This window comes from Microbacterium sp. Y-01, assembly GCF_003856715.1.
In the GTDB taxonomy this organism is placed as follows: domain Bacteria; phylum Actinomycetota; class Actinomycetes; order Actinomycetales; family Microbacteriaceae; genus Microbacterium; species Microbacterium algeriense.
The window spans coordinates 965,125-1,422,566 of sequence record NZ_CP024170.1 but is presented as its reverse complement, the minus strand read 5'-3'; the positions used below and the strand labels follow the sequence as shown (position 1 = coordinate 1,422,566).

At 70.2% G+C, this 457,442-nt stretch carries 411 protein-coding genes, 2 tRNA genes, 1 pseudogene and 3 riboswitches (2 of these 417 only partly in view); of the genes and pseudogenes, 193 read left to right on the top strand and 221 right to left on the bottom strand.

Annotated elements, in window-relative coordinates:
- The 3 genes in view from aroA to bcp are tightly spaced (at most 9 nt apart) and all read left to right on the top strand, a layout consistent with a single transcriptional unit that may run on beyond the window.
- A protein-coding gene (gene aroA, locus CSX12_RS06600) for a 3-phosphoshikimate 1-carboxyvinyltransferase (protein WP_124895266.1) crosses the window boundary here: on the top strand, positions 1-782 show its 3' portion. 535 nt of this gene lie to the left of the window's left edge; only the last 782 of its 1,317 coding nucleotides appear in the window; its start codon lies off the left edge, out of view; the stop codon is at positions 780-782.
- A 3-nt stretch (positions 783-785) separates the two neighbouring features.
- Positions 786-1,856, top strand: a complete 1,071-nt coding sequence (rsgA, locus tag CSX12_RS06595; RefSeq protein ID WP_017203221.1) for a ribosome small subunit-dependent GTPase A — start codon at positions 786-788, stop codon at positions 1,854-1,856.
- Positions 1,857-1,865: 9 nt separating this feature from the next.
- Positions 1,866-2,339: a thioredoxin-dependent thiol peroxidase gene (gene bcp / locus CSX12_RS06590; RefSeq protein ID WP_124895265.1), complete on the top strand. Its 474-nt coding sequence runs from the start codon at positions 1,866-1,868 to the stop codon at positions 2,337-2,339.
- Between the two features lie 45 nt (positions 2,340-2,384).
- Here bcp and CSX12_RS06585 read toward each other — a convergent pair whose 3' ends face one another.
- Positions 2,385-2,771 (bottom strand): hypothetical protein, encoded by a 387-nt coding sequence (locus tag CSX12_RS06585; RefSeq protein ID WP_124895264.1) that lies wholly within the window; start codon positions 2,769-2,771, stop codon positions 2,385-2,387.
- 231 nt (positions 2,772-3,002) lie between these two features.
- Between CSX12_RS06585 and CSX12_RS06580 the strand changes: the two genes are divergently transcribed.
- A complete protein-coding gene (locus tag CSX12_RS06580) occupies positions 3,003-3,251 on the top strand; it encodes a WhiB family transcriptional regulator (protein WP_017203224.1) in 249 nt (82 codons plus the stop codon).
- 64 nt (positions 3,252-3,315) lie between these two features.
- Here the strand turns inward: CSX12_RS06580 and CSX12_RS06575 are convergent, their stop codons facing one another.
- Positions 3,316-4,800, bottom strand: a complete 1,485-nt coding sequence (locus CSX12_RS06575) for a PAS domain-containing sensor histidine kinase (protein ID WP_017203225.1) — start codon at positions 4,798-4,800, stop codon at positions 3,316-3,318.
- Between the two features lie 24 nt (positions 4,801-4,824).
- Positions 4,825-5,208: an Rv3235 family protein gene (locus CSX12_RS06570; RefSeq protein ID WP_017203226.1), complete on the bottom strand. Its 384-nt coding sequence runs from the start codon at positions 5,206-5,208 to the stop codon at positions 4,825-4,827.
- A 133-nt stretch (positions 5,209-5,341) separates the two neighbouring features.
- Between CSX12_RS06570 and CSX12_RS06565 the strand changes: the two genes are divergently transcribed.
- Complete coding sequence (locus CSX12_RS06565) at positions 5,342-5,950, top strand: hypothetical protein (protein ID WP_124895263.1); 609 nt, start codon at positions 5,342-5,344, stop codon at positions 5,948-5,950.
- Here CSX12_RS06565 and CSX12_RS06560 read toward each other — a convergent pair.
- Entirely contained in the window at positions 5,938-6,216 is a 279-nt protein-coding gene (locus CSX12_RS06560; protein WP_017203228.1) for a helix-turn-helix domain-containing protein, read from the bottom strand. The genes CSX12_RS06565 and CSX12_RS06560 overlap by 13 nt on opposite strands.
- A gap of 100 nt (positions 6,217-6,316) precedes the next feature.
- Between CSX12_RS06560 and CSX12_RS06555 the strand changes: the two genes are divergently transcribed.
- Entirely contained in the window at positions 6,317-6,937 is a 621-nt protein-coding gene (locus CSX12_RS06555) for an SAF domain-containing protein (protein ID WP_124895262.1), read from the top strand.
- Entirely contained in the window at positions 6,934-8,217 is a 1,284-nt protein-coding gene (locus CSX12_RS06550) for a P-loop NTPase (protein WP_124895261.1), read from the top strand. The genes CSX12_RS06555 and CSX12_RS06550 overlap by 4 nt, the downstream gene beginning before the upstream one ends.
- Here CSX12_RS06550 and CSX12_RS06545 read toward each other — a convergent pair.
- Both CSX12_RS06545 and secA read right to left on the bottom strand, forming a co-directional pair.
- Positions 8,108-9,334 carry a pyridoxal phosphate-dependent aminotransferase gene (locus tag CSX12_RS06545; protein ID WP_017203231.1) on the bottom strand — a complete coding sequence of 409 codons (1,227 nt, stop codon included), beginning with the start codon at positions 9,332-9,334 and terminating at the stop codon, positions 8,108-8,110. The genes CSX12_RS06550 and CSX12_RS06545 overlap by 110 nt on opposite strands.
- A 67-nt stretch (positions 9,335-9,401) precedes the next feature.
- A complete protein-coding gene (gene secA / locus CSX12_RS06540) occupies positions 9,402-12,203 on the bottom strand; it encodes a preprotein translocase subunit SecA (protein WP_124895260.1) in 2,802 nt (933 codons plus the stop codon).
- 188 nt (positions 12,204-12,391) lie between these two features.
- On the opposite strand from secA, the gene CSX12_RS06535 reads away from it, so the two are divergent.
- Positions 12,392-13,009 (top strand): PadR family transcriptional regulator, encoded by a 618-nt coding sequence (locus tag CSX12_RS06535; protein WP_124895259.1) that lies wholly within the window; start codon positions 12,392-12,394, stop codon positions 13,007-13,009.
- Between the two features lie 103 nt (positions 13,010-13,112).
- On the top strand, positions 13,113-14,435 hold the full coding sequence (locus CSX12_RS06530) for a hypothetical protein (RefSeq protein WP_124895258.1): 1,323 nt from the start codon (positions 13,113-13,115) through the stop codon (positions 14,433-14,435).
- A gap of 73 nt (positions 14,436-14,508) precedes the next feature.
- On the opposite strand, the gene raiA is transcribed toward CSX12_RS06530, so the two are convergent.
- From raiA to mtrA, 5 genes are all read right to left on the bottom strand, one after another.
- Positions 14,509-15,165 (bottom strand): ribosome-associated translation inhibitor RaiA, encoded by a 657-nt coding sequence (gene raiA, locus CSX12_RS06525; protein WP_017203234.1) that lies wholly within the window; start codon positions 15,163-15,165, stop codon positions 14,509-14,511.
- A 131-nt stretch (positions 15,166-15,296) separates the two neighbouring features.
- The gene (locus tag CSX12_RS06520; RefSeq protein WP_124895257.1) at positions 15,297-15,944 is read right to left on the bottom strand and encodes a phosphoribosyltransferase family protein; all 648 of its coding nucleotides are present in this window, start codon (positions 15,942-15,944) and stop codon (positions 15,297-15,299) included.
- Between the two features lie 92 nt (positions 15,945-16,036).
- Entirely contained in the window at positions 16,037-17,755 is a 1,719-nt protein-coding gene (locus CSX12_RS06515) for an LpqB family beta-propeller domain-containing protein (RefSeq protein WP_124895256.1), read from the bottom strand.
- Complete coding sequence (mtrB, locus tag CSX12_RS06510) at positions 17,752-19,437, bottom strand: MtrAB system histidine kinase MtrB (protein WP_124895255.1); 1,686 nt, start codon at positions 19,435-19,437, stop codon at positions 17,752-17,754. Before mtrB ends, CSX12_RS06515 begins: the two co-directional genes overlap by 4 nt.
- A gap of 7 nt (positions 19,438-19,444) precedes the next feature.
- Entirely contained in the window at positions 19,445-20,125 is a 681-nt protein-coding gene (gene mtrA, locus CSX12_RS06505; RefSeq protein WP_017203238.1) for an MtrAB system response regulator MtrA, read from the bottom strand.
- Positions 20,126-20,221: 96 nt separating this feature from the next.
- On the opposite strand from mtrA, the gene CSX12_RS06500 reads away from it, so the two are divergent.
- From CSX12_RS06500 to CSX12_RS06480, 5 genes are all read left to right on the top strand, one after another.
- Positions 20,222-21,583, top strand: a complete 1,362-nt coding sequence (locus CSX12_RS06500; protein WP_124895254.1) for a glycerophosphoryl diester phosphodiesterase membrane domain-containing protein — start codon at positions 20,222-20,224, stop codon at positions 21,581-21,583.
- On the top strand, positions 21,580-22,221 hold the full coding sequence (locus CSX12_RS06495) for a DUF4129 domain-containing protein (protein ID WP_124895253.1): 642 nt from the start codon (positions 21,580-21,582) through the stop codon (positions 22,219-22,221). The genes CSX12_RS06500 and CSX12_RS06495 overlap by 4 nt, the downstream gene beginning before the upstream one ends.
- Complete coding sequence (locus CSX12_RS06490; RefSeq protein WP_124895252.1) at positions 22,218-23,405, top strand: DUF4350 domain-containing protein; 1,188 nt, start codon at positions 22,218-22,220, stop codon at positions 23,403-23,405. Before CSX12_RS06495 ends, CSX12_RS06490 begins: the two co-directional genes overlap by 4 nt.
- A gap of 95 nt (positions 23,406-23,500) precedes the next feature.
- Positions 23,501-24,424 (top strand): MoxR family ATPase, encoded by a 924-nt coding sequence (locus CSX12_RS06485; protein ID WP_241160603.1) that lies wholly within the window; start codon positions 23,501-23,503, stop codon positions 24,422-24,424.
- Complete coding sequence (locus CSX12_RS06480; protein ID WP_124895250.1) at positions 24,425-25,732, top strand: DUF58 domain-containing protein; 1,308 nt, start codon at positions 24,425-24,427, stop codon at positions 25,730-25,732.
- 17 nt (positions 25,733-25,749) lie between these two features.
- Here CSX12_RS06480 and CSX12_RS06475 read toward each other — a convergent pair whose 3' ends face one another.
- On the bottom strand, positions 25,750-26,742 hold the full coding sequence (locus CSX12_RS06475; RefSeq protein ID WP_124895249.1) for a stage II sporulation protein M: 993 nt from the start codon (positions 26,740-26,742) through the stop codon (positions 25,750-25,752).
- 16 nt (positions 26,743-26,758) lie between these two features.
- Between CSX12_RS06475 and CSX12_RS06470 the strand changes: the two genes are divergently transcribed.
- Complete coding sequence (locus CSX12_RS06470) at positions 26,759-27,568, top strand: RDD family protein (RefSeq protein WP_017203243.1); 810 nt, start codon at positions 26,759-26,761, stop codon at positions 27,566-27,568.
- Positions 27,569-27,613: 45 nt separating this feature from the next.
- On the opposite strand, the gene ahcY is transcribed toward CSX12_RS06470, so the two are convergent.
- The 6 genes from ahcY to CSX12_RS06445 form a co-directional block, all read right to left on the bottom strand.
- Positions 27,614-29,059 carry an adenosylhomocysteinase gene (ahcY, locus tag CSX12_RS06465; protein WP_124895248.1) on the bottom strand — a complete coding sequence of 482 codons (1,446 nt, stop codon included), beginning with the start codon at positions 29,057-29,059 and terminating at the stop codon, positions 27,614-27,616.
- Between the two features lie 41 nt (positions 29,060-29,100).
- The gene (locus CSX12_RS18705) at positions 29,101-29,763 is read right to left on the bottom strand and encodes an ABC transporter permease (protein WP_241160580.1); all 663 of its coding nucleotides are present in this window, start codon (positions 29,761-29,763) and stop codon (positions 29,101-29,103) included.
- Entirely contained in the window at positions 29,760-30,314 is a 555-nt protein-coding gene (locus CSX12_RS18700) for an ABC transporter permease (protein ID WP_241160579.1), read from the bottom strand. The genes CSX12_RS18705 and CSX12_RS18700 overlap by 4 nt, the downstream gene beginning before the upstream one ends.
- Positions 30,311-31,063 (bottom strand): ABC transporter ATP-binding protein, encoded by a 753-nt coding sequence (locus CSX12_RS06455; protein WP_051000888.1) that lies wholly within the window; start codon positions 31,061-31,063, stop codon positions 30,311-30,313. The genes CSX12_RS18700 and CSX12_RS06455 overlap by 4 nt, the downstream gene beginning before the upstream one ends.
- Positions 31,060-31,986: a hypothetical protein gene (locus CSX12_RS06450; protein ID WP_017203247.1), complete on the bottom strand. Its 927-nt coding sequence runs from the start codon at positions 31,984-31,986 to the stop codon at positions 31,060-31,062. The genes CSX12_RS06455 and CSX12_RS06450 overlap by 4 nt, the downstream gene beginning before the upstream one ends.
- Positions 31,987-32,086: 100 nt before the next feature.
- Positions 32,087-32,293: a DUF3499 family protein gene (locus CSX12_RS06445; RefSeq protein WP_124895247.1), complete on the bottom strand. Its 207-nt coding sequence runs from the start codon at positions 32,291-32,293 to the stop codon at positions 32,087-32,089.
- A 78-nt stretch (positions 32,294-32,371) separates the two neighbouring features.
- On the opposite strand from CSX12_RS06445, the gene CSX12_RS06440 reads away from it, so the two are divergent.
- Complete coding sequence (locus tag CSX12_RS06440; protein ID WP_225855796.1) at positions 32,372-32,800, top strand: hypothetical protein; 429 nt, start codon at positions 32,372-32,374, stop codon at positions 32,798-32,800.
- A 27-nt stretch (positions 32,801-32,827) separates the two neighbouring features.
- Here the strand turns inward: CSX12_RS06440 and CSX12_RS06435 are convergent, their stop codons facing one another.
- The 4 genes from CSX12_RS06435 to manA all read right to left on the bottom strand — a co-directional run bounded on the left by CSX12_RS06435 (position 32,828) and on the right by manA (position 38,937).
- Entirely contained in the window at positions 32,828-34,210 is a 1,383-nt protein-coding gene (locus tag CSX12_RS06435; protein ID WP_124895246.1) for a DUF5719 family protein, read from the bottom strand.
- Positions 34,207-37,233, bottom strand: coding sequence for a glycosyltransferase (locus CSX12_RS06430; RefSeq protein ID WP_124895245.1), 3,027 nt, complete (start codon positions 37,231-37,233; stop codon positions 34,207-34,209). The genes CSX12_RS06435 and CSX12_RS06430 overlap by 4 nt, the downstream gene beginning before the upstream one ends.
- A 96-nt stretch (positions 37,234-37,329) precedes the next feature.
- A complete protein-coding gene (locus CSX12_RS06425; protein ID WP_017203251.1) occupies positions 37,330-37,647 on the bottom strand; it encodes a WhiB family transcriptional regulator in 318 nt (105 codons plus the stop codon).
- A gap of 159 nt (positions 37,648-37,806) precedes the next feature.
- Entirely contained in the window at positions 37,807-38,937 is a 1,131-nt protein-coding gene (gene manA / locus CSX12_RS06420) for a mannose-6-phosphate isomerase, class I (protein WP_124895244.1), read from the bottom strand.
- Between the two features lie 68 nt (positions 38,938-39,005).
- On the opposite strand from manA, the gene CSX12_RS06415 reads away from it, so the two are divergent.
- Both CSX12_RS06415 and CSX12_RS06410 read left to right on the top strand, forming a co-directional pair.
- The gene (locus tag CSX12_RS06415) at positions 39,006-40,421 is read left to right on the top strand and encodes an O-antigen ligase family protein (protein ID WP_017203253.1); all 1,416 of its coding nucleotides are present in this window, start codon (positions 39,006-39,008) and stop codon (positions 40,419-40,421) included.
- Entirely contained in the window at positions 40,418-41,716 is a 1,299-nt protein-coding gene (locus CSX12_RS06410; RefSeq protein ID WP_124895243.1) for an O-antigen ligase family protein, read from the top strand. Before CSX12_RS06415 ends, CSX12_RS06410 begins: the two co-directional genes overlap by 4 nt.
- Here the strand turns inward: CSX12_RS06410 and galE are convergent.
- Positions 41,707-42,723, bottom strand: coding sequence for a UDP-glucose 4-epimerase GalE (gene galE, locus CSX12_RS06405; protein WP_124895242.1), 1,017 nt, complete (start codon positions 42,721-42,723; stop codon positions 41,707-41,709). The genes CSX12_RS06410 and galE overlap by 10 nt on opposite strands.
- A gap of 150 nt (positions 42,724-42,873) precedes the next feature.
- Between galE and CSX12_RS06400 the strand changes: the two genes are divergently transcribed.
- From CSX12_RS06400 to CSX12_RS06375, 6 genes are all read left to right on the top strand, one after another.
- On the top strand, positions 42,874-44,784 hold the full coding sequence (locus CSX12_RS06400) for a glycosyltransferase (protein ID WP_124895241.1): 1,911 nt from the start codon (positions 42,874-42,876) through the stop codon (positions 44,782-44,784).
- Positions 44,781-45,743 (top strand): glycosyltransferase, encoded by a 963-nt coding sequence (locus CSX12_RS06395; RefSeq protein WP_124895240.1) that lies wholly within the window; start codon positions 44,781-44,783, stop codon positions 45,741-45,743. The genes CSX12_RS06400 and CSX12_RS06395 overlap by 4 nt, the downstream gene beginning before the upstream one ends.
- 2 nt (positions 45,744-45,745) lie before the next feature.
- Complete coding sequence (locus tag CSX12_RS06390; protein WP_241160578.1) at positions 45,746-46,333, top strand: hypothetical protein; 588 nt, start codon at positions 45,746-45,748, stop codon at positions 46,331-46,333.
- A gap of 134 nt (positions 46,334-46,467) precedes the next feature.
- Complete coding sequence (locus CSX12_RS06385; RefSeq protein ID WP_124895238.1) at positions 46,468-47,481, top strand: rhamnan synthesis F family protein; 1,014 nt, start codon at positions 46,468-46,470, stop codon at positions 47,479-47,481.
- Positions 47,465-50,575 (top strand): glycosyltransferase, encoded by a 3,111-nt coding sequence (locus CSX12_RS06380; protein WP_124895237.1) that lies wholly within the window; start codon positions 47,465-47,467, stop codon positions 50,573-50,575. Before CSX12_RS06385 ends, CSX12_RS06380 begins: the two co-directional genes overlap by 17 nt.
- Positions 50,572-52,194, top strand: coding sequence for a glycosyltransferase family 39 protein (locus CSX12_RS06375; protein WP_124895236.1), 1,623 nt, complete (start codon positions 50,572-50,574; stop codon positions 52,192-52,194). The genes CSX12_RS06380 and CSX12_RS06375 overlap by 4 nt, the downstream gene beginning before the upstream one ends.
- Before the next feature lie 4 nt (positions 52,195-52,198).
- On the opposite strand, the gene CSX12_RS06370 is transcribed toward CSX12_RS06375, so the two are convergent.
- The 3 genes from CSX12_RS06370 to glf are packed head-to-tail and all read right to left on the bottom strand — an operon-like array spanning position 52,199 to position 54,893.
- Positions 52,199-52,933: an ABC transporter ATP-binding protein gene (locus tag CSX12_RS06370; protein WP_192576734.1), complete on the bottom strand. Its 735-nt coding sequence runs from the start codon at positions 52,931-52,933 to the stop codon at positions 52,199-52,201.
- Entirely contained in the window at positions 52,933-53,724 is a 792-nt protein-coding gene (locus CSX12_RS06365) for an ABC transporter permease (protein ID WP_124895234.1), read from the bottom strand. The genes CSX12_RS06370 and CSX12_RS06365 overlap by 1 nt, the downstream gene beginning before the upstream one ends.
- A 32-nt stretch (positions 53,725-53,756) precedes the next feature.
- On the bottom strand, positions 53,757-54,893 hold the full coding sequence (gene glf / locus CSX12_RS06360) for a UDP-galactopyranose mutase (protein ID WP_124895233.1): 1,137 nt from the start codon (positions 54,891-54,893) through the stop codon (positions 53,757-53,759).
- 142 nt (positions 54,894-55,035) lie between these two features.
- Here glf and CSX12_RS06355 point away from each other — a divergent pair, with 142 nt between their 5' ends.
- The 5 genes from CSX12_RS06355 to CSX12_RS06335 are packed head-to-tail and all read left to right on the top strand — an operon-like array spanning position 55,036 to position 59,271.
- On the top strand, positions 55,036-55,596 hold the full coding sequence (locus tag CSX12_RS06355) for a GtrA family protein (RefSeq protein WP_225855795.1): 561 nt from the start codon (positions 55,036-55,038) through the stop codon (positions 55,594-55,596).
- On the top strand, positions 55,593-56,423 hold the full coding sequence (locus CSX12_RS06350) for a glycosyltransferase family 2 protein (protein WP_124895232.1): 831 nt from the start codon (positions 55,593-55,595) through the stop codon (positions 56,421-56,423). Before CSX12_RS06355 ends, CSX12_RS06350 begins: the two co-directional genes overlap by 4 nt.
- Positions 56,420-57,442, top strand: coding sequence for a glycosyltransferase (locus CSX12_RS06345; protein ID WP_124895231.1), 1,023 nt, complete (start codon positions 56,420-56,422; stop codon positions 57,440-57,442). The genes CSX12_RS06350 and CSX12_RS06345 overlap by 4 nt, the downstream gene beginning before the upstream one ends.
- Before the next feature lie 34 nt (positions 57,443-57,476).
- Complete coding sequence (locus CSX12_RS06340; protein WP_164479546.1) at positions 57,477-58,346, top strand: NAD-dependent epimerase/dehydratase family protein; 870 nt, start codon at positions 57,477-57,479, stop codon at positions 58,344-58,346.
- Between the two features lie 37 nt (positions 58,347-58,383).
- Positions 58,384-59,271 (top strand): glycosyltransferase family 2 protein, encoded by an 888-nt coding sequence (locus CSX12_RS06335; protein ID WP_124895229.1) that lies wholly within the window; start codon positions 58,384-58,386, stop codon positions 59,269-59,271.
- Here CSX12_RS06335 and CSX12_RS06330 read toward each other — a convergent pair whose 3' ends face one another.
- From CSX12_RS06330 to CSX12_RS06320, 3 genes are read right to left on the bottom strand one after another with little or no spacing between them, the layout of a single operon-like run.
- The gene (locus tag CSX12_RS06330; RefSeq protein WP_225855794.1) at positions 59,272-60,006 is read right to left on the bottom strand and encodes a glycosyltransferase; all 735 of its coding nucleotides are present in this window, start codon (positions 60,004-60,006) and stop codon (positions 59,272-59,274) included. It abuts the gene before it with no gap.
- Positions 60,003-61,232 (bottom strand): hypothetical protein, encoded by a 1,230-nt coding sequence (locus CSX12_RS06325; protein ID WP_124895228.1) that lies wholly within the window; start codon positions 61,230-61,232, stop codon positions 60,003-60,005. Before CSX12_RS06325 ends, CSX12_RS06330 begins: the two co-directional genes overlap by 4 nt.
- Positions 61,229-62,179 carry a glycosyltransferase gene (locus CSX12_RS06320; RefSeq protein WP_164479545.1) on the bottom strand — a complete coding sequence of 317 codons (951 nt, stop codon included), beginning with the start codon at positions 62,177-62,179 and terminating at the stop codon, positions 61,229-61,231. Before CSX12_RS06320 ends, CSX12_RS06325 begins: the two co-directional genes overlap by 4 nt.
- A 103-nt stretch (positions 62,180-62,282) precedes the next feature.
- On the opposite strand from CSX12_RS06320, the gene CSX12_RS06315 reads away from it, so the two are divergent.
- Positions 62,283-63,290, top strand: coding sequence for a glycosyltransferase (locus CSX12_RS06315; protein WP_124895226.1), 1,008 nt, complete (start codon positions 62,283-62,285; stop codon positions 63,288-63,290).
- A 7-nt stretch (positions 63,291-63,297) separates the two neighbouring features.
- On the opposite strand, the gene CSX12_RS06310 is transcribed toward CSX12_RS06315, so the two are convergent.
- The 3 genes from CSX12_RS06310 to CSX12_RS06300 are packed head-to-tail and all read right to left on the bottom strand — an operon-like array spanning position 63,298 to position 66,369.
- Positions 63,298-63,678 (bottom strand): DUF2304 domain-containing protein, encoded by a 381-nt coding sequence (locus tag CSX12_RS06310; protein ID WP_124895225.1) that lies wholly within the window; start codon positions 63,676-63,678, stop codon positions 63,298-63,300.
- A complete protein-coding gene (locus tag CSX12_RS06305) occupies positions 63,675-64,415 on the bottom strand; it encodes a glycosyltransferase family 2 protein (RefSeq protein WP_124895224.1) in 741 nt (246 codons plus the stop codon). Before CSX12_RS06305 ends, CSX12_RS06310 begins: the two co-directional genes overlap by 4 nt.
- A gap of 16 nt (positions 64,416-64,431) precedes the next feature.
- Positions 64,432-66,369 (bottom strand): DUF6541 family protein, encoded by a 1,938-nt coding sequence (locus tag CSX12_RS06300; protein WP_124895223.1) that lies wholly within the window; start codon positions 66,367-66,369, stop codon positions 64,432-64,434.
- Positions 66,370-66,502: 133 nt separating this feature from the next.
- Here CSX12_RS06300 and rfbA point away from each other — a divergent pair, with 133 nt between their 5' ends.
- The 5 genes from rfbA to CSX12_RS06275 are packed head-to-tail and all read left to right on the top strand — an operon-like array spanning position 66,503 to position 71,993.
- Entirely contained in the window at positions 66,503-67,375 is an 873-nt protein-coding gene (gene rfbA / locus CSX12_RS06295) for a glucose-1-phosphate thymidylyltransferase RfbA (RefSeq protein ID WP_124895222.1), read from the top strand.
- Entirely contained in the window at positions 67,372-68,370 is a 999-nt protein-coding gene (rfbB, locus tag CSX12_RS06290) for a dTDP-glucose 4,6-dehydratase (RefSeq protein ID WP_124895221.1), read from the top strand. Before rfbA ends, rfbB begins: the two co-directional genes overlap by 4 nt.
- Positions 68,367-69,788 (top strand): dTDP-4-dehydrorhamnose reductase, encoded by a 1,422-nt coding sequence (rfbD, locus tag CSX12_RS06285; protein WP_124895220.1) that lies wholly within the window; start codon positions 68,367-68,369, stop codon positions 69,786-69,788. The genes rfbB and rfbD overlap by 4 nt, the downstream gene beginning before the upstream one ends.
- Before the next feature lie 4 nt (positions 69,789-69,792).
- Positions 69,793-71,100, top strand: coding sequence for a UDP-glucose/GDP-mannose dehydrogenase family protein (locus tag CSX12_RS06280; protein ID WP_124895219.1), 1,308 nt, complete (start codon positions 69,793-69,795; stop codon positions 71,098-71,100).
- Positions 71,097-71,993, top strand: coding sequence for a glycosyltransferase (locus CSX12_RS06275; protein WP_164479544.1), 897 nt, complete (start codon positions 71,097-71,099; stop codon positions 71,991-71,993). The genes CSX12_RS06280 and CSX12_RS06275 overlap by 4 nt, the downstream gene beginning before the upstream one ends.
- On the opposite strand, the gene CSX12_RS06270 is transcribed toward CSX12_RS06275, so the two are convergent.
- From CSX12_RS06270 to CSX12_RS06255, 4 genes are all read right to left on the bottom strand, one after another.
- Positions 71,990-72,742, bottom strand: coding sequence for an ABC transporter ATP-binding protein (locus CSX12_RS06270; RefSeq protein WP_164479543.1), 753 nt, complete (start codon positions 72,740-72,742; stop codon positions 71,990-71,992). The genes CSX12_RS06275 and CSX12_RS06270 overlap by 4 nt on opposite strands.
- A 7-nt stretch (positions 72,743-72,749) precedes the next feature.
- Positions 72,750-73,610 carry an ABC transporter permease gene (locus CSX12_RS06265; RefSeq protein ID WP_225855793.1) on the bottom strand — a complete coding sequence of 287 codons (861 nt, stop codon included), beginning with the start codon at positions 73,608-73,610 and terminating at the stop codon, positions 72,750-72,752.
- Between the two features lie 128 nt (positions 73,611-73,738).
- Positions 73,739-75,778 carry a hypothetical protein gene (locus tag CSX12_RS18595; protein ID WP_206427142.1) on the bottom strand — a complete coding sequence of 680 codons (2,040 nt, stop codon included), beginning with the start codon at positions 75,776-75,778 and terminating at the stop codon, positions 73,739-73,741.
- A gap of 284 nt (positions 75,779-76,062) precedes the next feature.
- Complete coding sequence (locus CSX12_RS06255) at positions 76,063-77,136, bottom strand: glycosyltransferase (RefSeq protein ID WP_124895216.1); 1,074 nt, start codon at positions 77,134-77,136, stop codon at positions 76,063-76,065.
- Between the two features lie 121 nt (positions 77,137-77,257).
- Here CSX12_RS06255 and CSX12_RS06250 point away from each other — a divergent pair, with 121 nt between their 5' ends.
- The gene (locus CSX12_RS06250; RefSeq protein WP_017203282.1) at positions 77,258-79,021 is read left to right on the top strand and encodes a DUF4012 domain-containing protein; all 1,764 of its coding nucleotides are present in this window, start codon (positions 77,258-77,260) and stop codon (positions 79,019-79,021) included.
- Positions 79,022-79,164: 143 nt separating this feature from the next.
- The gene (locus tag CSX12_RS06245; RefSeq protein WP_124895215.1) at positions 79,165-79,749 is read left to right on the top strand and encodes a hypothetical protein; all 585 of its coding nucleotides are present in this window, start codon (positions 79,165-79,167) and stop codon (positions 79,747-79,749) included.
- 184 nt (positions 79,750-79,933) lie between these two features.
- Here CSX12_RS06245 and CSX12_RS06240 read toward each other — a convergent pair whose 3' ends face one another.
- From CSX12_RS06240 to CSX12_RS06215, 6 genes are all read right to left on the bottom strand, one after another.
- The gene (locus tag CSX12_RS06240) at positions 79,934-81,388 is read right to left on the bottom strand and encodes an LCP family protein (protein WP_017203284.1); all 1,455 of its coding nucleotides are present in this window, start codon (positions 81,386-81,388) and stop codon (positions 79,934-79,936) included.
- Complete coding sequence (gene purE, locus CSX12_RS06235) at positions 81,385-81,852, bottom strand: 5-(carboxyamino)imidazole ribonucleotide mutase (protein ID WP_124896823.1); 468 nt, start codon at positions 81,850-81,852, stop codon at positions 81,385-81,387. The genes CSX12_RS06240 and purE overlap by 4 nt, the downstream gene beginning before the upstream one ends.
- Positions 81,853-81,981: 129 nt before the next feature.
- Positions 81,982-83,106, bottom strand: coding sequence for a 5-(carboxyamino)imidazole ribonucleotide synthase (locus CSX12_RS06230; protein ID WP_124895214.1), 1,125 nt, complete (start codon positions 83,104-83,106; stop codon positions 81,982-81,984).
- A 97-nt stretch (positions 83,107-83,203) separates the two neighbouring features.
- Positions 83,204-83,758, bottom strand: coding sequence for a PH domain-containing protein (locus tag CSX12_RS06225; protein ID WP_026049870.1), 555 nt, complete (start codon positions 83,756-83,758; stop codon positions 83,204-83,206).
- A 50-nt stretch (positions 83,759-83,808) separates the two neighbouring features.
- Positions 83,809-84,585: a biotin--[acetyl-CoA-carboxylase] ligase gene (locus CSX12_RS06220; RefSeq protein ID WP_017203288.1), complete on the bottom strand. Its 777-nt coding sequence runs from the start codon at positions 84,583-84,585 to the stop codon at positions 83,809-83,811.
- Positions 84,582-85,865: a CDP-glycerol glycerophosphotransferase family protein gene (locus CSX12_RS06215; protein ID WP_124895213.1), complete on the bottom strand. Its 1,284-nt coding sequence runs from the start codon at positions 85,863-85,865 to the stop codon at positions 84,582-84,584. The genes CSX12_RS06220 and CSX12_RS06215 overlap by 4 nt, the downstream gene beginning before the upstream one ends.
- Before the next feature lie 85 nt (positions 85,866-85,950).
- Here CSX12_RS06215 and CSX12_RS06210 point away from each other — a divergent pair, with 85 nt between their 5' ends.
- The gene (locus CSX12_RS06210; protein ID WP_277425114.1) at positions 85,951-87,024 is read left to right on the top strand and encodes a glycosyltransferase family 2 protein; all 1,074 of its coding nucleotides are present in this window, start codon (positions 85,951-85,953) and stop codon (positions 87,022-87,024) included.
- Between the two features lie 15 nt (positions 87,025-87,039).
- Here CSX12_RS06210 and CSX12_RS06205 read toward each other — a convergent pair whose 3' ends face one another.
- From CSX12_RS06205 to CSX12_RS06195, 3 genes are read right to left on the bottom strand one after another with little or no spacing between them, the layout of a single operon-like run.
- A complete protein-coding gene (locus tag CSX12_RS06205) occupies positions 87,040-88,476 on the bottom strand; it encodes a CDP-glycerol glycerophosphotransferase family protein (protein WP_124895212.1) in 1,437 nt (478 codons plus the stop codon).
- Positions 88,473-89,726, bottom strand: a complete 1,254-nt coding sequence (locus tag CSX12_RS06200; protein WP_124895211.1) for a CDP-glycerol glycerophosphotransferase family protein — start codon at positions 89,724-89,726, stop codon at positions 88,473-88,475. The genes CSX12_RS06205 and CSX12_RS06200 overlap by 4 nt, the downstream gene beginning before the upstream one ends.
- Before the next feature lie 47 nt (positions 89,727-89,773).
- Positions 89,774-91,315, bottom strand: a complete 1,542-nt coding sequence (locus CSX12_RS06195; RefSeq protein ID WP_225855791.1) for a trypsin-like peptidase domain-containing protein — start codon at positions 91,313-91,315, stop codon at positions 89,774-89,776.
- Positions 91,316-91,413: 98 nt separating this feature from the next.
- Here CSX12_RS06195 and CSX12_RS06190 point away from each other — a divergent pair, with 98 nt between their 5' ends.
- On the top strand, positions 91,414-92,616 hold the full coding sequence (locus CSX12_RS06190) for an aminotransferase class I/II-fold pyridoxal phosphate-dependent enzyme (RefSeq protein ID WP_124895209.1): 1,203 nt from the start codon (positions 91,414-91,416) through the stop codon (positions 92,614-92,616).
- A 9-nt stretch (positions 92,617-92,625) separates the two neighbouring features.
- Here CSX12_RS06190 and CSX12_RS06185 read toward each other — a convergent pair whose 3' ends face one another.
- Positions 92,626-93,441 carry a carbon-nitrogen hydrolase family protein gene (locus CSX12_RS06185; protein ID WP_124895208.1) on the bottom strand — a complete coding sequence of 272 codons (816 nt, stop codon included), beginning with the start codon at positions 93,439-93,441 and terminating at the stop codon, positions 92,626-92,628.
- Between the two features lie 97 nt (positions 93,442-93,538).
- On the opposite strand from CSX12_RS06185, the gene CSX12_RS06180 reads away from it, so the two are divergent.
- Positions 93,539-93,612: transfer RNA gene (locus CSX12_RS06180), tRNA-Met, on the top strand.
- 72 nt (positions 93,613-93,684) lie between these two features.
- On the opposite strand, the gene CSX12_RS06175 is transcribed toward CSX12_RS06180, so the two are convergent.
- The 3 genes from CSX12_RS06175 to CSX12_RS06165 all read right to left on the bottom strand — a co-directional run bounded on the left by CSX12_RS06175 (position 93,685) and on the right by CSX12_RS06165 (position 98,755).
- Entirely contained in the window at positions 93,685-94,527 is an 843-nt protein-coding gene (locus CSX12_RS06175; protein WP_124895207.1) for a universal stress protein, read from the bottom strand.
- A gap of 153 nt (positions 94,528-94,680) precedes the next feature.
- A complete protein-coding gene (locus CSX12_RS06170) occupies positions 94,681-97,587 on the bottom strand; it encodes a UPF0182 family protein (RefSeq protein ID WP_124895206.1) in 2,907 nt (968 codons plus the stop codon).
- Between the two features lie 76 nt (positions 97,588-97,663).
- Positions 97,664-98,755 carry a PDZ domain-containing protein gene (locus CSX12_RS06165; RefSeq protein WP_124895205.1) on the bottom strand — a complete coding sequence of 364 codons (1,092 nt, stop codon included), beginning with the start codon at positions 98,753-98,755 and terminating at the stop codon, positions 97,664-97,666.
- A 118-nt stretch (positions 98,756-98,873) separates the two neighbouring features.
- On the opposite strand from CSX12_RS06165, the gene CSX12_RS06160 reads away from it, so the two are divergent.
- The gene (locus CSX12_RS06160; RefSeq protein ID WP_124895204.1) at positions 98,874-100,274 is read left to right on the top strand and encodes a zinc-dependent metalloprotease; all 1,401 of its coding nucleotides are present in this window, start codon (positions 98,874-98,876) and stop codon (positions 100,272-100,274) included.
- A gap of 834 nt (positions 100,275-101,108) precedes the next feature.
- Here the strand turns inward: CSX12_RS06160 and CSX12_RS06155 are convergent.
- Together CSX12_RS06155 and nudC are read right to left on the bottom strand one after the other, a co-directional pair.
- On the bottom strand, positions 101,109-102,830 hold the full coding sequence (locus CSX12_RS06155) for an ATP-dependent helicase (protein WP_124895203.1): 1,722 nt from the start codon (positions 102,828-102,830) through the stop codon (positions 101,109-101,111).
- On the bottom strand, positions 102,827-103,708 hold the full coding sequence (gene nudC, locus CSX12_RS06150) for an NAD(+) diphosphatase (protein ID WP_017203300.1): 882 nt from the start codon (positions 103,706-103,708) through the stop codon (positions 102,827-102,829). The genes CSX12_RS06155 and nudC overlap by 4 nt, the downstream gene beginning before the upstream one ends.
- Positions 103,709-103,772: 64 nt before the next feature.
- On the opposite strand from nudC, the gene CSX12_RS06145 reads away from it, so the two are divergent.
- Entirely contained in the window at positions 103,773-105,128 is a 1,356-nt protein-coding gene (locus tag CSX12_RS06145; RefSeq protein ID WP_241160577.1) for a hypothetical protein, read from the top strand.
- Here the strand turns inward: CSX12_RS06145 and CSX12_RS06140 are convergent.
- Both CSX12_RS06140 and CSX12_RS06135 read right to left on the bottom strand, forming a co-directional pair.
- Complete coding sequence (locus tag CSX12_RS06140) at positions 105,074-108,607, bottom strand: ATP-dependent DNA helicase (protein WP_241160576.1); 3,534 nt, start codon at positions 108,605-108,607, stop codon at positions 105,074-105,076. The two genes, CSX12_RS06145 and CSX12_RS06140, sit on opposite strands and share 55 nt — an antisense overlap.
- Complete coding sequence (locus tag CSX12_RS06135) at positions 108,571-111,789, bottom strand: ATP-dependent DNA helicase (protein ID WP_124895202.1); 3,219 nt, start codon at positions 111,787-111,789, stop codon at positions 108,571-108,573. The genes CSX12_RS06140 and CSX12_RS06135 overlap by 37 nt, the downstream gene beginning before the upstream one ends.
- A 168-nt stretch (positions 111,790-111,957) precedes the next feature.
- Here CSX12_RS06135 and CSX12_RS06130 point away from each other — a divergent pair, with 168 nt between their 5' ends.
- A complete protein-coding gene (locus CSX12_RS06130) occupies positions 111,958-112,182 on the top strand; it encodes a DUF3107 domain-containing protein (RefSeq protein ID WP_017203302.1) in 225 nt (74 codons plus the stop codon).
- 7 nt (positions 112,183-112,189) lie between these two features.
- Positions 112,190-112,477 carry a hypothetical protein gene (locus CSX12_RS06125; RefSeq protein ID WP_017203303.1) on the top strand — a complete coding sequence of 96 codons (288 nt, stop codon included), beginning with the start codon at positions 112,190-112,192 and terminating at the stop codon, positions 112,475-112,477.
- A gap of 22 nt (positions 112,478-112,499) precedes the next feature.
- On the opposite strand, the gene CSX12_RS06120 is transcribed toward CSX12_RS06125, so the two are convergent.
- Positions 112,500-113,213 (bottom strand): ferritin-like fold-containing protein, encoded by a 714-nt coding sequence (locus tag CSX12_RS06120; RefSeq protein ID WP_017203304.1) that lies wholly within the window; start codon positions 113,211-113,213, stop codon positions 112,500-112,502.
- Between the two features lie 196 nt (positions 113,214-113,409).
- Between CSX12_RS06120 and CSX12_RS06115 the strand changes: the two genes are divergently transcribed.
- The 5 genes from CSX12_RS06115 to CSX12_RS06095 all read left to right on the top strand — a co-directional run bounded on the left by CSX12_RS06115 (position 113,410) and on the right by CSX12_RS06095 (position 119,422).
- A complete protein-coding gene (locus CSX12_RS06115; protein ID WP_124895201.1) occupies positions 113,410-114,930 on the top strand; it encodes a DEAD/DEAH box helicase in 1,521 nt (506 codons plus the stop codon).
- Between the two features lie 146 nt (positions 114,931-115,076).
- Complete coding sequence (locus CSX12_RS06110) at positions 115,077-115,373, top strand: hypothetical protein (protein WP_124895200.1); 297 nt, start codon at positions 115,077-115,079, stop codon at positions 115,371-115,373.
- 131 nt (positions 115,374-115,504) lie between these two features.
- The gene (locus CSX12_RS06105; RefSeq protein ID WP_124895199.1) at positions 115,505-116,281 is read left to right on the top strand and encodes a hypothetical protein; all 777 of its coding nucleotides are present in this window, start codon (positions 115,505-115,507) and stop codon (positions 116,279-116,281) included.
- A 47-nt stretch (positions 116,282-116,328) separates the two neighbouring features.
- Positions 116,329-117,492: a peptidoglycan-binding domain-containing protein gene (locus CSX12_RS06100; RefSeq protein WP_164479541.1), complete on the top strand. Its 1,164-nt coding sequence runs from the start codon at positions 116,329-116,331 to the stop codon at positions 117,490-117,492.
- A gap of 25 nt (positions 117,493-117,517) precedes the next feature.
- Positions 117,518-119,422, top strand: a complete 1,905-nt coding sequence (locus CSX12_RS06095) for an ABC transporter ATP-binding protein/permease (RefSeq protein ID WP_241160575.1) — start codon at positions 117,518-117,520, stop codon at positions 119,420-119,422.
- Between the two features lie 59 nt (positions 119,423-119,481).
- Here the strand turns inward: CSX12_RS06095 and CSX12_RS06090 are convergent, their stop codons facing one another.
- Both CSX12_RS06090 and CSX12_RS06085 read right to left on the bottom strand, forming a co-directional pair.
- Positions 119,482-120,378 (bottom strand): DUF817 domain-containing protein, encoded by an 897-nt coding sequence (locus CSX12_RS06090; protein WP_124895196.1) that lies wholly within the window; start codon positions 120,376-120,378, stop codon positions 119,482-119,484.
- A 63-nt stretch (positions 120,379-120,441) separates the two neighbouring features.
- Positions 120,442-121,314, bottom strand: a complete 873-nt coding sequence (locus CSX12_RS06085; protein ID WP_124895195.1) for a PHP domain-containing protein — start codon at positions 121,312-121,314, stop codon at positions 120,442-120,444.
- Between the two features lie 96 nt (positions 121,315-121,410).
- Between CSX12_RS06085 and CSX12_RS06080 the strand changes: the two genes are divergently transcribed.
- The 3 genes from CSX12_RS06080 to CSX12_RS06070 are packed head-to-tail and all read left to right on the top strand — an operon-like array spanning position 121,411 to position 124,807.
- The gene (locus CSX12_RS06080; protein WP_017203312.1) at positions 121,411-122,433 is read left to right on the top strand and encodes an endonuclease/exonuclease/phosphatase family protein; all 1,023 of its coding nucleotides are present in this window, start codon (positions 121,411-121,413) and stop codon (positions 122,431-122,433) included.
- A 37-nt stretch (positions 122,434-122,470) separates the two neighbouring features.
- Positions 122,471-123,892 carry an aminopeptidase P family protein gene (locus CSX12_RS06075; protein WP_124895194.1) on the top strand — a complete coding sequence of 474 codons (1,422 nt, stop codon included), beginning with the start codon at positions 122,471-122,473 and terminating at the stop codon, positions 123,890-123,892.
- Between the two features lie 6 nt (positions 123,893-123,898).
- Positions 123,899-124,807: an aminoglycoside phosphotransferase family protein gene (locus CSX12_RS06070; RefSeq protein WP_124895193.1), complete on the top strand. Its 909-nt coding sequence runs from the start codon at positions 123,899-123,901 to the stop codon at positions 124,805-124,807.
- 6 nt (positions 124,808-124,813) lie between these two features.
- On the opposite strand, the gene CSX12_RS06065 is transcribed toward CSX12_RS06070, so the two are convergent.
- Both CSX12_RS06065 and CSX12_RS06060 read right to left on the bottom strand, forming a co-directional pair.
- The gene (locus CSX12_RS06065; protein ID WP_017203315.1) at positions 124,814-125,476 is read right to left on the bottom strand and encodes an alpha/beta family hydrolase; all 663 of its coding nucleotides are present in this window, start codon (positions 125,474-125,476) and stop codon (positions 124,814-124,816) included.
- Positions 125,477-125,495: 19 nt separating this feature from the next.
- Entirely contained in the window at positions 125,496-126,203 is a 708-nt protein-coding gene (locus CSX12_RS06060) for a general stress protein (RefSeq protein ID WP_017203316.1), read from the bottom strand.
- Between the two features lie 86 nt (positions 126,204-126,289).
- On the opposite strand from CSX12_RS06060, the gene CSX12_RS06055 reads away from it, so the two are divergent.
- Genes CSX12_RS06055 through CSX12_RS06040 form a run of 4 tightly spaced genes read left to right on the top strand, consistent with a single transcriptional unit; the run spans position 126,290 to position 129,708 of the window.
- Positions 126,290-127,558: a CBS domain-containing protein gene (locus CSX12_RS06055; RefSeq protein ID WP_017203317.1), complete on the top strand. Its 1,269-nt coding sequence runs from the start codon at positions 126,290-126,292 to the stop codon at positions 127,556-127,558.
- Complete coding sequence (locus tag CSX12_RS06050) at positions 127,558-128,073, top strand: DUF1003 domain-containing protein (protein WP_017203318.1); 516 nt, start codon at positions 127,558-127,560, stop codon at positions 128,071-128,073. The genes CSX12_RS06055 and CSX12_RS06050 overlap by 1 nt, the downstream gene beginning before the upstream one ends.
- Entirely contained in the window at positions 128,070-129,191 is a 1,122-nt protein-coding gene (locus CSX12_RS06045) for an Mrp/NBP35 family ATP-binding protein (RefSeq protein ID WP_124895192.1), read from the top strand. Before CSX12_RS06050 ends, CSX12_RS06045 begins: the two co-directional genes overlap by 4 nt.
- A 22-nt stretch (positions 129,192-129,213) precedes the next feature.
- On the top strand, positions 129,214-129,708 hold the full coding sequence (locus CSX12_RS06040; protein WP_017203320.1) for a YcxB family protein: 495 nt from the start codon (positions 129,214-129,216) through the stop codon (positions 129,706-129,708).
- A gap of 31 nt (positions 129,709-129,739) precedes the next feature.
- On the opposite strand, the gene CSX12_RS06035 is transcribed toward CSX12_RS06040, so the two are convergent.
- Entirely contained in the window at positions 129,740-130,114 is a 375-nt protein-coding gene (locus tag CSX12_RS06035; RefSeq protein ID WP_017203321.1) for a twin-arginine translocase TatA/TatE family subunit, read from the bottom strand.
- Between the two features lie 89 nt (positions 130,115-130,203).
- Here CSX12_RS06035 and CSX12_RS06030 point away from each other — a divergent pair, with 89 nt between their 5' ends.
- The gene (locus CSX12_RS06030; protein WP_124895191.1) at positions 130,204-130,842 is read left to right on the top strand and encodes a class I SAM-dependent methyltransferase; all 639 of its coding nucleotides are present in this window, start codon (positions 130,204-130,206) and stop codon (positions 130,840-130,842) included.
- 88 nt (positions 130,843-130,930) lie between these two features.
- Here CSX12_RS06030 and CSX12_RS06025 read toward each other — a convergent pair whose 3' ends face one another.
- The 3 genes from CSX12_RS06025 to dapE form a co-directional block, all read right to left on the bottom strand.
- Positions 130,931-131,104, bottom strand: a complete 174-nt coding sequence (locus tag CSX12_RS06025) for a DUF3117 domain-containing protein (RefSeq protein ID WP_017203323.1) — start codon at positions 131,102-131,104, stop codon at positions 130,931-130,933.
- A gap of 94 nt (positions 131,105-131,198) precedes the next feature.
- Complete coding sequence (locus CSX12_RS06020; protein WP_124895190.1) at positions 131,199-132,416, bottom strand: hypothetical protein; 1,218 nt, start codon at positions 132,414-132,416, stop codon at positions 131,199-131,201.
- Entirely contained in the window at positions 132,398-133,471 is a 1,074-nt protein-coding gene (dapE, locus tag CSX12_RS06015) for a succinyl-diaminopimelate desuccinylase (protein ID WP_124895189.1), read from the bottom strand. Before dapE ends, CSX12_RS06020 begins: the two co-directional genes overlap by 19 nt.
- Before the next feature lie 66 nt (positions 133,472-133,537).
- Here dapE and dapD point away from each other — a divergent pair, with 66 nt between their 5' ends.
- Both dapD and CSX12_RS06005 read left to right on the top strand, forming a co-directional pair.
- Positions 133,538-134,485, top strand: coding sequence for a 2,3,4,5-tetrahydropyridine-2,6-dicarboxylate N-succinyltransferase (gene dapD, locus CSX12_RS06010; RefSeq protein ID WP_124895188.1), 948 nt, complete (start codon positions 133,538-133,540; stop codon positions 134,483-134,485).
- A 251-nt stretch (positions 134,486-134,736) separates the two neighbouring features.
- Positions 134,737-136,113, top strand: a complete 1,377-nt coding sequence (locus CSX12_RS06005; RefSeq protein ID WP_040568670.1) for a DEAD/DEAH box helicase — start codon at positions 134,737-134,739, stop codon at positions 136,111-136,113.
- A gap of 65 nt (positions 136,114-136,178) precedes the next feature.
- Here the strand turns inward: CSX12_RS06005 and CSX12_RS06000 are convergent, their stop codons facing one another.
- From CSX12_RS06000 to CSX12_RS05975, 6 genes are all read right to left on the bottom strand, one after another.
- On the bottom strand, positions 136,179-137,468 hold the full coding sequence (locus CSX12_RS06000) for a citrate synthase (RefSeq protein WP_017203328.1): 1,290 nt from the start codon (positions 137,466-137,468) through the stop codon (positions 136,179-136,181).
- 189 nt (positions 137,469-137,657) lie between these two features.
- Entirely contained in the window at positions 137,658-138,770 is a 1,113-nt protein-coding gene (dapC, locus tag CSX12_RS05995; protein WP_124895187.1) for a succinyldiaminopimelate transaminase, read from the bottom strand.
- Between the two features lie 9 nt (positions 138,771-138,779).
- Positions 138,780-139,100 (bottom strand): ferredoxin, encoded by a 321-nt coding sequence (gene fdxA, locus CSX12_RS05990; protein WP_017203330.1) that lies wholly within the window; start codon positions 139,098-139,100, stop codon positions 138,780-138,782.
- Positions 139,101-139,109: 9 nt separating this feature from the next.
- Entirely contained in the window at positions 139,110-139,520 is a 411-nt protein-coding gene (locus tag CSX12_RS05985; RefSeq protein WP_124895186.1) for a histidinol dehydrogenase, read from the bottom strand.
- 41 nt (positions 139,521-139,561) lie between these two features.
- Positions 139,562-139,876, bottom strand: a complete 315-nt coding sequence (locus CSX12_RS05980) for an AzlD domain-containing protein (protein WP_124895185.1) — start codon at positions 139,874-139,876, stop codon at positions 139,562-139,564.
- Entirely contained in the window at positions 139,873-140,589 is a 717-nt protein-coding gene (locus CSX12_RS05975) for an AzlC family ABC transporter permease (protein WP_124895184.1), read from the bottom strand. Before CSX12_RS05975 ends, CSX12_RS05980 begins: the two co-directional genes overlap by 4 nt.
- Positions 140,590-140,691: 102 nt before the next feature.
- Between CSX12_RS05975 and CSX12_RS05970 the strand changes: the two genes are divergently transcribed.
- A complete protein-coding gene (locus CSX12_RS05970) occupies positions 140,692-141,240 on the top strand; it encodes an XRE family transcriptional regulator (RefSeq protein ID WP_124895183.1) in 549 nt (182 codons plus the stop codon).
- Positions 141,241-141,243: 3 nt separating this feature from the next.
- On the opposite strand, the gene CSX12_RS05965 is transcribed toward CSX12_RS05970, so the two are convergent.
- The 4 genes from CSX12_RS05965 to typA all read right to left on the bottom strand — a co-directional run bounded on the left by CSX12_RS05965 (position 141,244) and on the right by typA (position 147,036).
- A complete protein-coding gene (locus tag CSX12_RS05965; protein ID WP_124895182.1) occupies positions 141,244-142,872 on the bottom strand; it encodes an MFS transporter in 1,629 nt (542 codons plus the stop codon).
- Positions 142,869-143,915, bottom strand: a complete 1,047-nt coding sequence (gene glsA, locus CSX12_RS05960; protein ID WP_124895181.1) for a glutaminase A — start codon at positions 143,913-143,915, stop codon at positions 142,869-142,871. Before glsA ends, CSX12_RS05965 begins: the two co-directional genes overlap by 4 nt.
- 104 nt (positions 143,916-144,019) lie before the next feature.
- Positions 144,020-144,928, bottom strand: coding sequence for a phospholipase (locus CSX12_RS05955; RefSeq protein ID WP_124895180.1), 909 nt, complete (start codon positions 144,926-144,928; stop codon positions 144,020-144,022).
- 194 nt (positions 144,929-145,122) lie between these two features.
- Entirely contained in the window at positions 145,123-147,036 is a 1,914-nt protein-coding gene (gene typA / locus CSX12_RS05950) for a translational GTPase TypA (protein ID WP_017203338.1), read from the bottom strand.
- A 216-nt stretch (positions 147,037-147,252) separates the two neighbouring features.
- On the opposite strand from typA, the gene CSX12_RS05945 reads away from it, so the two are divergent.
- Together CSX12_RS05945 and CSX12_RS05940 are read left to right on the top strand one after the other, a co-directional pair.
- Positions 147,253-147,996 (top strand): type II CAAX endopeptidase family protein, encoded by a 744-nt coding sequence (locus CSX12_RS05945; RefSeq protein ID WP_040568674.1) that lies wholly within the window; start codon positions 147,253-147,255, stop codon positions 147,994-147,996.
- Between the two features lie 128 nt (positions 147,997-148,124).
- The gene (locus CSX12_RS05940) at positions 148,125-148,343 is read left to right on the top strand and encodes a hypothetical protein (RefSeq protein ID WP_124895179.1); all 219 of its coding nucleotides are present in this window, start codon (positions 148,125-148,127) and stop codon (positions 148,341-148,343) included.
- Between the two features lie 79 nt (positions 148,344-148,422).
- On the opposite strand, the gene CSX12_RS05935 is transcribed toward CSX12_RS05940, so the two are convergent.
- The 13 genes from CSX12_RS05935 to CSX12_RS05875 all read right to left on the bottom strand — a co-directional run bounded on the left by CSX12_RS05935 (position 148,423) and on the right by CSX12_RS05875 (position 164,609).
- On the bottom strand, positions 148,423-148,983 hold the full coding sequence (locus tag CSX12_RS05935) for a PH domain-containing protein (protein ID WP_124895178.1): 561 nt from the start codon (positions 148,981-148,983) through the stop codon (positions 148,423-148,425).
- 8 nt (positions 148,984-148,991) lie between these two features.
- Entirely contained in the window at positions 148,992-150,656 is a 1,665-nt protein-coding gene (locus CSX12_RS05930) for an ABC transporter ATP-binding protein (RefSeq protein WP_124895177.1), read from the bottom strand.
- Positions 150,653-151,594 (bottom strand): ABC transporter permease, encoded by a 942-nt coding sequence (locus tag CSX12_RS05925; protein ID WP_124895176.1) that lies wholly within the window; start codon positions 151,592-151,594, stop codon positions 150,653-150,655. Before CSX12_RS05925 ends, CSX12_RS05930 begins: the two co-directional genes overlap by 4 nt.
- Positions 151,584-152,513 carry an ABC transporter permease gene (locus CSX12_RS05920; RefSeq protein WP_124895175.1) on the bottom strand — a complete coding sequence of 310 codons (930 nt, stop codon included), beginning with the start codon at positions 152,511-152,513 and terminating at the stop codon, positions 151,584-151,586. The genes CSX12_RS05925 and CSX12_RS05920 overlap by 11 nt, the downstream gene beginning before the upstream one ends.
- A 94-nt stretch (positions 152,514-152,607) precedes the next feature.
- Positions 152,608-154,251: an ABC transporter substrate-binding protein gene (locus tag CSX12_RS05915; RefSeq protein WP_124895174.1), complete on the bottom strand. Its 1,644-nt coding sequence runs from the start codon at positions 154,249-154,251 to the stop codon at positions 152,608-152,610.
- 213 nt (positions 154,252-154,464) lie between these two features.
- A complete protein-coding gene (gene gcvP, locus CSX12_RS05910) occupies positions 154,465-157,359 on the bottom strand; it encodes an aminomethyl-transferring glycine dehydrogenase (protein ID WP_124895173.1) in 2,895 nt (964 codons plus the stop codon).
- A 7-nt stretch (positions 157,360-157,366) separates the two neighbouring features.
- Positions 157,367-157,762: a glycine cleavage system protein GcvH gene (gcvH, locus tag CSX12_RS05905; RefSeq protein WP_017203345.1), complete on the bottom strand. Its 396-nt coding sequence runs from the start codon at positions 157,760-157,762 to the stop codon at positions 157,367-157,369.
- Positions 157,759-158,865, bottom strand: coding sequence for a glycine cleavage system aminomethyltransferase GcvT (gene gcvT / locus CSX12_RS05900; RefSeq protein ID WP_124895172.1), 1,107 nt, complete (start codon positions 158,863-158,865; stop codon positions 157,759-157,761). The genes gcvH and gcvT overlap by 4 nt, the downstream gene beginning before the upstream one ends.
- 155 nt (positions 158,866-159,020) lie before the next feature.
- Positions 159,021-159,115, bottom strand: a riboswitch (glycine riboswitch).
- Between the two features lie 83 nt (positions 159,116-159,198).
- Positions 159,199-160,062 carry an ATP-binding cassette domain-containing protein gene (locus CSX12_RS05895; protein WP_124895171.1) on the bottom strand — a complete coding sequence of 288 codons (864 nt, stop codon included), beginning with the start codon at positions 160,060-160,062 and terminating at the stop codon, positions 159,199-159,201.
- Positions 160,059-160,910, bottom strand: a complete 852-nt coding sequence (locus CSX12_RS05890; RefSeq protein WP_026049877.1) for an ABC transporter ATP-binding protein — start codon at positions 160,908-160,910, stop codon at positions 160,059-160,061. The genes CSX12_RS05895 and CSX12_RS05890 overlap by 4 nt, the downstream gene beginning before the upstream one ends.
- Positions 160,907-161,887 (bottom strand): ABC transporter permease, encoded by a 981-nt coding sequence (locus tag CSX12_RS05885; protein ID WP_017203348.1) that lies wholly within the window; start codon positions 161,885-161,887, stop codon positions 160,907-160,909. The genes CSX12_RS05890 and CSX12_RS05885 overlap by 4 nt, the downstream gene beginning before the upstream one ends.
- Complete coding sequence (locus CSX12_RS05880) at positions 161,880-162,875, bottom strand: ABC transporter permease (RefSeq protein ID WP_017203349.1); 996 nt, start codon at positions 162,873-162,875, stop codon at positions 161,880-161,882. The genes CSX12_RS05885 and CSX12_RS05880 overlap by 8 nt, the downstream gene beginning before the upstream one ends.
- A 42-nt stretch (positions 162,876-162,917) precedes the next feature.
- Complete coding sequence (locus CSX12_RS05875; protein WP_017203350.1) at positions 162,918-164,609, bottom strand: ABC transporter substrate-binding protein; 1,692 nt, start codon at positions 164,607-164,609, stop codon at positions 162,918-162,920.
- 271 nt (positions 164,610-164,880) lie between these two features.
- Here CSX12_RS05875 and CSX12_RS05870 point away from each other — a divergent pair, with 271 nt between their 5' ends.
- The 7 genes from CSX12_RS05870 to CSX12_RS05840 are packed head-to-tail and all read left to right on the top strand — an operon-like array spanning position 164,881 to position 172,233.
- A complete protein-coding gene (locus tag CSX12_RS05870) occupies positions 164,881-165,597 on the top strand; it encodes an NUDIX domain-containing protein (protein ID WP_026049878.1) in 717 nt (238 codons plus the stop codon).
- Positions 165,594-166,931: a quinolinate synthase NadA gene (gene nadA, locus CSX12_RS05865; RefSeq protein ID WP_124895170.1), complete on the top strand. Its 1,338-nt coding sequence runs from the start codon at positions 165,594-165,596 to the stop codon at positions 166,929-166,931. Before CSX12_RS05870 ends, nadA begins: the two co-directional genes overlap by 4 nt.
- Complete coding sequence (nadB, locus tag CSX12_RS05860; RefSeq protein WP_124895169.1) at positions 166,928-168,457, top strand: L-aspartate oxidase; 1,530 nt, start codon at positions 166,928-166,930, stop codon at positions 168,455-168,457. The genes nadA and nadB overlap by 4 nt, the downstream gene beginning before the upstream one ends.
- A complete protein-coding gene (gene nadC / locus CSX12_RS05855; protein WP_124895168.1) occupies positions 168,457-169,308 on the top strand; it encodes a carboxylating nicotinate-nucleotide diphosphorylase in 852 nt (283 codons plus the stop codon). Before nadB ends, nadC begins: the two co-directional genes overlap by 1 nt.
- 4 nt (positions 169,309-169,312) lie before the next feature.
- A complete protein-coding gene (locus CSX12_RS05850; protein ID WP_124895167.1) occupies positions 169,313-170,449 on the top strand; it encodes a cysteine desulfurase family protein in 1,137 nt (378 codons plus the stop codon).
- Between the two features lie 22 nt (positions 170,450-170,471).
- On the top strand, positions 170,472-171,419 hold the full coding sequence (locus CSX12_RS05845) for a glycosyltransferase (protein ID WP_124895166.1): 948 nt from the start codon (positions 170,472-170,474) through the stop codon (positions 171,417-171,419).
- Positions 171,420-171,459: 40 nt separating this feature from the next.
- Positions 171,460-172,233: an SDR family oxidoreductase gene (locus tag CSX12_RS05840; protein ID WP_124895165.1), complete on the top strand. Its 774-nt coding sequence runs from the start codon at positions 171,460-171,462 to the stop codon at positions 172,231-172,233.
- A gap of 13 nt (positions 172,234-172,246) precedes the next feature.
- On the opposite strand, the gene CSX12_RS05835 is transcribed toward CSX12_RS05840, so the two are convergent.
- A complete protein-coding gene (locus tag CSX12_RS05835) occupies positions 172,247-174,301 on the bottom strand; it encodes an ABC transporter ATP-binding protein (protein ID WP_124896819.1) in 2,055 nt (684 codons plus the stop codon).
- Between the two features lie 165 nt (positions 174,302-174,466).
- Here CSX12_RS05835 and CSX12_RS05830 point away from each other — a divergent pair, with 165 nt between their 5' ends.
- Positions 174,467-175,945, top strand: coding sequence for an MDR family MFS transporter (locus CSX12_RS05830; RefSeq protein ID WP_124895164.1), 1,479 nt, complete (start codon positions 174,467-174,469; stop codon positions 175,943-175,945).
- A 31-nt stretch (positions 175,946-175,976) separates the two neighbouring features.
- Here the strand turns inward: CSX12_RS05830 and CSX12_RS18470 are convergent, their stop codons facing one another.
- Complete coding sequence (locus CSX12_RS18470) at positions 175,977-176,120, bottom strand: hypothetical protein (RefSeq protein WP_164479540.1); 144 nt, start codon at positions 176,118-176,120, stop codon at positions 175,977-175,979.
- A 75-nt stretch (positions 176,121-176,195) separates the two neighbouring features.
- Here CSX12_RS18470 and CSX12_RS05825 point away from each other — a divergent pair, with 75 nt between their 5' ends.
- Positions 176,196-176,780, top strand: coding sequence for a 1-acyl-sn-glycerol-3-phosphate acyltransferase (locus CSX12_RS05825; RefSeq protein ID WP_124895163.1), 585 nt, complete (start codon positions 176,196-176,198; stop codon positions 176,778-176,780).
- Between the two features lie 25 nt (positions 176,781-176,805).
- Here the strand turns inward: CSX12_RS05825 and CSX12_RS05820 are convergent, their stop codons facing one another.
- Positions 176,806-177,009 (bottom strand): hypothetical protein, encoded by a 204-nt coding sequence (locus CSX12_RS05820; RefSeq protein WP_124895162.1) that lies wholly within the window; start codon positions 177,007-177,009, stop codon positions 176,806-176,808.
- A gap of 72 nt (positions 177,010-177,081) precedes the next feature.
- Between CSX12_RS05820 and CSX12_RS05815 the strand changes: the two genes are divergently transcribed.
- Positions 177,082-177,618: a DUF6328 family protein gene (locus CSX12_RS05815; RefSeq protein ID WP_124895161.1), complete on the top strand. Its 537-nt coding sequence runs from the start codon at positions 177,082-177,084 to the stop codon at positions 177,616-177,618.
- A 7-nt stretch (positions 177,619-177,625) separates the two neighbouring features.
- On the opposite strand, the gene CSX12_RS05810 is transcribed toward CSX12_RS05815, so the two are convergent.
- On the bottom strand, positions 177,626-178,168 hold the full coding sequence (locus tag CSX12_RS05810; protein ID WP_124895160.1) for a DNA starvation/stationary phase protection protein: 543 nt from the start codon (positions 178,166-178,168) through the stop codon (positions 177,626-177,628).
- 111 nt (positions 178,169-178,279) lie between these two features.
- Between CSX12_RS05810 and CSX12_RS05805 the strand changes: the two genes are divergently transcribed.
- The 4 genes from CSX12_RS05805 to CSX12_RS05790 all read left to right on the top strand — a co-directional run bounded on the left by CSX12_RS05805 (position 178,280) and on the right by CSX12_RS05790 (position 180,384).
- Positions 178,280-178,771, top strand: a complete 492-nt coding sequence (locus CSX12_RS05805; protein WP_192576725.1) for a GNAT family N-acetyltransferase — start codon at positions 178,280-178,282, stop codon at positions 178,769-178,771.
- Between the two features lie 109 nt (positions 178,772-178,880).
- Complete coding sequence (locus tag CSX12_RS05800) at positions 178,881-179,177, top strand: Fe-S cluster assembly protein HesB (RefSeq protein WP_124895159.1); 297 nt, start codon at positions 178,881-178,883, stop codon at positions 179,175-179,177.
- A gap of 124 nt (positions 179,178-179,301) precedes the next feature.
- Positions 179,302-179,964, top strand: a complete 663-nt coding sequence (locus tag CSX12_RS05795) for a hypothetical protein (RefSeq protein ID WP_124895158.1) — start codon at positions 179,302-179,304, stop codon at positions 179,962-179,964.
- A gap of 75 nt (positions 179,965-180,039) precedes the next feature.
- Positions 180,040-180,384 carry a LysR family transcriptional regulator gene (locus tag CSX12_RS05790; protein ID WP_124895157.1) on the top strand — a complete coding sequence of 115 codons (345 nt, stop codon included), beginning with the start codon at positions 180,040-180,042 and terminating at the stop codon, positions 180,382-180,384.
- Positions 180,385-180,388: 4 nt separating this feature from the next.
- Here CSX12_RS05790 and CSX12_RS05785 read toward each other — a convergent pair whose 3' ends face one another.
- The 6 genes from CSX12_RS05785 to CSX12_RS05760 form a co-directional block, all read right to left on the bottom strand.
- Positions 180,389-180,958: an alpha/beta hydrolase gene (locus CSX12_RS05785; protein ID WP_124895156.1), complete on the bottom strand. Its 570-nt coding sequence runs from the start codon at positions 180,956-180,958 to the stop codon at positions 180,389-180,391.
- Positions 180,959-181,086: 128 nt separating this feature from the next.
- Positions 181,087-181,641: a GNAT family N-acetyltransferase gene (locus CSX12_RS05780; RefSeq protein ID WP_124895155.1), complete on the bottom strand. Its 555-nt coding sequence runs from the start codon at positions 181,639-181,641 to the stop codon at positions 181,087-181,089.
- A complete protein-coding gene (locus CSX12_RS05775) occupies positions 181,638-183,299 on the bottom strand; it encodes an ABC-F family ATP-binding cassette domain-containing protein (protein WP_124895154.1) in 1,662 nt (553 codons plus the stop codon). Before CSX12_RS05775 ends, CSX12_RS05780 begins: the two co-directional genes overlap by 4 nt.
- Positions 183,300-183,378: 79 nt before the next feature.
- A complete protein-coding gene (locus CSX12_RS05770; RefSeq protein WP_124895153.1) occupies positions 183,379-183,714 on the bottom strand; it encodes a hypothetical protein in 336 nt (111 codons plus the stop codon).
- A 78-nt stretch (positions 183,715-183,792) separates the two neighbouring features.
- Positions 183,793-184,866 carry a redox-regulated ATPase YchF gene (gene ychF, locus CSX12_RS05765; RefSeq protein ID WP_124895152.1) on the bottom strand — a complete coding sequence of 358 codons (1,074 nt, stop codon included), beginning with the start codon at positions 184,864-184,866 and terminating at the stop codon, positions 183,793-183,795.
- A gap of 236 nt (positions 184,867-185,102) precedes the next feature.
- Entirely contained in the window at positions 185,103-185,843 is a 741-nt protein-coding gene (locus tag CSX12_RS05760; RefSeq protein ID WP_124895151.1) for a class I SAM-dependent methyltransferase, read from the bottom strand.
- Positions 185,844-185,902: 59 nt separating this feature from the next.
- Between CSX12_RS05760 and CSX12_RS05755 the strand changes: the two genes are divergently transcribed.
- Both CSX12_RS05755 and CSX12_RS05750 read left to right on the top strand, forming a co-directional pair.
- Positions 185,903-186,505 carry a 3'-5' exonuclease gene (locus CSX12_RS05755; protein ID WP_124895150.1) on the top strand — a complete coding sequence of 201 codons (603 nt, stop codon included), beginning with the start codon at positions 185,903-185,905 and terminating at the stop codon, positions 186,503-186,505.
- Positions 186,506-186,565: 60 nt separating this feature from the next.
- The gene (locus CSX12_RS05750) at positions 186,566-187,843 is read left to right on the top strand and encodes a DNA recombination protein RmuC (protein WP_124895149.1); all 1,278 of its coding nucleotides are present in this window, start codon (positions 186,566-186,568) and stop codon (positions 187,841-187,843) included.
- 40 nt (positions 187,844-187,883) lie between these two features.
- Here CSX12_RS05750 and CSX12_RS05745 read toward each other — a convergent pair whose 3' ends face one another.
- The gene (locus CSX12_RS05745; RefSeq protein WP_124895148.1) at positions 187,884-188,171 is read right to left on the bottom strand and encodes a hypothetical protein; all 288 of its coding nucleotides are present in this window, start codon (positions 188,169-188,171) and stop codon (positions 187,884-187,886) included.
- A gap of 193 nt (positions 188,172-188,364) precedes the next feature.
- Entirely contained in the window at positions 188,365-189,351 is a 987-nt protein-coding gene (glpX, locus tag CSX12_RS05740) for a class II fructose-bisphosphatase (protein WP_017203918.1), read from the bottom strand.
- A gap of 185 nt (positions 189,352-189,536) precedes the next feature.
- Here glpX and fbaA point away from each other — a divergent pair, with 185 nt between their 5' ends.
- Positions 189,537-190,565 carry a class II fructose-bisphosphate aldolase gene (fbaA, locus tag CSX12_RS05735; protein ID WP_017203919.1) on the top strand — a complete coding sequence of 343 codons (1,029 nt, stop codon included), beginning with the start codon at positions 189,537-189,539 and terminating at the stop codon, positions 190,563-190,565.
- Between the two features lie 86 nt (positions 190,566-190,651).
- On the opposite strand, the gene CSX12_RS05730 is transcribed toward fbaA, so the two are convergent.
- The 3 genes from CSX12_RS05730 to CSX12_RS05720 all read right to left on the bottom strand — a co-directional run bounded on the left by CSX12_RS05730 (position 190,652) and on the right by CSX12_RS05720 (position 193,281).
- Complete coding sequence (locus tag CSX12_RS05730) at positions 190,652-191,173, bottom strand: DUF6264 family protein (protein ID WP_124895147.1); 522 nt, start codon at positions 191,171-191,173, stop codon at positions 190,652-190,654.
- A gap of 243 nt (positions 191,174-191,416) precedes the next feature.
- Entirely contained in the window at positions 191,417-192,199 is a 783-nt protein-coding gene (locus tag CSX12_RS05725; RefSeq protein WP_017203921.1) for an IclR family transcriptional regulator, read from the bottom strand.
- A 2-nt stretch (positions 192,200-192,201) separates the two neighbouring features.
- Positions 192,202-193,281: a 4-hydroxy-3-methylbut-2-enyl diphosphate reductase gene (locus CSX12_RS05720; protein ID WP_206427141.1), complete on the bottom strand. Its 1,080-nt coding sequence runs from the start codon at positions 193,279-193,281 to the stop codon at positions 192,202-192,204.
- Between the two features lie 64 nt (positions 193,282-193,345).
- Here CSX12_RS05720 and xseA point away from each other — a divergent pair, with 64 nt between their 5' ends.
- The 5 genes from xseA to CSX12_RS05695 are packed head-to-tail and all read left to right on the top strand — an operon-like array spanning position 193,346 to position 197,617.
- Entirely contained in the window at positions 193,346-194,623 is a 1,278-nt protein-coding gene (gene xseA / locus CSX12_RS05715; RefSeq protein ID WP_124895145.1) for an exodeoxyribonuclease VII large subunit, read from the top strand.
- A gap of 36 nt (positions 194,624-194,659) precedes the next feature.
- Positions 194,660-194,902, top strand: coding sequence for an exodeoxyribonuclease VII small subunit (locus tag CSX12_RS05710; RefSeq protein ID WP_026049935.1), 243 nt, complete (start codon positions 194,660-194,662; stop codon positions 194,900-194,902).
- Positions 194,899-195,543: a DUF4245 family protein gene (locus CSX12_RS05705; RefSeq protein WP_026049936.1), complete on the top strand. Its 645-nt coding sequence runs from the start codon at positions 194,899-194,901 to the stop codon at positions 195,541-195,543. Before CSX12_RS05710 ends, CSX12_RS05705 begins: the two co-directional genes overlap by 4 nt.
- A complete protein-coding gene (locus CSX12_RS05700; protein ID WP_017203923.1) occupies positions 195,540-196,226 on the top strand; it encodes a carbonic anhydrase in 687 nt (228 codons plus the stop codon). The genes CSX12_RS05705 and CSX12_RS05700 overlap by 4 nt, the downstream gene beginning before the upstream one ends.
- Positions 196,223-197,617, top strand: a complete 1,395-nt coding sequence (locus CSX12_RS05695) for a class II fumarate hydratase (RefSeq protein ID WP_017203924.1) — start codon at positions 196,223-196,225, stop codon at positions 197,615-197,617. Before CSX12_RS05700 ends, CSX12_RS05695 begins: the two co-directional genes overlap by 4 nt.
- 63 nt (positions 197,618-197,680) lie before the next feature.
- Here the strand turns inward: CSX12_RS05695 and CSX12_RS05690 are convergent, their stop codons facing one another.
- The 12 genes from CSX12_RS05690 to CSX12_RS05635 form a co-directional block, all read right to left on the bottom strand.
- On the bottom strand, positions 197,681-199,171 hold the full coding sequence (locus CSX12_RS05690; RefSeq protein WP_124895144.1) for a tripartite tricarboxylate transporter permease: 1,491 nt from the start codon (positions 199,169-199,171) through the stop codon (positions 197,681-197,683).
- Positions 199,171-199,671, bottom strand: a complete 501-nt coding sequence (locus CSX12_RS05685) for a tripartite tricarboxylate transporter TctB family protein (protein WP_026049937.1) — start codon at positions 199,669-199,671, stop codon at positions 199,171-199,173. Before CSX12_RS05685 ends, CSX12_RS05690 begins: the two co-directional genes overlap by 1 nt.
- Positions 199,672-199,673: 2 nt before the next feature.
- Positions 199,674-200,645, bottom strand: coding sequence for a tripartite tricarboxylate transporter substrate binding protein (locus tag CSX12_RS05680; protein WP_124895143.1), 972 nt, complete (start codon positions 200,643-200,645; stop codon positions 199,674-199,676).
- A gap of 47 nt (positions 200,646-200,692) precedes the next feature.
- Positions 200,693-201,694, bottom strand: coding sequence for a 4-hydroxythreonine-4-phosphate dehydrogenase PdxA (locus CSX12_RS05675; protein ID WP_124895142.1), 1,002 nt, complete (start codon positions 201,692-201,694; stop codon positions 200,693-200,695).
- Between the two features lie 22 nt (positions 201,695-201,716).
- A complete protein-coding gene (locus tag CSX12_RS05670; RefSeq protein WP_124895141.1) occupies positions 201,717-202,688 on the bottom strand; it encodes a sugar phosphate isomerase/epimerase family protein in 972 nt (323 codons plus the stop codon).
- Between the two features lie 204 nt (positions 202,689-202,892).
- On the bottom strand, positions 202,893-203,615 hold the full coding sequence (locus tag CSX12_RS05665; RefSeq protein ID WP_124895140.1) for a GntR family transcriptional regulator: 723 nt from the start codon (positions 203,613-203,615) through the stop codon (positions 202,893-202,895).
- Positions 203,612-204,367 carry a triose-phosphate isomerase family protein gene (locus tag CSX12_RS05660; RefSeq protein ID WP_124895139.1) on the bottom strand — a complete coding sequence of 252 codons (756 nt, stop codon included), beginning with the start codon at positions 204,365-204,367 and terminating at the stop codon, positions 203,612-203,614. Before CSX12_RS05660 ends, CSX12_RS05665 begins: the two co-directional genes overlap by 4 nt.
- Before the next feature lie 3 nt (positions 204,368-204,370).
- Positions 204,371-204,826 (bottom strand): ribose-5-phosphate isomerase, encoded by a 456-nt coding sequence (locus CSX12_RS05655; protein ID WP_124895138.1) that lies wholly within the window; start codon positions 204,824-204,826, stop codon positions 204,371-204,373.
- Between the two features lie 4 nt (positions 204,827-204,830).
- Positions 204,831-206,558, bottom strand: coding sequence for a dihydroxyacetone kinase family protein (locus CSX12_RS05650; protein ID WP_124895137.1), 1,728 nt, complete (start codon positions 206,556-206,558; stop codon positions 204,831-204,833).
- Positions 206,559-206,692: 134 nt separating this feature from the next.
- A complete protein-coding gene (locus tag CSX12_RS05645) occupies positions 206,693-207,979 on the bottom strand; it encodes a PhoH family protein (RefSeq protein ID WP_225855833.1) in 1,287 nt (428 codons plus the stop codon).
- A 255-nt stretch (positions 207,980-208,234) separates the two neighbouring features.
- A complete protein-coding gene (locus CSX12_RS05640) occupies positions 208,235-209,365 on the bottom strand; it encodes an aminotransferase class V-fold PLP-dependent enzyme (RefSeq protein ID WP_241160574.1) in 1,131 nt (376 codons plus the stop codon).
- 40 nt (positions 209,366-209,405) lie between these two features.
- On the bottom strand, positions 209,406-210,185 hold the full coding sequence (locus CSX12_RS05635) for an isoprenyl transferase (RefSeq protein ID WP_026049939.1): 780 nt from the start codon (positions 210,183-210,185) through the stop codon (positions 209,406-209,408).
- Positions 210,186-210,330: 145 nt separating this feature from the next.
- Here CSX12_RS05635 and CSX12_RS05630 point away from each other — a divergent pair, with 145 nt between their 5' ends.
- The gene (locus CSX12_RS05630; RefSeq protein ID WP_124896817.1) at positions 210,331-211,014 is read left to right on the top strand and encodes a hemolysin III family protein; all 684 of its coding nucleotides are present in this window, start codon (positions 210,331-210,333) and stop codon (positions 211,012-211,014) included.
- Between the two features lie 7 nt (positions 211,015-211,021).
- On the opposite strand, the gene CSX12_RS05625 is transcribed toward CSX12_RS05630, so the two are convergent.
- Complete coding sequence (locus CSX12_RS05625; RefSeq protein ID WP_124895134.1) at positions 211,022-211,327, bottom strand: hypothetical protein; 306 nt, start codon at positions 211,325-211,327, stop codon at positions 211,022-211,024.
- Positions 211,328-211,394: 67 nt separating this feature from the next.
- Here CSX12_RS05625 and CSX12_RS05620 point away from each other — a divergent pair, with 67 nt between their 5' ends.
- Positions 211,395-211,781: a DUF4307 domain-containing protein gene (locus CSX12_RS05620; protein ID WP_124895133.1), complete on the top strand. Its 387-nt coding sequence runs from the start codon at positions 211,395-211,397 to the stop codon at positions 211,779-211,781.
- Positions 211,782-211,877: 96 nt separating this feature from the next.
- Positions 211,878-212,366 carry a transcription elongation factor GreA gene (gene greA, locus CSX12_RS05615; protein ID WP_124895132.1) on the top strand — a complete coding sequence of 163 codons (489 nt, stop codon included), beginning with the start codon at positions 211,878-211,880 and terminating at the stop codon, positions 212,364-212,366.
- A gap of 72 nt (positions 212,367-212,438) precedes the next feature.
- Here greA and ilvA read toward each other — a convergent pair whose 3' ends face one another.
- Positions 212,439-213,668, bottom strand: coding sequence for a threonine ammonia-lyase (gene ilvA / locus CSX12_RS05610; RefSeq protein WP_017203941.1), 1,230 nt, complete (start codon positions 213,666-213,668; stop codon positions 212,439-212,441).
- Entirely contained in the window at positions 213,665-214,861 is a 1,197-nt protein-coding gene (locus CSX12_RS05605; RefSeq protein WP_017203942.1) for an AI-2E family transporter, read from the bottom strand. The genes ilvA and CSX12_RS05605 overlap by 4 nt, the downstream gene beginning before the upstream one ends.
- A gap of 87 nt (positions 214,862-214,948) precedes the next feature.
- Here CSX12_RS05605 and CSX12_RS05600 point away from each other — a divergent pair, with 87 nt between their 5' ends.
- Together CSX12_RS05600 and CSX12_RS05595 are read left to right on the top strand one after the other, a co-directional pair.
- On the top strand, positions 214,949-216,214 hold the full coding sequence (locus CSX12_RS05600; RefSeq protein WP_124895131.1) for a crosslink repair DNA glycosylase YcaQ family protein: 1,266 nt from the start codon (positions 214,949-214,951) through the stop codon (positions 216,212-216,214).
- The gene (locus tag CSX12_RS05595) at positions 216,211-217,116 is read left to right on the top strand and encodes a hypothetical protein (protein ID WP_124895130.1); all 906 of its coding nucleotides are present in this window, start codon (positions 216,211-216,213) and stop codon (positions 217,114-217,116) included. The genes CSX12_RS05600 and CSX12_RS05595 overlap by 4 nt, the downstream gene beginning before the upstream one ends.
- A gap of 12 nt (positions 217,117-217,128) precedes the next feature.
- Here CSX12_RS05595 and CSX12_RS05590 read toward each other — a convergent pair whose 3' ends face one another.
- The 3 genes from CSX12_RS05590 to CSX12_RS05580 form a co-directional block, all read right to left on the bottom strand.
- Entirely contained in the window at positions 217,129-217,695 is a 567-nt protein-coding gene (locus CSX12_RS05590; RefSeq protein ID WP_017203946.1) for a LemA family protein, read from the bottom strand.
- A gap of 87 nt (positions 217,696-217,782) precedes the next feature.
- Positions 217,783-219,096 (bottom strand): D-arabinono-1,4-lactone oxidase, encoded by a 1,314-nt coding sequence (locus CSX12_RS05585; RefSeq protein ID WP_017203947.1) that lies wholly within the window; start codon positions 219,094-219,096, stop codon positions 217,783-217,785.
- Positions 219,093-220,340, bottom strand: coding sequence for an alanine racemase (locus CSX12_RS05580; protein ID WP_124895129.1), 1,248 nt, complete (start codon positions 220,338-220,340; stop codon positions 219,093-219,095). The genes CSX12_RS05585 and CSX12_RS05580 overlap by 4 nt, the downstream gene beginning before the upstream one ends.
- An 87-nt stretch (positions 220,341-220,427) precedes the next feature.
- Between CSX12_RS05580 and CSX12_RS05575 the strand changes: the two genes are divergently transcribed.
- Positions 220,428-220,500, top strand: a tRNA-Leu gene (locus CSX12_RS05575).
- Positions 220,501-220,509: 9 nt separating this feature from the next.
- On the opposite strand, the gene CSX12_RS05570 is transcribed toward CSX12_RS05575, so the two are convergent.
- From CSX12_RS05570 to CSX12_RS05520, 11 genes are all read right to left on the bottom strand, one after another.
- Complete coding sequence (locus CSX12_RS05570; protein WP_124895128.1) at positions 220,510-221,193, bottom strand: DedA family protein; 684 nt, start codon at positions 221,191-221,193, stop codon at positions 220,510-220,512.
- A gap of 6 nt (positions 221,194-221,199) precedes the next feature.
- On the bottom strand, positions 221,200-221,943 hold the full coding sequence (locus tag CSX12_RS05565) for a cation-transporting ATPase (protein ID WP_124895127.1): 744 nt from the start codon (positions 221,941-221,943) through the stop codon (positions 221,200-221,202).
- Positions 221,944-222,232: 289 nt separating this feature from the next.
- Positions 222,233-223,675 carry an FAD-dependent oxidoreductase gene (locus CSX12_RS05560; RefSeq protein WP_124896816.1) on the bottom strand — a complete coding sequence of 481 codons (1,443 nt, stop codon included), beginning with the start codon at positions 223,673-223,675 and terminating at the stop codon, positions 222,233-222,235.
- A gap of 25 nt (positions 223,676-223,700) precedes the next feature.
- Positions 223,701-225,014: a S8 family serine peptidase gene (locus tag CSX12_RS05555; RefSeq protein ID WP_124895126.1), complete on the bottom strand. Its 1,314-nt coding sequence runs from the start codon at positions 225,012-225,014 to the stop codon at positions 223,701-223,703.
- Entirely contained in the window at positions 225,011-225,553 is a 543-nt protein-coding gene (locus CSX12_RS05550; protein ID WP_124895125.1) for a DUF501 domain-containing protein, read from the bottom strand. Before CSX12_RS05550 ends, CSX12_RS05555 begins: the two co-directional genes overlap by 4 nt.
- 46 nt (positions 225,554-225,599) lie before the next feature.
- Positions 225,600-226,022, bottom strand: coding sequence for a septum formation initiator family protein (locus CSX12_RS05545; RefSeq protein ID WP_241160573.1), 423 nt, complete (start codon positions 226,020-226,022; stop codon positions 225,600-225,602).
- 201 nt (positions 226,023-226,223) lie between these two features.
- Positions 226,224-227,504 (bottom strand): phosphopyruvate hydratase, encoded by a 1,281-nt coding sequence (gene eno, locus CSX12_RS05540; RefSeq protein WP_017203956.1) that lies wholly within the window; start codon positions 227,502-227,504, stop codon positions 226,224-226,226.
- Positions 227,505-227,559: 55 nt separating this feature from the next.
- The gene (locus CSX12_RS05535) at positions 227,560-228,237 is read right to left on the bottom strand and encodes an O-methyltransferase (RefSeq protein ID WP_124895123.1); all 678 of its coding nucleotides are present in this window, start codon (positions 228,235-228,237) and stop codon (positions 227,560-227,562) included.
- Positions 228,238-228,268: 31 nt separating this feature from the next.
- On the bottom strand, positions 228,269-229,216 hold the full coding sequence (locus CSX12_RS05530) for a type II CAAX endopeptidase family protein (protein WP_124895122.1): 948 nt from the start codon (positions 229,214-229,216) through the stop codon (positions 228,269-228,271).
- Positions 229,213-230,271: a DUF1648 domain-containing protein gene (locus CSX12_RS05525; protein WP_124895121.1), complete on the bottom strand. Its 1,059-nt coding sequence runs from the start codon at positions 230,269-230,271 to the stop codon at positions 229,213-229,215. The genes CSX12_RS05530 and CSX12_RS05525 overlap by 4 nt, the downstream gene beginning before the upstream one ends.
- The gene (locus CSX12_RS05520) at positions 230,268-230,666 is read right to left on the bottom strand and encodes a GntR family transcriptional regulator (protein ID WP_017203960.1); all 399 of its coding nucleotides are present in this window, start codon (positions 230,664-230,666) and stop codon (positions 230,268-230,270) included. The genes CSX12_RS05525 and CSX12_RS05520 overlap by 4 nt, the downstream gene beginning before the upstream one ends.
- 109 nt (positions 230,667-230,775) lie before the next feature.
- Here CSX12_RS05520 and CSX12_RS05515 point away from each other — a divergent pair, with 109 nt between their 5' ends.
- Positions 230,776-231,249, top strand: a complete 474-nt coding sequence (locus CSX12_RS05515; RefSeq protein ID WP_124895120.1) for a DUF4442 domain-containing protein — start codon at positions 230,776-230,778, stop codon at positions 231,247-231,249.
- Here CSX12_RS05515 and CSX12_RS05510 read toward each other — a convergent pair.
- Positions 231,227-232,258: a LacI family DNA-binding transcriptional regulator gene (locus tag CSX12_RS05510; RefSeq protein WP_124895119.1), complete on the bottom strand. Its 1,032-nt coding sequence runs from the start codon at positions 232,256-232,258 to the stop codon at positions 231,227-231,229. The two genes, CSX12_RS05515 and CSX12_RS05510, sit on opposite strands and share 23 nt — an antisense overlap.
- A 72-nt stretch (positions 232,259-232,330) precedes the next feature.
- Here CSX12_RS05510 and CSX12_RS05505 point away from each other — a divergent pair, with 72 nt between their 5' ends.
- The 5 genes from CSX12_RS05505 (at position 232,331) to CSX12_RS05485 (ending at position 238,682) form a co-directional block, all read left to right on the top strand.
- On the top strand, positions 232,331-233,341 hold the full coding sequence (locus tag CSX12_RS05505; RefSeq protein ID WP_241160572.1) for an alpha/beta hydrolase: 1,011 nt from the start codon (positions 232,331-232,333) through the stop codon (positions 233,339-233,341).
- Positions 233,338-234,363 carry an alpha/beta hydrolase gene (locus CSX12_RS05500; RefSeq protein ID WP_124895118.1) on the top strand — a complete coding sequence of 342 codons (1,026 nt, stop codon included), beginning with the start codon at positions 233,338-233,340 and terminating at the stop codon, positions 234,361-234,363. Before CSX12_RS05505 ends, CSX12_RS05500 begins: the two co-directional genes overlap by 4 nt.
- A gap of 80 nt (positions 234,364-234,443) precedes the next feature.
- Entirely contained in the window at positions 234,444-235,742 is a 1,299-nt protein-coding gene (locus CSX12_RS05495) for an MFS transporter (RefSeq protein ID WP_241160571.1), read from the top strand.
- 89 nt (positions 235,743-235,831) lie between these two features.
- Entirely contained in the window at positions 235,832-237,424 is a 1,593-nt protein-coding gene (locus tag CSX12_RS05490) for a CocE/NonD family hydrolase (RefSeq protein ID WP_206427140.1), read from the top strand.
- Between the two features lie 4 nt (positions 237,425-237,428).
- Positions 237,429-238,682: an APC family permease gene (locus CSX12_RS05485; RefSeq protein WP_124895115.1), complete on the top strand. Its 1,254-nt coding sequence runs from the start codon at positions 237,429-237,431 to the stop codon at positions 238,680-238,682.
- Here CSX12_RS05485 and CSX12_RS05480 read toward each other — a convergent pair.
- Complete coding sequence (locus tag CSX12_RS05480; protein WP_124895114.1) at positions 238,658-239,452, bottom strand: helix-turn-helix domain-containing protein; 795 nt, start codon at positions 239,450-239,452, stop codon at positions 238,658-238,660. The two genes, CSX12_RS05485 and CSX12_RS05480, sit on opposite strands and share 25 nt — an antisense overlap.
- Positions 239,453-239,539: 87 nt before the next feature.
- On the opposite strand from CSX12_RS05480, the gene CSX12_RS05475 reads away from it, so the two are divergent.
- Positions 239,540-240,067, top strand: a complete 528-nt coding sequence (locus CSX12_RS05475) for a VOC family protein (RefSeq protein ID WP_017203967.1) — start codon at positions 239,540-239,542, stop codon at positions 240,065-240,067.
- On the opposite strand, the gene CSX12_RS05470 is transcribed toward CSX12_RS05475, so the two are convergent.
- From CSX12_RS05470 to CSX12_RS05455, 4 genes are all read right to left on the bottom strand, one after another.
- Positions 240,036-240,842 (bottom strand): SGNH/GDSL hydrolase family protein, encoded by an 807-nt coding sequence (locus tag CSX12_RS05470; RefSeq protein WP_124895113.1) that lies wholly within the window; start codon positions 240,840-240,842, stop codon positions 240,036-240,038. The genes CSX12_RS05475 and CSX12_RS05470 overlap by 32 nt on opposite strands.
- A gap of 203 nt (positions 240,843-241,045) precedes the next feature.
- A complete protein-coding gene (gene hisS / locus CSX12_RS05465) occupies positions 241,046-242,293 on the bottom strand; it encodes a histidine--tRNA ligase (RefSeq protein WP_225855832.1) in 1,248 nt (415 codons plus the stop codon).
- A 70-nt stretch (positions 242,294-242,363) separates the two neighbouring features.
- On the bottom strand, positions 242,364-243,032 hold the full coding sequence (locus CSX12_RS05460) for a MazG family protein (RefSeq protein ID WP_124895112.1): 669 nt from the start codon (positions 243,030-243,032) through the stop codon (positions 242,364-242,366).
- 38 nt (positions 243,033-243,070) lie between these two features.
- Positions 243,071-244,237, bottom strand: a complete 1,167-nt coding sequence (locus CSX12_RS05455) for a Na+/H+ antiporter NhaA (protein ID WP_017203971.1) — start codon at positions 244,235-244,237, stop codon at positions 243,071-243,073.
- Positions 244,238-244,357: 120 nt separating this feature from the next.
- On the opposite strand from CSX12_RS05455, the gene CSX12_RS05450 reads away from it, so the two are divergent.
- Together CSX12_RS05450 and gdhA are read left to right on the top strand one after the other, a co-directional pair.
- The gene (locus tag CSX12_RS05450) at positions 244,358-247,108 is read left to right on the top strand and encodes a phosphoenolpyruvate carboxylase (RefSeq protein ID WP_124895111.1); all 2,751 of its coding nucleotides are present in this window, start codon (positions 244,358-244,360) and stop codon (positions 247,106-247,108) included.
- Positions 247,109-247,234: 126 nt separating this feature from the next.
- Positions 247,235-248,605, top strand: a complete 1,371-nt coding sequence (gene gdhA, locus CSX12_RS05445; protein ID WP_017203973.1) for an NADP-specific glutamate dehydrogenase — start codon at positions 247,235-247,237, stop codon at positions 248,603-248,605.
- A gap of 55 nt (positions 248,606-248,660) precedes the next feature.
- Here gdhA and CSX12_RS05440 read toward each other — a convergent pair whose 3' ends face one another.
- On the bottom strand, positions 248,661-249,263 hold the full coding sequence (locus CSX12_RS05440) for a gamma carbonic anhydrase family protein (protein WP_124895110.1): 603 nt from the start codon (positions 249,261-249,263) through the stop codon (positions 248,661-248,663).
- 235 nt (positions 249,264-249,498) lie between these two features.
- Entirely contained in the window at positions 249,499-253,065 is a 3,567-nt protein-coding gene (gene mfd, locus CSX12_RS05435) for a transcription-repair coupling factor (RefSeq protein WP_026049946.1), read from the bottom strand.
- 65 nt (positions 253,066-253,130) lie between these two features.
- On the opposite strand from mfd, the gene CSX12_RS05430 reads away from it, so the two are divergent.
- The 7 genes from CSX12_RS05430 to CSX12_RS05400 all read left to right on the top strand — a co-directional run bounded on the left by CSX12_RS05430 (position 253,131) and on the right by CSX12_RS05400 (position 258,729).
- A complete protein-coding gene (locus CSX12_RS05430; protein WP_124895109.1) occupies positions 253,131-253,694 on the top strand; it encodes a GNAT family protein in 564 nt (187 codons plus the stop codon).
- Positions 253,695-253,754: 60 nt separating this feature from the next.
- The gene (locus CSX12_RS05425) at positions 253,755-254,618 is read left to right on the top strand and encodes a DNA-formamidopyrimidine glycosylase family protein (RefSeq protein ID WP_017203977.1); all 864 of its coding nucleotides are present in this window, start codon (positions 253,755-253,757) and stop codon (positions 254,616-254,618) included.
- Positions 254,619-254,694: 76 nt separating this feature from the next.
- Positions 254,695-254,839, top strand: a riboswitch (FMN riboswitch).
- Between the two features lie 63 nt (positions 254,840-254,902).
- The gene (ribD, locus tag CSX12_RS05420) at positions 254,903-255,946 is read left to right on the top strand and encodes a bifunctional diaminohydroxyphosphoribosylaminopyrimidine deaminase/5-amino-6-(5-phosphoribosylamino)uracil reductase RibD (protein ID WP_124895108.1); all 1,044 of its coding nucleotides are present in this window, start codon (positions 254,903-254,905) and stop codon (positions 255,944-255,946) included.
- Positions 255,946-256,587, top strand: a complete 642-nt coding sequence (locus CSX12_RS05415; RefSeq protein ID WP_124895107.1) for a riboflavin synthase — start codon at positions 255,946-255,948, stop codon at positions 256,585-256,587. The genes ribD and CSX12_RS05415 overlap by 1 nt, the downstream gene beginning before the upstream one ends.
- Positions 256,584-257,852: a bifunctional 3,4-dihydroxy-2-butanone-4-phosphate synthase/GTP cyclohydrolase II gene (locus CSX12_RS05410; RefSeq protein ID WP_017203980.1), complete on the top strand. Its 1,269-nt coding sequence runs from the start codon at positions 256,584-256,586 to the stop codon at positions 257,850-257,852. The genes CSX12_RS05415 and CSX12_RS05410 overlap by 4 nt, the downstream gene beginning before the upstream one ends.
- A complete protein-coding gene (gene ribH, locus CSX12_RS05405; RefSeq protein WP_124895106.1) occupies positions 257,849-258,322 on the top strand; it encodes a 6,7-dimethyl-8-ribityllumazine synthase in 474 nt (157 codons plus the stop codon). Before CSX12_RS05410 ends, ribH begins: the two co-directional genes overlap by 4 nt.
- Positions 258,323-258,375: 53 nt before the next feature.
- Entirely contained in the window at positions 258,376-258,729 is a 354-nt protein-coding gene (locus tag CSX12_RS05400; RefSeq protein WP_017203982.1) for a hypothetical protein, read from the top strand.
- On the opposite strand, the gene CSX12_RS05395 is transcribed toward CSX12_RS05400, so the two are convergent.
- A complete protein-coding gene (locus tag CSX12_RS05395; RefSeq protein ID WP_040568792.1) occupies positions 258,716-259,771 on the bottom strand; it encodes a LacI family DNA-binding transcriptional regulator in 1,056 nt (351 codons plus the stop codon). The genes CSX12_RS05400 and CSX12_RS05395 overlap by 14 nt on opposite strands.
- A gap of 108 nt (positions 259,772-259,879) precedes the next feature.
- Between CSX12_RS05395 and CSX12_RS05390 the strand changes: the two genes are divergently transcribed.
- The 4 genes from CSX12_RS05390 (at position 259,880) to CSX12_RS05375 (ending at position 264,923) form a co-directional block, all read left to right on the top strand.
- The gene (locus tag CSX12_RS05390; protein ID WP_124895105.1) at positions 259,880-260,797 is read left to right on the top strand and encodes a sugar ABC transporter permease; all 918 of its coding nucleotides are present in this window, start codon (positions 259,880-259,882) and stop codon (positions 260,795-260,797) included.
- Between the two features lie 46 nt (positions 260,798-260,843).
- Entirely contained in the window at positions 260,844-261,689 is an 846-nt protein-coding gene (locus CSX12_RS05385; RefSeq protein WP_017203985.1) for a carbohydrate ABC transporter permease, read from the top strand.
- 67 nt (positions 261,690-261,756) lie between these two features.
- Positions 261,757-263,112, top strand: a complete 1,356-nt coding sequence (locus CSX12_RS05380; RefSeq protein ID WP_124895104.1) for a sugar ABC transporter substrate-binding protein — start codon at positions 261,757-261,759, stop codon at positions 263,110-263,112.
- 74 nt (positions 263,113-263,186) lie between these two features.
- Positions 263,187-264,923 (top strand): beta-galactosidase family protein, encoded by a 1,737-nt coding sequence (locus CSX12_RS05375; protein WP_124895103.1) that lies wholly within the window; start codon positions 263,187-263,189, stop codon positions 264,921-264,923.
- A 24-nt stretch (positions 264,924-264,947) separates the two neighbouring features.
- Here the strand turns inward: CSX12_RS05375 and CSX12_RS05370 are convergent, their stop codons facing one another.
- Together CSX12_RS05370 and CSX12_RS05365 are read right to left on the bottom strand one after the other, a co-directional pair.
- Complete coding sequence (locus CSX12_RS05370) at positions 264,948-265,409, bottom strand: GAF domain-containing protein (RefSeq protein WP_124895102.1); 462 nt, start codon at positions 265,407-265,409, stop codon at positions 264,948-264,950.
- A gap of 26 nt (positions 265,410-265,435) precedes the next feature.
- Complete coding sequence (locus CSX12_RS05365) at positions 265,436-265,933, bottom strand: metallophosphoesterase (protein WP_124895101.1); 498 nt, start codon at positions 265,931-265,933, stop codon at positions 265,436-265,438.
- 129 nt (positions 265,934-266,062) lie between these two features.
- On the opposite strand from CSX12_RS05365, the gene CSX12_RS05360 reads away from it, so the two are divergent.
- Positions 266,063-267,523 (top strand): MFS transporter, encoded by a 1,461-nt coding sequence (locus CSX12_RS05360; RefSeq protein WP_017203990.1) that lies wholly within the window; start codon positions 266,063-266,065, stop codon positions 267,521-267,523.
- A gap of 63 nt (positions 267,524-267,586) precedes the next feature.
- On the opposite strand, the gene CSX12_RS05355 is transcribed toward CSX12_RS05360, so the two are convergent.
- Entirely contained in the window at positions 267,587-267,970 is a 384-nt protein-coding gene (locus CSX12_RS05355) for a type II toxin-antitoxin system VapC family toxin (RefSeq protein ID WP_017203992.1), read from the bottom strand.
- Positions 267,967-268,218 carry a hypothetical protein gene (locus CSX12_RS05350; RefSeq protein ID WP_124895100.1) on the bottom strand — a complete coding sequence of 84 codons (252 nt, stop codon included), beginning with the start codon at positions 268,216-268,218 and terminating at the stop codon, positions 267,967-267,969. The genes CSX12_RS05355 and CSX12_RS05350 overlap by 4 nt, the downstream gene beginning before the upstream one ends.
- A 125-nt stretch (positions 268,219-268,343) precedes the next feature.
- Here CSX12_RS05350 and CSX12_RS05345 point away from each other — a divergent pair, with 125 nt between their 5' ends.
- On the top strand, positions 268,344-268,550 hold the full coding sequence (locus CSX12_RS05345; protein ID WP_017203994.1) for a hypothetical protein: 207 nt from the start codon (positions 268,344-268,346) through the stop codon (positions 268,548-268,550).
- A 75-nt stretch (positions 268,551-268,625) separates the two neighbouring features.
- A complete protein-coding gene (locus CSX12_RS05340; RefSeq protein WP_124895099.1) occupies positions 268,626-270,512 on the top strand; it encodes an ABC transporter ATP-binding protein in 1,887 nt (628 codons plus the stop codon).
- A 231-nt stretch (positions 270,513-270,743) separates the two neighbouring features.
- Here the strand turns inward: CSX12_RS05340 and CSX12_RS05335 are convergent, their stop codons facing one another.
- The gene (locus CSX12_RS05335) at positions 270,744-272,606 is read right to left on the bottom strand and encodes a phosphoenolpyruvate carboxykinase (GTP) (protein WP_124895098.1); all 1,863 of its coding nucleotides are present in this window, start codon (positions 272,604-272,606) and stop codon (positions 270,744-270,746) included.
- Between the two features lie 108 nt (positions 272,607-272,714).
- Here CSX12_RS05335 and CSX12_RS05330 point away from each other — a divergent pair, with 108 nt between their 5' ends.
- Positions 272,715-274,157, top strand: a complete 1,443-nt coding sequence (locus CSX12_RS05330; RefSeq protein WP_124895097.1) for a helix-turn-helix transcriptional regulator — start codon at positions 272,715-272,717, stop codon at positions 274,155-274,157.
- A gap of 36 nt (positions 274,158-274,193) precedes the next feature.
- Here the strand turns inward: CSX12_RS05330 and CSX12_RS05325 are convergent, their stop codons facing one another.
- Both CSX12_RS05325 and CSX12_RS05320 read right to left on the bottom strand, forming a co-directional pair.
- Positions 274,194-275,240, bottom strand: coding sequence for a winged helix DNA-binding domain-containing protein (locus CSX12_RS05325; RefSeq protein ID WP_124895096.1), 1,047 nt, complete (start codon positions 275,238-275,240; stop codon positions 274,194-274,196).
- Between the two features lie 40 nt (positions 275,241-275,280).
- On the bottom strand, positions 275,281-276,729 hold the full coding sequence (locus CSX12_RS05320; RefSeq protein WP_124895095.1) for a glyceraldehyde-3-phosphate dehydrogenase: 1,449 nt from the start codon (positions 276,727-276,729) through the stop codon (positions 275,281-275,283).
- Between the two features lie 164 nt (positions 276,730-276,893).
- Here CSX12_RS05320 and CSX12_RS05315 point away from each other — a divergent pair, with 164 nt between their 5' ends.
- On the top strand, positions 276,894-278,270 hold the full coding sequence (locus tag CSX12_RS05315) for an amidohydrolase family protein (protein WP_124895094.1): 1,377 nt from the start codon (positions 276,894-276,896) through the stop codon (positions 278,268-278,270).
- A gap of 108 nt (positions 278,271-278,378) precedes the next feature.
- On the opposite strand, the gene CSX12_RS05310 is transcribed toward CSX12_RS05315, so the two are convergent.
- The 7 genes from CSX12_RS05310 to CSX12_RS05280 form a co-directional block, all read right to left on the bottom strand.
- A complete protein-coding gene (locus tag CSX12_RS05310; RefSeq protein WP_124895093.1) occupies positions 278,379-279,368 on the bottom strand; it encodes a methyltransferase dimerization domain-containing protein in 990 nt (329 codons plus the stop codon).
- A 74-nt stretch (positions 279,369-279,442) separates the two neighbouring features.
- Positions 279,443-280,117: an alpha/beta hydrolase gene (locus CSX12_RS05305; RefSeq protein ID WP_124895092.1), complete on the bottom strand. Its 675-nt coding sequence runs from the start codon at positions 280,115-280,117 to the stop codon at positions 279,443-279,445.
- Positions 280,118-280,151: 34 nt separating this feature from the next.
- Positions 280,152-280,739, bottom strand: a complete 588-nt coding sequence (locus CSX12_RS05300) for a TetR/AcrR family transcriptional regulator (protein WP_017204003.1) — start codon at positions 280,737-280,739, stop codon at positions 280,152-280,154.
- A gap of 47 nt (positions 280,740-280,786) precedes the next feature.
- Positions 280,787-281,635 (bottom strand): ATP-binding cassette domain-containing protein, encoded by an 849-nt coding sequence (locus tag CSX12_RS05295; RefSeq protein WP_017204004.1) that lies wholly within the window; start codon positions 281,633-281,635, stop codon positions 280,787-280,789.
- A complete protein-coding gene (locus CSX12_RS05290; protein WP_124895091.1) occupies positions 281,632-283,428 on the bottom strand; it encodes a dipeptide/oligopeptide/nickel ABC transporter permease/ATP-binding protein in 1,797 nt (598 codons plus the stop codon). The genes CSX12_RS05295 and CSX12_RS05290 overlap by 4 nt, the downstream gene beginning before the upstream one ends.
- A complete protein-coding gene (locus tag CSX12_RS05285) occupies positions 283,425-284,366 on the bottom strand; it encodes an ABC transporter permease (protein WP_017204007.1) in 942 nt (313 codons plus the stop codon). The genes CSX12_RS05290 and CSX12_RS05285 overlap by 4 nt, the downstream gene beginning before the upstream one ends.
- Before the next feature lie 75 nt (positions 284,367-284,441).
- Positions 284,442-285,971 carry an ABC transporter substrate-binding protein gene (locus CSX12_RS05280; RefSeq protein WP_241160570.1) on the bottom strand — a complete coding sequence of 510 codons (1,530 nt, stop codon included), beginning with the start codon at positions 285,969-285,971 and terminating at the stop codon, positions 284,442-284,444.
- A 280-nt stretch (positions 285,972-286,251) separates the two neighbouring features.
- Between CSX12_RS05280 and CSX12_RS05275 the strand changes: the two genes are divergently transcribed.
- Positions 286,252-286,617 carry a multidrug efflux SMR transporter gene (locus CSX12_RS05275; RefSeq protein ID WP_124895090.1) on the top strand — a complete coding sequence of 122 codons (366 nt, stop codon included), beginning with the start codon at positions 286,252-286,254 and terminating at the stop codon, positions 286,615-286,617.
- The gene (locus CSX12_RS05270) at positions 286,614-286,937 is read left to right on the top strand and encodes an SMR family transporter (protein ID WP_017204010.1); all 324 of its coding nucleotides are present in this window, start codon (positions 286,614-286,616) and stop codon (positions 286,935-286,937) included. The genes CSX12_RS05275 and CSX12_RS05270 overlap by 4 nt, the downstream gene beginning before the upstream one ends.
- Positions 286,938-286,959: 22 nt before the next feature.
- On the opposite strand, the gene CSX12_RS05265 is transcribed toward CSX12_RS05270, so the two are convergent.
- Positions 286,960-287,922: an aldo/keto reductase gene (locus tag CSX12_RS05265; RefSeq protein WP_124895089.1), complete on the bottom strand. Its 963-nt coding sequence runs from the start codon at positions 287,920-287,922 to the stop codon at positions 286,960-286,962.
- Between the two features lie 127 nt (positions 287,923-288,049).
- Between CSX12_RS05265 and CSX12_RS05260 the strand changes: the two genes are divergently transcribed.
- Genes CSX12_RS05260 through CSX12_RS05235 form a run of 6 tightly spaced genes read left to right on the top strand, consistent with a single transcriptional unit; the run spans position 288,050 to position 294,073 of the window.
- Positions 288,050-288,784 (top strand): SDR family NAD(P)-dependent oxidoreductase, encoded by a 735-nt coding sequence (locus CSX12_RS05260; protein WP_124895088.1) that lies wholly within the window; start codon positions 288,050-288,052, stop codon positions 288,782-288,784.
- A 16-nt stretch (positions 288,785-288,800) separates the two neighbouring features.
- On the top strand, positions 288,801-289,913 hold the full coding sequence (locus CSX12_RS05255; RefSeq protein WP_206427138.1) for a zinc-binding dehydrogenase: 1,113 nt from the start codon (positions 288,801-288,803) through the stop codon (positions 289,911-289,913).
- A gap of 8 nt (positions 289,914-289,921) precedes the next feature.
- On the top strand, positions 289,922-290,881 hold the full coding sequence (locus tag CSX12_RS05250; protein ID WP_124895087.1) for an aldo/keto reductase: 960 nt from the start codon (positions 289,922-289,924) through the stop codon (positions 290,879-290,881).
- A gap of 23 nt (positions 290,882-290,904) precedes the next feature.
- Positions 290,905-291,876, top strand: a complete 972-nt coding sequence (locus CSX12_RS05245) for an alpha/beta hydrolase (protein WP_124895086.1) — start codon at positions 290,905-290,907, stop codon at positions 291,874-291,876.
- Positions 291,873-292,856: an alpha/beta hydrolase gene (locus CSX12_RS05240; protein ID WP_124895085.1), complete on the top strand. Its 984-nt coding sequence runs from the start codon at positions 291,873-291,875 to the stop codon at positions 292,854-292,856. Before CSX12_RS05245 ends, CSX12_RS05240 begins: the two co-directional genes overlap by 4 nt.
- Positions 292,853-294,073 carry a multidrug effflux MFS transporter gene (locus tag CSX12_RS05235; RefSeq protein ID WP_241160569.1) on the top strand — a complete coding sequence of 407 codons (1,221 nt, stop codon included), beginning with the start codon at positions 292,853-292,855 and terminating at the stop codon, positions 294,071-294,073. Before CSX12_RS05240 ends, CSX12_RS05235 begins: the two co-directional genes overlap by 4 nt.
- A 79-nt stretch (positions 294,074-294,152) precedes the next feature.
- Here CSX12_RS05235 and CSX12_RS05230 read toward each other — a convergent pair whose 3' ends face one another.
- From CSX12_RS05230 to CSX12_RS05200, 6 genes are all read right to left on the bottom strand, one after another.
- On the bottom strand, positions 294,153-294,938 hold the full coding sequence (locus CSX12_RS05230; protein ID WP_124895084.1) for a tetratricopeptide repeat protein: 786 nt from the start codon (positions 294,936-294,938) through the stop codon (positions 294,153-294,155).
- 67 nt (positions 294,939-295,005) lie between these two features.
- Positions 295,006-295,638, bottom strand: a complete 633-nt coding sequence (locus CSX12_RS05225) for a hypothetical protein (protein WP_124895083.1) — start codon at positions 295,636-295,638, stop codon at positions 295,006-295,008.
- A 1,187-nt stretch (positions 295,639-296,825) separates the two neighbouring features.
- Positions 296,826-297,209, bottom strand: coding sequence for a hypothetical protein (locus CSX12_RS05220; protein WP_124895082.1), 384 nt, complete (start codon positions 297,207-297,209; stop codon positions 296,826-296,828).
- 415 nt (positions 297,210-297,624) lie between these two features.
- Entirely contained in the window at positions 297,625-302,268 is a 4,644-nt protein-coding gene (locus tag CSX12_RS05210) for a PA14 domain-containing protein (protein WP_124895080.1), read from the bottom strand.
- A gap of 121 nt (positions 302,269-302,389) precedes the next feature.
- Positions 302,390-303,055 carry an SDR family oxidoreductase gene (locus CSX12_RS05205; protein WP_124895079.1) on the bottom strand — a complete coding sequence of 222 codons (666 nt, stop codon included), beginning with the start codon at positions 303,053-303,055 and terminating at the stop codon, positions 302,390-302,392.
- A 36-nt stretch (positions 303,056-303,091) separates the two neighbouring features.
- Positions 303,092-303,631 (bottom strand): hypothetical protein, encoded by a 540-nt coding sequence (locus CSX12_RS05200; RefSeq protein WP_124895078.1) that lies wholly within the window; start codon positions 303,629-303,631, stop codon positions 303,092-303,094.
- A 763-nt stretch (positions 303,632-304,394) separates the two neighbouring features.
- Here CSX12_RS05200 and CSX12_RS05190 point away from each other — a divergent pair.
- On the top strand, positions 304,395-306,386 hold the full coding sequence (locus CSX12_RS05190) for a primary-amine oxidase (RefSeq protein WP_124895077.1): 1,992 nt from the start codon (positions 304,395-304,397) through the stop codon (positions 306,384-306,386).
- On the opposite strand, the gene murQ is transcribed toward CSX12_RS05190, so the two are convergent.
- Together murQ and CSX12_RS05180 are read right to left on the bottom strand one after the other, a co-directional pair.
- Complete coding sequence (murQ, locus tag CSX12_RS05185) at positions 306,383-307,318, bottom strand: N-acetylmuramic acid 6-phosphate etherase (protein ID WP_017204025.1); 936 nt, start codon at positions 307,316-307,318, stop codon at positions 306,383-306,385. The two genes, CSX12_RS05190 and murQ, sit on opposite strands and share 4 nt — an antisense overlap.
- A complete protein-coding gene (locus tag CSX12_RS05180; RefSeq protein WP_124895076.1) occupies positions 307,308-308,204 on the bottom strand; it encodes a BadF/BadG/BcrA/BcrD ATPase family protein in 897 nt (298 codons plus the stop codon). Before CSX12_RS05180 ends, murQ begins: the two co-directional genes overlap by 11 nt.
- Before the next feature lie 137 nt (positions 308,205-308,341).
- Between CSX12_RS05180 and CSX12_RS05175 the strand changes: the two genes are divergently transcribed.
- Positions 308,342-309,199 (top strand): MurR/RpiR family transcriptional regulator, encoded by an 858-nt coding sequence (locus tag CSX12_RS05175; RefSeq protein ID WP_124895075.1) that lies wholly within the window; start codon positions 308,342-308,344, stop codon positions 309,197-309,199.
- A 21-nt stretch (positions 309,200-309,220) separates the two neighbouring features.
- Here CSX12_RS05175 and CSX12_RS05170 read toward each other — a convergent pair whose 3' ends face one another.
- Entirely contained in the window at positions 309,221-310,363 is a 1,143-nt protein-coding gene (locus tag CSX12_RS05170) for a DUF998 domain-containing protein (RefSeq protein WP_241160568.1), read from the bottom strand.
- A gap of 94 nt (positions 310,364-310,457) precedes the next feature.
- Between CSX12_RS05170 and CSX12_RS05165 the strand changes: the two genes are divergently transcribed.
- The 8 genes from CSX12_RS05165 (at position 310,458) to CSX12_RS05130 (ending at position 318,413) form a co-directional block, all read left to right on the top strand.
- On the top strand, positions 310,458-311,414 hold the full coding sequence (locus tag CSX12_RS05165; protein WP_017204029.1) for a helix-turn-helix domain-containing protein: 957 nt from the start codon (positions 310,458-310,460) through the stop codon (positions 311,412-311,414).
- 178 nt (positions 311,415-311,592) lie between these two features.
- Complete coding sequence (locus tag CSX12_RS05160; RefSeq protein WP_017204030.1) at positions 311,593-312,381, top strand: MoaF C-terminal domain-containing protein; 789 nt, start codon at positions 311,593-311,595, stop codon at positions 312,379-312,381.
- 130 nt (positions 312,382-312,511) lie between these two features.
- Complete coding sequence (locus tag CSX12_RS05155) at positions 312,512-312,934, top strand: nuclear transport factor 2 family protein (RefSeq protein WP_124895073.1); 423 nt, start codon at positions 312,512-312,514, stop codon at positions 312,932-312,934.
- Between the two features lie 33 nt (positions 312,935-312,967).
- Positions 312,968-314,134 carry an ABC transporter substrate-binding protein gene (locus CSX12_RS05150; RefSeq protein ID WP_017204032.1) on the top strand — a complete coding sequence of 389 codons (1,167 nt, stop codon included), beginning with the start codon at positions 312,968-312,970 and terminating at the stop codon, positions 314,132-314,134.
- Positions 314,135-314,393: 259 nt separating this feature from the next.
- On the top strand, positions 314,394-315,254 hold the full coding sequence (locus CSX12_RS05145) for a branched-chain amino acid ABC transporter permease (protein ID WP_124895072.1): 861 nt from the start codon (positions 314,394-314,396) through the stop codon (positions 315,252-315,254).
- A complete protein-coding gene (locus tag CSX12_RS05140; RefSeq protein WP_124895071.1) occupies positions 315,241-317,013 on the top strand; it encodes an ATP-binding cassette domain-containing protein in 1,773 nt (590 codons plus the stop codon). The genes CSX12_RS05145 and CSX12_RS05140 overlap by 14 nt, the downstream gene beginning before the upstream one ends.
- Positions 317,010-317,702 (top strand): ATP-binding cassette domain-containing protein, encoded by a 693-nt coding sequence (locus CSX12_RS05135; protein ID WP_017204035.1) that lies wholly within the window; start codon positions 317,010-317,012, stop codon positions 317,700-317,702. Before CSX12_RS05140 ends, CSX12_RS05135 begins: the two co-directional genes overlap by 4 nt.
- Before the next feature lie 60 nt (positions 317,703-317,762).
- Entirely contained in the window at positions 317,763-318,413 is a 651-nt protein-coding gene (locus CSX12_RS05130) for an HAD-IA family hydrolase (RefSeq protein WP_124895070.1), read from the top strand.
- 28 nt (positions 318,414-318,441) lie between these two features.
- On the opposite strand, the gene CSX12_RS05125 is transcribed toward CSX12_RS05130, so the two are convergent.
- A complete protein-coding gene (locus CSX12_RS05125; RefSeq protein ID WP_124895069.1) occupies positions 318,442-319,476 on the bottom strand; it encodes an aldo/keto reductase in 1,035 nt (344 codons plus the stop codon).
- Between the two features lie 118 nt (positions 319,477-319,594).
- Between CSX12_RS05125 and CSX12_RS05120 the strand changes: the two genes are divergently transcribed.
- Positions 319,595-320,152: a TetR/AcrR family transcriptional regulator gene (locus tag CSX12_RS05120; RefSeq protein WP_124895068.1), complete on the top strand. Its 558-nt coding sequence runs from the start codon at positions 319,595-319,597 to the stop codon at positions 320,150-320,152.
- Between the two features lie 12 nt (positions 320,153-320,164).
- Here the strand turns inward: CSX12_RS05120 and CSX12_RS05115 are convergent, their stop codons facing one another.
- Positions 320,165-320,980: an SDR family oxidoreductase gene (locus tag CSX12_RS05115; RefSeq protein WP_017204039.1), complete on the bottom strand. Its 816-nt coding sequence runs from the start codon at positions 320,978-320,980 to the stop codon at positions 320,165-320,167.
- 62 nt (positions 320,981-321,042) lie between these two features.
- On the bottom strand, positions 321,043-321,804 hold the full coding sequence (locus tag CSX12_RS05110; RefSeq protein WP_124895067.1) for an SDR family oxidoreductase: 762 nt from the start codon (positions 321,802-321,804) through the stop codon (positions 321,043-321,045).
- Positions 321,805-322,048: 244 nt separating this feature from the next.
- On the opposite strand from CSX12_RS05110, the gene CSX12_RS05105 reads away from it, so the two are divergent.
- Genes CSX12_RS05105 through CSX12_RS05085 form a run of 5 tightly spaced genes read left to right on the top strand, consistent with a single transcriptional unit; the run spans position 322,049 to position 326,794 of the window.
- Positions 322,049-323,503 carry an APC family permease gene (locus CSX12_RS05105; RefSeq protein ID WP_124895066.1) on the top strand — a complete coding sequence of 485 codons (1,455 nt, stop codon included), beginning with the start codon at positions 322,049-322,051 and terminating at the stop codon, positions 323,501-323,503.
- 39 nt (positions 323,504-323,542) lie between these two features.
- The gene (locus CSX12_RS05100; protein WP_124895065.1) at positions 323,543-324,382 is read left to right on the top strand and encodes a molybdenum cofactor biosynthesis F family protein; all 840 of its coding nucleotides are present in this window, start codon (positions 323,543-323,545) and stop codon (positions 324,380-324,382) included.
- Between the two features lies 1 nt (position 324,383).
- Positions 324,384-326,027: an amidohydrolase gene (locus tag CSX12_RS05095; protein ID WP_124895064.1), complete on the top strand. Its 1,644-nt coding sequence runs from the start codon at positions 324,384-324,386 to the stop codon at positions 326,025-326,027.
- 25 nt (positions 326,028-326,052) lie between these two features.
- Positions 326,053-326,409 (top strand): DUF202 domain-containing protein, encoded by a 357-nt coding sequence (locus CSX12_RS05090; protein ID WP_017204744.1) that lies wholly within the window; start codon positions 326,053-326,055, stop codon positions 326,407-326,409.
- Between the two features lie 13 nt (positions 326,410-326,422).
- Positions 326,423-326,794: a DUF202 domain-containing protein gene (locus CSX12_RS05085; protein ID WP_124895063.1), complete on the top strand. Its 372-nt coding sequence runs from the start codon at positions 326,423-326,425 to the stop codon at positions 326,792-326,794.
- Between the two features lie 97 nt (positions 326,795-326,891).
- Here the strand turns inward: CSX12_RS05085 and CSX12_RS05080 are convergent, their stop codons facing one another.
- From CSX12_RS05080 to CSX12_RS05060, 5 genes are all read right to left on the bottom strand, one after another.
- Positions 326,892-328,379 carry an FAD-dependent oxidoreductase gene (locus tag CSX12_RS05080; RefSeq protein WP_124895062.1) on the bottom strand — a complete coding sequence of 496 codons (1,488 nt, stop codon included), beginning with the start codon at positions 328,377-328,379 and terminating at the stop codon, positions 326,892-326,894.
- Between the two features lie 2 nt (positions 328,380-328,381).
- A complete protein-coding gene (locus tag CSX12_RS05075) occupies positions 328,382-329,860 on the bottom strand; it encodes an aldehyde dehydrogenase family protein (RefSeq protein ID WP_241160567.1) in 1,479 nt (492 codons plus the stop codon).
- Positions 329,861-330,009: 149 nt separating this feature from the next.
- Entirely contained in the window at positions 330,010-330,618 is a 609-nt protein-coding gene (locus CSX12_RS05070; protein WP_124895061.1) for a TetR/AcrR family transcriptional regulator, read from the bottom strand.
- A gap of 26 nt (positions 330,619-330,644) precedes the next feature.
- Complete coding sequence (locus CSX12_RS05065) at positions 330,645-332,249, bottom strand: HNH endonuclease signature motif containing protein (protein WP_124895060.1); 1,605 nt, start codon at positions 332,247-332,249, stop codon at positions 330,645-330,647.
- A gap of 120 nt (positions 332,250-332,369) precedes the next feature.
- On the bottom strand, positions 332,370-332,807 hold the full coding sequence (locus tag CSX12_RS05060; RefSeq protein ID WP_017204736.1) for an Lrp/AsnC family transcriptional regulator: 438 nt from the start codon (positions 332,805-332,807) through the stop codon (positions 332,370-332,372).
- 149 nt (positions 332,808-332,956) lie between these two features.
- Between CSX12_RS05060 and pdhA the strand changes: the two genes are divergently transcribed.
- From pdhA to paaZ, 7 genes are read left to right on the top strand one after another with little or no spacing between them, the layout of a single operon-like run.
- On the top strand, positions 332,957-334,075 hold the full coding sequence (gene pdhA / locus CSX12_RS05055) for a pyruvate dehydrogenase (acetyl-transferring) E1 component subunit alpha (RefSeq protein WP_124896809.1): 1,119 nt from the start codon (positions 332,957-332,959) through the stop codon (positions 334,073-334,075).
- The gene (locus tag CSX12_RS05050) at positions 334,072-335,097 is read left to right on the top strand and encodes a transketolase C-terminal domain-containing protein (protein ID WP_124895059.1); all 1,026 of its coding nucleotides are present in this window, start codon (positions 334,072-334,074) and stop codon (positions 335,095-335,097) included. The genes pdhA and CSX12_RS05050 overlap by 4 nt, the downstream gene beginning before the upstream one ends.
- Positions 335,094-336,551, top strand: coding sequence for a dihydrolipoamide acetyltransferase family protein (locus CSX12_RS05045; protein ID WP_124895058.1), 1,458 nt, complete (start codon positions 335,094-335,096; stop codon positions 336,549-336,551). The genes CSX12_RS05050 and CSX12_RS05045 overlap by 4 nt, the downstream gene beginning before the upstream one ends.
- Complete coding sequence (locus CSX12_RS05040) at positions 336,551-337,738, top strand: acetyl-CoA C-acyltransferase (protein WP_124895057.1); 1,188 nt, start codon at positions 336,551-336,553, stop codon at positions 337,736-337,738. The genes CSX12_RS05045 and CSX12_RS05040 overlap by 1 nt, the downstream gene beginning before the upstream one ends.
- Entirely contained in the window at positions 337,735-338,469 is a 735-nt protein-coding gene (locus CSX12_RS05035) for an enoyl-CoA hydratase/isomerase family protein (RefSeq protein ID WP_124895056.1), read from the top strand. The genes CSX12_RS05040 and CSX12_RS05035 overlap by 4 nt, the downstream gene beginning before the upstream one ends.
- On the top strand, positions 338,466-339,338 hold the full coding sequence (locus tag CSX12_RS05030; RefSeq protein ID WP_124895055.1) for a 3-hydroxyacyl-CoA dehydrogenase family protein: 873 nt from the start codon (positions 338,466-338,468) through the stop codon (positions 339,336-339,338). The genes CSX12_RS05035 and CSX12_RS05030 overlap by 4 nt, the downstream gene beginning before the upstream one ends.
- Entirely contained in the window at positions 339,335-341,428 is a 2,094-nt protein-coding gene (gene paaZ, locus CSX12_RS05025) for a phenylacetic acid degradation bifunctional protein PaaZ (protein ID WP_206427137.1), read from the top strand. The genes CSX12_RS05030 and paaZ overlap by 4 nt, the downstream gene beginning before the upstream one ends.
- Before the next feature lie 44 nt (positions 341,429-341,472).
- Here the strand turns inward: paaZ and CSX12_RS05020 are convergent, their stop codons facing one another.
- The 4 genes from CSX12_RS05020 to dhaK all read right to left on the bottom strand — a co-directional run bounded on the left by CSX12_RS05020 (position 341,473) and on the right by dhaK (position 347,057).
- Positions 341,473-342,756, bottom strand: a complete 1,284-nt coding sequence (locus CSX12_RS05020; protein ID WP_164479537.1) for a sensor domain-containing protein — start codon at positions 342,754-342,756, stop codon at positions 341,473-341,475.
- A gap of 151 nt (positions 342,757-342,907) precedes the next feature.
- The gene (gene ptsP / locus CSX12_RS05015) at positions 342,908-345,424 is read right to left on the bottom strand and encodes a phosphoenolpyruvate--protein phosphotransferase (RefSeq protein ID WP_124895052.1); all 2,517 of its coding nucleotides are present in this window, start codon (positions 345,422-345,424) and stop codon (positions 342,908-342,910) included.
- The gene (gene dhaL / locus CSX12_RS05010) at positions 345,421-346,065 is read right to left on the bottom strand and encodes a dihydroxyacetone kinase subunit DhaL (protein ID WP_124895051.1); all 645 of its coding nucleotides are present in this window, start codon (positions 346,063-346,065) and stop codon (positions 345,421-345,423) included. Before dhaL ends, ptsP begins: the two co-directional genes overlap by 4 nt.
- Complete coding sequence (gene dhaK, locus CSX12_RS05005; protein WP_017204716.1) at positions 346,065-347,057, bottom strand: dihydroxyacetone kinase subunit DhaK; 993 nt, start codon at positions 347,055-347,057, stop codon at positions 346,065-346,067. The genes dhaL and dhaK overlap by 1 nt, the downstream gene beginning before the upstream one ends.
- Positions 347,058-347,145: 88 nt before the next feature.
- Between dhaK and CSX12_RS05000 the strand changes: the two genes are divergently transcribed.
- On the top strand, positions 347,146-347,979 hold the full coding sequence (locus tag CSX12_RS05000) for an IclR family transcriptional regulator (RefSeq protein ID WP_225855886.1): 834 nt from the start codon (positions 347,146-347,148) through the stop codon (positions 347,977-347,979).
- 12 nt (positions 347,980-347,991) lie between these two features.
- Here CSX12_RS05000 and CSX12_RS04995 read toward each other — a convergent pair whose 3' ends face one another.
- Positions 347,992-350,115, bottom strand: coding sequence for a DEAD/DEAH box helicase (locus tag CSX12_RS04995; protein WP_124895049.1), 2,124 nt, complete (start codon positions 350,113-350,115; stop codon positions 347,992-347,994).
- A 91-nt stretch (positions 350,116-350,206) separates the two neighbouring features.
- Between CSX12_RS04995 and CSX12_RS04990 the strand changes: the two genes are divergently transcribed.
- The 8 genes from CSX12_RS04990 to CSX12_RS04955 all read left to right on the top strand — a co-directional run bounded on the left by CSX12_RS04990 (position 350,207) and on the right by CSX12_RS04955 (position 356,967).
- Entirely contained in the window at positions 350,207-350,626 is a 420-nt protein-coding gene (locus tag CSX12_RS04990) for a pilus assembly protein CpaE (RefSeq protein ID WP_124895048.1), read from the top strand.
- An 85-nt stretch (positions 350,627-350,711) separates the two neighbouring features.
- Complete coding sequence (gene paaA / locus CSX12_RS04985) at positions 350,712-351,704, top strand: 1,2-phenylacetyl-CoA epoxidase subunit PaaA (RefSeq protein ID WP_124895047.1); 993 nt, start codon at positions 350,712-350,714, stop codon at positions 351,702-351,704.
- A complete protein-coding gene (gene paaB / locus CSX12_RS04980) occupies positions 351,704-352,033 on the top strand; it encodes a 1,2-phenylacetyl-CoA epoxidase subunit PaaB (protein ID WP_124896808.1) in 330 nt (109 codons plus the stop codon). Before paaA ends, paaB begins: the two co-directional genes overlap by 1 nt.
- Positions 352,034-352,125: 92 nt before the next feature.
- Positions 352,126-352,908, top strand: a complete 783-nt coding sequence (gene paaC, locus CSX12_RS04975) for a 1,2-phenylacetyl-CoA epoxidase subunit PaaC (RefSeq protein WP_241160601.1) — start codon at positions 352,126-352,128, stop codon at positions 352,906-352,908.
- The gene (paaD, locus tag CSX12_RS04970; RefSeq protein ID WP_206427136.1) at positions 352,902-353,429 is read left to right on the top strand and encodes a 1,2-phenylacetyl-CoA epoxidase subunit PaaD; all 528 of its coding nucleotides are present in this window, start codon (positions 352,902-352,904) and stop codon (positions 353,427-353,429) included. The genes paaC and paaD overlap by 7 nt, the downstream gene beginning before the upstream one ends.
- Entirely contained in the window at positions 353,429-354,592 is a 1,164-nt protein-coding gene (gene paaE, locus CSX12_RS04965) for a 1,2-phenylacetyl-CoA epoxidase subunit PaaE (RefSeq protein WP_124895045.1), read from the top strand. The genes paaD and paaE overlap by 1 nt, the downstream gene beginning before the upstream one ends.
- Positions 354,593-354,606: 14 nt before the next feature.
- Positions 354,607-355,377, top strand: a complete 771-nt coding sequence (locus tag CSX12_RS04960) for an enoyl-CoA hydratase/isomerase family protein (RefSeq protein ID WP_124895044.1) — start codon at positions 354,607-354,609, stop codon at positions 355,375-355,377.
- Between the two features lie 66 nt (positions 355,378-355,443).
- Positions 355,444-356,967, top strand: a complete 1,524-nt coding sequence (locus CSX12_RS04955; protein ID WP_124895043.1) for an ATP-dependent DNA ligase — start codon at positions 355,444-355,446, stop codon at positions 356,965-356,967.
- Positions 356,968-356,982: 15 nt separating this feature from the next.
- On the opposite strand, the gene CSX12_RS04950 is transcribed toward CSX12_RS04955, so the two are convergent.
- Positions 356,983-357,492 (bottom strand): phosphoribosyltransferase, encoded by a 510-nt coding sequence (locus tag CSX12_RS04950; RefSeq protein ID WP_124895042.1) that lies wholly within the window; start codon positions 357,490-357,492, stop codon positions 356,983-356,985.
- 163 nt (positions 357,493-357,655) lie between these two features.
- On the opposite strand from CSX12_RS04950, the gene CSX12_RS04945 reads away from it, so the two are divergent.
- Positions 357,656-359,443, top strand: coding sequence for a thiamine pyrophosphate-binding protein (locus CSX12_RS04945; RefSeq protein ID WP_124895041.1), 1,788 nt, complete (start codon positions 357,656-357,658; stop codon positions 359,441-359,443).
- A gap of 25 nt (positions 359,444-359,468) precedes the next feature.
- A complete protein-coding gene (locus CSX12_RS04940; protein ID WP_017204048.1) occupies positions 359,469-360,317 on the top strand; it encodes a PhzF family phenazine biosynthesis isomerase in 849 nt (282 codons plus the stop codon).
- A gap of 66 nt (positions 360,318-360,383) precedes the next feature.
- Here CSX12_RS04940 and CSX12_RS04935 read toward each other — a convergent pair whose 3' ends face one another.
- Positions 360,384-362,339, bottom strand: coding sequence for an endonuclease/exonuclease/phosphatase family protein (locus tag CSX12_RS04935; RefSeq protein WP_241160566.1), 1,956 nt, complete (start codon positions 362,337-362,339; stop codon positions 360,384-360,386).
- A gap of 186 nt (positions 362,340-362,525) precedes the next feature.
- Between CSX12_RS04935 and CSX12_RS18690 the strand changes: the two are divergent.
- From CSX12_RS18690 to CSX12_RS04925, 3 genes and pseudogenes are all read left to right on the top strand, one after another.
- Positions 362,526-363,593, top strand: a pseudogene (locus CSX12_RS18690) (DUF222 domain-containing protein); the annotation flags it as partial.
- Between the two features lie 38 nt (positions 363,594-363,631).
- Positions 363,632-364,099: an HNH endonuclease signature motif containing protein gene (locus tag CSX12_RS18900; RefSeq protein WP_346773348.1), complete on the top strand. Its 468-nt coding sequence runs from the start codon at positions 363,632-363,634 to the stop codon at positions 364,097-364,099.
- Positions 364,100-364,136: 37 nt separating this feature from the next.
- Positions 364,137-364,529, top strand: a complete 393-nt coding sequence (locus tag CSX12_RS04925) for a VOC family protein (RefSeq protein ID WP_124895040.1) — start codon at positions 364,137-364,139, stop codon at positions 364,527-364,529.
- A gap of 36 nt (positions 364,530-364,565) precedes the next feature.
- Here CSX12_RS04925 and CSX12_RS04920 read toward each other — a convergent pair whose 3' ends face one another.
- The 6 genes from CSX12_RS04920 to CSX12_RS04895 all read right to left on the bottom strand — a co-directional run bounded on the left by CSX12_RS04920 (position 364,566) and on the right by CSX12_RS04895 (position 370,605).
- A complete protein-coding gene (locus CSX12_RS04920; protein WP_124895039.1) occupies positions 364,566-364,940 on the bottom strand; it encodes a VOC family protein in 375 nt (124 codons plus the stop codon).
- Between the two features lie 110 nt (positions 364,941-365,050).
- Positions 365,051-365,680, bottom strand: coding sequence for a response regulator transcription factor (locus tag CSX12_RS04915; RefSeq protein WP_124895038.1), 630 nt, complete (start codon positions 365,678-365,680; stop codon positions 365,051-365,053).
- Positions 365,677-366,879, bottom strand: a complete 1,203-nt coding sequence (locus CSX12_RS04910) for a histidine kinase (protein ID WP_124895037.1) — start codon at positions 366,877-366,879, stop codon at positions 365,677-365,679. Before CSX12_RS04910 ends, CSX12_RS04915 begins: the two co-directional genes overlap by 4 nt.
- A gap of 40 nt (positions 366,880-366,919) precedes the next feature.
- The gene (locus tag CSX12_RS04905; protein ID WP_124895036.1) at positions 366,920-367,675 is read right to left on the bottom strand and encodes an ABC transporter permease; all 756 of its coding nucleotides are present in this window, start codon (positions 367,673-367,675) and stop codon (positions 366,920-366,922) included.
- A 1-nt stretch (position 367,676) separates the two neighbouring features.
- Positions 367,677-368,651 (bottom strand): ABC transporter ATP-binding protein, encoded by a 975-nt coding sequence (locus tag CSX12_RS04900; RefSeq protein WP_124895035.1) that lies wholly within the window; start codon positions 368,649-368,651, stop codon positions 367,677-367,679.
- 82 nt (positions 368,652-368,733) lie between these two features.
- On the bottom strand, positions 368,734-370,605 hold the full coding sequence (locus CSX12_RS04895; protein ID WP_124895034.1) for an FAD-dependent monooxygenase: 1,872 nt from the start codon (positions 370,603-370,605) through the stop codon (positions 368,734-368,736).
- A gap of 131 nt (positions 370,606-370,736) precedes the next feature.
- Here CSX12_RS04895 and CSX12_RS04890 point away from each other — a divergent pair, with 131 nt between their 5' ends.
- Positions 370,737-371,450: a helix-turn-helix domain-containing protein gene (locus CSX12_RS04890; protein ID WP_124895033.1), complete on the top strand. Its 714-nt coding sequence runs from the start codon at positions 370,737-370,739 to the stop codon at positions 371,448-371,450.
- Positions 371,451-371,570: 120 nt separating this feature from the next.
- On the opposite strand, the gene CSX12_RS04885 is transcribed toward CSX12_RS04890, so the two are convergent.
- Positions 371,571-372,950, bottom strand: coding sequence for an MFS transporter (locus CSX12_RS04885; protein ID WP_124895032.1), 1,380 nt, complete (start codon positions 372,948-372,950; stop codon positions 371,571-371,573).
- A gap of 97 nt (positions 372,951-373,047) precedes the next feature.
- Here CSX12_RS04885 and CSX12_RS04880 point away from each other — a divergent pair, with 97 nt between their 5' ends.
- The 8 genes from CSX12_RS04880 (at position 373,048) to CSX12_RS04845 (ending at position 381,659) form a co-directional block, all read left to right on the top strand.
- Positions 373,048-374,574: a fumarylacetoacetate hydrolase family protein gene (locus CSX12_RS04880; protein WP_124895031.1), complete on the top strand. Its 1,527-nt coding sequence runs from the start codon at positions 373,048-373,050 to the stop codon at positions 374,572-374,574.
- Positions 374,571-375,257 (top strand): GntR family transcriptional regulator, encoded by a 687-nt coding sequence (locus CSX12_RS04875; RefSeq protein WP_017204108.1) that lies wholly within the window; start codon positions 374,571-374,573, stop codon positions 375,255-375,257. The genes CSX12_RS04880 and CSX12_RS04875 overlap by 4 nt, the downstream gene beginning before the upstream one ends.
- Entirely contained in the window at positions 375,254-376,753 is a 1,500-nt protein-coding gene (hpaE, locus tag CSX12_RS04870) for a 5-carboxymethyl-2-hydroxymuconate semialdehyde dehydrogenase (RefSeq protein ID WP_017204107.1), read from the top strand. The genes CSX12_RS04875 and hpaE overlap by 4 nt, the downstream gene beginning before the upstream one ends.
- Positions 376,754-376,840: 87 nt before the next feature.
- Positions 376,841-378,007, top strand: a complete 1,167-nt coding sequence (hpaD, locus tag CSX12_RS04865; protein ID WP_124895030.1) for a 3,4-dihydroxyphenylacetate 2,3-dioxygenase — start codon at positions 376,841-376,843, stop codon at positions 378,005-378,007.
- A 9-nt stretch (positions 378,008-378,016) separates the two neighbouring features.
- Complete coding sequence (locus tag CSX12_RS04860) at positions 378,017-378,802, top strand: fumarylacetoacetate hydrolase family protein (RefSeq protein WP_124895029.1); 786 nt, start codon at positions 378,017-378,019, stop codon at positions 378,800-378,802.
- On the top strand, positions 378,787-379,587 hold the full coding sequence (locus CSX12_RS04855) for an HpcH/HpaI aldolase/citrate lyase family protein (protein ID WP_124895028.1): 801 nt from the start codon (positions 378,787-378,789) through the stop codon (positions 379,585-379,587). Before CSX12_RS04860 ends, CSX12_RS04855 begins: the two co-directional genes overlap by 16 nt.
- A 91-nt stretch (positions 379,588-379,678) precedes the next feature.
- Positions 379,679-380,923 carry an MFS transporter gene (locus CSX12_RS04850; RefSeq protein ID WP_017204103.1) on the top strand — a complete coding sequence of 415 codons (1,245 nt, stop codon included), beginning with the start codon at positions 379,679-379,681 and terminating at the stop codon, positions 380,921-380,923.
- Between the two features lie 22 nt (positions 380,924-380,945).
- Positions 380,946-381,659, top strand: coding sequence for a DUF6882 domain-containing protein (locus CSX12_RS04845; protein ID WP_017204102.1), 714 nt, complete (start codon positions 380,946-380,948; stop codon positions 381,657-381,659).
- Between the two features lie 69 nt (positions 381,660-381,728).
- Here the strand turns inward: CSX12_RS04845 and CSX12_RS04840 are convergent, their stop codons facing one another.
- Both CSX12_RS04840 and glyA read right to left on the bottom strand, forming a co-directional pair.
- A complete protein-coding gene (locus tag CSX12_RS04840; RefSeq protein ID WP_124895027.1) occupies positions 381,729-382,607 on the bottom strand; it encodes a bifunctional methylenetetrahydrofolate dehydrogenase/methenyltetrahydrofolate cyclohydrolase in 879 nt (292 codons plus the stop codon).
- Between the two features lie 117 nt (positions 382,608-382,724).
- Positions 382,725-383,999: a serine hydroxymethyltransferase gene (glyA, locus tag CSX12_RS04835; protein WP_124895026.1), complete on the bottom strand. Its 1,275-nt coding sequence runs from the start codon at positions 383,997-383,999 to the stop codon at positions 382,725-382,727.
- A 38-nt stretch (positions 384,000-384,037) separates the two neighbouring features.
- A riboswitch (ZMP/ZTP riboswitch) is annotated at positions 384,038-384,122 on the bottom strand.
- A 118-nt stretch (positions 384,123-384,240) separates the two neighbouring features.
- On the opposite strand from glyA, the gene CSX12_RS04830 reads away from it, so the two are divergent.
- The 6 genes from CSX12_RS04830 (at position 384,241) to CSX12_RS04805 (ending at position 391,966) form a co-directional block, all read left to right on the top strand.
- The gene (locus CSX12_RS04830) at positions 384,241-385,752 is read left to right on the top strand and encodes a family 20 glycosylhydrolase (RefSeq protein WP_124895025.1); all 1,512 of its coding nucleotides are present in this window, start codon (positions 384,241-384,243) and stop codon (positions 385,750-385,752) included.
- Positions 385,749-386,921, top strand: a complete 1,173-nt coding sequence (nagA, locus tag CSX12_RS04825) for an N-acetylglucosamine-6-phosphate deacetylase (RefSeq protein WP_124895024.1) — start codon at positions 385,749-385,751, stop codon at positions 386,919-386,921. Before CSX12_RS04830 ends, nagA begins: the two co-directional genes overlap by 4 nt.
- A gap of 705 nt (positions 386,922-387,626) precedes the next feature.
- A complete protein-coding gene (locus CSX12_RS04820) occupies positions 387,627-389,783 on the top strand; it encodes a sigma-70 family RNA polymerase sigma factor (RefSeq protein ID WP_164479536.1) in 2,157 nt (718 codons plus the stop codon).
- 9 nt (positions 389,784-389,792) lie between these two features.
- Complete coding sequence (locus tag CSX12_RS04815; RefSeq protein WP_124895022.1) at positions 389,793-390,164, top strand: YrdB family protein; 372 nt, start codon at positions 389,793-389,795, stop codon at positions 390,162-390,164.
- A 34-nt stretch (positions 390,165-390,198) separates the two neighbouring features.
- Positions 390,199-391,566, top strand: a complete 1,368-nt coding sequence (locus CSX12_RS04810; protein ID WP_040568805.1) for an FAD-linked oxidase C-terminal domain-containing protein — start codon at positions 390,199-390,201, stop codon at positions 391,564-391,566.
- Positions 391,559-391,966 carry an NUDIX domain-containing protein gene (locus tag CSX12_RS04805; RefSeq protein ID WP_017204096.1) on the top strand — a complete coding sequence of 136 codons (408 nt, stop codon included), beginning with the start codon at positions 391,559-391,561 and terminating at the stop codon, positions 391,964-391,966. Before CSX12_RS04810 ends, CSX12_RS04805 begins: the two co-directional genes overlap by 8 nt.
- Before the next feature lie 17 nt (positions 391,967-391,983).
- Here CSX12_RS04805 and nagB read toward each other — a convergent pair whose 3' ends face one another.
- From nagB to CSX12_RS04780, 5 genes are all read right to left on the bottom strand, one after another.
- On the bottom strand, positions 391,984-392,763 hold the full coding sequence (gene nagB, locus CSX12_RS04800) for a glucosamine-6-phosphate deaminase (RefSeq protein ID WP_017204095.1): 780 nt from the start codon (positions 392,761-392,763) through the stop codon (positions 391,984-391,986).
- On the bottom strand, positions 392,756-393,706 hold the full coding sequence (locus CSX12_RS04795) for an ROK family protein (protein ID WP_017204094.1): 951 nt from the start codon (positions 393,704-393,706) through the stop codon (positions 392,756-392,758). The genes nagB and CSX12_RS04795 overlap by 8 nt, the downstream gene beginning before the upstream one ends.
- A 58-nt stretch (positions 393,707-393,764) precedes the next feature.
- A complete protein-coding gene (locus CSX12_RS04790; RefSeq protein ID WP_017204093.1) occupies positions 393,765-394,952 on the bottom strand; it encodes an ROK family transcriptional regulator in 1,188 nt (395 codons plus the stop codon).
- 79 nt (positions 394,953-395,031) lie between these two features.
- The gene (locus CSX12_RS04785; RefSeq protein WP_124895021.1) at positions 395,032-398,295 is read right to left on the bottom strand and encodes a family 20 glycosylhydrolase; all 3,264 of its coding nucleotides are present in this window, start codon (positions 398,293-398,295) and stop codon (positions 395,032-395,034) included.
- Positions 398,286-399,503, bottom strand: coding sequence for an alanine racemase (locus CSX12_RS04780; protein ID WP_241160564.1), 1,218 nt, complete (start codon positions 399,501-399,503; stop codon positions 398,286-398,288). Before CSX12_RS04780 ends, CSX12_RS04785 begins: the two co-directional genes overlap by 10 nt.
- A 25-nt stretch (positions 399,504-399,528) precedes the next feature.
- On the opposite strand from CSX12_RS04780, the gene CSX12_RS04775 reads away from it, so the two are divergent.
- Positions 399,529-399,933: a RidA family protein gene (locus CSX12_RS04775; protein WP_017204090.1), complete on the top strand. Its 405-nt coding sequence runs from the start codon at positions 399,529-399,531 to the stop codon at positions 399,931-399,933.
- A gap of 107 nt (positions 399,934-400,040) precedes the next feature.
- Positions 400,041-401,531, top strand: a complete 1,491-nt coding sequence (locus CSX12_RS04770; RefSeq protein WP_241160563.1) for a L,D-transpeptidase — start codon at positions 400,041-400,043, stop codon at positions 401,529-401,531.
- A gap of 227 nt (positions 401,532-401,758) precedes the next feature.
- On the opposite strand, the gene CSX12_RS04765 is transcribed toward CSX12_RS04770, so the two are convergent.
- On the bottom strand, positions 401,759-403,978 hold the full coding sequence (locus CSX12_RS04765) for an NADP-dependent isocitrate dehydrogenase (protein WP_124895019.1): 2,220 nt from the start codon (positions 403,976-403,978) through the stop codon (positions 401,759-401,761).
- 175 nt (positions 403,979-404,153) lie between these two features.
- Here CSX12_RS04765 and CSX12_RS04760 point away from each other — a divergent pair, with 175 nt between their 5' ends.
- The 7 genes from CSX12_RS04760 to CSX12_RS04730 all read left to right on the top strand — a co-directional run bounded on the left by CSX12_RS04760 (position 404,154) and on the right by CSX12_RS04730 (position 412,839).
- Positions 404,154-404,612 (top strand): GNAT family N-acetyltransferase, encoded by a 459-nt coding sequence (locus CSX12_RS04760; RefSeq protein ID WP_017204087.1) that lies wholly within the window; start codon positions 404,154-404,156, stop codon positions 404,610-404,612.
- A 208-nt stretch (positions 404,613-404,820) separates the two neighbouring features.
- Entirely contained in the window at positions 404,821-405,828 is a 1,008-nt protein-coding gene (locus CSX12_RS04755) for a LacI family DNA-binding transcriptional regulator (protein ID WP_124895018.1), read from the top strand.
- Between the two features lie 125 nt (positions 405,829-405,953).
- Positions 405,954-407,261 (top strand): extracellular solute-binding protein, encoded by a 1,308-nt coding sequence (locus tag CSX12_RS04750; protein WP_124895017.1) that lies wholly within the window; start codon positions 405,954-405,956, stop codon positions 407,259-407,261.
- Positions 407,262-407,316: 55 nt separating this feature from the next.
- Complete coding sequence (locus tag CSX12_RS04745; protein ID WP_017204084.1) at positions 407,317-408,282, top strand: sugar ABC transporter permease; 966 nt, start codon at positions 407,317-407,319, stop codon at positions 408,280-408,282.
- Positions 408,282-409,169 (top strand): carbohydrate ABC transporter permease, encoded by an 888-nt coding sequence (locus tag CSX12_RS04740; RefSeq protein ID WP_124895016.1) that lies wholly within the window; start codon positions 408,282-408,284, stop codon positions 409,167-409,169. Before CSX12_RS04745 ends, CSX12_RS04740 begins: the two co-directional genes overlap by 1 nt.
- Complete coding sequence (gene yicI, locus CSX12_RS04735; RefSeq protein WP_124895015.1) at positions 409,169-411,403, top strand: alpha-xylosidase; 2,235 nt, start codon at positions 409,169-409,171, stop codon at positions 411,401-411,403. The genes CSX12_RS04740 and yicI overlap by 1 nt, the downstream gene beginning before the upstream one ends.
- Complete coding sequence (locus CSX12_RS04730) at positions 411,400-412,839, top strand: GH1 family beta-glucosidase (RefSeq protein WP_124895014.1); 1,440 nt, start codon at positions 411,400-411,402, stop codon at positions 412,837-412,839. The genes yicI and CSX12_RS04730 overlap by 4 nt, the downstream gene beginning before the upstream one ends.
- Before the next feature lie 21 nt (positions 412,840-412,860).
- On the opposite strand, the gene CSX12_RS04725 is transcribed toward CSX12_RS04730, so the two are convergent.
- From CSX12_RS04725 to CSX12_RS04690, 8 genes are all read right to left on the bottom strand, one after another.
- Complete coding sequence (locus CSX12_RS04725; protein ID WP_124895013.1) at positions 412,861-413,673, bottom strand: hypothetical protein; 813 nt, start codon at positions 413,671-413,673, stop codon at positions 412,861-412,863.
- 100 nt (positions 413,674-413,773) lie between these two features.
- Positions 413,774-415,588 (bottom strand): ABC transporter ATP-binding protein, encoded by a 1,815-nt coding sequence (locus CSX12_RS04720; RefSeq protein WP_017204079.1) that lies wholly within the window; start codon positions 415,586-415,588, stop codon positions 413,774-413,776.
- Positions 415,585-417,516, bottom strand: coding sequence for an ABC transporter ATP-binding protein (locus CSX12_RS04715; protein ID WP_124895012.1), 1,932 nt, complete (start codon positions 417,514-417,516; stop codon positions 415,585-415,587). The genes CSX12_RS04720 and CSX12_RS04715 overlap by 4 nt, the downstream gene beginning before the upstream one ends.
- 297 nt (positions 417,517-417,813) lie before the next feature.
- The gene (locus CSX12_RS04710) at positions 417,814-418,311 is read right to left on the bottom strand and encodes a methylated-DNA--[protein]-cysteine S-methyltransferase (RefSeq protein WP_124895011.1); all 498 of its coding nucleotides are present in this window, start codon (positions 418,309-418,311) and stop codon (positions 417,814-417,816) included.
- Entirely contained in the window at positions 418,308-419,828 is a 1,521-nt protein-coding gene (locus CSX12_RS04705; protein WP_124895010.1) for an AlkA N-terminal domain-containing protein, read from the bottom strand. Before CSX12_RS04705 ends, CSX12_RS04710 begins: the two co-directional genes overlap by 4 nt.
- Before the next feature lie 146 nt (positions 419,829-419,974).
- Positions 419,975-421,582 carry a bifunctional phosphoribosylaminoimidazolecarboxamide formyltransferase/IMP cyclohydrolase gene (purH, locus tag CSX12_RS04700; protein ID WP_124895009.1) on the bottom strand — a complete coding sequence of 536 codons (1,608 nt, stop codon included), beginning with the start codon at positions 421,580-421,582 and terminating at the stop codon, positions 419,975-419,977.
- A gap of 50 nt (positions 421,583-421,632) precedes the next feature.
- Entirely contained in the window at positions 421,633-422,220 is a 588-nt protein-coding gene (gene purN, locus CSX12_RS04695) for a phosphoribosylglycinamide formyltransferase (RefSeq protein WP_124895008.1), read from the bottom strand.
- 61 nt (positions 422,221-422,281) lie between these two features.
- Entirely contained in the window at positions 422,282-423,670 is a 1,389-nt protein-coding gene (locus CSX12_RS04690; RefSeq protein ID WP_124895007.1) for a DUF6350 family protein, read from the bottom strand.
- A gap of 90 nt (positions 423,671-423,760) precedes the next feature.
- Between CSX12_RS04690 and CSX12_RS04685 the strand changes: the two genes are divergently transcribed.
- Positions 423,761-425,236, top strand: coding sequence for an NCS2 family permease (locus tag CSX12_RS04685; protein ID WP_124895006.1), 1,476 nt, complete (start codon positions 423,761-423,763; stop codon positions 425,234-425,236).
- 59 nt (positions 425,237-425,295) lie between these two features.
- Here the strand turns inward: CSX12_RS04685 and CSX12_RS04680 are convergent, their stop codons facing one another.
- Complete coding sequence (locus CSX12_RS04680) at positions 425,296-425,700, bottom strand: VOC family protein (protein ID WP_124895005.1); 405 nt, start codon at positions 425,698-425,700, stop codon at positions 425,296-425,298.
- A 76-nt stretch (positions 425,701-425,776) separates the two neighbouring features.
- Here CSX12_RS04680 and CSX12_RS04675 point away from each other — a divergent pair, with 76 nt between their 5' ends.
- On the top strand, positions 425,777-426,355 hold the full coding sequence (locus CSX12_RS04675) for a TetR/AcrR family transcriptional regulator (protein ID WP_124895004.1): 579 nt from the start codon (positions 425,777-425,779) through the stop codon (positions 426,353-426,355).
- A gap of 346 nt (positions 426,356-426,701) precedes the next feature.
- Here the strand turns inward: CSX12_RS04675 and sucD are convergent, their stop codons facing one another.
- The 3 genes from sucD to CSX12_RS04660 form a co-directional block, all read right to left on the bottom strand.
- Positions 426,702-427,604 (bottom strand): succinate--CoA ligase subunit alpha, encoded by a 903-nt coding sequence (sucD, locus tag CSX12_RS04670; protein WP_124895003.1) that lies wholly within the window; start codon positions 427,602-427,604, stop codon positions 426,702-426,704.
- A 27-nt stretch (positions 427,605-427,631) separates the two neighbouring features.
- Positions 427,632-428,798, bottom strand: coding sequence for an ADP-forming succinate--CoA ligase subunit beta (sucC, locus tag CSX12_RS04665; protein WP_017204064.1), 1,167 nt, complete (start codon positions 428,796-428,798; stop codon positions 427,632-427,634).
- A gap of 71 nt (positions 428,799-428,869) precedes the next feature.
- A complete protein-coding gene (locus tag CSX12_RS04660) occupies positions 428,870-429,244 on the bottom strand; it encodes a DUF2510 domain-containing protein (protein WP_124895002.1) in 375 nt (124 codons plus the stop codon).
- A 58-nt stretch (positions 429,245-429,302) separates the two neighbouring features.
- Between CSX12_RS04660 and CSX12_RS04655 the strand changes: the two genes are divergently transcribed.
- A complete protein-coding gene (locus CSX12_RS04655; RefSeq protein WP_017204062.1) occupies positions 429,303-429,965 on the top strand; it encodes a TetR family transcriptional regulator in 663 nt (220 codons plus the stop codon).
- A gap of 75 nt (positions 429,966-430,040) precedes the next feature.
- Positions 430,041-431,276 carry an acyl-CoA dehydrogenase family protein gene (locus CSX12_RS04650; RefSeq protein ID WP_124895001.1) on the top strand — a complete coding sequence of 412 codons (1,236 nt, stop codon included), beginning with the start codon at positions 430,041-430,043 and terminating at the stop codon, positions 431,274-431,276.
- Positions 431,277-431,350: 74 nt separating this feature from the next.
- Here CSX12_RS04650 and CSX12_RS04645 read toward each other — a convergent pair whose 3' ends face one another.
- Entirely contained in the window at positions 431,351-431,839 is a 489-nt protein-coding gene (locus CSX12_RS04645; protein WP_124895000.1) for a magnesium transporter, read from the bottom strand.
- Positions 431,840-431,908: 69 nt separating this feature from the next.
- Between CSX12_RS04645 and CSX12_RS04640 the strand changes: the two genes are divergently transcribed.
- Positions 431,909-433,360, top strand: coding sequence for an NAD(P)/FAD-dependent oxidoreductase (locus CSX12_RS04640; RefSeq protein WP_124894999.1), 1,452 nt, complete (start codon positions 431,909-431,911; stop codon positions 433,358-433,360).
- Positions 433,361-433,406: 46 nt separating this feature from the next.
- The gene (locus CSX12_RS04635; protein WP_124894998.1) at positions 433,407-434,450 is read left to right on the top strand and encodes an ATP-dependent DNA ligase; all 1,044 of its coding nucleotides are present in this window, start codon (positions 433,407-433,409) and stop codon (positions 434,448-434,450) included.
- A 10-nt stretch (positions 434,451-434,460) separates the two neighbouring features.
- On the opposite strand, the gene ligD is transcribed toward CSX12_RS04635, so the two are convergent.
- The 4 genes from ligD to CSX12_RS04615 form a co-directional block, all read right to left on the bottom strand.
- Positions 434,461-435,534, bottom strand: a complete 1,074-nt coding sequence (gene ligD, locus CSX12_RS04630) for a non-homologous end-joining DNA ligase (RefSeq protein WP_124894997.1) — start codon at positions 435,532-435,534, stop codon at positions 434,461-434,463.
- A gap of 50 nt (positions 435,535-435,584) precedes the next feature.
- Entirely contained in the window at positions 435,585-436,739 is a 1,155-nt protein-coding gene (locus CSX12_RS04625) for an SseB family protein (protein WP_164479535.1), read from the bottom strand.
- Positions 436,740-436,813: 74 nt separating this feature from the next.
- Positions 436,814-439,285: a UvrD-helicase domain-containing protein gene (locus CSX12_RS04620; protein WP_124894995.1), complete on the bottom strand. Its 2,472-nt coding sequence runs from the start codon at positions 439,283-439,285 to the stop codon at positions 436,814-436,816.
- A gap of 112 nt (positions 439,286-439,397) precedes the next feature.
- Positions 439,398-442,547, bottom strand: coding sequence for a lamin tail domain-containing protein (locus CSX12_RS04615; protein WP_124894994.1), 3,150 nt, complete (start codon positions 442,545-442,547; stop codon positions 439,398-439,400).
- 216 nt (positions 442,548-442,763) lie between these two features.
- Between CSX12_RS04615 and CSX12_RS04610 the strand changes: the two genes are divergently transcribed.
- The gene (locus CSX12_RS04610; RefSeq protein WP_124894993.1) at positions 442,764-443,162 is read left to right on the top strand and encodes a YccF domain-containing protein; all 399 of its coding nucleotides are present in this window, start codon (positions 442,764-442,766) and stop codon (positions 443,160-443,162) included.
- Positions 443,163-443,221: 59 nt separating this feature from the next.
- On the opposite strand, the gene CSX12_RS04605 is transcribed toward CSX12_RS04610, so the two are convergent.
- Positions 443,222-444,208: a glycerophosphodiester phosphodiesterase family protein gene (locus CSX12_RS04605; RefSeq protein WP_124894992.1), complete on the bottom strand. Its 987-nt coding sequence runs from the start codon at positions 444,206-444,208 to the stop codon at positions 443,222-443,224.
- 91 nt (positions 444,209-444,299) lie between these two features.
- Between CSX12_RS04605 and CSX12_RS04600 the strand changes: the two genes are divergently transcribed.
- Positions 444,300-445,220, top strand: coding sequence for a Bax inhibitor-1/YccA family protein (locus CSX12_RS04600; RefSeq protein WP_017203626.1), 921 nt, complete (start codon positions 444,300-444,302; stop codon positions 445,218-445,220).
- 170 nt (positions 445,221-445,390) lie between these two features.
- Positions 445,391-445,663, top strand: a complete 273-nt coding sequence (locus tag CSX12_RS04595; protein ID WP_017203627.1) for a GlsB/YeaQ/YmgE family stress response membrane protein — start codon at positions 445,391-445,393, stop codon at positions 445,661-445,663.
- 61 nt (positions 445,664-445,724) lie between these two features.
- On the opposite strand, the gene CSX12_RS04590 is transcribed toward CSX12_RS04595, so the two are convergent.
- The 11 genes from CSX12_RS04590 to CSX12_RS04540 all read right to left on the bottom strand — a co-directional run.
- Complete coding sequence (locus CSX12_RS04590; RefSeq protein ID WP_124894991.1) at positions 445,725-447,020, bottom strand: RNA polymerase sigma factor; 1,296 nt, start codon at positions 447,018-447,020, stop codon at positions 445,725-445,727.
- Positions 447,017-447,445 (bottom strand): YciI family protein, encoded by a 429-nt coding sequence (locus tag CSX12_RS04585; RefSeq protein ID WP_017203629.1) that lies wholly within the window; start codon positions 447,443-447,445, stop codon positions 447,017-447,019. Before CSX12_RS04585 ends, CSX12_RS04590 begins: the two co-directional genes overlap by 4 nt.
- 203 nt (positions 447,446-447,648) lie before the next feature.
- Entirely contained in the window at positions 447,649-449,037 is a 1,389-nt protein-coding gene (locus tag CSX12_RS04580) for a glycosyltransferase (protein WP_241160562.1), read from the bottom strand.
- An 8-nt stretch (positions 449,038-449,045) separates the two neighbouring features.
- On the bottom strand, positions 449,046-450,632 hold the full coding sequence (guaA, locus tag CSX12_RS04575) for a glutamine-hydrolyzing GMP synthase (protein ID WP_124894989.1): 1,587 nt from the start codon (positions 450,630-450,632) through the stop codon (positions 449,046-449,048).
- Positions 450,629-451,141 carry a DUF3817 domain-containing protein gene (locus CSX12_RS04570; protein ID WP_017203632.1) on the bottom strand — a complete coding sequence of 171 codons (513 nt, stop codon included), beginning with the start codon at positions 451,139-451,141 and terminating at the stop codon, positions 450,629-450,631. Before CSX12_RS04570 ends, guaA begins: the two co-directional genes overlap by 4 nt.
- A 9-nt stretch (positions 451,142-451,150) precedes the next feature.
- Entirely contained in the window at positions 451,151-452,167 is a 1,017-nt protein-coding gene (locus tag CSX12_RS04565; protein WP_124894988.1) for a carbohydrate kinase, read from the bottom strand.
- On the bottom strand, positions 452,164-453,372 hold the full coding sequence (locus tag CSX12_RS04560; RefSeq protein WP_241160561.1) for an ADP-dependent glucokinase/phosphofructokinase: 1,209 nt from the start codon (positions 453,370-453,372) through the stop codon (positions 452,164-452,166). The genes CSX12_RS04565 and CSX12_RS04560 overlap by 4 nt, the downstream gene beginning before the upstream one ends.
- Before the next feature lie 38 nt (positions 453,373-453,410).
- Positions 453,411-454,274, bottom strand: coding sequence for a ketose-bisphosphate aldolase (locus tag CSX12_RS04555; protein WP_124894987.1), 864 nt, complete (start codon positions 454,272-454,274; stop codon positions 453,411-453,413).
- Positions 454,275-454,318: 44 nt separating this feature from the next.
- Complete coding sequence (locus CSX12_RS04550; protein ID WP_124894986.1) at positions 454,319-455,164, bottom strand: carbohydrate ABC transporter permease; 846 nt, start codon at positions 455,162-455,164, stop codon at positions 454,319-454,321.
- Positions 455,165-455,166: 2 nt separating this feature from the next.
- Positions 455,167-456,090, bottom strand: a complete 924-nt coding sequence (locus CSX12_RS04545) for a sugar ABC transporter permease (RefSeq protein WP_124894985.1) — start codon at positions 456,088-456,090, stop codon at positions 455,167-455,169.
- Between the two features lie 80 nt (positions 456,091-456,170).
- On the bottom strand, positions 456,171-457,442 hold the 3' portion of the coding sequence (locus CSX12_RS04540; RefSeq protein WP_124894984.1) for a sugar ABC transporter substrate-binding protein. 27 nt of this gene lie beyond the right edge of the window; only the last 1,272 of its 1,299 coding nucleotides appear in the window; its start codon lies off the right edge, out of view; the stop codon is at positions 456,171-456,173.

The following is a 457,442-nucleotide window of genomic DNA, read 5'->3' as shown; positions in this document are numbered from 1 at the left end:
CGTCCGCGTCCAGCCAGTTCGTCTCGGGCCTCCTGCTCGCCGCTCCGCGGTTCGATGTCGGACTGCACCTGGTCCACACCGGAGAGCACCTGCCGAGCCTCCCCCACATCGACATGACCATCGAGGCGCTGAGCCGACGCGGCATCCGCATCGAACGTCCGGCGGTCGGCGAGTGGCTCGTCGAGGCGGGCGTGCCGCGCGCGAAGGAGATCGCCATCGAGCCCGATCTCTCCAACGCCGCCCCGTTCCTCGCGGCCGCGCTCGTCACGGGCGGCTCCGTGTCCATCACGGGGTGGCCCGCGCACTCCACGCAGCCCGGCGCCCTCCTGCCGGACCTCCTGCAGGCCGCCGGCGCGCATGTCGGCCGCCACGGCGGCACCCTCACGGTCCGCGCCGGCTCCGCCATCCGGGGGCTCGACCTCGACCTGTCCGCAGCCAGCGAGCTCACGCCGACCCTGGTCGGCCTCGCCGCCTTCGCCGAGTCGCCGACGACGTTCCGCGGGATCGGACACATCCGCCTGCACGAGACCGACCGGATCGCGGCGCTCATCCGCAACATCCGCGCGCTCGGCGGCGAGGCGGAGGAGCTCCCCGACGGACTCCGCGTCATCCCGCGCCCGCTGCGCGGCGGCACCTGGGCGGCGCATCACGACCACCGGATGGCCACGACCGGCGCGCTCATCGGCCTGCGCGTCCCCGGCGTCGAGATCGACGACATCGGCACCACCGCGAAGACCCTCCCGGAGTTCACGATGCTCTGGGAGCGGATGCTGCGAGGCTGACGGATGAGCTGGCTGGACGACACCGACGACCTCGACGACGATTTCGAGGACTTCGACGAGAGCAGCATCCGCACCCGCCCCAACCCCAAGGCGAACCGGCCGCGCACGAAGCGCCGACCCGCGCACGAGGACGCCGAGATCGGACGCGTGCTCGGGGTCGACCGCGGCCGCTACACGGTGCTGCTCGGCGAGGACACGGACCAGGAGCGCACGATCACGACGACCAGGGCTCGCGAGCTGCGACGCACCCCGATCGTGACGGGGGATCAGGCGCGCGTCGTCGGAGACACCTCGGGCGACGAGGGCACGCTCGCGCGCATCGTCGGCATCGTCGAGCGCACCTCCCTCCTCCGCCGCAGCGCGGACGACACCGACCAGGTCGAGCGCGTCATCGTCGCGAACGCCGACCAGATGCTCGTCGTGGTCGCCGCCGCCGACCCGGAGCCGCGCGCACGACTGGTGGACCGCTACCTGGTCGCAGCGCTCGACGCGGGCATCCGGCCGCTGCTGGTCGTCACGAAGACGGACATCGCAGACCCGACCGAGTTCCTCACGCACTTCGACGGGCTCGACCTGCGGGTGTTCACGAGCGCTCAGGACGAGATGCCGGTCGACGAGATCGGCGAGGCGCTGGTCGGCCACTCCACGGTCTTCGTCGGACACTCCGGCGTGGGCAAGTCCACGCTCGTCAACGCCCTCGTGCCGAGCGCGGGGCGGGCGACCGGCCATGTGAACCAGGTGACCGGTCGCGGCCGCCACACGTCGTCGTCCACGGTCTCCCTGCGCTACCAGGGCGCCGCCGGGACCGGCTGGGTCATCGACACCCCCGGTGTGCGCTCTTTCGGTCTCGGGCACGTCGATCCGGCGAACATCCTCGCCGCCTTCACGGAGCTCGCGGTGATCGCGGAGAACTGCCCCCGAGGGTGCACACACCTCGCGGACGCCCCGGACTGCGCCCTCATCGAGGCGGCGGAGCGGGGCGAGCTGGGCGAGACCGGACGCGCGCGCCTCGACTCCCTCCAGCGCCTGCTCCAGACCTTCGCGGACAAGGCGGAGCAGCCGCCCGGCCGATAGGCTGAGGGGGTGACTCAGCGCCTGGAACCCGGAACCGCCGCCCCCGACTTCGCTCTCCTCGACCAGGACGGCAACACCGTCCGTCTCGCGGATCTCCGCGGTCAGAAGACGGTTCTCTACTTCTACCCGGCCGCGATGACCCCCGGCTGCACGACCGAGGCCTGCGACTTCCGTGACAGCATCTCGTCGCTCCAGGGCGCCGGCTATCGCGTCATCGGCGTCTCCCGCGACGACCCGGCGACGCTGACGACGTTCCGCGAGCGCGACGGACTCACCTTCCCGCTCCTCAGCGACCCCGACCATGCCGTCCACTCCGCCTACGGAGCCTGGGGCGAGAAGATGAACTACGGCAAGCTCGTCGAGGGCGTGATCCGCTCGACGTTCGTGCTCGACGAGCAAGGGACGATCACCCTCGCCCAGTACAACGTCAAGGCCACCGGTCACGTCGCGCGACTGCGCAAGCAGCTCGGCATCGACGCCTGAGCGCTCCGCACCCCAGCGGTCGCGGCTCGGTCGGAGCCGACGGGCTCACTCCGCCTCGCGGCGCTCCCCTTCGCGGCGCGCGCTGGAGATCAGCAGCACGAAGCCGACGAGCGCGGGAAGCCCCACGCCGAGGACGAACGTCCACGAGACCGGCCGCAGCGTGAGCGCGGCCAGCGCCAGCGCGACCGCCAGCACCTGGAACACCACTCCCCCGGAACGCGCCCAGGAGCGGCCGGCGCGGGTGCCCAGCGCGAACGCCACGAGGGCAGCGGCTCCGATCAGGGTGAGCACGATCAACGCGACAGCGGTCGGGAGCGACGCCGCGTCACCGGCGCCCAGACCGACCAGCTCGATGATCGCGAAGACGAGGAGCGCGAGCGCCTCCAGGCCGAGGACAGCCGCTGCCGCGAGAGCCAGTCCAGGTGCGCGCACGGTGTCTCCCGGGGATCGATGACAGAAGAAAACCCTTGATTTCGGGGTTTTCATGTAACAGAATAGAGAAAGTCATGTGCTCCCACAGCGGCGTGGGGCGAGCATTCACACTCGCATCACAATTCGCGGGCATCCGCCCGCATCTCAACAGGGTAGCGGAACCCGAACCGCCGCTCGAATCCGAGGGGTCGCTTTGCGACATCTCACGAAAATCCACACCGAGGAGCCCCCATGGACTGGCGCGATAAGGCCGCCTGCCTGACTGTCGACCCCGAGCTGTTCTTCCCCGTGGGGAACACCGGACCCGCCGTCGACCAGATCGAGAAGGCGAAGACCGTCTGCGCCACCTGCACGGTCACCGAGATCTGCCTGCAGTACGCCTTGGAGACGAGCCAGGACTCCGGCGTCTGGGGCGGTCTCTCCGAAGACGAACGTCGCGCCCTCAAGCGTCGCGCCGCCCGCGCTCGACGCGCCTCCTGATCATCCCGGAAGCGGCCTGAGATCCACTCTCAGGCCGCTTCCGTCTGTCCGGCCCCTGCGGCGCTCAGCGCTCCAGCCAGCGCAGCGGGATGTCGATGACGACCTCGGTGCCCTCGCCGTCGGTGCCGTGCCACTCGATCGTGCCGCCGAGCTCGCCCTGGATCAGGGTGCGGATGATCTGCGTCCCGAGCCCCTGGCCGATCCGCCCCTCCGGCAGCCCGAGTCCGGTGTCGCGGACGGTCACCCGCAGGTTGTCCTCGGTGCGCTTGGCATCGATCGTGACGACGCCCTCCTGCCCGGCGAGACCGTGCTCCACGGCGTTGGTGACGACCTCCGTGAGCGCGAGAGCGAGGGGCGTGGCGTACTCGCTCGGCAGCACACCGAAACGCCCCGTCGACTGCGTGCGCGCGCGGGTGTTCGGAGCGGATGCCACCTCGGCGACCAGCTTGAGCACCCGGTGGAAGACCTCGTCGAAGTCCACCTTCTGGGTCAGGCCCTGCGCCAGGGTGTCGTGGACGACGGCGATCGCGTCCACGCGACGCATGGCCTGCGTCAGCGCGTCGCGCGCCTCGTCGGAGTGCGTCCGGCGCGCCTGGATCCGCAGCAGCGACGCCACGGTCTGGAGGTTGTTCTTCACCCGGTGGTGGATCTCGCGGATCGTCGCATCCTTGGTGATGAGCTCCTGCTCCTGATGGCGAAGCTCCGAGACGTCTCGGCAGAGCACGATCGCGCCGATGCGCGTGCCGTGGTCCTTCAGCGGGATCGCGCGCAGCGACACCGTGACGCCGCGGGCTTCGATGTCGGTGCGCCACGGCGCCCGACCGGTGACCACCACGGGGAGCGACTCGTCGACCTGCCGGGAGGGCGGGACGAGCCGCGTCGTCACCTCGGCGAGCGACTCCCCCTCCAGCTCGTCGTCGAAGCCCATGCGGTTGAACGCGGAGAGCGCGTTGGGGCTGGCGAAGGTCGTGATGCCGTCCACGTCGATGCGGATGAGGCCGTCCGATGCACGCGGCGCCCCCCGCCGAGGGGAGGTCGGAGCCGCCAGGTCGGGGAAGCTGCCGTCGGCGATCATGCGGAACAGGTCGTTGGCGCACTCGTCGAAGGTGATCTGCTGACGCGACGGCGTGCGCACCTCGCCCAGGTTCGTGTGCCGGGTCACGACGCCGATGACGGTGGCGGGCGCGTCGGCCGCGCGCCGCTCGCTCACGATCGGCACGGCACGCACCCTCGTCGGGGTTTCCTCGAACCAGTCCGGCGAGGAGGAGTCGACGATCTCGGCGGACTCGAAGGCGCCCTGCACCTGGGTGCGCCACTGCGGACGGACCCGCTCGCCGACGATGTCCCGGTAGAAGAGCGTCGCCGCACCGCTGGGCCTGGCATGGGCGACGGCGATGAACGACCCGTCGTCCGTCTGGATCCAGATCACGATGTCGGCGGAAGCCAGGTCGGCGAGCAGCTGCCCGTCCCCGGCCAGGCGGTGAAGCCATTCGACGTCGCTGTCGGTCAGGAGGCCCTGCTCATGGGCGAGATCACTGAGGGTTGACACCTGTCCAGCCTACGGTGACATCCGTCACAGGATCGCCAGGGACGTGGCGCGCCAGCGCCGGTCGATGCCCTCGAGCCGGATGGCGACGGCTCGTGTGCGCCCGGGGCCCGCGACGACGACCGCCGCTTCGATCACGCCGTCGACGGGTTCCGTGACGCGTTGCGCCCGGATCTCGAACTGCGGACGCCGGGGTGCCACGCCGCGCGCGCTGCGCGCCCTGGCGGAGAGGTTGGCTCTGACGACGAGGCTGCGGAACGCGTCTTCGCTGAACCAGCGCGCGAGCTGATCGACCTCCCGCACACCCGCGAGGACCTCCAGCACGCCGTGGGTCAGGCTGCGCAGCAGCGGTGCAGGATCCGGCAGTTCACTGGTCGGGGTGGGCTGGGGTGCGAAGTACTCGTGCGGCATCGTGTCGATCTCTCGGTCGGGGAGGTCTGCGAGGCCGTCAGTACAGCACCGGGTCGCCGGTCCGCGGGCCGCCGCGGCAGAAGAATGTGGATAACTCGTACATCCCGCACGCCCGTCGCCTACGCTCTGTCGGATGCACTGGGACCGCCTGTTCGAAGACCTCGAGGGTCAGCTCGCGTCGGAGTGGGAGGCCGAGCGCGCCGTGCTCGATGCCGAGTCCGAGCGGCTGCGCATCGCACGGCTGGAACTGCGCTCCCGCCTGCGCGTGCTCTGCGGCGCCGAGGCCGACGCGACGATCGAACTGCGCAACGGGCGTCGGCTGCCGGTCACCCTCCGCACGCTCGGCGCGGACTGGGTCGCCGCATCATCCCGCAGTTCCGGGGACGGGCACCCTGAGCAGTCCTCCGTGCTGTTCCCGCTCCATGCGATCGTCGGCGTCGCGACGGACCACGGCCTGCTCCTGGCGAGCCTCGAAGCCGCCGAGTCGACGGATCGCACCCTGCGGGAGCGGATGACGCTCGGCTTCGTGCTGCGCGACCTCGCACGTCGCCGCATCCCCGTGCACCTCAGCACTCCCCTCGCCGACGTGCACGGCACGATCGATCGTGCCGCCTTCGACCACCTCGACATCGCGGTGCACGACCCCGACGAGCCGCGCAGGGCCGGAGCCGTGCGCGGGTTCCGCATGATCCCCTTCGCGTCGCTGGTCGCGGTGCAGGCGTCGAGCGATCAGATGCCGTGAGCCGAGGAGACTCCCCAGACCTCCGGGAAGCTGGCAGCCTGGGACTGGCGCCACAGCGCCATCCTCCGTGCGTTCTCGGACTCCTCGGCCAGGTACCCGTCCAGACTGGATTCCTCCACCCGCCAGCGCCCCGGCGACCCGAGCTGCGCGCCGCGGAGCCGCCCCTCGTGGAGCAGGTCGATCACCTCGCCCACCTCGATGCTCAGCAGCTCCGCCACTTGGGCGGGGGCGAGGAAACGCGGCGCGCGGGCAGAAGGGGGTGCCATTCCCCCATTGTCGTCCCGGACGCCCCGGCGCCCGCTCCCGCCCGCGTCATCCTGTGGATAACCGGATCGGCGCCGGCGACGTTTCTGTGACGATGTCGCCATGGCTTCCCTCTCCCGGTCCCGACGTGCGTTCTGGGGCGACATCCGCTTCCTCGTGGGCATCGCCCTGGTGCTGCTCTCGATCGCCGCCGTCTGGCTCATCGTCGCCGCCGCGGACGATGCGAGTCCCGTCCTCCGCGCCCACCGCACCATCACGCAGGGCGAGGCGCTCACCTCCGACGACTTCCAGGTCGTCGAGGTGGGGCTCGGGGCGCTCGCGGACGACTACCTCGCCCCGGAGGGTCTGGAACCGGGCCAGGTGGCCGCACGCACCATCGCGGAGGGCGAGCTCGTCCCGGCGCGCGCCCTGACCGCGGCGGACCGCCTCCGCACCACGACCGTGGTGATCGAGAGCGGCACCGGAATCCCCGAGGACGTGCAGGCGGGCACCGCGGTCGAGGTGTGGAGCGCACCGCTGCTCGAAGACGGTCGCACGTTCGACGTCCCGCGCATCCTCGTCGCGGATGCCGTCGTCCGCGAGGTGCTTCGTCCCGAGGGCGTCCTGGCCGACACCCGCACCAGCCTCGAGGTCGTGATCGGCAGAGCGGACGTCGCCGACGTGCTCGCGGCGGTGACCGGCGGCGCCACGCTCTCGGTGGTTCCCTCGGAGTCCGGAGAGTGACGGCCGTCGTCGTGGCCATCCCGCAACCGCGGGCGGACGAGCTCGCCGCGGAGCTGGAGCTCGAGGGCGTCGTCGTCCTGTCGGTCGTCGGGACGCCTGCCGCTGTCGGAGCGGAGCTGCTGTCGGGAGCCGGTGCCATCATCGTGCCCGCCTCGCGCGCCGTCCTGACGGCGGACCTGATCGCGACGTGCGATCGCGCTGGCGTGCGCATCATCGCGCTCGGCGGAGCGGACACCCGGCTGCTCAGCCGTCTCGGGCTGTCGGCGTCCCTCCCTCCCGACGCGGCGGGGTGGCAGGTGGCGGAGGCGCTGGCGGCGGACCCGGAGCCGACGACCGAGGGGCCCGCCGCGCGGGCACCGCGTCGCGTCATCGCCGTCTGGGGGCCTCAGGGCGCACCCGGACGCTCCACCGTCGCGATCCAGCTCGCCGTGGAGCTGAGCAGGCGCGGCCGCAGTGTCGGTCTCGTCGACGCCGACACCGTCGCGCCGTCCCTCGCGCTGCTCCTGGGGCTCAGCGACGACGCCCCCGGCACGGCTGCGGCGTGCCGTCGGGCTGAGCGCGGCGTCCTCGACGCAGCGGAGCTGACCAGACTCGCGACACGGATCGGCGCCGGCGCCGGCGAGTGCGAGGTGCTTCCCGGCATCAACCGGCCGAGCCGATGGCCGGAGCTGTCGGACGCGCGTCTGCGCGCGGCGCTCATGGCCTGCCGGGACTGGGTCGATGACACGGTCGTCGATGTGGCCGGCGCCTTCGATGCGGACGACGAGCTCACGTACGATCTGACCGGCCCCCGACGGCATGCGGCCACCTCTGCGGTCCTGCGGGAAGCGGATCTGATCGTCGCGGTCGCGACGGCGGATCCGCTGGGCATCAGCAGGTTCCTCCGCGACCACGCCGAACTGCGGCGGCTCACGTCCCCGACGCCGCTCGTCGTGGTCGTCAACCGCGTCCGCCACGGACCCCTGGGCATCGATGCGCGCGGGCAGGTGCGCAGAACCCTGGAACGGTTCGGAGGCATCGACGACGTCGTCTTCCTGCCGTTCGACCAGCGGGCGACGGACGCCGCCCTGCTGCATGCGAGGCCGATGTCCGAGGTCGCGCCGCGGTCCGCCTTCGTCGCCGCCGTGCGCGGCCTCGCCGCGTCGCTGTCCCCCGAAGGGCCGACGACGACTACTGCCGGTAGCTCGCGAGGAAGTTCCCCAGCCTTTCGACGGCTTCGCTCAGCACTCGCGGCTCGGGGAGGGTCACCAGGCGCAGATGGTCCGGGGTCGACCAGTTGAATCCGGTGCCCTGCACGAGCAGGATGTGCTCCGAGACGAGCAGGTCGTAGACGAGCTTGGCGTCATCCCTGATCTCGTGCACGTTCGGGTCCAGACGCGGGAAGGCGTACAGCGCTCCCTGCGGCTTGACGCAGGAGACACCCGGGATCGACTCGAGCCCTTCCCAGGCGATGTCCCGCTGCTCGTGGAGGCGACCGGTCGGCGCGATCAGCGCGTCGATGGACTGCACGCCCGAGAGCGCGGCCTGCACCGCGTGCTGCGCCGGCACGTTGGGGCAGAGCCGGGTCGACGCCAGCAGCGTGATCCCCTCGATGAAGCCCTTGGCGTGATCCTGCGGGCCGGTGATGACCATCCAGCCGGAGCGGTAGCCGGCCACGCGGTACGTCTTCGAGAGCCCGTTGAAGGTGAGGCACAGCAGGTCGGGGGCGAGCGTCGCGGTCGGGATGTGCACCGCGTCGTCGAACAGGATGCGGTCGTAGATCTCGTCCGACAGCAGGAGCAGCTGATGCTCGCGCGCGATCTGCACGAGTCCTTCCAGGATCTGCCGCGAGTACACCACACCCGTGGGGTTGTTCGGATTGATGATCACGAGCGCCTTGGTGCGCGGTGTGATCTTCGAGCGGATGTCCTCGAGGTCGGGCTGCCAGCCGTCTTCCTCGTCGCAGAGATAGTGCACGGGGGTTCCGCCGGCGAGGCTGGTCATGGCCGTCCACAGCGGGTAGTCGGGCGCCGGGATCAGCACCTCGTCGCCCTCGTCCAGCAGAGCCTGCATGGTCATCGTGATGAGTTCGGAGACGCCGTTGCCGAGGTACACGTCGTCCGGATCGAACCGCGGGAAGCCCTCGATCTGCTCGTAGCGGCTCACGACGGCTCGGCGTGCCGAGATGATGCCCTTGCTGTCGCTGTAGCCGTGCGCGGTCGGCAGCGCCGCGAGCATGTCGTGCACGATCTGGTGGGGAGCGTCGAACCCGAAGATCGCCGGGTTGCCCGTGTTCAGCTTGAGGACCTTGTGCCCCTCCGCTTCCAATCGCGCCGCCTCGACGAGGGCGTTTCCGCGGATCTCGTACAGGACGTTCTTGAGCTTCGACGACTGGTCGAAGTTGCGCATCGGGGTCATCGATCAAGCCTACAGCGACGAAAGGAGGGCCAATCCACACGGACTGGCCCTCCTTCTCGGCGCGTGACTACTTCTTCTTCTTGCTCTGCGCCCGACGCTGCTCGCGGTTGCCGGCGGCGGGCGGCTCGGCGTCCGTCCGCTGCCCGAAGGCGCCGCGCGGCGCCTCTTCCGGCTCGGCCTGCGGAGCCTGAGCGCGCGCGGCCGCCTGGCGGACGCGATCCGTCGCCGCCTGCTGCACCTGCCCGCGGTCGTTGCGGACCTCGACCTCGCCCGCGTCGTTCGCCGCGGAGTACTCCAGGCGCTGCTCTCCGCCGCCCGTGGCGAGGCCCTTGGCCTCGACCTCGGCGGTGTCGGAATCGCCCGCGCGGCGGACCTCGACCTCGAGGTTGTAGAGGTAGCCGACCGACTCCTCCTTGATCTGCCCCATCATCGACTGGAACATCGCGTACCCCTCGCGCTGGTACTCGATGAGCGGGTCGCGCTGGGCCATCGCACGCAGGCCGATGCCGTCCTTGAGGTAGTCCATCTCGTAGAGGTGGTCGCGCCAGCGGCGATCGAGCACCTGCAGCACGACACGACGCTCGAGTTCGCGGGTGGCGGCCTCGCCGAGGGACTCCTCGCGCTTCTCGTACGCGATCTTCGCGTCCGAGAGGAGCTCTCGCGTGAGGCCCTCCGCCGTGATGCCGCCCTTGCGGCCCGCGGCCTCGGAGACGACCTCGTCGATCGTCACGCTGACGGGGTAGAGCGTCTTGAGCTCGGTCCAGAGGGCGTCGAAGTCCCAGCTCTCGTTGTGGCCCTCGCCGGTGTGGTCGCGGACGACGCCGCTGATGGCGTCCTCGATGAAGTGCTGCACCCGGTCGGCGATGTCGTCGCCCTGCAGGATCTGCCGACGGTCGGCGTAGATCGCCTCGCGCTGACGGTTGAGGACGTCGTCGTACTTGAGGACGTTCTTGCGCATCTCGGCGTTGCGCGCCTCGACCTGGGACTGCGCGCTGCGGATGGCGCGGGACACGAGCCCGGACTCGATCGGCACGTCGTCCGGGAAGTTGGTGCGCGCGAGGATGGCCTCGGCGGCGCCCGACTGGAACAGGCGCATCAGATCGTCGGTGAGGCTCAGGTAGAAGCGGCTCTCACCGGGGTCGCCCTGACGGCCGGAACGACCGCGCAGCTGGTTGTCGATGCGACGGGACTCGTGGCGCTCGGTGCCGAGCACGTACAGACCGCCGGCCTCGATGACCTTGGCGGCCTCCTCGGCGACGACCTCCTTCATCGCCTCGTACGTCTCGTCCCATGCGATCTCGTACTCCTCGGGCGTCTCGACGGGGTCGAGACCCTTGCCCTTGAGTTCCTGCACCGCGAGGAACTCGGCGTTCCCACCGAGCATGATGTCGGTTCCACGACCGGCCATGTTGGTCGCGACGGTCACCGCACCCAGACGTCCGGCGCGGGCCACGATCTCCGCCTCGCGGGCGTGGTTCTTCGCGTTGAGCACCTCGTGCTTGATGCCCTTCTTGGCGAGCAGTCGCGAGAGGTACTCGCTCTTCTCGACGCTGACGGTGCCGACCAGGACCGGCTGGCCGTTCGCGTGGCGCTCGGCGATATCCTCGACGACCTGGGCGAACTTCGCGGTCTCGTTCTTGTAGACGAGGTCGGACTGGTCCTTGCGGATCATCGGCTTGTTCGTCGGGATCGGGATCACGCCGAGCTTGTAGGTCGACATGAACTCCGCCGCCTCGGTCTCGGCGGTACCGGTCATGCCGGCGAGCTTGTCGTACAGGCGGAAGTAGTTCTGCAGCGTGACGGTCGCGAGGGTCTGGTTCTCGGCCTTGACCGGCACGCCCTCCTTGGCCTCGATGGCCTGGTGGATGCCCTCGTTGTAGCGGCGCCCGACGAGGATGCGGCCGGTGTGCTCGTCGACGATCATGACCTCGTCGTTCATCACGACGTAGTCGGTGTCCTTCTTGAACAGGGCGAGCGCCTTGATCGAGTTGTTCAGGAAGGAGATGAGCGGCGTGTTGGCGGACTCGTAGAGGTTGTCGATGCCGAGGTAGTCCTCGACCTTCTCGATGCCGGGCTCGAGCACGCCGACGGTGCGCTTCTTCTCGTCGACCTCGTAGTCCTCACCGGCGACGAGGGTGCGAGCGATCTTCGCGAACTCGGCGAACCAGCGGTTGGCCTCGCCCGACGAGGGGCCGGAGATGATGAGCGGGGTCCGCGCCTCGTCGATGAGGATCGAGTCGACCTCGTCGACGATCGCGAAGAAGTGCTCGCGCTGGACGAGGTCCTCCTTGCGCCACGCCATGTTGTCGCGCAGATAGTCGAAGCCGAACTCGTTGTTCGTGCCGTAGGTGATGTCGGCGGCGTACTGCTCGCGGCGCACCGCGGGCGTCTGGCCGGAGACGATGATGCCGGTGGTCATGCCGAGGGCGCGGAAGACGCGACCCATCAGCTCGGCCTGGTAGCTGGCGAGGAAGTCGTTGACCGTGATGACGTGCACGCCCTTGCCCGCGATCGCGTTCAGGTACGCGGGCAGCGTGGCGACGAGGGTCTTGCCCTCACCGGTCTTCATCTCGGCGATGTTGCCCAGGTGGAGGGCGGCGCCACCCATGATCTGCACGTCGTACGCTCGCATGCCGAGGGTGCGCTTGGCGGCCTCGCGGACGGCGGCGAACGCCTCCGGCATCAGCTGATCGAGGGTCTCGCCCTTCTCGTACCGCGCGCGCAGCTCGGTGGTCTCGTTGCGCAGTTCGTCGTCGGTGAGCTTGGAGATGTCCTCTTCCAGCGCCCCCACTGCCTTGACGACCTGATTCAGGCGGCGGATGACGCGCCCTTCACCGGCGCGCAGCAGCTTCTCAAGAGGATTGGCCACGGATGTCATCTCCCTGTCAGTGGGTAAATCGCCGGCCGCCGGTGAACCCGACGCCAGGCATGCTTTGCCATGTTACCGGCCTGTGACCTGCACGTCGCCTGCAAGACCGGACAGCGCGTCGTGCAGCGAGGTTGCCGGGTATCCATATACTCGGTATCGCATTCGACCGGACCGCGACAGGAGACGACATGTCCGTACGCCAGAGCCTGCTCGCCATCCTCGCGCAGGGCCCCTGCTACGGATACCAGCTGCGGCACGAGTTCGATCGCCGTACCGGTTCGGTCTGGCCGCTCAACGTCGGGCAGATCTACAACACTCTGGAACGGCTCGAGCGCGACGGCCTGGTGCGCCGCGGAGCGACCGATGACCACGGCCACGTGTACTGGGAGATCACCCCGGCCGGAGCGGACGAGGTCGACCGCTGGCTCTCCTCCCCCGTCGTCCGCGGTCAGGGAACCAGGGACGAGCTCGCCATCAAGCTCGCCGTCGCGGCCACGCTGCCGGGAGTCGACGCGTCCGCGGCGATCCGGGCGCAACGCGCGGCGTCGATGTTCCAGTTGGAGCAGCTGCGGCATCGACGCACGGAGCGCGACGAGGAGACGCCGGAGGAGCTGGCCTGGTCGCTCGTGGTCGACTCGCAGATCTTCGCCGCCGAGGCCGAGGTCCGCTGGCTCGACCATGTCGAGCGACGGCTCGCCGCGCACCCGCGGCACGCCGTGGCCCTCCAGCTGACGGCCGAGCGCCCCAAGCGGGGGCGTCCCGCCAAGGCGGCCGCCCTGGTCGCGGACCATGTGCCGGCCGCGTGACGACCCCGAAGCGCCGCATCGCCACCCTTCATCGCCGCCGATCGCCGTTCGCCCGGAGCGGATGCTCAGCCAGCGCGGGCGCGCGGGAAACTAGGATCGGTTCATGGCTGGATTTTGGGGCAGACGCAAACGCGAACAGGAAGAGCTCGCCGCACAGGATGCCGACCTCGCCCGGCGTGCGGAGCAGGCCCTCGTCGGCGCGGACGAGCGGATCCGCACGACCACCGATGAGCTCTCGTTCGCCGAGGCCGAGCTCGGCGAATCGCTGACGGCCGACCTGCGCCGGGCACTTGCCGCGGTGCGGACGCACCTGCGGGAGGCCTTTCAGCTGCACCAGCTCAACCACGACGAGATCCCGGACACCCCCGAGGAGCTGCGCACGCGGAACGCCCGCATCCTGCAGCTCTGCGACTGGGCGCAGGATCTCCTCGACGAGAAGACGGCCGTCCTCGCCGAGTCCGTCGCCAAGGTGCGCCGCGCACCGGAGATCATCGCGCAGGTGCGAGCCGACGCTGCGGCGCTGAGCGCGAGGGTCCCGCAGACCAGAGAAGCGATCCAGCGACTGGCCGCCCGCTACGCCGAGTCGGCGATGCACCAGATCACGGCGAGCGCCGCCGAGGCGGAGCAGCTCATCAGCTTCGCCACGCACAGCGCCGACGTCTCGGAGCGCCGTCGCGCCGCGAAGCAGAACGAGGAAGCGAACGTCGCCCTCGAGACCGCGACCGAGGCCACACGGCGCGCGTCGGCGCTGCTGGACGCGGTCGAGGACTTCGAGATCGAGGCGCTGCGCGCCGAATCAACGCTCGCCGAGGTCGTGGCGGATTCCCGCGGCGACCTGATCGCGGCGCGCAACGCGCCCGCCACCCCCGAGGTGGCTCAGGCGGTCAGCGCGCTCCAGTCCGCCCTCGCCGCCCTGACGCCCTCCGGCACCCCGAACGACCCCTTCGCGGAGCTCTCGCAGCTGCGGGAGGCGAACTCGGCGCTGGACGAGGCGATCGCCAAGGCCCGGCACCGCGCCGAGAACCCCCTCCCGAGCATCGCCCAGGTGCAGCACGCCATCGATGACGCGGATCGTCAGCTCGGGGTGGCGCGCGGACTCATCGCCGGACATCGCGGCTGGATCGGCGCGGACGCACGGACACGCCTGGCCGAGGCGGAGCGCCTGCGCGTCGACCTGTCCGATCTGCTCCCTGCGGAGGACACACGCGAGGCCGCGCTCCTGCAGGCGCGCCGTGTCGCCCACCTCGCCTCCGAGGCCCTGCAGCTCGCCCAGCGCGACATCGACTCCTCCCGTCCTCCCGGGCAGGACTGGGGCGGCGGAGGCTGGGGCGGCGGACCGCGGCGCGGTGGCGGCGGTGGAGACCTCGCCTCCGGCATCCTCGGCGGTCTGGTCATCGGCAGCCTGCTCGACGGCATCTTCGACTGACCGGCCACGGCGAGCCCCGACAGCACAGGAACGGCCCGACCCCGAGAGGGGCCGGGCCGTTCCGCTGTCCGCGTCAGGAGGCGAGAGCCTGCGACGGCGGCGCCTGGGTGCTGAGCGCGATCACGCCGTAGTCCCAGCCCTTGCGCCGGTAGACGACGCTCGGGTGATCCGTGCGGACGTCGACGAACAGGAAGAAGTCGTGTCCGACGAGCTCCATCCGATCGACGGCCTCCTCGACGGTCATCCACTCCGCGTCGAAGCTCTTGGTGCGGATGACGACCGGCGAGTACTCCTCTTCCTCGGTCTGCTGCACCGGAACGCTGCCGGTGGCGACGGCATGGAGCACGTCTGCCGATGCCGGCTGCACGTCGATTCCCTCGAGGGCTCCGCTCTCCTTCTCGAAGTGGGCGCCGCGCGGGTGCTGTCTGCCGTCGACCCGCTTCTCCTTCGCACGGCGCAGCTGTTCGGCCATCTTGTCGACGGCCAGGTCGAGGGCGACGAACTTGTCGCCGTCCGTCGCCTCGGCGCGCACCACCGGACCCTTGCCGATCAGTGTCAGCTCGACCGTCTCATCCGGGATACGGCCGTTGCGGTAGACGCGATGCGTGACCTTCACGTCCAGACGCTGCGCTCGTGACGCCAGCATCTGAATCTTGGCGATCTTCTCTTCGACAACGGTTCGGAAGCGATCGGTGATACCCACTCCGACGCCGACGATGCTCGTTTCCATTGCTGCCTCCTTGTCCCGGTCCTCCCGGCCAAGGGCGGACCGTGGTCGCCTTGTGACACCCCACCGTAGTCCGACCGCCGACGGATGTCACGGGTCTCACCCTGATGTCTGCGTCGAGTTCGCCATGAGCTTCATCCGAATCCTTCCCGGCGCGGCGTGGCGGCGAGCGCGACGGCGCCGACGACACGGAAACCGGCCTCCTCCAGCGCGCGAGCCGCCTCGTCGAGTGTGGCGCCGGTCGTGACGACGTCGTCGACGATCAGCGTTTCCGCGCCGCGCCCGGATCGGCGGGCCCGCATCGCCCCGCGCACGTTCTCCTCCCGTGCCGCGGCCCCCAGCCGCTTCTGCTCGGTGGTCCCCGCCGCGCGCGTGAGCACCCGCTGCGGCTCGACGCCGGCCCGACGGAGCAGGAGCTCGGGGACGCGGTAGCCGCGCCGGCGGAAGGCTGCGCGCGCCGTCGGCACCGGCACGACCCACGTCATCGGCGTCATCGCGGGCAGCAGGACCTCGCCGAGCGCGGCGCCGAGGGGCCGTGCGAGGAACGTGTCGCCCTCGCCCTTGAGCCGCCGGATGCAGCGCGCCGTGACGCCCTCGAACGGCAGTGCGGCGCGGAAAGCCATCCCGCGCGGCGTCGTACCGGCCTGGGGATCCGCCGTGACCGCGCGTCGGCATCGCCCGCACAGCAGGGCACCCGGTTCGCCGCATCCGGCGCACGAGGCGGCGAGGAGGAACGCCGCCAGCTCGGCACCGACCCGCGCCACATCATCCTTGGTCACCATCGGACGATTGTGCGGCTGCGGTCCCCGGGCGGGGACCGCAGCGCCCGTCCGTGATCAGAACAGCGCGGCAGGGGCCGCCGGTGCAGGAAGGGTCATTCCCCGGCGCGCGTGGCGAGGACGGAGACCCCCGACGCGATCTCGCGCCAGGCCGAGCCCGCGTGCGCGAACAGCGCGCCGTCCGAGCCGAGGATCCGCACCCCGGCGGACGTCCGGGCACCGGCCGCCGAGACGGCCGTGCTCGGGGCGGCCTCCGCCGACCCCGGTCCCCCGACGACCTGGGTGATGAGCCGCGGGCTGCTGGGATCGACCAGCACCGCGAGGCGATCGGCTCCCACCCACCCGAGCGCCGAGGCCTGGCCGGAGAGCTGCACGAGGGGCTTCACGTCGCCGAGCTCCGTCGGCGCGCCGGAGGAGTCACGGACGACCGCGGCGACGACCACCCAGATCTGCTTGCCGACGGTCAGGACGGCGGCCACGCGCGCCCCGTCGGCCGAGACGCGCATCGCGGACACGGACGAGGCGGTGGGCCACGCGTTCGCGACCTCGAGAGGGGCGACGTCGCTCCCCGTCACCTGCAGCGCGCTCGGAGTGCTCCGCGGCACCGTCCAGGTGTAGCCGTACGGGTCGATCGAAGGCTCGATGAGCCCGGAACGGTCGTCCAGCTCGTCGACGGCGCCCTCCCGGACGAGATACACGTGGCGGTCGGCGAGCTGCACGGCGGCCCGCGAGTCGTCCGCAGCCAGGTCGAGGGAGAGCACCGGCTGCGGGAGCCGGGCCACCTCCGCGCTGATGCCGTCGATCGGCGAGATCTCGTCGCCGACGATCCGGCCGAACGCGCCGTCCTTCAGCACGAGGGTGCCGACCTCGGCCGGCGGCTCGACGACGTCGACGACGCCCGCGTCCAGCGCACGTCCGTCGACCGTGAACCGCACCTGGGTCACGGCGACCCCCGCCGCACGCAGCGTGGACTGGAGTTGGGTGCGCATGCGGGAGAGGGTGGTCGGATCGAGTCCGGCCGCCGGGCGGGTGAGGGCGACCTCCGCCACCTGTCCGACGATCGGAACCGCGTCCTGGGCGAGCTGCACATCCGCGGGGAACGCCGTCTGCACCGCGGGCTTGAGCCAGTCGCTCGGCCCGCCCCCGATGAGCTGCTGCGTGACCGTGGTGGCCGGGCTCTGTCGGCGGGGGAACCAGCGCATGTCCGGCACCAGGCGCGACCAGGCGAGGTCGAAGTACTGCAGGGGGTACCCCTCGAAGACGTTCGGGAACCGCTGCTCGTCGATCACGACCCCGTCCGGCGCATCGGTGATGCGCCATTCTCCGTCCTCCATCCGCTCGAGGGTGAACGGGACGGGCGAGGGTCCGAGCGCCTCCGAGTAGCCTCCGGAGTCGTCGACGCTGGCGACGAGATCGAGCAGTACCTGCACCTCTGCCGTATCGGCGTCTTCGACAGCGTCGTCGGGAACGGAGGAGGTGATGGTCCTGGTGTCGACGCCGAGGTCGATCGAGACTCCGGCGCTGGGTCGCCACGTGCGCTGCAGCGACGGGGCGAGGAAGTCGCGGGCGGTGTCCCAGTTGTCCGTCGTCGTGATGCCCGCTTCCAGGAAGCCCTCGACGATCTGCTCCGGTCCGGCACCGGTGATGGGGCCGGACGCGACGGGGAGGAAGTCGACCTCCTGCTCGGATTCGCCGAGCTTGAGTCCTACGGAGACGCCGCCGCTCGTCGGGAGCCCCGCACAGGCCGGCAGCAGGAGCGCCGCGACCGCCAGGGCCATCACGCGCAGCGACCGTCGTCCGGTCCGTCGACTCATGACCGCTCCTCCTCGTCGTCGAACAGCCCGGCCGGCGCATCGGTCAGCGAGATGGGCTGCGTCGCGTCGCCGATCTCGGCGAGGGGCTCCTGCGGCTCGATCGGGATGGGACTCGGCCCGTCGAGGACGCCGTCGCGCCGCGGGATCGTGAGCACGAAGTTCGTCCCGACCCCGAACTCGGACCACACGGCGAGCGTGCCGCCGTGCAGCGTCGCATCACCGAGGGCGATCGAGAGCCCGAGCCCTGTGCCGCCGATGGTGCGCTGGCGAGACGGGTCGGCGCGCCAGAAGCGGTCGAACACCCGCTCCACATCCGCCGGCTGCATGCCCAGTCCGAAGTCGCGCACCCCGGCCGCCACGGCGTGCTGGTTGCTGTCGACCGTGATCACCACGGGACGCCCCTCCCCGTGCTCGATCGCGTTGCCGATCAGGTTGCGCAGCACCCGCCGCACCCGTCGCGGATCCATGTCGACCGGCGAATAGCCCCCGGGCGCGACGAGTCGGAGTTCGGTCCCGCGGGTCTCGGCGAGCGGTCGCATCTGCTCGATGATGTCCTCCGCCAGGTGGGCGAGGCTCGTCGCCTCCAGCTCCAGCTGCACCGAACCGGCGTCGTACCGGCTGATCTCGAGCAGGTCGGACAGCAGCGTCTCGAACCGCTGGACCTGCGCATGGAGCAGCTCTGCCGTCCGCGCGGTCGTGGGGTCGAACTCGCCGCGCTGATCGTTCAGCATGTCCGCGGCGAGGCGGATCGTCGTCAGCGGCGTGCGCAGTTCGTGCGAGACGTCGGAGACGAAGCGCTGCTGCACCATCGACAGCTCGCCGAGCTCCTTGATCTGCGCCTCGATGCTGTCGGCCATGGCATTGAACGAGCGCCCCAGAGTCGCCAGCTCGTCCTCGCCGTGGACCTCGAGGCGCACGCCGAGGTCTCCGGCCGCGAGACGGGCACTGGTCTCGGCGGCCTGCACGATCGGGGCGGAGACCGCCCGCAGGACGATCCAGGAGATCGCCGCGACGATCGCGACGAGTCCGATCCCTGCGATCCAGAGGGTCCGCTGCACGAACACGAGGGTCTGGTCGGCGTCGCCGAGGTCGTAGGCGAAGTAGATCTCGAACGCCCCCGCCTCCGGCACCAGCAGCTGCTGTCCGACGACGATGCCCGGCGTCTCCCCGCCGTCCTCCGCCGGGAGCGCGATCGACTGCCACTGCTGCCGGTCGGCGAGCTCGACCACGCGGGCACGGAGTTCCGGGCTCAGCAGGTCGGCGCTCAACCGCGCCTCGAAGCCGTTCAAGCGGATGCCGTCCGAATCGTTGTCGATCGGGTAGCCGGCCAGCTGATCGGTGCTCGACGTCCGGGCGAGGGTGCTCTGCACGCCGTTCCACAGCTCCGTGAGGGCGGCGGGGTCGTCCCCCACCTCCGCCACGTCGAGCGTCGCCTGCACCTGGTCGACGGCGCGCCTGGCATCCTCCAGGGCCACGTTCTTCCGTGAGATGAACAGGTCGTTCTGGATCACCAGAGCCATCGTCACGCAGGTGATCAGAATCGCGAGCGACGTCGCGATCAGCGTGATCGAGAGAGTGCGGAAGCGCAGCGACCGACGCCAGAGGAGGCCGAGCATCGCCGGCCACCCGCGCCAGTCGCGCAGCACGGCGACCGTCGTGGTGGTCGCTGTGGTCGCGGCCATCGTGCTCCTATGCGACCGTCCCGGCACGGTAACCCACGCCGCGCACGGTCATCACGATCTTCGGATTGTCCGGGTCGAGTTCGACCTTGGCGCGCAGACGCTGCACGTGCACGTTCACCAGACGGGTGTCTGCTTTGTAGTGGTAACCCCACACCTGTTCGAGGAGCATCTCGCGCGAGAAGACCTGCTGCGGCTTCGACGCCAGCGCGACGAGCAGCTGGAACTCCAACGGGGTCAGCGCGATCGGGGTGGTGCCGCGACGCACCTCGTGCGCGTCGACGTCGACGGTCAGATCGCCGACCCGCAGCTGCTCGCTGGTCGTCTGGGGCGTCGGACGCAGGCGGGTGCGGATGCGCGCGACGAGCTCCTTCGGGTTGAAGGGCTTGACCATGTAGTCGTCAGCGCCGACCTCGAGACCCCTGACCACGTCGGCCGTGTCGCTGCGTGCCGTGAGCATGATGATGGGCACCCCCGATTCCGCGCGGATGCGGGTGCAGATCTCGATCCCGTCCATGCCGGGCAGCATGAGGTCGAGCAGCACCAGATCCGGGCGCTGGGCGCGCCATTCGTCGACGGCCCGCGCGCCATCGGCGCAGAAGACCGGCTCGAAGCCCTCGGTGCGCAGCACGATCCCGATCATCTCGGCGAGCGCTGTGTCGTCGTCGACCACGAGAATGCGTGAGGTCATAACAGTTACCTTATGGCACCGAGTCCCGCGTGCCGCAGGTCTGCGCTCCACGCCGCGGATATGACACGATGGGAGCGCACGACGGAGGGAGTGCCATTGAGTGGCCAGACGTGGACGCCTGCCCCGAAGAAGGGGATCATCCCCCTTCATCCGCTGACCTTCGGGATGCTCCTGGGCAAGGCCTTCGCGGCTCTCCGCCACAATCCGAAGGTGCTCTTCGGATTCGCCGTCGCCATCCAGCTGGTGGTGGTGATCGCGACGGCGACGGTCATGGGACTCGTGCTGTTCACCACCTTCACCCGGCTCTCCACGGTCTCCCCCTCGTCTCCCGACTTCGAAGCGGTGTTCGCCGGGACCGTGGCCATCAACCTGATCGCCGGACTCGCGGTGGGACTCGCATCGATCGCGTTCACGGCGATGATGCAGGGAGTCGTCGCGGCCGAGATCGGCTATGCCGCGATCGGTGTGAAGGCGACGCTGCGCATGCTGTGGCGCCGGATGGCCCCGGCGTTCTGGCGTCTCGCCGGATTCGCCTCGCTGTCGGTCGTGGCCGTGTTCGGGGCCTTCATGATCGTCGCGGCCGTCGCCGCCGGTCTCCTCGCCGGCGGGCTCGGCGACAGGGGGGAGCTGGTCGGTCTCGTCGTCGTGGTCATGATCCTCATCGTGCTCCTGTGCATCCCGCTCGGCGTGTGGCTCACGACCAAGCTCCTGCTCGTCCCGTCCATCCTCGTGCTGGAGCGCGCCCGATTCCGCGAGGCGTTCGTGCGCTCCTGGCGCCTCACGCGCGGCCGGTTCTGGGTCGCATTCGGGGTCATGTTCCTCATCAGCGCCATCATGGGACTGGCGGCGCAGGTGGTCGGCATCCCGGCCACTCTGCTCAGCTCGCTCCTCGGCTCGGTGGTCGCTCCGACCGGGGCGGAGGGGCCGAGCGCCGTCGTCGGCTACGCCCTCACCCTCATCGCCCCGCAGATCCTGCTGCTCGTCATCCAGGCCATCGCCCTCGTCGTGCAGAGCACCGGGTCCGCTCTGGTCTACCTCGACTGCCGGATGCGGTACGAGGGACTCGATCAGACCCTGCTCAGCCACGTCGAGCGTCGAGAGCTCGGCTGGACCGACGAGCAGCTGGGCGATCCGTTCGCCGTCGACCCCTCGCGTGCCGTCACCTCCGCACCCCCGCCGCGGCAGGTTCCCGAACACGTGCTGATGACGCAGGCCGGCCTGTATGCGCCGACCGGAGCCCCGGGCTATCCCGCCCCGCCGGCACCGTACCCCGGCCAGACGTACCCCGGCCAGACATACCCTCCCGCGCCGTACCTCGCTGCAGCACCGCAGGCCCCGGCGCCGCGGCCCGCCGCGGATGCCGCGTTCCCTCCCCCTCCGCCCCCGCGTGACCCCGAGCCGCGCTCCGCCCCGACCGGGAACGAGTGGACGGCGCCCGGCAGCGACGCGACGACATGATCCGACGCATCGACGACGTGTTCGTCCCGGATGGGGATGACGCCAGACGCTGGGCGGAAGAGGAACTGTCCAACCCGCGCTACGCGGATGCCAAGCCGACGTGGTTCGACCTGCTCGCCCGCGACGTCGGGCGCTTTCTCGCCGACCTGTTCAGCTCGGAGAACGGGGCGGGCGTCGGCCCGTCCGCGCTCATCATCGTCATCGTCATCATCGCTGCTGCTCTGGTCGCGGCACTCCTCATCTGGGGACGCCCGCGCCGTTCGCGTGCCGTTCGCCGCGGACGCCTCGATCTGCTCGGAGCGAGCGACGACCGCACCGCCGCGCAGCTGCGGTCCGACGCCGAACGCAGCGCCAGGGAGGGCGACTGGGATGCGGCGACCGTCCTCCGCTACCGGGCGCTGGCGCGCGGACTGCTGGAGCGCGACCTGATCGATCCGGCCCCCGGCGCCACCGCGCAGGCCATCGCGCGTGAGGCGAGCGCGGTGTTCGCCGACGAGTCGGACGCCCTGCGCCGCGCCGCCGTCGCCTTCGACGACGTCCGCTACCTCGGCCACCGCGCGACGGCGGCAAGCTACGGAGAGCTCGCGGCGACCGACGAACGGCTTCGCGCCCGTCGCACCGAGGCGGTGGCAGCATGACGGCCGTCCGCGAGGGGACCGCGCCGCCGTCCACCGCAGATCCCCGACCGCGCCGGGGCAGGACCATCGCGGGATGGAGCATCGTCGTCGCCCTCGTGCTGCTGGTGTCCTTCGCCGCGCTCCGCGTCGCCGCCACCGGACCGGCGGCACAGGGTGCGCTCGACCCGGAAGGTGCAGGCGAAGGCGGAGCGCTCGCTCTCGCCGAGATCCTGCGCGAACAGGGCGTGGACGTCTCCGTGTACCGATCTCGTGCGGAGGCGCGTGCCGCGATCGATCAGGACGCGACGCTCGTGATGACGAACCCGTACACGCTGACCGACGAAGCCCTGGAGACGCTGATGGAGCCGGCGGAACGCGTCGTCTTCCTCTCCGCCGGGACGCACCTGCTGAACACCCTGAAGATCGGCGAGAACGCGACCGGCGCGCTGTCCGAGGTCACTCCCGGATGCGACCTTCCCGAGTTCGCCGAGGTCGGCTCGATCCGCGCCGACCGGCTCTTCTCCCCCGCCGACGGCGTCCAGGCGTGCTTCCGGAACGACGAGGGCGCCGCGGTCCTCGTGGACGCGCGATCGCGGCCCCGCCAGGCGGTCGTCGAGGGCACCCGGCTGTTCGACAACGAGGGCCTCGCCGAGGACGGAAACGCCGCCTTGGCTCTCGCTCTGCTCGCGCAGACCGACCGCGTGGTCTGGTACGTCCCGAACTTCGCCGACTCGGACATCGAAGGCGAAACGGTCGACACTCTGGGCAGTCTCACGCCACCCTGGGTCACGCCGGCCATCCTCCTGCTGATCGCAGCCGGGATCGCCGCGGCGATCTGGCGGGGCCAGCGCTTCGGACCCCTGGTCGCCGAGACGCTGCCGGTCACGGTCCGCGCCTCCGAGACCATGCACGGCAGGGCGCGCCTCACCGCGAAGGCCGCGGACGCGCAGCATGCCGGAGAGGCGCTGCGCGACGGCGCACGGCGACGACTCGCCCGCCGCCTCGGCCTCGCCGTCCACGCCGGAGCGGACGACGTCGCCGATGCGGCCGCGGATCGGCTCCGGGTCCCTCGCGGCACGCTGCAGGAGCAGCTGTCCGGGCCGCTCCCCCACGACGACGCCGCTCTGATCGAGCTCGCCCGTCGGCTCGAAGCGCTGGAGGACGCCGTTGACGACAGCATCCGCAGCGCGAAGGACACCCCGTGACCGACCACGCACACTCCCATCCATCCGAGACAAGCCGAGGGAACCCCGTGACCGTTGAGAATCAGACCGCGGACGACGCCGCGCTCCGACAGGCCATGCACCGAGTCCGCACCGAGGTCGACAAGGCCGTCGTCGGCCAGGCCGGCACCGTCACCGGTCTGCTGGTCGCTCTGCTCGCCCGCGGACACGTCCTCCTCGAGGGGGTGCCGGGGGTCGCGAAGACCCTCGTCGTGCGATCCTTCGCCCGCGCGCTCGGACTCGACACCAAGCGCGTGCAGTTCACCCCCGACCTGATGCCGGGCGATGTGACGGGCTCGCTCGTGTACGACGCGCGCACCGGAGAGTTCGACTTCCGCGCCGGCCCGGTCTTCACCCACATCCTCCTCGCGGACGAGATCAACCGGACTCCGCCGAAGACGCAGGCCGCCCTGCTCGAGGCGATGGAGGAGCGTCAGGTCTCGGCGGACGGTGTCAGCCGTGCTCTGCCCGACCCGTTCCTGGTCGCGGCGACGCAGAACCCGATCGAGCACGAGGGCACCTATTCCCTGCCCGAGGCTCAGCTCGACCGGTTCCTGATGAAGCTGGTCGTCGGCCTGCCGGAGCGCGACGCCGAGGTCTCGGTGCTCCGACGGCATGCCGAGGGCTTCTCGCCGCGCGAGCTGACGGGCGTCGAGGCCGTCGTGTCCGCCGAGGAGATCCGCGCGGCCCAGCAGTCCGCGGCGGCCGTCGAGGTCACCGACGACGTCCTCGGGTACGTCGTCGACCTCGCGCGCGCGACCAGGCAGTCACCGTCGGTCGAGCTCGGCGCGAGCCCGCGCGCGTCGACCGGACTGCTCGCGGCGGCCAAGGCCTGGGCGTGGCTCAACGCCTCCTCCGCAGTGACGCCCGACCATGTGCAGACCATGCTGGTGCCGGTGTGGCGCCACCGCCTGCAGCTGCGACCGGATGCCCAGATGGAGGGTGTCTCTGCCGATGCGGTGCTCACCTCGGTCGTGCAGCAGACCAGGGTTCCGATCTAGGTGTTCGTCACCGGCCGCCTCGCCGTCGCCATCGCCGTCGGTGTCGTCCCACTCGTCCTCGCCGGGCTCGCGGGCTCTCCGGCGTACGCGGTCCTGGGCGCCTGGCTCGCGCTGTGCGCGCTGCTGGTCGGTCTCGACGTGCTCCTCGCCGCAAGTCCCCGGTCCGTGATCGTGACCCGCCGCCTGCCCCGGCGCGTGCGTCTCGGCGAGCCCGTCCCGGTCAGCGTGGCCGTCCACAACCACGGGTCCCGGCCGCTGCACGCGGTGATCCGCGACGCCTGGCAGCCGACCGCGGGCGCCCCCGAGGAACGGCAGCGGCTGAGCATCCCCGCGGGAGAGCGGCGACGCGTCGCGATTCCGCTCCTGCCGCGGCGGCGCGGAGAACTCGTGAGCGAGTTCGTGATGGTCCGCTCCCGAGGCCCGCTCGGGCTCGCCGGCCGACAGGCACGGCATGCGGTCCGCGGCGCGATCACGGTGCTGCCGGCCTTCGCCTCGCGCAAGCACCTGCCGTCCCGCCTCGCCCGGCTGCGCGAGCTCGACGGCAACACGAGCATCCAGGTGCGCGGCCAGGGCACCGAGTTCGACTCGCTGCGCGAGTACGTGCGGGGCGACGACGTGCGCTCGATCGACTGGCGTGCCACGGCCCGCGCCGGCACCACGATGCTGCGGACGTGGCGCCCGGAGCGCGACCGCCACGTCGTCATCATCCTCGACACCGGACGCACGGCCGCCGCCCGCGTGGGAGACGGCACGCGGCTCGATGCCGCTCTCGAGGCCTCCCTGCTGCTCGCCGCGCTGGCCTCGCGTGCCGGAGACCACGTCCACCTGCTGATGTACGACCGCGTCGTGCGGGCGCGGGTGTCCGGCGTGGAGGGCACGGCGCTCCTGCCGGCGATGACGGACGCGATGGCCCCCATCCACGCCCGCCTGGTGGACACCGACTGGCACGGGGCGTTCGCCGCCGTGCGCACGCTCACCACGCGCCCGTCCCTGATCGTCGCGCTGACCGCGCAGGACGCGGCCGAGTCCGCCCGCGGATTCCTCGGAGCGTTCCCGAACGCGACACGGGCGACCACCGTGCTCGTCGGCTCCGTCACCGACGACGGCATCGCCGAGCTGGCGCGTCGACGCGGCTCCCGGGAAGAGGTCTACCTCGCCGCCGCGGCCGAGCGCACCCTGCGCGACGCCGAGGACGTCGCGGACGCGATCCGTCGCGCCGGGGGCGAGGCGATCGCCGCCGACCCTGATGCTCTGCCGCCGCGGATCGCCGATCGCTACCTGGAGCTGAAGGCGGCCGGCCGGCTCTGATCCCCGAGCGGACGGGATCAGCCGGCGACGAGGCGAGGAGTGCCCGCCTCGTATTCGACGAGGTCCCCCGTCTCACCCGAGCGGTGCGCCCGCCCTCCGACCACGAGCATGTAGATCAGGAACACCGCGAGCGCCGCCGCGCCGATGCCGATCTTCAGCGGCCAGGGCAGCGCCCATCCGGTGACGAACCCCTCGACCAGCCCGGCGAGGAAGAGGGCGAAGACCAGCCCGAGCGCCACGGTCGCGAGGGCGCGGCCCTGCTCGGCGAGCGCTTCGCCGCGCGTGCGTCGCCCCGGCGCGACCCACGCCCAGAACACATGCAGTCCGGCTGCGGCCGCCACGAAGATGCAGGTCATCTCGAGCATGCCGTGCGGGAGGATGTACAGCACCATGAGGTCGGCATGCTCGTGTGCCGCCATCACCGCGCCCGACGTGCCGAGCCCCATGGCGTTCTGCACCAGCATGTACACCGGCCAGATGCCGGTGACGCCGAAGAGAACGCACTGCATCGCGATCCAGGCGTTGTTGGTCCAGACCATGCCCATGAACACCGCGGCCGGATTCTCGGTGTAGTACCCCGTGAAGCTCTCGTCCGCATACTGCTTCAGGGCATCCGGGGCGCCGAGCGTCGCGACGAGGGCGGGGTCGCTCGAGATCCAGGCGGCGGTGCCCACGGCCACCGCGATGAAGGCCACCGCGATGACCAGGGTCGTCCACCGCAGCCGGTACAGGGCGGCGGGCAGCTGCAGACGGAAGAAGCGCGCGGTCTGGGTCAGGATGCTGTCGGATGCGCCGGTGAGACGCAGCCGTGCCCGCACCAGGATCGTCGACAGATACGCACCCTGCGGGGAGTCGCCTATCGACGTCTTGAGCTCGGCGAGGTCGGCCGACGCCGCGCGATAGCGGACGATCAGCTCATCCACTCCCGCACCGTCCAGACGGGCACGGCTGAGCTCGTCGAGCCGCTCCCACTCGGCGCGGCGTGCATCGGTCAGCGCATCGGCGTCCACCTGATTTACTGTACTCATGTCCGCCCAGATCGACGTCTCCGACGAGGTGCTCTCCGGCGAGGCCGTGGCGATCGACGTGCAGCCGGTCGGCTTCCTGCTGCGGGCGCTCGGCGCCATCATCGACATGCTCCTCGGCTACGCCGTCTTCGTCCTGTGGATCTTCCTGCGCATCTGGCTGCTCGACGCCGGCGTGCTCGACGCGGCGACCGACCGCATCGCCGTCGTCTCCGCGTTCGTGGTGAGCTTCGTCGTCCTCCCCCTCACGATGGAGGTCGCGCTGAAGGGGCGCAGCCTCGGCAAGCTCGCGGTCGGCGGACGGATCGTGCGCGTCGACGGCGGCGCCGCAGGATTCCGCCACGCCTTCATCCGCGCCCTGCTGGGGGTGCTCGAGATCTACATGACCTTCGGAGGCATCGCGGTGCTCACCGGCGCGTTCACCGCCCGGTCGCAGCGCCTGGGCGACCTGGTGGCGGGAACCTACAGTCAGCGCGTGCGCACCCCGGCCCTCACCACCCATGCCCCCGTGCTGCCGCCGGCTCTGGCGGGCTGGGCACAGGTGGCGGACGTCGCCCGGCTTCCCGACCGTCTGGCGCGTCGCATCTCGCAGTTCCTGCAGAGCGCGCCGCGGATGGTCCCGGTCGCTCGGGCGCGCGTCGCGGCGGAGCTGCTGGCGGAAGCGGCTCCGTTCGTCTCGCCGATGCCGCCCGCTCCCCCGGAGCACGCGCTCGTCGGCATCACGGTGCTCCGCAGGGAACGCGAGCGCCGCGCTCTGCAGAACGCGGACCGCAGGGCCGAGCGGCTCACCGGCCGACGCGTCGGGGTCTGACCGACGCCGACGCGCTCCGACGTGCTCAGACGTGCTCAGACGTGCTCAGTAGCGGTAGTGCTCGAGCTTGTACGGACCCTCGACGGGCACGCCGATGTATGCCGCCTGCTCCGGCGTGAGAGCGGTCAGCCGCGCGCCCAGCGCGTCCAGGTGGAGTCGCGCCACCTTCTCGTCGAGCGCCTTGGGCAGCACGGAGACGCCCGTCGGGTAGGCGGCGATGTTCGTGTACAGCTCCAGCTGCGCCAGCACCTGATTGGTGAAGGAGGCGCTCATCACGAAGGAGGGGTGCCCCGTGGCGTTGCCGAGGTTCATCAGTCGCCCCTCGCTGAGGACCAGCACGCTGCGTCCGCTCGGCATCCGCCATTCGTGCACCTGCGGCTTGATCTCGATCTTCTCCACCCCGGCGAGCGCCTCGAGGCCTGCCATGTCGATCTCGTTGTCGAAGTGTCCGACGTTGGCGACGATCGCGAGGTGCTTGAGCGCCTGCAGGTGCTCGACCGTCACGACGTCGCGGTTCCCCGTGCCCGTGATGACGATGTCGACCTCGCCGGCCACGTCGATCAGTCGCGCCACCTGGAAGCCGTCCATGGCGGCCTGCAGAGCGCAGATGGGGTCGACCTCGCTCACGATCACGCGCGCGCCCTGGCCCCGCAGCGCCTCCGCCGCCCCCTTGCCGACATCGCCGTAGCCGCAGACGAAGGCGACCTTGCCGCCGATGAGCACATCGGTCGCCCGGTTGAGTCCGTCCGGGAGGGAGTGCCGGATGCCGTATCTGTTGTCGAACTTGCTCTTGGTCACCGAGTCGTTGACGTTGATGGCGGGGAAGAGCAGGTCTCCGGAAGCGGCGAGCTCGTACAGTCGGTGCACGCCGGTCGTGGTCTCCTCGGTCACACCGATGAGACCGGCGGCGAGCTTCGTCCAGCGGTCGGGAGAGGCGGCGAGCGAAGCACGCAGAAGGTCGAGGATGACCGTGAACTCGTGGGCATCGGCGTCTGTCGCGGCGGGCACCGCACCGGCCTTCTCGAACTCGACGCCCTTGTGCACGAGGAGGGTCGCATCGCCCCCGTCGTCCAGGATCAGGTTGGGCCCGTCGAACCCGGACGACGACCAGTCGAAGATGCGCGCGGTGCACGCCCAGTACTCCTCGAGCGTCTCCCCCTTCCAGGCGAAGACCGGAGCACCCGCCGGCGCATCGACGGTGCCCTCGGGACCCACCACGACGGCCGCCGCCGCCTCGTCCTGCGTCGAGAAGATGTTGCAGCTCGCCCATCGCACCTCGGCGCCGAGCGCGACGAGCGTCTCGATGAGGACGGCGGTCTGCACGGTCATGTGCAGCGAGCCGGCGATCCGCGCGCCCTTCAGCGGCTGAGCGGCACCGTACTCCTCCCGCAGCGCCATGAGCCCCGGCATCTCGTTCTCCGCCAGTCGGAGCTGATGACGGCCGGCTCCGGCGAGCGACAGGTCGGCGACACGGTACTCGAGCTCAGACATCCTCACATTCTTCCATCCCGTCAGAATCGCATCCTGGCATGTCAGAAGCGGATCGCGTCGATGACCTTCACCCGCAGAGCGACGAGCGCGGGGATGAAGCCGGACACCGCCCCCACGACGACCGAGGCGAGGAGTCCGATCATCGCGGCCCGCATCGGGAACGGCGGGACGTCCTGGATGCCGGAGAACAGCGAGGTGACGATCCAGTCCGACCGCAGGATCGCGACCACGATCGCGATCCCGATCACGCCGGCGACCGTCGTCGCGACGAGGCTCTCCAGGAAGACGGAGAAGAACACGCGTCCGGAACTGGCCCCGAACGCGCGGCGCACGCCGATCTCGCGCACCCGCTGACGCATGGCCACGAGCTGGATGTTGATCAGGCTGAGCGCGCCGAGGGCGAGGATGAGCGCGGCGATGCCGCCGGTGATCATCTCGAAGGTGGCCTGCGCGTCCAGGGTGCCCGGTTGCGCCGCCCAGTCCGATCTGCTCACCGAGACGGTCTGACCGGCGGGGAGCCCGGCCCGCAGATCCATGGCGAGCACGGGGGCGATCCGATCCACCTGATCCTGCCCCATCCAGATCTCGTACTGCGTCCAGGCGTCGGCCGGGAGCGCATCAACGCGGGCGCGGTAGGAGTCGTACAGCAGGTCGACATGCAGTTCCTCATCGCCCATCCCCTGGCGCGGCGTGATCCCGATCACCTGGTACGTCCCCCGGCCGCGCCGCTGAGCGTCAGCGTCGGGTGCTGCGTGAGCGGCACGCGCCCGAGGCGATCCCACAGCGCTTCGCTGATGACGACCGCCGGCGCCAGGGCTTCGGCGTCGGAGTCCAGGAACCAGCGTCCGTCGAGGAGGCGTTCGCGGTGGATCTGTGAGAACGCCGGATCCATCACCCGTGCGGCCACCTGCGTGATGCCGTCCGGGAGCTGAACATCGAGCATCACGCCCTGCGCGATGCGCGCCGTGTGACTGAACCCGAAGCGCTCGGACACCCGACTGAATCGCTCATCGAAGCCGTCGGTGTCCACGGGAGATCCGTCGTCGCGCGTGACCGAGACCACCACCGTCGCGGCTCGGCCGCCGAAGCGGTCCGACTGCTCGGTCTGGAACTGCCTCTGGTACTCCGAGATCGCCACGACGGCAGTGAGCGCGCCGACCGAGACGGCGATGCCGATCAGACTGAGCAGCACGCGGAGCTTGTGCACGCGGATCTCGGCCCATGCATCGGCGAGCGCGCCGAGGAAGCCCGTCATGCGTCAGCCCTCGGCGGCGTCGACGGCACGGATGCCGCGAGCGTCGACGCTTCGAAGGCTCGACTCAGATCGGCCGTCTCCAGGCGTCCGGCGTCGAGGCGGTAGTGGCGACGGGCGCGCGCGGCGACGTGGAGGTCGTGCGTGATCGTGACCAGCGCGGCATCGGTCTCGGTGGCGACCTCGTCGAGGAGCGACATGACCGACGCCCCGGTGTCGATGTCGAGGGCGCCCGTGGGCTCGTCGGCGAGGATCAGCACCGGGCGGCGCACGAGAGCCCTGGCGATGGCCACGCGCTGCTGCTCGCCGCCGGAGAGCTTATCCGCGATCTGGTCGACGCGGTGTCCGAGCCCGACCCGTTCCAGCATGTCGGCGGCGATGCGACGACGGTTCCAGAACATCCGGCCCCGCGCATGACCGAGCGGCATCATCACGTTGTCGATGGCCGTCCTCCCGGCGAGGAGGTTGAACTGCTGGAAGACGAAGCCGACGTTGTCTCCGCGCAGGCGGTCGAGACGGCCGGATCGCATGCGGCGCACCTCGCGCCCCTCGAAGGAGACCGAGCCGGAGGTCGGCGCATCCAGCATCCCGAGGATGTTGAGCAGGGTGGACTTCCCCGACCCCGAGCGGCCGACGATGGACACGTGATCCCCGGCGCCGACCTCCAGGCTGACGCCGCGGAGGATCTCGAGTCTCGAGTCATCCGCCAGGAGCACGCTCTTGGACACGTCGTCGAGCGCGACGAGACTCACCAGCTCATCCCGCTGTCGCACTGCTCCACGCCCGGCGAGACCTCGTAGCAGATCTCCTCGACGGGTGCGACGAAACCGGGCACGAACTCGCGGATGCTGTCGCCCTCCGCGAGGCCCTCCGTGACCTCGACCATCACGCCGTCGTTGACGCCGAGCTTCACGGCGCGCTCCTCGGGCTCCGACCCGTCGGCGGCGTCGATCCAGACGCTGCCCGTCCCCGAACCACCCTTGACCGCGGTCACGGGGACCACGAGTGCGTCGTCGACCTGGCCGAGGGCGAGATCCATGGTGGCGGGGAGTCCGGCGAACACGGTCTGATCTCCCGGGATGGCGCACCGGACGTTCGCCGTTCCCTCGGGCGTCACCTGCACGCCCACGCCGGTGCACGCGAACGGTGCGGGACCGCCGGTGATCGTGACCGTCGCCTCGGTCGGCGCGTTCACGAGCCGATACAGCTGCACCGGCTCCACCGTGGCGAGCAGGTGGTAGCGCGCCGGTGTGAGTTTGTAGGTCTCGGTGCCGACGGTCGTCGTCTGCCCCTTCACGACGGCCAGCTCCGAGACGTCGCCGGCCTCCGGCGCGAGCACGTCGATGTCCTTGCGCGGGTCGTCCTGGCGGACCGTGAAGAGCTTCTGTCCCGCGGCCACGGCGGCACCGTCGCCGATGTGCACCGCGATGACGGTTCCGTTGATCTCGCTCCGCACCGGATACGCCTCGTCTCGGGCGACGTTGCCGCTCAGGCTGAGGGCGTTCACGACCGATCCGCGCTCCACCGCGACCACGGGGTCGGTGATCGCGGCCTCGGGACTGACCACGCTCTCCGCCCGGTCGGGGAAGAAGGCGATCTTGACGAGCGCGGCCGCGCACGCCCCGATCAGGAGGACGAGCAGCAGGGGGAAGATCCAGCGACGCCAGACGATCACGAGTGCCTTTCCGGCCGCGCCGCCCTGGCACGCCTGCGGTCAGCGTATCCAGACTTCGATTCGACCTCGGGCCCGGCGACCGCGTGTCGAACGGACGCGCTCAGGCGCGGAGAGCCTCGTGCCTCACCACGAGCCACCCGGCGGGCACGGAGAGCCGATCCGCATGCGGGGAGCACAGGTCGTGCGCCTGCGGGTCGTTCGCAGCGCCGAGCGAGCCGAGGGCCGCCATCTGATCCCCGTAGTCGTACGTGAGCGTCGCCACGGCCTCTCGCGCGCAGCCGACCTTCGAGCACAGTCGTTCGTCCATCTCCGTCAGCGTACGGCCGGCGCGCGCCGGAGCCGGGCATGCCGCGCCGCGCGACGCGGTACGGCCTAGACTTTCGTCATGCCCCGTCGTCGTGCCACCCATGCCTCCGCCGCACCACGGCGCGGCGCGCGGCACGGTCGCCACGGGAGGCTCGGCCGCAGCGAGGTCGTGCGTCCGCCGCTCGCTCCGCTCGACGGCCGCATCGACCGATTCGACCTCACCGTCGGCACCGCGGTGGAGTTCCTGCGCGGAACGTGGCCCGAGCTGCAGGAGGTCCGCTTCGAGATCGGCGCGATCCCCGGTTTCGACGCGACGGAGGAAGTGCCTCGGTGGTATCTCGACCGCGAGAATCGGCGCATCGTGCTGTTCCGGCTCCCCATCGAGCGGCTCCTTCCCCCCGGGCACGACGACGCCGCACACCGCCGCATGGCGATCGAGAGCGCCGTCTTCCGCGCAGCCGCGGAGTACGTCGGTCGCGAGCCCTGGGACCTCGGGCACGATCACTGACTCCTCGCGCCGCGCGTGCGCGTCAGCTCACGGGTAGACCGTGATGGACCGTTCGACGCCCGGGCTCGCCTGCACCGGAAGCACAGCCAGGCGTCCGGGAGCGGTGAGCGTCACAGCGGCGTGCACCGCGCCGGTCGTCCGCATGCGGTAGGTGGTGCGCGCCTCGACCTCCACCCCTCGGGTCTCGCCGGCGGCGATGCTCACCTCCTGGGGTTCGCCCCCGTCGAGCGGTTCGAGCGTCACGGTCGCGTCCTGGTCCGAGGTGTTCGCGATCTGCAGGCGCGGGGCGGGACCCGAGGGCACCGCGAACACGACCTCGTCCTGGATCTCCGGCGCCGGGGTCGCCCAGGCGAAGTCGGAATCGAGGCCGAACCCGTCCTGCTCGCGGATCGCGGCCACCACCGGAGCTTCGGCGTCGACCTCCACGGTGTAGCGCCCGGGCTCGAGGCCGCTGAGGGAGACCTGAGCCGGCACGTCGGCATCGAGCGGAACGGTGAACTCGTCCACGGTCGAGCTCGACCCCTCGCGCTGGACGCGGACGGTCGCCGTGGTGCCTGCGCCCGGCGAGAGCAGGCGCAGCACGGTCATCTCCGCGTCGTCTCCGTCCGCGGCGAAGGCCTGCACGCCGGTGAACACGAGGTTCTGCTGCGCGCCGGCGACCGCATCCTGCAGGTCGACGCCCGCCGGGTCGAGCACCCGCACGAGCGAGGACTGGAGGACGGCCCGCACCGGGGCGCCCACCGCGGCCACCTTGACGACCGGCGCCTCCTCTCCCGCCGCGACCGCACTGAGCGGAAGGCCGATCTGGGTGCGAGCGGGGACCACCGTCGTCGTCGTGCTCCGGGTGGCGCCGTAGATCGTCAGCGTGACGGTCGCCGGTACTTCGGCGGCGTTCGTGAGGGTCACGATGTCCTGGGCGCCGGTGGCGACGCTTCCTCCGACGAGCCAGGAGTCCAGCCGCGGCACGCCGCAGGGAAGGGCGGCATACCCGGCGAGGTCGTCCGCGGCGACGGCGATGGACTCGGCGCCGGCGATCAGCGGGGCCGAGCGCTCCTCGACCGCTCCGGTCAGCACCTGCGGGCCGGAGTCCTGTCCCAGATCCGGAGCCGCGAGCTGCATCGCCGCGGGCGGCCCTGAGGTGCCTCCGGCGGTGAGCGACGGCGTCCCCGCCGCGCGCATCTCCAACGGCGCGGCGGCATCCCGGCCGAGGGCGCGGAGATCTCCGTTGCACACGAGCACGCTGTCGCCGGGAAGCGGTGTGACGTCGACCTGTGCCGGCTCGTGCCGGACGGTCGGCCAGGGAGCATGGATCGCGGTCGCGACGCCGACGACGCACGCCGCCGCCACGACCACACCGGTGACGAGCCTCGCGCCGGTCGCGGCGACCCGGAATGCACGTGTCCCCGTCATCGGTCCTCCTCCTTGCCTGTCGGCGCCGGCCGATCGGCATCGTCGGGTTCCGCCTCGCCGTCTGCGCCGGACGCCTCGTCGACGTCAGGGACGGGTTCGGCGATCGGCGCCAACGCCTCGTCTTCCAGCGCCGGAGCGTCCTGCGGCTCCTCGATCGCTCCGATCGGCTGGTCCTCCGGGTCGTCTCTGTCCTCGGCGTGGCGCGGAAGGACGAGGGGCTCTTCGGGAGCACGGCCGACGATGCGGGACTGGGCGCGCGCCGCGCGACGGGAGGCGCGGGTGGGGATCGCGAGGAGAAGGGCGGCGAGCACGGCCAGCAGCTGCAGGGTGACGACCAGCCGGGCGGTCCCCTCCTGTGCGGAGGTGAGCTCCGGAGCGGCCGCGGCGTCGGCCTCCAGCCGCCAGAGGACACCGCGATCGGTCGAACCGGCGTGCACGAGCCCCGGGCGCTGATCGATCGACGCGATGGCGGTGGTGCGCAGCGTCCGCGCACGATCGCCCTCCCCGCCGGCGACCGCGGACAGGAGGACGTAGCTGATCCCCTTCGCCGCCAGCTCGCCCGGTGCGTCGAAGTCGCGGGCGGAGATGAGGTCGACCGCGAGGGTCGAGACGTCCTCGCCCTGCGGCTCGACGGCGGTCGACAGCATGGTCGTCTGCGATCCGAGCGTCTCGCTGGCCCCCCAGACGACCTCGGCTGCGAGGCCGCCGTCATTCTGCGGCGTCAGCACGAGGGTGGCGACCGACGCGTCGCCCGCGGCCTGCGCCGCGACGTAGGCCGGCAGGGTGGACTCCGGGCCGTTGGTGAGGACAGTGCGACCGGCGTGGAAGGCGGTGAGCGCGGGCACGGCGCAGACCGCCAGCGCGACGCCGGCGGAGACCGCGGCGATCACGCGCAGCCGCGGCAGCGTGAGCGCGGTGTCGAGCGTGACGAGAGCCGCTCCCAGCACCCCGACCCAGGCCAGGCTGAGTCCCGCACCCGGCCAGATCGCGACGGGAGCGCCCTGGACGAAGCTGACGGTGACGCCGACGGCCAGGAAGGCCGTCGCGAGCCCCGCGAGGGCGACGACGAGCAGGGTGATGCCGGCCCGCCAGCGCGGGGCGACGGCGGCCCCGAGCGCCAGGAGCGCGAGCGGCGCGCACAGCACCGGCGCCCACACCGCGATCGAGGCGGGGACGAGCGCCGTCCATTCGGCGAGACCCGTGGTCGGGAATCCGGTGGCGAGGGCCAGACGACCCGCCGCATCGGCTGCCGCCTGCGGTCCCGCCCAGATCGATCCGGGATCGGCCAGGATTCCCAGGGGCGTGCCGTTCGCGAGCTGCCAGAGCACGAGAGGGGCGAACATCGCCACGGTCGGCACGGGCAGCCAGAGCAGCCGCCCCGCCCCACGGAACTGCGCCGTGCCCAGCACGATGCCGAGGGCGACGACCCACAGCAGCGCGAGCGCGGGTGCCAGCGACGGGGCGCAGGCGATCACGGCGGCGAGCAGCAGGGACGCGCTTCCGGCAGCTCCCCAGGAGCGGTGCGCGACGACGGCGCTGTGGAAGAGCCAGGGCAGCAGCAGGTGCACCAGGACCGCGGCAGGCCGCCCCTCCACGAGCGCCGTGAGGAAGGTCGGCGCGAGCGCCCACGCGACGCCGGCGAAGATCCGCAGTCCCGCCCGGTCGGTCACGCGCGTGGCAGCGAACCACCCCCCAAGGACGGCGAGGGGCAGGGCGAGGATCCACAGGAGCACCATCGCGAACGAGGGCGCCCCCGGCCACAGCGTTCCGACGACCGCCACCACCGCGGCGAACGGATCGGCCGGACCGACGACATCGACGCCGATGCCCCGCAGACCCCAAGCGGCGTCCGCCCAGAGCGCCGACACGGTCTGCCGGAGCGGGAGCAGTCCGCCTCCGCCGACCGCCGGCCAGGCGATCAGGGTGGTGAACGAGGCGATGCTGACGACCAACGCCGCCAGCACGGCCCAGGCGCCACCGCCGGAGAAGAAGCGCAGCTCGCTGACGGCACCGCCTTCACTGCCGTGCCCGTCGTCCAGCCGCCGTCGCAGGTCGGAGGAGGTGACCCGCAACGGCGCGATGCTGGCCCATGTCGAGGTGCGGAAAGCGCGGATGCGCGACCGGGAACGAGCGACGGCACCGACGCGCACCATCGCGGTCAGAGCGGCCCACCACTCGGGCAGCACGGACTCCGGGCGCTTGCCGACGAGATGCGTCAGCGAGCGCCACAGCGCGAGCGGAAGCAGACTGAGCCAGTGCAGCGGCACGGCGGCGGCCGGCGCATATGCCAGGCGGCGATGCAGCTGCGCGAGGCGTGTGACGTAGGCGCGGCGCGTCCTGCCGGACGGCAGCGCCGCCGGCCCCCCGGGCGCTGCGGAGACCCGCGCGCTCGGCGCCAGGACGACCCTGCCGCCCCCGAGGCGCGCGCGCACGCCGAGGTCGAGTCCCTCGTCTGCACCGGCGAGCGCCGGATCGATGCGCAGCGCGTCACGGACCTCGCCGCGGATGAGCATGCCTCGCACGTCGGCGCCGAGGGCATCGTCCATGCGATCGTGCTGGCCCTGGTCGAGCTCCCCGGCAGCCAGTTCGACCGACCGTCCCAGCGCCGTCATGCTGACGCCGAGCGAGACGATCTCGCGGTCGTTGTCCGTCGCGACGAGCTTGGGGGCGACGATCGCCGCAGAGGGAGAGCGCTCCAGCGTCCCCCTGAGACGTTCCAGCGCCCGCGGATGCGGGGCGGTGTCCTGCGCCAGCAGCCAGATCGCGGAGCCCTCGAGCACGCGCGGACGGGCGAGTTCGACCGCCTCGGCGAACGTCGTGGTCGACCGCGCCTCGATGATGCCCTCCACGGTGCTCGCGACGGCTTCGCTCTCGCGTGCCGAGGAGGCGTCGCCGCAGACCACGAGCGTGATCGCGGCCGGGGGCGCCGTCTGATCTCGCAGAGCTTCGAGAGTGCGGAGGAGCTGCGCTCGGGAGGAGGATCCGTGGCGCGCGACGATGATGGCGTGAACTCGGGCTGGCATGACGTCGTCAGCCTATGCGCGCGATACTCCGGCTCGGGTCAGCGGACGCGGCGCGCCCGCGAAGCCATCGGCTCCCACGCGGGAGGGTGACGACGGTCAGCTCGCGCGGCGCTTGAGCTTGCGGCGCTCGCGCTCGGAGAGCCCGCCCCAGATGCCGAACCGCTCGTCGTTGTTGAGCGCGTACTCGAGGCACTCGCCGCGCACGTCGCACGAGGTGCAGATGCGCTTGGCGTCACGGGTCGAGCCGCCCTTCTCGGGGAAGAACGCCTCCGGGTCGGTCTGCGAGCAGAGCGCGTCGCTCTGCCAGGCGAGGGCGTTGTCGTCGTCCGGGTCGGCTCGCCGCACCCCGGGGACGCCGAGGTTCACCGGGTCGACGTACCAGTTCTCCGGCACATCGGAACGGTATCCCGTCATCTCGACCTCCAACCCTTCAAACCGCCCCCCTGGCGGGCCGTGCTCAACTAATTACACCCGTGTCATTCGCTCCGGTCAAGTCGCGGATCGTAAACCCTCAAGCGACTCTTGAAGGTTCTTGAGCCGGCGTCGGCGTGTCGCGACGCGTCGGCACGGCCCTCAGACGCCGGGGCGGGCGAGGAAGGCCTCACCGGTACCCGACAGCGTGATGCCCTCCTCATCGGCTCCGACGAACGCCGCCGTGCCCACCGCGAGGGAGAGCCGTGCGCCCGAGAGCGCCGCGACCGTCACCGCTCCGGACGTGGCGAGGACCATCGTCGGACCGGAGACGGGGAGCGCGACCGGCTGACCGGTGAGCTCGATCCGGTCGAGAGCGAAGTCGGGCACCGGGACCGGGTACGAGGTGACGGCGCCGTCGCCCGTCCCCCGCAGCACCGGCACCGCGCCCGGAGCGGTGTCGAGGATCGCGAGCAGTTCCGGGACGTCGATGCGCTTGGGCGTGAGACCGCCGCGGAGCACGTTGTCGCTGGCCGCCATGATCTCCACACCCAGGCCGGAGAGGTAGGCGTGGAGCAGCCCGGCTCGCAGGAAGACGCCTTCACCCCGTTCGAGCACGACGTGGTTCATCAGCAGAGCGACGACCACGCCGGGATCACCGGGGTAGGTCTCCGCGACACCGGCGATGGCCCGCAGCGTGACATCCCACTCCCCCGGCTCCTGCCGCGCGGCCGCGACCTTCACGGCGGAGATGATGTCGTCGACCTCGCGCTGCGCGTGTCCGCCGAGCAGCCAGCCGATCACCTCGCGCAGCACGTCCCCGTCACCACGCAGGCGCTCTCGCAGACGTGTCACACCGGCGTTGTCGTCGATGCCGTCGAGCAGTTCGAGCGTCTCGGCGACGGGACGCAGCCCGCTCAGCGACTCGAAGCGCTCGCTCAGGGCCACGAGGAGCTCCGGCTTGTGGTTGTCGTCGCGGTAGTTCCGCTGCGGGTCGTCGATGGCGAGTCCGCTCTCGCGCTCCCATCCGGCACGGGCCTGCTCGATCGTCGGGTGCACCTGGATCGACAGAGGCCGGCCGGCCGCGAGCAGCTTGAGCAGATACGGCAGGCTGCCGCCGGTCACCTGATCCAGCGTTCCGTCCTCCGCGACGTCGGAGGGGTCGGCGGGATGGTCCCCGAACCACACCTCCGCCTCGGGCGCGCCCGTCGGCGTGCGGCCCTCCAGTCCGGCGAGGAGGGTGTCCGATCCCCAGGCGTAGTCGCGGGGCGTGTTCGAGAGACGCAGCAGCATGCCCCCAGCGTAGAGCCGAGCTGCGCTGATCCGGGACGCTCCGAGCGCGGCGCGGTAGCCTGAACGCGATGGCCCAGTACACGAAGCATCCGGTGTCCGCTCCGCCCACCGCGCCGGAGCGCGAGTCGACGGGGCACCTGCTGCTGCGCGGGTACGTGATCCTCGTCCTGGTGATCGCCTTCGCACATTCGGCCGTGTACAACCTGCTCGGGCAGACCGGCGCCGCGCTGACCCTGGTCGTGTTCACCCTCGCGACCGCCGCGATCGGCGTCCCGATGCTGGCGCGCAACCGGCCGCAGCCGTTCCGCTGGCGGCGGCTCCCCTGGGCTGCGCTCGGCTACACCGCGCTCGCCCTGCTCTCCATCGTCTGGTCGCAGTGGCGCGGACCGACGCTCATCACGTGGTTCCTGCTCGCCGCGATCACCGTCAACGGGCTCTTCATCGCGCACGTGCTGACCTGGCACGAGATCGTGCGCGCCCTCTCTTCGGCGTTCAAGTGGATCCTCGGGCTCTCGCTGGCCATCGAGCTCTGGGTCTCCCTCGTGCTGCACGGCCCCCTGCTGCCGAACTTCGCGACGCTGCCGGACGGGAAGATCGACCCGCAGTGGTACTGGGTGCGCGACAACCTCTTCGACGGCGGACGGATCCAGGGCATCGTCGGAAACGCGAACCTGCTGGCGATGATCTCGCTGTTCGCCCTCATCACTTTCGGGGTGCTGTTCGCCGCGCGCGCACGGTGGCGCACGACGCTCGCACTGTGGATGCTCCTCGCCGTGTACTTCCTGTTCCGGACCTCGTCCGCCACCGCGCTCGCGTGCGCGGCGGCCGTCGTCGTCACCCTCGCGGTCGCCCTGCTGATGCGGCACGCGCGGACCCCAGGGGCGCGGACCCGCATCTATGTGGTCGCCATCGGCGGCACCGTGCTCGCCGTCGCCGCGGTCTGGCTGCTGCGGGGACCGCTCCTCGCGCTGCTCGGACGCGACGTCGACCTCACCGGTCGCTCGGATCTGATCTGGGCCAAGGTCCTTCAGCGGGCGGGCGAGCACCCGATCATCGGTAACGGCTTCTCGAGCCCGTGGGTGCCCACCGACCCGGCGTTCGACCACTGGATCACCGACCACGGCATCACCGTCTTCCATGCGCACAACATGTGGCTCGACGTCCTGCTGCAGCTCGGAGCCCTGGGGGTCGTCGTGATGGCGGTCGCGTACGGCAGCCTCCTCTGGCGCTCGTGGTTCTTCGCCGTCGACCGGCCGCGCTGGGACCTCGACGCCGCACGCCCGTACTCTCCGCTGACCCTGCTGCCGAGCCTGTTCACGGTCACCCTCCTCGTGCAGGGACTGTCGGAGTCCACGCCCATCATGCTGTGGGGCTGGCTGCTGCTGGTGCTCCTTTCGTTCAAGCTCAAGTCCGTGCCGCTGGTGGGCGTCGGCGAACGCGATCTGGTCTTCGAGCGGGGCGCACGCCAACGGCGGGTGCCGTGACCCCGGTGCGGACGCTCGCCCGGCTCCTCGGCTCCGTCGAGCTCGCCCGCGCGTTCACGATCGCCGCGCTCACGGCGGTCTTCGGCTCCTTCGCGATCGAGCGGATGACCTCAGCCGTCACGCTCGCGACCGTCATCGCGGTGCTGTGCCTGGTCGGGGCCGCGATCCTGTGGGTGCGCCGCGAGGAGCTCTCCCTGCTGCGGATCGCGCCGTCCTCCCTCATCGCGTTCCTCGCGTGGGCGCTCGTCAGCGTGGTGTGGTCGACAGACAAGTCCGACACCCTGTTCGGCTGGATGTCGCTGTTCGGCTTCGCGTTCCTGGCCATCACGGTGGGGCACATCCGCGACACCCTGCAGACGGTCCGCGCGATCGGCGACACCCTGCGCGGCCTGCTCGCGGCCTCGCTCGCCGTCGAGATCCTCTCGGGCATCCTGCTCGATCTGCCGTTCACGTTCCTCGGCATCCAAGGCAACCTCGCCGTCGGCGGGCCGGTCCAGGGCCTGTTCGGCAGTCGGAACATGCTCGGGTTCGTCGCCGTGATCGCGCTGATCACGTTCGTGATCGAATGGCGCACGCAGTCGGTCGACCCGCCGCTCGCCGTGGTGTCCATCGCCCTCGCCGGGTCGCTGGCGTTCCTCTCGGCCTCGCCGACCGTGCTCGTCCTCGCCGGCGCGGTCGGGGTCGTGACGGTCGCGCTCACCATCGTGCGGCACACCTCGCCGGCCAGACGCAACCTGGTGCAGTGGGCCCTCGGTGTCCTCGTCGCGCTCGCGCTCACGATCGCGTTCGCGCTGCGTCACCAGATCATCGCCCTGCTCGACGCCGGCTCCGACTTCTCGATCCGCGGGTCGCTCTGGAACACGATCCTCGACTTCGTCGCCCTCAAGCCCGTGCAGGGGTGGGGGTGGTTCGGCGACTGGGCCCGCGGGGAGTACCCCTTCACCTACATCAACTTCCAGCTGGACGACCATCACCAGAGCGCCCTGAACGCCTTCTTCGACGTGCTGCTGCAGCTCGGCGCCGCAGGGCTGGTGCTGTTCCTGCTGCTGGGCGGTGTCGCGCTGATCCGCTCCTGGCTGGTCGCGAGCGTGCGTCGCTCCGTCGTCTATGCGTGGACGCCGATCACCCTCGTCACGCTCGCCGTCGATTCGATGTTCGAGAGCTTCACGCTCGTCGGCGCCGGGTGGTTCCTGCTCGTGCTGTGCGCGCTGCGTGCCGGTCAGTCCCGCTCCTGGCGCGAGAACATCGACGCCGCCCAGACCGGCGCGATCCCGACCCTCCGGCCTCAGGAGTAGCCGGCGCCGTCCGCGTCCCCGAGGAGGGCGCGGAGCCGCTCCGACCAGGCGATCGCGTCGCGCACCCCGTCGTCGACGGACCGCTGGGCGCGCCACCCGAGCTCGTCGGCAGCGCGTTCCACGATCGCGAAGGCGCCCGCCTGATCCCCCGGCCGACGATCGGTCTCGACGACAGCGAGGGGCGCCCCGGTCACGCGCTCGAAGGCGGCGATCAGCTCGCGCACCGTCACCCCGTCGCCGGTGCCGAGGTTCACCACCCGGTACGGCCGGGTCGCGGTGGCCACCTCGTCGAACCTCTGCACCGCGGCGACATGCGCGAGAGCGAGATCCCAGACGTGGATGTAGTCGCGCAGGCCGGAGCCGTCTCGCGTCGCCCAGTCGGTGCCCGTCAGGTGGAAGGGCTCACCCGTGGCGCGGGCCTGCATGATCTTGCCGAGCGCGTGCGACGGCGTCGGCGTCTGCTGCCCCGTGCGCAGCTGGGGGTCGGCGCCGATCGGGTTGAAGTAGCGCAGCGCGATCGCGCGGAAGTCCCCGGCGGTCGCGGCGTCCTCGAGGATGCGCTCGACCATGGCCTTCGTCACGGCGTACGGGCTCGCCGGGGCGAGAGCACCGCTCTCGTCCACCCCTTCCCCGCTCTCGCCCGCGTAGACCGCCGCCGACGAGCTGAAGACGATCCGCGAGATGCCCGCGTCGCGCAGCCGTCGCAGCAGGACGATCGTCTTGCCCACGTTGGTGTCGTAGTAGCCGAGCGGATCGGCGACCGATTCCGGCACGACGATGCGCGCCGCGCAATGCACCACGGCGTCGATGTCCGAGTGATCGGCGAGCAGGCGGTCGAGCAGCGATGCGTCGGCGATGTCGCCCACGTAGAGGTCGCGGCCCTCGCCGAAGGCCCGGAGTCCGCGGGAGAGGTCGTCGAGGAGGACGACCTGCAGTCCCGCCTCGATGCACGCGGTCGCGACGGTCGAGCCGATGTAGCCGGCTCCGCCGGTGATCAAAACCTTCATCGCGGTCAGTCTAGCCAGTCGCCCCGACGCCGCCCCGGGGCCTGCTCTCCGCAGATCCGCAGGCGACGGACGGTAGGCTACTCACTGCTCGTCGAATCCCGCGCTGCCCCGTCGCAGCGGACCGCGGTACCAACATCGGAGAACTCCCCAGTGGCCCACGTCCTTCAGAACGTCGTCTTCCCACTAGATCGCGACCCCGATCTCCTCCCCCTCTACGCCGACCCCGAGACGTGGTCGGTCATCGAGGACGAGCCCGTCCGGGTGTCCAGCAGAGCGCACCTCGGGAACATCCTCGGGCGCCACCGGGCACGCATCGTCGCAGGGCGGCGCGTCTCGCTCGGCACCTACTTCAACGCGTTCCCCGCCTCCTACTGGCAGCACTGGACGAGCGTGCGCGCGGTTCAGCTCACCGTCCGCACGACGGGGCCGGCGACGATCCTGGTCTACCGCTCGAACGGCTCCGGCGTCCGCCAGCGCGTCGCCACGCGCGAGGTCACCGGCGAGGCGACGACGTCCTTCGATCTCGACCTCACCCAGTACAGCGACGGCGGATGGATCTGGTTCGACATCGTCGCCGACGAGAAGCCCGCCGTCCTCGAGGGCGCCGAGTGGACCACAGAGCAGGAGCCGGCGCGCTCCGGCAAGGCCTCGCTGGGCATCACGACCTACAACAAGCCGGACTACTGCGTCGAGACCCTGCGAGCGCTGGCGGCGTCGCCGGACGCACTCGAGTTCGTCGACCGCATCTTCCTCGTCGATCAGGGGACGCAGCTCGTCGCGGATCAGGAGGGCTTCGACGACGTCGCCGCCCGGCTCGGCGAGACGCTCCAGATCATCCGTCAGCCCAACCTCGGCGGCTCGGGCGGCTTCGCCCGGGCGATGCATGAGACGCTGCAGCGCCCGGAGAGCGACTTCGTGCAGCTGCTCGACGACGACGTCCGGCTCGAGCCGGAGTCGCTGCGGCGCTCGATCGTGTTCGGACAGTTCGCGACGAACCCGGTGCTGGTCGGCGGCCACATGTTCGATCTGCTCGACCGCCCCAAGCTGCACGGCTGGGCCGAGGTGGTCGACGAGGGCCCGTTCATGTGGCGCAACCTCTACCAGGAGAAGATGCCGCACGACTTCGGCGCCTCGAACCTGCGCCAGTCGACGCTCCTGCACATGCGCATGGACGCCGACTACAACGGCTGGTGGATGTGCCTCATCCCGCTCGAGGCCATCCGCAAGGTCGGCCTCGCCCTCCCCGCCTTCATCAAGTGGGACGACGCCGAGTTCTGCCTCCGCGCCGGCGAAGCCGGCTTCCCGACGGTGTCGATGCCCGGCGTCGCGCTCTGGCACGTGTCCTGGGTGAACAAGGACGACTCGATCGACTGGCAGGCGTACTTCCACGCCCGCAACCGCATCGTGGCCGGGCTCATCCACTCCAACGCTCCGCGCGGCGGGCGTCTGATCGTGCACAGTCGTCGCGTCGACCTCAAGCACCTGATGATGATGCAGTATTACCCCGTCGCTCTGCGTGCGCAGGCCCTGCGGGACATCCTCTCCGGCCCCGACCACATGCGTCGCAACCTGGCGACGGCGATGCCAGCCGCCCGTGCCCTGGCTGCCGAGTTCCCGGAGACCGTCGTGCATCGCGACCCCTCCACGGTCCTGCACTCCCGGCGCGGACGCCAGGTCTACAAGCAGCTGCCGAAGAACGACCTCGACAACCCGACGGGCCTGCGGCTGCGCTGGTTCACCCTGTCGACGCTGATCTCGCACCTGATCCACCGCCCGGATCCCGCGAACGTGGCGCAGCCCGAGGTGGAGTTCGGCAAGGATGACGCGCACTGGTGGCGCGTTCCCGCCTTCGACAGCGCTCTGGTGAGCGCGGCGGACGGGTCGGGGAAGAACATCTACACGCGCGATCGCCGGAAGTACCGCCGGATGCTGCGCGAGACCGTGCGGCTGCACGCCGAGCTCCGCCGCCGCTGGCCGGAGCTGCAGCGGCAGTATCGTGCCGCTCTCCCCGAGCTGGTGTCTCCCCAGTCCTGGCAGCAGATCTTCGAGGAGAAGGCATGACCGCGGCGCCCGCTGCATTCGACCCCACGGCCGCGACGATCGTCATCGTCACCTTCAACCGCTCGCATCTGCTCTCCGGTCTGCTGACCAGCATCACCGCGATGGATCCCAAGCCGGGCCACGTCGTCATCATCGACAACGCGTCCTCCGACGACACGACCGCCGTCGTCGACTCCTTCCGCGACGGCATCGGCACCGAGATCGTCTACCGACGCCTCGAGACGAACACGGGCGGCTCGGGCGGCTTCAGCGAGGGCATGCGCACCGCCTACGAGCTCGGCTCGGAGTGGATCTGGCTCATGGACGACGACGTCGAGGTCCTCCCGGAGGGTCTCGCGAAGATGGGCGTCTGGAGCAGCCGGTTCAAGAGCATCCAGGGGCGCCGCTACGACTACGACGGCAGCGAGTTCTACTGGCAGTACCGCATCGCGGAGCGCATGGGCATCCCGATCCCCTTCGCGCCGTCCGGCTTCGACGAGTCCGGCTACAAGGAGATGAACAGCGGCTGCTTCGAGGGCATGTTCATCCACCGCTCGATCGTGCGCCAGATCGGTCTGCCCGACCCGCGCTTCTTCATCTACTGGGACGACCAGATGTACGGCTGGCTCGCGTCCCGTCGCACCACCTCGGTCATCGTGGACGAGTTCGTGCTGCGCCGCACGCGCGAGATCAAGCAGTGGGACATGGGCATCCGCCACATGAACGCCTCGAGCAACGCGTACCGCTACTACATCATGCGCAACCGCGGCTTCATCAAGCAGTACTACCGCGCCCACGGCGTCTACAACCCGGTGCTGTTCGCACTCGGCTCCACGGCGACGTTCTTCAAGGAGCTGATCCGGCTGGTGTTCGTGGAGCGGACCGTGCGCGGCACCAGCAACCTGTTCCGCGGCATCCGCGACGGCGCGAAGGTGGGCCGCGACCGTTCCTGGCAGCCGATGGCCCCGTTGGAGGCGTGACGATGGACGAACAGCAGCCGGAGCTGCGCTGGGCGCCGCTCCCTCCCCAGCCGAAGCGGACAGGGCGCGTCTGGGCGATCATCGGCCTCGTCGTCGCTGTGATCGCGATCGTGGCGGCGCTGCTCTTCTTCCTCCTCCCCCGCGGCGATGCGCCGACGCCGACCGAGAGCGCCACGCCCACGCCGTCCATGTCGTCGAGTCCGTCGCCCTCCGGCTCGCCGACAGCCGCGCCCGAGCCCTCCGAGACCTCCGTGGCGACCCCGCCGCCCGTGCCCGACCCGACGATCGAGGGGTTCCGCGGTCAGGTGAGCGGATGGCTCAACGACGCACCCCGCGGGCTCGACATCGTCGCCGGCGCGACCGGCCAGGACGCCCTGCCCGTCGTCGACACGCTCCAGCAGGACGCGCAGCGCCTCTCCGACGCCCAGCCGCCGTCGAGCATCGCCGCCGCGTGGGAGGACGGCGTCGCGGCCTATGCCGAGCGACTGACGGAGCTTCGGACGGCGATCAGCGACGACGCGGACGTCGCGTCGGCCGTCGATGCCGCGCGAGCTGCCGCTCAGGAGCTCAGGAGCCTGGTCGGCCTCTGAGCCTGCCCGGACCCCCGGGTAAGCTCCCGAAAGGCCTCGCGCCCCACCCGCACGAAGAACCGATCGACCGAGGAGAAGAAGACCAGGATGCCTGTGCCGCGCACCGTCGAGTCCGAGACCGCCGAGGAGGCGCCATGACCAAGCGCATCGCGATCGTCGCGCACTACGACCCCCGCGGCGACGTCGCACCTCATGTCCTTCGTCAGCTGGATGAGCTGGGCACGGTCTTCGACGACGTCGTGCTCGCGACGACGGTCGACCTGAGCACCGCCGCCTCCGACGCGATCTCCTCCCGCGCCACGCTGGTGCGGCGCGCGAACTACGGCCACGACTTCGGCTCCTGGCGAGACTGCCTCGAACGTTACGACTGGGGCCAGTCGCACGACGAGGTCCTCCTCACGAACGATTCCTACGTCGGCTTCTTCCGCCCGCTCAGCAAGATCGTGGCCTCGATGAGCGCGCGACCGGTCGAGCTCTGGGGGATCACCCGGTCGAACCGGCATGCCCCCCACGTGCAGAGCTACTTCCTCCACTTCTCCGGAGCGGCGGTCCACTCGCAGGCGTTCCGTCGTTTCTGGACCGACGCCAAGCCGGCACCGGACCGCGCCAGTGCGATCGCCGAGCAGGAGATCGGGATCAGCCAGGCCATGATGAACGCGGGGTTCAGCATCGGGTCGTACTTCGAGCCGACCAGAGCCGAGCGACTCCTCGCCGTCCGCCGGGGTATCCACTGGCTGCGCAAGCGTCGTCAGCGCTTCCCCGCGCGATTCGACTCGGCGGAGGACAGCTACTTCGACGCGCGTCGACGCAGGGATCCGGCACAGGCGGACAACCTCAACTGGTCGAGCGCCTTCGCCGACGCGACGCTGGACGACGGTCGGCTCCCGCTGATCAAGCTCGACACGCTGCGCTACGACCCCTACTGGCTCGGCGCGGGGACGCTGCTGACGGCACTCGAGGCGCGCTACCCGGAGCAGATGCAGGGCGTGCGCGACTATCTCGAGCAGACCCGCTCGGCATACAGCGAGCGCCGTTACGAGAACTACGGGTTCGCCAAGCTCAACCCGATCGAGCGTGCCGCCTTCGGTTACCGCACACCGAAGCGCACCGGTAAGAGAGGACTCTCCCCCGATGTCGACGATTCGTGAACTGTCCAGGCTCGCGCGACGCGTCCCGGTCGTCCGACGCGCCGTCGAGGCCGGAGACCCGCGTCGTCGCGCCGAGCGGCTGGCGCGCCTGGGGATCGTCGACGCGCCGCTGTACGCCGCCCAGCTCGGTGTGCCGTCGATCACCGTCGAGGACGCGGCGATGCACTACGCGACCGTCGGGTTCCGGCTCGGCTACACGCTCAACGTCCTGACGGACCCCTTCGTGCTGCGCCGATCGATGATCCGGACGGACCGACCGGCGCTCTACGACTACTTCAACTCCGCCGCCTGGCATGCCAGGACCACCGAGGTCTGGAGCGTCGCTCGCTACGTCGAGGAGAACCCCGAGGCGCTCGAGCATCCGGCGGGACCCGTCGGTCACCTCTGGGAGCGCGTCACCCGCGACCCGAGCACCGAGGTCAGCATCGAATCCGGTGGGGCGCACCCGGTGCCGTGGTCGGAGATCTACCCCGTCCTCCGTGACGCCACCGCGGAGTGGGCGGAGCTCGAGCGCGACCGCCGCGAGCGCTACCCGCGTCGGGAGCTCACCCACGCCGAGTCCCTCGCTCCGGCTGACACCGACCGCGGCGGCAAGGTCAGCATCGTGATGCCGGTCTGGAACCGCGGCGGCGCCATGCGGCGGGCCGTCGAGTCGATCATCGCGCAGACCTGGTCGGACTGGGAGCTGCTCATCGTCGACGACGGCTCCTGGGACGACACGGTCTCCGCCGCCGAGCTGCTCGCTTCGAGGGACTCGCGCATCCGCGTGCTGAAGAACGATCACCAGGGCGTGTGCGCCGCGCGCAACGCGGGGATCGCCGCGGCGACCGGCGACTACGTCGCCTTCCTCGACAGCGACAACACGTGGCTGCCGACCTTCCTCCACGACATGGTCACGACCATGACGCGGGAGAGCATGACGACGGCGTACGCGACGATCGCCATGGAGGACGAGGCGGGCACCAGATACCGCTACGGATCGCCGAGTCCGACCAGTCTGCTCCGCGGAAACTCGATCGACCTGAACACGCTTGTCGCCCGGCGAGACGCGATCGAGGCGGTCGGGGGCTTCGACCCGACTCTCCGCCGCGCGGTCGACTACGACCTCATCCTCAAGCTCGCCGCTCACGCGCCCATCCGACACGTGCCAACGCTCGGAGCCCGCTACGACAACTCCGAGGATGCGTCCGACCGCATCTCGACGACGGAGGCGTTCGGCTGGAACACCGAGGTCCGGCTGCGCCATTCGGCGAAGAACGGCACGGAGGGACGAGGGCCGGACGCAGACACCACCGTCGTCTGCCTCGTCCAGCGCCACGATGCGGCGCTGGCCTCCAAGTTCGTCGCGCTGACCGAGATCGCCGAGGGCTCCGCAGACGTCCGCATCGTCGCGGTCGGCGTCAAGCCCGACGAGTGGCGGAACATCAGCGCGTATGCGAGCGGGCGCGATCGCGTGTCCGCGATGCTCCACCAGAGCGGCGAACCGTTCGCCTACGTGGTGGAGCGCGAGCTCCGACGCAGCACCGCGCGGGTCTTCGGCGTCATCGACCCGCTGTCCCTGTTCACCGCGGCCGGTGTGCGCGAACTCGTGGATGAGGTCTCCTCGGGCCGGGCGACTGCCGTGATCCCCCTGACCGTGAGCACCTCGGGGACGGTCGAGAGCATGGGCTCCCTGCTGGTCGGCTCGCAGCGCACTCCCGTCGCGATCCTGGGCGGGCACCCGATCGAGGACGCGCGCCGGCTCGGTCCCACGGTCGAGCTGCGCGCACTGTCCGGTCGCAGCGCGTTCGTGTCGAGAGCGGCGCTCTCCGAGGCGGGTGGCCTCGACCCCCTGCTGTTCAACGAACACGAATGGGCGGGCCTGGCGAACGCGTTCGAGGACCGATCTCTCGCGGTCCGCACCGATGTCGAGTTCACGCAGATGGCCGCGCCGTGGGAGTTCGTCCAGCTCGACCCGGCGGAAACGGCCTCCGCGCTCCGCTCCCGGCTGGCGGGATGCGCCGTGACGCCGCCGGAGCGCTGGTACGCCCCGCTCGACATGCGGGTACCGCACTGGCGCCAGGTGCTCCCCTCTGTCGCCACGGAGGACGACGACAGCACTCCGGAGCCGCAGCCCGAGCTCCTCCTCCCTGTCGTGACGCGCGACCGGAAGACCACCACGCTCGACGGCCGCGTCATCCCGCGCCTGCGATGGGCGATCAAGACGGCATCCCCGTCGGGGCCGGTCGGAGAGAGCTGGGGCGACACGCATTTCGGCCGCGCTCTCGCCGATGCGCTCACCGCCCTCGGGCAGGACGCGGTGGTCGACGCGCGCGAGGCGCAGCATCGCGAGACCGAGTATCTCGACGATGTCGTCGTCCACTTGCGCGGGCTGGACGAGTTCGTTCCGTCCCCGGGTTCGCTCTCGTACCTCTGGGTCATCAGCCACCCCGACATGGTCGCCAAGGCGGAGGCGCAGCGTTTCGATCGCGTGTTCGCCGCCTCCCTGAGCTGGTCCGCGGACGTGACGCGCCGCTGGTCGCTGCCGGTGGAGCCGCTGCTGCAGTGCACGGACCCCGACCGCTTCCGCCCCACCGCCGCCCGTGAGCGCGAAGGCCTGCTGTTCGTCGGCAACAGCCGGGGCATCCCGCGACCGACCGTGATGGAGTCGGTGCGCGGCGGACTCCCGCTCGAGCTCTACGGCGGCGATTGGGAGCGCTTCGTCCCGGCGGAGGCCATCGCGGGGTCGCGGGTCGACAACGCCGCCCTCGGCGAGATGTACGCCGGCGCCGCCGTGGTGCTGAACGACCACTGGGCCGACATGCAGCGAGAGGGGTTCATCTCGAACCGCCTGTTCGACGTCGTGGCCGCGGGCGGACGCGTGTACAGCGACACCGTCCCCGGGATCGACGAGATCTTCCAGGGTGCCGTCCAGACCTACCGCAGCGTGTCCGAGATCATCCCGTTCCTCAGCGGAGACCTCGATGCGCAGTTCCCCGACGAGGACGAGCTCGCGCGGATCAGCGCGCATATCCGCGCGGAGCATTCCTTCGCGACGCGCGCCAGGGTCCTCCTCGAGCACGCTATCGCCGACCTCGAGAACACCGTCGCATGAGCGACGCGGTGACGACGGCCCGACGGAAGCTGGGATCGCGACCTGATCTGATCGTCTGGGGCCTACTCGCGATCACGGTCGTGGGTGGCGTCCTCCGCTTCGCCGGCATCGGGTGGGGGCTCCCGTTCGCCCTGCACGCCGACGAATGGGTCGTGGTCGAGGGTGCCATCGACATGGCCCAGCGCAACTCGTTCGAGCCGCCGCACTTCTTCCGGCCGGATCATCTCGAGACCCAGCTGAGCTACCTCGCCTTCCAGGCCTGGTCGCATCTGTTCGGCGGCGGCTCCCCCGAGGTGCTCTTCGCCGTCGACCCGGCGCCGTTCTACGCCCTCGCGCGCGCCGTCACGGCCGCGCTGGGGACCGCGTCGATCGTCGTCGCGTACTTCATCGGCGCTTCGTTCGCCCGCACGACCGGTCTCTGGGCGGCGTTCGCGGTCTCCTTCTTCCCTCCCTTCGTCGAGAACTCGCGCTACGCCACTCCGGACGTGCCGCTCGTCTTCGCCGTGCTCCTGGTGATCCTCGGGTGCGTGCGGTATCTGCAGACCGAGTCATGGCCGTCGCTGGTCCTGGCCAGCGCCGGCGTCGCCGTGGGTGTGACGGCGAAGTACCCGGCTCTCGCCGCGACCGTCACGATCGCCGCCGCCGTCGTGATCGCGTCGATCCGATCACGCCACCTCTGGCGCATCCCGATCCGCGGCCTCGCCGCGATCGGCATGACGATCGGCTTCACCTTCGCGCTCTCGCCCTCCCTGTTCACGAACTTCTCGGCCGTCCGCGCGCAGCTGCTGCAGCAGAACTCGACAGGTCACCTGGGCGCCGACGGACTGGACTGGGCCGGGAACGCGGCGTTCTATGCGACCGGCTTCCTGAACAACGCGGGCGTCCTCGTGGTGCTGTTCGCCCTGATCGGTCTGGTCTCCGCGGTGCTGACCCGACGCTGGGACATGACCCCGCTTCTGACGGGCCTCGTCTTCTGGGTCGCCATCTCCGCCCTCACGCTGCACTGGGACCGATGGGGGCTGCCGATGTACGTCACGCCCCTGCTGTTCGCAGCGGTGGGCGCCGATGCCGCATGGCGCTGGGCGCGTCAGCGCGGCACGATCGCCCGTGTCGCGGTCGGGGTCCTCGGGGCCCTCTCGCTGCTGTCGCTGCTCCTGGCCTCGACCGCGCAACTCGCGAGCGCCCTCGCCGCGGACACGCGCCAGACCGCGGCCGCCGACCTCGACGCACGCGGCATCGAGGCGGACGACACGTTCTACGACGGGTACACGCCGTTCCTGACCGACGGGCCGCGCAACCTCGCCTCCGAGCTGACGGTCGAGGACGGAGTCGTGCAGCCCAGGGAGGGCATGGATCCGCTTCCCTATGTGCTGACGTCCTCCGCGATGGTGTCCCGCTACCTCAACGCCGATTCGATGCCCGAGGAGCAGAGCGTCTACCGCGCGATCCGAGAACTCGAGCCGGACACCGTCTGGAGCAGCATCGGCACTCCCCCGGCGAGTCCGTGGGAGCCGGTCCGCATCTGGCGCAGCGTCGAGTACCTCGCGAAGGTGATCGGGGGCGCGCACACCGGACCCGAGCTCATCCTCTACCGGATGCCAGGAGCAGCCGGCGACTGAGCCGTCAGGCGGGCGCGTTGTCGGCGTTGTACCTGTCGAGCACGTCGCCGATGGGGCCGTCGAGCACGAGGCGGCCCTTGTCGAGGTACAGCCCGCGCGCGCAGAATCGGCGCAGGTCGCGTTCGTTGTGGCTGACGAAGAAGAGCGTGCGCCCGTCGGCGAGCAGCTCGTCGATCCGGCGGTAGCATTTCTCGCGGAAGGCCTTGTCGCCGACCGCGAGCACCTCGTCGACGAGGAGGATCGGCTCTTCGAGTTGAGAGACGACCGAGAACGCGAGCCGCACCTTCATGCCGCTCGAGAGGTGCTTGTACGGCGTGTCCAGGAAGTCCTCGAGCTCGGCGAATCCGATGATGTCGTCGAAGCGGCGGGAGATCTCCGCGCGGCTCATCCCGTGCAGACCGGCGGTCAGGCGAACGTTCTCCCGCACGGTCAGATCGCCCACGAAGCCTCCGGTGAGCTCGATGAGCGGCGCGACGCCGCCGTGCACGACCACTCGTCCTTCGTCCGGCAGCAGGACGCCGGCCACGAGCTTCAAGAGCGTGGACTTGCCCTGCCCGTTGCGTCCGACCACGCCGATGGACTCGCCGGGCGCGACCGTGAAGGAGACGTCGCGCAGCGCCCAGAACTCGCCGGGGGGCCGGCCCCGGCCTCGCCTGCCGAAGATGTCCTTGAACGTGCGCCTTCCCCGCCGGTTGCGACGGAAGCGCACGCCGAGCCCCACCACTTCGATCGCGGTCATCACAGCTCCTTCAGCACGGCGGGCTCGAGTCGGCGGAACACGGTGATGCCGACGACGAGGATGAGGAGGGTCATGAGCACAGCGCCGATCACCGCAGCCGTGTTCCACTGATCGGGGAAGAACCCCACGCGATAGAGGCTGAAGATCCCGAACAGCGGGTTGAACACCGCGATGTCCTTGAAGGCCCCCGGGAGATCCGCGGCGCCGTAGATGATCGGCGAGGCGTAGAACAGGATGCGCAGGATGAGACGCGTGGTGCGCTCGAGATCCGCGTACAGCGTGCACAGCGGCGCGATCAGCAGACCGAGACCGACCAGCAGAGCCGCCTGCAGGATCAGTGCCACGGGGATCCACACCAGCTGCCAGGAGACCGTGGCACCGGAGAAGATCGCGAACACCGCCAGCACGGGCAGCGAGCACAGGAACTCCACCCCCTTGCTCAGCACGATCCGGTTCACCCAGATCGATCGGGGTATCGAGGTCGAGCGGACGAGCTTGGAGTCGCGGTTGAAGGCCTTCGTGAGATCGGACACCGAGGAGTTGAACCACACCCACGGCAGGAGGGCCGTGATCAGGAAGACGATGTAGGGCTGCTCCCCCACGGTCCGCTCGAAGACCTGCGTGAAGACGAACCAGTAGATCAGGCTCATCAGCAGCGGGTCGAGGATCGACCACAGGTAGCCGAGCCAGCTCGTGGCATACCGCACCCGGAGGTCGCGGGAGGACAGCAGCCACAGGGAGTGGAGGTACCGCCGTGCCGAGCCAGGCGCGCCGATCGACGTCGCACTCATCCGGTCCCCTTCAGAATCGATCCGGTCGCGGGTCAGGCGAGGGTGTTGTTCCACATCGACAGCGCCGACCCGATGGCCATGTGCATGTCGAGGTACTGGTAGGTGCCGAGGCGTCCGCCGAAGTGCACGTCCTTCTCCCCCGCCATGAGCTCGCGGTACGCCAGGAGGCGCTCGCGGTCCGTCGCCGTGTTGACCGGGTAGTACGGCTCGTCGTCACGTCCGGCGAACCGGGAGAACTCGCGCATGATGACCGTGCGGTCCTTCGGGTAGCGATCCGCGCGCTCGGGGTGGAAGTGGCGGAACTCGTGGATGCGCGTGAACGGCACGTCCGCATCCGGGTAGTTCATCACGCTCGTGCCCTGGAAGTCGCCGATGTCGAGGACCTCCTCCTCGAGATCGATGGTCCGCCAGCTCAGCTCGCCCTCGGTGTAGTCGAAGTACCGGTCCACGGGACCGGTGTAGACGATGGGGACCTGTCCGACGACCGCCGCGCGGTTCAGCGGCTGCGCCTCGTCGAAGAAGTCGGTCGACAGGCGGACCTCGATGTTGGGGTGGTCGGCCATGCGCTCCAGCCAGGCGGTGTACCCGTCGGTGGGCAGGCCCTCCCAGGTGTCGTTGAAGTACCGGTTGTCGTAGGTGTAGCGCACGGGCAGACGGCTGATGATCGATGCGGGGAGATCCTTGGCCTCGGTCTGCCACTGCTTGGCGGTGTAGTCGCGGATGAAGGCCTCGAACAGCGGGCGGCCGATGAGACCGATACCCCGTTCCTCGAGGTTGCTCGCCGACGAGGGGTCGAACTCGCCCGCCTGCTCCTGGATGAGCGCGCGCGCCTCGGCGGGGCTGTAGGCGGCCTGGAAGAACTGGTTGATCGTGCCGAGGTTGATCGGCAGCGGGTAGACGACGCCCTTGTGCGCGGAGTAGACCCGGTGCACGTAGTTCGTGAAGGTGGTGAAGCGGTTGACGTACTCCCACACGGTCGCGTTGGAGGTGTGGAACAGATGCGCGCCGTACCGGTGGACCTCGATGCCCGTCGTCGCCTCCGCCTCGCTGTACGCGTTGCCGCCGATGTGGTGGCGTCGCTCGAGGATCGTCACCTTCCGTCCGGCCGCGGCTGCCCGCTCGGCGATGGTGAGTCCGAAGAGACCGGAGCCGACGATGAGGAGGTCCATTGATGCATCATTCCTGTCTGGATCACGCGCAGGCGGCCGTCGTGGCGCGCCCCGGCGTCGCGGAGCCGATAGCGTACCCATGCTACCTGCGACGACTGTCCTCCCCTGTCAGGGAGCGCCCTGACACCATGCGGTACGCTCGATGAGCACCGGCACCGCGGTGACGAGCGAGAGTGCAGGGCAGGTGGTCGAGCCGATGAGCGATGCGCGACACGGCGACGAGATGGCAGATCCGGACTCCGACCAGGAGGTCGTCGAGGACCGCTCCATCGCCGGGATGACCGGCCCCGATGGTCCGCTGCTCCGACTGTTCCGCGACCGACGGGTCGCCTTCCTCTTCGTCGGCGTGATCAACACGGTCGTCGGATTCGTCTGGTTCGCGCTCTTCGACATCACGGTGGGCCGCCTCTGGGGCTACATGGTCACGCTGCTGTTCGCGCATGTCGCCAGCGTCCTGTGCGCCTTCGTGCTCTACCGCCGGCTCGTGTTCCGCGTCCGCGGTCACGTGTGGACCGACCTCGTCCGCTTCGAGACCGTCTACCTCGTCTCGCTCGGCATCAACGCGGTCCTGCTTCCTCTGCTCGTGGAGTTCGCACATCTGGAGCCGATCGTGGCCCAGGCCCTCATCGTGTTCGTGACGACGCTGGTGAGCTATTTCGGCCACAGCCGCTTCTCCTTCCGTCGAAAGGAGCACACCCCGTGACCGCGCCGACCGTCAGTGTGGTCGTCCCCGCCTACAACAACGCCGCCACCCTCCAGGAGACCATCGACTCGGTGCTCGCACAGGAGGGCGTGGACTTCGAGCTCATCGTCGCGGATCATTCATCGGCCGACGCCACGCGCGCGGTCATGGACCGGTATGCGGACGACCCTCGTGTGACGCTGCTGGACACGCCGGCGGGCGGAGGCGCCGAGCGGAACTGGAACCGGGTCACCGAGGCCGCCACGGGAGAGTTCCTCAAACTCGTCTGCGGGGACGACGTGCTCCGCCCGGGGATCCTCGCTCGACAGAGCGAGCTCCTGCGAAGCAGCGGCGCGGTGCTGACGGCGTGCCGACGCGACGTCACGGACGCCGACGGCCGCGTCCTGATGCCGGGGTGGGGCCTCAGAGGCCTCGCCGGACCGATGCCGGGTGCGCGAGCGGTGGCCAAGGCCGTCCGGGCCGGTTCGAATCTGTTCGGAGAGCCGGCCTCGGTCATGATGCGCCGCGACGTCCTCGAGCGCGCGGGTGGCTGGAGCGCCGAGTTCCCGTACCTCATCGACCAGGCGACGTACTCCCGCGTGCTGCTCACGGGCGAGTTCGTGCCGGACACGACCGTCGGTGCGACGTTCCGCCTGTCCGATTCGCAGTGGAGTGCCGTGCTCATCGCGTCGCAGGCTGATCAGGCCCGTCGCTTCCACGCCGACCTCCACCGTCGGCACCCCGCCGTGGTGTCCCGCGCCGATGTGCTGATCGGCAACGTCCGCGCCAGCGCGATGGCCCGTCTCCGGCGCCTTTCCTACCTCGTACTCAGATGGAGGAGTCGATGAGCGAGAGCTACATCCACCGTGTCAGCGTCGTCACCCCGGTGTACCAGGGCGAGCGCACCCTGGACGACCTGGTGGCGAGCATCGCGCCGTTCACGGAGGACTTCACCACCCCGGACGGCCATCGCGCCAGGGTCACCGAGGTCATCCTGAGCTACGACCGGGGCCCGGACGACTCGGCTGCGGTCATCCGCCGTCTCGCGGACACCTGGCCCTGGGTCCGAGCCGTCTGGCTCAGCCGCAACTTCGGCCAGCACGCGGCGACCCTCGCCGGCATCGCCAGCTCGGGCGGCGACTGGATCGTCACGCTCGACGAGGACGGCCAGCACGACCCGGTCTTCATCGGCGGCATGATCGACACCGCGCTGCGGGAGCAGGCCGATCTCGTGTATGCGGCACCGAGCAATCGCCCTCCGCACGGCTTCGTCCGCAACACGGCCTCGAAGAGCTCGAAGAAGCTCCTGGAGTCCTTCCTCGGCGGAGGTCAGGCCTCGCAGTTCAACAGCTACCGGCTCATCCTGGGCGAGATCGCCCGGAGCGTCGCCGCGTACGCCGGTACCGGTGTCTACCTCGACGTCGCGCTCAGCTGGGTGTCCGCGAAGACGGTCACCTCGCCCGTGCTGCTCCGCGACGAGGGCGAGCGCACCTCCGGCTACTCCTATCGACGGCTGTTCGCGCACTTCTGGCGGATGGTGCTGACCTCGGGAACCCGCGGCCTGCGGTTCGTGACGGGCGTCGGGGCGCTGTTCTTCGCCGGCGGGATCCTCTTCGCGCTGTATCTGGTGATCATGCGGGCGTTCGCCGTGGACATCCCGGCCGGATGGACGTCGCAGATGGTGCTCACGGCCGCCGGGATCGGTGCCGTGCTCATGGCGCTCGGGATCATCGCGGAGTATCTCGGCGTGACGGTGAGCTCCGCGCTGGGCCGACCGACCTACCTCATCGTCCGCGATCCGCAGTCGGGTCCGCTCGGACACGCGCAGATCACGTCCAGGGACTCGAGTGACGAGCACAGCGCGTAGATGGATCATCGGCCGCGGACTCCTCGGCCGGGCCGTGTCCCGCTCGCGGGCCGACACGCCGTTCGCCGTCGACGTCTCGTGGGATGATCCGGAGCGCGCGATCCGAGAGCTCACGGCGGGCGCCGAGGCGTTCCTCCGCGTGCCGGGCCCGGTCGAGATCTACTGGTGCGCCGGCAAAGGCGTGACCTCGACCCCGCGGGAGTCGCTGTTCGCGGAGGTCGCGCTGTTCGGCGCGTTCCTCGACGTGCTGGCGCGCTCACCGCTGGCGACCGCTGATCGCCTGGTGCTGTTCCTCGCCTCGTCGGTCGGCGGCGCGTACGGTGGCGCGGTCGAGCCGCCGCACCGCGAGTCCACTCCCCCCGCCTCGGCCTCCGCCTACGGCGATGCCAAGCTCGCCATGGAGGCGCTGGCGGCGGAGCGCGGTGCCGAGCAGGGCTGGCGCACCGTGATCGGCAGGCTCACCAACCTCTACGGCCCCGGCCAGGACCTGACGAAGAAGCAGGGACTGATCTCGACGCTCGTGGACAGCGCGATCACGATGCAGCCCGCGATCATCTACGTGTCCCTGGACACGCTGCGCGACTACATCTTCGAGGACGACGCTGCCGCGGTGGTCAGCGCGGCAGCATCTCGCGCCCGCCTGCTCCCCGCCGGGGCCACGGTCGTGAAGATCGTCGGCACCGGTCGTGCGGTCTCGGTCGGCGCGATCCTGGGCGAGCTGAGGCGATTGCGACGCCGCAGCGGCTTCTCCCTCCTCGGCCAGGGACCGGCCACGGGCCAGGCCCTGGACCTGCGTGTGCGGTCAGAGGTGTGGACGGATCTGGATGCGCTGGTCGCCACGACCCTTCCCGAGGGCCTCGACCGGGTGCTGCGGGCACGGCTCGCCATGCTGGGCCGGCCGTGACCGACGCGATGTCCCCGATGTTCGTAAGCTGGTGGCGATGACGATCGATATCATGCTGCCGTTCTGGGGTGAGCCGGAGCTCCTCTACCGGACGGTGGAATCCGTCCGCGCGCAGAGCGACGGCGACTGGCGTCTCACCGTCATCGACGACGCCTACCCCGACCCTGGCGTGGCGGAGCACTTCGGCCGACTGGACGACCCGCGCATCCGCTACGTTCGCAACGACGAGAACGTCGGGATCATCGAGAACTTCCGGGCGAGCGTGCGTCTCGCGACGGCCGACCACCTGATGGTGCTCGGCAGCGACGATCTGCTCCTGCCCGGTTATGTCGCCTCCCTCCGTGCCGCGATCGCTCGGCACCCGGAGGCCGCCGTCTTCCAGCCGGGGGTCCGCGTCATCGACGAGCACGGCGCGCCCTCGCTGCCTCTCGTCGATCGGGTGAAGCAGCGCCTGCTCCGCCCGGACACCCGGTCAGGCGACGTCGAGATGCAGGGAGAGCGCCTCGCGACCAGCCTCACCCGGGGGAACTGGCTGTACTGGCCCTCGCTCGTCTTCCGCGCGGATGCGATCCGCGCACACGACTTCCGCGACGACCTGCCCATCGTGCTCGATCTGGCCATCCTCCTGGACATCGCCTTCGCCGGCGGGTCGCTCGTCGTGATCGACGACGAGGTGTTCGCCTACCGTCGGCACACCGAGAGCGCCTCGCAGAAGGCGATCCTGGACGGGACGCGCTTCACGGACGATCGCCGATTCTTCCTCGAGACCGCGCGACGGGCGGAGGCGCACGGATGGCGGGCGACGGCGCGGGCCGCCCGAGCGCGCGTTCTCGCCCGCCTCCATGCGCTGACGACGGTGCCCGCCGTCGTCCGTCACGGAGACGCCGACGGTCGTCGCGCGCTCTGGGCGCACATCCTGCGCTGATCAGCGGCGGCGGGCCGTTCCCCACGCCCGCAGCAGCATGATCCGCGCCCGCAGCACGGCGCGGATGCCGCGCGGCCGCGAGGGCGAGGCGTTCGTGTCGTGGATCCGGCGGCGGATCGTCGCTGCCTCGATGTGCGTCATCGTGCGATGCGCATTGCCGAAGAGCGCCAGCCACAGGTCGTGGCTCTCGTCCAGGTAGGCGGGGAACGGAAGCACGCGGTCCACGGCATCGCGGCGGATCGCCATGGCGCAGCCGTAATACGGCGCCATCCCGGCCAGGATCCGCAGCCCGTTGCGCACGCCCTGCCGGGACCACGCCGCCCGGAGACGCCAGGGTCGCCTCGTGACCGGATTGGGCAGCGGATCGTCCGAGCCGAGCAGCACCAGGTTCGACGCCGCGACCGCGGAGTTCGTCAGCGCCTCGACGAACAGCGCCCTGCGGCCGGGGATCCAGACATCGTCCTGGTCGGAGAGCATCAGGATGTCGCCGGTCGCCCGCTCCATCGCCTCTTCGAAGGTGCGGACGTACCCGCGGTTGTCCGCGCGTGCATGCACCCGGATGCGCGGATCGTCGAACCGCTCCAGCGCGGCGACGGTGCCGTCGGACGAGGCGTCGTCCACGACGACCAGCTCGTCCTGCGGCTCGAGCTCCTGCAGGATGGATTCGATCTGCGGACCGAGGAACCGCTCGCCGTTGTACGTCGCCATGCAGACGCTCACGCGCACCGTGCTCACGCCGTGACCTCCTTCTCGGACGTGCGGAGCTCCGCCCGCAGCACGAGGACCTGGTAGCCCGCCACGCAGAGCTCGGACAGCGCCACGGCCCAGGCCACCGCCGGCACCGATCCGAGGGCCGCGAAGAGCAGGATGAGAGGCGCTCCGACCAGCGCCCCGATGAGCGTCGACGCCGCCAGGGCCCGCACGCGGCCGACGACCACGAGACAGGCGTATCCGACGATCGCCGCCGTGGCGATCCCCACGAAGGCCACGCCCAGCGGCAGCGACACCTCCCACGGGACCGTGATCCGGCCGACGGAGAGGAGCGTCGACACCCAGGGGCTCAGTGCGGCGATGCACGCGCCGCCGATGACGCCGATGATGACGGCGGCGAGGGTCGCGATCCGCGCTCGTCGCCGGAAGTCCGCCCCCGGGTCGGGCACCCAGCTCTGGAAATACTGCTGGATGGGCAGCAGCGCGACCGAGGCGTACTTGAACAGGCGATCGGCGATCGCGTACATCGGCTGCAGCGCGGGGAGGAATGTCTGCACCGCCACCATCGGCAGGATCACGTAGAGGCCGCTGACGAGCGTGGCGGAGACGGCGTGGCGCTGTCCCCCCAGCGCCGTGCGCAGGGAAACACGATGGTGCGGCCGCGCAGAGGAGCCGCGGAGGACGATCACGGCATCCAGGATGACGGCGCCCATGAAACCGAGCCCTTGAGCGACGATGTAGACCCAGAGCTCGCCGGTGACGACAGCGCCGATCACACCGGCGATGGCACCGAGCATGGTCGGCAGCGTGTCGCACAGCAGCAGGCGCATCGGACGCCCCTCGCCGGTGAAGTACCAGGTCGCCCCGAGGTTCGGCAGCAGGTACACCGCCGCGCCGAGGAACAAGATGAGGACGTCACTGCGGGTCAGGAACCAGAGCACCATGGTGAGGGCGGGCACTACCAGCAGGTACAGCAAGGCGCGGACCCGGAGCGAGCTCCGATAGAAGGCCGGCCTCTGATCCGCCGCGATGCCGGCCACCGTCGCCGCCCCGGTCGCACCCCAGCCGAAGGCGACGAGGATGCCGCCGAACTGTGAGACGGTCTGGATGAGCGCGAGCCTGCCCCACGTCGCTTCCCCGAGCGCAACGGTCAGCAGCGGAATCGTGATGATGCCGATGAGCGTCACGACGCCGACCGAGACGGTGAAGCCGCTCAGACGTCCCGCCGCGGTGCGGACGGCGCCGCTCACCTCTGCTCCGATTCGATCACGGGTGCGCTCCACCGGATCTCGGCCGCGATGGGTGCGAGCGCCGCGGGCATCCGACCCATGCGTCCGCGCAGGGCGGCCACGAATGCGGCGCGATACAGCCGCAGCAGCGCACGTCGAGGTCGGGCGACCCAGGCCGCGTTGACGAAATGGATGCCGTCGAGCAGCGAATCCCTCGCGATCTGACGCGGCGCCGAGACGAAGTACTCCCTGTTGAGCACGAGCCGATTGCGCAGGCGGTAGAAGTAGCGGAACGGGGTGCTCAGCGTGATCTCCGGCGGGATCCCGGGCAGCGCCACGGTCCGGCCGAACAGCTCACGCCGGTACTTCGTGCCGAGCGCGTGCTCCATGCGCACACCGCCGGCCGCGAGCACCCGCCAGCCGCGCCGGCGCAGGCGCAGCTCGAACTCGGTGTCGACGAGGTCGATGAAGAAGTCCTCCCGGAGGGCGCCCTCTGCGGCGATGACGGACGCCGGGATGAGCATCCCCGACTGGATCACGTTGACGGCATCGCCGAACGGGGCGACGGGCCCCCTCTGCTGCCGCACCCCGGCGAAGTGCTCCGGCACGATCAGCCCGACGCGGTCGCCGGCAGCGGTCGCGGCATCGTGAGCCGCCACCAGGGCGCTCACGAAGCCCGGCCCGACCCAGGAATCCTGGTCGAACGTGACCACGAACTCCGCTCCGGCCTCTCTGGCGCGGTCGATGCCGTCGTTCAGCGCCGCCGCGATGCCGTCGTTGGCCCCGCGTCGCACCACCGTCACGCCGCCCGCTTCGAGCGCCGACAGCACGGCGTCGGCCGCGGGACCGGAGCCGTCGTCGACGACGATCACGCCCTCGACCTGCGCGGTCACCGAGGCGACCGCGTCGAGGGCGGCTTCACCGGGCCGAAAGGTCGAGAAGACCGCCCAGACATGCGCGGCGCTCATCCGAGGCGCACCGGACGTCGAACGGGGAGCGGAGACAGGAGCATGGCGCATTTAGACTAGCCTCATTCGCTGATCGATCCCCGCAGACCCGGAAGGCCCTCGCGTGTCGACTTCCCCCTTCGGCACCATCGTGCTCGCCGCCTACTCCCCTGATCCGGAGCTCCTTCGCCGCCAGCTCGACTCCCTGCGCTCGCAGACGGTGCGGAACTGGGAGTGCGTGATCTCCGTGGACAGCGACCCCGCCCCGGTCGCCGCACTCGTCGAGGAGATCACCGAGGGCGACGATCGCTTCCGGATCATCGGCGACGGCACCCGGCTCGGCTTCTACCTGAACTTCGAACGCGCTCTCCTCGAGGTCTCCGAACACAGCACCTGGGTGGCGCTGTGCGATCAGGACGACCGGTGGGACGCCGACAAGATCGAGCGCCTGCTCCCCCATCTCGACGAGGTGTCGCTCGTCTCCGCGCAGGCGAGGATCCTCTCCTACCCCTCGGAGACGGAGACGGGCCGCACAGAGCGTCGAGATCACGGCGCTCTCTTCACGCTGCTGTCCAACGAGTTCACGGGCTCGCTCTGTCTCTTCGGACCGGAGCTGCTGGCCACAGCGCTTCCGTTCCCGCGCGCATCGACCAGGGTCGCGACGCACGATCACTGGCTCGCCGTCGTCGCGTCCGCTCACCGCGGCACCCGCATCGTGGACGACGTCGTGCAGGACTATGTCCAGCACGACGCCAACGTCTTCGGGGATCCGAGCCGTCTCGGCGGCGGCAGCATCCGAACCTCCGTGGCGAACGTCCTCGGCCAGGCCGAGCGCTTCGAGGGCTCCCGCTCCCCGTTCGCGGTCGCGAGGATGACGTTCTGGACCTACGTGGGATGGCGCCAGCTGATGGTCGACACCCTCGACTCCCGGATTCCCGCCGACCGCATCGACGTCCGCCGCGATCGCGCCTTCGGGCATGCCCGGCGCCTGACGGCGGTGTCCGCCCTCCTCCGCGAAGCGCGCCGGCGGGAGATCGTGCCGCCCCGATTCGCCGTGGAGTACCGGGCGAGCTGGTTCTGCGGTGCCATCACCGGCGGGCGCCGAGCCGTGCGGCGGACGTCGGGCGTCTGAGCGGCCGTCAGTCGACGTCGTCGGGTCGCTGGCCCTCCAGGCGAGAGGTCCTGCTCTCGAGCCGGTCGAGCTGGGTCCGCAGGATCGCCGACTCCTCCGCGAGGCGTCGCGTCTCCTCCTCGACCTGGCTCAACTCCCAGGAGAGGTGCAGCGAGACTCCGAGAAGGAGGAGGATCGCGGTCGCGAAGAGCAGGTTCGAGGGCACCTGCACGCCGAGGAAGGCTGTCAGACCTGCGAGGAGGCCGGGGAACAGCCCGACGATGAGCACCGACACGGCGATGATCAGCCACAGGACGGCGTACTTCTCGCGCAGCCTGCGGGTGAGCAGCATCCACAGCACGACCACGAGGATCAGGATGGCGAGGGCGATGCCGACGAAGACGATCATGCGCGGGGCTCCCCTGCTCGCGATCCCGTCCGTCGCATCGCGGCGAGCATCAGCGCGAACACGGACCTGAGCAGGTAGACCGTGGAGCCGAGAGGCCCCTGGCTGGGGTTCCCGTGGACGCGAGGACGCATCGCGACCCCGACCTGGGTGACGGTGAGTCCCGCGTGGAGGGCGGCGACGAGCGAGTCCAGCGTGTCTCCCAGGTACTCGGCCGGGTAGTAGCGCACATACTGGTCGATCGCTCGGGCGTTGGCCGCACGGAATCCGCTCGTCACGTCGGTGAGGCGGGTCTTCGCGATGCGCGAGACCACGGAGGCGAGGAACACCATGGCCCACCGGCGCGGGCCGCGCACCGAATAGTCGCCGACATCGGAGAACCGCGCTCCGATCGAGATGTCGGCCCGGTCGAGGCCGGCGAGCACCCGCTCGATGTCGACGGGGTCGTGCTGCCCGTCGGCGTCGACCTGGATGGCGGCTCCGTAGCCTTCCCTGGCGGCGTAGGTGAATCCGGTGCGCATCGCGCCGCCCACGCCGAGGTTGAAGGGCAGGGAGAGCACGGCGGCGCCGGCGTCCCTCGCCACCGCGGCCGTCGCGTCCGTCGATCCGTCGTCGATCACGACGACGTCATAGCGCGACGACGCGGCACGGATCTCCCGCACGGTGGTTCCGACGTTGCGTTCCTCGTTCCACGCGGGCACGAGGACGAGAACGCGGTTCGCACGCGTGTTGTCGGTCATGTCAGGATCTCCGAGTTCAGCCCAGACCGCACGCGGTCACTTCGTACAGTCTGGCATCGCCCTGGCTGTCCACCAGGCGCACCACCCCGGAATCCGCGAGCTCGTCGAGGCCGGGGAGGGGGTGCGAGCCGTTGTGCACCTCACGCTCGCCGAAGTCCAGCACGAAGCCGACCCCGGTGGCGCGCAGCGCGTCGCAGACCGACGGCTGCGTCGCGGCATCGGCGAGATGGTCGTTGACCGTCTGCGCGTCCTCGGAGACGTCGACCAGGATGTGCGGCATCAGGACGGGCCGTCCGCCGATCGCATAGGCCAGGGCGGTGCCGGTGTACGGGTTGCCTGCGATCGTCTCCCCCGCGGGCACGTGCTCGGGAATGCGCTCGAGCAGGTCCATCTCGTCCGCGCTCACCAGAGCCGAATCGTCGGTCAGTGCGAACTGCCGGTGCGCCTGCTCGACCGCGTGCGGCATGGCAGGGAGCGGGAACAGGACGAAACCGACGACCGCCAGCGCCAGACCCGTGATCGTCCGAGCCCGCACGGCCTCGGGGCGAGCGGTCCGCCAGCGTCGCGCGACGGCCTGGACCGTGCGTGCCAGGCCGAAAGCCGCCAGCGGGACGAGCGCCACGCCGAACACCGCCGCGAGCCGCGGCCAGTTGTTGTACCAGCTCCCGGTGAGCGCATCGCGGAGCGTGGGGAACGGCGAGGCGATGACGACGATGAAGAGGCCGGCACCCACCACCCAGGACAGCACGGCGACCGCGACGGGGCCGGTGCGCTCGCGAACGGCCCAGACGAGACCGAGGAGGATCGCGACGGCGACCCCGATCGACACCGTGCCGTAGAACATCGACACCTGGGCGACCTCGACGGCCGCCTGGGCGGGACTGAGCGCGGTCGGCCAGAGTCGGGTCGGCAGCGGCGGGCGCAGGACCTTGAGGAGCAGGAGTCCGAGGCCGAGGTAGGCGAGCACGCCGACGATCAGACCGATGCGTGCTCCCGCGCGGGCGTGACCGCGCCAGAAGCGGACGGCGAAGACCGCGACCATCGGGACGGAGAGGGCGAGCCACGCGACGAAGCCGCCAGGATGGGCCAGGGCCACGCCGGGGATCGCGCCGAGCACGATGAAGGCCCACCATCCCGGCGCGCGCTGCCCGGAGGACGAGCCGATGCCGAGCATCGAGGCGGTGGCGGCGAGCGTGACCGGAGCTGTGGCGAGTGCGAGCTGGAAGGGGTAGAGGACGCCGTAGTCCATGGGGAGCAGCGGGAACATGGGCACCGACGCGCTGACGATCGCGGCGCTCACCGTGACGGCGGCTGTGGCGCCGCCGAGCACCCGGGAAAGCAGCACAGCGCCCGACGGCCAGATGACGGCCGCGATCACCAGGGTCTGGGCGTTGACCACGGTGGCGATGCTCGCGCCGCTGAGCTGGGCGACGATGGCGGCCGTCGCGTGCCACACGGAGGGGTAGAACGGCACTCCCCCGTTGGGGCTGGTCATCTGTCCGAGCTCGAGCGGCGAGGCGGCCCCGGTGTCGAGGATGTAGCGGATCGCATTGAGGTGGAACACGTTGTCGAAGGTCTGCGAGATGGCCGTCGGACCGCCGATGACCGACAGCGTCTGCCAGCCGATCACGACCGCGGCCAGGCCGACGGCGAGCACGGTCCACCACGGCGAGAAGGATCTGGGCGACGCGACGGGCGATGCCGTCCTGCGGCGCACGAGCACGACCCCGACGCCGATCACGACGGTCAGGATGAGACTCGGCAGGATCGACCAGCCGAGGCCGAGCCAGCCGGCGACCACGCTCGCGCCGCCGATCACCGTCGTCGCGAAGGCCGGGGCCGCGGCGACCGCCCACAGCCCGCGCAGCCCGATCACCCACGCCAGCGACCCGCCGAGAAGCGCGTACACCGCGACCAGGACGACGGCGGGCCACAGCAGTTCGAGCATTCCCATTAGTTCCAGACCTCTCGCGGACAACCGAATCAGGATAGCCCGCACGCTTGTCGATCCCCTGCGTGCAGCACCGCATGAGAGCGCTTACCGCTCGCGCCCCGGGGTTCCAGGAACAGTGTGACAACATAGAGGCGTGAAAGGCATCATTCTCGCCGGGGGCTCCGGCACACGTCTGCACCCCATCACTCTCGGAGTGTCGAAGCAGCTGATCCCGGTGTACGACAAGCCGATGGTCTACTACCCGCTGTCGACGCTCATGCTCGCAGGGATCCGCGACATCCTCGTGATCACGACCCCGCATGACGCCGCGCACTTCGAGCGGCTCCTGGGCGACGGATCGCAGTTCGGGATCAACCTGCAGTTCGCGCAGCAGCCGTCGCCGGACGGGCTCGCGCAGGCCTTCACGATCGGGGCGGACTTCATCGGAGACGACTCGGTGGCCCTGGTCCTCGGCGACAACCTGCTCTACGGCCCGGGACTCGGCAGCCGCCTGCAGCGGTTCGAGGACATCGACGGCGGCGCGGTCTTCGCCTACTGGGTGGGCGAGCCCCAGGCGTACGGCGTCGTCGAGTTCGACGACGAGGGCCGCGCGGTGTCGCTCGAGGAGAAGCCGGCACAGCCGAAGAGCAACTACGCCGTGCCCGGTCTCTACTTCTACGACAACGACGTGGTCGAGATCGCTCGCAACCTCGCGCCGAGCGCGCGCGGCGAATACGAGATCACGGACGTCAACCGCGCCTACCTGGAGCGCGGCAAGCTCCAGGTCGAGGTGCTCCCGCGGGGCACTGCCTGGCTGGACACCGGGACCTTCGACCAGATGACGGACGCCGCCGAGTACGTGCGCACCATGGAGCGGCGCACCGCGCTCAAGATCGGCGTTCCGGAGGAGGTCGCGTGGCGTCAGGGCTTCCTGAGCGACGACGAGCTGCGTGAGCGCGCAGAGAAGCTGGTCAAGTCGGGGTACGGGGTCTACCTGCTCGACATCCTGAAGAGAGGACACGCATGAGCCGCCTGCTCGTCACCGGAGGCGCCGGCTTCATCGGCTCCAACTTCGTCCACCACGTCGTCGGTCACACGGATCACCACGTGACCGTCCTCGACGCTCTCACCTACGCCGGCAACCGCCGGTCGCTGGAGGGCCTCCCCGAGGACCGCGTCACGTTCGTCGAAGGCGACATCACCGATGCGACGCTCGTCGACCAGCTCTTCGCCGACGCCGACGCCGTCGTGCACTACGCGGCGGAGTCGCACAACGACAACTCGCTGAACGACCCGCGTCCGTTCCTCGACACGAACATCATCGGAACGTACACGCTGCTCGAGGCCGCACGCCGGCACGACCGCCGGTTCCACCACATCTCCACCGACGAGGTGTACGGCGACCTCGAACTCGACGACCCCGAGCGGTTCACCGAGTCGACCCCGTACAACCCGTCCTCGCCGTACTCGTCGACCAAGGCCGGCAGCGACCTGCTGGTCCGGGCCTGGGTCCGCTCGTTCGGGGTGCAGGCGACGATCTCGAACTGCTCGAACAACTACGGCCCCTACCAGCACGTCGAGAAGTTCATCCCCCGTCAGATCACCAACGTGCTCCGCGGCATCCGCCCGAAGCTCTACGGTGCCGGGGAGAACGTGCGCGACTGGATCCACGCGGACGACCACTCCTCCGCCGTGCTCACGATCCTCGACAAGGGTGCGATCGGCGAGACGTACCTGATCGGCGCAGACGGTGAGCGGAACAACAAGGACGTCGTCGAGCTGATCCTGACGATGATGGGTCAGCCGGCGGACGCCTACGACCACGTGACGGATCGTGCCGGACACGACCTGCGGTACGCGATCGACTCGACCAAGCTGCGCACCGAACTCGGCTGGCGCCCGCAGTTCTCCGATTTCGAGGCCGGCCTGTCGGCGACGATCGACTGGTACCGCGACAACGAGTCGTGGTGGGCGCCCAGCAAGGACGCCGTGGAGGCGTTCTACGCGGGCAAGGGCCAGTGAGCACGGCGTTCGGGAAGTCGCTCGAACGGATCGAGACGCCCATCCCGGGTCTCGTCGTGTTCGAGCTGCCCGTCCACGGAGACTCCCGCGGCTGGTTCAAGGAGAACTGGCAGCGCGAGAAGATGACCGCACTCGGCCTCGAGGACTTCGGGCCGGTGCAGAACAACATCTCGTTCAACGATGCCATCGGCACGACGCGCGGCATCCACGCGGAGCCGTGGGACAAGTGGGTCTCCGTCGCGACCGGCCGCATCTTCGGCGCCTGGGTCGATCTGCGGGAGGGCCCGAGCTTCGGGACCGTGTTCACGACGGAACTCGACCCCTCGCGGGCGATCTTCGTCCCTCGCGGCGTCGGCAACTCCTACCAGACCCTCGAGACGGACACCGCCTACACCTACCTCGTCAACGACCACTGGTCGCCGGACGCGTCGTACTCGTTCCTGAACCTGGCGGACGAGACCGCCGCCATCGACTGGCCGATCCCCCTCGCCGAGGTCGAGATCTCCGCCAAGGACAAGGCGCACCCGCGTCTCGCGGAGGTCACGCCGATCCCGCCGAAGCGGGTCCTCGTGCTGGGCGCGTCCGGCCAGCTCGGGCTCGCACTGCGGGCCCGGTTCGGCGACGCCGCGCACATCGAGTACGCCACGCGCGAGGACATCGACGTGACGGCTGCCGATCTGGCCGACGCCCGCCGTTGGCGGGACTACGGACTCATCGTGAACGCGGCCGCCTACACGGCCGTCGATCAGGCGGAGACCCCGGAGGGGCGCGAGCAGGCCTGGGCTGCCAACGCGACGGCGGTGGCAGCGCTCGCCCGCGTCGCGACGGAGAACGGCATCACACTCGTCCACGTGTCCAGCGACTACGTCTTCGACGGCACCCTCGAGGGCGCCTACACCGAGGACGCCCCGCTTCGCCCGTTGGGCGTCTACGGTCAGACCAAGGCCGCCGGTGACCTCGCGGCGTCGACGGCCGCGCGGCACTACATCGTCCGCACCTCCTGGGTGATCGGCGAGGGCGGCAACTTCGTCCGCACCATGCATTCGCTCGCCGAGCGGGGCATCGACCCTCGTGTGGTGGGCGACCAGGTCGGACGCCTCACGTTCACGTCGGACATCGCGGACGCGATCGCGCATCTGGTCGAGACGGACGCCCCGTTCGGCGTCTACAACGTGACGGGATCGGGCGACGCCTCGTCCTGGGCGGAGATCGCGCGCGAGGTGTTCCGGCTGGCCGGCCACGACCCCGACCGCGTGACCCCGGTCAGCACGGACGAGTACTTCGCCACCGCCGCGGGGCCGGTCGCCCCTCGGCCGCGCAACAGCGTCCTCGACCTCACGAAGATCGTCTCGGCCGGGTTCTCGCCCGCCGACGCGGAAGAATCACTGCGCGCCTACGTCGCAGGCCTGAAGGGTTGATGGAATGAGACTCAGCGTCATCGGCTGCGGATACCTCGGGGCGGTGCACGCGACGGCGATGGCGTCGCTCGGCCACGAGGTGGTCGGGATCGACGTCGACGAGAACCGGATCGCGATGCTCGCATCGGGGAAGGCGCCGTTCTTCGAGCCCGGTCTCGACGACCTCCTCGGTCAGGCGCGCGATAGCGGCACGCTGACGTTCTCGACCGACTTCGCCGCGGCATCCGAGGCGACCGTGCATTTCATCGCGGTGGGCACCCCCCAGAGCGCCGACGGCGACGGCGCGGACCTGCGCTACGTCGACAGCGCGATCGCCTCCCTCACGGCCGTCCTCTCCCCCGGCGATCTCGTCGTCGGGAAGTCCACGGTCCCGGTCGGCACGGCCCGGCGCGTCGCCGATGCCATCCGCCCCACCGGCGCACGGCTGGTGTGGAACCCGGAGTTCCTCCGCGAGGGTTTCGCGATCCAGGACACCCTGGCACCGGATCGTCTCGTGTACGGAGTCGAGAGCGATGACGCGTCCGCCGCGGACGTCGCCGTCCTCGACGAGATCTACCGGCCGGCGATCGAGTCCGGCACACCGCGCGTGGTCACCGACTACGCGACCGCGGAGCTCGTGAAGGTCTCGGCCAACGCCTTCCTGGCCACGAAGATCTCGTTCATCAACGCGATGGCCGAGATCGCCGAGGTCACCGGCGCCGATGTCACCCAGCTCGCCGACGCCATCGGCTTCGACGCACGGATCGGTCGCCGGTTCCTCAACGCAGGCATCGGATTCGGCGGCGGATGCCTGCCGAAGGACATCCGGGCGTTCGCCGCGCGTGCCGAGGAGCTCGGCGTCGGCGAGTCCGTGCGGTTCCTGCACGAAGTCGACGCGATCAACCTGCGCCGCCGGCAACGTGTCGCGGACCTCGTCGTGGCGGCCCTCGACGGCGCCCCGGAGGGCCGTCGGGTGGCGGTCCTCGGACTCGCGTTCAAGCCCGACTCCGACGACACCCGCGATTCGCCCGCTCTGGATGTCGCCCGACGTCTGCACGCTTCCGGCGTCGACGTCCAGGCGTTCGACCCGGCGGCGAATGAGACGGCACGGCGTGTCGCTCCCGACCTGTCCTACGCCGAATCGGTCCTCGCTGCCGTCGACGGCGCCGAGGTGGTCGTCGTGGCGACCGAGTGGCGGGAGTTCCGCGACCTCGATCCGGCGACCGTCTCTGCAGCCACCACCGCTCGGACCATCGTGGATGCGCGCAACTGCCTGGATCCCGTGGCCTGGCGCGCCGCTGGATGGACCTACTTCGGCATGGGGCGCCCATGACCGGCCCGCGCGTGAGCATCGTCGTCCGAACGAAGAACCGTCCGGACTTCCTGACCCGAGCGCTCTCCAGCATCACCTCCCAGGTATTCGACGACTGGGAGGCGATCATCGTCAACGACGGGGGCGACGCGGCGAAGGTGGCGGCGCTTGTCGCCGCGCTCCCCGATCCGTCGCATCGCGACCGCGTCCGCGTCATCGACCATCCGGAGTCCCGCGGTCGCTGGGTCTCCGCCAACGCCGGCGTCCTGGCGGCGACGGGCGAGTTCCTCGTGCTGCACGACGACGACGACTCCTGGCACCGTGACTTCCTCGCCAGGGCCGTCGAGTATCTCGACGCCCACCCTGAGCGGCAGGGCGTCGTCTCTCGCATCGAGATCGTCTGGGAGCGCGAGGAGCAGGGCCGCTTCGTCGTGGAGGAGCGCGAGGAGTTCCAGTCCCAGCTCACCGCCCCCCTGCTCACCGACACCCTCCTTTTCAACAGGTTCGTTCCCATCGGCTTCCTCTACCGTCGCTCGCTGCACGCCGAGATCGGCCTCTACGACGAGAAGCTGCCCGTCGTCGGCGACTGGGACTTCAACCTGAAGGTGCTCTCCCGTGGCGCTCTCGAGTACCTCGGCGATCAGCCTCTGGCTTACTGGCATCAGCGTCGCGGCGCCACTGGCAGCGCGGCGAACAGCGTGGCCGGCGCCCGCAGCGACCACGCCCGGTACGACGCGAGCATCCGCGAGGAGGCCCTGCGGAGCTGGGTCGAGGAGAACGGCACCGGCCTGGTGCTCTACCTCACCAAGTTCATCGACCAGCGATTCGTCGACGTGGAGAACGGCATCCGCGAGGAGATCGTCGCCTCCTCGTTCTGGCGGCGCGTCGAGCGCCGCCTGCGCCGGCGCCGCTAGGAGCGCAGGAGCTCGACGGCGTCGGTGATCGGTCCGTCGAAGATCATCTTCCCCTTCGAGATGACGATCCCCCGCGAGCACAGCTCCTGGACCATGTTCATGTCGTGGCTGACCACGAGCATCGTCACGCCGCGGGCGGTGAGCTCCTTGATCTTCTGCGCGCACTTCGCACGGAACGGGGCGTCACCGACGCTCAGCACCTCGTCGACGAGCAGCGTGTCAAGGTTCACGTGGATCGCCACCGAGAAGGCGAGCCGCATGAACATGCCGGACGAATAGTGCTTGACCTCCTGGTCGATGAAGTCGCCGATCTCGGAGAACGCGACGATGTCGTCGAACTTCTCGTCGGTCTCCTTGCGTGACATCCCCAGGATCGCGGCGTTCAGATACACGTTCTCGCGGCCGGACAGATCCGGGTGGAAGCCGGCGCCGACCTCGATGAGACCGGCCACCCTGCCCCGGGTGAGCACCCGTCCGCCGTCCGGCTCGAGCACTCCGGAGACCAGCTTCAGCGTCGTCGACTTGCCCGATCCGTTCATGCCGAGGATGGCGACGGATTCGCCCTCCCCCACCTGGAAGCTGATGTCGTCGAGAGCCAGGAACTGATCCGTCCTGACCTTCTTCTTCTGCAGCCATCCGATGAACGCCTCCTTGAAGGAATGCGAGTTCCTCCGCAGGAAGTACTTCGATGCGCCCTCGACGATGATGGTGGGAGGGGTGGCGGTCTGCACCGCGATCAGATCTTGCATGTTGTGCTCACAGGTCCTGTGCGAAGCTGCGCTCGAAACGGCGGAAGACGAGCTGTCCGATGACGAGCATGATCAGGCTGACGACGCCGGCGACCACGGCGTACACGCCGAAGTGCGGCGGCAGGCCGGGGGTCGACGAGGCGGTCGGCGCCCAGAAGCCGTAGTGGAAGAACTCGACAGCGACCGTCAGCGGGTTGCTCATGTAGATGTGGAACAGCCACGGCGGCATCTTGTCGATCACGAGCGTCCACATGTAGAGCACGGGCGACGTCCACGTCGAGAACATGCGGATGATCTCGACGACGTTCTGGGCGTCGCGGAAGCGCACGTTGATGCCGCCGAAGAAGAGCCCCAGACCGGTCGCGAAGACGAGCACGATCAGCACGCCGGCGAGGACGGCGGCGATGCCCAGCAGAGACGGAGTCCACCCCAGCAGCAGACAGATCGCCAGCAGCACGGCCACCTGCGGGAGGAAGTGGACGAACGCGACGATGATCGCCGCGACCGGGAACAGCTCTCGGGGAAGATAGATCTTCCGCACCAGCGCTCCGTTGTCGACGATCGAGTTCGTCGCGTTGCCGAATCCCTCGTTGAAGAGGTTGATGATCACGATGCCGGAGAACAGGTAGATCGCGAAGTTGTCGACGTCGCGATGGATGTTGAGGATGATCCCCATCACGAAGTAGTACACGGCGAACTGCGCCGCCGGTTTCACGTAGGACCAGGTCCAACCGAGGACGGAGTTGCGATAGCGAGTCGCGGTCGCCTTGCGGACGAGAAGGTTCAGGAGGTACCGACGCCGGAAGACGTCGAGCACCCCTCGTCCGCGCCCGGGAGATTGATACAAGCGCGCGTCGACTGTGCTCACCTGGTTACCACCACGCCTCCTCGTCGCGCGCCTCGGGCAGGCACGCATACCGCCCTTCATCGTAGTCGGTGATCCTGGGCGCACTCTTTCAGGAGGACGGGTGTTCGCCCGTCCTCCTGTGTCCGTTCTCAGCGCGTCGGCAGCTTCAGCGTCGCGCAGTTGGCCGGCGAGAGTTCGGTGATGGCGACGCCCCGCGGATCCGTGATGATCGTCAGCTTGCCTGCGGCGGCGGAATAGAGGACGCCGTTGCATCGGACGACCGTGGTGACCGTCCCCGCCTTGGGCATCGCCGCGCCCGCCGCGTCGGAGATCGCCACGGCTTGCCTCGGGAGGCCCAGATCGTCGGCGCGGAGCCAGGAGTTGAGGTAGATCAGGCGTCCCGCATCCGCGAGGTAAACGCGGCCGTCGCCCGGCGTCACCACGAAGCCGATGTCGGCGCGCAGCATCGTCCCCTTCGGCTGGGCGGCCATGTCAGCCGCCGCCAGGGTCACCACGCGCACGGCGCCGGGGCCGTTCAGCGCCGTCAGCGTCGCGGGGTTGGCGACGTGGCGGAAGACTCCGCCCGTCGCCATGTGGATGGCGCTGTCGCCGGCGCCGTTGACGAAGAGAGGCGAGGCCGTGTCGTTCCCGATCCGCAGCAGCGCACACGTCCGGGCGTCGACCGCCGCGACTCCGAACCCGCCCGAGGAAGCCACGCGCCAGAGCGTGCCGCCCGCAGCGAAGTACACGCGACCGTCGCACGAGACGAAGCGGCTGAGATCCGTCGTGGTCCGATGCTGCGCGACCGCCGTCGCGGCGACGTTCTTCGTGACCTTCACCGGCAGACCGAGGTGGGTGGCGAAGTCGAAGGAGGACACGTAGTGCAGCTCCCCGTCGGACGTCGGCAGGTACACCCTGGTCGATCCCGCGATCGTGATGAACTCGCCCGGAACGAAGCGCGTCGGGATCGCTCGGTACTTGGAGGCCCCGCCCGGCGTCATGGTCGCCGCATAGAGGCTCGGGTTCTGTCCCCACGCCGTCGCCGCTGCCGCGGTTCCGTACGGCACGAGGTCCTTGCCCTCGATCACGAAGACACGCGCATCGCCTGCCATCTTCGCCCGCACGGTCATCTCCGGCCCGGCGCCGGGCCTGCGGAAGTCGTCGGAGTCGAACTTCGTGAGCGCGTTGCAGTTGGATCCCCAGCTCGCGACGAGGTCGCAGGTCGGGAACCGGTGCGTCTTCCCGTCGCTGAGATACGACACCGTGAGGGTGGACGCGTCCTGCAGGAACAGGGTCGCCGCCCCGCCCTGCCGGAGCGACCCGATGTGGTCGTTCGTCGTCGGCGCCGGGTCGCCGAAGGCGGCCTTGTACTGGCCCCAGACATCGGCCGTGACGTGGTACGCGGTGCCGTTGGTGATCGCGTAGATGTCCTTGCCGACGTTGACGATGGGACCGTCCGGCCTCTTGATGCCCTGCGTGCTGCCGAACCAGTCCGTGAAGTAGTTGTAGAAGTTGCGGTTGCCGTATGCCGAGCAGCCGTCGCCGGTGCCGTAGCCGGCCCGGAGGGCGGCGGCGTTCGGCTGGTAGGGCGTGTAGTAGTACAGCGCGGAGGTGGCCTTGTTGGCGACGGCCACCGGCGACGAGCCGCACGAGGCCTTCGGGTTGTAGAGGATGTTCCAGGTCCGCCCTGGGGCGTACCACTGGAACCAGCGGCCCTCCATGTAGATCTGCATCTGACGCGCTGCGCCGTAGATCTGGTGGAAGAAGCCGATGTAGTTGGGGTCGCACGGCGCCGTGTCCGGGCATCCCTGCCCGAGGGCGATGCGGTAGCGCCACGCGCTCGGCCAGGTGTGGGTGATGAGACCCTGCTCCTTCTGGAGCATCACGATCAGCACCTGCGGGTTGATGTTGCAGGCCTGTGCCACGCGGTAGATGATCCGCGCCGCTGACTCGTTCGCCGCTCCCGAATAGCCGGAGCAGTACGCGTCGCCTGGGCGCGACACCGTGTTCATGCGGAAGTCCTTGAGGCACACGATCGGCTCGTTGTTCTCGTCACGACCGCCCAGGCAGCGCGCCACCTTGCCGTTGAAGAAGCTCTGGATCTGCGCTTCGGTCATCGTGCTCTTGTTGGTGAACACGGCGTCGCTGATGATGTTCCCCGCATTGAACCCGGCGAGGGTGGTCTTCACGATCCCCCCGGAAGCGGGCTGGACCGACGCGCGCGCGAGGTCGGCACTGCTCGAGGAGGTGGACGCCGAGGCAGCGGCGGCGGGGACCGCCGTGCCGAGGAGCAGGGCGGAGACAGCGAGGAAACAGACGAGGAGTGGGGCGGTCCTCGGTGTGTTTCGAGAGCGTGGGGCACGTCGAGACATGTGACCAGTGTGACGGAAGTTGCGGGATGATGCCACTGTTACGACAGTTGAGACGCAATCCGTCGGCGTGTCGCAGGGATGCGCAGGCTGCTCCCAGCGAATCAGAGGTCCGCGTGCAGGCCCCAGAGACGTTCGGCCGAACTCGCCCAGGAGAAGGCTCTGGCGCGGTCCAACCCGAGTACGCGCAACCGCTCGGCCGCCGCGTTCGCGGCCTCGGACAGCGCTTCCGCGAGGTCCTCGGCCGCGACCAGCATCCCGCCGTCGGCGATCACATCACCGTGCGATCCGCTGTCGACCGCCACGACCGGCACGCCCAGGACCATCGCCTCGATCGCCCGCCACGGCCAGCCGGCCACCGGGTCGCTCGCCGCGAAGGCCGACGCGCCTGCCAGGACGGCGGCGCGGTCCTCGACGGGCAGAGCACCCCGCACATGCACGCGCCGCTCGGGCAGTCCGGCCGCCGAGGCCACCTCGGCGTAGCGCGGCTCCGAACCCTCTGGCGCGTCCAGAACGACGGCATCGAGACCAGCGGCGATCGCGCCGCGGAAGCCCTCGGTCAGCGTCGCCAGCGACCCGACGAGCACGACGTACTCCTCCGGAAGGGACAGCGCTGCTCGCCGTCGCACCGCGTCGGTCGGTGCAGCGAAGCCGCGGGGAGGAGCACCGGCGATGACACGGACCCGGTCGCCCAGGCGCGCCAGCTCGCTCAGTCTCTCTGCCATGGCATGAGAGGGGACGACCACCGCGTCGGCATGCTTGACCGCACGGCGGAGCATGCCCCGCTGCCAGGCGACCGTGCCCTTCGACAGCTGATCGGGCGCCTCCCAGGCTCGCAGGTCCCACAGGGTCACAGTGGTCTGGTCGTTGTCGTGCAGCCGGTCGTGGCGCACGAGCGGCGCCATCAGCGTCGGTGCGTGGATCAGGCCCCCGCCGACCCCCGGGGCGATGCCGAGCTGCCAGGACGCGGCGAGTTCGCGGCGCCCGAGGCTCAGCGTGCGCACCTCCGAGACGCCAGCCACGGGGACGGACGCGCCGGCAGGGACGATCGCCTCGACCGTGCAGCCGGAGGGAGCCGTCGCGACCAGTCCCGCCGCCAGATCCACGGACGCGGCAGCCTGGTCGGGGTCGACGATCTGCACGAGCTGATCCAGAACAACACGCAGTCGAGCACCCATGGCATCAGGGTAGCCGCGGGCGCCCTTCGCTCCTGGGAGCACCGGGCCCGCGCCGCCCGAATGTCAGCGTTCCCACAGATTCCGCGCCCACGGACGGCGCTGTTCATGTTTGAATGCTCGAGTGAGCGATGGTCGACTTCCCGCCCGGCGCCGATGGATCGGGTGGACCGTCGGCATCCTGTTGTCCCTGCTGCTGATCGCGATCGGCTGGGTCGCCGTCCGCGGGATCGGGGCCGTGAACGATCTCCAGCAGGTCGCCAAGGGAGCGACGCAGCTGAAGTCGTCGATCGCCGCCGGCGATCTGGAGGGCGCGCAGCCGATAGCGAAGAGCATCGCGCGCAATGCGGCGTCGGCTCGCGACCTCACCTCCGATCCCGTCTGGCAGGTCTTCGGCGCGGTGCCGTGGCTCGGTCCGAACTTCCGCGCGGTGAGCGAGGTCGCCGAGATCGCCGACGACGTCTCGCAGGAGGCGCTGTCGCCCCTGCTCGACGTGGCGGCCGACTTCGATCTCGCGAACCTCGGGTTCTCGGGCGGCAAGATCGATCTCGCTCCGTTCGCCGCGATCGCGGAGCCGCTCGGCGCGGCCGACGCCGCCCTGAGCGCAGCCCAGCGCGACGCACGACGCATCGACGCGGATGCCACGCTCCCGCCGCTCGCGGATGCCGTCGAAGAGCTGCGTTCAGCGGTCACCGAGGCCGCGACGGTCGTCGGCTCACTGCACGGCGCCGCCGTCCTGCTGCCGACCATGCTCGGCGGCGAAGGCCCCCGCGACTACGTCCTCGCGATGCAGAACAACGCCGAGCTGCGCTCCTCCGGCGGGATCGTGGGCTCGATCGCCCTGCTGCACGCCGAGAACGGGCAGATCACGCTGCAGTCCCAGGCATCGACGCTGGACTTCCCGCCCCTGGAGACACCGCTGCCGCTGAGCGAGTCGACGGTCGCCCTGTTCGAGGATCGTCCGGGCCGTTACCTGCAGAACATCACCAGCATCCCCGACTTCAGCGAGGCCGGCGCCACCATCGCCGCGCGATGGGAAGGCCGCTTCGGGCAGAAGGTCGACGGCGTGATCGCCGTGGATGCCGTCGTGGCCCGACACCTCCTGAAGGTCACCGGCGACCTCACCTTCGGCCCGTTCACGGCCACCGCGGACAACGTGACCGACATCCTCCTCTCCGAGATCTACGCCGCCGTCCCCGATCCGGCTGCCCAGGACCAGATCTTCGCAGGCGTCGCGAGCGCCCTGTTCGGCGCGGCACTGTCCGCCGGCGACCCCGAAGCCCTGGTCGGCGCCCTCGCGGACGCGGCCGGCGAGGGACGCATCCGCATCTGGAGCGCGCACGAGGACGAGGAGTCCGTGCTGGCGGCCTCGGCTCTGGGCGGCACGATCCCGGAGGACACCGCTGACGGCTCGTCGGTGGGCGTCCTGATGAACGACACCACCGGCGGCAAGATGGACTACTACACCCGTGCCTCCATCGCGACCGCGGTCGGCACCTGCCGCGGACTGCCCACGACCCAGGTGAGCGTGACCTGGACGAACACGGCCCCCGCAGACGCGGCGACGGCGCTGCCGAAGTACGTCACAGCGGACGGGTTCTACGGGGTTCCCCCCGGGAGCGTACGCACCCTGATCGCCGTCTTCGGTCCGCAGGGCGCCACCCCCGACCACATCGACAGGGACGGCGAGGAGGATGCCGTGCAGACGGCGGTTCTCGACGACCGCACTGTCGTGCAGCACGAGGTCACCCTGGCCCCCGGCGAATCGACCACCATCACGGTCGAGTTCCAGGGCACGGGCGCCGGAGAGCGCCTGACCGAGGTGCTGCACACCCCGTTGATCGACGCTCCCGAGACGACGCGGAAACCTCTGACCTGCGCTTCGTGACTTTCACCCGCCGATAGGGTACTGTCGACTCACTGGGGAATATCTGGTGTCTGCAAAACTGCCGTGGGGGCAGGAAGACACCACGCAGTCGGACGCAGGGGTGTGTCCGAAGGCGATTCCGCGTGAAATTCTGGGGAGAAATCATGCTGAAGAAACTGGCTGCCATCAGCCTCACCGCTGGCGCGCTGGTCCTGCTCGCGCCCGCTGTCGCCACCGCCGCGCCGACTGTTCCGGCCGCGTCGACCGACTCGTACTCGACGCCTCCCGGCGTCAAGGTCGGCGACCCGATCATCGACATCTGCGAAGTCTCGACCATCGTTTTCGGTCCCGGGTTCTTCCTCCCGTCGGAGAACGTCAACGTCGCGGTCTCCGGGCTCAACGCCGCGGATGCAGCCGTGTCGGGCAACACCGCCACAGCCGACGGGAGCCTGACGCTCACGTTCCGTCCGCCGTCCGACGGCGAGGGCTCCTACGCCATCGCCTTCAACGGGTCACGCGCGTACACCGCCACGATCACGGTGTCGCACGGTCACGACGCGGCGGTCAGCTGCGACCACGACCCCGGGGTCGCGGCCGCGGGTTCCGAGCTTCCGCTCACCGGCGACGGCTTCGAGCTGGCGCTCACGGGCGGAAGCGTCTCTCCGTGGGTGCTCGGAGGCGGCGCCGCGGCGCTCGTCGCCGGCGGCGCTCTCGTCGCGGTCGGAGCCTCCCGCCGCAAGCGCGCCTAGGTCCGGCTGCCGCCTCGCGCGGTGGTCGACTGGACGACGGTGATCCCTCCCCCTCCGATCACCGTCGTCTGGTGCATCCGGTGAACTCACCGGAAGCCCACGGCCGTCCCTCTCCTGGGGACGGCCGTGGGCTTTGGAGCGCCCGGACGGTGCGATCACGATCGCCCGCGCCTCGGGTCGGGTGTCAGGGCTGCGGTGTCGGCGTCTCCGTCGGCGGGTGCAGGGACTGCGTGATCATCTCGCGGATGTGCGCGTAGTCGGGCTGGTGCTCATCCACACCGAACTCGGGCGTGAGCTCGATCGTCGTCACCGGCTGCTCCTTCGCCTTGAGCATCAGATCGAAGAACTCGGGGAGCTTGTCGGACGGGAGGTCCGTGCTGATGAGTGCGGTTCCGGCCGCGGCGACCTCGTTGAACCGGGTCAGCACGGTCTGCGGCGTGAACTGCGCGAGGATCGCCTCCTGCAGCTCCCGCTGACGCTTCATCCGATCCCAGTCGTCCGTCGTGTAGCGCGACCGGGCGTACCACTGCGCGGTGTCGCCGTCCATCCGCTGCTGACCGGGCTCGATCCATCCGATCGCCCACTCGTTCACATCGGTGCCTGTCCAGCCCTCCGGCGGACCACCCTTGGGCAGCCGCTCGGTGACGTTGATGTCCACACCTCCGAGCGCGTCCACGAGCTCCGCGAATCCGTGCATGTCGACGAACACGTAATACGGGATCTCGATGCCGAGGACACCCTCCGCCGCATCCTTGGTCGCCTCGATGCCGGGGGCGGAGCCGTGCGCGTCGGCGTCGGGGTACAAGCCTGTCCCGTGGTCCTCCCGGCACACCTCCGCGGCGTTGCGCACATGGTTCATCCAGCCGTTCCAGCCGCAGGTCGACGAGCTGTGCCCCTCGAAGCCGTCCGGGTACAGCTCCTGCATCGGACTGCCGTCGCTGAACGGGGCGTTCGGGAGCTCGCGCGGGATCCCGGTGATCGTCACGGCGCCGGTGTCGGCGTTGACCGAGACGACGGAGATGCTGTCGAAGCGCATCGAATCGCGGCCGTCGCCGCTGTCCGCGCCGAGCAGCAGGATGTTGTAGTAGCCGTCGCTCGGCTCGACGCTCGGCCCGCTCTGGCCGAAGATCGATCCCAGCGTGCTGCGCACCGATCCGACCGCGGTCGCGGCGTACGCGGTGCCGCCGCCGACCAGGCCGAGGAGCACGAGGGCGACGACCGGGATCGCGAGGCGCGACACCCCTGGCACCTTCACCAGACGCACCAGGCGCAGCGCGTCGAAGGTGAGCACGATCCAGAGCACGACATACCCGACGAGCAGAACCTGGACGATCGTGAGGACCGCCGCCGAGAAGAATCCCCCGCCGATCGTGAACCACAGCAGGACAGGACGGGCGAACAGGGCCAGTCCTGCGGTCACGAGCACCAGCAGCCAGGCCACCAGCGTCGCGCCGAGCCCGAATCGGCCGAGCCGACGATTGCCTGCGAGGATCTGCGCGGATCCGGGCAGCACGAGGTTCAGGGCGACGAGCCACCAGCCCCGCTTCGCCATCATCCCGGGATCAGAGGAATCCGGGTGCCGCAGCGGCCGGGTCTCGATGAGCGGGCGCTGCGATGCGCGCGGCGGCGCAAGGGTCACAGCGAGTCCTTCAGCCGTTCGTTCTTCGCCTCGACCTGCGCCTCGAGGTCGCGGGCATACGCCTCGACCCGGTCGGCGAGCGCGTCGTCAGCGGTGCCGAGGATGCGAGCGGCGAGCAGACCGGCGTTGCGCGCGCCGCCGATCGAGACCGTCGCGACGGGGATGCCCGCCGGCATCTGCACGATCGAGAGCAGCGAGTCCATCCCGTCGAGGTAGGCGAGCGGCACCGGCACCCCGACCACCGGCAGCGGCGTCATCGACGCGAGCATGCCGGGAAGATGGGCTGCTCCCCCGGCACCGGCGATGATGACCCGGATGCCGCGGGACCGCGCCTCACGCGCATAGGACATGAGCTTGTCCGGAGTCCGGTGCGCCGAGACCACTTCGACCTCGTGCGGGATGCCGAAGTCCGTGAGGGCCTGAGAGGCGTCGCTCATCACGCGCCAGTCGGAGTCGGATCCCATGACGACGCCGACCAGGGGCGCGGCGGAGGAGTGCAGTGGCTCGGTCACCAGATCAGGCTACGGTCTGGTGCTGGGAGATTCCCCGAACGGCGCGCGCTTGAATCGCATGTCTGCTCGGTGACGCGCCGCTCAGTCGAAGTGCGCGGCGACGGCGCGGGCCACGTACACCGCGTCATCGAGATCCTCGTCGGCGACGTTGACGTGTCCGACCTTGCGACCGGGGCGGGGGGCCTTGCCGTAGGTGTGGATCTTCGCCTGGGGGTGCTCGGCCATCGCCGCCGCGAAACGGTCACCGAGAGTGCCCTCCGCCGGACCGCCCAGGATGTTCACCATGACGGACCAGGGCGCACGCGCAGCCGTGCTGCCCAGCGGCAGGTCGGCGACCGCCCGCAGGTGCTGTTCGAACTGCCCCGTGACCGCCCCGTCCTGGCTCCAGTGTCCGCTGTTGTGCGGCCGCATCGCGAGCTCGTTGACGAGGATGCGCTCGTCGTCGGTCTCGAAGAGCTCGACGGCGAGCATCCCCGTGACGCCGAGTCCCTCGGCGATCGACTCGCCGATGCCCCTGGCCACGGCGGTCAACCGCTCACCCGCGGCCGGCGCGGGCGCGATGACCTCGGCGCAGACCCCGTCTCGCTGCACGGTCTCCACCACGGGGTACGCCACGATCTCACCGCTCGGACGACGGGCGACCTGCTGCGCGAGCTCGCGGACGAACGGCACGAGCTCCTCCACGAGGAGCGCGTCGCCATCGTCGAGCGCGTCCATCCAGTCCTCGGCCTCGCCGGCAGCCCGCACGACGCGCACGCCCTTGCCGTCGTAGCCACCGCGCGGCGTCTTCACGACGCCCGCGCCGCCGTGCTCGTCGAGGAACGCCTGCAGCTCGTCGATCGAGCGCACGGGCGCCCAATCCGGCTGCGGGACCCCGAGCTCGGCGAGGCGAGCGCGCATCACCAGCTTGTCCTGCGCGAACTGGAGGGCGTCCGGGCCGGGGTGCACGACGACCCCGTCGGCGACGAGAGCGCGCAGCACCTCCTGCGGGACGTGCTCATGGTCGAAGGTCACGACGTCGACGTCCGCGACGAAGGCGCGCACGGCCTCGAGATCGCGATAGTCCCCGACCGCCGTGGCCGCGAGTCCGGCGGACATGCCGTCCTCCTCGGCGAGCACTCTCAGATCGAGTCCCAGTTCGACCGCCGGGGCGATCATCATCCGGGCCAGCTGTCCTCCGCCGATCACGCCAACTCGCAGCGCCATGTGCCGCCTCCATTCGTCTGCCCCCATTCTTCCGCACCGGGAGCCGCCCGCTCGACATCGGACGCGACGCCGAGACGGCGCGAGGACCCGTCTCGGGTCACAGCGAGCCGGGTTCGTCCCCGCCGGACTGCGCGTCGCGGTGCGCGAGGATCTGGCCGACCTCGATCTGATCGGCGAGGGTCTCATGCACGAGCGTCACGTTCGGCACGTTCGACAGCCGCAGCGGCGCATCCACGCCGTTCGACAGCGTGATGGTCCCCGTGCCCCACAGGCGCTGCAGCGGACCGCGGCGGACCGCGATCGTGTAGCCGCGGGAGTGCGACATCTCACGACGGCGACGTGCGCCGACGCCCTGATGCGCGATGACGCGCCGCGTCGTGACGGTCGTGCTCCGGGAGAACCAGACCACGAAGGGGATGACGACGGCGATCAGGACGAGCGCACCGGCGGCGGCGAGCAGCATCCAGTCCTCGAACCCCTCGGGGAGGTTGCCGTAGAGATAGGCCGTGGCCCCGAAGGTCGCGATGAGCACGAGCGCCGACCAGAACAGCCGGCGGGCGTGGCTGCGGAAGCGCGCGATCAGCAGCTCTTCCGCAGGCGTACCGGGTGGCGGCATCAGGGGCCGCCCGCCGAGCGTCACAGGCTGGGTCACCCCACCATTGTGCCCGTGATCGGCGACATCCCCGGCTGTACCGCGGCGTGTCAGCTTCCGGCCGGACGCACGTGCACGACGTCACCGGCCGAGATCGCGTGCTCCGCACCGTCGACGACCACCACCAGGCGCCCCTCGCGGTCGAGGCGCGAAGCGGTTCCCTCGACGACGCGATCGCCCGGCATCGAGACCCGGACCGTGTGCGCGAGCGTCGCGCATCGTGCCGAGACAGCGTCGTGAAGGCCGCTCGCGATGGCGTCGCCCGCCTGGAGGAGGCCGGACAGGTAGCCGTCGAGCGTCGTGAGGTAGCCGGAGAGCAGACGATCCTCGTCGACGTCGGCGCCGAGGACCGCGAACGAGGTCGCCGTCGGCACCGGCAGCTGTTCGGCCGTCATGCGCGTGTTCACACCTGCGCCGAGGACCACCGCCCCTGTCGTCGCCTCAGCGAGGATGCCGCAGATCTTGCGTCCGTCGACCAGGACGTCGTTCGGCCACTTCAGGGCGACGTCGCGTCCCGGCAGCTGCTCGGCGACGGCAGCCGCCATCGCGGCACCGGCAGCGAGCGGGATCCATCCCCGTGCGGTCGGGGCGGCAGGAAGCTCCCGGAGCAGGACCGAGACCGCGAGGGCGGAGCCGGCCGGCGCCACCCACGTGCGATCGAGGCGGCCTCGTCCCGCCGCCTGGTCGTGCGTGGTCAGGACCGACAGGTGCGGCCAGCCCTCCGCGTCCTCCGCGTGCGCCCGGAGGTCGGCGTTCGTCGAGCCGGTGCGTGTCACGTGCTCCAGCCGTGAGGCGACCGTGCCCGCGAGCGGGAAGGAGGCCGTCATGCCTCGTCCTCGTCGGCTTCCTCGTCGTCGTCGTCCTCGTCGGGACGGACCGCTCCGACCTCGCTGGCCTCCCAGCGCTCCCACTCCTGCATGAGCCGCTCCACCGCGGCGTGGAACTTCTCGGTGGCGACGCCGGGGGTGGTGTCGCCGAAGTAATGCTGCACCCACATCCGCAGGCGCGCGATCGCCGCCTCGTCGGAGCGCACCCGCTCGACCTCCGCGACGATGTCCGACGCGCTCTCGACCGTCAGCCATTCGCAGTCCGCGAGGTACCCCTGCGTGTCCACCGAGGCGCGCTCATCCGCCGGACGGGTGATCATGAGCGGTTTGCCCGCGGCGAGCCGGTCGTACACCATCGCCGAGATGTCGACGACGGCGACATCGGCCGCGGTGAGCTGCCAGCCGAGCTCGGGCCCGTGATCGTAGACGTGGTGCGCCGAGGGATCCGCGGCGTTCGCCGCCTCGATCGCCGCGATGATCCGACGGTGGGCCGCACCGTAGGCCTCGTCCACGACGCCGCTGCGCGGGTGCGGTCGGTAGATGACACGGTGCTCGCCGGTCGCGAGCAGCCGCGCCACGAGCGTCTCGCCGTGCGAGGCGATCGAGCCGTAATGCGCGCTGGGGCGGTCGCCCTCCCACGTGGGCGCGTACAGGACCACCGTGCGGTCGTCCGGGGTGAAGGGGAGGATGCCCGAATAGTGATCGGCCTGCGGGCGGCCGATCTCGATCGTGCGCCGGTCCACGTCATAGTCCCACAGTGTGCGCGAGAGCCTGTCCCGCGCGGCCTGGCCGGCGACGAAGGCGTAGTCGTAGGCCTTGTACTGGTTGGTGGTCATGTACATCTTGTCGGATTCGCCGTGGTTGATGAACACGTGCCAGCGCCGCCCGTAGCGGAACATCTGGAAGTTCCGGGTGTTCTGGTTCACGTACAGCACGACCCGGATGTCCTGCGTCGCGATGAAGCGCTCGAGATCGCGGATCTTCGGCACGAAGGCGACGGGCGGGGCATCCTCTTCCAGGAGCTTCTCCGCGCCGGTGGCCTGGCGGGCGAGCACGACGACCGGCCAGCGCTCGGCCAGCTCGGCGAGCGGTCGGTACCACTGACGCATCTGGTACATGTTCACGTCGCCGTCGGCGAAGTAGACCGCGACCTGGAAGCGACCCTGGGGGTGCGGCTCGCGCTCGGCGAGGCGTCGACGCACGCGCTGCACGGCGGACCGGGACGCGAGCGCCCGCTTCAGCAGACGGTAGGCCTTCTTCGCGTCAGACAGTGCACCCATCCCTCCAGGATAGTTCGTCGTCTTCCGCGGGTCGGGTCCCCCCTGTCATCAGGGAACGCGCGAGACGTCGTGCCATGATCGACATGTGCCCGCTGACGAATCCCCCACTCCCCCGTCCGGGGTGTCCTTCGTGATGCCGGTGCTCAACGAGCGTGCGTACCTCGAGCATGCGGTCGCTTCGGTTCTCGCCCAGGACGTGGACGGACCGGCCGAACTGGTCCTCGCGCTCGGGCCGTCGACGGACGGCACGACGGAGCTCGCGCAGAGGCTCGCCGCTGCCGATCCGCGCATCCGCCTCGTCGACAACCCCGCGGCGCACATCCCGGTCGGACTGAACGCGGCGATCCGCGCGAGCCGCTACGCGACCATCGTGCGCGTCGACGCGCACTCCGAGTTGTCGCCCGGCTACGCGGCGCGGGCGCTGCAGACCCTCGAGCGATCCGGAGCGGCGAACGTCGGCGGGGTGATGCATGCTGAGGGGCGCTCTCCTTTCCAGAAGGCCGTCGCGCGCCTGTACAACTCCCCCGTCGGGCTCGGCGGAGGCGCCTATCACGGCGGCACGCAGGAGGGCGAGGCGGAATCGGCGTACCTCGGCGTCATGCGCCGCGCCGTGCTCGACGAGGTCGGCCTCTTCGACGAGTCCATCCGCCGCGGCGAGGACTGGGAGCTGAACCTGCGCATCCGCCAGGCCGGGCACCGGGTGTGGTTCGATCCGGACCTCTCCGTGACCTACTGGCCGCGCGAGAGCTGGCTCCGACTGGCCAGGCAGTTCCGGGCGACCGGGGCGTGGCGCGGCGAACTCGTCAGACGCTTCGGACGCCGCAACGGCATCCGCTACTTCGCTCCCCCGATCCTGCTGCTGGTCGTCGTCCTCGCCCTCGTCGTCGGCATCCTGCAGCTCACCGGAGTGCTCAGCGGGCCGGCGTCGCTGATCGCCTCGCTTCTCGTCTGCACCCCGCTGGCCCTGTACGTGCTGCTCGTGGTGGGCGTCGCCCTCGCGCCCGGCGGCGGCGGCCTTCGCCAACGGCTGTGGACCCTGGCGGTCCTGCCGACCATGCACCTCTCCTGGGGGCTCGGCTTCCTCGGCGGAGTCCTCCGCGGAGCGAGGGACACGGTCGACGCCTCCCGTCTGGGAACGCGCAACACCCCGCTCCCCTAGCGCCGACTCCCGGGCTCAGCGGGTGACGAACCCCAGGTCCAGAAGGCGGTCGACGACGCGTCGAGCGGCGTGCCCGTCGTCCCGCGTGTTGAACTGCCGCCGCCAGGCGGCGTACCGCTCGGCGTAGGTCGCGACGTGGTCCGGATCGTCCAGAGCGGCAGCGAGCTCGTCCTGGGTGCGCACCAGCGGACCGGGCGCGCGATCGGCGAGATCGAAGTAGAAGCCGCGGAGCTGGCCGCGGTAGTGGTCGAGATCGGGCACGAGGAAGTACATCGGCTTGCCGGTGACGCTGAAGTCGAACATGACCGAGGAGTAGTCCGTGATGAGGGCGTCGGCGACGAGCAGCAGCCGTGACGTCTCCGGATAGCCGGTGACGTCGATGACCCGCGCTCCCGCCCTGTCCCTGCCCTGCTCGATCGTGCGGGAGTGCCCACGCACGAGCACCACCGCGTTCGCCTGGCGGGCGAGCAGCTCGGCGTCGACGAAGTCCACCATCTCGGTGCGATCGTCACGCCAGGTCGGGGCGTACAGCAGCACCCGCTCGTCCGCGCCGATCCCCAGCGCCTCGCGGACGGCCGCGGCGTCGCCCGTGACGAGAGCGTCGTTGCGGGGATAGCCCTCGACCCAGATCGGCCGCCCGAAGAACGCGTACGCCTTGCGCAGGATGCGCTCGGAGTAGGTGTTCTGCGCCAGCAGGACGTCCCATCGCCGCGACTCCTTGACGACGGCAGCCATGCGCCGCGGGTCGAACCCCGGGCGGTGCAGGGCGAGTCGTTTCAGCGGCGTGCCGTGCCACGTCTGCAGGACCTTCTGGCCCGGCTTGCGGGCGAACCGACGGCGCAGCCAGTCGTTCACCACGAGCAGTCGAGCGGCTCCGCGAGCATGCCACCACTGCGGGCTGCCCTCGACGACGGCGATCGCCCCCTCCGGCACCTCGACCGAGAGGTCGGTCACGCTCCAGTACCGCCGCACCTCGGGCGCACGGGCGGCGAGCTCCCGGTCGATCGCCCGCGGGTTGCAGCCGACGCTCCGGCCGTAGAAGCTCTCGAAGAACACGGCGTTCTCGGTCCCGCCGGTCTGCGCCACGTAGCGCTCCTCCAGCGTCGCGCGCCCTTCGGCCGTCTCGTACACCGGATCGATGGGCGCGGCGATCCGCACCTCGTCCCCGTCCACCGCGATGCGCACGCCGGTCAGGACCGCGGGTGGCACACGGAGGTCGGCGAGGTCGGCATCCGCGATCCGCAGTTCGTATCGTCCGGCCGGCAGCGGGAGCAGGGGCCCGCCCCACCGTGACGCCTGCAGCGGGAAGGTGGCCTTCCACGTCTTGCCGCCGCCGGTGATGCGCGCGTCGACGCGCGCTCGTGGTCCGACCAGGACGGCCGCTGCCGGTCGCGCACCGGTCCCGGCGATGACCAGCGCCTCTGCGGCGTCATCGATGCGGGCCGTCGTCATGCTGCTCCCTTCGGCGCGGGAATCCCCCGCGCGCGGATGACCTGGTAGACGCGCTCGGTGTTTCGCCCGTCCCGATGCGCATGCATCTCCGCGCTGAGCGTAGCGGAACGCGAGGAGGCGATGTCGTACGCCCGATCGTCGGACAGCAGCGCCTCGAGCTGCTGCACCACCTGCGTCCAGTCCCTCGCCGGGTCGGGACCTGCGACGTCCTCGTACCTGCCGTAGAAGCCGCGCGTGCGCGCGTATTCCTCGGCGTCGGGCGCGAGGAACAGCACCGGCATGCCCAGCAGACCGACGTCGTAGGCGAGCGAGGAGTAGTCGGTGACGAGGACGTCGATCGCGGCGAGGGCCGGAGTCACGTCGGCGAGTCGATCGGCGCCGAGCGACCGCACTCTGCGGCTCGGCTGCGGCGGCGCGTAGCGTCCGGCACCGAGCGGATGCGAGCGCACGAGGAGAACCGCGTCGGCCTGCTCGAGCGCACGGAGGATGAGAGTCCACTCCGCCGCGGTCGGCACGGCGGGGTCGGGCGCCCCGTCGCGCCAGGTCGGCGCGTAGAGGACGGTGCGCGCGCCCTCGGGAAGGTCGTCGACGGCGGCATGGAGCACCGCCGACGCGGAGCGCCGTCGCTCCTCGGCGGGACCGGCCGAGAGCACATCCACCCGGGGCTCACCGGTCACGACCACGCGGTCATCGCCGAGACCGAAGGCGGATTCGAGGCGTCCTCGCGCGCGGTCGGATGCGGCGGGCAACACGCGGATGCGCTGGGCGGCCGCGCGATACAGGAACCCGACCAGACGACGCAGCACAGCCGCTCCCGGTACGTTCGGCACCTGGGTCGTCGCGGAGGAGTCCAGGCCGATCCGCTTCAGCGGGATGCCGTGCCAGAGCTGGACCACGAAGGCGCCACCGTTCGCGTAGCGGTTCACGTCTCCGAGACCGTGCGTGACCACGAGCACACCGGCGCGCGCCGTGGCCCACCATCCGCGGGCACTGTTCTTCGGGGCGGTGGGGATGCCCAGGGCCGCTGCGTCGCGCTCTTCGCGCGCGGTGGCCGTGAGCCACAGCGTGTCGTGCCCCATCGCGGATGCGTGGCGGTGCAGCGCGAGCGCTCCGTCGCCGATACCGGCGCCGCAGCCGAACACCCAGCGACGGCCGCGCGGGAGGATGAGGGTGCCGATGCGTCCGACGGCATACAGCGGGATCCGGAGGAGCTTGGCCGCGTTGCCGGTGCCGAAAGAGAAGGACGCCACCCCGCGAGCCTATCGCGCGGGTGGCGTCCTTCTCCGTGACGGGAGGATCAGCCGGCGAGTTCGCCGAGCGTCACCTCGATGTCGTACTCCTTGCCGCCTCGGACGTAGGTGACGTCCGCCTTGCTGCCGGCCGCCGCCGCGCGCACCTGCGCGGTCAGATCGCTGGCGCTGGTGATCGGCACACCGTTGAACTCGGTGACGATGTCGCCCGCTTCGAGACCGCCCGCGGCCGCGGCGCCACCCTCGTTCGCCTTGGCGATGTACGCCCCGGCGACGGTCGCGCCCTCGACGCTCGACGCGTCCTGCACGGAGGCCCCGAGCAGACCGTGCGTCGCCGCGCCGTCGGCGATGATCTCGTCGGAGACGCGCTTGGCGATGTTCGACGGGATGGCGAATCCGATTCCGATCGAGCCGGAGTCCTCGGAGCTTCCCGAACTCGCGATCGCCACGTTGATGCCGATCAGCTCACCCTTGCTGTTCACGAGTGCGCCGCCCGAGTTGCCGTGGTTGATCGCGGCGTCGGTCTGGATCACGGCGATCGAGATGCTGTCGGAGGTCTGCGGGGTGCCGCTGCCGGGGATGTCGAACTGGAACGGCCCCTGGCCCTGCCCCTGGTCGGGCGACTGCTGCTGATCCGGCGCGTCCTCGGAGGACGAGTCGGGCAGCGCGGACGACGCGATCTGGATGCTGCGGTTCAGCGCGCTCACGATGCCGGTGGTGACGGAGTTCGCCAGTCCCAGCGGCGCGCCCAGCGCGACGGCCGTGTCACCGACGTTGAGCTTCGACGAGTCGGCGAAGTCCATCGGCGTGAGCCCCTCCGCCCCCTTCAGCTTGATGACGGCCAGGTCGTAGATCGGGTCGGTCCCCACCACGGTCGCCTCGAAGATGCGGCCGTCGGAGGTGGTCACCCGGATCGTCGGATCGGCGACCGCGCCGCCCAGGGTCACGACGTGCGTGTTGGTCAGGACGTAGCCGTCGTCGCTGATGATCACACCCGAACCGCTTCCCGCCTGGTCGGAACCGGCGACCTCGATGGTCACCACGGACGGCAGAGCGGCCGTCGCGACCGCGGTGGTCTCGTTGACCGAGCCCGGATTGTTCACGGTGACGGTCTGCGGTCCGGTGGCCGTTCCGGAGGACGGGGTCTCCTGCAGGCCGTTCAGCAGGGCGCCGCCGCCGAAGCCCGCGACGCCGCCGACGAGGGCTGCCGCCACGATGAAGGCCGCGATCCTCGTGCCGCCTCGCTTCTGCTCCTTCACCTTGGGCCCAGCGGTGGAGGCGTCGCCGAGCGGCTGCGTGGGCTGGGTGTGCGAGGCAGCCGTCGGGATGCCGAAAGCGGCGCCGGGCGCGTGTCCTGCGGACGGGGGCGCGTAACCGTGCGGCACCGAGGCGATGACGGGGGCGGCGGGCGCAGGGGACGTGAACGTCGACGGCACCTCGTGTCCGTGCACCGGCGCGGCAGGGGCCGGCTTCGGCGTGTCAGCGGCGGCACCCGTCGCCGACTGGGCGGCGACCTCTGCGGCCTGGGTGGACGGCACGGCGTCGTTCGACGCGGCTGCCGACTGGTCGGGGGTCTTGTCTTCGTTCATGGTGTGTGCTCCTTCAACGACCATTTCAGAATGACGCCTGTGTCTGTGCGTTCCTTATGTCGAGGATGAGTTTCAGCTATGGCCTTAGCCTGTTCTTCATGAGTGTCATTCCCGGCGCATGGCGGCGCACGGCAGCGGGTGCAGGTCTGCTCGCTGCGGACGGAACCGTCGCGCCCACCATCTTCGCAGAGATGTCCGCCGCAGCGGCCCGAACCGGGGCGATCAATCTCGGGCAGGGCTTCCCCGACGAGGACGGCCCTGCCGAGGTTCTGGAGGCTGCGCGCCGTGCGATCGCCGACGGTGCGAACCAGTATCCGCCCGGTCGAGGCGTCCCCGACCTGCTCGCCGCCATCAGCGAGCACCAGCAGCGGTTCTACGGGCTCGACGTGGATCCTGGCACCGAGGTGATCGTGACCGCCGGAGCGACCGAGGCTCTGACGGCCACACTGCTGGCCCTGATCGACGGCCCGGACGACGAGGTCGTCGTCTTCGAGCCGTACTACGACTCCTACGCCGCCGCGGTCGCGCTGGCCGGCGCGCGACTGCGCACGGTCCCGCTGCGAGCCCCGGACTTCCAACCGGACCTGGAACAGCTCGCCGCGGCGGTCACCGACCGCACCCGGATCATCCTCGTCAACGACCCGCACAATCCCACGGGAGCCGTCTTCGGCCGGGAGGTGCTCGACGAGGTCGTGCGGTTGGCTCAGCAGCACGATGCGGTGATCGTGACGGACGAGGTGTACGAGCACCTCTCCTTCCACTCCCCGCACACGCCGATCGCGACCCTGCCCGACGCGGCGGAGCGCACGCTGACCATCTCCTCGGCAGGGAAGACGTTCTCCACGACGGGCTGGAAGATCGGCTGGATCCACGGCCCCGCGGCGCTCATCACGGCGGTCCTCACGGTGAAGCAGTACCTCACCTATGTGAACGGCTCGCCCTTCCAGCCTGCGATCGCCGTGGGACTGCGCCTGGACGACTCGTACTTCTCGAACGCGGCGACCGAACTCGCGCGCAAGCATCAGATCCTCGGCCAGGGGCTGCGCGCCGCCGGGTTCACGGTGCATCCACCGCGGGGCGGCTACTTCACCGTGGCCGACGCGACGGCCCTCGGCGGGGCGGACGCTGCGGCGTTCTGCCGCGCCCTCCCGGAGCGCGCCGGCGTCGTGGCCATTCCGCTCTCGGCCTTCGTCTCCCCCGAACATCGAGCCGACTACGCCGGCCTCGTGCGCTTCGCCGCCTGCAAGCGGATCGACGTGCTGGAGGAGGCGGCGGCCCGGCTGACGCGGTACTCCGCCTGACGGGGATCCTCAGGACTCGCGGGCTGTCACTCCGTACCGGCGAACCCGCAGCGAGGGGTTGGTGGTCCGCACCGTCTCGATGGCGGCGCGCTCGACGGTCGCCACCGCGATCCCCTCCGCCGTACCGACTCCTGCCAGGACGACCCCCTGCGGGTCGACGATCTGCGAGTGCCCCACACCGATCGGGGTGGGGTGGTCGGCGGCGATCACGTAGACGGTGTTCTCGATCGCACGCGCGCCGAGCAGCGTCGTCCAGTGGTGCTCCTTGAGCGGCCCCCTGACCCATTCGGCCGGCACGACCAGCGCATCGGCGGCGGCGTCGACCAGGACGCGGGCGACCTCGGGGAATCGCAGGTCGTAGCAGGTCATCAGTCCGAAGCGCAGCCCTCCGAGCTCGAACGTCGCGGCCTCCCCGACCTCACCCGGCTCGACCCAGTCCGACTCGGTCTGCCCGAAGGCGTCGTACAGGTGCTGCTTGCGGTAGACCGCGAGGACACCGTCGCCCCGCGCCGCGACGACCGTGTTGCGGACATGCCGCTCGTCGGACGCACGCTCGACGAGCCCGGCGACGATCACGACCGCGAGATCCGCGGCGAGGGCGATCAGCGTCGTCACGAACGTGCCGTCGAGGTCCTCCGCGTTGGCGGCGAGACTCTCATCCAGGGGGTCGACGAAGTAGCTCGAGTACTCCGGGAACACGATCAGCCTCGCTCCGCGTGAGGCGGCCTCGGTCGCGAGCTCGGCGATCCGCTCGAGGTTGTCGGGGCGGGAGGCGGTGGGAGCGAACTGGCACACGGCGACGGGGACGGCTGCAGGTGCGGACATGCTCTCATCCTCTCGCATCCACGACGCGCCCGGGTTCCCGTGCGGCGTCGCCTCGATTCGACCGACCCCGGAATCCGTGATAAGTTATCTCTTGTGCCGCGGGGTGGAGCAGTTCGGTAGCTCGCCGGGCTCATAACCCGGAGGTCGCAGGTTCAAATCCTGTCCCCGCAACAAATGAAGGGCCCTCTGACTCGGAGAAATCCAGGTCAGAGGGCCCTTCTCCTTTGCACTCTCCGTCTCGGGTCAGCGCACGACCGCGGTCGGCCCGACGAGCGCCGCGAGCACCTCGTGGCTGATCGAGCCGAGCAGGAAGCGCGCGACGGCGCCGCGGCCGTGCGAGCCGACGACGGTCAGACGCGCCGTGGCAGCCAACCGATTGATGACCTCGGACGGATATCCGCGTTCCACGCGGGACTGCAGGTCGAGGTCGGGGTACGTCTGTCGCAGGCCGGCCAGCGCGAGGGCGAGCGCCTCCTCCGAGAGCGCCTGCATCGACGTCAGATACTGCTCGGGATACACCTTCGGTCCGCGCGGGACGGCCACGGGCGTCCAGACGATCACCGGGATCAGAGGCTCTCCGAGACGGTCGGCTTCCGCAGCCGCGAAGGCGACGGCGGCTTCTGACGTGGGCGATCCGTCGACGCCGACGACGATCCCCCGTCGTCCCTCGGTGGCGACATCGGGGATGACGACGACCGGGCAGGCGGCTCCGGCGACGATGCGCAGGCCGTGGACCCCGCGCTGCGGGGTGTCGCGGTCATCGCTGCGGTAGTCGCTGCCGATCACCAGGAGCGTGGCCCCGGCCGTGGCCGACACCAGCTGTCGCACCGGGTCTCCACGGAGCACCACCACGTCGACGGCCAGTCCTTCCGCCTCCAGGTTGCGCGCGTGCGCTTCGAGGAAGGCGTTCGCCGACGCGATCGCCGCCTCCACCACAGGACCTTCGCCGACTGCTCCGACCGCTCCGCCGACGACGCTCACCAGGAGCAGCGAGGCCTTTCGGGATCGCGCCCGCTCCGTGGCCCATTCCAGAGCCCGTCGACCCGCCGACGTGTCCAGCACTCCCACAACGATCCGCTCAGCCACCGAGGACCTCCCTGTTCGACTCCCACCCTCGCACGGCGGAGCGCACGGCGCGAGCCCTCCGGCGTGATCCGCGGCCACCCACGGCCGCAGCGCCGGCGTGAAGACGCGAATGGGCGCCCCCGAGGGGGCGCCCATTCGTCGAGAGGCGGAGGATCACTCCCCGGCCGTGGACTCCAGCTCGATCAGCTTCTGCACGGCCGCGGTGAGCCGCTCATCCGCCTCGGCGAACTTGGCGAGGTCACCCGCCTTCAGCGCCGTCTCACGGTCGACGAGCGCGGACTGGGCCGCCGCGAGGGCGTCGGCCTGGGCGTCGGTCGGCTGCGCCGGCTGCGTCGGCGTCTCGCCGGTGTCCGGATCCACCGCGTCGGGGTCCGGCTCGACCGTGTCGTCGCCGCCCGTCGCGCCGGAGTCACCGCCGAACAGCGTGTCCAGCGCCTCGGTCAGAGTGTTCTCGAAGGCGACCCGGTCACCGAAGGCGACGAGCACCTTCTGCAGACGCGGCAGCTGCGTCCCCTCGGACGACTGCACGTACACCGGCTGCACATAGAGCAGACCACCACCGACCGGCAGCGTCAGCAGGTTGCCGTAGATGACCTCGGACTCTCCCTGCTGCAGCAGGTTGAGCTGCGGGACGACCGCGGTGTCGGAGTTGTAGGTGTTCTGCACCTGACCGGGACCGGGCACCGTGGTGTCGGTGTCGATCTCGAGCATGCGCAGCTGGCCGTAGCCCTCCGCCTTGACGCCCTTCTCCGATCCGGCGTCCGAGTCCACCGCGAGGTAGCCCATCAGCACGTCTCGGCTGCCGCCGGCGCCCTGCGAGTTCGGGATGAACGTCGAGAACATCGAGAATCGTGGGGAATCCTGGCCGGGCATCTGCATGGTCAGGTAGTAGGGCGGCTGGAGCATGTCGTTGCTGCGCGGGTCGTTCGGCGTCTGCCAGCGGTTGTCCTGCTGCGCGAACGAGCCGGCCTTGTCCACGTGGTAGACACCGAGGATGTCGCGCTGCACCTTGAAGAGGTCGGTCGGATAGCGGACGTGGCTCATCAGCTCGCCGGACATCTCGCTGATGGGCTTCAGGGTCGACGGGTAGACCTTCTGCCAGGTCTTCAGCACCGGATCCTCGTCATCCCAGGCGTAGAGCGTCACGGAGCCGTCGTAGGCGTCCACCGTGGCCTTGACCGAGTTGCGGATGTAGTTGATGTCGTCGATCGCGAGCGTCGGCGACGGGATGTTCGAGTCCGCGATCGCGTCCGAGAGGCTCACGCTCGTCGAGTACGGGTAGGTCGAGCTGGTGGTGTAGCCGTCGACGATCCAGACGATGCGCCCGTCGACGACGCTCGGGTACGGATCGCTGTCGAGCTCCAGGTACGGCGCGACCTTCTGCACGCGCGTCTTGGGGTCGCGGTCGTACAGGATCTGCGACTCGTCGTTCACGAGGTTCGAGAAGAGGATCTGCTCGGACTGGAACTTCAGCGCGTACAGCAGCTTGGTGAACGTGTCGCCGATCTTCGGACCGCCGTCCCCCTCGAACGTGGTCTTCGTCTCGCTCGAGCCGTCCTTGCCGCGCGGGTAGTCGATCTCCGCGGGTTCGGCGCCGTCGGGAGCGCCCACGATGGAGTACTCGGGCGAGTTCTCACCGAAGTACACGCGCGGTTCGAAGTTCTCCCGGTCGGAGAGGAAGCCGGAGGTGGGGATGCCGCGCTCCAGGAACACCGGCTCGCCGTCCGACGTGCGCTGGTTGCCGGCGGCGGCGACCAGGCCGTAGCCGTGGGTGTAGACGGCGACGCGGTTGTTCCAGTTGTCTCCGTCGCCGAGGCCGGACATGTCGAGGTCGCGCACGGACACCACGGTGTCCTGCATCTTCCCGTCGATCTCGTACCGGTCGACGTCCATCGTCTTCTGGAACTGGTAGTACCCGCGGTACTGCTCGAGCTGGCGGACCGTCGGCGGGATGACCTTCGGGTCCATGATGCGGGTGGACGCGGTCGTCTCGGCGTCGGCGCGCAGCTGCCCCGCCTCGGCGTCGGTCTCGGCCTCGAACGGCGTGGTCTCGAGGTTCGCGACCCCGTACGCCTCCTTGGTCCCGTCGATGTTCCGCTGGTAGTACTCCGCCTGATAGGCGTTCTGGTTCGGCTTCACCTGGAAGGTCGTGACCACCCACGGGTAGCCGATGCCGACGACGAGCGAGGCCACGATGAGCAGGGCCGTCGCGGCGAGCGGGAAGCGCCAGCGGCCGATGACGGCCGTGACGAAGAAGAGGATCGCGACGACGGCGGCGATGATGGCGAGGATCGCGAGACCAGGGATCGTGGCGTTGACGCCGGTGTACGCGGCACCCGTGATGCGATCGTCGCGCTCGACGAGGGTCTTGTACTGGTCGAGCCACAGGCTCGCGGCCTGCACGAGGAGGTAGAGGCCGGCGATCACGGCGAGCTGGATGCGTGCCGGCTTCGAGATGCGCAGCTCACCCTGGCCGATGCGCACCGAACCGTAGAGGTAAGAAACGAGCGCGGTGACCAGGAGCGAGAGCAGGAGCACGGCCGAGACGAACGCGAGCAGGATCGTGTAGAACGGCATCGCGAACATGTAGAACCCGGTGTCGAGACCGAACTGCGGGTCGACCTCCGACGTCGCCACGCCGTTGGCCCAGAGCCAGACGGTCTTCCACTGACCCGCCGCCGCGAAACCGGCGAACAGCCCGAAGAAGATCGGCATGCCCCACATCGCCAGACGGCGCAGGGGCTCGATGACCTCCTGGTACCGGTCGAGCTGCGAGCTGAGGCGAACGTAGACCGGGCGCAGCCGGTACGCCAGCTGGATGACGACGAACAGCGGCACCGCCATACCGAGGAAGCCCACCACGAACATCACCGCCGTGGCGATCCACTGCGTGGTCAGCACGCCGGTGAAGCCGAGCTGGTCGAACCAGAGGAACTCGGTGTAGAGGGAGGCGAACACGAAGAACACCGCGATCAACGCGGCGATGATCACCAGGGAGATGCCGAGGATCCGTCGGGAGGTTCGAGGCGTGGCCGGGTTCTGAGCTGAGGTCGAGGTCACCGTTCCATCCTAGGCATCGCTCACTGTGCGCGGGCTGTCATCGCGATCACGGCGAGGTCACGGTGCCGAGGTCGGATCAGCTCGCCGGGAGCTCGCAGGTCGGCAGCGCGTCCACGTCTCCCCCGTCGGCGATCACCTCGAGGGCCTCGAGCGACTCGTCGAGCGTGGCCGTGCGGATCACCTGCAGTCCGTCCGGCACGTGGCCGACGACCTCATCGCAGTTCGATGCCGGAGCGAGGAAGTACTCGGCCCCCGCGTCGCGCGCCCCGTAGAGCTTCTGTCGGATGCCGCCGATCGGGCCGACGGTGCCCTCCGCGTCGATCGTCCCCGTGCCGGCGACGTTCTCCCCGCCGTTGAGCTCCCCCGGCGTGAGGGTGTCGATGATGCCGAGCGCGAACATCATGCCGGCGCTCGGCCCGCCGACGTTGTCGAGCTGGATCGTCACATCGATCTCGAAGTCGTAATCCGTGCGCAGCGTCACGCCGATGAGCCAGGTGGTGGTCCCGCCCTCGGTGCTCTTCTCCGGCGTGACCTCGACGGTCTTCTCCTCGCCGTCGCGCTGCACCGTGAGCTGCACGGGCTGGCCGTCGGACTCCTGGATCGCCTCGCGCAACTGGGTCGCGGAGGTGACCGCAGTGCCGCCGATGCCCGTGATGACGTCGTCCGCCTGGAGGATGCCGTCGGCGGGAGTGCCTTCGACCGCGTCGACGACGACGACCTGCGCTCCGGTGTCGTAGCCCAGCTCGTTCAGCGCGGCCGCGGTCGCCTCATGCTGGGAGTCGATCATGAGCGTCGCGTTGCGCTCGTCGCGCTGCTCGGTCGTGACGCCCTCCGGGAACACGGAGTCGAGCGGGACGACCGCGCGGGAGGAGTCCATCCACGCCAGGGCGAGTTCGAACCAGCTGGGCGTGCGCTCGCGGTTGCCCACGACCTGCACGGTCGTGAGGTCGAGCGTGCCCGCCGTCTCGAACGTCTCGGCGCCCTCGACGCTGATCAGCGGAACCTCCTCGCCGTCCTCGTCGGTCGCGGTGCCGAGGGTGTCGTACACCGGGCCCGGTCGCTGGATCACGTAGGGCGACGGGAGGAAGGTCAGCACGACGAGCGCGATGAGGGCGACGATGAGCGCCCAGACTCCGAGTCCGAGCTTCCCAGACCGCGTTCGATCCACTGCATTCCTCCGTCGTTCGCGAGCGGCGTACACCGATCTGCCCGCAACGGGTTCGCGCGCAGAAAGCTGTGACTAGCGTAGATGCCACGGCGACAGATGTGCTGAGAGGGCGATCGACATGGCAGACAACGACCCGACACCCGAGGACTTCCAGGAGTTCCTGCGACGGATGCTCGCGAACCAGGGCGGCGGGGACATCGACCCCGAGGCTCTGCGCGGTGCGTTCGAGGGCATGGACGGATTCCAGCTCGATCCCGCGATGATGCAGACGATCATGGCGCAGCTCCAGGGCGCGTTCGGCGGCGACCCGTGGGAGAACGCCCTGCGTCAGGCCCTGCACATCGCGAACCGCGACGGCCAGGGCATCAGCGACGGCTCCCGCGGTTCGCTCGCGGACTCCTTCGCCCTCGCCGACCTGTGGCTGGGCGAGGCGACGACCATCTCGGAGCTCGCCGAGGCCCCCACCGCGATGACGCGCGGCGAATGGGTCGAGAAGACGCTTCCGGTGTGGAAGGAGATCGCCGATCCGGTGTCCACCAGCATCGCCGACGCGCTGACCTCGGCGCTCGACACGCAGGTTCCCGAGGATATGCGGGGGGTCGTCCAGGGCGCCGGCCGACTCATGCGCGGTCTCGGGGGCTCGGTGTTCGCCGCGCAATTCGGGCAGGTGCTGGGCAACCTCTCGCTCGAGGTCGTCTCGGGCGGAGATGTCGGCATCCCGGTGCTGCCGGCGGGGACCGCGGCGATCATCCCGCAGAATCTGACCGCCTTCGGCGAGGGCCTGGAGATCCCCGAGGACCAGATCGCCCTCTACCTCGCCACGCGCGAGCTCGCCTACGCGCGCCTCTACCGTCACGCGAAGTGGCTGCACCTGCACGTCATGGCGCAGATCACGGACTTCGCCCGCGGGGTCACCGTGGACGTCGACGCGCTGGAGGACGTCGCCAGTCGCCTCGACCCGTCCGACCCCGAAGAGCTGCGGGCGGCGATCGAGGGCGGAGCGCTCCTGCCCGTGCAGAGCGAGGCGCAGCGCGAGGCCCTGACCCGGCTGGAGAATCTCATCGCGACGATCGACGGCTGGGTGGACGTGGTGACCGCCGAGGCGACCTCGCGCCTCCCCGACGGTGCCCGCATCGCCGAGGCGGCCCGCCGCCGCCGCGCCGTCGGCGGCCCCGCTGAGGACGCGCTGGGCGCTCTCGTGGGGTTGAAGCTGCGGCCGCGTCGCATGCGCGAGGCGTCGGCGATGTGGCAGGCGGTGACCGACGCCGTCGGCATCGGCGCCCGCGACGCGCTGTGGGACTACCCCGACCTCATGCCGACGGCCGAGGACATCGACGACCCGAGTGCTCTGGTCGCCCGCCTGCAGGCGGCGGAACGCGGCGAGCAGCCGGCGGCCGACGAGTTCGACGAGGCGCTCGCTCGCCTCCTCGACGGCGACGACTTCTCGGACGAGAAGCCGTCGACCGACGGCGACGAGGACGGCGACGCCGCGGCGCCCGAAGGCGACCGACCGGTCTGAGCGTGACGGCGGTCGCGGCGTCGATCCGCGGGCGCTGTCTCCTCCTCCCCTGATCGGGACACCGACGAAGTTGTCCACCGAAGCGTCGCTCCGCGTCCAGCCCCCTGTGAGCGGCCTCCAGAATCGGAGGGATGCCGCTCACACCGCCGACCCTCACCCGAATCGACCCGGGCCTGCCGCTGCTGTGGCGCGACGAGGAGACGCTGCAGCTCGGCGACGACGGAGGCCTGTGCATCGCTGCGGACGCCCCCTGGGTGGAGCTGCTGCTCAGCCGGCTGCGCTCGGGCTTCCGCCGCAGCTCGTTCGATGTGCTCGCACACGCGGCCGGCGCACCACGGGAGGCGGCCCGAGAGCTCTTCGCCCGCCTGCAACCCATGCTGCTCGACGATACGGCCTCGCCCCGGCCCGCGTGGGTGGAGAGCATCGGTGTCACGGACGCCCGCAGCGAATACCGCATGCGGGAGGCCCTCGCAGACGAGGGCGTTCGCCTGGTCGAGGTCAGCGGCACCGCGGCGGTGGCGGTCGTGCTGGTTCCCGGAGCCGCCGCTGCGCTGCAGTTCGCGCGCCATCTGCGAGAGGACGTCTCGCATCTGCCCGTGTCGTTCGAACACGGACGCGTCACCGTCGGCCCTCTCGTCGTCCCCGGACGGTCGCCGTGCCTGAGCTGCCGTGACGGGCATGATCGGGATCGCGATCCCGCGTGGCCCCTGCTGCACGCGCAGCTGATCGGCAGGGACCCCGGACCGTTGCGCGCCGCACAGGTGGCCGAGGCCGGGCGGCTCGCGGCCCTGATCCTCGCGGAACCGGCGAACGACTCCAGCCCGATGGTGCGTGTCAGCGCTGACGGCTCCCTCGTCTGGCGTTCGGTGACGTTTCACGCAGAATGCCGGTGCCGCGAGCCGTGGTCCCGATCTCGGCCAGGAAACGCGACGGCGCCCGCTCCCCTCGCCCCGCCGAGCGTGCCCAGGACAGCGTCAGCGTACGCGCGGCCCGCGTGACGCCGACGTAGGCCAGACGTCGTTCCTCGTCGATCGCCTCGAACGTCGTCGCATAGGAGATAGGCAGAGAGCCCTCGGCCCAGCCGGCGAGGTGGACGTGCGGCCACTCCAGGCCCTTCGCCGCATGCAGCGTCGACAGCGTGACGGTCCGCATCGTGGGTTCGTGCTGATCCTTCGCACGCGCCATGAGCGCATCGCTGAACGTGCGGAGATCCGCATCGGGGCCGGCCTCCTCGGCGAGCGTGAGGATGGCTCGTCGCGCTTCCCATCCGCTGCGCTGGGCGCCGCCCGCCGCCGGGGGCTCGTCGGTGAGTCCGAGTTCACGCAGGACACGCTGAACGCCGGGGAGGAACCCGTGCTCGGTGGGCGCCACGGCCGCAGCGCGCAGCGCGAGGATCGCCTGACGCACCTCGGGCATCGCGAAGAACCGGGTGCCGCCGAGCACCGAGGTGGCGATGCCCTCCGCCGCGAGCGCCTGCTGCAGCACGGCCGACTGGGCATGGGCGCGGTAGAGGACGGCGATCTCGGACGGCGCGGCACCGGCCGCGATCTGCGCCGAGATCGCGGCTGCGATGCCCGCGGCCTCCTCGCTCTCCGTGTCGTAGGCCGTGACCGTCGGTGGATCCGCCGTGAACTGCTCGCGTGCCGGGACCAGCTCGAGCGCACCGGGACGCCCGTGCATCAGCGCGTTGGCCGCGGTCAGGATCGGCGCCTGCGAGCGGTAGTTCGTCTCCAGGCGGACGACGGTCGCATCGGGATGGCGACGTTCGAACTCGAGCAGATAGCGCTGCTCGGCCCCGGCGAACGAATAGATCGTCTGGCTGGCGTCGCCCACCACGCAGATGTCGTGCCGATCGCCCAGCCACAGTTCGAGCAGCCGATTCTGGAGCGGCGACACGTCCTGGAACTCGTCGACGGTGAAGTGCCGGTACTGCTCGTGCACGGACGCGGCCACCCGGGGCTCCGCCTCGAGCATCCCCGCGCAGGCGAGGAGCACGTCCTCGAAGTCGAGTTGGCGGCGGTCGTCCTTCAGCGCCTCGTACCCGCGCATCAGTTCCACGAGCTGCCCGGCGTCGACACCGCTGACGGGACGACCGAGCGCCGCATACTGGTCGATCGAGAGCATCGAGACCTTGCGCCACTCGATCTCCGACGCGATGTCACGCAGTGTCGCGGTGCTCGGCCGGAGCCGGATCGCGTCGGCGGCCTGACCGAGCATCCGCACCTTGTTGTCGATGAGGGAGGGCGCCGGCGAGCCTGCCAGCGTCGGCCAGAAGAAGTTCAGCTGGGCCAGGGCGGTCGCGTGGAACGTGCGGGCGGCCACCCCCTCGACCCCGAGCGCGCGCAGCCGGCCCCGCAGCTCTCCCGCCGCCTTGGCCGTGAACGTCACCGCCATCACGCGCGACGGGGAGTACGCTCCGGTGTCGACCCCGTGGGCGATGCGGTGGGTGATGACCCGGGTCTTGCCCGTGCCCGCTCCCGCGAGCACCACGACCGGTCCCCGCAGCACCGATGCCGCCGCCCTCTGCGTTTCGTCGAGGCCATCCAGCGCGCTCACGCGCTGCCCTCGTACCAGTCGACGATCAGCGCCCTCGCGATGGATGCGGGCCCCGGTAACCCGACCGGACCGTCTCCGGCGAGCGCGGAGGCGATCTCGGCACGGGTGAACCAGCGCACATCGATGATCTCCTCGCCGTCGGCGATCGCCGCGGACTCGTCCTCCACGACCGCACGGAAGCCGACCATGAGCGAGCGCGGGAACGGCCAGGCCTGCGAGGAGATGTAACGCAGGGCGGAAAGGCGCACGCCCGACTCCTCCTCGATCTCGCGGTGCACGGTCGCCTCCAGCGACTCTCCGGCCTCGGTGAACCCGGCGAAGCAGGAGTACATCCGGCCGCCCCAGTTCGCATTGGCGCCGAGCAGGAGGCGCTCGCCGTCACGGCTCTCGACCGCCACGATGACGGCGGGATCCGTACGAGGGAAGTGCTCCCGCCCGCAGACCAGGCAGCGTCGCGACCATCCGGCCTGACGCAGTTCGGTGCCGCCGCCGCACGTGGGGCAGAACGGCGCGTCGCGCAGCCAGCCCGCGAGCGCGATCGCTCCCGTGAGCAGTTCGGCCTCCCGCGCATCGATGCGTCCGCCGAGGTCGCGCAGTCCGAGCCAGATCTCGTCCGGCGCCGCGTCCAGCGCGTCGGTCTCGGGCGGCGCGGCCGCGAGCAGCAGCGCGGTGCCGTCCGCGTCGCGTCCGAGGAGAGCCCAGGTGGCCTCCTCCACCGCCGTCGGCGGCACCCGCAGGAGCGCGGAGTCGACGACTCTGACCCGTCCCTCGCGCACGACGATCACGCGGGTCGCCGGATCGTGGCGCAGACGATCGAGCACGCCCTGCTCCTCGCGGAGCTCGGCTGCACGGTCGAGGGTCGGGCGCGGAATGGTCATCGACTCCCTCTCTCACGGGCGTGGCGGAGGCGGGACCGCCCCTGAGCCGACCTACCCTGGGGGCATGGGACGCTCTCCTTTCACTCTAGCCGCGGCTGTGACCGCCGCACTGCCCGGGGCGGAGGTCACGGGTGCCCGGAGCCTCAGCGCCGGGGGCGACGGCCGCTTCGACTCGGGGATCGCCTCGCTCGCCGACGGACGAGAGCTCGCGATCCGCGTCGCCGACGACGACGAGACGGCGCGAGAGCTCGCGGCCGAGGCGATCGCGCTCCGTGCTCTGACCGACGGCGCTCGCGCCATGCTCCCGTTCGCCGCGCCGGCCTACATCGGCGAGACGCGTATCGGCGACGGGCGCGCGCTCGTCACCGAGCTCCTCCCGGGGTTCCAGATCGAGGCCGCCATGGTCCCCCCTGGACGCGGCGCCGCAGAGTCCATGGGAGCGTCGATCGCGGCCGTGCACGGCCTGCCGACGTCCGTCGTGCGTAGCGCCGGTCTCGCCACCCGCAGTGCCGAGGAGAGCCGCGCCGAGATCGAGCGGCTGGTCGACACGGCCGCGGCGACGGGCCGGGTGCCCGCCCGGCTGACGGTGCGCTGGCGCGATGCCGTGGCCGACGACGACCTCTGGCGGTTCGAGTCCACCGTGACGCTCGGCGGCGTACAGGCCACGTCCTTCCTCTTCGAAGACGACCCGGATGACGGCCCCGCCGTGATCGGCCTCCTGGGGTGGCACGGCCTGTCGGTCGGAGACCCCGCGCTCGACCTCTCCTGGCTGTCTGCAGCCCCCGACGCCGCCGACGACGTGCACGCCGCCTACGCCCGAGCCATCGACCGCGCGCCCGACAGCGGCCTGGAGGTGCGCGCCCGCCTGCTCGCGGAACTGGAGTTCGCACGATGGCTGGTGCACGGCGACTCGATGCGCCGACCCGACATCGTCGACGATGCCGCCGCCCTGCTCGTCGCCCTCGCCGAGGGCCTGAACTCCGACGATCTCCACATCGACGAACCACGGGGCACCGGCGTCGACTCGGCTCTGGACGCTCTGGATCGTGTGCCGAGGGACACGGCGAGCGAGGTCGACACCTCGATGCACACGGATGCCTACAACCCCGAGGAGCTGTGGGCGCGCGACGCTGAGACGAGCGACGAGGAGACCACCCGAGCCGGGGACGCGCCGACGCCGCTCCCGGGGTTCGCTGCCGATGCCGAGGATGCGCGGCGGGCCGAGATGCTGAACATCGAGACCGAGGATCTCTCCGGCGTCACGAACGCGTTCGCGGGCAGCCGTGACGTGCGCGACGACCCTGCGTCGTCGCACCGGCCCGCTGCGGCGGCCCCTGAGGACGACGAGGACGACACCGACGAGGCTCAGCGGGCCGCGCGGGCGGCGCTCCAGCGGTGGAAGAGCTCCTCCTCGGAGTAGACCCTGTCGCCGCGGATGACCAGGTCGTCCGCCACGTAGTACAGCGCCACGTCGATCTCCTCCAGCGGCACCTCGAAGCGCCGGTGGTAGGCGAGTCGGTAGAGCGCGAGCTGCAGCATCCGCTCTTCGCGCTCCTGCGGCGTGCGCGGGGCCCGACCGGTCTTCCAGTCCACGATCTCGATGCGGTCGCCCCGATCCGCACGGCGGTACACGGCGTCGAGCTTGCAGATCACGATGTGCGCCTGCCCGTCGCGGTCGCCCGATCCGGCGCCGAGGGCGAAGTCGATCTCGATCTCGACCGCGATGGGTTTCAAGCCACCCCACTCGCTGCGTTCGAACGTCGCCTGAAGGGCTGCCAGATCGGCCGCGTCCGCCGCGGCCCCCGCAGCGTCCGGGACCGTCGCGTCGTGCCAGGGCTCCGATGCTGGCTCATCCTCGTCGACCTCCCACAGGGCCTCGTCCACCCTCCTGCCCACACCGACCAGCTCCGAGCGCTGCTCGACCCAGGCATGGAAGAGGGTCCCGAGGCGGGTCTGCCGGTACGGCCGCTCCGGCATCGGCCGCACGATCGACGACAGGGTGCCGGAGAAGTCCGTGACGTAGTCCTTGAACCGCGACGCCGGCACGCGCGTCGGCGGCAGGGCATCGGTTCCGCGCAGGCGCGCGGCACGCTCCGCGAGCAGGCGCGTGAGCTCGACCGACGGCTCGGCCGTGCCGGCGTCGACCGCATCCTCGACCAGGCCCGCCGCCGCCGAGACGATCCGGCGGCGGGAGCCGAGCGGATCGAGCGGCCAGTGGAGGGTCGCCCCCGGGCCGTCGTACGGGTTCTCGTCCGGATCGACGGCTTCGATCGCCTCCCCTCCCTGGGCGTCGATCGCCTCGAGCAGGTAGGGGCTCGGCGTGCGCGGAGCCTTCTGCCCCGCCCAATGGGCTCCGCTGAGCAGGAGATCGGTGCGCGCTCTGGTGACGGCGACGTACGCGAGGCGACGCTCCTCCTGCTGCTGGTACGCGCGGTACGCGTCCTTGAACCGCTTGAGCGCGCCGCCCTCCGGGTTCGCCTTGGTCGCCCCACCGGACAGCGAGGCCTGAGCGAGCCGCTGACGCTTGACCGGGTCGGTCTCCTCGCCCATCGCCGCCACCGGATCCCAGGTGAAGCGCGGGAGGGCGGCGCGGTCGCCACGCAGCGCGAAGGGCACCACGCCGAACCCGAACCAGCCGGAGGTGTCGGAGACCCGGCTGGGGAGCTCGTCGGCGACGAGCCTGACCACGGCGACGGCGTCCCACTCCAGGCCCTTGGAGCCGTGGATCGTCAGCAGTTGCACGACTCCCGGCTCCGGGGGCTCCGGCCGGGGCATCAGCTCGTCCGTGCTCTCCGCCTTGTCCAGCCAGGCGAGCAGACTCCCGATGCTGCCCCGCTCGTCGGCGGCGAGGAACGCGCGGACCTCGTCCGAGAAGGCGCGCAGCTGCGTCGCCGCGACCCGCGCGGGCCCGCGGGTCTCGTTCGCCGCGAGTTCGATGTCCAGACGCAGTTCGAGTTCGATGAGCCGGATCAGCTCGGGGATCGGCTGCGACGACGCACGGCGGAGCCGCTCCAGCATCTCCCCTGCCGCGCGGATCCGCGCCCTGCCGTCGGGCGTGATCGCCTCGAGCAGCCGATAGTCGTCGCGCACCGCTCGCACCACATCGACCGCGTCGACGATGGAGACCGCCTCGTCGGCGCCCCGCGAGGAGCGCAGGCGAACCCGCACCTCCTCGGGAAGGGGCATCATCGCGGTGTCTCGTTCCGACAGGGTGCGGCCCAGATCGTAGAGCGCGGCCATGTCGGCGACGCCGACCCCGAATCGCGGACCGGTGAGGAGGCGGATCAACGCCGACCCCGCAGTCGGGTCGTGCACGACCCGCAGCGTGGAGACGACGTCGACCACCTCCGGTGTCGCGAGGAGCCCACCGAGCCCCAGGATGCGATGCGGGATGCCGCGGGCGGCGAGCGCGGCGGCGAACGTCTGCATGTGCCGCTTCGATCGGAACAGGATGGCGCCGGTGTGCGGCTTCCTCGTGCCCTCTGCGACGCCGGCCGCGTCGTGAGCGGCCCGACGCTCCGCGAACCACTCGGCGACCGCTGCGGCCTCGTCGTCGACCGTGAACGGGAACTCCACGGTGACGTCGCCCTCCCCTGCTCCCGGCCGCGGTTCGAGCGGAGGCACGTCCAGTCCCGGGCGCTGCAGAGGTTCCAGCACTCGATTCGCGATGTCAAGGATGCGCCGGTCGTTGCGCCAGCTGGTCATGAGGCTGTAGGTCTGGGCGGTGCCGCCACCGGCGAAGGTGCCGGAGAAGGCGTAGAGGTTGTCGGCGCTCGCCCCGCGCCAGCCGTAGATCGATTGGTGCGGGTCGCCGACCGCCATCACGGCGGAATCGCGGAAGAGCTCCGCGAGGAAGCGGGTCTGGATGACCGAGGTGTCCTGGTACTCGTCCAGAAGCACCACGCGGTGCTGCTCTCGGAGCTCTGCGCGCACATCGGGCGCGGACTCGACGATGTCGTACGCCCCGCTGACCTGGTCGGCGAAGTCCAGCACGCCGCGGCGCTCCTTCTCGGCGATGTAGTCCCGGACGAGGTGCGCGAGCGTCGGGAGGCTGAGGAGGTTGAGCGCCGCCTTCTCGACGTCGCCGTTGCCGCGGTAGGGCTCGAACGCGAGGGCCTGCTCCCGGGCGAGACGTTCCGCGACGGTCAGGTCGACGCGGTGGTCGAGAGCCTCCCCGGCGAGGCGCTGCACGGCGTCGATGATCGTGGCCAGCGCGAAGTCGATCTGCTCGAGCTCGGGCAGATCGCTGCGCAGCACCACCTCGCGTGCCAGCATCCAGGAGGCCGCCTGGCTGAGCATCGCCACGTCGGGGTCGCGGCCGATGCGCGCGGCGTGCTCCCGGACGATGCCGTCGGCGAAGGCGTTGTAGGTCGACACGCGGGGCCGGATCATGAGGTCCTCTGCCGCACGCGGGGTCGCCGCGTCCCATCCGGTGCTGTGGCGAGCGGCGAGCTCATCGAGCACCCTCGCACGCACCAGCTCACGCTGGCGCCCCGGGGCCGCCTCGTCCACGCGACGCAGATCGCCGTCGCGCACGATCGCCGGCAGGTGCGGCAGCAGGCCCCGCCGGCCGTACTCGTCGATGACGGCCAGGCGATGGCTGATCCGCTCGGCCAGTTCGCCCGCGGCCTTCCGCGTGAAGGTGAGGCCGAGGATCTCGTCCCGGTTCACGTGCCCGTTGGCGACGAGCCACACGACCCGTCCCGACATGGTCTCGGTCTTACCCGATCCGGCGCCCGCCACCACGAGCGCTGGTGCGGGCGGAGCCTCGATGACCCGTTGCTGAGCCGCTGTCGGCGGGGGCTGGCCGAGCGCGGCGGCGATGTCGGTCGCCGAGATTCCCAGACTGCCCTCCCATGCCGTCACGAACTCACCGCCGGAACCGTGTGCACGCGGCACGGGTGCACACGACGCTGGGTGTCCGCGCAGTGCGATTCGACCTGCGCCGTGAAGCTCGACGCGGACATGCCCCGGGCGGCATCGGAGACGCGACGCAGGAAGGCCGCACGCGCCTCGTCATCCAGGGTGTGCTGGTGCGCGATGCGGTAGTCGCTCTTGGCGAGGGTCTTGGAGACGATCACGAGCCGCGCCCCGGCCAGGGAGTCCGGAGGAGCGCCCTCGACCAGTCCCTGCTGCACCGCGATCTGGTAGGCGGCCAGCTGCGCGTGCTCGAGGACGCCGGAGTCCGACTCCGGGTCGTTCTTGCCCGTCTTCAGGTCGACGACGACGGTCGGCCCCGCTTCGGCTCGCGCGATCCGCTCCCAGCCGCGCCCGCGTGCGTGCGGATGATCGCCCGCGCCGGGCGGGTACGCCTCGATCCGGTCGATGTACCCGTGGATGATCGCCTGGTCGCCCCGGTCCTCCACGACCGGATGCACCGCCGGCACAGCATCCTCCCCCGGCGCGAGCACGTCCACCGCGAAACGGAACTCCACCTCGCTGCCGATCACGCGCCCTCCGTCTCCGCGCACATCGCCGAGGTAGGTGTGCAGCCGGTCGACGAGCAGATCGGCTCGCCGTCGCTCCTTGCGCCCGATCCACTCGGTCTCGAAGTCGAGCTCGGGCCAGCGCTCGGCGACGATCTCCCGCATGCGCTCGATGTCTCCATCCGGCACCCGTTCCATCGCCTCGTGCACGATGGTCCCGATGCCGGCGGTCGGGGGCATCACGGTATCGCCGCCGAGTGCGGACACGACCCAGTTGAGGCCGCATTCCTCGTAGGACTCCATCTTCGACGGCGACACGCGAGCGCCCGTCACGGTCAGATCCCGCAACGGGGCGTCGGTCGACGCGGGCATGATGCCGTACCACTCGGCGGGGTGGGCCCCGGGCACCCCCTCCCGAGCGAGCACGGCGAGCTGGGCGGCGGCATCCCGCCTCGCACCCTCCGCCGTCGCCGTCGTGAGCGTGCGCCGATGCCGGGCGACGAGCCCGCGCAGGGTCAACGGGTGCTCGGCGGAGGCGTGACGCTCCGGCGGCTCCGGAGCGGGAAGGAAACCGAAGAACGCGCTGGGCGTGAGGTCGTCGTCGTCGACGGCCGTGATGAGCAGACGGCTCCGCGCCCGCGAGACGGCGCGGACGAACAGCCGCAGTTCGTCATGCAGCGCGGCACGACGCCGGTCGAGCACACCGGGTGGCTCGACACGCGTACCGGTGCGCGCTCCGAGCATCGCATCGGCCAGTCGCCAGGTCTGCAGCAGGCCGCCGCGCAGCCGGACGTTCGGCCACACGCCGTCCTGCACCCCCGCGACGACGACCGCGTCGAACTCGGTGCCGAGCGCCGTGGCGGGTGTCAGCAGTGTGACGGTCCCTGGACGGTCCGGGCTGGACAGCGAGTCCTCGGGGACCTCGCTGTCGAGGATGTCGCGGACGAACGCCTCCGGCTTCTCGTTCGGGGTGCGTTCCACGAAGCGCTTCGCGGCGTCGAACAGTGCCACGAGCGCGTCGAGGGACCGTGCGGTCTCGGCGCCGGTCGGCAGGAGCGAGATCTCCCGCCACGCGACCTGCAGCTTGCGCCCGTCGACCGCCCTCGCCTGATCCCACACCCGCCAGAGCAGGTCGTGGATGGTCTCGCCGGAGGTTGCGGCGAGCGCGAGCGATCGGATCGTGTCGGCGAAGCGCTCGGCCGTGCGGGACTCCGGCGAGTCGATGAGGGTCAGGTGGGACGGCTCCGCCATCGCCTGCCGCAGCAGCTCGCGTGCCGGTGTGGATCCCCCCTGCTCCAGCTCGAGGTGCCGCAGCCTGGCCCGCAGTCGGCGCAGCCCGATCGCGTCCATCCCGCCGAACGGCGTGCGCATGGCCTCCTCGAGCGCCTGCGATGTGCGCTCCTCGACGGGTGTCAGCGCCAGCCGCACGATGCCGACGATGTCACGGACGATGCCTTCGCTGCCGAGAGGACGCTGCACTCCTGCGGCCCTGGTCGGGACCTCGCGCGCCGCCAGCTCGGTCTCGAGCGTGGTCACCTGGCGCGTGTCATGCGCGATGACAGCCATGCGGTCCCAGCGGACACCCTCGGACAGGTGCCATTCACGCAGGACTCCGGCGATGCGGTCGAACTCCTCGTACGGCGAGGGCGCGATGAACGTCGACACCGCCGCCTCGACCTCGTCGGGGTCGACCGGGACCGGGGGGCGTCGATGTTCCACGCGCCCGGACGCTCCGATCGCCTGCGTCACGGTGCGGGTCAGCGCGGTCAGCGCCGGCTTCTGCCGGTGCGAGCCGTCGAGCACGCGCACATCGCCCAGGACGCCGGCGAGCTGGGCGAACAGCTCGGGGCTCGCGCCGCGGAAGGATCCGGACGAGATGTCGGGATCGCCGAAGGCCAGGACGGCGATGCCCCTGTCGCGCAGCGCCGTGACGACCGCGATGCCGCCGCGCGTGAGTTCCTGCGCGTCGTCGATGAGCACGGCCTGCAGCGGGGCGAGCGGCCCCAGGGCGACGGCGTCCGCCGTGCGCAGGATGGCACTGGCCTCGCTCAGCAGATCCGCCGCATCACGGTGCGCTGCGCGCAGCGCATCGAGCACGGTGCGGTATTCGATGAGGAACTCCGCGGTCGCCGCCCAGACCGGATCGCCGGAACGACGGAGCTCGTCGGGCCGCACCCCGAGCTCCGTGCATTCGGCGAGGAAGGCCCGCAGCTCCGAGCGGAATCCCTTGGACGCGCGCACCGAGGGGCTCAACGCCTCCGGCCAGGCGATGCGACCGTCCTCGGCGTCGCCGGCGAGCAGCTCGGCGATGATGCGGTCCTGGTCTGCTCCGGTGAGCAGCGCCGGCGGTTCCGCGCCCTCACGGACCATCGCCCCGCGGACCAGCTGGAACGCGAAGGATCCGAGCGAGCGCGCGAGCGGTCCCGGCGTCGCCTGGCCGATCCGCACACCGATCCGGTCCCGCAGGGCCGTCGCCGCCTGACGGCTCGGGGTGAGCGCGAGCACCTGCTCCGGCCGCAGCTGCTCCTCTTCGAGGAGGTGGACGGCGCGTTCGATGAGCGTGCGCGTCTTCCCGGTCCCCGGCGCGCCGATGATCACGCCGGACGACGCGGGTGCAGCGGCTATCACGGCTCGCTGTGCGGCATCGGGTGTCATGCCCTCCACGCTATCCGGACGCGCGGACATCCTCGTGCTCCCGACGCGGGGCTGCCGAGGGAGCACGACGGCATCTGTGCGCTCAGGGCGAAACCGGCGATGGCGGCCGATCCCGCCGGGTGCGTGCGCGATAGAGTTGCCCCAGTCCCCGAACTTCAAGGAGCACGCGTGGAAATCCGCATCGGCATCATCAACACCGGCCGCGAGCTGAGCTTCGACACCAGCACGAGCGCCGACGAGGTCCGCACCCAGGTCGCCGCGGCGCTGGAGCAGAGCGCGACCCACCTGAGCTTCGCCGATGTGAAGGGGAACTCGTACATCGTCCCCACCGCGAACCTCGCGTACATCGAGCTGGGAACCGAGGAATCGCGTCGCGTGGGCTTCGTCGCCTGACCCGCCGATGTACATCCTCCTCGCGCTCATCGCCGCGTGCGCACTGGGCATCGCCGTCCACTTCCTGATCGGCGGACGCGAGCTGCGCGGCGTCGCTCTCGCACCCGCGATCGCGACAGCGGTCTCGGCAATCGCCTACACGGCCCTGCAGTGGGCCGGCGTGGGCGAGGACAGCGTCTGGCTGTGGCTCGCGACCACCCTGGGTGCCGCGGCCGTCTCCGCGCTCGCGACGGCTGCGATCACCGGCATCCGCCGTCGTTCGGACGCTGCGGCGCGCGCGGCGCTCGGGATCTGACCCGTCGTCGAGGCAGGGGCGTCTAGGAGGCGAGTCCCATCGCGTCCATGCGTCGTGCATGTGCGCCCATGAGCTCGGTGTAGACCGGCTCGATGCGCTCCTCCTCCACGGCGAGCACCTCCGGCCGCAGCGCGGAGCGGCACACCAGGATCGTGTCGCCGACCAGCCGCCGCGCCCACATCGACAGCAGCGAACGCCATTCCTCGTCGCTCTCGATGGTCTCCTGGATGATCGCCACGATCTCGTGCCTGGCGTCGTCCTCACGGAGGATCTCCGCCACGCGACGGCCCGTGTCGCCGTAGCTGGAGGCGAGCGCGAGATAGAAGTCGTCGAGCATGCCCGCAGTGATGTAGACGGCCAGCAGCGTCTCGCGCGGCCGAGCTCCGATGGTCTTGCGCCGGAAGGCGTCGAGGTTCTCCCGGAACGGCAGCATGAGCTGCGTCGGATCGTCACCGCGCTCGGCGATGAGATCGACGATCCCGCGGTGCTTGGTCAGTGCCGCGCCGGCCGCCCGGGAGAGCGACTCCTTCTCTGTCAGCTCCGGCGTGGCGCGGATCAGGCGCGTCAGCGTCTCGAAGTACCCCAGCTGCAGGTACGCGGCCTGCCCGAGGAAGCGGTTGAGCTCCGGCGCCAGCTCGGCGAAGTCGATACGGGTCGCATCTCCCTGCTCGCCTCTGCTGCGAAGGGAGAGAGTGCGTCGGGGCGCGGCGTCGCGCTGCCAGAACCACTTAACCACGAGGTCGTCCTCCCGAGTTCACCACCTGGTTCACAATACCCGTGCACGCCCGCTCTTCCTGGGTGACGGGCCCCCTCGGGTAGGCTGGGCGTGTCCCCGCCGTCGGAGCGGGGCCCCGCGCCTGTGGCACAAGAGACGGCGTGGCTCCGTTTACGTGGCGATCCCGCAGGGTCGCCGGACAGGCAATCTGAACAAAGTGACAACATTCGCTGATCTCGGCATCGATCAGGACATCGTCGACGCACTCGCCGCGAAGGGCATCGTCGACGCCTTCCCGATCCAGGAGCAGACCATCCCGCTCGGCCTCCCCGGCCAGGACATCATCGGACAGGCCAAGACCGGAACCGGCAAGACCTTCGGCTTCGGCATCCCCGTGGTCCAGCGCCTCGGCAAGGACCCGGAGCACGGCGTCAAGGCGCTCATCGTGGTGCCGACGCGCGAACTCGCGGTGCAGGTCTACGAGGACATCGACCTGCTGACGAGCAACCGTTCCACGAGCGTCGTCGCCATCTACGGCGGGAAGGCGTACGAGGGTCAGATCGACCAGCTCAAGGCGGGCGCGCAGATCGTCGTCGGCACGCCCGGACGTCTGATCGACCTCGCCGGCCAGCGCCTGCTCGACCTGTCGAACGCGACCGAGGTCGTTCTGGACGAGGCGGACAAGATGCTCGACCTCGGCTTCCTCGCCGACATCGAGAAGATCTTCCAGAAGGTCCCGGCGGTCCGTCACACGCAGCTGTTCTCGGCCACCATGCCCGGCCCGATCGTCGCGCTCGCGCGTCGCTTCATGACGAACCCGATCCACATCCGCGCCAACGACCCCGACGAGGGGCTCACGCAGGCGAACATCAAGCACCTGGTGTACCGGGCGCACTCGATGGACAAGGACGAGGTCATCGCCCGCATCCTGCAGGCGGAGGGGCGCGGCAAGACGGTCATCTTCACCCGTACGAAGCGCGCTGCTCAGCGACTGGTCGATGAGCTCAACGACCGCGGCTTCAACGTGGGCGGTGTCCACGGCGACATGGGCCAGGACCAGCGCGAGCGCTCCATGGCGGCGTTCAAGGCCGGCAAGCGCGATGTCCTCGTGGCGACCGACGTCGCCGCCCGCGGTATCGATGTGGACGACGTGACCCACGTCATCAACCACACGATCCCCGACGAGGAGAAGACCTACCTGCACCGTGCCGGCCGCACGGGACGCGCCGGCAAGACCGGCATCGCCGTCACGTTCGTCGATTGGGAGGACCTGCACAAGTGGGCCCTGATCAACCGCGCACTGGAGTTCGGCCAGCCCGAGCCGATCGAGACCTACTCGTCGAGCCCGCACCTGTACGAGGACCTCGACATCCCCCAGGGAACGAAGGGTCGACTGGTCTCGGCACCGAAGACGCAGGCCGTGAAGACCGAGCGCACGCGCCGACCGGAGAGGGCAGCGGACGCGGCGGAGCAGGGCACGGACGAAGGCGGGACGCGTCGCCGTCGCCGTCGCCGTGGAGCATCGACGCCCGTCGGCTCGACGTTCGCCGAAGGCGCGACCGACAACACCTCCGGCGAGGGCCAGTCCTCCGCTCCGGCCGACCGTGACGCGGAAGGCGCCGGCACCCACGACGGCGCGGGCAAGGAGCACCACGACGGCAAGCCCGCCCCCGCACGTCGTCGCCGTCGCCGCCGCGGCGGTTCCGGCGCGGGCGCCGCTCCCGTCGCGGGCGCTTGACTCCTGAGCACCAGTGAGGGGCGCGTGTTGCGGACCATCCGCGGCACGCGCTCCTCTGCTTACACAAGCAGCGCTTCCCTAGCGGACTCTTCTGACGCGTGTTAGCGTGGCGGTAACGTGTTACACGCTATTGAAATGAGGGAACTGTGGTCACAATCAACAGTCCTGGGCTCTGGCAACGCGCACGGGTGCAAGCCGCGAACTGCGCCGACGACATGTACATCGGCTGGCGGTCGTACAAGAACGTTGCCTCGTCCGCCTTCAACAACGGTCGCTATCAGGCGTCCTACCTCTACGCGGGGACATACAAGACGGGAAGATCGATCTCCTTCCCGAAAGGGACGGGCGTGCCGAACCTCGGAACGCTGAGCTTCAATGACAACGCCGAGTCCGGCTACTTCGATACGACCCGCAGCGGTTCCGGTTCGGCTCTCTGCCTGTGAAGCACCGGTGCGTGTGCCGAAGGCGCTGGGCTCTGCTGACGCTCGCTGTCGTCCTCACCGCGGGTGCCGTCGGCTGCACCCCCGCAGCGCTCCAGACCGGTGAGAGAGTGCGGAACCAGGCCCTGTGGACGATGCCGCTCGACGAGTTCTACGTGTACTCCCCCGAACTCGACAACTACGCAGAGCAACTGCAGATCGCGAAGTGTGTGCGCGCGCAGGGACGTGACTGGCCCGTGCCCTGGCAGAACACCGATTTCCCGCAGGCGGAGAACGTCAACACCACGGGACTGCGACTGTTCACCCTGGACATCGCCCGGCAGTGGGGCTATCGGCTGGCCCCGCCAGCGGATCCGGAGAGCGCGCGGCTATGGGAGGAGTTCGCCACGACCGCAGACGCCTTCTTCCCCGATGCGGAACTGGACGAGATCCTGCTCCATTGCACCGATGAGGTGAGGACCGTCGATGCCGAGTTCACGACCACATTCGACGGAGTCAACTATCTCTCCGGCTTGGCGCTTCAGGCGGAGGAGGTGGTCCTACAGGATCCAGCGGTGATCGAGGCGACGGCCCAGTGGCGCGATTGCCTCGAACCGCTCGTGAGCTTTTCGCTGCGGTCGATTCGCGACCCCTGGACCGAAATGCCTCCGAGATCCGCCGCGACGGCCTGGGGCGCCACCGCAGACGGTACCGGCACGCCTTCCGCCGAGGAGATCGCCGTCGCGATGGCCGACGCGGAATGCCGCGATTCCAGCGGCCTCGCCGGCACCAAGTACGAGAGGAGCTGGGATGAACAGCAGAACCTCGTCGATCAGAACCGCGACAAGCTCGACCGCATCCGCGAGGCGGCCGCCGAACGCAAGGCGAAGCTGCTCACGATCGTGGCTGAGAACGCACCGAAGGCACCATGAGGCCCCAAAAGCCACTCGGCCGATCCCGTCTTATCGCACCGGCCGCGGTGACGGCGATCATCGCGGTCCTGGGAGCCGGATTCTGGTTCGCCGCCCAGTTCCAGTCATCCGCACAGCACGAGGCGAATGCCAAGGCCCCATCACCCGGCCCGGTGCTCGCGGAGGTGACCCACGGCACGCTGGCTGAGGAGATGAGGTTCACCGGCCACGTCGGCCCCTCGCTGCAGACCCCCGTGACATTGCTCCCGATCCCCGAGACATCGATCGCGGTTGTCACCGGGCACCCGCTGGAAGCGGGAGCCTCCACGACGTCGGGGCAGTTGCTCACCGAGGTCAATGGGCGACCGGTGTTCGGGGTGCACACACCTTTCGCTTTCTATCGCGACATAGGTCCTGGCGATCGAGGACCGGATGTCGAAGCGCTGCAGATCGCACTGGCGGCGCGGTCTTATCCGGTGAAACCGGACGGGCGCTACGGGGCTGAGACGGCCGCGGCCGTCCGGCGGTGGTACCGGGACAGCGGCTACGACGCCGCCAGTCGCAGTACCACGGACACAGAGAAGGACCGCCAGGGCGGCGGTGACGCCCCCGTCACCAGCCCCTCTCCGATGCCATCCACCGGGGAATACGTGCCCCTCACCGAGCTCGTGGCAATCCCCACCTCGTCGGCTCGCGTCGTCCAGGGCGTGCAGATCGGTCAGCGCGTGGCGGAAGAAGGAAGACCGGATCTCATCCTGGGTTCCGCTGACCTCGTCGTCACGGTGGTGGTGTCGGTCGCCGAGCTGGGTGATGTCCGCGCGGGAGACGACGCGACGGTCTCGGTCGACGGCGCCGAAATCGGGGGCGTGGTCGGTGATATCACCCCAACCGCCACTGCCGAGCCCGACGCTGGCTCCCCTTCCGCGGCGGAGGACAGCGGCGCCGCATCGGACGTCACCTTCGTCGTCACGCCCGCGACGTCGTTGCCCGCCTCTGCGAGCCGGGCGCAGGTGACGGTGATCGAGGAGATCGTGGCCGAGGATGCTCTGATCGTCCCGGTCCTCGCCGTCTCCGATCGAGGACGAGGGAAGTCCGTTCTGCGCACCCAGCAGGACGACGGGACCATCATGGAGGTGCCGGTCACCGTTCTGGGCAGCGTGCACGGCGAAGTCGCTGTGAAGCCGACGGAAGACCGTGCTCTGGAAGCAGGCGACCGTGTCGTCGTCGGCTGATCAGCCAGTGATACGGATGAGAGGCGTGCAGCGGACGTTCTCCGCCGCGGGGCGGCCGGATGTCCGAGCCCTGCGCGGCATAGACCTCGACATCCCCCGGGGCGAGTTCGTCGCCGTCATCGGCCCCTCGGGAGGCGGAAAAACGACCCTCTTGAACATCCTGGGCCTTCTCGACGCCCCCACGTCGGGGTCCTACCACCTCGACGGGCAGGCGGTGCACGCCAACGGCGGACCGGAGGCGGCGAGCGTGCGCGCCCGCACGATCGGCTTCGTGTTCCAGGCATTCCACCTCCTCGAGGGACGGCCTGCCGTCGACAGCATCGAACTGAATCTGCTGTACCGGGGCACCCCGCGCGCGGAACGGCGCGAGAAGGCGCTCCGTGCGGCAGCGGCGGTCGGTCTCGACGACCGCTTGTACCAGAGCACATCGACCCTGTCGGGAGGCCAGCGGCAACGCATCGCCATCGCGCGAGCCATCGCCGCCGAGGCGAAGCTGATCCTCGCCGACGAACCGACCGGGAACCTCGACTCCGCCAACGCGGCTCGGGTGCTCGACGAGCTCGAGCGTCTCCATCGCGACGGGGCGACGGTCATCGTCGTCACGCACTCCCCCGAGGTCGCGCAACGGGCTCATCGAGTCATCCGCATCGTCGACGGAACGGTGGTGTCGGATACGACACGGCCGAATGCCGCCGTGCCCCCGACGCGCGCTCCGGCCGGAGCGGCAGCACCGGCTCCGTGCCCACGAGAAGCCCAAGGCCCCCCGCGGAGTCCCGGGAAGACGAGTGTCCGGATCTGCGACATGCTCCGCGACACGTGGGCCTCGCTATTGTCACGAAGACGGCAATCCATCGGTCAGACACTCGCCGTCGCGATCGCCGTAGCATTGACGATCACCACGCTCGGCCTGTCGACGTCCGCCCGCGCGCAGGTCTCCGCGACGTTCGACGCACATGTGAACCGAGAGGTCTCCGCGACCTGGTCGACCGCGCTCCCGCACGCCCTGCCCCTCGTGACGGTGGCGGACACCGTCGACGAGCTCAGCGGGGTCGAGGCCTCCGCGGTCGTCGTCGACCTCTCGGTGGGCACCGTTTCGACGTTCGCGGAGTCCCGACAGGTCCAGCCGCACGTCGCCTTCGGAGACATTGCAGCTGCGGCACGATTGTCCATCGACGAGGCCGCATGGCATGACGGGAGGCTCGGGGCGGGTGAGGTCTTCGTGGGAGACCTCCTCGCACAGGACTTGCAGCTCAGCAGCGTCGATGCCGCCCCGACCGTGGACATCGACGGCAGCACCTATGTCGTCGCGGGCCTCATCACCGAATCATCGCGCCTGCCCTTGCTCCGGGGGGAGGTCGTCATCGGGCCTCGGGACGACCTCACTGCAAGGGGACCGATCGATGTGACGATGCTCGCGGTGACGCAGCCCGGCGCGGCACAACAGGTCGCCGCCCAACTCGCCGCCGCGCTGAACGCCTTCGAGTCGGAGCAGATCGCGGTCGCCGCCCCGACGGACTCCGCGCAACTGCGCGGACAGATCGAGCAGGGCGTTCAGGCGACGCTCACGGCGTTCACAGTGCTCGCCCTGATCGTGGCGATCGCCGCGCTCATGAACGCGACGCTACTCGCCCTCAATTCTCGCCGCGGCGAGATCGGCATGCGCAAGGCTCTCGGCGCGCGGAGCCGGCAGATCGGCGGGCTCATCACCCTGGAGTCGGCGAGCATCGGCATCGTCGGCGGCGCGGCTGGGCTGGTACTCGGCATGGGCGCCATCCTCGCGGTCACGATCACGCAGCGATGGACGCCCGTCTTCGACGTCGCACTGCTTCCGCTGGCGATAGCCGTCGGTCTGGTCGTCGGCGCGGGCGGAGGCGGGCTGGCTGCCGTTCGCGCCGCTCGGCTGCGTCCTGCGGAGAACCTTCGGAATTGACGGGCGCAGCGCGCAGGGAGGATGACGATCGGGCCGACGACTGCGCGCTCATGCCATCGTCAAGGTCGGACACGCCGCCGATCATCGACGGGCTCGCTCCGCAACACCGCTGCCGGAACCTGCGGCGGATAGACCCAGGCGACCAGCACCACCGAGATGATCATCAGCAGGAACCACGAGGTCAATTTGCTGAGCGACACCGGCTGCCAACCTCCGGCCTGGTCGGGATACGCCCAGGCGCCGGCCCAGGTGCCGATGTTCTCGGCGAGGTAGATGAAGAGGGCCACTCCGGCGAACACGAGCAGAAGCGGCAGTCGGATCGTGCGACGCCAGACCCGGGCGTGCATCACCGTCGGCAGCCACAGCAGCACGACGCCGGCGAGCAGCACCCATCGCGCGTCCCACCACCAGTGGTGCGTGAAGAAGTTGAGGTAGATCGCCGCGGCCAGGATCGCCGTCATCCAACGTCGGGGATACCGGGTGAACCCGAGGTCGAACAGGCGGTACACGCGGACCATGTACGAGCCGACGGCCGCATACATGAAGCCGCTGAACAGCGGGACCCCGCCGATGCGGAGCACACCGTCCGCCGCGTATGCCCAGGAGCCGACATCGGTCTTGAACAGCTCCATGACTGTGCCGGTGATGTGGAACAGCACGATGACCCACAGTTCCCGTCCGCTCTCGAGTCGGAAAGCGAGCATCGCGACCTGGATCAGCACGGCGGCGATCGTCATCGCATCATTGCGGGCGAGCGGGGCGTCGTCCGGGTACCAGAGGCGTGCGGCCACGATCACGACCAGCAGCGCCGCGCCGAAGACGCAGGCCCATGCCTGTTTCAGGATGAACACCGCGAACTCGATCAGGCCGGCGCGGATGCCGTTCGCCGGAGCATCACGGAGGACGCGATGGGCGAGCGCATCGACGCGGCGCTCCAGAGATGTCGCTCGCTGCATGCCTCGGACGGTATCGGTTCCGTTCGACAGCGCGCAGAGAGATCGCCGACAGTACGCCGAGGATCAGGGAAAACGCGGTGAGGTACCGATGCCGCGTGCTAGGAGCCGCGCCACCATCTCCTCCGACGTGGTGTGCTCGCCGGGACGGTTCGGCTTTCCGGTGCCGTGGTAGTCGCTCGACCCGGTGACGATGAGGTCGTGCGTCGCGGCGATCCGTCGCAGCTCGCGCTTGCCCGCCTCGGTGTTCTCCCGGTGGTCGATCTCGAAACCGCCGAGCCCCGCCTCGATCAGGCGCTCGATGTACGGCTCGGGCATCATGCTGTCCCGACCGCTCGTCACGGGGTGGGCGATGATCGCCACTCCCCCGGCATCGGTGATCAGACGCACCGCGGTGAGCGGATCCGGCGCATAGTGGGGCTCGTAGTACCCCTCGCGCGGGTGCAGGATGCCGTCGAAGGCCTCCGTACGGTCGCGCACGATGCCGCGCGCCACGAGCGCGTCGGCGATGTGAGGCCGCCCGACCGTCGCGTCGAGCGTGGTCTGGGCGAGCACGTCATCCCAGTTCAGGTCGTAGTCGCGCCCGATGTTCCGGACGATGCGCTCCGCCCTGCCGATCCGATCGCCGCGGATACGGTCGGTCTCGGCACGGAGCGCCTCGTCATCGGGGTCGAAGAGGTACCCGAGCACATGGACGCTCCGCCACCCGTGCTTCGCCGACAACTCCATGCCGGGGAGGAAGGTCATCCCCAGAGCGACCGCGGCGTCTCCGGCCTCCTGCCATCCGGTCGACCGGTCGTGGTCGGTGAGGGCGAGGGTGCGGACGCCGTGGGCGTGCGCCTGTGCGACGACCTCGGCGGGCGACTCCGTGCCGTCGGAATGGTTGGAGTGCAGATGCAGGTCGGCGGGGCCGGAGAACCCGTGTGACGCGGAGGACATCCTCCGAGCGTACCGAGCACCGGAGCAAGGGGACGCGAAGTCGACGTCGGGATGTCGGGGAGGGACTTCACAGGCGGCGCTTCTAGGCTTGAGGGGATGTTTCGTCTCCTGGGGATCCTCTTCACCGTGCTGCTCGCGATCGCGACGGCGGTCGTGGTGTGGCCGCAGTTCTTCCACCTCGAGCAGACCTACCCGTTCGCGCAGCTCGTCGCGGCCCGGGGCATCGTGCTCGGCGGTTTCCTCGTGGTCGCCGTCGTCGCGCTGCTGCTGCTGTTCGCGAGGCCCCTGCGCGGCTTCGCCGCATCCGTCCTGATCGTGGCGCTGCTCGGCGCTGCAGCCACCGCCGCCATCGGAGCGGTCCGCGGCTTCGGCGCCTCCGCCCTCCCGGACGCGACGGACACCAGCGTCCGGGTGCTCACCTGGAACACGGCGGGCGAGGCGGTGACGGCCGAGAGGATCGCGCAGGAGATCCTCGACCAGGGCGCGGACATCGTCGCGCTCCCGGAGACCACCGAGGCCGTCGGCGAGCGCATCGCGATCATGCTCCGCGAACAGGGGCACCCGATGTGGGTGCACCACGTGCAGTTCCGCCCGGATGTGCAGGACGGCCCGCAGTCGTGGCAGACGACGGTGCTGGTCGCGCCGGACCTGGGCGAGTACTCGGTGATCGAGTCCTCGAAGGACGGCTCGAACAACACCGGCTCGGTGCCGAGCGTCGTCCTGATGCCGGTCGACGGCTCGGGACCGACCATCGTCGCCGTGCATGCGGTCGCACCGCGCATGGAGGAGATGCAGCAGTGGCAGAGCGACCTGCAGTGGATCGCCGACCAGTGCCCGCAGGGCGACTTCATCCTCGCCGGCGACTTCAACGCCACGGTCGACCACATGGCCCCGCTGGGCGTGGACGGCGGAGACATCGGCTACTGCCGGGATGTCGCCTCGCGGACCGGCAACGGACTCGCCGGCACCTGGCCGAGCTCGCTTCCTCCGCTGGCGGGTGCCCCCATCGACCACGTGATGGCATCCGGGAACTGGACGCCGACCGGCTCCGCGGTGCTCGATGACGCGGGCGGCAGCGACCACCGCGCGCTGGTCGTGCAGCTCGAGCCCGCGCGCTGAGATCCCGCGACCGCCCCTCAGGTGACAGACTGGAGGGATGAGCACCGGAGAGCGCGACACGATCGCAGAGCCCACTGTCGAAGCCACCGCGGACAACGGCACGACCAACCGCAAGCAGCCGTTCCCGCAGGGCTTCCTCGACACGATCTCGACGGGATGGTCCGAGCGCCCGGAGACTCTTCCCGCTCCTCGAGCGCAGGCTCCGTACGCCGCCGTCCGCCGGGCCGCCGTCTCGGCCGCCTTCCCCGGGAAGCGGCTCGTGATCCCGGCCGGCTCGCTCAAGCAGCGCAGCAACGACACCGACTACGTCTTCCGCGCGCACTCCGCTTTCGCCCACCTCACCGGCTGGGCGTCGGATTCCGAGCCGGACTCGGTGCTCGTGTTCGACCCGTCCGACTCCGGACACGACGTCACCCTCTTCTTCCGCGAGCGCGCCGACCGCACGACGACCGAGTTCTACGCCGACGCCACCGTCGGCGAGTTCTGGATCGGCCCGCGCCCGTCTCTCGCGGGTGTCGCGGCCGACCTCGACATCGCCACCGCGCACCTGGACGGCTTCCGCTCCGTCGAGGGCGAACTGGTGCTCGATGTGGATGATGCGCTCACGCGCTTCGTGTCGGAGCTGCGTCTGATCAAGGACGAGTTCGAGATCGCGGAGATGCGCCGCGCGGTGGACATCACCGCCCAGGGCTTCGACGACATCATCCGCGAACTGCCTGCCGCTGTCGCGCACGCCCGCGGCGAGCGCGTGGTCGAGGGGGTCTTCCACCGGCGCGCCCGCGAGGACGGCAACGGCGAGGGCTACGACACGATCGCCGCGTCTGGGCCCCACGCCTGCTACCTGCACTGGACCCGTAACGACGGCACGGTCGTGCCGGGAGACCTGATCCTCGTCGATGCGGGCGTCGAGGCGGACAGCCTGTACACGGCCGACATCACCCGTACGCTCCCCGTGTCGGGCTCTTTCACGGACGTGCAGCGTCGCGTGTACGAGACCGTGCGCGAGGCTGCGGACGCCGCGTTCGAAGCCGCCAGGGTGGGAGTGCGCTTCCGCGACGTGCACGCGGCGGCGATGAAGGTGATCGCCGAGCGGACCGCCGAGTGGGGGCTTCTTCCGGTCTCCGCCGAGGAGGCGCTCGATGCGGACAAGGGCGGACAGCACCGCCGCTACATGGTGCACGGCACGTCGCATCATCTCGGCATCGACGTGCACGACTGCGCCCAGGCCCGCAGGGAGATGTACTACGACGGCATACTCACGCCCGGGATGGTGTTCACGATCGAGCCGGGACTCTACTTCCAGATCGACGATCTCACCGTCCCCGCGGAACTGCGCGGCATCGGCGTGCGCATCGAGGACGACATCCTGATGACGGAGGACGGGCCCGTGAACCTGTCCGCCGGCATCCCGCGCACCGCGGACGAGGTCGAGGCCTGGATCGCGCGCCTGCACGCCTGAGATCCGATGCACGAGGACGAGCTCGCGCTCGACGATGCCGTCGCGGCGCGGCTGATCGCCGGAAGGTTCCCCGAGCTGGGCGACCGGGAGCTGCGTCCGGTGCCCGGATCCGGAACCGTGAACCGGATCTTCCGTATCGGGGAGGATCTGGTCGCGCGCTTCCCGAGGCTCGGCGCGACCGTCGCGGACCTCCGACGCGAAGCTGCGGCGCTCGACGAGTTCGCTGCCGTGTCACCCGTCGCGGCCCCGCGCCCGTACGGCATCGGCGCGGCGACGCCGGACCATCCCTCCGCCTGGTCGGTGCAGACGTGGGTCGAGGGCGACCCGGCCGATCCCACGCGCTTCGCCGACTCCGCTCGGCTCGCTCGCGATCTGGCCGCGCTCATCGTGGCGCTGCGCAGGACGGACCTGCGCGGCCGTGTGTTCGACGGGCAGGGCCGCGGCGGCGAGCTCTCCGATCACGACGACTGGCTCACCGAGTGCTTCGCACGGAGCGGGCACCTCGTCGACGTGCCCCGTGCGGCCGCCCTCTGGCAGGAGCTGCGGACGATCCCCGCCGCGGGCCCGCCGGCGATGAGCCACCGCGACCTCACCCCCTTCAACCTCCTCGTGCAGGGCCTCGGGAACGATGCGCGCCTGGTCGGTGTCCTGGACGGCGGGGGTTTCGGTCCGGCGGACCGCGCCCTCGACCTCGTCGCGGCGTGGCACCTGTTCGACGCACCGGCCCGCCGGCAGCTCCGCGACGGTGTCGCCGCCGAAGACGGCGAGTGGCTCCGGGGCGCGGCATGGGCCCTGCAGCAGGCGATGGGGCTCGTCTGGTACTACGAGCACACGAGCCCCGACCTGAGCACACTCGGCCGCTCCACGATGCGGCGCCTGCTCACGGACGTCGACCTGTCCGCGCTCCTCGACTGAGGCGCGTCAGCGGTCCGCTGCGCCGCGGACGAAGTCGGCGACGAGCGGGGCGAGGGACGCGCCGATCTCCGCAGCGGGACGTCTGCGCCCCTTCACCTCGAAGGTGTGCCCTGCACCCTCGATCCACTCCACCCGCGCGTCCTGGCAGCTCGCCAGCGCCTCCTCGAACTGCGAGAGAGGTTGGATGAACGGGTCGGTCGTGCCTTCGACGAAGAGCTGCGGCACCGCGATCAGGGGCAGGTGCTCCACCCGGGGCCTGTCCGGACGGCCAGGGGGGTGCAGCGGATAGCCCAGGTAGGCGAGGCCGTCGACGACGAGACCGTCGGCGACCGCCATCGACGCCATCCGTCCGCCGTAGGACTTCCCCGCCGCCCAGACCGTCGCCGCCGGCTCGCGGATGCGAGCGAACTCCACCACGCTGCGCCAGGTCGCGACGGCGTGCGCGGCGGGCCCCGGCATCCGGCGCCCCTGCTCGACGTAGGGGAAGTTGAAGCGGAGCGTCGAGAAGCCCTCGTCGTTCAGCGCGTCGGCGAACCCGGTGAGGAACGGATGATCCTTCCCCGTGCCGGCGCCGTGCGCCACGGCGATGATCGCGCCGTTGTCACCGTCGACCCAGTCGGCCGTGATCGTCACGTCGCCCGCAGGCAGCGGGACGAGGATCTCGACCATCAGCAGAGCGGGCGGCGCGTCACGCCCGGCCGCCCTCAGGACCCTCGACGCCCGGGATCGCCGGTCCGGCTGGACGGGGCGTGCCTTCGGGCTCCGCCTCCGGTTCTCCGGCCTCGGGCTCCGCGGGAGGCTGCGGGTCAGCAGGTCGCGGCGGGATCACGGGTTCTTCCGGAGCCGGAGCGGGAGCGGTCCCTCCCGGCGCGATCCGCTCGCCGTACTTCGGCGGCTCGTCGAGGTTCACCGGCGGACGCACCGGGGCGACGCGCGCCGCTCCCAGGACCTGGCGCGCCTTGGACAGCGACGTCGCCATCACCGTGACCTCGTAGTGGTCCGCGGCGAACTGCGTGACGCTGGCGAAGTCGCGCCGACGACGCACGATCGCGTAGGTGACGAGGCTCAGGATCATCCCGACCGCGACACCGATGAACACGAAACCGACGAACAGCTGGATCGGAACCTCCGGGTTCCCGAGGACCAGGATCGCCGACAGGAACAGTCCGATCAGCACGCCGTTGATGGCGCCGGAGCGGGCGGCCGCGGCGTAGCCGAGCTTGCCGGTCACGCGTTCGACCGTGCGGACGCTCTGACCGACGATCGCGATGTCGCGGGCGGGCACCTCCCCCGCGATCAGCTTCGAGACCGTCTTCTGCGCGCTCTCGTAGTCGCGCGTCGACGCGACGATCTCGCCGGTGTCCGTGCCGTTCGCGGGGCGGTTCAGCATGCTCATCCGGCTATTCTTCCACGCGCACCCCCGGAAGGCCCGAGGCGCGACCCGACCCGCCGCCGGTCCGACCCGCCGACTACGCTGGAGAGGTGAGCACACAACGGGTTTTCGCCGCGCGCCTCGCCGGGTGCGCCGTCTTCGATCCCGTCGGCGACCGGCTCGGCAAGGTCCGGGATGTCGTCGTGGTGTACCGAAGTACCGCGGCGCCCCGCGTGATCGGCCTCGTGGTCGAGATCCCGGGACGACGGCATGTGTTCCTCTCCATCGGGCGCGTCACGTCGATCCGCTCGGGTCAGGTCATCACCACCGGGCTCATCAACGTGCGCCGATTCTCCCCGCGTGCCGGGGAGGTGCGCGTGCTCGCGGAGATGCTCGGCCGCCGCGTGAGCTTCGCGGACGGCAGCGGCACGGCGGTCATCGAAGACGTGGCCATCGAACCGAACCGCCTGGGCGAATGGGCGATCAGCCAGCTCTTCCTGCGCCGTCCGAAGACGAGCGCGTCCCCGTTCGCGAAGGGTCCGACGACGTTCGCCGCCTGGAGCGAGGTCGCCGAAGAGCGCGCGCCGGGCGAGTCGCAGTCGGCGGAGCAGCTCGTCGCGTCCTACTCCGAGCTGCACGCCGCCGATCTCGCCAACACCCTGCTCGATCTGCCGCAGCAGCGCATGATCGAGGTGGCCGAAGAGCTGTCCGACGACCGACTCGCCGACGCGCTCGAGGAGATGCCGGAGGACGAGCAGGTGCACATCCTGGACCGGCTGGGCGATGAGCGCGCCGCCGACATCCTCGACCAGATGGAACCCGACGACGCGGCCGACCTGCTGGCTCAGCTCGACCCGGACCGTCTGGAGCAGCTCCTCGAGCTCATGGAGCCGGAGGAAGCAGAGGACGTCCGCATGCTGCTGCGGTACGGGCCGGACACCGCGGGCGGTCTGATGACGCCGGAGCCGATCATCCTGTCGGCCGACGCCACCGTCGCGGAGGCCCTCGCCCTCATCCGCCGCCACGAACTGCACCCCGCCCTCGCGGCCGCGGTCTTCGTCACGCTCCCGCCGTTCGAGACGCCGACGGGGCGTCTGCTCGGCATGGTGCACTTCCAGCGGATGCTGCGCTACCCGCCGCACGAGCGGCTCGGCGCGATCATGGACGACAGCCTCGAACCCGTGCCGGTCACGGCCTCCGCTGCCGAGGTCGCCCGCATGCTGGCCAGCTACGACCTCGTGTCGCTCCCGGTCATCGATGCGGCGCACCGCCTGGTGGGAGCCATCAGCGTCGACGACGTGCTCGACTACCTGCTGCCGGACGACTGGCGCTCGCACGATGCCGATGACGCCCCCTCCCCCGCGAAGGACGTGCGCTGATGGCGCGGCAGCAGCCTCGGCTGGATGCGCCGGGACGCACGGGAAGCCGCCCGCGGACGACATCGCGCGACCGCTTCGGGCGGTTCACGGAATGGGTGGCGCGGGCGATGGGCACCCCCGCGTTCCTGCTCATCCTCAGTCTCTTCTGCGTGCTCTGGATCGGGTGGAACACGCTGATGCCCGATCACCTGCGCTTCGATGACGCCGCCCTCGGTTTCACCGCCCTCACTCTCATGCTGTCCCTGCAGGCGTCCTACGCCGCGCCGCTGATCCTCCTCGCCCAGAACCGGCAGGACGACCGGGACCGCGTGCAGATCGAGCAGGATCGGCAGCGCGCGGAGCGCAACCTCGCCGACACCGAGTACCTCGCGCGCGAGATCGTGGCGCTGCGGATGTCGCTCGAGGAGCGCAACTCCCAGGCGGTGACCCGCGACGTGCTGCGGCAGGAGCTGAAAGCCCTCCTCGCCGAGCTGGGCGACGACGGGGAGAAGCCCGCGACGGGCAGCGCATCGTGAGCGGGGCCGAGCTCGTCCGGTCCGCGGTGTCCGCCGTGACCGATCCGGAGCTGCGCCGGCCCATCGGCGAGCTCGACATGGTGCGCGAGATCACCGTCGAGGGCGACACCGCGCACGTGGGCATCGTCCTGACCATCGTCGGATGCCCCGCGGCCGCCCGCATCGAGTCGGATGTGCGCCGAGCGGCCGCGGCGGTCCCCGGTATCGGAGCCGTCGAGGTGCAGGTGGGAGTCATGACGCCCGCCGAGCGGAAGGCGCTCACCGAGAAGCTGCGCGCTGGCAGGCCGGCCCGCGAGATGCCCTTCGGCCCCGACTCCCTGACGCGGGTGATCCTCGTCTCCAGCGGCAAGGGCGGCGTGGGGAAGTCGACCGTGACGGCGAACCTCGCCGTCGCGCTCGCAGATCAGGGGCTGTCGGTCGGTCTCGTCGACGCAGACGTGCACGGCTTCTCGATCCCCGGCCTGCTCGGCATCCCGTCCGGCACCCAGCCGACGCGGATCGACGACCTCATGCTGCCGCCGGTCGCCTACGGGGTGAAGACGATCTCGATCGGCATGTTCCTCCGCGACGGCGAGTCCGTCGTCGCGTGGCGTGGTCCGATGCTGCACCGCACGGTCTCCCAGTTCCTCACGGACGTGTTCTTCGGCGACCTCGACGTGCTCCTCATCGACATGCCGCCGGGCACCGGAGACATCGCGATCTCGATAGGACAGCTCCTCCCGCATGCCGAGGTCCTGGTCGTCACCACCCCGCAGACCGCGGCTTCCGAGGTGGCGATCCGCAGCGGGCTAGTCGCGCGCCAGACGGGGCAGCGCGTGATCGGCGTCGTCGAGAACATGGCGGCGTACACGCTCCCCGACGGCACCGTGGTGGATCTGTTCGGAGCGGGAGGGGGTGCGGCGGTCGCCGACGCCCTCTCGGAGCCGGGAGCGCCGGTGCCCCTGCTCGCCTCCATCCCGCTGAGTCCTGCCCTCCGCGAAGGCGGCGACGCCGGAGTGCCCGTCGTCAGCACGAGGACCGACGACCCGGCGGCCGTGACCATCCGCGACCTCGCTGCCGCCTTGGCCCGGCAGGGGCGGGGCCTGTCCGGCCGGTCGCTGCCGATGTCGATCGGTTGAACACGCATGGGAGAATGAGCGGATGCCTCCTCGCTCCGTGACCGTCGATGAGGGTCTTCTGCGTCGGATGGCGCGCGACGCCGCGGTCTACTCGCTGACCCGGCCGATCGCGATCGTCATGTGGCTCGCCCTCGCCGGTGCTCTCGTCCTCGGCATCCTCAACCTCAGTGCGGGAACGTCGGGAGGGCGCGAGGTGAGCGCCATCGTGGCCTGGATGCCCGTCGTCATCGTCGCCCTGGCGCTGTTCGCGGTGGGGATGACCGTTTCCGGCGCCCGCACCGCCGTGCGCGCCGCGATGCCGGCGGAGTCGGTCGTGTGGCTCACCCTCGACGACGATCGGCTGCAGATGGGGAGCGGCCGACGACGCTCGGACATCCCCTACAGCACGTTCCAGCACCTCAGGGTCGGCCGGGATGCCGTCCTCCTGAAACTGCGGGACGCTTCCGTGGCGACGGCGATCCCCCGCGTGCTGCTGTCCGACGACGACATCGCGGCTCTGCGCGCACGGATCCGGTAGCCCGTCGAACCCTGGTCGGGTCGGCGCGGCCTCAGGTGGCTTCGGGGTCGAACGGCGGCCTGTTGGTGGCGCTGAAAACCTCGGGAGCGCGACGGGGTGCGACCGGCTCCGCGATCGTCGCCGTGGCCTGCGCGGGTGTCGCGGGCTGCGGCTCCTCCAGGAGCGCGTCGCGGATGATGCGACGGGGGTCGTACTGCCGCGGGTCGAGCTTGCGCCAGTCCACGTCGTCGAGCTCCGGACCCATCTCCTCGCGGACACGGGACTTGGTGTCGCGGAGGTACTCCCCTGCCTTGCGCACCACCCGGGCGAAGCCCTCGGCGGCACGGGGAAGACGGTCGGGACCGATGATGAGCACTGCGATGAGACCGATCAGCAGCAGCTTCTCGAAGGTGAGCCCGAACGTCATCTGTCCAGGCTACCGCCGCGCCTGCGGTCCCCGCACTCGCCGACCGAATACTCTGGAGAGGATCACAGGCAGGCAGGGAGAGACAGGCCATGAGCGAGCATGACGCCAACGCGCGTTTCCTGCGCGAGTCCATCGTGGAACCGGATTCCATCGCCCGCGCCCGTGCGCACGCCGTCGAGCTGGGCGCTGCTCCGATCAGTGCGGCCGTGGGCTCGCAGGTCGCCGTCCTCGCGGCGGCCACCGGAGCGCGGTCGATCGTCGAGATCGGGACCGGCGCCGGGGTCTCCGGGCTGTGGCTGCTGCGCGGAGCGCCGCAGGCGGTCCTGACGTCGATCGACAACGAACCGGAGCATCTCGCCGCGGCGCGACAGGCCTTCTCGGATGCGAAGGTGCCGTCCACGAAGGCCCGCTTCATCACCGGCCGCGCGATCGACGTGCTGCCGCGGATGAACGAGGCCTCGTACGACATCGTGCTCGTCGATGCCGACCCGGACAACGTGATCGAGTACGTCGAGCACGGCCTGCGCCTGGCGCGCACCGGAGGGCTCGTGCTGGTTCCCCGCGTCCTCGCCGGCGGCAAGGTCGCCGATCCCGTCCAGCGTGACGAGGTGACCTCCGCCTACCGGTCGCTGGTGCAGGAGACCCAGGAGTCGTCGGCGGTGCTGGCGACCGTGTCCTCCGCCGGCGAAGGACTCCTGCAGCTGGTCAGTCTCGCCGAGCGCGACTGACGACACCGGCGCGAGCGCCACGCGACGAAGGGCGGTGGATCCGCAGATCCACCGCCCTTCGGATCCGCATGCGCGGGTCCTCGTTCGATCAGGCCGGTGCCACGACGGCGGCCAGCACGTCGTGAAGCTCCTTGGCCTCGGCGTCGTTCACGGAGACGACCAGGCGGCCGCCGCCCTCGAGCGGAACGCGCACGATGATGAGTCGTCCTTCTTTCACGGCCTCCATGGGTCCGTCTCCGGTCCTCGGCTTCATCGCTGCCATCGTGGCTCCCTTTCCTCCGGTGGTATGGATCGAGTTTATCGGGTGTCACCGGGACCTGGAGGTCACCGGACGACATTTGGATGAAGCATCGGCGTCAGGGCACCTGCCAGAACGTGCTGCCGAGCGCATACATGTGGTAGATCCAGACCCATTGGCCCAGCAGGCAGGCCACCAGGACACCGCAGCGCCAGAGGCGCGATCGAGGCACGGCGACCGCACCCCAGAGGGGGCTGAGGGGCAGCAGCAGGCGGAACGTGCTCGACTGCGGGAAGAAGACGGCGAGCAGATAGAGCAGATATCCGGCGCTCCACAGCCGGAGGTCGGCACCCAGCGCGCGCACCTGCGGCAGGAGCAGCAGGGCGGCGCCGGCCGCGACCACCAGCAGCACGAGGGCAACCGGCCCCCATGTCTGCGGCATCCCCCAGAAGCCGAACCAGAACTGCGATGCCTGGATCCATCCCTCGAACGGCACGAAGCCGCCGACCCCGCCGTCGATCCAGTGCCGTCGCCAGGCGAGCTCGGTGGCGAGATACGCTCCCGGGTCCCCCGTGACGATCCCGGCGATCACCTGCCAGGCGAAGCCGGTCGCCGTCGCCAGCACGCCGAGCAGGACGATGTGGACGATCTCCCTGACGACGAGCGGATCCTCGCGACGATGCACCCAGCGCACGACGCCGTGCAGCCCGAGATAGAGGGCGAAGGCGAGAATACCGGGGCGGGTGAACGCCATCACGGGGATGAGCAGATAGAGCCAGGCGTAGCGACGACGGATCGTCGCGTCCAACGCCAGGAACAGCAGCAGCAGGAACAGCGTCTCGGCGTAGCCCACCTGGAACATCGCGGCGAGCGGCCCCGAGGCGAAGAAGGCGACCGCCCACAGGGCGGCGGATCGGCCGATGCGGTCTCGAAGCAGGCGGTGCAGCGCGAGGCAGGCGAAGTATCCCGCCGTGAAGGACAGCAGGAACGCCCCGACGCCCCAGGAACCGAACACGAAGCCGACGATCTTGGCGGCGTATGCGAACACCGGCATGAAGGCCCAGGCGTTCTCGGCGACGTCCCCGCTCTCGGTGAGGGGCAGCGTGGACGGATAGCCGCTCTCGGCCACCAGCCAGTACCACTGGGCATCCCACCCCACCACGATGTCGCCGAGTCCGGCATCGGCGCCGAACCGCGACGTCGCCGTCGACAGGGCCGACGCGATCAGGAGGAACCCCGTCGTGATGATCCGCGCCGCGAGGTAGATGACGGCGATGCGTCCCGCGACGGGGAGCCGCGCCCAGCGCCGTGCCGTGCTCAGTGCGAGCCGAGCCATGCGCGCAGGCCCCGCTCGACGGCGTCGATCTGCGCGAGCGGTACTCGTTCTTCATCGTGGTGAGCGAGGTGCGGGTCGCCGGGGCCGTAGTTCACGGCGGGGATACCCAACGCGGAGAAGCGGGCGACGTCGGTCCAGCCGTACTTCGGACGCGGCTCCGCGCCCACGGCAGCCACGAACCGCTGTGCGATCTCCGCATCGAGACCCGGGCGCGCGCCCTCGGCCGCATCGGTGATCTCCACATCGAAGCCGGCGAGCACGGCCCGGATGTGGGCCTCGGCCTCGGCGGCCGTCTTGCTCGGAGCGAAGCGGTAGTTCACCTCGACCTCGCAGGCGTCCGGGATCACGTTGCCGGCGACGCCACCGGCGATGCGCACGGCGCTCAGGCTCTCGCGGTAGAGCAGTCCCTCGACCATGACCTCCCTGGCGCGGTACTCCGCGAGTCTGGTGAGGATCGGCGCCGCACGGTGGATCGCGTTCTCGCCGATCCAGGCGCGCGCACTGTGGGCGCGCACGCCGCTGGTGCGCACGATCGCCCGCAGCGTGCCGTTGCATCCGCCTTCGACCTCACCGTTGGACGGCTCGCCCAGGATCGCGAAGTCGGCGCGGAAGAGATCCGGTCGGTCGGCCGCGAGCAGGCCGAGGCCGTTCTTCGACGCCTCGATCTCCTCGTTGTCGTACCACATCCAGGTGATGTCGATCGCAGGTTCCGTGAGCTCGGCGGCGAGCTTCAGCTGCACCGCGGTGCCGGCCTTCATGTCCACGGTGCCGCGACCCCAAATGAAGGGCTCCCCGTCGACCTCGATGTCGCGGGTGGGCAGGTTGGCGTTGATGGGGACGGTGTCGATGTGCCCCGCGATCGCGACGCGCTGCGGTCGACCGAGGTCGGTGCGGGCGACGATCGTGTTCCCGTGGCGGAAGACCTCCAGATGCGCGAGGGGCGTGATCGCCTCCTCGATCGCATCGGCCAGCGTCTTCTCATCGCCCGAGACGCTCGGGATGTCGCAGATCGCACGGGTGAGGTCCGCGGATGACGCGGTCAGATCGAGCACCATGGGGTCCAGCCTACTTACCCCGTCACGCGGCACGTCCAGGGGTGCGCGGCGCGATAGCGTGGAGGCATGAGCGACGCACGCACGGTATGGGGTTTCGGTCTGACCACGATCGCCGGGGACGGCACCGTCCTCGATGCCTGGTACCCCGAAGTCCGCACCGGCGACGCGGCTGCCGGCGACGTCGACCGCGGTGCGTTCGAGTCCCTGGTCGGACCGGATGAGCGCCGCAACGTCACCGTCGAGACGGTGCAGCTGCAGGTCGATCTGGATCAGGCGCCGACGTCGACGGCAGACGCCTACCTCCGTCTGCATGCACTGTCGCACCTCGTGGTGCGCCCGAACGAGCTGAACCTCGACGGCATCTTCGCGCATCTTCCCACCGTGGCGTGGACGAACGCCGGCCCGATCCTCCCGGCCGACGCGGCTCGACTGCGCCCCGCGCTCCAGCGCGCCGGCATCCAGGTGCAGGGACTCGACAAGTTCCCGCGCCTGACCGACTACGTGCAGCCGAGCGGCGTGCGCATCGCCGACGCATCGCGAGTGCGCCTCGGCGCCCACCTCTCCCCCGGGACCACGGTGATGCACGAGGGCTTCGTCAACTTCAACGCCGGGACGCTGGGCGCCTCGATGGTCGAGGGCCGCATCTCCCAGGGAGTGGTCGTCGGCGACGGGAGCGACATCGGCGGCGGCTCGTCGATCATGGGCACGCTCTCGGGCGGAGGGACGCACCGCGTCTCGATCGGTGCGCGCACGCTGCTCGGCGCGAACGCCGGCATCGGCTTCTCGCTCGGAGACGACTGCATCGTCGAAGCAGGGCTCTACGTCACCGCCGGGACCAAGGTCGTGCTCGCCGACGGCCCGGCCACTCCCGACGGCGGACGCAAGACGGTCAAGGGCGCGGAGCTCTCCGGCCAGGACGGGCTGCTCTTCCGCCGCAACTCGCTGAGCGGCGCCGTCGAGGCCGTGCGGCGCGCGGGCGTGGGCGTGACGCTGAACGAGGCGCTGCACGCCTGATCGCGACCCACGGCGCGAGCCGCATGCGGCCTGTGGCATGCACGTCCTGATAGACTGATGTCGTTGTCCGCACCGCCGGTGCTGCAACATCGTCGTCGTCACGGGGTCTCCGAGGACCGAAGCGAGCGCAATCGCTCCCATCACCAGCATGTGCTGGCCTTTCGAACGGCGAACCGGTGCGCACTTCCTGCGCCGTCGCCCACCTCACCCCCTATCTCGCGCCGTTCACTCGTGCGCTGACGGAGTTCTGCATGTCTACTTTCCTCGAACTCGGCGTTCCCGCCGAGCTGGCCGCTGTTCTCGCCGATTCCGGCAAGACCGAAGCCTTCGCCATCCAGCGCGACACCCTTCCCGACTCTCTGGCCGGACGCGACCTCCTGGGTCGCGGTCGCACGGGCAGCGGCAAGACCATCGCCTTCGCCCTGCCGCTCGTCGCCCGGCTCGCCGCTTCCGGCGGACAGCGCCGCGCCGGTCTCCCCCGCGGACTCGTCCTCGCTCCCACCCGTGAGCTCGCGACGCAGATCGCCGCCACGATCGCTCCTCTCGCCGAGGCAGCGGGCCTGCGCGTGACCACCGTCTTCGGCGGCGTCAGCCAGCGTCCGCAGGAGCAGGCGCTGCGCGGCGGCGTCGACATCGTCGTGGCCTGCCCCGGCCGGCTCGAAGATCTCATGAAGCAGCAGGTCGTGCGCCTCAGCGCGATCGAGGTCACCGTGCTCGATGAGGCCGACCACATGGCCGACCTCGGCTTCCTGCCCGGCGTGACGCGCATCCTGTCGGCCACTCCGGCCGGCGGACAGCGCCTCCTGTTCAGCGCGACGCTGGACCGCGGCATCGACACCCTCGCCCGCCGCTTCCTCTCGAACGCGGTCAGCCACGAGGTCGACGAGGAGAGCGTGCCCGTCGGCGAGATGACGCACCGCGTGCTGGTCGTCGACTCCACCGACAACAAGACCGTCCTCGTCCGCGAGCTGGCCTCCGGCACCGGCCGGCGCATCCTCTTCACCCGCACCAAGCACCAGGCGAAGAAGCTCGCGAAGCAGCTCACCGCCGCCGGCATCCCCGCTGTGGACCTGCACGGCAACCTGTCCCAGAACGCCCGTGAGCGCAACCTCGGCGCCTTCTCCGCTGCCCCCGAGGACGGCGGAGTGCGGGTGCTGGTCGCGACCGACGTCGCCGCCCGTGGCGTGCACGTCGACAACGTCGACCTCGTCGTCCACGTCGACCCGCCCGTCGAGCACAAGGCGTACCTGCACCGTTCCGGACGTACTGCGCGTGCCGGTGCCGCAGGCACCGTCGTCACCGTCGTGCTTCCCGAGCAGCGCCGCGACGTCAAGGACCTGCTCCGCAAGGCCGCGATCTCCGCTCCTCTCGAGGACGTGACGGCGGCAGCCGTCACCGAGCTCGTTCCCGAGCGCGCCCCGCATGTCCGTCCCGCGCCCGTCCAGGCGCAGCAGCAGCAGCGCGCGTCCTCGAAGCAGCGCCCCGCAGGAGGCGAGCGGAACGGAGCGGCGAACCCGCCCTCTCGTCGTCGTCGCCGTCCGCGTTCCGGCGGCGCGGGCCAGGGTGGGGGCTACTCCACCCAGAGCGGCCAGTCGCGCCAGGGCGGACGCAGCTCTCAGGGTCGCTGACCCGCGCCCCCCGGACAGCAAAGCGCCCCCTCCGCTTCGGCGGAGGGGGCGCTTTCGTCGTACGCTCAGCGCGTGGGGAACGACCGCTCGGGCGATCCCGTGTACAGCTGCTGCGGGCGGCCGATCTTCGTCTGCGGGTCGAGCTGCAGCTCGCGCCACTGCGCCAGCCACCCCGGCAGTCGGCCGATGGCGAACAGCACGGTGAACATGCGCGTCGGGAAGCCCATCGCCTTGTAGATGACGCCGGTGTAGAAGTCGACGTTCGGGTACAGACGACGCTCGCGGAAGTAGTCGTCGGCCAGCGCGAGCTCTTCCAGCTCCTTGGCGAGGTCGAGGAGCGGATCCGTGACGCCCAGGGAGGAGAGCACCTCGTCCGCGGCGTCCTTGACGAGCTTGGCGCGCGGGTCGTAGTTCTTGTACACCCGGTGCCCGAAGCCCATCAGCTTCACGCCCTCTTCCTTGTTCTTCACCCGCTCGACGAAGCGGGAGACGCTCTGGCCGGAGTCGCGGATCTGACCGAGCATGGTCAGCACGGCCTCATTGGCGCCGCCGTGGAGGGGTCCGGACAGGGCCTGGATGCCGGCGGAGATGGACGCGAACTGGTTGGCACCGGTCGAGCCCACCAGGCGGACGGTCGAGGTGGAGGCGTTCTGCTCGTGGTCTTCGTGCAGGATGAGGAGCAGCTCGAGAGCCTTCGACATCACCGGGTTGACCTCGTACTCCTCGCTGTGCACGCCGAAGTTCAGCTTGAGGAAGTTGTCGACGAAGCTCAGCGAGTTGTCCGGGTAGAGGAAGGCCTGGCCGACGCTCTTCTTGTGCGCGTATGCCGCGATCACGGGCAGCTTGGCGAGCATGCGCACCATGTTGAGCTCGACGTGCTCGGGGTTGTGCGGGTCCGTCTGACCTTCGTAGTAGGTGGACAGCGCGGCGACGGCCGAGGAGAGCACCGACATGGGATGTGCGGTGTGCGGCAGCGCCGAGAAGAAGCGCTTGAGGTCTTCGTGCAGCAGGGTGTGGCGGCGGATCTTCTCGTCGAACTCCGCGAGTTCGGAGGCGGACGGGAGCTCACCGTAGATGAGCAGCCAGGCGACCTCGAGGTAGCTGGTGGAGCCGGCGAGCTGCTCGATCGGGTAGCCCCGGTAGCGCAGGATGCCCTTGTCGCCGTCGATGAACGTGATCTCGGACTTGGTCGAGGCGGTGTTCACGAAGCCGTAGTCGAGGCCGGTGTACCCGGTCTGCCGCGTCAGCGTCGAGAAATCGATGCTGTCGTGGCCTGCCGTACCGCGCAGGACCGGGAATTCGGCGCTCGTATCGCCGATCGTCAGCTTCGCCGTCTGGTCTGCCGCAGCGCTCACGCGGACCTCCTCCTGGTGTCCGCCCCGCTCGTCGCGGTGTTTCGGACAAGATCTTGATCAAGTCGGAACTGGCGATCTCTCGGCACTGAAGCACCAGGTCGGGTCACGACCGAATCGCCTTTACAGCCTAGTAGGCGCACAGGCCTACTGTGACATCCGCCAAACAGATGCCCCGTGCGAGGAGGGAACCTACAGCGGCCCGGCGGAGAGTCGGCGTGCGGCCTCCTGCACTCGTTCGGTCGGGGCCGTGAGCGCCAAGCGGACGTGCTGCGCGGAGTCCGCGCCGTAGAAGGGCCCTGGTCCCGCGAGGATGCCCCGTTCGGCGAGTCTCCCCATCGACTCCCAGGCGTCGCGTCCCTCGGTCGCCCACAGGTACAGTCCCGCCTCCGAGCCGTCGATGCGGAAGCCCGCGATCTCCAGAGCGGGACGCAGAGCGGTCCGCCGCGTCCGGTAGAGCTCCTTCTGCGCGGCGACGTGCTCGTCGTCTCCCAAGGCGACGGCCATGGCGTGCTGCACCGGAGCGGGCGGCATCAGCCCGAGATGCTTGCGGGCGGTGAGGAGCTCGGCGATGACGCGCGCGCATCCGGCCACGAAGGCCGCGCGGTAGCCGGCGAGGTTCGACTGCTTGCTCAGCGAATAGACGCTCAGCAGCCCTTCGCGGGTTCCCGCGGTGACGCGCGGGTCCAGGATCGAGGGAACCGGCTGCTCCGCCCAGGGTCCGTCCCAGCCGAGCTCGGCGTAGCACTCGTCGCTCGCGAGCACCGCTCCGAGCTCACGCGCACGACGGACGGCGGCGGCGAGCTCCTCGACCGTCCAGGTGCGGCCGTCGGGGTTGCCTGGGCTGTTGATCCAGATGAGCTTGGTGCCCTGCGGCCACTCGGCGGGGTCATCCGCGGGCACCGGGGTGGCGCCGACGACCCGAGCGCCGACCTCATATGTCGGGTACGCCACACGCGGATGCACGACGATGTCGTCGGGTCCGAGACCGAGCAGCGTCGGCAGCAGCGCGACGAGCTCCTTCGACCCGATCGTGGGGAGGACGTTGTCGACGCGGAGGTCGGTCACTCCCCGGCGCCGCGCGTACCACTCGACGATCGCCTCGCGAAGGCGAGGGGTGCCGAGCGTCTGCGGATAGGCATGCGCGTCCGTCGCATCCGCCAGAGCGCGGCGGATGATCTCGGGGGTCGGATCCACGGGTGAGCCGACGGACAGGTCGACGAGGCCTCCCGGGTGCTGTGCGGCGCGCTCCCGGAACGGCACGACGGCGTCCCAGGGGTAGTCGGCGAGGTCGCGGACGCTCACGGAGCGGGCCTACTCGCCCTGCGGCGGCAGCGCGGCGATGATCGGGTGGTCGAAGGGATACACGCCGACCTTGGCGGCACCGCCCGGAGAACCGATCTCATCGAAGAACTCGACGTTGGCCTTGTAGTAGTCCTGCCACTCGTCGGGCAGGTCGTCCTCGTAGTAGATCGCCTCGACCGGGCAGACCGGCTCGCAGGCGCCGCAGTCCACGCACTCGTCGGGGTGGATGTACAGCGACCGTTCACCCTCGTAGATGCAGTCAACGGGGCACTCGTCGATGCAGGCGCGATCCTTGACATCGACGCACGGGAGGGCGATCACATACGTCACCGCTCCAGTCTACGACTCGCGAGCCTCTGCTTCCTCCGAGCCCCGCCCGGTGGGGCGCGCCGGGAGCTTGGAGAACGAGGGCCAGGCGACGACCAGGAGCACGATACCCGCCACCAGGTAGGTCCAGATGCGGCCGGCGAACGAGTCCTGGACCACGACGGAGCCGCCCGGCCCGACACCGGAGATCAGCACGAGCATGCCGAGCATCCCCAGACCGGCGGCGACCGCTGCCCCGCGGTCATGTGTCAGGGCGCGCACGGCGACGAGGATCGCGGCACAGGCGATCGTCGCGACGATCAGTCCGACCGGAACCGGCCCCCACATGACGCTGTGGCCGATCGTGCCGGCGATGCCGTAGACGCCGCCCACCAGGGCGGCAGCGATCCACGACAGCACTCTCGACACCCAGCTCACCCGCACCCGTCGATCCTACCCGCGCCGTCGCGCCCCTCGAACGGGTATCAGGCCGCGAGACCGAACAGGCGCAGCAGGGCGGCGACCAGTGCGGCCGCGACCACGACGACGAGGAACGACTGCCGCAGCCACAGCAGCCCAGCGGCCACGAGCAGAGCAGGCACCCTGGCATCGACCGTGATCGCCTGCCCGGCGCCGAGGGTCTGCACGGCGACGAGGGCGGCGAGGAGGGCCACCGTCAGCAGATCGGAGATGCGTGCCGTGCGAGGTGCTTCCAGGGCTTTCGGCGGCACGAGGTACCCGGCCGCCTTCAGGGCGAGGCAGATCAACGCCGCGAGCAGGATCGCGCTCCATACGCTCATGCGGACTCCTCCGGGCGCGCGTGCGGCGCGGAGGGATCGCCCGCCCGCCCGAGCCAGTTGAACCAGCCGACCACGATCGCCACGACGGCGGCGACCAGCACGGGGAGCCCGGGAAGAAGGAACGGCGTCAACGCCGCGGCCACGACGGCAGCGGCCACACCGACGGCGATGGCCTGTCGTCGGCGGAGCCGCGGCCAGAGGAGAGCCAGGAATGCGGCGGCGGCCGCCGCGTCCAGACCCCAGGTCCGTGGGTCGCCGAGCACGTCGCCGACGAGCGCACCGATCAGCGTGGTGATGTTCCAGCCGACGAAGATGCCGACGCCGGTCACCCAGAAGCCGACCTGGCGCAGCCGCGGATCGTCCTGAGAGATCGCCACCGCGGTCGATTCGTCGATCGTGAAGTGCGCGGCCGCCGCCCGTCGCAGCGGCCTGCCGCCGACGATCGGCGACATGCGCATGCCGTAGGCGACGTTGCGCACGCCGAGGAGCGCCGCGGAGGCGATGGCGGACGGCAGCGCCGCGACGCCGCCGGCGGCGAACACCCCGACGAAGGCGAACTGGGAGCCGCCGGTGAACATCAGCAGGCTCAGCACACAGGCCTGCCAGACGTCGAGCCCTGAGGCCACGGCGAGAGCGCCGAACGAGACCCCGTAGGCGCTCGTCGCGAGCACGACGCCGAGGGCCTCCCGCCACACCTCGCGCTCGGCGGTCATCGCCGCCACTCCCCTGGTGTTCGATTCAATGAACGCACGCCCATCATTCTGAACATCGCCCAGTGAATAGTCAAGTGAACGAACGTTTGACATGATGAACGCATGGAGGATCTCCGCACCCGCATCGCCCGCACGCTGCGCAGAGAGCGCGAGGCGAGCGGCCTGTCCGTCTCGGAACTCGCACGACGAGCCGGCGTATCCAAGGCCACCGTGTCCCAACTCGAGGGCGGTTCCGGCAACCCCAGCGTCGAGACGCTCTGGGCGCTCGGTGTGGCCCTGGGCGTGCCCTTCGCCGTGCTGGTCGACCAGCAGGCGAACGCGCCGACGCTCATCCGCGCCGACGACCTCGCCGGCGTCCCCTCCTCCGCCGCGGCCTACAGCGCCACCCTGCTCTCGGCCAGTCCCCCCGGCGCCCGTCGGGACATCTACCTGATCCAGGCCGAGCCCGGCGACGCGCGCCGTTCCGACCCGCACCACCCCGGCACCATCGAGCACGTGATCCTGCTCGCGGGCGAGGCTCGCGTCGGACCCGTCGACGACCCCGTCGCGCTCTCCCCCGGTGACTACCTGACCTATCCCGGTGACGCTCCGCACATCTTCGAGGCCACGGCTGCCGGGACGAGCGCCGTGCTCATCTCCGAACTGCGCTGAGCCTCATTCCGAGCCGCCCGACGGCGAAGGATCGGGGATCTCGTGCGGCCGGTACTGCGGCAGTCGAGACGCAGGGAGGATCGCGAGCGCGCTGATGGCGGCGAGGATCAGCAGCCCGAGCTTGAGCGTGCTCAGGCGCGACTCCTCGTTGACGGTGACGGCCGCATCCACCTGCTCGGGCGTCGCGTCCGTCGAATCCTCCAGCACGGTGCGGAGGTCGTCGTTGCTGATGAAGTTGACGTCATCCATCGGCACCTGCGCGACCAGCGACGGCGGCAGCTCGGGATGCTCGACGACGGCGCGGCCCACGTTCAGGGCGAGCAGCGAGACCAGCAGAGCTCCCGCCAGCGCGGTGCCCACGGCCGAGGCGAGGTTCTGCGTCGTCCCGCGGAGGGAGCCGACGTCACCCGCGAGCTCGGCGGGGGCGGCGGTGACCAGGACGTTGAACACGAGGGTCACGAGGGCTCCCTGGCCGATGCCGAAGACGATGAGACCCGCGATCGTCGGAACGGTCTCCCAGTTGTTGGTCACGACCACGGACAGCCACACGAGCGCGGCCGTCGTGAGGATGAAGCCGAACACACCGATCGTGCGCGGCGGGTACCTCTTGTAGAAGCGCACCACCAGCGTGGCCGTGATGAACACCGTCAGGTTGAACGGCATCATCGCCAGTGAGGTGTCGAACGGCGTACGCCCCTGCACGATCTGGATGTACAGCGGGATCGTGAAGTTCACGCACGCCTCGAGGGCGACCACGATGAACATCGCGTACACCGCCGCGCGCTCGCGAGACGAGCCGAGCACGCTCAGATCGATCAGGGGCACCTTCCCGTCCGCCATGCGCTTGCGCGTCCAGAGGAAGAACGCCTGCCCCAGGATGATGCCCAGCACGATGAACACCGGCGCCGGGGACAGACCGAGGACGGTGAACGGGGCGGTCGGCGTGGGAGCCAGGGCGCCCCAGCTGTTGAGGTTGTTGAACCCGAGCGTGAGCAACACGATCGCCGCACCGATCAGCAGCGACGCCACGAGATCGATGCGGATCGACGCGTCGCCACGGTCGCCGCGCAGCGTGAAACTCAGCCCGAAGACGACCACCGCGATGCCCAGCACGATGAAGAACATCGGACGCCAGCCGACGAGCGTGCCGAGCGTGCCCCCGATCAGGAAGGCACTCACGCCCGAGATCGCCCTGGCGGACCCGATCGCGCCGATCGCGGTGGCCTGCTGCGGTCCGCGGTAGTTCTCCGCGATGAGCGCGACGATCGACGGCACGATGATCGCCGCCGCCGCACCGGCGACCGCTTGCCCCGCGATCGCCCACCACACGGTCGGCGCGAGCAGCATCATGACCGCCGAGCCGGCGAACAGGGCGATCACGATGCGGAAGATCAACACCCACCCCACACGCTGCCCGAGCTTCGCACCCGTCATCACCAGGGCGGCGACGGCCAGCCCGTACATGACGATCGTGGTGCTGGCGACGGTGGGCGGCACACCGAACTCGCTGACGATCCCGCCGAGGGAGATCGGCAGGGCAGCCACGTTGAAGGACATCAGCACCTGCGCGAGGAAGAGGCTGACCATCGGCAGCCAGGACGTCTTCGGCGGTGCCGGCGCGATCCGAGTCATCTCGTCTCCTGTTCCTGCGACCGGACCCCATGCCCGGAGACGTTGTCGCGTGCCGGGGCGGACGCGAAGAGGTTGAGTCCCAGCGAGCGGGAGAGGTGTCCGATCGCCATCTGGGAGCGCACGGAGTTCCCCGCATCGTCGAGTCGCGGCGAGAAGCCGGCAGCCGCGCCCTTGCCGGGGGCGACCGCGACGATGCCTCCGGCGACCCCGGATTTGGCGGGGAGACCGATCTCGAACAGCCAGTCGCCCGATCGCTCGTACAGTCCGCTCGATGCCACGACGGCGAGGGTGTCGCGGCAGACGTCCGCCGACACCACCCGCTCCCCCGTGACCGGGTTCACTCCCCCGTCGGCGAGGGTCGCTCCCATGACCGCGAGATCGTGAGCCGTGACGTTCAGCGCGCATTGCCGCGTGTACACGTCGACGATCTCATCCGGATCGCCGTCGAGACGCCCGTAGCTGCGCAGCAGACGCCCGAGAGCGCGGTTGCGGTCATTGGTCTCGGCCTCCGAAGCGTAGACGACGCCATCCAGGCTCAGAGGTCGGCCGGCGAAGGCGGAAAGCCCCTCCCTGACCCGCTCCCATTGCTCGACGGCCGTCGCTCCGGGCATCAGGGCGGTGGTCGCGATCGCCCCGGCGTTGACCATCGGATTCATCGGATGGCCGCCGTTGAGCTCCATCGCGATCACCGAGTTGAACGCGAGCCCGGTGTTGTTCACACCGACGATGTCCCTGACCTTCTCGTGTCCATGTTCCTGGATGGCCAGGGCGTAGACGAACATCTTCGAGATCGACTGGATGGAGAACGGATGCAGGGCATCGCCCGCGTCGTGCAAGCCGCCGCCGACCTCGATGACCGCGAGTCCGAACAGTTCGGGGTCGACCTCAGCCAGCACGGGGATGTAGTCGGCGACCCGGCCGCCTCGCTCTGAGACGTAGCGCGCGTGCGCCTCCTGCACGATCTCATCGACACGATCCCATCCGGGCAGCGTGCCGGTCGACACCTCCTGCGGGACATCGAGCCATGCGACGGGGTCGAGCACACGTCCTCCTCGGATTCGCGACGCCCCCAGCCGTCACAGTCACCGTAGTCCTCGACGCGCCTCCCCGGCTAGTGCGCGTCTCCGCGTGCTGACTGCGGCCCGACTCAGTACCAGTTCATGGCCTGCGAGTGCGACCACGCGCTGCACGGAGTGCCGTATGCGGAGGAGATGTAGCCGAGACCCCAGGCGATCTGCGTCGCGGCGTTGGACTGCCAGTCCGAGCCGGCTGCGGCCATCTTGCTCCCGGGAAGCGCCTGCGGGATGCCGGTGGCGCCGCCGTCGGCGTTGTAGGCCTGGTAGTTCCAGCCCGACTCCTTGGTCCACAGCGACTCCAGGCAGGAGAACTGATCTCCGCCCCAGCCGTAGGTGCTCGCCATCAGCTGCCGGGCCGTGGCCTTCGCGCCGTCCACGGTGTTCGCCGCCGCGAGCGCCGCGGCGGCCTCCTGCGCAGCGTGCTCCTCCGCCGCCTTCTGCTCCGCCGCGGCTCGCGCCGCATCCTCGGCGGCCTTCTTCTGCTGGGCCGCGGTGAACGCGTCTCGCAGGACGCCCGTCTCGGAGACGACTCGTCGCGTCTCCGCGGCGGCCTCCTCCATCCGGGTGTCCAGCAGCAGCAGCGGCATCACCTCGGCATCGTCGAGGGCATCGATCCTGTCCTCCAGGGTGGAGGTGTCGACCTTCACGGTCGTTCCGACATCGAGGCCGGACGCGGCGACCTCGTCGCTCAGGGCGTCGGCGACAGACGCCGCGGCCTCGGCAGTGCTCACCGCGGATCGGGTGTCGTCGGCGATGCTGCTGAACTGGTCGGCGCCCAGCACCGTCCGGGGGAACGCGGCCGCGACGTCGGGGGTCACGGCGCCGGCAGCAGGGGCGGAGGCGAGGCCGACGCTGAGCGTGACACCGAGGAGGGTCGCGCAGACGGTGCCGAAGATGGTCATCGGGCGTCGGGCGGTGACTGCGGCGCGAGCGGAGGCCGCCGCGGAGGCGCGCCGAAGCGCACGGGTGTTCTGAAGCATGGGTTCGACTTTCGGGTCGTCGTACGCCCTTGCAGGGGACTCATCGGGAGCTCGCCCCAGGCGCAAGTCAACGAGTCTGCGTCATCAACCTGAGCGAAAACTAGCCCTCACCTGGGATTTACATGAGAAGAGGGCCCTGCAGGCGCCTTTCGGCGCGGGCAGGGCCCTCTCGCGGAGCGTGCTCCGGGATGTCCTCAGGCGTTCGCGTCCTGACGCTTCAGGCGCGAGGCCTCGCGACCGCGGATGGTCTGGTCGAGGATCACCTTGCGGATGCGGACCACCTCGGGCGTGACCTCGACGCATTCGTCGTCACGGGCGAACTCGAGGCTCTCCTCGAGGGTCAGCACGCGCGGAGGCGTCATCGACTCGAACGTGTCGGAGCTGGCCGCACGCATGTTGGTGAGCTTCTTCTCCTTGGTGATGTTCACGTCCATGTCGTCGGCGCGCGAGTTCTCGCCGATGACCATGCCCTCGTAGACCTCCTGCGTGGGCTGCACGAAGAACGACATGCGCTCCTGCAGGGCGATCATGGCGAACGGGGTGACGACGCCCTGACGGTCGGCGACGATCGAGCCGTTCTGGCGCGTCGTGATGGAGCCGGCCCACGGCTCGTAGCCGTGCGAGATCGCGTTCGCGATACCGGTGCCACGGGTCGTGGTGAGGAACTCGCTGCGGAAGCCGATCAGGCCGCGCGACGGGACGATGAACTCCATGCGCACCCAGCCGGTGCCGTGGTTGGTCATGTTCTCCATGCGACCCTTGCGGTTCGCCAGCAGCTGCGTGATCGCGCCGAGGTGCTCCTCCGGCGTGTCGATCGTCAGGTGCTCGAACGGCTCGTAGGTCTTGCCGTCGATCTTCTTCGTGACCACCTGCGGCTTGCCGACGGTGAGCTCGAAGCCCTCACGCCGCATGTTCTCGACGAGGATGGCGAGGGCCAGCTCGCCGCGGCCCTGCACCTCCCACGCATCCGGGCGTCCGATGTCGACGACCTTGAGCGAGACGTTTCCGATGAGCTCCTTGTCGAGACGGTCCTTGACCATGCGCGCCGTGAGCTTGTGTCCCTTGACCTTGCCCATGAGGGGCGAGGTGTTGGTGCCGATCGTCATCGAGATGGCGGGGTCGTCGACCGTGATCGCGGGAAGCGGACGGACGTCCTCCGGGTCGGCGATGGTCTCGCCGATGGTGATGTTCTCGAAACCGGCGATCGCGACGATGTCACCGGGGCCGGCGGACTCCGCGGGGTAGCGCTCGAGAGCGCGGGTCTTGAGCAGCTCGGTGATGCGCGCGTTGCTCGTGGTGCCGTCGGCGCGCACCCAGGCCACCGTCTGGCCCTTCTTGAGCGTGCCGTTGAAGACGCGCAGCAGGGCGAGTCGACCGAGGAACGGGCTGGAGTCGAGGTTCGTGACCCAGGCCTGCAGCGGAGCCTCGTCGTCGTACGCCGGAGCGGGGACGTGCTCGAGGATCGCTTCGAACAGGGGCTCGAGGTCGTCGTTGTCGGGCAGCGCTCCGTCGGCAGGACGGTTCCGCGACGCGGCGCCGGCGCGGCCGGAGGCGTAGACCACCGGCACATCGAGCAGCGCGTCGACATCGAGGTCCGGCACGTCGTCGACCAGGTCGGAGGCGAGACCCAGCAGCAGGTCGTGCGCCTCCTCCTCGACCTCGGCGATGCGGGCATCGGGACGGTCGGTCTTGTTGACCAGGAGGATGACGGGGAGCTTGGCCTCGAGCGCCTTGCGCAGCACGAAGCGGGTCTGCGGCAGCGGACCCTCGCTCGCGTCGACGAGGAGCACGACGCCGTCGACCATCGACAGGCCGCGCTCGACCTCACCGCCGAAGTCGGCGTGGCCGGGGGTGTCGATCACGTTGATCGTGATCTCCTTGCCGTCGGCGTGCTTGCCCTTGTAGGTGATCGCCGTGTTCTTGGCGAGGATCGTGATGCCCTTCTCACGCTCGAGGTCGTTCGAGTCCATCGCGCGCTCTTCCACGTGCGAGTGTTCACCGAAGGAACCCGTCTGGCGAAGCATCGCGTCGACAAGAGTGGTCTTGCCGTGGTCGACGTGGGCGACGATTGCGACGTTGCGGAGGTCAGAGCGGAGGGCGTGCGCCATACAAGGGTCCTCAAAGAGTGTGGGGTTGCGCCGGGAAGCCGACGTTCCAGGATAACGCAAGCTCAGGGCATGTTCCTGAATACGGGTCGTAGCATCGAGATCGTGACCCCCACTCCCCCGGCTCCCGAGCGCTCCGCCCCGGTCCCCGAGCGGCCTTCCTCCCCTCGCACCACGTCGGAGTCCGACGCCGCGAGGGGACGCGAAGGGCGCAGCCGCCTGTGGTGGGAGATCGCCATCGTGCTCGCCCTCGGTCTCGGCCAGTCGGCCGTGTACGCGATCGTGCAGCTCGCGTACCGCCTGACCGATGAGACGCCGCTCGCGGATCAGACGGCGACGCTCAATCCCTCCCGCAGCGACCGCGAGCTCTTCGACCTGATCTATCAGGTGCTCTCCATCGGGTTCTCCCTCGTCCCGGTGCTGCTGGTGTGCTTCCTGCTCTGGCAGGCGCGGCGTCCGCACCTGGGCAGGCTCGGACTCGATGGAACGCGGGTCATCGGCGACGCGGGCCGTGGCATCCTCCTCGTGGTGGCGATCGGCGTTCCCGGTCTCGGACTGTACCTCGCGGGACGAGCGCTCGGACTGTTCGTGGCCGTCAACCCCGCCGGTCTCGACGCGCACTGGTGGACGGTGCCCATCCTGCTCCTCGCCGCGGCGCGGGCTGCCCTGCAGGAGGAGTTCGTGGTGCTCGGCTACCTCTTCGCGCGGCTGCGGCAGCTCGGCTGGTCACCGTGGGCGATCATCATCGCGACCTCGCTCCTGCGTGCCAGCTACCACCTGTATCAGGGGCCCGGCGCGTTCATCGGGAACCTCGCCATGGGGCTGCTGTTCGGCTGGCTCTACCAGCGGTCCGGCCGCCTGCTGCCTTTCCTCGTCGCGCATTTCCTCATCGACGCGACCGTGTTCGTCGGCTACCCGTGGGCAGCGGCGACGTGGCCGGATCTATTCGGACTCCCGAGCTGACGGCTCGGACGTCTGCCCTCCGTCCGCACCCGATGATGCCCTCGACGGACGTTGACACCCGTCAGGGGTCCCCTTAGGCTCGGGGCCACCCACGACGTCGTGGGTACGACAATCCGGGGGGGATTCGAATGAAGAAGAAACTGTCCGCAACAGCCGCAGGCATCGTCCTCGTCACGGGAATGGTGTTCGGCGGGGCCGCCGCAGCGCAGGCCGCGTCCTGGTTCGGCCCGTTCACCGACCTGGCCTACTGCCAGGCCGAACGACGGATCTTCATGCAGGAGGGTTACAGCGTCGGACCGTGCGTCTACCGCGCCAACCTGCCCGGCCACTGGTTCTCGTATTCCTGAACCAGGTCTCGGGCCCTGTGATCACGCGCCCCTGTTCTCGCCCGAGGACAGGGGCGCGTGACCGAGTGGCACATCCTGCTCAGCCAGCGGCGACGATCAGGACGGCGACGACCGCCCACGCCACGATCCCTGCGAGCGCCAGCAGCGCTTTCGTATCCCAGGAACGGCGGATCGGCGCACTCGCCGCGTGGCCCGCAGCCGCCTGCCAGCGGTCGCGGATGTCGGTGAGGCTCTGCAACGAAGCCGAGACCGTCACTTCCTCATCTCGCATCTTGCTGCGCCTCGGGCGGGCGTGGGCCGGCCCACCCCAACAGGTGAGCTCCGTGCCGTCGTCGAACGCGAAGCTGAGCTGCCACTGCAGATCGATGTCGCGGACCCGGTGCCAGCCGAACTCCGTCCGTCGCAGCATGTTCTGCACGAGCGCCCCGTCATCGCCGATGCGGACCATCGACACGTAGCTGATCTCGTAGATGATCCACAGCCCGAGCAGCACCCAGGGCGCCAGCAGCAGCGTCTGCCCCCAGCCTCCGCGCACGACGGCGTCGCCGAGCAGGAACACCGCTAGAGCGAGGCTCACGACCATGACAACCGTGCCCGAGGACGAGCGGAAGGTCCGCCCGTCCTCGGGAGAGTTCGGCATCGCCACGATCAGAGGCCACCCAGAGGGATGGACGCACCGGGGATCGCTTCGAGCAGACGGCTCGTGTACTCCTGCTTCGGGTTGGCGAAGGTCTCGTCGACCGTGCCCTGCTCGACGATCCTGCCGCGCTCCATGACGCAGACGAGGTCGCTCGAGACACGCACCACCGCGAGGTCGTGCGTGATGAACAGGTAGGTGAGCCCGAGCTCGGTCTGCAGGTCGGCCAGCAGCTTGAGGATCTGGGCCTGGACGAGCACGTCCAGCGCCGAGACCGCCTCGTCGAGCACGACGATGTCGGGCTTCAGCGCCAGAGCGCGCGCGATCGCGACACGCTGACGTTGTCCTCCGGACAGCTCGCTCGGATAGCGCGTGGCCAGGTCCTGCGGCAGTGACACCTGGTCGAGCAGCTCGCGCACGCGCTCACGACGCGACGCGCGGTCGCCCACGCCGTGGATCTCGAGCGGTTCCGCGATCGTGTTCTCGAGGTTGCGCAGCGGATCCAAGGATCCGTACGGGTCCTGGAAGACCGGCTGCATGCGACGCCGAAGACCGAAGGACTGGGCGCGGGAGAACCCGGACACGTCCATGCCGTCGATCTCGATCGTCCCCGACGTCGGGTCCTCGAGCTTCAGAACCATCTTCGCGACGGTCGACTTGCCGGAGCCGGACTCGCCGACCAGAGCCAGCGTCTTTCCTCGCGGGATCTCGAACGACACGTCGTCCACCGCACGGAACATCTCACTGCGGAACCCACCCTGACGGATGCGGTAGTCCTTGGTGAGGCCGGCCACCCGCACCGTCGGCGGGATGGCGGCGAGATCCTCGAGCGTCTCCACGCCGCGGTCCTCGACCACGGCCTGGATGCGCTGCGAAGCCACACTGGGTGCCGCCGCGACGAGGCGCTTGGTGTACGGGTGCTGCGGGTTCTGCAGGATCTCCTTACTCGGCCCCGATTCCACGATCGACCCGTTCTGCATCACGATCAGGCGCTCTGCGCGCTCGGCCGCAAGACCGAGGTCGTGCGTGATCAGCAGCATCGAGGTTCCGCGGTCGCGGGTGAGGCTCGCCATGTGGTCGAGGATCACACGCTGCACGGTGACATCGAGCGCCGAGGTCGGCTCGTCCGCGATCAGCAGCCGCGGGTCAGCAGCCAATCCGATGCCGATGAGCGCACGCTGGCGCATACCGCCGGAGAACTGGTGCGGGAACTGACGCAGCCGCTTGGCCGCGTCGGCGAGCCCCGCCTGCTGGAGCACCTCGATCGCACGAGCGCGCACCGCAGCGCGGCCCTGCGCGAGACCGTTGGCACGAACCGCCTCCTCGACCTGGAAGCCGATGCTCCAGACGGGATTGAGATTCGACATCGGGTCCTGCGGCACGTAGCCGATCGCTCTGCCGCGCACCCTCTCCATCTCCCGTTCGGAGAGATGCGTGAGCTCTTCCCCGTCCAGAGTGATGCTGCCACCGGTGATCCGACCCGTGCCCGCGAGGAGCTTGATGATCGAGGTCGCCGCCGTCGACTTGCCCGAACCGGACTCGCCGACGATCGCGACCGTCTCCCCTGCCATGACATCGAAACTGATGCCGTGCAGGACCTGTCGTGTGCCGTTCTGCGTGTCGAACGCGACGGTGAGGTCGCGAACGCTCAGCAGCGGAGCTGTCGATTCGATCATCGGCGTGCCCTCGCCCTCGGGTCGAGGGCGTCTCGGATGAGTTCGCCCAGGAGGATGAACGCGAGCACCGTGATGGTGAGCGCGATCGACGGATAGATCAGCGCCATCGGCGCGACACGCAGAGAGCGCTGCGCCTGGCTGATGTCGTTGCCCCAGGACATGACATCGCTTCCGAGCCCGACACCGAGGAAGCTCAGGGTCGCCTCGGCGACGATACCGCCGGCGAGAGCCAGCGTCGCCAGGACGAGCAACGGAGCGAAGGCGTTCGGGATCACGTGCGACAGGAGGGTGCCGAAGCGGCCTTTGCCGAGCGCGGCCGAGGCCATCACGAAATCAGCCTGTTTGACTCTGAGCACTTCCGCCCTGACGACACGCGCCGTCGCAGCCCAGGCGAATCCACCGATCGCGAGAGCGAGGGTGAAGACGTTGCGGTACTGGGAGAACACCGTCATCACGACGACCGCCGCGAGGATGTAGGGGATCGAGAAGAAGATGTCGCCGACGCGGGAGAGCACCGCGTCGAGCCATCCGCCGTAGTAGCCGGCGAAGGCGCCCATGATCAGTCCGAGCGTCGAGCTGATGATGGTCGCGAGAAGGCCGACGCTGAGGGACGTGCGCGAACCCCAGACGATGCGGGACCAGATGTCGCACCCCTGGAAGGTGTATCCGAGCGGGTGGCCTGCGGCCGGTCCCGCGTTGGAGTTCGCGAGCTCGCACTGGTTGTTCGGCGGCGTCTGCGTGAAGAGCGTCGGCCACAGGGCCATCAGCAGGATGAGCGCGACGATTCCGAGCGAGATCCAGAACGAAGGACGGCGGCGCAGGTCTGTCCACGCGTCCCGCCAGAGACTCGCGGGCTTGCCTTTGACGCTGATGGCATCCGTCGGCGGCTGTTCGGCCACCACCGGTGCGACGTAGTGGGTGGGACGGTCACTTGACATAGCGGATCCTCGGGTCGAGCAGCCCGTAGAGCAGGTCCACGAGCAGGTTGACGAGAACGTAGATGATGACGAACACCGTCACGAACGACACGATCGTCGGTCCTTCGTGCCGCAACGTCGCCTGGAAGAGGGTCTGGCCCACGCCCGGGATGTTGAAGATGTACTCCGTCACGGTCGCTCCGACGAGGAGGACACCGAAGTTCGTCGCCGAGTTGGTGATCACCGGGATCAGGGAGTTGCGCAGCACGTGCACGGGGATCACGCGGTTGCGCGACAGTCCCTTGCCGTACGCCGTGCGCACCCAGTCCTGGTTGAGGGTGTCGAGCACAGAGCCGCGCATCAGGCGCATGCTCGTCGCATACAGGCTCAGCCCGAGCACGATCGCCGGGAGCCACAGGTCGCCCCAGTCGTTCTGACCGCCGACCGTCGGACGGAACCAGCCCAGCTTGATGGCCAGGAAGTACTGCGCGAGGAAGGCGACGACGAAGATCGGCATCGACAGGAACACGAGCGAGACGATCAGCGAGGCGTGATCGAAGAACTTGCCCTTGCGGAGCGCGGAGAGCGTTCCGATGATGATCGCGAGCGTGAACTCGATCGCGATCGCCATGATGGCCAGACGACCGGTGATCGGAAGCGTCCGGGCGAGCACGGTGCTCACCGACTCACCGGAGAACGTCGTTCCCATGTCGCCCTTGAAGACGCCGGTGATGTAGTAGAAGTACTGGACGAGGAACGGGTCGTCCAGGTGATACTGCGCTCGGATCGTGGCGAGCAGCTGCGGGCTCGGCGGTTTGTCACCGAAGAGCGCCGCGATCGGGTCACCCGGCATCAGGAAGACGAGCGCGTAGATGAGAAGCGTCGCACCGAAGAAGACCGGGATCAGCTGGAGAAGTCGCCGCAGGGTATAGGCGAGCATCCTTGCTCCTTTCGTGGAGTCGGAGTCAGCCGGAGTGCACGACGCGAGGCGGTGACGTCGCCGCCACCGCCTCGCTGCCGTTCACCCCGAGGACCTACTCGGCCTTGGTGATCTCGTAGTAGAGCGGAACCGAGTTCCATCCGACGGTCACGTTGTCGACGTTCTCGCCGAAGCCACCGATGGAGTTCTGGTACCAGAGGGGGATGACGGGAAGATCCTTGAACAGGATCTCCTGCGCCTTCTCGTACGCGGCGTTGGCATCATCCGCGCTGGTGGCTGCTGCGCCCTCGGCGAGCAGAGCGTCGACCTCGGGGTTCGAGTAGTCGCCGTCGTTCGACGATGCTCCCGTGCCGTACAGCGGCTGCAGGAAGTTGTACACCGCCGGGTAGTCGCCCTGCCATCCGGAGCGGTTCGCCGTCTGGATGGTGCGCTTGCCCGCGTCGTCGCGCGCGTTGACCGCAGCGCGGAGCGTCGCGAGGTCGACGTACGGTGCGCCCGACGCCTCGATCCCGAGCGTGTTCTTCAGCGAGTTCGACACGGCGTCGACCCACACCTGGTGTCCACCGTCGGAGTTGTACGCGATCTGGAAGGTGCCGGACCACGGGGAGATGGCGTCGGCCTGGGTCCACAGCTCCTTCGCCTTCTCGGGGTCGTATGCGAGCACCTCGGCGCCGGGGATGCTGTCGCTCCAGCCGTCGATGACCGGAGTCGTGAAGTCGCTCGCCGGAGTACGCGTGCCGGCGAAGATCTTGTCGGTGATCTCGTCGCGGTTGATCGCCATCGAGATGGCCGCACGACGCAGCGCGCCCTCTTCACCCGAGAAGTGCGGGAGCTGGCCGCCGATGGTGAACGACTGGAAGATCGCGGCAGGCTGGTTCGTCGCCCGCTCGCCGAGCTCGTCCTCGAACACCTCGAGCGAAGCCTCGGGGATCTGGTCGATGACGTCGATGTTGCCACCGAGGAGGTCTGCGTACGCACCCTCCGGAGCGGTGTAGAACTTCAGCGTGAGGCCGCCGTTCTGTGCGACGCGCTCGCCCTTGTAGTCATCGTTCTTGACCATGTCGATCTGGACGTCGTGCTGCCAGGCGCCGTCTTCGGCGAGCTTGTACGGGCCGTTGCCGATCGGGTTCTCGCCGAAGGCATCCATGTCCTCGAATGCCACATCGGGCAGCGGGTAGAACGCCGAGTAGCCAAGGCGGGTCACGAAGTCGGAGGCCACGTCGCTGCTCAGGTCGATCGTGAAGGTCTGGTCGTCGACCTCGGTGAGACCGGTGAGCTCGGAGTCCGCATCCGGGTTGAAGCCGACGATGTCGGCGAACCAGGACTGGTTGAGCTGCGCGTTGGAGAGCTGCGCGCCGTAGTTCCATGCGTCGATGAAGTTGTGGGCGACGACGTCTTCACCGTTGGTGAACTTGTTGCCCTCCTTCAGCTTCACGGTGACCTTGTTCGGAGCGTCGACCGTGATCGACTCGGCCATGTCGTTGACGAGGGCGCCGTCGCCGTCGTAGAAGGCAAGACCTGCGAAGATCGAGTCGAGGATCTTGCCGCCATTGACCTCGTTCGTGTTGGTCGGGATCAGCGCGTTCTCCGGCTCGCCTCCGTTCGCCGAGATGATCGCGGTCGTCGACGCCGTGGAGTCGTCGTTGCCTGCGTCGTTCCCGCCTGCGCAACCGGCCAACGCCAGGGCGCCGACCACGAGCAGAGCGCTGCCCGCGAGGGCAATCCTGTTTCTTTTCACTTTTCGTCCTCCTGTGGACAGTGCTGAGTCTGCGCGCTCACCATCGAACACGCAGGGATACCTGAGCGTAACCCGCGGTTTCGTCGGCACTTCACTCAGCTAACGAACTGTTACTGAGTGGTGACCATCTGTAACACGGGCGAAACACCCGGAAACGCGGCGACGCCGTACCCCTCTGCCGGGGCACGGCGTCGCCGTCGTGGGGTGTCGATGTCAGGCGAAGGCCTCCACCGGCGGGCAGGCGCACACGAGGTTGCGGTCGCCGTAGGCCTGATCGATCCGACGCACCGGCGGCCAGTACTTGCCGGCGATGAGGGAGCGCACCGGGTATGCGGCCTCTTCCCGCGTGTATGCGTGAGACCACTCCCCCGCGATGAGCGAGACGGCGGTGTGCGGGGCACGCACGAGCGGGTTGTCGTCAGCCGGCCAGCGTCCGGCGGCGACGGCATCCGCCTCGGCCTTGATCATGATCATCGCCTCGATGAACCGCTCGATCTCGTCGAGGTCCTCCGACTCGGTCGGCTCCACCATGAGGGTGCCGGCGACCGGGAACGACATGGTCGGGGCGTGGAAGCCGTAGTCGATCAGACGCTTCGCGACGTCGTCGACCGTGATGCCGGTCGCCTCCTTGAGCGGGCGCAGGTCGAGGATGCACTCGTGCGCGACACGGCCGTTCTCCCCGGTGTAGAGCACCGGGAAGTGCTCGCCGAGACGGGCGGCGATGTAGTTCGCGGAGAGCACGGCGGCCGCCGTCGCGCGACGCAGTCCGTCGGCGCCCATCATCCGCACGTAGGACCACGAGATCGGGAGGATGCCCGCGGATCCGTACGGTGCGGCCGAGATGACGCCGCCCTCGAACGTGTAGCCGCCGAAGTGCTCGGCGCGCTGCGCGAGGGGGTGCGAGGGCAGGAACGGCGCGAGGTGCGCCTTCGCTGCGACCGGACCGATGCCGGGACCGCCGCCCCCGTGCGGGATGGCGAACGTCTTGTGCAGGTTCAGGTGCGAGACGTCCCCGCCGAGGTCACCGAACCGCGCGTACCCGAGCAGCGCGTTCAGGTTGGCGCCGTCGACGTAGACCTGGCCGCCCGCGTCGTGCACCGCGCTCGTGATCTCGACGACCTGCTCCTCGTAGACGCCGTGCGTCGAGGGGTAGGTGATCATCAGGGCGGACAGGTCGTCCGCGTGCTGGGCGATCTTCGCGCGCAGATCGTCGAGGTCGACGTTGCCGAGCTCGTCCGTCGCGACGACGACGACCTTCATGCCGGCGAGCACGGCCGAGGCCGCGTTCGTGCCGTGCGCCGACGACGGGATGAGACAGACCGTGCGGTGCTGGTCGCCGTTCGCGTGGTGGTAGCCGCGGATCGCGAGAAGGCCCGCCAGCTCACCCTGCGAACCGGCGTTGGGCTGCAGCGAGACGGCATCGTATCCGGTGACCTCCGCGAGCCAGCCCTCGAGCTGATCGATGAGCTGGAGGTAGCCCTGCACATCGGCCGCCGGAGCGAACGGGTGGATGCCGGCGAACTCCGGCCACGTGATGGCGGCCATCTCCGTCGCGGCGTTGAGCTTCATGGTGCACGAGCCCAGCGGGATCATCCCGCGATCGAGCGCGTAATCCCGGTCGGAGAGGCTCTTGAGGTAGCGCATCATGGCCGTCTCGCTGCGGTGCGCGTGGAAAACGGGGTGCGTGAGGTACTCGTCCTGTCGGCGAAGCTCCGACGGCAGGGCGTTCTCCCCGCCGACGAACCCGAAGGCGCGCTCCTGCGCTCCGCCGAACACCATCGCGACCTGGTGGAGCTCGGTCACCGTGGTGGTCTCGTCGACCGAGATGCCGATCGTGTCGGCGTCCGTCACCCGGAGCAGGATCCCGTAGCCGTCGCGTGCCTGCGCGGCATGCTCCGCCGCCCGGCCCGGCACGCGCACCGACAGCGTGTCGAAGAAGGACTCGTGCACGACCTCGGCGCCGGCCTCGGTCAGCCAGTCGCGCAGCAGCGCGGCCTTCGTCGCCGCCCCCGAGGCGATCTGGCGCAGTCCGTCGGGACCGTGATAGACCGCGTACATCGACGCCATGACGGCCAGGAGCACCTGCGCGGTGCAGATGTTCGATGTGGCCTTCTCGCGGCGGATGTGCTGCTCGCGGGTCTGCAGCGAGAGCCGGTAGGCGGGCTTGCCGTCGGCGTCGACCGACACTCCGACCAGGCGACCGGGGAGCTGGCGCTCGAGCCCGGAGCGCACGGCCATGTAGCCCGCGTGCGGTCCGCCGAAGCCCATGGGCACGCCGAAGCGCTGGGTCGTCCCCACCGCGACGTCGGCGCCGAGCGAGCCCGGCGAGGCGATCAGCGTGAGGGCGAGGAGGTCGGCGGCGGCGACCGCGAGACCGCCGGCGAGGTGCACGGCATCGAACACCGCCGAGGGGTCCCACACCCGACCGGAAGCCCCCGGGTACTGCACGAAGACGCCGAACAGGCTCTCGGGCAGCTCCTCCCCCGCGGCGAAGTCGACCGAGACGATCTCGATCCCGAGCGCCTGCGCGCGCGTGGCGAGCATGGCCACGGTCTGCGGGAGGGCATCGGCATCGACCGCGAACACGTTCGAGGAGGACTTCGACGCGCGCCTGGCCAGCAGCATGCCCTCGACCACCGCGGTCGACTCGTCGAGCATGGACGCGTTGGCCGTGGTGAGCCCGGTGAGGTCGGCGACCATGGTCTGGAAGTTGATGAGCGCCTCCAGGCGCCCCTGCGAGATCTCCGGCTGGTACGGCGTGTACGCCGTGTACCAGGACGGGTTCTCCAGCACGTTCCGCTGGATCACCTGCGGAGTGATGGTGCCGTAGTAGCCGATGCCGATCATCGGGCGGTTCACGGTGTTGCGCGACGCGAGGCCGCGCAGTTCGGCCAGGGCCTCGGTCTCGCTCGCGGCGCCGGGGATCCGGGACGCGGAGTCGTCCGACGAGGGGCCGGTGTAGATCGATGCGGGAACGGCCTGGCGCATCAGCGCCTCTACGGCGGTCAGCGCGTCGTCGGCTCCCGCGGCGTCGATCCCGAGCGCATCGAGCATCGTGCGCTGCGCGGCATCCGTGGGTCCGATGTGACGATCGGCGAAAGCAACCACTTCTGGATCAGCCCTCCGTGAGTGCGACGTACGCGTCGCGGTCGAGCAGTCCGTCGAGCGCGCCGTCGGCGACCTCGACCTTGAGCAGCCAGCCGCCCTCGAACGGAGCGGAGTTGACCAGAGACGGGTCGTCGACCGCGGCGTCGTTGATCTCGACGACCGTGCCGGAGACGGGCGCGTACAGCTCGCCGACCGACTTGGTCGACTCGATCTCGCCGACGACGGATCCGGCCGTGACCTCGGTGCCGACGGCGGGCAGCTCGACGAACACGACGTCGCCCAGCTTGTCGGCGGCGTAGTCGGTGATGCCGATGGTCACGACGGTCCCCGAGCCGGAAGCGCCGTCGACACCGGCGATCCACTCGTGCTCATCGGTGTAGTGGAGTGCATTGAGGTCGGTCATTTGGTCCTCCGGTAGAAAGGCAGGGCGGTCACGGTCGCGGGGATCCTGGTCCCCCGCACATCAAGGAATACTGCGGTTCCCTCCGCAGCGGAAGAAGGATGCACGTAGGCCATGGCGATCGGGTGGCCGAGAGTCGGGCTGAGCGCACCGCTGGTGATCTCGCCGAGCACTGCTCCCTCGTCGTCGACGACGGCGTACCCCGCGCGCCCGGCCCGCTTGCCCTCGGCCACGAGACCGACCAGCACCGGTGCGTCCGGGCCCGGCTCCGTCGCAGCCTTGCCGACGAACTGGTCCTTGGCGGTGACGACGACGCGTCCGAGTCCGGCCTGGGCGGGTGCCGTGTCGAGCGAGAGCTCGTGCCCGTACAGCGGCATACCGGCCTCGAGGCGCAGCGTGTCGCGGGCGGCGAGGCCGGCGGGCACGAGGCCGAGCGGCGCCCCCGCGGCCAGGAGCGCATCCCACAGCGCCGCGGCGTGCTCCGCCGGAACGAGCAGCTCGAAGCCGTCCTCCCCGGTGTAGCCGGTGCGGGCCAGCAGCAGCGGCTCCCCGGCGAAGCGGGCCGACGCCCAGGCGTAGTACTTCTGCTCAGACCACGGCGTGCTCACATCGGTGATCTCGGCCGTCGCGGCGAGCACAGCCTCGGCCTGCGGCCCCTGGACGGCGATGAGGGCGTAGGCGTCCGAGACATCGTCGACCGCGACGTCGAAGCCCTCGGCGCGGACGGCGAGCGCCGCCGCCACGGCCTCCCGGTTGCCGGCGTTGGAGATGATGAGGAAGTCGTCTTCGTCGAGACGGTAGACGATCACGTCGTCGATGATCCCGCCCGACTCGGTCAGCAGCAGCGAGTACTTCGCCTTGCCGACGGGCAGCGCCGAGAGGCGTCCGGCGAGCGCATAGTCCAGGAACTCTCCCGCCACGCTGCCGCGGACCGTGAACTCGGCCATGTGCGAGATGTCGAAGATCCCGGCGCTCTGCCGCACCGCGTGGTGCTCGGCGAGGTCCGAGGTGTAGCGGACGGGCATCTGCCAGCCGCCGAAGTCGGTGAAGGACGCGCCGAGGGCCTCGTGGCGTTCTCGGAGCGGGGTGTAGCGGGGGTTCGACATGGAGTTCTCCCGGGTGCGTACGGGCGGCACGGCGGCGTCGCCATACCTCGGAACTCCCCCTCTGTCATAGGCCTGAGAGCTTCGCCCATGCATGGCTGCGGGGCTTTCACCGTCGGCGGATCCGCGCTGTGCGCGAGATCGCTTTTCAGAGTGGCCGGAACCGCGCGGTACGCATACCTGAGAGATTGGCGGGGAGGCTTGCTCCTTCGGTGCCCGGCTGCGTTCGCCGGGGCTCTCCCGCGGGGTTCATTCGGCCTGTCTTCAGTTGTGCGCCCCAGTCTAGCCGGTCCGTCCCCCGACTCCACGGCCCCTCCCGTCGGCGGGGCGAGGGCGTCAGGCGTCGAGGGCGAGCTCGGCGCGGACCTCGTCGCGGAGGCGTCCGAGGTTCTCCGGCTCGGGTGCGGCCCCCAGAAGCGTCTTGGTGTACTCGTGCTGCGGGTTGAGGATGACCTCGTCCGCGGGACCGCGCTCGACGACGTCTCCCTTGTAGAGCACCATGATCTCGTCCGAGAAGTGCCGAGCGGTGGCCAGGTCGTGCGTGATGTACAGCACGCCCAGGTTCTCCTCACGCTGCAGGTCTGCGAGCAGGTTCAGCACCCCGAGCCGGATCGACACGTCGAGCATCGACACGGGTTCGTCGGCCACGATGAACCGAGCCCCCGGCGCCAGCGCGCGCGCGATCGCGACACGCTGCCGCTGACCGCCCGACAGCTCGTGCGGACGCCGTTCGGCGAAGCTCTCCCCCGGCGTCAGACGCACGCGCTCGAGCAGCTCGACCGCCCGCTCCCGCACCTGCGCGCGCGACAGCTCCGGGTGGTGGAGGCGGAGGGGACGCTCCAGGTGATGCACGATCGTGTGGAACGGGTTCAAGGACGCGAACGGATCCTGGAACACCATCTGCACGTCGGAGCGGTACCGCTCCAGCGCCCGTCCCCTGGTGCCGGACTCGACGCCGTCGAGCAGGATCTCCCCGCTCGTCGGCGTCTCCAGCTTCATCAGCATCCGGGCGATCGTGGACTTCCCCGATCCCGACTCCCCCACCAGCGCGATCGTCTTGCCCGCCTCGATCGTGAACGACACGTCCTTCACGGCGTGCAGCACGCTCGTGCGGAAGCCCGACCGCAGCGAGAAGTCCTTCACCAGGTTCCGGGCCTCCAGCGTCGCCGTGCCGGTCGCCGTACCCATCGTCGCGCTCATCGGATCCCCTCCTGGTTCACACCCGTGCGCACGAAGTCGCCCCGCTCCCCCGTCAGCGACGGGAAACTCGACAGCAGCCGCTGAGTGTACTCGTGCTGCGGGGTGCGGTAGATCTCCTCCGCTGTCCCCTCTTCGACGATGCGGCCCTGCAGCATCACCGCGATCCGGTCGCTGATCTCGATCAGCATCGGCAGGTCGTGCGTGATGAAGATGACCGCGAAGCCGAGCCGTTCCCGCAGGCGCATGATCTCCCGGATGATGCCCCGCTGCACGACGACGTCCAGCGCGGTCGTCGGCTCATCCATGATCATCACCTGCGGGTCCAGGGCGAGCGCCATCGCGATCATCATGCGCTGCCGCATCCCGCCCGACAGCTCGTGCGGGAAGCTCGTCAGCCGGTTCGGATCCACTCCCACCAGCGTGAGCAGCTCCTCGGCGCGCTCCTGCTTGGCCTTCTTCGACATTCCGGGGCGATGCGTGTCGAAGATGTCGAAGATCTGCGCCTTCACGCTGATGACCGGGTTCAGCGAGTTCATCGCCCCCTGGAACACCATCGAGATCTTGTCCCAGCGGAACGCGCGCAGCCCCTCGCCGTCGAGCCCCACGATGTCGATGTCGTGTCCGTCGCGATCGTGGAACACGATCTCGCCACCGGTCATCAGAGCCGGCGCCTTCAGCAGCCGGTTCATCCCGTACGCGAGGGTGGTCTTGCCGCACCCGGATTCCCCGGCGAGTCCGAGGATCTCGCCGCGGTGGAGCGTCAGGGAGACGTCGCGCACGGCCTTCACCGGCGGGTCCACCTCATACTCGATCGACACGTTCCGCGCCGTCAGCACTGCCTCACTCATGCGGTGACGCCCTTCTCCTTGGCGGCCTTGCGCAGACGTCGCGCGGCATCGGGCGCGTTGCGCAGCTTCGGGTTGATGACCTCGTCGATCGCGAAGTTGATCAGGGCCAGGCCCGCCCCGAGGATCGCGATCATGATCCCCGGCGGGATGAACCACCACCACGCGCCACGGCCGAGCGCCTGCCCGGACTGTGCGTCGTTGAGGATGGATCCCCACGTGATCGACGAGTTCGGCCCGAGCCCCAGGTAGGACAGACCGGCCTCGCCGAGGATGGCGAAGATGATCGCGAAGAGGAACTGCGCCGTCAGCAGCGGAAGCAGGTTGGGCATGATCTCGACGAGGATCACCCGCAGCGACTTCTCGCCCGCGACCTTCGAGGCGTACACGTAGTCGCGCGTGCGCAGTGAGCGGGTCTGCAGCCGCAGCACGTATGCCGCTCCTGCCCAGGATGTGATGCCGAGCACGAACGCGACCAGCTGCCAGCTGCGCTGGGGGACGAAGGATGCGATGACCATCGTGAGCGGCAGACCGGGGATCACGATCATCACGTTCGTGATCAGCGCGAGGCCGTCCTCGCGCCAGCCGCCCAGGTATCCGGCGAGGACGCCGAACAGCAGCGACAGCACGATCGCGATCCCGCCGGCGGTGACCCCGATCAGCAGGGAACCCTGCGCACCGATCGCGAGCTGGGCGAACACGTCGTTGCCGAGCTTCGTCGTCCCCAGCCAGTGGGCTGCCGACGGCGCCTCGAGCGCCGGGTTGTCGGTGCTGCGCGGGTTCTGCGTGAAGAAGGGGGCGATGATCGCGAAGAGCACGATCGCGAGCACGAGGATCGAGCCGATGATGAACTTCGGGGACGTGCTCGGGAGCACTCGCCGGCGCTTGCGCTCCTGGCGCTGGGTGGCCAGGGCGACCGTGCCCTCGGGGGCGACGGTGGGCGGTTCCTCCAGGAGGAGCGGGTTCTTGGTGTCAGACATTCTGGCGAGCCCTCGGGTCGATGAAGCCATAGACGAGGTCCATGAAGAAGTTGGCGACGAGCACGGTGAGGGTGATCACGAGGAAGAGCCCCTGCATCAGCGCGTAGTCGTTGTTCGTGACGGCCTGGAACATCAGCTTGCCGACACCGGGGTAGGTGAAGACCTGCTCCATCACGATGGATCCGGCGACCACGAATCCGAGCGTGATCGAGAAGCCGGCGATCGACGGGATGGCGGCGTTGCGCGCCGCGTACGTGGTCATGATGCGCCTCGGACGCAGGCCCTTGGCCTCAGCGGTGAGGACGTAGTCCTCGGCGAGCGTCGAGACCATCATGTTGCGCATACCGAACATCCAGCCGCCCACCGAGCTGATGACGATGGTGATGGCGGGCAGGAGGGAGTGGGCGACCGCGTCGGAGAAGAACGCCCAGGTCGGCTCGGGACCGTCCGGGAAGTCGAAGACGTCGTAGCCGCCGAACATCGGGAACCAGCCGAGCCCGACCGCGAACACGGCGACGAGGACGAGTGCGAGCCAGAAGTACGGGATCGACTGCAGGACCGTCGTGGCCGGGATGAGGTGGTCGACCCAGGTGCCGCGCTTCCATCCCGCCCAGGCGCCCAGAGCGACGCCCAGCAGGAAGGAGATGACCGTGGCGGTGCCGACGAGGATCAGCGTCCACGGCAGCGCACCGGCGATGAGCTCGGTCACCGGCGTCGGGAACTTCGTCACCGACACGCCCAGGTCGCCTTGGAACATGCGCCCCCAGTACGCGAGGTACTGGTCCCACAGGGACGAATCGTCGCCGCCGAGCAGCAGCCGGATGTTGCGGATGGTGGTCTCGGAGACCTCCCCGCCGGCCCGCTGCATCTTGGCGATCATGATGTCGGCGGGATCCCCTGGCATGAGCCGGGGAAGAAGGAAGTTGATGGAGATCGCGGCCCAGAGCGTGAACGCGTAGAACCCGATTCTTCGTGCATAGAACTTCATGTCACTGTTTCCTGACTTCCTTCTTCCCCGACTCCTCTCGACTCAGCCGGCCGGCTTGATCTGCGTCAGCACGTAGCCCGCGGCGATCGCACCCCAGGACGGCGGGAAGGCGTAGAGGTCCTCCTCGGTCGGCCAGCCGGTGTAGTCCTTCGTGTTGTAGAAGGTCTGCGTCGCGTTGATCACGAGCGGGATGTAGGGCAGGTCACGGACGATCTCGGTCTGGATCGTGCCGTACAGCTCCTTCTTCTCGGCCTCGTCGTTCGTGCTGATCGCGGCCTGGATGGCCTCGTCGACCTTCGGGTTGCTGTACCGGCTGAAGTTCCAGCGACCGGCGGGGATCTCCTCGCCGACGGGGCTGGTGGACTCCACCGCGGTGCCGCCGAACCAGTCGCGGTAGATCTGGAACGGGTCGGCGACCGACGTGCCGATGACGCCGCCGACGATGAGCTGGAAGTTGCCGCCCTGACGAGCGTCGGAGAACTCCTGCCACTGCACGGTCGAAGCGGTCACCTTGATGCCCGCTGCCTCGGCCTGCTCGGCGATCAGCTTCGCGGCGTCGTTGTAGTCCGTCCAGCCGTCGACCGAGATCAGGTTGAGCTCGACGGGGGCGCCGTCCTTCTCGTAGATCCCGGACGAGCCCTTCGTGTATCCGGCGGCCTCGAGGATCTCGCCGGCCTCTGCGGCGTTCGCCTCCTGCGGGCTGACCTCGTTGGCCGGGTCGGCGAGCCACTTCTCGTCGCGCGGCAGCAGGGTGTACGCGGGCGAGATGTCGCCGGTCAGACCCACGAACGCCTTGTCCTTGATGGTCGCGCGGTCGATGGCGACGTTCAGCGCCTGGCGCACCGCGACATCGGTCTGCGGGCCCGTGCATCCGAGCTCGGCGTTCGAGCACGTGTACAGCACGGTCGGGTCCTGGGGGGTGTTGATCCAGTCGATCTTGCCGTTGGAGGTCACGTCGTCCGGGTTCGGGATGAACATGCCCGTCCAGTCGAGCTTGCCGGCTGCGAGCAGGTCCTGCGCGGTCTGGTTGTTGTCGACCGCGATGTACTGGACCTTCTTCACGGCGAGGTCGTCCGCGCCGCGGTAGTTCTCGTTCGCGACCAGGGTGTACGACTCGCTGGTGGTCTTGTCCACCACGTACGGGCCCGAGCCGACGGGCTCCTCGTTGGTGAAGTTCGCGAAGTCGTCGACGTCCTTCCAGATGTGCTCGGGGAGGATGTAGCTGGAACCCATGCGCTGGAACTCGGTGGTGTACTGCGCGCTGGAGTAGGTGAGCACGGCGGTCGTGTCGTCCGTCGCCTCGGCGGAGATCAGACCGTTGCCCTCGGGGTTGTTCGCCTCGTAGTTGAACGAGAACGCGACGTCCTTCGCGGTGAGCGGCTCGCCGTCGCTCCACTTGAGGTCGGGCTTGATCGTGACGGTGATCTGGGTGCCGTCCTCGTTGTACTCGAACGAGTCGCCGATCAGCCCGACGGGCTCGGCGTCCTTCGTCTTGTTGTAGAAGAAGAGCGGTTCGTAGATCGGACCGAGCGCGCCGTGGAGCACGGTCGGCGCGAACGGGTTGTAGTTCGCGGTGATCGGGGTCTGGCTTCCCGCCCAGACACGAAGGGCACGGTCGCTGTCGGCGTCTCCGCCTTCGTTGCCACCGGCGCCGCAGGCGGTGAGGCCCAGGGCGAGGACGGAGGCTCCGGCGACCGCGGTGAGCGCGAGTCTGCGCTTTCCGTTACGGATCATTTCTGTTGTTTCCTCTCGGTGCTGCACTGCAGGAGGGATCGCTCCGGATGGAGCAGAACCCCGCGATGGGGTTCCCGGACGCCCAGGGAGGCGGTTGGACAGCCACCTCGAAGGGGTTTGTTAGGACAGTAACCTAACAAACCCCGCCCCGACGGACAAGACTCTCGCAGGCCCGCAGATAACGTTTCGGACTCGACGACCCCGCGGCGTCATCTGCGTGCACAAAGAGTCGAGGTGACACTAAGATCGACGACAGGAGGTTAGGGTTACAATGACTCAAAGTGACGGGATCCAGGTCGCGGTGTCGACCGTGATCCTCACGCTGCGCCGGGGCGAAGACGGGAGCGCAGTCCTCGCCCTGCCCCTGGTCCTGCGCACGCGGGACCCCTACGCCGACCAGTGGGCGCTCCCGGGTGGGTGGCTCACCGCCGCCGAGTCGCCCGTCGACGCCGCGGCGCGCACGCTCGCCGAGACGACCGGCCTCTCCCCCAGCTACCTGGAGCAGCTCTACGCCTTCGGTGCGGTCGACCGCTCCCCCACCCGCGTCGTGTCGATCGTGTACTGGGCACTTCTGCGGCAGGACGATGTGACCGCGCAGATCGCCGCACACCGCGCCTCCGGCCGCGCTCCCGAGAACGTGCGGTGGTTCGACGTCGACGAGCTGCCCGAACTCGCCTTCGACCACTCCCGCATCGTCGACTACGCCCTCTGGCGCCTGCGGAACAAGGTCGGCTACAGCCGCGTCGCGCAGGGATTCCTCCCGGAGGAGTTCACGCTCGCCGAACTCCGTGAGGCGTACGAATCGATCCTCGGTCGACAGCTCGACCCGGCGAACTTCCGCCGTCAGGTCGAGGCGGCGGGAAACCTGATCCCCACCGATCGATTCCGCACCGGCAGCCACCGCCCAGCGCGTCTGTACCGCGACAACACCGACGTCGAGCTGGCCGATCGCGGCCCCCTCGGTCCCGAAGAAACGAGCACCCGATGAGCATCACCGTCGTCCCCGCTCCCGCGGTCCCCCCGCGCGACGCCTCCGTCGACCACGCGATCCAGGCGATCGTGAGCGGCGCCTCGACCGACGCCACCTGCACCACCGATCTCGCCGCCGGCCCGTGGGACTTCGACGCCCGCCCCGGCTACGGCCCCGGCTCCTCGATGGGCGACGTGATCCCCACCGGCGCTCCGCGTCAGGGCGAGCTGCCCGCCGCGTACCGCGAGGCCGGAGAGGACGAGCTCCACGAGCGCATCCGCGCCGCGAAGGACACCCTCGGCGACCGCGTGGTGGTCCTCGGTCACTTCTATCAGCGCGAGGAGGTGGTGCAGCACGCGGACTACGTCGGGGATTCGTTCCAGCTCGCGACAGCGGCCAAGGGCAGGACGGAGGCCGAGGCCATCGTCTTCTGCGGGGTGCACTTCATGGCCGAGACCGCCGACCTGCTTTCCCGGCCCGACCAGGCCGTGGTCCTGCCGAACCTCGCCGCCGGATGCTCGATGGCCGACATGGCGGACATCGACCAGGTCGAGGAGTGCTGGGAGCAGCTCGAGGAGATCTTCGGCGACCTCGAAGCCGTCGATCCCGAGGGCCGCGTGCCGGTGATCCCGGTGACCTACATGAACTCCTCCGCGGCGATCAAGGGCTTCGTCGGGCGGCACGGCGGGATCGTCTGCACCTCCTCCAACGCCCGCACCGTGCTCGAGTGGGCCTTCGAGCGCGGACGCCGGGTGCTGTTCTTCCCCGACCAGCACCTCGGCCGCAACACCGCCAAGGCGATGGGCGTGCCGCTGGACCGCATGCCGATGTGGAACCCGCGGCGAGCGCTCGGCGGATCGTCCGCCGACGAACTGCGGGACTCCCGCGTGATCCTGTGGCACGGGTTCTGCTCGGTGCATCGCCGCTTCACGGTCGAGCAGATCGACCGTGCCCGCGTCGAGCACCCCGGCGTGCGGGTCATCGTGCATCCGGAGTGCCCGATGGAGGTCGTGGACGCCGCCGACGAGGCAGGCTCTACCGAGTACATCCGCCGTGCCATCGACTCCGCCACCGAGCCGACGACCTTCGCGATCGGCACCGAGATCAATCTCGTCCGCCGACTCGCGGCCCAGTACCCGCAGCACGAGATCTTCTGCCTCGACCCCGTGGTGTGCCCCTGTTCGACGATGTACCGCATCCACCCCGGCTACCTCGCCTGGGTCCTCGAGGAGCTCGTCGCAGGACGCACCCCGAACCGCATCACCGTGAGCGACGAGGTGGCCGACCCCGCGCGCGTGGCCCTGGAGCGGATGCTCGCCGCGAAGCCTCCCGTGAGCGCCGGCGCACGATGAACGTCGTCGTCGCGGGCTCGGGCATCGCGGGACTCACGGCTGCTCTGCATGCGCAGGAAGCCGGCCACAGGGTGACGCTCGTCACGAAGGGCAGCCTGGGCGACGGGTGCACCCGGCTCGCGCAGGGCGGCGTGGCCGGGATGTACGGCGAGCGCGACTCCGCCGCGCAGCACGCGGAGGACACCATGGCGGCGGGAGCGGGACACGCGGATCCCGCGGCCGTGCAGGCCCTCGTGGCGGACGCCGGCGCCCGGATCGCGGAGCTCATCGCGCGTGGCGTCGCGTTCGACCGCGACGAGGACGGTGCTCTGCAGCTCGGCCGAGAAGCCGCGCACCGGCACGCGCGCATCGTCCATGCGGGTGGGGACGCCACCGGAGCAGCGATCGCGACTGCTCTCGTGGACGCCGTGCGGCGCACCATGATCACGGTGATCGAGCAGGCGTTCCTGCTGGACCTCGTCGTGGTCGACGGCGCGGCGACGGGAGTGCGTCTGCTGCGCCGGGATGCGCTGACGGAGCTCGCGGCGGATGCGGTGATCCTCGCGACCGGCGGCGCCGGTCAGCTCTACGCGCACACCACCAACCCGCACGGCGCCACCGGCGACGGGATCGCTGCCGCCCTGCGGGCCGGCGCGGCCGTCGCCGATCTCGAGTTCGTGCAGTTCCACCCCACGATCCTGGCGTCCGGGCCGCCCTTCCTCATCTCCGAGGCCGTGCGAGGCGAAGGCGCCGCCCTGATCGACGACCACGGTCGGCGCTTCGCGTTCGACAGCCACCCCGACGGCGAGCTCGCCCCGCGGGACGTGGTCTCCCGCGCGATCGCACGCCAGGCCGCCATCCAGGGCTCCCCCGTCCGTCTGGACGCCACGGGCCTCGGTGAGGCCGTTCTGATGCGACGGTTCCCGACCATCGACCGCGTGACGAGGGCCCGCGGCTTCGACTGGTCGCGAGAGCCGCTCCCGGTGACGCCCGCAGCGCACTATCTGATGGGCGGAGTGGTCACCGATCTCGACGGCCGCACGTCGCTCCCCGGCCTCTTCGCCGTCGGAGAGGTCGCTCGGACCGGCGTCCACGGCGCGAATCGTCTGGCCTCGAACTCACTCCTCGAGGGTGCCGTCTTCGGTGCCAGGGCGGCGGCTGCGCTCGCTCCGTCGACCGCCCACCCGCCCGGCCCGCGGCGTGCGGCGACGGTCGCTGTCGAAGCCGCGCCGCCGAGCTCCTCCTCCCCCACCCCGCCCTTCAGCCGCGCGGCGCTGCAGCAGCTCATGTGGGAAGCGGTGGGGCTGCTCCGCAGCGAGACGGGTCTGGTGGACGCGCTCGCGACGCTGCGGAGCTGGTCCGCGAGCACCGCCGACCCCGCGACGATCGCCGAGCACGAGGACGCCAACCTCCTGCTGCTCGCACACGCCGCCGCCACGGCGGCCCTGATCAGGACGTCGTCCCTGGGGGCGCATCACCGGATCGACGACACGGTGCCCGAAAACGCTCACGCCCGCCCTCTCGCCTCGATCCTGGAGTCCGTCTGATGCTCACCCGCGCCACCATCGATCGCGTCGTCGGCGCCGCCCTGGAAGAGGACGCCCCCTGGGGAGACCTCACGAGCACGACGCTGCTCCCGGCCGATGCCACCGCCACCGCCGACCTCGTCGCCCGCGAGCCGGGGGTCTTCAGCGGCGGAGAGGTGTTCGCGACGGCCTTCGCCCGCACGGACCCGGGCCTGACGATCGACCTGCACGTCGCGGACGGCGACGAGTTCGCCGCGGGCGACGCCCTGGCTTCGGTGTCCGGCGCGGCGCGCAGCATCCTCACCGCCGAGCGCGTCGCGCTCAACTTCGCCCAGCGCATGAGCGGGATCGCGACGCTGACCGCCGCCTACGTGGCCGCGGTCGCGGGCACGCAGGCGCGGATCGCCGACACCCGCAAGACGACTCCGGGTCTGCGCGCCTTCGAACGACACGCGGTCGCATCCGGAGGCGGCCGCAACCACCGGTACTCGCTGTCCGACGCCGTGATGGCCAAGGACAACCATCTCGCCGTGCTCACCCGTTCCGGCCTCGACCTCGCGTCCGCGCTGCGCGACGCCCTGTCGCGGCTGCCGCACACCACGCACGTCGTCGTCGAGGTCGACCGCCTCGACCAGATCCCCGCCGTCCTCGACGGCGGCGCGCACACGGTGCTCCTCGACAACTTCTCCCTCGACGAGCTGCGTCAGGGCGTCGCCCTCATCGGCGACAGGGCGATCGTGGAGGCCTCCGGCGGCGTCGACCTGGACACGGTCGGAGACATCGCGCGCTGCGGCGTCGATGTGATCTCCGTGGGCGCGCTCACCCATTCCGCGCGTGCGCTCGACCTCGGGCTCGACCTGCGGATCGACTGAGCCCGTGCTGTATCTCGACCACGCCGCCACCTCCCCCGTGCGCACGGAGGTGCTCTCCGCCATGGCGCCGTACCTCACCGGGGTGTTCGGCAACCCCTCGAGTCACCACACCGCGGGCGAAGCGGCGGCGAACGCGCTCGAGGATGCTCGCGCCCGGGTCGCCGGGGTGCTCGGGATGCGCACCGGCGACGTCGTCTTCACCGGCGGCGGCACCGAGGCGAACAACCTCGCGGTGAAGGGCATCGTGCTCGCCGGGCTGCAGGCCGGGCGGCGGCACCTGGTGGTGTCGCCGATCGAGCACGAATCGATCCTGGAGTCCGCCTCCTACCTCGAGCGCTTCCACGGCGTGATCGTGACGCGGCTTCCCGTGGACGAGACGGGGAGGATCGCCCCCACCGACCTCTCCGCTGCCCTGCGCGATGACACCGCGCTCATCTCGATCGGCCACGCCAACAACGAGATCGGCACGGTGCAGGACGCGGCAGCGCTCTCGGCGGTCGCCCACGCAGCGGGGGCACTGCTGCACCTGGACGCGGTGCAATCGGCGGGCTGGCTGCCGCTGCGGGGTGTGGGCGCGGATGCCGTCTCGCTCGCGGGCCACAAGCTCGGCGCTCCGAAAGGCACCGGAGCGCTCGTGGTGCGTGGCCGTGTCCCGCTGGAGCCTCTGCTGCACGGCGGGGGCCAGGAGCGCGGACGACGCTCCGGCACCGAGAACGTCGCGGGCGCCGTGGCACTGGCGACCGCGCTGGAGCTCGCCGAGGCGGACCGCGAGGCCGCTGCGGCGCGGATCGGCGCGGCGACGACGGCGTTCATCACCCGGGTCCTCGACCGTGTCGAGGAAGCCGCGCTCACCGGCCACCCCGTGCATCGGCTCCCCGGCACCGCGAGCTTCACGTTCGCCGGTGTCAGCGGGGAATCCGTGCTGCTGGAGCTGGAGCGGCGCGGAGTCATCTCGTCCAGCGGCTCGGCGTGCGCGGCAGGGCGTGACGAGCCGTCGCATGTGCTGCTCGCCTGCGCCGTCGCTCCGGAGATCGCTCAGACGTCCGTGCGGTTCACGTTCGGTCGAGAGGCGCTGCCCGACGACGCGCCGGACCGGCTGGCCGCGCTCGTCGCGGACGCCGTACGCGCGGCTCGCGCCTGAGCCGTCGCCCTAGACTCGGCTGGTGACTGCATCCGCCCCGATCGCCACGCTGATCGTCCCCGGTCGAGACATCGCCGCGTTCGCTCCGGCCGCCATCGCGTCGCTGCGCGGGCAGACGGAATGCCGTTGGCGCGCGATCCTCATCGACGACGGATCAACCGATGACACGGGAGCGATCTTCGCCGCCGCCGCTGCCGACGACGACCGGTTCGCGGTGATCCCGCATGAGGCCTCCCGCGGGCTGGGCGCCGCCCGCAACGTCGGCCTCGATCGTGTCGACACCCCGTACGTCGGGTTCCTCGACGGCGACGACGAACTCCGCCCCGACGCACTGGCCCGCCTCGTCGGCACACTCGAACGGACGGGCAGCGACTTCGTCGCCGGCGCCTACGTGCGCACCCGCCTGCACGACGGCCGCTACCGGTCCGGGCGCGTCCAGCCCTGGGTCGCTGCCGCGACGGCTCCGGAGCGCCTCGCGACGACGCTCGCCGCCCATCCGCGGGCGGTGTCCAACATCGTGGCCTGGTCCAAGCTGAGCCGCACCGACTTCTGGCGCGACCTGCGCTTCCCGGAGGGCGTGGCATACGAGGATCAGGTCGTGGCGCAGCAGATGTACACGCGGGCGAGGACGTTCGACGTGATCCCCGACGTCGTCGTGGACTGGCGTCTCCGCGCCGACGGAACCTCGATCACGCAGAGCAGGTCGAAGCTGCCCGTGCTGCGCGACTACCTCGACGCCCTGCGCGGGGGCATCCGCGTGCTGCACGAGGCCGGGGCCCGCGAGGCCGTCATCTGCCGACTGGAGCTGATCCTCGCGATGGACGTCGCGCCGCTCCTCGAGATCGCCGCAAGCCACCCCGACCCCGCCTACGCGTCCGAGGTCGACGCGTTCATCCGCGAACTCCGGTCACTGCCGGAGTTCGCCGACGCCGCCCCCGACCCTGCGCTCGCCGCCGCCCTCGCGTGGTGACCGTGCTGTGCCCTCTCCCGACGAAAGCCCTGGTGACCACATGAACGACTACCTCGCCTCCCTGTTCTCCCTGGACGGCCGCACGGCCGTCGTCACCGGCGGCAGCTCGGGCATCGGCCGCGGCATCGCCACGGCGCTCGCCAGGGCGGGAGCGGCGACCGTCGTCGTCGCCCGGGGCGAGGATCGTGTCGGCGAGACCGTCGACGAGCTGCGCGGCCTCGGCTGCCGAGCCGCCGGAGTGGTGGGCGACCTCAGCACCAGGGCGGGGATCCGCTCGGTCGCGGATGCCGCCGCGGCGCCCTTCGGAGAGCCGGACATCCTCGTGAACTCCGCGGGGATCAACATCCGGCCGCCGTACCCGGAGATCACGGAGGACGACTGGGACGCGACGATGACGGTCAACGCGCTCGCTCCGTTCCTGCTCGGTCAGGCCTACGCCCGGGGTATGGCCGAACGCGAGTACGGCCGCCTCATCCACATCAGCTCGCAGCAGGCGCACCGCGCCTTCGTCGGCAGCGGCGTGTACGGCGCGTCGAAGGGCGCGGTCGAGTCGCTCATGCGCTCCGAGGCGGAGGCCTGGGGCGGCACGGGCGTCACGAGCAACAGCCTCGTCCCGGGGTTCGTCCTCACACCGCTCAACGCCCGCCTGCAGGAGGATCCGGAGAAGGTCGCCGAACTCGCCGCGCGCACGATGATCGGTCGGAACGGGGTGCCGAGCGACTTCGCGGCCGCCGCGGTCTTCCTCGCCGGGGCAGGATCGGGGTACATCACGGGGCAGTCGCTGTTCGTCGATGGCGGGCTCTCGGTGCACTGAGACTCGGGCGGACTCAGGCCTCGGGCGGGTAGACCCTCTCGTCGGGGCGCGGCTCCGACAGCAACGGCACGGCGGCGGTGATCACGGCGACGGCGTCGGCACCCGCCGAGTCGGCCGGGGCACGGTCTGCGCGACGCTCCGCGAGGGGGGCCGTGGCGCCGCCGGTCACGGCCTCCTCGACCTCCGCCTCGGTCTCGAGCACGCGGGTGGCCGCGACCTGCTCGGCGGCGAGCTCGGCATAGAGCCCACCCCGGGCCAGGAGTTCCGCATGAGTCCCGGACTCGACGATACGGCCGGCCTCGAGGACGTGGATCACGTCGGCGCCCATGACCGTGGACAGACGATGGGCGATCGACAGCGTCGTGCGTCCCTTCGCCGCCTCGTCCAGCGCCTCTTGCACCACGCGCTCCGACACCGTGTCGAGCGCCGAGGTCGCTTCGTCCAGCAAGAGCACCGGCGGGTCCTTCAGCAGGACGCGCGCGATCGCGATGCGCTGCTTCTCGCCCCCGGAGAGGCGGTAGCCGCGCTCGCCCACGACGGTGTCGTACCCCTCCTCGAACCCCGCGATGATGTGGTGGATGTTCGCCGCCGTGCAGGCCGCGACCAGCTCCTCGTCGGTCGCGTCCGGCTTGGCGTAGCGCAGGTTCTCGCGGATGGTCGCGTGGAACAGATACGTCTCCTGGGACACGATGCCGACGTTGTCGATGATCGACTCCTGCGTGAGGGTGCGCACGTCGGCGCCGGAGAACAGCACCGTGCCGCCCTTCGCCTCGTACAGTCGCGGCGCGAGATACAGGATCGTCGTCTTGCCCGCCCCCGAAGGGCCGACGAAGGCGACCTGCTTTCCGGGCTCCGCCACGAAGGACACGCCGTCGAGGGTCGGACGCGCGTCCGGTGAGGCGTCCGGGTAGCGGAACACGACGTCGGCGAACTCGATCCGGCCGCGCGGGCCGGGAGCCTCGTCCACGGTGATGGCGTCCGCCGCGTCCTCGATCTCCGGCACCAGGTCGAGGTACTCGAAGATGCGCGCGAACAGCGCCGAGGAGGTCTGGAGGTCGAGCGAGACGCGCATGAGCCCCATGAGCGGCATGAGCAGCCGCGCCTGCACCGTGGTGAAGGCCACGACCGTTCCCGCCGTGATCGCCCCCGTTCCACCCGCGATCAGATACCCCGAGACCAGGTAGATCACCGCGGGCACGCTCGCCATGAGCACCTGCACGACCGCGAAGAAGCCCTGCCCGCTCATCGCCCGCCGAACCTGCAGCCGCACCTGGTTGCGGTTCTCGGCCTGGTAGCGCTGCGATTCCGTGCGCTGCCGGTTGAACGCCTTCGACAGCAGCATGCCGGACACGCTCAGCGTCTCCTGCGTGATCGAGGTGAGCTCCGACAGCGACTCCTGGGTCTCCCCCGCGATCCGCGCCCTGACCTGGCCGACCCGGCGCTGCACCACGATCAGGAAGGGCATCATGATCACCGCGATGAGCGTCAGCCGCCAGTCGATCAGGATCATCGCGACGAGCGAGGCGATGACCGTCACGACGTTGCCGAGGATGCTCGTCACGGTGTTGGTCAGCACACCGGAGACACCGCCGACGTCGTTCTGCAGACGCGACTGGATGACACCCGTCTTGGTGCGGGTGAAGAAGCCCAGCTCCATCGCCTGCAGGTGTTCGAAGAGCTTCACGCGGAGATCGCCGGTGACGCTGTTTCCGACCGTCGCGGTGAGCCATGTCTGCGCGACGCCCAGGACCGCCGACAGCAGGAACAGTCCCACCATGGCGGCCACGAGCCACCCGAGCAGCTCCAGGTGCGGACCGCCGCCTGCGACCGGGAACAGCGCGTCATCGAAGATGCGCTGGACGATCAGCGGGGGCACGACCGCGATCGCCGCCCCGACCACGACCAGGACGCCCGTGAAGAGGATGCGCCAGCGGTAGGCGCGGAACAGCGCGATCACGCGGCCGCCGAGACCGGGGATGCGGGGCGCCTCGGCGTTCAGCCTGCGCTGCGCATCCTCGTCCACGCCACGGAATCCGCCGCGGGGACCGCCGCCCATTCCACCACCCATGCTCATGGCGCCAGCGTACCCAGCCCCGAGGACAACGAGGCGCGTGAGTCTGCCGACGGCGGATTCTCTGTGAATTCGGAATGAAATGTCCGAGAGTGCCGTTACGCTGAATGACTCTTGCGAACTCTCGCGACATCCACTTCTTCCTCGCCTTGGAGGCCGCCCATGTCTGCCGTCGATACCGGCTCCATCTCGACGCCCCCTGCACCGGCAGCGGCCGAGATCTCCCGCAAGGACATGCGGGTGATCTGGCTGCTCCTCGTCGCCGCTTTCGTCGCCATCCTCAACGAGACCACGATGGGCATCGCGATCCCGCATCTGAATGCGGATCTCGGCATCCCGCCGGAGCTCGGCCAGTGGCTGACCAGCGCGTTCATGCTGACGATGGCCGTCGTCATCCCGACGACCGGATTCATCCTGCAGCGCTTCACGACCCGTCAGGTGTTCATCGCCGCGATGGTCGCGTTCTCGCTCGGCACGCTGGTCGCCCTCGTGGCGCCCGGTTTCTCCGTGCTGCTCATCGGCCGCGTGATCCAGGCCGCCGGCACCGGCATCATGATGCCGCTGCTGATGACCACGATCATGAACGTCGTCCCGCCGCAGTCCCGCGGCCGGATGATGGGTCGCGTCGGTCTCGTCATCTCGCTCGCTCCGGCGATCGGCCCGACCCTCGCCGGCGCGGTCCTCGAGACGCTGAACTGGCGCGCGCTGTTCGCCATCATCCTCCCGATCGCGATCGTGGCTCTCGCCATGGGCGCGAAGTGGATGACGAACCTCGGCGAGACGCGTGCCGTCCCGCTCGATGTGCTCTCGATCTCCCTCGCGGCGCTCGGCTTCGGCGGCATCGTCTTCGGCCTCAGCCAGTTCGGCGGAGAGGGCGGGTCGGGTGAGCTGACCGGCATCATCGCCCTGGTCGTCGGCGCCGTCTCGCTCGCCCTGTTCGTGTGGCGTCAGCTCGTGCTGCAGCGCATCGACGACGCCCTGCTCGACCTGCGCGTGTTCCGCTCGAGCAACTTCACGTTCTCGGTGATCATCATGACGATCCTGGCGCTGTCGATGTTCGGGACGCTCACCCTGCTGCCGCAGTACCTGCAGAACGTGGCCGGACTGAACGCCCTCGAGTCCGGACTGATCCTGCTCCCTGGTTCCGTGCTGATGGGTCTGCTGGGTCCGATCATGGGTCGCGTGTACGACGCGCGCGGCACGCGGCCGCTGCTGATCCCCGGCACGATCCTCGTGTCCGCGTCGCTGTTCTTCTACTCGACGGTCGGCGAGCACACCGTGTGGTGGGTGCTGATCATCGTGCAGGCCGCGATGTCGGTCGGACTGGCGATGTCGTTCACGCCGCTGTTCTCCGCTTCGCTGGGCTCGCTCCAGCGCTCCCTGTACTCGCACGGATCGGCGGTGCTGAACACGCTGCAGCAGGTGGGCGGCGCGGCCGGTGTGGCCCTGCTCACGGTCACCTACTCGGCGATCCTGCACGCCGGCGAGGCCGAGGGCCTGTCCCGCGCGGTCGCGGGTGCGCCGGGAGCGCGGATGGCCTTCCTGATCGCGGCGATCATCTCGCTCGCGGCGGTGGCGCTCAGCCCGTTCGTGCGGAAGCCGGCCGACGACGCCGGCGAGGGGTTCCACGGCGGGCACTGACCCGACGGTCAACGGCGACGGCGTCTGCCTGTCACTGCGTCTTCGGCGCGGGGATGTGGCAGACGCCGTTGCTGCAGTACCCGACGGCGTCGCCGTCGAGCAGGTTCAGCGCGTCGGGAAGCGGCTGCAGCCCGTTGGGCGCATCCTGTTCCGTCTCCTGCTGGATCTTGGTCATCCCTCGATCGTACGCCTGCTCAGCGGAGGTGGCGCCGCCAGCGGTTGGACAGCTGGATTCCCGTACGGTGGACAGATGCTCAGACGCCTCTTCGCCCGCATCTTCTGGACGCTCAGCCGGTGGACGCTCGTGAGCGAAGCCGCCCCCACCCGCCCCACGGTCCTGGTCGGCGCCCCGCACACCTCGAACTGGGACTTCGTCCTGATGCTCGCGATCGCCTGGCAGCTGCGGATCGATGTGCACTGGCTCGGCAAGAAGAGCCTGTTCCGGGGGTGGCGCGGCCCGATCATGCGCGCGCTCGGCGGCATCGCCGTCGACCGCGACGACCCCGCGCGCGTCGTGAACAACGTCGTCGGGCAGGTTCATGCGGGTGAGGTGTTCGGGCTCGTGGTCACTCCCGACGGAACGCGGGGCGGCAACGACTACTGGAAGTCGGGGTTCTACCGGATCGCGCGGGCCACCGGAATGCCGGTGACCCTGGGCTTCGTCGACCGCACGACCATGACCACCGGACTCGGTCCGACCCTCGACCTGACCGGCGACGTGGCTGCCGACATGGACCGGATCCGCGCGTTCTACGCCGACAAGGCCGGCCTGCGGCCGGAACGACGCACCGAGCCGCGGCTCCGGGAAGAGCTGTCGCCCGACTCCGACGACTGAGGCGATCGGAGCGCGCTCCCGGCGCTCAGTCGTCCGGCTCGGCGTGCGCTCGCACGTAGTCGAGATCTTCATCGGTGAGCTCCTCGACCATCCCGACGACGGCGCCCGTGACCTCGCGGATCTCCTCGCGGACCGTCTCCTCCAGGCGCGGCGAGGCGCTGTCGAGCACCTCGCGTCGCGCCTCGGGCGACAGGCGCGACCACCACTCCCGAGCCGGAGGAAGCGTCATCGCGCCGCCCCGCTTCGGCGCGCTGACGCAACCCTGTGGACACCATCGCCCATCGGCCGCGAAGATGAGGCCATGACGACGGATTCACCCGGCACGGCGCGCGACCATGACGACCGCCGCGACGGACGCGACGAGACGGCGAACGAGCGCGCCGACCGCAACTGGGACGAGCTCCTCCAGGAGCTTCGAGTCATGCAGACGGGTACCCAGATCCTCACGGGATTCCTCCTCGCGGTGGCTTTCCAGCCGCGCTTCACCGACATGGACGCGGTGCAGCGCGATGTGTACGTGGTCCTGGTCGCTCTCGCCGCAGTGGCGACGATCCTCGCGCTCGCTCCCGTCGGCCTGCACCGAGCGCTGTTCGGCAGTCGACGAAAGCCCGATCTCGTCCGGGTCGCCGCGCGCATCGTGAAGATCGATCTCGTCGTGATCGGCGCCCTCACGATCGGTGTGACGACGCTGATCGTCGACTTCACGGTCGGACGGACCGCGGGTGTGGTCGCCCTCGTGGTCTCGCTCATCCTCGTCATCGCCCTCTGGCTGGCGCTGCCTCAGGTTCTCCGCCGCGGGCGCGGCCAGGATGGGCCGTCCGCGGCGGAGAACACCTGAGTCGGCGTCAGCGACCGGCGGGGCTCCGGTTCTCTGCGCTGACCATCCACGCGAACTGCTCGAGGCGCTCGATGATGGCGTGCAGGAGATCCGCGGATGTCGGATCCTCCTCGTCCACGGCGTCGTGCACGTCGCGTGCGGTGCCGACGGCCGCCTCGAGACGGGCGGTCACGAGGTCGATGGTCTCCGTCGTCGAGACCTCGCCGGCGGGGAACTCGGGCAGGGACGAGGTCTTCGCGATCGTCGCGCTCCGCCCGTCGGGGACGGCGTGCAGCGCGCGCATCCGCTCCGCGATCGTGTCGCTGAACGTGCGGGCGTCCTCGATGATCTCGTCGAGCTGACGATGCGTGTCACGGAAGTTGCGACCGACCACGTTCCAGTGCGCCTGCTTGCCCTGGATGGCGAGGTCGAGCAGGTCGACGAGCACCGCCTGAAGGTTCGCCGCGAGAGTGGACGAGGCGGTGAAGCCCTTCTCCGCGTTCTGCTGCCTGGTCGTCTTGACCGCGCCCTTCGAGCTGCCGGTCTTCTTCGTCGTCTTGTTCTCAGCCATGTTGTGACCTCCTGAGGGCGACGCTAGCGTGGCCCTCCGTCCCGTCAGGAGGGGGTTGACACCGATGACTCCCGGCACGGAACGTGTCTCCTGACCCCAGAGAGGAAGCACGTGACGAACGAGCATGACCAGGACCCCGGAGAGGTCGTCATCGCCCCCATCAGCGATGCGGATGCCGGGGAGGTGCTGACCGTCCAGCGCGCGGCCTTCGTGTCGGAGGCGGCGATCTACGGCAGTGTCGACATGCCGCCGCTCACGCAGACCCTGGCGGAGCTGGAAGCGGAACTCCGCTCGGAGTCGGGCCTCACGGCGCGCATCGACGGACGACTGGTGGGCGCGATCCGCTACGTCGAGAAGGACGGCCTGCTGCTGATCGGTCGTATCGCGATCGCTCCGGACATGCAGGGAGAGGGCATCGGGCGCAAGCTGCTCGAGAGCGCAGAGAACGCCTCGACTGCCGACGAGGCCGAGCTGTTCACCGGAAGCCTCAGCGAGGCGAACATCCGCCTCTACGAGTCGTGCGGATACGTGGAGCACGAGCGGGTGCCCGACGGCGACGGGACGGAGCAGGTCTTCCTGCGCAAGCGACTGCGAGAAGGCTAGGAGCCTCCTCCGAATAGCCGCAAGGGGGTTGAGACGCTCCGTCGAGTCCGGAATCGTGGCCCGGACACATGCCGCGACCGTGGCATGCCCCAACCGGAAGGAGAGTCTCGTGCTCACCCTCACCGACAACGCCACCGCCATCGTGACGACCCTCGTGAGTCGCCAGAACGACGCCCCGGACGCGGGGCTCCGCATCCACTCCACGGAAGCTCCCGGCGCAGACGGCGCCCGCCTCGCGGTGCTCGTCACCGCTGATCCCGAGCCCGAGGACCAGGTCGTGGAGATCTCCGGCACCCGCCTGTTCCTCGACGAGACGGCCGTGTCCGCTCTCGACGACAAGATCCTCGACGCGGGAGTGGATGAAGAGGGGTCCGTGTCCTTCGCGGTCCTCCCGCAGGTCGCCTGACCGCGATCCCCCCGGATGCCGCGACCGCTTCGGTCGCGGCATCTGTCGTCTGTCGGACATCACGTTTCGATCCCGACTGCCGAGGGAGCCGGGGACGCCCCCCGGCAGTCGATAGTGTCGCTGCATGCGACGTTCTTCTCTCTCCGCCCTCGCCGTTCTGGCCGGCTCAGCGGCGCTGCTGATCGGCTGCGCCCCCGCCTCTCCGTCTTCCTCGACGCCGTCGAGCACACCCGTCGCGTCCCCCTCGGCGTCCACCGAGCCGGAGGTCGACGCTCAGCTGGTCATCTCGCTCGATGGCGTCAGCTTCACGGATGACGACGGCACCGTCACCGCGGCGTACGACGATTCCGCCGCGCTCCTCGCGCTGCTCGAGGATGCCACGGGCGAGCTGCCCGCCCCTGAGGCCGTCGAGGGCATGGAGGGCTACGACGTCGACATGCAGTCCTACGACTGGGAGGGGCTGAGGGTCCTGGCCGACAGTGCGGGCGAAGGACCGGCGTCGATCGCGGTGACGGCGGCCGAAGTCGACGGGATCACCGTCACCACCGAAGAGGGCGTCGGGGTCGGTGCGACCAGAGCGGAGCTCCTCGACGCCGGCGGCTGGGCCCTCGTCGACGACGAAGACCCGACGACAGCCGCCAACCTCGGCCTGGGCGGCCGCGAGGTTCCGGACACCGAGTCGCTGACGCACCCCGGCTCGGTCGGAACCCTCTACCTGCTGTTCCTGCTGGACGGCGACACCGTCACGCAGATCAACGCGCCTGCCAACGACTTCAGCGACGTCTGACCCGCCGACTCCCTCCGGGGACTCGCGTAGCCTGGGGAGTGCTCCCACTCCCCAGGCTCACCTCGAAGGGCACCCGTGAAGATCTCCCTGCTCCGGCGCTTCGTCGTCCTCGCGGACGAACTGCACTTTCCGCGGGCGGCGGAGAAGCTCGGCATCCCGCTCGCTTCGCTGTACACATCGATCGACAAGCTCGAGGCCGAGGTCGGACACCCGCTCGTGAACCGCGAAGGTCAGACGCGTCTGACGCACGTCGGAGAGCTCTTCCTCGAGGAGGCGAGAGCGGCGGTCGCTGCAGCGCCCGAGCCCGTGAAGACCGTTGCCGCTCCCCGCGGCGGCAAAGCCAAGGCATCTAAGGGGAAGGGCCGAGCGCCCGCGGTGAAGGGGCAGCCGAAGCCGTACAAGAAGAGGCAGGGCCGCTGAGGGCTCAGTCCCAGTCGAGGTACTCCTCGATGACCACGGCCGTCTCGATCGGATGGGTCATCGGGAACAGGTGCTCTCCGCCGTCGATGCTCTTCACGCTCGCCCGTTCGGGCGCGGTCGCCTGCAGGCGCTCACCGTTGGCGAAGGGGGTGTCGGCGTCGTCAGTACCCTGGATGATCAAGACCGGCATGACCGGGGCCAGCGGGATGTCGGAGTCCTCCACGCCGAGCAGTGCCAGACCGTTCACGCGATCGGCGTGGCTCTGCGCGAAGGCTCGGGCGATCGTCCCGCCGAAGCCGTGACCGCCGATCCAGGTGTCGCCGAGACCGACGTGGTCGATCACGGCGAGCGCGTCCTCGACACGCGCATCCACGGACACGTCCTGACCGTCGGTGCGGTGGCCGATCCGCAGCACGTGGAATCCGGCTTCCTCGGCGAGGTAGTGCGCCACGACACCGAGGACGTCGGCTGCGACGTCGCGCTCCTGGATCAGCACGAGCTTGACGGGACCGTCGCCCTCGTCGACGAAGGGGATCGCGCGGCCGTCGGGCTCGAAGATCTGGGTCTCGGTCATCGGCGTCAGTCTCCTCATGCCGTCGGTGTCAGGTGCTCAGGCGGAACGTCCACGGTGGACGCCTGCGACCGAACCGCGGCCCGCGCCGCCGTCTTCCAGCCTAACCGCATGTCGGACGGGCTCCGAAGCTACCAGGCCCGCCCGCGCAGATTGATCGATCCGGTGGGCCACGGTGACGGATCCGGACCGAGTGGGAGGGTCAGCAGCGGGGGTCCTGGAGGCTGGGTGACGGGCTGCCCGGTGCGGTCGATCGATCGCTCGGATGCCGTGATGCGGCGCCACCCGCACGCCTCGTAGAACGGGACGACCTCTTCGCGGCAGCCGAGGTAGCCGAACCGCACGTCGCCGGCGGATGCCATGGACTCGGCGGCGCGGGCGAGCAGCAGTGCACCGAGCCGATCCCCGCGGGCGTGTGGCGAGATGAGGACGCCGCCCACACCCGCGACTGCGACGTCGTCCGCGCCGACGCCGATGATGCGCCGCTCCCACCCGACGTGCCCCACGATCGTGTCGCCGCGGCGGGCGGTGATGTGCACATCGTGGGGCGCGTAGCCGTAAGGCTGATCGGGGTCCCACGCGCCGAAGTCCGCGAGGTACTCGGTGTCGAAGAGGGCTCGCAGTCGCGCCATGTCGTCGACGGTGAGCCGGGCGTGCGGGGTGACCTCGATGGCGAAGGACGTCATCGCTCGACGACCTGCCCCGCCTCCACCCGCCACTGCCGGTCGGTCTGGACGCGGGCGAGCATCCGTCGATCGTGGGTGACGAGGAGCAGGGTGCCCTGGTAGGACTCGAGCGCCTCTTCCAGCTGCTCGATGGCCGGCAGGTCGAGGTGGTTGGTGGGCTCGTCCAGCACGAGGAGGTTGATGCCGCGCGCCTGCAGCAGCGCCATCCCTGCCCGGGTGCGCTCGCCGGGCGAGAGTTCATCGACGACTCGCGTCACATGATCGGCCTTGAGCCCGAACTTGGCGAGAAGCGTGCGGATCTCCCCCGACGCCATCGCCGGGACGAGGTCCTCGAACGCCACCGCCAGCGGTCGCGAGCCCGCAAGCTGTGCCCGGGCCTGGTCGATCTCGCCGATCTCGACGCTGGCTCCGAGGCTCGCCGTACCCTCGTCCGGCAACTGCCGTCCCAGCAGCCCACGCAGCAGCGTCGACTTCCCGGCTCCGTTGGGGCCCGTGATCCCGATCCGCTCCCCCGCGTTCACCTGGAGCGAGACGGGTCCGAGCTGGAAACTGCCCTGCCGGAACACGGCGGAGCTCAGCGTCGAGACGACGGAGCTCGAGCGCGGAGCGGAGCCGATCGTGAACTCGAGCTGCCACTCTTTGCGCGGCTCCTCGACCTCTTCGAGCCGCGCGATCCGGCTCTCCATCTGACGGACCTTCTGGGCCTGCTTCTCGCTCGACTCCGCAGAGGCCTTGCGCTTGATCTTGTCGTTGTCCGGCGACTTGCGCATCGCGTTGCGGACGCCCTGGCTCGACCACTCCCGCTGCGTCCTCGCGCGGGCGACCAGGTCGGCCTTCTTGTCCGCGAACTCGTCGTACTTCTCCCGCTGGTGCCTGCGGACGGTCTCCCGCTCCTCCAGATACGCGTCGTACCCTCCGCCGAACACGCGGTTGCTGTGCTGCGCGAGGTCGAGTTCGAGCACTCGCGTCACGCAGCGGGCGAGGAACTCGCGGTCATGGCTGACCACCACGACGCCGCCACGGAGCCCGCGCACGAACGTCTCCAGCCGTTCGATGCCGTCGAGGTCGAGGTCGTTCGTCGGCTCGTCTAGCAGCGCGATGTCGAATCGCGACAGCAGCAGCGCGGCGAGACCGACGCGCGCGGCCTGACCCCCGGACAGCGAGGTCATCATCGTCTGAGCCGGGTCCTCGCCGAGGTCGAGTCCGAGATCCGCGAGGACCGCGGGGAGCCGCTCATCGAGGTCGGCGGCGCCGCTTGCCAGCCAGCGGTCCAGCGCGACGGAGTACACATCCGCCGGATCCGTGCCCGGGGCGGCGAGGCTCGGGTCACCGAGGGCCGCGGCAGCCGCATCCATGTCCGTCGTCGCCGTCGCGCACCCCGTGCGGCGGGCGATATAGTCCACCACGCTCTCCCCGGCGATGCGTTCGTGCTCCTGCGGGAGCCAGCCGACGAAAGCATCGGCCGGAGACAGCCGGATCGTCCCCGCCTGCGGCTCGTCGACCCCGGCGAGCAGACGCAGCAGCGTCGATTTGCCGGCGCCGTTCGCGCCCACGAGCCCCACGACGTCGCTGGGTGCCACCGTCAGATCCAGCGAATCGAACAGGGTGCGGTGGCCGTACCCGCCGGCAAGCCCGTGGGCCACGAGTGTTGCGGTCATCCCTCAATCCTGTCACCCGTGCGGGTGGTGAGCCGACGGGCCTCCTCTCCCCTGGTCGGTCACCGCGACCCTGCGGCGCTCAGAAAGGGGGAATGCTGAACCCGCCGGAGAACAGCACCGCTCCTACGCCGACGATCGCGAGCATGACCAGGACCACGTAGCAGGTGACGCGAAGGGCGCCGGGAAGCCGCCGATTCGAGAGTCCCGCAATGATCAGAACGAGCGCGGGAATCAGCATCAGCGCACCGAACAGGATCGCGGGCGCCACCCGCACATCCGGTGCGGGGCAGGGGTTGGCCAGGGCGCAGAGCGTGGGGATTCCCTGGGCTCCCCAGAACAGCAACCACACACCGAGCAGGATCGCCAGGGCGGGCAGAAGATCCCGCCGTGCCGAGCGACGCGGGGGATCCTTCATGCCGCCAGTATCGCAGGCCCCACGGGTGCGACCCTCTGTGGCAGAGGCGGCACGGCGTGGACGCTGAGCGCGTCGAGCTCAGTTGTTGAAGCGGAACTCCACGACGTCGCCGTCCTGCATGACGTAGTCCTTGCCCTCGAGGCGGGCCTTGCCCTTGGCACGCGCCTCGACGACGGAGCCGGTCTCGACCAGGTCCTCGAACGAGACGATCTCGGCCTTGATGAAGCCCTTCTCGAAGTCCGTGTGGATGACGCCGGCGGCCTGCGGCGCCTTCGCGCCCTTGGGGATCGTCCACGCGCGGGCCTCCTTGGGACCGGCGGTGAGGTACGTCTGCAGTCCGAGCGTATCGAAGCCGATGCGCGCGAGCTGGTCGAGGCCCGACTCGTCCTGACCGGTGGAGGCGAGCAGCTCGGCCGCATCCTCGGGGTCGAGGTCGATGAGCTCCGACTCGATCTTCGCGTCGAGGAAGATGGCCTTCGCGGGTGCGACGAGCGCGGCCAGCTCCGCCTTGCGGGCGTCGTCGGTGAGCACGGCCTCGTCGACGTTGAAGACGAAGATCACCGGCTTCGCGGTCAGCAGTCCGAGTTCGCGGATCGGCGTCAGGTCGATGCCGGCCACCGAGAGGAGCACGCCGCGCTCCAGGGCGTCCTTCGCGGCCTTCGCGGTCTCGAGCACGATGGGCTCGATCTTCTTGCCGCGCACCTCCTTCTCGTACCGAGCGATCGCCTTGTCGACGGTCTCCAGGTCGGCGAGCATGAGCTCCGCGTTGATCGTCTCCATGTCGGACGCCGGGTTGACGGCTCCATCGACGTGCACGACGTCGTCATCGGCGAATCCGCGCACGACCTGGGCGATGGCGTCGGCCTCGCGGATGTTCGCGAGGAACTTGTTGCCCAGTCCCTCGCCCTCGCTCGCCCCGCGGACGATGCCGGCGATGTCGACGAACGACACCGCTGCGGGGAGGATGCGCTCGCTGCCGAAGATCTCCGCCAGCTTGTCCAGGCGCGGATCCGGCAGGTTCACCACGCCGACGTTCGGCTCGATCGTCGCGAACGGATAGTTCGCCGCGAGCACGTCGTTCTTGGTGAGAGCGTTGAAGAGGGTGGACTTGCCGACGTTGGGCAGGCCGACGATACCGATAGTGAGAGCCACGGGGCACGAGTCTACCTGGCCGCTGCCGCGTGATCCTGCGGGAGGCCCGCGCGAGGTCAGGCACGTGACCGAGTTCAGGCGGTTGCGGAGCGGAACGGCCTGACTCAGCGTGATCGCCTGAGCACGCCGCATCCAGCCCACCGCGGGGACGCCCGCGCGAGGTCAGGCGAGTGAGCGAGTTCAGGCGGTTGTGGAGCGGAACGGCCTGACGCCGCATGATCGCCTGAGCTTGCGCGTCAGTCCCGCACTGCCCTGTAGGCCCTCGTCACATAGGGCAGGTCGATCGTGGTCTCCCCACGCAGTCCGAGTTCATCGAACAGCGCGTCGAGCTCGCCGTGGATGCGCGCCTTCTCATCCTCGGGAGCGGTGATGATGTAGCTGCGGGACGCGGCCATGCGGTGCAGCACGTCGCGGGTGACCGGTCGACTCCACTCCCAGCGCTCCTGCTGGATCGGGCCGAAGGGCGCCGCGACGACCGGGTCGCCCTCGGCGAGCATGAGTTCGGCGTGACTGCCGTGCATGATCTCGGTGAGCCTCCGCACCCACTCCACACGGTCGTCGCGAAGGTTCCAGATGAGCCCGAGCACTCCCCCGCTCCGCACCGCGCGCCCGATCTCGGCCGAGGCGGCGATCGGCTCCACCCAGTGCCAGGCCTGGCCGAGCACGACCGCGTCGACGCTCGCATCCGGCAGCGGCAGCCGTTCCGCCGACCCCAGGAACGTCGGCACACCCGGCACGGCACCACGAAGCGTCGCCAGCATCTCGGGATCGGGATCGACGGCCACGACCTCGGCGTCGGGCGCCTTCGCCAGAACCCGGGTGAGCTTGCCCGTCCCGGCCCCGACGTCCGCGACGCGGCGCGAGCCGGCCGGCATCCGCTCGAGCATCCAGGCCACCGCCTCGAACGGATAGTCGGGCCGCCCGGCCTCGTAGTCTCCCGCCTGCGCGCCGAACGACGTCGCCATCTCGTCAGCCATGTCGCCAGCATACGGCGAGTCTGCGACGCGGCTTCCGGCACGAGGGAGAAGGTGGGGATGTGCCACTGGACTTCACTGCGATCGACTTCGAGACCGCGAACTCCAGCCCGGCCTCTGCCTGCTCGGTCGGACTCGTCCGTGTGCGCGGCGGAGAGGTCGTCGCTGCGACGGGATGGCTGATCCAGCCGCCGCCCGGGCACGACGAGTTCCAGGAGTGGAACGTGCGCATCCACGGCATCCAGCCGGAGCACGTGCTCTCCGCATCCACCTGGGTCGACCAGTTCGATCGGCTGTGCGCCTTCGCCGGAGCCGACGTGCTCGTCGCGCACAACGCGGGCTTCGACCTGAACGTGCTGCGGCGGGCGTCGGAGGCCACCGGGCAGCTCTGCCCGCCCTACCGCTCGCTGTGCAGCCTCCAGGTCGCCCGCAAGACTTACGAACTCGAGTCCTACCGCCTTCCGATCGCGGCGGCCGCCGCGGGATTCGCGGAGTTCTCCCACCACGACGCCCTCGCCGACGCCCGTGCCTGCGCGCAGATCATCATCGATGCCGCGGGGCGAGTGGGGGCCAGCGACGTCTTCGCCCTCGCGGATGCCCTGAGCCTGCGGGTCACCGCACCCGTCGCCCCGGTCGAGGCGGCCCTGGAGCGCGCGGTCGCCTGATCCGTCCCGTGCCGGTGTGCGCGACGTCGGAATGTCGGAACCCGGCGGCATCATGAACACATGGATGCTCTGTCGATCGCTCTCGTGCTGCTGGCCCTCGCCGCCGGTGTCGCCGTGGGATGGTTCCTGCGCGCCGGACGCGGTGCCGCCGATGTCGCCCGCCTGCAGGCCGAGCTCTCCGCGGCCAGAGACGACCGCGACCGCCAGTACGACCTGTACCGCGATGCGGTCGAGCACGCGCGGAACGAGCAGCGTGCCGAAGCGCAGCGGGTGCAGCAGCAGAACGCCGTCCTGACCGCGCTCGCTCCCGTGCGGGAGAGTCTGCAGCAGATGCAGAACAAGGTCACGGCGATCGAGCGCGAACGCCACGCGCAGTTCGGCACCCTGGAAGAGCAGCTGCGACGTGCCCAGGAGTCCGACGAAGCGCTCCGCGCGACGACCGAATCCCTGGCCGGGGCCCTGCGCTCGACCGCGACCCGCGGTGTGTGGGGCGAGACGCAGCTGCGCCGTGTCGTCGAGGCCGCGGGGCTGACGCGACACGTCGACTTCGATCTGCAGGCGACCATCTCGTCCGATCGCGGTCAGGGCCGACCCGACATGGTCGTGCGTCTCGCCGGCGGCAGCTCCATCGCCGTCGATGCCAAGGTCCCCCTCGATGCCTATCTCGAGGCGTCCGCGCTGCCGGCGGGAGACGCACACGAGCCGCAGCGCCGTGCTCTCATGCAGCGCCATGTGAAGGCGGTCCGCGCGCACGTCGACGCGCTGGCGAAGAAGGCGTACTGGGCGGGACTCGATGCGAGCCCCGAGTTCGTGATCTGCTTCCTGCCGAGCGAGTCGCTGCTCGCCGCAGCGATCGACGAGGATCCGACACTCCTCGACTACGCGTTCAGCCGCCGCGTCGCGCTCGCCTCACCCGTCAACCTGTGGGCGGTCCTCAAGACGGTGGCCTTCACCTGGACGCAGCAGGAGGTATCCGCCGAGGCACGCACCCTGCTCGCACTGGGCACGCAGCTGTACGACCGCCTGGGCACTCTCGCCGGGCACGCCGACGACCTCCGCAGGGCTCTCGAGCGCACAGTCGACAGTTACAACCGCTTCGCCGGTTCTCTCGAGACCCGCGTGCTGGTGACAGCTCGACAGTTCCCCGGCGTCGACGCCTCGGCGCTGTCCTCTGCTCCCCCCGCCGCTGCCGGGACCACGCGCCACTTCACCGCACCCGAGCTGATAGCGCCCGATGCCCCTGGGCACGAGGACGCGACGGAGGCTGGGAGTGCTGCGACCGCCGCATCACTCCGTGCGGATGTGGGCGAGGTGCGGATACGCCTCGACGGCGACTGAGCGGGTCTCTCCGGCGTGGGCCGGAAACAACGCCCCTCGTTCAGGCAGCGCCGGGAACGCCGCTCAGCAGCAGGATGACGAGGCCGCTCGTGGCGAGGAAGGCGCCGATCATCCACCAGGCGCTGATCTCGTGCCCCTCGGCGCGACGGACGCGGAAGAGCACGTCGGCTCGTCGCGCGGGGTCCGTGACCGCAGTCTGCTGAACCGTGACGGGCGGCTTGGGGGCCACCGATTCGGCATCCGCACTCACCCGGAGGATGCGTCCGGTGTTGGTCGTGATGATCTTCGTCGGCGCGGCCTTGGAGCCACTCGTGTGCTGCGTTGTCATCTGTTCGCCCTCCTGTGCCTGCGGTGCCTGGCGGCTCCGTCGACGGCGACAAACCCAGTGACAATTGTGACACGGGGCCGCGGAGAAGCGTGGATCGTGCCGTTCCGACCCGATACCGGCTCGGTAACGATGGCGCCGGGGACGCTCCTGCCGCGTGTCGCTCCTCAGCTCTCCCGGCGCCCGGGGAGGCGGCTCAGAGCCACTTCGAGACGAGGTGCTCCGAGGCGATGCGGCGCAGCGTGCCCGAAGCACCGCGGAGCACGACGCTCTCCGTGTAGACGTAGCCGCGCTCACGGCGGACACCGGCGACCAGCTGGCCGTCGGTCACGCCCGTGGCGACGAAGATCGTGTTGTTCCCCTGCACGAGGTCATCCGCCTCGTACACCTTGTCCATGTCCAGACCGGCGTCGATCCCGCGCTGACGCTCATCGTCGTCGCGCGGCCAGAGGCGGCCCTGGATGTGTCCGCCGAGCGCCTTGATCGCGCACGCCGTGACGATGCCCTCCGGGCTGCCGCCGACGCCGACGCACATGTCGGTGCGCGCATCGTGGCGCGCGGCGTTGATCCCGCCGGCCACATCGCCGTCGCTCATCAGACGCGTGCCAGCGCCCGCGTCGCGGATCTCCTGGATCAGCTGCTCGTGCCGCGGACGATTGAGCACCGAGACCACGATCTCGTCGACCGGCTTGTCCAGCGCCCCTGCGAGCTTGCGGATGTTCTCCCCGATGGGGAGGCGGATGTCGACCACACCGACACCGGCCGGTCCGGTGACGAGCTTGTCCATGTAGAACACCGACGAGGCATCGAGCATCGTGCCGCGGTCGGACACAGCGATGACGGACAGGGCGTTCTGCCGACCGGCCGCGGTGAGAGAGGTGCCGTCGATGGGGTCCACCGCGATGTCGCAGAGCGGTCCGCGTCCCGTCCCGACGACCTCGCCGTTGAAGAGCATCGGGGCGTTGTCCTTCTCGCCCTCGCCGATGACGACGCGCCCCTGGAAGTCGACCGTGCCGAGGAAGGCGCGCATCGCGTCGACGGCAGCGCCGTCCGCCGCCTCCTTCGCCCCTCGACCGATGAACGGCACCGCTCGGATCGCGGCCGCCTCGGTCGCGCGCACCAACTCCATCGCGAGGTTGCGGTCGGGTCGAAGCGGGCTCAGATCAGCAGTCAGACTCACCATGCGGCCAGCCTATCCACCGCACCCGCGAAGACCGCGGCCTTTCGGGCACACGGGCGCGAAGGATCCGCGATTCTTAACACGGGAGCAGGACGGGCGGGCCTCGCGGCGGATCCCCCGGGCCGCATCGCCGCACGCTCCCCGATAGAGTGGCACCTGTCCCGGCTTCACCTACCGCAGGAGTTCTCATGCCCGTCGCCACCCCGGATCAGTACGCCGACATGCTCGACCGCGCGAAGGCCGGCGGCTTCGCGTACCCCGCGTTCAACGTCTCGAGCTCGCAGACCATCAACGCCGTGCTGCAGGGCCTGACCGAGGCCGGCTCCGACGGCATCATCCAGGTCACCACCGGCGGCGCCGACTACTTCGCCGGCCACACCGTCAAGGCCCGGGCCACCGGCGCCCTCGCCTTCGCCCGGTACGCGACCGAGGTCGCCAAGAACTACCCCGTCACGGTCGCCCTGCACACCGACCACTGCCCGAAGGACGCCCTCGCGGGCTTCGTCGAGCCGCTGATCGCCGCTTCGGAGGAAGAGGTCAAGGCCGGTCGCAACCCGATCTTCCAGTCGCACATGTGGGACGGCTCGGCGGTCCCGCTCGCGGAGAACATCGAGATCGCCAAGGAGCTCCTCCCCCGGATGAAGGCGATCAACGCCATCCTCGAGGTGGAGATCGGCGTCGTCGGCGGCGAAGAGGACGGCGTGCAGCACGAAGGGTCGAACGAGGCTCTCTACACGACCTTCGCCGACGTCGACCAGGCCGTCCAGGCGCTGGGCCTCGGCGAGCAGGGCCGCTACATCGCCGCCCTCACGTTCGGCAACGTGCACGGTGTCTACAAGCCGGGCGGCGTGAAGCTGCGTCCGGAGCTCCTCGGCGAGATCCAGGCCGAGGTCGCCGCCAAGTACAACACCGGCGCCAAGCCGCTCGACCTCGTCTTCCACGGCGGCTCCGGCTCGACGGACGAGGAGATCGCCCTCGCGGTCGCGAACGGCGTCATCAAGATGAACATCGACACCGACACGCAGTACGCCTACACGCGCGCGATCGCGGACTACATGTTCAAGAACTACGACGGCGTGCTCAAGGTCGACGGCGAGGTCGGCAACAAGAAGCAGTACGACCCGCGCGCCTGGGGCAAGGTCGCCGAGTCCGCGATGGCAGCCCGCGTCGTCGAGTCGACCCGCCAGCTGGGTTCGTACGGCCAGTCGAAGAGCTGACCGCACCACGATATGACAGATGCCCCGGCGGATCCGCCGGGGCATCTTCGCGTCTGCGGGCGGTACCCGTTGCGGCGGGGGCGAGGCTACTTCGCGACGGAGGTCAGGTACGAGACGAACGCCGGATCGTTCATCATCGGCACGGCGATGCAGGCCGTCACAACGCCCATCGTCACCACCGCACCCACGATCGGCACCCACCACGCGAGCCGTCCGCTGCGCAGGCGTCGGATCGACAGCGCGGCAGTGATCGCCCAGCCGACGGCGAGGACGATCGCGGCGACCGTGCCCCAGACCCTCCCCTGCGCGAAGTTCGTGAACTCCCCCTCGATGCCGAGGATGTCCATGGTCTGGTTCATGACCTGCGGCAGGTCCAGGTACGACAGGCCGGTGATCACGATGTTCACCAAGCCGTAGGCGAGCAGTCCGATCGTGGCGAATCGGTCCACCGGATGAGCCCGCTTCGGACCGGCGGCCGCGACCGAGGACGACACCGGCATCACGGGCGGCGGCGGCGGAGCCATCTCGCTGAGCGGCGGCAGCCCGGCGGCGCGTCGCTGCTCCTCGGGAGTCGCGAGTTCGCCGTACTGGGGCCGCTGATCGGTCATCCCGCCATGCTAACGGCTCGACCCGTGACGGGTTCACAGCGGAGGGACCGCCTGAGCGGTGGCACGATAGCGGCCCCGGAGAAGTGGGGACTTCTCGGGGCCGCGGATGCGGTGCGCTGGGGACGCTCCTCATCCAGATGATCGCCGGGCGCTGGGGACGCTGCGGGCGATCAGCAGCGTTCATGTTTACCGCTGCTCACTCGATCATAGGAAAACGCCTGCCGCGGCACCAGGGGTCTTCCTTCAGATAGTGAACTCCGCCCCGTCGTCCAGCGCATCGGCGCCGAGCTGCAGGGAGAGCCGACGCGCGGTCCGCTGCAGTTTCGAGACGAGCTCGCGATCGACGACGGCACGGTCTGCGGGGAGTGAGATCGCGAGCGACGCCGTGACCCCCGGGGCGTTGACGGGGACGGCCACGCAGGTCGCGCCGATGGCGTACTCCTCCTGATCGAGGGCCCAGCCGGGTGAGTGCTCCAGCTGCGTGAGCAGGGTCGTCCGGTCGCTGATGGTTCGCGGCGTGAGCTCTTCCAGTCGATGGCGGGAGAGGTAGTCGAGTCGATCCTCGTCCGGCAGGTCGGCGAGGATCTGCTTCCCCAGCGCGGTCGCGTGGGCGCTGGACTGCAGTCCGACCCACAGCTCGATGCGCGGGTTGCGGACGGCGTCGACGATGTCGACCAGGTGCATCTCGCCGTCGGCGAAACGGGAGAGGTAGGCGGTGGCTCCCACGTCTTCCGTCACCTCGCGCAGTGCCGCCCGCACTCGGGCGAGGAAGACCCCGCGGGAGTCGATCTGCTGCTGGAACGCGGGGAACCGCGTGCCGAGCACGAGGCCGTCGGGTTCGGAGCTGAGATACCCCTCGTGCACGAGGGTGCGCACCAGGTTGTAGGTGGTGCCGGGAGTCAGGCCGGTGATCGCGGCGAGCATCTTGGGCGGAAGGGGCCGCGGAGAGTTGGCGACGATGTCGACCAGCCGCAGTGCGCGCTGCACGGACCCGATGAGGGTCGGCTCCGCTTCCGCGGCGCTCAACGCTACGCGCCTCCTCCGGAGGTGCGTCCGCCGAGCGCCCGTGCGTCGCGCTGACCCGCAGCGTCCTGACGAAGCTCCTTGGGGAGCGAGAACATGAGGTCCTCCTCCGCCGTCTTGACCTCTTCCACGTCGCGGTATCCGGCGTCGCCGATCGCGTCGAGCACCTCGCGGACGAGGACCTCGGGCACGGACGCCCCGCTGGTGACGCCGACCGTCTCGACGCCGTCGAGCCACTCCTGCCGGATCTCCTCGGCGTAGTCCACACGGTAGGCGGCCTTCGCTCCGTATTCGAGCGCCACCTCGACCAGGCGCACGCTGTTGGAGGAGTTGGCGGAACCGACCACGATGACCAGGTCGGCGCCCGCGGCGACCTTCTTGATAGCGACCTGACGGTTCTGCGTCGCGTAGCAGATGTCGTCGGACGGCGGGTTGTGCAGCTCGGGGAAGCGGGTCCGGAGCCGGTTGACGGTCTCCATGGTCTCGTCGACCGAGAGGGTGGTCTGCGACAGCCACACGACCTTGCTCGGGTCCTTCACGACGACGGTGTCCGCCTCCTCCGGGGAGTTGACGACCGTGACGTGCTCGGGCGCCTCGCCTGCCGTGCCCTCGACCTCCTCGTGTCCGTCGTGACCGATGAGCAGGATCTCGAAGTCGTCGCGGGCGAACCGCACGGCCTCGCGGTGCACCTTGGTCACCAGCGGACAGGTCGCATCGATCGCATGGAGGCCGCGGTCGGATGCCGCATTCACCACCGCCGGCGACACCCCGTGCGCGCTGAAGACGACGTGCGCACCCCCCGGCACCTCGTCGACCTCCTCGACGAAGATCGCCCCCTTGGCCTCGAGTTCGGTCACCACGTGGATGTTGTGCACGATCTGCTTGCGCACGTAGACCGGCGCGCCGTAGCGCTCGAGCGCCTTCTCGACGGCGACGACCGCGCGGTCGACACCCGCGCAGTAGCCGCGAGGAGCGGCGAGCAGAACCCGCTTGTGTCCGGCCACCGGGTTATCCTGAAGCCGCCCGGCCGCCGCGCGCACGCGTGGAAGGCGAGGGACGGGGAGATGAACGGCAGTCGAAGTCACCCTTGAATTCTACCGCCGCGCAGCTGTGCGGGGCCGGGGAGACTCGAGGGCAGGAACGGGAGCGATGACAGTCTTCGAAGCGACGGCAGGACCGGGAGAGACGCCGCCGGCGGATTCGGTGGCCCCCCGCGACTCCACCGCCCAGGCCCCGACCTCGGTCACGCGACTCAACGCGACCATCCGCGACTTCATCGCCCGATGGAACACCGTGTGGGTCGAGGGGGAGATCACGTCCTGGAACGTCCGCGCCGGTAACGTGTTCGCGCGCTTGAAGGACACCCGCTCCGACGCGCAGATCTCGATCAGGGTCTGGTCGAGCGTGCGCGGCCGGATCCCGTCCGACATCGGCATCGGCGACCACGTGGTGGCCGCGGTGAAGGCGGACTACTTCGTCAAGTCGGGCGACTTCAGCTTCACGGTCTCGGCCATGAAGCACGTCGGACTCGGCGACCAGCTCGAGCGCCTCGAGAAGCTGCGCGTGCAGCTGCGTCAGGAGGGACTGTTCGATCCGTCCCGCAAGAAGCGGCTGCCCTTCCTGCCGCACGTGATCGGGCTGATCACGGGCGAGCGGTCGGATGCCGAGAAGGACGTGCACCGCAACGCCGAGCTGCGCTGGCCGCAGGTGCGCTTCCGCACCGCGTACGCCGCCGTGCAGGGCGACAGGTGCGTGCCCGAGACACTCGCCGCGCTCTCCCGGCTCGACGCCGACCCCGAGGTCGACGTCATCGTCATCGCGCGCGGCGGCGGAGATCCGCAGACGCTCCTGGGCTTCAGCGACGAACGCCTCCTCCGCGCCGTCGCCGCCGCCTCCACCCCGGTGGTGAGCGCGATCGGTCACGAGAACGATCATCCGCTGCTCGACGACGTCGCCGACCTGCGCGCCTCGACGCCGACGGACGCCGCCAAGCGCGTGGTGCCCGACGTCGGCGAGCAGCGTGCGCTCATCGCACAGCTGCGGTCCCGCGCGACGACGAGACTCACTCAACGCATCTCGCACGACATCGCGCAGCTGGAGCAGCTCCGCTCACGCCCGGTGCTGCGCTCCCCCGCGCCGATCATCGACGCCCGCGCACAGGAGACCTGGCTTCTGCTGTCGCGCGGGAGAGACGCGGTGAACCGGCAGCTCGACGACGCGGGACGACGCACGGGAGAGCTCCGCGCCTCGCTCAGGGCGCTCTCCCCTGCCGCGACGCTGGCGCGCGGCTACGCCATCGCGCACCTCGACGGCGGGGTGATCCTGCGCGATGCCGCAGCCGCGCCGTCGGGGAGCTCCCTCACGATCACGCTCGACAGGGGCTCGCTCGCGGCACGCTCGGAGGGCGAGATCCCGGAAGGCGCCTGAGCCGAGGGGCCGCGGCGCACGACGTAGGATGGAGGAGTGAGCGCCGTGAACGACATCCCCGTGGACACGCTGTCGTTCGAGGCGGCCCGCGACGAGCTCGTGAAGGTCGTCGCCGAACTCGAACAGGGCTCTCCGACCCTCGAGCACTCGCTGGCGCTGTGGGAACGCGGCGAGGCTCTGGCCGCCCGCTGCGAGGAATGGCTGCTCGGGGCCAAGCGCCGTCTCGACGCCGCACGGGCCGAGGCTTCGGACTCGGAGACCCCGGGGGCACAGCTGTGAGCAAGCAGCCGCCCATCATCGCGGAGCTCGGCCGCCCCGAGACGCCCGACGAGACCGCGGCCCGCAAGGCCGCCTCCAGCAAGGCGTACCGGTCGAGCCAGACCGTGCGCAACCTCATCGCCGCCCTGGCGGTCACACTCGCCGTGGTCGCCGTCATCGTCTTCGCCGTCCCGCGAGGCGAACCCGTGGAGCGCGCTCCCCTCGACGTGGCGGCCATCGCGGAGGGAGTCGAGTCCTCCCTGCAGAGCCCGGTCCTGATCCCGGAGCTCGGCGACTTCTGGCGTGCGAACGACGCGGAGCTGCAGAGCGGCGCCACGGTCGTCTGGGAGGTCACGCTCGCCCCCCGGGCGGACGAGGAGCGCGGTTTCATCAAGGTCGCCCAGGCGTTCGACGCCGACGCCTCGTGGGCACCGCAGCGGCTCAACGGCATCGCTCCCACCGACACCGTCCGGATCGGCGGGCGCGACTGGGACGTCTTCGAACCCGCCCGCGCCGAATCCAACGCCAACGTCTCGTACGCGATCGGCACGCAGGCCGGCGACGACTACATCCTCCTCTACGGCTCGCGGTCCCCCGATTCGACCGCCGAGCTCGCCGAGTCCCTCATCCCGCAGATCCGCACCATCTCGGAGGCCTCATGACGCACCCGCTCACCCCCGCCGCGGCCTGGGCGCAGATGCAGGAGGGCAACCGCCGCTTCGTGGCGGACGAGCCCCGGCATCCGAACCAGGACGTGCTCCGCCGCAAGGACCTCGAAGCCGCCCAGCATCCCGTCGCGACGCTGTTCGGCTGCTCCGACTCCCGCCTCGCCGCGGAGATCATCTTCGACCTCGGCCTGGGTGATCTGTTCGTCGTCCGCAACGCCGGACAGGTGATCGGCGAGTCGATCGTTGCGAGCCTGGAGTACGCGGTCGCGGTGCTCGAAGTGCCCCTCATCGTCGTGCTCGCCCACGACTCGTGCGGAGCCGTCCGCGCGGCGATCGACGGAACCGCGATCGATGCCGCTCCCCTGCCGCCGCACATCTGGAAGCTGATCGCGCCGATCGTCCCCGCTGCGAGGAAGGTGCTCGCCGAGAGCGGCGGAACCACCGTCGCCGAGATCGACTCCGAGCTGGTCGGACGCGAGCACCTGCGCAACACCGTGCACGACCTGCTGCAGTCGTCCGAGATCATCAGCAACGCGGTCGCCGAGGGCCGGCTCGGCATCGTGGGAGCGAACTACCGTCTGGCCGAGGGCGCCGCCGTGCCCGTCATCACGGTCGGGATCGACGAAGACGCCGACACCAAGGGGACCGTCCCCGCAACCAAGGAGGGTTCGGAATGACCGACACCGAGTACCGCATCGAGCACGACACCATGGGTGAGGTGCGGGTGCCCGTGAATGCGCTCTACGGGGCGCAGACGCAGCGCGCCGTGGAGAACTTCCCGATCTCGGGCAAGGGGCTGGAGTCGACGCAGATCGCCGCCCTGGCACGGATCAAGAAGGCCGCGGCTCTGGCCAACAAGGAGCTCGGCACCCTCGACGGCGCCATCGCCGACGCCATCGCGCAGGCCGCCGACCAGGTCGCCTCCGGCGCGCACGACGGCGAGTTCCCGGTCGACACCTACCAGACCGGATCCGGCACCTCCTCGAACATGAACATGAACGAGGTGCTCGCGACCCTCGCCACGCGCATCCTCGGCTCGGCTGTGCACCCCAACGACCACGTGAACGCCTCGCAGTCGTCGAACGACGTGTTCCCCACCTCGGTGCACATCGCCGTCACGCAGGCGCTCATCGACACGCTCATCCCGGCCCTCGACCACCTCGCCGTCGCCCTCGAGGCGAAGGCCGAGCTGTGGAAGGACGCGGTCAAGTCCGGTCGCACGCACCTCATGGACGCGACGCCCGTGACCCTCGGCCAGGAGTTCGGCGGCTACGCCCGTCAGATCCGCCTGGGCATCGAGCGCGTGCAGTCGGCTCTCCCCCGGGTGGCCGAGGTCCCGCTGGGCGGCACCGCGACGGGCACCGGCATCAACACGCCGCTGGGCTTCCCGCAGAAGGTCATCGAGCTGCTCGCAGCCGAGACCGAGCTGCCCATCACCGAGGCCAAGGACCACTTCGAGGCGCAGGCCAACCGCGACGGACTGGTCGAGGCCTCCGGCGCGCTGCGCACGATCGCGGTCTCGCTGACCAAGATCAACAACGACCTGCGCTGGATGGGCTCTGGCCCCAACACGGGCCTCGGCGAGCTCCACATCCCCGACCTGCAGCCCGGCTCCTCGATCATGCCGGGCAAGGTCAACCCCGTCGTGCCCGAGGCCGTGCTCATGGTCTGCGCGCGCGTGATCGGCAACGACGCGACCGTCGCCTGGGCCGGCGCGTCCGGGTCCTTCGAGCTCAACGTCGCCATCCCCGTGATGGGCACTGCGGTGCTCGAGTCGATCCGCCTGCTGTCGAACGCCTCGCGCGTGCTCGCCGACAAGACCATCGACGGTCTGCAGGCGAACGTCGAGCGCGCCGCGGCCTTCGCGGGCATGAGCCCGTCGATCGTGACGCCGCTGAACAAGCTCATCGGCTACGAGGCCGCGGCGAAGATCGCCAAGCACGCGGTCGCCAAGGGCATCACGGTGCGCGACGCCGTGATCGACCTGGGCTACGTCGAGCGCGGCGACCTGACGCTGGAGCAGCTGGACGAGAAGCTCGACCTGCTGTCCATGACGCACCCGGGCTGACCCGCACACAGCGAAGACGGATGCCACGACCCTGAGGGGTCGTGGCATCCGTCTTTCGTGCGGTCACACGCGGGCGTCGCGTCGCGCACCTCGCAAGGCCGCGAGAACCCGCGGCACGACGATCGCCGCGATGGCCAGGGCGATCACGGCGACGGCGATCGGGCTCTCGAACATCACGCCCAGGTTGCCCTTGCCGATGGCGCTGGTCTGGACCAGCGCCTTCTCCAGCAGAGGCCCGAGGACGAGCCCCAGCACGAACGGCGCCATCGGCAGGTCGACCTCCTTCATCAGATAGCCGATCAGTCCGAACACGAACACCAGCCACACGCTGAACATGTTGTTGCTCACCGAATAGGCGCCGATCAGCGAGGTCAGCAGGATGATCGGATAGAGGTACCCGTACGGGATCCGCAGCATCTGCGCGAACACCGGCGCGAGCGGGAGGTTCAGCACGAGCAGCAGGACGTTGCCGATGAAGAACGACACCAGCAGCCCCCAGACGAGCGCGGGCTGGGTCTCGAACAGCAGCGGTCCGGGTTGCAGTCCGAAGATCGTGAACGCGCCGAGGAGCACCGCGGTCGTCGCCCCGCCGGGGATCCCGAGTGCCAGGGTCGGCACGAAGTTGGCGTTCGCGGCCGCGTTGTTGGCGCTCTCCGGACTCGCCACGCCCTCGATCGCGCCCCGGCCGAAGTTGTCGCGATTGCGGCTGACCTTGCGCTCCACCCCGTAGGCCATGAACGATGCGAGAGTCGACCCGGCACCGGGGAGGATGCCGAGCAGGAAGCCGATGCCCGAGCCGCGGAGGATCGCCGGCATCGAGTCCTTGACGTCCTTGCGTGTGATCAGCATGTCCTGGAACCGGGCGCGGATGGGAGCGGCTGCGCCCATCCGGATCTGGTGCAGCACTTCGCCGAGCGCGAAGAGACCGATCATCACCTCGACGAAGGGGATGCCGGAGAGCAGGTTGACGTTCCCGAACGTGAACCGCGCCTCGCTGGTGCCCTGCGCGATGCCGACCGTCGCGACGAGAAGCCCCGCGACGGCCATCAGCGCACCGCGGATCATGTCCTTGCCCTGGAAGGTGATGACGACCACGAGCGCGAGGATCATGATCGCGAGCATCTCGACGGGGCCGAACTCCAACGCGAGGTCCGCGAGCGGAGGCGCGAGTGCCATCAGCAGCGCGAGGGAGATGATCGCGGCGATGAAGGATCCGATGGCGCTGATCGCCAGCGCTGCACCCGCACGGCCTCTCTTCGCCATCTGGTAGCCGTCCAGCGTCGTGACCACGCTGGCCGCCTCGCCCGGCGTGGAGATCAGCACCGAGGTGATCGTGCCGCCGTATTGGGCGCCGTAGTAGATGCCGGCGAGCATGATCAACGCGGTGACCGGCTCGAGCGTGAAGGTGACCGGCAGCAGCACGGCGACGCCGGTCGTGGAGCCGAGCCCGGGCAGCAGGCCGATGACCGTGCCGAGGAGCACGCCGACGAAGCACCAGAGCACGTTCTCCAGCGTGAGCGCGGTCTGGAAGCCCAGAAGAATGTTCTCGATCATCAGATGAGTCCGATCAGGCCGGTGGGCATCGGCACCTTCAGCAGGACGGCGAAGACGACGTGCACGACGGCGATGGCGATGGCGCCCACGAGGAGCGCAGCGAGGATATGGCGCCGCTCGACGATCGTCGCGATGGCGACGACGAGCAGCCCGAGCGCGATGAGCAGCCCGGTGACGGGGACGAGCAGGAGCGCCAGGAACAGGAGGCCGACGACGAGCGCCAGCATCCCGTTCCGCTGGCGCTGCGAACGGCCGAGCACGTCGATGTCGGACTGCTCCGTGCCCGCGCCCGCGTCCGCGTCCGGGGGTCGACGCAGGGTGGCGACCACGTCGACCACGGCGAGCACCGCCATGACCACGCCGAGGACGACCGGCATGAAGCCGGCGCCGATCTGACCGTTGTCGGTGGTGAAGCCGTACCCCGACCCGATGAGGGCGGCCACGGCTCCCACGACGACCAGGACCCCGCTCGCGGCGACCCTGGCGATCCGGGGTGACATGATCACTTTCCGACGACCGCCTCGAGGGCAGCGGAGTTCTCCGCGAGGTAGTCGGCGAACTCGTCGCCGTACGCGGCGTTGGCCTGCATGAGGTTCTCCTCGATGTAGGCGGTGTACGCCTCGGACTCGGCGAACTCCTTCGCGGCGTCGATCCAGAACTGCTTGGCCTCCTCGCTGATGCCGCCGGGGGCGATGAATCCGCGGAACTGGGCGAACGCGACGTCGATCCCCTGCTCCTTCGCCGTGGGGATGTCGGCGAGCTCCGCGTACTCGTAGCGTTCCTCGGACAGCGCGCAGAGCGCCTTCAGATCACCGGATTCGAGCTGGCCGAGCACCTCGCTCGGGTTCAGGGAGCCGACCTCGACGGTACCGCCGAGGAGACCGGCGATGACCTCGCTGCCGCCCTCGAACGGGACACGGTCGAAGGTGATGTCCTGGTCCTTCTCGATGAGCGTGAACACTACCTCGTCCAGGCTGACGGTGCCGGACACGGCGGCGACGACGCCATCGCTCTTCGCCGCGTCGACGACGTCGGTGCACGTGTCGAACCGGCTGTCGCCGGGAGCGACCACGAGCGTGTAGTCGTCGCCGAGCTTCATGATCGGCGTGAACGACTCGTAGCTGAAGCCCACGTCGGTCGTCAGCGGCAATGCGAGGAGCGCGGTCTCCGCCGCGAGCAGGTAGTTGCCGTTGCCCTGCTGCGCGAGGAAGTGCGAGTACCCGACGGCTCCGGATCCGCCCTCGCGGTTCTCCACCGTGACCGTGGAGCCGGTCGCCTCCTCGAGGCCGCTGGCGATGGCACGACCGGAGACGTCCGAGCCGCCACCGGCGGCGAACGGCACGATCATGCGGACGTCCTGAGGCGCGAACGCATCTCCTCCTCCGCCGCCGTCACCCTGCGCGGTTGCGGAGCAGCCGGCGAGAGCCATGACGGATACGGCGCCGATGGCGATTGCTGCGAAACGTGACTTCATTGTCTTTCCTTGTCTCTTTGTCGGGTTCGAACGGAGGAATGGGGGGATCAGACGGACTCGCGGGCGGCGCGTGCCTGCGCGCCGACGTCGACGGCTGTGCGGAACGCATGCTCATACGCCCCGGTGGACGCGGACCGGGTGCCGACCACGTCGAACGCGGTCCCGTGAGCCGGCGTGCAGACGGGCACGCTGAGGCCGCCCGCCATCGTGACGCCGCGGTCGAAGCCGAGCAGCTTCACGGCGATCTGCCCCTGGTCGTGGTACATCGTGAGGACGCCGTCGAACCCGCCGTCACGCGCCTTGAGGAAGATGGTGTCGCTGGGGAACGGGCCTGCCGCGTCCACTCCCCGCCGCTGCAGCTCGGCGATCGCCGGAGCTATGAGGTCGATCTCGTGGCGACCGAACTTCCCCGACTCCCCGGCATGCGGGTTGAGGGCGCAGACGCCGATGCGCGGCTCGTCGATGCCGCGTGCCCGGAGCACTCGCTCGAGCAGCTCGCCGCGTTCCACGATGAGGTCGTAGGTGATCAGGTCGGCGACCTCGGAGATCGAGCAGTGGCTGGTGACGCGACCCGTGACCAACTCCGGGAGGATGTTCAGCTCGGTGGCGGAGGTGCCGTCGTCGAGCACCGTCTCGAACCATGCCATCTCGTCGTTCTCGGTCATCCCGGCCAGGTGCAGCGAGGACTTGTTCAACGGGGCGAAGACGATCGCATCGACGTCACCCGCCTTCGACAGCTCCAGGGCGGTGCGCAGGCTCGCCATCGCCCAGAGACCCCCTTCGCGGGTGGGCTGCTTCCGCACGAAGCCGCCGGGCGGGCGCGTCCCGCCGTTGTCGATCAGCTGCGGGACGCCGGTTCCCCGCTCCCTGGTCCAGGCGAACTCGACGCCGGCGTCGGCCATGGCCTCGAGGAGTTCCTGCTCATCGCCGATGATCAGGATGTCGGCGACCGCGGTGGACGCGGGGTCGGCGAGCTGCCGGGCGACGAGTTCGGGGCCGACTCCGGCGGGGTCGCCGAGGGTCAGGGCGATGCGAGGGTGAGAGGTCATGGCTGTCCTTCGTTCGGGAGGGTCAGGGCACGGGCAGTACGGCGGATGCGGGGGCGGCGGCACGCTCGCCGGCGGCGAGCACGTCGCGGATGTATCGCTGGTTCGCGGCGCACATCCCCAGGCTGTCTCCTCCGTAGTGCTCGCACAGGATGACGCCGTCGAAGCCGACGGCCACCGCCTGCTGGATCACGTGGCGGTAGTCGATCAGGCCCGATGCCATCGTCGACGGAGCGCTGGTGGCGCGTGAGCGGTCGAACGTCTCATCGCGCGTGTAGTTCTTCACATGCCAGTAGTTCGCGTAGGGAAGCGTCTTGGCGTACGCCTCGCGCCAGTCTTCGATGGGCCGGTGGAGGCGCACGAGGTTGCCGATGTCCGGGTTGAGTCCGACGTTGTCGAGCCCGATCTCCTCGACCAGCCGGACGGCGGAGTCGGCTGTCCCGAGATAGGTGTCCTCGTACATCTCGAGCGAGACCCGGAGGCCCACTTCGCCGGCGTGCCTGCCGAGCTCGCGAAGCCGCGTCACGGCGAGCGCCCACGTCGCCGGGTCGTCGGCGGGGTCGCGCGGGCCCTCGACCGACCAGAACCACAGCGCGCGGCGCTGCGCGTCGCTGAGAGGTCGGTGCAGTCCGGTGGAGAAGACGCTCATCCCCATCTCCGCCGCGGCATCGATCGTGCGGTGGGCGTACGCGAGGTTCTGCTCGCCACGCCCCGGTTCGATCACACTCTGCCGCTGCACATGCACCGAGGGGATCGCGATGCCGCGCGCGGCGGCGACCGCGACGAGCTCGGCGCGGTGCGCGCTGCTCAGGTCGGCGGGACGGATGTGACTGTCGGCGAGCTCTGCCATCGAGAAGTCGACCGCGGCGACCTGGGCGAACGCCGCCTCCCACGCCTCCGGCCCGGCGTCGTGCAGGGTGCGGCCATCGGCGAGCACGGTGGGTACGCCGTGCAAGCATGCGGCGATCGGCCATTCGGCTGCGGGGAACGCAGGCATCTCACTCCATCGTGTCCGGGGCTCCGATCGACATCGGAGCCTGCCTTCGTAAATCCTATAGGAAATATTCAATCGCCGCACAACGAATATCGGTTGCTCTCCGCGCGATCCTCTCCCGACGGGCGCGCCGAACCGTGGCCTCCCAGTCGAGCTCGCAACGAGGCTTCCAGACGATCAGCCGGCGTTCGGACGGCGCTCTTCAGGTCAGCGCAGGGGGTCGCCGTCGGCTTCGCGCCAGGATCGATCACGCACGCCCTCGATGTGCGCCCGCATCGCGGCGGCCGGCGCTTCCGGGTCTTCGGAATCGAACGCGTCGATGATCGCCGCATGCTCGGCATGCGCCTCTTCCACGTCGTTCGCCCCCCGGAGGACGGCCTGGCGCATACGGTGCGTCAAGGCACCGAGGTCGGCATGCATGCTCATGATGTAGCGGTTCCCCGCCGCCCGCAGGATCACCTCATGGAAGTCGGCGTCCGCTGCGAAGTACTCCTGCATGTCCCGCACGCTCGCGGTCCCCGAGCGCATCGAGGCGGCGATGCGCTGCGCCCAGTCCTGGTGACGATCATGCGCCGCGCGCAGGTCCGCGAGCAGGTCAGCGGCGTGCGGGGTCGCCAGCCTGGCGGCTTCGACCTCGAGCATGAGGCGTGCCGCGAAGAGCTCATCCAGCTGGTCCGGTCCGAGCGGCGGCGCGACACGATATCCCCGCAGGGCCTCACGGGTGACGAGCTCGGTGCGCTCGAGCTGCACCATCGCCTCCCGCACCGGGGTGGGCGAGACATCGAGTTGGCGGGCGAGCGTGTCGATGGACAGACGCGCGCCCGGCTCCACGTCGCCGTCGAGCAGCATCTCGAGGATCAGGTCGTACACACGGTCGCGCAGGTTGCGCCGCTCCATCTCGGTGACCCGCCGCGGGACCGGTGCCGTCATCGCATCTCCTCCATGTCGAGCGCCTCATCAAGAATTCCGCCGAAAGCGAGCGGATCATGGGCGAAGCGACCCAGGAACACACCGTCGACCGCATCGCCGATGCGAGGCAGCAGACCTGGTCTCGCACTCCCACCGTAGATGACCTGAGCGGAGAAGGGGGTCGCGACGAGCGCAGTCTTGATGGCACGGGTGACCAGGCGGATGTGCTCATCGTCGGCCGGATCCGACCTGCCGATGGCCCACACGGGTTCGTAGGCGACGACCAGTCGGTTCGCCAGGGAGCCGTCGACGCGAGCGAGCGACGACTCGAGCTGCGATGTGCACACCTCGGCAGCCCGTGTCGGATCCGACTCGACCGTCTCGCCGATGCAGAGGAGCGGCGTCAGTCCGTGCCGCACGACGGCCGCGGTCTTGCGTGCGACGGTGTCGTCCGTCTCGCCGAAGTGCGCGCGCCGTTCCGCGTGCCCGATCTCCACCAGGCTGACGCCGTGCTCGGCGAGTTCCGCCGCGGAGACCTCGCCGGTGTATGGCCCTGGCTCCGCCCAGTGCACGTCCTGTGCGCCGACGAGCATGCCGGCAGCACGCGCGATGGGCATCACCTCCGCGATGGACGCGAAGCTCGGGATGACGAACGGCTCGACCAGGCCTTCGCGCACAGCCGGATGGGCTGCGCAGATGTCCGCGACGGCCCGGGTCCACTCCACCGTGCGTGCCCGCCCGAAGTACATCTTCAAGCTCGAGCCGATCAGCACGCGTCAGCCCTCGTATGCGCAGATGTCGGCGACGTTCGCCTGAGAATGACTGGACGGATCGAAGGTGTAGCCGAGCCACTCCCCCGCGAGCCTGCGCGCCAGCTCGATGCCGACCACACGCTGGCCCATGCAGAGGATGTGCGCGTCGTTGGAGAGCACCGAGCGCTCGACGGAGAACGAGTCGTGAGCCGTGACCGCACGGATGCCGGGGACCTTGTTCGCGGCGATCGCGACGCCGAGCCCCGTGCCGCAGAGGAGGATCGCCCGGTCGGCCTCCCCGCGCGCCACCCGTTCGGCCGCCTCGATGGCGACCTTCGGGTAGGACGTCGACCCCGCGGCATCGTCCACGCCGACATCTATCACGGACGCGACGAGCGGATGCGCCTCGAGGTCTCGCTTGATGATCTCCTTGTAGTCGTATCCTGCCTTGTCGCTTCCGACGATCAGACGCCATGCCATGCGATCAGTTCTCCTTCTGTGCAGCGAGGACGCCGTGCACCGTGCGGCACACGAGCGCGAACGACACGGCCCCGGGATCAGGGGTGCCGAGGGACCTGTCGCCGTGCGCACGCGCACGGCCGAGAGTGGCCGTGAGAGAAGCGGTCGCGTCCGCGGCCGCCTGGGCCGCATCGGCGGCATCTCCCCAGGCGTCGAGCAGCGGCCGTCCGTCGGTCACCAGGTGCGCGAGGCGGTCGCTGAACGGCACGATCGCGTCGACCATGGTCTTGTCCCCGACCTGCGCCTTGCCGAACGCCATGACGGCTTCTCTCGCGGCGACGATCCCCGCGGCGACCCTCTCCCCGTCGGCGCGCTCGTCGTCACCGAGCTGCCGGCCGAGCGCACGGAGCATCTCGCCCCAGATGGCGCCGCTGGTGCCGCCTGCTCGGTCGCTCCAGGCATCCCCTGCCCGCTGCAGGGTGGTCCGCGCCCCGGCAGCTGCGTCGACGGCCGCTCGAGCGGCGTCGGCGGCGGCGCGGGTGCCGCGCTCCATGCCGATCCCGTGGTCGCCGTCTCCGGCGATCTGATCGATCCGGCCGAGCTCATCGGCGGCGGAGGCGACGGCGTCGGCGACCGCTTCGAGGGCCGTGGCGAGGAACCGCGCCGTCTCGCGGGATGCGGCGGTCGCCGCCGGCACGTCCGCATCCGGCGCCTCGGCGGTGACGGACGGGGCGCGCCGGCGCGCCTCGACGGTGCCCTTGCGGTACCCGGGCGCGTCGGCGGGAGCAGCCCACAGCTGTTCGAGTTCTTCATCGAGCCAGAGCAGTGTGAGCGAGAGACCCGCCATGTCGAAGCTGGTGCACAGTTCGCCCACCTCGGGTTCCACGACGGTGATCCCTCGCGATGCCAGGGCCTCGTGCACGCGCCGATAGACGACGAAGAGCTCCTCGTACTTGACGGAGCCGAGGCCGTTGAGCAGCGGCACGACGCGCGCGCCGGCGAATTCCGCCCCGTCGGGGCGCTCCTCCAGCAGGGCGTCGACGAGCAGGTCGGCGAGCCCGTCGGCCGTGGGCACATCCACCTCGTCGATACCGGGTTCGCCGTGGATGCCCAGCCCGACGGCCATCCGCCCCTCCGGCACGGTGAACAGCGGCTCTGCGGCGCCGGGCAGCGTGCACCCGGTGAAGGCCACGCCGAAGGAGCGGGTGCGTGCGTTCGCGTGACGGGCGACGCGTTCGACGTCGTCCAGGTCGTAGCCCGCCTCCGCCGCAGCCCCGGCGACCTTGAACACCGCGAGGTCTCCGGCGATGCCGCGCCGCTTGTGGGCCTCGTGCTTCGGCGCGCTCCAGATGTCGTCCGTCACGACCACGGTGCGCACGTCGATCCCCTCCGCGCGCAAGCGCTCCTGCGCCTGATCGAAGTGGAGCACGTCCCCGGCGTAGTTGCCGTAGCTCAGCAGCACGCCGCGACCTCGCTCGACGGCGCCGACGATCTGGTACACCTGATTCGCTGACGGCGAGGCGAAGAGATTGCCCATCGCGGCTCCGTGCGCGAGTCCGGTGCCGACCAGCCCGCCGAACGCCGGGTAATGCCCCGAACCCCCGCCGACGACGACGGCCACGGTGGGTTCATCGGCCTCGGTGGCGCGCACCACGCCGCCCGGCGCCGACTGCACCCACCGGGACGCCGCAGCCGCGAAGCCCGCGGTCATCTCGTCGGCGAACTGGAGCGGATCGTTGAACAGACGCGTCATCGCGTTCCTCCTCGGGTCTGCGCGGAGCCCTCCGGACTCCGTGGCCAATATCCTATAGGAAATTGAATGACGAGTGTCGAACAAACAGAGAACGGCGGATGCCGCAGCATCCGCCGTTCTCCTCCCCCGCGTCGTCAGCTGAGCTCTCCGCCCTCCAGGAGCTCGGTGACGAGCGCGGCGATCGCGGAGCGCTCCGACCGCATCAGGGTCACGTGTCCGAACAGGTCGTGGCCCTTCAGGGTCTCGATCACGCTGGCGATGCCGTCGTGGCGTCCGACGCGGAGGTTGTCCCGCTGGCCGACGTCGTGCGTGAGGATCACCCGCGAGTTCTGACCCATGCGGCTGAGCACCGTCAGGAGCACGTTCCGCTCGAGGGACTGCGCCTCATCGACGATGACGAACGCGTCGTGCAGCGAGCGCCCACGGATGTGGGTGAGCGGGAGCACCTCGAGGATGCCGCGTTCGACGACCTCCTCCATCACGTTGCCGGAGACCACCGAGCCGAGGGTGTCGAACACCGCCTGCCCCCACGGACCCATCTTCTCGCCCTGATCGCCGGGCAGGTATCCGAGCTCCTGCCCGCCGACGGCGAACAACGGTCGGAACACGATGATCTTCTTCTGCTGCTGTCTCTCCAGGACCGCCTCGAGCCCGGCGCAGAGGGCGAGAGCAGACTTCCCGGTTCCGGCGCGACCGCCGAGGGAGACGATGCCGACCTCCTGATCCAGGAGCAGATCGATCGCGATGCGCTGCTCCGCGGAGCGACCGTGCATGCCGAAGATGTCCCGATCGCCGCGCACCAGCCGGTACTCGCCGTCGCCGGTCACCCGGCCGAGCGCCGATCCGCGCTCGGAGTGGATGATGAGGCCCGTGTTGACCGGAAGCCCTCGCGCATCCTCGCTGATCCCGACCTCGCTCTCGTACAGGTCGCTGATGTCATCTCCGGAGAGGTCGAGCGTCGAGATCCCCGTCCAACCGGAATCGACGGCCTGCTCGGCGAGATACTCCTCCGCACGCAGGCCGAGAGAGGCGGCCTTGACGCGCATCGGCAGATCCTTCGACACGATCGTGACGTCCTGCCCGTCCTGCGCGAGATGCATCGCGACGGAGAGGATACGGGTGTCGTTGTCGCTCAGCCGGATGCCGGCGGGGAGCACCGAGGAGTCGGTGTTCGCGAGCTCCACCCGGAGGGTGCCGCCCTCTCCGACCTCGACCGGGAAGTCCAGGCGTCCGTGCTCGATGCGCAGGTCGTCCAGGTGACGCAGCGCCTGGCGCGCGAAGTAGCCGATCTCCGGGTCGTGGCGCTTGCCCTCGAGTTCCGTGATCACGACGACCGGCAGCACGACCGAGTGCTCGGCGAATCGGAAGAACGCCTGCGGGTCACTCAGCAGGACCGAGGTGTCGAGGACGTACGTGCGCAGATCCTGATCCGGATCGGCGGTCGCGTCTCGACGCGTGGTCTTACGGGTGGACTGCTGCGCGGTGCTGGTGGCCTGCTGCGCTGTACGTGTGGTCACGACCCACTCCCGACCCGGGGGAATCCCGGCTATTCGAACGAGTCGACCAGGGGGTCACGAGCCGTCAACCTGAGGCCGACTCGAACGGGCGCCTTGCCCGATGCCTAGAACGTACGACCGCGTGAGGGATTAACCCGCATTCGACACGCCAGCGATTCGTTACGCGCTGATGAACGTCTCATTGCCGAACGCCTGCAGCGTCTCGTCGAGCAGCAGCAGGGTCTCCGCATCCGTCCCCGCGTGCGGAGCCACCCGCACCGACGAGCCGCGTGCGGTCACCACCAGACCGGCGTTGGCCAGGGCGGCCGCGAGACGCCCCGGCTCCTGAGGGGCGAGGGCGACGATGCCGGCCCGCTGCGCGCGGTCCCGGGGAGACGTCACCTCGATGCCGTGACGGTCGGCGATCTCGATCACGGTGTCGACGTGCTCGGAGAGCCGCTCCTCGATCGCGGCGACGCCGCCGTCGCGGACGTCCCGCACGCCGATCGCGAGCCGACCGGCGGCGAGGGTGTCCGGCTGGCTCACGGTGTAGGCGCGTGCGGATGCCGCCGGCGCGGGGAGCTCATCGACGAACAGACCCGTCGCCGTCGTCCCGGTGATGCCGGACAGCACCGGCGCGATGCGCTCCCTCGCCCGCGGAGCGAACCAGGCGAAGGCGCTGCCTCGCCCGGCGCGGAGCCATTTGTAGCCGTGGCCGACCACCACGTCGGCGACGGAGAAGTCGACGTCGACGATCCCGAACGACTGGACCGCATCGACGATGAGGAGGCGATCAGGGCCGATCGCCTCCCGGAGCGCCGCCAGGTCGGCGCGGTAGCCGGTGCGGAAGTCGACATGGCTCACGGCCAGCGCGACGACGTCGTCGTCCAGCTCCTCGGTCAGCGCATCGGGCGTCACGCGGCCGTCGTGCGGTGTGATCCAGCGCGGGGTCACCCGGTGATCCGACGCGGCGGCGGCACGCTCGACGGTCAGGCTGACGCTGGGGAACTCCGCGGTGCTCGCGATGACCGCGCCGCTGAGCCCGTACAGGGCGTGCATGAGCCCGTGGGTGGACGACGGCTGCAGCGTCACGTCGTCGGCCTCGCCGCCGAGCAGCTCGGCGACGATCTCCTGGGCCTGTCCGATGCGTTCCGCGACGAGCGACAGCGAGGAGGGCCTGCCGCTGCCGAGCAGATCCGCATCGGCGAAGACCTCTTCGCGGACCGAGGGCGACAGCGGTCCGAACGCCGCCCAGTTCAGGTAGCCGGACTCGTTGTCGAAGGTGTCGACGTAGTCCTGGAAGGTGCTCACTGCGTCATTGTTGCACGCGTCGACCGGCGCCGTTCCCCGGTCAGCGGCCGAAGCGTCGATCGCGGTCCGCATAGTCGCGGATCGCCCGGAGGAAGTCGACCTGACGGAGGTCGGGGCCGAGCGCCTCCACGAAGTAGAACTCGCTGTGGGCGCTCTGCCAGAGCAGGAAATCGCTGAGTCGCTGCTCGCCGCTCGTCCGGATCACCAGGTCGGGGTCCGGCTGGCCTCCCGTGTACAGGTGCTCGCCGATCATCTCGGGGGTGAGATGCGCGGCGAGGTCCTCCATGGTCCCGCCCGAGGCCTCGTGCTTCGTGATGATGCTGCGCACGGCGTCGACGATCTCGTTGCGTCCGCCGTAGCCGACGGCGAGGTTCACGTGCAGTCCGGTGTGATCCTTCGTGCGCTCCTCGGCGGCGGCCAGCACGCGCGCGAGCTCGGGAGGGAGGATGTCCGAACGCCCGACGTGCTTGACCCGCCAGTTCTCCTCCTGCGACAGGGCCTCGGCGAGCTCGGCGATGATCTCGATGAGGTCGGCGAGCTCCGCCGAGTCCCGCTTGCGCAGGTTGTCGCTCGACAGCAGGTACAGCGAGACGACGCGCACGCCGAGCTCGTCGCACCAGCCGAGGAACTCCCGCATCTTGGCCGCGCCGGCCCTGTGCCCCTCCGCCGCCGAGTCGAACCCGAGCTGCCGCGCCCATCGACGATTGCCGTCGATCATCATCGCCACGTGGTGGGGGACGGATGCCGGATCGAGGTGGCGGCGCAGCCGACTCGTGTAGAGCCGATAGAGCGGCCCCCGCACCGGGCTCTCGCGTGGAATCACCTGTCTACGCTACCGTGCCGACCGCAGAGACATCGTGTGCGGATCCTGGGGAAATCTGCCCTTCGCGCCTCGGTGAGCGGCTTAGAGTGAGCACGTGAGCACTCCCGAGCAGCCCGGCCCCGACGTCCCCAAACTGCCCCTCATGGAAGCCGCGGACGTCGATGCGGCCGTCGAGATCCGACCGACCTGGCGCGGCTGGATCCATGCCGCGACCTTCCCCGTCGCCCTCGTCGCCGGCATCGTTCTCATCGTGGTGTCGCAGGGGGCGCCGGCCAAATGGGCCGCCGCCGTGTTCATGGCCACGTCGCTCCTCCTCTTCGGCAACTCCGCGCTCTACCACCGCTTCGACTGGAGCCCACGGGTCAAGGTCGTCCTGAAGCGCATCGACCACGCGAACATCCTGCTGCTCATCGCCGGGACCTACACGCCGCTCGCGACCCTCGCGCTGCCACCCGAGAAGGGCGTGCTGCTGCTGTCGCTGGTGTGGAGCGGGGCCCTGCTCGGCATCCTGTTCCGCGTCTTCTGGATAAATGCACCGCGCTGGCTGTACGTCGCCCTGTATCTGCTCCTGGGCTGGGCCGCGGTGATGTATCTCGTCGACCTCCTGCATGCGAACGTCGCGATGATGGTCCTGGTGATCGTGGGCGGACTGCTCTACACGGGCGGCGCGATCGTCTACGCGCTGAAGAAGCCCAACCCGTGGCCCGGCCACTTCGGCTTCCACGAGATCTTCCATGTCTGCACGGTGCTGGCGTTCCTGTGCCACTGGACCGCGTGCCTGCTCATCGCCCTGGCACCGCTGTCGCCCTCGCTGGGCGCCCCCTGATCGACGCTCAGCGCGTGGGCGGCTCGGGGTCCTGATCCGTGTCGCTCGACGCGTCCGTGCGCCGTGCCGAAGGAGGCTCCTGTCCCGACGCCTCCCGTTCCGCGGCGAGCGCGGCCTCTTCCGCGTCGAGCTCCTCGCGGACCTCTTCGCGGTAGCGCACCCGCCGGATGCGACGGTTCATGTCCCAGATCAGCAGGATCACCGCGAGCACGACGATCACGATCGCCGCGAAGCCGATGAACCCCGGGGTGACGGAGACCGGATCGACTGTCATGCTGGGCGTCGGCATCGGGGTCTCGGACAGAGAGAGCATGAATCGGCCTTTCGTACGCAGGTCGCATAACCTGGTAGCACCAGCCTAACGACCGGAAGAGCCCCCTGTGACGACCGCCCGAGACCTCGACGCACGCTACGGCCGTACCGGGCCCCGCCGACTGCCGTGGATCATCGCGGGTGCCGTCGCCCTGCTGCTGGTCGGCGCGTTCAGCTGGATGACCGTCGCCCAGTCCATGGGCTCGGTCGACGCCGACGATCTGGGTTTCGAACTGGTCGACGAGCACTCGGTGAACGTGAGCTTCCAGGTCACCGGCGTGCAGGGCAAGGACGTCGTCTGCGCCGTGGAGGCCCTGGACGAGGAGTTCGGCGTCGTCGGGTGGAAGATCGTCGAGATCCCCGCAGGAGACAGCCATTCCCAGGCTCGATCGGTCACTGTGCCCACGGTCGCGGAGGCGACGACAGGTTTGGTGAACACCTGCTGGGTCGCTTAGACTCGAGCCAGACAGACGACGCCCCGGCACCGTGCCGGGGCGTCTTGGCATATCCCCCGCAGCATTCCGGAGGATCCCGAAAGAAGGAGCTTCGTCATGTCCACCGATGCTCAGGTACCCTTCCTCACTCAGGAAGCGTATGACCGACTCGTCGCCGAGCTGGAGCACCTGTCCACCGTCGGTCGCGATGAGATCGCCAAGCGCATCGAGGCGGCCCGCGAAGAAGGCGACCTCAAGGAGAACGGCGGCTACCACGCCGCCAAGGACGAGCAGGGCAAGCAGGAGGCCCGCATCCGCACGCTGGAAGGGCTGCTGAAGACCGCTAAGGTCGGCGAGGCCCCCGCGAGCCGCGGCATCGTCGAGCCCGGAACCGTCGTCACGGCCGTCGTCGCCGGTGGCGAAGAGGTGTTCCTCCTCGGCAGCCGCGAGATCGCCGCCGGCAGCGACCTCGACGTCTACAGCGAGGCCAGCCCCCTCGGGCAGGCCATCCTCGGCCTCAAGGTCGGCGAGAAGTCCTCCTACGAGGCGCCGAACGGACGCTCGATCAGCGTCGAGATCGTCAAGGTCGAGACCTACACGGGCTGACCGCTCCCCCGACGCCGAGCGCCCCGACCTCCCGGTGGAGGTCGGGGCGCTGTCGTGTGGACAGGCGTCCGGTCAGTCCGGGACGAGCATCGGCTCGAACCCGGCGCGGCGGAGGGTGTCGAGAGTGAGCTCCGAATGCTCCGGACCGCGGGTCTCGACGCTGAGCTCGAGGATCACCTCGCTGATCTGCAGACCGTGGCCGTGCCGGGTGTGCATCGCCTCGATCACATTCGCGCCGGCCTCCGCGATCAGCTCCGACACGCGGGCCAGCTGGCCCGGGCGGTCGGGCAACGGGATGCGGACCGTCAGGTAGCGGCCGGATGCCGCCAGCCCGTGCGAGACCACGCGCTGCAGCAGGAGCGGGTCGATGTTGCCGCCGGAGAGCACGGCCATCGTCGTCCCGGTCCCGGAGACCTTGCCGGCCAGGATCGCCGCGACGCCCGCGGCTCCGGCCGGTTCCACGACCACCTTTGCCTGCTCCAGGAGCACGAGGATGGCGCGGGCGAGGTCATCGTCCGACACCGTGACGACCTCGTCGACGAGGTCCTTGATGATCGCGAACGGGAGGGCGCCAGGACGCGCGACCAGGATGCCGTCGGCGATCGTCGGCCGCGTCACGATGTCGACCGGCTCGCCCGCGGCGAGGGACGGCGGCATGGCTGCGGCGTTCTCCGCCTGCACGCCGATGATGCGGACCGTGCGCCCGAGTTCCGCCGCACGGGCCTTCACCGCGGCGGCGACGCCAGCGATGAGTCCGCCTCCGCCGATGCCGAGCACGACCGTGTCGACCTCCGGCGCGTCGTCGAGCAGCTCGAGTCCGAGCGTTCCCTGTCCGATCACGATGTCGCGGTGGTCGAACGGGTGGATGAGAACGGCGCCGGTGCGCTCCGAGAACTCCGCGGCGAGGCGCAGCGAGGTGGCGACCGTCTCCCCTTCCAGCACGACCTCCGCGCCGTAGCCCCGCGTGGCGAGCAGCTTCGGCACGGGAACGCCCAGGGGCATGAAGATCGTGGCGGGGATGCCGAGGGCCTGGGCGGCGAGAGCGACACCCTGCGCATGGTTGCCCGCAGAGGCCGCGACCACTCCGCGCGAGCGCTCCTCGGCGCTCAGCCGCGACAGCCGGTAGGCCGCACCGCGGATCTTGAACGACCCGGTGCGCTGGAGATTCTCCATCTTCAACAGCACCGGAGCACCGAGGGTGTCGGAGAGGGCCCGCGACGGCAGCGTCGGCGTGTGCGAGATCACCTCAGCCAGACTCTGAGCTGCGCTTTCGAACTCAGCCAGGCTGGGGACTGCGCTCATCGATTCCTCCGTCTCCGCTCACGCGGTACTGTGCTCCAGATCAGGTCGCCACTCGGACCGACGCCGGTGCGCCAGGAGCCCGAGCTGATGGTCACCGCCGCGACGTTCACGAACGCGGCCAGCGGAACGGCGAAGAGGGCGCCGGGGATGCCGGCGATCATCGCACCGCCCGCGACGACGAGGACGACGGCGAGCGGATGCACCTTCACGGCCGAGCCCATCATGATCGGCTGCAGGATGTGACCCTCGATCTGCTGGACGGCCAGGACGACCACGAGCATCCACAGCGCGATCCACGGGCCGTTGTAGACCAGGGCGAGGAACACCGCGACGGCACCCGTGACCACCGCACCCACGATCGGGATGAACGAGCCGAGGAAGACCAGGACGGCGACCGGCAGGGCGAGCGGCACCTGCAGCAGGAAGGCGCCGAGTCCGATGCCGATCGCGTCGATGGTGGCAACGAACAGCTGCGTCCGCGCGTAGTTCACGATCGTCGTCCAGCCGTTGCGGGCGGCACCGTCGACGGCGGGACGCGACTTGCGCGGGAAGACCTTCAGCGTCCAGCGCCAGATGCCGGCGCCGTCCGCGAGGAGGCAGATGAGGATGAACAGCGACAGCAGCGCACCCGTGGCGACATGGCCGACGGTCGTCCCGATCGCCAGAGCACCGGTCCACAGCACCTGCGCCTGCTCGTTCAGGAAATCGAGGCCCTGCTGCAGGTAGTTCGCGATCTGGGTGTCGGAGAGGCTCAGCGGTCCCTCGTGCAACCAGACCTGGAACTGGTCGAAGGCCTCGGTCGTCCGCTGCTGCACGTCGGGGAGCTGGGCGCGCACCTGCCAGACGACGAGCCACATGAGACCGGTGACGATGGCTGCGGTGCCGATCAGCGAGATGGCGATCGCCAGCCAGCGCGGGAGGCCGTGTCGGAGCATCCACGAGAACGCAGGCCAGAGCAGGGCCGTGATGAGGATGCCCACCATGAGCGGGATGACCAGCAGCTTCAGCAGCATGACCAGCCAGATGAAGACGCCGATCGCCGCCGCGATGATCAGCAATCGCCAGGCGTAGCTCGCCGTGACGCGCAGAGGCAGGGGCACCGCCTCATCGGCCTCGGTCGTCACGGTACGGTCGGTGGAGACCGGGCGCGGGCGGAACAGGTCGCGCAGCCGGGGTCGCTGGTCCTCGTTCATCGCCCAAGTCTACGGTCAAGCCGTATGCCGTTCCGCGCATCCTTTCCCCACGCGCAGGATGTCGGGGGCCGGAGCTACGCTGGCGGCGTGACCGATACCCTCAGCGCCGCCCAGGCACGACGCATCGCCCTGGCTGCACAGGGCTTCACCCGGGCGCGTCCGACGACCGTCTCGGCGCGGCATGTGCACCGCGTCATGGATCGTCTCGGCGTGCTGCAGATCGACTCCGTGAACGTTTTCGCCCGTTCGCACTACCTCCCCCTGTTCTCCCGGCTCGGCGCCTACGAGCCCGCGCTGCTGGACCGTGTCTTCCTGTCGCGCACGACGCACTACGTCGAATACCTCGCACACGAGGCGACGTTCATCCCGGTCGCGGACTGGCCGCTCTGGCGCTTCCGGATGGAGGACTTCCGTCGCCGCTGGGCCGCGGAGGACTCCTGGGCGAGCACCAACGCGCGTACGATGCGGTGGGTCCAGGACGAGCTGCGGACCCGTGGACCGCTGCGCCCCGTCGATCTCCGCGCCGACGCTCCCCGCGAGCGCGGCACGTGGTGGGATTGGGACGACGTCAAGCTCGCGCTCGAACACCTCTGGCGCACGGGCGACGTGGCGATCAGCGGTCGGCGCGGATTCGAGCGCACGTACGCTCTGGCGGAGCACGTCATTCCGCATGACATCCGCTCGCAGGAGATCGCCCGGGAGGACGCGATCCGGGAGCTGACGCGAAGGGCTGCGCGTTCGAGCGGCGTCGCGACGTCGTCGGATCTCGCCGACTACTACCGGATCCGCGACCGAGCGGCCGTGGTCCGCTCCATCGGAGAGCTCGTCGACACCGGCGAGCTCGAGCCGGTGCAGGTGCGCGGCTGGGAGCGGGCGAGCCGTCCTCTGCCCGCCTGGCGGCACCACGACGCGGTCCTGCCGCGCAGGGTCGACGCCGCCGCGCTGCTGACGCCCTTCGATCCGGTGGTGTGGTTCCGGGATCGCGCGCTCCGCGCGTTCGACCTCGACTACCGCATCGAGATCTACGTCCCGGCGGAGAAGCGCCGTTTCGGCTACTACTCGCTGCCCGTTCTCGTCGGAGACCGCATCGTCGCGCGGGTCGATCTCAAGGCGGACCGGCCGACGTCGACGCTGCAGGTGCAGTCCGCCTGGTGGGAGCCGCAGGCACGACCCGGCGACGCGGAGGCGATCGCCGCGGAACTGGCGCTCGCGGCCACCTGGCAGGGCCTCGAGCACGTGTCGGTGTCCGGCTGGGGCGATGCGACCGCTGCGGTGCATGATGCGCTGGTGGCCGGATCGGCATCGGGACCGGCGGTGCGGCGCCATGTGCATGCGCGCGAGGTCACGGCATGACGTCCCGACGGTGGTGGCTCGTGGGAGCCGCCGCCGCTCTCGCCCTGCTCATCGCCGGCGTGTGGTTCTGGGTGGCCTCGACGCGCTCGTCGACTCCGGAGGAAGCGGCCCTCGCCTACCTGCACGCGCTGGAGTCCGGCGACCCGGAGAGGGTGGCCGCGACCGGGGCCGCCGTGCCGGAACCCGCCCTCGAGGCCTTCGCGGCCGCGACCGCGCTGATCCAGGACGCCGAGGTCACTCACCGGGCCGATGGCGGGCCCCCCGCGTCCGCATCGGTCGACATCGGCTTCCACCTCGAGGGCGAGGAGCACATGGCTCGCTTGACGCTCGAGTCCGTCGATGGACGCTGGGTCGTCGACGAGTCCGGGCTCGGCACGGTGGCTGCCGATTCGGCGATCGGCACGCACGTCGCCGTCGGGACGGCGTCCGCCGCCGTCGGCGACGCCTTCCCCCTCGTGCCCGCCGCCTACGCGGTCGCCGCCGCGCCCACCGGGCTGCTCGCCGGCGAGAGCACGGTGCGCGTGCTGCCCGGCGAGAACGTCGCCGCGACCGTGGACGCACGACTGCGCCCGGAGGCCACGACGGCCGCGCAGGAGCAGCTGGATGCGCACCTCGCGACCTGCACGGAGCCCGCGGACACGGCGCCGGCGGGGTGCGGGATCCGGATCCCGTGGGGCACGGAGTTCCGCGAGGTGAGCGAGATCCGCTACCGCATCGAGCGGTCACCGACGGTGACCCTGACGCCGACGGCCTTCGTCGCCGACGGTGGGATCCTCGTGGCGACGATCACCGGCACCGGGCAGGACGGCTCACCGCGGACGACCACGTACCGGACGGATTCCTGGAGCGTGCGCGGCGACGTCGCGTTCAGCGCCGACGGGATCGAGCTCTCGGTCTGGTGAGCGCCGGTGCGGTCAGAACTGCACGCGCGGCGGCTCGGAGATCGCGCTGCTGTCGGCGACCTCGAAGAACTCGCGCTCGGTGAAGCCGAGACCCTTGGCGAACAGGTTGTTCGGGAACACCTTGATCTTGGTGTTGAGTTCGCGCACGCCGCCGTTGTAGAACCGGCGCGCCGCCTGGATCTTGTCCTCGGTGTCGACCAGGGCCTGCTGCAGCTGCAGGAAGTTCGTGCTGGCCTGCAACTGCGGATACGCCTCGGCGACGGCGAACAGACTGCGCAGAGCCTGCTGCAGGTGTCCTTCCGCGATGCCCGCTTCGCCCGGTCCCGAGGCGGTCAGGGTCTCGGCGCGGGCGCGGGTGACGTTCTCGAACACAGCCTTCTCGTGGGAGGCGTATCCCTTCACCGTCTCGATGAGGTTGGGGATGAGGTCGGCTCGTCGCTTCAGCTGCACGGTGATGCCGCTCCACGCCTCATCGACGCGGACGTTCAGCTGCACCAGCGAGTTGTACGTGGCCCACAGATAGATGCCGACGAGCAGGATCACTCCGACAACGATCAGTACCGGCACGAGCCATTCCATCAGAGGCCCACCCTTCCTCGTGTTTCTCTCATCCTAGACGCGCAGTCTGCACGTGGACTGGGCATGCGCGGGCTCGGGAGACCCGGTTCACGCGCCGAGGACCCGTTCGAGATAGCGGTTCCCGAAACGGCGGTCCGGGTCCATCCGGTCACGCAACGCGAGGAAGTCGTCGAACCGCGGATAGCGATCGCGCATCGTCTCCGCCGTCAGCGTGTGGAGCTTCCCCCAGTGCGGACGCCCACCGTGCTCGCCCATGATCTCCTCGACCGCTCCGAAGTACTCTGTCGGGTCGGCGCGCCAGTACCGGTGGACCGCGATGTAGGCGCTCGCGCGACCGTGGGCGGTCGAGAGCCAGCGGTCGTCGGCTGCCGCGAAGCGCACCTCGATCGGGAACTCGATCCGCCACCCGCGTCGGGCGATGAGGGCGCGGACCGCCTGGAACGCCGGGACCACGTTCTCGGCCGGGATCGCATACTCCATCTCCCGGAAGCGCACGGTCCTGCTCTGGATGAGCACGCGATGCGACAGCTCCGTGTACTCGCGGTCGCCGGTGAGCTTGACCGCGAGCCGGCTGAACGGCGGAGTGAGGGCCGGAACCACCTGGCCCGCCGCGCAGACCACGCGGTAGACGCCGTTGGAGAGCAGCGTCTCGTCGATCCAGCGCCCGACGACCGGGAGCGGTCTGCGCACGGTCGATTCGGGCAGGCGCGTCTGCCGCTTGGTGAGCGCGACCTCCGTGTGCGGGAACCAGTAGAACTCGAAGTGATCGGAGCCTGCGACGCGTTCACCGAGCGTGGCGAGGACGTCGTCCAGCGGCACCGGCTCGTCGATCGCGTGCATCACGAAGGCCGGCACGCACTGCAGCGTCACTTCGACGATGATGCCGAGCGCGCCGAGGCCGAGAGCGACGGCCGGGAGCAGATCGGCGTCGTGCTCCTCGTCGATCCGCCGGAACTCTCCGGATGCCGTGACCAGGGTGACGCCGACGACCTGCGTCGCCAGGCCGCCGAACCCGGCGCCCGTGCCGTGCGTGCCCGTCGAGATGGCACCGGCGATGGACTGCCGGTCGATGTCGCCGAGGTTCTCCATCGCGAGACCGTACGGTGCGAGGAGGCCGGGGATGCGATGCAGTCGGGTTCCCGCCAGAAGCGTCACTCGTCCGGTGCCGACGTCGGCCGAGATGAGCCCCTGCATGTCGTCCAGCTCGAGGAGGACGCCCGGGGCCACGGCGATCCCGGTGAAGCTGTGCCCAGCGCCGACCGCCTTCACCGGGAGTCCGTGCTTGACCGCGGCGATCACCGCGCGCTGAACACCCTCCGGGGTCCGCGGACGTTCCACTCGCACGGGCCGCACCGACGCCGACCGGCCCCAGTTCTGCCAGGTGCCGCCGATCCGCGTCACAGGAACGCCTTCCCCTCGCCACGGTAGGTCGGCAGCTCGTCGACGACCTCGTCTCCCGAGACCAGGTGGTACCGGTCGATGCGTTCGGCCGGTTCGCCGCTCTTGGCATGCCGGAACCAGACCCGGTCGCCCACCCCGAGCGCAGCGGCCGTGGGGCCCTGCAGCGGCGTCTGCACCTCGCCGGCCGCTTCCCGCGGAAGGGTGTGCAGCCGCTCGGGCCAGACCGGGCGCGGCTGTCGCGAGGCCACGGCAGGCCCGGAGGCGATCCAGCCCCCGCCGAGCACGGTGGCGATGTCGACGGCCGGGCGGCGGACGACATCGAAGGCGAAGGCGGAAGCGGGGGCAGGGCGGAAGGACCGATACCCGTCGAACAGGTGTCCGCCGAGGAGGCCGCTGCCCGCGCTCGCCTCGGTGAGGGACTCATCGCTCCCGGTGAACTCGAGCGACCCGGTCCCTCCTCCGTTGAGGAACTCGAAAGGAGCGATCCCGCGGACCGCGTCCACGATCGCCGCTCGGCGTTCGCGCAGCTCGTTCCGGGAGCGGGCCTGGACCATCCGGATCACGGGGGCGTCCGGTCCGGCCGCATCGCCCTGCCCCGCGATCTGGGCGTCGTACATCTGCAGCCCGACCAGGTCGAAGCCGGGCCGCGCGACGACCTTGCGCGCGAAAGCGGCGACCTCTCCGGCCGAGAACAGCGCCGAGCGCCGGACACCGATGTGCCCGAGGAGCGGCGAACGCCACGAGGCGTCGACGTCGATGGCGACCCGGATCGGAGGGCGGGTGCCGGGACCGGCGACGCTGTCGATCACGTCGAGATGAGCGAGGTCGTCGATCATCAGCGTGATGCGCCGAGCGGCCTGCTCGTCGGCGAAGAGACGCGCCAGGGCCGCACGGTCGACCGTCGGATAGCCGAGGACGATGTCGTCGTGCGTCTCCGCGAGCCAGAGGGCCTCCTCGAGCGTGAAGGCCAGGATGCCGCGGAATCCGGGGAGCTTCAGCACGGCATCGAGCACGGCGCGCACCCGCACCGACTTCGAGGCCACGCGGATCGGAAGGCCGCCGGCCCGCACCAGCAGGTCCATCGCGTTGTACCGCAGAGCCTCCCGGTCGATCACGGCGACGGGCGCCGGCAGATGTCCGGTGGCCGCCGACAGGCGCGGCCAGTAGCGGGCGGGATCCTCCCACTCGGGCGCGACCGCGGAGGCGCCGGAGGCGGGGCTCAGTTCATCGATGAGGTCGAGCACTCCCCCACCATACGGCCTGACGGCACCGCGGATCACCCCCGATGGCACGGCGTCGCACGCCCACCGCGACGATAGGCTGGCCGCGCGGCCCCCGTAGCCCAATGGCAGAGGCAGGCGACTTAAAATCGCTTCAGTCTGGGTTCGAGTCCCAGCGGGGGCACCCCCGCCGTCACGCCGGTGTCGACGTCGCGTCGCCGTCCTCGGCGGCAGCCCGCCGCTCGCCCGCCGCCTCCCGCATCCGACGGATGACGAGCACGATGAGGGCGATCGCGATCGCGGCATAGACGACGTAGTCGAGGTATCCGAGGTAGTGCTCGAGCTGCTCATGCTGCGTTCCGAGCGCTGCGCCGACGCCGATGAGCAGGGTGTTCCAGAGCCCGCTGCCGATCACGGTGTAGACGCTGAACAGGGCCAGGTTCATCCGGGACGCGCCGGCGGGGATCGAGATCAGACTGCGTACACCGGGCACCATCCGGCCGACCAGCACGGTCCATCCGCCGCTGCGCACGAACCAGTCCGAGCCGCGTTGCAGATCGGTCCGGCTCACCAGGCGGGTCGCGGCGAGCAGTCGGATCGCGCGGTCCATGCCGATCGCCGCCCCCAGGCCGTAGAGCAGGAGGGCGCCCAGCCAGGACGCGAGAGTGCTCCAGAAGATCAGCCACCCCAGGTGCAGTTCGCCGCTCTGGCTCAGGTAGCCCGCGAACGGCAGGATCACCTCGCTCGGGATCGGCGGGATGAGGACCTCGAGGAAGACGAGAACCCCGACTCCGATGTCGCCGAGCGCCGTGAGGACGTCGGCGGCGAACCCGGTCAGACCCGTGAAGCCGTGCTCGGCCTCGGTGACGACGAGCATGCCCGATCAGCGCCCGAACAGATCGCCGAGGCCCGGGACGCCGAGGTCACCGAGCCGGTCTCCCCATCCGGAAGCCGCGTCGCCGAGCCCGGACACCGCTTCACCCGCGGACCCGACGAGGTCTTCGGCTCCCCCGGACAGAGCATCGACGTCCACGCCCGCGGCGAGCGACTCGATATCCACGCCTTCCGCGAGCGCGCCGAAGTCGACTCCGAGTCCGGCCGCCTGCTCGAGGATCGGACCGGCCACGGTGCTGAGCACCGCGCCTCCGGCGACGACACCGAGGATGCCGACCGCGGCACCGCCGGCGGCGACGGCTGCACCTCCGACACCCGCACCGCGCACGCGGGAGAGCAAGCCGCGCATCCGCCCCGGCGTCATCGCCTCGGCGCGCCCTGCGGCGCGGGCCAGGTCGTCGGGAGAGGACGAGCGCGGACGCTCGTACGATGGGAGCTCTTCGCGCATGCGCGCCTCGACGAGGCTCCGCTGCGCCGGGCTCAGCCGCGCGAACGCCTCGCGGTGGATCTGCTCGATCCGCTGCGGATCAGCCGTCTGCAGGAGGTAGTCGTAGCGGGCGATCGCGGCGCGATCTGCCTCGGACGGCGCCTGCGGGGCCCGCGACGCACCGGCGGGCGGCGGCGCGTAGGGGTCAGCTGACCGGGGAGCCGGTGCGGCGCCGCTCCGCCCGGTGCCGGCGCCCTTGTCGAGCGCTTCGGAGGCGAGGCCGATCAGACGGGAGAGCTTGCCCATGGGTGGTCCCTTTCGTGGGGCGGGCCACCGGTTCCACGACGTCGCAGGGACGGCAGGGGCGCTCGGCAGCCCGCAGTGCGGGTGCCAAGGTCTCCTCCACCCTCGCGGGCCAGCGGGCCGGAGCATGACCTCATGCTCGTAATGACGACGACGCTGCAGACGGGAGTACTCCCCTTGTCCGACCGAAGCTACCGTCCGCACCTGTGCATCGCCTCCGAGACGTACCCGCAGACGAGGATCGGCCCCGACGCGGACGCGTCGGGGCCGATCCAGGTGGTACGGAGAGCTGTTACTTCGCCGCAGCCTCGACAGGCTGGTCGGCCGGCTTCGCGGATGCCTTCTTCGCCGCGGGCTTCTTCGCAGGCTCGGTCTTCGCCGCCGGTGCATCTGCGGTCGGAGCAGCGGGAGCGGCCGGACGCGGACGTGCGGCGAACTCCTCGAAGACGTAGCGCGGGTTCTGCACGGTCTCGAGGTTGACGAGGTCGCGGCCGAGCCACAGGTTGTTCCACCAGCCCCACAGCACGCGCCACTTGCGCTCCCACGTCGGCATCGCGAGGCCGTGGTAGCCGCGGTGCGCGAGCCAGGCGATGAAGCCCTTCAGGGCGATCTTGCCGGACTGGAAGACACCGTTGTAGAGGCCGAGACCCGCGACAGCGCCGAGGTTCTTGTGGAAGTAGTCCTTGGGCTTCTCGCCCCGGAGCACGCCCACGAGGTTCTTCGCGAGGAGCTTCGCCTGGCGGACCGCGTGCTGGGCGTTCGGCACGCAGAAACCGCCGACACCGCCGCCGGACAGGTCGGGGACGGCGGACACGTCACCGGCGGCCCAGGCGCCCTCGACGAACGCCTCGGGCGTGCCGACGCGCAGGTCGGCGCGGGTCTGGATGCGACCGCGCTCCTCGACCGGGAGGTCGCCGCCGCGCACGACGGTCGGGTTGGCCATGACGCCGGCGGTCCAGACGATGACATCCGTCGGGATGACCTCGCCGGTGGAGAGCTCGACGTTGCCGTCGACGGCTCCCGTGACCTGGGTGTCGAGGTGGATGAACGCGCCCCGCTTGCCGAGGTCCTTCATGACCCACTTGCTGGTCTCCAGCGAGACCTCGGGCATGATGCGGCCCATCGCCTCGATCAGGTGGAAGTGCGTGTCCTCGAAGCGCAGCTGGGGGTACTTGCCCACGAGCGAGGAGGCGAGCGAGCGCAGCTCGGCGAACACCTCGATGCCGGCGAAGCCACCGCCGACCACGACGACGGTCAGTAGACGGTCACGCTCGGGACCGGCGGGGAGCGAGGCGGCCTTGTCGAAGTTCGACATGACCTTGTCGCGGATGGCGACGGCCTCTTCGATCGTCTTGAGCCCGATCGCGTTGTCGGCGATGCCGGGGATCGGGAACGTGCGGGAGACGGCACCCGCGGTCACGACGATCTGGTCGTACGCGAACTCGTAGGGCGTGCCCACGGGCGGCGTGATCGTGGCGACCTTCTGCGCGTGGTTGATGTTCGTGACCTTGGCCGTGACCACGTTCGTGCGCTTGAGGTGACGGCGGTGCGCGACCACGGAGTGGCGCGCCTCGATCGAACCGGCGGCGACCTCGGGCAGGAACGGCTGGTACGTCATGTACGGCAGCGGGTCGACCATGGTCACATCGGCCTCACCCTTGCGCAGGTGCTTCTCGAGCTTCCACGCGGTGTAGAAACCCGCGTACCCTCCGCCGACGATCAGGATCTTGGGCACAGTGCTGTTCTGAGGCACAGAAGAACTACTCCTCGGAGTCGGGAATTTGGCGTACGGGAACGCGCGCCGATCGGATGCGCCGGGCAGCTGCGGTGACGCCAAGCGCTATCAGGATACCAGGGACCGTGAGCGCGATGAGCGGCAGGGTACCGTAGCGCAGCGAATCCGGGCTGGGAAGCAACGGTGAACCGGGTTCGGTGGGCGCGTCGGCGGCCGGAAGAGGAGGGATCGCGACCGGAGTCACGGTCGGTTCCGGCTGCGGCTCGGTCTCCGCGCGGCGGTACACGCGGATCCATTCGGCCAGATCGCCCATCGGGTTCTCGGTGACCGTGGGGATGCTGGCCGAGATGGCCGCTTCGGCGTCGACCAGGCCGTACCCGTACAGCGGGTCCTGCGGCCTGGTCGCGTCCGGGACGGGCATGGCGGTCTTGATGATGCGGTTGATGACGTCGATCGCGGCGATGTCGGGATGCGCCGAGCGGATGAGCGCCGCGATGCCCGCGACGATCGGCGCAGCGCCGCTGGTCCCGCGCCAGCGGACCACCTCGCCGTCGGCCGAGACACCGAGCAGCCCCTCGCTCGGCGCGGAGATGCCGATCGTGATGCCCTGCGTCGACGCCTCGACGCTCGCGGTTCCGGTCTGGTCGACGCCGCCGACCGTCAGCACGCCGGGGATCGTGGCCGGTGCCCCGATGATGTTGGTGCCGCTGCCCCGGTTGCCGGCGGCGACCACGACCACGACGTCGTGCTCGAACGCGTAGAGGAACGCGTCGTCCCAGCTCTCGTCCCAGTCCAGCGTGTTGGTCGTGAACGAGAGGTTGATGATGTCGGCGCCGTGGTCGACCGCCCAGCGCATGCCCTTCGCGACCTGCTCGGTGAACGGCACGGCGGCGGCGGCGCCGAAGCCCACCGAGATCGACAGCAGATTGGCCTCGGGCGCCACGCCGATCATGCCGGTCCCGTCGGGAGCACCACGGCCCGCCGCGAGCGAGGCGACCCAGGATCCGTGGTCGCCGTCGACGGCGCCGAGCGGCGTGCGGCCGTCCGCACTTCCCGCGCCCGAGACGTCGGTACCGCCGACCACCGCGTCCCCGAAGGTCTGCGGGACCTTGCCGATGCCGGTGTCGATCACGGCGATCGTCACCCCTTCGCCGCGGGTCGTCTGCCACGCCTCGCGGATCCGCGCCCCGTCGAGCCAGTACTCCGACGCCCGCACCGGGTCGCTGGGGTCGTCGGGCACCGGAGGCGGTGTGGGGGTCGGGGTGGCTCCGAGGAGCAGCACGGATGCCGCGACCACCGCGAGGGCGGCGGCGCTGCGCAGCGTGCGGCGCGCGGTCATGCCGGAGCAGCCGCCTCGGCGCGGAGAGCGGCGCCGGGGTCCTCGCAGCGGCAGACCGAAGGGGACCAGGCGGAGCGGGCGAGAGCCGCGTCGCCGATCGGGTTGACGCCGGGACCGGCCGCGAGCGCGTGACCGGCGAGGGCATGCAGGCACTTCACGCGCGTCGGCATTCCGCCGGCGGAGATGCCGTCGATCTCGGCGACCTCCCCGAACTGCGCACGGTCGGCCAGGTAGGCCCGGTGGGCGGCGAGGTAGGCCTCGGCCGTGTCCTCGTCCTCGGCGAGCAGGGCGGCCAGCTCTGGCATCACCTGCGTGGCCTCGAGCGTCGACATCGCCGCGGTCGCGGCCGGGTGGGTCAGGTAGTAGAAGGTCGGGAACGGGGTGCCGTCCGGAAGGCGCGGCGTCGTGGCGACCACGGTCGGGTTGCCGCAGGCGCATCGGGCGGCGATCCCCACCACTCCGCGGGCGGGGCGGCCGAGCTGGGCCGAGACGACGGCGAGCTCGGCGGGCGTGGGCGCGGGGAACGGGGGCGTGGTCACCCCTCCAGCGTAGGGGAGCCGACCGAGAGGATGCTCGACGCGCCCCTCAGCGGGTGGCGGCAGCGGTGTCGCTGAGACCCGTCGAGACGAGTGTGCGCAGCAGCTGGGGCATCCAGTCCGAGGGCTTCTCCTCGAGCGTGTCGCTCACGGGCTCCTGCTCGCGGGGCAGCGCCGACGGGTCGAGGTCGTTGTCGACCAGGTAGACCACCTCGCCGGGCTTGACGTAGTACAGGCGCTCGCGGGCCTGCGTGGTGATGTACGCCGGATCGTTCCAGCGTTCGCGCTCTGCCTCGAGAGCGGCGATCTGGTCCTGGCTGACCTGCACCGAGGCTTCGAGCGCCGCGATCTTCTGACGCTGATCGATGTAGGTGCCCAGCGTCGGCACGAGCACCCAGGCACCGAGCACCACGAGCGAGAGCATGATGACCGAGAAGGCGGACAGCCGGATGCCGGCGGTCCACTCCCGCACATCGACACGCGGCGCTGCCCCGCGCCCTCGGGCCGGAGAAGTCGCTCGCGTCGACGTCCGCCCCGCAGGGCCGGAGCCCTTCGCCGCGGGAGACGGCGAAGGAGGAGCCGGTCGTCGTGCCACGGCCCCTCCTTCGTCATGCCGCTTCCGCGGCGGATCTCACCGCCCGGACGGCGGCGTGCTTCGTCTTCTCGGCTGCGCTCAGGCCTGGTAGCGCGGGAACGCCGAGCGCCCGGCGAAGACCGCGGCGTCGCCGAGCTCCTCCTCGATGCGCAGCAGCTGGTTGTACTTCGCGACGCGCTCGCTGCGAGCGGGCGCGCCGGCCTTGATCTGTCCGGCGTTGGTCGCGACGACCAGGTCGGCGATCGTGGTGTCCTCGGTCTCGCCGGAACGGTGCGAGAGCATCGCGGTGTAGCCGGAGCGCTGGGCCAGGCTGACCGCGTCGAACGTCTCGGTGAGCGTGCCGATCTGGTTCACCTTCACCAGCAGCGAGTTCGCGACGCCGCGCTTGATGCCGTCGGCCAGACGCTGCGGGTTGGTGACGAACAGGTCGTCTCCGACGAGCTGCACCTTGGTGCCGAGCGCGTCGGTGAGGTGCTTCCAGTTGTCCCAGTCGTCCTCGGCGAGGGCGTCCTCGATCGTGACGATCGGGAAGTCGTTGACCAGTCCGACGTAGTACTCGGTCAGCGCGGCGGCGTCCCAGTCCTTGTTGTCGAGACGGTAGACGCCGTCCTTGAAGAACTCGGTGGCGGCGACGTCGAGGCCGAGCGCGATGTCGGTGCCGGGCGTGAAGCCGGCCTTCTCGATCGCCTTGACCAGGAAGTCCAGACCTTCGCGGTTGCTGGGCAGGTCGGGGGCGAAGCCGCCCTCGTCGCCGAGGCCGGTCGCGTAGCCCGCTGCCTTCAGCTCGGCGCGCAGCACGTGGTAGGTCTCGACACCCCAGCGCAACGCCTCGGAGTACGTCTCCGCACCGATCGGGGCGAGGAAGAACTCCTGCATGTCGATGCCGTTGTCGGCGTGCTCGCCGCCGTTGATGACGTTGAACAGCGGAACGGGCAGGACGTGCGCGTTCGGGCCGCCCAGGTAGCGGAACAGCGGCAGGTCGGCGGAGTCGGCGGCGGCCTTGGCGACCGCGAGGCTCACGCCGAGGATGGCGTTGGCGCCCACGCGCTTCTTGTTCTCGGTGCCGTCGACGTCGATGAGGATCTCGTCGACGATGCGCTGCTCGCTCGCCTCCACGCCTTCCAGCGCCGGGCCGAGCTCGTCGATGACGGCCTCGACGGCCTTCAGCACGCCCTTGCCCCCGTAGCGGCTCTTGTCGCCGTCGCGGAGCTCGTACGCCTCGAACGCACCGGTGGACGCCCCGGACGGGACGGCCGCGCGCTGCACGATGCCGTCGTCGAGGAGCACCTCCACCTCGACGGTCGGGTTTCCGCGCGAGTCGAGAATCTCGCGTGCGCCTACAGCCTCGATCAGTGCCACTGATGTGCTCCTTGCTCAGGGGGAAAACGTGGTGTGGAGCGTCGTCGATCCGCGCTCAGTCTAGCCCGGCCGCCTCGACCACGACGGCGAGCGCGAAGCCGTCCCATCCCTTCGCCCCGACGGTCTGCAGGGCGGTGGCGTCGAACCGCGGGTCCTCCCCCAGCATCCGCAGCCCCTCGCGCGTGCCGATCACCTTCGGGTCGGTCGTGTGCTCGTCGACGATCTCCCCTTCGCGACCGACGTTGTCCAGCACGATCACCGTCCCCGGGTGGCCGAGCTTCGCGGCCCAGTCGAGGTAGATCGTGTTCGACTCCTTGTCGGCGTCGATGAACACCAGGTCGAAACCGCCGACGAGAGTGGGCAGCACGTCCGCGCCTCGGCCGACACGGATGTCGACCCGCTCCCCCACACCAGCCGCGTCGATGCTGGCCCTGGCGATCCCCGCGTTCACCGCCTCCGCCTCGATCGTCACGACGCGACCCTCCGGGCCGACCGCGCGCGCCATCCAGATGGTGGAGTAGCCGCCCAGCGTGCCGATCTCGAGGACCCGCCGCGCGCCGCTGATGCGCACCAGCAGGTTCAGCAGCTTCCCGGCCACGGGTGCGACCTCGATCTCGGGGAGACCGGCGGCGCGCTGCGCGTCGAGCGCCGCGGCGAGGGCGTCGTCGTCTCCGACGAGCATGTCTTCGAGGAAGTCGTCGGCGTGCGACCAGGCGGCGGGGGTGGGTTCCATGCCCTCAGCCAACCGCCGGCGCCGCGCGCCGTCAAGGGCGCGGCGCCGGCGCCGGCGATGCGGTATCGGCGAGGGCGGGCTGCGGGCGGAACTGTCCCGTCAGCACCAGCACCGCCGCGACGACGGCGAGCACGATCCAGGCGGCGACGCCCAGCGGTCCGGCCAGAGCCAGGTCGGGCTGCGCGGCGGCGAACAGCACGATGAGGCCGCCTGCGGCATTGAGCGATCCGTGCGCGATCACCGCGGGCCAGACCGACGCCGAGCGCAGGCGCAGCCAGCCGAGCAGCACACCCCAGGCGACGCATCCGCCGATCATGAAGAGCACGCCCGTGATGTCCGTCCGCCCGAAGTTGTAGCCGAGCAGGATGACCGGACTGTGCCACAGCCCCCAGATCACACCGCTCAGCACGAGCGCCGGCCAGGTGCCCAGCGGGCGCAGCGCCGGAAGAAGCCAGCCGCGCCAGCCGATCTCCTCTCCGAAGGCGAAGACGCTGTTGAACAGCGCACCCACCGGGAGCAGGGCCAGCTGGGCCAGCACCACGGCGCCGACAGGCGGCACCGGGACCCCGTCGGGAAGGGCGCCGTCGAGCTGAGACGCGAACGCCGAGAAGGTCAGGTCCAGCTGCACGAAACCGAGGGCGGCGGACAGCAGGATGCTGAGGGCGACCAGCAGCGGCGGCACCAGCCAGCCCGCGACCATCAGCCACACCACGCGCTTGGCCGGACGCAGCGGCCACAGCCCGAGGAAGCGCGCGCGCCTCCCGGGCCCGGGGACCTTCATCACGAACGTCACGACGAGCGTCGCGATCGCCGGGGTGAACATCATCACCGGCAGGAGCACCGTGGAGATCGGCTCGGCGAGGCCCCGCCCCAACCACAGCGGCAGCACGACCACCCAGGCGAGAGCGCAGGCGATCAGGACGAAGGCCGCGACGGCGGGCCAGTGCACACTCTCCGCACGCGTCGTCCGAGAGGTCACGCCGTCACCTCCCCGGTGCCGGAAGCCGATCCTGACGGCGCCTGTCCGCGGTCGACGTACGCCTGCAGGAGGGCGGCCCCCTCCTCTGCACCGTCGATCGTGACGAGGAACGGCCGTCGATCGCGGCGCGACACCTCGATCGCGGACCCGCGTCGCATGACGATCCCGGAGCGTCCGTCCACCGCGATGCGCCAGCCCCAGCCGCCGAACTCGCCGAACGGGGAGATGTCGACCGCGCGCGCCGAGACGATCTGGTCGAGCGGGATGCGGATGCGCGGCCATCCGAGGCGTCCGCGGGCCGCGAAGCCCTCCGGGGTGATCGTGACTCGGAACGATGCGGTGGCTGCGAGGGCGAGGGCGACGAGCACCACCACCACCGCGACGATCCCGCCGCCGGCGACGCCGGTGCCGAGCATGTAGCCCGCGAGCGCGACCAGGCCGAGCAGGACGACGATCAGGAAGAGGAGCGCCCCGCGCGGCATCGAGGTCGTCGCCACCCAGACCACCCGTTCCCCCTGCGCGATGTCGATCACGTGCCGCGCCTGCAGCGTCCGACCCGCTTCGGGGCGCACCCGGGGCTGCACGGCCCAGGCCGCGGCGCCCACGAGGAGGAGGGCCGCGAACGACACGGCCACGACGCCGCCGATGCCGGGGACCCGGGTCGTGTCGACGAGGTCGCGCTGGATCCACAGGGAGCCGAGGGTCGTGACCGCGGCGAAGGCGGCCATGCCCGCGGCGAGCGCGCCCATGAGTCGCGCAGCGCCACCCCAGTGCGCGCCGACCGCGAGAAGCGTCGTGACCGCCATCAGCACGGGGATCCCGAGGCCGATGGTGAGGAGCATCCAGAGGTAGACCGAGACGGGGCCGAAGGCGTCGGCACCGTTCATGCCCCAGTGCGTGGCCACCTGCTCCGGCAGCGTGGGCAACCAGGTGAGGAGCACGATGACGGCAGCCGCGGTGATCAGGACGGGGACGACCAGCGCCACGAGGAAGAACCGCGCTCTGGCGCGCCGCAGCAGCGCGGGCGGTGTGCGGGTGAGGTCGTGTGTCGTCATGGCGAGTCCTCCTCAGGTGGTGCGGACGGCGTGGGGGCGTTGCGGGGATCGCGGTGCGCGTGCACGATGCCGGCGAGAGTGTCGACCGAGACGCCGAGCGCCGCTGCCCGGCGCACCAGCTCCTCGATGTCGTGGGCGAGTTCGGCGAGAGGGGCGGCGGTCGCCGCGATCACGGCGCCCCGACCTCGACGCAGATCGACCAGCCCCTCATCGCGGAGCCGCTGGTACGCGTGCAGCACGGTGTGCTGGTTGATCTCCAGCGCTTCCGCGACGTCGCGCGCGGCGGGGAGCCGATCGCCCGGCGACAGCACGCCGGCGAGGATGTCGGAGCGGATGGACGCGGCGACCTGGTCGTAGAGGGCCCGCGGACTGTCGGCATCGACGCGGATGAGCATCCGGTCCCCCTCTCGTCGTGATCTCTAGTTATTCTATGTGAACTAGAACTTATGTGGCAACCCTCCACAGAAGTTCCCCACCCATGGCGGATTGCTCCACACTGGCCGCATGCGCATCACTCCCCGCCGTCTCGCGATCGGCATGAGCCTGTGGATCCCCAACCTCTTCAGCGGCATCAGGGTGCGCCGCTTCAGCGAGGACTGGACCCATGTCACCGTCGAACTGCACGTGAACGTGTTCACGCGCAACTACGTCAAGACCGCGTTCGGCGGCTCCATGTCCGCGATGACCGACCCCTACTTCTTCATGCTGGTGATGCACCAGCTCGGCCGCGACCACGTCGTGTGGGACACCCGAGGCGAGATCGAGTTCCTCAAGCCGGGCCGCGGCGTGCTCACGGCGGAGTTCCATGTGTCGAAGCAGAAGGCGGAGGAGATCCGGGAGCGTGCGCGCGGCGGGGCCAAGGTGCTCGAGTGGTTCGAGACGGTGATCACCGATCGCGAGGGCGATGTCGTCGCCAAGGTGCGCCGCGAGGTCTACATCCGCGAGAAGAAGCGGGTCACGGCTTCTTCTCGGTCCTGACCTCCGGGGGCACGGCGGCCGCGATCGGGACCGACAGCGTCGACGCCCGCGGAACGAGTGTCGGGGCCAGTCGGATGGTCCCGTGCTCCCTCGATGCGCCGGACACCAGCCCGAGGACGAGCTCGAGAGCCGTGCGCCCGCTCTCCTCGAAGGGCTGACGCACCGTCGTGATGCCCAGAGCTGCGGCCGCCTCGCCGTCGTCGTATCCGACGACGGCGAGCGGAGCGCCCCCCGGTTCCGCATGCAGCGCCGTCAGGACCGCCACGGCGAACTGGTCGTGATTCGCCACGATGGCCGTCGCCCCGGCGGACCGTGCCGCGGCGATCACGCGCCCATCGACCGACGCGGGAGCATCGACCGGCAGATCGGTCACCGCGACGTGCGGCATCAGCCCCTCGACGCGCAGCATGCCCGCCGACACGTACGCCGGGGACCGCTGCGGCTCGTGCACGAAGAGGACCCTCCGGTGTCCGAGCTCGGCGAGATGACGCCCGATCTGCGCGCCGCCGTCCCGATCGTCCACGAGGATGACGGGTCCGCCCGCCTCGGCTCTGGTCGGCACGACGTCGACGTACACGACCGGGATGCGGGCCGCCCTGCTCGCGCGCCGGGCGGCACCTCCCAGCGGCACGCCCATCACCACGAGCCCCGAGACGTCGGTGCGCGTCGGCAGCACGTCCAGCAGCGGCTCCTCCGCGGCGGCGGCGGAGTCGAGGTCGTACGGGATGATGTCCACCGCCGCGTCCCTGGCACGGCGGAGCATCCCCGACAGCCGGCGGAGGTACGACGGGTACGTCGTGAAAGGGGCGGCGACCGCGATGCGAGCGGCCCCCACTCTGCGTCCGGAGGTCATGCGGTAGCCGAGCTCCGTGGCTGCCGCGACGATGCGCTCACGGGTCTCCTGACGAACGCGGTGCGGAGCGCTCACGGCCAGCGAGACCGTCGAGATGCTCACTCCGGCGCGCGCGGCGACGTCGTAGATCGTGACCCGACCGGGGCGTGCGCGCATCCTCCGCCTCCTGCTTCATCGAAGTTCTTCGATTGCTCAGACTAGTGCGGAACTCGTCGAAGGAGATGCCGGATGCACGCACATCGATCCCGATTCCGTCGTCCCGCGCTGGACAGCGCGGTGGCCGCCCTCGAGCAGCGCGTCGCGCCGCTGCTCGCCCCGGAGCCCGCCGACCCCGCAGGACGACGGCGTGTGGCGGCGGCGAACGACGTCGCGGTGAGCGCCGCGCTCGGCATCGCCCCGCCGCGCACCGCTGCCGAGGAGCACATCGTGCCGGTCGACGGCCACCCCGATGTGCGCGTCCGCGTGTACTGGCCCGGCGAGGAGCGCACCCCTCCCGGTGCGGGGCTGCCCGTGCTGGTGTACTTCTACGGCGGTGGATTCACGATCGCCGGGATCGACTGGGTCTCCTGGGACGCGCGACTGCGGACCCGCGCTCGCGACGCCGGGATCGTGATCGTCGCTGCGGACTACGCGCACGCGCCGGAGCAGCGCTTCCCCACGCAGCCGGAGCAGTGCTGGTCCGCATTCGAATGGACGCACGCGCATGCGGCGGAGCTGGGCGCATCCCGCGACCGCATCGCCGTCGGCGGCGCCTCGTCGGGAGGCGATCTGGCCGCTGCCGTGACTCTGATGAACCGCGACCGCTCCGCGCACCCGATCGCCTTCCAACTGCTGGAGAACCCGGCCCTCGACCTCACCATGGGCCACGCCGACATGGCCGGCATCGACGCGCGGATGCCCGGCGTCATCGTGCGCGCGGCCGGACGGAACCTGGTGCGGCAGTACCTCGGAGACGACGCGGCGATCGCGCGCCGGCCGTACGCATCGCCTCTGCGCGCCGCATCGCACGCGGGACTCCCGCCGACCCTGATCCTCACGTCGGAGCTGGACCCGCTGCGCGGAGACGGTGAGGCCTACGCACGAGCGCTCTCGGCAGCCGGCGTCCCCGTCACCGCGCTCCGCTTCGTCGGACAGACCCACGGCTCCCTCGGCTCGACCGGCTTCGTCCCCGCCGCGGATGTCGCGCACCGGCTCATCGTGGCGCAGCTGCGCACCCTGCACGAGGAGGCGGCGGCATGACCGTCCCTCTCGAGGACCTGCCGCCGCTGAGCCCCGCGATCCTGGAGTGGCTGCAGCGCGCCGCGGAGATCTCCGCCGCTCTTCCCGGTCTCCGATCCGAAGAGCCGACCGAGCGGCGCCGGGCGGAGCGCGAGCTGAGCGATCTCCTCGCGGCCGAGTTCACCGATCCGGCGCCGACCGGGGTGGAGATCAGCGATCGGGAGGTCGACGGCGCGTCCGGCCCCTGCCGCGCTCGCGTGTTCCGCACCGGAGGAGCGGTCGGGCCGCAGCCGACCCTGTTGTGGCTGCACGGCGGAGGCTGGACGGGCGGCACGATCGACGAGCTTCTCAACGACCGCATCTGCGCCGACCGGACGCTCCGCTCGGGAGTGCAGATCATCGCGCTGGAATACCGGCTCGCCCCCGAGCACCCCTTCCCCGCACCGGTCGACGACGCCGTCGCCGCCCTGGCGGACCTGCGCCGCCGCGCCGACGACCTCGGGATCGACGCCGAGCGCCTGGGCGTCGGCGGCAACTCCGCGGGAGCGACCGTCGCGGCGACGACGGCGCTGCGCGAGCGCGATGCCGGACGACGCCTGCGACACCAGGCCCTCGAGGTGCTGCCGGCGGCTCTCCGCCTGGTGGGAGCGTCGGGGCATCGGCATCGCGCCGCGTCGGGCATGCAGGGCGCAGAGAGACTCGCCGACCTCTATCGCGCCGGTGCCCCGCTCTCCGCCGCCTCCCCGCTGGACGCGGCGGACCACCGCGGACTCGCTCCCGCACTGATCCTCGCGGCGGAGTTCGACCCCCTCCGCGACGGGGCGATCGCCTACGCTCGCGTGCTGCGGGAGGCGGGAGTTCCCGTCCGGCTGCACGTCGGACCCGGGCACGTGCACGGCTCCCCCGGGCTCACCGCCCGCTGGCAGGGAGCACGGGACTGGCAGGCGGTCTTCGCCGACGAGCTCGCGATCGCCTACCGCACCAGGAGCGGAGACGATGCCTCGCGTCGCCCCGCCACGACCGCCGCCGCCACGGACGCCTGACCACCGCACCCGCCCGAAGACCGCACCCGTCCGACGACCGCACTGCCATGCCCGCACCCGACCGAGACCAGGAGACGATGATGTCCACCCACGCCGTAGATCCCGTGTTCCCCTCCCTCCCCGCACCTCCGCTCACCGCGGACGCCATCCCCGGCCAGCGGCAGACGCGGTGGTTCTGGGTGACGTTCGTCCTCGCCTGGCTCGGCTCCGGCATCGCCCAGGGCGTCGCGAGTGTGGCCATCCCGCAGCTCCTCAAGGAATGGGATCCCGATCAGGCGACCGGGAACCTCAGCATCATCCTCACCCTCGGCGGCGCTGCGATCCTCATCACGACACCGATCTTCGGGCGCCTCAGCGACCGCTCGATGTCCCGCCTCGGCATCCGCCGCCCGTGGATCCTCTCGGGATCGCTGATCGCCCTCGCCGGCTACGCGATCCAGGCGACCGCCGCGTCCCTGCCGGTGCTCGGGATCGGCACGATCCTCGTCCTGGTCGGGTGGGGCGCGGTGTCGATGACCGTGCACACGCTGTTCGCCGACCAGATCCGCCGCAGCATCCGGGCCATCATGTCGGCCGTCACGGGCGCCGCCACCGCCATCGGGATCCTCGGCGGTGTCGCGCTCGCGGGCGTCGTCGCCCCGACCGGCCAGCTGGGCATGTTCCTGATCCCCGGGGGACTGTCCGTCCTCCTCGCGATCAGCCTCTTCTTCGCGCTGAAGGACATCCGTCGCCGTCAGCCCGCGGAGCCGATGGACTGGCGCGGCGTGCTGGCCACGTTCTGGCTCAGCCCGCGGCGCTACCCGGACTTCGCGTGGGCGTGGATGTGCCGCTTCTTCATGACGGCATCCATCGTGTCCGTCACGAGCTACCTCTACCTCACGATCTCGGGCCGGTTCGGCATCGACGACCCCACCGAGATCGCCGGTGTGCAGACGCAGGCGACCGCCGCCTTCACGCTCATGAACCTCGTGATGGCGTTCGTCTTCGGCGTGATCTCGGACCGGACGGGACGCCGCAAGCCGAGCGTCGTGATCGGCGCGCTCGCGAGCGCCGGCGGGCTCCTCCTCGCGGTCTCCTTCGGAGACATCGCGTTCTTCCTCATCGGGATCGCGATCGTCGGAGCCGGGCAGGGCGCCTACATCGCGGCGGACGTGGCGCTGATGACCGAGTGCCTGCCGTCCGTCGAGGATGCGGGCAAAGACCTCGGCATCGTCGCCCTGGCCTACCTGCTCCCAGGGATCCTGGTGCCCGTTTTCGGTTTCTTCGCCACGCGCATAGGCTCGCCGACAGGTGAGAACTTCGCGGCCCTGTACATCGGCGCGGTCGTGATGGCCGTGATCGCCGCGTTCGCGGTCGCCCGAGTGAAGGGCGTGCGATGACCGGGTCACCCCGCCTCCGCGGTGCGGCCCGCCGCGAGTACCGGCGCTTGGCGCGCGCCGCGGACATGCCACCGCGAACGCATCCGTCCGTGCACCGCACACGCGACATCCGCGTCCGCGCGAGCGACGGGACCGTGCTCCTGACGGACCACTGGCACGCGGACGGCGCCGGCGGGGACACCGTGCTGATCCGCACTCCGTACGGGCGCGACGGCATCGGCGGTGTCGCGCTCTTCCTGGCCGCGCGCGGTCATCACGTGGTGGTGCAGAGCTGTCGCGGCACCTTCGGCTCAGCCGGAGCCTTCGACCCGCTGCACGACGAGGCCGCGGACGGACAGTCGACTCTGCGGTGGCTGCGCGCGCAGCCCTGGGCGACCGGACGCGTGCACTCCTGGGGCGGGAGCTACTTCGGCGTGACCCAGTGGGCGTACTGCGACGGCGACGACCGTCCGGATGCGATGGGCATCGCGATCTCGGCGCGCCGCTTCGACGACGCCATCCTGTATCCCGGCGGCGGGTTCTCGATCGACACCCCTCTCACCTGGGCGTACGCGCTGGACATCCAGGAGCGCGCGCTGCCGTCCCGGATCGGGGCGCTGGTGCGGGCGCGGTGGGCGCTGCGCCGCGGCGCTCTCGCCGTCCCTCCCGCTGACGCGGTGCGGGTCGCTCGCGGAGCGGATCCGCAGTTCTTCCGCGACTGGGTCGAGCACAGCGATGCGGGCGACCCGTGGTGGCGGCCGATGCACTTCGCCCAGGATGTCGACACGATCCCCCCGGTCACCCTCGTCGCCGGGTGGCAGGACCTCTTCCTGGTCGGACAGCTCGCCGACCACGCGGCGCTCCACGAGGCCGGCCGCCCCGTCCGCCTGATCGTCGGCGACTGGGTGCACGGGGCGCCGGAGATCACCGTGATCGGCGTGCGGGAGGCGCTGCGATCGTTCCCCGAGACCGCGCCGCCGACCGGCGCTCGCATGGAGGTCACCGGCGGCGGCGGGTGGCGAGACCTGGAGAGCTGGCCGCCGCCGCACACGCGCCTCAGCGCCGAGCTCACCGCCGACGGCCGCCTCGACCGCAGCGGCGACGCCCACCCCGCCGGCGCGCTCTCCTACCGATACGACCCGGGCGATCCGACACCGGACGCCGGCGGGCGCACCCTCAATCCGTTCTCGGCCGGCCGTCGCGTCCAGCGTCGGCGCGAGCAGCGCGCCGACGTGCTCGTCTTCACCGATGAGCCCCTCCGCGAGGATCTGCTGCTGATGGGGACGCCCGAGGTCGCGCTGGCCCTCACCTCGTCGAACCCGCGCGTCGACCTGTTCGTGCGGCTCTGCGAGGTGGATGCGAAGGGGGTCTCGCGCACCCTGACCGACGGCTATCGGCGGCTGTCGGCCGAGGTCTCGGAGGACGGGAGCGGGCGCATCCGGCTCGAGCTCGCCCCGCTCGCCCACCGTGTCGCCGCGGGATCCCGCCTGCGCGTGCAGGTGTCCTCCGGCGCGCACCCCCTGCACCTGCGGAACCCGGGGACGGAGGACCCGGTGCGCGACCACTCGCGCCTCATCCCGAGCGAGCAGACCCTGCGCCTGGGCGGAGACGCTCCCGCCCTGCTGACGCTGCCCGCGGTGACCACGACGCCGAGGCAGACGCCCTCCGCGTCACCCGCCGTTCACCGCGACGTGCCACGATGACGGGATGCCCCTCGCCCGCCGCCTGAGCCTCGTCGACGCCGTCGCGATCGGCCTCGGCTCCATGATCGGCGCCGGCGTCTTCGCCGTCTGGGCTCCCGCGATCGGCGTGGCCGGCAGCGGCGTCCTGATCGCGCTCGCGATCGCCGCCGTCGTCGCGTACTGCAATGCGACCTCGTCCGCTCAGCTGGCCGCGGTGCATCCGGTGGCCGGCGGCACGTACGCCTACGCCAGAGCCGAGATCGGCCCGTGGTGGGGCTTCGTCGCCGGATGGAGCTTCGTGATCGGAAAGATCGCGAGTTGCGCGGCCATGGCGATGACCTTCGCCGCCTACGCCGCGCCCGCCGGGTGGCAGGTGCCGGTCGCGGTCGCCGCGGTCGCCGCCCTCGCCGTGGTGAACTGCTTCGGCGTGACGCGCACCGCGCTGCTGACGCGCATCCTCGTCGTGTGCTCGCTCCTCGGACTCGCGGTGGCCGTCGGCTTCGGGCTCACGGCCGTTCCTGCCGGAGCGCCGCCTCTTCCGGACGCGACCGTCTACGGCGTGCTCCAGGGGGCTGGGCTGCTGTTCTTCGCTTTCGCCGGCTACGCCCGCATCGCCACCATGGGCGAGGAGGTGGTCGATCCCGCGCGCACCATCCCCCGGGCGATCGTGCTCGCCCTCGGCGGTGCGGTGGTCGTGTACGCCGTCGTCGGCACGGCCGTCGTGCTCGTGCTCGGAGCCGACGCCGTCGGATCCGCCGCGCCGCTCGTCGATCTGCTGGAGCGCGCGGGGTGGCCCCAGCTCGGTCCCCTCATCCGGATCGCCGCCGCCACCGCGTCGCTGGGCGCCCTGCTGGCTCTGCTGACCGGTATCGGCCGGACGACCCTGGCGATGGCCAGGGAGAGCGACGTCCCGCGCTTCCTCGCGAAGGTGGATGCGCGCCACCAGGTGCCGCAGCGTGCCGAGATCGCGATCGCCGTCATCGTGATCGTCATCGTGCTCGCCGCCGACCTGCGCGGTGCGATCGGGTTCTCGTCGTTCGGCGTGCTCCTGTACTACCTGATCGCGAACGCCTCCGCCTTCCGGCAGACGGGGCCCGCGCGGCGCTACCCCCGCGCCCTGCAGGTGGTCGGCGCGCTCGGGTGCCTGGTGCTCGTGAGCACGCTCCCCGTCCTGGCCTCGCTGATCGGGATGGTCGTCGTGCTGGTCGGCGTCGGATATCGACTGCTGCGTCTGCGCCTGGCGCGCGCCGACGATCAGTCCGCCGCCTCCGAGCGGTAGACCCGCGGAGCCACGCCCAGCACGGCCCGGAAGTCGCGGGTCAGATGCGCGTGGTCCGCGTAGCCGAGCTCCGCGGCGAGCGAGGCGAGGTCCGTGCCCGGCTCCTCCCGCACGCGCCGCGCCGCCTCCTGCAGACGCCGTCTGCGGATCATCGCCGCGGGCGAGAGACCCACGTGACGATGCGTCATCCGCTGCAGTGTGCGCACCGATACGGCGAGTCGCGTCGCCGCCTCCTCCGGTGTGAGGGCGGCGTCATCGCCCATCAGCGCGTCCATCAGCGCATTCGCATGACGCGACGAGTCGTCCACGGCACCCGCACGCGCGGCGAGCCAGCGGGCGAACTCCGCGACCGCACGCTCCCGATGGCCCTCCCCCGTGCCCATCGCCCCGACGACCCGCTCGCGGAGACCGGCGACGTCGCCGAACCGCTTGTCGAGGTTACGCTCGGCGTCGACCAGCGACGCGGGATCGTCGATCAGCGCCGCGACCGCTGCAGGTCGCAGCAGCGCGCCCACGGCCCAGCCGCTCCCGCGCAGATCGCGATGGGACGCGCGCGTCGTCGCGCCGGACAGCGTCACGGCATGCGGGTCCACCACGAGGTTGAGCGCGGGAAAGGAGACCACCTCCTGGCGCGACGAACGACCGGGGGCGATGTCCCACTCCGGGATCCAGAACCACGCGACCAGCTCCGCGGCCTCCGCCGGTGGTGGCAGCCGGTGGAACTGCGGCAGGCGGGCGGGATACAGCACGCCGCCGGTCGGGTTCACCATGCGCCCAGCGTAGGCGCCGGGACGGACATGCGGAGCCTGTCGCGCAAGTTCAAGCGGCGGAGCCCGCGGGCCGCTTAGCGTGGCGGCATGACCCACGACACTCCCACGACCGGTGCGACCGGCACGTACACCACCGACGGACGTCCCAACGGCGCCACCTCCCTCACGCCCTTCCTGGCCATCCCGGATGCCAAGAGCGCGATCGCCTTCTACCGGGACGTGCTCGGCGCCCGCGTCGTCGACGTCACCGAGTTCGAGGGCGTCGTGGCGCACGCAGACCTCGACTTCGGGCTCGGTCTCCTCCAGCTCGGCGAGCCGAATCCGGAGTACCACCTGGTGCCCGCTCCCGGAGGCGACGACGACTGCTACTCGATGGGCCTGTACGTCTCGGACGTCGACGCCGTGGTCGAGAAGGCGGTCGCCGCGGGGGCCACCGTGCGCGAGGCTCCGGCACCGTTCGTCTCGGGCGACCGCTTCGCCAGCATCCGCGATCCGTTCGGCGTGCGGTGGTCGATCATGACCAGGGTCGAGGACATCTCCGAAGAGGAGAGCAGCCGCCGGGTGGCGGAGTGGGCGGCGTCGTTCAGCGCGGCTCCTGCGGACGACGCGAGCTGACAGCAGCCTCCGCGGCCCGGCACACGGCGGGAAGCAGGGCCTCGGCGGTGCGACGGTAGCCGAGCGCGCTCGGGTGGAAGCGGTCGAGGCTGAACATCGCCTCCGGCTCGTCGAAGAACATCGGCCCGACCGCGCGGCGCAGATCCACCGGCTCCGCCCCCGCGTGCCTGGCGGTCTCGGCCTGCACGTCCGCGAGCCGTCTGGACAGGCTGGAGGCGATCCGGCGCAGGGGCTGCGGCACCGCGCGCAGAGCGCCGAGGTCGGGACAGGTGCCGACCACGACCTCGGCGCCTCGCGCTCGCAGCCTGCGGATCGTCTCCTGCAGGTGCTGGGCCGACAGCGCCACGGGAAGCCGATGCGTCACGTCATTGCCGCCGACCACGATGACCGCCACGTCCGGCCGGCAGTCCGGCTCGAGGGCTGCGAGCTGGGCGGGGAGGTCGGGCGACTCGGAGCCGACCACCGCGAGGGTGCGCAGGCGGACGGGCCGCTGCAGTCGCCGCGCCGTCGCCTTGGCGAGTCTCCCGCCGAGGGTCTCCTTGCGGTGCTCGGCCCCGAGGCCGGCGGCGAGCGAGTCTCCGAGCAGCACCAGTTGCAGCGGTTCCCCCTCGAGGCGCGGTCGCCAGACCCGATCCGCATCCAGCGACCGCTCGCCCAGCGGCTTCCCGATCCGGCGCCGGGCAAGGGCGGCCTGCTGCGTCAAGGCGACGCGGAACACGACGACAGCGACGCCGACGGCCGTCCCGGCGGCGATCACGAGGCGGAGGCGGCTCACATCCTCATCCCATCCCCTGCCCGTGAACTCCGGGTGAACGCCCGCCGCACCTCCCCGGCGGCCCTCCCCGGCGGCCCGACGGTCAGCCGCACAGCTGTCGGACGGATGCACGGATGTCGGACCGGAACACGGCATCCGGTCCGACAGCCGTCCTTCGGTCCGACATCCGTCCCGGGTTCGAAGGGCGGGTGACGGAGCCGGGGTCAGGAGAGGGGCTTGAGCTCCAGGTCGCCGCCGGCGGTGACGGTCGCGAAGGCGGTGTAGCCGTCGGCGGCGGAGCGCTCCAGCAGCGCCTTGAGGTTCTTGGTGCGCCGCTCCAGCCGCACGCGGGCGCCGTCCGCGATGAGTGCGGCCTTGTGGCGGATGAGCTCCGCGACAGGGACATCCGCGTCATGGATGAGCACGACCGCCTGTGCTGTGGCGTCGGCGGTCTCGGTCACCAGGTCGACGAGGCGCTCGAAGCCGAGGGAGAAGCCCACCGCGGGGACCTGCTGCCCGAGGAAACGGCCGATCATCCCGTCGTAGCGGCCGCCGCCGCCGAGCGAGTAGCCGACGGAGGGGTGTGCGAGCTCGAAGATCGTGCCCGTGTAGTAGCCCATGCCGCGCACGAGGAACGGGTCGAACACCAGCGGGATGTCGGACTGCCCGCGACCGACCGCGACGGCCTCGCCGATGCCGACCAGATGCTCGACGAGCTCGGCCGGAGCCCCCTCCGGCAGCGCCTTGCGGATCTGGCGTTCGCCGAACGGGTGGTACTCCATCGTCTGCGGGCGACGGAGGAAGGCCTCGAACGCGTCGGCCGCCGCCGGGGACGCGCTCCGTTCGCGAAGCTCCGCCGCGACCCCCTCCGGTCCGATCTTGTCGAGCTTGTCGATCGTGATCAGCACGCCGGGGCGCTCGGCGTCGGTGAACCCGAAGCTGTCGAGCATCCAGTCCAGGATCCGGCGGTCGTTGATGCGCACGGTCGCGCCCTCGAGCCCGAGCGCGTCGACGGCGTCGAGCGAAGCCACCATCAGTTCGGCCTCCGCGCGCGCGGAGTCGTCGCCCATGATGTCGATGTCGCACTGCACGAACTGGCGGTAGCGGCCCTTCTGCGGGCGTTCGGCGCGCCACACCGGGCCGATCTGGATCGAGCGGAACACCGAGGGGAGCTGGCCGCGGTTGCTGGCGTAGAACCGGGCGAGCGGGACGGTCAGGTCGTAGCGGAGCCCGAGGTCCGAGAGAGCGGCCGGGTCGTCGGCCGCCGCTCTGATCGCGTCGGCGTCGAGGCCGCGGCGCAGGATGTTGTAGGAGAGCTTCTCGTTGTCGCCGCCGATCCCGGCATGCAGGCGGTCGTAGTCCTCGACGACCGGCGTCTCGATCTCGTCGAACCCGTGCGCCAGGTAGCGGTCGCGGATGACGGAGAGCACGCGCTCACGTCGGGCCTTGTCGGCGGGGAGGATGTCGCGCATGCCGCGCGGCGGGTTCACGGTAGCCACGGTTCCATCTTCCCAGGTCTGCCGACGCGGACGTGCCGACCGGTCAGGACGCGGCTTCCGCGGCCCGCACGTCGTCCTCGAGCGCGCGGAGCCGTTCCCGCAGGGCGCGTTCGGCATCCCACCCCTCGGCGCGCGCGGTGGCCACGAGGGAGAGCAGCGCGTCACCGAGCTCGGCCTCGGATGCGGGAGCCGCAGCGGTGCTCGCGGGCGCGACCGTGACACCTGCCCCCGCCGCACGGCCGGTGAGCTTCTGGGCGCGGGCGAGGGCCGGCATCCCCGGCGGCACGCCGTCAAGAACGCTGGTGCGCGTGCGCTTCTCCGCGGCCTTCGCGGCGTTCCAGTGCACCAGCACCTCCTCCGGCGTCTCCGCGACCTCGCCGGCGAACACGTGCGGGTGCCGACGCACCATCTTCTCGGTCAGGGTGCGGGCGACGTCGTCGATGTCGAACGGGTCGTCGGTGTCCTGCGCCGCGATGGCCGCGTGGAACAGCACCTGCCAGAGCAGGTCCCCCAGCTCCTCGCGGAGGTCGTCGCGCGTGCCGGTCTCGACCGCGTCGATCACCTCGTGCGACTCCTCGATCAGATACGGCACGAGGTCGCGGTGGGTGATGCGCTGCGACCAGACGCAGCGCTCCCTGACCGCGCGCATCGTCTCCGCCGCGGTGCGGAGCGGGTCCTCCGGAGCGCCGGGGGTCTCGGGCAGTGAGGTCATCGTTCCTCCTCGGATGGGTCCGGAGCCGGACGCCGCGCTCACGACGCGGCGGATGCGACCCGACGGTACCAGCGCGCCCGCAGCGACACGAAGACACCCGACACGGCGAGCGCGATCAGGGATCCGACGAGCACGCCCAGGATGGCCTGATCACGGATGCCCGCGTCAGCGGCGAAGGCGAGGTTGGCCAGCAGCAGCGACACCGTGAAGCCGATGCCGCCGAGCGCGCCGGCTGCGAGGATGTCGGCGAACGGCAGCGCGGGGTCGGCGCCGCGCGGGCGGATCCGCATCGCGAGCCAGCCGAACAGCGAGATGCCGATGACCTTGCCGACCGGCAGCGCGACGACGATGCCCCAGAACGCCGGTGACAGCTGGGTCGGCGAGACGGCGGGGATCACGACGAACGCCGCCACGAAGGCGAAGACCGGAAGGATCGCGCCGTTCACGGTGGGCTCGAGGGCGTGTCGGGTGCGACCGGCCGGCACGGGTGCCATCACCAGTCCCAGCATCACGCCGGCGATCGTGGCATGGATGCCGGAGGACGCGACGAGCGCCCACGTGACGATCCCCACGACGGCCATCGCGATCGCGATGAGCGGGTGCCCCTTCGCGTGCAGGAGCCGGCTGAGCGCCCAGAAGACGGCGACTCCGACGATCGCGAGGCCGAAGAAGAGCCACTGGACGTCATGGGCGAAGAGGACGGCGATGAAGATGATGCCGATGATGTCGTCGAGGATCGCCAGGGCGAGCAGGAACACCCGCACCCGGGACGGGAGCCCGCGGCCGAACATCGCCAGCACGCCGAGGGCGAAGGCGATGTCGGTGGCGGTCGGGATCGGCCAGCCCGAGACGGTCGCGCTGTCCCCCGCGATGAGCAGGTAGACGGCGATCGGCACCAGCACGCCGCCGGTCGCGGCGATGGCAGGCTGCACGGCCTTGCGCGGCGAGTCGAGCTCCCCGTGGGTGAGCTCATGGCGGAGCTCGATGGCGACCACGAGGAAGAAGACCGCGAGCAGACCGTCGGACACCCAGTGCGCGACGGACAGATCGAGGGACGTGCCGGGGACCGCGATGTGGAAGTCCAACAGGCCGGCGATCGCATCATGCGTCGGGAGGTTCGCGAACAGGAGGCCGAGACCGGCCGCGACGAGCAGGAGGACGGCGGGGAACTGCTGCCCGCGGAGCGGGTTCGGTGAGATGCGCATCCCCTCCATCGTAGGTCGCGCCGCGGCGGCCCACCCCGCCGTCGGTGCGGCCACGGGGTCGCATCGCCGTGTGTCGTCATGCGTGCAGGCCACCACTGCGACGAGGGATACTCTCGAGGGGTGACCCCCGCACACTCCTTCTCCGAGCCCACGAACACCGAGGCCATCCGCGTGATCGGCCGCTTCGAAGCCGGCCGCGGCATCCCCGATGCGATGCGCTCCGACGTCCGGATGCTGGGCGCGCTCCTCGGCCAGGTGCTGCGCGAAGCCGGCGGCGACGGACTCTTCGAAGACGTCGAGCGGCTCCGGCTGGCGACCATCCAGGCGTACGAGGACGAGTCCTCCGACGCCTTCGAGCGAGCCGCCGCCATCGCCGAGTCGTTCACGATCGCGCGCGCCGACGAGGTCGCCAGGGCGTTCACCTGCTACTTCCACCTCGTGAACCTCGCCGAGGAGCACCAGCGCGTGCGAGTGCTCCGCGAGCGCGCCGGGCAGTCACCTTCGACGAGCTCAGGGACCCAGAACCAGGCGGGGTCCCCTTCGACGCGCTCCCGGACCCAGGCCCAGGCGGCGGACACCGTCGCCGGGGCGTACGCGCAGCTGCGCACCGAGGTGGGCGACGCGGAGGCTCGCCGACGCCTCGAGGGGCTCCGCTTCCACCCCGTCTTCACGGCCCACCCGACAGAGGCGCGACGGCGTGCGGTGTCGTCGAGCATCCGCCGCCTGTCCGAGCTGCTGACGCAGCACGACGCGGCGAGCGCGGGGGGTGCGGAGGAGCATCGAGCGCGCCGCCGGATGCTGGAGGAGATCGACACGCTGTGGCGCACGGCTCCGCTGCGGGCGCAGAAGCCCTCCCCGACGGACGAGGTCCGCACCGTGATGGGCGTGTTCGACGAGACCCTCTTCACGACGGTGCCGCACGTGTACCGGCGCATCGACGACGCGCTGCGCGGTGAGGAGTCGGGCGCCAGCGCCCCCGTGGTCCCCGCGTTCGTGCGCATCGGCTCCTGGGTCGGCGGCGATCGCGACGGCAACCCCTTCGTCACGGCCTCGGTCACCCGCGAGGCCTCGCAGATCGCGGCCGACCACGTGCTGCGCGGTCTCGAGCGCGCCCTGGAGCGCATCGGCCGGACGCTCACCCTCGCCGCGGACGACACTCCGCCCAGCGCAGAGGTCACCGCGCTCTGGGATCGCTTCGCCGCCGCGGAGCCCGAGCTCGCGGCCGAGCTCGCCACCCGGTCCCCCGACGAACCCCACCGGCGCGTGCTGCTGACGCTGGCACGACGCGTCGCCGCCACCCGGCACGGGGACGGGGCGCAGGGCTACGCGCGCCCGGAGGAGCTGCTCGCGGACCTCCGCGCCGTGCAGGCGTCGCTCGCGGCCGCGGGGGCGAAGCGCCACGCCTTCGGCGGTGTGCAGCACCTCATCTGGCAGGTCGAGACCTACGGCTTCCACCTCACCGAGCTCGAGGTGCGTCAGCACTCCCAGGTGCACGCGAAGGCACTGGCCGAGCTCGATGCCGGCGAGGCCATCAGCGCGCAGACCGAAGAGGTGCTGGAGGTGTTCCGCGCCATCGCGGACATCCAGCGCGACCGCGGGCTGCGCGCAGCCGGGCGCTACGTCGTCTCCTTCACGCAGGCCGCCTCCGACCTCGCCAACGTGCACCGTCTCGCCCGCTACGCCCTCGGCGACGATGCCCCGGTGCTCGACGTGGTGCCGCTGTTCGAGACGTTCGCCGACCTGCAGGCGGCGCCCGGCATCCTCGCCGAGGTCGTCACATTCCCGCAGTTCCGCGAGCGCATGGCCGCGACCGGCAACCGCCTCGAGGTCATGCTGGGCTACTCCGACTCCTCGAAGGACGTCGGGCCCGTGGCCGCGAACCTGGCGCTGTACGAGGCGCAGGAGAAGATCGCCCGCTGGGCGCAGCAGTCGGGCATCGAGCTGACCCTGTTCCACGGCCGCGGCGGCGCCCTCGGCCGCGGCGGCGGTCCCGCGAACTCCGCGATCCTCGCCCAGCCGCCGCACTCGGTCGACGGCCGGTTCAAGCTCACCGAGCAGGGCGAGGTCATCTTCGCCCGCTACGGCGAGCCCGCCATCGCGATGCGGCACATCGACCAGGTCGCCGCGGCGACCCTGCTCGCCTCCTCGCCGTCGGTCGAGGAGCGCACCAGCCGCGCCGCAGAACGCTACGCCGAGGTGGCCGCGACCATGGACGCCGCCTCGCGGGAGCGCTTCTTCTCGCTCGTGAAGGCCGAGGGGTTCGCGTCGTGGTTCGCCACGGTCACGCCGATGGAGGAGATCGGTCTGCTCGCCCTCGGGTCCCGTCCTGCCCGGCGCGGACTGTCGGTGGAGTCGCTGGAGGACCTGCGGGCGATCCCGTGGGTGTTCGCCTGGACCCAGGCGCGCATCAACCTCGCCGGCTGGTTCGGGCTCGGCTCGGCGCTGGACGCGGTCGGCGACGCGGACATGCTCTCCGAGGCCTATCGCGAGTGGCCGCTGCTGCGCACCATGATCGACAACGTCGCGATGAGCCTCGCGAAGACCGACGAGCGCATCGCCCGCCAGTACCTCGCCCTCGGCGACCGCGACGATCTCGCTCAGCTCGTGCTCGACGAACTCGCCATCACCCGGCGCTGGGTGATCCGTCTCACGGGAGGCAAGGGCCTGCTGGAGAACAAGCCGATCCTGCAGCGCGCCGTGCAGCTGCGCAGCCCCTACGTCGACGCCCTCTCCCTGCTGCAGCTGCGCGCCCTGCGCGCCCTGCGGTCGGCTCCAGAGGGTCCCACCGGATCCGGTGCCGACGCGGAGCAGCAGCGCCTGCTCCTGCTCTCCGTCAGCGGCGTCGCCGCCGGCCTGCAGAACACCGGATGATCGGGAGCCGGCCAGAGGGAAATGGCCCCCTCCGGTCCCCGCTAGAGTGAAAACTCCGCCGATCCGGCGCAGCCTCACGCGACACGATCGCCCGCACCACCATCCCCCACCCCAGAAAGCTCCCGCGTGACCGCTCCGACCACTGCCGACTTCCACCCGCTCGCTCCCGCCGTGCAGCCCGTGTTCGACACCGTGCTGACCCGCAGCCCGTACGAGCCGGAGTTCCACCAGGCCGTCCACGAGGTGCTGCACTCGATCGCCCCCGTGCTCGAGCGCCACCCGGAGTACATCGACGGCGGCATCCTGGAACGTCTCGTCGAGCCCGAGCGGCAGATCCTGTTCCGCGTGCCGTGGATCGACGACTCCGGGAAGCTGCAGGTCAACCGCGGCTACCGCATCCAGTTCTCCTCCGTGCTCGGTCCGTACAAGGGCGGTCTGCGCTTCCACCCCTCGGTGAACCTGTCGATCATCAAGTTCCTCGGCTTCGAGCAGATCTTCAAGAACGCGCTCACCGGCCAGGGCATCGGCGGCGGCAAGGGCGGCTCCGACTTCGACCCGCACGGCAAGTCCGACGCCGAGGTCATGCGCTTCTGCCAGTCGTTCATGAACGAGCTGTACCGCCACCTCGGCGAGCACACCGACGTCCCTGCGGGCGACATCGGCGTCGGGGGCCGGGAGATCGGCTACCTCTTCGGCCAGTACCGCAAGGTCACCAACCGCCACGAGTCGGGCATGTTCACCGGCAAGGGCACCGGATGGGGCGGCGCCGAGGTGCGCACCGAGGCGACCGGCTACGGCGCGGTGTTCTTCGCACAGGAGATGCTGGGCGTGCACGGCGACTCCCTCGCGGGCAAGCGCGTCGGCATCTCGGGCTCCGGCAATGTGGCGATCTACGCGATCCAGAAGGCCGCGCAGCTCGGCGCGACCGCGGTGACCGCGTCCGATTCCTCCGGGTACGTCGTCGACGACGCCGGCATCGACCTCGACCTGCTGCGTCAGCTCAAGGAGGTCGAGCGCGCCCGCATCGTCGAGTACGCGAACCGTCGTCCGAGCGCACGCTTCGTCGAGGGCGGCAGCGTGTGGGAGGTGCCCGTCGACATCGCGGTGCCGTCCGCCACCCAGAACGAGGTGAGCCTGGCCGACGCGGAGGCTCTGATCGCGAACGGCGTGCGGGCCGTGTCCGAAGGCGCCAACATGCCCTGCGTGCCGGAGGCCGTCGAGGCCTTCCAGAAGGCCGGCGTGCTGTTCGCCCCGGGCAAGGCCGCGAACGCCGGCGGTGTCGCGACCTCGGCGCTCGAGATGAGCCAGAACGCGTCGCGTCAGCGCTGGACCTTCGGCGACAGCGAGAACAAGCTCCGCGAGATCATGTCCGACATCCACAGCGCCGCTTTCGAGGCCGCCGAGCGCCACGGCGTCCCCGGCGACTACGTCGCGGGCGCCAACATCGCGGGCTTCGAGCGCGTCGCCGCGGCGATGCTCGCCCAGGGCGTCATCTGACCCGAACGACACGATGCCGGGCGTCCAGGGGGCGTCCGGCATCGTCGTGTCCGCGCTACAGACCGACCTCCCGATCGTCGGCGTGCCGGGCCAGCGAGCTGCCGTAGCGCTCGGTGAGCTGCACCATCAGGTCGGGGGTGTCGCGGTCGACCCCGAACACATGACCGGGGAAGTCGAGTTCGGGCTGCGCGGCGGCGATCTCGTCATCGCGATCCGGTGACAGCAGCTGCACAGGGTCTCCGACGGCCACCCAGCCGATCGGGACCACCGTGCCCTCGGGAAGCACGGCGCGGCGATGCACGATCGCGTTCACCCGTACCTCGCACCGGTTCCCGACCAGGGCCCCGTTGAAGACGCGGGCGCCCGACGCGAAGAACACCTCCTCGCCCACCGTCGCGCCGGCGATGCTCGCGAGCGTGCCGATGAGCGTGTGCGCACCGATGTGCACCGCGTTCGCCGCGGTCGCGCGGATCAGCGCGTTCTCCATCACGATCACGTGCTCGCCGAGGGTGATCGGTCCGCCTTCAGCCGTGATGACGGCGCCGTGCAGCACCTGGCACCCCGGTCCGACCTCCACGTCTCCGGAGATCACGGCGGTGGGGGCGATGACAGCGCTGTCGTGGATGCGGGGCCGAGCCCCGAGGTGCTCGTACAACATGCCGCCAGACTAGTCCCCGCCGCCCCTCCCGCGTCTCCCCCTCCCCCTGCCCCTGCACGACTTCGGAGATCGCGGGCGACACGCCCCCCCCCCTGCACAACTTCGGAGATCGCAGGCGACACGCCGCGCTGTCTCGGCCTGGCATCGGCGTGTCGCCCCGGGTCTCCGAAGTTGTGCCGAAGACGTCGCGACGCGGACTGATACTCGGGCTCGGGGGGCTCGGGGGGCGGGGGGGTTACTCGGGCTTGGGGGGTTCGGGGAAGATCGCGGTGAAGAGCTGGGCGACCCACTCCAGGAGCTCCGCGTCGGGCAGGGGCTCCACGCCCACGCCGATCGCGGCCGGCACGGTCGGCATCGGCACGACGAGCGCCTCTCCCCCGGCGACGAGCTTCGCCTTGGGATACAGCCGCTGCAGACGCACCTTGATCGAGTCCTCCAGGCGCGCGGGCGCGATCCGGAGGTTCGACCCCATCGTGACGACGTCGGTGAGTCCGGCTCTGGCCGCCCGACGACGCAGACGCGCGATCGCGACGAGCCCCTCGACCTCTTCCGGCGGGCTGCCGTACCGGTCGACGAGCTCCTCGATCACGAGGTCGATCGCGTCGTCCTTCGCGGTCGCGGCCGACGCGGCGGAGAGCTTCTGGTAGGCCTCGAGCCGCAGACGCTCACTGTCGATGTAGTACTCGGGGATCCGGGCGTCCAGCGGCAGTTCGAGCCGCAGCTCCTGCCCGGTCTCGACGTCTTCGCCGCGGAAGGTCGCGACGGCCTCGCCGATCATGCGCAGGTACAGGTCGAAGCCGACGCCCGCGATGTGTCCCGCCTGCTCCGCGCCGAGCATGTTGCCTGCCCCGCGCAGCTCGAGGTCCTTCAGCGCGACCTGCATGCCCGAGCCGAGCTCGTTGTTCACCGCGATCGTCTGCAGCCTGTCGGCCGCGGTCTCGGACAGCGGCTTCATCTCGTCGTAGAGGAAGTACGCGTAGGCGCGCTCCCGACCGCGACCGACCCGCCCGCGCAGCTGATGCAGCTGGCTGAGGCCGTACTTGTCCGCGCGGTCGATGATGATGGTGTTCGCGTTCGAGATGTCGAGGCCGGTCTCGATGATCGTCGTCGACACGAGCACGTCGAACTTGCGCTCCCAGAAGTCGTCCACGACCTGCTCCAGCTGGTGCTCCCCCATCTGCCCGTGGGCGACGGCGACACGCGCCTCGGGTACGAGCTCCGACAGCTGTGCCGCGATGCGCTGGATCGACTGCACGCGGTTGTGCACGAAGAACACCTGCCCCTCGCGGAGGATCTCGCGGCGGATGGCGGCCGCGATCTGCTTGTCGCTGCGGGGTCCGACGAACGAGAGGATCGGATGCCGGTCCTCCGGCGGCGTTGCGAGGGTCGACATCTCGCGGATGCCGGTGACCGCCATCTCCAGCGTGCGCGGGATGGGGGTGGCGCTCATGGCGAGGATGTCGACGTTGGTCTTCAGCTTCTTGAGCGCATCCTTGTGCTCGACGCCAAACCGCTGCTCTTCGTCGATGATCATCAGGCCCAGGTCCTTGAAGATGACCTGCTCGGTGAGGATGCGGTGCGTGCCGATCACCATGTCGACCGTGCCGTCGAGGAGCCCCTGCAGCGTCAGCCGGACCTCCTTGTCGGTCTGGAACCGCGACAGCGCCCGCACCTTCACCGGGAAACCGGCGAAGCGCTCCGTGAACGTCTCCATGTGCTGCTTGACCAGGAGCGTCGTCGGCACGAGCATCGCGACCTGCTTGCCGTCCTGGATCGCCTTGAACGCGGCCCGCACCGCGACCTCGGTCTTACCGAAGCCCACGTCGCCGGAGAGCAGCCGGTCCATCGGGATCGGCCGCTCCATGTCGGCCTTGATCTCGTCGATCGTCTGCAACTGGTCCTGCGTCTCCGCGAACGGGAACGCCTCCTCCAGCTCGCGCTGCCAGGGCGTGTCCGGACCGAAAGCGTGCCCCTTGGCGCTCATGCGCGCCGAGTACAGCTTGACGAGTTCGACCGCGATGTCGCGGACGGCCTTGCGGGCCTTGCCCTTGGCCTGCGCCCAGTCGCTGCCGCCCATCTTCGACAGGGTCGGCGCCTCGCCCCCGACGTACTTGGAGAGGGCGTCGAGCTGGTCGGTCGGGACGAAGAGCTTGTCGCCGGGGTACCCGCGCTTGGACGGCGCGTACTCGAGCACGAGGTAGTCGCGCACCGACTTGGTGGCGTTGCGTCCGCCTGTCGAGACTTCGCGCTGCGTCATCTCCACGAACCGGCCGATGCCGTGCGTGGCGTGCACGACGTAGTCGCCCTGCTTCAGCTGCAGCGGGTCGACGACGTTCTTGCGCCGCGAAGCGAGCTTGCGGACGACGCGCTGGTCGCCGCCGATCGTGCGGCCGTAGAACTCGTTGTCGGTGAGGACGGCGAGTTTCGCCTCCGGCACCTGGAAGCCCGCCTCGACCGAGCCGGTCACGAGCGTCGCGACCCCGATGTCCGGTGCATCCTCGAGCGACTCGACGACGCGGGCGGCGATGCCCCGATCGGAGAGCACGTCGCGCGCGCGGTCGACCAGTCCGTGGCCGGCCGCGATCACGACGACACGCCAGCCGTCGGCGACCTTGGCGTCGACGAAGGCGATCGCCCCGTCGACGTTGCCCTGGAAGGACGGGATGACGGCGGAGGCCTCGATGCTCTCCGGGTCGGCGTCGCCGATGCCGAACGGGCTGAGCCGCCACCAGACGCCGCCCCGGTCGTGCACGACCTCGCGGAGGTCGGCGATCGTGAGGAAGTCTCCGGCGCCCAGATCGATCGGGGCGGAGGCACCCGATGTCGCGGCGCTCCAGGCCGCGTCGAGGAACTCCCGGTTGGTGTCGCCGAGAGTGATGGCGCGGGCCGTCGACCGCTCCGGGTCGATCACGGCGGTCGCACTGCCCTCCGGCAGATACTCGACCAGCGACTTGAGGGGTCCGGCGACCGCCGGAAGCAGCGATTCCATGCCCTCGACGGGGATGCCCTCGGCCATCTTCTCGAGCATCCCGGCGATCGCGGGGAAGCCTCCGATGAGCGCCCGCGCCCGGTCACGGACCTCCGCGGTCAGCAGGAGCTCGCGGCTCGGCGGCAGATCGACACCGGGCACGTCGCCGGGGAGCGAACGCTGATCGGCGACGGAGAACGCCCGGATCTGGTCGATCTCGTCGCCGAAGAACTCGACGCGGAACGGATGCTCCGACGTCGGAGGGAACACGTCGAGGATGCCGCCGCGCACGGCGAACTCGCCACGCCGCGACACCATGTCGACCCGGGAGTACGCGCGCTCCACGAGCTGCTCCGCGACCCGGTCGAGTTCGTTGCCGCGTGATCCGACGGTCAGTTCGAGGGGCTCGATCTCGCCCAGGTTGCCGGCGATGGGCTGGAGCGCCGCACGCACGGAGGCCACGACCACGAGCGGGTGCTCCCCCTCCCATTCGGCGATGCGGCGCAGCGTCTGGAGCCGCTGTCCCACGGTGTCGGGACTCGGGCTGAGCCGCTCGTGCGGGAGCGTCTCCCACGCGGGGAAGGTGAGGACGTCGGCGTCGGGCAGATACGCCCCCATGGCCAGCGCGAGCGTCTCGGCGCGGCGCCCGGTCGGGACGACCGCGAGGACCGCCGCGGGCTGTCCGGCGGCGGCGCGCTTGTTCAGCAGCCCTGCGAGCGTGGGCGCATCGAGCCCGTCGACCATCCCCAGGTCGGCGTCGGTTTGCGCCCAGGCGAGGGCGTCACGAAAAAGAGACGCCTCTTCCAAGGCGCGCAGAATCCCCGGAACAGTCACCGGACAAGACTAGTCCGGCCCGCCGACACTCCGGCCGGACCGGCCCGTCCGAATAGAGTGCAGGGATGCAACCGGTCGTCCTCACCACGGAACGTCTCGTGCTTCGCGCCCCGACAGCGGCGGACGTGGATGCGATCACCGCCGCGTGCCAGGATCCCGAGATCCCGCGGTGGACGCCGGTGCCGAGCCCGTACACCCGCGCCGACGGCGAGGGCTTCGTCTCGCTGGTCGCACAGTGGTGGGAGAGCGACAGCCAGGCGGTGTGGGCCGTGTTCGCGGACGGCGTGCTGGTCGGCACGGTCGGCCTGCACCACATCACGCCGCACGACGCCGGGGGTCAGGCCGAGCTGGGCTATTGGATGGCGGCGGAAGCGCGCGGGAAGGGCTATACCGTCGAAGCCGCGCGAGCGGCGATCGACTGGGGATTCGGGGAACTCGGGCTCGCGCGCATCCGATGGCAGGCCGTGCTCGGCAACATCCCCTCGGCTCGGGCCGCACGGACGCTCGGCTTCCGCTTCGAGGGCACGATGCGCCAAGCCCTGACCAGCCCGCGCGGCCGCGACGACGGCTGGATCGCCGGTCTCCTCCCTTCCGACGACCGCGCCCCGGTGGACTGGCCCGTGCTCTGACGAGGAGGCGTCCGCCTCGCGTCGCGTGACAGCGTCGGACCTCGATGCCAGGATGGCTGCATGCCCGAGATGCCGGAGGTCCAGGGACTCGCTGCGTTCCTCGCGGAGCGCGCGGTCGGACGAACCATCACGCGCACGAACGTGGGCGCGATCGCGGCGCTGAAGACCTACGACCCACCGAACACGGCCCTGCACGGCGCGACGATCACGGCGTCCACGCGACAGGGCAAGTTCCTCGTCCTCTCCTGCGGCGACGACCTGCATCTGGTGTTCCACCTCGCCAAGGCCGGCTGGCTGCGCTGGTACGACGCCCTGCCCACGACGCTCATCAAGCCGGGCAAGTCGCCGATCGCGCTGCGGGTGGCGCTCGACGACGGCAGCGGATTCGATCTGACCGAGGCCGGCACCAAGAAGTCGCTCGCCGTCTACGTCGTCCGCGACCCGCAGGAGGTTCCCGGCATCGCCCGGCTCGGGCCCGACCCGCTCGCCGCCGACTTCACGCTGGATGCCTTCTCGGCCCTGCTGACCGATCGGCGGATGCAGATCAAGGGCCTGCTGCGCGACCAGGCCGTGATCGCCGGGATCGGCAACGCATACTCCGACGAGATCCTGCATGCCGCGCGCATGTCACCGTACGCGATCGCCGGGAACCTCGACGGGGCCGACGTCGAGCGGCTGTATGACGCGATGCGCACCACCCTGACCGATGCCGTCGCGGAGGCCTCGGGCAAGCCGCCCGCCGACCTCAAAGACGCCAAACGGCGCGGAATGCAGGTGCATGCGCGCCGCGGCGAGACCTGCCCGGTGTGCGGGGACACGATCCGCAGCGTGTTCTTCGCCGACCGCTCCCTCGAGTACTGCCCGACCTGCCAGACGGGCGGTAAGGTCCTCGCGGACCGCCGGCTCTCCCGCCTGCTCAAGTGACCGGCAGCCCGGCGTGGCGCAGATCCATGTCTTGGAATGAAATCTGCGCAGACGCGTTGAGTACACTCAGAGCAACAACGTGCTCCGGGGTCGGTGAGAATCCGAACCGGCGGTGACAGTCCGCGAGCGTCTCGAGAGATCGGGATGCCGATCCGGTGGAATTCCGGGACCGACGGTGATGCGAGGGAGACCTCGCTAGTCCGGAAGGGAGGCAGCACGAGACGCATCCGTGCGTCCGTTCCGCCATCCCTGCTCGACCCCGGAGCCTCAGAGGAGGACGACGGATGGCAGTGAATGCGGCAGAGCGCACCGCGATGAGTCGCGCGCTCGAGCTCGCCGCCCGGGGGCCGCGCGGAGCGAACCCGCAGGTCGGCGCGGTCATCCTCTCCTCCACCGGCGATGTTCTGGCCGAGGGCTGGCACCGCGGTGCGGGCACTCCGCACGCGGAGGTCGACGCCCTGTCGAAGCTGGCCCCGGACGCGGCGCACGGTGCCACCGCTGTCGTGACGCTCGAGCCCTGCAACCACACCGGGCGCACCGGTCCCTGCGCCGTCGCGCTGATCGAGGCCGGCGTCGCCCGCGTCGTCTACGCCCTCGACGACCCGGGCGCCGTGTCGGGCGGCGGGGCCGAGCGGCTGCGCGCCGCCGGGGTCGAGGTGGAGTCCGGCGAGCAGGCGGACGCCGCCGGCGCACTGATCGAGGGCTGGCTCACGGCCCAGCGCCTCGGACGCCCGCACGTCACCGTCAAGTGGGCGCAGAGTCTGGACGGCCGTGCCGCCGCCGCCGACGGATCGAGCCAGTGGATCACCGGTCCCATCGCCCGAGCCGACGTGCACCGACGCCGTGCCGAGGCCGACGCCATCGCGGTCGGCACCGGGACCGTTCTCGCCGACGACCCCGCGCTCACCGCCCGCGACGGCGACGCACTGCTCCCGCACCAACCCGTGCCGGTGGTGATCGGGACGCGTTCGACGCCGGAAGACGCCGCTGTGCATCGGCATCCGCACCCCCCGCTCTTCTTCGACACGCACGACCTCGCAGCGGTGATGGCCGATCTGCACGGTCGCGGCATCCAGCGCCTGTTCGTGGAAGGCGGCCCCACGCTGGCCAGCGCCTTCCTCGCCGCAGGACTCGCAGATCAGGTGCTCGCTTACATCGCGCCGGTCCTGCTCGGAGGTGAACGCCTCGCCCTCACCGATATCGGCGTCCCCTCGATCGCCGCAGCGCGTCGGCTGACGGTCGACGGATGGGTTCCGCTCGGCGACGACCTGCTCGTGGTCGCGCGCCCTGTGGAAGAGAACGAATCGCACAACGAAGGAGCCGCCTGATGTTCACCGGAATCATCGAGGAGATGGGCGAGATCACGGCGGTCGCGCCCTCGGGTGACGGCTGGCGCCTCACCGTCCGTGCGCCGCGGGCCGCGGCGGATGCCGTGCACGGAGAGTCCATCGCGGTCTCCGGCGTGTGCCTGACGGTGGTGGGCTCGACGGCCGACACCTTCGACGCCGATGTCATGAAGCAGACGCTCGACATCTCGGCGATCGGCTCCGCGACGATCGGCACCAGGGTCAATATCGAGAAGGCGATGCCCGTCGGTGCGCGGCTGGGCGGACACATCGTGCAGGGCCACGTCGATGGCACAGGCGACGTGCTCGAGGTGCGCCCCGGCGCCCAGTGGAGCGTGCTGCGCATCAGCCTTCCCGCCGACCTCGCTCCCCTGGTCGTCGACAAGGGGTCCATCTCGGTCGACGGCACCTCCCTGACGGTGAGCGCTGTGAGCCCTTCGACAAGCTCAGGGACCCAGGACGGACACTGGTTCGAGGTCTCCCTGATCCCGGAGACGCTCGCCGCGACCACGCTGGGACTCCGCGCCGTCGGCGACCGCGTCAACCTGGAGACGGACATCCTCGCGCGTCACGTGGAGCGGCTGCTCGCGTTCCGCGCCGCACCGGAAGGAGGCTCGCGATGAGCCTTTCCACGATCCCCGAAGCCCTGGACGCGCTGCGCGCGGGGCGCCCCGTCCTCGTCGCCGACGACGAGAACCGCGAGAACGAGGGCGATGTCGTGCTCTCCGCCGAGCTCGCGACGCCCGAATGGGTGGCCTGGACCGTGCGCTGGTCCTCGGGATTCATCTGCGCCCCGATGCCGACCGACCTCGCCGATCAGCTGAACCTGCCCCCCATGGTGGCCGCCAGCGAGGACGCCCGCTCCACCGCCTACACCGTGAGCGTCGATGCGGCGGAGGGCGTCACGACCGGCATCAGCGCCCACGATCGCGCCCACACGCTCAACGTGCTCGCGGACCCCGGGTCGACGGCCACCAGCATCATCCGCCCCGGCCACGTGCTGCCCCTGCGTGCCGTGGACGGCGGTGTGCGCGAGCGCAGCGGCCACACCGAGGCCGCGGTCGAGCTGATGAAGCTCGCCGGACTCCGACCGGTCGGCGCGATCGCCGAGGTCGTGGCCGAGGACGGCAGCATGATGCGCCTTCCCGGACTGCTCGAGCTCGGCGCCCGCGACGGCGTGCCGGTCATCACGATCGAGCAGCTCATCGCCCACCTGAACGAGATCGACCCGGACGGCGCGACCCCGTCCGCCCACCGCGGCCGTCGGGTGAGCCTGCGCGCCGACGCCACGGTTCCGACCGACCACGGCGTGTTCCGCTTCCTCGCCTACAAGGACAGGGTCACCGGCACGGATCACATCGCCGTCGTGTCCGGCGAACCCGGAGACACGGCGCTCGTGCGCGTGCACTCCGAGTGCCTGACCGGAGAGGCCTTCGGATCCCTGAAGTGCGAGTGTGGCCCGCAGCTCGACGCCGCGCTCGACGCGATCGAACAGGATGGCGGCATCGTCATCTACATGCGCGGACACGAAGGACGAGGGATCGGCCTCATCAACAAGCTGCGCGCATACAGCCTGCAGGAGGAGGGGCTCGACACCGTCGACGCGAACCTCGCACTCGGACTGCCGGCCGATGCGCGCGACTACGCCGCTGCGGCCGGGATCCTCGCCGACCTCGGCGTGACGAAGGTGCGTCTGCTCACGAACAACACCGACAAGGTGAATCAGCTGCGCGAGCTCGGTCTCGACGTGATCGAGCAGGTGCCGCTGATCGTGGGCGTCGGCCCGAACAACCACCAGTATCTGGAGACCAAGCGTGACCGGATGGGTCACATCATCGGCGAAGCGGAGCTCGCAGCGGCGCTCGCCCACGGAAAGGACGAGGAATGAGCGGCGCAGGAGCACCGAAGACCGGCAGCATCGACGGACGCGGGCTGAACGTCGTGGTGATCGCGGGCACATGGCATGAGACGATCTCCGACGGCCTGATCGCCGGTGCGCAGCGCGTGCTGGACGAGGCGCACGCCACGTCCCGCGTCGTGCGGGTTCCCGGCTCGTTCGAGCTCGCGGTCGCCGCGCAGGCCGCCTTCGCCGGCGGAGCGGACGCGGTGGTCGCGCTGGGCGTCATCATCCGCGGCGGCACTCCGCACTTCGAGTACGTGTCCTCCGCCGCGACCGACGGCCTGAAGCGCGTCTCGCTCGACGCCGGCAAGCCGGTCGGCTTCGGACTGCTCACTCTGGATGATGAACAGCAGGGGCTCGACCGTGCGGGGCTGGAAGGCTCCAAGGAGGACAAGGGTGCCGAGGCCGCGGATGCCGCGCTGCGGACGGCGCTCGTGATCCGGGAGCTTCGCGGCTGAGGTCAGCCTGCCCTTGCTAGCGCAGGAGAGCCCTCGACTTCTACGGTGAGGACATGGAGATCCTGCGTCATATCGTCGTGTTCATCCACCTGATCGGCTTCGCCGTGCTCTTCGGAGCGTGGGCCGCACAGGCGTTCGGCGGCAAGCGTCAGATCACCAGGATCATGGACTACGGTCTGGCGATCGCCGGTGTCGCCGGCCTCGCTCTGGCCGCTCCGTGGGGCATCGAATACGACCTGAACTACGTCAAGATCGGCGTGAAGCTCGTCGTCCTGCTGATCATCGGCGCCCTGCTGGGCATCGGCTCGGCGCGTCAGAAGCGCGGTGCGGCGGTGCCCCCCGCCGTGTTCTGGCTCATCGGCATCCTCGCGCTGCTGAACGCAGGCCTCGCCGTCATCTGGCGCTGATCCCGCGCCCGCCCTTCGGCGCTGCCGTGCTCTCCCGCACGATGAGCTCGGTGGCGACCAGGGGCGTCTGCCGTCGTCCCGCGCCGTCCAGTTCGGCCAGCAGCGCGTCCACGGCGAGAGCGCCGACGCGCTCAGGATGCTGCTGAACGGTCGTGAGCGGTGGCCACAGCTGCGCGGCGTCCGGCAGCCCGTCGAACCCGACGATGCTGACGTCCTCCGGCACCGCGCGCCCGACTTCGCGGAAGGCCCGCAGCACTCCGATCGCCATCTGGTCGTTCGCGACGAAGACGGCGGTGACGTCGTCGAGCTCGCGCAGCGCTCGGCCCGCGGCATAGCCCGACGCGGCGGTCCAGTCCCCCGACAGCGGCTCCGGCACTTCACGCCCGTGTGCCTCGAGGGTCTGCTGCCAGGCTTCCCGACGCCTCTCCGCGGAGTACGAGCGTGCGGGGCCGGCGACGTGCCAGACGGTGTCGTGGCCGAGTTCGAGGAGGTGCTCGGTCGCGAGCCGAGCCCCCTGGGCCTGATCGGTGTCGACGAACGGGTGGGTCTCCGCGCGGTTCGAGTCCACGAACACGACCGGGAGGGCCTCGGGGATCTCGATGTCCGCCTCATCGAGCTGGTGCGCCTCGATCACGATGATGATGCCGTCGACCGCGTGCTCCTCGAGACGCCGGAACGCTCCTGCCACGGTCTCGCCGGCGGTGGACTCGACCGGGATGAGGGTCAGGGCGTAGCCGAGCTGCGCGGCGCGCACTGCGATCGCGTCGAGCGTGCGCTGATTGCCGTAGGAGCTGAACGAGAACATCACGACGCCGATGGTGCGGAATCGTCCTGAGCGCAGCGCCCGAGCGGCGCTGTTCGGCCGATACCCGAGGCGCTGCATCGCGGCCTCGACGCGCTCGCGCGTGGCGGCGCCCACGTATCCCCTGGCATTCACGACACGCGACACCGTCTGACCGGAGACCCCGGCTTCCCTGGCCACGTCTTCCATCGAGGGTTCCCGGCGACGAAGCGACGTCTCGGTCGGATGCTCTGGGGTCATGATCACCCATCCCCTCATGTGTTGACGTTGACACACTACCAGCGCATCACATATGTTGACGTTGACACACGGCGCACGGAGCGCCCGCAACGTGAGAAGGACTCGTCGATGACGACTGATATCCCCGCAGCACAGGGCGCCCTCGGCCCCCGACGCCGCGACCGCCGCGACTGGAAGGGTTGGGCCTTCGTCGGTCCCTTCATGGTCGTGTTCGCCCTGGTGTTCCTGACACCGCTCGCCTACGCCCTGTACCTGAGCCTCTTCCAGGAGAAGCTCATCGGCGGCACCGCGTTCGTGGGCCTGGACAACTACGCCCGCGCGCTCACCGACCCGCAGTTCTGGGAGGCGTTCGGCCGCGTGCTCGTCTTCCTGGTCGTGCAGGTGCCGATCATGCTGATCCTCGCCCTCGGCGCCGCACTCGCCCTCGACAGCGCCCGCCTGCGCGGAGCGTCCTTCTTCCGCATCCTGATCTTCCTGCCCTACGCGGTCCCCGCGGTCGTCGCCGTTCTCATGTGGGGCTACATCTACGGCGATCAGTTCGGCCTCACGAGCAACATCAACGACTTCCTCGGCGTCGATGCGATCACGCCCTTCGCGAAGGAGTGGATGCTGCTCTCGATCGGCAACATCGTCACGTGGGAGTTCGTCGGCTACAACATGCTGATCTTCTACTCCTCGCTCAAGACGATCCCGAGCGACATGTACGAGGCCGCGTCGCTGGACGGCGCCGGCGCATGGCGCACCGTCTTCTCGATCAAGATCCCCTCCGTCCGCGGGGCTCTCGTGATCGCGACCATCTTCTCGATCATCGGCAGCTTCCAGCTGTTCAACGAGCCCAACATCCTGCGTCCGCTCGCCCCGAACGTGATCACGACGTTCTTCACCCCGAACATGTACGCGTACAACCTGTCGTTCGCGGGCCAGCAGTTCAACTACGCCGCGACCATCGCCATCATCATGGGCGTCATCACCGCGGTCATCGCCTACGTCGTGCAGCTGCGCGGCTCGAAGTCGGAGGTGCGCTGACATGGCACTCCCCCTGGCCCGCCCCTCCCGCCGACGCCACGACCCGATGAATCCGCGGAAGTCGAACACGCTGCTGATCGTGATGATCGTGTACGCGCTGTACACGCTCGTCCCCCTGGTCTGGCTGCTGTTCAGCTCGACCAAGACGCAGGCGGGACTGTTCAGCTCGTTCGGACTGTGGTTCGCCGACGACTTCGCCTTCTTCGACAACCTCGTGGCCACGTTCTCCTACCGCGACGGCATCTTCCTGCGCTGGCTCGGCAACACCCTGCTGTACGTCGTCGTGGGCGCCGGAGGGGCCACGCTGCTGGCCACCATGGCCGGATACGGCCTCGCGAAGTTCCGGTTCCCCGGACGCCGCGCGGTGTTCGCCGTCGTCCTCGGCGCGGTGGCGGTGCCGGGCACAGCCCTCGCCGTGCCGACGTTCCTGCTGTTCAGCGAGCTGGGTCTGACGAACACCCCCTGGGCCGTCATCATCCCCTCGCTCATCAGCCCGTTCGGCCTGTATCTGATCTGGGTGTTCGCGTCGGAATCCGTGCCGACGGAGCTGCTCGAGGCCGCGCGCATCGACGGCGCCGGCGAGTTCCGCACCTTCTTCACGATCTCGATGAGGCTGCTCGCCCCGGGCATCGTGACGGTCGCGCTGTTCACGGTCGTGGCGACCTGGAACAACTACTTCCTGCCGCTGATCATGCTGTCCGATCCCGCCTGGTATCCGCTCACCGTCGGACTGAACCAGTGGAGCGCCCAGGCCGTCGGCGCCGGATCCCAGCCGATCTACAACCTCGTGATCATGGGCTCGCTCCTCACGATCGTCCCGATCGTCATCGCCTTCCTGCTGCTGCAGCGCTTCTGGCAGTCAGGGCTCACCGCGGGGAGCGTCAAGCAGTGACTCCCCGCATCCTCTGCATCACCCCCGCGACCCGACGCTGGGCCGCACCTCCCGAAAGGACACAGCAATGAAGCACCTTCCCTCATCGACCCGGCGCACCTTCGCGGTGCTGGCCGCTGGCACCGTGGCAGCGCTGACGCTGGCCGGATGCAGCACCGGTGGCGACGCCGGCTCCGACGGCAGCACGGGCTCCGGTTCGTTCGACTCCGTCGAGGCCGCGCTCGAGAAGGGCGGCGAGATCACGTACTGGTCGTGGACGCCGTCGGCTGAGGCTCAGGTCGAGGCCTTCGAGAAGGAGTACCCGAACGTCACCGTGAACCTCGTGAACGCCGGCACGAACAACGAGGAGTACACGAAGCTGCAGAACGCGATCAAGGCGGGCTCCGGCGCCCCCGACGTCGTGCAGATCGAGTACTACGCCTTCCCGCAGTTCGCTCTGACGGATGCGTTCACCGACCTTTCGCAGTACGGGTTCGCCGATTTCGAGGACGACTACACCGCCTCGACATGGAACTCGGTGAGCGACGGCGATGCGATCTACGGCCTGCCGCAGGACTCGGGCCCCATGGCGCTGTTCTACAACAAGACCGTGTTCGACGCCGCGGGCGTCGCCGTGCCCACCACCTGGGACGAGTACTACGAGGCCGCGAAGGCGATCCACGCGGCGAACCCGGATGCCTACATCACCAACGACACGGGAGATGCGGGCTTCGCCACCTCGATGATCTGGCAGGCCGGCGGCAAGCCGTTCGAGACCTCGGGCACCGACGTCACGATCGATCTGCAGGACGACGGCTCGAAGAAGTGGACCGAGAACTGGAACCGCCTCGTCGAGGACGACCTGCTCGCCCCCTACGGCAGCTGGAGCGACGAGTGGTTCCGCGCCCTGGGCGACGGCAGCCTCGCCAGCCTCGTGATCGGCGCCTGGATGCCCGGCAACCTCATCTCGGGAGCCCCTGACGGCTCCGGCGACTGGCGCGTGGCACCGATGCCCACCTACGACGGCTCCCCTGCGACGGCGGAGAACGGCGGCGGCGGTCAGGCGGTCACCAAGCAGAGCAAGAACCCGGAGCTGACTGCCGGATTCCTGTGGTGGCTGAACAACTCCGAGGAGAGCATCTCGATCTTCCTCGAGTCGGGCGGCTTCCCGTCCACGACCGCCGAGCTTTCCAGTGACGAGTTCCTCGCCGAGGCCCCGGAGTACTTCGGTGGGCAGAAGATCAACGAGGTGCTGGCCGCCGCCGCGGACGACGTGGTCGAGGGCTGGAGCTACCTGCCGTACCAGGTGTACGCGAACAGCATCTTCGGTGACACCGTCGGACAGTCGTACCAGAACGGAACCGACCTGAACGAGGGCCTCGTGTCCTGGCAGGACGCGCTGGTCGAGTACGGCAACGCGCAGGGCTTCACCGTCAACAAGTAGGACCGCGGCAGAGCCGGTCCCGGATCCCCGTGCCGGGACCGGCTCGACCCGCCTCATCGAAAGCACCACGACACGTGACCTCCTTCTCCCTCGGTGACACCGACTTCCTCCGCGACGGCCAGCCGCACCAGGTGATCTCCGGCGCCATCCACTACTTCCGGGTGCACCCCGATCAGTGGCAGGACCGCATCCGCAAGGCCCGGCTGATGGGGCTGAACACGATCGAGACCTATGTCGCGTGGAACGCGCATGAGCCGGAGCGGGGCGCCTGGGACACGACCGGATGGAACGACCTCGGCCGTTTCCTCGATCTCGTGCACGAGGAGGGGCTGGACGCGATCGTCCGTCCCGGCCCCTACATCTGCGCCGAGTGGCACAACGGTGGCCTCCCCGTCTGGCTCACCGGCAGTGTCGACGGGCTGCGCTCCTCGGCCCCGGAATTCCTCGCCGAGGTGAGCGCGTACCTCCGCCGCGTGTACGACATCGTCGCCCCGCGGCAGATCGAGCGCGGCGGACCCGTCGTGCTGGTGCAGATCGAGAACGAATACGGCGCCTACGGCGCGGACCAGGCGTACCTCGAAGCCCTCGTCGCCGTCACGCGCGATGCCGGGATCACCGTGCCGCTGACGACCGTCGATCAGCCGGTCGATCAGATGCTGCGCGACGGCAGCCTGCCCGAGCTGCACAAGACCGCGTCCTTCGGCTCGCGCAGCACGGAACGCCTCGCGACGCTGCGCCGCCACCAGCCGACCGGACCGCTGATGTGCTCGGAGTTCTGGGACGGGTGGTTCGACTGGTGGGGCGGAGTGCACCACACCACGGATGTGCACGCGGCCGCAGCCGACCTCGACGCGCTTCTGGCTGCCGGAGCGTCCGTCAACATCTACATGTTCCACGGCGGCACCAACTTCGCGCTCACCAACGGCGCCAACGACAAGGGGCGATACCTGCCCTTGGTCACCTCCTACGACTACGACGCCCCGCTCGACGAGGCGGGAAACCCGACGGCGAAGTTCTTCGCCTTCCGCGAGGTGATCGCCCGCTACGCACCGGTCCCCGACGAACTGCCCGCCGCGGCCCCGGCGGCTCCCGCGTTCGAGGTGGACCTCCGCGCGGCAGGGGCGTGGACCGAGGGGGAAGGAATCGAGCCCCGCACCGCACTGCCGCAGACCTTCGACGCGCTCGGGCACCGCAGCGCTCTGATCCGGTACGACGTCGAGCTGCCGACGGAACACGGCGGACTCCTCCTCGTCGGCGAGGTGCGCGATCTCGCGTGGGCGAGCGTCGACGGCCGCCCTGTCGGCACCCTCTCCCGCACGCGGCAGGACCGGGCGCTTCGGATTCCCCCGGGACGAACGCTCAGCATCCTGGTCGAGGACCAGGGGCGCGTGAACTACGACCACCGGCTCGGCGAGGAGAAGGGGCTGATCGGCGAGATCACTCTCGACGGCGTTCCCTTGGCGGGCTGGCGCTCCACTCCGCTGGACGTCGCGGAGCTGGCCGCAGGTGTCGCCGCGCGCGCGACCGCGGACGGCGGCGGAGACGGGCCGAGTGCCTGGACCGCGGAGTTCGCCCTGGATTCCGCTGCCGATCTCTTCCTCGACACCGCAGCGTGGAGCAAGGGATACGCGTTCATGAACGGCTTCTTCCTCGGCCGGTACTGGCGGAACGGTCCGCAGCGGACGCTCTACGTCCCGGAACCGGTCACCCGGGCCGGCGCGAACAGCCTCGTCGTGCTGGAGCTCGAGCAGGTGCTCGATCCGGTCGCGCGCTTCGTCGGCGGTCTCGCGCTCGGGGCGACCGAGGAGTAAGACCGCCGACGCGCCCCGTCGCTGTCACGCCTCAGAGAAGCGTTCCCACAGGGCGACGGAGGCGCTCGAGACCTCGACATCTCGGATCTGCTGCCAGTTGCGGCCTCCTCGGGCGAACGCGGCCCTCACGGCGCCGGGGACATCGCGCGGCGGGACGGGATCGGCCAGCCAGCGACAGGGTCTGACGTGCACGAGGTCGACCTCGTGGGCCGCGGCCCGCATGTCGTACCGCCACGCGCCGTCGAGCCTGCCGAGCCACAGGAGACCGTCCTCGTCGCGGGTCCAGACGTGCCCGCCGTCCGGAGCGGCGGCGAACCGTTCGAGCCGACGGGCCACGCGCTCTCCGTGGGCGGCGTCGACCAGGGCGAGCGCCTCCGTCAACGATGCGGGCGCCGCGTCGAGCCGCCCTCCCACGCCGCAGACTCCGAGTGCCAGGGCCCGTTCCACCGCCGGCCCGTCCGGGACGCGGTCATCGCGGGAGCGCATCGGAGCACGGTAGACGGGGGGATGGATCACGGCAGCGACACCAGCGTGACGTCCACCACGGCCCGGTCGACGATCGCCCACATCATGGTGCAGACCGGCTGGCGTCGACGATCCGTCGGCGAGCCGGGGTTCAGCAGCCGCATGCCCGAGGGCGCCAGTGTGTCCCAGGGGATGTGCGAGTGCCCGAACACCAGCAGGTCGATGCCGGGATACTCCTCGTCCATCCGGGCTTCGCGACGCAGAGAGGGCCCTGTCTCGTGCACGACCGCCACCTCGAGGTCCTCCACCGTGAAGCGGGCGACCTCCGGCAGGCGTGCGCGAAGCCCCTCGCCGTCGTTGTTGCCGAACACGCCCTGCAGCACCGCGGCCCTCGCCTCGAGCAGATCGAGCGTGGCCTCGTCGACCCAATCCCCCGCGTGCACCACGAGGTCGGCGTCGTCGACTGCGCGCAGGACCGCATCCGGCAGCCGCTTCGCACGCTTCGGGACGTGGGTGTCGGCCAGCAGCAGTATGCGTGTGGTCATCGCGGCGTGCCTCCCTGTCGACTCCGACTCTACGCGCGGACACCGGCCGTCATTGCGCACAGCAAACACTCAGGAAGGCGTAAACTCGCCCGAGTCCCCTGGTATACCGGGGCCGATCGGAGAAGAGACATGACCACAGCCCCGGCACCCGCGAACCCGCGTTCGCGCGTCATCACCGCCAGCCTCGTCGGCACCACCATCGAGTTCTACGACTTCTACGTCTATGCGACGGCGGCCGTGCTCGTGTTCCCCACGCTGTTCTTCCCCAGCGACAACGACACCGCATCGCTGCTGGCGTCGTTCGCCGTGTTCGGCGCCGCCATGGTCGCCCGACCGATCGGCGCCGTCGTGTTCGGCCACTTCGGCGACAAGTTCGGACGCAAGGCCACTCTCGTCGCGTCGCTGCTCACGATGGGCATCGCGACCTTCGTGATCGGACTCCTCCCCACCTTCCAGCAGATCAACTGGGTCGCACCGCTGCTCCTGCTGGTCCTGCGGCTCGCGCAGGGCTTCGCGCTCGGCGGCGAGTGGTCGGGCGCCGCTCTCGTCGCGACGGAGAACGCCCCGAAGGGCAAGCGCGCCTGGTACGGCTCCTTCCCGCAGCTGGGCGCCCCGCTGGGGTTCATCATCGCGAACGGCCTGTTCCTGGCGATCAACTTCGCCCTGCCGCACCCGGAGAACCCTGTCCTCAAGTCCGAGGCGTTCCTGTCCTGGGGTTGGCGTGTGCCGTTCCTCTTCTCCGCGGTCATGGTCATCATCGGCCTCTGGGTGCGACTCAAGCTCGTCGAATCGGACACGTTCAAGAAGGCCGCCGAGAAGGGCACCATCCGGAAGCTGCCGCTCGCGACCGTCTTCCGTCACCACTGGAAGCAGCTGATCCTCGGCACGTTCATCATGCTGGCGACGTATGTGCTGTTCTACCTGATGACGAACTTCACGCTGACGTACGGCACCAAGGCCGCCGACCTGGAGACCGCGTCCGCCGCCGCCCAGGCTGCCGCCGAGGCGACGGGCAAGCCGTTCGACCCGAGCGTGTTCGCGCAGCAGTTCTACCCCGGTCTCGGCTTCGGCTACACGGACTTCGTGCTGATGCAGATCATCGGCGTCGTGTTCTTCGGTGTCTTCACCCTGCTGTCCGGCCCCATCGCCGACGCGATCGGACGCCGGAAGCTGCTGCTCTGGGTCACGGGACTCATCATCGTGTTCGGTCTCACGTTCAACCTCTTCCTGCTGCCGCAGGCCGACCCGAAGTTCACCGGTGCGCTGACGCAGGCGTTCCTCGTGTTCGGGTTCGTGCTGATGGGAACGACCTTCGGCCCGATGGGCGCGCTGCTGCCCGAGTTGTTCCCGACGAACGTGCGCTACTCCGGCTCGGCGATCGCCTACAACGTGTCGTCGATCCTGGGCGCGGCTGTCGCCCCGTTCATCGCAGTGGCGCTGTGGGCCGCGGTCGGTGGCCAGCCCTGGTTGGTCGGGCTGTACCTGTCGGCGATGGCCGTGCTGACCTTCGTGGCACTGATCTTCACTCCGGAGACGAAGGACCACGACTACGAGGAAGACCTCGGTCTCGCGTCCGCCGTCGAGCTCTAGGCAGCGCAGTGACGGCGCCCGTGTCTGCGGACACGGGCGCCGTCTTGTGTCTGCGAAGGCACCTCAGAGGACGACGACCTCGCAGTAGCGGGAGGCGGTTCTCGCCAGGCGACCGTCCCGAGTGAGCAGCGGCAGTCCGAGCGCCTCGGCGAGGGCGACGTAGCCTGCGTCGTACGCGGACACCTCATCGCGAAGGGTCCAGATGCGCGGGATCAGCCGTCGCAGCGGATGCCGCGTGATCTGAAGGTCCCCGAAGGCATCGAGTGCCTCCCGCGCGACATGGGAGGGAAGCTGCGAGCGAAGCGTCTGCCGCCGTAGCACCGAGACGACCTCGATGTCGAGACCGGCGTGGGCGTGGAAGTCCTCGCCTCCGACCCAGGGCTCCTCGCCGAGTAGAGCCTCGATCGCGGCGGAGGCATCGAGCACGACCGGTCCACGCGCGCTCACCGGAGGGATGCCCCGTCATGCTCCGCCCGCTCCTGGTCGCGCGCCGTGAGGATGTCCGTCCGCGATAGCGCGACGCCGGCTGCGCGTGCTCGCTCCCTCGCCGCGGCGATGACCTGAACGTTGCTGCGGTAGCGCACGAGGTCTTCGAGTTCCCGCGCCACATAATCGGACAGCGTCATGCGCTCCGCGGCGGCACGCTCCTTGAGCTTCGCGTGGACGGCGTCCGGGAGGTTCCTGACTTGCAGCATGCGTCCCATGCTCCCAGGATCGCATGTGACGCACATGCGCGGAAGGTCGATCTGTGGACAACTTCTCGTCAATCCATGTTGACTTCGAACCCGCGTCAATATAAATTGACGGTGGAGGTTCTCCGATGACACACACCACTGCTCTCGCCCAGGATGACGGCGGCGAACCGCTCGCGGCGCTGCACCGACTCACCGAGGCCCGCACGGAGCTCGCCCGGGCCGAGGAGGCTCAGGTGCGCCGCGCTCGCAACCAGGGTTACTCGTGGCAGGCGATCGCGAGCGCGCTGGGCGTCAGCAAGCAGGCCGCGCACCGCCGCTTCGGTCGATCCTGAGCCATACAGCCCCTCCATAGGATTCCCCCGCGAACGAAGTACGGTCGAAGTACCATCTCCAGATCGAGGTCCCCCATGTCCGGTTCGGCGACCGCACGCCGCCGCGGCCGTGGCGCACAGCCCGAAGGCCCCCGCGCCACCTTCCGCCAGCTCCTCCCCTTCCTCTTCGAGCACAAGCGCACCCTCATCGTGGTCGCGGTCCTCAGCGTCGTCGGCGCTGCGACGTCGCTCGTGCAACCGCTGCTCGTCGGGCAGGTCATCGAGGCGGTGCAGTCCGACACCGGAATCGGCATCCTCGTCTGGCTGCTCGTCGGATTCGTGATCGTGTCGTCGATCATCTCCGGTTTCCAGCACTACCTCCTGCAGCGCACGGGCACCGCGGTGGTGTACTCCAGCCGTCGCAAGCTCATCGCACGGATCCTGCACCTGCCCACCTCGGAGTTCGACTCACGCCGCACGGGAGACCTCGTCTCCCGCGTCGGCACCGACACCACGCTGCTGTACGCCGTGCTCACGCAAGGGCTCGCGGATGCCGTCGGCAGCGCCGTGCTCTTCCTCGGCGCCCTCATCGCGATGCTGCTGATCGACCCCGTCCTGCTCCTGCTCATCGTGGTCGTGATCGGCGTCTCGGTCGCCGTCGTCGTGCTGCTCAGCGGCCGGATCCGCACCGCCTCGACCGCCCAGCAGGAGAAGGTCGGCGAACTCGCCTCCGGTGTCGAACGCGCTGTCGGATCGATCCGCACCATCCGCGCGTCCGGAGCGACGGAGCGCGAGACCGCCTCCGTATCGGAGCTCGCCGCCGACGCCTACGGCATCGGCGTGCGCATCGCCAAGATCTCCTCGCTCGTGGTCCCGGTCTCCGGCATCGCGCTGCAGTTGTCGCTGCTCGTGGTCCTCGGCGTCGGCGGGTTCCGTGTCGCCGCCGGAGCGATTACGATCGCCTCGCTGATCTCGTTCATCATGTTCCTGTTCCTGCTCGTGATGCCGCTCGCCACGACCTTCGGTGCGATCACCTCCGTGAATCAGGCGCTGGGCGCGCTCGGCCGCATCCAGGAGGTGCTCGACCTGCCCACCGAGACGCAGGACGACCAGGCGATCGCAGCAGCCCTCCCCCGCGAAACCGCGGCACCCGACGCTCCCGCGCTCGAGTTCCGCGACGTGCGCTTCCGCTACCCCGAGAACGTGGTAGCAGCCCGCCAGGCGGCGGCGAAGGCCGCGCAGACCCTGCTCGCGGACGCCCACCTCGAGTCGGCCGAGGCGGAATCCCCGACGGTGCAGGATCACGAGGTTCTCCGCGGCGTCTCCTTCGCGGTCCCGCGCGGCGCCAGAGTCGCCCTGGTCGGGCCCAGTGGTGCGGGCAAGAGCACGATCCTGTCGCTGATCGAGCGCTTCTACGACCCCACCGGCGGGTCCATCCGATTGCACGGCCACGATGCGCGCACCTATCCCCGCGACGAGCTGCGCGCGCACTTCGGCTACGTCGAACAGGACGCCCCGACGCTGGCAGGCACCCTCGCCGAGAACCTGCGGCTGGCCTCTCCGGATGCCTCTGCCGCGGATTGCGAGCGCGTGCTCCGAGCGGTGAACCTCGGCGACGTGCTCGAGCGGAACCCGCTGGGCATCGACGCCCCGGTCGGCGAGGACGGCGTGATGCTGTCCGGAGGCGAGCGTCAGCGCCTGGCCATCGCCCGCGCGCTGCTCACGGACGCCCCGATCCTGCTGCTGGACGAGTCCACATCGTCGCTCGACGGCGTGAACGAGCAGCGGATGCGGGAGGCGATCGACGCCGTGTCCACCGATCGAACGCTCGTCGTGATCGCCCACCGCCTCTCGACGGTGGTCGACAGCGACCTGATCGTGGTGCTGCAGGACGGCGTCGTCGTCGGCCAGGGCACCCACACCGAGCTCGTGGAGTCGACCCCGCTGTACCGCGACCTCGCGCGGCACCAGCTGCTGGCATAGCACTCCCCCAGCTCGCCGAAACCCCGGCCTTCCGTCGAGACCCCGCCCTGCGCGCGTGCGCAGGGCGGGGTTTCGCCGTGAAACCGGGGGCTCGCGAGAGCACGGCAACACGAAGGCGGGACGTCCGAGACCACTCAGCCATGGGTTCGTCTCGGATGTCCCGCCTTCGCGGATCTGCGGGGCACGGGGCCCCAAGGTGCCGGCTCCCCCGAACCGGCACCGGTCTGGGGGCTACGCCTTCGCGAGGCGGTAGCGCAGCGAGGCCAGCTCGGCGCGCAGCGCCGCCGGAACCTTGTCGCCGAACGTGTCGTAGAACTCCTCGGTGAGGTCGGCCTCGGTCTTCCACGCCTCCGCGTCGACCGAGAACAGCTCGTCGAGGTCGGCGGCGGGGAGGTCGAGCCCGTCGAGGTTGAGGTCCTCCACGCGCGGCAGGCGTCCGATCGGGCTGTCGACCGCGGGCACGTCACCGGCCACGCGGCGGATGATCCAGTCCACGACGCGCGAGTTGTCGCCGAACCCGGGCCACAGGAAGCGGCCGTCCGCACCGCGACGGAACCAGTTGACCTGGAAGATCCGCGGTGCACGGTCGAAGCGCAGACCGCGGCCGACCGAGAGCCAGTGGCCGAAGTAGTCCGCCATGTTGTAGCCGCAGAACGGCAGCATCGCGAAGGGGTCGCGGCGCAGCTCGCCCACGGTGCCCTCGGCCGCCGCCGTGCGCTCCGAGGAGATGTTCGAGCCGAGGAACACGCCGTGCGTCCAGTCGGTGGCCTCGACGACGAGCGGCACGTTGCTCGCGCGGCGTCCGCCGAACAGGATCACGTCGAGCGGCACGGCCTCCTCCCAGTCCTCGGAGATCTGCGGGCACTGGGCCGCCGACACCGTGAAACGGGAGTTGGGGTGCGCGGCAGGGCGTCCCGACTCGGGGGTCCAGTCGTTGCCCTCCCAGTCGATCAGGTTCGCGGGCGCCTCGTCGGTCAGGCCCTCCCACCACACGTCGCCGTCGGGGCGGAGCGCGACGTTGGTGAAGATCGTGTTGCCCCACAGGGTCTCGACCGCGGTGACGTTGGTCGACTCGCCGGTTCCCGGCGCGACGCCGAAGAAGCCGGCCTCGGGGTTGATGGCCCACAGGCGGCCGTCCTCGCCGGGGCGGATCCAGGCGATGTCGTCGCCGAGGGTCTCGACCTTCCAGCCGGGGATCGTCGGGCGCAGCATCGCGAGGTTCGTCTTGCCGCAGGCCGACGGGAACGCGGCGGCCACGTGGTACGCCTTGCCCTGCGGGTCGATCACGCGGATAAGCAGCATGTGCTCGGCGAGCCAGCCCTCGTCGCGGGCGATTACCGAGGCGATGCGCAGCGCGAAGCACTTCTTGGCCAGGATCGCGTTGCCGCCGTAGCCCGAGCCGTAGGAGTAGACCTCGAGCGTCTCGGGGAAGTGCACGATGTACTTGTCGTCGTTGCACGGCCACTCGACGTCGGGCTGACCCGGAGCCAGCGGCGCCCCGACCGAGTGCACGGTCTTGACCCACGGCGCCCCCTCGGCGATCTGTCGCGTGACCTCGTCGCCGACGCGCGTCATGATGCCGATCGAGGCGACAGCGTAGGCGCTGTCGGTGATCTGCACGCCGATGTGGGAGAGCGGCCCGCCGACGCGGCCCATCGAGAACGGGACGACGTACATCGTGCGACCGCGCATCGAGCCCTCGAAGATCTCGTCCATCTTGGCGTGCATCTCGGCGGGATCGGCCCAGTTGTTCGTGGGGCCGGCGTCCTCCTCGCGCTTGGAGGAGATGAACGTGCGACCCTCGGTGCGCGCGACGTCGCTGGGGTGCGAGCGAGCCAGGTAGGAGCCGGGGCGCCATTCCGGGTTGAGCTTGATGAGCTTGCCCTCGTCGACGAGCCCGCGCAGCAGCCAGTCGTTCTCGGCGCGCGATCCGTCCACCCAGTGCACCGCGTCGGGCTGCGTCAGCTCCCGGATCTCCTCGACCCAGGCGGCCAGCTCGGCCATCGCGGGAGTGTCATAGGTCGGCGCGGTACCGAACGTGCGCGTCGCGGCGACGGGGGACGTGCGGGGCGTGAGGACTTCGGCCATGGCCATGACTGCTCCTTAGAAGTGGGGGCGTTGCATCCATCTTCTTCGGAGTCCGCGCGAAGTTTTCGCCAAATCGGATGATAAGAATCGCGGTTCTTTCGCTAGACTCAAACAATGGCGTCCTCCGGTATCCACCTCACGACCCTCGGCCACCGCATCCGTCATCACCGGCTGGAGAACGGGTTCACCCTCGACGAACTCGGCGCGCAGGTCGGCGTCGCCGGATCGCAGCTGAGTTTGATCGAGAACGGCAAGCGCGAACCGAAGCTCTCCCTGTTGCAGGCGATCGCGCAGGCCACGAAGACCGAGGTGACCGACCTCATCTCGGGAGAGCCGCCGAACCGGAGAGCCGCGCTCGAGATCGCTCTGGAGCGCGCGCAGGAGAGTCCGCTGTTCCGACAGCTCGGCATCGCCCCCGTGCGCGTCACCAAGGGCATGAGCGATGAGACCATCGAGTCGATCCTCGGCCTGCACCGCGAGTTGGAGCGCCGTGAGCGCGAAGCCATCGCGACACCGGAGGAGGCCCGCCGTGCCAACACCGAGCTGCGCCTGCGGATGCGCGCGCAGAACAACTACCTCCCCGACATCGAACGTCTCGCCGAGAAGCAGCTCAAGGCCGCCGGTCACACACAGGGCGCGCTCACCCACCGCACCGTGAGCATCATGGCCGAGAAGCTCGGCTTCGAACTCATCTACGTCAACGACCTCCCGCACTCCACCCGCTCGGTCACCGACCTCGAGAACGGGCGCATCTACCTGCCGCCGGCGTCGATCCCCGGGGGACACGGCCTCCGCTCGATGGCGTTGCAGGCCATGGCGCACCGTCTGCTCGGTCACACCCCGCCCACCGACTACGCCGACTTCCTGCAGCAGCGCCTGGAGATCAACTACTTCGCCGCGTGCTGCCTCATGCCGGAGACGGCGTCCGTCGCGTTCCTGCAGCAGGCGAAGAAGGACCGCAACCTCGCGGTGGAGGACTTCCGCGACGGCTTCGGCGTCACGCACGAGGCGGCGGGCATGCGCATGACGAACCTGCTCACGCAGCACCTCGGGATGTCGCTGCACTTCCTGCGCGTCGACTCGACCGGGGCCATCACGCGCGTCTACGAGAACGACGACCTGCCACTGCCGATGGACGTCACTGGCGCCGTCGAGGGCCAGCGGGTATGCCGCAAGTTCCAGGCCCGCGCCGCGTTCACCCAGCAGAACCGCACGGTCGAGCACCACCAGTACACCGACACCCCGTCGGGCACGTTCTGGTGCTCGACGCAGACCGGCTCCTCGACGGACGGGGAGTTCTCGGTCACGGTCGGCGTGCCGTTCGACGACGCCCGCTGGTGGCGGGGACGCGAGACGAACGACAGGGCCGTGTCGACCTGCCCCGACGAGTCGTGCTGCCGGCGCCCCTCGACCGAGTTGACGGAGCGCTGGAACGGGAAGGCCTGGCCCAGCGCCCGCGTGCACACGCACATGTTCTCCCCGCTCCCCCGCGGCGCGTTCCCCGGCGTGGACGACAACGAGGTCTACAACTTCCTCGGCCGGCACGCGAGCGAGTAGCCGTCCGGCATCGCCTCCGCCCCTCGGTCCGCCCGCTCAGTCTCCGGCGAAGGACGCGAAACGGGCGAGGGCGGCGTCCACCGCGGCAGGGTCGCGCGGCCCCTCGAACAGTTCCGGCGGAGTGTCGCGCAGGGCGACGGCGTGCGTCCAGCAGCCGATGACCCGACCGTCCTCAACGAGCGTGGCCCTGACCATTCCGTTCTTGCCGGGGCCGACGGCCGCCAGATGCTCGGGCGCGCACACCGCGGTGCGGTCGGCGTAGGAGATGTAGTACTCGTCGAAGGCGCCGAGCGCGTGGACTGCTGTCGCTGCCGACGTCCGTCGCGGACGAGCGGCGGCGGAGAAGAGCCCCTCCTCGACCTGCTCGACACGACCGGATGCATGGTCCGCAGCCTCGCGCGCCTGTCCCAGCGTGAGTCCCGACCACCAGGCGAAGTCCGCGACGCTCGCCGGTCCGTGACCGTCGATGTACCGGACGAATAGCTCGCCGAGGGGGTCGTCGGGGGCGGCGTGCTCGCGGATGTGCTCCTCGACCAGGACGAAGCGCTGCTCCCGCGTGATCCCCTCCCGAGGGACGACGGGGCCCTGACAGATCAGCCCGTCGATCGTGAGCCGGAAGAGCAGGTGGATGCCCCGCTGCCCCGTCGGGTCGATGCCGATGCCCTGCAGGACCTCGAACACCTCCCCGCGGGTGAGGCCGCCGTCGCGGAGCCTCGGCGTGAGGGCCGCCACGACGGCGGTGATCATCGCCTCGTCGATCCCGAGATCCCGCTGCCGTGACGCCGCCTGCTGCCGCTGCCGGTCCGCCGTGACCTGCAGCACCCAGCCGAGATCACGCGACCGCACGGTGTGCAGCGTGCCACGCATGGTCCAGGCCCGCACGAGCCGGCCCCGGTCGAATGCCCGGTCGACATCGCGCAGCCGCACGTCGCCGCGGGTGCGGACCGCGAGTGCCCACCGGCCCGCGGTGAAGTCCTGGCTCTGCACGGCGAGCATGTGGGCGGCCGCATCGGTCGCCGTGCGCGTCGGCGCGCTCAGACGGTGCGATCGGAGGCGCTCGGCGCGCAGGGTCGCGGTCTTCATGCCCCCATCATGCCGGGCGCCTCCGACGCGGCGCGCGGGGTCAGCCCCGCAGCGTCACCTCTCGGCGCTCGGGGAGCACGATCGGGTGCGAGCCGGCCATCACCTCGAGCACGCGGATCACCTGGCACGAGTAGCCGAACTCGTTGTCGTACCAGACGTACAGGATGAGGGTGTCCTCGTCGGCGATGGTGGCGAGCCCGTCGACGATGCCGGCCCGGTGCGAGCCGACGAAGTCGGTGGAGACGACGTCGGGACTCTCCACGTAATCGATCTGCTGGCGCAGCTTCGAGTGCAGCGAGACGCGGCGCAGGTAGTCGTTGACCTCGTCCTTCGTGGCGGGTCGCTCGATCGTCAGGTGCAGCACCGCGAGCGACACGTCGGGGGTGGGGACGCGGATGGAGCTGCCCGTGAGCTTGCCCTCCAGCTGCGGGAGCGCCTTCGCGACGGCCTTCGCGGCGCCGGTCTCGGTGATGACCATGTTGAGCACCGCCGAGCGTCCGCGCCGGTCGCCCTTGTGGAAGTTGTCGATCAGGTTCTGATCGTTCGTGAAGGAGTGCACGGTCTCGACGTGTCCCTTGACGACGCCGTACGCCTCATCGATCGCCGCGAGCACGGGAGTGATGGCGTTGGTTGTGCAGGACGCGGCCGAGAGGATGCGGTCGGAGTCGGCGATGGTGTCGTCGTTGATGCCGTGCACGATGTTCTTGAGCGGGCTCTTGCCGGGGGCCGTGAGCAGCACGCGGGCGGCCCCCGTCGAGCGCAGGTGCTGCGAGAGGCCCTCCTCGTCGCGCCAGCGTCCGGTGTTGTCGACCACGATCGCGTCCCTGATGTCGTACGCGGTGTAGTCGATCGTCGAAGGGTCGTCGGAGTAGATGACCTGGATGCGGGTGCCGTTGGCGATGATCTGCTCGGCCTCCTCGTCCACCGTGACGGAGCCGGCGAAGCGTCCGTGCACGGAGTCGCGCAGGAGCAGGGAGGCGCGCTTGACGAGGTCGTTCTCGGCGCCGCGTCGGACGACGATGGCTCGCAGACGCAGACCGCTGCCTCCGCCCGTGTGCGCGATGAGGATGCGCGCGAGCAGTCGGCCGATGCGCCCGAAACCGTAGAGCACGACATCGGTCGGCTCGGCTGCGACCGCCCCCATCGCGGGGGCGAGCACCTCGGCGAGGTAGGTCTCCAGCGGCTGACCGCTCTCGGCGTGCCCGGCGACGAGGCGCGCGACGTCGAGGGATGAGGCACCGGGCGCGAGGGCGTGGATCGCCTCCAGCACCGCCAGTGTGTCCTCGATCGGGAGCCGCTCGTGTCCGAGCTGCGCGACGCGCTCGTGCACCTCGACCAGCCCCGTCGCCGACAGCCCGAGCAGGCGGTGCCCGTGGAGAGAGGTGACCACGTCGTGCTCCCGTCGGAGCGCCCCGATGAGCGGGATCATCCGCTCCGCCAGCTCTTCGCTCTCGGTCCAGTCGTCGCGGTGTGCCGCGGAATCGTTCATCTGCGTCCTTGCATGTGTGAGCGCGCGCCGAGGTCGCCGGCGCGCACGAGGTTGCCGGGTGTTTCGGGGGATGAGTCCAGGGTACAAGCCGCATCGGGGTGCACCGAATCGCCCGGCTCACGCTCTCGTCTCGGGACGATCTTTACGTCTACACTGGTGGAATAATGAGCCCTTCACTACACGGCGACGACGCCGATCTGATCATCCGCGGCGGTCGCATCCACACCCTCGACCCCGCGGACGCCGTGGCCGGCGCCCTGGCCGTGCGGGACGGGGTGATCATCGCCTTCGACGCCGAGGCCGAGGCGCTCGCGGCGCGCGAGATCATCGAGCTCGACGGACGCACCGTCGTCCCCGGCATCAACGACGCCCACCTGCACGGCGCGTGGTTGGGCGCCCGGTGGCCGCACCTCTTCTTCTCCGACACCCCTCCTGACCAGCAGCCGTCCGGACGACTCGTGTCGACCGCCGCCGAACGCCGCTCCGCGCTCCGCCGCGCCTGGAGCCTGCTGGCCGAGCTCGGCATCACCAGCTACACCGAACCGGGCATCGGCCCCGGGGAGGACGACGGCGAGACCGGATGCTTCGGCTCGGACATGCTCGACGCCTATGTCGAGCTGCACCGCGAGCGCGCGCAGACCTCCCGGATCACCCTCCTCCGGCTGTTCGGCACGATCGACGGCGAGAGCGCGCTCGAGGACTTCGAGCGCGGCATCCGCACGTCCGCACCCGAGACCGACGCCCGATGGCTCGCGATCCCCGGCGTGAAGATCTTCGCCGACGGGATCCCCCCGATGGCGACGGCGTGGGTCGAGGAGCCGTACCCGGACGGGACGACGGGCGCCCTCCTCACCCGGGGGGAGCGCGGCGCGCTCTTCGCGTTCCGGCGCATGGTGGAACTCGCCGCCGCCCGCGGCCTGCAGATCGCGGTGCACGCGACGGGCGATCGTTCGATCGCGGAGTTCCTCGCGGTGCTCGAGAACCTGGCCGGAGCACCCGCGCCGGCCGCACCGCACTACGTCGTGCACGGCGACCTGGCCACACCCGCGCAGATCGCCCGTATGAGCCGCATCGGCGCGGGCTTCGCCGTGCAGCCACTGATCGCAGCCCACACCCACTCCTGGGCCGCACTGCAGCTCGGGGAGGCACGCACCGCCGCGGCCTGGCCGCTCGCCGAGATGCTCGGCTCCGGCGCGCTCACGACCGTGACGAGCGACTCCCCCATCGCGAGCCCCGACTGGCGGCTCGGCCTGGACGCCTCGCTCGGACTGCTCACGGGTGCGGGCCTCCGCGACGACCGAGGGACACGGACGCGACTGCTGCGCACCCTGACCGTCGATGCCGCACGCCAGGACGGCGCCTCCGCCTGGAAGGGCTCGCTGGAAGTCGGGAAGGTGGCCGACCTCACGGTTCTGGACGAGGACCCGCTGACACCGGGCCGCCCCTTCGCCGGGATCGCGGTCTCCCGCACGATCGTCGACGGACGCACGGTCTACGCGCGCGCAGGCGTCGACGCACGTCCGGGCGGGTCCACACGCTGAGCGGGCGGACGAAAACGGCGGGCGGCATGTTCACGCATGCCGCCCGCCTCTGATCCCCCTCGGACCAGCCTGCTGCCCCGACGCCGCGTCGCGGCGCCGGGGCGGATCTCAGATCGCCGTGGCGACGAGCACGCGGGGGCTGCCCGCCAGTGCGATCTTGTCCTGCACCTGCCACCCGGCGTCCGCGAGCCAGGAGCGCACCTCGGCCTCCGGGTACACGACCGTGCCGTCGATCACGAGATACTCCCCCGCGTGCAGCGCGTCCAGCGCGCGCTGCTCCGGGTCGTCGTCGAGGAAGAAGTCGAGCACCGTGAGCGTCGCACCCGGAGCGGCGGCCGCACGGAGGTTGCGGAAGATGCGGGCGTTCTCCTCGGCCGAGAAGCGGTGGATGACATGGTTCGCGAACACCGCGTCGAAGTCGCCCTGCGGCGTCGCGGTGGCCGTCTCGCCGACCTGCACCTCGGCACGATCGGCGACGCCCGCTGCGGCGACGGCCTCGGCGACGCCGTCCTCGAATCCGGGTGCGTAGACGAACGTGGTGTGCAGTTCGGGGTTGCGGGCCATGACCGCGAGGGCGAAGTCGGCGGAGAGACCGCCGAAGTCCAGGGCCTTCGTCGCGCCGGCCAGGTCGACGCGGCGGCCGAACTCCTGCGCGTGCAGCCGGTTGTAGGTCATCACGCCGGCCATGAACGTGCCCCACCGCGCGTCGTCCATCTGCAGGTCGCCGGGCTCGGTCGTGTCGACGGTGTGGGCGAACTGCAGCCAGTGCGGGTAGCTGATCTCGTCGAGGAAGGTGAGGAACGGGGCGAGGTCGATCACCGCGTCCTCCCCCGTGAGGTAGGCGGAGGCGTCGGGGGTCAGGGCGTAGCGCCCCTCCGTCCGGACGAGGAGCCCCTTCGCGGCGAGGGCGTCGGCGAGCAGCCGGGCGATCCGCTCGCTGACCCCGCAGCGCTCGGCGATCGCCGCGGCCGTGTCGGCGCCTGCGGCGATGGCGGCGAACAGGCCGATGCGACTGGCCTGGAAGAGCTGCTTCGCGGCCATGTAGCCGGTCGCGATGTCGAGGATGCGGGCAGCCTCGGGAGTGGGGGTGTCGGTCATGGCGGATGCCTTTCGGTATGTCTACGAACGTGGGAAATAAAGAACAAGAAGAGGCCCGGCGTGGGTCGCGCAGGTCAGTCCGCGAGGAACCCGCGCACCGCGTCGCGGAACTCGGGGGTGTGCAGTGCCGCGAGGTGATCGCCCGGTACGCGCCGCACGCGGACGTCCGGCAACCGCGCGGCGAGCTCGTCGATGCCCGCGGCCATGGGGTCGTCGACACCGCCCAGCAGCAGCACCGGCATCGCCGGCGCTCCGGCCTCGGGCGCGAACGGCTCGGTCGCGAGCCCTTCGATGAGGTCGAGCAGATCGTCCGGACGGTTGCCTGGCAGGCTCGCCATGTGCACGATCATCCCGGTCAGCGGGTCGACGGGGGCCGGCCCGCCGCCGACCGCGCTCCGGGCGGCGGGGAGGTCGACCAGCGCGAACGGCTCCCCCGCGCTGAGGCCGCCGAGCACGAGGCGCCGCACCGCGACGCCCGGGTGTCGGGCGAGGTCCCACGCGAGCCGGGCGCCGAGCGAGTATCCGACGAGGTCGATCTCGTGCGGACCGATCGCTTCGGCGAGCGCATCGAGCACGGCGGAGGTCGGGACGGCTCCGAGCCCTGGCGCATCGCCGTGCGCCGGCAGGTCGAGGACGCGGCGCGATCGGTCGCCGAGCACCGCCGTCCACTCGCTCTCCGGCCAATCCTGCGTGCCGCGCGAGGCGAGGCCGTGCAGGAACACCACGGGCGGTTCGGGGGTGAGGGTCATGACGGGCCGTCCTCTCGGGACCGGCCCCTCATCCTCAGCGCAGCCGCGCGAGGAACCGGTCGATGTAGTTCTCGTAGTCGGCGATGCGGTCGCCGTCCGGGTACATGAGGTTGATGACCGTCGCCCCGACCGCCGCCGAGATGTACTCGTCCGCCAGCGGACCGTAGTCCTGGTCGCGGATCGCCCCCTCGTCGCGGGCGGCCTCCATCCGCTCGATGAGCGAGGCGCGCCAGGAGGCCAGATGTCCGCGGTACAGCTCCGCCAAGGACTCGTTCGCCATGGCGTACTCCCAGAGGGCGAGCAGCACGCGCCCCGCGGCGATCTGCTCCCGATCGCGCGGGATCGTCGCCTGCAGGAAGCCCTGCAGGGCCGCATCCGCCGACGCCGGCTCCTCGCCCGCCGCCTGCACGCCCTCGGACATCTGCTGGAGGATCGTCTCGAACGTCGCCGCGACGATGCTCTCCTTCCCGGGGAAGTAGTGCTTCAGCGCACCGTTCGCGAAGCCCGCCTCGGCGGCGATGCTGCGCATGGTCGCCGCCTCGAACCCACCCTTCAGGATGATGCTCTTGGCCACCTCGACGATGTCCCGTCGCCGCTGGTCGTGGTCGATGATCTTCGGCATGGCGTCCTTCCGGCCGAGTCCGGGGTGTGGCGAGTTCCGGCCTGGAGCTACCGTACCGCCGCATCGGGCACCTCCCGCAGAGCGAGCCACTGGCGGCGGCGTTCGCGTTGTGCGGCGGGATCGGCCACCGGCGACGCCAGACGCAGCCGCTCGGCGTACGGATGCCGCGGCGCACGGGTCACCTGCTCGCCGTCGCCGACTTCGACGAGCTCGCCGTGGTACATCACGGCGACCCGATGACAGACCCTGCGCACGACGCCGAGATCGTGCGATACGAACAGGTAGGCCACTCCGGTGTCGCGCTGCAGCTCGATGAACAGGTCGAGGATGGCGGCCTGCGTCGTGAGGTCGAGTGCACTGACGGGCTCGTCACACACCACCAGGCGAGGACCGCGGACGAGGGCACGGGCGATCGCGATGCGCTGACGCTGACCGCCGGAGAACTCGCTCGGATATCTGTCCATCGCGGCGGCGGGAAGCCGGACCCGGTCGAGCATCTCGCGGACCTTGCCCTCGGCGGCCTTCGGCCCCATTCCCGTGGTGAGCAGCGGCTCGGCGAGCACATCACCGATCGTCATGGCCGGATTCAGCGAGCCGTAGGGATCCTGGAAGACCACCTGCACGTCGTCGGCGAGCGCACGGCGGGCACGCCCGCTGAGGCGGCTGATCTCCCGGCCGTCGAAGCGGACGCTGCCTGCCGTGATCGGCGCGAGGCCCAGGATCGCCTTGCCCAGGGTGGACTTGCCGGATCCGGACTCCCCGACCAGGCCGAGGCATTCGCCGGGGGCGATGTCGAGGGAGACGCCGTGCAGCGCGCGGAAGGCGTGTCTTCCGCGGCCGTACTCGACCACGAGGTCGTCGACCTGCAGCAGGGGGTTCACCGGAGCGGCGTTCATGCGGGGACCTCCGTCCTGTGCCGGTCGAGCTCGGCGCGCCCCTCGGCCTCGTCGAGCGACGCGGCGATGAGTTCGCGCGTGTAGTCCTGGTCGGGAGCGGCGAAGAGGTCGTCCACGGGGCCGGATTCGACGATGTCGCCGCCGCGCATGACGATCACGCGGTCGCAGATGTCGGCGACGACGCCGAAGTTGTGCGTCACGATGAGCAGCGCCATGCCGTATTCGGCCTGCAGCTCCCGCAGCAACTCGAGGACCTCGGCCTGCACGGTCACGTCGAGGGCGGTGGTGGGCTCGTCCGCGACGAGGAGCGAGGGGCGCCCCGCGATCGCACCGGCGATGAGCACACGCTGGGCCATGCCGCCGGACACCTGGTGCGGGTAGCTGCGCATCACGCGATCGGGGTCGGACAGCCCGACCCGCAGGAGCACCTCCCGCGCGCGCTGCCGGGCGGCGGCCTTCGCGAGCCCGTGCGTCCGGCGCAGCGGCTCGATGAGCTGATGCCCGATCGTGTACGAGGGGTCGAGGTTGCTCATCGGCTCCTGCGGCACGTAGCCGATCGTGCGGCCGAGCAGCGCCTGTCGCTCCTTCGGCGTCGCGTGCGTCACCTCCGCGCCGCCGACCCAGATCGCATCGGCGGTCGCCCGGCCGGTCGCGGGGAGCAGGTCGAGTACCGAGAACACGGTCTGCGATTTGCCCGACCCGGACTCGCCGACGATGCCGACGACCTCCCCTGGCGCGACGTCGAGCGTGACGCCGTGCACGACCTCGGTCTCCCCCGTCGGCGTCGCGTGGACGACGTGCAGGTTCTCGACGCGGAGGGCCGACGCCGGGGCCTCGTGACGGACGCTGCCCGTGGCGGGAGCCGCGGCGACCTCGTCGGCGGTCTCGAGCACACCGCGCCGCCGCCGTCGGGCCGCACGCGGCGTGCGCACCTGCACGAGCTCGGCGAGCGTGGAGCCCATGATCGCGAGGACGGCGATCGTGAGACCGAGCGCGGCGGAGGGCCACAGCAGCATGAGGGGGTAGGTGAGCATGAGGCGGAAGCCCTCGAGCATCATCGCACCCCAGCTCGGCACGTTCGAGTCGCCGATGCCGAGGAACTGGAGTCCGGCCTGCATGCCCATCGCGATGCCGGCGGTGAGCGCGGTCTGGATGATGACCGGCGGGTAGACGGCCGTGATGACGTGGCGGAAGATGATCCGCGCGTCGGACAGCCCGGAGACCCGGGCCGCGTCGATGTAGGGCTCGCTGCGCACGGCGAGTGTCTGCGACCGCGCGATGCGGAAGTAGCCGGGGACCATGAAGACACCGACGGTGGCCATCAGCAGCTCGAAGTTGTTGCGGCTGCCCGCGGCGACCACGAGGAGGATGATCATCCCGGGGATCGACTGGAGCGCATCGCTGATCCAGGTCGCCACCCGGTCGAAGACTCCCCCGAAGTACCCGGCCGCGACACCCGACGGCACGCCGATGACGAGGGCGGTGACGATCGTGATGAGCGCGCCCCACAGGGTCGTCCTGGTGCCGTAGATGAGGCGGCTGAGGATGTCGCGCCCGGTGGAGTCGCCGCCGAGGAGGTGGTCCGGCGACGGCGGGGCCTTGGCTGCCGCGAGGTCGACGAGGTTGGGATCCATCGGAGCGAGCAGCGGCGCGAACACCCCGACCAGCACGATGAGCACGAAGATCGCGAGCGGGATGTAGCCGCCGGGGTGGCGGAGGAAGCGCCGGAACAGGCTCGACCGGCGCTTCTGAGCGGCCCGGTCGAAGGCGACGCGGATGTCTGTCGTGGTCATGCGACGCGCACCTTCGGGTTGATCCAGCCGAGCACGAGGTCGAGCAGGAGGTTGATGAGCACGACGAACACGATCGAGATGACCGTGATGCCGAGCAGCATGGGGATGTCGCCGTTCTGCGACGACTGGTTCGTCAGCTGGCCCAGGCCCGGGAGGCTGAAGATCTGCTCGACCACGATGGCGCCGGAGAGCAGACCGACGAACATCAGGGCGATGACCGTGAGCGCGGCGGGCGAGGCGTTGCGGAGGATGTGCACGTTCACCCTGGCGGCGGACAGCCCGCGGCTGCGGAGGGTGCGCACCCAGTCCTGTCGGCTCTGGGCGATCACGGCGTTGCGCAGCTGCTCGGACACCGCGACGATGCCGCCGAGCGCGAGGGAGATTGCGGGCAGGGTGATCGAGCGCAGCCAGCCTTCGACGGACTGCGTCGGCGGGACGTAGCCGACGGCGGGGAACCACTTGAGCTGCACGGCCAGCCACATCACGAGGACCAGGCTCACCCAGAACCCGGGGAGCGCGAACAGGACGACGGAGATCCCCTTGATGATGCGGTCGAACCAGGTGCCGGGGCGGAGTCCGGTGATCATGCCGAACGCGACGCCGATGACCGCGGTGATGAGGGTTGCGAGGGTCACGACGGAGAGCGTGACGGGCACCTTCACCGCGAGCTGCGCGCCGACCGGCTGGAAGTTCCTCCAGGAGACGCCGAAGTCGAGCAGCACGGCGTGGGAGAACCAGTCCCAGAACTGCACGAGGAGCGGACGGTCGAGACCGATCTTCGCCGCCAGGGCCTGCTGCTGCGCGGGACTCGCGGTCGTGCCGAGGAGCGAGGCGGTCGGATCGCTGATCGCGAGATGGGCGAGGAAGAACGTGCCGATCGAGACCGCGACGAGGAGAAGGATGCCGGACAGCACCCGCTTCGCCGTGAAGAGGAGCATGGGGGCCTCTCGGAGGGAGGGTCGGAGGGGGAAGGGGTGCCGGGGCGGTCACGGAAGGACCGCCCCGGCGGGCGATCAGCCCTGCGTGATGTACCGCAGCGTCGGGAACATCATCCCCACGACGGGCTGCAGTTGGATGCCGGGCGCCGTGTAGTAGATGTTGTTCGCCTGGTACCAGACCGACCACCAGGCCTGGTCGACGAGGGCTTCGTTGAGCTCCTTGATGGCGTCGGTCTGCGCGTCGCCGCGCTCCGTCTGGACCTTCTCCACGAGCGGGGCGATGACCTCGTTCTGCGCGTAGTCCGGCTCGGGGTTGAACCACTGCACGCTCGTCAGCTGCCGGGAGACCGTGGCCACGTCGTTGCCGTCCATCGCGAGGAACGAGATGAACATGGGGTAGTTCGGGGCGTTGAGCTGATAGTCCGGCATCTGCATGTTGTCCCAGGTGACCGTGATGCCGAGCTCGTTGAGGGCCTGCTCGGCCGACGGCTTCCACATCTCGAAGATCGGGGACATCGGCATCGAGATGTCGAATCCGTCCGGGTACCCGGCGTCGGCCAGCAGCTCCTTGGCCTTGTCCATGTTGAACGCGTACGCGTCGTTGAGTCCCGGGTCGTTGATGTCGCCGCCGTCCGGGAACACCTGGTTGGTCGCCACACCCGCCCCGCTGCCGACCGCGGCGAGCACGGCCGCGCCGTCGAACGCGTAGTTCAGCGCCTGGCGGACCTCGAGCTTGCCGAGGGGCTCGCTCTTCGCGCCGGTGTGATCGGTGATGACGAGTCCGGCCCAGCCGGAGACCCGCTGCGCGGTGTTCCACCCCTGCTGCTCGGCCTGCTCGAGGTTCGCGACGTCACCGTACTGCACGTTGATCTGACCGCTGAGCATCGCGTTGTGGCGGGCGGTCGCGTCGGTGATCGGGTAGATCGCGAGCTCGGAGAACGGATACGTCTTCGCGTCCCAGTGGTCCTCGGTCTTGGTGAAGTGGTACTCCGCGCCGGGAACGCTGGTGGTGTCGTCGAGCACATAGGGCCCGGAGCCGATGGGCTCGGCGCCGAGCGTGCCGGCCTCGATCGAGGCGGGCGACATCACGTAGCTGCGGCCGAGGCCCATCAGGTACAGGATCGTGTCGTCGCGCTGCGTGAGCGTGATGCGGACGGTGTCGTCGTCGACCTTCGCGAAGCCGGAAACGTTGACGTAGGCCTCACCGGAGCGCGCGCCCGCCTTGAGGTATTCGAGGCTGGCGACCACCGCATCCGCGTCGACCGGGGTGCCGTCGCTGAACACGGCGTCGGTGCGGAGGTCGAGGTCGATGCTGAGGTCGTCGTCGGCCACGGTCCACTCCGTCGCGAGCGAGGGGATCGGGGTGCCGTCGGCGTCGAGGGCGATCAGGGCGTCGTACACCGCGGACAGGTAGGGGCCGTCGAAGCCGATGTCGGCGAGGGACGGGTCCCAGGACGTGACATCGAGGAAGTTGCCGATGTTGAGGGCGTCCGGGCCTTCGGCGCCACTGCCTTCGGACGGCGAGGGCGTTCCGCCGCCGCTGCAGCCGGCGAGCGCGAGGGTCGCGGCCACGGCTGCGGCGAGCGCAAGGGGCATTCGTTTCATGGTTCCTTCTCTCGGGTGCAGGGGGTGGTGAAGAAGGTTCGGAGTGCCGCTGACCGGGAGCCGGGTCCGACGCCACTTCGATGTGTCGTGGTGGTTAGTCTACATGTGTGGAAAAAGAGCGCAAGAGCCATTCCGCTCACGGTGGCTCGCCCCCATGCCCGGGGATGCACCAGGCTTGTCTCAGCGCGCAGTCCTGCACACCGCGTGCCCCTCCGCCCGCCGGGAATCCCGCGCCTTCCCCTCGCGTTCCCTCCCTCGAACCCTCCACGAAAGGCATGCGATGACCGCTCGCCCCGGCCCGTCGGCTTGGCCCCCTCTGCTGATCGCGATCGCGCTGGAGGTGTCGGCGACGCTCTCGCTGCGCGCCGCCGAGGGATTCACCCATCCCCTGTGGCTGATCGTGGTGGTGCTCGGCTACACCGGCTCCCTGTGGTTGCTGTCGGTCGTGCTCGATCGCGGCATGGCGGTGGGCGTGGCATACGGCATCTGGTCGGCGATCGGGGTCGTGCTGACCGCGGTGCTCGGCACGGCGCTGTTCGGCGAGGTGCTGGGACCCGTGCAGATCGTGGGGGTCGGGGTCATCGTGATCGGCGTGCTCCTGGTCGAGCTCGGGTCGCACGAGCGGAAGACCGAGGTCGCCTCGTGACGTGGCTGCTGCTCGCCCTCGCGATCGCGAGCGAGGTCACCGCCACGCTGAGCCTGCGCGCATCCGAGGGGCTGCGCCGGCGGCGGTGGATCCCGGTGATCGTCGTCGGCTATCTCGCGGCGTTCACCCTGCTCGGCACCATCCTCGCGATGGGCATGCCGGTCGGGGTCGCCTACGGCATCTGGGCGGCCGCGGGCGTGGCCGTGACCGCGGTGCTCGGCCGGGTCATCTTCAAGGACCACTTCTCGGCGATGATGGCCGTCGGTGTCGCCCTCATCGCGGTCGGCGTCGCGATGATCGAATTCGGCGGCGCGCACTGACGCCCCGTCGTGACGGCCGCCGTCACCACGCGCCGTCCGCCCGCACGTCTCGGTCGACCCAGCATGCGGCGAGCGCGGCGCGCACCTCGGCTCCGTGATCACGGACGAGGGCGAGAGCGGCGTGGTTCTGCTCCAGCTGCGCGACGCGTGAGGCCCCGAACAGCACGTTCGCGGTCGCGGGGTTCGCCAGACAGAAGCCGATGCCGAGCGCCGCGGGGGTGACGCCGAACTCGGCGGCCACGCGGGCAACCTCGGGATAGACGGCGGCGATGCGCTCGCGGATTCCGCCCACGTCGGCGCCGATCTTCCGCTGCGGCGTGCGCCCCGTGGCGAGGATCCCTCCCTCGAACACGTCCGAGGCCTGCAGCGTGAGGGTGCCGTCCGCGAACAGCGGTCCATAGGCGTCACCTTCGGCCATCGAGCGCCGTGCGATGCCGTATTTCAGCTGCGCGAAGGCGGGACCGGCCGCACTCTGCGCCGCGGATTCCGCGAGCGCCTCTCGCGTGTGCTCGATGCGCCAGTTGTTGATGCCCCAGGAGTCCACGAGCCCCTCAGCGATGAGCTCGTTCACCGCGCTGACCAGCCGCGGGATATCGGGGGCGTCGAGGTAGTCGCCGACCACCAGCGTGTCGAAGCGGTCCAGGCCGGCGCGGTCGAGGGATTCCACGAGCTGCGCCCGGAACCCCTGGTTCGGCCAGTCCCACAGCCAGAGCTTGCCGCACAGCACGATGTCGGCACGGTCGACCCCGCTGGCACGGAGCGCTTCCCCGAAGAGGATGTCGGTGCGGGAGTTCTCGGCGTGCGGGCCCATGTTGTAGTACGCGACGTCGAAGAATCCGGCGTCCAGTTCGACGGCGCGCTGTATCAGGGCGATCGCCTCGTCGCCGGTCATCCGGTCCCAGGTGTTCCACGATCCGAGCGCCAGCGGCGGGACCGGCCGCCCGCCGGGTTGCAGCGGGGTGCGCGGGAATGTCGATGCGGACATGAGGCTCCTTGGTGCGTCGTCGCGGCGCGGCGCGCATCGCCGACCGGTGGACCGGGGTTGTGTTTTTCTATGTTTGTAGAATATAACGGACTCATCCCGTCAGAGCACCCGTCAGTGAGGACGAATCATGACCGCTTCCCCCCGTCGCATCCTGGTCACCGGAGGCGCGTCCGGAGTGGGCCGCGGTATCGCCGGCGCCTTCCGCGCAGCCGGTGACGTCGTGTTCATCGGGGATGTGGACGCGCAGGCTGCGGCCGCGGTGGCGGACGAGATCGGCGCCACCGCCCTCGGCCTCGACATCGCCGACGAAGCGTCGGTGCAGGCGGCGTGCGAGCGGATCGCGGAAGCCGGCGGGCTCGACGTGCTGGTCAACAACGCCGGCGTCGTCGCGGGCGGCGGCACGCTCCAGGAGGTTGCCGTCGACGCGGTCGACGCGGCCCTGCGCGTCAACGTCCGCGGCACGTTCCTCATGCTCCGGGTCTTCGGCGCCCTGCTCGCCGACTCCGGTCACGGCGCCATCGTGAACATCTCGTCGATCGGTGCGCGGCAGCCCACTCCGGGCCTCGGTCACTACGAGGCCACGAAGGCCGCCGTCGACGCGCTCACCCGCACCGCGGCCATCGAGCTCGCCGGGTCGGGCGTGCGCGTCAACGCCGTCGCCCCTGGGCCCGTGCTCACGCCGTTGACCGCGGAGTTCGCCGCGAACCCCGACGCCCGCGCCGCCTGGGAGTCGCGCATCCCCCTCGGCACGATCGCCGAGGTCGACCAGATCACGCCGCTCGTGCTGTTCCTCGCGAGCGACGCCGCCAGCCACATCACCGGGGTCTCCGTCGCCGTCGACGGCGGACAGCTCCTGGTCTGACCCCGGAGACGACACGATGCCCCTCCTCACCGACCTGCCCGCGACGACCCGCGCCGCCGTGCTCACCGCGCACGGCGAACCGCTCACCCTGCAGGACCTCCCCCTGCCCGCCGAGATCGAGCCGGGCGCCGCCCTCGTGCGCATCGCCTGCACGACGCTGTGCGGCACCGACATCGAGATCTGGGAGGGGAAGATGTCGTTCCCCGGGATGCTGCCCATGGTCCTCGGCCACGAGATGGTCGGCGAGATCGTGGCCATCGGTCCCGACACCCGCGATGCCCTCGGCCGCCCGCTCTCCCCCGGCGACCGCATCGGCTGGTCGGAGTCCACCTGCGGCGAGTGCCACGGCTGCGTCGTGCTCCGCGAGCCGGTCGCCTGCTCCCGCCGCGGCTACGGCTTCCTCCAGCGCGCGGACGTGCCGCCGTTCGCGACGGCCGGGCTCTCCGAGTACGCGTACGTCACTCCGGGTGCCGCCAAGCTCCTGCTGCCGACGGCCGTCAAGGACACCTGGGCCTCGATGGCGGGCTGCGCCGCGAAGACCGTCCTGCGAGCTTTCGAGCGGGCCGGCCGGATCCGTCCGGGCTCCCGGGTGGTGGTGCAGGGCTCCGGAGCCCTGGGCATCTTCGCCACCGCGGTCGCGACCATCGCGGGCGCGGGTCAGGTCATCACCGTCGGCGCCCCCGCGGCTCGTCTGGAGCTCGCCGCCCGCTTCGGCGCCGACGCCGTCGTCGACTTCCGCGACGGGCCCGTCGTCGACCAGGTCCTGGCGCTGACCGGAGGCCAGGGGGCGGACCACGTGTTCGACTTCGCCGGAGCCCCGAGCGTCGGCCCGGACGCCGTGGGCATGGCCGCCCAGCGCGGCACCGTGGCGATCGTCGGCTCGACCGGTCCGGCCGGAGACGGCTTCGCCCTCAGCACCATCATGGGCAAGGAGCTCACGGTGGTCGGCTCGCTCAACGGCGACATCTCCGACTACGCCCGCGCGATCGACTTCTTCACGGCGTTCGCCGACCGCTTCCCCTGGGACGACCTGTTCAGCGCCCCGGTCGGACTCGCCGACGCCTCCGCCCAGATCGCCCACATGCACCACCTCGATGAGGTCAAGGCCGTCATCGACCCGAGCCTCTGAGGAGCATGATGACCACTCCCCTCCCCGTGCGCGAGATCGGCCGCAGCGGCCTGCACGCCGCCCTGTTCTCCCTCGGCTCGTGGCACACCTACGACCGCATGGACTTCGCCGACGCTGTCGCCCTGCTGCGCGAGGCCACCGACCGCGGCGTGAACCTCTTCGACGTGGGCGTGTACTCCGCGCCCGACGCCCCGCCCGTCTTCACCGACGTGATCTTCTCGGCGATGGTGCGCGCGGCCGGACTCCGTCGCGAAGAGTGGCTGCTGTCGTCGAAGCTGTGGCTCGAGGCCTTCGGCAGCGACGGCTTCCGCCCGCAGCTCGAGAACGCCCTGATGCGGGTGGGCACCGAACACGCCGACCTCGTGATCCTCGGCGACCTGCGTCGCGACGACCTCGAGCTGCGCGACCTCGTGCTCGACCTCGCCGCCCTCACCGACGCCGGGCTCATCCGCGCGTGGGGCGTGAACAACTGGTCGGCGGGGAGCATCCAGACCCTGATCGACCTCGCCGCCGCGGAGGGCGTGCCCGGTCCGCAGATCGCGCAGCTCAAGTACAGCGTCTCGCGGCGGTCGATCCCGGACGGCGAGCCCTTCGCGCGCCTCTGGGAGCAGGGCCTCACGCTGCAGGCCTCGGACTGCCTGGAGGGCGGGATCCTCGCCGGGAAGGTGAACAGCGACCGGCAGATCGGGCGTGACCCCGGCGGCATCCGCGAACGGATCATCACCGACGTCCCCGCGTTCACCGCGGTCGCGGAGGATCTCGACGTGACGCCGGCCCAGCTCGGCATCGCCTTCACCCTCACCCACCCCGCCCTGACGACGACCCTGTTCGGTGCCTCCAGCGTCACGCAGCTGCGGGCGAACCTCGACGCGGCCACCCTCGTCGACCGCATCGGCGCCGCCGAGCTGCGCCGTCTCGTCGAGCCCTTCTGGGCCGACCGCGGGGTCGTCGACCCCGAAGGCCCCTGACGCCGTCCCACCCGAGGAGAACCATGACCATCCCCGTCCCCTTCGATCCCGACGTGCAGGCCGTGCTCGACGAGATCGCGAAGAACCCCCAGCCCGCCCTCACCCGCGAGACCCTGCCGCGTGACAACGTCGACCGGATGTTCCCGGACAACGACGCCGTGATCGCCGGCCGGGACATCACCTGGGAGGACCGCGTCATCCCCGGCCCGCCCGGAGCACCGGACATCGAGGTCACGATCTTCCGCCCCGCCGGTTCCGAGACCTCGACGCTCGCCGGCTTCGTGAACATCCACGGCGGCGGCATGATCGTCGGCCACCGCTCCTGGGAGACGGCTCGCGTCGTCGACATCGTCGCGGAGCACGGCGTCGTGGCCGTGAACGTCGAGTACCGCCTCGCTCCGGAGGACCCGTACCCCGCGGGCGTGGAGGACTGCTACGCGGCGTTCGTGTGGACGCACGCCCATGCGACGGAGCTCGGGATCGACCCGGCGCGCATCGTCGTGGGCGGGGGAAGCGCGGGCGGAGGTCTCACCGCGGCCGTCGCCCTGCTGGCTCGCGACCGGCGGGGCCCGGTCATGGCCGGGCAGCTGCTGCTGTGTCCCATGATCGACAACACCAACACCACGGTGGCCAGTCGGCAGTACGACGGCATCGGCACCTGGCAGCGCGACATGAACCTCCTCGCCTGGTCATGTGTCCTCGGTGAGGAGCTCGCGTTCAGCACCGAGGCCCCCGCCTACGCCGCTCCGAGCCGCGCGACGGACGTCTCCGGCCTCCCGCCCGCCTACATCGAGGTCGGAGAGGCGGAGATGTTCCGCGACGAGGACACCGAGTACGCCCTGCGGATCTGGGCGACCGGCGGGCAGGCCGAGCTGCACGTCTGGGGCGGCGGCGCCCACGGCTTCGACATGTACATGCCGGACGCCGAGATCACCCGTGCCGCCCTCGCCGCGCGTGCCTCCTGGCTGCGACGGATCTGGCGGGCCGCCGCATGAGCACGCCCGAACCGGTGCCCTACGACCCGGATCTCGTCGCGGGGCTGGATGCTTTCGTCGACCTCGTCGAGGTCATCCCGCTGCGCGCGGACACGATCCACGCCAACCGCGATCACTTCGCCACGATCATCCCGCCGATGTCCGTGCAGGCCGCCGGCCGTGCCGTCGCGTGGGAGGACCGGGTTATCCCCGGCCCCATCGGGGCTCCGGACCTCGAGATCACCGTCGTGCGCCCGGCGCAGGCGCCCACGGACCCGGCACCGGCAGTGCTGTCGATCCACGGCGGCGGGATGGTGCTCGGCACGCGCTACTTCGGCACCGCCGAGCTCATCGACCTCGCCGAGCGGCACGGCATCGTCGGCGTCGCGGTCGAGTACCGCCTCGCCCCCGAGCACCCCGGACCGGCCCAGGCGGAGGACTGCTACGCCGCGCTGGAGTGGATGGTCGCCCACGCGGACGAGCTCGGCATCGACACCTCCCGCATCATCGCGTCCGGGCAGAGCGCCGGCGGCGGGCTCTCGGCGGCGGTGGCGCTGCTCTCCCGCGACCGCGGCGGGCCACGGCTGGCCGGACAGCTCCTCGGCTGCCCGATGCTCGACGACCGCAACGAAACTCCGTCGAGCCGCCAGTACGACGGCTTCGGGGCCTGGGATCGGAACAACAACGACACCGCGTGGGACGCGATCGCCGGAGCCGACCGGTTCACCGACCGCGTGTCGCCGTACACGGCGCCGGCACGGGCTGCGGATCTGTCGGGACTCGCTCCGGCGTTCATCGAGGTGGGCGCCGCGGAGACCTTCCGCGACGAGGCTGTCGACTACGCGCTGCGGGTCTGGGCCACGGGCGGGCAGGCCGAGCTGCACGTCTGGGCCGGCGGCTACCACGGCTTCTCGGGGTTCTCCCCCGATGCCGAGGTCTCCCGGGCCGCGGTCGCCGCGCGGGAGAGCTGGCTGCGCCGCGTGCTGCGCCTCGAGGGATGAGTCTTCCGTTCGCCGCTGACGCCCCGCGGCCCCGCATGGGCACGCTGCGGGCGATGCTGGTGCTGGGCATGCTGGAAGCCTTCGGTCCGCTGTCGATGGACCTCTACCTGCCGCAGCTCCCCCAGCTCGCGGCCTCGCTCGGCACGACCGAGGCCCTGGCGCAGGCGACGATGTCGGCGTGCATGATCGGTCTCGGTCTGGGCCAGCTCGCGGCCGGTCCTCTCAGCGACCGGCTGGGCAGACGCCTGCCACTGCTGGTCGGCGTCGCAGCGTTCGCGGTGCTCTCCGCGGTGTGCGCCGTCGCTCCGAACATCGAGCTGCTGCTCGTCGCGCGTTTCCTGCAGGGGCTGGCGGGATCGGCGGGCATCGTGATCTGCCTGGCGATCGCCCGCGACCAGTTCGAGGGGGTCGAGCTCTCCCGCATGCTCTCGCTGCTGTTCCTCGTCTCGGGCACCGCCCCGATCATCGCGCCGGTGGTGGGCGGACAACTCGCCCGCATCATGGACTGGCGCGGCATCTTCGGGGTGCTCAGCGGGGTCGGCGTGCTGTTGTTGCTCGTGGTGGCGTTCGCCCTGCCGGAGACCCTGTCGCCATCCGCCCGTCACCACGGGGGCCTCCGGGTGTGGGGCGCGCACGCCGGAGCGGTCGTCCGCGACCGGCTCTTCGTCGCCGTGCTGTGTGCCGCGGCCGGAGGCGGTGTCGCCTTCTTCACATACCTGTCGATGTCGTCGTTCGTGCTGCAGGACGAGTTCGGTCTCAGCCCGCAGGAGTTCAGCGTCGCCTTCGCGGCCGGCGCCCTGGCGAGTATCGCGGGCAGCCAGCTGAGCCGACTCGTGGTGCGGCGTTGGGGGCCCCTGCGCGTCTACCTGGGCGGGATCACCGCGACGCTCCTGGTGACGACGGCTTTCCTCGTGCTGGCGCTTCTGGGCGTCGGCATGATGGGTGTCGTCATCGCATTGGTCGGGTTCATGCTGTGCTCCGGCATCGGCGGTCCGAACGGCCAGACGCTGGCGCTCGCTCATCACGGGGTCCGTGCCGGCACCGCTTCGGCCCTTCTCGGGATGGCGACGTTCCTGTTCGGTCCCGTGCTCGCCCCCGTGGCTGCCGGTCTCGGCGGGACCACGGCTGTCACGATGGCCGCGACGATGACGGTCGCGGCTGCGGCAGCGGCGTTCGCCGCCTGGGCCTTCGTCCGGCCCGCGGCGCGCGAACAGTAGGCCGCGGGCGACGAGGGCGGTTGGGGTATTTGCGGCCCTTGCTGGCGTCCAAGGCTCCGTGCGTTAGCGGGGGCGCCTCTCAGTCGCTCGGTGCCTGCAGAGGCGTCGGGTCGCCCATCTGTTTCGCGAGCTCGTGGAACTCCGCCGCCCGCACGAGTTCGCCGTTGTCCCGCAGCATCACCGCGAGGTTGTGCGCGCTGTGTGCGTCACCGCTGGCGATCCCCGCCCGATAGGCGGCTTCAGCCGCGTCGAAAGCTCCGGGCAGCTCACCGAGGAGGTTCCCCAGCAGAAGCGCGGCTCCGTAGACGTCGGTGGCAACCGCTCGCTCTAACAACTCGCGGGCGTCATCCGCGCTTCCGCGCTCGAGGAGAAGCTGTGCCAGGGGAACCCCGAACTCCGTCGATTCCTGCAGCCCCATCGTGAGAAGGCGTTCGGCTTCTTCGCGGTCAGCGGGCCCTCCGGTGTGCATCAAGACTTCACCGAGCAGGCCAGCGAGTCGGAGAGAATTGCCAGCTTTCGCGTCGATCGCCTTCCTCAACCAGACCACGGCTTCTTCGTCGTGACCCATCCACTGCAGGCTCTCGCCGAGCGCAGCAAGCGCTTCGGTCGACCCGCCGACGGCTGCTTCGCGAAACATCGAGAGCGCAAGACGCTCGTCGACCTCCCAGACGAGCGCCGCCAGTTCGAACAGCGCCTTTGCTGTCGGCTCCTGCCCGAGGTCTGCGGACTCCAAGTCCACCGCCGGGATCAGCTCCCCGATGAACGCATGGTTCTCGCCATCCTCTGCGCCGCCCACAGCTTTCACGAAGTCCAAGAATCGGCCAGCGGCGAACGCTTCCTCTGCTGCCCGTCGATCCGGTTCCATCGTCACCTCCTCCGGTCTGTTTCGTGACGTGGAAGCCCTTCGACACAGATCAGACCAGCAGACATGCCTAGGAGCTTCGTCTAGGTTGACACCGTCGAGCCACGGCCGCCAGCAAGGAGAGGAACTCAGACCGATCGAGCGGGGGCAGGGAAATCTGAACTCCGTGCAACGGATGCCCCTCAGGCACGCCCACGTCGACGGGGAGCCCGCGACGGGTGTCCAGGACTTGAGCCCCGTATCCGTAGATGATCCGCGGCAGATCGAAATTCGAGTGCCATTTGGGGTCTTCGAGCGAGAATCCCATGATCACATGGGACTGATACGCGACATTCTTCTTGCCCCAGATGAAGAACTCCCAGCGCAACTCCGGATGACGATCGATCATCACGTCACCGAGCAGCAACGTAACGTCCTCACACACGGACTGTGACCGCCGATCGGGGTCATTCCGGTCGGCGGCGGGCGTCATCGTCTCGACGAACCAGTCATTCAATGACTGAACCGATCCATCGCTGCCGTCGAACTCGATACCAGACTTCGTCAACAGATCGCGGATGATCGCAACACGTTCGTCCTTCTCCCGCATTGTGCGGTCGAACTCGGCGCGCGCGACAGAGCGCGGCAACTCGGAAAGCGCCCACCACGGCATCGACTCGTTCAACGGATACTCTGCACAACCGTTCACGGCATCACCTGCCACTGGGTTCCGCGGAGGTCACCGCGAGTCGCGCGGATCGGCCGCCTCGCCCGGAGGGAAGTGACATTCCAGCGCGGCTCGTCATCAGGAACGAGCACTCCCGTCTTTCGTCGAAACCATGCGCCGAACTCGCGACCCCCTCGGCGCCTGAGGGAAGTGCGCTCCACACTAGCCCCAACGCCACGAACGTGCGGGGACGAATGGCTACTCGTTGCGCGCACGACTGTTTCGCGCACTCCGACGCTGCCCGACACCCGCGCCGACATCGAGTCCCAGGTCGCGATTGAGCGCCTCCGCAATCTCTCGAGCGACACGTCGATTGCAGACGGTGCCCCCAAGTGGTCGCCTGCGACCATCCGCGAACTCCAAGACGAGGTGGCCGCTCTCGAAGCGTCCGTCGTAAACCGTCCACCCAAAAACGAAGAAGAATCCTGTGTAGGGCTCAGCGCGGAATCGTTCGACCGCCCCCCGCTCGTACTTTCGTCGCGACCACCACGACGTCGCCACCACGTGCGAGGAGGTCAGAGTGACGCCCGTGAAAGGAAGGCGAATCCAAAGCCACATACACAGCGGGAGCGCGATCACGGAGAACCAGATCAGGACGCTCGGCATGCTCGCTGACGAGTAGTTCAGAAGAACCGCTACGGGGAGCACGCCGATGAACAGAGATGCAACGCCAAGGCGGCGAGCCCTTCCGGGTCTGCCGCGTCTGAAAGCCTGGTCAAGCGGCATCGATCGTGTCCCTCCCCAGCTTCTTCGTGACACCCGATGCAAGCGGCTTGCGCACGCTTGGTCGGCGCAAGGTCGAGCTGAGCGAGTTGGCGGCTACGACCTCTGCTCCTCTCGCGGAGATTCGAATCGCGCGGTTCGAAGAATGGAGCGAATTTCGCGTCACCGCCCCTGGAGCACTTCGAATCACTCTAGCGTTTGCACCACCATTCCGCCTGCTTTGATCGCCTTGCCGGCAGTCTCGTCCGTTACCGCCGACGCTTCCTTGCCCAGAACCAGTGGGGATTTAGTAGTGAGCACCGAAAGAAGAGTCCTCTCGGAACTTTGCCATGCCACAACTCATGCCCGAAATCAGCGCCGACACCAACCTGACGTGCGACCTGCTTCGACCGCTACCAGTACGAACCGAGCAACTCCCGGTAATGGGGATTTTCGAGCAGCTCTGGATGCGCGGCCTCGATCTAATGGCGAACTTTCGAGAGCAGGCCCTCCGCGGCCCGCGAGAACTCGCTGACAGACACCGTCACAGTAGCTTCCGCGTACTCGGCTCGAATCTCGACCCCCTCCCGCTGCAGCGTGAACTCGATCGTAGAATCCGATTCGGTGAAGCTGTACACCTGATCCTCACCGCCGGCGAGGGCTTCAGCTATTCGACGCATTTGGAACGCAAAATCGAACACCGGCACCAATCCCCAGCTGACACTGAGATCGACATCATCCACCTCGAATATTACGTCACCCAAGAAACAAGAATAGTAAAATGGCGCCGCCCCTATTTCATGCCAAATGACGTTGTCTAGGTCCGTCTCACGGAGAACCTTGAAGTCGAAGACAATCAAAGCCATGTTCCTCAAAATGGAAATGCGGTGATCACTTAGCCGCTAGAGTCTACTACAACACGAAGGGAGTACGCGGGCTTACTGGATGATTTCGTGCCAAATATCCTCCAACATCGTCGACTAAACCATCTCGCTCAGGAAGCTGATCCTGTATGTCTTGACCACCCGCATCTCCGATAAACGCAAGAATTTGGCCGACCTGAGCTTAGGATTCACGAACCTCAGATACCGGAAGGGCACGAGGATCATAAAGGCTAAGAAGTTTTGGTCATACCAACATATTGACTGTCCGATCGTTGACTTTTGCACCCATGAATGCACGAATAACCAAGCTAGGACGGCGTAAGGTATCAAAATCCACAAGACGAACGCGCGAATCACATAGATAAGGAACCAGCTGAGGCCATAGATAAATCTCATTTCAAAAGCCTCCCACGAACTCAATGACACCTTCGGAGAATGAAGGCAATATGCCGAAAGCTACATCTCTCACCCACGGGCCTGCCGCGGTTTCCACCCACGGCTTCTCCGTTGCTCCCGTGAGCTGTCCGGCGCCGCGAATCGCTCTGGCTGTCCCGGTAATGATTTGCCAGGCTCCGACGCCCCACGCAGGTAAGGTCACTGCCCATCCTACATACGGGACTGACAACGACAGGGGTGTCGACAATATCATTCTCGCAATTCCGTTCCCAATACTGAGAGCACCCACGACTAGGTTTACGGTGCCCGAGACCCACTTCGGGTTCACCCAACGATCGCGCGGCTTGTCGTACTTCGACCGTTGCGCAGCGCTGGTTCGAATGAAGGGCGAACTTGCGAGCCGTCGCTCGGCTCGTGGCGCGGACACTGCAGTTTTGCTATCGAAGTTTTGCGCCGCCCATTTTTCCCCGCTGAGGTCGTGTCCGTTGATGGGGTCGGTGGGCCAGGAGTAGTCGTTCGCCCCACCACCCTCGACGGGGTCGACTTGCAGGAACCGCCCGAGGGCGGGGACATACAACCGGGCTCCCATCTCGACCACCAACGCCGACCCCGCGGACTCCGCAGGCTTCAACGCACCCTGATGCCACAGCGTGTTCCCTGCGATCTGACCCGCGTCATCCGACGCCACCGTCCCGATCGCGAACGTCACCGGATCCACCGGCTGACCGAACGGGTCCCACAACAACAACCCGCTCGTCGTCGTCCCCGTGCGGGTCACGAGACCATGCCCGCCCAGACCGGGGAACGACCACGTCACCTCCCCAGCCTGGTTCGTCCATGACACGCCGCCCGGCAACCCGACACTCCGAGTCAGCTCCGCCCCGGATTTCTGACCCCACGCCGCGTCGCCATCAGCCGCGTACAGGTAGTTGGTCGTCGCCGCCGGATCGGCCCCCGCCGGATCCGTCGTCCGCGACACGATCCGCCCTGACGCATCGCGCACGATCCGCACCACCGTACCGTCGTCATAGGTCGTCCCCACATGACGGTTCACCGCGTCGTAAGAGAACTGCATGTCACCGAGACGAACCGTATTCCCGCGCACGTCATACACGACCTCCGAAGCGGTCAAACCACCCGCAACCGTCGTCGCGTCCGGGATGACCTCCGTCACAGACGAGGAGACCAACCGGTCCGCCCAGTCGTAGCAGTACGCCGTCGACGTCGTCACCGCCGCTTGGCCCGGCGCCGTCCACACATCCGTCGCCCCTGTCCGGTTCCCGGACATCCCCGCCGCCGTGTTCGGGCCGCACCCGCTCGTCGCCCCGAAAGCGTAGGTGAGCGTGTGCCCCGGAATCACCGCCGACGTCAGCCGACCCGCCGTGTCATACGCGTACGTCGACGAATACGACGTCGATCCCATCGACGACTGCTGCTTCACCACGCGACCCGACTGCGACCGCACCACCGCGTCAGACACGACCTGCCCGCCGACCAGCCACTCCTGACCGATCACCCGCTGCGCGGCGTCACGGCTGACGGCGTTCAGCGCTGACCCATCCGGATACGCCACCTGCTGCAACCGCTGCAGCGCGTCGTACGTCACGCCAGCGAGCTGCTGGCCGTCGACCGACACGGTCTTCACCTTGCCGTCGGCGTCGTACGTGTACGCCGTCACTGAGACGGCGCCACCGGCCGGCGTCGTCGAGATCTGGGTCACGCGCCCTGAAGCCGCGTCGTAGGTCGGCGTCGTGACCGTGCCCCATACGTCCGTATAGCTCACGGTCCGACCGAGCAGGTCCGTAACCGTCGTGATCGTCGAGTCGTTCGGTGACCCCGCGACCGGGACACCGCTCGTGACGAACGTGTATCCCCCGCCGACGACACGCGTCGTCTCGGTGGTCGTGCTGGAGATCGTCGCGACTCCGGAAGGGCCGACGGTCTTCGTCGAGATGACCTTGCCACGGGCGTCGTACCCGGTGCATGACCAGTCGGTGTCCCCACTCGTCTTCGTCGCGACCGTTCGGCCCCACGCGTCGTACGCGTACTCCGTGGTGATCGCACCGCCGCTGGCAGGAGTCGGGCCGGTCGTGGACTTCAAAAGACCGAACTGTCTGGTGCCCGACGGTATGCCGCACACCGCAGGTGCGCTCTCGAGATCGCCGTAGTAGGCGCTCGTGGTCTTGGCCGTGGAGGGCGCACCCGCTGCTGCGCCCGCGGGGAGCGTACGGGTGAGTCGCCGCAACCAACCGGACGCACTTGGTTGCTCAAAGGTGGTCGACGTGGTGAGCGCAAGCCCGCCGGGGTCGACCGTCGAAGCCGTCGCTTGCCCCAGCCAGGGATGCTGATAGCTCACAGCAGCCGTCGTCGAGGGGGCGGCAGCGCCGGGGGTTCCCGTGGAATCATCCGTCGTCGTGCGTGTCACCAGGCCGTAGTCGGGGCGCAACGCGGTCCCAGGAACGACCGATGCGGTGGTGCCGGACGACGGCGTACGCCACTTGAGTTGCAGGAGCGCGGTCGACGTGTCGTCGCGGTACTCGACGCGTATGCGGCGCGTCTCGCCTGCCGTGACGGTGATGGGCGAGCCGACGCGCTCTGCGACGCCGCCTTCCCACTTGTCGACGAGCAGAGTGTCTCCCACCCATACCCGCGCACCGTCGTCGCTGTTCGTGACGAACGTGTACTGACCGGCCGCGGGGAAGGTCACGAGTCCAGTCAGCCGCAGCGACCAGTTGTCCGCGGCGATGCCTGTGCCCGGGGACGCCGCTGCCCAGTTGCGGTCCACCGCGCCGGCGGCGCCGCCGATGCCGAAGGCGATGAGGGAAGGCTTGCCCGCCAACGACTTGTTCGCGTAGTAGGTCGCTTGAAGCCCCTGCATACCGCCGTCGTACGTGGTCGCGGTGTGCGCAGGAAGGATGCCACACCCCGTCGTCGCCGCCGGTGCGGCGACAGGCCTTCCGCTCGCCGAGAAGCACGCCGCTGGCGCTGGCCCATACGAATCCGTGGCCCGATCTGTTGCCGGATCGTAGATCGTCGTCGATGTCATCCCCAGGGAATCGGCGGCCGACAGCACGAGGTCTTTGGTGGGATGCCATTGCTGCGTCGACGTCACGCCCATCGGACTGGTCGCCGAGACTTGACGCCACTCGGAGTCATAGGTGACCGCACTCGTGGAATTCGCGACGCCAGCGACGGAGACTGTGCTCCGCTTCGCTGCGAGATCGTACGCGTATGTCTTCTTCAGCCGCGGTGCGGGGCCCCCGTCGGCTGACGGAAGCCGAACGGCACTCACCCGCGAGTCCGTGTAGTCGATGGTCGTTGCCGGAGGGTCGTACTCACTCGGCACCGCCTGGGCGAGCAGATAGTCGTTGGCCGCGGAATCGACGACGGAGGTCAACACGTTCGCACTGTTGTATGTGAAGACGGTTCTCTCAGACCCCGGGTCTTCGATGATCCACAGCTGCCCACCCGCGTAGTACAAGTTGGTGACGGGCACTTCACCAGAGGCGAGTGCGGGGTACTTGATCTGGCACAGTGAACCCGCGCGCGCCGGGTAGTAGTTCGGCGGCAACGTCGGGCACGTCGTCTGCGCCGCATTCTGGTAGACGAACGAGATCTTGCGATGGTACGTCGTGCCATCCTTCGACAGCGGATCGACGATCTCCTTGGTCGTACCGTCCGCGTTGTAGATCGCGAAGGGCGCGGCGGGCTTCTGACTGTCTTCCGGTGGCGTGGATGACTCGACCGTCCCGTGCGCCGAGAACTGGTGAACCGTGCCACCTTCGTCGGTGAAGACGACACGCCCCATGCCGTCAAGCGCAACGACGCCGTACTCTCCCGTGGGCGGCTTGTATCCGCCGTTCGAGGTACGGGTATATGTGTGCGCTTTGCCCGAGATGTCCGTGAGCACGACGGCCTGCGGTTCGATGGCCGCCTTCGCCCAGGCCGTGCGGTCACCGGCGATCGGAGTCGATGCCGACCACCCTTCGCGCATCACCGACCGGTACGTGGTGAACCAGGAAGCAGGCACGAGCACGGGGCCTGCGGTGTCGGCGAGATCGTCCGCCCACAGCTCGAGATAAGCACCTCCGTTGAGTTCGTAGTAGTCGAGCTGGAGAGGAGCCTCGGCGGTGTTCAGGTTCATGTTCCCTGTCCACTCCACGCCGGTCGCGCCATCCACCCACCGATCGATGACCGTCGAGTTGTTGACTCTCAGACGCACACCATCGTCGTGTCGGACGCCGAGCTTCCACTGCGACGAAGCATGCGGCATGCGGATGAAGCCCGACCACTGCCCCATGAAGTAGTCGTTTGCAAGGGCCGGCCCTGGGGAGCCGCTCTTCCAATCAAAGGAGATGGCCGAGTCGGTGCGCACCATCAGGGGTGTCTTTCCGGCGAAGGTGTAGCCAGCGGGCGACGTCGGGATATTGCCCGCCGCATCGCGCCCGTCGTAGTACGACCCCGTCAGGCCCTGATTCGACGTTCCCGCGTTCAACGAGTTATAGCTGAAGGACATCCCCATCGGTCCCCCGAGGGTGTTGATCACCGGCGAGGAGAAGGAGAGGTTCGCGTTGCCGTTCGCGAGGTTGACGGTGACCGGACCTGTCGAGTCATAGGGCGACGGCCCGGAAGCCCCGAGGCGCATCCGAGAAGACGCGGCGCCTCTGCCGCACAGCTAATTCATAGCGGAACCACGGGCGACGGAAGGGCCTCGCGAGATCACGGATTCATAACTTCGATCGACCATCCTCGCTGCACCCCCGCAGTCAGTAGCGGGCCGAAAAGGCGCCGTCCGCCTGCAGGAGCTGGCCGGAGATCCATCGCCCCTCTTCGGAGACGAGGAACTCGACGACGGCGGCGATGTCCGCGGGCCGGCCGAGCCTGCCCAGCGGCGTCATCTCGCCGAGGGAGGTGCGGGTCTCATCGTCCATCCAGCCGGTGTCGATCGGACCGGGGTTCAGCACGTTCGCGGAGATGCCGCGCGGACCCAGTTCGCGGGCGGCGGAGATGACGAGCCGATCGAGCGCGCCCTTGGAAGCGCCGTACGGGAGGTTGCCGGTGACGTGGTCGCTCGTGAGCGCCACGATCGCACCGCCGTCCTCGCCGACCTGGCGTGCGAACGCTGCGATCAGGAGCAGGCTCGCCCGCGCGTTCACGGCGACGTGCAGGTCGAAGCTCTCCGCCGTGGTGTCGAGGATTCCGGACTCGACATCGTGCGCGTGGCTGAGGATCAGCGCCGAGATCGGGCCGTGCTGTGCGGTCACCTCTGCCACGAGCGATGCGGGGCCGTCCGGCGTCGACAGGTCCGCCAGGTGGTCGGCGTCGCGCAGATCGCTGGTGACGACCGTCCACCCCGCGGCGCGCAGACGGGGGACGATGCCGGCGGCGATGCTGTTCGCGCGGGCGGCACCGGTGATCAGGGCGAGGGGCATGCGTTCACGCTAGCGGACCTCCCTCACGGTCCACGATCACATCCCGGCGCACATCGCGACGACACCGCCGGCCATCGCCCAGGACTCGACCGTCAGCGACCGCACCGCGCCCCCGCGGTGCAACTCCGGACGGCGCCACGGCGCCACGACCGCCCACCCGACGACCGCCAGCGTTCCCACCACCACGAACGCCGAGAGCACACCGCCGAGACCATGCCCGCCGTGGCCGGTAGCGGTCTCGGTGCCGGCGACCGTTCCCGGGGTCGAGGCCGAATCGAACATGCATACCGCCATCACGAGCGAGCCGAGCGCCCGGTGACAGCACGCGGGTGCGGACGGCGTCCCGCGCACCCCCATCGTCCCGAGCATGGCCGAGAGCAGCAGCAGCGCTCCCAGGACGACCCCGCCCAGCGGGTCGAGGACGCCGGTGGCCATCAGCAGCATGCCGGCGGCCATCACGAGCGCGGCCTGCCGCCCCTGCCACGGCACGGCGCGCCGCGCGGCCAGGCAGGCGACGGCTGACACGAGCGCCGCCACCGCCATCAGCCACGATGCTGCCGGGAGCAGAGGATCCACAGCCGAAGTATATTGATCGCCCGCTCAAAAAAGCGAGACCCGGCATCCATGCGCCAAGATGGGCAGGTGCCCCGCATCGTCGACCACGATGAGCGCCGCCGGCAGATCGCCGAGGCGCTCCTGACCGTCGCCGCACGAGACGGACACGAGAGCGTGTCATCGCGCGCAGTCGCCAAGGAGCTCGGGGTCGCGACCGGCTCACTGTGGCACTACTTCGACGGCTTCGACGACGTCATCCGCGCCGCCGCCGCCGAGGTGACCCGCCGCACGGATGCACGCATCGCCGCAGCCACGACCGGGCTCCGCGGACTCGCCCGCCTGCACGCCCTGATGCGCGAGGTGCTTCCGGTCGACGAGGGAACCCGCACGGAAGCGCGCGTCGTGGTGGGGTTCTGGGGCCGACTCGCCACCCTCGCCCCTACGCCCGACGCCTCCGCTCCGACCCTCGTCACGTGGCAGGGCAGCATCCAGGCGGCGCTCCAGGAGGCTGTCGTGGATGCCGAACTGCGCAGCGACACCCCGACCGAGGCGCTGATGGCGCTGCTGCGGTCGATCACCTACGGCCAGCAGATCGTCGAGGTCACCGAACCCCAGCCCCCGCCGCGCACCTCGCGGTGCTCGACGGCATCCTCTCCCCCTGGCGAGCCTGACCCCGCCTCGAATCTCGCGCCCCCCACGGACCCGTTGCTTGTGCAGGTCACGGCGGCGCCGTATCATCGTGCCAACCCGTTTATTGAGCGTCCGCTCGAAAATAGTGAGGTCGATGATGTCCCACCACGCTCCGCAGCCCGTGTCGATCGAGAAGATCGCGCCGTCGCACCCGCACGATCCGCTCACCGGCGCCGAGATCGCCGCGGCGCGCAGCATCCTCGACGCGGCAGGTCTCCTGACCGAGACGACGCGCGTGCCCATGCTGCTGCCCGACGAGCCGACCAAGGAGGAGTTCGCGGCGTGGAATCCCGGCGACCCCATCGACCGTCGGGTCGACGTCACCCTGCTCGACATCGCCACCGGTGTCGCGACCGAGGCGATCGTCTCGCTCACCCGCGGCGAGGTGCTGCGCACGCACCGCGTGCCGAACGACGCGCCGCCCTACGGACAGCCGCAATACCTGTTCGAGGAATACGAGCGCGCCGAGGCCATCGCGAAGGCATCGCCCGAGTGGCAGGCCGCCATGCGGCGTCGCGGCCTCGAGCAGCATATGGCGCTCGCCTTCTGCGGCCCCCTCGCCCCCGGCTACACCGGGCGGGCGGACGAGGTCGGCCGCCGGGTGATCCGCTCGCTGACCTTCCTCAAGTACGACGAGCAGGACTCGCCGTGGGCGCATCCCGTCGAGGGGCTCATCGTGCACATCGACCTGACCGCGAACACCGTGATCCGCGTCGAGGACCACGGCGACGTGCCCGTGCCGGAGGGCCACGGCAACTACTACCCCGAGACGCAGGGCGCAGCGCGCACGTCGCTCAAGCCCATCGAGATCACGCAGCCCGAGGGTCCGAGCTTCACGGTCTCCGGATCCCTGGTGGAGTGGGAGGGCTGGTCGATGCGCGTGGACTTCAACGCGCGCGAGGGGCTGGTGCTGCACGACGTGACCTTCCAGGGTCGCTCCGTGCTGAGCAGGGCGAGCGTGCCCGAGATGGTCGTGCCCTACGGCGACACGGCACCGGGGCGCTTCTGGATCAGCTACTTCGACGCCGGGGAGTACCTGCTGGGCAAGAACGCCAATCACCTCGAGCTCGGCTGCGACTGCCTCGGCGTGATCCGCTACCTCGACGGCTGGGTCGCCGACGACCACGGCCACCCCGTTCGCATCCCGAACGTGGTGTGCATGCACGAGGAGGACTTCGGCATCCTCTGGAAGCACACCGACCTGTCCGGCCGCGCCGACGTGCGCCGCTCCCGCCGATTCGTCGTCTCGTACTTCTCCACGATCGGCAACTACGACTACGGCTTCTACTGGAACTTCGGACTCGACGGCTCGATCGAGGTCACGGCCAAGGCCACGGGCATCGTCTTCGCCGCCGCGGGAGAGCCCGGCGTGCGGCAGCAGCACGCCACGGAACTCGCTCCCGGTGTCTTCGCGCCGGTCCACCAGCACCTGTTCTGCGCACGGCTCGACGTCGCGATCGACGGCGAGGACAACCGCCTCGTCGAGGTGGATGCGAAGCGCGTGCCCATGGGGCCGGAGAACCCCTTCGGCAACGCGTTCAGCTGGTCGGAGACCCCCCTGCGGACGGAGCAGGAGGCACAGCGGGAGGCCGACACCTCCGTCGCGCGCGTGTGGGAGGTGCAGAGCGCGTCGCGGACCAACCGCGTCGGCCGCCCGACCGCTTACCACCTCATCCCGGAGCCCACCGCGCTACTGATGGCCGATCCCGAATCGTCGGTGGCCGCACGCGCCGCGTTCGCCACCAAGCACCTGTGGGCCACCCGCCACGAGTCGGGGCAGATCTGGCCGGCCGGACGGTACCCGAACGCCCACCAGGGCGGCGCGGGGCTCCCGGAGTACACCGCCCGGGATCGCTCCATCGACGGCGAGGACCTCGTGCTGTGGCACACGTTCGGCCTCACGCACTTCCCTCGACCGGAGGACTGGCCCATCATGCCGGTCGACTACGCCGGGTTCTGGTTCAAGCCGAACGGCTTCCTCGACGAGAACCCCGCGATGGACGTGCCGCAGTCGTCGCAGGCGCACGCGGCGACCGGGGCAGGCTCCTGCTGCGGGGGCGGCGCAGCCTGCACCTGCGAGCACTAGGCGAGGGCGGCGATCGCTTCCCGGAGGATGCCGTGTGCTCGTTCGAGGGCGGTCGCCGCGGCCTCGGGCGTCGCGCCGGTGGCGAGCATCAGCAGCGCGAGCTTGACCGATCCGTCCGCGCCTTCGAGGGCGGCGGCCGCCTCGTCGACACCCACGCCGGCGAGCTGCGAGACCGTGCGGATCGACCGCGCGTGCAGCTTCTCGTTGGTGGCGAGCAGGTCGACCATGACCCCGCGGTACGTCTTGCCGAGGTTGATCATCGACAGCGTCGTGAGCATGTTGACCACGAGCTTCTGCGCCGTGCCGGCCTTCAGCCGGGTGGAGCCGGAGATGAACTCCGGACCCGTCACGACCTCGATCGGAATGTCCGCGACGGCGCCGATGGCCGAATCCGCGTTCGAGGCGATCGCGACCGTGAGCGCGCCCACGCGGCGGGCGTACTCCAGACCGCCGATGACATACGGCGTGCGGCCGGAGGCGGAGATGCCCACGACCGTGTCGTTCTCGGCGAGGTCGAGCTCCCGCAGCGAGGCGCCTGCGGCCTCCGCGTCATCCTCCGCGTTCTCGACGGCGGACCGGATCGCGGTCTCGCCGCCGGCGATCAGACCGACCACCATCGAGGGGTCGGTGCCGAACGTGGGCGGGCACTCGCTGGCGTCGAGCACGCCGATGCGCCCCGCCGTGCCCGCGCCGATGTAGATCAGGCGTCCGCCGCGACGGAACCGCTCCGTGATGCCGTCCACCGCTGCCGCGATCTCCTCGGCTCGCTCGGCGACCGCCTCGGGCACTCTCCGGTCCTCCGCATTCATGCGGCGCACGAGCTCGGCGGTGCCCAGCAGATCCAGGTCGCCCCGTTCGGTGGTCGACGCCTCGGTGTCGAGCTTCTCGAGGACCGAGAGCAGAGCGGAGAGGCGGGAGTCGTCATTCGGCACGATGCACGAACCTTTCGTGGGGGAGATCTGCGCGACGCGCCAGCAGCAGCGCACCGTCGAGGGCGTCGCCCTGCGCGGGCACGACCCGGCGGCCGGCGGTGTGAAGAGAGGAGGCGAGAGCGTCGCGGAACCACGCGTGGCCGGTGAGCCCGCCATGCAGCACGACGTCGACGGTCTGGGCCGATGCCGCCACCGCGGTGTCCGTGAGCAGCCGCACGGCCTCCAGGGCGATGCTGCCGGCGACCGCGTCTCCGCCCTCCGCGGCATCGAGCACGAGCGGCGCGAGTGTCGCGAGCCGACGCGGAAGCGGACCGGGCTGCGCCAGCCAGCCCTGCACATCGGAGACGGTGCCCACCGGTTCGGCGACGGCGTCGCTCAGGGTCGTGGCGGGTCCGAGGCCGTCGGCCTGACGCAGCACGGCACGCAGCGCCTCGCGCCCCAGCCATGAACCGCTGCCGAGGTCGCCGAGTTCGGGTCCCCAGCCGTCGACGAGGCGGGCGCCCTCTTGGTCGATGCCGAGCGCCGCCGCACCGGTGCCCGCGATCAGGAGCACTCCGGCTTCTCCGGCGAGCGCACCGACGTGCGCGGTGACGACATCGGACGCGACGACGGTCCGCGCCCCTGTCGCGGCGGCGAGGCGGGAGGCCAGCTCTGCGGCGCCCTCGGGCGCCAGCCATGCCCCGGCGGCGCCGACGCCCAGGAGTCGGAGTCCGGGGACGTCTCGGAGCAGAGGGAGGATCGCGGCGGCTGCCGCCTCCACTCCCCCGGCGGCCGTGAGCCCGGGCGACCCGATCCCGTCTCGTGTGCTCCGCTCACCCGCAGCGTCGATGACGATGCGACAGCGGGACTTGCCGAGGTCGACGGAGGCGGTCGTCGGCGCGCTCATCGGCTCTCCTCGGGGACACGGTCAGGAAGGTCTGAAAAGATAGTACAAGGCGGCAGGATCTGCCGAAAAGAATTTACCACCGATGTCGCAGCCGCCGTCGCGACATACTTGAGAATCCCACATCCCCGGAGGACCGATTGAGCATCCAGTCGACGATCGAAGCCGCCGCATCGACCCTGCCGCCCTCGCTCACCCGCGTCGCCGCCGTGATCCGGGAGAACCCCGCGGTCGTGATCGACCTGACCATCAACGAGCTGGCCGAGAAGTCGAACACCTCGGTGGCATCCGTCGTGCGCTTCTGCCGCGCGATCGGCTTCAGCGGATACGCGCCCCTGCGCATGGCGCTGGCCACCGAGCTCGGCAAGGAGGCCGCGCAGTTCTCCGCCCGCGGTGCATTCGGTTCGGAGATCTCCGAGGAGGATTCCCTCGAGGAGGCCGTGTCGAAGCTCGCCGGACTCGAACTGCTCGCCATCGAGGAGACCGTGGCCCAACTCGACTTCCGGGTGCTCGAAGCAGCGATCGACGCGATGGACCGTGCGGAGCGCATCCTCCTCTACGGCATCGGGGCGAGCCAGTTCGTCGCGGAGGATCTGGCGCACAAGCTCCTGCGCGTCGGCCGGAACGCCCATGTGCTCGCCGACCCGCACGAGGCCGTCGCCGCGACGGTGCTGCCCGTCGCCGGGACCGTCGCCATCGGCTTCTCGCACACCGGCTCCACGGTGGAGACCGTGCGGTTCCTCGAGACCGCCAGAGCCAACGGCACCACGACCGTCGCGGTGACCTCCGCCAAGGACTCCCCGCTCGCCCGCGCCGCCGACCATGCGCTTTTCACGGAGGTCAGGGAGTCCGCCTTCCGCGCCGGCGCCATGGTCAGCCGCATCGCGCAGCTGACCCTCGTCGACTGCCTGTTCATCGGTGTCGCCAAGCGCCGCTATGCCGAGACCGTCGACGCGCTGCAGCGCACCCGCCTGGCCACGCACGCCCTCCGCGGCTGAGGCGACCGCTCAGCCGACCGCTCAGCCGACGGCCGGCACCGCCTGATCACGCGGGGCGGCCGCCGATCCGACAGATCCGGCCGTGCGCAGGAACACGATGATCCAGCTGAAGATGAGCACGGCCGCGATGAGCTCCACCGCGGTGAGGTTGTAGTAGCCGACCGCGAAGAAGGCCGCGAGCAGCACGATCACGAGCACGTAGGCCCACCCGAGCCCGACGAACACCCGCGGGATCGACGGCAGCAGCCAGGGAAGCCCCACGACGACGACGGCGAAGACGACGACCATGCCTGTCGCGACGGTGTTGTGCAGCAGGAAGAACTCGTCGACGGGGAAGATCCCCACGCATCCGAGGAAGACCCCCAGCAGGATGAGACCCCCGCGCACGATCCGTCGTCCGCGACGCTCGGCAGCGTCGCCGACCGGGAGGCCCGCGGTGGCGTAGCGGGAGATCGTGGTCACCATGATCCCCGCGATGATGAGGGTCGCATTGAAGGCGACCGACGAGCTGTTCGTGCTCATGCCGAGCGCCGACAGGTTGTCGCGCCACCAGTGCACGTCGCTCGAGGCGAGCATGCTGGCGAAGGCCCCGACGACGAGGAACACGGCGAGGACGAGCGACAGCACCATCGGCGTGAGCGCCACCGAGCTGAGGAACGTCACGTACGCGGTGAGCGCGAAGGCGACGGCCACGAGCACGGCACCAGGGAACGCGAAGACCGGGGCATCCGTGAAGCTGCGCTCCAGCAGCTCGGCGATGCCCAGCCAGCCCAGGTAGGCGATCGCGGCATGCGCGAAGGCGATCGCCACGAGGTCGTACCAGCGCAGGCGATCGCCCGGGACGCTGAATCCGTCGCGCAGCGCATCCGCGTCGACGTTCTCGGGGCGCACCGCCAGCCGACCGAGCGCGAAGGCGACCGCTGCGGTGATCGCCCCGCCTGAAGCCGCGAACACCCCGATCGACCCGGAACCGCTGATCGCGAGCTCGTGCCCCCAGAACACCGGAAGCGCCACCGCGAACCCGAGCACGAGGAACGCCGCGCCCACGATCAGGGCCGTCGCCTCGAACACGGCCGCCGAGGTGTCCGGCCCGCGCACCTGTCGCAGCACCCGGCCGATCCTGTCGCCGATCACCCGCATCGTCCCGTCGCTCACGGTCCACATCCTAGGAGGCGTCCCGTTCGCGCGTCGCCGGTGATACCATCGCGGAACGGATCGTATACAACGTCGTCGTTCCCACCACCCGAGGTGATCATTCATGAACGGTGCACCCGCCGCCCCTGCCGAATCGGTGTCCACGCTCGTCGCGCGCAACATCAGCGAATTCCGCGCCGCCGTCTCGGAGTCGTTCGTCCCGCTGCAGGTGTCCACCGGGGGTCCCGATCACTTCCGCGGCGTCATCCGCGGCGCATCCGTCGACGAGGTGCACGTGACCGAGGTGCGGGCGACCTCGCACGTCGTGGAGCGCACGCCCGAGCTCATCGCCCGGGGGGACAACTCGTACTTCAAGGTCAGCCTGATGCTCGCCGGCACCGGCCTGCTCATCCAGGACGACCGGGAGGCCGTGCTCGAAGCCGGAGACCTCGCGGTGTACGACACCGATCGCCCCTACTCCCTCGTCTTCGACGCCGACTTCCGCACCATGGTCGTCATGTTCCCGAAGCACCTCATCAGCCTGCCGTCGACCATGATCGGCCAGCTCACCGCCGTGCGCATCTCGGGACAGGAGGGGCTCGGCGGCATGGTGGTGCCCTACCTCACGCAGCTCGCGGGAAACCTCGACCAGCTCGCCGGCACCACCGGAGCCCGCCTCGCGCACAGCGCCCTCGACCTCGTCACCACCGTCTTCACGCGAGAACTCGGCCTCGACGGGGTGTCCGCCGATCCGCATCGCGCGCTCGTCCAGCGCATCCGGGGCTACATCGACCGCAACCTCGCCTCGACCGACCTCGGCCCCGCATCGATCGCCTCGGCGCACTACATCTCGACGCGTCACCTGCACGGACTCTTCCAGGAGCAGGGTGTGACGGTCTCCACCTGGATCCGCACGCGTCGCCTCGAGCAGTGCCGTCGCGACCTTCTCGACCCGATGCTGGCCGACCGTCCGGTCGCGGCGATCGCCGCCCGTTGGGGCTTCGTGGACGCCGCGCACTTCAGCCGCGCGTTCAAGTCGGCGTTCGGCGTCTCCCCCAGCGAGTACCGCGCCGCGCACTGAGCCAGGACCGGGTCACGCAGGCTCTTGCCCCGGACGGCACGCCGGTTGACTCTCGGCGCGCGATGGAGGCCGAGACCTTGAGGGCATGACGGCCCCGGACCGAGCATGAGGCAAGCGCACCGCGAAGACGCGGTGCCCGGGGCGCAGCAGCCCCGCCGCGTGCGACGTCTGGACCCGCATGACCGACATCTCCACCGACCCGGCACTCGACGAATGGCGCACCTACGACGAGTTCGCCGCCGGCATCGACACCTTCCGCCTGCCGAGCACGACGCTCGCCGGCACCGACCTCGCGCTGACCCTGGACGACGGCGGCACGCTGACGCTCCGCTTCGACGAGGACGCCGTCACGTGGAGCGGCCTGGACGCCTCGGGGACCGATCCCTATGACGCCGTCCGCGTGCGCGACGACGTCGTCTTCGTGAACATCCCGCTGGCGAGCCGCGAGCGCGAAGCGCTCACCGTGGTCTTCTCGACCACGACGAACCGGGCGACGGTCATCCGCTCCCGCATCGCCGCGGAGGCCGTCGAGGGCACGCCGCAGGTCGGTCAGGACTTCTGGGCCGCGACGACCGACCAGGGCCCCGCGACCGGCGAGATCCCCGGCCCCAGCCGCGACCTGATCGGCAAGCGCAACATCTACCGCTACAGCCCGCATCACCTGTACGAGCACGTGTACGTCTCCAGTCAGCGCTACGCGTGGCAGTGCCTGGAGGGCGTGCAGCGGGGGCACGGCGATATGGACCTGTCGACCGTGTGGAAGTTCGCCGACGGGCTGTACCTGTTCTGCTTCCGCGAGTTCCGCATCGCCGTCGCGAGCGTCTGGCTGCACGACCTCGGCTATCAGCTCATGACCACGGGGATCTTCCTCGGGCTCAACGGCGACGGCGAGTCCGAGCACTCCCGCGCCGGAGGGCACATCTACCCGCTGGGCAGCGTCGCCTACCCCGACGCCCAGCCCGTCTGACCCTTCGACCCCTTCGACCCCTTCGACCCCTTCGACAGGCTCAGGGACCCAGGACCGGGACTCAGGGATAGGCCCTTCGACAGGCTCAGGGACCCACAACCCGCACGGGACCCAGAACGAGAGAGAACACATGAGCAACGCAGACCTGATCCGCGAGCACTACGCCGCCAACGACCGCGGCGACCTCGACGGCATGCTGGCGCCCTTCGCCGCCGACATCCAGTGGACGGAGGCCGCCGGCTTCCCCTACGCCGGCACCTACATCGGCCCCGCAGCCGTCGCCGAGAACGTCTTCGGCCGCATCCAGGAGGAGTGGGACGACTACACCGTCGCGATCGACGAGGTCGTCGACGGCGGCGACGTGGTGGTCGGCATCGGCACCTATTCCGGCACCTACAAGGGCACAGGACGCTTCTTCGCCGCCCGCGTCGCCCACGTCTGGCGCGTGGCCGACGGAGAGATCGTCGCCTTCGAGCAGTTCACCGACACCGAGCTCGTCAATCGCGCACTGCGCGACCCGTCGACGGGCTCCGCGACCCAGCCTTCGAGCTGACAGCACGACCCGAACACGAGAGGCAGGAATCACATGAACAAGCGAGTATCCGGCACCGCGGCCCTCATCGCCGTGGCAGCCCTCACCCTCGCCGGCTGTGCCGGCGGAGACGGAGCCGGGGGTGAAGGATCCCCGATCGTGGTCGGCTCGGTCAACACCATCAGCGGCCCGGCGACGTTCCCCGAGGCGTCCCAGGCCGCCGCCGCCGTCTTCGACGCCTTCAACGAGGAGGGCGGTCTCGACGGCCGGACCATCGACTACAAGATGCTCGACGACAAGGGCGACCCCGCCACGGCCACCGCTTCCGCCCGCGAACTCGTCGGCAGCGACGGGGCGGTCGCGCTGGTCGGCTCCGCGAGCCTGATCGAGTGCGAGATCAACGCGAAGTACTACGAGCAGGAGGGCATCCTCTCCATGCCCGGCATCGGCGTCGACACGGGCTGCTTCGACAGCGACAACATCTCCCCCGCCAACGTCGGTCCTTTCAACGACATGACCCTCACCCTGCAGTACGGGTCCGAGGTGCTCGGCCTCGACGACATCTGCATCCTGCTCGAGATCGCCGGCTCCACACGCCCCACCTATCAGGCGGCCATCGACAAGTGGACCGAGATCACCGGCAAGGAGCCGAAGTACGTCGACGACACCGTCCCGTACGGTGCCTCCGACTACACGCCCTACATCGTCAAGGCGCGCGACCAGGGCTGCAAGGCGCTGGCGATCAACCCGGTCGAGCCCGATGCGATCGGACAGGTCAAGGCCGCGAACGCGCAGGGCTGGGACGACGTCACCTGGCTGTACCTCACCAGCGTCTACAGCGAGAACTTCGCGCAGGCGATCGACGACGCGGGCGCCGGCATCTACGTGCCCGCCGAGTTCTACCCGTTCACGGACGACAGTGAGATCAACGCCGACTGGCGCGAGCTGATGGAGAAGAACGACATCGCGCTCACCTCGTTCAGCCAGGGCGGCTACCTCGCGGCGACCTACTTCATCGAGGTTCTCAAGAGCATCGACGGAGACATCACCAGGGAGAGCGTCTCCGCGGCGTTGAAGGACATGGACCCGATCGAGAACCCGATGGTGGGCACGCCGTACGCCTTCGGCACCCAGAACACCGCGGGCTGGCCGATCATCCTGAAGTCCGGCACGCACGCCTGGGAGCAGGTCGCCGACGACTGGCTGCGCATCGGCGAGTGACCCGCGCTTCGACAGGCTCAGCGACCCACTCCGGTGCGTCCCTGAGCGTGTCGAAGCCCCCGCCCCGTCGCCCCTTGGGTCCCTGAGCTTGTCGAAGGGCCCCCACCCTGGGCCCCGCCCTTGGGTCCCTGAGCTTGTCGAAGGGCCCCCACCCTGGGCCCCGCCCCTGGGTCCCTGAGCTTGTCGAAGGGCCCCCACCCTGGGCCCCGCCCCTGGGTCCCTGAGCTTGTCGAAGGGCCCTCACCAGAAAGGACGCCTCATGCTGCAAGGCGCCATCGCCGGACTCGCCGCCGGCGGCCTCTACGCCGTTCTCGGCGTGTGCCTCACCTTGATGTCCCGCCTGGTGCGGGTCGTGAACTTCGCCCAAGCCGCGACCGGCATGTTCGGCGCGTTCACCGCGGTGTGGTTCGTCCGCGAGATCGGACTCGCGATCTGGCTCGGCTCCGTCCTCGGCGTTCTGATCGCGGGGCTCCTGGCCGCGGCGATCGGGTTCATCGCCGCGACGTGGCTCTCCGAAGCCTCCACCACCACCCGGTCGGCCATGACCGTCGGACCGCTGCTGCTGCTGATCTCGATGTCGTTCATCCTGTTCGGAAACAAGCCGCAGCCGTTCGCGCCGATCATCGCCGGACCCGCGTTCTCCCTGGGCGGCGTCGTCGTCAGCCAGGTGACCGTCGCGACCGTGGCGATGGCGATCGTCACCGCCATCCTCGTGCGGATCGTCCTGCGCCGCACGAGGGTCGGCACGCAGCTGCGCGCCCTCTCGGAGCGGCCAACGACCGCCGAGCTGCTCGGCATCCGCTCCCGTCCTCTCTCCATCGCGGTGTGGTTCGTCACCGGCGTGATCAGCGCGATCGCGATCATGATCGTCGCGCCCTCGCAGTCCAACGACGCCACGAGTCTGTCGATGCTGATCGTGCCGGCGGCCGCGGCCGCGCTCCTGGGCGGGTTCCGCCGCCTGGACCTGGCCGTGGTCGGCGGCATCGTCCTGGGAGTGCTCGGCGGCCTCGTCGCTCAGATCGACGAGGTGGCGCTGGTGCGCAACTTCCTCCCGTTCCTGTTCATCGTCGTCCTGCTGCTGTGGACGCAACGCAAGGAGGTGTGGGATGCCGCTCGCTGACCGCCCCTGGTTCCGGGCCACCTGGCCGTTCGCCGTCGCCCTCGCGGGGATCGGTGTCGGCGCCATCCTCAGCTCGGCGCTGCCGGGATACTTCGTGTTCCTGGCCATCAGCGCCGTCACCGCGGCGATCGCGATCCTCGGCCTCGGCATCGTCACCGGTTCCGCGGGGATGATCGCCCTGTGCCAGCTCACCTTCGCCGCCGTCGGCGCGTGGATCGTCTCGCTGCTCAACGTGATGCAGGCGCCCGGCGGGTTCCTCGTGTGGCTGCTCCTGGGCGGCATCGCCGCCGGACTCGTCGGCATCCTCGTCGGGCTCCCCGCGCTGCGCCTGCGCGGCGTGAACCTCGCGGTCGTCACCCTCGGGTTCGCTGCCGCGGCCGACGTGACGCTCGTGCAGATCCAGTTCCCCGGGTCCGCCGACGGCACCGCCATCGAGCGGCCTGCGATGTTCTCCAACGACCGCCAGTTCTTCTTCCTCTCGATCGTCGTGCTCGCGGTCTGCGCGCTCGGGGTGTTCTTCCTGCAGCGCGGCCGCTGGGGCTCGAGCTGGAAGGCCGTGGCGTTCTCCGAACGGGGAACCGCCGCCGCGGGCCAGAGCGTGCAGTCGGCGAAGCTGACCGCGTTCGCCGTGTCCGCCGCGCTCGGAGGCATCTCCGGGGGGCTCCTCGCAGGACAGGTGCAGCTGCCGTTCGCGTCGAGCTTCACCCCGCTGCAGTCGCTCGCCCTGTACGTGCTGGCGATCATGTCCGGCGCCCACCTCATCGACATGGCGATCTTCGGCGGCCTGCTCTGGGTGCTCGTGCCGGAGCTGCTCAAGCGCTGGGGCGTGCCGCAGGACTGGGGTTTCGTCGTCTTCGGCGTGCTCGGGGTGCAGGCCCTCACCAGCGGCACCAACCTCGGCCAGGGCATCCGCAATCTGCTCTACCGGCGCGCCGACCGGCGGACGGCGAACGCCGAGCTCTCCGCCCTGCCACCCGACGCCGGAGCGGATGCCGCAGCGATCACCACCACGACCACGGCCACCGTGGACGAGGCCGCCCTCGATGGCGCTCCCGTGCTCACCGTCGAAGGGCTCACGGTGCAGTTCGGGGCCCTCAAGGCGCTGGACGACGTGTCGTTCACGGTGCCGGCCGCTTCGATCATGGGGCTCATCGGCCCGAACGGCGCAGGCAAGTCGACCTTCGTGGATGCGATCAGCGGATTCCTTCCCAAGCACGGCGGCCGGGTGCTGCTGGGCGACCGCGACCTCGCCGGCCTCTCCCCGACACGGCGCGCCCGGCTCGGCCTGCGTCGCACGTTCCAACAGGATCGCGTCCCTCCATCCCTCACCGTCGGGGCGTATGTGCGCTTCGTCGCCCGGCGTCGTCTCGCCACCGCGGACATCGATGAGGTGCTGGCGTTCTTCGGCTGCCCGCCCGCCCGATCGCGGCTGTCGAGCGTCGATGTGGGGACGCGCCGACTGGTCGAGGTGGCCGCGAACGTCGCGGCCCGCCCTCGCCTGCTGATCCTCGACGAACCCGCTGCCGGGCTCTCTCACGAGGAGCACCTCGCCCTCGCCGCCCGGCTGCGCGAGCTGCCGACGCGCTACGGCGTCGCCCTCATCATCATCGAACACGACCTGGACCTCGTCCGCTCGGTGTGCCCGACCCTGACCGTGCTCGACTTCGGTCGAGTGCTGGCCACCGGGCCCCAGGCCGAGGTCCTCGCGAACCCCGACGTCGTCAAGGCGTACATGGGAGAGACGGAGCTGCTGACATGAGCGAACTCGTCCTCGACGCCGTGACCGTGAGTCGCGGCGCCGGTCCGGTGATCTCCGACGTCTCCCTGCGCGTCGCCGGCGGAGAGGTGCTGGCCCTGGTCGGCCCGAACGGCGCAGGCAAGACCAGCCTGATCGAATCGGTGTCGGGTGTGACACCGCACTCGGCCGGAACCATCACGCTCGACGGGGAGCCGATCGACAGGCTGTCCCGCGTCGCCAGGGCCCGTCGCGGGATCGTTCACATCGAGCAGGGGCGGGCAGTGTTCCCCTCGCTCACCGTGCGCGAGAACATCTCCCTCACGGCGCGCACCTCTGCGGAGCAGGACGCGGTGCTGGCGCAGTTCCCGGAGCTGGAGAAGCGCATCGACGCGCCGACGGCCCTCCTCTCCGGGGGCGAGCAGCAGATGGTGGTGCTGGCGCGGGCGTTCGCCGCGAAGCCGCGGATCCTGCTCATCGACGAGATGTCGCTGGGGCTGGCACCCGTGGTGTTCATGCGGCTGATGCCGATCGTGCAGTCGATCGCCGAGTCCGGGGTGGGTGTGCTGCTCGTCGAGCAGTTCACCCAGCTCGCTCTCGGGCTGGCCGAGGAAGCGGTGGTGGTCGCCGGGGGTCGCGTGTCGTTCCAGGGCACGGCCGAGGCCCTGCAGGCCGACCCCGCCCTCCTCCACCGCGCGTACCTCGGCGGCTGAGCACGTGTCAGGGGCGAGCGACCGGCGGCGATGAACGGGACGTGGGATTAGCCTGAGACGATGACCCAGACCATCCACGCCCGCGCCGCCCTCCTCGACATGGACGGCACCCTCGTCGACTCGACAGCTGTGGTGGAGCGGCTGTGGCTGGCCTGGGCGGAGCCGCACGGGATCGCCCCCGAGACGGTGCTGAGCGTCGTGCACGGGCGTCAGGGCCACCAGAGCATGGCGATCATGCTGCCCGAGCGCGATCACGCGATCAACCTCCGCGAGAACGAGGTCATGCTCGCGAACGAGGCGTCCGACGTGGACGGCGTCATCATGATCCCGGGCGCCGACGGTCTGCTCGACGCCCTGGAGCCGTTCCCCCACGCCGTGGTGACCTCGGCCAACGTCGCCCTCATGACCGCGCGGATGCGGCAGGCCGGACTGACCGTGCCCGCCCTCGCCGTGACAGCCGAGAACGTGTCCGCCTCGAAGCCGGACCCGGAGGGTTTCCTCCTCGCCGCGCGCACCCTCGACATCGACCCGGCCGACTGCGTCGTGTTCGAAGACTCCGGCGCCGGGATCCAGGCCGCCCACGCCGCGGGCATGCGCGTGATCGGGGTCGGCCCGCACGCGGCCGCCCACGCCCCGACCGCGCACGTCGACGACCTCACGCACGTGTCGATCGTCGCCCGCGACGAGGGCTTCGAGCTCAGGATCGGCTGATCGGCCGCAGCCGCGCCCGCCGCGCCGGCTAGGCGGCGGAGCGCTGCGCCACGGGTCGCCGTCGCAGGGCGGACTCGAGCACGGCGGGCGGGTTGTACTGCTGGTCGAGGCGCCCGACGTCGGTGCCGGGCGGGACGATCGCGTCGATGCGGTCGAGCACCTCATCCGTGAGCGCGACGTCCACTCCCGCGAGCAGGTCGTCCAGCTGCTCCATCGATCGCGGGCCGATCAGCGCGCTCGTGACGCCGGGATGCGCGATCGCGAACGCCATCGCGAGGTGGGTCATCCGGATGCCGGTCTCCTCGGAGAGCGCGACGACCTGCTCCACCGCGTCGATCCTCCGCTCGTCCTGGTTGTGCCGGAACATGGTCGCGCGGGCGAGGTCGGTCTGCTGTCCCCTCCGGAACCGCCCGGTCAGCATGCCGCCGGCGAGAGGACTCCAGACGAGAGCGCCCATGCCGTAGCGCTGTGCGACAGGCAGGACCTCTCGCTCGATGCCCCGGTTCAGGATCGAGTACGTCGGCTGCTCCGTGCGGAAGCGCTCGAGGCCGCGTCGCTCCGAGGTCCACTGCGCCTCGACCTGCATCGATGCGGGGAAGTCGGAGCTGCCGATCGCCCGCACCTTGCCGCTGCGGACCAGATCGGTCAGCGCGGAGAGCGTCTCCTCGAGGTCGACGGTGTCGTCCGGACGGTGCGCCTGGTACAGGTCGATGTAGTCGGTTCCCAGCCGACGGAGCGAGCCCTCGACGGCGCGCATGATCCATCGGCGCGAGTTGCCGCGGCTGTTGGCGTCATCGCCCATCGGCCCGTTGAACTTCGTGGCGAGGACGACGTCGTCGCGGCGCCCGGCGAGCGCCTTGCCGATGAGCTCCTCGGAGCCGCCCTGCGAGTAGCGGTCGGCCGTGTCGATGATGTTGATGCCTGCGTCGATGGCGCGGTGCACGATGCGGATGGAGTCCCGTTCGTCGCCGTTCCCGATGCTGCCGTCCGTCCCGAGCATCATGGCCCCGAGGGCGAACGGGCTGACCTGGATGCCGGTCCGGCCGAGAGTGCGGTAGTGCATGTCGTGTTCCTTCCGTCGATGGCGCCCTGCTGTCCGGTGCCTTATCCTTGACCGAAGTGGAACGCCTTTCCGGAAGCATACGGAACGTTGTTCCGTTTACGCAACCCCGGGAGGAACAATGCGCGCCGACGCCCGCCGCAATGCCGACGCTCTCACCGACGCCGCGCGCGAGATCTTCGCGACAGAGGGGGTCGATGCGCCCGCGCGGCTGATCGCCGAGCGCGCAGGTGTCGGCGTGGGCACCCTGTATCGGCGGTTCCCGCAGCGCTCGGACCTCGTGGTCGCCGTGTTCCGCCACGCCGTCGACGCCACCGCAGCGGCGGCGGACGAACTCGCCGCGGCGCACGCTCCGGATGAAGCGCTCGCCCAGTGGCTGCAGCGCTTCACGCAGTTCATCGCCACGAAGCGCGGCCTCGCCGCCGCGCTGCACTCCGGCGACCCGGCTTTCGAGGCCCTGCCGTCCTATCTCACCGCCGAGCTCGGCGGAGCCCTCGAACGTCTCCTCGACGCCGCCGCTGAGGCGGGGACGATCCGTCCCGACGTCGACGCGACGCAGCTCCTGTACGCCGCGGCGAACCTCTGCCATTCCGCGGGATCGGAGGAGCAGAGCCAGATCCTGGTCGGGCTGCTGGTGGACGGACTCCGCTACCGCGCCGCGGCCGACAAGGCCTCCTGACGCGCCCTCCGGCTACATCCCTGCGTGGTCGAACGCGATCGTCGGAACGTCGACCACGTGCGACCCGCCGTCCGCCACGATCACCGCGCCGGTGATGTACGACGACTCCCCCGACCCGAGGAACCGCACCACGGACGCGATCTCGGACGGACGCGCCGGTCGGCGCAGCGGCACATCCGCCGTCACCGTGGCGTAGCCCTCCTCCCGTGATGCGAGCCCGGCGTGCGCGGCGAACTCGTCCATCTCCTCGTCCGCCATCGGCGTCTGCACCCACCCGGGGCAGATCGCGTTCACCCGCACCCCGTGCCGGCCGTAGTCCCGCGCGAGCGTGCGGGTCAGGCCGATCAGCGCGTGCTTGCCCACCGTGTACCCCGCCACCGACGGCCCGGCGAACAGCCCGGCGAGCGAAGAGACGATCACGATCTGGCCCTTCGCCTCGATCAATGCGGGAAGCGCCTCCCGCGCCATCGTGAACGCGGTGGTGAGGTTCGCGCGGATCGCCGCCTCCCAGCTCGCGTCGTCGGTCTCGGCCACCGGCGAGAACCCGTGACCGCCCGCGTTGGCGACCAGCACGTCGATGCGTCCGAACCGGGCGAGCACCTCCGCGACCGCCGCCTTGGCGGATTCCGTGTCCGCCGCGTCCGCGATGATGGGCATCGCGCCGACGGCCCGCTCGACCTCGTGCAGCGGCTCGGGTCGGCGACCGACCACGACGACGTGCGCGCCCTCGGCGGCGTACCGCTCGGCGATCGATGCCCCGATGCCGGTGCCGCCTCCCGTGATGACGACGACGCGTCCGGAGACGCTCGATCCGACGACCAGTCCCATGTCTTCTCCTGCACTGCTCTGGCGCGAACTCGCGCGGTGGTTGTCGGCCTGCCGCGGTCGCGTCAGGCCGGGAATCCGGAACGGGCGGCATACCCGAAGTCGCTGAGGAGGCTCGTCCCGTTGACGGCCCTCGCACGCGGCGAGACCAGGTATGCCACGTGGGCGGCGACCTCTGCCGCCGTCTGCACGGGGAACCCGGGATCGACGAAGGCCTGCGCTCCCAGGTCGCCTCGGCTCATCGGGGTGTCGACGATCGAGGGGGCCACGGCGTTCACCCGGATGCCGGTGCCGGTGAGGTCGACCGACAACGCGCGTCCGAACTGGACGAGAGCGGCCTTCGACGCGCAGTAGGGCACCATGCCGGGCGAGGCGACCGAGGCGGAGTCGCTCGCGAGCAGCACGACCGACGCTGAAGCTGCAGCACGCAGGGCGGGAAGCGCGTGTCGGAGCACGAGGAAGGGCCCGGTCACGTTCACGGCGAACACGGCGTTCCACGCGGCCAGGTCGATCTTCTCGATCGAGGAGCCGACGGGCCCGGAGACCCCGGCACAGCAGACGACCGCATCGAGTCGCCCCAGTTCCGCGACAGCGGCGGCGACGGCGACCTGCACCTGGTCCTCGGCGGTGACGTCCGCCACGACCACGACCGGAAGCGCGCTCCCCTCCCCCCGGAGCAGATCCGCGGTGCTCTCGAGCGCGTCGGGATCGCGGTCGAGCAGCGCCACTCTCACCCCCTCTGCGGCGAGCGCGACCGCCGTGGCACGGCCGATGCCGCTTCCGGCGCCCGTGATCAGGGCCGTGGTGCCGAGCAGCTGCAGATCCATCTCGTCCTTCGCGTGCCGTCCGGCACCCGGTGGTGCGCAGGGAGGACGGCGGTGTCTTCCCGGTCATCCTGCTCCCCCTGCTCGGTCGCGGCGACGCGCGAGTGCGGGCTGTGCACGCTGGCACCATCGTCCTTCCCTCAGGGTCAAGTGCGACGGCGACCGCGCGAGCAGACTCGCTCTATCGACGATTCCCCTCGTCGTCGGTGCCGTGTCCGCACGGCCGTCACCCAGCAAAGGAGCCGACGTGGCAGACCCGACATCCGCGTCCACGACGCACACCCATACCTCTCTCCGCCCCGGCGCCCTCGGCGTCGCGGGCATCGTCTTCCTCGTCCTCGCGGCGGTGGCCCCGCTGACCGGCATCGTGGTCGTCGCCTCCCTCGCCATCGCCCTCGGCAACGGCGGCGGCACCCCGATGTCGTTCTTCCTCGTCGCGGCCATCCTGCTGCTGTTCGCGATCGGCTACGCCCAGATGTCGAAGCAGCTCGTGAACGCGGGCGGCTTCTACGCCTTCGTCGTGAAGGGCCTCGGCCGCACCGGCGGACTCGTCGCGGGCCTCATCGCCACGCTCGGCTACAACTTCTTCGTCGTCGGCACGATCGGCACCAGCGGCTTCTTCATGCAGACGATCATCCGCGACCTCACCGGACTCGACGTGCACTGGCTCGTCTGGGGCCTGCTGTCGATCGTCGTGTGCTTCATCCTCGCGCGGATCGGCGTCGACTTCAGCTCGAAGATCCTCGGCGTGTGCCTCGTGCTCGAGGTGCTCATGCTCGTCGTGTTCGACGTCTCTGTGCTCGTGCAGACCGGCTACGACGTGTCGGCGTTCAGCCCGGAGGCCGTGTTCTCCGGCTCGCTGCCCATCGGCCTGCTGCTTGCGGCGACCGGCTTCCTCGGCTTCGAGGCCACTGCGCTCTTCAGCGAGGAGGCCAAGCAGCCGCTGCGCACCATCCCGCGGGCGACCTACACCTCGATCATCGCGATCGGCGTGATCCTCGGCGTCACGACCTGGGCCGTGGTGAGCGCGACCGGCGTCGCACAGGCGCAGGCCACGGCGCTGGAGCACCTGCCCACCGGCGACCTCATCTTCTCGCTCTCGCAGCAGTACCTGGGCGGTCCGCTCACGACCGTGATGATGGTGCTGCTCCTGGTGAGCCTGTTCGCGGCGATGCTCGCGTTCCACAACTCGGCCACCCGCTACCTGTACTCGCTGGGTCGCGCGAAGATCCTCCCCCAGGCCCTCGCCCGCACCCGGCCGAACGGCGCCCCGCAGCTCGCGGGCATCGTGCAGGCCGGCTTCGCGGCGATCATGGCGATCCTGTTCGCCCTCGCCGGCGCCGACCCCATCGTCACGCTCGTGCCCGCAATGCTCGGCTTCGGCACCCTCAGCGTGCTGATCCTGCAGGGGCTCGCGGCGATCTCGATCGTCGTGTACTTCCGGCGCCGGAACGACCCGCGGTGGTGGAGCACGTTCATCGCGCCGGGCATCGGCTTCCTCGGCATCGCGGCCATCTCGATCCTGGCGATCGTGAACTTCAACATCGTGGCCGGCTCCGAGGAGCTGGCGATCCGCCTGATGCCGCTCCTGCTCGTGCTCGCGCTGATCGGCGGCATCGTCTACGCCGCCTACCTCCGCCGCGCCAAGCCCGCCGTGTACGACGGCCTCGCCACCGACCTGGAGCGGTTCAGCGATCGCTGACGTCCGCCCCGACCCCGTTCTCCGAAGGAAGGAATCCCCATGACGACCCTCAACCCCGCCGACACCTCCACCTGGCTGCCGCTGGAAGGCCTCGCCCCCGGTTTCGACGCCAACAAGGCCCCGCACAGCACCGCGCTCAGCGGTCGCGAGATCGCTGTCGTCGACGCCCGCGGCACCCGCATCGTCCACCGCTTCGACGACTCGACGGTCGCCTGGGAGTACCAGCCCGGCACCGAGGACCCCACGGAGGCCGCGTCCGACACCGACGACTACGAGGCGTTCGAGGTCGACGACGAGCTCTACTTCGTGCAGTTCCACCACCGCTACCTCCCGAACGAGGCGGTCTCGCTCGTGCTCGATCTGCGGCACGGACGCTCCCTCGCCGTGATCTCCGAGATCCTCCCCGCGCCCGAGCAGGGCCGCACCCGCGTGCAGCACCACTTCGCCCCCGGCACCATCGAGGGCGCCGCCGTCACCGGTGCCGAGGCCGCCCCCACGACCACGCTCATCGGCCGCCGCGTCGAGTGGGTCTACAGCGAGGAGCACGCCTACGAGCACGTGTACCTCTCCCCGCGCTGGTACTCGTGGCAGTGCCTGGCCGGTCCCGAGCGCGGGCTCGCCGACACCGACGAGAACAGCGTGTGGGAGGTGCGCCCCGGGATCTACATCTTCGCGTGGCGCGAGAAGGTGATCCCGTGCGCCTCGGTCACGATCGCCGACCACCGCGACGTCAACGCGATCCGCTCCCACGGCGTGCTGTTCGGCCTGGACGAGAGCGGTGAGGTGCCGACGCACTTCACGTTCGGCGCGCACGGCCGCCTGCTGTCGACCACCCACCACACCCCGTCGCTCGAGCCCGCGACCTTCGGAGACGCCTGACATGACCGACGTCGCCGACCTCATCGTCACCGGCTCCGTGATCCGCACGTCCGACCGTGCCCGTCCGCGCGCCGAGGCCTTCGCCGTGCGCGACGGACGGATCCTCGCCGTCGGCGACCGCGCCGACGTGGAGCCGTTGCGGGGCCGCCGCACGCGGCTGGTCGAGGTCGGCGACGCGGCGGTCTATCCCGGGTTCGTGGACGTGCACAACCACCACGCGCTCGCCGGACGGACCGAGCTCTTCGAACTGTCGCTGGCCCCTTCCCTCACGCTCGACGAGATCCTCGACCGAGTGCGGGAGAAGGCGCAGACCCTGCCCGAGGACGCGTGGATCGTCGGCGGCGCCGTGGCCACGACCCTGCTTCCCACCCTCGCCAACACCGCCACGCGGTTGCGTCTCGACGAGGCAGCGGGCGGACGGCCCGTGGCGCTCATGGAGGACTCCCGCCACAACCGCTGGGCCAGCACCCGGGCGCTGGAGCTCGCCGGCATCACGGCGGCCAGCATCCCGACCTCCGGGGTCACGGTGCTCGACCCCGACGACGGCACCCCCACGGGAGTGCTCCTGGAAGCCGCCGGCATCCCGGTGCAGGAGGCATACGACCGCAGCGGCGGACTCACCGCTGAGCAGCACGCGGCCGCCTCCCGCCGCGGGATCGAGCTGCTGAACTCGTTCGGGATCACGGCGTTCCAGGACGCGGGGGTCTCCGTCGACATCCTCGCCGCGCTCGCCGGACTCGACCGCGCCGACGAGCTGCACGCCTGGGTGGTCTCCTCGCTCCTCATCAACGACGAGATCTTCGGGTTCGACCCCATCGGCGCTCCCCTGCTCGACCGCGGCGAGGAGTTCCGCACGCCGCATCACCGTCCCGACTTCGTGAAGATCTTCCTCGACGGCGTGCCGCCCGCCCGGACGGCCTCCTTCCTTGACCCGTATCCGGCCGATCCCGTGCACGGGGCGCACTTCCACGGCGAGACGACCATGACCCTCGACGAGCTCACGGGGTGGCTGCGCACCGTGGCCGAGCGTGGCCTCGGCGCCAAGGTGCACTGCACGGGGGACGGCTCCGCGCGCCTCGTGCTCGACGCCGCGGAGCGCCTGCGCGCGGAAGGGTTCACGACGCCGGTGCAGATCGCGCACGGACAGTTCCTCGCGGAGAGCGACATCCCCCGACTCTCCGCGCTGGACGTCTCGGCCGACATCTCGCCCTTCATCTGGTACCCGGGTGTGATCCCGCAGGCGCTGGCAGACGTGCTGGGCGATCGTGCCGAGCACTCGCAGCCCAACCGCGCGCTGCTGGACGCAGGGGCGCTCGTGGCCGGCGGCTCGGACTGGCCGGTGAGCGAGTCGCCGAACACGCTCGAGGGCCTGCAGGGGCTGGTGACACGGGCCGATCCGCTCGGCCGGGCCGCGGGCACGCTGTGGCCGGAACAGGCGATCTCGGCCGAGGAGGCACTGGGGGTCTTCACGATCAATGCCGCGACGGCGATGGGGCTCGGCGCCGAGACCGGTTCGCTGACCCCCGGCAAATCGGCCGACTTCGTGATCCTGGAACGGGACGCGATCGGCGGACCGGCGGAGGAGATCGTGCACACCGAGGTCGTCTCGACGTGGTTCGCCGGACGCGCGGTGCACGAGCGCTGAGCGGGCCGCGCCGTACGATGGGCGCATGCGCCGCTTCCCCGCCTCCGTCTACCGGGTCGGGGACGAGCCCGATCCCCGGTTCTCCCTCGCCAACGAGCGCACGTTCCTGGCCTGGACCCGCACCGGCCTGGCGCTGATCGCGGGCGGCGTCGCGCTCGAGGTCCTCGGGCTCGATCTGCACCCGGGCTTCCGCCTGGCCGCATCGCTGCTGCTGATCATCGCCGGCACGGCCGTGGCGCCGCTCGCCTGGTTCGAGTGGATGCGGGCCGAGCGCGCCCTGCGGCAGGGACGACCGTTGCCCGGCGCGCTGTCGGCCGTGGTGCTCGCCGTGGTCGTGGTGGCGACGGGGCTGCTCGTCCTCGCCGGGGTGCTGTGGCGCTGACGGAGCGGAGACGATGACCACGCCCGACACCCCCGCGCCCGATCTGTACGACCCCGGGCTGCAGCCGGAGCGGACGGAGCTGGCCTGGCGGCGCACGGCCCTCGCGATCGCGATCGGCTCGCTGCTGTCGCTGCGGGTGTTCCCCCTGGTGCTGCCGACCGGCGCCGAGGGGTGGGGCCTCGTACCGGGCGTGCTGGGCGTCGGCACGGCGGCGCTGCTCTGGATCGCCGCGCGCCGGCGGCAGCGCCGGACGACCGCGGTGCTCACCGCGCGCACGAGCGGACCGCTGCCGGGGGGCGTGCTCCCGCTCGTGCTGACGGTGTTCGCGACCGGCTTCGGCATCGTCGCCCTCGCGCTCGTGATGGTCGCACTGCTCACCGGCTGACCCCTGGTCCAAGGGGGTGGCGCGGGAGCGCGGGGCGACCGCGGCTCGCGCCGCGCCGCCCCGCGTCCTCGCCGCCCCGCGTCCTCGCCGCCCTCCCTCAGCCGGCGAGGAGGAACCGCGCGCCGCGTTCGCCGATCATGGCCGCGGGTGCGTTGGTGTTGCCCGTGGGCACGGTCGGAATGACCGAGGCATCGATCACCCGGAGCCCCTCGATCCCGCGCACCCGGAGCTGCGGATCGACCACGGCTTCCGGATCGGAGCCCATGCGGCACGTGCCGACCTGGTGGTGGTAGGTGATGGCGGTGCGGCGCACCCACTCCTCCACGTCGTCGTCCGCCACGTCTGGCCCGGGGTAGACCTCGACCGCTCCCCACTCCTCGGCGAGCGCGGGCTGCCCGCCGATGCGGCGGCACTGCCGCACGGACGCGGCCAGGGCGTCGGCGTCGCGCTGATCCTCCAGCGCCGCCAGGTCGATGTGCGGCAGGTCGTGGAGGCCGGGGCCGGTGAGACGCAGCTCGCCGCGGCTGTACGGCGTCACCAGGCCGGCCATGAGCGTGAACCCGTCGGTGCCGCGCGGCTCCAGCTCGCCCCACATGGGCACGGAGAAGTGGATGGGCTGCGTGTCCGGCTGCGCGAGGCCGTCCCGGCTGCGCCAGAACAGGTGGCTCTGCGTGACGGAGACGCCCGGTTGCGGCGGCCCCACCGGCTTCTTCTCGGTCGCGAAGATCACCGGCGAGAGCAGATGGTCGTGGAGATTCTTGCCCACGCCGGGCGCATCGTGCACCACGGGAATGCCGAGCGCGGTCAGCTCGGCGGCGGGACCGATGCCCGAGCGGAGCAGGATGACGGGAGTGCCGAGGGCGCCCGCGGACAGGATCACCTCGTCCGCGAAGACCTCCTCGGCCTCGTCGCCCTCCCCCAGCCGGATGCCCACCGCGCGCCCATCGCGCACGATCACGGAGTGGACGGCGCGGCCGGTGAGGATGGTCATCCGGTCGGCGATCGGCTGCGCATAGGCGGTCCAGGTGTTGACGCGCCGGCCGTCCTTGATCGTGACCTGCTCCTGCGAGACCCCGTCGAGCGTGCCGCCGTTGTAGTTCGGGTTGCGCGGCAGCCCCTCCTCGACGGCGGCGTCGATGATCGAGGCCTGGATGGGCGAGAGGGCGTAGTCGTCGGTCACGGGCAGCAGGTCGTTCTCGATCGCGTCGTAGATCGGCTCGACGTCGGCCCAACCCCACCCCGTCGCCCCCGCGGCCTCCCAGGCGTCGTAGTCCGAGGCCGCGCCGCGCACCCAGATCATGGCGTTCAGCGCGTGCGAGCCGCCGGTCACCTTGCCTCGCGGGAGGTGGAGCCGCCGGCCGCCGGCGCGCGGCTGCGGCACAGTGAAGAAGTCCCAGTCCTCGGTCGAGTGCCACAGCTCCCCCGCCCGCGACGGGTCATGGATCGCCGGGTTCGTGTCGTAGCCGCCCGCCTCGACGAGCGTCACCGCGACACCGGCGTCCGTGAGGCGTCGGGCGACGATGGCCCCCGACGTCCCGGCTCCGACGACGATGGCGGAGCGCACCTCGCTGTTCGCGCCGGTCACGCTCAGGCCTTCCGGCCCGGTCCCGAGACGACCTGGCTGACGGCGACGGACTTGAGCCCCTCGACGCCGAACTCCAACCCGTACCCTGAACTCTTCACTCCGCCGAACGGCACCATCGGGTGCAGGCCGCCGTGGGAGTTGATCCACACCGTGCCGGACTGCATGCGTGCGGCGACGGCCCGCGCTTCGTCGGGGTCGCTCGACCACACCGACGCACCGAGCCCGACGTCGAGCGAGTTCGCCAGCTCGAAGGCCTCGTCGACATCGCTGTACCGGATGACCGGGAGGGCCGGGCCGAACTGCTCCTCCTGCACGAGCGCGGCGTCGTTGTCGATGTCGGCGACGATCGTCGGACGGTAGAACAGCTCGCCGAGGTCGGATGCCGGTTCGCCGCCGGTGACGATCCGGGCGCCGCGGCTCCTCGCATCGTCGACCAGGCGGCTGACGATGTCGAACTGCGGACGGTTCTGCAGCGGTCCGAGCACGTTGCCCTCGTCGAGGCCGTTACCCATCGGCACCTGCTCGGCGATCGCGGCGAGCGCGTCCACGACCTCGTCGTACACGGAGTCGTGCACGTAGAGGCGCTTCATGGCGGCGCAGGTCTGTCCGGTGTTGATGAACGCGCCCCAGAAGAGGTCTTCCGCGATGGCCGAAGGATCCGTGCCCGGAAGCACGATGCCCGCGTCGTTGCCGCCCAGCTCGAGCGTGAGACGGGCGAGGTTGCCCGCGGAACTCTCGATGATGCGACGGCCCGTGGCGGTCGAACCGGTGAACATGATCTTGTCGATGTCGGGGTGCGAGGCGAGACGCGCGCCGACCTCGCGATCGCCGGAGACCCCGATGAGGACGTCGGCGGGGAGCACCTCGTTCATCACGGCGAGCATCGCCAGCACGCTCAGCGGTGTGTACTCGCTGGGCTTCGCGACGACGGTGTTCCCCATGCGCAGCGATGGCCCGATCTGCCAGATCGTGATCATGAGCGGCCAGTTCCACGGTCCGATCGCGCCGACGACGCCGGCCGCCTTGTAGACGAGCTCGGCGTGCAGCGTCTCGTCATCGACGAGCACCTGCGGCTCGATGACGGTGGTGGCGTTGGTGCGCAGCCACGCCGAGCACGCGCCGAGCTCGAACCGTGCGTTGGGACCGTTGAGCGGTTTGCCCTGCTCCCGCGACAGGAGGTACGCCAGGCCCTCGGCGTTCGCATCGATGGCGTCGGCGGCGGCCAGGAGCAGTTCACTCCGCTTCTCGTGCCCGAGCGCCTCCCACGCGGGCTGCGCGGCCTTCGCGCGGGCGATCGCGTCGTCCAGATCCTCGACCGAGGCGACGGGAGCCCTGCCGATGACCTCGCGGGTCGCGGCGTCCGGGATCTCCCGTCCGCTGCCCTCCGGCGCCTGGATGCGGTCGAGCAGCGCGGCCGCGGCGGCTGCCGCGGAATCGGCGGGTCCGGATGCGACGGGGACGGAAACGGCGGAATCGGACATCAGGGACTCTCCTTCGAGCGTGGCGCTGGTCGACGGCCGTGGGGAAGCGGTCGCCTCTCTCATTGTCGGGCGCGGTCTCGCGCCGCACTTGTCGCGGAGCGCGCCGCAGATGTCCGAGTGCGAAGGGTTGCCCGCGGCGGACTGTCGGGTCAGCGCGTGCGGAGTCCGTCGAGCGCGACGGTGAGCACGTCGCGCGCGAGAGCGTCGGCGTCTTCGGCCCCACCCGGCCGGTACCACTCGACGAGGGAGTTCACCATGCCGAACAGGAGCCGGGTCGCGACGGCGGCGTCGAGGTCAGCCCGCACGGTGCCCTCCTTCTGCGCCGCGCGGACGATGCCGGTGACCTGCTGATCGAACGCGCGGCGTCGTTCGAGCGCGCGACGTTCGATCTCGCTGTTGCCTCGCACACGCAATAGCAGCGTGACCGCGGGCAGGTGCGCGGCGAGGACGCGCACCGCACCCTCCAGCACCGCGGCGAGGCGTTCGCTCGGAACGACCGACTGCGTGCGGACGAGCACACCCTCGAGCCCGTCGAGCGCTTCGCTCAGCGCGGTCTCGAGGATCTCCTCCTTCGAGGAGAAGTGGTGGTAGAGCGCGGCCTTGGAGAGGCCGAGGCGCGCGGCGAGTGCGGAGACGGGCGTCGCGTCATAGCCGGACTCGTTGAACACGGCGACGGCGGCGTCGAGCAGGCCGCTGCGGTCGTACCCCGGACGTCCGCGCTTCGCCGGCTGCGCCGCGCCCTCGACCGTCTGACTCACAGCCTCAGTGTGCCACGCCCGCCGGTTCAGGCCCGAACGGTCGCGTGCCTGTCCCGCGACGGGCCGCTCCGATGTGGTTTGACGTGTGGGGTGCGCCATTGTCGGGTGGGGTCCCACCAGGCGGGGCCGCGGATGTGGGGGGTGCCGTGGTGCATGCGGATGTCCCATCCGCTGGTGGGGAGGGTGCGGTGGTGGTGCCAGCAGAGGGTGACGCCGTTGTCGGTGTGGGTGGGTCCGCCGCGGGAGTGTTCGGTGACGTGGTGGATCTCGCACCAGGTTGCGGGGACGTGGCAGCCGGGGATGAGGCATTCGCGGGCGCGGAGGGTGATCGCGCGGCGTTGGGGTGCGGTGAAGATGCGGTCGGTGGTGGTGATGCCGATGATGCGGCCGTGCGGGTCGAACAGGACGCGTTGGATGCCGCCGGCGCAGGCGGTGTGCGCGGCGGTGCGGGGGTGGGTGGGTGTGTCGATGCCGTCGATGTGCGCCCATCCGGTGCCGGTGGCGTAGTCGCTCGCGGTGATGGAGACCACCAGGGTCGGGGCGGCGCCTCCCAGGCGGGGGGTGTCGTCGTGGCGGGCGGCGATGCCCAGGATCGCGGCGAGCGTGTCGTGCTGCCGTTGCGCTCTGGTGCGGGTGTCGACCATCCGGGTCGGGTCCTCCGAGGGAAGAACCCCCTCACCCATCCCCGCGTCCTCGCCCCCGTCGTGCTCGTCGGAGCCGTCAGCGCTTCCTGGATGCTGTGGGTCGCGGGTCGGGGTGAAGTGGACACCGCCGGGGTGGGGTGGGCCGTCGACTTTCGGGTTCAGGTATGCGTCGAACAGGCGCTGCAACTGTCCCGCGACCTCCGGGAGCAGCCGCCCGTGGATCGGGATGGTGCCGTCTTTCGCTCTCCCCAGGGTGAGGGCCCGCCCGCGCATCGCGATCTCGTCCGCGGGCTCGGCACCATCCGGGTCGAGGTACTGCACGATCACCCGGGACAGCAGCCGCAGATCCTCCGGCGTCGCGGCCGGCCCAGCGTCTCGGTTTCCAGCATCGGCCATATCGGGATTCGCGGCGCTCGTGTCGACTTCTTCCTCGACACCTGCATCACCGGGCGTGTTCCCGTCACCGTCACCGTCTCCGGCGCAGCCGCGGGCATACGCGGCAAGCTCCGCATCCGCGCGGAGCCGGTCGGCGGTGCCGACCCGGGCACCGGCCTGCTCGATCGGCCCGATCGCGGCCAGCAGCCCGGAGACGCCGATCACCCCGTCCAGCAGCGCCTCCCGCAACCCCGGCCACCGCGCCGGCAACCACGCCCCGCTGGACACATCCACCTCCCGGCGCACCGCCCGCGCGGCCGTGACCACCCGCCCCGCACCCGGAGCATCCACCCGCAGCACCCGCTGCAGCAACTCGCTCACCGTCCGACACCCGAACTGTCCGCAGAACGCCGCATCCCCCGACCCCGCCGCCCGCGCCGGCACCGACGCGACCGTCTCGACCACGACCGCGTCCACCCGCCGCTGCACCCGACCCGCGACCTGCAACAACGCCATCTTCGCCTCGTCCGACAGCCCCGCGATCACATCCCCGGCCAGCACCGCATCCAGGTCGATCACGACCTGCTCCAACAGCTCCGCGGGATTGCTCATGCCCCCAGTCAACCCCGGGGCACCGACATTCCCACCCCGAAAAGACCCAGCTCAGGCCAATATTCCAGCACACATGCATCTCCGAAGCCGTGCCCCGCGACGGCCACGGCGCAGACCCGCTCAGTCGCGCTGGAAGTCCTCGAAGATGAGAGTCGTCCTGGTCGATCGGATCGACGGGATCGCCTGGATGTCCTCCAAGACGATGCGCCGCAGGTCTCGCGCGTCGTTGGCCCGCACCAGCAGGATCACGTCGAAGTCTCCCCCGACAAGCGCCATGTGCTCGATCTCCGGGATGGCCCGCAGCCGCTCGCTCACGGCTTGCCAAGTTGCCTGCTCGATCGCGAGGGTGACGTAGGCGCTGGCGTGGTGGCCGAGCAACACGGGATCCGTGCGAACGGTGTAGCCCGTGATGACACCCGCGTCCGTGAGCCGCTTGATCCTCGCGTGCGCGCCGGCCCGCGAGACGTGCACTGCCTCGGCGATCGCCGTCATCGAGGTGCGCGCATCACGGCGCAGCTCTTCCAGGATGGCGCGATCCGTCTCGTCCAGCGCGACCATGCGCCCCTCCATTCGTGCGGGAATTCTGACACTTCGCTCAAGGATGCCCCACATCGAAGGATTTCATCCAGGAATCGACGAAAGATCTTGGATGAATGTCGCGTCGGGAGCATGCTGTCCTCATCGAGTTCGGCAAGGAGGGCGAACGGATGCTGCACACCGACCTGCTCCCGCGAGACACCGCGGTGCGACTGATCGACGAGAACGGGGAGTCCGTCTCGGATGAGCGGTACGCCCTCCCGGAATCCGGGGCCCTGCTCGCCGCCTATCGCGGCCTCGTCGAGGGTCGGCGCCTCAACGACCAGGCCAGCGCGCTGGTCCGTCAGGGCCGCCTCGCCGTATACCCCTCCTCTCACGGGCAGGAAGCCTGCCAGGTCGGCGCCGCGATGGTGCTGAGCGCACAGGACTGGCTGTTCCCGACATACCGCGACTCGGTCGCCCTGATCGCCCGCGGCGTGGCGCCCGCCGAGGCGATGGTGCTCCTCAAGGGCGACTGGCACTCGGGGTACGACGTCCGCGCCCACCACGTCGCCCCGCAGGCCACTCCGCTCGCGACGCAGTTGCTGCACGCTGTCGGGTTCGCACACGCGGCGAAGCACCGCGGCGAGGACACGGTCGTCCTCGCCCTGTGCGGCGACGGCGCGACAAGCGAAGGCGACTTCCATGAGGCGATGAACTTCGCGGCGGTGTTCCACGTGCCCGTGGTCTTCTTCGTGCAGAACAACGAGTTCGCCATCTCGGTCCCCCTCTCCCGCCAGACCGCGGCGCCCTCCCTGGCCCACAAGGCGATCGGCTACGGCATGCCGGGCCAGCGCGTCGACGGCAACGACGTCGCCGCGGTCCTGGCCGTGCTGGGTGAGGCCATCGACCGCGCCCGCGCCGGCGGCGGCCCCTCACTCGTCGAGGCGCACACCTATCGGATGCAGGCGCACACCAACGCCGACGACGACACCCGCTACCGCGAGCGCGACGAGGTGCAGGCCTGGGTCGCCCGCGATCCGCTGCGGCGCCTGCGCGCGCACCTCACCGCGACCGGGGCGCTGGACGAGGAGACCGAGGAGCGGTTCGCTCGCGGCGCGGACGGGATCGCCGACGAGATGCGTACCGCTCTGAACACCGACGCCGACCTGGACCCCGAAGACCTGTTCCGTTTCGTGACCTCGACCCGCTCGCCGCAGCTCGAGGAGCAGTGGCGGCTGCTGCGGGGAGAGATCGAGCGGTCGCAGCTCGCCGACGCCTCCGGCCCGTCGAACGGAGAATCCCGATGACGATCGCGCAGGACGACACCCGCACGACGGCCGACGCCGGCACCGTGACGACCATGACCATGGCCGGGGCTCTGAACCGCGCTCTCGCCGACGCCCTCGCTGCCGACCCCGACGTGATCGTGTTCGGGGAGGACGTGGGAGCGCTCGGCGGTGTGTTCCGTATCACCGACGGACTCACCGCCCGCTTCGGCGAAGACCGCTGCTTCGACACCCCGCTGGCGGAGTCCGGCATCGTCGGAACCGCCGTCGGCATGGCGATGAACGGCCTGCGGCCGGTCGTGGAGATGCAGTTCGACGCCTTCGCGCTGCCCGCCTTCGAGCAGGTGGTCAGCCACGTGGCCAAACTCGGCAACCGCACCCGCGGAGGAATCCGGATGCCGCTCGTGATCCGCATCCCCTTCGGCGGCGGCATCGGCGGGGTGGAGCACCACTGCGACTCCTCCGAGGCGTACTACGCGCACACCCCGGGCCTGACCGTCGTCAGTCCGTCCACTCCGCAGGACGCGTACTCGCTGCTGCGCGCCGCGATCGCCTCCCCCGACCCGGTGATCTTCCTCGAGCCGAAGAAGCTGTACTGGTCCAAGGGAGAGGTCGACACCGCCGTCACCGCCGAGCTCGGCACGGCCCGCATCGCGCGCGAGGGCACCGACGTCACTCTTCTCGCCTACGGAGCCTCCGTCCCCCTCGCCCTGGAAGCGGCGGAGGTCGCCGCCGCCGAGGGGCGCAGCGTGCAGGTGGTCGACGTCCGCTCGCTCTCCCCCTTCGACGACGCCACCGTCACCGCGGCGGTCACGTCGACCGGGCGGGCGGTGGTGATCGCCGAGGCGCCCGGCTACGTCAGCGTCGCCTCCGAGATACAGGCCCGCGTCTTCGAGCGCTGCTTCGAGTACCTCGAGGCGCCGGTGCGCCGGGTGACGGGGTTCGACACCCCCTACGCGCCGCCGAAGCTCGAGCACTGGTACCTGCCCGACGTCGACCGCGTGCTCGATGCGATCGACACGCTCCACTGGGAGGACGCATGAGCACGCCCCTGAAGTCCGACACCGCTGGACGAGTCTTCCGTCTGCCCGACCTCGGCGAGGGGCTGACCGAGGCCGGGCTCGTGCAGTGGCTCGTCGCGGTCGGCGACACCATCGCCACGGATCAGCCGATCGCCGAGGTGGAGACCGCGAAGAGCGTTGTCGAGCTGCCGTCCCCCTTCGCAGGCGTCGTGACCGCACTGCACGGCGCCCCGGGCGACACGATCGACGTCGGCGCTCCGGTCCTCGAGGTCTCCGCAGCCGCGGGACCCGGGGCATCCGAGCCCGGAGCGGAGGCGGCGGAGACACGCGAGCCGGAGCACGAGGCGTACCGGGAAGAGGAGCGCGCCGGCTCCGGGAACGTCCTCATCGGCTACGGCACCACGGCCGGATCCGCCACGGGTCGACGCCGCCCGCCGGCCCGCTCCGCCGACCCATCCCGCGCCGCACAAGCCTCGCCCGTCGCACCGGCCGCGCCCGTCGCGAGCCGGACGGACCGGGCGCAGGCATCGTCCGCGCGAACTGGTGCGGAACAGCCGGGGCAGGATGCCGTCGCGCGTCGCCGCCCCGTCGCCGTCCGCTCCCCGCTCGTGCGTCGCCTGGCCCGCGATCTCGGCCTCGACGTGCACACGATCACCGCGACAGGACCGGACGGCGCGATCACCCGGGCCGACGTGCTGCAGGCGGCTGTCGAGAATGCCGTCGACGGCGCGGCGGCGCATCACCGGAACGCCACGGAAGCCGGCGAGACGCTGGACGGCCTCGGTGTGCGGTCCCGCGAGCCGCTCTCGCCGTTGCGGCGCGCGGTCAGCGCCAAGCTCTCCCGGAGCCGCTCCGAGATCCCGGAGGCGACGGTCTGGGTCGACGTCGACGCGACCGAGCTGTGGGACCTCCGTCCGCAGGTGGCACCCGAGGGCGAGAAGGCGCCGTCACTGACGGCGCTGCTCGCGCGCTTCGTGCTCCTGGCGCTGGAGGAATACCCCGTGCTCGCCTCGCGTCTGACCGAGAGCAGCGACGCGCTGATCTCCTTCGACGGCGTGAACCTCGGGATCGCCGTCGACACCGAACGGGGACTCCTCGTCCCCGTGCTCCCCCGCGCCCACACGCTCAGCGTGGGCGAACTCGACGCCGCGCTGCGGGAGCTCACCGCGACGGCCAGAGCCGGATCGATGCCCCCTGAGCGGCTGCGCGGGTCGACGTTCACCCTCAACAACTACGGAGGGCTCGGGGTCGACGGATCGGCGGCGATCATCAACCACCCCGATGTCGCGATCCTGGGGATCGGCCGGATCCTCGAGCGGCCGTGGGTCGTCGACGGCGCGATCGTCCCCCGGCGGATCATGCAGCTCTCGCTCGCGTTCGACCACCGGGTGTGCGACGGCGGCTACGCGGCCGGCTTCCTCCGCCGGGTGACCGAGCTCATCGAGCATCCGCTGCGCGCGTTCGGGAGGGTCTGATGACGGAGGCCTATCTCGTCGGAGGCGTCCGCACCGCGGTGGGCCGGTACGGCGGCGCTCTCGCGAGCGTGCGTCCGGACGACCTCGCCGCGATCGTAGTGCGCGAGGCGGTGACCAGGGCCGGACTGCCGGATGACGTGATCGACGAGGTGATCCTCGGCGCCGCGAATCAGGCGGGCGAGGACAACCGCAATGTCGCCCGGATGGCCGTGCTGCTCGCGGGCCTTCCCGACAGCGTGCCGGGGATCACCGTGAACCGCCTCTGCGCTTCGGGGATGTCGGCGATCGCGATGGCCGCGCAGGCGGTCCGCGCGGGAGACGCCGACGTGATCGTCGCGGGCGGGGTCGAGTCGATGACGCGCGCGCCGTGGGTGCAGGCCAAGGCCGAGCGCGCCTGGGCCAAGCCGGGAGAGGCCTACGACACCTCGATCGGATGGCGTTTCACCAATCCGCGCCTGGCCGCGCGCGCGAGCGCGACGTTCTCGATGCCGGAGACCGCCGAGGAGGTCGCCCGTCGCGACGGGATCACCCGCGAGGATGCCGATGGCTTCGCCCTGCGCAGTCAGCAGCGCGCGGTCGCGGCGATCGACGCGGGCCGTTTCGCGCCGGAGATCGTGGCCGTGCCGACCCGCAGCGGTGAGGTCCGCGTCGACGAGGGGCCGCGGCGAGACACCAGCAGCGAGGCTCTGGCCGCCCTGCGCCCGGTGGTGGCCGGCGGCGAGGTCGTCACGGCCGGCAACTCCAGCGCACTCAACGACGGCTCCTCGGCGATCGTCGTCGCCAGCGCCGAGGCCGTCCGCACCCACGGGCTCGTGCCTCGTGCGCGCATCGTCACCGCGACCTCCGCCGCACTGGCTCCCGAGATCATGGGGCTCGGTCCGGTGCCGGCGACCGAGAAGGCTCTGGGTCGTGCGGGGCTCCGCCTCGACGCGATCGGAGCCGTGGAGCTGAACGAGGCGTTCGCGACGCAGTCGCTCGCCGTCATCCGCCGTCTCGATCTCGACCCGGAGATCGTGAACCGCGACGGCGGCGCGATCGCCCTCGGCCACCCGCTGGGCTCGAGCGGCTGCCGGATCGTGGTCACCCTCCTCGGCCGCATGGAGCGCGAAGACGCGGAGCTCGGGCTCGCGACGATGTGCGTCGGCGTCGGTCAGGGCACCGCGATGATCCTGGAGCGCGTGCGATGACCCTTCGCATCGAGGAGCAGGACGACCGGGTGGTGGCCACCCTCGACCGCCCGGAGAAGCGCAACGCGATCGACCAGGAGACCATCGACGCCCTGCACGTCCTGTGCGCTCTGCTCGAGGAAAGACCTCGCGTGCTCATCCTCACCGGATCCGACGGCGTGTTCGCCGCCGGCGCCGACATCGCGCAGCTCCGCGAGCGCACGCCCGATGACGCCAGGCGCGGTATCAACGCGACCGCGTTCATCCGTGTCAGCGAACTGCCGATGCCCGTGATCGCGGCGCTGGACGGATGGGCGCTCGGCGGCGGAGCCGAGCTCGCCTACGCGGCCGACATCCGGATCGGCACGCCGGCCCTGAGGATCGGAAACCCGGAGACGGGGCTCGGCATCCTGGCCGCGGCCGGAGCGACCTGGCGTCTGCCCGAGATCGTCGGACAGGCCCGCGCGAGCGAGCTGCTGCTCACCGGCAGGCTCCTCGACGCGGACGAGGCGCTGGCCTGGGGACTGGTGTCGGCACTGCATCCCTCCGCCGACCTGCTCGACGCGGCGCACGCGATCGCGGACCGCATCTGCGCCAACGACCCGCTCGCCACCCGGCACACCAAGCGCGCGCTGCGGGCCCCGCACGCTGAGCACCCCGCCATCGAGTTCGAGCTGCAGGCGGAGCTGTTCGCCTCGCCCGAGAAGCACCGGCGGATGACCGACTTCCTGGAGAGGCGGGCACGGCGATGACCGACACCGAGGCGACAGCACCGGCACGGGTGGGCGTGCTCGGCGGCGGACGGATGGGCGCCGGCATCGCGCACGCCTTCCTGCTCGCGGGGTCGCGGGTCAGCGTGGTGGAGCGCGACCACGCGGCGGCGCGAGCGGCCGCCGAGCGGCTGGGCGACAGCATCCGCCGCTCCGTCGAGCGGGACCCCCTTCTCGACGCGGTGCCGTTGGGCGAGGGCTACGAGTGCGGCACCGACGTCTCGCTCTTCGCCGATTGCGATCTGGTGGTGGAGGCGGTCCCCGAGGACCGCGCCCTCAAGGAAACGGCGCTCGGTCGCGCCGAGGCGGCGATGGCCGAGGGGGCGATCCTGGCGTCGAACACCTCGTCCATCTCGATCGACGACCTCGCCTCAAGGCGCCTCCGCCCCGCGAGCTTCCTGGGACTGCACTTCTTCAACCCCGTCCCGGCCTCCGCCCTGGTCGAGGTCGTTCGCGGGGCGTCGACCGGCGACGCCGTCGTCGACCGCGCGCGGTCCTGGGTGCAGGCGCTGCGGAAGACACCCATCGTCGTGCACGACTCCCCCGGCTTCGCTTCGTCGAGGCTCGGCGTGCTGCTCGGCCTGGAGGCGATCCGGATGCTCGAGGAGGGCGTGGCCGATGCGGCGGACATCGACGCGGCGATGACTCTGGGCTACCGGCATCCGATCGGCCCGCTGCGCACCACAGACCTGGTCGGACTCGACGTGCGGCTGGGCATCGCGGAGGAGCTGGCCGCCGCGCTGGGACCGCGCTTCGAACCGCCCGCTCTGCTGCGGGCGATGGTCGCGGACGGCCGGCTCGGCCGCAAGAGCGGAGAGGGCTTCTACCGATGGAACGAGGAGACGTCATGACGGAGTATCTGCCGAGCTATGTCGAGGGCGCGTGGTGGACGCCCGCCGCCGGAGCGGACCGGAGCCCTGCCGGGACTCCGGTGCGCGACGCCTCGACGGGTGAGGTCGTCACGACGGTGAGCGCCGAGGGCCTGGGCCTCGCGTCCGCGCTGGAGTACGGGCGGACGACGGGCCAGGCGAGCCTGGGTGCGCTCACCTTCCACCAGCGTGCCGTCCTGCTCAAGAAGCTCGCCCTCGCTCTGACCGAGCGCAAGGAGGAGCTGTACGCGCTGTCGGCGCGGACGGGCGCCACGAAGACCGATTCCTGGGTCGACATCGACGGCGGCATCGGCGTGCTGTTCTCCTACTCCGGCAAAGGACGCCGCGAGCTGCCGAACAGCAGGGTGCACGTCGACGGGCCGGTGGAGCCGCTCTCGAAGGACGGGTCCTTCCTCGGCCGCCATGTGTACACGACCCTGCCCGGCGTCGCCGTCCAGATCAACGCGTTCAACTTCCCGGTGTGGGGCGCGCTCGAGAAGCTCGCCCCGGCGTTCCTGGCCGGCATGCCGACGCTCATCAAGCCGGCGACTCCCACCGGCTATCTGGCCGAGGCGATGGTCCGCATCCTCGTCGACTCCGGTCTGCTCCCCGAGGGATCGCTCCAGTTGGTCACCGGCGGCGTCCCCGCGCTGTTCGAGCATCTGCGGCTGGGAGACCTGGTCGGCTTCACCGGCAGCGCTTCGACGGCGGAGAGCCTCAAGGCGCATCCGGCGGTGCAGACCGGCGGCGTGCGCTTCACGGCGGAGACCGACTCCATCAACGCTTCGGTCCTCGGCACGGATGCGGTGGCCGGCACCCCGGAGTTCGACGCCTACGTGCGCCAGCTGGTGACCGAGATGACGACGAAGGCCGGACAGAAGTGCACGGCGATCCGGCGGGCCATCGTCCCGGAGGCCGCCGCCGACGACGTGATCGAGGCCGTCCGCGCGCGCATCGCGGACAAGACCGTGCTCGGCGACCCGCGCGCCGAAGGCGTGACCATGGGGCCGCTCGCCTCGACCGCGCAACGCGATGAGGTGCTGCGTCAGGTGCGCGCGCTGCAGGACGCGGGCGGGCGTCTCGTGATCGGCTCGACCGATGCCCCCGAGGTGCGCCGGGCCGACGGCGCGACGGGTCCGGCACCGGACGGCGCCTTCGTCGCTCCCGTCCTCCTGCGATTCGACGATGCTCAGGCCGACGCGGTGCACACGGTCGAAGCCTTCGGACCGGTGGCCTCGCTCCTCACCTACGCCACGACGGCCGACGCGGCGGCGCTGGTCGGGCGCGGCGGAGGCTCGCTCGTGACGAGCATCGCGACGCACGACCCCGCCCAGGCCGTGGAGCTCGCGACGCGGATCGCCCCGTTCAACGGCCGGATGCTGCTGCTCGACCGTGACGACGCCCGCTCCTCGACAGGACACGGCTCACCCCTGCCGAACCTCGTCCACGGGGGTCCGGGGCGCGCCGGCGGCGGCGAGGAACTCGGCGGCATCCGCGCGGTGCTGCACCACATGCAGCGCACCGCCGTGCAGGGGTCCCCCGAGATGCTGACCGCTCTCACCGGCATCTGGCATGCGGGCGCGACGGCCCACAGCGAGGGACGACACCCGTTCCGCAAGTCGCTCGCGGAGCTGCGCATCGGCGACCGGATCGCCTCGGCCGCGCGGGAGGTCACCCTGGACGACATCGAGACCTTCGCGCATTTCACCGGCGACACCTTCTACGCCCACATGGACCAGGACGCCGCCGCAGCGAACCCGTTCTTCCCCGGTCGCGTCGCCCACGGCTACCTGCTCGTCTCGTGGGCGGCAGGACTGTTCGTGGACCCTGAACCGGGTCCCGTGCTCGCGAACTACGGCCTGGAGAACCTGCGCTTCCTCACGCCGGTTTCGCCGGGCGACAGCATCCGCGTCGAACTCACCGCCAAGCAGATCACGCCGCGCGAGACCGACGAGTACGGCGAGGTGCGCTGGGACGCCGTGATCCGGAACCAGGATGACGGGACGGTCGCGACGTACGACGTGCTCACCCTCGTCAGCAAGGAGCCCGCCGCCGAGCCCGTCTCCGTGTGAGGGACACGATCCCGCGGCCGGCGCCGCTCGCCGCGTCCGCGGGGTCAGCCGAAGTTCAGCGGCGTGCGCAGCGTCGCGTCCTCGACCAGGATCCCGGTGATGACGGCGGCGGGATCGGTCGCCTCGCGGTCCGCCCGGAACCGCAGCGTGATGCCGTCGCGCGAAGCCGACTCGTAGAAGAACTCCCCGGAGGACACCACGCGGCTCGTCGTCCCCTCGGGGAAGGCGGCGATCGCCGCCGAGACCGGGTCGCCGACGCGCACGCCGCCGGCCGCGGGGAGCGCGGCGCCGTCGTGCGTCCGGTCACCGCTCACATTCGCCGCTCCGACCGAGATCCCCGACACGACGTCGTCATCGTCGGCCCACAGCAGGAGCGAGGCGGAGCCGTCCGCGGCGATGAGGCGCGTCGGGCCGCCCCAGTCCGACTCCTCCACGTGCGCACCCGGAACGGCGGCGATCGCTTCGGCGACGTCGACGCCGAGAGGCACCGGTCCCACTCCCGCAGCGGAGATCTCCCATTCGCCCCACGGCGCGCTGGGGTCGGCGGCAGCGGGGGTCGGCGCCGGGGTCGGCGGGTTCGCCGTCAGCTCGTCGATCAGCATCGCGCGCGCCTCGCTCGCGCGATCCCGCAGCAACGCGGCGGCCTGTGCGGTGTCGAAGTCCGGTTCTCCCCCGAACGGCTGCCAGAACGAGACGATGACGTTGCCGACCGAGGCGTAGCCCTTGTATTGGTTCCAGCCGTCGTCGCTCCCGCGCGGCACGGTGAGAGAACCCGCGATCGCGCGCACGCCCCCCTCTCCTTCGGCCGAGGACGACACGAAGGACGACGCGTCTTCATACTCGAACTCGACGCACTGATCAGCAGCTTGGGCGTACTGGTCCATTCGCGCCTGCGCGGCCGCCTCGTCGGCGAACTGCAGGACGTGCAGCCAGCCGTCCCGTTCCGGGGGAGCCGCCGTCGTCCAGGTCATCGTGCGGGCGCCGACCGAGCCGAGCGCTGCTTCGGCGAGCAGAGCATTGCAGGCCGCGGGGCTGGCCACGGGTCCGCCTCCGTCGGAGATGGCGATCAGGGACGAGGACGGGGCGCTCACGTCGCCGACCGAGGGAAGCATGTCGGCGATCTCCGCCGCGGCGGGCAGGAACCAGTCCAGCTCATCGCCGACGAAGTCCAGGGGCCCCGCGTACGGGTCCGGCGTGGCGCTCTCGCTCGGCGTCGGCTGCGCGGTCGGCGTGGACTGCGGAGCGGGGGCGCACCCCGCCATCGCGAGCAGGGCGCCGACGGCGGCGACCCCGACCGTGGTCGTGATGACAGAACGCGAGCGCGACATGGATCCTCCGATGGACACGTGCGCCGCTGGTCGGCGCCCCCCTGAGAGGAGACTAGACGGCGACGCGGCCCTGCCGGCTGCTTGCGGGCTGGTCGAGACCAGAACGATAACAACCCCATGCCGCACGGGGCATATACGCCCGGTGCAGGCGTCAGTGGCCGTGGGTCTCGCGGAGGACGGCGCCGACCGCGACGCGTGCATCGGCGGCGGTGGCCGCGTTCCGTGCGACCTCGGCCGCGCGTCGGCAGTCCTCCTCCGACACCGCCGCCAGTGCTTCCGCGACGCGACCGAGGGACCGGGGCGTCATCGACAGCGAGGTCGCTCCGAGCCCGACGAGCACCGGCGCCAGCGCGGGATCGCCGCCTGCCTCTCCGCACACTCCGACGGGCTTGCCCGCCGCTCGACCCGCCGCACCGACCTCGCCGATCAGCCGCAGGACCGCCGGCTGCCACGGATCGTTGAGATCTCCGAGATCGCTCAGCAGTCGATCCGCCGCCATCGTGTACTGGGCGAGGTCGTTGGTGCCGAGGCTCACGAAGTCGACGACCTCGAAGAGCTGCGCGGCGAGCAGGGCGGCCGCCGGAGTCTCGATCATGATGCCCACGCGTTCGAGCCCGGCGGCGTGCGCCTCGGCGGCGAACTCGCGCGCCTCGTCCACGGTCGCCACCATCGGCGCCATCACCTCGACCAGGGCGGACTCCGCTTCGGCGGCCGCAGCGAGCGCCTTCAGCTGATCGCGGAGCAGCTCAGGACGCCGGCGCGCGATCCGCAGTCCGCGGACGCCCAGGGCCGGGTTCTCCTCGTCCTCGGCGTTCGCGAAGGGCAACGGCTTGTCGCTTCCCGCATCGAGCGTGCGCACCACGACCTTTCGTCCGGGGAACGCCGCGAGCACCGCACGGTACGCCGCCGTCTGCTCGTCGACCGAGGGGGCGTCCGTCCGATCGAGGAAGCAGAACTCGGTGCGGAACAGCCCGATGCCCTCGGCGTGGGCTGCCGCGGCGACGGCGGCGTCGGGGGCGCCTCCGACATTGGCAAGGAGCGCGACGCGATGCCCGTCCCGCAGGCTCCCGGTGCCGTCGAACAGGACCGGTTCCGCCGCCGGGGCCGCCTCTGCGACCCGCTCCGGGCTCGGATCGACCTCGACCGTGCCGCGGTCGCCGTCCACCAGCACCACGGCACCGACCGGGATGCGTGTCGCCTCCGCCCCTCCGACGACGGCGGGCAGTCCCAGTGAGCGCGCGATGATGGCGGTGTGCGACGTGGGACCGCCCTGTTCCGTGACCAGCGCGACGCAGCGCCCGCCGGCCAGCGCCGCCGTGTCGGCCGGTGCGAGGTCGACGGCGACGAGCACGAACGGCTCCTCGCGCTCCGGCACTCCCGGCATGTCGACCTCGAGGATCTCCGCGATGATCCGGTCTCGCACGTCGCGGATGTCCGCCGCGCGCTCCGCCATCCGGCCGCCGAGCGCGGCGAGCCCGCGCTCATGCGCGGTCGCCGTCTCCCACACCGCTCGAGCCGCGGTCCGGCCCTTCTCCCGCACGAGCGCCGTCGCCTCCGACACCAGCTCGGGATCGGAGGCGAGCAGTCGCGACGCGTCGAGGATCGCCTTGGCCTCCCCCGTCGCCTCCGCCGTCCGTCCGCGGAGCTGATCGGCGACCGCCACCGCCGCCCACTCGATCGCCGACACCTCCGCCTCCCGCTCGGACGGAGGCACGAGCACGTCGGCGTCCGGTTCCGGCAGCGCCGGCGCGAGGTGCACGACCGGAGCGGCGACCCTCCCGGGGCTCACCCCTCGTCCGCGCAGCACGGTTCCCGCGGCGACCTCGCCCGCATCATCGGTGTGGTCCGGGACGTCCTGGCTTACTGCGGGAGCGGTCTCGCCGCCGCGCGCCTTCCCCGGCGGGAGGGGCTCCGTGCCTTCGCCGAAGCCGTCGTCGAAGAGCGCCACGAGCCGGTCGAGCACGCGTCGCGCGTCCCCGCCGCGCACGGTGAGCTCGAGCTCATCCCCCTGGCGCGCGCCGAGGATGAGCAGCCGCGAGAGACTCGCCCCCGTCGCCTCGGGCCCGGCGGGAAGACCGCGGAGTCGCACATCCGCGCCCGCCGAGGCTTCGGCGATCAGCGCCGCGGGACGGGCATGCAGGCCCTGCGGGTTGCGCACCCGCACCGTGGCACGCGCCGTCGCCTCGCCCTCCGCCGGCCGGTCGGTCGCCGGAGCGCCCTGCGCGTCGGACTCCGTCGGCGCCTCGTCGACCGGAGCGAGCTGTCCGGTCTTGGCGGCGAGGGCGGCGGAGGCCTCCGCCGCCACGGCGTCCAGGCCGTTTCCGGCAGCGGCGGCCACGACCGCCGCGAGCAGACCCTCCACGAAGGGTGCGGGCGCGAGACGCACCGGCACGTCGCTCGTGCGCAGCTCGACCGCGAGCTCGGCGCTCAGCACGGCGGACCCGAGGTCCATCAGGACCAGCACGCCATCGCAGTCCGCGGCGAGCTCGTCGATCGCGGTCGCCACCGCGACGGCATCGGTGCCGAGGATCGGCGCACCGTCGGCGTCGACACCGGCGCCGGCCGCGACCTGCACGCGCACGCCTCCGCCCTGGACCATCTGCAGGGCGAGCTCGAGCGCCGCCTCCCCGAGCCGTGCACTGTGGGAGACGGCGACGATCCCGATCATCCGGCGCTGCCCGCCAGCGCGTCGGCGAGCGTGTCGAAGAGGATCGCCGTCGATGCCGCTCCCGGGTCGAGGTGGCCAGCGCTGCGCTCACCGAGGTAGCTCGCCCTGCCCTTGCGCGCCACGAGCGGGAGCGTGGCGTCGCGCCCGGCGGCTGCCGCCTCCGCTGCCGCTCGCGCGGCGTCCGCGACAGAGGAGTCCGCGGCGAGCGCGGCATCGAATGCGTCGACGGCGGGAGCCATGGCGTCGAACATGGTCTTGTCCCCCGCCTCGGCCTTGCCGCGTGCGACGATGCCGTCGAGCCCGGCGCGCAGGGCGGCCGCGAGTGCCGGTCCGTCGAGCTCGGACACGGCACCCGCTGCCATGCCCATGCGGAGGAAGAAGGTGCCGTAGAGCGGACCGCTGGCTCCGCCCACCGAGCTCACGAGCGTCATGCCGACCGTCTTCAGCAGCTCGTCGACCGTGGCGGGGGTTCCCGCGGCGAGCTTCTCGCCGACCGCGCTCATGCCCCTGGCCATGTTGACTCCGTGGTCCGCGTCGCCGATCGCCGAATCGAGTTCGGTGAGCCAGTCGCGCTTCTCCGCGACGGCCGCGCCGAAGCGCGAGACCCAGTCTGCGAGGACGGCGGTGTCGACGGCGACCATCAGGCGCCCCACCGCAGGCCGGGGGTGTTCACGGGAGCGTCCCACAGGCGCAGCAGCTCGTCGTCCGCCTTGAGCACGGTGACCGAGCATCCGGCCATGTCGAGCGAGGTGATGTAGTTGCCGACGAGGTTCCTGGCGATCTGGACACCGGCCTTCTCCAGGATCGCCGCGACCTCGCCGTACATGAGGTACAGCTCGATCAGGGGCGTCGCGCCCATGCCGTTCAGCATGACGATCGCGGGCCCTGCTGCGTCGATGTCCGCGAGGATCGGCTCCACCAGCTGACGGGCGATGTCGGAGGCCGGGGCGAGGGGTTCGCGATGGCGGCCGGGTTCGCCGTGGATGCCGATGCCGATCTCCATCTGGTCGTCCGGCAGATCGAAGGTGGGCTTGCCGGCGGCAGGCACCGTGCAGCTGGTGAGCGCCATGCCCATCGACCGCCCCTGGCCGTTGACCTTCTTGGCCAGCTCGACGACGGCGGCGAGGTCACGCCCCTCCTCCGCTGCAGCGCCGACGATCTTCTCGATCAGCACGGTGAGTCCGACACCGCGACGCCCCGCCGTGTACAGCGAGTCCTGCACGGCCACGTCGTCGTCCACGGTGACGCTGCCGACCTCGATGCCTTCCATGGAGGCGAGCTCGGCGGCCATCTCGAAGTTCAGCACGTCGCCGGTGTAGTTCTTCACGATGTGGAGCACCCCGGCGCCGCGGTCGACGGCCTTGGTGGCGACCTGGACGCGGTCGGGTGTGGGCGAGGTGAAGACCTCGCCGGCGACCGCCGCGTCGAGCATGCCGGGTCCGACGAAGCCGCCATGCAGCGGCTCGTGCCCGGAACCGCCGCCGGACACGATCGCGACCTTGCCCTGCGCCTTGGGCGTGGCGCGCGTGATCACGTGGTTCTCGAGGTCCACGGAGAGTTCCGGATGAGCGAGCGCGACCCCCCTCAGCGACTCGACGAGAACGTCTTCAGGGGCATTGATGAGCTTCTTCATCGTCCGATCTCCTTTGATCCTTCGTGAGTTCTTCCGCAATAATCCGAAAGCAATTCGTTAATGTCGAATATGCTCGGGCCGTGCCGGGTTGTCAAGACTCTCGGCCTCCTGCACGACGCCCCGGCTCGACGACGCACCGGAAGGAGGGCTCCCCGTGATCCAGGCGATCGACCGCGCCGCGAAGATCCTCGAACTGCTCCAGGGAGCACGCCACCTCGGCATCACCGACCTCGCCTCCGCCCTGGACCTGCCGCCGTCGACGGTGCACGGGATCGTGAAGTCGCTCCGGGCGCACGGCCTCGTCGCGAAGGAGCGCGGAGGTCAGCGCTACATGCTCGGGCCGACCCTCCTGCGGCTGAGCAACGTCTACCTCGACACGCTCGACGTGCGTGCGCGGGCGATGCGGTGGACGCAGGAGCTCGCTCGACGCACGAACCTCTCGGTGCGGCTGGGCGCCCCCCACTTCACCGACGTGCTCGTCATCCATCACAACCTGCGCCCGGACGACAGCCAGCAGATGCTCGAGACCGGCGTCGCCATCCCCGCGCACGCCTCGGCGATGGGCAAGGTGCTGCTCGCCTACGACCTCGGCTTCCAGCAGAGCGTGTTCGCCCAGCCGCTGCGCAGCCTCACCGGCGACACCGTGACGGACATCGCCCGGCTCACGCTGGAGCTGCCGTCCATCGCCGAACGCGGCACCGCCGGAGAGTTCGACGAGGCGGTGCTGGGGGAATCCTCGATCGCGGCTCCCGTCGCCGACGCCGCGAACGACATCGTGGCCGCCGTGGCCGTGGTGCTGCCGACCTCGCAGACACCCGCGACGGATGCCATCCTCAACGCGCTGCGCGAGACCGCGAGGAACATCTCGCGGGAGCTCGGAGCCACCGCCTGGCCCCCGCGCGTCGCCCCCGCCGACGACTGACCACGCGACCGCTCAGCCTCGCGACGCGAGGGCGAAAGGCAGCACGGCGGTCGCGCCCGCCTGTCGGAGCACCCGGGCGGCGACGGTCATCGTCCACCGACTGTCGACCAGGTCGTCCACCAGCAGCACGGGTCCGGCCGGAATCTCGAGATCGTCGGCGCTCAGACGATCCCAGAGGCCCGCGAGACGGAACACGCTGTTGCCGCCCGGCTGCCCGGTCGGGCCGCCCGCGACGGGCTCGAGGGCTCCCAGATACGGGAGCCGTCCGATCTCGGCGAGACCCCGCGCGAGGGAGTCGACCAGCAGCGGATGCGAACGCGACGGCAGAGCGACGACCGCCGCGGGCCGCTGCTCCCACCCCCAGCCGGCGAGCACCCGGACACAGGCCTGCAGCAGCTGCGGCGTGACGGGCGCGTCGGCCGCCCCTGCCGCGAACAGCTCGCGCAGGGCTCCTCCCCATCCCAGGTCTGTGAGCCGGGCCAGCGCCCGCCCCTCGCTCGCCTGCTCGTCGGCGGGGATGCGTCCCTTCACGGGAACCTCCAGGCGATCGGCGCCGGTCGGCCACGCGCGACGCGGCTCGATCGGCACCCCGACGCGATCGAGCGACTCGGCCGCCTGGGTGCTCGCCGCCTCCCCGATCTCACGCGGGAACCACACGCCGGCGCAGTTGTCGCACCGCCCGCAGGGTGCGGCCGTGTCATCATCGAGGGCCCGCTGCAGGAACTCCATGCGGCAGCCATCGGTCTTCTCGTACTCGAGCATGTGCTGCTGCTCGGCGACGCGCTCCGCCGCGATGCGCTCGTACCGCTCGGCGTCGTAGGTCCACGGCTCTCCCGTGGCGATCCAGCCGCCCTGCACGCGCCGCACGGCCCCGTCGACGTCGAGCACCTTGAGCAGCAGCTCGAGCGGCGTGCGACGGATGTCGACCATCGCCTCGAGCGCCGGCGTGGAGACCGGAGCGTCTCCGAGCGCCGCGATCACCCGCTCCGCCCGCTCCCGGTCGGGCATCGACGCGGTCGCGAAGTAGTGCCAGATGTCGCGATCCTCCACTCCGGGAAGCAGCAGCACGTCGGCGCTCTCGCTGGCGCGCCCCGCACGACCCACCTGCTGGTAGTACGCCACGGGCGACGACGGGGCGCCGAGGTGCAGCACGAAGCCGAGATCCGGTTTGTCGAAGCCCATCCCGAGCGCACTGGTCGCGACGAGCGCCTTGACCTCGTTGCGCTTGAGCATCCCCTCGGATTCGGCGCGTTCCTCGGTGTCGGTCTGCCCGGTGTATGCGCGCACCTCGTGCCCGTGATCGCGCAGCAGCCGGGCGGTGTCGACCGCGGCCGCGACCGTGAGCGTGTAGATGATGCCGGAGCCGGGCAGGTCGTCGAGGTGGCTGAGCAGCCAGGCCAGACGGCTCGCCGAATCGCGCAGCCGCAGCACCCCGAGACGCAGCGACGTGCGGGCGAGCGGTCCGCGGATCGTCAGCACCGGTGCCGAGCCCCCCGCCTCGTCCGCCTGGAGACTGCCGAGCTGCTCGGCGACGTCGGCGACCACACGGCTGTTCGCCGTCGCGGTCGTCGCCAGCACCGGCACGTCGACGGGCATCCGGGCGATGAGATCGCGGAGCCGCCGGTAGTCCGGGCGGAAGTCGTGCCCCCAGTCGCTGATGCAGTGCGCCTCGTCGACCACGAGCATCCCGAGGCGTCGTACGAGCGTCGGCAGCTGCTGCTCGCGGAACGCCGGATTGTTCAGCCGCTCCGGCGACACCAGCAGCACGTCGACCTCGTCGCGGTCGAGCTGCGCGAGCACCTCGGACCACTCGTGCGCGTTCGTCGAGTTGATCGCGACCGCGCGCACGCCGGCCCGCTCGGCCGCGGCGATCTGGTCGCGCATGAGCGCCAGCAGCGGCGACACGAGGACGGTCGGGCCGGCCCCCTGCCGCCGCAGCAGCAGCGTCGCCACGAAGTACACCGCCGACTTGCCCCAGCCGGTGCGCTGGACGACGAGAGCGCGGCGGCGCCCCTCGACGAGCGCCTCGATCGCCTCGTACTGCCCGTCGTGGAACTCGGCGTCCGGTCGGCCGACGAGTTCGCGCAATGCGGCACGGGCGGCCTCACGGGTGTCGACGGGTGCGGCGGAAGTCATGTCTCCACTCTGCCCCACGCCGCCGACACCCGCCCCACCGTCCACAGCCGACGCGAAGCCTCGGGCACATCGTGTCGTCTAGCGTGAGGGGATGATCACCCGCGAGCTCGCCGTCGCCCTGAGAGACGCAGGTCTCGCCTGGAACCCCGCCGAGGGCGATCGCTTCCAGCTCGACCTGCCCGACGAGGTGGAGCTCGAAGCGGAGGCCGAGGTCTTCACGGTCAGCGAGATGACGATCGAGGCCCGGCAGACGCCGAGCGGCACGGATCTGGCGTTCAACGGCACGACCGAGTGGGCGCTCGACGCCGTGACGCTCGCCGACGCCGTGTGGCTGCCCCGGGAGGACCAGCTGCGCGAACTCCTCCGCGGCACCTTCCGCGCGCTGGTGCGCCTGGACGACACCTTCCGCGTCGACGCCGAGATCTCCGGAGTGCCGGCCTCCTTCGAGCATCCGGACCCCTCGGAGGCCTACGGCCGCGCGCTTCTGGAACTCATCTCCCGCACGCGGTGAGCGGTGGCTTGAAAGCCCTGTTCTGCTGTGTCAGAATTACCTAACGATCGGTCAGTAAAGATGGCCCGATGCCGAGGAGTCGATGATGACCAGCCCTGCAGACCTGTCCCTCGTGGACGAGCCGTCCGATGAGGAGCGCCTGTTCGACGAGCTCATCGCGAACGAGCAGCGCATCGAACCCCGCGACTGGATGCCCGACGCCTACCGCCGGACGCTCGTGCGGCAGATCTCCCAGCACGCCCACTCCGAGATCATCGGCATGCAGCCGGAGGGCAACTGGATCACCCGAGCGCCCAGCCTCAAGCGCAAGGCGATCCTCATGGCGAAGGTGCAGGACGAGGCGGGCCACGGCCTCTACCTCTACTCCGCGGCGCAGACGCTCGGCACGACACGCGAAGAGATGATGGACCAGCTCCTCAGCGGCAAGGCCAAGTACTCGTCGATCTTCAACTACCCCACACCCACCTGGGCCGACATGGGAGCGATCGGCTGGCTCGTCGACGGCGCCGCGATCTGCAACCAGGTGCCGCTGTGCCGCGCCTCCTACGGCCCCTACGGGCGCGCGATGGTGCGCATCTGCAAGGAGGAGTCCTTCCACCAGCGGCAGGGGTTCGAGATCCTCCTCACCCTGATGCAGGGCACCGATGAGCAGCGCGCCATGGCGCAGGACGCCGTCGACCGCTGGTACTGGCCGAGCCTGGCGATGTTCGGTCCTCCCGACGACCAGTCCCCCAACTCGGCGCAGTCGATGCAGTGGAAGATCAAGCGGTTCTCCAACGACGAACTGCGTCAGCGCTTCGTCAGCATGCTCGTTCCCCAGGCCGAGATCCTCGGTGTCACCCTGCCCGATCCCGACCTGCGCTACGACGAGGAGACCGGCCGCTACGAGATGGGCGAGATCGACTGGGACGAGTTCTTCGAGGTGCTGCGCGGCAACGGACCCTGCAACGCGGAGCGCATCGAACGCCGACGCACCGCGCACGAAGAGGGAGCCTGGGTGCGGGAGGCCGCAGCGGAGTACGCGCGCAAGCAGCGCTCGGCTCTGGTCCCCGGGCCGGCCGAAGGGGCGGTGGCGTGATGGCGACGCCCGGACACGACCCTTCGACGAGCTCAGGGACCCACGGTCGGGAGGTGTGGCCGCTGTGGGAGGTCTTCGTGCGGGCGAACCGCGGACTGAGCCATGTGCACGTCGGCTCGCTGCACGCCCCGGACGCCGAGATGGCGATCCGCAACGCCCGCGACCTCTACACCCGGCGCGGCGAGGGTGTCTCGATCTGGGTCGCCCCCGCCGAGGCCATCACCACGAGCGACCCCGACGCGAAGGGCGCCTACTTCGAGAGCCCCGCCGGAAAGAACTACCGGCATGCGGTGTACTACACCGCCTCCGAGGGGGTGCCGCACCTGTGACCCTTCGACAGGCTCCGGCCCTTCGACAGGCTCCGGCCCTTCGACAGGCTCAGGGACCCAGCGACGCGCACGGGGACGTCTCCGTGGATCAGCTGCGCCTGAGCGAAGAACTCGCGGGCGCCGGCGACGTCGCGGCGAGCGCGGACCTCGCGGAGTACGCGCTGTGGCTGGGCGACGACGCCCTCATCCTGTCGCAGCAGCTCGGCGCGTGGATCTCCCGCGCCCCCGAGCTCGAGGAGGACGTGGCCCTCGGCAACATCGCCCTCGACCTGCTGGGACACGCGCGATCCTTCCTGCACTTCGCCGGATCGTACGACGGCCGGTCGGAGGACGACCTGGCGTACTTCCGCGACGAGCCGGACTTCCGCAGCGCCTGGATCATGGAGCAGCCCAACGGCGACTTCGCCCAGACCATCGCTCGGCAGCTGGTCGCCTCGGTGTATCTGGTCGAGCTGTACTCGGCGCTGCGGGCGAGCTCGGAGCCCACGTTCGCGGCGATCGCGGAGAAGGCGCTCAAAGAGGTCGACTACCACCGCGACCACGCCGTGCAGTGGGTGCTGCGTCTCGCCGGCGGCACCGAGGAGTCCCGGCGGCGCATGATCCGCGCCCTGACGGATGTCTGGCCATACGTCGCTGAGCTGTTCCGCGACGAGCCGCTGATCGACCGCCTTGGTGACGCGGCCGTGCGTCCCTCCACGCTCCGCGCGCCCTTCGACGCCGTCATCGACGCCGTGTTCGCGGAAGCGGGGCTCGAGGTGCCGCCGGTGGCGCCGTCCTCCGCCGGCGGTCGCCGCGGTGCGCACGCGACGCCCCTCGGGCACATCCTCGCCGAGATGCAGGTGCTCGCGCGACGGCATCCGGGGGCATCATGGTGACGCACCCCACCTCCGATCCGCAGACCGACGCCGGCACCGACGCCATCGCCGACGCGTGGCGCATCGCCGCGGCCGTGCCCGACCCGGAGGTCCCTGTCCTCACGATCGAGGACCTGGGCGTGCTGCGCGCCGTCGAGGTGGACGGCGCGGGAGTGCGCGTCGACATCACCCCGACCTACAGCGGCTGCCCCGCGATGGACGCGATCCGCGACGACGTGGTGTTCGCGCTGACGGCCGCGGGCTTCGCCTCGGTGTCCGTGCGGCTCGTGCTGTCCCCCGCCTGGACCACCGACTGGATGTCGGACGAGGGCAAGCGGAAGCTCCGGGAGTACGGGATCGCCCCGCCGAGCGGCCGGGCCGCCGTGCCGACGGGCCCGATCCGGCTCGCGCTGAGCGTGCGCTGCCCGCGCTGCGACTCGCTCGACACGCGAGAGGTCTCCCGCTTCGGCTCCACCTCCTGCAAGGCGCTGTACGAGTGCCGCGCCTGCCTGGAGCCCTTCGATCACTTCAAGGTGCACTGATGTCGCTGTTCTCCCCGGCCCGCGCCACCCCGCCGCCCCGCGGCTCGGTCCCCGCCGCGCGCGGGCGGACCCGCGCGCGCTTCCACACCCTGACGGTCGAGGACGTGCGCCCGCTCACCGAGGATGCCGTCGAGGTGACGTTCACGGTTCCGGCGGACCTCGCCGACGAGTACGACCACCTGCCGGGGCAGTACGTCGCCCTGCGGACCATCCTCGACGGCGTGGAGGTACGCCGCTCGTACTCGCTCTGCCGCGCCCCGGAGCACCGCGCGGACGGCGGGCCGACTCGACTCAGCGTCGCGGTCAAACGCGACGAGGGCGGCCTGTTCTCCACCTGGGCGCAGACCGGCCTGCGCCCAGGATTCCGCATCGACGTGATGAGCCCGCAGGGCACGTTCACCTCGGCGCTGGACGACCTCGACGACAAGCACGTCGTCGGCGTCGCCGCAGGGTCGGGCATCACGCCGCTGATGGCCCTCGCGCACACCGTGCTGTCCCGGTCGCAGACCTCGCGCTTCACGCTGCTGTACACGAACCGGTCGACGCTCGACGTGATGTTCCTGGAGGACCTCGCCGACCTCAAGGACCGCTACCCCACCCGCCTGACCCTGCACCACGTGCTGTCCCGCGAGCAGCGGACGGCCCCGGTGCTCTCGGGGCGGCTCGATGAGACCAAGCTGCGCACGATCCTCGGCTCCCTCATCGATCCCGCCGACGCCGACGAGTGGTTCCTGTGCGGGCCGCTCGCGCTCGTCGACCTCTGCCGGCAGGTCCTCGCCGACGTCGGGGTGCCGCGCGAGCACATCCGCTTCGAGCTGTTCACCACGGGCGGCGAACCGGCGCGCGCGGCACGCCCCGTGACGGTGCGCTCCGACGAGAAGACCGTGCGCATCGAGGTGAACCTCGACGGCGTCTCCTCGACGGTGGAGAGCCCGGTCGCCGCACGGGAGTCGGTGTTGAACGCGGCGCTGCGCGTGCGACCGGATGCGCCGTTCGCGTGCGCGGGGGGCGTGTGCGGCACGTGTCGAGCCCGGGTCATCGAGGGCAGCGTCACCATGACCGAGAACTACGCGCTCGAACCGGACGAGCTCGAGCGCGGCTATGTGCTCACCTGCCAGTCCCACCCCACCAGCGACCGCCTGGTCGTGGACTACGACGTCTGACCCGGAGGCCCGCCATGATCGACCTGACCATCTCCGACGACGTCGCCACGATCGTGCTGAACGCTCCCGCGAAGCTCAACGCGCTCGATGAGGCGGGGCTGGACGAGCTGGATGCCGCGTACGACGCGGCCGAGGAAGCAGGCGTGCGCGCCCTGCTGCTCCGCGGTGAGGGCAGGGCGTTCTGCGCGGGTCGTGACATCTCCTCGGTCGACCCCCGCGATGACGATGTGCTCGGCTACCTGGGCGGCGCCGTCACCCCGCTGATGCAGCGGATCGCGCGCTTCCCCGCCCCCACGTTCGCCGTCGCGCACGGTGCGTGTCTCGGGGTCGGCCTCGGACTGCTCATCGCGACGGACGTCGTCTACGTGGCGGAATCCGCGAAGATCGGCTCCCCGTTCGCCGCGCTCGGCGCCACCCTCGACTCGGGCGGTCACGCGCTCTTCCTCGAGCGGCTCGGACCGCACAAGACGCTGGACCTCATCTACACGGGGCGGCTCATGACCGGCGCGGAAGCCGTGCAGTCCGGCCTGTTCTCCCGCGTGCTCCCCGACGACGCCGTCGTGACGACGACGGCGGACGCCGCGGCCGCAGCGGCGCGCGGAGCCACCGCGGCCTACCTCGCGAGCAAGGAGCTCGTCTCCCGCATCCGCGACGAGCGTCTGACCCTGTGGGAGTCGATCGGCCTCGAGAACACCGCGCAGGCCGCGCTGTGCGACACCGACGACTACCGCGAGGGCTTCGCCGCGTTCCAGGAGAAGCGCCGCCCGACGTTCCTCGGGCACTGACACAGCCGGCTGCGCGCGCTGTCAAGCGCCTCGCCCGGTGTCCGCCCCGGGTGGCATGATGCGGGGATGCTGCTCTCCGAGCTCGTCACCACCACCGATCATGTCGCGGCCACGTCGTCGCGGCTCGCCAAGATCGACGCCATCGCACGGCTGCTCGACGGAGCGGACGAAGGCGACGTCGCCGCGCTCGTGGGTCTGCTGCTCGCGGCTCCCCGACAGGGGCGCCTCGGCATCGGTTGGCGCGGACTGGCCGCGCTCGACATCGCCCATGCAGAGGAACCATCCCTCACGATCGCCGACGTCGACCACGCCTTCGACGAGCTGGCCACCACCTCGGGAGCGGGGTCGGCCGGCGTGCGCAGCGACCTGCTCCGCGGACTCGCATCGCGCGCGACGGCCGCCGAGTGGGACTTCCTCGCCAGGGCCATGCTCGGCGAGCTCCGCACCGGCGCGCTGAGCGGCGTCCTGCTGGATGCGGTCGCGCGCGCGGCCGACGCCCCGATCGCGACCGTGCGACGCGCCGCCATGCTCTCCGGAGACCTCGGTGAGACCGCACGCATCGCTCTCACCGGTGGCGACGGCGACCTCGACGCGATCGGTCTGCGGGTGGGACGCCCGGTGCTGCCGATGCTGGCTGCGACCGCCGCGACCCCGACCGCGGCGCTCGAGATCACGGGCACCGCCTCCGTGGAGTACAAGCTCGACGGCGCCCGCATCCAGGTGCACCGCCACGGCGACGAGGTCGGCATCTTCACGCGGAGTCTCGCGGACGTCACCCACCGCCTCCCCGAGATCGTCGACATCGTGCGCACGCTGCCCGCAGACGACCTGATCCTCGACGGGGAGACCCTCGCGCTCGACGAGGAGGGCGGCCCCCGCCCGTTCCAGGAGACCATGTCGCGGTTCGGTGCGGACGTGGCGCGGGAACTCGCCCTCCGGCCCTGGTTCTTCGACGTGCTGCACGTCGACGGACGAGACCTCATCGACGAGCCGCTGTCCGTCCGCCAGGAGGTGCTCGACCGCATCGCCGGCGAGTGGCGGATGCCAGGGGTCGTCACCGACAGCGCCGACGAGGCGGAGCGTCTGTCCCGGGAGGCGCTCGCGGCAGGACACGAGGGCGTGCTCGTGAAGTCGATCGACGCGCCCTACGCGGCGGGGCGCCGCGGCAAGTCCTGGGTGAAGGTCAAGCCCGTGCTGACATTCGACCTGGTGGTCCTCGGCGCCGAGTGGGGGTCAGGGCGACGCCGGGGCTGGCTCTCGAACCTGCACCTGGGGGCGCGCGACCCCGAAGGCGAGTTCGGAGACCCCGGGAGCTTCGTCATGGTGGGCAAGACGTTCAAGGGCCTGACCGATGAGCTGCTGCGCTGGCAGACCGCCGAGTTCCCCGCCCACGAGACGCACCGTACGGCATCCACCGTCTTCCTCCGCCCCGAGCTCGTGGTGGAGATCGCGATCGACGGCGTGCAGCGGTCACCGCGGTACCCCGGCGGCATCGCCCTGCGGTTCGCGCGCGTGAAGGGCTATCGCTCCGACAAGTCGCCGGCGGAGGCGGACACGATCCAGACCCTGCGCGCGCTGCTGCGCGGCTGACCCGGCCTCGTGGACTCAGGCCGAGGCCGTGAGTCCCTGATCCTCTTCGCGCACCGTGCCCTGGAACGACCACGGGAAGTTGATCCAGAGGTCGGTGTCCTTCCAGGCGAAGTCGGGCTGGATGATGGTGGAGGGCTTGGTGTAGATCGTGACCGACCGCACGTCGGCCCCCTTGTCCTTCAGCAGCTGCACGGCGAGGGCGAGCGTGCGGCCGGAATCGGCGACGTCGTCGACGAGCAGCACGCGGCGTCCGTCGAGATAGGCCATGTCGAGCTCGGGAGGAAGCACCTCGGGTGCATCGAGCACCGTGCCGATCCCGGTGTAGAACTCGACGTTGATCGCGCCGCAGTTCTTGACACCCAGGCCGTACGCGATCGCGCCGGCGGGAAGCAGCCCGCCCCGGGCGATGGCGACGACCACCTCCGGCTCGAAGCCGCTGGCGAGGATGCTCCGCGCCAGATCGCGCGTCGCCGCTCCGAAGCCGTCCCAGGTGAGCGTCTCCCGCTCGGTCATCGCATCCGTCATCCGTCCATTCTCGCGTATCCGCCCGCCTCGAGCCGCCGCTAGACTGAGCGGGTCCGGCCCGGCCGGTGCCTGAAAAAGAGGCACGAAGCACTTCGCGATGACGCGGAGGCGAGACACATACGGATCCCGCAGTTCCTCCGTCCCTGTCTCGAAAGGCTTCCGCATGCCCACCGTCTCCGCGCACGTCGCCCTCACCCTCGCCCAGCACATCGATGCCGTGTTCGGCGTGATGGGCAACGGCAACGCCTACTTCCTCGACGCGCTCGAGAAGCAGACGGATGCCGTGTTCACCGCCGTCCGACACGAGCAGGGAGCGGTCGTCGCCGCCGACGCCCACTTCCGCGCCTCGGGGCGCATCGCCGCGGGCACCTCCACCTACGGCGCGGGGTTCACCAACACCATCACCGCCCTCGCGGAAGCCGTGCAGGCGCATGTCCCTCTGGTGCTCGTCGTCGGCGACGAGCCCACGTCCGGACCGCGCCCGTGGGATGTCGACCAGATCGCCCTCGCGTCCGCCGTCGGCGCCCGCACCTATACGGTCGGGCGCGCTGACGCTGCGGCGACGACGGTCATCGCGATCGAGCACGCCCTCACCTACCGGGTTCCGGTCGTGCTCGCGATCCCCTACGATGTCGCGGCGCTCGAAGCCGGCGACGTGCCCGAGGCCCCGTCGCCGCGTCTTCCCGCACCGCTCGCGCCGCGGGGGGAGTTCGCGGAGGGGATGCTCGACGAGATCGCCGAGGCCCTTCGCGGGGCGCAGCGTCCGTTCCTGCTCGCCGGACGCGGCGCCTGGCTGTCGGGTGCGAGCGCCGCGCTGGGTGAGCTGGCCGCGGCGACCGGCGCCCTGACGGCCTCCTCCGCCCTGGGCCGAGGAGTCTTCCCCGAGTCGCAGTACGACCTCGGGGTCACCGGCGGGTTCGGGGCCGACGGCGCCATGGAGCTCATCCTCAGCGCTGACGTCGCGGTGGTCTTCGGCGCATCGCTCAACCAGTTCACGATGCGCTTCGGCGAGCTGTTCGCCCCTGGCACCAGAGTGTTCCAGATCGACACCGCCCCCGCGGCGACCCATGCCCACGTGGGCGGCTTCGTCCGCGCCGACGCCCGCCTGGCCGCCGAAGCCCTCGTCGCCCGCCTCTCCCCCGCACCCACCTCCTCCCCCTCCTCCCCCTCCCCCTCCTCCCCGCACGACTTCGGAGATTCGCCCCGACACGCCGAGGCTGACCGCGGATCCACCGGCGTGTCGAGCCCGGACTCCGAAGTTGTGCAAGCGACGGGGCAGCAGGCGCGGGCGGGCGCATGGCGCGAGTCGGTGGACGTGTCGGCGGCTCGGGCGTACGCGCCGGGAGATGAGCTCGCCGCGGATGGCCGGCTGGACCCGCGCTCGGCGGCGCGGCGCATCGCCGAGCTCCTCCCGGAGGACCGCGTCGTGGTGTCCGACGGCGGCCACTTCATCGGCTGGGCGAACATGTACTGGCCCGTCGCCGCTCCCGACCGGATGATGATGGTCGGCACCGCGTTCCAGTCCATCGGCCAGGGATGGCCGAGCGTGGTCGGCGCGGCTCTCGCACGGCGGGACTCCACCATCGTGCTGACCTCCGGCGACGGCGGCGGTCTCATGGCGATCGCCGACCTGGAGTCGGCCGTGCGCGCAGCGGGCGGGCGCGGCATGGCGGTCGTCTGGAACGACGCGGCCTACGGCGCCGAGGTCAACCTCTACGGGCTCAAGGGTCTCGCCGAGGGACCGATGCGCATCCCCGAGGTGGACTTCGCCGCGTTCGGAGCGGCCGTCGGCGCGGAGGGCGTGGTCGTGCGGACCCTCGCGGATCTCGACCGCCTGGCGACCTGGGCCGCGGAGGATGCCGCGACCCGCCGGTTCCTGCTTCTCGACCTGCGCATCTCGGGCGACGTCATCGCGCCGTACCAGCAGGAGATCATCCGCGTGAACTCCTGAGAGGCGCGGCCGGTAGGCTCCGGGCATGACGACGACCCCCGAGATCCTGCGCTACAGCGCCTTCGCCGCGACTCCGGAGGGCGGGAACCCGGCGGGGGTCGTGCTCGACGCAGACGGGCTCGACGAGACGCGGATGCAGCGGATCGCCGCCGAGGTCGGATACGCGGAGACGGCGTTCGCGACGCCCGTGCCCGGCGCCCCCGGACACCACCGGGTCCGATACTGGTCGCCGGCAGCCGAGGTGCCGTTCTGCGGTCATGCGACGGTGGCGACGGCTGTGGCGCTCGCTGAGCGGGACGGTGCCGGCACGGTGGTGTTCGAGACCGCGGCCGGATCGATCTCGATGGAGTCCTTCGCGGATGCCGACGGGCGCGTGACCGTGTCGTTCACGAGCGTGGAACCACAGGTGCGAGACCTCGACGTCCGCGTGCGCGACCGGCTCCTCGACCTGCTCGGACTCGTCCCCTCCGACCTCGATCCGCGTTTCCCGGCGCGCGAGTCGTTCGCGGGCAACTGGCATCCGATCCTGGTCATCGCCGATCGCGAGGTCTTCCACCAGTTCCGGTTCTCGCCGCCGGAGGTCGCCGCGCTCATGCGGGAACAGGGCTGGCTCGGCACCGTCACCGTGCTCTACGGGGAGGACCCGGCCGACCTCGAGGCGAGGAATCTGTTCCCGGTGGGACGCATCACCGAGGACCCGGCCACGGGTTCGGCCGCCGCCTCGACAGGCGCGTATCTCCGGGCGCAGGGCTTCCCCGGCACCTCCGTCCGCATCCGCCAGGGCCGGCACGTCGGGCGTCCCAGTGAGCTGCTCGTGGCGATCCCCGAGACCGGAGGCATCGTGGTCTCCGGCGGGGCGACCCCGATCAGCTGACGGAACCCGGCTGGTGCGGGGCACGCGGCGCCGGACGACACGATCCGCCCGGCACCGCCCTACTCGTCATCCGAGACGACGCCTCCGCCGCAGAACGACGAGCCCGAGTCCGGTTCCGAGCAGGAGAACGGCCCCCAGGAGGAAGGGGAGGCTGTCCGCTCCGGTCGCGGCGAGCGAACTCGCGGCTCCCGTGTCGGATCCGCTCCCCGGTACGGGAGCAGCGGCCCCACCGGCGCCCGGCGCGCTTCCACCCGCGCCGTCCCCGGGTCCGCCTGCGCCCGGGTCGCCACCGCCGGCAGCCGCGGTGACCGTGAGCGGCGTCGAGGTCTCGACGCCGTCCGGATCGACCACGACCAGGCTGTGCGCTCCGGGCACGGTGTCCGCGGGCACGGTCATCGTCGCGCGGAAGCTGCCCGTCCCATCGGCGGTGACCGTGCCGAGCAGCACGGGCGTGGAGCGGAGTTCGACGCGCAGCTCGGAGCCGGGCGCGAATCCCGTCCCCAGGACGACCACAGCACCACCCGCGACGGCGGAGGTCCCACCGAGCTCGAGGCGCGGCGTCTCCGGCTCCGGCTCCGGCTCCGGTTCCGTGCATCCGCCGTCGCAGATCGTGAAGTTCGCCAGGACCGCCTTGTGGTCGGACGGCCATACGGCGTCCGGCGTGAGGATCTCGTCCGCGCTGTCGTCGTCGACCCGCTGATCGCGCACGATCGTCGACTGCGGGCCCACCACGGATGCCCCGTCGATCGACAGTCGCGCGTCGGGGGTCGCGAAGATGTAGTCGATGCGGTCGCGCTCATCGGCCTCGGGTGCCCAGGTCAAGGACGACGTCGGGAACAGCGGGTTGTCGGACGGCCACGTGAAGCCGGGGTTCGCCACCGGATCGGGGTGCACCGTGCGGAAGGCGTCGACCAGCCCGCCGTCGAGGAGCGTCTGCGTCGTGTGCCAGGGGATCACAACCCCGTTGTGGTCGAACAGGCCGGCGGTCGCCGCGGTCCAGTCCTGCGACGGCGGTTCGTTGAAGTCGCCACCGACGACGGCGAGCCGTCCGGCGGCGCGCTCAGTGGTGATGTCGGCGACGAGCTCGGCCGCGGCGGCGGGACGGCCGGACTGCTCGTTCGCCTGGAGGATGGCCTCGACGTCCGTCACCGGCGCATCGAGCTTGTCCCAGGTGTTCCACCCGGCCGGCCAGTCGCCGTGGATCTCGCCTCCGTAGCCGCGCGGGAGGTATGTCGTGTACCAGCGGTACTCCAGGTGTCCGCCGTACACGACGACCTCGGAGCCGTTGACGTCGATGACCGCCTTCGACCACCACCGGCCGATGGTGTCGGTCGAGATGATGGGATAGCGGGAGACGACACCCGTGTCCGTCGCGATGAGGTGCTGGTATCCGAGGAGCGCCGCGACCTGCGCGGGTGCCTGGCCGACCTCGGGGAGGAACGTCACGTCGGCGTCGGTCTGGGTGATGATGTCGGCGATCTGCCGCGCTCCATCGGCGACCTGCGTACCGCCGTGCCACACGTTGAACGAGAGCACGTTGAGGCTGCTCCTGCCGTCGACCTCAGGCTTCGGCTGCGCAGACGGGACCGGCGGTTCGGCATCCGCGTCCGTGACAGTCAGATCGACGGGACCCGCGAGGACCGTGTAGCCGTCGTCCTCGAGCAGGTAGACGTCGTACTCCCCCGCGCCCATGTCGGCGGTGTTGCGCGTCCACCCGTCGCGTGCGGACGGCCCCCACGTGAGCTGGCCGCTCTGCTCCGGGACGTAGCGCCAGTCGAGCGAGGCCGGTCCACCGGGCGTCGCGCCATCGCGGTAGATGCCGACCCAGTTGCGATCGTGGACAGCCGTCCCGGCGTCGAATGTGATCGTGACGGTCTCGTCGGCGGTGATGGACGGGGTGTCGACGGTGAGCGCCGCGTCGGCGGCGTGGGCCGCGGGAGCGACGAGGAGGCCGGCGACAGCGACACCGATGCCGAGGGCGGCGAGCAGCCCTCGGCGCGACCGGTGGAGCGGGGAGTTCATCGGGGGTGGTCCTTTCGAATGCGTGGTCGGTCGCGACCGTAGTCGCCCCGGGTGTCCGGTCCGTGGCGACGAGGTGAACGAGGCGGCGGCGACGCCCAAAGGAATCGCGGTTTGGGTGCTGGAATATTGGCCTGATCTGGGTCTTTTCGGGGTGGGAATGTCGGTGCCCCGGGGTTGACTGGGGGCATGAGCAATCCCGCGGAGCTGTTGGAGCAGGTCGTGATCGACCTGGATGCGGTGCTGGCCGGGGATGTGATCGCGGGGCTGTCGGACGAGGCGAAGATGGCGTTGTTGCAGGTCGCGGGTCGGGTGCAGCGGCGGGTGGACGCGGTCGTGGTCGAGACGGTCGCGTCGGTGCCGGCGCGGGCGGCGGGGTCGGGGGATGCGGCGTTCTGCGGACAGTTCGGGTGTCGGACGGTGAGCGAGTTGCTGCAGCGGGTGCTGCGGGTGGATGCTCCGGGTGCGGGGCGGGTGGTCACGGCCGCGCGGGCGGTGCGCCGGGAGGTGGATGTGTCCAGCGGGGCGTGGTTGCCGGCGCGGTGGCCGGGGTTGCGGGAGGCGCTGCTGGACGGGGTGATCGGCGTCTCCGGGCTGCTGGCCGCGATCGGGCCGATCGAGCAGGCCGGTGCCCGGGTCGGCACCGCCGACCGGCTCCGCGCGGATGCGGAGCTTGCCGCGTATGCCCGCGGCTGCGCCGGAGACGGTGACGGTGACGCGGACACGCCCGGTGATGCAGGTGTCGAGGAAGAAGTCGACACGAGCGCCGCGAATCCCGATATGGCCGATGCTGGAAACCGAGACGCTGGGCCGGCCGCGACGCCGGAGGATCTGCGGCTGCTGTCCCGGGTGATCGTGCAGTATCTCGACCCGGATGGTGCCGAGCCCGCGGACGAGATCGCGATGCGCGGGCGCGCGCTCACCCTGGGGAGAGTGAAAGACGGCACCATCCCGATCCACGGGCGATTGCTCCCGGAGGTCGCGGGACAGTTGCAGCGCCTGTTCGATGCATACCTGAACCCGAAAGTCGACGGTCCACCCCACCCGGTCGGTGTCCACTTCACCCCCACCGACGAGCACCACAGGGATGGGGATGATGGGATGGGTGAGGGGGTTCTTCCCTCGGAGGACCCGACGGGGATGGTCGACACCCGCACGAGAGCGCAACGGCAGCACGACACGCTCGCCGCGGTGCTGGGCATCGCCGCCCGCCACGACGACGCACCCCGCCTGGGCGGTGCCGCCCCGACCCTGGTGGTCTCCATCACCGCGGACGACTACGTCACCGGCACCGGCTGGGCGCACATCGACGGCATCGACACCCCACCCACCCCCGCACCGCCGCGCACACCGCCTGCGCCGGCGGCATCCAACGCGTCCTGTTCGACCCGCACGGCCGCATCATCGGCATCACCACCACCGACCGCATCTTCACCGCACCCCAACGCCGCGCGATCACCCTCCGCGACCGGGAATGCCTCATCCCCGGCTGCCACGTCCCCGCAACCTGGTGCGAGATCCACCACGTCACCGAACACTCCCGCGGCGGACCCACCCACACCGACAACGGCGTCACCCTCTGCTGGCACCACCACCGCACCCTCCCCACCAGCGGATGGGACATCCGCATGCACCACGGCACCCCCCACATCCGCGGCCCCGCCTGGTGGGACCCCACCCGACAATGGCGCACCCCACAGCCCGCCACCCCTTCCAGCACCCGGCGCTCCACCCGACACAGAGCCGAGAGAATCCGGGCCTGAGGCCAGCACCACGGTGCCCTCCTGGCAGACTCGGATCATGCCTGGCTTCCATCACGTCGAACTCTGGATCGCCGACCTCGACGCGACGCGCGCCGGATGGCGGTGGGTGCTCGGCCGGTTGGGCTTCTCGTTCGACGACGAATGGACCGGTGGGGAGTCCTGGGCCGCGGGCGGCGCCTACCTCACCCTCACCTCGTCGCCGAACCTGTCCGACCCCGCGCACGACCGCCGCCGCGCTGGCCTCAATCACCTCGCCTTCCACGGCGGCGCGCGCGACGCCGTGGACGCGCTCATGGCCGACGCATCCGCCCACGGCTGGAGCCCGCTCTATGCGGACCGCTACCCGCACGCCGGCGGGCCCCAGCACTACGCCGGTTGGCTCGAGAACGCGTCGGGCTTCAAGATCGAGGTCGTCGCCGACGCCGAGTGAGTCCCTGGCCTCGCCCGCCGCACGCGGGCGAGCCCGCTACGCGCCGTAGTCCGGCAGCTGCTGCAGCGTCCAGGAGTTGCCGTCCGGATCGTCGAACGACACGAACCGCCCCCAGTCCAGCTCCTGAACGCCCCGCGCTTCCACCCCCAGACCACGCAGATGCGCCAGAGCCTCGTCCGCGTCGGGCACGACGACCTGGATCGTGTTCTGCTTACCCGGTTCGAGGTCGATGCCCAGCCCCGTGCCGAACGCGATCGAACAGGCCGACCCCGGTGGCGTCATCTGCACGAACCGCAGGCCCTCGGTGGGCGTGTGGTCCCAGTCCGCGTTGAAGCCGATCTTCTCGTAGAACTCCTTCGACCGGTCGACATCGGCGACCGGGACGAAGATGAGCTCGATCTTCCAATCCATCACGCACTCCTCCTGTCGGGCGTCGTCGCCCGTCGGCGCCCACCGTACGCGGGGCCACCGACGTCGCGCCACCCCGCCACCGCTGCCCGGGCATCGCGAGCCTGCCGTCGTCAGATCCAGCCCTTGTCCTGGGCGATCCGCACGGCCTGCGTGCGGTTGGCCGCCCCGGTCTTCCCGATCGCCGAGGACAGATGGTTGCGCACGGTCCCGGCGGACAGGAAGACCTCCGCCGCGATGGCGGCTGCCGGACGCCCGTCGGACGCGAGGCGCAGCACCTGCCGTTCGCGGTCGCTCAGCGGGTTGGCGCCGTCGAACAGGCTGTCGGCGGCGAGGACCGGATCGAGCACCCGCAGCCCCGCGTGCACGCGGCGCACCGCCTCGGCGAGCTGTTCGGCGGGAGTGTCCTTCACGAGGAAACCGCTGGCACCGGCATCCAGAGCCGCCCGCAGGTACCCGGGGCGCGCGAAGGTCGTCACGATCAGCACTCGCGTCCCCGGGCTCGCCGCTCGGATCCGGCGGGTCGCCTCGACGCCGTCCGTGCCCGGCATCTGGATGTCCATCAGGCACACGTCCGGCTGCAGCTCCTCCGCGCGGCGAACGGCCTCGGCGCCGTCCGAGGCCATGCCGACCACCGTGAGGTCCGCCTCGAGGTCCAGGAGCGCGCCGAGGGCGCCGCGCACCAGGGCCTGGTCATCCGCGATCACCAGACGGATCGCCGCGTCCTCGTTCGCCTCGCTCACCAGCTCACCTCCACGCGCGTGCCGGATGCGCCGACGCGGCCGAGAGCGAAACCCGCGCCGGCCGCGGCCGCGCGCTCGCGCATGCTGCGGATGCCGTTGCCCTCGGCGGCCTGCACCCCGATCCCGTCGTCTTCCACGACCAGCAGCCCCGGCGCGACCCGCACCCGGACGGTGCGGGCGCGGGCATGACGGAGCGTGTTGGTCGTCGCCTCGCGCAGGATCCAGCTCGCGGTGAGCGCCTGCACCGGGGACAGCGATCGCGGATCCCCCTCGAGCTGCATCTCGATGTCGGCTGCGCGGAGGGCGTCCTGCGCCGAGGCGAGCTGTTCGACCAGCGTCGTCGCCCGTGCCCCCGCGACCGTCGAGCGCACGCCCGCGATCGCCTCCGCGGTGAGCCGCTCGATGTCGGCGAGCTCGACCTTCGCCCGCTCCGGATCGGAGTCCATGAGCCGCCGCGCCAGCTGTGCTTTGAGTCCGACCACCGTGAGGGAATGGCCGATGAGGTCGTGCACGTCGCGCGCCACGGCTTCGCGGCCCTCGCTCGTCGCCAGCTCCAGACCGAGCCGCTCCGCCTCCGCCGAGCGGAGGATCAGCCAGGTCGAGACCGTGTTCACCACTCCGAGCAGCGCGACGATCGCGAGGATCGACAGGTAGTCGATGCCGCCGGGAAGCAGGAACACGCACAGGGCGGTCACGGCGACGGCCGCGACCGTCGTGATCCAGTGCCACACCCGGGTCAGGCCGTACGACGCGAACGACATGACGAAGGGCAGGAAGCTCAGCGCGGAGCCGCCCTCGGCCGGCACGGACACGAGAGCGCATCCGATGAGCGCGGCGAAGGTGATCCACTGCCGCAGCGACGGGGGCCGCCCCAGGCCTCCGCCACCGCGCATGCCGTGCATGAAGCCCGTGACGTAGAGCACGATGAACGCGACCAGCGCGATCCACCCGACGACGATCCACGCCAGCGAGGCCTCGGAATGCAGCAGGGCGAGGACCGGGTAGACCAGGAACACCAGCCAGATCACGGCCATCAGCCAGCCGAACCGCGCCCAGGGGTCCTTGCCGGTCGCCGCGTCGGCCACCCGCGCCCCCGGTGCGGACCAGGCCCCCGGAGGAGCACCGAGGGCCGCGAGGTCGGCCGCGTCGCGGGATCGCCGAGCGGACTCCGGCCCTCCGGGGGTGGCGTGCTGCGTCATCCGTCCAACCTACTGTCGTCGCCGACCGTCACCGCGTCGCCTACTGGCGCGCGCGCGAGCGCTTCATGCCCATCGCCACGAGCGCCGCGAACACCGCGAGCCAGACCACGACGTTGAGCAGCAGCATCCACAGCTCATCCGTCTGCCCTGTCGTGAGCACGCCGTCGGTGAGCGGCCACCGACTCAGGGAGACGAAGCCGTACAGCGGCGTGAACCGGGCGATGTCGAGCATCACCCCGTCCAGGGGCATGAACACGTTCCCGAAGAACGCGAAGAAGGTCATCGAGATGGATGCCAGTGCCGCTGCCGAATCCGAGCTGAAGAAGAGCCCGACGCCGAGGCCGAACAGGCCGTACATGAGCCCCAGCCCGAGCACGATGCCCGCCGTGGCGACCCACCGCCAGGCGTCCTCGGCCTGAGCACCGGTCATCATCCCGGCCGCGAACACCGCGACCAGGGCGAGCGCGGCGAAGGACACGGCAGTGAGCAGCTTGGTCAGCGCATACCCCGCCGTGGTGAGCGGAGTCATCGCCAGCTGGCGCCCCCACCCCTGCTTGGCCTCGGTCGCGGCGAGGGAGGTCAGCGAGCTCATCGCGACGGCCGTGCCGTATGCGGCCATCGACGTCATGACGTAGAACGACACGTTGCCGTGGCCGGCGGAGAGCGAGCCGTAGCCCATCCCCGCGCCGAACAGCAGGTACATCGCGACCGGCATCGCCAGGGTGAACGCGAGCGTGTAGGGATTGCGCAGCTGGCGGATGCCTTCGATGCGCAGCATGGTGGGCGAGACGAGCATGTCAGTTCTCCGTGAGGGCCGTGAAGGCGGTTTCGAGGGTGGGAGCGGCGATCTCGAGATCGTGGGCGCCGCTGTCGAGGAGGAGGCGGGCGGCGGCGTCGGAATCGGTGGCGCGGACGCGGAGACGATCGCCGTCGACCCGCACCGCGGTGACCCCTTCGGTCGCCCGCAGCTTGCCGGCGAGCTCGGCGGGGGCCGTGTCCACGGTGGCCGAGACGGTCCGCTCCCCGAGGCTCGCCCGCAGCAGCGCCGTCGGAGCATCCGCGACGACCGCTCCCCGGTGCATGACCACCGTCCGACGCGCGAACTGCTCGGCCTCCTCGAGGTAATGGGTGGCGAAGACGATGGTGCGCCCGGCGTCCGCGTCCGCGCGCATCACGTCCCAGAACCGCCGCCGCGCCGTGACGTCCATGCCGGCCGTGGGCTCGTCGAGGACGAGGATGTCCGGGTCGGAGAGCATCGCGAGCGCGAACTTCACCCGCTGCTGCTCACCCCCGGAGCACTTCGACACCCGTCGCCGGGCGAGCCGTCCCAGGTCCGCCCGCACCATGACGTCGTCGACCCGTCCGAGCGCCTCCGCGCCGTAGAGGGAGGCGATCAGCCGGACCGTCTCGCCCACGGTCAGGTCTCCGAGCAGTCCCCCCGTCTGCAGCACGGCGCCGATCGCGCCGCTCGCGGTGGCCCGCTGCGGCGTCCCCCCGAGAACGCGGACGGTGCCCGTGCTGGGGTCGGTGAGCCCGAGCAGCATGTCGAGCGTGGTCGTCTTGCCGGCGCCGTTCGGACCGAGCAGCGCCACGACCTCCCCGCGCCGGATGGACAGGTCCACCCCGGCGACGGCCTGCACGCGGCGGTCGCCGGAGCCGAAGTGGCGGGTCACGGCGCTCAGTTCGAGCACCACGGGTTCAGCGGTCGGGGAGGCGGGCGCCGGTCGCGCGACGGTCTGCGTCGCCGGACCGTCCATGGAGGAGTCGTTCATGCCTCCAGCCTCGTCCCGCAGCGACGACGGGACCGGAGGGCGGTGTCATCTCTTCGACATGACAGCTGTCATGTCGAAGGGCTCAGCGCACCGGGAGGAAGGCCCCCCGCAGGAAGCCGTCGAGCTCGGCGGTCGTACCGAGCGGGAACACGGCCGCGACGTACTGGTCGGGCCGCACCACGACGACCACCCCGTCACGGGAGAGCTCCCGCGCGTCGAAGATGTCCGTGTCGCACCACTTGCTGGGCCCGGCCGCGTAGACCTTCTCCCAGTCCGTGAGTCCGAGCGGTCCCGTCCTCGGCTGGAACAGCGCCGGCCTCGAGGTGACCTCGACCTCTTCGAACGGCTGCTGGTACACGGCCTTCGCGTCGAAGACCGCATCCGCATCGGCGTCGGCCGGGGTGTATCGGGCGAACACCGGCTCGGACTCTGCCGCCCAGGCGGCGAGCGCCTCCCCGGTGCGGTCGCCGAACGCGTAGACGCGCCAGCGCCCGTCCGCCTTGGCGTGGTGTCCGAGGTGCACGACGTTGCCGTCGCCGACCCGGACGACCTCGGCGGACTTGAACCGCTTGCCGAGCGGGAAACCGGCGGCGAGCCCCTGGTGCGCGTCGGTTCCGGTGATCATCGAGGCGGTGTACTGCGTCATGAACCCGGAGGGGAACTCGGCCGTGGCGAGGTAGTACGTCGCGAGCTCGTTGGGGTCGGAGATCTCCTCGGGCTTGCGCGCCATCAGGCTCGACCACTCGCGGTCGAAGTCGATGAGCTGCTGGGCCACGGGGCGGCGCTCGGCACCGTACGTGGCGAGCAGGCTCTCCGGGGCACGGCCGGTGAGCACGGACCCGAGCTTCCAGCCGAGGTTGAAGCCGTCCTGCATCGAGACGTTCATCCCCTGCCCGGCCTTGGCGCTGTGCGTGTGGCAGGCATCACCGGTGAGGAACACGCGCGGTGTGCGGCCGGAGTCGTCGATCACGTCGTCGAACCCGTCGGTGACGCGGTGGCCCACCTCGTACACGCTGTGCCAGGCGACCTGCTTCACGTCGAGCGTGTACGGGTGCAGGATCTCGTTCGCCCTGCGGATGATCTCCTCGATCGGCGTCTGCCGCACGCGGTGGTCATCGTCCTCCGCGACCTCGCCCAGGTCGATGTACATGCGCGAGAGGTAGCCGCCCTCGCGGGGGATGTGCAGGATGTTGCCGGCCTCGGAGTTGATCGCGCACTTGGTGCGCCAGTCCGGGAAGTCCGTGTTCACGAGGACGTCCATCACGCCCCAGGCATGTGCGGCGGAGGCCCCGACATGCGTGCGGCCGATCGCCTGACGCACGCCGCTGCGGGCGCCGTCGCTGCCGACGACGAACTTCGCCCGGATCGTGCGCTCCTCGCCGGCACGCTCTCCCCCGACGTAGCGGATCCGCACCTCGACCGGGTACTCCCCGTCGGCGTGCACGGTGAGCCCGGCGAACTCGACCCCGTAGTCCGGGACGATGCGGCCGGGTCCGTGCGCCGCCGCCTCGGCGAAGTAGTCGAGCACGCGCGCCTGGTTGACGATCAGGTGCGGGAACTCGCAGATGTCGTACGCGTAGTCGGCGGTCCGGGTGGTCCGCACGATCTCGCGCGGATTCTCGGGGTTCGGGCCCCAGAAGTTCATCCAGCCGATGTTGTACGCCTCGGCGATGATGCGCTCCGCGAAGCCGAAGGCCTGGAACGTCTCGACGCTGCGCGGCTGGATGCCGTCGGCCTGGCCGAGCGGGAGACGGCCCTCGCGCTTCTCGATGATGCGGGTGGCGATGTCGGGGTACTGCGACATCTGCGCGGCGAGCAGCATGCCGGCGGGACCGGAGCCGACGATGAGGACGTCGATCTCATCGGGGAGGTCGGTCGGCCGGTCGACGCCGACACCGGCCGCATCCTGCACGCGGGGGTCTGCGGAGACATAGCCGTGGTGGTGGAACTGCATCGTCGTCGATTCCTTCCGGACGTCTTCGTCGGGTGTTGCGCCCTGAAACTGAGTGTTCTATATTCGAACACACTGTTCTACTATTGAACACAGACTAATGCGCCCTGTCCGCGACCGCAAGGAGCACGACCATGCCCGACACCAGCGCGACGAGCTCCCCCGCCTCGCAGACGCTCAGCCGCGGCATCCGGATGCTCGAGGTGCTCGCCGATGCGCACGGAGCCCTGTCGATCGACGAACTCGCGACGCACCTCGGCGTGCACCGCTCGATCGCCTATCGCCTGCTGCGGACGCTGGAGGACCACGGTCTCGTCTCGCGCGACGCCGCCGGAGCCGTGAGCCTGGGCGCGCGCATGGCCGCGCTCGCCGCCGGCGTGGCCCACGACCTGCAGGCCGAGGCCCTCCCCGAGCTCACGGCGATCGCGAACGAGCTCGGCATGACGTGCTTCCTCGCGGTGCTCGACGGCGCCGAGTGCATCACCCTGGCCAGCGTCGAACCCCGCCACGCGGTGGCCAGCGTGGCCCAGCGCCCCGGGGCGCGGCATCCGGTGACCGTGGGGGCGCCGGGCAAGGCGATCCTGGCGCAGGTGCCGACCGCGGACTGGCCCTCCGGGGTCTCGGCCACGCTCGCGGCCGAGGTGGACACGACCGGAGCCCGCGGCTTCGCGACCAGCCACGACGAGGTCATCCCCACCGTGCAGTCGGTCGCGGTCCCCCTGATCCTGCGCGGTCAGCGCCCCGCGGCGATCGCGGTCGTGCACGTCGCGACCGACCTGGACGACGCCGCGATCGCCGCGCGGCTCCGGCAGTCCGCCGCCGTCATCCGCGAGGCCCTGGACGGCTGACCGCCTCCACGCCCCTTGCACCCGCTCCCGCACAAAGCACGCTCCCGTCGCACTTTCTGTCGGAAAGGATCGGGCGCAGGCGACAGGAAGTGCGACGGGAGCGTGGGGAGGATGCGTGCGTCAGGCCTTCGCGAGTCCGCGGATCGGGCTGACGGACTGCTCCTCCTCGTGATCCGGACCGAGCGGGATGCCCGAGCGGTCGCGCAGCAGCAGCGTCGCGATCAGGCCCAGCACGGTCATACCTGCGAGGTACCAGGTGACGGCCTGCGTCGACCCGGTCGCGCGCACGATGGCCGTGGCGATGGTCGGCGCGAAGGCACCGCCGGCGATGGCGCCGATCGCGTAGGAGATCGAGACACCCGAGAAGCGGATGCTCGCCGGGAACAGCTCCGTGTACAGCGCCGCCTGCGGGCCGTAGGTGAAGCCCAGTCCGACCGTGAGGATCGCGAGCCCGGCGAACAGCAGGCCGATCGAACCGGTGTTCACGAGCGGGAACAGCGTGAACACGCCGATGAGCTGCAGCGCCCAGCCGATGATGTACGTCGAGCGGCGGCCGATCCGGTCGGACACCCAGCCGGCGAGCAGTGTCGTGAGCAGCCAGGTGACAGCCGAGCCGGCGACCGCCCAGAGCACCGGACCGCGCTCGAGCCCGATCGGCCCCTCCGGGTCGGTGGCGTAGCCCTGGATGTATCCGCCCGTGGTCATGTAGCCCACGGCGTTGTTGCCCGCGAACACGAGGGCCGCGATGATGACGAGCAGCAGGTGCTTGCGGAACAGCTGCACGATCGGCATCTTCGCCTTCTCCTTGCGCTCGGCGAGCTCGGTGAAGACCGGGCTCTCCTCGACGCGGCGGCGGACGTAGTAGCCGACGAGGATCAGCACGACGCTCAGCAGGAACGGCACGCGCCAGCCCCACGTGAGGAACTGGTCGCCGGGGGCGATCGCGGTCATGACGGCCATGACTCCGGACGCCAGGAGGAGTCCGAGCGGCACGCCGATCTGGGGGGACGCCCCGAAGATGCCGCGCTTCGTGCGCGGGGCGTGCTCGACGGCCATCAGCACCGCACCGCCCCACTCACCGCCCGCCGAGATGCCCTGGATGATGCGGAGCAGCACCAGCAGGATCGGGGCCGTGAGGCCGATGGTCTCGTAGGTGGGCAGCAGACCGATCAGTGCGGTGGCCGCACCCATCAGGATCAGCGTCCACATGAGGACGGCCTTGCGTCCGAGCTTGTCTCCGAAGTGACCGGCCAGGAACGCACCGAGCGGACGGAACAGGAAGCTGACGCCGACCGTCGCGAAGGCGATCAGCGCGCTGTCGGCACCGAGCGGCGCGAAGAACAGCTGACCGAACACGAGTCCGACCGCTGTCGCGTAGATGAAGAAGTCGTACCACTCGACCGTGGTGCCGACGACCGTGGCGAAGACGACGCGGCGCCGATCGGCCGCTGTCGCGATGGTTCCGGTGGGCGTGAACCCAGCCTGTGACTGCCCGCTCATGGGGTGTCTCCTTTTGTTGTGACCGCATTGTCACGGCGTGCGCGGACGTGAATCCGAAGTGCTTGCCGAGGGGTGACCCGATAATATATGATTTCGGATACGACGCACAAGCGTCCGAAGCACAACGCAGTCGAGCGCGAGGAGGCGCCCCGTGACGGACACCATCAGCCGCCCCGGAAAGATCATCGCGATCCACCTGAGCTACGCCTCTCGTGCAGATCAGCGCGGCAGGCGACCCGCCGCCCCCTCCTACTTCTTCAAACCGGCGAGCTCTGTCGGCGTCTCCGGCGGCACGGTCGAGCGCCCTGCCGGCACGGAGCTGCTCGCGTTCGAGGGCGAGATCGCGCTCATCATCGGCACCGCCGCTCGTCGCGTCCCGCTCGAGGAGGCCTGGTCCCACGTCGGCTGGGTCACCGCCTCGAACGACCTGGGGCTGTACGACCTCCGCGCGAACGACAAGGGCTCGAACGTCCGATCCAAGGGCGGCGACGGCTACACCCCGCTCGGCCCTGAGCTCATCGACGCCCGCTCGGTCGATCCGGCCGCCCTCCGGGTGCGCGCGTGGGTGAACGGAGACCTCCGCCAGGACGACACGACCGCGGGACTCATCTTCCCGCTCGCACAGCTCGTGGCCGATCTCTCCCAGCACTTCACGCTCGAGCCCGGCGACGTCATCCTCACCGGCACCCCGGCCGGCTCCTCCGTGATCGTGCCCGGCGATGTGGTCGAGGTCGAGGTGGACGCGCCTGATGCCCCCGGTGCGCCGAGCTCGGGACGGCTGGTCACGACCGTCGTCCAGGGCGACACGCCCTTCGACGGCACCATCGGGTCCCTCCCCGCCGTGGACGACCTGCAGCGCACGGAGGCCTGGGGCTCCCGCGAGGAGGCGGGCCTTCCCGCCGAGGAGCCGGTGCCAGCGATCGATCCCGAGCTGCGTGCCCAGCTCCTCGAGGCGCCGACGGCCGGGCTCTCCGCACAGCTTCGCAAGCGCGGCCACCACTCCTGCTTCATCGACGGCGTCTCCGCGAACCTGCCGGGCGTGAAGATCGTCGGCGTCGCGAAGACCCTGCGCTTCGTCCCCTTCCGCGAGGACCTCTTCGCCAGCCACGGGGGCGGCTACAACGCCCAGAAGCGCGCCTTCGACGCGGTCGCCGACGGCGAGGTCATCGTGATCGAGGCCCGCGGCGATGCCACGACCGGCACGCTCGGCGACATCCTCGCCCTGCGCGCGACGACCCGCGGCGCGGCCGGCGTGGTGACCGACGGCGGCGTGCGCGACTTCGAGGCGGTCGCCGAGATCGGACTGCCCGTCTTCTCGCAGGGGGCGCACCCCTCGGTGCTCGGCCGCAAGCACGTGCCGTGGGACGTCGACGTCACGATCTCGTGCGGCGGCGCCACCGTGCAGCCCGGAGACATCATCGTCGGCGACAGCGACGGCGTCATCGTGATCCCCCCAGCCCTCGCTGCGGAGGTGGCCGCCGCCGCCGTCGCCCAGGAGATCGAGGACGCCTGGATCGCGGAGCAGGTCGCCGCAGGGCACCCCGTCGACGGCCTGTTCCCCATGAATGCCGAGTGGCGCGCCCGCTACGAGCAGGCCACGGGCACCGGAACGGACACGAAGTGAGCACGGTCGAAAGCGCCAGCAAGTCGGAGCAGGCGTACACGTGGATCCGCTCGCGCATCTCCGCGCACGCCTACGGCCCGGGCTACCGCCTGGTGCTCGGCCCGATCGCGGAGGAGCTCGGGATGAGCGTCGTCCCGGTGCGCGAGGCCATCCGCCGACTGGAGGCCGAGGGACTCGTGACCTTCGAGCGCAACGTCGGCGCCCGCGTGACCCTCGTCGATGAGGGAGAGTACGCGCACACGATGCAGACGCTCGGGCTGGTCGAGGGGGCGGCGACCGCGCTGTCCGCTCCGCTGCTCGATGCGGATGCGCTCGCACAGGCCGCCGAGGTCAACGACCGGATGAGCCGCCTCCTCGATCACTTCGACCCGCATACCTTCACCGAGCTGAACCGCCAGTTCCACTCCGTGCTGTTCGAGCCGTGCCCCAACCCGCACCTGCTCGACCTCGTGCACCGCGGCTGGGCCCGGCTGTCCGGCATCCGCGACACCACGTTCGCGTACGTGCCCGGACGAGCTCACCACTCGGTCGACGAGCACACCCAGATCCTCGAGCTGATCCGCGACGGCGCCGAGCCGCTGGAGATCGAGCTCGCCGCCCGCAACCACCGGTGGCGCACGAGGGACGCGTTCCTCGACGCCCTTCACACCCGTTCCGTTCCCGCCGAAGGAGAAGCATCATGACCGACTCCCGCATCCCAGCCGACCTGCCGGACCACATCCAGCACTACATCGACGGCGCCTTCGTCGACTCGATCGACGGCGACACGTTCGACGTGCTCGATCCCGTGACGAACCAGACCTACACGACGGCGTCCGCGGGCAAGAAGGCCGACATCGAGCTGGCCGTCGCCGCCGCGAAGCGCGCGTTCGACGAGGGCCCGTGGCCGCGCATGCTCCCCCGCGAGCGCTCGCGGGTGCTGCACAGGATCGCCGACATCGTGGAGTCCCGTGACGCGCGTCTGGCGGAGCTCGAGTCCTACGACTCGGGTCTGCCCATCACGCAGGCGCTCGGCCAGGCCCGTCGCGCCGCCGAGAACTTCCGCTTCTTCGCCGACCTGATCGTCGCGCAGGCCGATGACGCGTTCAAGGTGCCCGGCAAGCAGATGAACTACGTCAACCGCAAGCCGATCGGCGTCGCGGGACTCATCACGCCGTGGAACACGCCGTTCATGCTGGAGTCGTGGAAGCTCGGCCCCGCGCTCGCGACCGGCAACACGGTCGTGCTGAAGCCCGCCGAGTTCACACCGCTCTCCGCCTCGCTGTGGGCGGGCATCTTCGAGGAGGCCGGGCTCCCGAAGGGCGTCTTCAACCTCGTCAACGGCCTCGGTGAAGACGCCGGCGATGCGCTCGTGAAGCACCCCGACGTGCCGCTGATCTCGTTCACCGGTGAGAGCCGCACGGGCCAGATCATCTTCGGCAACGCCGCTCCGTTCCTCAAGGGCCTGTCCATGGAGCTCGGCGGCAAGTCCCCTGCCGTGGTCTTCGCCGATGCCGACCTGGAAGCCGCCGTCGACGCCACCATCTTCGGCGTCTTCTCCCTCAACGGCGAGCGCTGCACCGCCGGCTCCCGCATCCTCGTCGAGCGTTCGATCTACGAGGAGTTCGTGGAGCGGTACGCCGCGCAGGCCGAGCGCGTCAAGGTCGGCTACCCGCACGACCCGGAGACCGAGGTCGGCGCCCTGGTCCACCCGGAGCACTACGACAAGGTCATGAGCTACGTCGAGATCGGCAAGACCGAGGGTCGCCTCGTCGCCGGCGGCGGTCGACCCGAGGGCTTCGAGGAGGGGAACTTCGTCGCCCCGACCGTGTTCGCCGACGTCTCCCCCGACGCCCGGATCTTCCAGGAGGAGATCTTCGGCCCGGTCGTCGCGATCACGCCCTTCGACTCCGACGACGAGGCGCTGGCCCTGGCGAACAACACCAAGTACGGACTCGCGGCCTACATCTGGACGAACGACCTCAAGCGCGCGCACAACTTCGCGCAGTCCGTCGAGGCCGGCATGGTGTGGCTGAACAGCAACAACGTCCGCGACCTGCGCACGCCGTTCGGCGGTGTGAAGGCGTCCGGTCTCGGCCACGAGGGCGGCTACCGCTCCATCGACTTCTACACCGACCAGCAGAGCGTGCACATCACGCTCGCCTCGACCCCGCACAACCCGACCTTCGGCAAGGCCTGACCCACCCCGCTCCGGTCGCGATATGTCAGCTGTTTCACCCCGAAATGGCTGACATATCGCGACGGGAACTCAAGCAAGGACGCTGACATGACACACCGCGAAGACATGACCCTGACCTCCTCGGGGTACTACGTGAGCCAGGAGGCTCCGATCCACTCCGACAACCCCGTCGCGACGCCGAAGAGCACCCCGCCGGACATCCTGCGCTGCGCCTACATGGAGATCGTCGTGACGGATCTGGCCGCCTCCCGCCAGTTCTACGTCGACATCCTCGGCCTGTACGTGACGGAAGAGGACGACGAGGCGATCTACCTGCGCTCCACGGAGGAGTTCATCCACCACAACCTCGTGCTGCGCAAGGGACCGATCGCCGCGGTCGCCGCGTTCTCGTACCGGGTGCGCTCGGCGGAGGACCTCGACCGCGCCGTGGAGTTCTACACCGAACTCGGCTGCGACGTCCGGCGTCAGGAGAACGGCTTCGTGAAGGGCATCGGCGACTCCGTGCGCGTCGTCGACCCGCTCGGCTTCCCGTACGAGTTCTTCTACGCCACCGACCACGTCGAGCGCCTGTCCTGGCGGTACGACCTGCACACCCCGGGTGAGCTCGTGCGCCTCGACCACTTCAACCAGGTCACCCCCGACGTGCCGCGCGCGGTGCGCCACTACCAGGACCTCGGTTTCCGCGTGACCGAGGACATCCAGGACGACGAGGGCACCGTGTACGCCGCCTGGATGCGTCGCAAGCCCACCGTGCACGACACCGCAGCGACCGGCGGCGACGGTCCGCGCATGCACCACGTCGCTTTCGCGACGCACGAGAAGCACAACATCCTCGCGATCTGCGACAAGCTCGGGGCGCTGCGCCGCTCCGACGCCATCGAGCGCGGCCCCGGCCGGCACGGCGTCTCCAACGCGTTCTACCTCTACCTGCGCGACCCCGACGGGCACCGCGTCGAGATCTACACGCAGGACTACTACACCGGCGACCCGGACAACCCGGTCGTCACCTGGGACGTGCACGACAACCAGCGCCGTGACTGGTGGGGCACCCCGGTGGTCCCCTCCTGGTACACCGACGCCTCGCTCGTGCTCGACCTCGACGGCAACCCGCAGCCCGTCGTCGCCCGCACGGACTCCAGCGAGATGGCCGTGACGATCGGCGCCGACGGCTTCTCCTACACCCGCGCGGACGAGGGCGAGACCTCGATGCCCGAGTACAAGCAGGGCGAGTACAAGCTCGGCCACCAGCTCTAGGAGTCACGGATGCTGTCTGAGGAGACGATCGCGCAGATCGCGGCGGAGCTCGCGGAGGCCGACCGCACGCACGGGGTGATCCCGCGCATCACGGCGCGGTACCCCGAGGCGACCGTGGGGGACTCGTACGCCATCCAGGGCGTGTGGCGGGACTCGCAGGTCGCGGCCGGCCGCCGGCTCGTGGGGCGCAAGATCGGCCTGACCTCGAAGGCCATGCAACAGGCGACGGGGATCACCGAGCCCGACTACGGCGTCATGTTCGACGACACCGTGTACGAGTCCGGCGCGGAGATCCCCACGGATCACTTCTCCAACGTCCGCATCGAGGTCGAGCTCGCGTTCGTGCTCAAGGAACCGCTGGAGGGCCCCGACTGCACGCTGGAGGACGCCCTCGCCGCGATCGACTACGCCGTGCCGGCCCTCGAGGTGCTCAACTCGCACATCGAGCTCGAGGGCCGCACGATCGTCGACACCATCAGCGACAACGCCGCCTACGGGGCGATGGTGCTGGGGACGGTGCGCAAGCGCCCGGACGAGATCGACCTGCGGTGGGTTCCCGGCGTCCTCTCCCGCAACGGGGAGATCGAGGAGACCGGCGTCGCCGCCGGCGTGCTCGGTCACCCCGCCACGGGAGTCGCGTGGCTGGCGAACAAGTTCCACCAGCACGGCGCGCGTCTGGAGGCGGGCGAGATCATCCTGGCAGGATCGTTCACACGCCCGATGTGGGTGTCGCGCGGCGACGAGGTGCTGTGCGACTACGGACCGATGGGGACCATCACATGCCGCTTCGTCTAGATCCGTCCTTCCGCGAGCAGCTCGCCGCGTCCGACCACCCCTTCGTGGGGATGTGGGTGTGCTCCGGCAGCCCGCTGCTCGCCGAGGTCGCCGCCGGCTCCGGACTGGACTGGCTGCTCATCGACATGGAGCACTCGGCCAACACGCTCGAGTCCGTGCTGCTGCAGCTGCAGGCGGTCGCGGCCTACCCGGTCACCCCGCTGGTCCGGGTGCCGTTCAACGACGCGGTCGCGATCAAGCAGGTGCTCGACCTCGGCGCGCAGAACCTCATCGTCCCCATGGTGTCGTCCGCCGACGAGGCCGGGGCCGCCGTGGCCGCGACCCGGTATCCCCCCGAGGGTGTCCGCGGGGTCGGCAGCGCTCTCGCCCGCAGCGCCCGCTGGAACCGCGTCGACCGCTACCTGCAGGAATCCGCGCAGCACGTGTCGCTCACCGTGCAGATCGAGACGGTCGCCGGGGTCGAGGCCGCCGCCGACATCGCCGCGGTCGACGGAGTGGACGCCGTGTTCGTCGGCCCCTCCGACCTGTCGGCGTCGATGGGCCTGCTCGGACAGCAGACGCATCCGGACGTGGTCGCCGCCGTCGAGTCGGTGTTCGCCGCGGTCAAGGGCGCAGGGAAGCCGGTGGGCGTGAACGCCTTCGACCCCTCCGCCGCCGACGCGTACCTCGCGGCGGGCGCGGACTTCGTGGCCGTCGGTGCCGACGTGGCTCTCCTCGCCCGCGCCTCCGAGTCCCTCGCCGCGCGCTTCCGCGGAACCGACGACGCCCGTCGGTCGAGCTACTGACGCGCGTCGCGGAACAGCGGCCTGACGGCGCCGAGTCCCGCGCCCGTCGGCCGTGGCAGGATGGACGGATGCGCAGGAGCGAGGCCGGGACATGATCCGCGGACTCGCCGCGATGCAGGACCGCAACTTCCGCTGGTTCTTCCTCGCGCGCGCGATCACCATGGTCACGGGCTCGATGTCGTCGATCGCCCTGGCGTTCGCGGTGCTTGAGATCGACAACGACGCGCGATCCCTCTCGCTGGTCCTCGCCGCGTTCACGGTCAGCAACATCGTCTTCGTGCTGTTCGGTGGTGTGATCGCCGACCGCCTGCCGCGCGCCCTCATCATCCAGGCCTGCTACGTCGTCGACATCCTGTCCATCGGCACGATCGCGGCCCTCCTGTTCACCGGCACCGCCACCGTCCCCCTCATCGCGGTGCTCTCGGTCGTGAACGGCGCGTCGACGGCGTTCGTGCTGCCGGCGATGCAGGGCATCATCCCGCAGCTGACGACGCCCGAGCACCTGCAGCAGGCGAATGCGATGCTCTCCTTCGTGCGGTCGGCGGTCACGATCGGCGGCCCGATCATCGCGGGCATCCTCGTCGCGACGGCAGGGCCCGCATGGGCGATGGTGGTCCAGGCCGCCGGGTGGGTGATCGCGATCCCGGTGCTCGCCCTCGTGAAGCTCCCCCCACCCGCGCACGGCGGCGGCACCACGATGTTCCACGATCTGCGCGTCGGCTGGCAGGAGTTCTGGAGCCGCTCCTGGCTGTGGACGATCGTGCTCGCCTTCATGGTGATGAACGCCATCCATGTCGGTGCTTGGGGTGTCGTCGGGCCCTACATCGCGAAGAACGACGACCGGCTCGGCATCAGCGGCTGGGGATGGGTCGTCAGCGCGGAGGGCGCCGGCGTCCTGCTGATGACCCTGCTGCTGATGTGGTTCCCGCTGCGGCGGCCGCTGCGCTACGGGATGATCGGCATGGCCGCCTTCGCGATCCCGCTGACCGTGCTCGGCGTGCACCCCGCCGTCGTGCTCCTCGCGATGGCCGCGTTCATCGCGGGGGCAGGCGCCGAGGTGTTCTCGACCGGCTGGAACCTCGCGATGATGGAGAACATCCCCGGCGAGAAGCTGTCCCGCGTCGCCAGCTACGACATGCTCGGCAGCTTCGTGGTGATGCCGATCGGCACGCTCGTGTACGGCTGGCTCATCACGCACGCCGATCCCGCGACCGTGCTGGTCACCTCCGGCGCGGTCTATGCGGTGATCGCCCTGGTGACCCTGGCCGTGCCGAGCGTGTGGCGGATGGGGCGCCCGGACGGCGTCGCCGCGTCGCCCGCACTGGCGGATTCATAGCATCTCCGGCGAGACTGTCGGCATGACCTTCGCCGCGCTCCAGCCCCTCGCCGACCGTGCCGCGCTCTTCGTCGCGCTTCGTCAGGATGCCCTCTCCGCCGCTGCCGATGCCCTCGGCGACCATCGCTGGGATGCGGACATGGCCGCCGGCACCCTGACCTTCACGGCGAACGACGACCCGTCCCGCCAGCTCGCCACCCGGTCGCACCTCGTGGCGACGATCGCCCCCGGACCCCGTTCGCTGCTGTGGGCCTGGGCACACCCGAGCGGCGACCCGCAGGGCATCGCCGCTCAGCTGCGTGCGTACGGCGAGCAGCACGGCATCGCAGAGCTGACCGCGGCCGAGGTCCCGTTCCCCGCCGATGCCTCGGGCGACGAGGACTGGATCGCGCAGGCGGCGCACACCATCGGAGGGGTCGCCGTCGAGCTCACCGGCCGCGCCCCGTACTATTCCGCGCCGGTGGGCAACGGCACGCGTGCGGTGTTCCTGCTCGACGCGCCGCTGCCCCCGCTGACGGTCGCGGAGGCGGTGGTGGCCCTGCCTCGGATCCTGTCCGGCACGGCGCTCTCCGATGCGCGCACCTCGGTGTGGGACCTCGCTCGGCTCGCCGGCTGGACCCTCACCTGGACGGACGAGTCCTTCTCCGGCGCCGAGGTGGCCGATGCCACCGGCACCGCGACCTTCCGCTTCGACGAGCAGGCGCGCATCGCCGGCATCGAGTCCTCCCTCCGCTGACCCGCGTTCCGGTCGCGAAAAAGCACCCATCCGAGGCCTGGATGGGTGCTTTTTCGCGACTGGAGCGGGTCAGGCGAGACGCTCGGCGGCCTCGACCACGTTGGTCATGAGCAGCGCGACCGTCATCGGGCCCACGCCGCCCGGGTTCGGGGAGAGGTATCCGGCGACCTCGGCGACCTCGGGGGCGACGTCCCCGAACACCAGGCTCTTGCCCGTCTCGGGGTCGGTCTCCCTCGTCACGCCCACGTCGAGCACGGCGGCCCCTGGCTTGACGTCCTCCGCACGGATGAGGTGCTTGACGCCCGCGGCAGCCACGATCACGTCGGCCTCCCGCAGATAGCGCGGCATGTCCACCGTTCCCGTGTGGGTCAGGGTGACCGTGGCGTTGAGGTCGCGGCGGGTCAGCAGCAGCCCGATCGAGCGGCCGATCGTCACTCCGCGGCCGACCACGACCACGTGCTTGCCCTGGAGGTCGTAGTCGTTGCGCAGCAGCAGCTCGATCACACCGCGCGGCGTGCACGGCAGCGGGGTGTGGATCGGGCCGTTGACGTTGAGCACGAGCCGGCCGAGGTTGGTCGGGTGCAGGCCGTCCGCGTCCTTCGCCGGGTCGATCCGCTCGAGGATCGCGTCCGTGTCGAGGTGCTTCGGCAGCGGCAGCTGCACGATGTAGCCGTGGCAGGCGGGGTCGGCGTTGAGCTCGTCGATCAGGGCTTCGACGTCTTCCTGCGTGGCGTCCGCGGGGAGCTCGCGCTGGATCGAGTTCATCCCGATCGCCTCGGACTGCCGGTGCTTCATGCCGACGTACAGCTGCGATGCCGGGTCCGCACCAACGAGCACCGTCGCGATGCCCGGCGTGATGCCCTTCGCCGTGAGCGCGGCGACGCGCTCGGTGAGCTCCGCCCGGATCGCGGCGGACGCCGCCTTCCCATCCAGGATCTTCGCGGTCATGTCTTCGTCCCTTCTTCCTTACGTTGTCGCCGCCGAGTGCACGGCCTGTCGGCGAGTGCACGGCTTCGTCGCGTGGCGAAGCCGTGCACTCGGCGGGTTGTCGTGCACTCGCGAGGATTACTGCTGCAGGTCGGGGTAGAGCGGGAACGCGGCGGCGAGGGCGTCGACGCGGGCGCGGAGGGACTCCACGTCTGCGCCGGGGAGCAGCGCGAGAGCGATGATGTCGGCCACCTCGGTGAACTCGGCGTCGCCGAAGCCGCGGGTCGCGAGCGCCGGGGTGCCGATGCGCAGGCCCGAGGTCACCATCGGCGGACGCGGGTCGTTCGGGACGGCGTTGCGGTTCACGGTGATGTGGATGTCGTGCAGGAGGTCTTCCGCCTGCTTGCCGTCGATCTCGGCGTCGCGGAGGTCGACCAGCACGAGGTGCACGTCGGTGCCGCCGGAGCGTACGGCGATGCCGGCGTCCTTCACGTCCTGCTGCGACAGGCGCTCGGCGATGAGCTTCGCACCGCGGAGCACGCGCTCCTGACGCTCCTTGAACTCCGGCGTGCCTGCGAGCTTGAAGGCGGTCGCCTTCGCGGCGATCACGTGCATGAGCGGGCCGCCCTGCTGGCCGGGGAACACCGCGGTGTTGATCTTCTTGGCGAGCTCGGCGTCGTTGGTGAGGATGAAGCCGGAGCGCGGGCCGCCGATGGTCTTGTGCACCGTCGAGGAGACGACGTGGGCGTGCGGCACCGGGTTCGGGTGCAGCCCCGCGGCGACCAGACCGGCGAAGTGCGCCATGTCGACCCAGAGCAGCGCGCCCACCTCGTCGGCGATCGCACGGAACGCCGCGAAGTCCATCGTGCGGGGGTAGGCGGACCAGCCGGCGATGATCACCTTGGGCTTGTGCTCGATCGCGAGACGACGCACCTCGTCCATGTCGATCGTCGAGGTCTCGGGGTCGACCCCGTAGGCGACGATGTCGTAGAGCCGGCCGGAGAAGTTGATCTTCATGCCGTGCGTGAGGTGGCCGCCCTGGTCGAGCGAGAGGCCGAGCAGGGTGTCGCCGGGGCGGGCGATCGCGTGCAGGACGGCCGCGTTGGCCGAGGCGCCGGAGTGCGGCTGGACGTTCGCGAACTCCGCCCCGAACAGGCTCTTCGCCCGCTCGATCGCGAGCTCCTCCGCGACGTCGACCTCTTCGCAGCCGCCGTAGTAACGGCGTCCGGGGTAGCCCTCGGCGTACTTGTTGGTGAGCACGGAGCCCTGCGACTGCAGCACCGAGACGGGGACGAAGTTCTCCGATGCGATCATCTCGAGGAAGGTCTGCTGACGCTTCAGCTCGCGGTCGAGCACCTGGGCGATCTCGGGATCGACCTCGGAGAGCGGGGCGTTGAAGTAACGGTCGGTCATGACGTGCTCCTTTTGACGACGGATTCGAAAGGGGTGTTCCTATCGGCCCAGGCGCGCGGTCGAATTCCGTGGTCAGTCGCTCCCCGGTGGTAGTCCACCCAGACGCCAGTCGCGACGGTTACGAGCATAGCGGATCGCCGACGCCTGCACGGCGGCGGATCGGATCGCGGGGCCGGGTGATCGCAGAATCGATTCGACGTCTCCCATTCCGCCGGAGCGTCGCGCCGGGTAGGTTTTGTTCATGGTCCTTCCTCATTCTCTTCCGCTCGTGCCCGCGCCGGTGTCCGCCCTCGCACGAGAGGGACGGATGCCGGTCACCGCGACGACGCGCGTGCTCGGCTCCTCCCCCGCCGCCGCCCAGCTGATCGACGCGGTGGAGCGCCGCACCGGGATCCGCCTCGACAGCACCGTCGACGGACCAGCGGAGATCGAGCTGTTCATCGATCCGGACTCCTCCGCGGCGGAGGGCTACACGCTGGAGATCGGCGATCGCGCGATCATCATCGGCGCCGACGAAGCCGGGCTCTTCTACGGCGTCCAGACGCTGCTGCAGCTGCTCCGGGAGGACGACGCCGGCTGGGGGCTGCTCCGTGCCGACATCGCCGACTCCCCTCGGTTCCCCCGTCGCGGCGTGATGCTCGACGTGACCAGGCACTTCTTCGGCGTCGACGACGTCAAGACGTTCATCGACAGCACGAGCGCCCTGAAACTGAACCACCTGCACCTGCACCTGAGCGACGACCAGGGCTGGCGCGTGCAGATCGACTCCTGGCCGCTGTTGACCGAGCGGGCCGCGGCGAGCGCCGCCGACGGCGCGCCGGGCGGCTTCTACACCAAGGACGACTACCGGGAGATCGTCGCGTACGCCGCCGCACGTCACATGATCGTGATCCCGGAGATCGATCTGCCCGGCCACACGCACGCGATCGGCGTGGCCTATCCCGAGCTCGTCGAGGCGCCGGTCATGAACGACGCCCTGATCGCCGACTCGAAGCGCCTGGGTCAGCCCCTTCCGGTCGCCGGCGAGCCGTACCTCGGCTGGGGCGTCGGGCACTCCAGCGTCCGCATCCACTCGGAGCGCACGTACGAGTTCGTGCGCGACGTCGTCCGCGAGCTCGCCGAGATGACACCGGGACCGTACATCCACATCGGCGGCGACGAGTCGCTCGGCACCCCGCAGGCCGACTTCGACCTCTTCGCCGAGCGCGCGACGGCGATCGTCGTCGAAGCGGGCAAGGTCCCCGTGGCCTGGCACGAGATGGGCTCGGCCGCCGCCATCGCGGAGGGGACGATCGGGCAGTACTGGGGCAAGACGACGCCGGAGGGCACGCACGCGGAAGAAGCGGCGCACTTCGTCGAGCGCGGCGGCGCCCTCATCATGTCGACGGCGAACGCGACGTACCTCGACATGAAGTACTCCGAGGACTTCCCGCTCGGGCTGACCTGGGCGGGCATCATCGACGTCCGGACGGCGTACGAGTGGGAGCCCACCGCTGTCCTCGACGTGCCCGAGTCCGCGATCCTCGGGGTCGAGGCGCCCCTGTGGTCCGAGACGACGCGCACGCTCGACGAGGTCGAGCAGCTGGTGTTCCCCCGTGTCGCAGCTCAGGCCGAGGTCGCCTGGTCTCCGCGGGAGTCGCCGGAGCGCGGATGGGAGTCGTTCCGGGTTCGTCTCGGGTCGCTGGCGCCGCTGTGGAAGGCTGAGGGGGTCGATTTCCACCCCGCAGACGAGATCCCCTGGAGCACACGTTGAGCACCCACTCCTCCGCGACCGGTTCGCTGGTCATCCACTCCGCCCGCATCGTGGATCGCGGCGAGATCGTCGAGGACGGCTGGCTCCGCATCGAGGACGGCTTCATCGTCGCGCGCGGGACGGGATCGGAGTGGACGGCGGCGGATGAGGTGGTCGATGCCACCGCAGTCGCCGGAGCCGGGGCGCTGCTCACGCCCGGGTTCGTCGACATCCACGGCCACGGCGGTGCCGGGGCGGCGTTCGACGACGGCGTGGAGGCGATCCGCGCCGGACGCGCTCTGCACCGCGAACACGGCACCACACGCGCCGTGATCTCGCTCGTGACCGCGTCCGTCGACGCGCTCGCCGAGAGCGTCGCGGCCATCGCCGATCTGACCGAGACGGATGCCGACGTCCTGGGCTCCCACCTCGAGGGCCCCTTCCTCGACCCCGGTCATCACGGTGCGCACGAGCCCTCGCTGCTGCGGCATCCGACGGCGGATGACGTCGCGCGGCTGCTGGCGGCAGGCCGCGGCACGATCCGGCAGATCACGATCGCTCCCGAGCTGCCGGGGGGCCTCGACGCGATCCGGCAGATCGTGGCGGCCGGCACCGCCGCGGCGGTCGGACACACCGACGCGGACGCCGCGATGGCCGTGGCCGCCTTCGAGGCGGGAGCATCGATCCTCACGCATGCCTTCAATGCGATGCCGGGGATCCATCACCGGGCGCCCGGCCCTGTGCTCGCTGCCGCCGCGGACCATCGGGTCGTCCTGGAAGCGATCGCCGACAACGTGCACCTCGACCCGCACGTCATCAAGCTCGTCTTCGACTCCGCCCCCGGGCGTGTGGCTCTGATCACGGATGCGATGGCAGCCGCGGGAAGCGCCGACGGCCACTACGACCTCGGCGCCGTGAGCGTCACGGTCGAGGACGGCGTGGCACGGGCGGACGACACCGGATCGATCGCCGGCTCGACCCTCACCCAGGATGTGGCGCTGCGACGGGCCGTGCAGGCGGGAGCGACGCTCCCCGCGGCGGTGCAGGCGCTCACGGAGACGCCGGCGCGGGCGATCGGGCGCGACGCCGTTCTCGGCCGACTCCAGGAAGGGCTGCTCGGCGATGCGGTGCTGCTGGATGCGGACCTGCGCGTCGCACGCGTCTGGACGGGAGCCCGGCTGATCGTCTGAGGGCATCGAGAACTGCGCGCGACGCGCAGCTCTGCGCTCTCCGGTCGTACGTGTGGCGGAGGATGGGAGGCCGCCGTTCCCCAGATCGGCGGCCTCATCCCCCCTCGTGAGATCGGGCGGCCGGGAACTCCTCCCCCGAGGGTCCCGACCCGCCCAGCCGGTGCAGTTGCCCCCCGCACCAGCAGCCTGAACTCCGCCCCCCGGTGGAGTTCGCACGGCTGTCTCACTGGATGAGATGTCACTCACCCGTTTTCATTACGCGACTTCTCGAAAATCCTCGGGAAGCTCCTCGATCCGTGATCGATGCGTGTGGGAGGCCGCCGTCCCCGATCGTCGGCCTCGTTCGCGAGACGCGGGCGGTCGGGCACTCCTCCCCCGAGGCTCCCGACCCGCCCTCTCGACACGGAACCCCGTGTCGATACCTGAACCCCGCCCCCCAGCGGAGTCCGTACGGCTGTCTCACCGGAAGAGATGGCGTCGAGCCGGTTTCATTACGCGACTTCGCGAAAAAACCTCCCCGACTCGCTCGCCCCGCGACCGACGCGGACGGCGGGACGAGTGTTCCCGAGGATCGACTCGGAATCCCGACGAGGGCTGGCTTCCCTGGGAGATTCGCGAGAGAATGGAGAAGTCGCGTGATGAGAGGCGCTCTCACGCGTCTCTTCCCGCGGAGGCGTATGCGCGCCCTGCGACAGATGGATGATTGTGCACGAAGAGAACACGAGTCACGACGAGATCGTCGGCGATGCCGACCTGATCCTCCGCACCCGCTCGGGTGACACGGAGGCATTCGGGGAACTCTGGCGACGCCACTACCCGTCCGGCCTGTCCGTCGCTCGCTCGATCACCTCCTCCATCGACCCCGACGACCTCGTGCAGGAGGCGTACACCCGCATCTACCAGGCGATCGTCAAGGGCGGCGGGCCGAACGGCTCCTTCCGCGCGTACCTGTTCACGAGCATCAGGAACACGGCGGCCGGATGGGGACGCGCGCGCCGCGAGACCGCGATCGACGAGCTCGACGCCGTCGCCGACCCCGAGACCACCGATCAGGCAGCCAACGAGGCGCTCGACCGCAGTCTGACCGCCCAGGCGTTCCGCAGCCTCCCGTCCCGCTGGCAGGAGGTCCTCTGGTACACCGAGATCGAGCAGATGAAACCGCAGGAGGTCGGTCCGCTCCTCGGGATGAAGGCCGGCGCCGTCTCGCAGCTCGCCTTCCGCGCCCGGGAGGGCCTGCGCGAAGCCTGGATCCAGGCGCATCTGCGCAGCGCGGCCGAGGGCTCCGACTGCCAGTGGACCATCGAGCACCTGGGCGCGTACTCCCGCGGCAACCTGGGGACGCGCGACCACCGGCGCCTCGAGCTGCACCTGGATGAGTGCGCCCGGTGCATGATCGTCGCCGCCGAAGCCAAGGACGTCTCCAAGCGCCTCGCGCTCGTGCTCCTCCCGCTCGTCCTCGGCGTCACGGGCGCCTCCGGCTATCTGGCCACCCTGCAGGGCGCCGGCACGCCGATCGTCGCGCTGGCCGCGATGCCCTCCGGCATCACCGGCGCCGTCTTCGCGGGCGACCCCGCCTCCGGTTCGGCCGTCACCGGCATCGCGGGAGGCGGCGCCTCCGGCGCGGGCGGATCGGCAGGAGGAGCCTCCGGCACGTCGGCCGGCGCGGGCTCGACCGGCGGCGCGTTCACCGGCATCGGCGCGCTGGTGGGTGCCGGATCCGCGGCTCTCGTGGTCGCCGGGGTCGTCGCCGCCGCGACGATCGTTCCCGGGCTCACCGGAAACGACCCCGAGACGTCCCTTCCCAGCGCGGGAGACAAGGATCCGTCCTCGATCGCGGCGGACGTGGGACCCGACGAGAAGATGAGTCTCGACGAGCCCGTCGTCATCGAGACGTCCGACGAAGAGGTACCCGCGCCGCCCGCGGAGGAGCCCGCCGTGCCGCCGGTGGTCGAGCAGACCGGGCCCGACGTCGCGCCCGCCCCTGTCGTGGTTCCGCCGACGCTGCCCGTCATCCCGGCAGAGCCTTCAGACCCCGCGACCCCCGTCGAACCGGAACCTCCTGTCGACCCGGAGACCCCGGTCGACCCGGAGACCCCGGTCGACCCCGAGACTCCCGTCGACCCCGAGATCCCCGTCGACCCGGAGATCCCCGTCGACCCCGAGATCCCCGTCGACCCGGTGACGCCGCCGGTCTGGGCGCCGGCCAGCGTCGCGATCTCGGAAGACGAGCTCGGCATCATCCACATCCTCTACCGGGTCCCCGTCACCGGGGCCCCGGGGACGACGATCGAGGCGCTGCTCAACGGCAGCCCGCTCGGCGGCGGCACCGTCGTGCTCGACGACACCGGAGCAGGCACGATCACGCTCACGCCCGACATCGTGCAGTATCTGCTCGCGCCGCTCACCAACGTCACCTTCCGGTATGTGCTCGCGTCGGGCGTCGGCCCTTCGACCGAGACGAGCCTCTTCTCCCTCGGTTACCTCGGCGCCCCCGTCGAGGAGGCTCCGGTCGAGGAGGCTGCGGTCGAAGAGGCTCCCGTCGAGGAGGCTCCCGTCGAGGAGGCTCCCGTCGAGGAGGCTCCCGTCGAAGAGGCTCCCGTCGAAGAGGCTCCCGTCGAGGAGGCTCCCGTCGAGGAGGCTCCCGTCGACGAAGCGCCCGTCCAGCAACCCGCTCCCGTTCTGGAGAACGCCCCCGTCGAGGCCACCCCCGCCCAGGAAGCTCCCGTGGAGGCCTCCGTCCAGGAGGCTCCCGTCGAGGAGGCTGCCGTCGAAACCGCAGCCGCCGCGCCGGAAGCCGCGGTCGCCGGTGCGGAGAGCGCGACGGTCGATGCCTCGGCAGAGGGCTCCCCGGTCGCCGAATAGACTGGATCCATGTCCTCGGATCCCGCACCCGTCCCCGGCGTCGAACGCCCGGCTCTGTCCGCGCTCGACATCGTCCGCGCCGTCGTCCTGGTCGTCGCCGTGGCCTCGCTCGCGCTCTGGGGCTTCGCCGCGTGGGCGTTCCCGTGGAACATCGTCGTCGGGATCGGAGCCCCGGTCCTCGTCCTTCTGGTCTGGGCGCTGTTCCTGTCTCCCCGTCCCGTCCTGCGCGTGCACCCGTTCCTCCGTGCTGCGGTCGAGCTCCTGATCTACGTGGGCGTGACGATCGCCTGGTGGTCGATGGGTCAGGCGCTGATCGGCACGGCCTTCGCTCTCGTGGCCGTCGTCGCCGGCGTGCTCAGCGGCCGACGCGCCCTGTCCTGACCCTGGGCCCCGCCCCTGCCGCCGTGAGCGTCCGATCGTGACCCCCCTCGCCCTGCTGCAGGAATCGCTCGGCGCGCTCGTTGACACGCGTGAGGCGTCGCTCGAAGAGGCCAGAGCCGACCGCTCCGGCCACTCCGCGCCCGGCCGCCCCCTCGCCGTCGTGCACGCCGAACGGGTGGAGCACGTCCAGGAGACGCTGCGCATCGCTACCGCGACCAGAACCCCCGTCGTCGTCCGCGGGGCCGGCACCGGGCTCGCCGGGGCCGCGAACGCCGGGACCGGCGAGATCGTGCTCTCCACGCGGCGCATGACCGCGATCCGCGAGGTGCGGCCGGACGATCTGCTGGCCGTCGTGGAACCTGGCATCCTGAACGCCGAACTCAACGCCGCCCTCGCCGCGCACGGACTGTGGTGGCCGCCCGACCCCGCGAGCCGCGACATCTCCACCGTCGGCGGCAACATCGCCACCGGGGCAGGAGGCCTGCTCTGCGCCAAGTACGGCGTCGTGCGCGAGGCGGTGCTCGGCGTCGACCTCGTGCTCGCCGACGGCCGTCTCCTGCACCTCGGACACCGCAGCGTGAAGGGCGTGACCGGACTCGATCTGACCTCGCTGGTCATCGGCTCCGAGGGGACTCTGGGCGTGGTGGTCGGGGCGACCCTCAAGCTTCGGAGACTCGTGCCGGGCGAGACCTGCACGGTCACGGCCACTTTCCCCGGCGTGCGCAGCGCGGCTGCGGCCTCCGCCGCTGTGACCGCCGCGGGCGTGCAGCCGGCGATCATGGAGCTGATGGACGCCGCGAGCCTGACCGCCGTGCACGCCCTCCTCGCGCTGCCGGCCCCGACACCGGGTGCCGCGCAGCTCACCATCCAGACCGACGGCCCTGCCGCGGGTGTCGAAGCGGAGACGATCGCCGGGATCCTGCGCGCGCACGACGGCGTCACGATCGTGTCCCGCGATCGTGACGAGGGCGAGCGCCTCCTCGCGGTCCGGCGTTCGATGCACGCCGCGATGGCCGCACTGGGCACGACGCTGATCGAGGACGTCTCCGTCCCTCGCAGCGCCATGCCCGCGATGTTCGACGAGATCGCCCGCATCGAGCGCGAATACGGACTCACGATCCCCACGGTCGCCCATGCCGGAGACGGCAACCTGCACCCGAACTTCATCTTCGACGGGCCGGAGACGCCGCCGAACGTGTGGGCCGCGGCGGATGAGCTCTTCCGTGCCGCCATCGCTCTCGGCGGCACCCTCACCGGCGAGCACGGCATCGGGGTCCTCAAGCGCCGCTGGCTCGCGGCAGAGCTGGGCGACGACCAGTGGGAGCTCCAGCGCCGGATCGCGGCGGTGTTCGACCCGCTCGGCATCCTCAACCCCGGAAAGGTGTTCGATCCCGATGCCTGACATCCATGTGAGCGCGGCCGTGATCGTCGATGCCGCCCAGCGCGTTCTGGTGGTCCGCAAGGAGGGGACGACCCGTTTCATGCAGCCCGGCGGCAAGCCGGAGCCCGGGGAGTCCGCCGCGCAGACACTGATCCGCGAACTCGAGGAGGAGCTCGGCCTGGTCCTCCGCGAGGGCGACCTGCGCCCTCTGGGCACCTTCGTCTCGGCCGCAGCCAATGAGCCCGGTCACCGTGTGGTCGCCGAGGCGTTCGCGACCACGATCGATCCCGACGCCGTCACCGTGCAGGCGGAACTCGCCGAACTGCGCTGGATCACCCCGGCCGACGTCGCGACGCTGCCTCTCGCCCCGCTGAGCGTGGAGCACCTGCTCCCGATCGCGTGGCCCGCCCTCGCGGGCTGAGTGCGTTTCCTCGCCGTCTAGATGCCCTGCCAGTCCGGCTTGTTGGCGAACGTGTAGCGGTAGTAGTCGGCGAGGCGGAGTCGCGAGGCTGCGGCCTCATCCACGACCACCGTGGCGTGCGGGTGAAGCTGGATCGCGGAGCCGGGGAGCAGCGCCGAGAGCGGGCCTTCCACCGCGCCGGCGACGGCTTCGGCCTTGCCCTCGCCGAACGCGAGCAGCACGAGGTGACGCGCCTTCAGGATCGTGCCGAGCCCCTGCGTGATGCAGTGCATCGGCACATCGTCGATCGAGTCGAAGAAGCGCGCGTTGTCCTCACGGGTCTGCTCCGTGAGCGTCTTCACCCGGGTGCGGGAGGCGAAGGACGACCCGGGCTCGTTGAAGCCGATGTGTCCGTCCGTGCCGATGCCGAGGATCTGCAGGTCGACGCCGCCCGCTGCCTCGATGGCAGCCTCGTAGTCCTCGCCCGCGTGCTGGATCGTCGCCTGCGCTCCGTTGGGGACGTGGATGCGCTGCGGGTCGAGGCCGAGCGGCTCGACGACCTCGCGCGTGATGACCGACCGGTAGCTCTCGGGGTGGTGAGGATCGATGCCGACGTATTCGTCGAGCGCGAAGCCGCGCACCTGCGAGACGTCGCGACCGGCGAGCTCGGAGCGCAGCGCCTGGTAGACCGGCAGCGGGGTCGAGCCGGTGGCGAGTCCGAGGACGGTGTCTGGACGGCGCTCGATCAGCTGCACGATCTCACGGGCGACCAGCGCGCCGGCGGCCTCGGCATTCTCGACGATGACGACCTCAGCCATGCGGGACGATCTCCTTCTCGGTGATGGATGCGCCGACGAGTGCGGCGCCGAAAGCGGCCGCGGGAGATCCCGCGGGAAGCAGTTCGATTCTCTCATCCAGGCGGAGCGACCGCATGAACGGCGATGCCTCCGCGCCGGCGTGCAGGGCGGCCCTGATGCCGCTCTCCAGACGGTCGCCGAGCGCTGTCAGTCCGCCCCCGATGACCACGGTCTCGACGTCGGCCGACAGCACGAGCACCCGCACCGCGGCTGCGGCGCCGTGGAACAGGTCGTCGCGGAGTCCGGCGGCCTGCGGGTCCCCCGCGTCGGCCGCGTCGAAGATGTCCCTGATCGGCAGGGCACCCGGGCGTCCCCAGGCCTTCGCCAGGGCACCGCCGCCGCAGAACGTCTCGACGCATCCGCGCTGCCCGCAGCCGCAGAGCCGTCCGCGCGGGTCGACGGAGAGGTGTCCGACCTCACCCGCGGTCCCCCGCGCACCGCGCCAGATGCGTCCGTCGATCACGATGCCCGCTGCGACACCCGTCCCGAGGTTCAGATAGGCCATCGAGCCGGCGACACCGCTCAGCGCGGCGGCGCCGAGAGCGGCCGCCTTCACGTCGTTCTCCACCCGGAACGGGACGCCGAGCGTCTGCTCCGCGCGCGTCGCGAGATCGAGGGACTGGACGCCGAGATTGACGGCGTGATCCACCCGACCGGCGTCCACGTCGACGAGACCGGGGATGCCGATGCCGACCGAGCCCACGTCGGCGAGGGCGAATCCGCTCTCCTCCGCGAGGGCGGTCACCGCCGAGGCGATGCTCTCGACCACGGCGTCGTCGCCCCAACCGGTCGCCCGGCGGAGGCGTCCGCGGATGTCGCCGGACGCGTCGACGGCCACGGCGTCGATCTTGGTGCCGCCGACGTCCAGGCCCACGCGAAGACGCCGACCGGAGGGGTCGGCCATTCCTGCATCCGTCATCGGATGCCGTTCCCCACCGTGGCGGCGGGGGCGATGACGCGCGTCACGACACACCCAGCTGCCCGGAGAGCACCATGACGGCGGCGCCGCGCAGCACGATGTCCTCCTGATGCGTCCGACGCACGCTGACGTCTTCGAAGACTCCCTCGAGCGTGCGTGCGTGGAGGGTCTCGATCGCGGCGTCGATGAGGATGCCGTCGAGCAGGTCGGCCGGACCCGACAGCACGACCTCGGACAGGTCGAGGGCCGCCACGATCGGAGCGACGGCGATCGCCATGCGGGTGCCGGCGTCCCGGAGGATCTCGTCGCGCGCCTCGGGCTCCGCGGCCAGCGCCGTGCGCAGACGGCTGACGCTGAGCCAGGCCTCCAGGCACCCGTCCTTGCCGCAGGCGCAGCGCGGTCCGCCGTCGGTTCCGACCACGACGTGGCCGATCTCGCCCGCGGCGAAGCGACTGCCCAGCAGCGGCTGGCTGCCGGTGATGAGTCCGGCTCCCACGCCGCGGCCGATCTTGATCAGCATGAAGTCGGCCTTGGCCTCGCCGAAGGTGTATTCGGCGAGCACCGCGGCGTTGGCGTCGTTGCGCGCGAGCACCGGCAGGTCCAGATCCACACCGAGCTTCGCCTCCAGCGGGAAGTTCGTCCATCCGAGGTTGGGCGAGCTGAGCACGACGCCGTCAGGCCGGACGACGCCGGGGGTGCCGATCCCGACTCCCAGCAGGGGCTGCGTGGATGCCTCGACCAGGCTCTGCGCCAGCTCCCGCAGCGCCGCGTAGGCGGCCTCGCCGTCCGGGGATTCCGGACGAGCCACCTCGCGCCGCTCGAGGACGTCTCCGTCCAGGCTCAGCACAGCGCCCGTGAAGGCGTTGGGACCGGAGAGGTCGAGGCCGACGATCTGATGCCCGAAGCGGTCGATGTCGATGAGGATCGGGGGCTTTCCAGGGCCGACGGCTTCGCGGACGCCCATCTCGATCACGATGCCGTCGGCGATGAACTCGGCGACGAGATCCGAGATCGTCACCCGCGTCAGACCGGTCTCGCGGGAGAGGTCCGCGCGACTCATCGCTCCGGCGTGGTACAGCGTCTGCAGCACCAGCGCGCGGTTGTGTCCGCGGGCGTGCTCTGGCAGGACCTTGGATCGCGAGCGCAGGTGGCGCCCTGGGCCGAAGGCGTGCGCGTTCGCACCGACGTACTCCGACGTCGATGTGGGACGCTGATCATCCGAAACGGACATGTTTGTTAGTAGACCTTACGAACAAAATTTGCGCAACCTCAGCTCGCGCACGCGCGAGGAGGGTTACCGAAACGTTACATTACTTTCGATCGCCGCCGTCGACGGTCGTCGAGCGTGCGATGAGTCGCGCCACCAGGCCCGCCACGATCGTCTCCCGCGCCTCGACCGTGAGCGGCTTCCCCGGCACCCCAGGACGGCGCTGATCGGGTGCAGGCCCGTCCAAGGGACGATACCGCACCCCTGCCGCGTCGAGGCGGCGCAGGTGCGTCGGCAGCCGCCGCGCGAAGTCCGGGAAAGGACCCGGCTCACCCCCGTCCCAGAGCCGCTCGGCGATCGCCGCGAGTCGGGGGAACAGCGCGAAGTCGACGCGATCCCTGGTCGGCAGGTGCTCGCTCCACACGTTCGCCTGGCCACCGACCGCTCCGTCCTCGACGCGCAGCGTGTAGGCGCGTTCGATGCTCAGCGGCGGTCCGACCCTGATCGGCTCCTCCTCGGACTCCGACTGCGGGTAGTCGAGGTACACCTCGAGGTCGGGGCACGCGACGACGTCGATGCCGCGGCGCAGAGCCTCGCGCATCGCGACGGGTCCGCGCCAGGCGAGGATCCGCACGCCGTCCGGCACATCCCCTTCGAGGACCTCGTCCCATGCGAGCGCCGTCCGCCCGCGAGCGCGGACGTGCGCGACGAAGTGCGCCGTGAACCACGGCTGCACGTCGTGCGGCGTCGCCAGGCCGAGCACGCGCATCCGCTCGCGCGCCGCGGCGCTCTGCTCCCACTCGGTGACGGGGACCTCATCGCCGCCGATGCCGATCCACTCCGCATCGAAGACGTCGCACAGGGCGTCGATCGCGGCCCGCCCGAAGGCCAGCGAGGCCTCCGTCGGCGCGAGGGTGCGAGGATTCACCCCGAAGCGCTCCCACGCCGAGGACGCCGGCTCACCGACGTCGAGGTTGCCCAGCTCCGGATAGGCGGCCAGCGCCGCCTGGATGTGCCCGGGCAGCTCGACCTCCGGCACGAGCGTCACGAAGCGCTCGCGCGCGTAGGCGACCAGGTCGCGCAGCTCGGCTGTCGTGTAGAAGCCCTCGTGGACGCCCGGCTCGACGGTCGCCAGGGGCCCGTGGCCGAGCTGCGTCGCCTCCCGACGTGCACCGACCTCTGTGAGCCGCGGGTACCCGGGCACCTCGAACCGCCAGCCCTGATCGTCGGTGAGATGCAGGTGCAGGATGTTGAGCTGGTGGTCGGCGAGCAGGTCGATCAGCCGACGCACCTCGTCCGCCGTTCGGAAGTGCCTCGCCACGTCGAGCATCGTCCCGCGCCAGGTGTAGGCGGGTGCGCCTTCCCAGACCCCGGCAGGGATCAGAGCCGTCGACGCATGCGGGTCGCGGAGCTGCCGCAGCACGGTGGCGCCGCGGTACACGCCCACAGGGCTCGCGCCGCGGACCTCGACCCCGGACGACGTCACCGTCACGCGGAAGGCCTCCTCCGCGATGCGGCCCGCGGCCGCCGCGTCGGCCCCGAGCGATTCGTCGACGACGAGACGGATCGGCGGCTGCGACTCGTCATGCCCGTCGCGGCGCAGCCGCATCACCGACGCCGCGAGTTCGGACGGACCGACGACGGGCGTCGAAGGCGACCACGGGAAGCAGGGCGCCGCCGGGTCGATCTGCGCATCGATGCGGGGAACGGTCGCCCGATGCGCGGGCGGCGGCATCCGCAGCGCTCGCCCGGCCGCGCGTCCTGTCGGTCGCCCGTCCGCGACGACGGGAACGCCCCCGACCAGCACCTCCACGATGCCCTCCGGGGCGGCGAACGGGTCATCGAAGGTCGCGCCCGCGGCGACGGTCTCCGGATCGAACAGCACCAGGTCCGCCGTCGCGCCCCGGCGGATGACGCCTCGCGGGGCGTCCCCGCGGTCGAGCCCGAGACGGCGGGCAGGGGTGCCGGCGAGGTGGCGCACGGCCTCCTCCCATGTGAGGATCCCCCGCTCCCGCACGTAGTGGCCGAGGTAGCGCGGGAAGGTGCCGCGGCCGCGGGGGTGCGGTCGCGCTCCGATCAGGATGCCGTCGCTCCCGCCCGCGTGCTGCGGGTGGCGCATGATCGCCTGGACGTTCTGCTCATCCCCGATGTGCATCAGGATCCCGGTGGCCCCCGCGTCCGCGATGACCGTGTCGAGCACCACGTCCACGGCACGCCGCCCGCTCGTCTCGGCGATCTCGGCGACCGTGCGTCCGACGAGGTCGGCGAGCGCGGGATTCGCCGTGCCGGAGATCTGGATCTGGGTCCAGTCGGCCTTCTCGCCGTGGAACCCGTCGCAGCCGATCTCCTCGAGCTCGACGCGCAGGGCCTCTCGCCCGTCCGCATCGAGCGCGGCGACGGCTCGCAGCAGGTCGCCCGTCGCGGCGAGCCGGCTGGGCAGGAGGGCCGACAGCGTCGTGGCGCCCGGCAGGTAGGGATACGTGTCGAGCGTGACGTCGACGCCGTCCGCGATGGCCTCGTCGATCAGCGCCAGGAGCTCATCGGCGCGACCGCGGTTCGGGGCGAAGTTCATCGTGGCGTGCGTGAGATGCACGGGGCATCCGGTGCGCCGACCGATGTCCAGCGCCTCCCGGTAGGCGTCGAGCGCTCCCCCGCCGTAGCTGCGGGTGTGCGGAGCCCAGTAGCCTCCGCGCTCCGCCACGACGCGGCACAGCGCCTCGAGTTCGGCCGTGTCGGCGTACATCCCGGGCGTGTAGGTCAGGCCGCTCGACATCCCGAAGGCGCCGGCATCGAGCGCTCGACCCAGCAGATCCGCCATCTCGGCGAGCTCGTCCGTCGTGGCGGGGCGGTTCTCGTGACCGATGACCATCATCCGCAGGTTGCCCTGCGGCACCAGCACGGCGGCGTTCGCCACGGCAGCCGCGTCGATCGCTGCGAGCAGGTCCTCCATGGTGCGCCACGGCACCTGCGCCGGCATGCCGTTCCATCCCGCGATCTGCGCCGGGATGACGGCCGCAGTGGCATCGTCGAGCGGCGCATAGCCGAGACCGTCCTGACCGAGCACCTCGGTGGTGACGCCCTGCCGGATCTTGGCGTCGTGCGCGGTCCCGCTCAGCACCGCCAGCTCACTGTGCGCGTGCATGTCGATGAAGCCCGGCGCCAGGAACAGGCCCGTCGCGTCGGTCTCGATCGCGCCGTCGGGCAGCTCGAGGTCGTCCCGTGATCCGTGCGGCAGCACCGCGACGATCCGCGCTCCCTCCACGGCGACGTCGCCGACGAACCGCGGCGCCCCTGTGCCGTCCACGATTGTGGCCCCGCGGTACACCCGCACCAGCCCGGCCGTGGCCTTCTCCGCGCTCAGAAGCATGTCGCGACAGCCCCGATCACGCGGGGATCCGCGGCGTCAGGATCGTCGAGGACCGCGACCACCCGCCACTTGTCGAAGGCCGTGCACGGGTGGGACAGGCCGAGGCGCACCACCTCGCCGACACCGACGGTCGCGCCGTCCGCGAGCCTCAGGAACGCGTGCTGATCGTTGAGCGCGGTGATCTCACCCGCGACGGACTGCGGAATGGGCAGGTCGAGATCGAACGGGACATCGCGTCGTCCGGCATCGAGCAGCGCGAGTCCGTCCTCCGGCTGCGACACCACGCGCGCCCAGGCATGCATGCCGGACCGCAGGGGCGCGGTGCCGGTCAGCGGCCCGAAGGGCGACATGCGGGAGTAGAAGCCGTCGTCGTGGATCTGGAAGGCGCCGGACCGAAGCACCACATCCGCGTCCTCGCCGGACGGTGCGAGCACCGCTGCCGCCCGATCGGGGAAGGAGCTGCCGCCGGCACTGAGTACCGGCCGGACACCGTCCGGGTATGCGAGCTTCTCGTGCAGCTCGACGAGGGTCCGCAGGTACGCATCGACCGCGGCGACGGATTCCGCGCTGCGGTCCGGCCCGAAGGGCCCCTCGTAGCCCGCCACGCCGGCGAGACGCAGCCCCGGGGCCGCCGCGATCGCCTGTCCGATGCGCTCGCCCTCCGCCACGGTCCTGGCGCCGGTGCGCCCGTGCGCTCCCCCGAGCTCGACCAGCACGTCCAGCGGGCGGACGGCGTCGCGCGTGGCCTCGGCCAGGATCGCGACGCCGGCGAGCGAGTCCGCCCAGCACAGCACGCGCAGCCCGTCATCCGCAGCGAGCAGCTGCGCGAGTCGGCGCACGGCCGCGGCATCCGTGACCGCGTTGGCGATCAGCACCGTGGCCACACCCGCGTCGACGGCGACCTCGGCCTGCCAGGGGGTCGCGACCGAGATCCCCCACGCCCCCGCGTCGAGCAGTCGCTGCCACAGCGCCGGAGCCATGGTGGTCTTGCCGTGCGGCGCCAGCAGCACGCCCTGCTCCCGCGCCCAGGCGAAGACCGTGTCCTCGTTGTGCGACAGCGCGTCGGCGTGGACGGTGAGCACCGGAGTCACCAGGTCGGAGAGGCGCAGGCCGGCATCGGGGACCTCCGAGAGACGGAGCCCTGCGGCACGCGCCGGGAAGCCCTTCGTCCAGGCGCCGAGAACGGGATCCGGAATTTGTAGAGGCATCTAACAAGGCTACTAGGCTGACAGCATGACCGCGAAGATCCGAGTTTCCACCGACGCCGCCCCCGCACCCGCCCACACCTTCTCGCAGGGGATCCGCAAGGGCCCCTTCGTGCAGGTGTCCGGCCAGGGCCCCGTCGACCCGACGACGAACGAGTACCTGTTCCCCGGGGACGTCGCGGCACAGACCACCCGCACGCTGGAGAACGTGAAGGCGATCGTCGAAGCATCCGGCGCCACCTTCGACGACGTCGTGATGCTCCGCGTCTACCTCACCAAGCGCGAGGACTTCCCGATCATGAACGAGGCGTACGGCGCCTTCGTGACCGCGCACACCACCAGCGGCGTGCTGCCGTCGCGCACCACCGTGTTCACCGGCCTCCCCCGCGAGGAGATGCTGGTCGAGATCGACGGCATCGCCATCGTCGACTGATCCGAAGGGCGCGGGGCGGCACCGTATCACGACCGTTGCCTCCCCGTTACCTGCCATCCCGTACCATTGGACGTCAGGACACGTTTGAGAGCCGGGGGGTGAAGTTCGTGACCGATCTGATTTCCGCGCCGGGCGCAACAGCCGGGGCGCACGGCGACGACTCCGCACCCACTGCGGTGCTCACGCCGTCGGACGCCCGCACAGCGGCAGAGCCGCCCACCACGGGCGAGCAGCCGCTGGCCTGGGCGCCCATCGAACCCGCTCCCAAGAAGCGCCGGCTCGGACTCTGGATCGGCCTCGGTGTCGGTGCCGTCGTTCTGGGTGCCGGCGCCGCGTCCATGATCCTCATCGCGCCCGGCACGACCGTCGCCGGAATCCCGGTGGGGTGGATGACTCCGGGAGCCGCGGCCGAGGCCATCGCCTCGCACGTCGCCGACACCGAGGTCACCCTCACCGGCGCCGGAGACGGCGCGGTGCTCACCGGTGCCGACCTGGGCGCCACCGTCGACGCGGCAGCACTCGCGGACACCGCCTTCGCCGAGCACCCGATGTGGAATCTCGGCGCATGGATGGGCGACCCCGTCTCCGCCGACATCGTCCTCGACCCCGACACGGCATCCGCCGCTCTGCGCGGTGCCGTGCCCGTGAGCTTCGAAGACCCGGTCGACGCGGGCGTCGCCTTCGACGCCGCGAGCGGCACCTATGTCATCACCCCGTCTGAGAACGGCACCGGGATCGACGTCGCCGACCTCACCGGAGCCTTCGTGGATGCGATCGCCGCGGGTCGCACCTCGCTCGAGTACTCGGGCGATCCCGCGCAGGCGACCCCCGCTGTCACCGACGACGACGCCACCGCGACGGCCACCGAGCTGAACTCGATGCTCGGGACGATCGGCTTCTACGTCGGCGAGGAGCGCACCGTTCCCGTCGCCCCCGAGGTCGCCGCCTCCTGGCTGACGGTCGTCGACCAGGACGGCCAGCTGCGCATCGAGGCCGACCCGCAGGCGATCCAGGCCACCGTCGACACGCTCCCCTCCCTCGTGGATCGGGCGCCGGTCAACGCGACCAACATCGTCGACTCCGCCGGGAACGTCCTGCGTGCCGAGCGGGAGGGTGTGGCAGGGCGCACGGTCGGAGACACCTCAGGAGTCGCGGACCAGTTCGCCCAGCAGCTCGCCGCGGGCGACGGCGTCTTCGCGCTGTCGGTGAGCGAGACCCCCTTCGAGAGCGTGAACCTCTTCCGCCGCATCGAGATCAACCTCAGCTCGCAGCGGGCGTACCTGTTCGAGAACAACGAGGTCGTGAAGTCGTGGGCGGTGTCCACCGGCCTTCCGGGCACGCCGACGCCGACCGGCAACTTCAAGGTCTTCGCACACACGTCGATGCAGGACATGGGCTGCTACGAGGGTGCTCCGTACTGCACGGAGGATGTGCCCTGGATCACGTGGTTCGCCCCGAACATCGGCTTCCACGGCACTTACTGGCACAACAACTTCGGCAACCGGATGAGCCACGGCTGCGTCAACCTGCCGATCGACCTCGCCAAGTACGTCTACGACTGGTCGCCCGTCGGCCTCGAGGTCTCCGTCTACAACTGACCCCGGCCCCGTCCCCGTCCCCGTCCCCGGCCCCGGCCCCTGTCGGTGGACGCCGCGCACTCCCGGTCCGTCGACACAACTTCGGAGTCCCGGCGCGACACGCCGAGATCCCGCTGCCGTCGACCGGCGTGTCGGGTCCGATCTCCGAAGTTGTGCCGAGTACGGGGGAACGGGGCAGGGACAGCAGAAGGGGGCGGATGCCGCAGCATCCGCCCCCTTCCTTCGTCTCAGCGCAGGGCGTCGACGATGCCGTTCAGCGTCGTGGACGGGCGCATGACCGCGGCCACGAGCTTCTCGTCCGGACGGTAGTAGCCGCCGATCTCCACCGGGGCGCCCTGCACGGCGTTGAGCTCGGAGACGATGGCCTCCTCGTTCGCGGCGAGCTTCTCGGCGACGGGCGCGAAGGCCGCGGCGAGCTCCGCGTCCTTCGTCTGCTTCGCCAGCTCCTGCGCCCAGTACAGGCCGAGGTAGAAGTGGCTGCCGCGGTTGTCGATCGTGCCGAGCGCACGGCCGGGCGAGCGGTCCTCCTCGAGGAACGTTCCGGTCGCGGCGTCGAGCGTCGCCGCCAGGACGCGGGCCTTCTCGTTGCCCGTGCGGTCGGCGAAGTGCTCGAGCGAAGCCGCCAGCGCGAAGAACTCGCCCAGCGAGTCCCAGCGGAGGTAGTTCTGCTCGACCAGCTGCTGCACGTGCTTCGGGGCGGAGCCGCCGGCACCCGTCTCGAAGAGTCCACCACCGGCGAGCAGCGGCACGATCGAGAGCATCTTGGCGCTCGTGCCGACCTCGAGGATCGGGAACAGGTCGGTGAGGTAGTCGCGCAGCACGTTGCCGGTCACCGAGATGGTGTCGAGGCCGTGGCGCATGCGCGCCAGCGTGTACCGCGTGGCCTCCTCCGGCGCCAGGATCGTGATGGTGAGGCCCTTGGTGTCGAGCGTCGCGAGCCCCTGGTGCACCTTGGCGATGATCTGCGCGTCGTGCGAGCGGTTCGCGTCGAGCCAGAACACGGCCGGCACTCCGGTCGCGCGGGCGCGGGACACCGCGAGCTTCACCCAGTCCATCACGGGGATGTGCTTGGTCTGCGTCGCGCGCCAGATGTCGCCCTTGCCCACGGTGTGCTCGATGAGCACGGTGCCCTCGCTGTCGAGCACCTGGACGATGCCGTCTGCCGCGATCTCGAAGGTCTTGTCGTGGCTGCCGTACTCCTCGGCGGCCTGCGCCATGAGGCCGACGTTCGGCACGGTGCCGATCGTGGCGGGGTCGAGCGGGCCGTTCGCGATCACATCGTCGATCACGGCCTGGTAGACGCTCGCGTAGGACGAGTCGGGGATGACGGCCAGGGTGTCTGCCTCCTCGCCGTCCTTGCCCCACAGCTTGCCGCCGTTGCGGACGAGCGCCGGCATGGAGGCGTCGACGATGACATCGCTCGGAACGTGGAGGTTCGTGATGCCCTTGTCGGAGTTCACGTACGACAGGCGCGGCCCTTCGGCGATGGCCTTGTCGAACGCCGCGGCGATCTCGTCGCCGCCGGTGACGTTCGCCAGGCCCGCGAGGATCGAGCCGAGGCCATCGTTCGCGCTGAGCCCGGCCTCGGCGAGGTGCGTGCCGTACTGGTCGAAGACGTCCTTGAAGAACGCCTTCACCACGTGGCCGAAGATGATCGGGTCGCTGACCTTCATCATGGTGGCCTTGAGGTGCACCGAGTAGAGCACGTCGTCGGTCTTGGCCTCCGCGAGCGTGTCGGCGAGGAACGCGTCGAGCTCCTTCGCGGAGAGGAACGTGGCGTCGATGATCTCCCGCGGGAGGACCTTGAGGCCCTCCTTGAGGACCGTGACGGTGCCGTCCTCGGCCGTGTGCCGGAACGACAGCACGTCGTCGTGGGCCGCGACCCAGGAACGCTCGTTGTGCTTGAAGTCGTCGTGGCCGAGCGTGGCGACGCGGGTCTTCGAGCCCTCGGCGAACGGCTTGTTGCGGTGCGGGTGCTTCTTGGCGTAGTTCTTCACCGCGAGCGGAGCGCGACGGTCGCTGTTGCCTTCGCGCAGGACGGGGTTCACGGCGGAGCCCTTGATGCGGTCGTAGCGGGCGCGCACGTCCTTCTCCTCGAGGGACGTCGGCTCGTCCGGGAAGTCGGGGATGTCGTAGCCCTGAGCCTGAAGCTCGGCGATCGCGCCCTTGAGCTGCGGGATGGATGCCGAGATGTTCGGCAGCTTGATGATGTTCGCCTCGGGGAGCGTGGCGAGCCCGCCGAGCTCGGCGAGCGCGTCGCCGACCTGCTGCTCCGGCGTGAGCTTCTGCGGGAAGGCGGCGAGGATGCGGCCGGCGAGCGAGATGTCGCGGGTCTCGACCTCGATGCCCGCCTGGCCGGTGTAGGCCTGGATGATCGGCAGGAACGAGGCGGTGGCGAGCGCCGGAGCCTCGTCTGTGTGCGTGTAGATGATGGCGTCGTCGGTCACCGGGAGGTTCTCCGTTCACGGGGCGATTTGTCTCGATACCAAGATACCTGAGCGGGCTCCGCCCCCGTGGCCCGACAGCGGCAGCGGCAGCCGTCGGAGCATGTTGCCGAGGCAGCCGAGGTGAAATGTTCGCCGGAAACGTGTCCGGCCACCCCGGAGGGGTTAGCCTGGGGTCATGTCCGAACTGCGCATGGTCGAACTCTCCGCTGCGACGATCGTCGCCGTGAACAACCTGTCGCTCAAGCCCGGACAGGAGCAGTTCCTCGCTCCCGTCTCGTACGGGATCGCGGCCACGGTCATCAACCCTCAGACGTCCTGGCAGCGGGTGATCCTCGACCGCAACGAGGTCGTCGGCTTCGTGAGCGCGAACTTCGACGATGAGGCTCCGGAGGAGCACTTCCGCTCCGTGCTGTGGCGCATCAACGTCGACGCGGACGACCAGGGTCGCGGCATCGGCCGCTTCGCCGTCGAGAACCTCATCGACGAAGCGCGCCACCGCGGCGTCGACCACGTCAACGTGATCTACGAGGCCGGCGAGGACGGCCCGGAGGCCTTCTTCCGTCGCGTCGGCTTCACCCCCGTCGGGGAGACGGCCTACGGCGAGGTCATCGCCGAGATCCGCGTCCCCTCCTGAGACCGGCGGCGGGGTCTCGAATCCCCTCCCCCATCGAGACCTCGTCGCCTTCACCCTCGACGGGGAGCGCTCCCACGACACCCCTGCTATTTGTTGGCGAAAACCACAAAAGCCTTGCGCTCGGCTGTCCGGTCTGTCTACTATCGCTTCAGCAGCGCAAGCGAAGCGCTTCGACGATCACTTCCCGCAGGATGACGATGGAGTCCCGATGACGACGATCCATGAGGTGGCCCGCGCCGCCGGCGTGTCGATCAGCACGGTCTCGTACGCCCTCAGCGGCAAGCGCCCGGTCTCGGAGAAGACCCGGCAGCGCATCGAGGGCGCGGTCAGGGAACTCGGCTACGAGCCCGACGCCGGCGCGCGGATGCTGGCCGGACGACGCACGCACATCTTCGCCCTCACCGAGCCGCTGCGCGCGGACACGCACGCCCCCACGCACATGGCGTTCGTGCTGGCCGCCTCCGTGGCGGCGCGGCGTCAGGGCTACGACATCCTGCTCCTCACCGACGAGCAGGCATCCGAGGGCATGAACCGGGTCGCCGCGAGCAACCTCGTGGACGCGATCCTCGTGCTCGACGTGGCCCCCGACGATGAGCGCGCCGTGATCGCGCGCGCCGTCGGCACGCCGACCGTCTTCATCGGCGTCCCCGACGACCACCAGGGCCTCACCTGCGTCGACCTCGACTTCGAGGCCGCCGGCCGGCTCGCCGTCGGCCGCCTCGCGGATGCCGGGCATCGCCGCATCACGCTGCTCGGTCAGACCGAGGCCGCCTACCGCCGATCGAACTTCCCACGCCGGCTGCTGCGCGGAGCGCAGGACGCCGCCGCCGAGCGCGAGGTCGTCCTCGACCGGGCGGCATCCGGCGCCACCGTCACGGAACCGTCCACGGTGCGGACCGCCATCGCCTCGGCTCTCGACCGCGGCGACCGCGCGTTCGTCGTGCACGCGGCGGACGACGTGCACGAACTGCTGCTCGGGACCCTCGAGGAGCACGGCCTGGTGGTCGGCGAAGACGTCTCCGTCGTCTCCGCCGCCGCCTCGTTCGACACGTCATCGCTGCGAGCGCCTCTGGACACCATCCCCCTGGTGCCGCAGCAGTCCTGCGACCTCGCCGTCGAACTGGCGGTCCGTCGCCTCGACGAGGGAGCCGCGACGCCCGAGATCCACCTCATCCCTCCCGAATACCGCTCCGCCGGCTCCGTCGCCCGGGGCTGACGGCATGCGACGGAGCCACTTCCGCACGAGCAAGGTCGAAACGCTTCGATGATCGCTCCCCACAACTGAATATCCGACCCGACGAAGTGTCCGGCCCTTGGGCCACCGAGAAAGGAGTGCCGACGATGGCACGCAGCAACCGCAGGATGAAGGCGCTGGCCCTGATGGCCGCGATCACGGCGACGGGCATCGCCCTGAGCGGCTGTACAGCCGGCTCGGGCGACGACGGCGGCGACGGTCAGACGCTCAAGCTCTGGCACTACGAGAGTTCCGACAGTGCGATGGGCAAGGCATGGGACGAAGCCATCCGTGTCTTCGAGAAGGAGACCGGAGCGACCGTCGAGTTCGAGGAGAAGTCCTTCGAGCAGATCCAGAAGACCGCGAGCCAGGTGCTCGACACGGACGCCGCCCCCGACCTGATGGAGTTCAACAAGGGAAACGCCACGGCAGGATTCCTCGCGTCGACCGGTCTGATCTCCGACATCTCCGACGCCGTCGAGGAATACGGCTGGGACGACAAGCTCGCCCCGTCCCTGCAAACCACGGCGAAGTACTCCGAGGACGGCGTCATGGGCGGTGACACCTGGTTCGGCGTGCCGAACTACGGGGAGTTCGTCGGCGTCTACTACAACGAAGACGCGTTCGCCGCAGCCGGACTCGAGATCCCGACCACGTACGAGGAGTTCGTCGACGTGCTCGACGCCTTCGTCGCGAAGGGCGTCACGCCGCTGGCCGAAGCCGGCGCCGAGTACCCCCTCGGTCAGCTCTGGTACCAGCTCGCGCTCCTGGAGGGCGATCGCAGCTTCGTCGACGCGTACCAGCTCTACGACGGAGAGGTCGACTGGCAGGGCCCCGAGGTCACGTCCGCCACGGAGACGCTGAAGGATTACGTCGACAAGGGCTACATCGCCTCCGACGTCTCCTCGGTGAAGGCCGAGGACGCGGGTGTCTCGTTCATCAACGGCACATCGCCGATCTTCGTGTCCGGCTCCTGGTGGTTCGGCCGGTTCGTGGCGGAGGCGACCGGGTTCGACTGGAGCATGACCGCCTTCCCCGGCGCCGACCTCTCCCTCGGCTCCTCGGGCAACCTCTGGGTCGTGCCGGAGAACGCCGCGAACAAGGAGCTGGCCTACGAGTTCATCGACATCACGATGCGCCCGGAGATCCAGGCGATCATCGGCAACAACGGCGGCCTGCCCGTCGCCGCCGACACCGCGGACATCACCGATGAGAAGAGCGCCGCGCTCATCGACACGTTCAACGGGGTCCTCGACGCCGACGGCCTGTCGTTCTACCCGGACTGGCCCGCGCCCGGCTTCTACGACGTGATCGTGCAGGAGCTGCAGGGCCTGGTCACCGGTGTGCAGGACGTGGAGACCACCAACGCCAACCTCGGCGAGCAGTACGACGAGGGCACCGCGGAATTCCGTTGATCGATCCGTGGGGGTGCACCGCGTCGGTGCGCCCCCACACCCCCTGGAGATGAACATGTCACTCGCCACCCGCCGCGAGGGCCGCACGAAGCTGCCGCCCGAACAGCCGTCGATCCCGCAGCGCCGCGGAGGGACCGGCGCCTACTGGATGTATCTGCTCCCCGGCTTCGTCCTGCTGCTCGTCATCGTGATCGTCCCGCTCATCTGGAACGTGTACCTCACGTTCACCAAATGGCGGGGCGTGCGCAGCCCCGAGTTCATCGGCCTCGAGAACTGGCAGAAGATCCTCACCGACAGCGACTTCTGGACGTCGTTCACGAACTCGGTGTGGATGATCATCGCGATGGTCGTCGTTCCCACGATCGTCGGTCTCATCGTCGCCGCCCTCCTCTTCGACGTCGTCGGACGCAAGTTCGGCGGCAAGGTCGGCAGCTTCCTGCGTGCCACCTACTACCTCCCGCAGATCCTCCCGATCGCCGTCGCCGGCATCGTCATCGGCTGGATCGTGCGCCCCGGCGGGGACGGGGCACTCAACCAGATCCTCGGCTGGTTCGGCCTGCCCGCCTACGACTGGCTCGGCCAGATGCCTTCCGCGCTCATCGTGCTGATGGTCGTCATGGTCTGGGTGCAGCTCGGCTACCCGGTCGTGGTGTTCATGGCGGCGCTGCAGCGCGTCGACCCCGAGCTCTACGAGGCGGCGGAGCTCGACGGGGCGAACTGGCTCCAGCGCTTCACGGCGATCACCATGAGCATCATCCGGCCGGAGATCTTCGTCGTCACCCTGACCTGCACGATCGCCGCCCTCAAGGTGTTCGGGCCGGTCTACATCATCACGCGCGGTGGTCCCGCCGGCGCCACCCTGGTGCCCGCGTACTACGCGTACCAGGAGTTCTTCACGAAGCGGAACGTCGGCTACGGCGCCACGATCGCCACCGTCCTCACCATCGTCGTGGTGATCGTGTCGATCGTGTTCATCCGCGTCCAGAACTCGCTCGAGCGCAAGGAAAGGGCGGGTCTGTGATGCACGCCACCACCGCCATCGTCACCGGAAAGCCCGCGAAGACGCGTCCGCGCGGCGGCATGACCAAGAAGCGTCGGATCGACTGGCTGCTGCTCGCCCTCGTCATCGTCGGCGCGCTGCTCGTGATCGCGCCCTTCTACCTCGTGCTCGTGAACTCGTTCAAGTCGCCCGTGGACTACGCGACCTCCGGACCGCTCGCGCTCCCCGAGACCCTCGACTTCGGAGGGATCGTGAAGTTCTGGGAGCGGGTGAACTTCCCGGAGAAGGTCTGGAACTCGATCTTCATCTCCGGCATCGTCGCCGTGCTGGCCGTGGTGATCTCGATGCTGAACGCGTTCGCCATCGGCATCGGACGAGTGCGCGGCCGCTCCTGGATCGTCCTGCTGTTCCTGCTGGCGAACCTGCTCCCGCAGGAGGCCCTGCTCTACCCGCTGTACTACATGTTCAAGTCGGTCGGGCTGTACGACAGCGTGTGGTCGGTCATCATCGTGTTCACGGTGATCCAGGCGGCCTTCGGCACCTACCTGCTGTCCTCGGTGTACGGCACGTTCCCGAAGGAGGTGCTGGAGGCGGCGTCCCTCGACGGGGCGAGCCGCTGGCAGATCCTGTGGCGGGTGGTCTTCCCGATCAGCCGACCGACGCTCTCGGTCCTGCTCATCTTCTTCTTCATCTGGACGTGGAACGAGTTCCTCATCCCGCTGACGTTCCTCGCCTCGAACGCGAATCAGACCGTTCCCGTGGCGATCAGCGTGCTGCAGGGCGACCGGCTGATGGATGTCACCACCACGAGCGCCTCGGCCCTGCTGGGCATCATCCCGACGCTCATCTTCTTCCTCATCTTCCAGCGCACCCTCACCCGGGGCATCACGGCAGGAGCAGTCAAGTAATGAAGTTCACCGACGGGTTCTGGCAGCTGCGCCCCGGCGTCACGGCGCTGTACGCGCAGGAGGCCTACGACATCGCCGAGACCGACGCGACCCCGGACGGCCCAGGGCTGGTCATCACCGCCCCCACGATGGTCATCGCCAAACGCGGTGACACCCTCAACCGGCCCGTGCTGACGACCACCCTCTCCTCGCCCGCCGAGGGCGTGATCCGCGTCCGCGTCGCCCATCACACCGGCGGCCGCTGGCACGGCGGCTTCACCCTTCCCGGGGGCGGCCGAGGTACGGCATCGGTCTCCCTGTCGGAGACCGGCGGCGTCCTCGACGCCGGCTCCCTCGTGGCGACGATCGCACCCGGATCGCCGTGGGATCTCTCCTTCGCGGTCGACGGGCGGCGGGTGACCGGCAGCGGACACAAGGCGCAGGGATACATCCGCCTCGCCGCCGATGCGCAGGTCGATCCCGGCATCGTGAGCAACGCGCGCCAGGGCGGCGGCACCCCCGCCGCGGACGCGTTCGTCCACGAGCAGCTCGACCTCGGCGTGGGCGAGCACATCTACGGACTCGGCGAGCGCTTCGGCCCCCTCGTCAAGAACGGTCAGACCGTCGAGGTGTGGAACGCCGACGGCGGGACCTCCAGCGAGCAGGCGTACAAGAACGTGCCGTTCCACCTCTCCAGCCGCGGCTACGGCGTGCTGGTGAACGACCCGGGGCACGTGTCGTACGAGATCGGCTCCGAGGCCGTCGAGCGGGTGCAGTTCTCGGTGTCCGGCGAGGTGCTGGAGTACTTCGTGATCGCCGGGCCGACGCCGAAGGACGTCCTCGGCCGTTACACCGCGCTCACCGGCCGCCCGCCGGTCGTGCCCGCGTGGTCATACGGGCTGTGGCTCTCGACGAGCTTCACGACCGACTACGACGAGGAGACGGTGAACTCGTTCCTCGACGAGATGGCGACGCGGGAGCTCCCCGTCTCGGTCTTCCACTTCGACTGCTTCTGGATGCGCGAGTTCCAGTGGTGCGACTTCGAATGGGATCCGCGGGTCTTCCCGGACCCGGAGGGGATGCTGGACCGCCTGCACGACAAGGACCTGCGGGTCTGCGTCTGGATCAATCCGTACATCGCCCAGCGTTCCCCTCTGTTCCGGGAGGCGGCCGATCAGGGCTTCCTCGTGCGACGCGCCGACGGCTCGGTGTGGCAGTGGGATCTGTGGCAGGCCGGCATGGGACTGGTCGACTTCACGAACCCCGACGCGACGGCCTGGTACCAGTCCCACCTGCGTCGGCTCATCGCACAGGGGGTCGACTGCTTCAAGACCGACTTCGGCGAGCGCATCCCCACTGACGTGGTGTGGGCGGACGGCGCCGACCCGGAGCGCATGCACAACCTCTACGCCGACCTGTACAACCGCGCGGTGCACGAGGTGCTGACCGAGACGCGCGGGGAGGGCGATGCGGTGGTGTTCGCCCGATCCGCGACTGCCGGCGGACAGAGCATGCCCGTGCACTGGGGAGGCGACTCCACCTCGACCTACACGTCGATGGCCGAGACGCTGCGCGGCGGCCTGTCGCTCGCCCTCTCCGGCTTCGCCTTCTGGAGTCACGACATCGGCGGCTTCGAGGGCACGCCCGATGCCGGGGTCTTCAAGCGCTGGACCGCTTTCGGACTGCTCGGGTCGCACTCGCGCTTCCATGGCTCGAGCTCGTACCGGGTGCCGTGGGCGTTCGACGAGGAGGCCGTGGAGGTGACGAGGCAGTTCACGCACCTCAAGATGCGCCTGATGCCGTACCTCTTCCAGCAGGGGCTCGATGCGGCGGCGACCGGCGTTCCCCTGCTGCGGCCGATGGTGCTGGAGTTCCCGGACGACCCCGCGGTCGCGTACCTGGACCGGCAGTACATGCTCGGGTCGTCGCTGCTGGTGGCCCCGGTGTTCACGGAGGACGGCGAGGTCGAGTTCTTCCTCCCGCCCGGGGCCTGGACGTCGCTCCTCACCGGAGAGACGGTCAGCGGGGGCGGATGGCGGCGTGAGCGCCACGGATTCGACTCGCTGCCGCTGTACGTGCGCCCCGGCACCGCCCTGCCCTGGGGAGCGCGCGTCGACCGCCCGGACTACGACTACCATGAGGGACTCCGATTCCGCGTCTTCCCCGGTGGCTCCGGCAGCACCGTCGTGACCGTGACGAACCCGGACGGGCGCGCAGAGGAGCACACCATCGACCTCGAGGAGATCACGGCATGACCACCCTCTTCCCGCCCCGCGACGACTACCGCGGCTCCGGCCTGGTGTTCCCGGAGGACTTCACGTTCGGGTCGGCCACGGCCGCGTACCAGATCGAGGGCGCCGCGGCCGAGGACGGACGCACCCCATCGATCTGGGACACGTTCAGCAGGACGCCGGGGCGGGTGTGGAACGGCGACACCGGCGACGTCGCGTGCGATCACTATCACCGCGTCGACGAGGACCTCGACCTGATGGCCGCGCTCGGGCTGCAGGCCTACCGGTTCTCGATCGCGTGGCCGCGTATCGTCCCCACCGCCACCGGAGAGGTGAACCAGGCGGGGGTGGACTTCTACTCCCGGCTCGTCGACGGGCTCCTCGAGCGTGGCATCCGTCCGGTCGCGACGCTGTATCACTGGGACCTGCCGCAATACCTGGAGGACGCCGGCGGCTGGACCTCCCGAGCCACGACGGATGCGTTCGAGCGATACGCCGAGGTCATGGGCGCGGCGCTGGGTGACCGCGTGCACACCTGGACCACGCTCAACGAGCCCTGGTGCTCCGCGTACCTCGGGTACGGTCAAGGCGGTCACGCGCCAGGCCGCCACGAGCCCGCCTCCGCGCTGTCGGCGGTGCACCACCTCAACCTCGCGCACGGTCGGGCTGTGCAGGCGCTCCGCGCCACCTCGACCGGGGATCCCGACTACTCCGTCACGTTGAACTTCCACGTACTGCGCGGGCAGGGCGACGGGGCGGCCGAGGCCATGCGCCGCATCGACGCCCTCGCCAACCGCGCCTTCACCGGTCCGATGCTGCGCGGGGAGTACCCCGCCGACCTCCTCGAGGACACCGCGTCGGTGTCGGACTGGAGCTTCGTGCGGGAGGGAGACCTCGCCACGATCGCGCAGCCGATCGACGTGCTCGGGGTGAACTACTACTCGACGGCGACCGTGCGCCTGTGGGACGGCGTCTCTCCGAAGCAGGAGAACGACGGCCATAAGGGTGCCACGGGCGGAACCGCCTGGCCGGGCAGCGACCGGCTGGTCGAGTTCGTCGAGCAGCCGGGACCCTACACCGCCATGGGATGGAACATCGCTCCGGAGGGGCTCGAGGAGCTGCTCGTCTCGCTCTCGGAGCAGTTCCCGGAGCAGCCGCTCATGGTGACCGAGAACGGCGCGGCCTTCGACGACGAGGTCGCGCCGGACGGCGCCGTGCACGACCGCGAGCGGACCGACTATCTGCGCAGGCACTTCACCGCCGCCCATCGGGCCCTGGAGCGCGGCGTCGACCTGCGCGGGTATTTCGTGTGGTCGCTGCTCGACAACTTCGAATGGGGATACGGCTACGCCAAGCGCTTCGGCATCGTCCGCGTGGACTTCGACTCGCTCGAGCGCACGGTCAAGGACTCGGGCCACTGGTACCGGGAGCTCATCCGCACCCGCAGCGTCGAGGCGTGAGCGCGCAGCCCCCGACGGAGATCAGGGTCGGTCGTCGGGGTTGCGCGGCTTCCGGCGGTTCGTCCACGACGAGAGTGCCGCGGCCGCCGCTCCCGCCGCGCGGTCGATGGCCTCGGCCGACCGGCTGAGCATCTCCTGCGCGGTGTCCTGCCACGCGGGGGTCGTCGGCACCTCCCCCGCGTGCACCTTCGCCTCGTGCTCTGCGGCCTCGAAGGCGCGCTCCAGCTCGGTCACGGCATCGCGATACGCGGCGAAGTCGGCAGGGGTGATGCGTCCCGTCGCCGCGCGGCGCATGTCCGCAGCATGCCCGGCCGCACGGAAGTACGCCGCCGTCGCCGGTCGCTTCACATCCGTCATGGCGGGGTAGGCGATCTGCAACGAGGGGTCGGTCTCGTAGCGCATCCAGCGTGCGGTCACGGCGTCGTGCGCGGCCTGGAGCCGCTCGACCGGAGAGGGCTCGGAGGCGGACGGGATCGCGGCCCGCGCGGCGTTCAGCCGAACCTGACGCGCTCGCACGTCGGCCGACATCGCCTTGGCGTCGCGCTCCCGCTCCCGCAGGATCCGCCGGGCGGCGGCGACCTGCTCGGCTGTCGCGCGCTGGGCCGCCCGCTCCGCGGTGACGCGAGCCAGGTCGGCGCGGGCGATCTTCAACGCGATCCGACGCTCGGCCAGGGCCCGCTGCGCGTTCCGGAGGTCGTGACGGGCCGCGTCGACCTCGAGGCGTCGGCCGCTCACGGTGCTCCGCCTCCGGAGCCCGAGCGCACCCGCCGTTCCCGCAGCCGCTGCGGTGGGCGCGATCCACCACCACTCCGCGACGAGCAGCAAGGGATCCATGTACCGATGCTACCCACGCCGGAGACGACTTCCGGTCGCGATATGTCAGCCATTCTGAGCCAGATGGCTGACATATCGCGACCGGAAGAAGCTGGCGTCATCAGACCAGTGTCTCCTGCCAGGCCGCATGCAGCTGGGCGAACTTGCCGGTACCGCCGATGAGAGCGGCGGGGGTGTCGTCCTCGATGATGCGGCCGTGCTCCATCACCAGCACCCTGTCGGCGATCGCGACCGTCGATAGGCGGTGCGCGATGATGATCGCCGTGCGGTCCTTGAGCAGGGTCTGCAGCGCATCCTGGATCAACCGCTCGGACGGGATGTCCAGCGAGGCCGTGGCCTCGTCGAGGATCAGCACCGACGGGTCGGCGAGGAAGGCCCTGGCGAACGAGATGAGCTGCCGCTGACCGGCCGACACCCGGCCTCCGCGCTTGTTCACATCGGTGCCGTAGCCATCGGGCAGCGACGAGATGAACCCGTCGGCGCCCACCGCTCGCGCCGCCGCCTTGATCTCGTCGAGCGTCGCATCCGGCTTGCCGAGCGCGATGTTGTCCGCGACCGTCCCGCTGAACAGGTACGCCTCCTGGGTGACCATGACGATCGCGCGCCGAAGGTCCTTCGGGTGCAGCGATCGCAGGTCGACGCCGTCGAGCGTCACCCGCCCCTGGGAAGGGTCGTAGAACCGAGAGATGAGCTTCGCCAGCGTGGACTTGCCCGCACCGGTCGTCCCCACCAGGGCGATCGTCTGCCCCGCCGGGATGTCGAGGGAGAAGTTCGGGAGGATCGTCTTCTCGCCGTTGTACCCGAACGTCACCTCGTCGAAGCGGATGTGTCCACGCGATTCCCAGAGGTCGACCGGCTTCTCGGGGTCCGGAACCGTCGGCACCTCCTCCAGCACACCGGACACCTTCTCCAGCGCGGCCGTCGCCGACTGGTAGGAGTTCAGGAACATCGCGATCTCCTGCATCGGCGCGAAGAAGTTGCGCACGTACAGCACGGCCGACAGCAGCACGCCGACGGTCAGCGCACCCTCGGAGACGCGGATGCCGCCCCAGAGCACGACGATGCCGAGCACGAGCGCTGCGACGCCCATCAGGCCGGGCTCGAACGTGCCGAACAGCAGCATCGAGCGGCGGTTCACGTCGCGGTACTCCCCCGCGATGTCCTGGAAGGCCTTGTCGTTGCGGGGCTCCTTGCGGAACGCCTTGACGGCGCGGATGCCGGTCATCGTCTCCACGAACTGCACGATGACCTTGGCGCTGATGACGCGGGACTCGCGGTACACGAGCTGCGATCGGGAGTAGAACCACCGCATCAGGAAGAAGAGCGGCACCCCGCCGATCGCGAGGATCAGCCCCGACTGCCAGTCCCAGAAGCAGAGCGCGATGAACGTGAACAGACCGAACAGCACACCGGAGACCAGCTCGTTCAGGCCGCCGTCGAGGAGTTCCTTGATGGAGTCGAGGTCGCTGGTCTGACGCGAGATGATCCGGCCGGACGTGTACGACTCGTGGAACTCCAGGCTCAGGCGCTGGGTGTGCAGGAAGATGCGCTTGCGCAGGTCGAGCAGCACCGCCTGGGTGAGCTTGGCCGCGATGATGACGTACCACGCGATCAGGGCCGCCGCGAGCGCACCGGCCAGCAGGTAGATGCCTCCGATCATGAACGTCGGCATCCAGTCGGCACGCTCGAGCACCGCAGGCAGCGCCCGGTCGAGACCGATGCTGATCAGGATCGGTCCGGCCACCTGCAGTGCGGTCGAGATGACGAGGACGACGGCAGCGAGCACGATCCGCGGCTTCAGCGGGCTGACCAGGGATCCGAGCAGACGGAGGGACCGACGACGGATCTCCCTGCTCTCCTCGCGGGTGTACTCGGAACGGTCCTCGTTCTGGGTTCCGGTGACGGCGGAGCTCATCGCTGCACCTCCTTCTCGGTGATCGGGTCTTCGTCGGCGGCCTGCATCCCGAGGCCCGCACGGACCTCTTCGTCGATCTCGGCCTGCTCATCGCGGATGATCGGGATCGCTCCCGTCCGCGCCGCCTCCTCCGCCTCCAGGCTGGAGATGACGTGACGGTAGTGCCGGCTCGTCTTCAGCAGCTCGGAGTGCGTCCCGACCGCCGTCACACGGCCGGCTTCGAGCAGGGCCACGCGATCGGCGAGCGCGACCGTCGACGGGCGATGCGCGACGATCATGGCGGTGGTGTCGGCGAGCACGTGGCGGAGCGCCTCCTCCACCAGCGCCTCGGTGTCGACGTCGAGCGCCGACAGCGGGTCGTCGAGCACGAGGACCTTCGGCTTCGCCGCGACCGCACGGGCGAGGGCGAGCCGCTGACGCTGACCACCGGAGAGGCTGAGCCCCTCTTCGCCGATCACGGTCTCGACGCCGTCGGGCAGCGAGTCCACGAATCCGGCCTGGGCCACGTCGAGCGCTTCGCGGAGCACGCGCTCGGCCTCCTCGCTGTGCACGTCGAGCTCGGCGCGACCGAGCAGCACGTTCTCCCGGACGGTCGCCGAGAACAGCGTCGCGTCCTCGAACGCCATGGCGATGTGCTGGCGGAGCTCTGCCAGCGGGAGATCGCGCACGTCGACGCCGTCGAGCGTGACTCTGCCGCCCGTGACGTCGTAGAGACGCGTGGGCAGCGTGGTCAGCGTCGTCTTGCCGCTGCCGGTCAGACCCACGAGGGCCATCGTCTCGCCGGGGCGGAGCACCAGGTCGATGCCGTCGAGCAGATCGCGCTCACCGGAGCCGGCGTCCTGGTAGCGGAAGTGCGCGTTCTCGAACGCGAGCTCTCCGCGCGGGTTCTCGATGTGCACCGGGTGCTCGGGGTCGGTGATGGTGTTGGTCTCGGAGAAGATGTCGAACACGCGGTCCGTGGCCGTCCGGGCGTCGAGCATGAACGAGAACAGGAAGCCGATCGACTCGATGGGCCACCGCAGCACGACGGCCATCGCGAAGAAGGCGAACAGCTGCGCCTCGTCGATCTGCCCCTGAGAGATCAGCCAGATGCCCGACATCAGGCTCAGACCGAACGCGATCTGCGGCATGAGGTCGAGCCAGAACCAGATCGACGCGATCGCGCCCGCCTTGCTCATCTCGGTCTCGCGCAGCGTCTCGGCCTGGCGGCTGAAGCGGCTGAGCGCGTGCTTTCCGCGACCGAAGGCCTTGAGCACGCGGATGCCGTGCACACTCTCCTCGACGCTGGTCGCGAGGTCGCCGGCCTGATCCTGGCTACGGCGGGTGAGCGCACCGTAGCGCTTCTCGAACAGGTAGCCGCGGATCCACAGCGGGATCGCCGTGACCAGGAAGATCGTGCCGAGCAGCCAGTGCCACCGGAACAGGAGCACGGAGCCGATGATGATCGTGAGGATGTTGACGACCAGCAGCACGAGGCCGAACGCGAGCCAGCGGCGGATGAGGCCGATGTCCTGCATCATGCGGCTGAGCAGCTGTCCCGACCCCCACCGGTCGTGGAAGGACACCGGCAGCGTCTGCAGCCGCGAGTACAGCTCGGTGCGCATCCTGTACTCGACCTGCGTGGCCGGGTTGAGCACGAACTGGCGACGCAGCCACACCATGAGCGCCTCGCCGAGGGCGAGCGCGAACACGGCGAGCGCGCCCCAGACGATCGCACTGATCTCGCCGGAGCGGACGGGGCCGCTGATGATCTGCTCGAGGACGATCGGGATCATCAGGGCGATGACGGCGGCGATGAGCGCGCTGGCTGCTCCGCCGGCGAGCCGCCAGATGACCGGCTTCACGAAGGGCTTCAGGCGCCACAGTGCGGCCGGAGTGGAAAGGGTCGATGAAGGGGAGGGATTCTGCACGGAGGGCGAGGAGGACATGTCTCTCAGACGAGTTTCGTATGGACAGCGGTTGCGGAAGGGGACGGATGCGAGAGCGGACCCACAGGGTCCGGCATCCGATGCAGAAGGGGCGGGGTGGCTCTAGGAGAGCGGGCGCGCCGGGGTCGAGCCGAGAGCTGCGATCCGCGCGGTGGCGATCGTGGTCATGGTGTCCTCCTCAGGGGCTCGGCGATGTCGTCCGGTTGGCGCGACAGCCCACCAGCCTATTGCTGTGAACCAGCTGAACACAAGACTCATTCCCGATTCGAGCGTTGGGCTCGCATCGGCGCGGCTGACTCAGCGGGCGGCGGCCTCCCGGGCGAGGAGGCGCTCCTTGACGTCGAGACCCCAGGCGAATCCCCCGAGGCTGCCGTCCGTGCGCAGCACGCGGTGACAGGGCACGAACAGCGCCGGTGCGTTGCGCGCGCAGATGGACGCGGCGGCGCGCACCGCCGTCGGGCTTCCGAGCCGAGTCGCGAAGCCGGTGTAGGTGAGCGGCTCTCCCGGCGCGATGCTGCGGAGCGCAGACCAACCCGCGAGCTGGAGCGCGGTGCCGGTCTGCTTCACCGCGACAGCGTCGATCGCCGTGACGTCACCGGCGTAGTACGCGTGCGTCGCCGCTGCCGCCTCGGTCTCGCCGTCCGCGAGATGCTCCGGACGGACGGCGGGCGAGAGTCTCGCCAGGATCGCCTCGACGTCGGAGGTCCAGCCGGATGCCAGCACCCGCTGCCGGTCGTCGGCGAGGATCGTGAAGGCCCCGTCCGGGGTCTCGATGGTCTGGATGAGAGCGGTCATGACTTCTCCTTCGTGGACGTGTCTGCGATGGGGTGCTGCGCCGAGGGCGATGCTGCTCGCCGAGGGCCGGCCGGACGCACCGGGGCGGCGCGCCAGAGGTGGGCGCTCAGATAGCTGCGCCACGGGGCCGTGCGCTCCGCCCAGGCGGTGAGCGGCTTCGCCTCGGCGGGGAGTCCGACGGCGGCGGCACCGGCGCGGAGGGCGACATCCCCCGGCAGCAGGACGTCGGGGTCGCCGAGGACCCGCATGCGCACGTAGTCCGCGGTCCAGGGGCCGATCCCCGGCATCGCCAGCAGCCGGGCCCGCTGCTCCGCGCCGTCGTCGCCCACCGTGAGTGGCAGCGAGCCGTCGGCGAGGGCGGCGGCAGCACCGGTGATGGCACGGATCCGCGCGGCCGGACCGCGGAGCACCTCGGCCCCGTGTTCGGCGATCGCGTCCATCGTGGGGAAGAGGAGTCCGTCCTCGGTGCGCTCCCCCAGCGCCGCGGTGAGCGCCGTGAGCGCCGTGCGAGCTGCGACCACCGTGATCTGCTGCCCGATCATGGCGCGGATGAGCATCTCGTGCGGGTCCGCAGACCCCGGCACGCGCATCCCGGGGGTCCTGGCCACGATCGGTGCGAGCTCGGGATGCGCGGACAGCGCCTCCTCGATCGCCAGCGGGTCGGCATCGAGATCGAAGATGCGGCGCACGGTCGAGACCAGCGGGGCGAGGTCACCGAGCCTGGCGACGCGGGCCCGCAGGTGCAGACGCGACGATTCGTCCTGTCGCACCTCGAACCAGGCGGGGCCGCCGGCCATCCGCAGGTGTCGCGAGAACGAGCTCGGGCCCGCCTCCTCCACGCCCGCGACGGCACGGGCATCCATCCAGGCGAAGATCCCGCTCGCATCGAGAGGCCCCCGATAGGGAAGCACGAGGTCGATCGAGCCGGGAACCGCGAGAGCGGGGGTCCGGCGACGCGCCCTGAGCTCACCGGGGGTCAGGCCGAACACCTCGCGGATCGTGTCGTTGCACTGGCGGATGCTGGCGAATCCGGCGGAGAACGCGACGTCGGAGATCGGCATGTCGGTGCCGACGAGGAGCATCCGCGCGGTGTGCGCGCGGTGGGCGCGGGCGAGCGCGAGCGGTCCAGCGCCGAGCTCCGAGGACAGCAGGCGGGTCAGGTGTCGACTCGAGTACCCGAGACGCGCCGCGAGCCCGGGCACGCCTTCGCGTTCGACCACCCCGGCGGAGATGAGGCGCATCGCCCTCGCCGCGACGTCACCGCGGACGTCCCACGCCGGGGACCCGGGCGCGGCTTCGGGAAGGCAGCGCTTGCACGCGCGGTAGCCGGCCTCGTGGGCAGCCGCGCTGGTGGGATAGAAGGTGACGTTCTGGGGCTTCGGCGTGCGCGCAGGGCAGCTCGGTCGGCAGTAGATTCCGGTCGAGCGCACGGCCGTCACGAACTGTCCGTCGAAGCGGGTGTCGCGCGCGCTGATCGCACGGTAGCGCTCATCGAAGTCGACCAGGGGGAGGCTCATCCCCCCACTCTGCCACGCGCCACCGACCTCGACTGGCGGAAATCGGACATCGCGGTGCCGCTTCGCCGAGACCCCGCTCTCGCGACGAGACCCCGGCGTGCGGACGTCTGCACACCGGGGTCTCGACGGAAACCGGGGGTCTCGGCTCAGTGGAAGAAGTGACGCTCTCCGGTGAAGAACATCGTGACTCCGGCCTTGCGGGCAGCGTCGATCACTTCCTCGTCGCGCACGGAGCCACCGGGCTGGACGATCGCCTTCACGCCGGCGTCGATCAGCACCTGCGCGCCGTCCGCGAACGGGAAGAACGCGTCGGAGGAGGCGACGGATCCGGCCGCGCGATCGCCCGCTCGCTCCACGGCGAGGCGGCACGAGTCCACGCGGTTGACCTGGCCCATGCCGACCCCGACCGTGGCGTTGTCCTTCGCGAGCACGATCGCGTTGGACTTCACGGCGCGGCAGGCCTTCCACGCGAAGATGAGGTTCTCCATCTCCTCGTCGCTCGGGCGCTCCCCCGAGACCAGCTCCCAGTTCTTCGCGACCGAGACGATGTCGTCGGGGAAGCGGTCGGCGTCCTGCAGCAGGAGCCCCCCGGAGACCAGACGCACATCCATCCGCTCCTGCTGCCAGTCCTCGGGCAGCTGCAGCAGACGCAGGTTCTTCTTGGCCTTGAACACCTCGAGCGCAGCCGGCTCGAACGAGGGTGCGACGATGACCTCGGTGAAGATGTCCTTGAGGTTCTCCGCCATCTTCAGCGTCACGGTGCCGTTCGCGGCGATCACTCCGCCGTACGCCGAGACCGGGTCGCACTCGTGGGCGCGCAGGTGCGCGCTGGCGATAGGGTCGAGGGCGTTCGGGGCCGTGGTCGCGATGCCACAGGGGTTGGCGTGCTTGATGATCGCGACGGCCGGCTTCACCATGTCGTAGGCCGCGCGCAGAGCCGCGTCGGCATCGACGTAGTTGTTGTACGACATCTCCTTGCCCTGCAGCTGCCTCGCCTGGGCGATGCCGTGGCCGCCGGCCCTGGTGTAGATCGCGCCGCGCTGGTGCGAGTTCTCGCCGTAGCGGAGGGTCGCGAGGCGCTCGGCCTGGATCGTCAGGTGAGTGGGGAGGTCGCCGTCGTCCTGCAGCGTGCCCTCGGCGAACCAGGAGGCGACTGCCGTGTCGTACGCGGCCGTGTGCGCGAAGGCGCGGGCAGCCAGCTCACGGCGCTGGGCGAGAGAGGTGCCGCCGGCGTCGAGCGCGGAGATGATGCCGGGGTAGGACTGCGGCGAGACGACGATGGCGACGTTGGCGTGGTTCTTCGCCGCGGCGCGCACCATCGCCGGTCCGCCGATGTCGATCTGCTCGACGACGTCGTCGCCCTGGGCGCCGGAGGCGACCGTCTCGACGAACGGGTAGAGGTTCACGACCACGAGTTCGAACGGCGTGATGTCGAGGTCGGCGAGCTGACGCTCGTGGTCCTCGAGGCGCAGGTCGGCGAGCAGGCCGCCGTGGATCTTGGGGTGCAGCGTCTTGACCCGTCCGTCGAGCATCTCGGCGACGCCGGTGACCGCAGCGACGTCGGTGACCGCGAATCCGGCGTCGCGGATGGTCGCAGCCGTCGAACCGGTGGAGACGATCTCCACGCCGGCGTCGGCGAGGGCGCCGGCCAGCACGAGCAGGTCGGTCTTGTCGCTCACCGAGACGAGTGCGCGCCGGATCGGCACGGCGTCGCGATCGCGGTAGAGCGTGGGGTCGTGGCGGGGGCCGGCCATGATGGGCTCCTTCGTGCGGGGGCTTCGGGATGGAGTTCGGTTGCGGAAGGTCAGGGTGCGGGGTCCAGGGAGACGTCGCCGGTGGCGATGCCTCGGACCACGTCGATGAGGAGTCGACGTTCGACGGGCTTGATGCGCTCGTGCAGGGAGTGCTCGGTGTCGTCGGCGCGGATCTGCACGCGCTCCTGAGCGAGGATCGGTCCGGTGTCGACGCCGTCGTCCACCACGATCACGCTCGCGCCCGTCTGCGTCACGCCCGCGGCGAGCGCGTCGCGCACGCCGTGCGCGCCGGGGAACTCCGGCAGGTAGGCGGGGTGCGTGTTGATCAGGCGCGGCGAGTACCGGGCGACCAGCGACGCGGGCAGGAGGCGCATGAGACCGCTGAGCACGACCAGGTCGGGTTTCCAGACGTCCAGCTGGCGGCCCAGCTCCTCGCCCCAGGCCTCGCGGCTCTCATGCTCATGCCACGGCACGGTGAAGCTGGGGATGCCGAACTCCTCGGCGTGGGCGAGCCCTTCGGCTTCGCGGTCGGCGCCGACCACGATCACCCTGGCAGGGAAATCGGGATGACGAGCGGCCTCGAGGAGGGCGCGAAGATTCGAGCCGGTGCCCGAGATGAGAACGGCGACCGTGAGCACGCGCCCAGTCTAGCGGGGGACGCGCGATGCTCCCTCCGCCGGTCGCGCCCACGGTGCCCGTTCAGTCGCGACGGTCGGCCGGGTCGACGGGCGGGGCGGTGAACCCGCGGAGATCGTCGAGCGGTGCCGTGTCATCGAAGGCCGTGACCTCGCGGACCGGCACGTCGGAAGCGGGCGCGGGCGTCTCCGGCAACGGCTCGAGCTCGGTCATCTCCGCCAGCCAGCGGTCGGTGCGCTCCTCGGCCAGCTCGTCACGGTTGCGCGGGGAGAGCAGCAGGATCGCTGCTCCGATCAGGACCTCCACCCCGAGCGCGAGAGCGAACGGGCCGACGGAAGGACCCGCGTCCGACAGCCGACCAGGTCCGATCGAACCGTGGGCGAACACGGCTGCGAGCGCGGCGATCCCTGCCGTCACGGCGGCGATGCCTCCGGCGATCACGGCGCGCTGCACCATGCCGAGCGGGGTGCCCTCCCACACGAGGCGCGACCGCACCGCCCAGCCCGCGAAGGCACCGGCGGCCACGGGGACGATGACCACGATCAGCATCCAGATCGAGCTGTTCTCGGGCAGCAGTCCGAACACGGGGATCCCGGGGACGACGCCCAGCTGCGTCCCGGCCGGCGACACCGCGGTGCCGACGCCGACGGCGAACCCCGGGCCGGCGAGCCAGGAGGCGGTCCACACGACGATCGTCGGCAGGTAGAGCAGCTGCGCGAGAGTCAGCACGGTCGCGCCGAGCGCATCCACGCGCGCGGACTGGAACAGCGCGACGACCTCGCCACCGCGGAAGAGCGTCGTGAGCGCGAGGGCCAGGGCGGACGCCCCGACGACGCCCACCAGGGCGAACGCCGCACCGCGGACGACCGCTGCCGGAACCGGGGCCCAGTCCGCACGGGCGTCGACCCGGTCGTGCAGCCGATCGAGGAGACCGCCGTCGCCGTCCTCCCAGGCGATCCGCACCGCTCCGCACAGCGCCCCCACGAGATAGACGGCGGCGGGGAGCACGATCGCGAGAGGCAGCGGCGTCTGCGCTGCATCCAGCCGTGCGGTCAGAGCGACACCGGCGGAGATGAGAGAGAACACCACGGCACCGGAGAGCGACCCGAGCAGCCACGCCCCGGAGGACGCCGCCCGGCGGCCCGATCGCGCGGCGAAGAGGAGCGTGAAGAGCAGGAACGCGAGCGGGGTGACCGACACCGCGAACGTCGCGGCCTCCGGCGGGATCGCGAGCGCCACCAGAAGCTCAGCCGGGATCGTCACGGCGAGCGGAACACCGTGACCGAACTGCCACAGCGTTCCGGTGAGCGGCCAGAGCGCGCCCCAGTCCGCCGTGATGCCGAACGCCAGTGTCCACAGCAGCGTCAGCGGCGCCAGGAGCACGACGAGACCGACCGCCGCGGCGATGGCGGCGTCGAAGGCAGCGAGGAGCGCGACGAGGAGGCGTTGCATAGCGCTTCGAGACTACGACGAGTTCCTCCGCAAGCCCCGGGGGCGCGCGTGGGGTCGGCGACACGATAGCGTTTCTCCGGAGGTTTCCCGATGACAACTGCCCCGCCCGCCCCGGCACCCACCGAGCCCAAGAACTCCCTGGACCGCTTCTTCGAGATCAGCAAGCGCGGATCCACGATCGGCACCGAGATCCGAGGGGGTCTGGTGACGTTCGTCACGATGGCCTACATCGTGATCCTCAACCCGATCATCCTCTCCGGCAAACCCGACGTCGCCGGCGACATGCTGGAGTTCAACGCGGTCGGCGCGGCCACCGCGCTGACCGCCGGCGTGATGACGATCCTGTTCGGTCTGGTCACGCGCCTGCCGTTCGGCTTCGCGGCCGGTCTCGGCATCAACGCCTTCGTCGCGTTCTCCGTCGTCGGCCAGGTGACCTGGCCCGAGGCGATGGCGCTCGTGATGATCAACGGTGTCGTGATCGTACTGCTCGCCGCGACCGGCCTGCGGAAGGCGATCTTCGACGCGGTGCCGTTCCAACTGAAGATCGCGATCACGGTCGGCATCGGTCTGTTCATCGCCTTCATCGGCTTCGTCAACTCCGGCTTCGTCACCGCGACGGGGTCGTCCTCCCCGCCGGTCGGGCTGGGCGTCAACGGGTCCGTGGCCACCGTGCCGACCCTGCTCTTCGTGATCACGCTCCTGCTGACGGGCATCCTGGTCGCCCTCCGGATCAAGGGCGGCATGCTGATCGGACTGATCGGCGGCACCGTGCTCGCCGTCATCGTCGAGGCGATCTGGCACATCGGCGCCCGCGGATTCGACGACGAGGGCAACGTGGTCAACCCCGGCGGATGGGGACTGACCGTCCCCGCGCTCACCGGATCGCCTGTCAGCGTGCCCGACCTCAGCCTGATCGGCGCCGTCGACTTCACGTTCGACCTCGGCAAGGTCAGCCTCGTCGCCCTGGTGATGATCGTCTTCACCCTGCTCTTCACGAACTTCTTCGACGCGATGGGCACCATGACCGGACTCGCCAAGGAGGCGAACCTGGCCGATGACAACGGCGACTTCCCGCGCATCAAGTCGGCGCTGGTGGTCGAGGGCGTGGGTGCGATCGCCGGTGGCGCGACCTCGTCCTCCTCGAGCACGGTGTTCATCGAGTCCGGAGCGGGCATCGGAGAAGGGGCACGCACGGGACTGGCGAACGTCGTGACGGGCATCGTGTTCCTGATCGCGATGTTCCTCACGCCGCTCACCTCGATCGTGCCGACCGAGATCGCCGCCGCCGCGCTGATCATCGTGGGAGCCATGATGATGGCGCAGATCCGCTACATCGACTTCGCGGACTTCCGGGTGCTGCTGCCGGTGTTCCTCACCGTCTCCGTCATGCCGCTGACCTACTCGATCGCGAACGGCATCGGGGCGGGATTCGTGAGCTGGGTGCTGATCCACGCGTTCTCGGGCAAGGCCAAAACCATCAGCCCGCTGCTGTGGGTCGTCGGCGCCGGGTTCCTGATCTTCTTCGCGAGAGGCCCGATCGAAGCCCTGTTCGGCGTCGGGATCTGATCCGGACCGGACGACGACAGAGGGGCGGGTGCTGCGGCATCCGCCCCTCTGCTTTTCCCTCAGCCCGCGTAGGCCTCGGCGAACTCCGCTGACGGCTCGATGGGCTCGATCACGTCGATCAGCACGCCACCGGGTGCTTCGACGATGAAGTGACGCTGCCCGAAGGTCTCATCCCGAAGAGCGAGGCGCTCGGTCAACCCGCGCTCACCCACGAGCCGACGGTGCGCTGCCGTCGCGTCGACGACCTCGACGTTGAGCAGCAGTCCTCGGACGGGCTCACGGAAGCCGCCGGGGATCGTCTCGTGACCCCGGTCGAGGAGCGCGAGCTCTCCCCCTTCGACGCGCAGGCTCACGTACCAGTCCGCCTCGAAGGTCGTCTCGAATCCCAGTTCCTCACGATAGAACTGCGCGGCAGCGGCGACGTCGTCGACCATCAGCACCGGGTAGAAGCTCGTGATCTCCATGAACCCTCCTTTACATACAGTGTGTTTGTAATATCCGTGGCTAGAATACATACAATCCGCACGTAAAGGAAGTCCCATGCCGCGAGCATCCGCTGCCGACGCCGCCGAGACGGCTCGACGCATCCTCGAGACCGCCACCGCGCACTTCGCCGAACACGGCTACGCGTCCTGCTCCGTCGATGACCTCGCACGCGCCGCCGGAGTGACCCGCGGGGCCGTGTACCACCACTACGCATCGAAGCCGGGACTGTTCGCCGCGGTCGCCACGCGCCAACAGGAGCGCGTCGCCGAGGCGATCGTGGCCGCGACGAGGGACAGCACCCCGCAGGCCGCACTCCGCGAGGGGAGCCATGCCTACCTCGACGGCATCACGGGCAGGACAGCCGCGCGCGTACTCCTCATCGACGGACCTTCCGTGCTCGGCTGGGAGGAGTGGCGCCGCCTCGACGCGGAGGGGCCGGAGCGCGAGCTGCGGACTGGACTGCGTGAAGCCGGAGCCCCGCCCGCGCTCCTCGACGCCCTGACCGCGGCCCTGTCCGGCGCGATGAACGAACTCGCCCTCTGGCTCGCCGTCCGCCCGGACGACGCGGAGGCACGCCGCCAGGCCCACCGGGCGCTCGACGCGCTTCTGGATACAGCAGTCAGCCGAAGCTGAGCGACGCTTGCGGGGCGACCGCCGGCGCAAGGGTGGAAGCTCGACGACCGGGAGGAGCTGCGTACACGTGGCAGACGAACATCGCGCCCCGTTCGACCTGAGGGAAGACCTCGATCGGCGGCTCGCCCAGTACCGGGAGCTGATCCTCGCGAGCCTCGAAGCGTCTCCGAGGACGAGGCGCGCTCGTCACCGGTGTACGTGCATGTGCTGAGCGAACTCGGCTGGAACACCGGACAGCTCGACGTCCTCCGCGCCGCGATCCTGGGCGCCCGGACGGAGCGACCCCCGGCATGAAAGAAGGCCCCGGGGTGGAGCCCGGGGCCTTCAAGGTCAAGCGTAGCTCAGATCAGAGCGACTCGATGATCGCGCGCATCAGGTCAGCGGTCTCGGACGGCGTCTTGCCGACCTTGACACCGGCGGCCTCGAGGGCCTCCTTCTTCGCCTGAGCGGTACCGGCCGAGCCGGAGACGATCGCACCGGCGTGACCCATGGTCTTGCCCTCGGGAGCCGTGAAGCCCGCGACGTAGCCGACGACCGGCTTGGTGACGTTCGCCTTGATGTACTCGGCCGCGCGCTCCTCGGCGTCGCCGCCGATCTCACCGATCATGACGATGGCCTTGGTCTCGGGGTCGGCCTCGAACGCGGCGAGCGCGTCGATGTGCGTGGTGCCGATGACCGGGTCGCCGCCGATGCCGATGGCGGTCGAGAAGCCGAGGTCGCGCAGCTCGAACATCATCTGGTAGGTCAGGGTGCCGGACTTCGACACGAGGCCGATCGGTCCCTTGCCGGTGATGTTCGCGGGCGTGATGCCGACGAGCGCCTCACCGGGCGTGATGATGCCGGGGCAGTTCGGCCCGATGATGCGGGTCTTGTTGCCCTTGCTCTGCGCGTACGCCCAGGCCTCGGCCGAGTCGCCCACGGGGACGCCCTCGGTGATGACGACGAGCAGCGGGATCTCGGCGTCGATGGCCTCGATCATCGCGTCCTTCGTGAAGGCGCCGGGGACGAAGGCGATCGACACGTCGGCGCCGGTCTCCTTCATGGCCTCGGCGACCGAGCCGAAGACGGGGAGCTCGACGGCGTTGCCGTCCTTGTCCGCGTGCGAGACCGTGGTGCCGGCCTTGCGGGCGTTGACGCCGCCGACGACCTGGGTGCCGGCCTTGAGCATCAGCGCGGTGTGCTTGGTGCCCTCACCGCCGGTGATGCCCTGGACGATGACCTTGGAGTCCTTGTTGAGGTAGATAGACATAGCTCTGGTTCCTTGTGTCTCAGGCGATCAGGCGTTGGCGAGCTCGGCGGCCTTGTCGGCGCCCTCGTCCATGGTTGCGGCCAGGGTGACAAGCGGGTGCGCGTACTCGGCGAGGATCGCGCGACCCTCGTCGACGCGGTTGCCGTCGAGGCGCACGACCAGCGGCTTGGAGGCAGCAGCGCCGAGCGTCTCGAGAGCGCCCTTGATGCCGTTGGCGACGGCGTCGCACGCCGTGATGCCGCCGAATACGTTGACGAACACGCTCTTGACCTGCGGGTCGCCGAGGATGACGTCGAGGCCGGCGGCCATGACCTCGGCCGAGGCGCCGCCGCCGATGTCGAGGAAGTTGGCGGGCTTGACGCCGTTGTGGTTCTCACCGGCGTAGGCGACGACGTCGAGCGTGGACATGACGAGTCCCGCCCCGTTGCCGATGATGCCGACCTCGCCGTCGAGCTTGACGTAGTTGAGGCCGGACGCCTTGGCCTTGGCCTCGAGCGGGTCGGCGGCGTCCTTGTCCTCGAGCGCCTCGTGCTCCGGGTGACGGATCTCGGAGGCGTTGTCGTCGAGCGTGACCTTCCCGTCGAGGGCGATGATGTCGCCCTCTTCGGTGCGGACGAGCGGGTTGACCTCGACGAGCGTCGCGTCCTCACCCTTGTAGACGTCGTAGAGCTTGACGAAGACGTCGGAGACCTTCTCGATCAGGTCCTCGGGGAAGTTGGCGGCGCGAGCGATCTCGACGGCCTTCTCCTTGTCGATACCCGTGAGCGGGTTGACCTCGACGCGCGCGAGCGCCTCGGGACGCTCGACGGCGAGCTCCTCGATCTCCATGCCACCCTCGACCGAGCACAGGCTCAGGTAGGAGCGGTTGGCGCGGTCGAGCAGCACGGAGAAGTAGAACTCCTCGGCGATGCGCGCACCCTGCGCGACCATGACGCGCTTGACGACGTGGCCCTTGATGTCGAGACCGAGGATGGCCTTGGCCGCCTCGTATGCCTCATCGGGGGTCTTGGCGACCTTGACGCCGCCCGCCTTGCCACGGCCGCCGGTCTTCACCTGGGCCTTGACGACGACCACTCCACCGATCTTCTCGGCAGCCGCCCTCACCTCTTCCGGGGTGTCCGCGACGATGCCGGCGAGGACCGGCACTCCGTACTTTTCGAAAACGTCTCGTGCCTGGTACTCGTACAGATCCACTGTGGTTCCTTCACTGGGCTGCTGTCTGGTAATTCTCTCGATGTCGAGACATCGACCAGTCCCCCAGCCTACTACCTCGGCCTGGACGCTCCCGGCCGCGATTCCGGCACCCCGCGGCGGCGCGCGGGAAGAGTCACGAGGCGCAACTGCTGGGCGATCAGGAACGGGACGATCACCAGCGCTGTGCCCGCGGCGACGATCACCGGGCGGACGACGACGACCGGCATCGCTCCCCAGAACGCGATCAGGAGCGCCCCGACGAGCACGGCGGCGAGCACGATCTCGCAGAGCAGCAGCTGCCGACGGACGGCGGCGCGATCATCCGAGAGGGTGGTCTCGCGTCCGCGCACGGCGATGCGGTCCGTCCACTGCGTGCCGTCCCACCAGCGCAGCGTCCCCCGGCGTCTCGTCTCGAACCATCCGGCCGCAATCCCGTTCGCACGCACGCCCTCATTATGACGGTCGCGCACGTTCAGCCCGGACGGCGAGGTCTAGGCTTTCGCCATGCACGAATCCGCAGAACTGCGCACCGGCGTCGTCGCCGCGGCGCTCGAGCTCTTCAGCACTCAGGGGTTCGACCAGACCTCGGTGGAGCAGATCGCGAAGGCGGCCGGCGTCTCCCGGTCGACCTTCTTCCGGCAGTTCGGCGGCAAGGAGGACGTGGTCTTCGCCGACCACGAGGTGCTCCTGGAGCAGCTGCGGGAGTTCCTGGCCGAGGGCCACGACGACCCGTGGGGCGCCGTATGCGCGGCGTCCGAGTCGGTGTTCGCGCACTTCGCCCACGATCCGGAGCTCGCCCGTCGCCGCTACCAGATCGTCCGCCAGGTGCCCGTGCTGCGCGAACGCGAGATCATCACGGTCTTCCGCTACGAGCGCCTCTTCGACGACTACCTCCGCGGCGCGCTCCCGGGGGTCGACCCGCTGGACGCGGTCGGCTTCGCCGCCCTCGTGACGGCGGTGCACAATCACGTGCTGCGTCAGCTCCTGCGCGGCCGCAAGAAGGTGCCGCTGGCCACGCTGCAGACCGCGCTGGCGGATGTGCGTCGCCGCTACGGAGTGGCCGAGGATGCCGCCCCCGACGCACCGGATGATGTGGTCGTCGCGGTGTTCCCCCGCTCGATGCCGCTCGCCGAGGTCACACGCCGCCTGCGCTCCCAGCTCGACTGACCGCAGGGCGCGTCATCGGCACTCGTGGCACCGAGTATCGCGGGGTACGATACTGAGGTCCACGAAGGAGCCCCCATGAGCACCGAAGCTTCCCCGTTCCCCGGCGAGCGCGTCTCGTCCTACGACGTCACCGGACGTCAGGACAGCGACTACTACGCGGTCTTCTCCGACATCCCCTCCGCCGACCGCGCGGCCTGGGACCGCGCGAAGTCGTATGTCGACGAGGTGGCCCCCGGTATGGCCGAGGCCTGGGACCGCGCCGAGTACCCGCTGGAAGCAGCACGGCGCATGGGCGAGATGGATCTGGTCGTCGACGGGGTCCAGCATCCGTCGCTCACGAGCCTGTCCCCGCTCGCCGCCGGACTGGTGAACATGGAGATCTCTCGCGGCGACGGCTCGCTCGGGACGATCCTCGCCGTCCAGGGCGGACTCGCCCTGCGCACCCTTGCGCTGTTCGGCTCGCCCGCTCAGCAGGAGAAATGGCTCACGGCCCTCGCCGACGGATCGGTCCTCGGCTCGTTCGCGCTGACCGAACCGGACCACGGCTCGGACTCGGTCTCGCTCGAGACGGTCGCCCGCCGCGACGGCGACAGCTGGGTGATCCGGGGCGCGAAGAAGTGGATCGGCAACGGAGCGTCCGGCGGAATCACCTTCGTCTGGGCGCGCGTCGACGACGAGCACGCCGAGGAGCACGGTGCGGTGCGGTGCTTCCTCGTCGAGCAGGACACCCCGGGATACACCGGCTCCGTGATCCGCGGCAAGGCCTCGCTGCGCGCGATCCACCAGGCGCACATCACCCTCGACGACGTGCGCGTGCCTCTCGACGCGGTGCTGCCCGGGGCGAAGAGCTTCAAGGACGCGTCCACCGTGCTGTACGCGACACGGTCGGGTGTGGCGTGGTCGGCGCTCGGACATGCGACCGCCTGCTACGAAGCAGCCCTCGCCTACGCCAAGGAGCGCGTGCAGTTCGGCAAGCCGCTGGCGAAGTTCCAGATGGTGCAGGAGCGCCTGACGCACATGCTCGAGGACCTCACCGCCATGCAGCTGTACTGCCGACGGATGGCCGACCTCGAGACGGCGGGCGCCCTGCGCCCCACCCAGGCGTCGCTCGCGAAGTTCCACAACACCCGCGCCGCGCGCCGCGTGGCATCGACAGCGCGCGATCTGCTCGGCGGCAACGGCATCCTGCTCGAGAACGGCGTGATGCAGCACATGGCCGACATCGAGGCCATCCACACCTACGAGGGCACCGAGTCGGTGCAGGCCCTGCTGCTCGGGCGCGACATCACGGGCATGAGCGCTTTCGCCTGACGACGGAGCGCCGGCCCGCCCCGGTCAGACGGTCGCGGGGCGGACCCGCGGGGAAGGCTGTTCGCGCTCGACCATCAGTCGCAGCCGCAGCCCCCGGAGGGCGTCTTCACCATGAAGCACACGTCGCACACCCCGTAGTCGCGGTCCGCGACGGGCTGGGGAGCCTTCTCGGCCCGAGGCGCCGCGACGCGCGGGGTGGTCGAGCGCTTCGCGGCGCGCGGCGGGGTGAGCGGGATGAACTCGCTGGGGTGGGTGACATAGAAGTACGGCGCCCTGCCCTCACTCGGCTGCAACCGCAGGGGCGCGGATCCCACGACGAGCCTCTCGTCCTCGGTGAAGCCGTTCGTGTAGGTGCGACCGATGTGCAGCGAAGCCCCCTCGCCGCGGCGGATCGCCTCGATGTAGCGACCGCGGTCGATGAACGAGCTGATCCCGATCGCGTCCACGATCGCCGTGATGAACGCGTGGTTCGCCGGGTCGATGCGGTGCGCGCGGAGCGCTTCCGGGAGAGAACGGTATGGACGGGAGGTGCCTGCGGGGGTCGGCCCCTGTACTTCTTTCATCCCTTCCAGGATCGCACGTCCGGAAGACCTCTTCGACCGCTTCCGCGGTGTGCGTGACAGACTGGCCTCATGGTTCGCGCGACGATCATCGGCTCCGGCCCCAACGGCCTCGCCGCCGGGGTCTCGCTCGCACGCGCGGGCTATGACGTGCGCGTGCTCGAGGCCGCGGACACGATCGGCGGAGGAGTGCGGACCGCGGAGTCCACCCTCTCCGGATTCCGGCACGATGTGTGCTCCACCGTGCATCCGGCCGCCCTGTCCTCGCCGTTCTTCCGCGCCTTCGGGCTCGCCGAGCGCATCGAGTGGATCACTCCGGAGATCTCGTACGCGCATCCGCTCGACGCCGGCGGCGCGGCGATCGCGTGGCGTGACGTCGAGCGCACCGCCGCGGGGCTGGGTGTCGACCAGCGGGCGTGGCTCGCGCTGCTCCGTCCCCTCAGCCGGCACATCGACGGCGTCACCGACTTCACCGGCAATCAGCTGTTCCGCATCCCCCGGGAACCCGTGACCGCCGTCCGCTACGCACTGCGGATGTTGGATCAGGGAACCCCGCTCGCCGCCCGCAGCTTCCGGACCGCGAAGGCTGCGGCCCTGATCTCGGGCGTCGTCGCGCACGCAAACTCCCCGCAGCCCTCGCTCGCGGGAGCGGCCGCGGGTCTCCTGCTGGCCGCCCACGGGCACGCCGGAGGGTGGCCGCTCCCCCGCGGGGGCGCACAGCGGATCGCCGACGCGCTGGTGGCCGATCTCGAAGCGCACGGCGGATCCGTCGAACCCGGCACGCCCGTCACCGACCTGGCCGCGCTGGACTGGGGCGACCCCGGACGCGGCGACCTGCTCCTGTTGAACACCTCTCCGCGCCTCGCTCTCACGCACCCGGACATCCCGTCCGGCTACGGGCGCGCCCTCGCCTCGTACCGCTACGGCGCGGCAGCCGCCAAGGTCGACTTCGCCCTCGACGGGCCGATCCCGTGGACGGACGCGGACGTGCGGCAGGCCGCGACCGTGCATCTCGGCGGCACCCGCGCCGAGATCTGGGCGAGCGAGAACGCCGTGGCCTCCGGCCGCGTGAGCGAGCGTCCCTACGTGCTCGCCGTGCAGCCGACCGTGCTCGACCCGTCGCGCGCCCCTGAAGGCAAGTCCGTGCTGTGGGCGTACATCCACGTGCCCAACGGCTCCGACCTCGATCCGACAGAGCTCATCACAGCGCAGGTCGAGCGCTTCGCGCCCGGATTCCGCGACCTCATCCTGGCCCACCACGCCGTCCCCGCCTCCTCCCGCGAGGCGATCAATCCCGCGGAGATCGGCGGCGACATCTCCGGCGGGGTGTTCGACATGCGGCAGGCGCTGCGGCGGCCCACCCTGTCCCTCGCCCCCTGGCGCACTCCGATGCGCGGCGTCTACCTGGCCTCCGCCGCGACCCCGCCCGGCCCGGCCGTCCACGGCATGGCCGGCTGGCACGCGGCGCGCACGGCGCTCGCCGACGCGGGCGAACCGGCCACGCTCGACGACCTGTTCGCCTGAGCGCAACCCCTTCCGCCGCGACGTGCGTCGCGTCCAGGATGGGAGCATGCGCTACGACATCCCCTCCCCGATGCTCGCCAAGGCGGTCGCCGCCGTCCCCGATCCGGACAAGACGCCCGGCGGACTGCTGTTCGAGCCGAAGTGGGACGGGTTCCGCGGCCTCATCGCGTGGGACGGCGAGACGGTCGAGATCGGCTCCCGCGGGGCGAAGCCTCTCACGCGCTACTTCCCGGAGCTGGTCGAGGCGATTCCCGAGGTGCTGCCCGGTCCCTGCCTGCTCGATGGGGAGATCGTCGTCGCGACCGGCCCGCAGGGGGCGCAGCGACTGGATTGGGAGGCGCTGAGCCAGCGCATCCACCCGGCGGCATCACGGGTGGCGAAGCTGGCAGCGGAGACGCCGGCCATGTTCATCGCCTTCGACCTCCTCGCCTACGGGGAGGACGACCTGATCGACCAGTCCTTCGAAACGCGACGGGAGCGGCTGGAGACCGTCATGGCTGCGGTGGAGCATCCGCTGCACATCACCCGCACCACCGCAGACCGCGAGGCGGCGGTCCGCTGGCTCGCCGAGTTCGAGGGCGCAGGACTCGACGGGGTCGTCGCCAAGCCCCTCGCCCAGCCGTACGCGCCAGGCAAGCGCACCCTCTTCAAGATCAAGCACGCCAGGACCGCGGACGTCGTCGCGCTGGGCTACCGCATCCACAAGTCGGGGTCAGGCGTGGGGTCACTCCTGGTCGGCCTCTACGGGGACGACGGCGTCCTGCGGCAGGTCGGCGGCGTCGCCGCGTGGAGCGACGCGCGACGGCGGGAGCTGGTCGACGAGCTGGCACCGCTCGTGGAGCGCGACGACGACGGTGCCACCGTGACGGCGGAGGGCGAACGGTCCCGCTTCAGCGGCTCCAAGGACGTCTCGTTCGTGCGGCTGCGGCCGGAGCGCGTGCTGGAGGTGCGCTACGACCAGCTCGAAGGGGCGCGATTCCGTCACACCGTGCAGTTCGAGCGCTGGCGGCCCGACCGCGACGCCCGCTCCTGCACGTACGACCAGCTCGACACCGTCGCCGGCTACGACCTCGCCGACGTCCTGGCCTGAGCCGTCGCGATCAGTCCTTCTCGGCGGGACTGCCGTCCTCGTCCCAGTTCGCTGCGACCTTCTTGCTCGGCTGCACGCGCGGCGGCTCGCCCGGCATCTTCGGGAACTCCGGCGGGAAGGGCAGCTCCCCCAGGCCGTTCTCCGCGTCGCGCTCCCACCACTGCAACAGGGTGTCGATGCGTCCGGCCGAAGCCTGCATGTCCGCCCACGGGTCACCCAGGTCGTCCAGACGCTTCGGCACGCTGCGCACCGTGAACTCGCGGGGGTCGAGCCCGTCGAGCTCCTCCCAGCGCACCGGAGTCGCGACGGTCGCGCCCGGCAGCGCGCGCGGGCTGTAGGCGCCCGCCATCGTGCGGTCACGGTTGGCCTGGTTGAAGTCGACGAAGATCCGCTCGCCGCGCTCCTCCTTCCACCAGTTCGTCGTGACCCGGTCGGGCATCCGCCGCTCCAGCTCACGCCCGGCGGCGATCACGGCGTGCCGCACATCGAGGAACTCATGCGTCGGCTCGATGGGGGCGAAGATGTGCAGACCGCGGTTCCCGCTGGTCTTCGCGAACGCCTCCAGGCCCGCTTCCCGCAGCACCTCGCGCAGGGTGTGCGCTGCGGTGACGGCGTCCGCGAAATCCGTGCCCGGCTGCGGATCGAGGTCGATGCGCAGCTCCACGGGGTTGTCGGAATCCGTCGCGAGCGACGCCCACGGGTGGAAGACGATCGTGTTCATCTGCACGGCCCAGACGATCGCACTCGTGCGGTTGAGCACGATCTGCGGATGCTGACGCCCGCTGTTGTAGGTCACGGTGACCGCGTCGACGTAATCCGGCGTGCCCTTGGGCGGGTTCTTCGAGAAGAAGCCCTCCGCCCGGGGGCCGCCGGAAGGGCCGATCCCGTCACGGAAGCGCTCCAGGGACACCGGGCGATTCCCGTTCGCCGCGAGGAACGGCACGGACACCAGCTGGACGTACTCCGCCAGCTCCGCCTTCGTTATGCCGAGATCCGGCCACACCACACGATTGGGACTGGAGAGCGCGACCTCGCGCTCTCCGTCGGAGTCGGCGACGGTCAGTGTCACACGTTCGGAGGCCATGATCCGACCCTAGGGTGCGGTGGCGGCGGGCGGAACCCCGCGCCCCGGTGTCAGCCGGCCGCGCCGTCGTCGCCGAGGTCGACCGCGAGCACGAGCACCGGCGTGAGCGCGTCCCGCTCGACCACGATCGAGGGCCCTGCGGAGTCCACGATCACCCCGGCCATGTCCGCGTGGGTCGTGAGGACCTTGGCGAGCTGCTCGGGCGCGAACGGCAGCGGGCGATCGCCGCGACCGAGGGCGATGACCTCGAGCGGGTGGGAGAAGAGCTGCAGGAAACGGCGCCCGTCCGTGGTCTGCGCCTCCGCGATGCCGACGGGGCCGCCGCCGGTGCCGTCGTTGACGGCGACCCACATCCGCTTCGCCGCCAGCGCCTCACCCACCTTCACGGCCGAGTCCTGCTCGCGGGGAGCCGCGAGGATGCTCTTCACCGTCATGTCCGGATCGGCCTGCTCGAGCGTCTTCTGCAGCAGCTCGGTCGGGAAGACGACGCGGTGCGGAGCAGAGGCGTTGTCGACGATGAGGCCGGCGAAGTCACCGGACACGACCTGCTGCAGCACGGAGGTGACCGGCTGGGCCACGGCAGAGGTCGCGGTGGGATCGGTCTCGAGCTGCACCGAGTCGCGCACCGCACGCGCCGAGCTGAACGCGAGCATGAACTGTCGGTCTCCGTCGCGGACGACGGCGACCGACAGCGGCTTGCCCTCGCTGATCTGCGCCCGGGCGTCGCCGTTCACGCGGATGTAGAGGTGTCCCTGCAACGCCTGGCGCATGACGCCGAGCAGCTGCTCGTTCGACGCACCCGCTTCGATCTCGGTGAGGGCCTCGCGGAGCAGGACGTTGTCCTTCATGCCGGCGACGGTCTCGGTCTGCTCCGGAGGCAGCGGCGAGGCGAGCGGCAGGCGGCGTTCCGGCACGGGCGCGGTGGCGGTGGCGGCATCCGCAGCGGGCGACGACGGCGGGCTCGTCACGGCAGGGCGGGCCTGTGCGGGGGCGGGCTTCGCATCCGCCGCAGGCAGCGCGACCTCCGGTCCTGCTTCGGCGCCGACACCGCGGAAGGCCTGCACGGAGATGCCGATGGCGGGAACGTCGGCCGGCTGCTCGGCCTGTTCGCCCTCCTCCGACGGAGCCGACGCGTCCTCGACGGGTGCGGCGGTGGGGGCGACGGCATCGTCACCGGACTTCTTGCGGCGGGAGAAGAGGGCCATATGAGCCAGCCTAACCGCCATCTCCGACGACTTCTGCGCGATTGCGCCGCACGCGAACCCCGCAGCAGAGGGTGCTAGATCTTCTCGATCGGCGCGACCTTGATGAGCAGCTTCTTCTGACCGGCCGAGTCGAATCGTACGTGCGCGATGCGCTTCGCTCCCTCGCCGGTCACGGCATCCACTCGGCCTTCCCCGAAGTCGACGTGACGGATGCGGTCGCCGGCAGCGAGCTCGAGGTCTCCGTTGTCGCGCATCTTCGCCGTGACGCGGTTGGGGAACTTGTCCATCGCGGTCGACAGGGGCTTCAGGCTGTCGCGCCCGGGAAGCGCCTTGACGGCGAACCGGTCGTTCGAGGCGGATCCGCCGAAGCCGCCCTGGCGGCGCGCATTGAGCGCCCGAGACTGCATACCGCCCCGCGAGTTCACATCGCCCGGCGATTGCCGCCAGTCGATGAGCCCGGCCGGGATCTCCTGCAGGAAGCGGCTGGGCATCGCCACGGTCACCTCGCCGAACTGGGCGCGGGTCATCGCGAGCGACAGGTGCAGCCGCTTGCGCGCCCTGGTGATGCCGACGTAGAACAGGCGCCGTTCCTCCTGCGGGCCACCGGGCTCCCCCGCCGAGATGCGGTGCGGGATCAGGTCCTCCTCGACACCGGTCACGAAGACGGCGTCGTACTCGAGGCCCTTCGCGGTGTGCATCGTCATGAGCGAGACCGAACCGGACTCGTCGTCGAGGTCGTCGGCGTCGGACACCAGCGCGACCTCGGTGAGGAAGTCGGTGATCGTGCCCTCCGGGTTGTTGCGGGCGAAGTCGCGCGTGACCGCGACGAACTCGTCGAGGTTCTCGACCCTGGCCTCGTCCTGCGGATCCCGGCTCGCGCGCAGCGCGTCCAGGTAGCCGCTCTTGGCCAGGAGCAGGCTCAGCCCGTCGGCCACCGAGGTCGGCGGCGGCACCTCGCCCGACGGCGGCAGCATGATGGCGGTCGCCTCGGTGAGCACCGCATCGAGCTGTGCGATCGCGGCCTGGATCTTCGGTCCGACCCCGAGTTGCCCTGGCATCGACAGCGCATCGCGGAAGCTGATGCCGTGCTCATCCGCGAACCGCGCGATGGCGGTCTCGGTGACATCGCCGATGCCGCGCCGCGGCTTGTTCAGGATGCGGCGCACCGACATCTCGTCCGCGGGGTTCGCGACGGCCACCAGGTACGCCAGGGCGTCCTTGATCTCGGCGCGCTCGTAGAACTTCGTGCCGCCCATGATCTTGTACGGCACCGCCGAGCGGATGAAGATCTCCTCGAGCGCGCGCGACTGCGAGTTGGTCCGGTAGAACACGGCCATCTCCGAGTACGGCATGCCGGCGCGGTGCAGGGCTTCGACCTCGTCGGCGACGAACTGCGCCTCGTCGTGCTGCGAGTAGCCGGTGAAGCCGATGATCTTGTCGCCGTCGCCGCGGTCGCTCCAGAGCTTCTTGTCCTTGCGGTCGAAGTTGTTGCCGATCACCGCGTTCGCCGCCGAGAGGATGTTCTGCGTCGACCGGTAGTTCTGCTCGAGCAGCACCACCTTGGCGCCGGGGAAGTCGCGCTCGAACTCGCTGATGTTGCGGATGTCGGCCCCGCGGAAGGCGTAGATCGACTGGTCGGAGTCGCCGACCACCGTGAGGGATGCCCCCGCCTCTCCCGCATCGGCCGCAGGGGCGGGGTCGGGCTCGAAGATCATCATGCCGTTCGAGGCATACGGGTCCGGAGCGGATCCCTCACCCGACACCGGCCGCGTCAGCTCGTGGATCAGGGCGTACTGGGCGTGGTTGGTGTCCTGGTACTCGTCGACGAGGATGTGCCGGAAGCGGCGGCGATAGGTGTCGGCCACCTGCGGGAACGCGCGGAAGAGGTAGACGGTCTGGCCGATGAGGTCGTCGAAGTCGAACGCGTTGGCCTTCTGCAGCTGCCGCTGGTAGTCGGCGAAGACCTCGACGAAGACGCGCTCCGCCGGATCGCTCATGTTCGCCTGACGCGCGTAGGACTCGGCGTCGGACAGCTCGTTCTTGAGCTTGGAGATGCGGCCCTGCACCGCGGCCGGGGTGAGCCCGTAGGCGTCGGCCTCGTGCTCCTTCACCAGACGCTTGATCAGCGCGCGGGAATCGCCGGAGTCGTAGATCGTGAAGTTCTTCGTGAACCCGAACTGCTGGGCCTCGCGACGCAGGATGCGCACGCAGGCGGAGTGGAACGTCGAGATCCACATGCCGCGTGCGGCGTCGCCGATCAGCCCCTGGACGCGCTCGCGCATCTCGCCGGCCGCCTTGTTGGTGAAGGTGATCGCGAGGATCTGGCTCGGCCACGCCTCCCGGCTGCGCAGGAGCGAGGCGATGCGGCGCGTGAGCACGCTGGTCTTGCCCGACCCTGCTCCCGCGACGATGAGCAGTGCGGGGCCGCGGTAGGTGACGGCCTCGAGCTGCTGCGGGTTGAGTCCGGCGAGGAGGTCGTCCTGCGCCGAGGCTCCCGTGGACGAGGGGCCGACGGATCCGGGGACGATGAGGGGGGCTTCGGTCATGACCTTACGAGTCTAGGCGGCACCACCGACACCCGCTCCCCTCCTCGCTCCCGTCGCACCTTCTGTCGCCTCACGCGGCTCAGACCGACAGAAGGTACGACGGGAGCAGGGGTCAGGCCGCGGTCCGGCGGCGCCGGGTCACGGCGAGGGTACCCACGGCGAGGAGCGTGAGCGCGAGAGCGACCGCCCCGATCGGGAGGTCGGCGCCGGTCGCGGCGAGTCCGGTCGCGCTGCCGGCGGCGATGCGGATGTCCGCCCACCCGAGAAGCGCGCCGTCGGCCGCGTACACCGCGATCCGATGCGCTCCGAGCGCGGCGTCGGCGGGGATCGTCACGGTGATCGCTCCGGCGGCGGAGAGGGTTCCGCCACCGATCCGGACCGGGTCGGAGGACATCCAGACGGATGCTTCCGCGCCAGAGGCCTCCGCGCCCACCGTCACGGTGACCCGCTGGCCGGGGGCCGCGACCGCCGGATCGACCGTAACGCCGTGGCGGTTGCCGTCGACCAGTCCGGTCCCGGGCAGCGGGGGGTTCTCCCCGCCCGGGTTCTCGCCGCCCGGGTTCTCGCCGCCCGGATTCTCGCCGCCCGGATTCTCGCCGCCCGGGTTCTCGCCGGTGGCGCCCGGAAGCGTGCCGGTACGCAGCGACTCCGAGGCGAAGCCGTCCGCGAACCACCACACCGGACGCTGACCGTCGACCGACAGCGAGGCCGGAGCCGTGGCGAAGCCCTCGTTGTTGATGTCGGGCATCCCGGCCGGACGCGCATAGTGGGCGATGCCGGGCTGGGCGGTGCCGTTCAGCGTGACCTCGGCCGAGCGACCATGGCATCCGTCGTCGCACACGGCCCACAGCGTGCCCCGCACGCTGTCGTAGTCGAGCGCCATGACGCCCGCCAGCCCCGGCGTGATCTCGGACACCAGGGTCGCCGAGCCGTCGCCGCCGAGCGCGAAGGCGTAGACGTGGCCGTTGTCCTCGACCGCGACGAGGAACAGTCCGTCGCCGTGCCCCGCGTACCGAGCGGGGTCGTACGGGGCGGAAGTGGTGTCGTCGAAGAGCTTCCCGGCGAGCGCGGCATCCGGCACCCACTGCACCGCCTCGATCCCGAGGTTCGCCCCCACGGCGGGGAGCTGCGCCGTGAGGTCCCACTCCTGCTGGGCGACCAGGTCACCGGCCGAGGCCTCCGGATCGACCTTGAGCACGACGTTCTGGTTCACGCCCTTGGCGCTGTTGTCGCGCTCCGAGGCGACATACACGAAGCCGTCGCCGTCGACCGTGATGCCCTCCGTGTCCGGCCCTGCTGCTCCCGGGTCGGCGGCGTCCTTCTGGAAGCGCACGCGCTTGCCCGCATTCCAGCCGTCGACCTTCTCGACCGAGCCGTCGGCGTGTGCCTCGAGCTTCCAGATCCGGCCCTCGCCGTTGTCGACCGCCCAGAGGAACGCCCCGTCGGCGGTCTCCTGCACGTCCAGGCCCGAGCTGTCCTCGAGGAACGTGGGCACACTGTCGAGCACCCTGACGTCGGCCGACCCCGGCCAGACGCCGACCTCGACCTCGCCGTCGCAGACGTTGGCGGCCCCCTTCGTGGACTCCGCTGTCGCGGCGAAGGCGCCCGTCGTGTCGGGGCAGCGCCCCCACGTGGTCGCGGCGTGCCCATCGCCCCAGGTGGTCTCATCGATGAGCAGATCGCCGTCGAAGAGCCGCACCGCGTCACCCGCTCCGAGACCGAATCCCAGCTGCGCGCGCTCGATCACGAGGTATCCGCCCGCACCGATTCTGGTTCCTGCCGGGATCGCGTATGCATGCGCGTCATCGTCGTCCTTCACGACGACGCCCGAGACGTCGAGCGTCGCGTCGGTCGGGTTGACCAGTTCCACCCAGTCGTCCGGCGAACCGCCGTCGGACTCGACCTCGTTGATCCGGACGGGGTTGCCGCAGGCGTTGCGCTGCCCCTTCGTCGAGACCGCGATGTCGACGAACGCGCCCGTGCCGTCGGCGCACCGGGCGAGGACACCCGCGGCGTGCGCGGTGTACACGTGCTCGTCGACGGTGTTGCCGTTCGCGTCGCGGATCGTCACGGTGTCGCCGTTGCCGAGCCCGAACACGAAGTCCCTCGGCTGGTCGAACACGAAGTATCCGCCCGGCTGCAGAATCGTGCCCGCCGGCAGCGGCGTGGTCTCGGCGGCGTGGCCGGTGGGGTCGCTGTCCATCACGGTCCACCCGGACAGGTCGACGGCCGTGCTGCCGGTGTTCGTCACCTCGACCCAGTCCGTGGCGTCGCCGTTCGACTCGATCTCGTTGATCACGACGTCGGGCAGGACGCAGGAGTTGGCCGCGCCGGGTGTGGCGTACGCCAGCACGAACGCGCCGATCCCGTCGGGGCAGCGGGCGAGCGTGGCGGCGGCGAAGTCACCGTCGATCGCGGCGTGCCCCTGCCACGGCAGAGTGTCGTCGAGCGCCGTGCCCGTGGCGTCGAAGAGCCGGATGCGGTCGGCGCTGCCGATGCCGATCGGGTCGCGGAAGGCCGTCTCCACGCCGTCGACCAGTCCGATCGTGCTCTCCTCGACGACGAGGAACTCGCCCGCGCCGATCTGCGTGCCCGGTCGGAACCGCCACCGGTGATCGTCGGAGTTGTCGCGGATCTCGTACCCCGAGATGTCGAGCGCCTCGGTGCCGGGGTTGTGGAACTCGACCCAGTCGGCCGGCTGCGAATCGACCTCGTTGATCAGGATGGAGGCCGCGACGGGAGCGACCGAGCAGTCGATCGGGGCGCCGGGAGTCGCGGTCGTGGCGTGCGCCCAGGCTCCGGTGCCGTCGGGGCAGCGCGCCCACACGGACAGCGGCGCGGTGTTCTCGTAGGCGTAGGAGTCGACCTCGGTGCTGCTCGGGTCGATGAGCACGACCTCGTCGCCCTTGCCGAGCCCGAACGGGAAGTCGACGTCCTTCACGAGGACCAGGAACTCCCCGGGCTCGAGCGACGTGCCCTCCGGAGCCTTGCCGAAGCTGTCGCGCTTCTCGTCCGCGACCGTCCACCCGGTGAGGTCGACCGTCTCACTGCCGGCGTTGTACAGCTCGATCTGATCGGCGAGGCCGGTCGCGGCGTCGTCGTACACGATCTCGTTCAGCACGAGGCCGGGAGCGGCAGCGGGCGCCTCGGCGGGACGGATGCCGGGGTCGGCGCCGATCGCGGCGACGGGAGTGGCGAGCAGGGCGGCGGCGCTCAGGGCGCACACGGCCGCGACCGCCGCTGCGGAGTGCAGGCGGGGCATGGAGGACTCCTGGATGGATGAGCCGGCGGGTCCCGCAGGACGAGACCGACCGGAGGGGGCTCAGTCGGGTACGCATCCAGACCACCGAGCCGGCATGTCCTGCGCGCGACGTCCCGGTGCACGCGAGGTGAACGCCCCGTGTCGTTCTCCCGCACGCCACCTCGCCCCCTCGTCGCTCCGAACGCCCCGAGACGGAGAGGGTGACACAATCTCCTCATGCGCACGATCCTCAACATCATCTGGGTCATCCTCGCCGGGTGGGCCCTGTTCCTCGGGTACGTGCTCGCGGGCATCCTGCTGTGCATCCCGATCGTCACCATCCCCTGGGCGATCGCCTCCTTCCGGATCGCCGCGTACGCGATCTGGCCTTTCGGACGCGAGGTCGTCAGCAAGCCGACCGCCGGTGTCGGCTCGTTCCTCGGGAACGTCCTCTGGGTGATCCTGGCCGGATGGTGGCTCGCGATCGGGCACATCGTCTCGGGGATCCTGCTGTGCGTCACGATCATCGGCATCCCCATGGGCATCGCCGACTTCAAGATGGTTCCGGTCTCGCTCATGCCGCTCGGCAAGGAGATCGTCTCCACGCGGCGGGGTGCGTTCGACCGAACACTCTGACTCCCCCGCCGCCTACACTGGGCCGATGGACGCCGCCCGCCTGAGCGCCGGGCCGTGATTCAGCCGCGGAAGAACGCCACGCCCAGATCCGGGTGGTCGACGAACACCCCGTCGACGCCCTGGCCCGCGATCACGCCCCACTCCGCCTCGTAGTCGCCGAACGCCTCGCGGCCACCCGGGCGCCGGAACTCCGCCGCGAGGAACGCGTTCTCCGGACGGCACGTCCACGTGAAGACCTGGAGGCCCCGTGCGTGGGCATCGGCGACGATGGTGTTGCCCCGGTCGAGCAGCATCTTCTTGTCGACGCTGATCCCGTCCACGCGTCCGACGAGTGCGTCCAGCCCCTGCGGGGTGACGGTCTCCTGATACGTCAGGGCGCGTTTCCCCTCGGCGACCAGGAGGTCGTACGGTCGCCCCTTCGCCTCGATCAGGTAGACGTAGGAGGCCGCGACCCCGAGCGCCCGTAGTTCGCCGAGCACCGTCGACTCGAAGCTCTCGATCACGAGGGGAAGCTCGCCGTCCGCCCAGCCCGCAGCCCGCAGCTCCTCGGCGATCAGGGGCGCGAGGGCGAGGCCGATGCTCGCGAAGTAGGTGGCGTGCTTGACCTCCAGGACGACGCCGATCTCACGCCCGTGCTCCACCGATCCCTCGCGCACGAGGTCCAGCACGTCACGCAGCCGCAGGATGCCCTGCCCGCCGTCGAAGCTCGCGCTCGAGGCCCGGACGTCGGGCAGGCGCTCCCGTCCGCGCAGCGTCGACAGCTCCGCCCACGTGAAGTCCTCCGTGAACCAGCCGGTGAGGGCATGGCCGTCCACGCGCTTGGTCGTCTTCCGGTCGGCGAACTCCGGATGCGCGGCGACATCCGTCGTTCCCGAGATCTCGTTCTCGTGCCGCACGACGAGGACGCCGTCCTTCGTGGCGATGACGTCGGGCTCGACCGCGTCCACCCCCATCGCGAGCGCCAGCTCGTACGAGGACCTGCTGTGCTCCGGCCGGTAGCCGGGGGCACCGCGATGCCCGATGACGAGGGGTGATTTCCTGGGCACGCTCTCAGCGTAGAACACCCCGGGAGTGTCGCCGCCCGAGTATCGTGGAGGAAAGCGACCCACGACCCCCCTTTTAGAGTGAGGCCCACCAATGAGCAACTTCGCTTTCAACAACCCTGCTTTCCAGCAGCAGGACCCGCGCAACGTCGCGACGTATCCGGGCGGACCGCAGGCTGCTCAGGGTGCGCAGAGCGCGTCGTTCCAGCACGCTTCCGTCGACGCCGCGACGAACGCACAGCTCGAAGGCATGTACGCGGCTCCGCCCGCCGGCGCCATCGAGACCGACCGCATGTCCGTCGAGGACACGGTGTGGAAGACGGCCGGCCTGTTCGGCATCCTCCTCGTCACGGCAGCGATCGGCTGGGTCTGGACGCTCGGCGGACTCGACGTCCCGCGCTACAACCCGTACAACCCCGCGGCCGTCAACGTCCTGCCCTGGGTGATCGGTGCACTCGGCGGCTTCGTGCTCGCCATGGTCATCACCTTCACCTCGCGCAAGAAGGTGCGTCCGGCGCTGATCTTCGCCTACGCGGCCCTGGAGGGCCTCTTCATCGGCGGCATCTCGGCCTACTTCGAGGTGCGCTGGCCCGGCATCGTCTTCCAGGCGACCCTCGCCACCGTGTCGGTCGTCGGCGTGACTCTCGCGCTCTTCGCGAGCGGCAAGATCCGCGCCTCGAAGAAGGCCACGAAGGTCTTCATGATCGCGATGATGGGCTACCTGGTCTTCTCGCTGCTGAACCTGGTCCTCATGTGGACCGGCGTGAACACCAACGCCTTCGGCCTGTTCAGCCAGCCGATCTTCGGCATCCCGCTCGGCCTGATCATCGGCGTCCTCGTCGTCATCATGGCGGCGTACTCGCTGGTGCTCGACTTCGACCAGATCCAGCAGGGTGTCCGCAACGGCGCTCCCCGCCAGTACGGCTGGCTCGGCGCCTTCGGCATCATGGTCACGGTCGTCTGGCTGTACGTCGAGATCCTGCGCATCATCGCGATCGCCCGCGGCAACAACTGACCGCACGGCGTCCGATCCGCCGCAAGAGGCTCGTCTCCCCCGGGAGGCGGGCCTCTTTGCCATATCCGGGGATCGCCGCGCAAGGGGTTGGCATGCGGCGCGCTCACGCGGCATTCTTGTTCTCACGAAGCCCTGGCACCCCGGGGCTCCTGAACATAAAGGAGCTGAACATGAGTTTTCTCGGCTTTCTTCTTCTCGGCCTCATCGCCGGGGCCATCGCGAAGCTGATCCTGCCCGGAAAGCAGGGCGGCGGATGGTTCATCACCCTGCTGCTGGGCGTCGTCGGCGCCCTGCTCGGAGGCTGGCTCGGCAGCCTGATCCTCAACCGACCGCTGACCGAGTTCTGGGACCTCGGTACCTGGCTCCTCGCGATCGCCGGTTCGATCATCGTGCTGCTGATCTACGGCCTCATCGCCGGTCGCGGCCAGAAGGTCAACGACTGAGGTCGTTCCCCTTCTCCACGCCCGCCCCCTTCGGCAGCTTCGCGCTTCCGAAGGGGGCGGGTCATTTCTGTGCGCCGTGGGCTTTCCGCTCCAGCAGCACCCGCTCCCTGTCGTTCCCGGCGAGGCCGGCGGCGACCGCGAACTCGCTCCTCGCCTCCGCCTCGCGCCCCAGCCGTCGCAGCAGTTCGCCGCGCGTGGCCGGCAGCAGGTGATACCCGCGGAGCGCGCCCGAGTCGGACAGCCGATCGACGATGAGCAGCGCGGAGGCCGGCCCCGTCGCCATCGCGACCGCCGCCGCACGATTGAGCTCGACGACCGGCGAAGGGGCGAGCCTGCCCAGCGCCTCGTAGAGGAGCACGATCCGTTCCCAGTCGGTGTCCTCGACTGACGCCGCCACCGCATGGCATTCCGCGATCGCCGCCTGCAGACTGTACGCCCCTCGTCCTCGTCCCCGGGCGTCCGCCGTCGCCAGGGCTTCCCTGCCGCGGGCGATCCGTCCCCGGTCCCAGCGGCGGCGGTCCTGATCGGCGAGCAGCACCGGGTCGCCGTTGCCATCCGTGCGCGCCGGGAATCGCGCAGCCGTGAGTTCCATCAGCGCGAGCAGACCGAGCACCTCCGGCTCGCGCGGCATCAGCGCGGCCAGCACCCGAGCGAGACGGATGGCCTCGGCCCCGAGATCGGGACGCATCCACTCCGGTCCGCCACTCGCCGCGTGCGCCTCGTTGAAGATCAGGTACAGCACGGCGAGGATCGCTCCGATCCGTTCGGCGCGCTCCTCGGGCGGCGGGACATCGAAGGGAGCGTTCGCGGCGGCGAGCGTCTTCTTCGCGCGGACGATCCGCTGCTGCACGGTCGCCGTCGGCACGAGGAAAGCGCGGGCGATCTCCTCGCTCGTCAGACCCCCGACGACGCGCAGCGTGAGGGCGACCTGCGCCTCCCTCGAGAGCACCGGGTGGCAGGCGATGAAGATCAGCCGGAGCATGTCGTCGTCGACGGCATCGGGATCCCAGAGCAGATCACCGTCGGTTGCCTGTTCCCGCTCCAGCTCCTGGGCGAGCAGCGCTTCCCTCTCGTCGAGACGCTCCTGCCGGCGCCAGCGGTCGATGGCCTTCCGCTTGGCGACCGCGGTCAGCCAGGCGCCGGGATTGCGCGGCACGCCATCCGCGGGCCACTGCCGCAGCGCGTCCTCCAGCGCTTCCTGAGCCAGGTCCTCGGCCAGACCGAAATCGCCGACCATCCGGGTGAGGGCGCCGACGATCCGGGCGGCCTCGATGCGCCACACCGCCGCGACGGCGCGCTCCGTCACCTCTCTCGCGGGTGCGGAGCGCGCCGTCGGGGCGGGTTCGTCGGCGGTCATCCCTGCTCGGAGCGCTGAGCCTGCTGCTCGCGCCATCCTGCTTCCTTCTGGATCCACTCGTTGTCGGCGGGGAAGTCCTCGACACCGGTCACGCGGCGCACCTCGAGGAAGGAACCGGGTCCGAGGGGTGCGCGGCTCGCCCACTCCGCGGCCTCCTCACGGGAGGACACCTCGAGGATCCAGAAGCCGTTGAAGAGCTCCTTCGTCTCCCCGTAGGGGCCGTCCGTGATGAGGGGCTTGTCTGCGCTGAAGTCGACGACGAAGCCCTCGGCCGCATCCGTCAGGCCTTCGCCGGCGACGAGCACGCCCGCCTTCAGCATCGACTCGTTGTACCTGCCCATGGCCTCGATGACCTGCTCGAACGGCATCTCGGTGTAGGCCGCCACGGCCTCGTCGGTCGCGCGCATGATGAGCATGAACTTCATGATGTTCTCCTTGTTCGAAGGGCCGTCTCTCGACCCTCTCACTACAGACGTCGAACAGGAATGCCCCGGATCGACATCACCGCGGATATTCTTCTCCGCACCCTCCATGCCGCCCATCCGCTCCCCGCGCTCGGGTCCGGGGAAAGCGCCGGAGAACGCGAAGGGAGCGCCCGGGAGAACCCGGGCCGGACGGGAGGGACGGCTCAGGCGCGACGGGAGGGGCGGCGGGCGACGTCGGCGATCACCGTGGCCAGCGCGGCGAGCGAGCGCTCCGGGCTCCACGCGGCGGCGACCAGCGGAGCCTCGGCGCTCAGCCGGGCACGCACGTCGTCGTCGCCGAGCACCTCCCGGACGGCTGCGGCCAGCGCGTCGACATCGCCCGCGGGCACGAGCACTCCCCCGCCGGATCCGAGCACATCGCGGATGCCGTAGCGGACGTCGTACGACACCACGGGCGTTCCGTGCAGCAGGGACTCGACGATCCCCAGCGGCTGCCCTTCGAAGGCAGTGGACGTGACGAGCAGCGAGGCCCGGTCGAGGACGGTTCCCGGCGCGTCGGTGTACCCTGCGAGCACGACCCGATCGCCGGCATCGAGCTCTTCGATCAGGGCCTGCAACCGCTCCTGCTCGGGACCGCCGCCCCAGATCTCCATCCGAGTACCGGGCACATCCGCCGCGAGGAAGCCCCTGATCGCGTGGTCGACCCGTTTGCCCGCGGCGAGGCGTCCGAGCACGACCACCAGACCGTCTTCGCGCAGCTCCTCACGGGCCTCGACCGGGGCGATCGGATTCGGCACCACGACGTGGTTCGCGCCGCTGCCGAACCGCTCGACCACGTCGTCGCGCTGCGTCACGGTCGGCCAGATCACGGCGTCGAACCGGTCGGCGAGACGGAACCAGCGGGTCCAGAGCGTGTTCATCGACGAGTCCGGCGTGTACGGCGCCTCGACGTGCATGGTGTGGATCGTGTGGAGGATGCGCACGCGCGGATCGTCCCAATCCGCGACGAGCTCGCCGAGCTGCCGGGACTCGCAGATCACGATGACCGGACGATCGCCCAGCGTCGCGACGACGTGCTCGAGCCAGGCGCGGTACAGGCCGCGGAACCCGTGCAGCGCACCGACGACCTCGCCGGCAGCGCCGTAGACCAGCACCGGCTCGTCCGTCAGATGCCAGTCCGGGTTGCCCGGGATGACCGGGAGCGCCGCGAAAGGCCGCCCCGCGGCGTCCGCCAGCACGCGGTACTCCACGTCGGGATCGGGTGCGACGGCAGGGTCGGCGGCCTCGCGCAGCCAGCCGGTCGCGCCTCCCTCGGATGTGACGGCCTCATCGAAGAGGTTGCGCATCCGGGAAGGGTCGACCAGCGCACCCTGTTCCGCGAACGTCTGCCGGTGCTGCGCGTGATCCGCGCTCGTACCCGGGTCGAAGGTCAGCAGCTGCGGACCCGCGCCGCCGGCCACACCGGCTCCGGCGAGCTGCCGGGCGCGCGCGAGCGTGGCGATCGTGTACCCGCCGTCCATCCCGGGGATGAGACGACTGGACAGCACCAGATACTCGGCATCCGGAAGCTCCGGCGCCGCATCCGGGAGCATCGCGCTCCCTACTCCCACTCGATCGTCCCCGGCGGCTTCGACGTGACGTCGAGCACGACGCGGTTGACGTCGCGGACGCCGTTCGTGATCCGGTTCGAGATCTTCGACAGCACGTCGTACGGCAGGCGCGTCCAGTCGGCGGTCATGGCGTCTTCACTCGATACCGGGCGCAGCACGATCGGGTGGCCGTACGTGCGGCCGTCGCCCTGCACGCCCACCGAACGCACATCGGCGAGGAGCACGACGGGGCACTGCCAGATCTCCTGGTCGAGGCCCGCCTTGGTCAGCTCCTCGCGGGCGATGGCGTCGGCCTCACGCAGAATCTCGAGACGGTCAGCGGTGACCTCACCGATGATCCGGATGCCGAGACCGGGCCCCGGAAACGGCTGACGTCCGACGATCGCCTCGGGGATGCCGAGCTCGCGGCCGATCGCACGGACCTCGTCCTTGAACAGGGCCCGAAGCGGCTCGATCAGCTCGAAGTCGAGGTCGTCCGGGAGGCCGCCCACGTTGTGGTGCGACTTGATGTTCGCGGTGCCCGCTCCGCCGCCGGACTCGACGACGTCGGGGTACAGCGTGCCCTGCACGAGGAACTTCACCGGGGCGCCGCCGTCGGCCTTCGCCTCCTCGACGAGATCGAGCTGCACCTTCTCGAACGCGCGGATGAACTCGCGGCCGATGATCTTGCGCTTCTCCTCGGGGTCGGTCACACCCTTGAGGTGGCCGAGGAAGATGTCGGCGGCATCGACCGTGATGAGCCGCACGCCGGTGGACTCCACGTAGTCCTTCTCGACCTGCTCGCGCTCACCCTTGCGGAGGAGCCCGTGGTCGACGAAGACGGCCGTGAGCTGGTCGCCGATGGCCTTGTGCACGAGAGCGGTCGAGACCGCGGAGTCCACGCCACCCGAGAGCGCCGAGATGACCCTGGCGTCGCCCACCTGCTCGCGGATGCGCTCGACCTGCTCGGCGATCACGTTGTCGGAGTTCCAGTCGGACGCGAGCCCCGCGCCCTTGTGGAGGAAGTTCTCCAGCACGCGCTGGCCGTGGTCGGAGTGCTTCACCTCAGGGTGCCACTGCACGCCGTAGAAGCCGCGCTCCTCGTTCGCGAAGGCGGCGACCTTCGTGGCCTCGGTCGTCGCGAGGACTTCGAAGCCCTCCGGAGCCTTGGCGACCTGGTCGCCGTGACTCATCCACACGTTCTGCTCGGTCGGCTGACCGCTCAGCAGCGTGCCGCCGTCACCGGAGATGACCGCATCGGTCGCGCCGTACTCGCGGAGGCCCGTGTGCGCGACCTCGCCGCCGAGGGTCTGGGCCATGTACTGGAAGCCGTAGCAGATGCCGAGCGTCGGAACACCGAGGTCGAACACGGACGGGTCGAGCTTCGGCGCCCCCTCCTCGTACACCGACGACGGACCGCCGGAGAGGATGATCGCGACCGGGTTCTTGGCGGCGATCTCCTCGGCCGTGGCCGTGTGCGGCACGATCTCGCTGTAGACGCCCGCCTCACGCACGCGTCGGGCGATCAGCTGCGCGTACTGCGCGCCGAAGTCGACGACGAGCGCTGGACGCTGCTGGGTCTCGGACTGTTCGGTCAACGGACACCTTCCGGGGCGGTCGCGGAGGCCTCGGCGGCCTCGCGAGTGGCGAGATAGGTCTTGACTTCACGGGCGACGATCGCCTCCATGAAGAACGACAGCAGCGGGATGACGCCGCCGAGCGCGAGCAGGATGAAGCGCGGGAACGGCCAGCGCATCAGGCTCCACATGCGGAAGCACGCGAAGAGGTAGACGACGTAGAACCAGCCGTGGGCCACGAGGATGAACAGCGAGATGTTGAAGCCGTCACCGAGGGAGGTCATCTCGCAGGAGTTCGTCATGGGGGCGAACAGCGACCACCACTGGCAGTCCGGCCCGGCGAGCACGCCGGCGAACCAGAGCGGACCGCCCGAGCCTCCGGCGAAGAGCTCGAGGTGGATCGGCGTGTACTTCAGCACCATCTCGGTCAGCAGCAGGAGCAGCATGACTCCCGTGATGATCGACGCGATCTGGTAGAACTTCAGCGCACCGCGGATCGCCGGAAAGCTGGCGACTTTCGGTTCGGGCATGCGTCCAGTCTAGCCGGGGCGGAATCCTGTCGATTCCGCCGTCCTCCCCAGAGCGGCAGGGGGCCGGGCCACGAGGAGCTCGGCAGCCCCGCGGACTTCGATTCTGCCCGCTGCGGCCGGGAGGAGGACCGTCGCCCCTGCCGCGTACCGCTCGCCTGCGAGCTCGACGACGCCATCGGAGACCACCACGATCGCGAAGCCTGGTTCGATCGTGAGCGCATCGCGCACGGGGCGTCGTTCCAGCCGGAAGTAGCGGTCAGCGGCGGCGGGGAACACCGAACCGTCAGGCGGCGCCGCCTGCACGAGGGCCGCGAGTTCGGCGGGCGTCCTCGCCCTCCTGGTGACCGCCGTCAGCGCGAGGTCGAAGCCGAGTCCGAGGTGGCCCTCCGCCGGGCCGTCGACGGCGAACCCGTCCCACTCCAGGAGGATCGACAGGTCCTCGGGCTGCTGCAGCTCGAGAAGGAGGACGCCCGCGCCGATCGCATGAAGTTCTCCCGGGGGAACCCACACCACATCGCCGGGTGACACGGCCACCTCGTGCAGCAGCCCGAGCAGCGCATCGACATCCTGACGCGCGACGAGGTCTGCCAGCACATCGGACGCCACATCCTGCTGCAGACCGACGTGGACGGTGCCGCCCTTCAGGATGTACCAGGCCTCGGCCTTGCCGTGGGCGCACCCCAGGTGGGCGGCGGCGAAGTCGTCGTCGGGGTGCGCGTGCACCGGCAGGCGCTGACCGGCATCGAGGAGCTTCACCAGCAGGCGCACGTCCGCACCCCAGCGCTGTGCGTGGGCGGTCCCCAGCCAGGAGACCGGATCCTCGGCGATCGCATCGCGCAGCAGCCGGCCGTCTGGCAGCGTCGTGAGCCCGAGGACGCCCTCGCCACGGATGGTCGTCGTCGACCCGATCCAGTCCTCGGGCTCGCGGGGGGCGGACGACTCCTCGCCGCGGAACGCGGAGATCCGGGCGCCTCCACGGTAGAAGCGCTCGGGTGGACGATTGGAGGCCAGTCGGATCGGTCTCATCCGCGAACTCCCCCTCCTGCTTGCACGGCGAGGAATCCGCCGACGAACGTGTCGCCGAGCCCGATCGTCGTCGGATGCGCGACCTCGAGCGAGAACGCCGCGACTCCGACCGCGTCCGGCACGGCTGCCTCGACGGCCGCGACGAGCGCGGCCCCTTCCTCGTGACGACGCATCCCTGCCGTGGCCTCGACGTCGGCGGCGGAGAAGCCGTCGCCGAGTCGATAGCGCGTCGCCGCCACGCGGACCGCGCTCTCCAGCGCCGCACGATGGCGGGCGGCAGCCGCGCCGACCGCCACTGCCCAGTACCGGGTGTGCACGACGAGCACGGGTCCCGGGATGATCGCCCGCATACGGCTGAGCGCTTCGGCCACCTCCGCCGGGTCCAGCAGATCGACCGCACGGCCCAGGTACTCCTGCAGCTCGTCCTCGTTCAAGCCGTAGACGTCGATCACCGGCAGCAGTCGGGCACGCACGGTCTCGGCGAACGCCCGCGTGTAGAACCCCGCGTCCTCGTAGTAGACGAGCGCGTCGGCGGGGAGCCGGCGCATCGCCTCCCTGAGTTCGCCGAGGCGCTGCTCGAGCAGATCGTGGTCCTGCATGGTGTTGAACCCGGAGACGAGCAGCGCCGATGCCGTGTCGAGCGTCTCCGCCAGTTCGGTGGCGAGACGCATCTCGCGGTTGGGTGGATCGTTCGCGAAGATCAACCGGTTCGCCCCGGGAGCGACCACCTCGTCGTCTGCCAGGGGAATGCGCGCGCCCGCCGGGTACTGCACGATCAGATGCGGATCCAGCGTGTCCTCTGCGGCCGAGCAGATGGAAGAGACCCCGGCGGGCAGCAGTCGGCGCACGTTGTCGTCGATGCTCACGAGATGCTGGGTGCTCGGGATGCCGAGCCCATCGAGCACGAGTCCCGCCCGGACGCCCGTACCGCCGAGCGTCACCGCGTAGTCGAAGTGCGCGGCGAACGCCTCGACGACCTCGGACGACGTCACGAAACGCTCCGCGCCCGCGCCCGAGTCGACGAGGGCGAGCACGGCGACCAGCAGCGATCTCTCATCCACGATCGGAGCGGTCGAGGTGAGCTCATCTCGCCACACGCCGTGCTCGGCGGCGAGGCGGCCGAGGATCGCGGCATCCCACCGCAGCTCGTAGTCGACCGTCCCGCCGAGTCCGAGTACGAGGCGCCTGCGCACGACGTCGCTCATCCCTCGATCCGCCTCCCCTTCGCGGTCCTGACAACCGCTCAATACAGTGCGGCCTTGCCGTCCGCACCGAACAGTTCGATCTTCTCAGCCGCGGTCGCCTTGAGCGCCGCGATCGGCTCGGGCTGGATCGCGTTCGGCTCGCGCAGACGCTCGTCCGTGCCCAGGATCTCCCGCATGCGGTTGTGGTACGAGACCTTGATGTCGCTGGAGATGTTGATCTTGTTGATGCCGAGTTCGACGGCCCGTCGCAGTTCTGCGTCCGGATTGGCCGAGCCACCGTGGAGCACGAGCGGGATCCCGACCGCCGCCTTGATCTCCTGCAGGAGGTCGTGCCGCAGCTCCGGGTTCTTCTCGGCCGGATACAGGCCGTGCGAGGTGCCGATCGCGATGGCGAGGCTGTCGACGCCGGTCTCCTCCACGAAACGCACCGCGTCCGCGGGGTTCGTGTAGATGATCTCGGCCGCGCCCGACTCCCCGTAGCTGTCGTTCGCGCCGATCGTTCCGAGCTCGCCCTCGACCTGGATGCCCACGGCGTGCGCCGCTTCGACCACCTTGCGGGTGAGGGCGACGTTCTCGTCGAAGGGCAGCAGCGACGCGTCGATCATGACCGAGGTGAAGCCGGCCTTGATCGCGGTGATCATCTGCTCGTAGCTGCCGCCGTGATCCCAGTGGATCGCGACGGGCACGCTCGAACGGTGGGCGCGCGCGTGCATCGCCGCGATCAGGTCGGTCGTGATGTGCGCGACCTCATCGGGGTGGATCGCGATGATGACGGGCGCGGCCTTCTCCTCGCTGATGTCCATGACGCCGTTGAACATCGCCCAGTCGCTGATGTTGAAGGCGGGGATCGCGAAGGTGTTCTGGTTCGCGACGTCGAGGATGGATTTGCCGGTGTAGAGCACGTGTTTCTCCTGTTTTGGTGGTGGTCGGGCCCGGATGGGACGGTTCAGCTCTTCACGGAGCCGGCAGTGAGCCCGCTGATGAAGTAGCGCTGGAAGAAGAGGAAGAGGATGAGCACCGGGATCGACCCCAGCACGCTCATGGCCATGATCTGGTTCCACTCGTAGGAGTGCTGGCCCATGAGCAGCTGGATGCCGATGGGCACCGTGCGCATGTCGATCGTGCGGGTGAGCGTCAGCGCGAACAGGTACTCGTTCCACGCGATCATGAACGTGTAGATCCCGACCGACACGATCCCCGGGACCGAGATCGGCACGAGGATCCGCCAGAGCGCGGTCATGGACCCGGCGCCGTCGACCCGCACCGCCTCGTCGAGCTCTTTCGGCAGAGTGTTGAAATACCCGGTCATCATGATGATCGCGTAGGGCAGCGTGAACACCATGTAGGTGAGGATCAGGCCCGCGTAGGAGTTGTAGAGCCCGAGCGCGACCATCAGCCCGAAGTACGGGATCAGCAGCGTGATGGGCGGTACCGCCTGCACGCTCACGATCACGACGTTCAGAATGCGCTTGCCGCGGAACTCGAACCGGCTGAACGCGTACGCCGCCTGGATCGCCACGATCAGCGTCAGCACCGTGACCGAGCCGGCGACGATGTAGCTGTTAAGGAAGAACCGCATGGTCTCGGGGTTCGTGAAGATCGCCGCGTACGCGTCGAACGAGAACGTGTCGGTGACCAGCCGCGGCGGCAGTTCGAAGATCTGGGTGTTCGACTTGAACGAGCTGGACAGCATCCACAGCACCGGACCTGCGGCGAAGACCGCACCGATGACGAGTCCGATCAGGAGGCCGGTCTTCCCGACGCGGAGCTGACGGCGAGCGGTGAGAGCCATGGTCAGTCCCTCGCTTTCTGGTGACGGACGTAGAACACGGCGAGCACCATCGACATGAGCAGGACCAGGACCGCGGACGTCGAGGCGAGCGAGAAGTCGTACTTGGCGAAGGCCAGCTTGTACGTGAAGGTGCTGAGCACTTCGGTGACGTCGATCGGGCCGCCGCCGGTCGTCATCCAGATGAGCGCGAACTGCTGCGAGGTCCAGATCAGGTCGAGCAGCACCAGGCTCACGATGATCGGCCGCAGCTGCGGGATGGTCACGTTCCAGAAGCGCTGCACGCTGCTCGCCCCGTCGACCGTGGCCGCCTCATGCAACTCGGCGGGCACGCCCTGGAGTCCGGCGAGGAGGCTCACCATGAAGAACGGATATCCCGCCCAGATGTTGATGAAGATGATGGTGCCCAACGCGAGCTGAGGCGACGCCAGCCACTCGATGTCGGTGTTGAGCAGGAAGTTGACCACGCCGTTCGGAGCGAGCAGCATGCGCCACAGCACCGCGATCACGGCGACGGTGAACAGCCACGGGAGCACGTAGAGCGCCCGGAACAGCGACCGGGAGAAGCGGCCGAGAAGCGGGCTGTTCAGCATCATGGCGAACGCCAGGCCGAGCACCAGGTGGGCGGCGACGCTCGTCACGGTGAACAGGACCGTGTTGCCCGTCGCCTTCCAGAAGCGGGGGTCGGAGAGCACCTCGATGTAGTTGGCGACGCCGACGAACTCGGGCGACTTGTTCAGGATCACGTTGTCCTGGAAGGAGTAGCCGATCACCATCACGATCGGCACGATCATCAGGACGAAAAGCAGGATGACCGTCGGCGAGAGGAAGGCGTATGACTCGGTGGTCTTGCGCAGCTGCCGCCGCCGGCGCGATGGTGCGACGCCGGTGACGATCACCTCGGTGTCGTCGGACGTTCTCAGACTCATGGGAACTCGAGCTCCTAGGTTGGTCGGGTGCCGCACCGCCGTGGCGGTGCGGCACCCCGTTCAGGCGGGGAGGCGGGAGGTCAGAACTCCGCTTCCCAGGAGGCCTGCGCCTTCTTCAGCGCGTCCGGGATCGACTGCTGCCCGTCAAGGCCGGACTGCAGTTGCTCGCCGAACTGGCGCATGAGGTCCTCTGCGACCGGGAGGCCCGTGAACTCGTTCGCCGGGTAGCCCGCCTGGTAGATGTCGAACGCCGTCTTGAAGAGCTCGTCGTCGTTCACGAAGTCGGGCACGGACTTCGAGTTGCCCGGGAAGGCCTTCGCCATGGTGGACAGCTCGGAGTTCGTCTTCTCGCTCATCAGGTAGGAGACCAGCTTGAAGGCGGCATCCTTGTGCTCGGAGTTCTCGGCGACGCCGATCCCCCAGGAGGCGTAGGGGATGCCTCGTTCGCCGTCGTAGCCGTCCTCGGCGGGGATCGCCGAGATGGAGAACTTCAGGTCGGGATTCGTCTCTCGGATCAGGTTGATGTGCGCGAGAGAGTCGATCATCATCCCGGCGCGACCGTTGGTGAACTCCTCGACCTTGTCCTGCTCCTTCATCGTGAAGGAGCCGGACGCGATGACGCCCGCGTCCCAGAGGTCTCCGATGTACTCGACGGCCGAGGTGACGTCATCGTTCGTGAGATCGGGCTCGCCGTCCTTCAGCATGGAGCCGCCAGAGGCCCAGACCCACGACATGACGTCGTTCTGCACGCCGTTCGGCGATTCCAGCGACAGCGGCAGCACCCATCCGGAGACGTCGCCGCCGAGGGCGGAGACCTTGCCTGCGGCATCCGCGAACTCGGTGCGGTTCGTCGGAGGAGCATCCACACCCGCCTGAGCGAGCAGATCGTCGTTCGTGAACATCGGGTAGACGAAATTCACCACGGGAATCATGTAGGTGCTGCCGTCGACCTGGATCTGGCTCGCCAGTTCACTGTCGTCGTAGTCGTTCTCCTCCATGAGCGCGCTGAGGTCGGCGATGACGCCCTGCGAGGCGAAGTCGTTCACCCAGGCGCCATCGAGGCCCACCACGTCCGGCATGGTGCCGGAGGCGGCTCCGGCGAAGAGCTGCTCCTTGGTCGAGGCGTAGGGCCCGCTCACGAGCTTCACCGTGATGCCCGGGTTGGCTTCCTCGAACCCGTCGATGAGCGCTCGGAACTCCCCATCGGGCAGCTCCGGCTCCCACCACTGCGCGAATTCGATCGTCACGTCGCCGTCGTCGCCGCCGCTGCCGCTGTCCCCGGAGGGCGCGCAGCCCGCCAGCGCCAGAAGGGTAACCGCTGCGGTACCGGCGCCGACGAAGATTCGGGTTCG

Bases quoted from the DNA above. Each gene is read 5' to 3' on its own strand.
- rsgA (WP_017203221.1), top strand. From the start codon at position 786: ATGAGCTGGCTGGACGACACCGACGACCTCGACGACGATTTCGAGGAC.
- CSX12_RS06580 (WP_017203224.1), top strand. From the start codon at position 3,003: ATGGACTGGCGCGATAAGGCCGCCTGCCTGACTGTCGACCCCGAGCTG.
- CSX12_RS06570 (WP_017203226.1), bottom strand. From the start codon at position 5,208: ATGCCGCACGAGTACTTCGCACCCCAGCCCACCCCGACCAGTGAACTG.
- CSX12_RS06565 (WP_124895263.1), top strand. From the start codon at position 5,342: ATGCACTGGGACCGCCTGTTCGAAGACCTCGAGGGTCAGCTCGCGTCG.
- CSX12_RS06560 (WP_017203228.1), bottom strand. From the start codon at position 6,216: ATGGCACCCCCTTCTGCCCGCGCGCCGCGTTTCCTCGCCCCCGCCCAA.
- CSX12_RS06555 (WP_124895262.1), top strand. From the start codon at position 6,317: ATGGCTTCCCTCTCCCGGTCCCGACGTGCGTTCTGGGGCGACATCCGC.
- CSX12_RS06545 (WP_017203231.1), bottom strand. From the start codon at position 9,334: ATGACCCCGATGCGCAACTTCGACCAGTCGTCGAAGCTCAAGAACGTC.
- CSX12_RS06535 (WP_124895259.1), top strand. From the start codon at position 12,392: ATGTCCGTACGCCAGAGCCTGCTCGCCATCCTCGCGCAGGGCCCCTGC.
- CSX12_RS06530 (WP_124895258.1), top strand. From the start codon at position 13,113: ATGGCTGGATTTTGGGGCAGACGCAAACGCGAACAGGAAGAGCTCGCC.
- raiA (WP_017203234.1), bottom strand. From the start codon at position 15,165: ATGGAAACGAGCATCGTCGGCGTCGGAGTGGGTATCACCGATCGCTTC.
- CSX12_RS06520 (WP_124895257.1), bottom strand. From the start codon at position 15,944: ATGGTGACCAAGGATGATGTGGCGCGGGTCGGTGCCGAGCTGGCGGCG.
- CSX12_RS06515 (WP_124895256.1), bottom strand. From the start codon at position 17,755: ATGAGTCGACGGACCGGACGACGGTCGCTGCGCGTGATGGCCCTGGCG.
- mtrB (WP_124895255.1), bottom strand. From the start codon at position 19,437: ATGGCCGCGACCACAGCGACCACCACGACGGTCGCCGTGCTGCGCGAC.
- mtrA (WP_017203238.1), bottom strand. From the start codon at position 20,125: ATGACCTCACGCATTCTCGTGGTCGACGACGACACAGCGCTCGCCGAG.
- CSX12_RS06495 (WP_124895253.1), top strand. From the start codon at position 21,580: ATGATCCGACGCATCGACGACGTGTTCGTCCCGGATGGGGATGACGCC.
- CSX12_RS06490 (WP_124895252.1), top strand. From the start codon at position 22,218: ATGACGGCCGTCCGCGAGGGGACCGCGCCGCCGTCCACCGCAGATCCC.
- CSX12_RS06485 (WP_241160603.1), top strand. From the start codon at position 23,501: ATGCACCGAGTCCGCACCGAGGTCGACAAGGCCGTCGTCGGCCAGGCC.
- CSX12_RS06470 (WP_017203243.1), top strand. From the start codon at position 26,759: ATGTCCGCCCAGATCGACGTCTCCGACGAGGTGCTCTCCGGCGAGGCC.
- ahcY (WP_124895248.1), bottom strand. From the start codon at position 29,059: ATGTCTGAGCTCGAGTACCGTGTCGCCGACCTGTCGCTCGCCGGAGCC.
- CSX12_RS18700 (WP_241160579.1), bottom strand. From the start codon at position 30,314: ATGACGGGCTTCCTCGGCGCGCTCGCCGATGCATGGGCCGAGATCCGC.
- CSX12_RS06445 (WP_124895247.1), bottom strand. From the start codon at position 32,293: ATGGACGAACGACTGTGCTCGAAGGTCGGCTGCGCGCGAGAGGCCGTG.
- CSX12_RS06440 (WP_225855796.1), top strand. From the start codon at position 32,372: ATGCCCCGTCGTCGTGCCACCCATGCCTCCGCCGCACCACGGCGCGGC.
- CSX12_RS06435 (WP_124895246.1), bottom strand. From the start codon at position 34,210: ATGACGGGGACACGTGCATTCCGGGTCGCCGCGACCGGCGCGAGGCTC.
- CSX12_RS06430 (WP_124895245.1), bottom strand. From the start codon at position 37,233: ATGCCAGCCCGAGTTCACGCCATCATCGTCGCGCGCCACGGATCCTCC.
- CSX12_RS06425 (WP_017203251.1), bottom strand. From the start codon at position 37,647: ATGACGGGATACCGTTCCGATGTGCCGGAGAACTGGTACGTCGACCCG.
- manA (WP_124895244.1), bottom strand. From the start codon at position 38,937: ATGCTGCTGCGTCTCTCGAACACGCCCCGCGACTACGCCTGGGGATCG.
- CSX12_RS06415 (WP_017203253.1), top strand. From the start codon at position 39,006: ATGGCCCAGTACACGAAGCATCCGGTGTCCGCTCCGCCCACCGCGCCG.
- galE (WP_124895242.1), bottom strand. From the start codon at position 42,723: ATGAAGGTTTTGATCACCGGCGGAGCCGGCTACATCGGCTCGACCGTC.
- CSX12_RS06395 (WP_124895240.1), top strand. From the start codon at position 44,781: ATGACCGCGGCGCCCGCTGCATTCGACCCCACGGCCGCGACGATCGTC.
- CSX12_RS06390 (WP_241160578.1), top strand. From the start codon at position 45,746: ATGGACGAACAGCAGCCGGAGCTGCGCTGGGCGCCGCTCCCTCCCCAG.
- CSX12_RS06385 (WP_124895238.1), top strand. From the start codon at position 46,468: ATGACCAAGCGCATCGCGATCGTCGCGCACTACGACCCCCGCGGCGAC.
- CSX12_RS06380 (WP_124895237.1), top strand. From the start codon at position 47,465: ATGTCGACGATTCGTGAACTGTCCAGGCTCGCGCGACGCGTCCCGGTC.
- CSX12_RS06375 (WP_124895236.1), top strand. From the start codon at position 50,572: ATGAGCGACGCGGTGACGACGGCCCGACGGAAGCTGGGATCGCGACCT.
- CSX12_RS06370 (WP_192576734.1), bottom strand. From the start codon at position 52,933: ATGACCGCGATCGAAGTGGTGGGGCTCGGCGTGCGCTTCCGTCGCAAC.
- CSX12_RS06365 (WP_124895234.1), bottom strand. From the start codon at position 53,724: ATGAGTGCGACGTCGATCGGCGCGCCTGGCTCGGCACGGCGGTACCTC.
- glf (WP_124895233.1), bottom strand. From the start codon at position 54,893: ATGGACCTCCTCATCGTCGGCTCCGGTCTCTTCGGACTCACCATCGCC.
- CSX12_RS06355 (WP_225855795.1), top strand. From the start codon at position 55,036: ATGAGCACCGGCACCGCGGTGACGAGCGAGAGTGCAGGGCAGGTGGTC.
- CSX12_RS06345 (WP_124895231.1), top strand. From the start codon at position 56,420: ATGAGCGAGAGCTACATCCACCGTGTCAGCGTCGTCACCCCGGTGTAC.
- CSX12_RS06335 (WP_124895229.1), top strand. From the start codon at position 58,384: ATGACGATCGATATCATGCTGCCGTTCTGGGGTGAGCCGGAGCTCCTC.
- CSX12_RS06320 (WP_164479545.1), bottom strand. From the start codon at position 62,179: ATGAGCGCCGCGCATGTCTGGGCGGTCTTCTCGACCTTTCGGCCCGGT.
- CSX12_RS06310 (WP_124895225.1), bottom strand. From the start codon at position 63,678: ATGATCGTCTTCGTCGGCATCGCCCTCGCCATCCTGATCCTCGTGGTC.
- CSX12_RS06305 (WP_124895224.1), bottom strand. From the start codon at position 64,415: ATGACCGACAACACGCGTGCGAACCGCGTTCTCGTCCTCGTGCCCGCG.
- CSX12_RS06300 (WP_124895223.1), bottom strand. From the start codon at position 66,369: ATGGGAATGCTCGAACTGCTGTGGCCCGCCGTCGTCCTGGTCGCGGTG.
- rfbB (WP_124895221.1), top strand. From the start codon at position 67,372: ATGAGCCGCCTGCTCGTCACCGGAGGCGCCGGCTTCATCGGCTCCAAC.
- CSX12_RS06280 (WP_124895219.1), top strand. From the start codon at position 69,793: ATGAGACTCAGCGTCATCGGCTGCGGATACCTCGGGGCGGTGCACGCG.
- CSX12_RS06275 (WP_164479544.1), top strand. From the start codon at position 71,097: ATGACCGGCCCGCGCGTGAGCATCGTCGTCCGAACGAAGAACCGTCCG.
- CSX12_RS06270 (WP_164479543.1), bottom strand. From the start codon at position 72,742: ATGCAAGATCTGATCGCGGTGCAGACCGCCACCCCTCCCACCATCATC.
- CSX12_RS06255 (WP_124895216.1), bottom strand. From the start codon at position 77,136: ATGGGTGCTCGACTGCGTGTTGTTCTGGATCAGCTCGTGCAGATCGTC.
- CSX12_RS06245 (WP_124895215.1), top strand. From the start codon at position 79,165: ATGCTGAAGAAACTGGCTGCCATCAGCCTCACCGCTGGCGCGCTGGTC.
- purE (WP_124896823.1), bottom strand. From the start codon at position 81,852: ATGGGATCCGACTCCGACTGGCGCGTGATGAGCGACGCCTCTCAGGCC.
- CSX12_RS06230 (WP_124895214.1), bottom strand. From the start codon at position 83,106: ATGGCGCTGCGAGTTGGCGTGATCGGCGGAGGACAGCTGGCCCGGATG.
- CSX12_RS06220 (WP_017203288.1), bottom strand. From the start codon at position 84,585: ATGACGGCCTCCTTCCCGCTCGCGGGCACGGTCGCCTCACGGCTGGAG.
- CSX12_RS06215 (WP_124895213.1), bottom strand. From the start codon at position 85,865: ATGGGTGCACTGTCTGACGCGAAGAAGGCCTACCGTCTGCTGAAGCGG.
- CSX12_RS06205 (WP_124895212.1), bottom strand. From the start codon at position 88,476: ATGACGACGGCCCGCATCGATGACGCCGCAGAGGCGCTGGTCATCGCC.
- CSX12_RS06195 (WP_225855791.1), bottom strand. From the start codon at position 91,315: ATGAACGAAGACAAGACCCCCGACCAGTCGGCAGCCGCGTCGAACGAC.
- CSX12_RS06190 (WP_124895209.1), top strand. From the start codon at position 91,414: ATGAGTGTCATTCCCGGCGCATGGCGGCGCACGGCAGCGGGTGCAGGT.
- CSX12_RS06185 (WP_124895208.1), bottom strand. From the start codon at position 93,441: ATGTCCGCACCTGCAGCCGTCCCCGTCGCCGTGTGCCAGTTCGCTCCC.
- CSX12_RS06160 (WP_124895204.1), top strand. From the start codon at position 98,874: ATGGCAGACAACGACCCGACACCCGAGGACTTCCAGGAGTTCCTGCGA.
- nudC (WP_017203300.1), bottom strand. From the start codon at position 103,708: ATGACCATTCCGCGCCCGACCCTCGACCGTGCAGCCGAGCTCCGCGAG.
- CSX12_RS06145 (WP_241160577.1), top strand. From the start codon at position 103,773: ATGGGACGCTCTCCTTTCACTCTAGCCGCGGCTGTGACCGCCGCACTG.
- CSX12_RS06135 (WP_124895202.1), bottom strand. From the start codon at position 111,789: ATGACACCCGATGCCGCACAGCGAGCCGTGATAGCCGCTGCACCCGCG.
- CSX12_RS06125 (WP_017203303.1), top strand. From the start codon at position 112,190: ATGTACATCCTCCTCGCGCTCATCGCCGCGTGCGCACTGGGCATCGCC.
- CSX12_RS06105 (WP_124895199.1), top strand. From the start codon at position 115,505: ATGCCGCTCGACGAGTTCTACGTGTACTCCCCCGAACTCGACAACTAC.
- CSX12_RS06090 (WP_124895196.1), bottom strand. From the start codon at position 120,378: ATGCAGCGAGCGACATCTCTGGAGCGCCGCGTCGATGCGCTCGCCCAT.
- CSX12_RS06085 (WP_124895195.1), bottom strand. From the start codon at position 121,314: ATGTCCTCCGCGTCACACGGGTTCTCCGGCCCCGCCGACCTGCATCTG.
- CSX12_RS06080 (WP_017203312.1), top strand. From the start codon at position 121,411: ATGTTTCGTCTCCTGGGGATCCTCTTCACCGTGCTGCTCGCGATCGCG.
- CSX12_RS06075 (WP_124895194.1), top strand. From the start codon at position 122,471: ATGAGCACCGGAGAGCGCGACACGATCGCAGAGCCCACTGTCGAAGCC.
- CSX12_RS06070 (WP_124895193.1), top strand. From the start codon at position 123,899: ATGCACGAGGACGAGCTCGCGCTCGACGATGCCGTCGCGGCGCGGCTG.
- CSX12_RS06065 (WP_017203315.1), bottom strand. From the start codon at position 125,476: ATGGTCGAGATCCTCGTCCCGCTGCCTGCGGGCGACGTGACGATCACG.
- CSX12_RS06060 (WP_017203316.1), bottom strand. From the start codon at position 126,203: ATGAGCATGCTGAACCGCCCCGCGAACGGCACGGACACCGGCGAGATC.
- CSX12_RS06050 (WP_017203318.1), top strand. From the start codon at position 127,558: ATGGCGCGGCAGCAGCCTCGGCTGGATGCGCCGGGACGCACGGGAAGC.
- CSX12_RS06040 (WP_017203320.1), top strand. From the start codon at position 129,214: ATGCCTCCTCGCTCCGTGACCGTCGATGAGGGTCTTCTGCGTCGGATG.
- CSX12_RS06035 (WP_017203321.1), bottom strand. From the start codon at position 130,114: ATGACGTTCGGGCTCACCTTCGAGAAGCTGCTGCTGATCGGTCTCATC.
- CSX12_RS06030 (WP_124895191.1), top strand. From the start codon at position 130,204: ATGAGCGAGCATGACGCCAACGCGCGTTTCCTGCGCGAGTCCATCGTG.
- CSX12_RS06025 (WP_017203323.1), bottom strand. From the start codon at position 131,104: ATGGCAGCGATGAAGCCGAGGACCGGAGACGGACCCATGGAGGCCGTG.
- CSX12_RS06020 (WP_124895190.1), bottom strand. From the start codon at position 132,416: ATGGCTCGGCTCGCACTGAGCACGGCACGGCGCTGGGCGCGGCTCCCC.
- dapE (WP_124895189.1), bottom strand. From the start codon at position 133,471: ATGGTGCTCGATCTGACCGCGTCATCCGCGGACCTCACCCGTGCGATC.
- dapD (WP_124895188.1), top strand. From the start codon at position 133,538: ATGAGCGACGCACGCACGGTATGGGGTTTCGGTCTGACCACGATCGCC.
- CSX12_RS06005 (WP_040568670.1), top strand. From the start codon at position 134,737: ATGTCTACTTTCCTCGAACTCGGCGTTCCCGCCGAGCTGGCCGCTGTT.
- CSX12_RS05980 (WP_124895185.1), bottom strand. From the start codon at position 139,876: ATGAGCGTATGGAGCGCGATCCTGCTCGCGGCGTTGATCTGCCTCGCC.
- CSX12_RS05975 (WP_124895184.1), bottom strand. From the start codon at position 140,589: ATGACCGCCGAGCGCGAGGTGTGGCGGGAGGCCCTCGGCGTCGTGCTC.
- CSX12_RS05970 (WP_124895183.1), top strand. From the start codon at position 140,692: ATGGAGGATCTCCGCACCCGCATCGCCCGCACGCTGCGCAGAGAGCGC.
- CSX12_RS05965 (WP_124895182.1), bottom strand. From the start codon at position 142,872: ATGACTCGGATCGCGCCGGCACCGCCGAAGACGTCCTGGCTGCCGATG.
- CSX12_RS05955 (WP_124895180.1), bottom strand. From the start codon at position 144,928: ATGCTTCAGAACACCCGTGCGCTTCGGCGCGCCTCCGCGGCGGCCTCC.
- typA (WP_017203338.1), bottom strand. From the start codon at position 147,036: ATGGCGCACGCCCTCCGCTCTGACCTCCGCAACGTCGCAATCGTCGCC.
- CSX12_RS05940 (WP_124895179.1), top strand. From the start codon at position 148,125: ATGAAGAAGAAACTGTCCGCAACAGCCGCAGGCATCGTCCTCGTCACG.
- CSX12_RS05935 (WP_124895178.1), bottom strand. From the start codon at position 148,983: ATGCCGAACTCTCCCGAGGACGGGCGGACCTTCCGCTCGTCCTCGGGC.
- CSX12_RS05930 (WP_124895177.1), bottom strand. From the start codon at position 150,656: ATGATCGAATCGACAGCTCCGCTGCTGAGCGTTCGCGACCTCACCGTC.
- CSX12_RS05925 (WP_124895176.1), bottom strand. From the start codon at position 151,594: ATGTCAAGTGACCGTCCCACCCACTACGTCGCACCGGTGGTGGCCGAA.
- CSX12_RS05920 (WP_124895175.1), bottom strand. From the start codon at position 152,513: ATGCTCGCCTATACCCTGCGGCGACTTCTCCAGCTGATCCCGGTCTTC.
- gcvH (WP_017203345.1), bottom strand. From the start codon at position 157,762: ATGACCGACCTCAATGCACTCCACTACACCGATGAGCACGAGTGGATC.
- gcvT (WP_124895172.1), bottom strand. From the start codon at position 158,865: ATGTCGAACCCCCGCTACACCCCGCTCCGAGAACGCCACGAGGCCCTC.
- CSX12_RS05895 (WP_124895171.1), bottom strand. From the start codon at position 160,062: ATGAGCGCGACGATGGGTACGGCGACCGGCACGGCGACGCTGGAGGCC.
- CSX12_RS05890 (WP_026049877.1), bottom strand. From the start codon at position 160,910: ATGAGTGAGGCAGTGCTGACGGCGCGGAACGTGTCGATCGAGTATGAG.
- CSX12_RS05885 (WP_017203348.1), bottom strand. From the start codon at position 161,887: ATGTCTGACACCAAGAACCCGCTCCTCCTGGAGGAACCGCCCACCGTC.
- CSX12_RS05880 (WP_017203349.1), bottom strand. From the start codon at position 162,875: ATGAAGTTCTATGCACGAAGAATCGGGTTCTACGCGTTCACGCTCTGG.
- CSX12_RS05875 (WP_017203350.1), bottom strand. From the start codon at position 164,609: ATGATCCGTAACGGAAAGCGCAGACTCGCGCTCACCGCGGTCGCCGGA.
- CSX12_RS05870 (WP_026049878.1), top strand. From the start codon at position 164,881: ATGACTCAAAGTGACGGGATCCAGGTCGCGGTGTCGACCGTGATCCTC.
- nadA (WP_124895170.1), top strand. From the start codon at position 165,594: ATGAGCATCACCGTCGTCCCCGCTCCCGCGGTCCCCCCGCGCGACGCC.
- nadB (WP_124895169.1), top strand. From the start codon at position 166,928: ATGAACGTCGTCGTCGCGGGCTCGGGCATCGCGGGACTCACGGCTGCT.
- nadC (WP_124895168.1), top strand. From the start codon at position 168,457: ATGCTCACCCGCGCCACCATCGATCGCGTCGTCGGCGCCGCCCTGGAA.
- CSX12_RS05840 (WP_124895165.1), top strand. From the start codon at position 171,460: ATGAACGACTACCTCGCCTCCCTGTTCTCCCTGGACGGCCGCACGGCC.
- CSX12_RS05835 (WP_124896819.1), bottom strand. From the start codon at position 174,301: ATGGGTGGTGGAATGGGCGGCGGTCCCCGCGGCGGATTCCGTGGCGTG.
- CSX12_RS05830 (WP_124895164.1), top strand. From the start codon at position 174,467: ATGTCTGCCGTCGATACCGGCTCCATCTCGACGCCCCCTGCACCGGCA.
- CSX12_RS18470 (WP_164479540.1), bottom strand. From the start codon at position 176,120: ATGACCAAGATCCAGCAGGAGACGGAACAGGATGCGCCCAACGGGCTG.
- CSX12_RS05825 (WP_124895163.1), top strand. From the start codon at position 176,196: ATGCTCAGACGCCTCTTCGCCCGCATCTTCTGGACGCTCAGCCGGTGG.
- CSX12_RS05820 (WP_124895162.1), bottom strand. From the start codon at position 177,009: ATGACGCTTCCTCCGGCTCGGGAGTGGTGGTCGCGCCTGTCGCCCGAG.
- CSX12_RS05815 (WP_124895161.1), top strand. From the start codon at position 177,082: ATGACGACGGATTCACCCGGCACGGCGCGCGACCATGACGACCGCCGC.
- CSX12_RS05810 (WP_124895160.1), bottom strand. From the start codon at position 178,168: ATGGCTGAGAACAAGACGACGAAGAAGACCGGCAGCTCGAAGGGCGCG.
- CSX12_RS05795 (WP_124895158.1), top strand. From the start codon at position 179,302: ATGCGACGTTCTTCTCTCTCCGCCCTCGCCGTTCTGGCCGGCTCAGCG.
- CSX12_RS05785 (WP_124895156.1), bottom strand. From the start codon at position 180,958: ATGACCGAGACCCAGATCTTCGAGCCCGACGGCCGCGCGATCCCCTTC.
- CSX12_RS05780 (WP_124895155.1), bottom strand. From the start codon at position 181,641: ATGACGTCCTTCGCCATCGAGGTCACCCCGCACGCCCGGCTCACCGTC.
- CSX12_RS05775 (WP_124895154.1), bottom strand. From the start codon at position 183,299: ATGACCGCAACACTCGTGGCCCACGGGCTTGCCGGCGGGTACGGCCAC.
- CSX12_RS05770 (WP_124895153.1), bottom strand. From the start codon at position 183,714: ATGAAGGATCCCCCGCGTCGCTCGGCACGGCGGGATCTTCTGCCCGCC.
- CSX12_RS05760 (WP_124895151.1), bottom strand. From the start codon at position 185,843: ATGGCTGACGAGATGGCGACGTCGTTCGGCGCGCAGGCGGGAGACTAC.
- CSX12_RS05750 (WP_124895149.1), top strand. From the start codon at position 186,566: ATGGATGCTCTGTCGATCGCTCTCGTGCTGCTGGCCCTCGCCGCCGGT.
- CSX12_RS05745 (WP_124895148.1), bottom strand. From the start codon at position 188,171: ATGACAACGCAGCACACGAGTGGCTCCAAGGCCGCGCCGACGAAGATC.
- glpX (WP_017203918.1), bottom strand. From the start codon at position 189,351: ATGGTGAGTCTGACTGCTGATCTGAGCCCGCTTCGACCCGACCGCAAC.
- fbaA (WP_017203919.1), top strand. From the start codon at position 189,537: ATGCCCGTCGCCACCCCGGATCAGTACGCCGACATGCTCGACCGCGCG.
- CSX12_RS05730 (WP_124895147.1), bottom strand. From the start codon at position 191,173: ATGACCGATCAGCGGCCCCAGTACGGCGAACTCGCGACTCCCGAGGAG.
- xseA (WP_124895145.1), top strand. From the start codon at position 193,346: ATGACAGTCTTCGAAGCGACGGCAGGACCGGGAGAGACGCCGCCGGCG.
- CSX12_RS05700 (WP_017203923.1), top strand. From the start codon at position 195,540: ATGACGCACCCGCTCACCCCCGCCGCGGCCTGGGCGCAGATGCAGGAG.
- CSX12_RS05695 (WP_017203924.1), top strand. From the start codon at position 196,223: ATGACCGACACCGAGTACCGCATCGAGCACGACACCATGGGTGAGGTG.
- CSX12_RS05690 (WP_124895144.1), bottom strand. From the start codon at position 199,171: ATGATCGAGAACATTCTTCTGGGCTTCCAGACCGCGCTCACGCTGGAG.
- CSX12_RS05685 (WP_026049937.1), bottom strand. From the start codon at position 199,671: ATGTCACCCCGGATCGCCAGGGTCGCCGCGAGCGGGGTCCTGGTCGTC.
- CSX12_RS05680 (WP_124895143.1), bottom strand. From the start codon at position 200,645: ATGAAGTCACGTTTCGCAGCAATCGCCATCGGCGCCGTATCCGTCATG.
- CSX12_RS05675 (WP_124895142.1), bottom strand. From the start codon at position 201,694: ATGACCTCTCACCCTCGCATCGCCCTGACCCTCGGCGACCCCGCCGGA.
- CSX12_RS05670 (WP_124895141.1), bottom strand. From the start codon at position 202,688: ATGCCTGCGTTCCCCGCAGCCGAATGGCCGATCGCCGCATGCTTGCAC.
- CSX12_RS05665 (WP_124895140.1), bottom strand. From the start codon at position 203,615: ATGACGGCACCGGTCCCGCGGCGGGTCACCGAGATGGAGCGGCGCAAC.
- CSX12_RS05655 (WP_124895138.1), bottom strand. From the start codon at position 204,826: ATGGCATGGCGTCTGATCGTCGGAAGCGACAAGGCAGGATACGACTAC.
- CSX12_RS05650 (WP_124895137.1), bottom strand. From the start codon at position 206,558: ATGACGCGTCTGTTCAACGATCCGCTCCAGTTCGCCGACGAGATGACC.
- CSX12_RS05630 (WP_124896817.1), top strand. From the start codon at position 210,331: ATGGAAGCCGCGGACGTCGATGCGGCCGTCGAGATCCGACCGACCTGG.
- CSX12_RS05625 (WP_124895134.1), bottom strand. From the start codon at position 211,327: ATGCTCTCTCTGTCCGAGACCCCGATGCCGACGCCCAGCATGACAGTC.
- greA (WP_124895132.1), top strand. From the start codon at position 211,878: ATGTCCACCGATGCTCAGGTACCCTTCCTCACTCAGGAAGCGTATGAC.
- ilvA (WP_017203941.1), bottom strand. From the start codon at position 213,668: ATGAGCGCAGTCCCCAGCCTGGCTGAGTTCGAAAGCGCAGCTCAGAGT.
- CSX12_RS05605 (WP_017203942.1), bottom strand. From the start codon at position 214,861: ATGAACGAGGACCAGCGACCCCGGCTGCGCGACCTGTTCCGCCCGCGC.
- CSX12_RS05595 (WP_124895130.1), top strand. From the start codon at position 216,211: ATGACGTCCCGACGGTGGTGGCTCGTGGGAGCCGCCGCCGCTCTCGCC.
- CSX12_RS05590 (WP_017203946.1), bottom strand. From the start codon at position 217,695: ATGGAATGGCTCGTGCCGGTACTGATCGTTGTCGGAGTGATCCTGCTC.
- CSX12_RS05570 (WP_124895128.1), bottom strand. From the start codon at position 221,193: ATGCTCGTCGTCACCGAGGCCGAGCACGGCTTCACGGGTCTGACCGGG.
- CSX12_RS05565 (WP_124895127.1), bottom strand. From the start codon at position 221,943: ATGGGCAAGCTCTCCCGTCTGATCGGCCTCGCCTCCGAAGCGCTCGAC.
- CSX12_RS05555 (WP_124895126.1), bottom strand. From the start codon at position 225,014: ATGACCGCGCGCCGCACGCTGCGCAGCGCCGCCGCCCTCGCGGTGGTC.
- CSX12_RS05535 (WP_124895123.1), bottom strand. From the start codon at position 228,237: ATGGAACCCACCCCCGCCGCCTGGTCGCACGCCGACGACTTCCTCGAA.
- CSX12_RS05525 (WP_124895121.1), bottom strand. From the start codon at position 230,271: ATGACGACACACGACCTCACCCGCACACCGCCCGCGCTGCTGCGGCGC.
- CSX12_RS05520 (WP_017203960.1), bottom strand. From the start codon at position 230,666: ATGCTCATCCGCGTCGATGCCGACAGTCCGCGGGCCCTCTACGACCAG.
- CSX12_RS05515 (WP_124895120.1), top strand. From the start codon at position 230,776: ATGCGCATCACTCCCCGCCGTCTCGCGATCGGCATGAGCCTGTGGATC.
- CSX12_RS05510 (WP_124895119.1), bottom strand. From the start codon at position 232,258: ATGCGCGCACGCCCCGGTCGGGTCACGATCTACGACGTCGCCGCGCGC.
- CSX12_RS05505 (WP_241160572.1), top strand. From the start codon at position 232,331: ATGCACGCACATCGATCCCGATTCCGTCGTCCCGCGCTGGACAGCGCG.
- CSX12_RS05500 (WP_124895118.1), top strand. From the start codon at position 233,338: ATGACCGTCCCTCTCGAGGACCTGCCGCCGCTGAGCCCCGCGATCCTG.
- CSX12_RS05495 (WP_241160571.1), top strand. From the start codon at position 234,444: ATGTCCACCCACGCCGTAGATCCCGTGTTCCCCTCCCTCCCCGCACCT.
- CSX12_RS05485 (WP_124895115.1), top strand. From the start codon at position 237,429: ATGCCCCTCGCCCGCCGCCTGAGCCTCGTCGACGCCGTCGCGATCGGC.
- CSX12_RS05480 (WP_124895114.1), bottom strand. From the start codon at position 239,452: ATGGTGAACCCGACCGGCGGCGTGCTGTATCCCGCCCGCCTGCCGCAG.
- CSX12_RS05475 (WP_017203967.1), top strand. From the start codon at position 239,540: ATGACCCACGACACTCCCACGACCGGTGCGACCGGCACGTACACCACC.
- hisS (WP_225855832.1), bottom strand. From the start codon at position 242,293: ATGCGCGACATCCTCCCCGCCGACAAGGCCCGACGTGAGCGCGTGCTC.
- CSX12_RS05460 (WP_124895112.1), bottom strand. From the start codon at position 243,032: ATGACCTCACTGCCCGAGACCCCCGGCGCTCCGGAGGACCCGCTCCGC.
- CSX12_RS05455 (WP_017203971.1), bottom strand. From the start codon at position 244,237: ATGCGCATCTCACCGAACCCGCTCCGCGGGCAGCAGTTCCCCGCCGTC.
- CSX12_RS05440 (WP_124895110.1), bottom strand. From the start codon at position 249,263: ATGTTGTACGAGCACCTCGGGGCTCGGCCCCGCATCCACGACAGCGCT.
- CSX12_RS05430 (WP_124895109.1), top strand. From the start codon at position 253,131: ATGCAACCGGTCGTCCTCACCACGGAACGTCTCGTGCTTCGCGCCCCG.
- CSX12_RS05425 (WP_017203977.1), top strand. From the start codon at position 253,755: ATGCCCGAGATGCCGGAGGTCCAGGGACTCGCTGCGTTCCTCGCGGAG.
- ribD (WP_124895108.1), top strand. From the start codon at position 254,903: ATGGCAGTGAATGCGGCAGAGCGCACCGCGATGAGTCGCGCGCTCGAG.
- CSX12_RS05415 (WP_124895107.1), top strand. From the start codon at position 255,946: ATGTTCACCGGAATCATCGAGGAGATGGGCGAGATCACGGCGGTCGCG.
- CSX12_RS05410 (WP_017203980.1), top strand. From the start codon at position 256,584: ATGAGCCTTTCCACGATCCCCGAAGCCCTGGACGCGCTGCGCGCGGGG.
- ribH (WP_124895106.1), top strand. From the start codon at position 257,849: ATGAGCGGCGCAGGAGCACCGAAGACCGGCAGCATCGACGGACGCGGG.
- CSX12_RS05400 (WP_017203982.1), top strand. From the start codon at position 258,376: ATGGAGATCCTGCGTCATATCGTCGTGTTCATCCACCTGATCGGCTTC.
- CSX12_RS05395 (WP_040568792.1), bottom strand. From the start codon at position 259,771: ATGACCCCAGAGCATCCGACCGAGACGTCGCTTCGTCGCCGGGAACCC.
- CSX12_RS05390 (WP_124895105.1), top strand. From the start codon at position 259,880: ATGACGACTGATATCCCCGCAGCACAGGGCGCCCTCGGCCCCCGACGC.
- CSX12_RS05385 (WP_017203985.1), top strand. From the start codon at position 260,844: ATGAATCCGCGGAAGTCGAACACGCTGCTGATCGTGATGATCGTGTAC.
- CSX12_RS05380 (WP_124895104.1), top strand. From the start codon at position 261,757: ATGAAGCACCTTCCCTCATCGACCCGGCGCACCTTCGCGGTGCTGGCC.
- CSX12_RS05370 (WP_124895102.1), bottom strand. From the start codon at position 265,409: ATGCGCTCCCGCGATGACCGCGTCCCGGACGGGCCGGCGGTGGAACGG.
- CSX12_RS05365 (WP_124895101.1), bottom strand. From the start codon at position 265,933: ATGACCACACGCATACTGCTGCTGGCCGACACCCACGTCCCGAAGCGT.
- CSX12_RS05360 (WP_017203990.1), top strand. From the start codon at position 266,063: ATGACCACAGCCCCGGCACCCGCGAACCCGCGTTCGCGCGTCATCACC.
- CSX12_RS05350 (WP_124895100.1), bottom strand. From the start codon at position 268,218: ATGCTGCAAGTCAGGAACCTCCCGGACGCCGTCCACGCGAAGCTCAAG.
- CSX12_RS05345 (WP_017203994.1), top strand. From the start codon at position 268,344: ATGACACACACCACTGCTCTCGCCCAGGATGACGGCGGCGAACCGCTC.
- CSX12_RS05340 (WP_124895099.1), top strand. From the start codon at position 268,626: ATGTCCGGTTCGGCGACCGCACGCCGCCGCGGCCGTGGCGCACAGCCC.
- CSX12_RS05335 (WP_124895098.1), bottom strand. From the start codon at position 272,606: ATGGCCATGGCCGAAGTCCTCACGCCCCGCACGTCCCCCGTCGCCGCG.
- CSX12_RS05330 (WP_124895097.1), top strand. From the start codon at position 272,715: ATGGCGTCCTCCGGTATCCACCTCACGACCCTCGGCCACCGCATCCGT.
- CSX12_RS05325 (WP_124895096.1), bottom strand. From the start codon at position 275,240: ATGAAGACCGCGACCCTGCGCGCCGAGCGCCTCCGATCGCACCGTCTG.
- CSX12_RS05320 (WP_124895095.1), bottom strand. From the start codon at position 276,729: ATGAACGATTCCGCGGCACACCGCGACGACTGGACCGAGAGCGAAGAG.
- CSX12_RS05315 (WP_124895094.1), top strand. From the start codon at position 276,894: ATGAGCCCTTCACTACACGGCGACGACGCCGATCTGATCATCCGCGGC.
- CSX12_RS05310 (WP_124895093.1), bottom strand. From the start codon at position 279,368: ATGACCGACACCCCCACTCCCGAGGCTGCCCGCATCCTCGACATCGCG.
- CSX12_RS05305 (WP_124895092.1), bottom strand. From the start codon at position 280,117: ATGACCCTCACCCCCGAACCGCCCGTGGTGTTCCTGCACGGCCTCGCC.
- CSX12_RS05300 (WP_017204003.1), bottom strand. From the start codon at position 280,739: ATGCCGAAGATCATCGACCACGACCAGCGGCGACGGGACATCGTCGAG.
- CSX12_RS05295 (WP_017204004.1), bottom strand. From the start codon at position 281,635: ATGAACGCCGCTCCGGTGAACCCCCTGCTGCAGGTCGACGACCTCGTG.
- CSX12_RS05290 (WP_124895091.1), bottom strand. From the start codon at position 283,428: ATGACCACGACAGACATCCGCGTCGCCTTCGACCGGGCCGCTCAGAAG.
- CSX12_RS05285 (WP_017204007.1), bottom strand. From the start codon at position 284,366: ATGCTCCTCTTCACGGCGAAGCGGGTGCTGTCCGGCATCCTTCTCCTC.
- CSX12_RS05280 (WP_241160570.1), bottom strand. From the start codon at position 285,971: ATGAAACGAATGCCCCTTGCGCTCGCCGCAGCCGTGGCCGCGACCCTC.
- CSX12_RS05275 (WP_124895090.1), top strand. From the start codon at position 286,252: ATGACCGCTCGCCCCGGCCCGTCGGCTTGGCCCCCTCTGCTGATCGCG.
- CSX12_RS05265 (WP_124895089.1), bottom strand. From the start codon at position 287,922: ATGTCCGCATCGACATTCCCGCGCACCCCGCTGCAACCCGGCGGGCGG.
- CSX12_RS05260 (WP_124895088.1), top strand. From the start codon at position 288,050: ATGACCGCTTCCCCCCGTCGCATCCTGGTCACCGGAGGCGCGTCCGGA.
- CSX12_RS05255 (WP_206427138.1), top strand. From the start codon at position 288,801: ATGCCCCTCCTCACCGACCTGCCCGCGACGACCCGCGCCGCCGTGCTC.
- CSX12_RS05250 (WP_124895087.1), top strand. From the start codon at position 289,922: ATGACCACTCCCCTCCCCGTGCGCGAGATCGGCCGCAGCGGCCTGCAC.
- CSX12_RS05245 (WP_124895086.1), top strand. From the start codon at position 290,905: ATGACCATCCCCGTCCCCTTCGATCCCGACGTGCAGGCCGTGCTCGAC.
- CSX12_RS05240 (WP_124895085.1), top strand. From the start codon at position 291,873: ATGAGCACGCCCGAACCGGTGCCCTACGACCCGGATCTCGTCGCGGGG.
- CSX12_RS05235 (WP_241160569.1), top strand. From the start codon at position 292,853: ATGAGTCTTCCGTTCGCCGCTGACGCCCCGCGGCCCCGCATGGGCACG.
- CSX12_RS05230 (WP_124895084.1), bottom strand. From the start codon at position 294,938: ATGGAACCGGATCGACGGGCAGCAGAGGAAGCGTTCGCCGCTGGCCGA.
- CSX12_RS05220 (WP_124895082.1), bottom strand. From the start codon at position 297,209: ATGGCTTTGATTGTCTTCGACTTCAAGGTTCTCCGTGAGACGGACCTA.
- CSX12_RS05210 (WP_124895080.1), bottom strand. From the start codon at position 302,268: ATGCGCCTCGGGGCTTCCGGGCCGTCGCCCTATGACTCGACAGGTCCG.
- CSX12_RS05205 (WP_124895079.1), bottom strand. From the start codon at position 303,055: ATGCCCCTCGCCCTGATCACCGGTGCCGCCCGCGCGAACAGCATCGCC.
- CSX12_RS05190 (WP_124895077.1), top strand. From the start codon at position 304,395: ATGATGTCCCACCACGCTCCGCAGCCCGTGTCGATCGAGAAGATCGCG.
- CSX12_RS05180 (WP_124895076.1), bottom strand. From the start codon at position 308,204: ATGAGCGCGCCGACGACCGCCTCCGTCGACCTCGGCAAGTCCCGCTGT.
- CSX12_RS05170 (WP_241160568.1), bottom strand. From the start codon at position 310,363: ATGTGGACCGTGAGCGACGGGACGATGCGGGTGATCGGCGACAGGATC.
- CSX12_RS05165 (WP_017204029.1), top strand. From the start codon at position 310,458: ATGAACGGTGCACCCGCCGCCCCTGCCGAATCGGTGTCCACGCTCGTC.
- CSX12_RS05160 (WP_017204030.1), top strand. From the start codon at position 311,593: ATGACCGACATCTCCACCGACCCGGCACTCGACGAATGGCGCACCTAC.
- CSX12_RS05155 (WP_124895073.1), top strand. From the start codon at position 312,512: ATGAGCAACGCAGACCTGATCCGCGAGCACTACGCCGCCAACGACCGC.
- CSX12_RS05150 (WP_017204032.1), top strand. From the start codon at position 312,968: ATGAACAAGCGAGTATCCGGCACCGCGGCCCTCATCGCCGTGGCAGCC.
- CSX12_RS05145 (WP_124895072.1), top strand. From the start codon at position 314,394: ATGCTGCAAGGCGCCATCGCCGGACTCGCCGCCGGCGGCCTCTACGCC.
- CSX12_RS05140 (WP_124895071.1), top strand. From the start codon at position 315,241: ATGCCGCTCGCTGACCGCCCCTGGTTCCGGGCCACCTGGCCGTTCGCC.
- CSX12_RS05135 (WP_017204035.1), top strand. From the start codon at position 317,010: ATGAGCGAACTCGTCCTCGACGCCGTGACCGTGAGTCGCGGCGCCGGT.
- CSX12_RS05130 (WP_124895070.1), top strand. From the start codon at position 317,763: ATGACCCAGACCATCCACGCCCGCGCCGCCCTCCTCGACATGGACGGC.
- CSX12_RS05125 (WP_124895069.1), bottom strand. From the start codon at position 319,476: ATGCACTACCGCACTCTCGGCCGGACCGGCATCCAGGTCAGCCCGTTC.
- CSX12_RS05120 (WP_124895068.1), top strand. From the start codon at position 319,595: ATGCGCGCCGACGCCCGCCGCAATGCCGACGCTCTCACCGACGCCGCG.
- CSX12_RS05115 (WP_017204039.1), bottom strand. From the start codon at position 320,980: ATGGGACTGGTCGTCGGATCGAGCGTCTCCGGACGCGTCGTCGTCATC.
- CSX12_RS05110 (WP_124895067.1), bottom strand. From the start codon at position 321,804: ATGGATCTGCAGCTGCTCGGCACCACGGCCCTGATCACGGGCGCCGGA.
- CSX12_RS05100 (WP_124895065.1), top strand. From the start codon at position 323,543: ATGACGACCCTCAACCCCGCCGACACCTCCACCTGGCTGCCGCTGGAA.
- CSX12_RS05095 (WP_124895064.1), top strand. From the start codon at position 324,384: ATGACCGACGTCGCCGACCTCATCGTCACCGGCTCCGTGATCCGCACG.
- CSX12_RS05090 (WP_017204744.1), top strand. From the start codon at position 326,053: ATGCGCCGCTTCCCCGCCTCCGTCTACCGGGTCGGGGACGAGCCCGAT.
- CSX12_RS05085 (WP_124895063.1), top strand. From the start codon at position 326,423: ATGACCACGCCCGACACCCCCGCGCCCGATCTGTACGACCCCGGGCTG.
- CSX12_RS05075 (WP_241160567.1), bottom strand. From the start codon at position 329,860: ATGTCCGATTCCGCCGTTTCCGTCCCCGTCGCATCCGGACCCGCCGAT.
- CSX12_RS05065 (WP_124895060.1), bottom strand. From the start codon at position 332,249: ATGAGCAATCCCGCGGAGCTGTTGGAGCAGGTCGTGATCGACCTGGAT.
- CSX12_RS05060 (WP_017204736.1), bottom strand. From the start codon at position 332,807: ATGGTCGCGCTGGACGAGACGGATCGCGCCATCCTGGAAGAGCTGCGC.
- pdhA (WP_124896809.1), top strand. From the start codon at position 332,957: ATGCTGCACACCGACCTGCTCCCGCGAGACACCGCGGTGCGACTGATC.
- CSX12_RS05050 (WP_124895059.1), top strand. From the start codon at position 334,072: ATGACGATCGCGCAGGACGACACCCGCACGACGGCCGACGCCGGCACC.
- CSX12_RS05045 (WP_124895058.1), top strand. From the start codon at position 335,094: ATGAGCACGCCCCTGAAGTCCGACACCGCTGGACGAGTCTTCCGTCTG.
- CSX12_RS05040 (WP_124895057.1), top strand. From the start codon at position 336,551: ATGACGGAGGCCTATCTCGTCGGAGGCGTCCGCACCGCGGTGGGCCGG.
- CSX12_RS05035 (WP_124895056.1), top strand. From the start codon at position 337,735: ATGACCCTTCGCATCGAGGAGCAGGACGACCGGGTGGTGGCCACCCTC.
- CSX12_RS05030 (WP_124895055.1), top strand. From the start codon at position 338,466: ATGACCGACACCGAGGCGACAGCACCGGCACGGGTGGGCGTGCTCGGC.
- paaZ (WP_206427137.1), top strand. From the start codon at position 339,335: ATGACGGAGTATCTGCCGAGCTATGTCGAGGGCGCGTGGTGGACGCCC.
- CSX12_RS05020 (WP_164479537.1), bottom strand. From the start codon at position 342,756: ATGTCGCGCTCGCGTTCTGTCATCACGACCACGGTCGGGGTCGCCGCC.
- ptsP (WP_124895052.1), bottom strand. From the start codon at position 345,424: ATGATCGGGATCGTCGCCGTCTCCCACAGTGCACGGCTCGGGGAGGCG.
- dhaL (WP_124895051.1), bottom strand. From the start codon at position 346,065: ATGGTCGCCGTCGACACCGCCGTCCTCGCAGACTGGGTCTCGCGCTTC.
- dhaK (WP_017204716.1), bottom strand. From the start codon at position 347,057: ATGAAGAAGCTCATCAATGCCCCTGAAGACGTTCTCGTCGAGTCGCTG.
- CSX12_RS04995 (WP_124895049.1), bottom strand. From the start codon at position 350,115: ATGACTTCCGCCGCACCCGTCGACACCCGTGAGGCCGCCCGTGCCGCA.
- CSX12_RS04990 (WP_124895048.1), top strand. From the start codon at position 350,207: ATGATCACCCGCGAGCTCGCCGTCGCCCTGAGAGACGCAGGTCTCGCC.
- paaA (WP_124895047.1), top strand. From the start codon at position 350,712: ATGACCAGCCCTGCAGACCTGTCCCTCGTGGACGAGCCGTCCGATGAG.
- paaB (WP_124896808.1), top strand. From the start codon at position 351,704: ATGGCGACGCCCGGACACGACCCTTCGACGAGCTCAGGGACCCACGGT.
- paaD (WP_206427136.1), top strand. From the start codon at position 352,902: ATGGTGACGCACCCCACCTCCGATCCGCAGACCGACGCCGGCACCGAC.
- paaE (WP_124895045.1), top strand. From the start codon at position 353,429: ATGTCGCTGTTCTCCCCGGCCCGCGCCACCCCGCCGCCCCGCGGCTCG.
- CSX12_RS04960 (WP_124895044.1), top strand. From the start codon at position 354,607: ATGATCGACCTGACCATCTCCGACGACGTCGCCACGATCGTGCTGAAC.
- CSX12_RS04955 (WP_124895043.1), top strand. From the start codon at position 355,444: ATGCTGCTCTCCGAGCTCGTCACCACCACCGATCATGTCGCGGCCACG.
- CSX12_RS04950 (WP_124895042.1), bottom strand. From the start codon at position 357,492: ATGACGGATGCGATGACCGAGCGGGAGACGCTCACCTGGGACGGCTTC.
- CSX12_RS04945 (WP_124895041.1), top strand. From the start codon at position 357,656: ATGCCCACCGTCTCCGCGCACGTCGCCCTCACCCTCGCCCAGCACATC.
- CSX12_RS04940 (WP_017204048.1), top strand. From the start codon at position 359,469: ATGACGACGACCCCCGAGATCCTGCGCTACAGCGCCTTCGCCGCGACT.
- CSX12_RS04935 (WP_241160566.1), bottom strand. From the start codon at position 362,339: ATGAACTCCCCGCTCCACCGGTCGCGCCGAGGGCTGCTCGCCGCCCTC.
- CSX12_RS04925 (WP_124895040.1), top strand. From the start codon at position 364,137: ATGCCTGGCTTCCATCACGTCGAACTCTGGATCGCCGACCTCGACGCG.
- CSX12_RS04920 (WP_124895039.1), bottom strand. From the start codon at position 364,940: ATGGATTGGAAGATCGAGCTCATCTTCGTCCCGGTCGCCGATGTCGAC.
- CSX12_RS04910 (WP_124895037.1), bottom strand. From the start codon at position 366,879: ATGACGCAGCACGCCACCCCCGGAGGGCCGGAGTCCGCTCGGCGATCC.
- CSX12_RS04905 (WP_124895036.1), bottom strand. From the start codon at position 367,675: ATGCTCGTCTCGCCCACCATGCTGCGCATCGAAGGCATCCGCCAGCTG.
- CSX12_RS04900 (WP_124895035.1), bottom strand. From the start codon at position 368,651: ATGAACGACTCCTCCATGGACGGTCCGGCGACGCAGACCGTCGCGCGA.
- CSX12_RS04895 (WP_124895034.1), bottom strand. From the start codon at position 370,605: ATGCAGTTCCACCACCACGGCTATGTCTCCGCAGACCCCCGCGTGCAG.
- CSX12_RS04890 (WP_124895033.1), top strand. From the start codon at position 370,737: ATGCCCGACACCAGCGCGACGAGCTCCCCCGCCTCGCAGACGCTCAGC.
- CSX12_RS04885 (WP_124895032.1), bottom strand. From the start codon at position 372,950: ATGAGCGGGCAGTCACAGGCTGGGTTCACGCCCACCGGAACCATCGCG.
- hpaE (WP_017204107.1), top strand. From the start codon at position 375,254: ATGACCGACTCCCGCATCCCAGCCGACCTGCCGGACCACATCCAGCAC.
- hpaD (WP_124895030.1), top strand. From the start codon at position 376,841: ATGACACACCGCGAAGACATGACCCTGACCTCCTCGGGGTACTACGTG.
- CSX12_RS04860 (WP_124895029.1), top strand. From the start codon at position 378,017: ATGCTGTCTGAGGAGACGATCGCGCAGATCGCGGCGGAGCTCGCGGAG.
- CSX12_RS04855 (WP_124895028.1), top strand. From the start codon at position 378,787: ATGCCGCTTCGTCTAGATCCGTCCTTCCGCGAGCAGCTCGCCGCGTCC.
- CSX12_RS04850 (WP_017204103.1), top strand. From the start codon at position 379,679: ATGATCCGCGGACTCGCCGCGATGCAGGACCGCAACTTCCGCTGGTTC.
- CSX12_RS04845 (WP_017204102.1), top strand. From the start codon at position 380,946: ATGACCTTCGCCGCGCTCCAGCCCCTCGCCGACCGTGCCGCGCTCTTC.
- CSX12_RS04840 (WP_124895027.1), bottom strand. From the start codon at position 382,607: ATGACCGCGAAGATCCTGGATGGGAAGGCGGCGTCCGCCGCGATCCGG.
- glyA (WP_124895026.1), bottom strand. From the start codon at position 383,999: ATGACCGACCGTTACTTCAACGCCCCGCTCTCCGAGGTCGATCCCGAG.
- CSX12_RS04830 (WP_124895025.1), top strand. From the start codon at position 384,241: ATGGTCCTTCCTCATTCTCTTCCGCTCGTGCCCGCGCCGGTGTCCGCC.
- CSX12_RS04815 (WP_124895022.1), top strand. From the start codon at position 389,793: ATGTCCTCGGATCCCGCACCCGTCCCCGGCGTCGAACGCCCGGCTCTG.
- CSX12_RS04805 (WP_017204096.1), top strand. From the start codon at position 391,559: ATGCCTGACATCCATGTGAGCGCGGCCGTGATCGTCGATGCCGCCCAG.
- nagB (WP_017204095.1), bottom strand. From the start codon at position 392,763: ATGGCTGAGGTCGTCATCGTCGAGAATGCCGAGGCCGCCGGCGCGCTG.
- CSX12_RS04795 (WP_017204094.1), bottom strand. From the start codon at position 393,706: ATGGCCGACCCCTCCGGTCGGCGTCTTCGCGTGGGCCTGGACGTCGGC.
- CSX12_RS04790 (WP_017204093.1), bottom strand. From the start codon at position 394,952: ATGTCCGTTTCGGATGATCAGCGTCCCACATCGACGTCGGAGTACGTC.
- CSX12_RS04785 (WP_124895021.1), bottom strand. From the start codon at position 398,295: ATGCTTCTGAGCGCGGAGAAGGCCACGGCCGGGCTGGTGCGGGTGTAC.
- CSX12_RS04780 (WP_241160564.1), bottom strand. From the start codon at position 399,503: ATGCCTCTACAAATTCCGGATCCCGTTCTCGGCGCCTGGACGAAGGGC.
- CSX12_RS04775 (WP_017204090.1), top strand. From the start codon at position 399,529: ATGACCGCGAAGATCCGAGTTTCCACCGACGCCGCCCCCGCACCCGCC.
- CSX12_RS04760 (WP_017204087.1), top strand. From the start codon at position 404,154: ATGTCCGAACTGCGCATGGTCGAACTCTCCGCTGCGACGATCGTCGCC.
- CSX12_RS04755 (WP_124895018.1), top strand. From the start codon at position 404,821: ATGACGACGATCCATGAGGTGGCCCGCGCCGCCGGCGTGTCGATCAGC.
- CSX12_RS04750 (WP_124895017.1), top strand. From the start codon at position 405,954: ATGGCACGCAGCAACCGCAGGATGAAGGCGCTGGCCCTGATGGCCGCG.
- CSX12_RS04745 (WP_017204084.1), top strand. From the start codon at position 407,317: ATGTCACTCGCCACCCGCCGCGAGGGCCGCACGAAGCTGCCGCCCGAA.
- CSX12_RS04740 (WP_124895016.1), top strand. From the start codon at position 408,282: ATGCACGCCACCACCGCCATCGTCACCGGAAAGCCCGCGAAGACGCGT.
- yicI (WP_124895015.1), top strand. From the start codon at position 409,169: ATGAAGTTCACCGACGGGTTCTGGCAGCTGCGCCCCGGCGTCACGGCG.
- CSX12_RS04730 (WP_124895014.1), top strand. From the start codon at position 411,400: ATGACCACCCTCTTCCCGCCCCGCGACGACTACCGCGGCTCCGGCCTG.
- CSX12_RS04725 (WP_124895013.1), bottom strand. From the start codon at position 413,673: ATGGATCCCTTGCTGCTCGTCGCGGAGTGGTGGTGGATCGCGCCCACC.
- CSX12_RS04720 (WP_017204079.1), bottom strand. From the start codon at position 415,588: ATGAGCTCCGCCGTCACCGGAACCCAGAACGAGGACCGTTCCGAGTAC.
- CSX12_RS04715 (WP_124895012.1), bottom strand. From the start codon at position 417,516: ATGTCCTCCTCGCCCTCCGTGCAGAATCCCTCCCCTTCATCGACCCTT.
- CSX12_RS04710 (WP_124895011.1), bottom strand. From the start codon at position 418,311: ATGACCGCTCTCATCCAGACCATCGAGACCCCGGACGGGGCCTTCACG.
- CSX12_RS04705 (WP_124895010.1), bottom strand. From the start codon at position 419,828: ATGAGCCTCCCCCTGGTCGACTTCGATGAGCGCTACCGTGCGATCAGC.
- purH (WP_124895009.1), bottom strand. From the start codon at position 421,582: ATGGCCGGCCCCCGCCACGACCCCACGCTCTACCGCGATCGCGACGCC.
- CSX12_RS04690 (WP_124895007.1), bottom strand. From the start codon at position 423,670: ATGCAACGCCTCCTCGTCGCGCTCCTCGCTGCCTTCGACGCCGCCATC.
- CSX12_RS04685 (WP_124895006.1), top strand. From the start codon at position 423,761: ATGACAACTGCCCCGCCCGCCCCGGCACCCACCGAGCCCAAGAACTCC.
- CSX12_RS04680 (WP_124895005.1), bottom strand. From the start codon at position 425,700: ATGGAGATCACGAGCTTCTACCCGGTGCTGATGGTCGACGACGTCGCC.
- CSX12_RS04675 (WP_124895004.1), top strand. From the start codon at position 425,777: ATGCCGCGAGCATCCGCTGCCGACGCCGCCGAGACGGCTCGACGCATC.
- sucD (WP_124895003.1), bottom strand. From the start codon at position 427,604: ATGTCTATCTACCTCAACAAGGACTCCAAGGTCATCGTCCAGGGCATC.
- CSX12_RS04655 (WP_017204062.1), top strand. From the start codon at position 429,303: ATGCACGAATCCGCAGAACTGCGCACCGGCGTCGTCGCCGCGGCGCTC.
- CSX12_RS04650 (WP_124895001.1), top strand. From the start codon at position 430,041: ATGAGCACCGAAGCTTCCCCGTTCCCCGGCGAGCGCGTCTCGTCCTAC.
- CSX12_RS04645 (WP_124895000.1), bottom strand. From the start codon at position 431,839: ATGAAAGAAGTACAGGGGCCGACCCCCGCAGGCACCTCCCGTCCATAC.
- CSX12_RS04640 (WP_124894999.1), top strand. From the start codon at position 431,909: ATGGTTCGCGCGACGATCATCGGCTCCGGCCCCAACGGCCTCGCCGCC.
- CSX12_RS04635 (WP_124894998.1), top strand. From the start codon at position 433,407: ATGCGCTACGACATCCCCTCCCCGATGCTCGCCAAGGCGGTCGCCGCC.
- ligD (WP_124894997.1), bottom strand. From the start codon at position 435,534: ATGGCCTCCGAACGTGTGACACTGACCGTCGCCGACTCCGACGGAGAG.
- CSX12_RS04625 (WP_164479535.1), bottom strand. From the start codon at position 436,739: ATGGCCCTCTTCTCCCGCCGCAAGAAGTCCGGTGACGATGCCGTCGCC.
- CSX12_RS04620 (WP_124894995.1), bottom strand. From the start codon at position 439,285: ATGACCGAAGCCCCCCTCATCGTCCCCGGATCCGTCGGCCCCTCGTCC.
- CSX12_RS04615 (WP_124894994.1), bottom strand. From the start codon at position 442,547: ATGCCCCGCCTGCACTCCGCAGCGGCGGTCGCGGCCGTGTGCGCCCTG.
- CSX12_RS04610 (WP_124894993.1), top strand. From the start codon at position 442,764: ATGCGCACGATCCTCAACATCATCTGGGTCATCCTCGCCGGGTGGGCC.
- CSX12_RS04600 (WP_017203626.1), top strand. From the start codon at position 444,300: ATGAGCAACTTCGCTTTCAACAACCCTGCTTTCCAGCAGCAGGACCCG.
- CSX12_RS04595 (WP_017203627.1), top strand. From the start codon at position 445,391: ATGAGTTTTCTCGGCTTTCTTCTTCTCGGCCTCATCGCCGGGGCCATC.
- CSX12_RS04590 (WP_124894991.1), bottom strand. From the start codon at position 447,020: ATGACCGCCGACGAACCCGCCCCGACGGCGCGCTCCGCACCCGCGAGA.
- CSX12_RS04585 (WP_017203629.1), bottom strand. From the start codon at position 447,445: ATGAAGTTCATGCTCATCATGCGCGCGACCGACGAGGCCGTGGCGGCC.
- CSX12_RS04580 (WP_241160562.1), bottom strand. From the start codon at position 449,037: ATGCTCCCGGATGCGGCGCCGGAGCTTCCGGATGCCGAGTATCTGGTG.
- CSX12_RS04570 (WP_017203632.1), bottom strand. From the start codon at position 451,141: ATGCCCGAACCGAAAGTCGCCAGCTTTCCGGCGATCCGCGGTGCGCTG.
- CSX12_RS04565 (WP_124894988.1), bottom strand. From the start codon at position 452,167: ATGAGACCGATCCGACTGGCCTCCAATCGTCCACCCGAGCGCTTCTAC.
- CSX12_RS04560 (WP_241160561.1), bottom strand. From the start codon at position 453,372: ATGAGCGACGTCGTGCGCAGGCGCCTCGTACTCGGACTCGGCGGGACG.
- CSX12_RS04550 (WP_124894986.1), bottom strand. From the start codon at position 455,164: ATGGCTCTCACCGCTCGCCGTCAGCTCCGCGTCGGGAAGACCGGCCTC.
- CSX12_RS04545 (WP_124894985.1), bottom strand. From the start codon at position 456,090: ATGAGTCTGAGAACGTCCGACGACACCGAGGTGATCGTCACCGGCGTC.